Annotated in this window: 395 protein-coding genes, 3 tRNA genes and 2 pseudogenes (2 of these 400 running past the window's edge); 219 read left to right on the top strand and 181 right to left on the bottom strand. The window is 33.8% G+C overall.

Annotated elements, in window-relative coordinates:
- A protein-coding gene (locus SLW70_RS04575; protein WP_320890854.1) for a hypothetical protein crosses the window boundary here: on the bottom strand, positions 1–194 show its 5' end (the start). It extends 892 nt beyond the left edge of the window; the window shows 194 of its 1086 coding nt (coding positions 1–194); the start codon lies at positions 192–194; the stop codon falls past the left edge of the window.
- 382 nt (positions 195–576) lie between these two features.
- Between SLW70_RS04575 and SLW70_RS04570 the strand changes: the two genes are divergently transcribed.
- Positions 577–1200: a thymidine kinase gene (locus SLW70_RS04570; protein WP_320890852.1), complete on the top strand. Its 624-nt coding sequence runs from the start codon at positions 577–579 to the stop codon at positions 1198–1200.
- Between the two features lie 118 nt (positions 1201–1318).
- On the opposite strand, the gene rpoN is transcribed toward SLW70_RS04570, so the two are convergent.
- The 4 genes from rpoN to SLW70_RS04550 all read right to left on the bottom strand — a co-directional run bounded on the left by rpoN (position 1319) and on the right by SLW70_RS04550 (position 8080).
- Positions 1319–2785 (bottom strand): RNA polymerase factor sigma-54, encoded by a 1467-nt coding sequence (gene rpoN / locus SLW70_RS04565; RefSeq protein ID WP_320890851.1) that lies wholly within the window; start codon positions 2783–2785, stop codon positions 1319–1321.
- An 83-nt stretch (positions 2786–2868) separates the two neighbouring features.
- Entirely contained in the window at positions 2869–4314 is a 1446-nt protein-coding gene (gene asnS, locus SLW70_RS04560) for an asparagine--tRNA ligase (protein ID WP_320890850.1), read from the bottom strand.
- A 655-nt stretch (positions 4315–4969) separates the two neighbouring features.
- Positions 4970–5629, bottom strand: a complete 660-nt coding sequence (locus tag SLW70_RS04555) for a hypothetical protein (protein WP_320890849.1) — start codon at positions 5627–5629, stop codon at positions 4970–4972.
- Positions 5630–7681: 2052 nt separating this feature from the next.
- Complete coding sequence (locus SLW70_RS04550) at positions 7682–8080, bottom strand: hypothetical protein (RefSeq protein WP_320890847.1); 399 nt, start codon at positions 8078–8080, stop codon at positions 7682–7684.
- Between the two features lie 118 nt (positions 8081–8198).
- On the opposite strand from SLW70_RS04550, the gene SLW70_RS04545 reads away from it, so the two are divergent.
- Positions 8199–9743, top strand: a complete 1545-nt coding sequence (locus SLW70_RS04545; RefSeq protein WP_320888459.1) for an IS1182 family transposase — start codon at positions 8199–8201, stop codon at positions 9741–9743.
- A 230-nt stretch (positions 9744–9973) separates the two neighbouring features.
- Here the strand turns inward: SLW70_RS04545 and SLW70_RS04540 are convergent, their stop codons facing one another.
- The 4 genes from SLW70_RS04540 to SLW70_RS04525 form a co-directional block, all read right to left on the bottom strand.
- Positions 9974–11785, bottom strand: coding sequence for an AAA family ATPase (locus SLW70_RS04540; RefSeq protein ID WP_320890846.1), 1812 nt, complete (start codon positions 11783–11785; stop codon positions 9974–9976).
- A gap of 306 nt (positions 11786–12091) precedes the next feature.
- On the bottom strand, positions 12092–14716 hold the full coding sequence (locus tag SLW70_RS04535) for an MGH1-like glycoside hydrolase domain-containing protein (protein ID WP_320890845.1): 2625 nt from the start codon (positions 14714–14716) through the stop codon (positions 12092–12094).
- Between the two features lie 227 nt (positions 14717–14943).
- Positions 14944–15780 carry a mechanosensitive ion channel family protein gene (locus tag SLW70_RS04530; RefSeq protein WP_320890843.1) on the bottom strand — a complete coding sequence of 279 codons (837 nt, stop codon included), beginning with the start codon at positions 15778–15780 and terminating at the stop codon, positions 14944–14946.
- Positions 15781–16051: 271 nt separating this feature from the next.
- The gene (locus tag SLW70_RS04525; RefSeq protein WP_320890842.1) at positions 16052–18445 is read right to left on the bottom strand and encodes an efflux RND transporter permease subunit; all 2394 of its coding nucleotides are present in this window, start codon (positions 18443–18445) and stop codon (positions 16052–16054) included.
- Positions 18446–18639: 194 nt separating this feature from the next.
- Here SLW70_RS04525 and SLW70_RS04520 point away from each other — a divergent pair, with 194 nt between their 5' ends.
- A complete protein-coding gene (locus tag SLW70_RS04520; RefSeq protein WP_320891750.1) occupies positions 18640–20910 on the top strand; it encodes a cation:proton antiporter in 2271 nt (756 codons plus the stop codon).
- Positions 20911–20912: 2 nt separating this feature from the next.
- On the top strand, positions 20913–21242 hold the full coding sequence (locus tag SLW70_RS04515) for a multidrug efflux SMR transporter (protein WP_320890841.1): 330 nt from the start codon (positions 20913–20915) through the stop codon (positions 21240–21242).
- Here SLW70_RS04515 and SLW70_RS04510 read toward each other — a convergent pair.
- The 5 genes from SLW70_RS04510 to SLW70_RS04490 form a co-directional block, all read right to left on the bottom strand.
- Positions 21239–23752: a DUF5686 family protein gene (locus SLW70_RS04510; RefSeq protein WP_320890839.1), complete on the bottom strand. Its 2514-nt coding sequence runs from the start codon at positions 23750–23752 to the stop codon at positions 21239–21241. The genes SLW70_RS04515 and SLW70_RS04510 overlap by 4 nt on opposite strands.
- 44 nt (positions 23753–23796) lie before the next feature.
- On the bottom strand, positions 23797–24861 hold the full coding sequence (locus SLW70_RS04505) for a HAMP domain-containing sensor histidine kinase (protein WP_320890838.1): 1065 nt from the start codon (positions 24859–24861) through the stop codon (positions 23797–23799).
- A gap of 256 nt (positions 24862–25117) precedes the next feature.
- Positions 25118–25681, bottom strand: coding sequence for a ribosome recycling factor (gene frr, locus SLW70_RS04500; protein WP_320890836.1), 564 nt, complete (start codon positions 25679–25681; stop codon positions 25118–25120).
- Between the two features lie 92 nt (positions 25682–25773).
- Complete coding sequence (gene pyrH / locus SLW70_RS04495) at positions 25774–26481, bottom strand: UMP kinase (RefSeq protein WP_320890835.1); 708 nt, start codon at positions 26479–26481, stop codon at positions 25774–25776.
- Positions 26482–26731: 250 nt separating this feature from the next.
- A complete protein-coding gene (locus SLW70_RS04490; protein WP_320890833.1) occupies positions 26732–27469 on the bottom strand; it encodes an NrtR DNA-binding winged helix domain-containing protein in 738 nt (245 codons plus the stop codon).
- 345 nt (positions 27470–27814) lie between these two features.
- Between SLW70_RS04490 and SLW70_RS04485 the strand changes: the two genes are divergently transcribed.
- Both SLW70_RS04485 and nadD read left to right on the top strand, forming a co-directional pair.
- Positions 27815–29299: a mannitol dehydrogenase family protein gene (locus tag SLW70_RS04485; protein ID WP_320890832.1), complete on the top strand. Its 1485-nt coding sequence runs from the start codon at positions 27815–27817 to the stop codon at positions 29297–29299.
- Between the two features lie 274 nt (positions 29300–29573).
- The gene (nadD, locus tag SLW70_RS04480; RefSeq protein ID WP_320890830.1) at positions 29574–30155 is read left to right on the top strand and encodes a nicotinate (nicotinamide) nucleotide adenylyltransferase; all 582 of its coding nucleotides are present in this window, start codon (positions 29574–29576) and stop codon (positions 30153–30155) included.
- A 9-nt stretch (positions 30156–30164) separates the two neighbouring features.
- On the opposite strand, the gene SLW70_RS04475 is transcribed toward nadD, so the two are convergent.
- Positions 30165–31061 carry a LysR family transcriptional regulator gene (locus SLW70_RS04475; RefSeq protein ID WP_320890829.1) on the bottom strand — a complete coding sequence of 299 codons (897 nt, stop codon included), beginning with the start codon at positions 31059–31061 and terminating at the stop codon, positions 30165–30167.
- 86 nt (positions 31062–31147) lie between these two features.
- Here SLW70_RS04475 and SLW70_RS04470 point away from each other — a divergent pair, with 86 nt between their 5' ends.
- Together SLW70_RS04470 and SLW70_RS04465 are read left to right on the top strand one after the other, a co-directional pair.
- Complete coding sequence (locus tag SLW70_RS04470; RefSeq protein ID WP_320890828.1) at positions 31148–31918, top strand: type 1 glutamine amidotransferase domain-containing protein; 771 nt, start codon at positions 31148–31150, stop codon at positions 31916–31918.
- A gap of 1 nt (position 31919) precedes the next feature.
- Positions 31920–33083, top strand: coding sequence for an iron-containing alcohol dehydrogenase (locus SLW70_RS04465; protein WP_320890827.1), 1164 nt, complete (start codon positions 31920–31922; stop codon positions 33081–33083).
- A gap of 92 nt (positions 33084–33175) precedes the next feature.
- On the opposite strand, the gene SLW70_RS04460 is transcribed toward SLW70_RS04465, so the two are convergent.
- A complete protein-coding gene (locus SLW70_RS04460) occupies positions 33176–34231 on the bottom strand; it encodes a hypothetical protein (protein ID WP_320890826.1) in 1056 nt (351 codons plus the stop codon).
- Between the two features lie 311 nt (positions 34232–34542).
- Positions 34543–35613 carry a hypothetical protein gene (locus SLW70_RS04455; RefSeq protein ID WP_320890825.1) on the bottom strand — a complete coding sequence of 357 codons (1071 nt, stop codon included), beginning with the start codon at positions 35611–35613 and terminating at the stop codon, positions 34543–34545.
- 513 nt (positions 35614–36126) lie between these two features.
- Here SLW70_RS04455 and SLW70_RS04450 point away from each other — a divergent pair.
- The gene (locus SLW70_RS04450) at positions 36127–37122 is read left to right on the top strand and encodes an NAD(P)H-dependent glycerol-3-phosphate dehydrogenase (protein ID WP_320890823.1); all 996 of its coding nucleotides are present in this window, start codon (positions 36127–36129) and stop codon (positions 37120–37122) included.
- Between the two features lie 170 nt (positions 37123–37292).
- Positions 37293–38156 carry a mechanosensitive ion channel family protein gene (locus tag SLW70_RS04445; protein ID WP_320890822.1) on the top strand — a complete coding sequence of 288 codons (864 nt, stop codon included), beginning with the start codon at positions 37293–37295 and terminating at the stop codon, positions 38154–38156.
- Between the two features lie 85 nt (positions 38157–38241).
- Here the strand turns inward: SLW70_RS04445 and SLW70_RS04440 are convergent, their stop codons facing one another.
- The 3 genes from SLW70_RS04440 to SLW70_RS04430 form a co-directional block, all read right to left on the bottom strand.
- A complete protein-coding gene (locus SLW70_RS04440; RefSeq protein ID WP_320890821.1) occupies positions 38242–38649 on the bottom strand; it encodes a hypothetical protein in 408 nt (135 codons plus the stop codon).
- A gap of 71 nt (positions 38650–38720) precedes the next feature.
- The gene (gene pheS, locus SLW70_RS04435; protein ID WP_320891749.1) at positions 38721–39740 is read right to left on the bottom strand and encodes a phenylalanine--tRNA ligase subunit alpha; all 1020 of its coding nucleotides are present in this window, start codon (positions 39738–39740) and stop codon (positions 38721–38723) included.
- Positions 39741–39865: 125 nt separating this feature from the next.
- The gene (locus SLW70_RS04430) at positions 39866–40222 is read right to left on the bottom strand and encodes a hypothetical protein (protein WP_320890820.1); all 357 of its coding nucleotides are present in this window, start codon (positions 40220–40222) and stop codon (positions 39866–39868) included.
- Between the two features lie 474 nt (positions 40223–40696).
- On the opposite strand from SLW70_RS04430, the gene SLW70_RS04425 reads away from it, so the two are divergent.
- On the top strand, positions 40697–41236 hold the full coding sequence (locus SLW70_RS04425) for a CvpA family protein (RefSeq protein WP_320890819.1): 540 nt from the start codon (positions 40697–40699) through the stop codon (positions 41234–41236).
- Between the two features lie 151 nt (positions 41237–41387).
- Here SLW70_RS04425 and SLW70_RS04420 read toward each other — a convergent pair whose 3' ends face one another.
- The 9 genes from SLW70_RS04420 to SLW70_RS04380 all read right to left on the bottom strand — a co-directional run bounded on the left by SLW70_RS04420 (position 41388) and on the right by SLW70_RS04380 (position 51811).
- The gene (locus SLW70_RS04420; RefSeq protein WP_320890817.1) at positions 41388–42134 is read right to left on the bottom strand and encodes a tetratricopeptide repeat protein; all 747 of its coding nucleotides are present in this window, start codon (positions 42132–42134) and stop codon (positions 41388–41390) included.
- Between the two features lie 68 nt (positions 42135–42202).
- Positions 42203–43948 carry a BatD family protein gene (locus SLW70_RS04415; RefSeq protein ID WP_320890815.1) on the bottom strand — a complete coding sequence of 582 codons (1746 nt, stop codon included), beginning with the start codon at positions 43946–43948 and terminating at the stop codon, positions 42203–42205.
- A gap of 40 nt (positions 43949–43988) precedes the next feature.
- Complete coding sequence (locus SLW70_RS04410; RefSeq protein WP_320890813.1) at positions 43989–44768, bottom strand: tetratricopeptide repeat protein; 780 nt, start codon at positions 44766–44768, stop codon at positions 43989–43991.
- A gap of 10 nt (positions 44769–44778) precedes the next feature.
- Positions 44779–45807 (bottom strand): VWA domain-containing protein, encoded by a 1029-nt coding sequence (locus SLW70_RS04405; protein ID WP_320890812.1) that lies wholly within the window; start codon positions 45805–45807, stop codon positions 44779–44781.
- 153 nt (positions 45808–45960) lie between these two features.
- Complete coding sequence (locus SLW70_RS04400) at positions 45961–46962, bottom strand: VWA domain-containing protein (RefSeq protein ID WP_320890811.1); 1002 nt, start codon at positions 46960–46962, stop codon at positions 45961–45963.
- Complete coding sequence (locus tag SLW70_RS04395; RefSeq protein ID WP_320890810.1) at positions 46962–48590, bottom strand: hypothetical protein; 1629 nt, start codon at positions 48588–48590, stop codon at positions 46962–46964. Before SLW70_RS04395 ends, SLW70_RS04400 begins: the two co-directional genes overlap by 1 nt.
- Positions 48591–48705: 115 nt before the next feature.
- Positions 48706–49569, bottom strand: coding sequence for a DUF58 domain-containing protein (locus SLW70_RS04390; protein WP_320890809.1), 864 nt, complete (start codon positions 49567–49569; stop codon positions 48706–48708).
- 94 nt (positions 49570–49663) lie between these two features.
- Complete coding sequence (locus SLW70_RS04385) at positions 49664–50668, bottom strand: MoxR family ATPase (RefSeq protein ID WP_320890807.1); 1005 nt, start codon at positions 50666–50668, stop codon at positions 49664–49666.
- A gap of 315 nt (positions 50669–50983) precedes the next feature.
- Entirely contained in the window at positions 50984–51811 is an 828-nt protein-coding gene (locus SLW70_RS04380; RefSeq protein ID WP_320890806.1) for a DUF4382 domain-containing protein, read from the bottom strand.
- A 109-nt stretch (positions 51812–51920) separates the two neighbouring features.
- On the opposite strand from SLW70_RS04380, the gene SLW70_RS04375 reads away from it, so the two are divergent.
- From SLW70_RS04375 to tnpA (SLW70_RS04360), 4 genes are all read left to right on the top strand, one after another.
- Positions 51921–53060: an ATP-binding protein gene (locus SLW70_RS04375; RefSeq protein ID WP_320890804.1), complete on the top strand. Its 1140-nt coding sequence runs from the start codon at positions 51921–51923 to the stop codon at positions 53058–53060.
- Positions 53061–53121: 61 nt separating this feature from the next.
- Positions 53122–53847 carry a metallophosphoesterase family protein gene (locus tag SLW70_RS04370; RefSeq protein ID WP_320890803.1) on the top strand — a complete coding sequence of 242 codons (726 nt, stop codon included), beginning with the start codon at positions 53122–53124 and terminating at the stop codon, positions 53845–53847.
- Positions 53848–53894: 47 nt separating this feature from the next.
- Positions 53895–54392 (top strand): DUF6646 family protein, encoded by a 498-nt coding sequence (locus SLW70_RS04365; protein WP_320890801.1) that lies wholly within the window; start codon positions 53895–53897, stop codon positions 54390–54392.
- A 93-nt stretch (positions 54393–54485) separates the two neighbouring features.
- Entirely contained in the window at positions 54486–54797 is a 312-nt protein-coding gene (tnpA, locus tag SLW70_RS04360) for an IS200/IS605 family transposase (RefSeq protein ID WP_320890800.1), read from the top strand.
- 306 nt (positions 54798–55103) lie between these two features.
- Here the strand turns inward: tnpA (SLW70_RS04360) and SLW70_RS04355 are convergent, their stop codons facing one another.
- The 3 genes from SLW70_RS04355 to SLW70_RS04345 all read right to left on the bottom strand — a co-directional run bounded on the left by SLW70_RS04355 (position 55104) and on the right by SLW70_RS04345 (position 58807).
- Positions 55104–56657 (bottom strand): aldehyde dehydrogenase family protein, encoded by a 1554-nt coding sequence (locus SLW70_RS04355; protein WP_320891748.1) that lies wholly within the window; start codon positions 56655–56657, stop codon positions 55104–55106.
- Between the two features lie 134 nt (positions 56658–56791).
- Positions 56792–57322: a 3-hydroxyanthranilate 3,4-dioxygenase gene (locus tag SLW70_RS04350; protein WP_320890798.1), complete on the bottom strand. Its 531-nt coding sequence runs from the start codon at positions 57320–57322 to the stop codon at positions 56792–56794.
- A gap of 378 nt (positions 57323–57700) precedes the next feature.
- Positions 57701–58807, bottom strand: a complete 1107-nt coding sequence (locus tag SLW70_RS04345; RefSeq protein WP_320890796.1) for an endonuclease/exonuclease/phosphatase family protein — start codon at positions 58805–58807, stop codon at positions 57701–57703.
- Between the two features lie 419 nt (positions 58808–59226).
- Here SLW70_RS04345 and SLW70_RS04340 point away from each other — a divergent pair, with 419 nt between their 5' ends.
- From SLW70_RS04340 to SLW70_RS04330, 3 genes are all read left to right on the top strand, one after another.
- Positions 59227–60123 carry an LD-carboxypeptidase gene (locus tag SLW70_RS04340; RefSeq protein ID WP_320891747.1) on the top strand — a complete coding sequence of 299 codons (897 nt, stop codon included), beginning with the start codon at positions 59227–59229 and terminating at the stop codon, positions 60121–60123.
- Between the two features lie 129 nt (positions 60124–60252).
- Positions 60253–60612, top strand: coding sequence for a YraN family protein (locus SLW70_RS04335; protein ID WP_320890795.1), 360 nt, complete (start codon positions 60253–60255; stop codon positions 60610–60612).
- A gap of 118 nt (positions 60613–60730) precedes the next feature.
- The gene (locus tag SLW70_RS04330; protein ID WP_320890793.1) at positions 60731–61387 is read left to right on the top strand and encodes an aspartate kinase; all 657 of its coding nucleotides are present in this window, start codon (positions 60731–60733) and stop codon (positions 61385–61387) included.
- 38 nt (positions 61388–61425) lie between these two features.
- On the opposite strand, the gene SLW70_RS04325 is transcribed toward SLW70_RS04330, so the two are convergent.
- The gene (locus tag SLW70_RS04325; protein WP_320890791.1) at positions 61426–62454 is read right to left on the bottom strand and encodes a LacI family DNA-binding transcriptional regulator; all 1029 of its coding nucleotides are present in this window, start codon (positions 62452–62454) and stop codon (positions 61426–61428) included.
- A 156-nt stretch (positions 62455–62610) separates the two neighbouring features.
- Here SLW70_RS04325 and kduI point away from each other — a divergent pair, with 156 nt between their 5' ends.
- The 4 genes from kduI to pth all read left to right on the top strand — a co-directional run bounded on the left by kduI (position 62611) and on the right by pth (position 67228).
- A complete protein-coding gene (gene kduI, locus SLW70_RS04320; protein WP_320890790.1) occupies positions 62611–63453 on the top strand; it encodes a 5-dehydro-4-deoxy-D-glucuronate isomerase in 843 nt (280 codons plus the stop codon).
- A gap of 22 nt (positions 63454–63475) precedes the next feature.
- Positions 63476–64273, top strand: coding sequence for a gluconate 5-dehydrogenase (locus tag SLW70_RS04315; protein ID WP_320890788.1), 798 nt, complete (start codon positions 63476–63478; stop codon positions 64271–64273).
- A 12-nt stretch (positions 64274–64285) separates the two neighbouring features.
- Positions 64286–65470: a DUF4861 family protein gene (locus tag SLW70_RS04310; RefSeq protein WP_320890787.1), complete on the top strand. Its 1185-nt coding sequence runs from the start codon at positions 64286–64288 to the stop codon at positions 65468–65470.
- Between the two features lie 1131 nt (positions 65471–66601).
- Positions 66602–67228: an aminoacyl-tRNA hydrolase gene (pth, locus tag SLW70_RS04305; RefSeq protein ID WP_320890786.1), complete on the top strand. Its 627-nt coding sequence runs from the start codon at positions 66602–66604 to the stop codon at positions 67226–67228.
- Positions 67229–67619: 391 nt separating this feature from the next.
- On the opposite strand, the gene SLW70_RS04300 is transcribed toward pth, so the two are convergent.
- Positions 67620–68336, bottom strand: a complete 717-nt coding sequence (locus tag SLW70_RS04300; protein ID WP_320890785.1) for a DsbA family oxidoreductase — start codon at positions 68334–68336, stop codon at positions 67620–67622.
- Positions 68337–68477: 141 nt separating this feature from the next.
- Here SLW70_RS04300 and SLW70_RS04295 point away from each other — a divergent pair, with 141 nt between their 5' ends.
- From SLW70_RS04295 to SLW70_RS04260, 8 genes are all read left to right on the top strand, one after another.
- Positions 68478–69752 (top strand): Y-family DNA polymerase, encoded by a 1275-nt coding sequence (locus SLW70_RS04295; RefSeq protein ID WP_320890784.1) that lies wholly within the window; start codon positions 68478–68480, stop codon positions 69750–69752.
- Positions 69742–70182 (top strand): translesion error-prone DNA polymerase V autoproteolytic subunit, encoded by a 441-nt coding sequence (locus SLW70_RS04290; RefSeq protein WP_320890783.1) that lies wholly within the window; start codon positions 69742–69744, stop codon positions 70180–70182. The genes SLW70_RS04295 and SLW70_RS04290 overlap by 11 nt, the downstream gene beginning before the upstream one ends.
- Before the next feature lie 636 nt (positions 70183–70818).
- Positions 70819–71700, top strand: coding sequence for a hypothetical protein (locus SLW70_RS04285; protein ID WP_320890781.1), 882 nt, complete (start codon positions 70819–70821; stop codon positions 71698–71700).
- A 35-nt stretch (positions 71701–71735) separates the two neighbouring features.
- The gene (locus tag SLW70_RS04280) at positions 71736–72785 is read left to right on the top strand and encodes a substrate-binding domain-containing protein (RefSeq protein ID WP_320890779.1); all 1050 of its coding nucleotides are present in this window, start codon (positions 71736–71738) and stop codon (positions 72783–72785) included.
- A 20-nt stretch (positions 72786–72805) separates the two neighbouring features.
- On the top strand, positions 72806–74323 hold the full coding sequence (locus SLW70_RS04275) for a sugar ABC transporter ATP-binding protein (RefSeq protein ID WP_320890778.1): 1518 nt from the start codon (positions 72806–72808) through the stop codon (positions 74321–74323).
- Positions 74324–74349: 26 nt separating this feature from the next.
- Positions 74350–75321 carry an ABC transporter permease gene (locus tag SLW70_RS04270; RefSeq protein WP_320890777.1) on the top strand — a complete coding sequence of 324 codons (972 nt, stop codon included), beginning with the start codon at positions 74350–74352 and terminating at the stop codon, positions 75319–75321.
- 5 nt (positions 75322–75326) lie between these two features.
- Positions 75327–76823 carry a mannitol dehydrogenase family protein gene (locus SLW70_RS04265; protein WP_320890776.1) on the top strand — a complete coding sequence of 499 codons (1497 nt, stop codon included), beginning with the start codon at positions 75327–75329 and terminating at the stop codon, positions 76821–76823.
- A complete protein-coding gene (locus SLW70_RS04260; protein WP_320890775.1) occupies positions 76823–77713 on the top strand; it encodes a carbohydrate kinase in 891 nt (296 codons plus the stop codon). The genes SLW70_RS04265 and SLW70_RS04260 overlap by 1 nt, the downstream gene beginning before the upstream one ends.
- Before the next feature lie 409 nt (positions 77714–78122).
- On the opposite strand, the gene gmk is transcribed toward SLW70_RS04260, so the two are convergent.
- The 3 genes from gmk to SLW70_RS04245 form a co-directional block, all read right to left on the bottom strand.
- Positions 78123–78695: a guanylate kinase gene (gene gmk, locus SLW70_RS04255; protein WP_320890774.1), complete on the bottom strand. Its 573-nt coding sequence runs from the start codon at positions 78693–78695 to the stop codon at positions 78123–78125.
- A 134-nt stretch (positions 78696–78829) separates the two neighbouring features.
- Positions 78830–79690: a YicC/YloC family endoribonuclease gene (locus tag SLW70_RS04250; protein ID WP_320890773.1), complete on the bottom strand. Its 861-nt coding sequence runs from the start codon at positions 79688–79690 to the stop codon at positions 78830–78832.
- Positions 79691–79979: 289 nt separating this feature from the next.
- Entirely contained in the window at positions 79980–80333 is a 354-nt protein-coding gene (locus SLW70_RS04245; RefSeq protein WP_320890772.1) for an arsenate reductase family protein, read from the bottom strand.
- 75 nt (positions 80334–80408) lie between these two features.
- On the opposite strand from SLW70_RS04245, the gene SLW70_RS04240 reads away from it, so the two are divergent.
- From SLW70_RS04240 to SLW70_RS04225, 4 genes are all read left to right on the top strand, one after another.
- Entirely contained in the window at positions 80409–80864 is a 456-nt protein-coding gene (locus tag SLW70_RS04240) for a DinB family protein (protein WP_320890771.1), read from the top strand.
- 264 nt (positions 80865–81128) lie between these two features.
- Positions 81129–82784, top strand: a complete 1656-nt coding sequence (locus SLW70_RS04235; RefSeq protein ID WP_320890770.1) for an ATP-binding protein — start codon at positions 81129–81131, stop codon at positions 82782–82784.
- Positions 82781–83413 carry a response regulator transcription factor gene (locus SLW70_RS04230; protein WP_320890769.1) on the top strand — a complete coding sequence of 211 codons (633 nt, stop codon included), beginning with the start codon at positions 82781–82783 and terminating at the stop codon, positions 83411–83413. Before SLW70_RS04235 ends, SLW70_RS04230 begins: the two co-directional genes overlap by 4 nt.
- 218 nt (positions 83414–83631) lie before the next feature.
- Entirely contained in the window at positions 83632–83955 is a 324-nt protein-coding gene (locus SLW70_RS04225; protein ID WP_320890768.1) for a hypothetical protein, read from the top strand.
- Positions 83956–84159: 204 nt separating this feature from the next.
- On the opposite strand, the gene SLW70_RS04220 is transcribed toward SLW70_RS04225, so the two are convergent.
- Together SLW70_RS04220 and SLW70_RS04215 are read right to left on the bottom strand one after the other, a co-directional pair.
- On the bottom strand, positions 84160–84768 hold the full coding sequence (locus tag SLW70_RS04220; protein ID WP_320890767.1) for an N-acetyltransferase: 609 nt from the start codon (positions 84766–84768) through the stop codon (positions 84160–84162).
- 7 nt (positions 84769–84775) lie between these two features.
- Positions 84776–84931 carry a hypothetical protein gene (locus SLW70_RS04215; RefSeq protein ID WP_320890766.1) on the bottom strand — a complete coding sequence of 52 codons (156 nt, stop codon included), beginning with the start codon at positions 84929–84931 and terminating at the stop codon, positions 84776–84778.
- Positions 84932–85438: 507 nt separating this feature from the next.
- On the opposite strand from SLW70_RS04215, the gene SLW70_RS04210 reads away from it, so the two are divergent.
- Both SLW70_RS04210 and SLW70_RS04205 read left to right on the top strand, forming a co-directional pair.
- Positions 85439–86209 (top strand): DpnI domain-containing protein, encoded by a 771-nt coding sequence (locus SLW70_RS04210; RefSeq protein WP_320890765.1) that lies wholly within the window; start codon positions 85439–85441, stop codon positions 86207–86209.
- Positions 86206–86406, top strand: coding sequence for a hypothetical protein (locus SLW70_RS04205; RefSeq protein WP_220761249.1), 201 nt, complete (start codon positions 86206–86208; stop codon positions 86404–86406). The genes SLW70_RS04210 and SLW70_RS04205 overlap by 4 nt, the downstream gene beginning before the upstream one ends.
- Position 86407: 1 nt before the next feature.
- On the opposite strand, the gene SLW70_RS04200 is transcribed toward SLW70_RS04205, so the two are convergent.
- Entirely contained in the window at positions 86408–86887 is a 480-nt protein-coding gene (locus SLW70_RS04200) for a DNA N-6-adenine-methyltransferase (protein WP_320890763.1), read from the bottom strand.
- A 158-nt stretch (positions 86888–87045) separates the two neighbouring features.
- Between SLW70_RS04200 and SLW70_RS04195 the strand changes: the two genes are divergently transcribed.
- The 6 genes from SLW70_RS04195 (at position 87046) to SLW70_RS04170 (ending at position 95384) form a co-directional block, all read left to right on the top strand.
- Positions 87046–87234 carry a hypothetical protein gene (locus SLW70_RS04195; RefSeq protein ID WP_320890762.1) on the top strand — a complete coding sequence of 63 codons (189 nt, stop codon included), beginning with the start codon at positions 87046–87048 and terminating at the stop codon, positions 87232–87234.
- A gap of 1284 nt (positions 87235–88518) precedes the next feature.
- On the top strand, positions 88519–90747 hold the full coding sequence (locus SLW70_RS04190; protein WP_320890761.1) for a DEAD/DEAH box helicase family protein: 2229 nt from the start codon (positions 88519–88521) through the stop codon (positions 90745–90747).
- 1 nt (position 90748) lies between these two features.
- A complete protein-coding gene (locus SLW70_RS04185; RefSeq protein ID WP_320890760.1) occupies positions 90749–90958 on the top strand; it encodes a hypothetical protein in 210 nt (69 codons plus the stop codon).
- Positions 90959–90960: 2 nt separating this feature from the next.
- Positions 90961–93144 (top strand): ATP-binding protein, encoded by a 2184-nt coding sequence (locus tag SLW70_RS04180; protein WP_320890759.1) that lies wholly within the window; start codon positions 90961–90963, stop codon positions 93142–93144.
- A complete protein-coding gene (locus tag SLW70_RS04175) occupies positions 93144–93623 on the top strand; it encodes a hypothetical protein (protein WP_320890758.1) in 480 nt (159 codons plus the stop codon). Before SLW70_RS04180 ends, SLW70_RS04175 begins: the two co-directional genes overlap by 1 nt.
- A 9-nt stretch (positions 93624–93632) precedes the next feature.
- Positions 93633–95384, top strand: coding sequence for a DGQHR domain-containing protein (locus SLW70_RS04170; RefSeq protein ID WP_320890757.1), 1752 nt, complete (start codon positions 93633–93635; stop codon positions 95382–95384).
- A 62-nt stretch (positions 95385–95446) separates the two neighbouring features.
- On the opposite strand, the gene SLW70_RS04165 is transcribed toward SLW70_RS04170, so the two are convergent.
- Genes SLW70_RS04165 through dndC form a run of 3 tightly spaced genes read right to left on the bottom strand, consistent with a single transcriptional unit; the run spans position 95447 to position 99286 of the window.
- Entirely contained in the window at positions 95447–95842 is a 396-nt protein-coding gene (locus SLW70_RS04165; protein WP_320890756.1) for a DndE family protein, read from the bottom strand.
- On the bottom strand, positions 95826–97925 hold the full coding sequence (dndD, locus tag SLW70_RS04160; protein ID WP_320890755.1) for a DNA sulfur modification protein DndD: 2100 nt from the start codon (positions 97923–97925) through the stop codon (positions 95826–95828). The genes SLW70_RS04165 and dndD overlap by 17 nt, the downstream gene beginning before the upstream one ends.
- The gene (dndC, locus tag SLW70_RS04155) at positions 97922–99286 is read right to left on the bottom strand and encodes a DNA phosphorothioation system sulfurtransferase DndC (protein WP_320890754.1); all 1365 of its coding nucleotides are present in this window, start codon (positions 99284–99286) and stop codon (positions 97922–97924) included. The genes dndD and dndC overlap by 4 nt, the downstream gene beginning before the upstream one ends.
- Positions 99287–99567: 281 nt before the next feature.
- On the opposite strand from dndC, the gene SLW70_RS04150 reads away from it, so the two are divergent.
- Positions 99568–100644 carry an AAA family ATPase gene (locus tag SLW70_RS04150; RefSeq protein ID WP_320890753.1) on the top strand — a complete coding sequence of 359 codons (1077 nt, stop codon included), beginning with the start codon at positions 99568–99570 and terminating at the stop codon, positions 100642–100644.
- 39 nt (positions 100645–100683) lie between these two features.
- On the opposite strand, the gene SLW70_RS04145 is transcribed toward SLW70_RS04150, so the two are convergent.
- The 6 genes from SLW70_RS04145 to SLW70_RS04120 all read right to left on the bottom strand — a co-directional run bounded on the left by SLW70_RS04145 (position 100684) and on the right by SLW70_RS04120 (position 105916).
- The gene (locus SLW70_RS04145) at positions 100684–101334 is read right to left on the bottom strand and encodes an NUMOD1 domain-containing DNA-binding protein (protein WP_320890752.1); all 651 of its coding nucleotides are present in this window, start codon (positions 101332–101334) and stop codon (positions 100684–100686) included.
- Between the two features lie 143 nt (positions 101335–101477).
- A complete protein-coding gene (locus SLW70_RS04140; protein ID WP_320890751.1) occupies positions 101478–102485 on the bottom strand; it encodes a VapE domain-containing protein in 1008 nt (335 codons plus the stop codon).
- An 806-nt stretch (positions 102486–103291) separates the two neighbouring features.
- Positions 103292–103540, bottom strand: coding sequence for a hypothetical protein (locus SLW70_RS04135; protein WP_320890750.1), 249 nt, complete (start codon positions 103538–103540; stop codon positions 103292–103294).
- A gap of 72 nt (positions 103541–103612) precedes the next feature.
- Complete coding sequence (locus SLW70_RS04130; protein ID WP_320890749.1) at positions 103613–104491, bottom strand: DUF3871 family protein; 879 nt, start codon at positions 104489–104491, stop codon at positions 103613–103615.
- Between the two features lie 79 nt (positions 104492–104570).
- The gene (locus SLW70_RS04125; RefSeq protein ID WP_320890747.1) at positions 104571–105464 is read right to left on the bottom strand and encodes an AAA family ATPase; all 894 of its coding nucleotides are present in this window, start codon (positions 105462–105464) and stop codon (positions 104571–104573) included.
- A 107-nt stretch (positions 105465–105571) separates the two neighbouring features.
- Positions 105572–105916, bottom strand: coding sequence for a hypothetical protein (locus SLW70_RS04120; RefSeq protein ID WP_320890746.1), 345 nt, complete (start codon positions 105914–105916; stop codon positions 105572–105574).
- Positions 105917–105966: 50 nt separating this feature from the next.
- On the opposite strand from SLW70_RS04120, the gene SLW70_RS04115 reads away from it, so the two are divergent.
- Positions 105967–106155: a hypothetical protein gene (locus tag SLW70_RS04115; protein ID WP_320890745.1), complete on the top strand. Its 189-nt coding sequence runs from the start codon at positions 105967–105969 to the stop codon at positions 106153–106155.
- Positions 106156–106162: 7 nt separating this feature from the next.
- On the opposite strand, the gene SLW70_RS04110 is transcribed toward SLW70_RS04115, so the two are convergent.
- The 5 genes from SLW70_RS04110 to SLW70_RS04090 form a co-directional block, all read right to left on the bottom strand.
- On the bottom strand, positions 106163–106498 hold the full coding sequence (locus SLW70_RS04110; protein WP_320890744.1) for a hypothetical protein: 336 nt from the start codon (positions 106496–106498) through the stop codon (positions 106163–106165).
- A 118-nt stretch (positions 106499–106616) separates the two neighbouring features.
- Positions 106617–106934 (bottom strand): hypothetical protein, encoded by a 318-nt coding sequence (locus SLW70_RS04105; protein ID WP_320890743.1) that lies wholly within the window; start codon positions 106932–106934, stop codon positions 106617–106619.
- 112 nt (positions 106935–107046) lie between these two features.
- Complete coding sequence (locus SLW70_RS04100; RefSeq protein WP_320890742.1) at positions 107047–108288, bottom strand: hypothetical protein; 1242 nt, start codon at positions 108286–108288, stop codon at positions 107047–107049.
- A 66-nt stretch (positions 108289–108354) separates the two neighbouring features.
- Complete coding sequence (locus SLW70_RS04095) at positions 108355–108564, bottom strand: hypothetical protein (protein WP_320890740.1); 210 nt, start codon at positions 108562–108564, stop codon at positions 108355–108357.
- Positions 108565–108594: 30 nt separating this feature from the next.
- A complete protein-coding gene (locus SLW70_RS04090) occupies positions 108595–108909 on the bottom strand; it encodes a hypothetical protein (RefSeq protein WP_320890739.1) in 315 nt (104 codons plus the stop codon).
- 204 nt (positions 108910–109113) lie between these two features.
- Here SLW70_RS04090 and SLW70_RS04085 point away from each other — a divergent pair, with 204 nt between their 5' ends.
- On the top strand, positions 109114–109284 hold the full coding sequence (locus tag SLW70_RS04085; protein WP_320890737.1) for a helix-turn-helix transcriptional regulator: 171 nt from the start codon (positions 109114–109116) through the stop codon (positions 109282–109284).
- A gap of 77 nt (positions 109285–109361) precedes the next feature.
- Here SLW70_RS04085 and SLW70_RS04080 read toward each other — a convergent pair whose 3' ends face one another.
- The 5 genes from SLW70_RS04080 to rseP all read right to left on the bottom strand — a co-directional run bounded on the left by SLW70_RS04080 (position 109362) and on the right by rseP (position 113352).
- Positions 109362–109772: a hypothetical protein gene (locus SLW70_RS04080; RefSeq protein ID WP_320890736.1), complete on the bottom strand. Its 411-nt coding sequence runs from the start codon at positions 109770–109772 to the stop codon at positions 109362–109364.
- Between the two features lie 201 nt (positions 109773–109973).
- On the bottom strand, positions 109974–110156 hold the full coding sequence (locus SLW70_RS04075) for a hypothetical protein (protein ID WP_320890735.1): 183 nt from the start codon (positions 110154–110156) through the stop codon (positions 109974–109976).
- Between the two features lie 205 nt (positions 110157–110361).
- Positions 110362–111576, bottom strand: coding sequence for a site-specific integrase (locus tag SLW70_RS04070; RefSeq protein WP_320890734.1), 1215 nt, complete (start codon positions 111574–111576; stop codon positions 110362–110364).
- A gap of 224 nt (positions 111577–111800) precedes the next feature.
- A tRNA-Asn gene (locus SLW70_RS04065) sits at positions 111801–111874 on the bottom strand.
- A gap of 134 nt (positions 111875–112008) precedes the next feature.
- A complete protein-coding gene (rseP, locus tag SLW70_RS04060; RefSeq protein ID WP_320890732.1) occupies positions 112009–113352 on the bottom strand; it encodes an RIP metalloprotease RseP in 1344 nt (447 codons plus the stop codon).
- Between the two features lie 245 nt (positions 113353–113597).
- Between rseP and SLW70_RS04055 the strand changes: the two genes are divergently transcribed.
- Both SLW70_RS04055 and SLW70_RS04050 read left to right on the top strand, forming a co-directional pair.
- Positions 113598–114638 (top strand): Gfo/Idh/MocA family oxidoreductase, encoded by a 1041-nt coding sequence (locus tag SLW70_RS04055; protein ID WP_320890731.1) that lies wholly within the window; start codon positions 113598–113600, stop codon positions 114636–114638.
- A gap of 254 nt (positions 114639–114892) precedes the next feature.
- Positions 114893–116113: an MFS transporter gene (locus SLW70_RS04050; RefSeq protein ID WP_320890730.1), complete on the top strand. Its 1221-nt coding sequence runs from the start codon at positions 114893–114895 to the stop codon at positions 116111–116113.
- Between the two features lie 398 nt (positions 116114–116511).
- Here SLW70_RS04050 and SLW70_RS04045 read toward each other — a convergent pair whose 3' ends face one another.
- The 7 genes from SLW70_RS04045 to SLW70_RS04015 form a co-directional block, all read right to left on the bottom strand.
- On the bottom strand, positions 116512–117363 hold the full coding sequence (locus SLW70_RS04045) for a DUF3078 domain-containing protein (protein ID WP_320890729.1): 852 nt from the start codon (positions 117361–117363) through the stop codon (positions 116512–116514).
- Positions 117364–117458: 95 nt separating this feature from the next.
- Positions 117459–117968 (bottom strand): DUF2480 family protein, encoded by a 510-nt coding sequence (locus SLW70_RS04040; protein ID WP_320890727.1) that lies wholly within the window; start codon positions 117966–117968, stop codon positions 117459–117461.
- Between the two features lie 82 nt (positions 117969–118050).
- Positions 118051–118374, bottom strand: a complete 324-nt coding sequence (locus SLW70_RS04035) for a DUF59 domain-containing protein (RefSeq protein ID WP_320890725.1) — start codon at positions 118372–118374, stop codon at positions 118051–118053.
- 71 nt (positions 118375–118445) lie between these two features.
- Positions 118446–118859, bottom strand: coding sequence for a GxxExxY protein (locus SLW70_RS04030; protein WP_320890724.1), 414 nt, complete (start codon positions 118857–118859; stop codon positions 118446–118448).
- Positions 118860–118954: 95 nt separating this feature from the next.
- The gene (locus SLW70_RS04025; protein ID WP_320890723.1) at positions 118955–119374 is read right to left on the bottom strand and encodes a SufE family protein; all 420 of its coding nucleotides are present in this window, start codon (positions 119372–119374) and stop codon (positions 118955–118957) included.
- A complete protein-coding gene (locus SLW70_RS04020; protein WP_320890722.1) occupies positions 119364–119807 on the bottom strand; it encodes a hypothetical protein in 444 nt (147 codons plus the stop codon). The genes SLW70_RS04025 and SLW70_RS04020 overlap by 11 nt, the downstream gene beginning before the upstream one ends.
- A gap of 11 nt (positions 119808–119818) precedes the next feature.
- Positions 119819–121033, bottom strand: a complete 1215-nt coding sequence (locus SLW70_RS04015) for a cysteine desulfurase (RefSeq protein ID WP_320890721.1) — start codon at positions 121031–121033, stop codon at positions 119819–119821.
- 182 nt (positions 121034–121215) lie between these two features.
- On the opposite strand from SLW70_RS04015, the gene SLW70_RS04010 reads away from it, so the two are divergent.
- Positions 121216–122559 carry a serine hydrolase gene (locus SLW70_RS04010; protein WP_320890720.1) on the top strand — a complete coding sequence of 448 codons (1344 nt, stop codon included), beginning with the start codon at positions 121216–121218 and terminating at the stop codon, positions 122557–122559.
- 53 nt (positions 122560–122612) lie between these two features.
- On the opposite strand, the gene SLW70_RS04005 is transcribed toward SLW70_RS04010, so the two are convergent.
- The 9 genes from SLW70_RS04005 to hemA form a co-directional block, all read right to left on the bottom strand.
- Positions 122613–123008, bottom strand: a complete 396-nt coding sequence (locus SLW70_RS04005) for a c-type cytochrome (RefSeq protein ID WP_320890719.1) — start codon at positions 123006–123008, stop codon at positions 122613–122615.
- A 68-nt stretch (positions 123009–123076) separates the two neighbouring features.
- Positions 123077–124087, bottom strand: coding sequence for a porphobilinogen synthase (gene hemB, locus SLW70_RS04000; RefSeq protein WP_320890718.1), 1011 nt, complete (start codon positions 124085–124087; stop codon positions 123077–123079).
- Positions 124088–124185: 98 nt separating this feature from the next.
- Positions 124186–124644 (bottom strand): IS200/IS605 family transposase, encoded by a 459-nt coding sequence (gene tnpA, locus SLW70_RS03995; protein WP_320890717.1) that lies wholly within the window; start codon positions 124642–124644, stop codon positions 124186–124188.
- Positions 124645–124938: 294 nt separating this feature from the next.
- A complete protein-coding gene (hemF, locus tag SLW70_RS03990) occupies positions 124939–125886 on the bottom strand; it encodes an oxygen-dependent coproporphyrinogen oxidase (protein ID WP_320890716.1) in 948 nt (315 codons plus the stop codon).
- A 120-nt stretch (positions 125887–126006) separates the two neighbouring features.
- Positions 126007–127032, bottom strand: a complete 1026-nt coding sequence (gene hemE / locus SLW70_RS03985; RefSeq protein ID WP_320891746.1) for a uroporphyrinogen decarboxylase — start codon at positions 127030–127032, stop codon at positions 126007–126009.
- Positions 127033–127094: 62 nt separating this feature from the next.
- Positions 127095–127787: a uroporphyrinogen-III synthase gene (locus tag SLW70_RS03980; RefSeq protein WP_320890715.1), complete on the bottom strand. Its 693-nt coding sequence runs from the start codon at positions 127785–127787 to the stop codon at positions 127095–127097.
- Positions 127787–128713 (bottom strand): hydroxymethylbilane synthase, encoded by a 927-nt coding sequence (gene hemC / locus SLW70_RS03975; protein ID WP_320890714.1) that lies wholly within the window; start codon positions 128711–128713, stop codon positions 127787–127789. The genes SLW70_RS03980 and hemC overlap by 1 nt, the downstream gene beginning before the upstream one ends.
- Positions 128714–128874: 161 nt before the next feature.
- Positions 128875–129282: a GxxExxY protein gene (locus SLW70_RS03970; RefSeq protein WP_320890713.1), complete on the bottom strand. Its 408-nt coding sequence runs from the start codon at positions 129280–129282 to the stop codon at positions 128875–128877.
- A gap of 70 nt (positions 129283–129352) precedes the next feature.
- On the bottom strand, positions 129353–130609 hold the full coding sequence (hemA, locus tag SLW70_RS03965) for a glutamyl-tRNA reductase (protein WP_320890712.1): 1257 nt from the start codon (positions 130607–130609) through the stop codon (positions 129353–129355).
- Between the two features lie 230 nt (positions 130610–130839).
- On the opposite strand from hemA, the gene SLW70_RS03960 reads away from it, so the two are divergent.
- The 6 genes from SLW70_RS03960 to SLW70_RS03935 all read left to right on the top strand — a co-directional run bounded on the left by SLW70_RS03960 (position 130840) and on the right by SLW70_RS03935 (position 136269).
- Positions 130840–131712, top strand: coding sequence for an AraC family transcriptional regulator (locus SLW70_RS03960; protein WP_320890711.1), 873 nt, complete (start codon positions 130840–130842; stop codon positions 131710–131712).
- Between the two features lie 122 nt (positions 131713–131834).
- Complete coding sequence (gene hemH / locus SLW70_RS03955; RefSeq protein ID WP_320890710.1) at positions 131835–132848, top strand: ferrochelatase; 1014 nt, start codon at positions 131835–131837, stop codon at positions 132846–132848.
- Between the two features lie 78 nt (positions 132849–132926).
- The gene (locus SLW70_RS03950; protein WP_320890709.1) at positions 132927–133484 is read left to right on the top strand and encodes a CopD family protein; all 558 of its coding nucleotides are present in this window, start codon (positions 132927–132929) and stop codon (positions 133482–133484) included.
- A 154-nt stretch (positions 133485–133638) separates the two neighbouring features.
- The gene (locus SLW70_RS03945) at positions 133639–135054 is read left to right on the top strand and encodes a sensor histidine kinase (RefSeq protein ID WP_414458245.1); all 1416 of its coding nucleotides are present in this window, start codon (positions 133639–133641) and stop codon (positions 135052–135054) included.
- A gap of 10 nt (positions 135055–135064) precedes the next feature.
- A complete protein-coding gene (locus tag SLW70_RS03940) occupies positions 135065–135847 on the top strand; it encodes an enoyl-CoA hydratase/isomerase family protein (protein ID WP_320890707.1) in 783 nt (260 codons plus the stop codon).
- Between the two features lie 20 nt (positions 135848–135867).
- The gene (locus SLW70_RS03935; protein ID WP_320890706.1) at positions 135868–136269 is read left to right on the top strand and encodes a hypothetical protein; all 402 of its coding nucleotides are present in this window, start codon (positions 135868–135870) and stop codon (positions 136267–136269) included.
- A gap of 67 nt (positions 136270–136336) precedes the next feature.
- Here SLW70_RS03935 and SLW70_RS03930 read toward each other — a convergent pair whose 3' ends face one another.
- The 3 genes from SLW70_RS03930 to SLW70_RS03920 all read right to left on the bottom strand — a co-directional run bounded on the left by SLW70_RS03930 (position 136337) and on the right by SLW70_RS03920 (position 138913).
- Positions 136337–136987 carry an HD domain-containing protein gene (locus SLW70_RS03930; RefSeq protein ID WP_414458239.1) on the bottom strand — a complete coding sequence of 217 codons (651 nt, stop codon included), beginning with the start codon at positions 136985–136987 and terminating at the stop codon, positions 136337–136339.
- A 194-nt stretch (positions 136988–137181) separates the two neighbouring features.
- Positions 137182–138168 (bottom strand): acyl-ACP desaturase, encoded by a 987-nt coding sequence (locus SLW70_RS03925; protein WP_320890705.1) that lies wholly within the window; start codon positions 138166–138168, stop codon positions 137182–137184.
- Positions 138169–138178: 10 nt separating this feature from the next.
- Complete coding sequence (locus SLW70_RS03920) at positions 138179–138913, bottom strand: lysophospholipid acyltransferase family protein (protein WP_320890704.1); 735 nt, start codon at positions 138911–138913, stop codon at positions 138179–138181.
- 128 nt (positions 138914–139041) lie between these two features.
- Here SLW70_RS03920 and rnpA point away from each other — a divergent pair, with 128 nt between their 5' ends.
- The 3 genes from rnpA to SLW70_RS03905 are packed head-to-tail and all read left to right on the top strand — an operon-like array spanning position 139042 to position 141920.
- Positions 139042–139422: a ribonuclease P protein component gene (gene rnpA / locus SLW70_RS03915; protein ID WP_320890703.1), complete on the top strand. Its 381-nt coding sequence runs from the start codon at positions 139042–139044 to the stop codon at positions 139420–139422.
- Between the two features lie 54 nt (positions 139423–139476).
- A complete protein-coding gene (locus SLW70_RS03910) occupies positions 139477–141114 on the top strand; it encodes a S41 family peptidase (protein WP_320890702.1) in 1638 nt (545 codons plus the stop codon).
- Positions 141114–141920 carry an OmpA family protein gene (locus SLW70_RS03905; protein WP_320890701.1) on the top strand — a complete coding sequence of 269 codons (807 nt, stop codon included), beginning with the start codon at positions 141114–141116 and terminating at the stop codon, positions 141918–141920. The genes SLW70_RS03910 and SLW70_RS03905 overlap by 1 nt, the downstream gene beginning before the upstream one ends.
- 1 nt (position 141921) lies before the next feature.
- Here SLW70_RS03905 and SLW70_RS03900 read toward each other — a convergent pair whose 3' ends face one another.
- The 3 genes from SLW70_RS03900 to SLW70_RS03890 all read right to left on the bottom strand — a co-directional run bounded on the left by SLW70_RS03900 (position 141922) and on the right by SLW70_RS03890 (position 146419).
- Positions 141922–142899: a DUF4837 family protein gene (locus SLW70_RS03900; RefSeq protein WP_320890700.1), complete on the bottom strand. Its 978-nt coding sequence runs from the start codon at positions 142897–142899 to the stop codon at positions 141922–141924.
- 191 nt (positions 142900–143090) lie between these two features.
- Positions 143091–145124, bottom strand: a complete 2034-nt coding sequence (locus tag SLW70_RS03895; RefSeq protein WP_320890699.1) for a LysM peptidoglycan-binding domain-containing protein — start codon at positions 145122–145124, stop codon at positions 143091–143093.
- 107 nt (positions 145125–145231) lie between these two features.
- Positions 145232–146419: a phosphoglycerate kinase gene (locus tag SLW70_RS03890; RefSeq protein ID WP_320890698.1), complete on the bottom strand. Its 1188-nt coding sequence runs from the start codon at positions 146417–146419 to the stop codon at positions 145232–145234.
- A 421-nt stretch (positions 146420–146840) separates the two neighbouring features.
- Here SLW70_RS03890 and SLW70_RS03885 point away from each other — a divergent pair, with 421 nt between their 5' ends.
- The 5 genes from SLW70_RS03885 (at position 146841) to SLW70_RS03865 (ending at position 150193) form a co-directional block, all read left to right on the top strand.
- On the top strand, positions 146841–147989 hold the full coding sequence (locus SLW70_RS03885; RefSeq protein ID WP_320890697.1) for a DNA polymerase III subunit delta': 1149 nt from the start codon (positions 146841–146843) through the stop codon (positions 147987–147989).
- Between the two features lie 5 nt (positions 147990–147994).
- Positions 147995–148378: a DoxX family protein gene (locus tag SLW70_RS03880; RefSeq protein ID WP_320890696.1), complete on the top strand. Its 384-nt coding sequence runs from the start codon at positions 147995–147997 to the stop codon at positions 148376–148378.
- 67 nt (positions 148379–148445) lie between these two features.
- Complete coding sequence (locus SLW70_RS03875; RefSeq protein ID WP_320890695.1) at positions 148446–148955, top strand: acyl-CoA thioesterase; 510 nt, start codon at positions 148446–148448, stop codon at positions 148953–148955.
- A gap of 235 nt (positions 148956–149190) precedes the next feature.
- Positions 149191–149544: a hypothetical protein gene (locus SLW70_RS03870; protein WP_320890694.1), complete on the top strand. Its 354-nt coding sequence runs from the start codon at positions 149191–149193 to the stop codon at positions 149542–149544.
- 121 nt (positions 149545–149665) lie between these two features.
- The gene (locus SLW70_RS03865) at positions 149666–150193 is read left to right on the top strand and encodes a ferritin (protein ID WP_320890693.1); all 528 of its coding nucleotides are present in this window, start codon (positions 149666–149668) and stop codon (positions 150191–150193) included.
- A 52-nt stretch (positions 150194–150245) separates the two neighbouring features.
- Here the strand turns inward: SLW70_RS03865 and SLW70_RS03860 are convergent, their stop codons facing one another.
- The gene (locus tag SLW70_RS03860; RefSeq protein ID WP_320890692.1) at positions 150246–150503 is read right to left on the bottom strand and encodes a (2Fe-2S) ferredoxin domain-containing protein; all 258 of its coding nucleotides are present in this window, start codon (positions 150501–150503) and stop codon (positions 150246–150248) included.
- Positions 150504–151184: 681 nt separating this feature from the next.
- Between SLW70_RS03860 and recA the strand changes: the two genes are divergently transcribed.
- From recA to SLW70_RS03840, 4 genes are all read left to right on the top strand, one after another.
- A complete protein-coding gene (recA, locus tag SLW70_RS03855) occupies positions 151185–152192 on the top strand; it encodes a recombinase RecA (RefSeq protein WP_320891744.1) in 1008 nt (335 codons plus the stop codon).
- 156 nt (positions 152193–152348) lie between these two features.
- Entirely contained in the window at positions 152349–152762 is a 414-nt protein-coding gene (locus SLW70_RS03850; protein WP_320890691.1) for a hypothetical protein, read from the top strand.
- A gap of 16 nt (positions 152763–152778) precedes the next feature.
- The gene (locus tag SLW70_RS03845) at positions 152779–153321 is read left to right on the top strand and encodes an RNA polymerase sigma factor (RefSeq protein ID WP_320890690.1); all 543 of its coding nucleotides are present in this window, start codon (positions 152779–152781) and stop codon (positions 153319–153321) included.
- Entirely contained in the window at positions 153318–154700 is a 1383-nt protein-coding gene (locus tag SLW70_RS03840; protein WP_320890689.1) for a hypothetical protein, read from the top strand. Before SLW70_RS03845 ends, SLW70_RS03840 begins: the two co-directional genes overlap by 4 nt.
- Here the strand turns inward: SLW70_RS03840 and SLW70_RS03835 are convergent.
- Positions 154651–155436, bottom strand: coding sequence for a lysophospholipid acyltransferase family protein (locus SLW70_RS03835; RefSeq protein WP_320891743.1), 786 nt, complete (start codon positions 155434–155436; stop codon positions 154651–154653). The genes SLW70_RS03840 and SLW70_RS03835 overlap by 50 nt on opposite strands.
- 263 nt (positions 155437–155699) lie before the next feature.
- Here SLW70_RS03835 and trpS point away from each other — a divergent pair, with 263 nt between their 5' ends.
- Positions 155700–156674 carry a tryptophan--tRNA ligase gene (trpS, locus tag SLW70_RS03830; RefSeq protein ID WP_320890688.1) on the top strand — a complete coding sequence of 325 codons (975 nt, stop codon included), beginning with the start codon at positions 155700–155702 and terminating at the stop codon, positions 156672–156674.
- A 54-nt stretch (positions 156675–156728) separates the two neighbouring features.
- On the opposite strand, the gene SLW70_RS03825 is transcribed toward trpS, so the two are convergent.
- Positions 156729–157739: a glycosyltransferase family 9 protein gene (locus SLW70_RS03825; RefSeq protein WP_320890687.1), complete on the bottom strand. Its 1011-nt coding sequence runs from the start codon at positions 157737–157739 to the stop codon at positions 156729–156731.
- 42 nt (positions 157740–157781) lie between these two features.
- Positions 157782–158387, bottom strand: a complete 606-nt coding sequence (locus SLW70_RS03820) for a DUF4254 domain-containing protein (RefSeq protein WP_320890686.1) — start codon at positions 158385–158387, stop codon at positions 157782–157784.
- Between the two features lie 284 nt (positions 158388–158671).
- Here SLW70_RS03820 and upp point away from each other — a divergent pair, with 284 nt between their 5' ends.
- The gene (gene upp, locus SLW70_RS03815; RefSeq protein ID WP_320890685.1) at positions 158672–159325 is read left to right on the top strand and encodes a uracil phosphoribosyltransferase; all 654 of its coding nucleotides are present in this window, start codon (positions 158672–158674) and stop codon (positions 159323–159325) included.
- Here upp and SLW70_RS03810 read toward each other — a convergent pair.
- Positions 159320–160249 (bottom strand): DUF6427 family protein, encoded by a 930-nt coding sequence (locus SLW70_RS03810; protein ID WP_320890684.1) that lies wholly within the window; start codon positions 160247–160249, stop codon positions 159320–159322. The two genes, upp and SLW70_RS03810, sit on opposite strands and share 6 nt — an antisense overlap.
- Before the next feature lie 132 nt (positions 160250–160381).
- Here SLW70_RS03810 and SLW70_RS03805 point away from each other — a divergent pair, with 132 nt between their 5' ends.
- Positions 160382–160612, top strand: coding sequence for a DUF6341 family protein (locus tag SLW70_RS03805; protein WP_320890683.1), 231 nt, complete (start codon positions 160382–160384; stop codon positions 160610–160612).
- Between the two features lie 88 nt (positions 160613–160700).
- On the opposite strand, the gene purD is transcribed toward SLW70_RS03805, so the two are convergent.
- Positions 160701–161975: a phosphoribosylamine--glycine ligase gene (purD, locus tag SLW70_RS03800; RefSeq protein ID WP_320890682.1), complete on the bottom strand. Its 1275-nt coding sequence runs from the start codon at positions 161973–161975 to the stop codon at positions 160701–160703.
- 151 nt (positions 161976–162126) lie between these two features.
- Between purD and SLW70_RS03795 the strand changes: the two genes are divergently transcribed.
- Positions 162127–163446, top strand: coding sequence for a phenylacetate--CoA ligase family protein (locus tag SLW70_RS03795; protein WP_320890681.1), 1320 nt, complete (start codon positions 162127–162129; stop codon positions 163444–163446).
- Here SLW70_RS03795 and SLW70_RS03790 read toward each other — a convergent pair.
- The 5 genes from SLW70_RS03790 to SLW70_RS03770 form a co-directional block, all read right to left on the bottom strand.
- Entirely contained in the window at positions 163421–164200 is a 780-nt protein-coding gene (locus SLW70_RS03790) for a glycosyltransferase family 2 protein (protein ID WP_320890680.1), read from the bottom strand. The two genes, SLW70_RS03795 and SLW70_RS03790, sit on opposite strands and share 26 nt — an antisense overlap.
- Complete coding sequence (locus SLW70_RS03785) at positions 164201–165553, bottom strand: exopolysaccharide biosynthesis polyprenyl glycosylphosphotransferase (protein WP_320890679.1); 1353 nt, start codon at positions 165551–165553, stop codon at positions 164201–164203. It lies immediately after the preceding gene.
- Positions 165554–165688: 135 nt separating this feature from the next.
- Positions 165689–166672, bottom strand: coding sequence for a UDP-glucuronic acid decarboxylase family protein (locus SLW70_RS03780; RefSeq protein ID WP_320890678.1), 984 nt, complete (start codon positions 166670–166672; stop codon positions 165689–165691).
- A gap of 59 nt (positions 166673–166731) precedes the next feature.
- Positions 166732–167856: a glycosyltransferase gene (locus tag SLW70_RS03775; protein ID WP_320890677.1), complete on the bottom strand. Its 1125-nt coding sequence runs from the start codon at positions 167854–167856 to the stop codon at positions 166732–166734.
- 77 nt (positions 167857–167933) lie between these two features.
- A complete protein-coding gene (locus SLW70_RS03770; RefSeq protein ID WP_320890676.1) occupies positions 167934–169019 on the bottom strand; it encodes a glycosyltransferase family 1 protein in 1086 nt (361 codons plus the stop codon).
- Positions 169020–169170: 151 nt separating this feature from the next.
- Here SLW70_RS03770 and SLW70_RS03765 point away from each other — a divergent pair, with 151 nt between their 5' ends.
- From SLW70_RS03765 to SLW70_RS03750, 4 genes are all read left to right on the top strand, one after another.
- On the top strand, positions 169171–169419 hold the full coding sequence (locus SLW70_RS03765; protein WP_320890675.1) for a hypothetical protein: 249 nt from the start codon (positions 169171–169173) through the stop codon (positions 169417–169419).
- A 44-nt stretch (positions 169420–169463) separates the two neighbouring features.
- Complete coding sequence (locus SLW70_RS03760) at positions 169464–170702, top strand: oligosaccharide flippase family protein (RefSeq protein WP_320890674.1); 1239 nt, start codon at positions 169464–169466, stop codon at positions 170700–170702.
- A complete protein-coding gene (locus SLW70_RS03755) occupies positions 170695–171597 on the top strand; it encodes a hypothetical protein (RefSeq protein WP_320890673.1) in 903 nt (300 codons plus the stop codon). The genes SLW70_RS03760 and SLW70_RS03755 overlap by 8 nt, the downstream gene beginning before the upstream one ends.
- A 359-nt stretch (positions 171598–171956) precedes the next feature.
- Positions 171957–172802 carry an O-antigen ligase family protein gene (locus tag SLW70_RS03750; RefSeq protein WP_320890672.1) on the top strand — a complete coding sequence of 282 codons (846 nt, stop codon included), beginning with the start codon at positions 171957–171959 and terminating at the stop codon, positions 172800–172802.
- Here the strand turns inward: SLW70_RS03750 and SLW70_RS03745 are convergent.
- From SLW70_RS03745 to SLW70_RS03725, 5 genes are read right to left on the bottom strand one after another with little or no spacing between them, the layout of a single operon-like run.
- A complete protein-coding gene (locus SLW70_RS03745) occupies positions 172740–173936 on the bottom strand; it encodes a hypothetical protein (protein ID WP_320890671.1) in 1197 nt (398 codons plus the stop codon). The two genes, SLW70_RS03750 and SLW70_RS03745, sit on opposite strands and share 63 nt — an antisense overlap.
- Before the next feature lie 12 nt (positions 173937–173948).
- Complete coding sequence (locus SLW70_RS03740; protein WP_320890670.1) at positions 173949–174923, bottom strand: hypothetical protein; 975 nt, start codon at positions 174921–174923, stop codon at positions 173949–173951.
- 12 nt (positions 174924–174935) lie between these two features.
- The gene (locus SLW70_RS03735; protein WP_320890669.1) at positions 174936–176615 is read right to left on the bottom strand and encodes a DUF6909 family protein; all 1680 of its coding nucleotides are present in this window, start codon (positions 176613–176615) and stop codon (positions 174936–174938) included.
- Positions 176612–178102, bottom strand: coding sequence for a GH3 auxin-responsive promoter family protein (locus SLW70_RS03730; protein WP_320890668.1), 1491 nt, complete (start codon positions 178100–178102; stop codon positions 176612–176614). Before SLW70_RS03730 ends, SLW70_RS03735 begins: the two co-directional genes overlap by 4 nt.
- Before the next feature lies 1 nt (position 178103).
- The gene (locus SLW70_RS03725) at positions 178104–178622 is read right to left on the bottom strand and encodes a peptidase (RefSeq protein ID WP_320890667.1); all 519 of its coding nucleotides are present in this window, start codon (positions 178620–178622) and stop codon (positions 178104–178106) included.
- 217 nt (positions 178623–178839) lie between these two features.
- On the opposite strand from SLW70_RS03725, the gene tatA reads away from it, so the two are divergent.
- Entirely contained in the window at positions 178840–179022 is a 183-nt protein-coding gene (gene tatA, locus SLW70_RS03720; RefSeq protein WP_320890666.1) for a twin-arginine translocase TatA/TatE family subunit, read from the top strand.
- Between the two features lie 152 nt (positions 179023–179174).
- On the opposite strand, the gene SLW70_RS03715 is transcribed toward tatA, so the two are convergent.
- Together SLW70_RS03715 and SLW70_RS03710 are read right to left on the bottom strand one after the other, a co-directional pair.
- Positions 179175–181298, bottom strand: a complete 2124-nt coding sequence (locus SLW70_RS03715; protein WP_320890665.1) for a Tex family protein — start codon at positions 181296–181298, stop codon at positions 179175–179177.
- 51 nt (positions 181299–181349) lie between these two features.
- Positions 181350–182648, bottom strand: coding sequence for a Fic family protein (locus SLW70_RS03710; protein WP_320890664.1), 1299 nt, complete (start codon positions 182646–182648; stop codon positions 181350–181352).
- 117 nt (positions 182649–182765) lie between these two features.
- Between SLW70_RS03710 and SLW70_RS03705 the strand changes: the two genes are divergently transcribed.
- A complete protein-coding gene (locus SLW70_RS03705) occupies positions 182766–183047 on the top strand; it encodes a DUF1294 domain-containing protein (RefSeq protein WP_320890663.1) in 282 nt (93 codons plus the stop codon).
- A 129-nt stretch (positions 183048–183176) separates the two neighbouring features.
- Here the strand turns inward: SLW70_RS03705 and rpiB are convergent, their stop codons facing one another.
- A complete protein-coding gene (gene rpiB, locus SLW70_RS03700; RefSeq protein ID WP_320890661.1) occupies positions 183177–183608 on the bottom strand; it encodes a ribose 5-phosphate isomerase B in 432 nt (143 codons plus the stop codon).
- Positions 183609–184301: 693 nt separating this feature from the next.
- Complete coding sequence (locus SLW70_RS03695; RefSeq protein ID WP_320890660.1) at positions 184302–184541, bottom strand: DUF2007 domain-containing protein; 240 nt, start codon at positions 184539–184541, stop codon at positions 184302–184304.
- Positions 184542–184847: 306 nt separating this feature from the next.
- On the opposite strand from SLW70_RS03695, the gene rnr reads away from it, so the two are divergent.
- From rnr to SLW70_RS03670, 5 genes are all read left to right on the top strand, one after another.
- Positions 184848–187028, top strand: a complete 2181-nt coding sequence (gene rnr, locus SLW70_RS03690) for a ribonuclease R (RefSeq protein ID WP_320890659.1) — start codon at positions 184848–184850, stop codon at positions 187026–187028.
- A 66-nt stretch (positions 187029–187094) separates the two neighbouring features.
- Positions 187095–187763, top strand: a complete 669-nt coding sequence (locus tag SLW70_RS03685) for a head GIN domain-containing protein (protein WP_320890658.1) — start codon at positions 187095–187097, stop codon at positions 187761–187763.
- A gap of 38 nt (positions 187764–187801) precedes the next feature.
- Positions 187802–188485 (top strand): LysE family translocator, encoded by a 684-nt coding sequence (locus SLW70_RS03680; RefSeq protein ID WP_320890657.1) that lies wholly within the window; start codon positions 187802–187804, stop codon positions 188483–188485.
- A 249-nt stretch (positions 188486–188734) separates the two neighbouring features.
- The gene (locus tag SLW70_RS03675; RefSeq protein ID WP_320888229.1) at positions 188735–189097 is read left to right on the top strand and encodes a transposase; all 363 of its coding nucleotides are present in this window, start codon (positions 188735–188737) and stop codon (positions 189095–189097) included.
- Positions 189098–189110: 13 nt separating this feature from the next.
- Positions 189111–190064 (top strand): transposase, encoded by a 954-nt coding sequence (locus SLW70_RS03670; protein WP_320891742.1) that lies wholly within the window; start codon positions 189111–189113, stop codon positions 190062–190064.
- A gap of 123 nt (positions 190065–190187) precedes the next feature.
- On the opposite strand, the gene SLW70_RS03665 is transcribed toward SLW70_RS03670, so the two are convergent.
- Positions 190188–190258 (bottom strand) — tRNA-Cys (locus tag SLW70_RS03665).
- A 115-nt stretch (positions 190259–190373) separates the two neighbouring features.
- Entirely contained in the window at positions 190374–190733 is a 360-nt protein-coding gene (folB, locus tag SLW70_RS03660) for a dihydroneopterin aldolase (protein WP_320890655.1), read from the bottom strand.
- Between the two features lie 112 nt (positions 190734–190845).
- Between folB and SLW70_RS03655 the strand changes: the two genes are divergently transcribed.
- The 4 genes from SLW70_RS03655 to SLW70_RS03640 all read left to right on the top strand — a co-directional run bounded on the left by SLW70_RS03655 (position 190846) and on the right by SLW70_RS03640 (position 194603).
- Entirely contained in the window at positions 190846–192969 is a 2124-nt protein-coding gene (locus tag SLW70_RS03655) for a glutamine--tRNA ligase/YqeY domain fusion protein (RefSeq protein ID WP_320890653.1), read from the top strand.
- 636 nt (positions 192970–193605) lie between these two features.
- Entirely contained in the window at positions 193606–193935 is a 330-nt protein-coding gene (locus SLW70_RS03650; protein ID WP_320890652.1) for a YtxH domain-containing protein, read from the top strand.
- A gap of 39 nt (positions 193936–193974) precedes the next feature.
- Entirely contained in the window at positions 193975–194325 is a 351-nt protein-coding gene (locus SLW70_RS03645) for a competence protein (protein ID WP_320890651.1), read from the top strand.
- Positions 194326–194327: 2 nt separating this feature from the next.
- Positions 194328–194603, top strand: a complete 276-nt coding sequence (locus tag SLW70_RS03640; RefSeq protein WP_320890650.1) for a DUF6327 family protein — start codon at positions 194328–194330, stop codon at positions 194601–194603.
- A gap of 31 nt (positions 194604–194634) precedes the next feature.
- On the opposite strand, the gene SLW70_RS03635 is transcribed toward SLW70_RS03640, so the two are convergent.
- Complete coding sequence (locus SLW70_RS03635) at positions 194635–195633, bottom strand: SPFH domain-containing protein (protein WP_320890649.1); 999 nt, start codon at positions 195631–195633, stop codon at positions 194635–194637.
- A gap of 75 nt (positions 195634–195708) precedes the next feature.
- On the opposite strand from SLW70_RS03635, the gene SLW70_RS03630 reads away from it, so the two are divergent.
- Positions 195709–196350, top strand: coding sequence for a PorT family protein (locus SLW70_RS03630; RefSeq protein ID WP_320890648.1), 642 nt, complete (start codon positions 195709–195711; stop codon positions 196348–196350).
- Between the two features lie 123 nt (positions 196351–196473).
- Here SLW70_RS03630 and gltX read toward each other — a convergent pair whose 3' ends face one another.
- Positions 196474–197979, bottom strand: a complete 1506-nt coding sequence (gene gltX / locus SLW70_RS03625) for a glutamate--tRNA ligase (protein ID WP_320890647.1) — start codon at positions 197977–197979, stop codon at positions 196474–196476.
- Between the two features lie 335 nt (positions 197980–198314).
- Between gltX and SLW70_RS03620 the strand changes: the two genes are divergently transcribed.
- From SLW70_RS03620 to SLW70_RS03585, 8 genes are all read left to right on the top strand, one after another.
- A complete protein-coding gene (locus SLW70_RS03620; RefSeq protein ID WP_320890646.1) occupies positions 198315–201626 on the top strand; it encodes a hypothetical protein in 3312 nt (1103 codons plus the stop codon).
- Complete coding sequence (ybeY, locus tag SLW70_RS03615) at positions 201623–202042, top strand: rRNA maturation RNase YbeY (RefSeq protein WP_320890644.1); 420 nt, start codon at positions 201623–201625, stop codon at positions 202040–202042. The genes SLW70_RS03620 and ybeY overlap by 4 nt, the downstream gene beginning before the upstream one ends.
- Positions 202043–202243: 201 nt before the next feature.
- Entirely contained in the window at positions 202244–204115 is a 1872-nt protein-coding gene (mnmG, locus tag SLW70_RS03610; protein WP_320890643.1) for a tRNA uridine-5-carboxymethylaminomethyl(34) synthesis enzyme MnmG, read from the top strand.
- A gap of 181 nt (positions 204116–204296) precedes the next feature.
- A complete protein-coding gene (locus tag SLW70_RS03605; RefSeq protein ID WP_320890641.1) occupies positions 204297–205145 on the top strand; it encodes a class I SAM-dependent methyltransferase in 849 nt (282 codons plus the stop codon).
- 244 nt (positions 205146–205389) lie between these two features.
- Complete coding sequence (locus tag SLW70_RS03600) at positions 205390–206019, top strand: OmpH family outer membrane protein (RefSeq protein ID WP_320890639.1); 630 nt, start codon at positions 205390–205392, stop codon at positions 206017–206019.
- A 168-nt stretch (positions 206020–206187) separates the two neighbouring features.
- Positions 206188–207108, top strand: a complete 921-nt coding sequence (locus SLW70_RS03595) for a family 16 glycosylhydrolase (protein WP_320890638.1) — start codon at positions 206188–206190, stop codon at positions 207106–207108.
- A 186-nt stretch (positions 207109–207294) separates the two neighbouring features.
- Complete coding sequence (locus SLW70_RS03590; protein WP_320890637.1) at positions 207295–208506, top strand: family 16 glycosylhydrolase; 1212 nt, start codon at positions 207295–207297, stop codon at positions 208504–208506.
- A gap of 102 nt (positions 208507–208608) precedes the next feature.
- On the top strand, positions 208609–210882 hold the full coding sequence (locus SLW70_RS03585) for a helix-turn-helix domain-containing protein (RefSeq protein ID WP_320891741.1): 2274 nt from the start codon (positions 208609–208611) through the stop codon (positions 210880–210882).
- 39 nt (positions 210883–210921) lie between these two features.
- Here the strand turns inward: SLW70_RS03585 and SLW70_RS03580 are convergent, their stop codons facing one another.
- Positions 210922–211215 carry a hypothetical protein gene (locus SLW70_RS03580; RefSeq protein WP_320890636.1) on the bottom strand — a complete coding sequence of 98 codons (294 nt, stop codon included), beginning with the start codon at positions 211213–211215 and terminating at the stop codon, positions 210922–210924.
- Positions 211216–211217: 2 nt separating this feature from the next.
- On the opposite strand from SLW70_RS03580, the gene SLW70_RS03575 reads away from it, so the two are divergent.
- The 3 genes from SLW70_RS03575 to SLW70_RS03565 all read left to right on the top strand — a co-directional run bounded on the left by SLW70_RS03575 (position 211218) and on the right by SLW70_RS03565 (position 212815).
- The gene (locus tag SLW70_RS03575; RefSeq protein WP_320890635.1) at positions 211218–211994 is read left to right on the top strand and encodes a hypothetical protein; all 777 of its coding nucleotides are present in this window, start codon (positions 211218–211220) and stop codon (positions 211992–211994) included.
- Positions 211995–212270: 276 nt separating this feature from the next.
- The gene (locus SLW70_RS03570) at positions 212271–212516 is read left to right on the top strand and encodes a type II toxin-antitoxin system ParD family antitoxin (RefSeq protein WP_320890634.1); all 246 of its coding nucleotides are present in this window, start codon (positions 212271–212273) and stop codon (positions 212514–212516) included.
- A complete protein-coding gene (locus SLW70_RS03565; RefSeq protein WP_320890632.1) occupies positions 212516–212815 on the top strand; it encodes a type II toxin-antitoxin system RelE/ParE family toxin in 300 nt (99 codons plus the stop codon). The genes SLW70_RS03570 and SLW70_RS03565 overlap by 1 nt, the downstream gene beginning before the upstream one ends.
- 355 nt (positions 212816–213170) lie before the next feature.
- Here the strand turns inward: SLW70_RS03565 and SLW70_RS03560 are convergent, their stop codons facing one another.
- Together SLW70_RS03560 and SLW70_RS03555 are read right to left on the bottom strand one after the other, a co-directional pair.
- On the bottom strand, positions 213171–213710 hold the full coding sequence (locus SLW70_RS03560) for a hypothetical protein (protein ID WP_320890631.1): 540 nt from the start codon (positions 213708–213710) through the stop codon (positions 213171–213173).
- Positions 213711–214082: 372 nt separating this feature from the next.
- Entirely contained in the window at positions 214083–215015 is a 933-nt protein-coding gene (locus tag SLW70_RS03555) for an SPOR domain-containing protein (RefSeq protein WP_320890630.1), read from the bottom strand.
- A gap of 102 nt (positions 215016–215117) precedes the next feature.
- Here SLW70_RS03555 and dprA point away from each other — a divergent pair, with 102 nt between their 5' ends.
- A complete protein-coding gene (gene dprA, locus SLW70_RS03550; RefSeq protein ID WP_320890629.1) occupies positions 215118–216218 on the top strand; it encodes a DNA-processing protein DprA in 1101 nt (366 codons plus the stop codon).
- Between the two features lie 422 nt (positions 216219–216640).
- Here the strand turns inward: dprA and SLW70_RS03545 are convergent, their stop codons facing one another.
- Positions 216641–217693 carry a ferredoxin--NADP reductase gene (locus tag SLW70_RS03545; RefSeq protein WP_320890628.1) on the bottom strand — a complete coding sequence of 351 codons (1053 nt, stop codon included), beginning with the start codon at positions 217691–217693 and terminating at the stop codon, positions 216641–216643.
- A 255-nt stretch (positions 217694–217948) separates the two neighbouring features.
- Between SLW70_RS03545 and SLW70_RS03540 the strand changes: the two genes are divergently transcribed.
- The 17 genes from SLW70_RS03540 (at position 217949) to SLW70_RS03460 (ending at position 234578) form a co-directional block, all read left to right on the top strand.
- Complete coding sequence (locus SLW70_RS03540) at positions 217949–220570, top strand: tetratricopeptide repeat protein (protein ID WP_320890627.1); 2622 nt, start codon at positions 217949–217951, stop codon at positions 220568–220570.
- A gap of 109 nt (positions 220571–220679) precedes the next feature.
- Positions 220680–221090, top strand: a complete 411-nt coding sequence (locus SLW70_RS03535; protein ID WP_320890626.1) for a polymer-forming cytoskeletal protein — start codon at positions 220680–220682, stop codon at positions 221088–221090.
- On the top strand, positions 221056–221283 hold the full coding sequence (locus tag SLW70_RS03530) for an AtpZ/AtpI family protein (protein WP_320890625.1): 228 nt from the start codon (positions 221056–221058) through the stop codon (positions 221281–221283). Before SLW70_RS03535 ends, SLW70_RS03530 begins: the two co-directional genes overlap by 35 nt.
- A gap of 54 nt (positions 221284–221337) precedes the next feature.
- Positions 221338–221730: a hypothetical protein gene (locus SLW70_RS03525; RefSeq protein WP_320890623.1), complete on the top strand. Its 393-nt coding sequence runs from the start codon at positions 221338–221340 to the stop codon at positions 221728–221730.
- Positions 221731–221848: 118 nt separating this feature from the next.
- Positions 221849–223012, top strand: a complete 1164-nt coding sequence (atpB, locus tag SLW70_RS03520; RefSeq protein ID WP_320890621.1) for a F0F1 ATP synthase subunit A — start codon at positions 221849–221851, stop codon at positions 223010–223012.
- A 101-nt stretch (positions 223013–223113) separates the two neighbouring features.
- Positions 223114–223305 carry an ATP synthase F0 subunit C gene (gene atpE, locus SLW70_RS03515; protein WP_170111537.1) on the top strand — a complete coding sequence of 64 codons (192 nt, stop codon included), beginning with the start codon at positions 223114–223116 and terminating at the stop codon, positions 223303–223305.
- 122 nt (positions 223306–223427) lie between these two features.
- A complete protein-coding gene (locus SLW70_RS03510; protein WP_320890620.1) occupies positions 223428–223928 on the top strand; it encodes a F0F1 ATP synthase subunit B in 501 nt (166 codons plus the stop codon).
- 5 nt (positions 223929–223933) lie between these two features.
- Positions 223934–224467: an ATP synthase F1 subunit delta gene (atpH, locus tag SLW70_RS03505; RefSeq protein ID WP_320890619.1), complete on the top strand. Its 534-nt coding sequence runs from the start codon at positions 223934–223936 to the stop codon at positions 224465–224467.
- Positions 224468–224505: 38 nt separating this feature from the next.
- Entirely contained in the window at positions 224506–226083 is a 1578-nt protein-coding gene (gene atpA / locus SLW70_RS03500) for a F0F1 ATP synthase subunit alpha (protein ID WP_320890618.1), read from the top strand.
- A gap of 80 nt (positions 226084–226163) precedes the next feature.
- Positions 226164–227024, top strand: a complete 861-nt coding sequence (atpG, locus tag SLW70_RS03495; protein ID WP_320890617.1) for an ATP synthase F1 subunit gamma — start codon at positions 226164–226166, stop codon at positions 227022–227024.
- A gap of 240 nt (positions 227025–227264) precedes the next feature.
- The gene (locus tag SLW70_RS03490) at positions 227265–227615 is read left to right on the top strand and encodes a DUF547 domain-containing protein (protein WP_320890616.1); all 351 of its coding nucleotides are present in this window, start codon (positions 227265–227267) and stop codon (positions 227613–227615) included.
- Between the two features lie 160 nt (positions 227616–227775).
- Positions 227776–229248: a lipopolysaccharide biosynthesis protein gene (locus SLW70_RS03485; RefSeq protein ID WP_320890615.1), complete on the top strand. Its 1473-nt coding sequence runs from the start codon at positions 227776–227778 to the stop codon at positions 229246–229248.
- Entirely contained in the window at positions 229245–229679 is a 435-nt protein-coding gene (dut, locus tag SLW70_RS03480) for a dUTP diphosphatase (RefSeq protein WP_320890613.1), read from the top strand. Before SLW70_RS03485 ends, dut begins: the two co-directional genes overlap by 4 nt.
- A 143-nt stretch (positions 229680–229822) precedes the next feature.
- Positions 229823–230839 carry a sugar nucleotidyltransferase gene (locus tag SLW70_RS03475; RefSeq protein WP_320890612.1) on the top strand — a complete coding sequence of 339 codons (1017 nt, stop codon included), beginning with the start codon at positions 229823–229825 and terminating at the stop codon, positions 230837–230839.
- A 219-nt stretch (positions 230840–231058) separates the two neighbouring features.
- Positions 231059–232408: a tetratricopeptide repeat protein gene (locus SLW70_RS03470; RefSeq protein WP_320890611.1), complete on the top strand. Its 1350-nt coding sequence runs from the start codon at positions 231059–231061 to the stop codon at positions 232406–232408.
- A complete protein-coding gene (locus SLW70_RS03465) occupies positions 232408–233211 on the top strand; it encodes a DUF4292 domain-containing protein (RefSeq protein ID WP_320890609.1) in 804 nt (267 codons plus the stop codon). The genes SLW70_RS03470 and SLW70_RS03465 overlap by 1 nt, the downstream gene beginning before the upstream one ends.
- 23 nt (positions 233212–233234) lie before the next feature.
- Positions 233235–234578, top strand: a complete 1344-nt coding sequence (locus tag SLW70_RS03460) for a murein hydrolase activator EnvC family protein (RefSeq protein WP_320890608.1) — start codon at positions 233235–233237, stop codon at positions 234576–234578.
- A gap of 617 nt (positions 234579–235195) precedes the next feature.
- On the opposite strand, the gene hflX is transcribed toward SLW70_RS03460, so the two are convergent.
- The 12 genes from hflX to SLW70_RS03400 form a co-directional block, all read right to left on the bottom strand.
- On the bottom strand, positions 235196–236437 hold the full coding sequence (hflX, locus tag SLW70_RS03455; protein ID WP_320890607.1) for a GTPase HflX: 1242 nt from the start codon (positions 236435–236437) through the stop codon (positions 235196–235198).
- Between the two features lie 177 nt (positions 236438–236614).
- A complete protein-coding gene (locus SLW70_RS03450) occupies positions 236615–237088 on the bottom strand; it encodes an FKBP-type peptidyl-prolyl cis-trans isomerase (protein ID WP_320891740.1) in 474 nt (157 codons plus the stop codon).
- Positions 237089–237146: 58 nt separating this feature from the next.
- Entirely contained in the window at positions 237147–237602 is a 456-nt protein-coding gene (locus SLW70_RS03445) for an FKBP-type peptidyl-prolyl cis-trans isomerase (protein WP_320890606.1), read from the bottom strand.
- A gap of 182 nt (positions 237603–237784) precedes the next feature.
- A complete protein-coding gene (locus tag SLW70_RS03440) occupies positions 237785–239164 on the bottom strand; it encodes a DUF5689 domain-containing protein (protein ID WP_320890604.1) in 1380 nt (459 codons plus the stop codon).
- A gap of 14 nt (positions 239165–239178) precedes the next feature.
- Entirely contained in the window at positions 239179–242010 is a 2832-nt protein-coding gene (locus SLW70_RS03435; protein WP_320890602.1) for a TonB-dependent receptor, read from the bottom strand.
- Between the two features lie 724 nt (positions 242011–242734).
- Entirely contained in the window at positions 242735–243994 is a 1260-nt protein-coding gene (locus SLW70_RS03430) for a hypothetical protein (protein WP_320890601.1), read from the bottom strand.
- 336 nt (positions 243995–244330) lie between these two features.
- Positions 244331–245647 (bottom strand): Fe-S cluster assembly protein SufD, encoded by a 1317-nt coding sequence (gene sufD / locus SLW70_RS03425; protein ID WP_320890599.1) that lies wholly within the window; start codon positions 245645–245647, stop codon positions 244331–244333.
- An 84-nt stretch (positions 245648–245731) separates the two neighbouring features.
- Positions 245732–246484, bottom strand: a complete 753-nt coding sequence (gene sufC / locus SLW70_RS03420; RefSeq protein ID WP_320890598.1) for a Fe-S cluster assembly ATPase SufC — start codon at positions 246482–246484, stop codon at positions 245732–245734.
- 109 nt (positions 246485–246593) lie between these two features.
- Positions 246594–246878, bottom strand: a complete 285-nt coding sequence (locus SLW70_RS03415; protein WP_320890597.1) for a hypothetical protein — start codon at positions 246876–246878, stop codon at positions 246594–246596.
- Positions 246879–246902: 24 nt separating this feature from the next.
- Positions 246903–247109, bottom strand: a complete 207-nt coding sequence (locus tag SLW70_RS03410) for a DUF2683 family protein (RefSeq protein ID WP_320890595.1) — start codon at positions 247107–247109, stop codon at positions 246903–246905.
- A 42-nt stretch (positions 247110–247151) separates the two neighbouring features.
- Positions 247152–248600, bottom strand: a complete 1449-nt coding sequence (gene sufB, locus SLW70_RS03405) for a Fe-S cluster assembly protein SufB (protein WP_320890593.1) — start codon at positions 248598–248600, stop codon at positions 247152–247154.
- Between the two features lie 36 nt (positions 248601–248636).
- Complete coding sequence (locus SLW70_RS03400) at positions 248637–248966, bottom strand: iron-sulfur cluster assembly accessory protein (RefSeq protein WP_320890592.1); 330 nt, start codon at positions 248964–248966, stop codon at positions 248637–248639.
- A 211-nt stretch (positions 248967–249177) separates the two neighbouring features.
- On the opposite strand from SLW70_RS03400, the gene SLW70_RS03395 reads away from it, so the two are divergent.
- The 3 genes from SLW70_RS03395 to SLW70_RS03385 all read left to right on the top strand — a co-directional run bounded on the left by SLW70_RS03395 (position 249178) and on the right by SLW70_RS03385 (position 252276).
- A complete protein-coding gene (locus SLW70_RS03395; RefSeq protein ID WP_320890591.1) occupies positions 249178–250140 on the top strand; it encodes a YjgN family protein in 963 nt (320 codons plus the stop codon).
- Positions 250141–250144: 4 nt separating this feature from the next.
- Positions 250145–251212: a M48 family metallopeptidase gene (locus SLW70_RS03390; RefSeq protein ID WP_320890590.1), complete on the top strand. Its 1068-nt coding sequence runs from the start codon at positions 250145–250147 to the stop codon at positions 251210–251212.
- A 206-nt stretch (positions 251213–251418) separates the two neighbouring features.
- A complete protein-coding gene (locus SLW70_RS03385; protein WP_320890589.1) occupies positions 251419–252276 on the top strand; it encodes an MBL fold metallo-hydrolase in 858 nt (285 codons plus the stop codon).
- A 63-nt stretch (positions 252277–252339) separates the two neighbouring features.
- On the opposite strand, the gene SLW70_RS03380 is transcribed toward SLW70_RS03385, so the two are convergent.
- Entirely contained in the window at positions 252340–256446 is a 4107-nt protein-coding gene (locus SLW70_RS03380) for a T9SS type A sorting domain-containing protein (protein WP_320890588.1), read from the bottom strand.
- Between the two features lie 118 nt (positions 256447–256564).
- On the opposite strand from SLW70_RS03380, the pseudogene SLW70_RS03375 reads away from it, so the two are divergent.
- From SLW70_RS03375 to SLW70_RS03365, 3 genes and pseudogenes are all read left to right on the top strand, one after another.
- Positions 256565–256684 (top strand): annotated as a pseudogene (locus SLW70_RS03375) (MBL fold metallo-hydrolase); the annotation flags it as partial.
- A 70-nt stretch (positions 256685–256754) separates the two neighbouring features.
- Positions 256755–258380, top strand: coding sequence for a S8 family peptidase (locus SLW70_RS03370; protein WP_320890587.1), 1626 nt, complete (start codon positions 256755–256757; stop codon positions 258378–258380).
- A gap of 61 nt (positions 258381–258441) precedes the next feature.
- Positions 258442–260307 carry a M1 family metallopeptidase gene (locus SLW70_RS03365; protein WP_320890586.1) on the top strand — a complete coding sequence of 622 codons (1866 nt, stop codon included), beginning with the start codon at positions 258442–258444 and terminating at the stop codon, positions 260305–260307.
- Positions 260308–260390: 83 nt separating this feature from the next.
- Here SLW70_RS03365 and SLW70_RS03360 read toward each other — a convergent pair whose 3' ends face one another.
- Positions 260391–261413 carry a T9SS type A sorting domain-containing protein gene (locus SLW70_RS03360; protein WP_320890585.1) on the bottom strand — a complete coding sequence of 341 codons (1023 nt, stop codon included), beginning with the start codon at positions 261411–261413 and terminating at the stop codon, positions 260391–260393.
- A gap of 246 nt (positions 261414–261659) precedes the next feature.
- Here SLW70_RS03360 and SLW70_RS03355 point away from each other — a divergent pair, with 246 nt between their 5' ends.
- The 9 genes from SLW70_RS03355 (at position 261660) to SLW70_RS03315 (ending at position 272216) form a co-directional block, all read left to right on the top strand.
- Positions 261660–262802: a geranylgeranyl reductase family protein gene (locus SLW70_RS03355; RefSeq protein WP_320890583.1), complete on the top strand. Its 1143-nt coding sequence runs from the start codon at positions 261660–261662 to the stop codon at positions 262800–262802.
- Positions 262803–262953: 151 nt separating this feature from the next.
- Positions 262954–263556: a hypothetical protein gene (locus tag SLW70_RS03350; RefSeq protein WP_320890582.1), complete on the top strand. Its 603-nt coding sequence runs from the start codon at positions 262954–262956 to the stop codon at positions 263554–263556.
- Positions 263549–266923, top strand: coding sequence for a transcription-repair coupling factor (gene mfd, locus SLW70_RS03345; protein WP_320890581.1), 3375 nt, complete (start codon positions 263549–263551; stop codon positions 266921–266923). Before SLW70_RS03350 ends, mfd begins: the two co-directional genes overlap by 8 nt.
- 778 nt (positions 266924–267701) lie before the next feature.
- A complete protein-coding gene (locus SLW70_RS03340) occupies positions 267702–267998 on the top strand; it encodes a nucleotidyltransferase family protein (protein ID WP_320890580.1) in 297 nt (98 codons plus the stop codon).
- The gene (locus SLW70_RS03335; protein WP_320890578.1) at positions 267991–268329 is read left to right on the top strand and encodes a DUF86 domain-containing protein; all 339 of its coding nucleotides are present in this window, start codon (positions 267991–267993) and stop codon (positions 268327–268329) included. The genes SLW70_RS03340 and SLW70_RS03335 overlap by 8 nt, the downstream gene beginning before the upstream one ends.
- Positions 268330–268737: 408 nt before the next feature.
- Positions 268738–269568: an IS982 family transposase gene (locus tag SLW70_RS03330; RefSeq protein ID WP_320888702.1), complete on the top strand. Its 831-nt coding sequence runs from the start codon at positions 268738–268740 to the stop codon at positions 269566–269568.
- Between the two features lie 175 nt (positions 269569–269743).
- Positions 269744–269983, top strand: coding sequence for a FeoA family protein (locus tag SLW70_RS03325; protein WP_239863144.1), 240 nt, complete (start codon positions 269744–269746; stop codon positions 269981–269983).
- Position 269984: 1 nt separating this feature from the next.
- On the top strand, positions 269985–272084 hold the full coding sequence (gene feoB, locus SLW70_RS03320; RefSeq protein WP_320890577.1) for a ferrous iron transport protein B: 2100 nt from the start codon (positions 269985–269987) through the stop codon (positions 272082–272084).
- 6 nt (positions 272085–272090) lie between these two features.
- Entirely contained in the window at positions 272091–272216 is a 126-nt protein-coding gene (locus SLW70_RS03315) for a FeoB-associated Cys-rich membrane protein (protein ID WP_320890576.1), read from the top strand.
- 93 nt (positions 272217–272309) lie between these two features.
- Here SLW70_RS03315 and SLW70_RS03310 read toward each other — a convergent pair whose 3' ends face one another.
- From SLW70_RS03310 to SLW70_RS03300, 5 genes and pseudogenes are all read right to left on the bottom strand, one after another.
- On the bottom strand, positions 272310–272978 hold the full coding sequence (locus SLW70_RS03310; protein WP_320890574.1) for a hypothetical protein: 669 nt from the start codon (positions 272976–272978) through the stop codon (positions 272310–272312).
- A 52-nt stretch (positions 272979–273030) separates the two neighbouring features.
- Positions 273031–273471 carry a metal-dependent transcriptional regulator gene (locus tag SLW70_RS03305; RefSeq protein ID WP_414458244.1) on the bottom strand — a complete coding sequence of 147 codons (441 nt, stop codon included), beginning with the start codon at positions 273469–273471 and terminating at the stop codon, positions 273031–273033.
- Positions 273428–273574: a hypothetical protein gene (locus SLW70_RS16680; protein ID WP_414458243.1), complete on the bottom strand. Its 147-nt coding sequence runs from the start codon at positions 273572–273574 to the stop codon at positions 273428–273430. The genes SLW70_RS03305 and SLW70_RS16680 overlap by 44 nt, the downstream gene beginning before the upstream one ends.
- Positions 273565–273684, bottom strand: a pseudogene (locus SLW70_RS16675) (metal-dependent transcriptional regulator); the annotation flags it as partial. The pseudogene SLW70_RS16675 and the gene SLW70_RS16680, both read right to left, overlap by 10 nt.
- A 92-nt stretch (positions 273685–273776) precedes the next feature.
- Complete coding sequence (locus tag SLW70_RS03300; protein ID WP_320890572.1) at positions 273777–275648, bottom strand: Nramp family divalent metal transporter; 1872 nt, start codon at positions 275646–275648, stop codon at positions 273777–273779.
- A 102-nt stretch (positions 275649–275750) separates the two neighbouring features.
- Between SLW70_RS03300 and SLW70_RS03295 the strand changes: the two genes are divergently transcribed.
- Together SLW70_RS03295 and SLW70_RS03290 are read left to right on the top strand one after the other, a co-directional pair.
- Positions 275751–278003, top strand: coding sequence for a TonB-dependent receptor (locus SLW70_RS03295; RefSeq protein ID WP_414458237.1), 2253 nt, complete (start codon positions 275751–275753; stop codon positions 278001–278003).
- A gap of 82 nt (positions 278004–278085) precedes the next feature.
- Complete coding sequence (locus SLW70_RS03290) at positions 278086–278553, top strand: thioredoxin family protein (RefSeq protein WP_320890571.1); 468 nt, start codon at positions 278086–278088, stop codon at positions 278551–278553.
- On the opposite strand, the gene SLW70_RS03285 is transcribed toward SLW70_RS03290, so the two are convergent.
- Positions 278550–279029, bottom strand: coding sequence for a hypothetical protein (locus SLW70_RS03285; protein ID WP_320890570.1), 480 nt, complete (start codon positions 279027–279029; stop codon positions 278550–278552). The two genes, SLW70_RS03290 and SLW70_RS03285, sit on opposite strands and share 4 nt — an antisense overlap.
- A 318-nt stretch (positions 279030–279347) precedes the next feature.
- On the opposite strand from SLW70_RS03285, the gene SLW70_RS03280 reads away from it, so the two are divergent.
- Both SLW70_RS03280 and SLW70_RS03275 read left to right on the top strand, forming a co-directional pair.
- Complete coding sequence (locus tag SLW70_RS03280) at positions 279348–279758, top strand: BrxA/BrxB family bacilliredoxin (RefSeq protein ID WP_320890569.1); 411 nt, start codon at positions 279348–279350, stop codon at positions 279756–279758.
- A 261-nt stretch (positions 279759–280019) separates the two neighbouring features.
- Positions 280020–280352, top strand: coding sequence for a 2Fe-2S iron-sulfur cluster-binding protein (locus SLW70_RS03275; protein WP_320890568.1), 333 nt, complete (start codon positions 280020–280022; stop codon positions 280350–280352).
- A gap of 78 nt (positions 280353–280430) precedes the next feature.
- On the opposite strand, the gene SLW70_RS03270 is transcribed toward SLW70_RS03275, so the two are convergent.
- The gene (locus tag SLW70_RS03270) at positions 280431–281588 is read right to left on the bottom strand and encodes an IS110 family transposase (RefSeq protein WP_320890227.1); all 1158 of its coding nucleotides are present in this window, start codon (positions 281586–281588) and stop codon (positions 280431–280433) included.
- 521 nt (positions 281589–282109) lie between these two features.
- Here SLW70_RS03270 and SLW70_RS03265 point away from each other — a divergent pair.
- The 10 genes from SLW70_RS03265 (at position 282110) to SLW70_RS03220 (ending at position 293731) form a co-directional block, all read left to right on the top strand.
- Complete coding sequence (locus SLW70_RS03265; protein WP_320890567.1) at positions 282110–283471, top strand: rhodanese-related sulfurtransferase; 1362 nt, start codon at positions 282110–282112, stop codon at positions 283469–283471.
- Positions 283472–283655: 184 nt separating this feature from the next.
- Positions 283656–285836, top strand: coding sequence for a T9SS type A sorting domain-containing protein (locus SLW70_RS03260; protein WP_320890566.1), 2181 nt, complete (start codon positions 283656–283658; stop codon positions 285834–285836).
- 208 nt (positions 285837–286044) lie between these two features.
- Positions 286045–286281 (top strand): hypothetical protein, encoded by a 237-nt coding sequence (locus SLW70_RS03255; protein WP_320890565.1) that lies wholly within the window; start codon positions 286045–286047, stop codon positions 286279–286281.
- Between the two features lie 348 nt (positions 286282–286629).
- A complete protein-coding gene (locus SLW70_RS03250; RefSeq protein WP_320890564.1) occupies positions 286630–287058 on the top strand; it encodes a hypothetical protein in 429 nt (142 codons plus the stop codon).
- A gap of 86 nt (positions 287059–287144) precedes the next feature.
- A complete protein-coding gene (locus SLW70_RS03245) occupies positions 287145–287813 on the top strand; it encodes a hypothetical protein (protein ID WP_320890563.1) in 669 nt (222 codons plus the stop codon).
- 193 nt (positions 287814–288006) lie between these two features.
- Positions 288007–289335, top strand: coding sequence for a regulatory iron-sulfur-containing complex subunit RicT (locus tag SLW70_RS03240; RefSeq protein ID WP_320890562.1), 1329 nt, complete (start codon positions 288007–288009; stop codon positions 289333–289335).
- Entirely contained in the window at positions 289319–289798 is a 480-nt protein-coding gene (locus SLW70_RS03235; RefSeq protein ID WP_320890561.1) for a gliding motility lipoprotein GldH, read from the top strand. Before SLW70_RS03240 ends, SLW70_RS03235 begins: the two co-directional genes overlap by 17 nt.
- Before the next feature lie 12 nt (positions 289799–289810).
- Positions 289811–292117, top strand: a complete 2307-nt coding sequence (locus tag SLW70_RS03230; protein WP_320890560.1) for a penicillin-binding protein 1A — start codon at positions 289811–289813, stop codon at positions 292115–292117.
- A 58-nt stretch (positions 292118–292175) separates the two neighbouring features.
- A complete protein-coding gene (locus SLW70_RS03225; protein ID WP_320890558.1) occupies positions 292176–292877 on the top strand; it encodes a CoA transferase subunit A in 702 nt (233 codons plus the stop codon).
- Between the two features lie 197 nt (positions 292878–293074).
- Positions 293075–293731, top strand: coding sequence for a CoA transferase subunit B (locus SLW70_RS03220; RefSeq protein ID WP_320890557.1), 657 nt, complete (start codon positions 293075–293077; stop codon positions 293729–293731).
- A 792-nt stretch (positions 293732–294523) separates the two neighbouring features.
- On the opposite strand, the gene SLW70_RS03215 is transcribed toward SLW70_RS03220, so the two are convergent.
- The 3 genes from SLW70_RS03215 to SLW70_RS03205 all read right to left on the bottom strand — a co-directional run bounded on the left by SLW70_RS03215 (position 294524) and on the right by SLW70_RS03205 (position 298412).
- Positions 294524–296125 carry a fumarate hydratase gene (locus SLW70_RS03215; protein ID WP_320890556.1) on the bottom strand — a complete coding sequence of 534 codons (1602 nt, stop codon included), beginning with the start codon at positions 296123–296125 and terminating at the stop codon, positions 294524–294526.
- Between the two features lie 195 nt (positions 296126–296320).
- A complete protein-coding gene (tnpA, locus tag SLW70_RS03210) occupies positions 296321–296782 on the bottom strand; it encodes an IS200/IS605 family transposase (RefSeq protein WP_320890555.1) in 462 nt (153 codons plus the stop codon).
- A gap of 190 nt (positions 296783–296972) precedes the next feature.
- Positions 296973–298412 carry a nucleoside recognition domain-containing protein gene (locus SLW70_RS03205; protein WP_320890554.1) on the bottom strand — a complete coding sequence of 480 codons (1440 nt, stop codon included), beginning with the start codon at positions 298410–298412 and terminating at the stop codon, positions 296973–296975.
- Positions 298413–298580: 168 nt separating this feature from the next.
- Here SLW70_RS03205 and SLW70_RS03200 point away from each other — a divergent pair, with 168 nt between their 5' ends.
- Complete coding sequence (locus tag SLW70_RS03200) at positions 298581–298787, top strand: hypothetical protein (protein WP_320890553.1); 207 nt, start codon at positions 298581–298583, stop codon at positions 298785–298787.
- A gap of 9 nt (positions 298788–298796) precedes the next feature.
- Positions 298797–299837, top strand: a complete 1041-nt coding sequence (locus SLW70_RS03195) for a hypothetical protein (protein ID WP_320890552.1) — start codon at positions 298797–298799, stop codon at positions 299835–299837.
- Positions 299838–299850: 13 nt separating this feature from the next.
- On the opposite strand, the gene SLW70_RS03190 is transcribed toward SLW70_RS03195, so the two are convergent.
- The 4 genes from SLW70_RS03190 to SLW70_RS03175 form a co-directional block, all read right to left on the bottom strand.
- Entirely contained in the window at positions 299851–300564 is a 714-nt protein-coding gene (locus SLW70_RS03190) for a 3'-5' exonuclease (RefSeq protein ID WP_320890551.1), read from the bottom strand.
- Positions 300565–300576: 12 nt separating this feature from the next.
- Complete coding sequence (locus SLW70_RS03185; RefSeq protein WP_320890550.1) at positions 300577–301731, bottom strand: serine hydrolase; 1155 nt, start codon at positions 301729–301731, stop codon at positions 300577–300579.
- 48 nt (positions 301732–301779) lie between these two features.
- Positions 301780–302253 (bottom strand): methylated-DNA--[protein]-cysteine S-methyltransferase, encoded by a 474-nt coding sequence (locus tag SLW70_RS03180; RefSeq protein ID WP_320890549.1) that lies wholly within the window; start codon positions 302251–302253, stop codon positions 301780–301782.
- A gap of 157 nt (positions 302254–302410) precedes the next feature.
- Complete coding sequence (locus tag SLW70_RS03175; RefSeq protein WP_320890548.1) at positions 302411–303313, bottom strand: LysR family transcriptional regulator; 903 nt, start codon at positions 303311–303313, stop codon at positions 302411–302413.
- Positions 303314–303398: 85 nt separating this feature from the next.
- On the opposite strand from SLW70_RS03175, the gene SLW70_RS03170 reads away from it, so the two are divergent.
- On the top strand, positions 303399–304106 hold the full coding sequence (locus SLW70_RS03170; RefSeq protein ID WP_320890547.1) for a class I SAM-dependent methyltransferase: 708 nt from the start codon (positions 303399–303401) through the stop codon (positions 304104–304106).
- On the opposite strand, the gene SLW70_RS03165 is transcribed toward SLW70_RS03170, so the two are convergent.
- The 8 genes from SLW70_RS03165 to SLW70_RS03130 all read right to left on the bottom strand — a co-directional run bounded on the left by SLW70_RS03165 (position 304107) and on the right by SLW70_RS03130 (position 312142).
- Complete coding sequence (locus SLW70_RS03165; RefSeq protein WP_320890546.1) at positions 304107–304676, bottom strand: DUF4256 domain-containing protein; 570 nt, start codon at positions 304674–304676, stop codon at positions 304107–304109.
- A 187-nt stretch (positions 304677–304863) separates the two neighbouring features.
- On the bottom strand, positions 304864–305541 hold the full coding sequence (locus SLW70_RS03160; protein WP_320890545.1) for an SCO family protein: 678 nt from the start codon (positions 305539–305541) through the stop codon (positions 304864–304866).
- A 48-nt stretch (positions 305542–305589) separates the two neighbouring features.
- Positions 305590–306534, bottom strand: coding sequence for a DMT family transporter (locus SLW70_RS03155; RefSeq protein WP_320890543.1), 945 nt, complete (start codon positions 306532–306534; stop codon positions 305590–305592).
- Positions 306534–307361, bottom strand: a complete 828-nt coding sequence (locus SLW70_RS03150) for an SDR family oxidoreductase (protein ID WP_320890541.1) — start codon at positions 307359–307361, stop codon at positions 306534–306536. The genes SLW70_RS03155 and SLW70_RS03150 overlap by 1 nt, the downstream gene beginning before the upstream one ends.
- Before the next feature lie 42 nt (positions 307362–307403).
- Positions 307404–307796: a hypothetical protein gene (locus SLW70_RS03145; protein WP_320890540.1), complete on the bottom strand. Its 393-nt coding sequence runs from the start codon at positions 307794–307796 to the stop codon at positions 307404–307406.
- Positions 307797–307868: 72 nt separating this feature from the next.
- Positions 307869–310244: a M28 family peptidase gene (locus tag SLW70_RS03140; RefSeq protein WP_320890539.1), complete on the bottom strand. Its 2376-nt coding sequence runs from the start codon at positions 310242–310244 to the stop codon at positions 307869–307871.
- Positions 310245–310262: 18 nt separating this feature from the next.
- On the bottom strand, positions 310263–310610 hold the full coding sequence (locus tag SLW70_RS03135) for a hypothetical protein (RefSeq protein WP_320890538.1): 348 nt from the start codon (positions 310608–310610) through the stop codon (positions 310263–310265).
- A 2-nt stretch (positions 310611–310612) separates the two neighbouring features.
- Positions 310613–312142: a bifunctional GNAT family N-acetyltransferase/carbon-nitrogen hydrolase family protein gene (locus SLW70_RS03130; RefSeq protein WP_320890537.1), complete on the bottom strand. Its 1530-nt coding sequence runs from the start codon at positions 312140–312142 to the stop codon at positions 310613–310615.
- A 180-nt stretch (positions 312143–312322) separates the two neighbouring features.
- On the opposite strand from SLW70_RS03130, the gene SLW70_RS03125 reads away from it, so the two are divergent.
- A complete protein-coding gene (locus tag SLW70_RS03125) occupies positions 312323–312655 on the top strand; it encodes a single-stranded DNA-binding protein (protein ID WP_320890536.1) in 333 nt (110 codons plus the stop codon).
- 141 nt (positions 312656–312796) lie between these two features.
- Here the strand turns inward: SLW70_RS03125 and SLW70_RS03120 are convergent, their stop codons facing one another.
- From SLW70_RS03120 to metG, 5 genes are all read right to left on the bottom strand, one after another.
- A complete protein-coding gene (locus SLW70_RS03120) occupies positions 312797–313303 on the bottom strand; it encodes a ferritin (RefSeq protein WP_320890534.1) in 507 nt (168 codons plus the stop codon).
- Positions 313304–313445: 142 nt separating this feature from the next.
- A complete protein-coding gene (locus SLW70_RS03115; protein ID WP_320890533.1) occupies positions 313446–314684 on the bottom strand; it encodes an OmpA family protein in 1239 nt (412 codons plus the stop codon).
- 273 nt (positions 314685–314957) lie between these two features.
- Positions 314958–315644: an HAD family hydrolase gene (locus SLW70_RS03110; protein ID WP_320890532.1), complete on the bottom strand. Its 687-nt coding sequence runs from the start codon at positions 315642–315644 to the stop codon at positions 314958–314960.
- On the bottom strand, positions 315641–316522 hold the full coding sequence (locus tag SLW70_RS03105; protein WP_320890531.1) for a DMT family transporter: 882 nt from the start codon (positions 316520–316522) through the stop codon (positions 315641–315643). Before SLW70_RS03105 ends, SLW70_RS03110 begins: the two co-directional genes overlap by 4 nt.
- Before the next feature lie 116 nt (positions 316523–316638).
- Entirely contained in the window at positions 316639–318696 is a 2058-nt protein-coding gene (gene metG, locus SLW70_RS03100; protein WP_320890530.1) for a methionine--tRNA ligase, read from the bottom strand.
- Between the two features lie 189 nt (positions 318697–318885).
- Between metG and SLW70_RS03095 the strand changes: the two genes are divergently transcribed.
- The 12 genes from SLW70_RS03095 (at position 318886) to SLW70_RS03040 (ending at position 336957) form a co-directional block, all read left to right on the top strand.
- Entirely contained in the window at positions 318886–319068 is a 183-nt protein-coding gene (locus SLW70_RS03095) for a hypothetical protein (protein ID WP_320891815.1), read from the top strand.
- 110 nt (positions 319069–319178) lie between these two features.
- Positions 319179–319718: a hypothetical protein gene (locus tag SLW70_RS03090; RefSeq protein WP_320890528.1), complete on the top strand. Its 540-nt coding sequence runs from the start codon at positions 319179–319181 to the stop codon at positions 319716–319718.
- A gap of 236 nt (positions 319719–319954) precedes the next feature.
- Positions 319955–322213 (top strand): heparinase II/III family protein, encoded by a 2259-nt coding sequence (locus SLW70_RS03085; RefSeq protein ID WP_320890527.1) that lies wholly within the window; start codon positions 319955–319957, stop codon positions 322211–322213.
- A 272-nt stretch (positions 322214–322485) separates the two neighbouring features.
- Complete coding sequence (locus SLW70_RS03080) at positions 322486–323349, top strand: polysaccharide lyase family 7 protein (RefSeq protein WP_320890526.1); 864 nt, start codon at positions 322486–322488, stop codon at positions 323347–323349.
- Between the two features lie 109 nt (positions 323350–323458).
- Positions 323459–324166: a FadR/GntR family transcriptional regulator gene (locus SLW70_RS03075; RefSeq protein ID WP_320890525.1), complete on the top strand. Its 708-nt coding sequence runs from the start codon at positions 323459–323461 to the stop codon at positions 324164–324166.
- Between the two features lie 172 nt (positions 324167–324338).
- Positions 324339–325802, top strand: coding sequence for an MFS transporter (locus SLW70_RS03070; protein ID WP_320890523.1), 1464 nt, complete (start codon positions 324339–324341; stop codon positions 325800–325802).
- A gap of 27 nt (positions 325803–325829) precedes the next feature.
- Entirely contained in the window at positions 325830–326594 is a 765-nt protein-coding gene (locus SLW70_RS03065) for an SDR family NAD(P)-dependent oxidoreductase (RefSeq protein ID WP_320890522.1), read from the top strand.
- 362 nt (positions 326595–326956) lie between these two features.
- Positions 326957–327979, top strand: a complete 1023-nt coding sequence (locus tag SLW70_RS03060) for a sugar kinase (RefSeq protein WP_320890520.1) — start codon at positions 326957–326959, stop codon at positions 327977–327979.
- 11 nt (positions 327980–327990) lie between these two features.
- Complete coding sequence (locus SLW70_RS03055; protein ID WP_320890519.1) at positions 327991–328659, top strand: bifunctional 4-hydroxy-2-oxoglutarate aldolase/2-dehydro-3-deoxy-phosphogluconate aldolase; 669 nt, start codon at positions 327991–327993, stop codon at positions 328657–328659.
- 545 nt (positions 328660–329204) lie between these two features.
- Positions 329205–332444 (top strand): SusC/RagA family TonB-linked outer membrane protein, encoded by a 3240-nt coding sequence (locus SLW70_RS03050; RefSeq protein WP_320890518.1) that lies wholly within the window; start codon positions 329205–329207, stop codon positions 332442–332444.
- Between the two features lie 10 nt (positions 332445–332454).
- The gene (locus tag SLW70_RS03045; protein ID WP_320890517.1) at positions 332455–333807 is read left to right on the top strand and encodes a RagB/SusD family nutrient uptake outer membrane protein; all 1353 of its coding nucleotides are present in this window, start codon (positions 332455–332457) and stop codon (positions 333805–333807) included.
- 345 nt (positions 333808–334152) lie between these two features.
- Positions 334153–336957, top strand: a complete 2805-nt coding sequence (locus SLW70_RS03040) for a chondroitinase-B domain-containing protein (RefSeq protein WP_320890516.1) — start codon at positions 334153–334155, stop codon at positions 336955–336957.
- Positions 336958–336992: 35 nt separating this feature from the next.
- Here the strand turns inward: SLW70_RS03040 and SLW70_RS03035 are convergent, their stop codons facing one another.
- Entirely contained in the window at positions 336993–338156 is a 1164-nt protein-coding gene (locus tag SLW70_RS03035; RefSeq protein WP_320890319.1) for an IS4 family transposase, read from the bottom strand.
- 294 nt (positions 338157–338450) lie between these two features.
- Between SLW70_RS03035 and SLW70_RS03030 the strand changes: the two genes are divergently transcribed.
- From SLW70_RS03030 to SLW70_RS02990, 9 genes are all read left to right on the top strand, one after another.
- Positions 338451–339536 (top strand): T9SS type A sorting domain-containing protein, encoded by a 1086-nt coding sequence (locus SLW70_RS03030; RefSeq protein WP_320890515.1) that lies wholly within the window; start codon positions 338451–338453, stop codon positions 339534–339536.
- Between the two features lie 175 nt (positions 339537–339711).
- Positions 339712–340983 (top strand): serine--tRNA ligase, encoded by a 1272-nt coding sequence (gene serS / locus SLW70_RS03025; RefSeq protein WP_320890514.1) that lies wholly within the window; start codon positions 339712–339714, stop codon positions 340981–340983.
- 139 nt (positions 340984–341122) lie between these two features.
- On the top strand, positions 341123–342901 hold the full coding sequence (locus SLW70_RS03020; protein WP_320890513.1) for a tetratricopeptide repeat protein: 1779 nt from the start codon (positions 341123–341125) through the stop codon (positions 342899–342901).
- A 159-nt stretch (positions 342902–343060) separates the two neighbouring features.
- Positions 343061–343372 carry a DUF4286 family protein gene (locus tag SLW70_RS03015; RefSeq protein WP_320890511.1) on the top strand — a complete coding sequence of 104 codons (312 nt, stop codon included), beginning with the start codon at positions 343061–343063 and terminating at the stop codon, positions 343370–343372.
- Positions 343373–343631: 259 nt separating this feature from the next.
- A complete protein-coding gene (gene rsmA / locus SLW70_RS03010; RefSeq protein ID WP_320890510.1) occupies positions 343632–344411 on the top strand; it encodes a 16S rRNA (adenine(1518)-N(6)/adenine(1519)-N(6))-dimethyltransferase RsmA in 780 nt (259 codons plus the stop codon).
- The gene (mgtE, locus tag SLW70_RS03005; RefSeq protein WP_320890509.1) at positions 344401–345753 is read left to right on the top strand and encodes a magnesium transporter; all 1353 of its coding nucleotides are present in this window, start codon (positions 344401–344403) and stop codon (positions 345751–345753) included. The genes rsmA and mgtE overlap by 11 nt, the downstream gene beginning before the upstream one ends.
- Before the next feature lie 172 nt (positions 345754–345925).
- Complete coding sequence (proC, locus tag SLW70_RS03000) at positions 345926–346705, top strand: pyrroline-5-carboxylate reductase (protein ID WP_320890508.1); 780 nt, start codon at positions 345926–345928, stop codon at positions 346703–346705.
- Positions 346706–346899: 194 nt separating this feature from the next.
- Positions 346900–347853 (top strand): 2-hydroxyacid dehydrogenase, encoded by a 954-nt coding sequence (locus SLW70_RS02995; RefSeq protein WP_320890507.1) that lies wholly within the window; start codon positions 346900–346902, stop codon positions 347851–347853.
- A 342-nt stretch (positions 347854–348195) separates the two neighbouring features.
- Complete coding sequence (locus SLW70_RS02990) at positions 348196–348477, top strand: TM2 domain-containing protein (protein ID WP_320890506.1); 282 nt, start codon at positions 348196–348198, stop codon at positions 348475–348477.
- Between the two features lie 44 nt (positions 348478–348521).
- Here the strand turns inward: SLW70_RS02990 and SLW70_RS02985 are convergent, their stop codons facing one another.
- A complete protein-coding gene (locus SLW70_RS02985; protein ID WP_320890505.1) occupies positions 348522–350330 on the bottom strand; it encodes a lysophospholipid acyltransferase family protein in 1809 nt (602 codons plus the stop codon).
- Positions 350331–350469: 139 nt separating this feature from the next.
- Here SLW70_RS02985 and SLW70_RS02980 point away from each other — a divergent pair, with 139 nt between their 5' ends.
- The 4 genes from SLW70_RS02980 (at position 350470) to SLW70_RS02965 (ending at position 355176) form a co-directional block, all read left to right on the top strand.
- Entirely contained in the window at positions 350470–351234 is a 765-nt protein-coding gene (locus tag SLW70_RS02980) for an exodeoxyribonuclease III (protein WP_320890504.1), read from the top strand.
- 45 nt (positions 351235–351279) lie between these two features.
- Positions 351280–352221: a flagellar motor protein MotB gene (locus SLW70_RS02975; RefSeq protein WP_320890503.1), complete on the top strand. Its 942-nt coding sequence runs from the start codon at positions 351280–351282 to the stop codon at positions 352219–352221.
- Positions 352222–352421: 200 nt separating this feature from the next.
- Positions 352422–353999 carry a glycerol-3-phosphate dehydrogenase/oxidase gene (locus tag SLW70_RS02970; protein WP_320890502.1) on the top strand — a complete coding sequence of 526 codons (1578 nt, stop codon included), beginning with the start codon at positions 352422–352424 and terminating at the stop codon, positions 353997–353999.
- A 139-nt stretch (positions 354000–354138) separates the two neighbouring features.
- Positions 354139–355176 carry an NADP(H)-dependent aldo-keto reductase gene (locus SLW70_RS02965; RefSeq protein ID WP_320890501.1) on the top strand — a complete coding sequence of 346 codons (1038 nt, stop codon included), beginning with the start codon at positions 354139–354141 and terminating at the stop codon, positions 355174–355176.
- A 107-nt stretch (positions 355177–355283) separates the two neighbouring features.
- On the opposite strand, the gene SLW70_RS02960 is transcribed toward SLW70_RS02965, so the two are convergent.
- The 4 genes from SLW70_RS02960 to panC form a co-directional block, all read right to left on the bottom strand.
- The gene (locus tag SLW70_RS02960; RefSeq protein ID WP_320890499.1) at positions 355284–357239 is read right to left on the bottom strand and encodes a biosynthetic peptidoglycan transglycosylase; all 1956 of its coding nucleotides are present in this window, start codon (positions 357237–357239) and stop codon (positions 355284–355286) included.
- An 18-nt stretch (positions 357240–357257) separates the two neighbouring features.
- Positions 357258–358619, bottom strand: a complete 1362-nt coding sequence (gene radA / locus SLW70_RS02955; RefSeq protein ID WP_320890498.1) for a DNA repair protein RadA — start codon at positions 358617–358619, stop codon at positions 357258–357260.
- 185 nt (positions 358620–358804) lie between these two features.
- Entirely contained in the window at positions 358805–359155 is a 351-nt protein-coding gene (gene panD, locus SLW70_RS02950; RefSeq protein WP_320890497.1) for an aspartate 1-decarboxylase, read from the bottom strand.
- A 14-nt stretch (positions 359156–359169) separates the two neighbouring features.
- A complete protein-coding gene (gene panC / locus SLW70_RS02945; RefSeq protein ID WP_320890496.1) occupies positions 359170–360048 on the bottom strand; it encodes a pantoate--beta-alanine ligase in 879 nt (292 codons plus the stop codon).
- Between the two features lie 78 nt (positions 360049–360126).
- Between panC and SLW70_RS02940 the strand changes: the two genes are divergently transcribed.
- The 6 genes from SLW70_RS02940 to SLW70_RS02915 all read left to right on the top strand — a co-directional run bounded on the left by SLW70_RS02940 (position 360127) and on the right by SLW70_RS02915 (position 369653).
- Positions 360127–360933, top strand: a complete 807-nt coding sequence (locus SLW70_RS02940) for a glycogen/starch synthase (protein WP_320890495.1) — start codon at positions 360127–360129, stop codon at positions 360931–360933.
- 20 nt (positions 360934–360953) lie between these two features.
- Positions 360954–362531 carry a DUF4270 domain-containing protein gene (locus SLW70_RS02935; RefSeq protein ID WP_320890494.1) on the top strand — a complete coding sequence of 526 codons (1578 nt, stop codon included), beginning with the start codon at positions 360954–360956 and terminating at the stop codon, positions 362529–362531.
- Positions 362532–362540: 9 nt separating this feature from the next.
- Positions 362541–364388, top strand: a complete 1848-nt coding sequence (glmS, locus tag SLW70_RS02930) for a glutamine--fructose-6-phosphate transaminase (isomerizing) (RefSeq protein ID WP_320890493.1) — start codon at positions 362541–362543, stop codon at positions 364386–364388.
- Between the two features lie 293 nt (positions 364389–364681).
- The gene (locus SLW70_RS02925) at positions 364682–367537 is read left to right on the top strand and encodes a TonB-dependent receptor domain-containing protein (RefSeq protein ID WP_320890491.1); all 2856 of its coding nucleotides are present in this window, start codon (positions 364682–364684) and stop codon (positions 367535–367537) included.
- A 248-nt stretch (positions 367538–367785) separates the two neighbouring features.
- A complete protein-coding gene (gene atpD, locus SLW70_RS02920) occupies positions 367786–369297 on the top strand; it encodes a F0F1 ATP synthase subunit beta (RefSeq protein ID WP_320890490.1) in 1512 nt (503 codons plus the stop codon).
- 74 nt (positions 369298–369371) lie between these two features.
- Positions 369372–369653, top strand: coding sequence for a F0F1 ATP synthase subunit epsilon (locus tag SLW70_RS02915; RefSeq protein WP_320890489.1), 282 nt, complete (start codon positions 369372–369374; stop codon positions 369651–369653).
- A gap of 275 nt (positions 369654–369928) precedes the next feature.
- Here the strand turns inward: SLW70_RS02915 and SLW70_RS02910 are convergent, their stop codons facing one another.
- Complete coding sequence (locus SLW70_RS02910) at positions 369929–372604, bottom strand: reprolysin-like metallopeptidase (protein ID WP_320890488.1); 2676 nt, start codon at positions 372602–372604, stop codon at positions 369929–369931.
- Positions 372605–372808: 204 nt separating this feature from the next.
- On the opposite strand from SLW70_RS02910, the gene SLW70_RS02905 reads away from it, so the two are divergent.
- The 5 genes from SLW70_RS02905 to bioB all read left to right on the top strand — a co-directional run bounded on the left by SLW70_RS02905 (position 372809) and on the right by bioB (position 376938).
- The gene (locus SLW70_RS02905) at positions 372809–373741 is read left to right on the top strand and encodes a bifunctional riboflavin kinase/FAD synthetase (protein WP_320891738.1); all 933 of its coding nucleotides are present in this window, start codon (positions 372809–372811) and stop codon (positions 373739–373741) included.
- 117 nt (positions 373742–373858) lie between these two features.
- Complete coding sequence (locus SLW70_RS02900) at positions 373859–374305, top strand: hypothetical protein (RefSeq protein ID WP_320890487.1); 447 nt, start codon at positions 373859–373861, stop codon at positions 374303–374305.
- Between the two features lie 145 nt (positions 374306–374450).
- Positions 374451–375281 carry an IS982 family transposase gene (locus tag SLW70_RS02895; RefSeq protein ID WP_320888702.1) on the top strand — a complete coding sequence of 277 codons (831 nt, stop codon included), beginning with the start codon at positions 374451–374453 and terminating at the stop codon, positions 375279–375281.
- A 34-nt stretch (positions 375282–375315) separates the two neighbouring features.
- A complete protein-coding gene (locus SLW70_RS02890; protein WP_320890486.1) occupies positions 375316–375753 on the top strand; it encodes a hypothetical protein in 438 nt (145 codons plus the stop codon).
- Between the two features lie 99 nt (positions 375754–375852).
- Positions 375853–376938, top strand: a complete 1086-nt coding sequence (gene bioB / locus SLW70_RS02885; protein WP_320890484.1) for a biotin synthase BioB — start codon at positions 375853–375855, stop codon at positions 376936–376938.
- Positions 376939–376987: 49 nt separating this feature from the next.
- Here the strand turns inward: bioB and SLW70_RS02880 are convergent, their stop codons facing one another.
- Together SLW70_RS02880 and SLW70_RS02875 are read right to left on the bottom strand one after the other, a co-directional pair.
- Entirely contained in the window at positions 376988–379465 is a 2478-nt protein-coding gene (locus tag SLW70_RS02880; protein ID WP_320890483.1) for a hypothetical protein, read from the bottom strand.
- A 325-nt stretch (positions 379466–379790) separates the two neighbouring features.
- Positions 379791–384836, bottom strand: a complete 5046-nt coding sequence (locus tag SLW70_RS02875) for a fibronectin type III domain-containing protein (protein WP_320890481.1) — start codon at positions 384834–384836, stop codon at positions 379791–379793.
- Between the two features lie 375 nt (positions 384837–385211).
- Here SLW70_RS02875 and SLW70_RS02870 point away from each other — a divergent pair, with 375 nt between their 5' ends.
- Positions 385212–385682, top strand: coding sequence for a regulatory protein RecX (locus tag SLW70_RS02870; RefSeq protein WP_320890479.1), 471 nt, complete (start codon positions 385212–385214; stop codon positions 385680–385682).
- Between the two features lie 242 nt (positions 385683–385924).
- Here SLW70_RS02870 and SLW70_RS02865 read toward each other — a convergent pair whose 3' ends face one another.
- The 7 genes from SLW70_RS02865 to SLW70_RS02835 all read right to left on the bottom strand — a co-directional run bounded on the left by SLW70_RS02865 (position 385925) and on the right by SLW70_RS02835 (position 393402).
- On the bottom strand, positions 385925–387079 hold the full coding sequence (locus tag SLW70_RS02865) for a beta-ketoacyl synthase N-terminal-like domain-containing protein (protein ID WP_320890477.1): 1155 nt from the start codon (positions 387077–387079) through the stop codon (positions 385925–385927).
- A gap of 147 nt (positions 387080–387226) precedes the next feature.
- A complete protein-coding gene (bioA, locus tag SLW70_RS02860) occupies positions 387227–388498 on the bottom strand; it encodes an adenosylmethionine--8-amino-7-oxononanoate transaminase (RefSeq protein WP_320890475.1) in 1272 nt (423 codons plus the stop codon).
- Positions 388499–388862: 364 nt separating this feature from the next.
- Complete coding sequence (bioD, locus tag SLW70_RS02855; RefSeq protein WP_320890473.1) at positions 388863–389486, bottom strand: dethiobiotin synthase; 624 nt, start codon at positions 389484–389486, stop codon at positions 388863–388865.
- A gap of 37 nt (positions 389487–389523) precedes the next feature.
- Positions 389524–389925 (bottom strand): GxxExxY protein, encoded by a 402-nt coding sequence (locus SLW70_RS02850; RefSeq protein WP_320890471.1) that lies wholly within the window; start codon positions 389923–389925, stop codon positions 389524–389526.
- Positions 389926–390081: 156 nt separating this feature from the next.
- Entirely contained in the window at positions 390082–391230 is a 1149-nt protein-coding gene (locus SLW70_RS02845; RefSeq protein WP_320890470.1) for a pyridoxal phosphate-dependent aminotransferase family protein, read from the bottom strand.
- 549 nt (positions 391231–391779) lie between these two features.
- Entirely contained in the window at positions 391780–392394 is a 615-nt protein-coding gene (locus SLW70_RS02840) for a 50S ribosomal protein L25/general stress protein Ctc (protein ID WP_320890468.1), read from the bottom strand.
- Positions 392395–392460: 66 nt separating this feature from the next.
- A complete protein-coding gene (locus SLW70_RS02835; RefSeq protein ID WP_320890467.1) occupies positions 392461–393402 on the bottom strand; it encodes a ribose-phosphate pyrophosphokinase in 942 nt (313 codons plus the stop codon).
- 283 nt (positions 393403–393685) lie between these two features.
- Here SLW70_RS02835 and SLW70_RS02830 point away from each other — a divergent pair.
- A tRNA-Leu gene (locus SLW70_RS02830) sits at positions 393686–393765 on the top strand.
- 51 nt (positions 393766–393816) lie between these two features.
- Here SLW70_RS02830 and SLW70_RS02825 read toward each other — a convergent pair.
- From SLW70_RS02825 to SLW70_RS02815, 3 genes are read right to left on the bottom strand one after another with little or no spacing between them, the layout of a single operon-like run.
- The gene (locus tag SLW70_RS02825; RefSeq protein WP_320890466.1) at positions 393817–394776 is read right to left on the bottom strand and encodes a transglutaminase family protein; all 960 of its coding nucleotides are present in this window, start codon (positions 394774–394776) and stop codon (positions 393817–393819) included.
- A gap of 5 nt (positions 394777–394781) precedes the next feature.
- Positions 394782–395735, bottom strand: a complete 954-nt coding sequence (locus SLW70_RS02820) for an alpha-E domain-containing protein (protein WP_320890465.1) — start codon at positions 395733–395735, stop codon at positions 394782–394784.
- A 34-nt stretch (positions 395736–395769) separates the two neighbouring features.
- On the bottom strand, positions 395770–397206 hold the full coding sequence (locus SLW70_RS02815) for a circularly permuted type 2 ATP-grasp protein (RefSeq protein WP_320890464.1): 1437 nt from the start codon (positions 397204–397206) through the stop codon (positions 395770–395772).
- Between the two features lie 332 nt (positions 397207–397538).
- Between SLW70_RS02815 and SLW70_RS02810 the strand changes: the two genes are divergently transcribed.
- Positions 397539–399074: an aldehyde dehydrogenase (NADP(+)) gene (locus SLW70_RS02810; protein WP_320890462.1), complete on the top strand. Its 1536-nt coding sequence runs from the start codon at positions 397539–397541 to the stop codon at positions 399072–399074.
- A gap of 70 nt (positions 399075–399144) precedes the next feature.
- Here the strand turns inward: SLW70_RS02810 and SLW70_RS02805 are convergent, their stop codons facing one another.
- A complete protein-coding gene (locus tag SLW70_RS02805) occupies positions 399145–399858 on the bottom strand; it encodes a ribonuclease activity regulator RraA (RefSeq protein ID WP_320890461.1) in 714 nt (237 codons plus the stop codon).
- A gap of 188 nt (positions 399859–400046) precedes the next feature.
- Between SLW70_RS02805 and SLW70_RS02800 the strand changes: the two genes are divergently transcribed.
- Entirely contained in the window at positions 400047–402347 is a 2301-nt protein-coding gene (locus SLW70_RS02800) for a chondroitinase-B domain-containing protein (RefSeq protein ID WP_320890460.1), read from the top strand.
- 93 nt (positions 402348–402440) lie between these two features.
- Here the strand turns inward: SLW70_RS02800 and SLW70_RS02795 are convergent, their stop codons facing one another.
- Complete coding sequence (locus SLW70_RS02795; protein WP_320890458.1) at positions 402441–403478, bottom strand: LacI family DNA-binding transcriptional regulator; 1038 nt, start codon at positions 403476–403478, stop codon at positions 402441–402443.
- A 164-nt stretch (positions 403479–403642) separates the two neighbouring features.
- On the opposite strand from SLW70_RS02795, the gene SLW70_RS02790 reads away from it, so the two are divergent.
- The 6 genes from SLW70_RS02790 (at position 403643) to SLW70_RS02765 (ending at position 412154) form a co-directional block, all read left to right on the top strand.
- A complete protein-coding gene (locus tag SLW70_RS02790; protein WP_320890457.1) occupies positions 403643–406243 on the top strand; it encodes a TonB-dependent receptor in 2601 nt (866 codons plus the stop codon).
- A 61-nt stretch (positions 406244–406304) separates the two neighbouring features.
- Positions 406305–407615, top strand: a complete 1311-nt coding sequence (locus SLW70_RS02785; protein WP_320890456.1) for an amylo-alpha-1,6-glucosidase — start codon at positions 406305–406307, stop codon at positions 407613–407615.
- A gap of 19 nt (positions 407616–407634) precedes the next feature.
- On the top strand, positions 407635–409254 hold the full coding sequence (locus SLW70_RS02780; protein WP_320890455.1) for a sodium:solute symporter: 1620 nt from the start codon (positions 407635–407637) through the stop codon (positions 409252–409254).
- Positions 409255–409294: 40 nt separating this feature from the next.
- On the top strand, positions 409295–410422 hold the full coding sequence (locus SLW70_RS02775; protein WP_320890454.1) for a glycerate kinase: 1128 nt from the start codon (positions 409295–409297) through the stop codon (positions 410420–410422).
- A 52-nt stretch (positions 410423–410474) separates the two neighbouring features.
- Positions 410475–410990, top strand: a complete 516-nt coding sequence (locus SLW70_RS02770; RefSeq protein WP_320890453.1) for a phosphoheptose isomerase — start codon at positions 410475–410477, stop codon at positions 410988–410990.
- Between the two features lie 168 nt (positions 410991–411158).
- Positions 411159–412154, top strand: coding sequence for a Gfo/Idh/MocA family oxidoreductase (locus tag SLW70_RS02765; RefSeq protein WP_320890452.1), 996 nt, complete (start codon positions 411159–411161; stop codon positions 412152–412154).
- Positions 412155–412335: 181 nt separating this feature from the next.
- Here SLW70_RS02765 and SLW70_RS02760 read toward each other — a convergent pair whose 3' ends face one another.
- Positions 412336–413139 carry a THC0290_0291 family protein gene (locus tag SLW70_RS02760; protein WP_320890451.1) on the bottom strand — a complete coding sequence of 268 codons (804 nt, stop codon included), beginning with the start codon at positions 413137–413139 and terminating at the stop codon, positions 412336–412338.
- A gap of 217 nt (positions 413140–413356) precedes the next feature.
- Between SLW70_RS02760 and gdhA the strand changes: the two genes are divergently transcribed.
- The 6 genes from gdhA to SLW70_RS02730 all read left to right on the top strand — a co-directional run bounded on the left by gdhA (position 413357) and on the right by SLW70_RS02730 (position 422547).
- The gene (gene gdhA / locus SLW70_RS02755; RefSeq protein WP_320890450.1) at positions 413357–414700 is read left to right on the top strand and encodes an NADP-specific glutamate dehydrogenase; all 1344 of its coding nucleotides are present in this window, start codon (positions 413357–413359) and stop codon (positions 414698–414700) included.
- A gap of 130 nt (positions 414701–414830) precedes the next feature.
- Positions 414831–417116, top strand: coding sequence for a two-component regulator propeller domain-containing protein (locus SLW70_RS02750; RefSeq protein ID WP_320890449.1), 2286 nt, complete (start codon positions 414831–414833; stop codon positions 417114–417116).
- A gap of 41 nt (positions 417117–417157) precedes the next feature.
- Positions 417158–417871, top strand: a complete 714-nt coding sequence (recO, locus tag SLW70_RS02745) for a DNA repair protein RecO (RefSeq protein WP_320890448.1) — start codon at positions 417158–417160, stop codon at positions 417869–417871.
- 115 nt (positions 417872–417986) lie between these two features.
- Positions 417987–421445 (top strand): isoleucine--tRNA ligase, encoded by a 3459-nt coding sequence (ileS, locus tag SLW70_RS02740; RefSeq protein WP_320890447.1) that lies wholly within the window; start codon positions 417987–417989, stop codon positions 421443–421445.
- A gap of 7 nt (positions 421446–421452) precedes the next feature.
- A complete protein-coding gene (locus SLW70_RS02735; protein WP_320890446.1) occupies positions 421453–421833 on the top strand; it encodes a TraR/DksA family transcriptional regulator in 381 nt (126 codons plus the stop codon).
- Positions 421834–421944: 111 nt separating this feature from the next.
- Positions 421945–422547 carry a lipoprotein signal peptidase gene (locus SLW70_RS02730; RefSeq protein WP_320890445.1) on the top strand — a complete coding sequence of 201 codons (603 nt, stop codon included), beginning with the start codon at positions 421945–421947 and terminating at the stop codon, positions 422545–422547.
- Between the two features lie 61 nt (positions 422548–422608).
- On the opposite strand, the gene SLW70_RS02725 is transcribed toward SLW70_RS02730, so the two are convergent.
- Both SLW70_RS02725 and SLW70_RS02720 read right to left on the bottom strand, forming a co-directional pair.
- Positions 422609–423178 carry a 5-formyltetrahydrofolate cyclo-ligase gene (locus tag SLW70_RS02725; protein WP_320890444.1) on the bottom strand — a complete coding sequence of 190 codons (570 nt, stop codon included), beginning with the start codon at positions 423176–423178 and terminating at the stop codon, positions 422609–422611.
- Positions 423165–424142, bottom strand: coding sequence for a M14 family metallopeptidase (locus tag SLW70_RS02720; protein WP_320890443.1), 978 nt, complete (start codon positions 424140–424142; stop codon positions 423165–423167). The genes SLW70_RS02725 and SLW70_RS02720 overlap by 14 nt, the downstream gene beginning before the upstream one ends.
- Positions 424143–424277: 135 nt before the next feature.
- On the opposite strand from SLW70_RS02720, the gene uvrC reads away from it, so the two are divergent.
- The 8 genes from uvrC (at position 424278) to SLW70_RS02680 (ending at position 434557) form a co-directional block, all read left to right on the top strand.
- Positions 424278–426077 carry an excinuclease ABC subunit UvrC gene (uvrC, locus tag SLW70_RS02715; RefSeq protein WP_320890442.1) on the top strand — a complete coding sequence of 600 codons (1800 nt, stop codon included), beginning with the start codon at positions 424278–424280 and terminating at the stop codon, positions 426075–426077.
- A 32-nt stretch (positions 426078–426109) separates the two neighbouring features.
- Positions 426110–428317 carry a patatin-like phospholipase family protein gene (locus SLW70_RS02710; protein ID WP_320890440.1) on the top strand — a complete coding sequence of 736 codons (2208 nt, stop codon included), beginning with the start codon at positions 426110–426112 and terminating at the stop codon, positions 428315–428317.
- 362 nt (positions 428318–428679) lie between these two features.
- On the top strand, positions 428680–429450 hold the full coding sequence (locus tag SLW70_RS02705) for a DUF3108 domain-containing protein (RefSeq protein WP_320890438.1): 771 nt from the start codon (positions 428680–428682) through the stop codon (positions 429448–429450).
- Positions 429450–430385, top strand: a complete 936-nt coding sequence (locus SLW70_RS02700; protein ID WP_320890437.1) for a tryptophan 2,3-dioxygenase family protein — start codon at positions 429450–429452, stop codon at positions 430383–430385. The genes SLW70_RS02705 and SLW70_RS02700 overlap by 1 nt, the downstream gene beginning before the upstream one ends.
- A gap of 29 nt (positions 430386–430414) precedes the next feature.
- Complete coding sequence (locus SLW70_RS02695) at positions 430415–431641, top strand: peptidoglycan DD-metalloendopeptidase family protein (RefSeq protein WP_320890436.1); 1227 nt, start codon at positions 430415–430417, stop codon at positions 431639–431641.
- Positions 431642–431818: 177 nt separating this feature from the next.
- Complete coding sequence (gene pgi / locus SLW70_RS02690) at positions 431819–433462, top strand: glucose-6-phosphate isomerase (protein WP_320890435.1); 1644 nt, start codon at positions 431819–431821, stop codon at positions 433460–433462.
- A 120-nt stretch (positions 433463–433582) separates the two neighbouring features.
- Positions 433583–434005, top strand: coding sequence for a hypothetical protein (locus tag SLW70_RS02685; RefSeq protein WP_320890434.1), 423 nt, complete (start codon positions 433583–433585; stop codon positions 434003–434005).
- Between the two features lie 84 nt (positions 434006–434089).
- Positions 434090–434557: a septal ring lytic transglycosylase RlpA family protein gene (locus SLW70_RS02680; protein WP_320890433.1), complete on the top strand. Its 468-nt coding sequence runs from the start codon at positions 434090–434092 to the stop codon at positions 434555–434557.
- Here SLW70_RS02680 and SLW70_RS02675 read toward each other — a convergent pair whose 3' ends face one another.
- Positions 434558–435025 (bottom strand): CYTH domain-containing protein, encoded by a 468-nt coding sequence (locus tag SLW70_RS02675; RefSeq protein WP_320890431.1) that lies wholly within the window; start codon positions 435023–435025, stop codon positions 434558–434560.
- Positions 435026–435413: 388 nt separating this feature from the next.
- Here SLW70_RS02675 and dinB point away from each other — a divergent pair, with 388 nt between their 5' ends.
- Positions 435414–436499 (top strand): DNA polymerase IV, encoded by a 1086-nt coding sequence (gene dinB, locus SLW70_RS02670; RefSeq protein ID WP_320890430.1) that lies wholly within the window; start codon positions 435414–435416, stop codon positions 436497–436499.
- A 247-nt stretch (positions 436500–436746) separates the two neighbouring features.
- Here dinB and SLW70_RS02665 read toward each other — a convergent pair whose 3' ends face one another.
- From SLW70_RS02665 to SLW70_RS02645, 5 genes are all read right to left on the bottom strand, one after another.
- Entirely contained in the window at positions 436747–437514 is a 768-nt protein-coding gene (locus SLW70_RS02665) for a Bax inhibitor-1/YccA family protein (RefSeq protein WP_320890429.1), read from the bottom strand.
- Positions 437515–437713: 199 nt separating this feature from the next.
- Entirely contained in the window at positions 437714–438694 is a 981-nt protein-coding gene (locus tag SLW70_RS02660) for an acyl transferase (protein WP_320890428.1), read from the bottom strand.
- 83 nt (positions 438695–438777) lie between these two features.
- The gene (locus tag SLW70_RS02655) at positions 438778–439116 is read right to left on the bottom strand and encodes a T9SS type A sorting domain-containing protein (protein WP_320890426.1); all 339 of its coding nucleotides are present in this window, start codon (positions 439114–439116) and stop codon (positions 438778–438780) included.
- A gap of 98 nt (positions 439117–439214) precedes the next feature.
- A complete protein-coding gene (locus SLW70_RS02650) occupies positions 439215–440336 on the bottom strand; it encodes a hypothetical protein (RefSeq protein ID WP_320890425.1) in 1122 nt (373 codons plus the stop codon).
- A 210-nt stretch (positions 440337–440546) separates the two neighbouring features.
- Complete coding sequence (locus SLW70_RS02645; RefSeq protein WP_320890424.1) at positions 440547–443306, bottom strand: TonB-dependent receptor; 2760 nt, start codon at positions 443304–443306, stop codon at positions 440547–440549.
- 223 nt (positions 443307–443529) lie between these two features.
- On the opposite strand from SLW70_RS02645, the gene SLW70_RS02640 reads away from it, so the two are divergent.
- The 9 genes from SLW70_RS02640 to phoU all read left to right on the top strand — a co-directional run bounded on the left by SLW70_RS02640 (position 443530) and on the right by phoU (position 453157).
- On the top strand, positions 443530–444213 hold the full coding sequence (locus SLW70_RS02640) for a response regulator transcription factor (RefSeq protein ID WP_320890423.1): 684 nt from the start codon (positions 443530–443532) through the stop codon (positions 444211–444213).
- Between the two features lie 72 nt (positions 444214–444285).
- The gene (locus SLW70_RS02635) at positions 444286–445368 is read left to right on the top strand and encodes a sensor histidine kinase (RefSeq protein WP_320890422.1); all 1083 of its coding nucleotides are present in this window, start codon (positions 444286–444288) and stop codon (positions 445366–445368) included.
- A 275-nt stretch (positions 445369–445643) separates the two neighbouring features.
- Positions 445644–446861 carry a porin gene (locus SLW70_RS02630; protein ID WP_320890421.1) on the top strand — a complete coding sequence of 406 codons (1218 nt, stop codon included), beginning with the start codon at positions 445644–445646 and terminating at the stop codon, positions 446859–446861.
- 369 nt (positions 446862–447230) lie between these two features.
- Positions 447231–448439 carry a porin gene (locus SLW70_RS02625; RefSeq protein ID WP_320890420.1) on the top strand — a complete coding sequence of 403 codons (1209 nt, stop codon included), beginning with the start codon at positions 447231–447233 and terminating at the stop codon, positions 448437–448439.
- A 117-nt stretch (positions 448440–448556) separates the two neighbouring features.
- Positions 448557–449420: a PstS family phosphate ABC transporter substrate-binding protein gene (locus SLW70_RS02620; RefSeq protein ID WP_320890418.1), complete on the top strand. Its 864-nt coding sequence runs from the start codon at positions 448557–448559 to the stop codon at positions 449418–449420.
- Positions 449421–449603: 183 nt separating this feature from the next.
- Positions 449604–450812, top strand: coding sequence for a phosphate ABC transporter permease subunit PstC (pstC, locus tag SLW70_RS02615; RefSeq protein WP_320890417.1), 1209 nt, complete (start codon positions 449604–449606; stop codon positions 450810–450812).
- 2 nt (positions 450813–450814) lie between these two features.
- Positions 450815–451690, top strand: a complete 876-nt coding sequence (pstA, locus tag SLW70_RS02610) for a phosphate ABC transporter permease PstA (RefSeq protein WP_320890416.1) — start codon at positions 450815–450817, stop codon at positions 451688–451690.
- 1 nt (position 451691) lies between these two features.
- The gene (gene pstB, locus SLW70_RS02605; protein ID WP_320890415.1) at positions 451692–452444 is read left to right on the top strand and encodes a phosphate ABC transporter ATP-binding protein PstB; all 753 of its coding nucleotides are present in this window, start codon (positions 451692–451694) and stop codon (positions 452442–452444) included.
- 44 nt (positions 452445–452488) lie between these two features.
- On the top strand, positions 452489–453157 hold the full coding sequence (gene phoU, locus SLW70_RS02600) for a phosphate signaling complex protein PhoU (RefSeq protein ID WP_320890414.1): 669 nt from the start codon (positions 452489–452491) through the stop codon (positions 453155–453157).
- A 65-nt stretch (positions 453158–453222) separates the two neighbouring features.
- On the opposite strand, the gene SLW70_RS02595 is transcribed toward phoU, so the two are convergent.
- Positions 453223–454287 carry a glycosyltransferase gene (locus SLW70_RS02595; RefSeq protein WP_320890413.1) on the bottom strand — a complete coding sequence of 355 codons (1065 nt, stop codon included), beginning with the start codon at positions 454285–454287 and terminating at the stop codon, positions 453223–453225.
- A gap of 347 nt (positions 454288–454634) precedes the next feature.
- On the opposite strand from SLW70_RS02595, the gene SLW70_RS02590 reads away from it, so the two are divergent.
- A protein-coding gene (locus tag SLW70_RS02590) for a gliding motility-associated C-terminal domain-containing protein (RefSeq protein ID WP_320890412.1) crosses the window boundary here: on the top strand, positions 454635–461373 show its 5' portion. It continues 3869 nt past the right edge of the window; 6739 of the gene's 10608 nt are visible here — the first part of the coding sequence; the start codon lies at positions 454635–454637; the stop codon falls past the right edge of the window.

Below are 461373 nucleotides of genomic sequence, written 5' to 3'. Positions count from 1 at the left end.
ATATCGTCAACAATTGCAGCCTGACCAATAGTTGGTTTTGCTTCCCCATACTGTTCTTCCACAAATCTCAAAACGGCAAGTTTCTCATATAATTTTTGGGTTTCCAAAAACAATTGGTTGACATCGGATTTATTCTTTAATTGAAGTATTCTGTGTGCAATGCTGATTAAATCGGCTTCCAATCTTTTTTTCATAACAGTAGAATTATAATATATAGCGAATTTTGTATGTGTTTTAGTACTCTAAAAAGGACTTGGTTTTATCTATGCTTAACGGATTAAAATATTTTTTAAACACGGATTACATCAGATTATATGAAAAACATTATTTCTTAAATTTCACGAATCTGCCTTAGGCGGATAAAAAATAAGTGTCATTTCATTTAAACACTTTTTTTATTTGTGTAATTCGTGTTTAACTTTTTTAATACAGTTACCCGTTTTAATGATGCCAAACCCCTTTAATTGATAAAATTTTTCTACTTTTGAGATGCTACAAAAGTATAAAATATTATGTGCTTTTATCAAAGTACAAAGTAATAAAAACTATTCATTTTTTAAGTAAGAAAAAGACAAAATGTTTCTCGAAAATACAGTAAATCATAAAGAACAATTTGGGTGGATTGAAGTGATTAGTGGTTCCATGTTTTCGGGCAAAACAGAAGAATTAATCCGAAGGCTCAAAAGAGCACAATTTGCCAAACAAAAAGTCGAAATTTTTAAACCTTCAATCGATACGCGTTACCACGAACATATGGTGATTTCTCATGATGCCAATGAATTTCGTTCTACGCCGGTTCCTGCAGCCGCAAATATTGCCATATTAGCTCAAGGTTGCGATGTAATTGGTATTGATGAAGCACAATTTTTTGATGACGAAATAGTAACAGTCTGCAATGATTTGGCCAATCAAGGAATTCGTGTGATTGTAGCTGGATTGGACATGGATTTTAAAGGAAATCCTTTTGGCCCCATGCCTGCACTAATGGCAACTGCCGAATATGTGACCAAAGTTCACGCCGTTTGCACCCGAACTGGAAATCTAGCACACTATAGTTTTAGAAAAAACGATAACGACAATCTTGTTATGCTAGGCGAAACCGAAGAATACGAGCCACTGAGTAGGGCCGCTTATTATCATGCAGTGCGGGAAGTCCTCTCCCCGGCCCTCTCCAAAGGAGAGGGAGACAAAACGAAATAGGAGTCTATATTTAACAAACCCCTTTCTGATGGCTCAGAAAGGCTTTTGTTTGTACAAATATTTTATTAATTAACGACTAAATCAAAAATCGTTGATCAGCAATCTTCAATCTGCAATCTTAAATCTTTTTTCTCATTCTCGCCACAGGAATATCGAGTTGTTCTCTGTATTTAGCAATGGTTCTTCGAGCGATTGGATAGCCTTTTTCTTTGAGTAATTCGGCTAGTTGATCATCTGGATAGGGTTTTTTCTTGTCTTCTTCTTCGATGATATTTTGCAATATTTTTTTGATTTCTAAAGTCGAAACATCTTCTCCTTGGTCGTTTTTCATCGCTTCAGAGAAAAATTCCTTAATCAACTTCGTTCCATAAGGTGTTTCCACATATTTACTATTGGCCACACGGGAAATAGTCGAGATGTCCAATCCTACTAAATCCGCGATATCTTTCAAAATCATCGGTTTTAATTTGGTTTCATCTCCATCTAAGAAATACTCTTCTTGGTAATGCATAATCGCATTCATCGTCACAAACAAGGTTTCTTGACGCTGTCTAATCGCATCAATAAACCATTTGGCCGAATCTAATTTTTGTTTGATAAACTGCACCGCATCTTTTTGGTCATTCGATTTGTCACGAGAATCTTTATAAGTACGCAACATGTCTTGGTAATCTTTGGACACATGAAGGGAAGGTGCATTTCTGCCGTTAAGCGTTAATTCCAATTCACCATCGACAATTCGGATAGCAAAATCAGGTACCACATTTTCAGTCACCTTATTATTTCCCGTAAATGAACCACCTGGTTTAGGATTCAAACGTTCGATTTCATGAACAGCTTTTTTAAGCTGTTCGTTGGACACATTGTATTTCTGAATCAGTTTATCGTAATGTTTTTTGGTAAAAGCATCAAACTGATTTTCGATAATATCAATCGCTAAATCTACATATTCCGTTGGGGTTTTATGTTTCAGCTGCAACAACAAACATTCTTGTAAGTCACGAGCCCCCACACCTGATGGTTCGAGTTCGTGTATCACATAGAGCATTTTTTCAACCATTTCTTCGTCGGTATAAATACCTTGGGTAAAAGCCATATCGTCTACAATGTCTGGAATACTTCTGCGAATATACCCCATATCATCAATGCTTCCCACCAAGAATTCCGCAATCTCACGTTCGTTATCGTCTAGAATAAAGGTATTAAGCTGATTGATTAAATCTTGATGAAAACTTACAGAAGCCACAATAGGAGACTCCCGATCATCATCGTCATCGCTATAATTATTGGCCTGCGTTTTATAATCAGGTATATCATCGTCACTCAAATACTCATCGATGTTGATGTCGTCTGCTTCTATTCTATCTGATTCATCATCATAATCGTCGTAGTCATCGTTTTCAAATTCATCATTCTCATAGATTTCATCCTCATCATTTCCCGATTCCAAAGCGGGATTTTCATTCATTTCTTCTAACAAACGTTGCTCGAAAGCTTGCGTAGGCAATTGAATTAACTTCATCAGCTGGATTTGCTGTGGAGATAATTTCTGTGATAATTTTAAATTTAAGAATTGCTTTAGCATTTTTATTGTTTAAAAGTTTAAGGTTTCAAGTTTCAAGTTGCAGAACGGTCAACAACTTGAAACTTTAAACCTGAAACAAAATTTTAGAATTCTGCATTCCCAGGCGTTCTCGGGAAAGGAATCACGTCACGGATATTCGTCATACCCGTTACAAACAACACCAATCGCTCGAAACCAAGACCAAAACCAGAGTGCACCGCACTACCAAAACGTCTGGTGTCTAAGTACCATGATAATTCTTTTTCGTCGATACCAATGGCTTTCATTTTTTCGACCAATACATCCAAACGTTCTTCTCTTTGTGAACCTCCTACGATTTCTCCAATGCCAGGAAAAAGAATATCCATAGCGCGAACGGTTTCTTTTCCTGGCTCTGTATTGTCGTTCAAGCGCATGTAAAACGCTTTGATATTCGCTGGGTAATCAAACAAGATTACTGGGCATTTAAAATGTTTTTCCACCAAATAACGTTCGTGCTCTGATTGTAAATCGGCACCCCATTCATTGATGATGTAATTAAATTTTTTCTTTTTATTAGGTGTCGAATCCCTCAAAATATCGATCGCCTCTGTGTAAGATACGCGTTTGAAATTGTTTTCCAAAACAAAATTCAATTTCTCTAACAGCGTCATTTCGCTTCTTTCCGCCTGTGGTTTCGATTTTTCTTCGTCCAACAAACGGGATTCTAAGAACTTTAAATCCTCTGGACATTTGTCCATCGCGTATTTAATCACGTACTGAATAAAATCTTCCGCCAAGTCCATATTGGCATCCAAATCGTTGAAAGCCACCTCGGGCTCAATCATCCAGAATTCCGCCAAATGACGAGAAGTATTCGAATTCTCAGCTCTAAACGTTGGGCCAAAAGTATAAATCTGTCCCAATGCCATCGCAAAAGTCTCGCCTTCTAGCTGTCCTGAAACGGTTAGGTTAGTGTGTTTACCAAAAAAATCTTTTTTGTAATCAATCTCACCTTCTTCATTTTTCGGCAAATTGTCTATGGGCAATGAGGTTACCTGAAACATTTCTCCAGCACCCTCGGCATCTGCTCCCGTGATGATAGGCGTAGTCACATATACAAATCCTTTTTCCTGAAAGTAACTATGTACCGCAAACGACAAAACCGAACGCACCCGCATAATCGCCCCAAAAGCATTCGTACGCACTCTCAAATGCGCATTTTCACGCAAAAATTCCAGCGAATGTTTTTTTGGTTGCATTGGAAATTTCTCTGGGTCTGAATCCCCTAAGATGTCAAGTTTGCTTACCTGAATCTCAAAACTTTGTCCAGCTCCTTTACTCGGCACCAAGGTTCCCGTAACCGAAACCGCAGCACCCGTCGTTATTCTTTTTAATATTTCGTCTGGTGTATTTTCAAAATCCACCACACATTGTATGTTGTTGATGGTCGAACCATCATTCAAAGCTATAAATTGATTGTTTCTAAAAGTTCTTACCCATCCTTTTGCATTCACTTCCTGCAGCGTCGTAGTACTGGCAAGCAAGTCTTTAACTTTTGTATGCTTCATTTATGTATCAATAACGATTAAAATAAGTTCCTTTCTCAGACACAAATATAATTCATTTTTTCAAAGGATTTTGTCACAATAAAGTTAATTAGGAGCTATTTCCAGCTATCCGCTATATCTTTTACTTTTGAAAAAAAAGTAAAAGGATGCCGCTTCTATCTGGGCTAGGGATTTGTGGAATCATCGTTTATCATCACAAAATTATTCTCAAGATTTATTATTTCACAAAGACACACTAAGGAAACACAGAGCGTCACGAAGGTTTTAAATGGATGAATGTTTTACAGACGATTTATATGTCGTCCCTACGGGACTTTATAATATATATCAATATTATTTCCCCCGAAATAAATTTCGGGGCTATAAGATATGTCGTTCCTACGGAACTTTACCATGTAAATCGGGGATAGAAATTCAATTCTTTTTTACGGGCATGTACAAGAGCCTTGGGCTCGGCTCCTATTGTAGGGATGGATTTTAATCCATCCACAATTGAAGGTCATGTCTAATCCACAACGTTTGTTATTCCCTAGGAATCTCAGGATTAGTGAGCGGTTTGTTTGAGACGCTTACAGTCTGACATAAACAGTCTAAAATCTAAGTGCAGAATTTGATAATCTTTGTTAGCACGAATAATAAATTCACGCTAACAGATTTAATAAGTTAAGGTATATGTTAAATTTTCAAATTTCTTTGGGTTTAAAATAAAACTTCCTGAATTAAGGATATCAGAATTGCTATTAAATGTTTTATACAAAACCCAATCTACCTTGTTTTCTTCATTACCAAATAACCTAAATACCTTATTTGAATTATTTATTGCTTGAATATATTCTCGTACAAACTGTAATTCCCCATTAATTATTATAAAAAAAGTACTTGAACTTGGGTATACAGCATCTGTTTTAAAATTAACATTTACCCATGCTTCAGGATGAATTATATACTCAAAATCACCGTAATTGTTTAATTGTTTTGACCAATACATTGGCTTTTCTATAGTGACTTTTTCGAATGCCTTTTTAGGAAAACTACAGTTACAGCTACCATTACTATCGGTTACACATGATGATAACAATATTTCATTTATACAACCTACATACTGATCATAACCCTTACAATAATAAGTACTAAACTTTACCCCCGGCAAAGGCAAATTAGTTTTATACTCTTTAACTTTAATTGCAACCTTTTCGCCTAAATTATCACCTGAAAGTAAATCCAAGTTTTTATCTGACGAGCATTTTATGTTAAAAAATAAAAAAATAAAAATCGATATGTATAAAATATACTTTTTCATTTTACAAGACGACATTAATAATATACAACTACGAAATGAATTTGATTTTAGTATAAAAAACAACAAGCTAATTTAAGAAATTAAAAACAAATAAGTTGTTAAAATACTGACCATAAGATAATTAAGTTAACTGCCCCTGACAGGAGCGGCATCCTTGTGGCGGCGGGCGGGTACGAGTTAGAAACTCACACTAGCCTTTATATTTATCTATGCTTGTGTCAGCTGAGTATTTCACAAAGGCACACTAAGAAAACACAGAGCGTCACGAAGGTTATTAATGGATGAATGTTGTACAGACGATTTATATGTCGTCCCTACGGGACTTTATAATACATATCAATATTATTTCCCCCGAAATAAATTTCGGGGCTATAAGATATGTCGTTCCTACGGAACTTTCCCATCTAAATCGGGGATAGAAATTCAATTCTTTTTTACGGACATGTACAAGAGCCGTAGGCTCGGCTCATATTGTAGGGATGGATTTTAATCCATCCACAATTGATGGCCATGTCTAATCCACACAGTTTGTCATTTCGTAGGAACCTAAGGCTTTGTATGCGCTTTGTATGAGACGCTTAGAGCGTGACAAAGATTGGTTATATTTTATATAGCGTATTTGCCAATCTTTGTGGGTACGAGTTAGAAACTCGCACTAGCCTCTTATATTTATCTATGCTTGCGTCAGCTGAGTATTTCACAAAGACACACTAAGGAAACACAGAGCGTCACTAAGGTTTTTAATCAATGAATGTTGTACAGACGATTTATATGTCGTCCCTACGGGACTTTATAATACATATCAATATCATTTTCCCCGAAATAAATTTCGGGGCTACAAAATATGTCGTTCCTACGGAACTTTCCCATGTAAATCGGGGATAGAAATTCAATTCTTTTTTACGGACATGTACAAGAGCCGTAGGCTCGGCTCATATTGTAGGGATGGATTTTAATCCGTCCACAATTGATGGCCATGTCTAATCCACACAGTTTGTCATTTCGTAGGAATCTAAGGCTTTGTATGCGCTTTGTATGAGACGCTTAGAGCGTGACAAAGATTGGTTATAATCTAAGTAGAATATTTACCAATCTTTGTGGGTACGAGTTAGAAACTCGCACTAGCCTCTTATATTTATCTATGCTTGCGTCAGCTGAGTATTTCACAAAGGCACACTAAGAAAACACAGAGCGTCACGAAGGTTATTAATGGATGAATGTTGTACAGACGATTTATATGTCGTCCCTACGGGACTTTATAATACATATCAATATTATTTCCCCCGAAATAAATTTCGGGGCTATAAGATATGTCGTTCCTACGGAACTTTCCCATTTAAATCGGGGATAGAAATTCAATTCTTTTTTACGGACATGTACAAGAGCCGTAGGCTCGGCTCATATTGTAGGGATGGATTTTAATCCATCCACAATTGATGGCCATGTCTAATCCACACAGTTTGTCATTTCGAAGGAATCTCAGGCTTTGTATGCGCTTTGTATGAGACGCTTAGAGCGTGACAAAGATTGGAAATATTTTATGTAGCGTAATTGCCAATCTTTATGGGTACGAGTTAGAAACTCGCACTAGCCTTTTATATTAATCTATACTTGCGCCAGCTGGGGCTACAAGATATGTCGTTCCTACGGAACTTTCCCATGTAAATCGGGGATAGAAATTCAATTCTTTTTTACGGACATGTACAAGAGCCGTAGGCTCGGCTCATATTGTAGGGATGGATTTTAATCCGTCCACAATTGATGGCCATGTCTAATCCACACAGTTTGTCATTTCGTAGGAATCTAAGGCTTTGTATGCGCTTTGTATGAGACGCTTAGAGCGTGACAAAGATTGGAAATATTTTATGTAGCGTATTTGCTAATCTTTGCGGGTACGAGTTAGAAACTCGCACTAGCCTTTATATTTATCTATGCTTGCGCCAGCTGGGGATTAAAGATGCGTAATTTTTCGGTTAAACACAAAATTTGCAAATACAAAACCAACTTTCCATTAATCCTAAAACCCCAATCTTGCCAAACGGCTGTTACATGCAGCTTTACTACTATTTAGTTCTTTTTTCCTCGGACTTTATCTCTTTCTTTTTCGTAAAATTTTGCGTCGGCTCTTTTTCCATCTGCTGCAGCTTTCGTACTTGCATCACTTAGTTGTCTTGCTGCTTCATTACGCTGTGCCTCGGTCATGTTCTTTCCTTTGCCATCAATTGAATTTGCATCCTTAATTGTTTTAGCCGTTTCTTTAGCTGTTGGAGAAACATTGTTCTTTCCGTCTTTCACTTTGCTATCTTTGCCATTTCTATCAGCGTTTCCACCACCACCTTCTCGACCACTTTTAGCTCCAGCAGGAGCTCGACCTGCTCCAGCAGGCTCACGACTAGGACCTTCTTGGGCACTTGCTAATATTGTTGTCAAAGCAAAACATAAGAATAAAAATACTGTCTTTTTCATATTTAGTTATTTAGTTTAAAGTTGCATGTAACGTCAGTCTGTGAAAAAACTAACATTTATTTCCATCAAATATAAGTAAATAATTTTATTGTTAGCAAGAAAAGTTGTATGTTTAAATATGCAACATATCACAGGAATTCCTCGTAACCAAATGGTGTTTTCTAGTTTCGAAGACACTATTTTACCCAATAATCCCGTTCGTTTTGTAGATGCTTTTGTGGAGGCATTAGATATGGAATCTTTGGGTTTTACTGTTCAGACTCTGAAAGTCGAGGGTCGCCCCAGCTTTGATACTAAAATCTTCCTTAAAATCTATTTATATGGCTATTTGAACGGGCTTAGAAGTTCACGAAAACTCGAAAAAGAATGTGTAAGAAACATCGAATTGCAATGGCTTTTGTGTGGTCTTATGCCGAATTACCACAGTATTTCGGATTTTAGAAAACAGAATCCATCAGGATTGCGAAAACTCTTCAAACTCTTTGTTTCCTTTCTTAAAGATACCGATTTAATAGCAGGCGAAATCATCGCTATTGATGGCACAAAAAGCAGAGCACACAATAGCAAGAAAGCTAATTTTAGCCAAAAGAAAATAGAACGACATTTGGCTTATATCGAAGAAAAAACACAAGAATATTTAGCGCAATTAGACCAAAACGACTCGCAAGATAATGGGATTTCAATTGCTAACATTCAAGATAAAATAGAACGATTAAAGCAGAATAAAATAGGCTATGAGCTACTAGAAGAAAAACTAAAAGCTAGTGGAGAGCCTCAGATAAGTACCACCGATGAAGATGCTCGAGCCTTATTGGTTCAAGGCGTAGTGGTAGAAGTAAGCTACAACATACAAGCGGCGGTAGATAGCAAACACAACTTGGTTGTTGCCACTCATACTATCAATCGGAATGATCTCAACGCTTTGGGAGCTATTGCTGTTGAAGCAAAAGAAAATTTGGGAGTAAAAACCTTTACCGCTTTGGTTGACAAAGGCTATCATAATGGTAGAGAAATCACTCAATGTAAAAACCACAATATCACCACCATTGTCGCACATCCTACCCCAGGAAGAGCTAAAGATAGTGTTACCCAACCAGACTATTTAGTGGCTCAATTTCAGTACAATAAATTAGATGACACGTATACCTGTCCCCAAGGAGAAACCTTAAAAACAACAGGAAGATGGCATAAAAAAAGTGGTCGAACAGAACAAAGTGGTTACCTATTTAAGAAATACCGAACACCAGCCTGCAAGGATTGTCCCGTAAAACACCTTTGTACCAGTAGAGCGGGAGGACGGGAAATAGACCGAAGCGAATATGCCGATGCCGTAGAAGAAAACAACCAGCGTTATCAAGAAAACCCACAACTGTACCGAACTAGGCAGGAGATTAACGAGCATATCTTCGGGACTATTAAGAGACAATGGGGGTATAACCACACCAATTTAACGGGACTGGAAAAAGTAAATGGCGAACATAGTCTAATTATGCTTGTCTATAACATCAAACGCACGATAAATATTCTTGGCGTTCCCGATTTGATTGATAAAATCAAGAACTGGAAGTCACCTTACAAGGCAAAAACCTTGTTTTTACTAAAAACGACTTATTTAAAGTTAAATACAGCCTCCAATTTTTATCAACTGAAATTTACAGCCTAAAAAAAAGAGCCTTCTTAAAAAGGCTTTATTGGGGTTGTAGTACTGTATAATTTATGGATTTTTGGAGAAAATAGAGGTTTTTTCACAGCCTGACGTTATGTCGCTTGGCGAGGTTGCGAAATTCGTAACCTTATATTTTCTGTTAAAGATAAAATTTCTTGCGAAACGTGAACGTGAATCTACCACAAAATTAGCAATCTTGCCAAACGGCTGTTGTAGCCAGTACTTTTCTACACAATACTTAATAGGTCAGTGAACATTTCTGTAAATTCATGTTTTTCAACACCATTATCGTTATACTTTTCAACTTCTCTTATTTGGTTTACTGTCATAAGAGTCCAATAGTCTTCAAGTACATTTTGTTTTCTAGATATTTTTTGAGCTGCTATTAATACTTTGGCGTCGCAAGTATCGGTAAAAGTAAAGGTACTTCCAGCTGGTAAATTAAGAACATCAAGATGTATATAATTTTCAGGTTCACGCTTTAATGTTAGATATGCTTTTACTCCCTTATCTTTTAATTCTTGGATTGTGTTAACGTTGGCTTGTTCTTCATTTGTGCCTTTATCAGAATCCAATATAACACCATAAGGAATTGCAAATTGTTCGATAAGACGAAGTGTTGTCCAATGTTTTAAATTACCACAACCTCCAATAGGAACTATTGCTATTCTTTTATCTTCAAATGTATGTGTAATGTGACCTCCACTTTTAAGTTGAGTAGCTGTATGGTTTACAAATGCAACATCACTTTTACCTTCTACTAACAAAATTGCATTTGCATTTTTAGAAATAGGGTCAGCTAAAATGCCTAATGTATCAGCAACTTTTATAAATACATCTTCAGTCCCCAACTCCACAGTTCTATCATTTCCATTCTTTTGAATAAAACGCAAACTATTCAGTGGAATTAAGCCAGCTAGGGCAGGAGTATGTGTTGTTAAGATTATTTGAGAATTACCTGTATTTGATAATTCTTTAAATGCTTCAATAAGCATTTCTTGATGGTCAGGATGTTGAGAGGTTTCAGGCTCTTCAAAGGCAAAAATTATTTGATTACCTTGATTTTGAGCTCTCAATCTTTCAGCTTCCGCTCTAAAGAAGTTTAGTAGAATTAGTCGACGAATTCCGCTACCTCGCTTGTTAATTGGTATGTCTTCTTCAGATTTTATAGTTAATTTAAATTGCGAATCAAATTTTGGTTCGGTTTTAAATTCGGGAATTAGTGCATTTGCTAACTCAGGAGACATTTCTCTAAGTTTTTCTAATGTTCTATTTGCTGTATCGATAGCTTTATTTCTAACCTGTTCTTTTATATATTCAAGTTCTGCTGTTAATTCAGATAAAGCTTGTTGAACAGCAATTTTCATCGGGTCAGTTACTTCTTTATCATCATCTTTACTTTGTCTGTCTGATTGAAAAAGAGCGTATAACGGTAAATAAGATTTTAAAGTGTCAAAGACTTTTTTGGTATCTTCTTTATCAACTAGCAATTCTGTTTCTTGTAGTTCGAGATTCTCGAATGAGTTCCAAATAGCAAGGCGAATTGATGAATTTATATTTCCATTAAAATTTTCCGATGGAATATTTAAGGTTTGAGTAGCTCTTTGTTTTAGTTCAGTTTTTTTAAGAGTTAATAAATCATTTCCATTTTCAATTGTTGGGTGATTACAAATTATGTATACTTTCTCTTTTGGTTTCGCAGCTGTGGCTGGAAATACCTTTTTAATTTCAAGCCTATTTTCCGAATTTAGTAAGTATTCAGCAGCAAGACTTGTAGGATTTGCTGCATCAATTATTAAATCATCTGGGAAGCCTGAAAATACACAAGATATTTCAATTTGATTGTTATCGGCATTAACATTTAAATCTTCTCTTTCACAGGAAACTAGTGAATTATTGAAAAATATTTCTAGAGCTTCCAGAATTGTAGATTTGCCGGCATCGTTTTTTCCAATAAATGCTGTCAAGTTAGAAACTGGAATTATAGTTTCAGATTGATAACCTCTAAAGTTTTTGATTTTTATAGTTTCTAATTTCATACAGTTTTTTTAGTATTGGCTACAACTTGTATATACTCGCTACAAAGTAGCGACAATTCACCTGATTTTGGGTAGATTCTCGCTATAATGAAGCGCATTAATATTTCTCCAAATATATAAAAAACATCCAAACAAAAACAGAATTTTCTCACTAGCCCTGATTGAGGCGGCATCCTCGTAGTGAAACGGAGAGATACAGCCGAAAGCAGGAACAATCATTCCTGAAAATGCCAAATCTTCTGCGCCTAAAACAAAAAAATCCCGTTTACCAAGGCAAACGGGATTGTGAATTTTATGCTTAAATCTTTAATTCTTCTCTAGGTCTAGGATTAAGTTGGCTATAAGGGCTGTCCATCCTGTTTGGTGGGAAGCGCCAAGTCCTTTACCCGTATCACCATCAAAGAACTCATAGAACATATGCTCGTTTCTGAAATGTTCGTCTTTGGCGAAATGGTTTTCTAGGTCATCCGAATGGTATTGGAATTTACCCTCTGAATTACGTTCGAAAAGCTTGATTAAGCGTTTCGTCAATTCGTTAGCGATTTCCTTTAGGTTCATTTTTACACCTGAACCGGTTGGGAATTCATAAACGTAGGTTGGGCCGTAGAAGGTATAGTATTTACGCAAAGACGTAATAATCATATAATTCAGTGGCATCCAGATAGGACCACGCCAGTTAGAGTTACCACCAAACATATTCGAACGGCTTTCGCCTGGTTCGTACTGAATGCGGTGATGCCCTTCGTTTCCAAATATAAAAGGATTTTCCTCATGGTATTTTGACAGTGAACGGATTCCATAATCTGAAAGGAACTCTTTTTCGTCCAATAAACGCACTAGAAGGTGTTCCAACCTAAATCCACGCATGATAGAAAATAGATAATTCCCCTCTTCATTTGCGCTTTCTAAGTTCGAAATTAAGGAAGCCAAATCTGGGCGGGTTCTGATGATTTCGTTAGCACGTCTTCGGAAGTCTTTTAATTCTTCGAATAGGTTTTTATTCATGATTTCGACTGCAAACAATGGAATAACTCCCACTAATGAGCGTACTCTCAAACGTTCTGCACTGCCATCAGCCATTTCGACTACATCATAGTAGAAATTGTCTTCATCATCCCAAAGCGAAATATCTTTTTTACCAATATGGTGCATCGCCCAAGCAATGTTCAAGAAATGACGGAAAAACTTAGCCGATACTTCTTCGTATATTTTGTTAGTTTTGGCTAATTCTAGCGACATGCGCAACATATTCAAAGAGAACATCGCCATCCAGCTCGTAGCATCAGCTTGTTGCATTTTTTTGATTCCCTCAGGCATGTGGTTTCTATCAAAAACCCCAATGTTATCCAGACCCAAAAATCCGCCTTCAAACAAATCAGTACCACTGGTATCTTTTTGGTTTACCCACCAAGTAAAGTTGATCAAGAGTTTTTGAAAGGCTTTTTCAAGAAATGCTGTATCTGCTTTTCCTGTGCGTTCTTTGTCTTTGTCATAAACCGTCCAAACAGCCCAAGAGTGAACAGGAGGATTCACATCGCTAAAATTCCATTCGTAAGCTGGAATTTGGCCATTAGGGTGCATATAACTTTCTTGTAGGACTAGCAACAGTTGTTGTTTGGCAAAACAAGGATCGATTTCGACAAAAGAGGCCATGTGAAAAGCCAAATCCCAAGCGGCATACCAAGGATATTCCCATTTGTCGGGCATCGAAATAATATGGCGGTTATTAAGGTGTTGCCAGCTATAATTACGGGAGTCCTTACTTCTATGAGTAGGATCTTCGTCCGTTCCTCCAAAAATCCATTTGTGTATGTTGTAGTAATAAAACTGCTTGGTCCACAACAAACCTGAGAAAGCGCTTTTTGCAATGGCTTGGTGCTCCTTAGGAATGTCTTTGCTTATGACACCATCATAAAAGGTTTCGCATTCTTTTTTTCTTGCTTCAAATAGATTGTCAAAATCAGTCCAAGGATTTTCTAAAGCAACATTGCTCAAACGTATTTTGATGCTCTTTTCTTCCCCTGCTTTTAGTTCTAATTTATGCCAAATAGCTGCTTTGGTCCCCAGTTTTTCGGGATTTACAGTTGCATCTCCATTTATAACGTGATTGTTAATTCCGTCTTTGACGTATTCGTATTCATTAGGAGCGTGATAAATACGTTCGTTATTGGTTTCGTTTTCGCAGAAAAGTTGTTCGCCCTTGTTATGGTACAAATAATAATCGCCGTTTCGGGTACTTCTAGAAAGTATTGTATTTTCAGAAACCGAATGCATATTCGGTCTCGGATGCCTGTTGTTGTGTTTCCAGAAATTACGGAACCAAAGATGCGGCAATACATGTATCTCTGCCGTGTCTTTTCCTCTATTGACCACCGTCACTTTCATCAAGATATCATCAATATCAGCTTTTGCATATTCGATAAAACAATCAAAATAAGCATTATCTTTAAAGCTATCAGTATCCAGAAGTTCAAACTCTGCATCTTCACGACCGCGAATATTGTTTTGTATTATTTCCTCATAAGGAAATTCATTCTGAGGATATTTATATAGATATTTATTATAGGAATGCGTTGGCGTTGAAATCTGATGAAAATAAAGTTCCTTAACATCTTCTCCGTGATTTCCTTGGTTATTGGTAAGCCCAAATAAACGTTCTTTTATAATCGGATCTTTTCCGTTCCAAAAAGCGGGTGCCAAGCACAAAATTTCACGGGAGTCGCAAAAACCACCAATCCCTTCTTCACCCCATCGATATGCATTACTACGGGCTTTATCATGGTTGATAAATTCCCATGCATTACCGTCGTTGCTATAATCTTCACGGACAGTTCCCCATTGTCTTTCGGCCAAATATGGGCCCCATTTTTTCCAATTTTTGTAATTGTTAGCAACAGCTAATTTATCTGTTTCAGACATTGTATGAGCCATATTTTTTACGTACTAGTTAAGTGGTATTTATGTTATAAAACCCTTTTTTAAATCTTCTTTATTAGGTTGATTTAATTTTGGTCATTAATAAAAATAAGGAATTTATTTCGCAATTGACTAGCCTATTGAAAACTATTATCTAATTGTTTATATAGCTAGAATTCTTTTTGTGATTCGAAAAAAAAACAGCCTTTTTTTATGGAACCGCTATTGTAATAATTGAAATTTTAGCTGTTGTTTTGAACGTGAACATCCATTTGTGGAAATGGGATATTTAAGTTGTAATCAGCAAACTTAGTATATACTTTTTCATTCATATCAAAGAATACTCCCCAATAATCAGGACCATCAACCCAAACTCTCACTGTAAAATTTACAGAACTATCAGCAAGTTCCGAAAGACCAATGAAAGGCGCAGGCTCTTTTAAAATTCGTGCATCATCAGCAATAAAATCATTGATAGCTCTTTTAAAATTTTCTACATCATCGCCATAAGCAATTCCAAATGTCCAGTCGACTCTTCGGGTAGGTTCAGCAGAAAAGTTTGTCAAGGCACCTGTCGAAAGAGGTCCATTAGGGATAATCACTAATTTTTTATCAGAGGTATTTAACATGGTGGCAAAAATGCTAATCTCTTTTACGGTTCCTACATACCCTTGTGCTTCTATAAAATCTCCAATTTTGAATGGTTTAAGAATTAAAATAATAACTCCACCAGCAAAATTCTGAAGTGTTCCAGATAACGCCATACCTACAGCCAAACCAGCCGCACCAATGATAGCTACAAACGAGGTCATTTGTATACCAATCATTCCCATGACAGTGATGGCTACTAATGCTTTTAAGACAATATTTGTTATGCTTGTTAAAAACGGAACCAGAGATTGATCCATTTTAGATTTCTCTAATGATTTCCCAACGGCTTTAGTGACTATTCTTGTAACCCATAATCCAATTACCAATACTATAATTCCCCCTATTAATTTAGGAGCGTATTCAAAACCAAAGTCGGTTATTTTATCAAAATATTTGTTTACAACAGTTACTTGCTGGTCTATTTCCATATTAATTAGATTTTTATTTTCTATTAGTTAGGCTTTTCGATTTTGCCCCGTTTTTTGAGTGGTTGCTGGACTCCACTTTTGAAATCATTAGCATGCCTTGAAGATGTTCAAATGATAGAATTTCACTTATTGAGTTTACTGCAAGATTTGAACGAAATCAAAGCGCAAAGATACTTATTTAAAAGCGAAACATAATAAAAGCTGGTTATTTTGCATGATTAAGCCCGTTGCAACGACGGGCTTAGCATATAAATCATAACCATTTTGTATTTTATTTATCTTCAATAGTACTCAAAACATCAATCGTAGGTTCTTTGAATTCTTGTTCATTAGCCAAGGTTTTATTTAACGTTAAAACCAAACAAGGCAATAGCATTAAGTTGGACAACATTCCAAAACCTAAGGTCATCGCAATTAAACCTCCCAAGGCCACAGTACCTCCAAATTCGGACAATAGAAAAACAGAGAAACCCGCAAAAAGCACTACCGAAGTATAGAACATACTCACACCCGCTTCTCGAATGGTTGCGAAAACAGATTTTTTAATCTTCCATTTGTTATTAGTAAGTTCTTGGCGGTATTGAGCCAAAAAGTGAATCGTATCATCAACCGATAATCCAAAGGCAATACTAAAAACCAATATCGTTGAAGGCTTCAACGGAATTCCAAAATACCCCATTAATCCTGCGGTAATCACCAGCGGTAATAAATTTGGAATTACCGACACTATTACCATCTTGAATGAACGGAACATGAAAACCATCAGTAAGCAAATCAAGAAAATAGCAAAAAGCAAAGACATTAATAAATTCTCCAATAGGTATTTTGTTCCTTTTTCAAAAACCAAAGCTTTACCTGTCATCACTACATCATAACGGTCTTTAGGGAAAATCTCATTGGTTTTAGCCAGAAGCTTTTCTTCAATTTTAGCCATATTTCCTGTTCCAATATCTTTCATAAAAGTGGTGATTCTAGCCGTTTGTCCCGTGCTGTCCACATAACTTTTCATGATATTGTTTTTGGTGTCTTTGGTCGCGTTTTTGGCGTAGCTCAAAATAAAACTTTGCTCCTGTGAAGAAGGCAATTCATAATAGTCAGGATTACCATTATAGTAAGCTTGTTTTGAATATTTGACCAAATTTAAAATAGAAATAGGCTTTGATAATTCTGGAATCTCCTCAATCGTTTTTTGCAATTCATCCATCTTTCGAAGAGTCGAAGCTTTCATCACTCCTTTTTTCCTTTTGGTATCAATAGTAATTTCAAGCGGCATTACACCATTGAATTCCTCTTCGAAAAACAAAATATCTTTGAAAAAACTCGTGTTTTGAGGCATGTCTTCAATCAAACTCCCTGATGTTTTAATTTTTAGTGCTCCAAATGAACTAATGATAAATAAAACAACCGCAACAGCATACACATATCGACGGTTGTATTTTACCATTTTTTCAATCCATTGAATGAAAACTTTGGTATAATTACGACTTAAATGTTCTAAATGCTTATCCTTAGGAACTGGTTGATAGCTATAATAAATTGGAATGGTAATCAGGCACAAAAAGAACAAGGCCATAATACTCAACGAAGAAATAATTCCAAATTCTTTCAGCAATTCACTATTAGTGATGATAAAGGTTGCAAAACCAGCTGCTGTGGTCAAGTTAGTCATTAAGGTCGCTGTACCTACTTTGGTAATTACACGTTGCAAAGAACGCGCTTTGTTTCCGTGAGCGACATATTCTTGTTGGTATTTGTTGGTGAGAAAAATACAGTTGGGAATCCCAATAACAATTACTAATGTTGGCACTAATGCGGTAAGAACTGTAATTTGATAATGAAACAATCCAAGCAATCCAAAAGTCCACATCACACCTACTATGACTATTAGTATCGCAATTAAAGTGGCTCTAAATGAACGGAAGAAGAAAAAGAATATCATCGAAGTAATCAAAAGGGATACACCAATGAACAAACTTATTTCATCCAGAATACTAAGTGCATTTAGCGTACGGATATAAGGCATACCCGAAACCCGCAAATCAATGCCTGTTTCTTTTTCGAAAGCTTCAATTTTTGGAATAAAATCATTTACAATATAGGTTTTTCGAGCTGCGGTATTCACAATTTCCTTGTCCATATATATCGCAGAACGAAGGGTACCATTATTTTTGTTGAATAACAGTCCCTCATAAAAAGGCATGTTTTCAAACAAGTCTTTTTTGATGGTATTCAAATAAGCGGTAGAATTTGTTTTTTTGACATCCACAAAAGGAACCATCTCAAAAGTTTGAAGAGAATCATTTTTTTTGAGTTGCTTCAAATCATTGATGGATACGACCAAATCAATTTCTTTATGATTCTTGATATCAGTCATCAATTTGTTCCAAGCAGCAAATGCTTTGGGAGTAAAAAACGCATCGTCTTTGACCCCTACAACAATCAGATTTCCTTCTTCACCAAATTTATCTAAAAAAGCATTGTATTCATTGTTAATACTATTATCATCAGGAAGTAAGTTAGCTTCACTGAATGAAAACTGAATGTTTTTCCATTGCAAAGCCAAGAAAACGGTGATGACTATGATGAAACCAAGTATGGCAAGTCTGTTTTTAAGTACAATTCTAGCGATAAATTCCCAAAACCCTACTTTAAATAATTTTTTCATATAATGTTTAAAATGGGTGCAAATGTAGTGAAAACCACCCCGAAAGCGTAATTTACACCTAAATTTTAAATCAAATTTAGGGTTTTACAGAGGTTTTCGAGAACTAAAAAAGAAAATTTTAGGCATGTAAAACATATTGGAGAATTTAGCATCTTTGTGGTGGATTTAAATACTAATATTTAGGTATCATGGAGTTGAAAAATTATAAAAACACCTTGTTCTATATAGGTGTCACTGGCGGTTTTACCGCTTTGATATATTGGATATTAAACAAAGGAAAATTACTTGAAGCTAAGGAAAAAATAGCGATTGTATCTAACGAAAATGACTCATGGAAAGACTTCCTTGATTCGATGGCGCATAACTTCCAAGATCCACTAGCTATATTGCTAGCTCAAATTGTCATGATTATCTTGACAGCTCGTTTTTTTGGCTGGATATTTAAACGTATTGGTCAGCCTACCGTTATTGGTGAAATCATTGCTGGAATCGTACTGGGCCCCTCCTTAGTGGGGATGTATTTTCCCGAATTTTCGGCCGCTTTGTTTCCAATGGAATCATTAGGGAATTTGAAATTTCTAAGCCAAATAGGATTAATCCTTTTCATGTTTGTCATTGGAATGGAATTAGACATAAAAGTTTTAAAGAATAAGGCTAGCGAAGCGATTGTGATTAGCCATGCCAGTATTGTTATACCATTTGCAATGGGGATTGGACTGTCTTATTTTGTCTACAATCAATTTGCGCCTGCAGGTGTCGAATTCCTTTCTTTTAGCTTATTCATGGGAATCGCTATGAGTATTACCGCTTTTCCTGTTTTAGCCCGTATTGTTCAAGAACGTGGCATTCATAAAACACGATTGGGAGCTATTGTAATTACTTGTGCAGCAGCCGATGACATTACTGCTTGGTGTTTACTTGCTGTGGTAATTGCCATTGTAAAAGCAGGTGACTTTGTTGGTTCGTTATATGTAATTTCCTTAGCACTACTCTATGTTTTGGCGATGATTTATATCGTTAAACCTTTTTTAAAACGCATTGGAGATTTATACGCAGAGAAAGAGACTATCGGAAAACCTGTGATGGCGATTTTCTTTTTGTTGTTAATCTTATCTTCATATGCTACTGAAGTGATTGGAATTCACGCCTTGTTCGGCGCCTTTATGATGGGTTCCATTATGCCAGATCTTTCTAAATTCCGATTGATATTTATTGAAAAAGTAGAAGATGTATCTGTTATTCTACTCTTGCCTTTGTTCTTTGTTTATACTGGATTAAATACACAAGTAGGCTTAATCAATGATGCGTATTTATGGAAAGTCACGGCTGCTATTATTGTAGTTGCAGTGATTGGAAAGTTTCTTGGAAGCGCTTTGGCAGCAAAATTTGTAGGCCAAAATTGGCATGATAGCTTGACCATTGGCGCCTTAATGAACACCCGAGGATTAATGGAATTAATTGTTCTGAATATTGGTTTGGAACTAAAAGTATTAACTCCCGAGGTATTTACGATGATGGTAATAATGGCATTGGTCACAACTTTTATGACAGGTCCGGCATTGAATTTACTTGATTTTCTTTTCAAAAAGAACCGCGAAACGGAACTAGAAGAAGAAATAGATAGCGACAAATACCGTGTCTTGATTTCTTTTGGAAACATCGAAAAAGGAAAATCATTATTGCGATTAGCCAATAATTTGACCAAAAAACAAAAAACAACTTCCTCTCTAACGGCTTTGCATTTATCTCAAAGTGACGAACTGCATTCCTTTAACATGGAAGAAATTGAAAAAGAGAGCTTTGAACCAATTTTTGAGGAATCCAACCAACTAGGACTTGAGATAGACCCTATTTTCAGGGTAACTAGCGATATCGAAACTGAAATTGCAGATATCGCCAATCAAGGTGATTTTGATTTGCTTTTAGTAGGCTTAGGAAAATCAATTTTTGAAGGAACGCTTTTAGGAAAAGTAATTGGTTTCACAACTCGTATAATAAATCCGGATCGATTGATTGATAAGTTTAAAGGAAAAGAAGGCTTGTTTGAAAACTCCCCTTTCGATGAACGAACTAGGCAGATTGTAACCAAAACCAAGAAACCTCTAGGAATCTTAATCGACAATGAGTTTCAGGATGCCAATCATGTTTTTGTGCCAATTTTAAAATCAGATGACTCTGTTTTGATTGATTATGTTCAAAAATTAATCTTTAATAACAACTCCAAAGTCACTGTTTTAGACATGTATGGCTTTGCTAAAAACAATTTTGTAATTCAAAGCGCTATTGTCTCTTTATTACAAAAATACCCTAATAACATCAGTGTCATTACCGAAAAAGGCATTAATGTCACATTTTTAAACCAACAGGATTTAATGCTAATTAGTTTAGAAAGTTGGAAAACAATTTTGGGAACAAACAACGATTGGTTGATTGATGTACCATCGGTATTAATTATCAAACCTTAATAATGAGTTGGATTTTATTAATCATTGGAGGATTATTTGAAGTGGCTTTTGCTTCTTGTTTAGGCAAAGCCAAAGAAACATCTGGTGCCGAATCTACTTATTGGATGTTAGGATTTTTAGCTTCACTAAGCATTAGCATGTTTTTACTGTACAAAGCCACTCAGGTACTACCAATCGGAACAGCCTATGCTGTTTGGACTGGGATTGGTGCTGTAGGAACGGTTTTGGTTGGTATTTTTATTTTCAAAGAACCTGCTACTTTTTGGAGAATCTTTTTTATATCGACACTGATTTGTTCTATTATTGGATTAAAATATGTGTCAAGCCACTAAAGCCCTAAATTCAACACAAAACTCAACTTGATAGCGATATTATCTTCAAATTTAGCCAACTGATTTGGGCCATAGCGATAAAAAGCAGATAGTCCTAACCCATTAAATATTTGGTTGAGTTCCAATCCAGATTCAAAAAAACCATCGTTTAAGGTTTTATAATCTAGTCCTACATGCTGTTCAGGTTTTTCAAGATTTCCCCAAGCCATTCTAGAAACCAAAACAAAGGAAGGCTTTACCTTTGAAAATAATTTCACCCTATTAAAACTGTGCTTGAATTGAAAAGACACAAATTCACTAGAGAAAAATTCATTAAAATACATGGTTTCAAAACTGTTTTTACCGGCAAAGGTAACACGTTGCATAATGGTCTCCTTAGTAATATTATTAGGTGATGTATTGTATAAATGTGTAAGTGGCACATCACCTAAAGCATATCCTGCTTGCAATAGTAGATTGGTTTTTTGACCATTCAAATATTTCTTTTCATACTCTGTTTTAAAATCAAACTTGCTAAACTGAAAGTCATTTTGAAAGAATTTCGGCAATGCTTGGGTGTATTGAAAAGTAAATTTTGGAAATCGTTTTTCGATTTCAATCTTTCCAGTAGGTGTTTGCATATAATCACTAAAAGGATTCCATTGTAAGGATACTTTAGCGGTCGTCATTTCAAAATAAGAGTACAACTTACTATTCAAATTATACGCGTAATCAAATTTTGGTTCGACCTGCGTATAGGACAGCTCCCAAATGCTTTCTGTTTTAGGAATGATAGCTGTTTCAATATAAGTCCGCCAACTCACATAGTTATAGAAAGTACTAATATTAATTGGTCGAGGGTCATAGAGTTTGAATGGAACTTTATCAATCAAAAATAATGTACTGGCAATTTCGCGCACATCATCAGTATAGGAAGCACCAATCCAAGAATTCGAAAATTTACCGATACGTACGGCACTTCCAAGATGGTATTTAAAAATTCCGTCCTTGGTCCCATAAGCACTATAGCCATCGATTTTGAATTTTCTAGAAAATTGCTCGTTGGTCACTCCTCCAAAACCAAATCGGAAGCCTTCGTAATTATTGTATCTAAAAATTTTGCGTAAATCAATATCAAAATACGGCACTGGCAAATAACCATTAATAATTTTTCGGCCAAAGCGCACTTTACTTTCAATACGCTTTTTGAGCGCTAGGCTATCTAAGGATAGATAGGTTTTTTGCTCTCGAAGATTTAGTTTATCTATCCGATAGGAATCCCAAAATTGCTCCGACTTATTAAGTGCATCATCTTTGATTTCGATCGAAATAAATGATTTTTTGACTTCAAATGAAGTATTGTACTGGACATCAAAATTATTAGTTTTGGAAAGCAAATACACATAATCTGAAGGCTGTTTCTTCCGCGCTTTAAAATTTTCTTCATAGTCCCCATCAAACTGAATCGTTCCTCCTAAAATTTTGATATCATCGTCATTTTTCCCTTTTACAATCTTAAAGGTTTTATTCATTGGAAACCAAATCCCTTGCTCAGGAACATATTTAAATTCATGAGTTCCACTGATATCCAACACTCCCTTGATACGCATAATGGCTTTAGCAATGGCATAACTTTGTTGGTCTACAAAAAGGACACCTTCAAGCCCCGAAGCTTTACTTTTCTTTTTGTTTTTAAAATGAATCATATAAGTGGGACGACCATCAATAGCAATACTATCCAGTAAGCTATACCTATAGTCTAAAAGTGCATCATTTGCAATTGGACTGTTGTATTGCGTTTCAAAAAGTTCGTAATTAGAATCATAAACAGAAAAAGATTGTAAGTTGAAACCAATAACTTCATAGATAGGATGCTTTAAACCTGCCATTTGTGTTCCTAAAATAGTCTCCTTTAAAGACTTATTTTTAAATTGAAATCGAGAAACTTTCTCCGTTTGAAACAAATGATGTTTGCTTATTAGCTCTTTAAATTTATAATTAGTAGAATCAATTTTATTAAAAACTGTTCGTCCTTTTTTAATGGTGAATAAGGAATCTAATTTCCCGTTAATAGAGTCTGGATGAGCTGTAACAATGAGTTTATTGTAAGCTTTGAATTCAAAACTACTAAGTTTGTCCTTGGGGTTGTTCTTGCTTTTATTTGCAATGGTTTTTTTTATAATTTCAATTACGTCCCCGTTTTTAGAATTTGAAACCTGAGCTGATTTGTCCTTTTTAGGCTGAAGAAAGACAGTGTAGAACTTTTTGTCATTGATGATAGAAACCTTTGATTTCAGGTACCCTATAGAAGTAACTTCAAAATAGTTGCTGTCATTATAATTCGTAATAATAAATTTCCCATCAACATCCCCTATTATGCTTTGATTACCATTTTTTATGGTTACAAACGGCAAAACTTTAAACGTGTCCGCATCTTTTACGACCCCAATCAAACTATTTTGTGAATAGCTAAAGGCTGTAAAAAACAAAAACAACAAGGGAATTAGAAATATTTGCTTGAAATTTTTCAAATTTTCATATCATAAATAGTATTAAACTTTTTCTTTATTCATTTTTAACAAGTTACGGTTTCTACAGGTAACGTATAATAAAAGTTGGAACCTTTATTTAATTCAGTAACCACTCCAATTGTTCCATGGTGTAAGCTAATGATTTGTTTCGCAATGGCAAGACCTAAACCTGAACTATTTTCACCATTTGTTGGCTGAGTGCTCGTCTTTTGAAAATAATTAAATAATTTATTTTTTTCAGCTTCTGGAATTCCTTTTCCTTGGTCTATGACTTCGGTATAAATTTGGTTGTCATTGTTTAAAGAAATCCTAACCACAATCTCACTTTCGGGATAGGAAAATTTGATTGCATTGGTTAGTAAATTATTAAACACCTGAGATAACAACAACTTATCAAAACCAACAACTACATTTTCAAGAGCAGGTTCAAATTTTATATTTATTTTCTTTTTACTAGCCAATAACTGATTAAAAACAATTTGCTTGTTTATAAAACCAATATAATCGTTTTCCTCCCTTTTCAATTCTAACTTCCCTGATTCTATTACTGAAACGTTCAATAGGTTTTTTAGAATCCCTAAAGTAGTATGACTCAAATCTTTTATAATCGTTAAACTTTCTTCCATTTCAGCATCCATTTGCTCCTTTTGATTCTCTAGCAATAAGTCGGAAAACGAATAAATTGTACCAATAGGATTTGCTAAATCATGGGCTGCAATACCTATAAACTTGTTCTTTTCATCGTTTAATAGGTTTAGTTTTTTATTCATTTTGATAATAGTACGCTCTCTGTTTTTTAGAAAATGTAGCAGCAACCCTATAGCGGTAAAATAAGAAAAACGAACAAAGGAATTCCAAATTGGATATAAAACAGAGCTGTAGCTTCTAGTATGATAATCTGACCAAAACCAAATTGTCCCAGCAAAAAGGGACATCAAAACAATCTCATACACTTTTGAAGTTCGCTTTACCGAAAGCAAAAGAATTGGAAAAACATAAAAAAGTGAAAACGACAGTTCTGACCCAGTAAAATAATCTATACCTCCAATAATAAGAATCGAAATGATTATTACACCATATAATAAAGGTTTGCTATCGAGGATTTTCATGCGTGGTATCTATGTTTTCTGCCTACAAAGGTAAATAGTTGAAAGTTTTAGCTACTAAGGATTTGATAATTATTTTCTATTTTTAAATGTTCATCTGCTATCACAATAGCCATGATTCTTATAATGAGGCGATAGGTTTAAGAGATTTTGTTTTTATTTATATAAATGGAGTTTGACTACCAAAAGTGACACCCCTAAAAACAAAAAAAATCCGTTTACAAATGCAAACGGATTTTAAACAATTTTATTTCAAAAATTAGACTTTCATTATCTCAGCCTCCTTCACTGCTAAAACTTCGTCAATATTTTTGATAAACGAATTCGTTAAGTTTTGCACCTTCTCTTCGGCACTTTTACAAATATCTTCAGAAGTTCCTTCTTTTTCAAGTTTTTTAATCTCAGTATTAGCATCTTTACGAGCATTACGAACACTGATTTTGGCGTCTTCGGCTTCAGCTTTAGCTTGCTTTGCTAATTCACGTCTTCTATCTTCTGTCAATGGTGGAACACTGATGATGATAACATCTCCGTTATTCATTGGGTTAAAACCAAGATTAGCAACCATAATCGCTTTTTCGATAGGTTGTAACATATTCTTTTCAAAAGGCTGCAACGTAATTGTACGAGCATCAGGAACACTGATTTTTGCCACCTGAGAAAGCGGTGTCGAAGAACCATAATAATCAACAAAAACACTACCTAACATTGCTGGCGATGCTTTTCCTGCACGAATATTTAGAAATGCTTTTTCTAAATGCTCAATAGAACCCTCCATGGATTCTTGTGTACTATCTAATATAAAATCAATTTCTTCAGTCATTGTTTAGAATTTTAGATCTTTAGATTTTTTAGATCTTTAGTTTGCTAGTACGTCTAACAATCTAAATAGTCTAATAGTCCAAGATAAGTCTATTATATATTTACTACAGTTCCTATGTTGTCTCCGTTACAAATTTTTTCAAGGTTCCCCATTTTGTTCATGTCAAAAATCACAATTGGAAGTTTGTTTTCTTGACTCAAAGTAAAGGCTGTTGTATCCATTACATTCAATCCTTTTTTCAACACATCATCAAATGAAATTGTGTCAAACTTAATAGCTGCCGCATTTTTCTCTGGGTCACTATCATAAACACCATCTACACGTGTTCCTTTTAGAATCACATCAGCGTTGATTTCAACACCTCTTAATACTGCAGCAGTATCTGTAGTAAAGTAAGGGTTTCCTGTTCCTGCTCCAAAGATTACAATTCTTCCTTTCTCCAGGTGACGTACCGCTCTACGCTTGATATATGGTTCAGCAATTGCTTCAATTTTCAAAGCTGTTTGCAATCTTGTCAACATTCCTTTATCTTCCAGAGCACCTTGCAAAGCCATTCCATTGATAATCGTGGCCAACATTCCCATATAATCTCCTTGCACTCTATCCATACCAGCACTAGCTCCAGCTACACCTCTAAAGATATTTCCTCCTCCAATTACGATGGCAATTTCTACCCCTTTGTCGTGAATTTTCTTGATTTCTTCGGCATATTCAGCTAATCTAACTGGGTCAATTCCGTATTGTCTTTCTCCCATTAAAGCTTCGCCACTTAATTTCAGAAGAATCCTTTTATATTTCATGTCTTTGTTGAGTTGTTTGGTGCAAATATAGTCATATTCTTTTTTTTTGAAATAGTGTCGACTAATTTTTATAAATTAAGTTCAAGCTAGCTATTTTTATTGCTTTATGGTTGCTCAAAATTATTTTGGAGTGTTCTCCGCAAAAAAGCTCCGGTCAGGCTGTAGGCTTTCTGCTGCTATCCCTTACCCGATATTTAGGACAAAAGAGCTCTATTTTACACTTAAAAAATAAATCACTTCATCACCAAAACTATAATATCGTACTGATGATATAATCTTTCTCCGCGATTTTGTCGTAAACATCTTTGCTGAACATGTAGAGTTTAGAGGGTTTTTTGGAACCACCACTTTTTCGTTTGTCTTCCAGCGGTACAATATAAGGTTTACTGATGGCTTTTTTTCTGAAATTTCGGTTGTCTAATTCTATGTTTAACAATATTTCAAAAGCCGTTTGAAGTTCATTTAGCGTAAATTTAACTGGAACCAAATCAAACATAATAGGCTCGGTCATGATTTTACTTTGCAAATCTTCAAAAGCATCCTGAATGATAAAACGATGGTCAAAACCAACTTCTGGTAAGGCTTTCACAGGAAACCATCTCAAATCACTATCTCTATCAAAAACAATATTCTCTTTTGGTAAAGTCAAATAATACACTACCGTTACGGTTCGCACTTCGGCGCCTTGACTTCTAATCCACAATAAATCCTTATCAGCTTGTAGTCGTTTTTGATTCCCGTAGGTTCTGAATTGTTTTTTATTGGCAAAATTGAGTCCTGAAATCTCCGCTAAAATCCTATTGGCAGACTCTCCTAAATTATTACATTTAAAAACATTTTCACCAGGCAACACCCAGTCATCAATAGCAGGATAATTATCATTATACAAGTTTAAGGTTCTCTTGCGAAGCAAAACGCTAAGACTATCTGCTCCGAGCCCAAAAATCACACAGTCTACAGATAAGTTACTTATTTTTCTAAAGTCCATAATTCAAAATTGGATTTTGCAATACCTCCTTGCATCTTACAAATATAGTTTTTTTACCATTTTTATTGGTCTTACTGCCGCATAAATCTGCAGGCTTTTTTCTAACACGAATTACACTAATTTACACGAAAAATTACTGTTTAAAATTCCTCGTATAAGCCTTAGACTGATAAATTCGTGTAATTCAAAAACACAACTCTTTATAGCTTGTGGTAATTCATGTAATTTGTTTCTCTTTTTTACCATATGTATTATACAAATACACACCCCTTGAAATGCTAAATTTAAAATATAATTATGTATTTTTAAGGTTTTAAAAAAAACATTTATAGCATACCCAAAACTATGGCAAAATCCTATTATCTCAATGCTGAAAACTTAAGTTTATTGCCTTCTGATGTATCTGTTCCTTCTTACGACAGAAACCAAATAAAAACCAGTATTTTACACATAGGAGTTAGTAATTTTCACCGCTCACATCAAGCGTACTATATTCACGAACTCATCGATAAACATAAAGAACTAAACTATGGCATTTGTGGTGTCGATTTATTGGATTCTGACCGAAAAATTTACAACATTCTAAAAGACCAAGACGGACTGTACACCTTATATACCAAAGAACCGAATGGTTCACACAAAGCCAAGATAATTGGTTCTATAGTCGAATATTTCTTTGGCCCCGAAAATCCTTTGGCTGTTATCGAAAAAATGGCACATCCTGATATCAAAATCATTTCCCTGACGATTGCTGAAGACGGCTATCACCTGAACGAAATCACAGGTGAATTTGACATCAACCATCCAGGAGTGACTGAGGATATCAAAAACCCTTTTAGTCCGAAAACCGTTTTTGGATACCTAACCCAATCTTTTAAATTACGTAAACTACGCAACCTGCCAGGCTGTACGATTCTGTCTTGTGACAACATCAAATCAAATGGTGATACAATGAAACAATCATTATTTAATTATGTTAGCAAAACCGAACCTGAATTACTCGATTGGATTTCAAAAAACACCAGCTTCCCCAATACCATGGTCGATAGAATTACTCCTATCACCAACTCCAAAGACATTAGCACATTAAAAGAAGATTTTTTTGTTGATGACCAATGGCCAGTGGTTTGTGAATCTTTTTCGCAATGGGTTATAGAAGACCAATTTATACAAGGCAGACCTGCTTGGGATAAGGTAGGCGTACAATACACCCAAAACATTGCTCCATTTGAAAACCTAAAACTCCGTTTATTAAATGCCAGCCACACGATACTGGGAATTCTAGGAACTCTGCATGGATACAAAACCGTATTTGAAACCGCAAATGACCCTGATTTTATATCGTTCTTGAAAATGTATATGGACGAAGAAGTAACACCAACACTAACCGATTCCGATAAAAAGAGCATCGAGAACTACAAAAAAAGTTTGGTTTCCCGTTTCTTGAATCCTCATATTAATGACCAATTGTTCAGGATTTGCCAAGAAAGCTCTGCCAAGGTACCTTTGTTTATATTGCCTACGGTTAAACACCAATTAGAGAACGAAAAGAACGTTAAGAGAGCTGCTTTTGTCATTGCTGCATGGGCGCGATATAATGATGGTGTGGATGATAATGACAATCCTTATGATATTACAGACACTCAGAGTGGTACCTTGATTAGAACAGCAGCACTTTCAATCCAAAACCCGATAAAATTCCTTGAAATCAAATCCATTTTTGAAGATTTAAGTGAAAACGAAACCTTTAGCTCCTATTACCTAGAAGCTTTGACACAACTGAGAAATGATAAGGTAAAAACATGCATTAAAAATTGGAACGCAAATTAAAATCATGTAGTTCTATTCGATACTTGATTTCAAGAAAAGATATTCAAATACCAAAGCAATAACATTATGAATATAAAAAGATTTGTCCATACAAAAATCTGTATGTTTTCTAAAATCTTTGAGTGTTTTATTGCGTTTTGATGAAAGCTATGCAATTATTTTAAAATTTATTTTTATAAGTTTAAACTTAATTGTAATTTACCAAAATGAAAAACGTCCTATTAACTAACCAAACCAACGAATTGTTTAGTAGTAATTATTAACACTAAAGAAGATGAAAATAGGACTGTACTTTGGAACTTTTAATCCCATGCATGTGGGACATTTGATTATCGCCAATCATATTGTAGAACATACTGATTTGGATCAAATCTGGATGGTGGTTACCCCACACAATCCTTTAAAGAAAAAATCTACTTTGCTAGATGATTACCATCGTTTGCACATGGTGCATCTAGCTACCGAAAATTATCCAAAGATTAAACCTTCGGATATAGAGTTCAAATTGCCACAACCCAATTACACCATCAATACTTTGGTGTATCTAGAAGAGAAATATGCAAATTATGAATTTGCATTAATCATGGGCGAAGACAATTTGAAATCACTTCACAAATGGAAAAACTACGAGATGATTTTGAAAAATTACAATCTTTATGTCTATCCTAGGGTATCCACTGAAGCTGAAAATTTAGAATTCAAAGACCATCCTAAAATTAAAATGGTAGACGCACCAGTAGTAGAGATTTCTTCGACTTTTATTCGCGATTGTATCAAAGACGGTAAAAATATTCGTCCGCTGCTACCAACGAAGGTATGGGAATACATAGACCACAATTTGTTTTATAAAAAATAAACGGTTTAACTAAGTCAAAACCTCTTGAATAATTTTGGTGATTTCGGTTAAGATTTCATCAAAATTGTTGTTTTTTCGGCACATCACATAAACAGTGGTAGTGGGCATTTTTTCACTATCCCATAAAAGCTGTAATTTATTTTGCGCCACAAATGATTTTACATTGCAGTTCCAACTGATGCCGATGCCTGTATTTTTAGAAATCGTTTCCAGCATTTCAAATTCGGATGGGATGATGTAATTTGCAATCAAAGAAGGTCGCTTTTTGTCAAAAACATAGAGCCAAAACAATTTGATATGCGGAATTTTAGCATCAAAACTATACCATCTTTTTTCGTTTAACCAAGTTTCTGCAGCAGTCCAATCTTTGGCTTTGAGGTACTTTTGAAATTCAGAAGCATCAATAGTATTAGAACCTATAATTACAGGCTTTATCTCACCCACTTTTTCTTGAATAGTGTCATAAGTATCTATCTTCTGAGTGGTAATAGCAAAATCTAATTTTTTAGAATTCACCAACTCAAATAAAGAATTATCCTCTTGAAAGTGGAAATCAATAAAATCAAATTTGGAAACCAAAACACTTCCAATACTGCTAAACAAATGTTTCGAAATCCCCACCGATATCAATCTATTGGCATTAAAAGCTTTGGCTCTAAATCCGTTTTCTACATTTTCTAAACGGTCTAAGGCTTCAATAATCAGGTTGTTGAGCAAATTAGCATATTCTGTAGGCTCTACACCTTTAGATTTACGATTAAAGAGTTTATAACCCACATGCGCTTCAAGCATACTGATTTGCTGACTTACAGCTGGCTGACTAATAAACAGTTCTTTAGCAGCAAGTGAAAAATTTCCATTCTTATAAACCGACTTAAAAGTGCGATACCATTCTAGATTGACCATGATATAAGTATATTTATAACAAACATAATTTAAATTATTTTTACTGATAGCACTTTAGCCCTAAATTTGTATAAACAAATAAAAATATGAAAAAAATAAATCTACTAGCTTTAGTATTAATTATGGTCAGTGCCTTTAACGGAACTGCTCAAAAAAACAATAAAATCAAGATGAAAAAAGTATTATTTGTCGTTACCAGTCACAGTGAACTAGGGAATACAGGTGAAAAAACAGGATTTTGGACAGAAGAATTTGCAGCACCTTATTATGAATTATTAGATAAAGGCGTCCAAATTGATATTGCCACTCCAAAAGGAGGTCAGCCCCCAATTGACCCGAAGAGTGAAGATCCATCTTTCGCTACCGAAGACACCAAACGTTTTGACAATGACAGCGAATTATTGGCAAAATTAAAAAACACTAAAAAATTAGCTGAGGTGGCAGCATCAGATTACGACGCTGTTTTTTACCCAGGAGGTCACGGGCCACTCTGGGATTTGGCTACCGATAAAAATTCGGCTGCTTTGATTGCGACTTTTTATAGCAATAACAAGCCAGTTGCCTTTGTATGTCACTCTCCAGCGGTTTTGAAAAACGTAAAAGTGAATGGTGATTATTTAGTAAAAGGAAAAAAACTTACGGGTTTCTCCAATACTGAAGAAGCAGCGGTAGGATTGACAGATGTCGTTCCTTTTTTACTAGAAGATGCCTTACAAGCCAATGGCGCTATCTACTCTAAAGGAGCTGACTGGGGTTCTTATGTAGTTGAAGACGGATTATTAATTACAGGACAAAACCCAGCTTCTTCTAAGTTAGTTGCTGAAAAATTATTACACCAATTAAACAAGAAAAACTAAGATGTTAAACTTTCAATATTACAATCCTACCAATTATGTATTTGGCAAGGGACAAATCGAACAATTAGGAAAATTAGTTCCTGAAGGAGCCAAAGTTCTTCTAGCTTACGGAGGAGGAAGTATTTTTAAAAACGGAATTCACCAGCAAGTTGTGGACGCCTTGAAAGGGTACGAAATCATTGAGTTTGGAGGAATCGAGCCCAATCCACATTATGAAACCTTGATGAAAGCAGTGGAAGTAATCAAAGAACAAAATATTGATTTCATTCTAGCTGTAGGTGGTGGTTCAGTGATTGATGGTGTTAAGTTTATTTCAGGAGCTGTAAAGTTTGAAGGCGATCCATCGGAAATTCTTAAAAAACGAATCTTACTTACGGATGTATCCAAAGTAATTCCTTTTGGAACCGTATTAACCTTGCCTGCTACAGGAAGCGAAATGAATTCGGGAGCAGTAGTTACTATTAAGAGCACTCAAGAAAAATTAGCTTTTGGTGGAAGTGCTTTGTTTCCAAAATTCTCTATTTGTGACCCTACAGTCATTCAATCACTACCTAAAAGACAATTAGAAAACGGCGTTGTTGATGCTTTCACGCATGTGTTAGAACAATATTTAACTTATCCTCATGAAGGTTATCTACAAGACCGAATCGCTGAAGGGATATTACAAACCCTAATTGAAGTAGGACCAAAAGTAGTAGCCAACCCAACTGATTATGCTTTGGCCTCCAATTTTATGTGGAGTTGTACGATGGCATTGAATGGTTTGATTCAAAAAGGGGTGCCAAATGATTGGGCGACACACATGATTGGTCATGAATTGACAGCGATGTACGACATTGATCACGCTAGAACCTTGGCGATTATCGGACCTAATTTATACAAAGTGATGTTTGATACCAAAAAACAAAAGTTGGCTCAATATGGTAAACGCATCTACAACCTAGAAGGAACAGAAGAAGAAATTGCAAATGCAGCCATCGCTAAAACAGTTGCATTTTTCCACACCATGGGAATGGATACTAAACTTTCGGATTATACTAAAGACTTTAGCAATACCGCTGATTTTATCGCGAATCGTTTTGCCGAAAGAGGATGGAAAGCATTGGGCGAAAGACAAAATGTTACCGTTGAAAAAGTAAAAGAAATTGTTGAATTAAGTTACTAATTCAAAAATCTGAATAATCGGATAAAAAAAGGCGTTCTGGATTTTCCAGGACGCCTTTTGGTTTTATAAGAATGTATGTAGGCAATTAGCGGTTATTTTATTTCAATTTGGACAACATCATTCATAGGTTTCCAATCTTTTTGAGCCTCTCTTCCACCTAGTAGGTATATTTTGTCTTTATATTCAAAAACCCCATAATTATAAATTCTTCCTAATGCTAAATCATTATAGGATTCTTCATATGTATTTTTTAATGGGTCATAACGATATATTTTTTTAAAAATTTCTGATTTAAATCCGTCCACATTTGAACCAGATATAAATATAAATCTTTCTTTATAAACTATTCCTTTTTGAAATCTTTTTATATATTCTCCTAATTCTTCAAGGGTAATCCACATATCTTTTTCAATGTTATACTTTAACATCACTTTTGGAGAGTCTCCCCAAACATAAAATTCATTATTATATTTTAATGAATTTGGGGTTTGAATTTTTTTTGGCATTTCTGCACCTTTAGACCATTTTTTAGTTTTTGTATCTAAAATTTGAACATCAGATAAAGACCGAGTATCCTTCTTTTCCTTATCTAAAGCATAACCTCCCATTATATAAATTTTATCTTCAAATGTTTCAGCAGTACACCAATACATTCCAAAAGGAAGTTTTAAACTTTCTTCCCAAATATTTTTCTCAATATCATATACTTGAATTAAATCGCTAAATTCTGTACCACCAATTAAATATATTTTTTTACCTACTAATATAGATTTTGCAACTGGTTGTGATTTTGGGATAACATTAATTTTTGTCCAAGAATCTTTTTCAATGTCATAAACACACACATCTCCGTAGTTGTAATCTTCTTTGCTTCCTCTATTTCTATATGTGTCTAAAAAAGCATAGATTTTTCCATTATACAATTCTGCTCCAAAATCATAAGCAGGGAAAGGCATGCTTTCTTTGATGGTTAATTGAAACTGAAATTGTTTACTATCTGGAATAAATTTCACCTTATTAATTTTATCAGGGTTTGTTATTTGTAACCTGTTATCAATCGTGTTAGGTATATTTAATAGAGGCTTTTTTGTTTTACAAGAAAGTAAGGTAATTGCAAGGATTATTATTTGCAAAAATAATTTTTTCATGAGTAATTTTTTTGGTTAATATGGGTAGAATATGTTCAGCAGCTTACTTTAGTATATTATTTAATTAGAGTTTAATGATGATTTCCTGTTGTTTTGTAAAATAACAGCATATATTTTTACTAAATTTCTTATTGCCGAAAGCGACAGGAATTGCTTAAGAAAAAAACAAAATGCTATTATTTAAAGACTAAAATAATCAGTATCAATGAGTTATTAATATAATCTTTAAAGTCATAGGGTAAAAAACGCATTATGGATTTTTTAGATGCCTTTTTTGTTTTACACCTAAATGATTATTGGTAGTAAGGAGTTTATTTTAATTCAATTTCGATAACATTATTCATTGGATTCCATTCTTGATCTTCTCTTCCGCCAAGCAAATATATTTTATCTTTATATGCAAAAACACCATAATTATAATGTCTTCCTATCTTTAAGTCATTAAAGGATTCTTCATAAATTTTAGTTATTGGGTCATATTGATAAATCTTTTTACTACTTTTTGATTTTAAACCACTCTCGTTTTGACCAGATATAAATATAAATTTATTTTTATAAACAATCCCTTCTTGTGCACCTTTTACATAATCATTTAATTCACTAACATTAATCCACATATCTTTTACAATGTTATATTTTAACATCACTTTTGGATTGATATCCCATACATAAAACTCATTATTATATTTTAATGAATTTGGCGTTTGCATTTTTCTTGGCATTTCAGCACCTTTAGTCCAACTTTTTGTTTTAGTGTCAAAAATTTGAACATCTGATAAAAAGCGTGTCCCCTTCTTTTCTTTGTAATCTGCATATCCTCCCATTATATAAATTTTATCTTCAAATGTTTCAGCAGTACACCAATACATTCCGAAAGGAAGTTTTAAACTTTCTTCCCAAATATTTTTCTCAATATCATATACTTGAATTAAATCGCTGAATTCTGTACCACCAATTAAATATATTTTTTTACCTACTAATATAGATTTTGTTACTGGTTGTGATTTTGGGATGACATTAATTTTTGTCCAAGAATCTTTTTCTATGTCATATACACACACATCACCGTGATTGTGATCTTTGTTGCTATATCTATTTCTATATGTATCTAAAAAAGCATAGATTTTTCCATTATACAATTCTGCTCCAAAATCATATTCAGGGAAAGGCATGCTTTCTTTAATGTTCAATTGAAATTGTTTACTTTCAGGAACAAATTTCACCTTATTAATTTTATCAGGGTTTGTAATTTGTAACCTGTTTTCCCTATTTGTAAAGGACTCCTTTCGGGTGGTAAGGTTATCATCTATTGTTGTTTTTTTTGATTTACAAGAATAGAAAGTAATTGTAAGAATTATGATTTGGATAATTGTTTTTCTCATGGATCACTTTTTTAGCTAATATAGATAAATTACTACAATATAGTTTTTGTCAAACGTATAATATTTTTAAAGGAAATTAGATTTTTTTGTATTCCTTTAGTAATAAGCAATACAGCCGATTTTATTGCAAAACGTTTTGCTGAAAGAGGTTGTGCTGGCTTAGGCGAAAGACAAAATGTTACCGTTGAAAAAGCAAAAGAAATTGTTGAATTAAGTTACTAATTCAAAAATCTGAATAATCGGATAAAAAAAGGCGTTCTGGATTTTCCAGGACGCCTTTTTCATTACTCCAAAAACAAAACTAACTATGGTAAATGATATTTTATTTCAAAATATTCATTTATAGTAATTTAGAACGGTTTTAAAATCGTTATATTGTGAATCATTTAAAATAAATCAATTTTTATTTTTGAAATTCTGTTTTGCAATCTAAAAAAAAACAGCATGCTTACAATTGATTTATTATTTGATTCATCCATTTTTAAGTACTTTTGGCTAAATTTAATTTGAAAAATGAGCGAAACTAAAAAATTTGCAGTAATTGGTGGTGGAAGTTGGGCAACAGCAATTACTAAGATGTTGTGTAATAACCTAACAGAAGTAGCTTGGTATATGCGTAATGAAGCTGCGGTGGAGCACATTAGCACCTACAAACACAATCCAAATTATTTAAGTTCAGTTGAGTTTGACATCCAAAAGTTAAAACTGACTACCGATATCAACGAAGCGGTAGCCTACGCTGATTATCTGATATTTGCGATTCCTTCGGCATTTTTAGAAGCCGAATTACAAAACCTAACCGTTTCTTTACAAGATAAAATCATTTTCTCGGCTATCAAAGGAATTGTTCCTGAAACGAGTTTGATTGTGGGTGAACATTTTCATCATACTTATGAAATTCCTTATTACAATATTGGTGTAATCACAGGGCCTTGTCATGCGGAAGAAGTGGCTTTGGAACGTCTGTCATATTTGACAATTGCTTGTGGTGATGCCGAAAAAGCAAAAACTGTAGCGGATAATTTGTCTAGTAACTATATCAAAACTAAAATCACAGACGACATTATCGGAACTGAATATGCTGCTATGCTTAAGAATATCTACGCCATTGCAGCTGGTATCGCTCACGGTTTGGGTTATGGTGATAATTTCCAGTCGGTGATGATGAGTAACGGGATTCGTGAAATGAAGAAATTCATCAAAAAGGTCCATAAGATGAAACGTAATATCAACGATTCGGCTTATTTAGGCGATTTGTTGGTGACAGGTTATTCAGTTTTTTCTAGAAATAGAATGTTTGGAAACATGATTGGGAAAGGATACACGGTAAAAAGCGCCATGATGGAAATGAGTATGGTAGCAGAAGGTTATTATGCTACCAAAAGTGCTTATAAACTAAATCAAGGCTACGGCGCTAAAACACCAATCATAGATGCGGTTTATGCCGTTTTATATGAAAATAAAAATGCCAAAAAAGTTTTCAAAGACCTAACGGATAAGCTAGATTAGTCTAATTATAAAAATATACAAAAGCCACTTTCAGAAATTAATTGAAGTGGCTTTTTTTGTATTATAGAAGGTTTTAAAGAAGAAGAATACATTCAAAACCTATGAATTTTCAAGTTAAATTTATATATTGCTGATAACAACTAGTGTAATCATTTTAGCATTTTATAATTATGGAAAAAGAGGAAGGAGTAGTAAACAATGTAACAACACAAACTACAAGTTTACTGGAAAAAATTTCGATTGAAAACTTATTAGGATATATAGAAAAATACGGCTTACCCGTTTTATACGCCATATTAATATACATTATAGGTTCATGGGTAATTAAAAGAATAACCAAAGTATTGAAAAAGGTAATGATGCAACATCATTACGATGCCTCTCTACAAGTCTTCTTGTTTAACCTCGTTACTTGGGCGTTAAAGATTTTCTTAATAATAACGGTCATCTCCACACTTGGAGTCGAAACCACGAGTTTAGCAGCAGTGATTGCCGCCGCAGGTTTGGCAGTGGGATTGGCCTTGCAAGGCTCACTTTCTAATTTTGCTGGAGGAGTTTTAATAATAATGTTTAAACCTTATAAGATTGGTGATTTAATTGAAGCTCAAGGTGTATTAGGAACAGTCAAACAAATCGAAATTTTCACCACAAAAATGATAACACCACAAAACAAATTGGCAATTATCCCCAACGGCGCTATGGCAAATGGAAATATTATCAATTACACTGCCGAGGGAAAAATGCGTGTAGATGTGACAATTGGCGTAGGTTATGGTGAAGATATTAAAAGAACCAAAGAAGTGCTTTTGGAAGTATTGACTTCTAACCCGAAAGTATTAACAGAACCAGCACCGTCTGTAAGCGTTTCAGAATTAGCCGATAGTTCGATAAATTTTGCTGTCAGACCCTTTGCAGCACCCGAAGATTATTGGGCAGTATATTTTGAAACCTTAGAAAAAGCTAAAATAGCCCTAGACAAAGCAGGTATCGAAATTCCATACCCACACAGAGTTACTATTGCCAAACAAGCCTAATCATTTTATTACAAAAACAAAAGGTTGCCCGATAAAGGCAACCTTTTTTTATACTTTTTTTCTTAGCGTCTTAGCGGTAAAATAATTATCTAACAATAACCCCATCTACAAATAGAATCGGTACTTCTTCAACAGCAGTTTCGTTAATAGCATTCGCTTTAAAAATAAATTTCTTATCATAAAGAGTATTCCCAATGAAATACGTCAACATAAACTCGTTGTTGAGTGCTAATACACTTTTTTCAATCATTTCTACCTTCACAACTGATACCGCAGGAACTTGAACAAAAGCATGTCTTAAAAGCGATGTTTTCTTCATTTCGCCATCCAAAGTACCAAAAGCTTTAGATACGACCATAACACTGTCGATATCAAAGTCACTGTCGTTGACTAGATATACATACCAAACTTTTTCCATAAAGTCGTCACTCCATTCTTGGACTGCGGCTACAAATACGTTTTCTACTTCGGGGATGGTGATGTCAGCTTTCATTTTTCTTCAGGGTCTGAGATATTGAGGTTCTGAGGCACTAAGTAACTTAGAATCTTAGGACCTTTCAAAAACTATATTGAACTTTTAAATTGCTCTAAGAAACGCACGTCGTTTTCATAAAACATACGGATATCACCAATTTGGTACAACAACATTGCGATACGTTCAACTCCCATTCCAAAGGCAAAACCGTTGTATTCATCAGGATTGATACCACAGTTTTTAAGAACATTAGGATCAACCATTCCGCAACCACCTATTTCTAACCAACCGGTTCCTTTAGTGATACGGTAATCTGTTTCGGTTTTTAAACCCCAGTAAATGTCGATTTCGGCACTTGGTTCTGTAAACGGGAAATACGAAGGACGTAGGCGAATTTTAGACTTCCCAAACATCTCTTTCGTAAAATATAATAGTGTTTGCTTCAAGTCGGCAAACGAAACATCTTTGTCAATGTACAAACCTTCCACTTGGTGGAAAATACAGTGCGAACGCGCTGATACAGCTTCGTTACGGAAAACTCTTCCTGGCGAAATAGTACGAATAGGCGGTTTGTTCTCTTCCATATAACGCACCTGAACTGAAGACGTATGCGTACGCAATAAAATATCAGGATTAGTCTGAATGAAAAAAGTATCCTGCATATCACGCGCCGGATGGTATTCTGGCAGGTTCAAAGCCGTAAAGTTATGCCAATCATCCTCAATTTCTGGACCTTCAGAAACGTTGAATCCTACAGTCGAGAAAATATCGATAATTTGGTTTTTTACAATCGAAATTGGGTGACGAGAACCAATGATTACTGGCTCAGCTGAACGGGTCAAATCGCCATATATTCCTTTCGCTTCGTCTTTGCTTTCAAGTGATTCTTGGATGCTTTTTACTTTTTCTTCAGCTGTAGTTTTTAGCAAGTTAATCACTTGACCAAATTCCTTTTTTTGCTCGTTTGGCACATTTTTAAATTCAGCAAAAAGGTCTTTCAATAGTCCTTTGCTTCCTATAAATTTGATACGAAAACTTTCTAAATCAGCTGGGTTTTGGGTTGTAAAAGCTTCTGCTTCGCCAATATATTCTTTTATCTTGTCTATCATTTCCATTCCGTAATTGAGTCTGCAAATTTATGAAAAAGTTATAAGTTATGAGTTATAAGTGATAAGGTTTTATTTTGACCAAACTAACTGCTGCTATCTGACCACTAAAAACTGAAAACTGACCACTATTCAATAACCTCTCGCTCTATAAAATAATTCACAATCGCCTCTTTCATCAAGACTGTTTGTTCTCCCGCTTTCAATGGTGGCAATTCTTCTTTCACTTTGTAATGAGGCCAGCCTTCCTCATCAAAAAACTCAAATTCATAGTATCCATAAGGCTCCAGCAAGCGGCAAATAGCAATGTGCATCAAGTTCAATTTTTCATCTTTCTTGAATTCGCGGTGCAATTTCCCCAGTTCCTGAACTCCAATTAAGTAAATTATAGCATCTAAATCCAAATCTTCCCCTTGTGAAAATTGGTCCGAAAGTATCGTAACAAGCTGTTCCCAGCGTTCTTTAAGTTGTGTGTCTCTTGACATTTTATTGTTAATTGTAGATTAACGATTTCTGATTTTCAAAAAAAGCATCCCGTTATTTATCGCAAAGATAACAAGTTGACAAGCATTCGTTTTATAATCCAAAGGTTATTTTTTCTTATATGACTATCCGTTATGTGTACCAAAAAAATATAATCTTTTTTACACCATTAAGAAATTAAGAAAATTAAGTTTTTAAGCTTAACTAACCTTAATTTCTTAATGGTTTGTAATAAAAACAACTTTATTTTTATTGTAAGGTTACAAAATTTTTAATTGGTATTAGAAACGGATAGTCATATTTTCTTATTTGGGCGTGCCACCTCCATACAAAGGGGCTTATCTTAGTTTGCGGTTATTCAGCCCCTTTGTATGGAGCTGTCGGGCTTTCCGCGCTACTTCGGTAGACTGCTGCAATCCCTCACGCAAAACCCACAAAAGATGTTATATTTGCGCCCTATTGTAAACACAAGATTTATGAGTTTTTTGGACATTGTTTTAGGAGGATTATTGCTTTATGGACTATTTAAAGGAATCAAAAACGGACTTTTCGCTGAGTTGGCTTCTTTTCTTTCGTTGATTTTAGGGATTTACTTAGCCATTAAATTTTCATTTATCATCCGTGAAGTACTGTCCAGCGTCTTTCCTTGGTCGCCTAAATCAATTGAGATTTTTGCCTTTGCACTCACCTTTATCGGAGTAGTGATTGGCGTGCATCTTCTAGCCAAAGTATTTACCAGCATGATGAGTTTTGCGTTTTTAGGTTGGGTAAACCGTCTCGCAGGTGGTTTTTTCAGTGTTTTGAAAACCATTTTGATTCTGAGCGTAGTGTTTAATATTTTTTACAAAATTAATTTCAACAACTGGCTCGTAAAACAAGAAACTTTTGATAATTCGATGTTTTATAATCCTATTCAAAAAGTATCTCAATTCGTTTTCCCAAAACTAGAAACCTGGTACGACGATGTCAAAGCCAAAGCCACTCAACCCAAACCTGAAACTTCAGATAAAAAATAATTTAGTTTTAGAAAACATTGGTTACCAAAAAATAAAAACCATTAAGAAATGAAGTTTCATTAAGTTCAACGCTTAATTTTCTTAATCTCTTAATAGTTCAAAAAAGTTTTTTAAATCTGTGCTAATCTGTGCAATCTGTGTTTAGAAATCCTTATTTCACTTCCTTAATGGTTTGCGCGTCAATCCAGCCTTCAGTACCATCTGTCAACTGAATTTTTTTCCATTTAGCAACCGTCTCCATTACAAAAACTTTTGTTCCTTCGTGTAAAACCACAACGGCACTACTCGCTTTTTGAGGTTCGCTATAGACTTCGGCTATATCTGCAAAAACAATAGCGGGTTTTTCATTCTCCCAATGGCTTTTTTCAAATAAGGCAGCAGCAACACTAATTAGTAAAAACACTAAAAAGAGAAACATTCCAAAGAAAAATAATCTTTTGGCTTGGGTGAAAGCAGAAAAATAATAACCCACAAAAGCCAATAAGAACAAAACAGAGAAACTAATTGCAATCCATGCCCAAGTATTGTAATGATAAATCCCTGTGAAGTCTCTAAGCAATTTGGCAAAGCCCACTTTAGGAACGACTTTAATTTCGTCAATCGTACGTTTTTGAGCAAATTTTAAATTGTTAATCACATCGGCATCATCTGGATGTAAGACCAAGGCTTTTTCATAATTGTAAATAGCAGGTGCCACTTTGTTGAGTTTGTAATAACAATTCCCCAAATTAAAATACACTTCTGCTGAATGTTGTTTGGATTGTAATATACTCTCGTAAGCAACAACGGCTTCTTTGTATTTGCCATTTTGGTACAAACTATTAGCCTTCTCAAAACTTCCTTGTGCAAAGAAAACTTGAGTGATTAGTAAAACAGTTATATAAAGTAAATTTTTCATTTTTTTATTTTGTGTACTTTGTGCTTCCTTAGTGCTCTTTGTGTTTAAAAAAAGTAGTGATTAAATCTCTAAGAAATCTGCTTTTCTAAATCTGCAATAATCAACACTGCCTTATTAAAATCATCTTGAATTGCCGTGCTTGATGCTGGTGCATAACGAGCAAATTCACAGTTTTCTGTAAGGTTGATGAAATCAGACACGGTTTCTGGTTTTACATTTTTAGCTAACAAAATTTCGGTAATATTCTCTTTACTCATTTCTGAGGTTTCGATATGCAATTTAGCTTTCAAGAAATTATGCATCGCTTTTTCAAGAGCCACATAGAATGGTTCTTTGTTTGCTATTTGCTTTTTAGCTTCTCCTAAATATTTCTTCGCTAATCTGTTGTTTGCTTTGATGCGGTTTCCAAAAACGTCACTGTCAATAGCTTCTTTTTTCTTTTTAGCCAAAATGATTATTGGAACCAATAAAAAAGGTAAAAACAGTAAGCCGTAAAACAAATTAGAGCCTAAGAAATCATCTTGCTCCATTGAAACCAATTCTGTTTTCGTTTTTACATATTTGAATTGATTAGGAACAATAACCGTATTTTTTGCGGTGCTATCATTCGCTTCTCTAGTATCTGTTGGTCCATCAAGAACATTAATCATAATCTCAGGCGAACTGATGGTTTTATAGCTATTAGAATCCAAATCAAAATAACTAAACTGCAACGGCTTGATAGGATAGGTGCCTTTGTATTGTGGCACAATGGTATAACTATCCGAAATACTTCCAGTCATTCCTGATAGTGGCGTTTCCACTTTTTCAGTATGCACGGCGTCATACATCTCTAAGGCATTTGGCACCACTGGCTTCGGCAAAGTGAAGAGTTTTAAGTTTCCTTTTCCAACAGCACTAACAACCAAATCTAAACTTTCGCCATTTTTCAAACTAGTTTTACTTGGAGTCACTTTAAAATCAAAACGTCCAACGGCCCCTGTAAAATCAGCGGGTTTTCCTGCTTCAGGAAGTGCTTTTACGTTAATAGTTTTACTACCTGCTGATACACTTTTACTACTTTCAGTAATTAATTGTCTACCAAAAATATCTCTACGATTGGACGGTAATTGTACATCAATATCAAGGCTCAACGGTTCGATATTGAGTTTCCCAGATTTTTGTGGATATAAGACCGTTTTTCGCAAAACTGCAAAACGGTAACGTTCTCCTTTGAACATCCCCTCTTCCACCACTAACTCTTTGACATCAATGTTTTGAGACCAAAAGTTGTTGTATTTAGGTTTCGCTAATTCTTTAAAATTCGTAATTCCAATGTTGTAACTAAAGTATAGTTTGTAAACAACCGTAATCGGTTCGTTGACATACGGATTGGTTTTAGAGATTTCCGCCACCAAATACAAGTTGTTATCAGCCGAAACCGTAACATCGTTCGGGTCTTTAGGTTGCTGAATAGCGTCAGTGACATTGATTTTTATGGGTGCCGTTTTATAAACTTTTCCCTCGTATTCAATTGTAGCCTGCTTGATGGTGATGTTTCCTTTATGAGTAGGCACCAAAAAATAAGAGTACACTTTCTCAAAAGAGCTTCTTCCGTTAATCCATGATTGACTCACAGATTGGCTTGGACCCGCAATAACACGAAAACCTTCAAAAGAAGGTTCGTTGAAATTATCACCGTCGATATTCATAAAGAAATCAATACGCAATCGTTCGTTTAGTCCTAGCGTATTTTTGCTTACTCTGGCTTCAAACTGAACCTGAGCTATAATCGCTTGACAACTTAATAGTATGAAGACTAAAAAATGTTTCATTGTATATTACTGTGAATATTGTTTTGTTGTTATTATGAGTTTACCAGTCTTTATCAGTATCTACTGGTTTTCCTTTTACTTTATTAGCGTTTACTTTTCCTTGAATTTTCTTTTCTTCGTTATTTACAGCGTCTAATAGGTTTTGTAAACGTTCTTTAGAAATCCCTCCAGGCGTTGGTTTAGGCTGACCATCTTCAGGTTTGTCTCCTTTGTTTTGGTCTTTTTTGTCTTTATCACCATCTTTTTTATCCTTGTCTTTATCGCCTTTATCGTCGTTTTTATCTTTGTTATCGCCGTCTTTTTTGTCTTTGTTTTTATCGTCTTTTTTATCTTTATCCTTGTCTTTATTTTTATCCTTGTTGTCGTTTTTAGGAGGATTCTCTTTTAGCATTTTCTTAGCCAAGGCAAAATTATATCTCGTTTCTTCATCCGAAGGATTGTTGCGTAACGCATTTTTATAAGCTTCAACCGCTTGGGTATAATCCTTCTCTTTCATAAACACATTTCCTAAGTTGTGATAAGCTTTGTGTTTTTGAGCTCTAGAATTATTCTCTTCTATTGCTTTTGCGTAAGCGAATTTCGCTTCTGAAGGTTGATTTTGTTTGTAAATAGCATTTCCTAAATTATATTTGGCTATTTTTTTATTTCCAAATTTAGCATTCGAAATTCTGTAATTAGCTTCAGCATCTACAAATTTACTTGCTGCATATTCCTCATTTGCTTTAGGTAAAATATTGTCTTTTTCTTGTGCATTCAAAGTCGCTAATCCTGCGGTTAGGATTAGTGAAAATAGAAAGCTATATTTTTGTAAAAAAATCATTTTGTGTGTTTTATTCGTTAAATAAGTTCAGCTTTTTAACCCAGTTTGTTTTTCTCTCTAATAAGAAAACGTCAACAAAAAGAAGTATAAAAGCAAATCCTAAAAACCACTGAAATTGTGATTGAAAATCGGCCATTTGTGTAGCTTCAAATTCGGTTTTTTGAATGTTATCCAAAGTGTTTTTGATGTATTCCATCGTTTCTTTAGTATTATTACCATTCACATAGCCTCCTTTGGTTGTTTTCGCAATGGTTTCAAGGCTAACTTGATTCAATTTAGTTACAACAACATCACCATTTTTATCTCTTTGGTAACTTTCTATTACGCCATTTCTTTTCAACGGAATAGTAGCTCCTTTTTCGGTTCCAACACCAATGGTGATAATACGCATGCCTTGTTTGTTAGCTTCTTCGGCTGCTGCCAATGCTCCTTCAGAATGGTCTTCACCATCCGAAATCAAGATTAACAGTTTACTTGTTTTGCTTTTGTCATCAAAATAGGTTGCTGATAATTGAATCGCTTCTTCTAGCGAAGTTCCTTTGGAAGACACCATATCAGGACTCATGCTTTGCAAAAACATTTTGGCTACACTATAATCTGTTGTGATAGGCAATACAGGAAAAGCACTTCCTGCATAAGCCACAATCCCGATGCGGTCGTTCCCTAACTGATTGATGATTTGTGAAACCAGTTGTTTGCTTTTCTCTAAACGGCTAGGAGCAATATCTTCGGCAAGCATACTTTTGGATACATCCATAGCAAAAACAATGTCGATACCCTCTCTTTTTACCGTTTCCATTTTTGTACCAATCTTAGGATTTACTAGCCCTAAAATCAATCCAACCATAGCCAACAAGAACACAATCAATTTTAAAACTGGTTTAAAAACAGAACGTTCCGGACTTAATTTGTTGATGGATTCAATATCTCCAAACTCCTTTTGTTTTTTTCTTTTCCAATACATATTGTACAAGAATAAAAGGACTACTAAAGGCAGTAGAATGAAGAGGTATAAATATTTTGATTCGTCTAATTCCATATTTTTTTTAACCACTAAGGACACAAAGTTTACACTAGGGTCACTATGTTATTGTTTTTTTTATGTTTAAATTAAAACCAAGTTTCACTTAATTTAAAGGCCTCTATTAGATTTTGTGTTCTTTGTGTGGCCTTTGTGCTCTTTGTGTTTCAATTAAATAAAACTCTTGTAAACCGTATTTCGCAATCCAATTTCTACCAAAAGCAAAAGACCTGCTAACAGCACAAGAGGTCTGAATTTTTCGTCGTAATCGTAAAATTTCAATTCTTCGATTTCGGTTGTTTCAAGCTTGTTAATTTCAGCATATATTTCGGCTAATTTACTGTTGCTTGTCGCTCTAAAATATTTCCCTTCGGTTTTTCTGGCGATACTTTGCATCAACCTTTCGTCAATTTCGACTTTCATTCTTTGGAATAAAAACTGACCATTAGGAGCTACTGCGTACGGGAATTCAGCCATTCCGTTGGTTCCAATACCGATAGTATAGACTTTAATTCCGTATTGTTTGGCAATATCAGCTGCTGTTTCTGGTTCGATAAAACCCGCATTATTGACACCATCGGTCAAAAGAATGATAACTTTACTTTTGGCTTTGCTATCTTTCAAACGGTTTACGGCTGTTGCCAATCCCATTCCGATTCCTGTTCCGTCTTGTAGAACTTGGTCGTATTTGATGCTTTTAATCGCTTCAAGAACCACCGCTTTATCACTTGTTACAGGTGTTTTAGTATACGCCTCGGAAGCATAAACCACTAAACCAATACGGTCATTAGGTCGCTCGGAAGCAAAATTTCCAGCCACTTCTTTCAAAGCTTCCATACGGTTGGGCTTTAAATCTTTGGCCAGCATACTCCCCGAAACATCGACTGCCATTACAATATCAATTCCTTTGGTCGTTTTAGTTTTATTACTGATATCAACTGTTCGAGGTCTTGCTAAAGCTACTATCAACAAACTTAAAGCTAGAATACGAAGTACCCCTAAATAAGGTTTCAATCTAGCCATTAGGGTAGTCGAACCTTTAAACCCCTTGGTTGAACTAATTTTTAAGGTAGCCGATTGGTGTTTTCTTTTCCAAAAGAGCCAAGCAATAGCAAATGGAATTAAAAGAAACAGCCAAAAAAATTCTGGATTTAAAAATGTGATGTTTCCCATTAGTTATTGAGTTGTTTTAATTCTACCGAACTTAATATTCGTTCGACAATTTCATTTGCATATTTATCCCCTTCTTCATGTAAAATCATGATTTGCTGTAAACCACCATCTTGCCCAAAAAGTAAGATTTCATAGTATAGCTGCGTACTTGTTTTAGTGTTAGAATCAAGCTTAACAAAAGTACCGTATGCCTTAACACCTTTGACCCCTTCAGGAGTTTCAAAATCTTCTTGTTTGACAATCATATTTTGTGCGCCTTGTGCTTCAATACTTTGAATAGTTACTTCAACGGCTTTATTCAAGTCGGTTTGTGTATCTTGTTTGTACTTCATGGTCGAAACCATAATATAGAAGTTGTCTAAAAAGCTTCCGTATCCAAAAGACTGCATCTCTTTAACCAACGCCAAACCGTTTTTAGGTAAAGATTTGGTCAAATCCATACGTTTTAAAACCTTAGGCGTTTCGACAATTACGGACGGATTACCATATTCGCTTTTAATCCATTCGCCTTCTAATAATTCCTTGGTTGGATGTCCAATGATGGTATCTTTAACATAATCAAAACCTTTAGTGGCAATAAAGAAAAGTAAGGTTGCCATCAAAATAAATAAAACGGATGCAAGAGAAATGGCAATGCGCTTTTTGCGTTGTTTCTCTAATTGTTGCGCTACTTGTTTTTGTCTTTGCACTTCGTTCAATAGCATTTCCTCTTCGTTTTGAACTTCGACAGGGATGGCGCTATCCAGAACAACAATGGCTTTTTGGATTTTGTTGCGGTCTTCGGTAATTTCAAATTCCATTGGTTTTGATTTGGCGAACTTAACCAAATCGGCTTGCTTTAATACACGCTCCAAGTTTTCGATGGTTTCTTGCGAAAGCTTCATTTTCTTTTTGATAGAAGCCGCTTTAAGCCCCGCAATCAGTTCAGATGTTGTGCTTTCCATTGCTGGAATTTCAATAGCTTCCTCGATATAGTTACGAGCAATATCAGTCAATTCACTGTAATATTCTTTGATTTCTCCTTTTTGCCAAAGTCCTTTTTGCTCCAGCGTATTCATTAAAATTGTCGCTTTTTCGATAGGTGTTTTATACACTTCTTCTTCGATTTTTTTCTTTTGGTGTTTTTTCATGTACCAATACACACCTGTACCAATAGCTCCTAAAATGATAATTGCCAAAAGGTATTTCCACCAATTTCCTATAGGTTTTTCTACCTCAACAATGTCCTTGATGTCGTACATCTTTTGTTTCAGAGTATCCACTTGGACATTGGCCACTTCCACCGGAATAGAATCTGTCAAAAAGGCTTTGTTGTTGATTAAGATTTTAATACTTGGAATCGTATAGCGTCCAGAATCAAATTGCGTTAATCCATATCGTTTAATCAATTCATAACGGTCGTCTTTTTTAACCGTATCAATTGGATAGGAACGAATCACTTCAAGCGCTCCTATGTTTTTCAATTTTGGGAACACCACTTTTGACAAAGTATCGACATTGGTTTTAACGGTTAGTTTAAACTCGGCACCAATCTTGTTTTTAGTAGTGTCAATACTTGTTTCTACTCCTTTTTGTTGACCAAATACAAAAGCAGAAAAAAGTAAAAATATGTAGAGTGTTTTTTTCATTGATGTTTAATGTTTTCCTCTCCCCAGCCCTCTTCATAGGAGAGGGCGTCGAGACTGGAATTCCTTTTCTATTTATTCCAGTCTCCTCCCCTTTGGGGAGGTTGGGTGGGGATGATTACCTCGATTTAAAATAACCTAATAGTTTAGTAACATAACTCTCATCTACTCTCGTGTTTACAATACCAGAGCCTGATTTTCTAAATGTTTCTTTAAAGTAATTCAATTGGTCAAGATAGTATTTCTCATAATTCATACGAACTGTTTTGGAGCTAGTATCTACTAGAACTGTTTCGCCTGTTTCAGCATCTGTCATTTCGACCATACCTAGATTTGGCATTTTTTCTTCACGCACATCATAAACCCTGATTCCTGTAATGTCATGCTTTTTGGAAGCAATTTTCAAAGTATGTTCGTAATCCATTACCATAAAATCCGACATTAAGAAAACGATGGCTTTCTTTTTTTGTGTGCTTGATAAAAATTTTAGGGCTTGCGCCAAATCGGTTTTGTTGCTCTTAGGATGGAATTCAATCAACTCGCGAATGATACGCAGTACATGGGAACGTCCTTTTTTGGGAGGAATGTATAATTCGATTTGGTCAGAAAATAAAATAAGTCCAATCTTATCGTTGTTTGTTGTCGCCGAAAATGCCATGGTAGCGGCAATTTCAGTAATGATATCTTTTTTGAATTGTTTATTCGAACCAAAACTCTCCGAACCTGAAATATCAACCATTAGCATCATGGTCAATTCGCGTTCTTCTTCAAAAACTTTCACATGAGCTTCGTTATAACGAGCGGTCACATTCCAGTCAATCGCACGAATATCATCACCATATTGGTATTGGCGTACTTCACTAAAAGTCATTCCACGTCCTTTGAAAGAAGTATGGTACTCCCCTGAGAAGATATGATCACTCAATCTTCGGGTCTTGATTTCAATTTTCCGTACTTTTTTTAAAAGGTCTTTTGTATCCATTCTTTAGAGTGTTCAGTATTCAGTTAATTTAGTGTTCAGTTATCCAGTTTCATTTGAAACTGACTACTTAAGAGCTGTTCACTGCCTACTAAATTTAAGGTACTTCTACTTCGTTTACGATTTTGTTGATGATATCCATAGAGGTGATATTCTCTGCTTCGGCTTCATAAGTGATTCCGATTCTGTGACGCAATACATCGTGTACTACGGCGCGAACATCTTCAGGGATTACATATCCACGACGTTTGATAAACGCATAACATTTAGCAGCTGTAGCCAAGTTGATACTTCCACGAGGAGAAGAACCAAAACTAATTAACGGCTTTAATTCGGCTAATTTGTATTTCTCAGGGTAACGAGTAGCGAAAACAATATCTAGAATGTATTTTTCAATTTTTTCGTCCATGTAAACTTCACGAACGGCTTCTTGAGCTCGCAATATTTGATCTACCGAAACGACTTGGTTTACTTTTTCGTAAGCCCCTTTAAGGTTTTGACGAATAACCAAACGCTCTTCATCCATTTTTGGATAATCGATAACGGTTTTAAGCATAAAACGATCGACTTGCGCTTCTGGAAGCTGATAGGTTCCTTCTTGCTCTACAGGGTTTTGAGTCGCTAATACTAAGAATGGTCGTTCTAGTTTGAAAGTAGTATCGCCAATGGTAACTTGCTTTTCTTGCATCGCCTCTAGCAAAGCAGATTGTACTTTAGCAGGAGCACGGTTAATCTCATCGGCTAAAACGAAATTAGCAAAAATAGGCCCCTTTTTGATGGAGAATTCATTTTGCTTGATGTTGTATATCATGGTTCCTACCACATCGGCAGGTAATAAGTCTGGCGTAAATTGAATTCGGCTAAAACTACCGTGTACGGCTTGTGATAGGGTATTGATGGCTAATGTTTTTGCTAAACCAGGAACCCCTTCAAGAAGGATATGTCCTTGACCTAAAAGTCCAATTAACAAACGTTCTACCATGTGTTTTTGTCCAACAATCACTTTATTCATCTCCATTGTAAGAAGGTCGATAAAAGCACTTTCTCTTTCTATTTTTTCATTGATCGCTCTAATGTCTAAAGTAGCTGTATTTTCTTCCATTATCATATTTTTAAAACCTTGTGATTAATGCTCTGTTTTTGGTAGTGCAAATTGAATTTTTTTTTAAAGGAACGATGTTAAAAAATGGTTAAAACTTCAAGCAAATGCCTAATTTTAAGGACGAATTGTGATACAATTTTTAAAATTTTAAGAACATTAGAGAAATGTCAAAATAATCAATGAATCCTTATTCTTTAATGAGGAAAATTCGAATCTAACAATAGTATTCGAATTGAATAATAGGAAATTAGCTTTTGACGAAATAAAAAAAGACAACCCGAAGGCTGTCTTTATGATTATTTAGTTTGGATTGATTTAAAGTGGTGGGCTACTATCAAGAACAATATCACCTATGTTGGTTATCATACCATTTGTTACCACAACATTTGTGATCGTTTTTATAGCTTTTCCTGACGCCACATCTGGCGTTATTGTGACTGTATAGGTTCCGGCAGGAAGTCCGTAGAGTTGAAAAGTTCCTTCAAGATTGGTATAAGCTGAAACAGTGGTTTCTCCCACTTGTACAGAAGCCATTGCTTGTAAATCATTTTCTAATGGTGGATTAATAGTTCCTCTAATTATTCCTGAGGTTGCAGAGGTTGAAATGTTTATTACAGGATGAAGGTTGAATTTCCCTGAATTCCCAGCTTTTACAATTGATTTATCAACATCAAAATCCATCATGAATTCGTAAACGATTCCAGGCATTAAAGTTTCATTAATTTTTAGTTTTAATCCTGATTGCTGTGCACTAGGAGTATCTAAGTGATAAACAACTCCATTCTTTTTTACAGTATTATTATCCCCAAGTATTAGCCGAATTTGTCCCACATAACCAGAGGGAACATCACCTTCCGCAATCAATAAACTGTGACCTCCTGTGAGCTCCAGTAAATTGTAAGTCCCTTTTCCAATATCCCCTAGACTAACCCAACCACTTTTATCATTGTCATCTGTAGAAGCTTTCATTAATACATCAACCACTTCTATATAAACCTCTTCATAATCTCCTGGAGCATCCGTTAATCGCACCATGACTTTTGAAGTTTCTGCTGAATCTTTGCTGTTCTCACAGCTTATATTTAGCAAACATACTAATGTAATTGCTAAAAAACTTGCGAAGTAAAACTTTATCCTTTTCATATCATTCAGTTGTTTAAATTAGTATATTATTTACGTAAATTTAGCGAAAATAATTCGGTTTTAGTGTAAATTTCTTGATTAATATAACCACAAACACCTTAATTATCAAATGATTAACAAACGTCTTTTAGTAAAAAACCTACTAGCTCACAATGATGAGAGCAGTTTTTATGATAAAAAAAGACAGTTGAATCTCCATACAAGAGAAGGCAAAGCAAAGTTCTTAAAACACATTTGTGCCTTATCCAATTCAAATCCAGCAAATAACTCTTATATCGTGGTAGGCGTTGAAGATTTAGATAATGAGATTGTAGGTGATGATTTCTTTGACGACAGTCGGATTCAAAATTTAGTCAACGCATACTTAGAAAATCCACCAAAGATTCAATACGAAAACGTTCCTTTTCCAAATTTACCCAAAGATAAAGTCGTGGGACTGGTTACTATAAAACCAAAGAAAAACATTTCCTTTTTCAAAAAAGGCATTCATACCATTCCTGTCAACAGTGTTTTTATTCGAATTGGTAGTAATACCATGCCTACAGAGGAAAAGGTAGAAAAGAATTTTCAAAATACCGAAACGGTTATTGGAATTGAAAACCAATCCCGAAACACTATTCAACACACCCTTGATGGTTTTTATGATTTTATGAATTTTCGCCACAAAGATATGGCGCCCAAATACAAGGTTTTCAAAGAGTTGTTTGTGATTTGTTGGGCAGGAATTCCAAAGATAGTAAGGAATACAACCTATCTATCGCGTGTGGATATAGAGCTTATAAACGAGCAAATTAAATTGTTTTATTCGGCTCAAGATGTAGTCACCATTACATACGACGAACATTCGTTTACCATCACAGAGTATGTCCCTTTAGGACTTAACGACAAAACAAGTTATTACCCACTAGAGCAACAACGCATTTATTTTTATGAAAATGGCTATTATAAAATTGAAAGCGAAATGTTGTTTCAGCCACCCGAGTTCAATAAAAAAATGCTGTTTCATATTTATAATTCTAATATTTCATTGTTGAAAAAATTAGAAAAAGGAATACCGTTAACTACCCGAGAAAAACAAGATTTGGAGAATTTACCTTCTACATTTATGATTTGTTACCTAAATGGTTTTGAGGAAGCTAAACAAAAACTCATTGAAGCAAAATTGCTTTTAAAACCTTTTCCTAAAATTTATTTGTCATTTAAGGAAGCCTTACGAGTTTTGAGAAAAATGAAGTATGATGTGAAGTAGTTTGGATTATTTTCTTATTTTTATAAAAAAGGAAAAGTCCTTAGAGAAATATTGGATATAAATGAGAACATTAGTAATAGGAGATATTCATGGTGGTTTGCGTGCTTTGCACCAAATTATAGAAAGAGCCAAGGTGACACCAAAAGACACTTTGATATTTTTAGGTGATTATGTAGATGGCTGGAGCCAATCACCACAGGTAATAGATTATCTTATCGAATTAAAAACGACCAACAATTGTATTTTCATCAGAGGAAATCATGACGAATTATTACTGCATTGGCTAAAGGACAATAAGGATAATGAACTCTGGTATCAACATGGAGGAGAAGCAACGGTAACCGCTTACGAACAAGTAAATAAGACAACGATTCAATTGCATATTGATTTCCTACTTTCATTGGACGATTATTATCTTGATGAAAAAAATAGATTATTTATACATGCGGGTTTTACTAATATGAATGGAATACGTTACGAGTATTTTTCTAAACAGTTTTACTGGGATAGAACGCTTTGGGAAACGGCGCTTTCATTAAATCCAGCAATTAAACCGAATGACTTGTTGTACCCTAAGCGACTTACTTTATATGATGAAATTTATATTGGACATACTCCAGTAACTCGAATCAATAAGATGGTGCCAGTACAAAAGGCGTGTATTTGGAATATGGATACAGGTGCTGCCTTCAAAGGCCCCTTGACAATTATGGATGTTAATACTAAAGAATTTTGGCAGAGTGAGCCAGTTTGCAACTTATATTTTGACGAGAAAGGTAGGAATTAAAATTATTGTTTAGTTTTGTAAGTGAATTATTAATCAATCTGTAAATTATGAAAAAGATTTTTACTTTGTTATTATTGTCATCTGTTATGTTTGTGAATGCTCAAGCTTTTAACGGTAAAGGTGACACCAAGTTTGATATTGGAGCTAATATTCAAAATGGAGGTTCTGGAATCCGTTTATCGACCGATTTTGGATTAGGAGAAAGTATGTCTTTTGGTTTTGTAACCTCTTATTTGCTATCTGTTAGTGAAAATCAAGTTGGAGACAAACCTGATTTTGAAGATCGTTTTGACCTAAAAGCCCGTTTTAATGCAAATTTAGGAAGTGTTTTTCAATTTGATGAAAATTTGGATATCTATCCTGGATTGGATATTAGTTTGAAAAACTTTGGAGCACATTTAGGTGCACGTTACTTTTTTGCTGGTGGTTTTGGATTGTTTAGCGAAATTGGACTTCCTATTGCAAAATACGACCCTACTACATACGGATTTCAAAATTTAAACAATCAATTTGTATTTAATGTTGGTGTTTCTTTTAATTTGTAAAAATATAAATCAACAAATTTTAAAAGGCAATTGAAGTGATTCAATTGCCTTTTTCTTTTAATCTATCTAAAGTTTTATTCCAAGTTTGAAATTTTGAGTACCTATTCCCAAATTTACATTCAAATTGTTTTTGCTGTAAAAAACAGAGAAGCTCAAATCACCCATGAATGGGAAGAGGAGTTGTATAAATACATAACAGGAATTGTACAGAATAAAGGACAAAAAATAGTAGCCATTAATGGAATGCCAGATCATATCCATATTTTTATCGGTATGAAGCCTTCTTGCTGCTTATCTGATTTGGTTAGAGAAATAAAAAAATCTTCAAATAGTTTTATAAACGAAAAAGGCTTTTGTAAATATAAGTTTGAATGGCAAGAAGGATTTGGAGCTTTTTCATATTAGTCACTCTTCATTAGATAATGTGATAAAATAACCCAAAAGAACATCATTCAAAAAGAAGTTTTAAACATGAGTATATTGATTTTTTGGAGAAATTCAATGTTGAATTCAAAAAGGAATATCTATTTGAATGGATGGTATAAAATGGAATCCGAAGGATTCTAATGTTTATAGAAAATCAATTAGCAACGTTTATACGACCCCTTCGGGGTCGAACAAACACAAACCATATTTTCTATAAACATTTGACCTTTCCAAGGTCAACAATAAATGAATATTTCATTTTATTAAGGCGAAGATTTACATTTATCACAAATCAAATTTTATTCCTTGTGCCAATGGCAAACTTGTACCGTAATTAATGGTGTTTGTTTGTCGGCGCATATAGACTTTCCAAGCATCTGAACCGGATTCTCTACCGCCCCCTGTTTCTTTTTCTCCTCCAAAAGCACCACCGATTTCGGCACCTGAAGTTCCTATGTTTACATTGGCGATACCGCAATCGGAACCTTGTGCTGATAAAAACAACTCCGCTTCTCTCAGATTATTCGTCATTATGGCCGAAGATAATCCTTGGGCAACACCGTTTTGTAATTCGATGGCATTGTCAACTGTTCCATTGTATTTGATTAAATACAGAATGGGTGCAAAAGTTTCGTGCTGTACAATTTCATACTGATTTTCGACTTCGGCAATAGCTGGCTGTACATAACAACCGCTTTCATAACCTTCGCCCGAAAGAACGCCTCCATGAACAATAATTTTCCCGCCTTCAGTATGGATTTTTTCTAGTGCCATTTCGTATTTCCAAACGGCATTTTTATCAATTAGTGGTCCCACATGGTTGTTTTCGTCCAATGGATTTCCAATACGCAATTGTTTGTAGGCAGAAACTAAGCTTTCTTTGACTTTGTCATACACACTTTCGTGAATGATTAAACGGCGCGTGGATGTACAACGTTGTCCTGCTGTCCCTACGGCTCCAAAAACTGCCCCTATGATAGTCATTTTAATATCCGCATCTGGGGTGACGATGATGGCGTTATTTCCCCCGAGTTCCAATAATGATTTTCCCAATCTCGCTGCAACGGTTTGAGCGACAGTTTTCCCCATAATGGTTGAACCAGTGGCGGAAATCAAAGGAATTCGGGTGTCCTTAGTCATCATTTCGCCTACGGTGTAATCTCCGTTGATAAGACATGAAATACCTTCGGCTAAATTGTTTTCTTTTAAAACTTCAGCAATGATATTTTGACAAGCGATTCCACAAAGGGGTGTTTTTTCGGATGGTTTCCAAATACAAACATCTCCACAAATCCAAGCAAGTGCCGTATTCCAAGCCCAAACTGCTACTGGAAAGTTGAAAGCCGAAATGATTCCGACGATTCCTAATGGATGGTATTGTTCGTACATACGATGATTCGGACGCTCTGAATGCATCGTAAGTCCGTGCAATTGACGCGATAATCCCACAGCAAAATCGCAGATATCGATCATTTCTTGGACTTCTCCATAGCCTTCTTGGAGCGATTTCCCCATTTCATAAGAAACCAGTTTTCCTAAAGCTTCTTTGTTTTGGCGGAGTTTGTCTCCAAATTGCCGTACCATTTCACCACGCTTGGGTGCTGGAATTTGGCGAAATTGTTTAAAGGCCTCTTGCGCGGTTTGAATTACTTTTTCATAATCCTCAGCGGAGGTAGTGGTAACTAACGAAATTAATTGACCATCCACAGGGGAATGACTTTCGAAGATCGTTCCATTAGAAAAGGAATCAACTCCTGTTGAAGTTCCTAAATTAAGATCTTTGATTCCTAACTGTGTTAAGGCTTCTTGAATTCCGAATGGGTTGGATTGCGTTGGCATTGTTGCTTGAATTGAATAAAAATCATTTTGTGAAATAGGATGTTTTAGCCCCGATAGAAGCGGCATCCTTGTGGCGGCGGGCATTTATGCCGCCACAAGATAAAGCGGATAGCGGGAAATAGCTCCTTAAAATATTAAATAAATCTCGGGTCAGTTTCCATTACCGTACCACAATTGTCACAGGTTCTTAATTCCTCTGAACCATAAAAATGTTTAAAGTGAGTTAGAAAATCTTTCTCAATATCGTGGAGTTCAAAATGTACTTCGTATAGTTTATGGTTGCAATTGTCGCAGTGCCAAAGGAGTCCGTCCTTGAGCCCGAGTCCCTTACGTTTGCGTTCGATTACAAGTCCAATAGAACCTTCGGAACGAACGGGTGAATGGGGCACTTGAGCTGGGTGCAGGTACATATCGCCCGCATGAAGTTCCATTTCTTTGCGTTGGCCGTCTTCTTGAATGATGACTTTGATGGAGCCTTCTATTTGATAAAAAAGTTCTTCGGTTTCGTTGTAATGGTAGTCTTTACGTGCGTTAGGCCCAGCAACAATCATCACGATATAATCACCAGATTCTTTGTAAAGGTTGCGGTTACCTACCGGCGGTTTGAGTAAATGACGGTTTTCGTCAATCCATTTATGTAGGTTGAAAGGAGGTGCTATGGCCATTTTAGAATGCTTTTTGAATGTGAAGAGCTAAGGTACGGATTTTACCGCTAGGGCGCAAAGGCACTAAAGATTTTTGATGGCTAGCTTAAACACAAAGGGCACTAAGAACACAAAGGTTTTACTGTTATGACGGAATTAAAACATTTAAGAAATATAAGAGCATCTAAGCGGGTTGACTTTCTGACAATGATTTCTTTAAATTTTTCTGATTTCTTAAATCTGTGTTTCTTTTTTTAAATTATTTATTTGGTTAAAGACGCGTTGGGTGTAATTAAAGATCTTTAAGTATCAGTAGAATTTCTTCTTCATTGCTTAGTAACTTAGCGGTAAAATCTTAGTGAGCTTGGTGCATTCTTAGTGCCCTTTGTGTTTAAAAAATTATCGCCTTTTGTCCTCTTTAATCAAATAAATGTAAACCGGGAAATGGTCGCTAAATCCCACCTCGGTAGCAGAATGGCGTTTAGGATAGCCTTTGTATAAACCTGTAGTTTGGATTAAAAAGGGTTTGTTGTAAATACCCGCTTTCCAGAATTGGTATTTTGAAAAATCGCTTTGGATTAGGGAATGCGTAACCATTATTTGGTCAAAAATATCCCAACTGTCTCTAAAAGCAATTGTGCCTAGTCCTTGATTTGCCATTTCTTCAAACGGATTGTAGATGCCCAGTAGCGGAACTTCTTCTTTCTTAGCTTTAGCGTTAAGTTCTCTTTTAATGCTGTTGTTGAAAGGGCTGTCATTAAGGTCACCCAAAGTGATGACTTTTGCTTTTGGATTGATACGTTGTAGGGAATCAATGATTCTACGATTTAAAGCACCAGCGGCTTCACGCAGCGGACTCGATTTTTTCTCACCACCAGAGCGTGAAGGCCAGTGATTGACAATAATGTGGATTTCTTCATTATCAAGAAAACCCGTTACTAAAAGTTGGTCACGAGTAAAAATTCTATTGTTTTGAGTTTGAGGTTGGAGATCGTCCTCTCTGTTGTCATTTACAATTGCTTTTGGAATTGCTTTTTGGTCTTTGTTATAAAGAATCAACGGAATATTAACATAAGAAGTAGGTTTGAAATATTGTTTTTGATACAATAAAGCAACGTCGATTCCTCGTTTATCTGGCGAATCGTAATGAATGATGCCATAGTCTTTGTTAATAATGAGTGGTTGTTTGATTACATCTTCCAGTACAGCGCGATTTTCTATTTCAGAACAACCAATGAGTGTTGGAGAATTGGGATTGTCAGCACTTCCTATTTCGGCTAGGACTCTGGATAAATTGAGTAGTTTTTGATGGTATTTTTTTGAAGTCCAACGTTGAAATCCAGTTGGTGTCCATTCATCATCATGTGTTGTGGGGTCGTTGATCGTATCAAATAAGTTTTCAAAATTATAGAAAGCAATGGTGTGGATGTTGAATTTTTTCGATTGGGCGTTGCTATTTAGTGATAGACATAATGCTCCAAAAAGTATATAATACAAAGCCTTCATAGCAAGTAATGTTTAGTAGGTAAACATGAGTCAAAAAGAATAACCGCAAATTCGCAGATTTATTGAAATACATTGAATACATTAATTTGCGCTAATTCCGTTTAAAGCGGCTCAATTGAAATAAAATTTGCGCCACGAGCGATAGCGAATAGTTAATGCAATCTGCGGTAAAAACCGAAGCGTTATTCTTAGATGATTTCGTAGTAAAAATACTAAAACAAAATTAGTTTATTCAAAGTATTTTTAAAAACCTTATATTTGTTTTGTCCTATATTAGGGCCAACTCATTTTTAATTATTTTGCAAAAGAAAAATATGCATATTCCGCACATTTGGTGTCCTTTTAATACCTTAAATTGGCATCCTTGCCTATTTTTATTTTTTGCTTTTTTTAGTTTAAACTGCCAATCTCAAATTTCTATGATTACACCTGCTTATTTGCAAAAAGGAGACACTATCGCTATTGTTTCAACCGCTCGAAAAAATCCTGTAGATAACTTAAAACCTACTATCGATTTATTACACAGTTGGGGACTTGAAGTAGTAATTGGCAAAACGATAGGTCTTGAACAAAACCAATTGGCTGGAAGTGACGAAGAACGTGCCGCTGACTTTCAAGTTCAAATGGACAATCCGAATATCAAAGCCATTTGGTGTGTGCGTGGCGGTTATGGTACTGTTCGTATGATTGATATGTTAGACTTTACTAAATTCAAACAAAATCCGAAGTGGATTGTCGGATTTAGCGATGTAACGGTTTTACACAATCATTTGAATACAATGGGATACAAATCTATTCATGGTATTATGCCTATAAGTGTTCCAAAAGCTTCAAAAGAAGCCATAGAGAGCTTGCGAATTTCATTGTTTGGAGAGAAATTATGTTATCGCATCGCACCTCATGCCATGAATAAATTGGGCACAGCTACAGGTGAGCTTGTTGGTGGGAATTTATCGATTTTATACAGTTTGTTTGGTTCGCCATCAGCGATTGATTGTAAGGATAAAATTCTTTTTATCGAAGACTTAGACGAATACCTATACCATGTAGATCGTATGATGCTGAATCTAAAACGCAATGGTTGTTTGGAAAGCATCAAAGGGATACTTGTGGGTGCGATGAGCAGTATGAAAGACAATGACATTCCTTGGGGTAAAAATGCACTTGAAATAATTGAAGATGTAACCAAAGACTTCAACATCCCCATTGTTTACAATTTTCCAGCGGGTCATATACAAGATAATCGCGCTTTAATTTTAGGAAACACTATTACAATTGATGTAAATGCAACTAAAACCACTGTTGTCTTTGAATAATTTTTCTCCAAAGTCAATTCAGAAGCCTATAGATATATTTGTTTTTTAAACAAAACAGAAATAAATCCATTATTTTAAAAACCTAGTACAAATACTTATTTTTTGAATTTTTTCAGTTAAAAGTTACTAATGGCTGCACACAATGAATTAGGTAAATTAGGAGAAGAAATGGCGGTAAATTTTCTAAAAGAAAATGGATATACCGTTTTAGACCGAAATTGGCGGTTTCAAAAAGCCGAAATCGATATAGTTTGTCAGAAAAATGAAACCCTCGCAATTGTCGAAGTTAAGACTCGTTCATCGATAGAAATTGGTTTACCAATTGAAGCAGTCAATTCGAAGAAAATCCGACTACTTACAAGGGCTGTAGACGAATACGTATGCGCAAAAAATTTGGATTTGGAGGTTCGTTTTGATGTGATTTCAATCCACAAGGATAAGAATTCCTTTGTAATAGAACACCTTACAGATGCTTTTTTTCATTTTTAGACGATATTTTTACGTGTTATATTTGTAACAAATTGTTTTTTATTTATCTTTGCACCAGTTTTTAACAAAAAGCGCAGAGAAAAACTGCTGAATCTAAGTAAAAATACGTATATCAATTATGAAAACTGTATCGTCAATTGTAGAGAATTACATCAAGACAAAGCCTTTTTTATTGAATGCTTTATCGCTAGGGATTATTAATCTAACTTCATTGTCTAGAAATATCATGTCAGAATTAGAAAGTGAGTTCGGCAAAGAAGTAAAACAAGGGGCTGTAGTAATGTCTTTGAAGCGATTAACTGAGGAGTTGGATTTTAGACTCAATCATAAAATCAATAAAGTAATTAAAAATATTGGTGAGATTACTGTACGTTCTGCTTTGACTGATTATGCTTTTGCGATTTCAGAAACAGTTTTAAACAAACAAGCAGAGTTACTAGCAGACATCAATGCTTTTCCAGATGTTTTTTATACTTCGTCAAGAGGTGTGAACGAAATCAATATCGTGGTGAGTAATACTGTAAATACATTAGTAGATAAACATTTTACTAACGAAAAATTACTTCAAAAAATTGAAAATTTAGCTTCAATTACGGTTAAATTACCAAAAGAAAACATAGTGATTCCTGGAATCTATTATTTTATTTTCCAACGTTTGGCTTGGGAAGGAATTATCATCAACGAAGTAATCTCTACTTCAAATGAATTCACCATTTTAGTAAGTGAAGAGCAAGTAGATGTAGCGTTCAAGGTTATTAAGGATTTGAAAAACTAACAATCAACATAAACCTTTTTAAGGAAGCCATCAGATTTTTATCTGCTGGCTTTTTTTATGGACGAATTCCGAATAACAAGTTCTGGTTCTAAGATTTTAATTTGATTTGCTTTAATCGTCGATTTACTTTCGATTTGTTCAAAAAGTAGCGAAGATGCAATTTTCCCCATCTCAAAATCGGGTTGCTTGATGGTCGTCAACGAAGGTTCCATAACAGCCGAAATGGGTTCGTTACTAAATCCAACAAAAGCAATATCTTGTGGAATTTGGATTCCATTTTCTTTTAAATACTGCATAGCACTTATAGCTGCAGTATCATTTCCAGAAAATACAGCGTCTACCTTTGGGAGTTCTAATATTTTTTTGGCCAATACAATTCCGTCTTCTTGCATCAAATGCGATTCTAGAATGTACTCTTCTTGAATTGGAATTCCGTATTTTACCAAGGCGGCTTTATAACCGTTGGTTCTTTTGATGTATAATTCTAATTCCTTCGGTCCAGAAAAATGAACAATATTTCTACACCCTTGTTGAATAAGGTGCTCGGTTGCTTCAAAACTTATTTTGTAATCATCAATAATGATATTGGTACTGTGGGCTAAAGTACAAGGTCGGTCAAAAAAGAGTATCGGAAATCCTTGCTTTTGGTATTCTTTAAAATGATCATAACTGGTCGTCTCCATCGAAATCGAAATCAAAATTCCGTCCACTCTATTCGAAGATAAGGTTTCCATCAATTTTTTTTCGCGTTCAAAACTTTCTAAAGATTGGCAAATAATCACATCATACCCCGCATCAAAAGCAGTTTCCTCAATCCCAGCAATTACCGAAGAGAAAAAGTGTCTCGAAATACGAGGAACAATGACACCGATACTATGTGTTTTATTAGTACGTAATTTTGAAGCCAAGCTATTGCGTTGGTACCCCATCTCCTGTGCCTTTTTTGCAATTTTGTCTTTTGTTTTTTGAGAAACTCGTGGACTATTGTTAAGTGCTCTAGACACCGTTGAACTATCAATTCCTAACGCTTTAGAAATATCATGTATGGTTACATTATTGTTTTTCATGGTCATTTATTGCGTCCAAAGATAAGTATTAATTTGAAAAAATATTATTGCCCTGCAATTGGTTAGTTTCAAATATAGTGAATAAAAAACAAAATACAATCGATTGTATTTTGAAAAAATATTTTTATATTTACCAAAATTTAAAAACCACTAAGGATGAAAAATAAATATGAATCTCGATATGCGGCATCTCCAACAGAGGTAAAATCGTATGATACAGAAAAATTACGCTCTGAATTTTTAATCGAAAATGTAATGGAGGAGGATAAATTAAACTTAGTTTACTCCCATTATGATCGTTTTATAATAGGAGGAGTCGTTCCAGTAACTAAAAGTATTGAATTAGAAAGCATCGACCAATTGAAAGCAAGCTACTTCTTAGAAAGAAGAGAACTTGGAATCATCAATATTGGCGGAAAAGGAACAGTTACCGTTAATGGAGAAGCTTACGAATTGGATCATAAAGAAGCATTATACGTAGGTCAAGGAAATGAAAAAGTAGTTTTTTCTAGTGTTGATGGAGCAAGTCCAGCGATGTTTTACATCAACTCCACCCCAGCGCATAAAGCATATCCAATTAAGAAAATCGGTATTAACGATGTAGAGGTAGTAGAACTAGGAGCGCCTGAAACAGCAAATGCACGTACTTTAAGAAAATATATAGTAAATAGTGTGGTTGATGTTTGTCAATTGCAAATGGGAATGACTTCATTGAAGCCAGGAAGTGTTTGGAACACCATGCCAGCTCACGTGCACGATCGTAGAATGGAAGTGTATTTCTATTTTGAAATTCCAGAAAACCAAGCCGTTTGTCACTTCATGGGACAACCACAAGAAACACGTCATATTTGGATGAATAATAACCAAGCTGTAATTTCTCCACCATGGTCTATTCACTCGGGTTCAGGGACTAGTAACTACTCATTTATTTGGGGAATGGCGGGTGAAAACTTAGACTATGGAGATATGGATTTTTGTAAGATAACCGAATTAAGATAACTAAAAAAAAAAAGATACAACTATGTCAATTAATTTATTTGATTTAACAGGAAAAACAGCTCTTGTAACGGGAGCGGTTCACGGATTAGGAATGGCCATGGCCAAAGGTTTAGGTCAAGCAGGCGCAAAGATTGTAGTAAATGATCGCTCATCAAGAGAAACAGTAGATAAAGCAGTAGCAGAATACAAATCAGTTGGCATTGACGCTTACGGATACATATTTGATGTTACTGATGAAGCAGCAGTTATTGCTAATATTGCTAAAATTGAAGCCGAAGTAGGACCTATTGATATTTTGATTAACAATGCTGGAATTATCAAAAGAATCCCAATGGTTGATATGGAAGTAGCGGATTTCGAGGAAGTAATAAAAGTAGATTTAGTAAGTCCATTTATTGTTTCAAGAACTGTTGTCAAAGGAATGATTCAACGCGGTAATGGTGGTAAAATTATCAATATTTGCTCAATGATGAGTGAATTAGGTAGAGATTCTGTAAGTGCTTATGCTGCTGCAAAAGGAGGTTTGAAAATGTTAACCAAAAATATGGCTACAGAATGGGCTAGGTTTAATATTCAAACAAACGGAATAGGACCTGGTTATTTTGCAACCAGCCAAACAGCTCCCATTCGTGTAGATGGACATCCTTTTAATGATTTTATTATTGGAAGAACTCCAGCAGCTCGTTGGGGAGAACCTGAAGATTTACAAGGTGCTGCTATATTTTTGAGTTCAAAAGCGAGTGATTTCGTAAATGGACATATTTTATATGTAGATGGCGGAATTTTAGCAACCATCGGAAAACCTTCTAACGAAGCCTAATACTATTATACTATGACAACCATGACCTCATTAAAAACCATAGGCGGTCTTGTTTTCGCTTTTGCATTATTTTCGTTTGCTCCAAAAGAGAAAGTAATTCTGGTAAAAGTAAAGAACAACTTGAATAAAGTACGTTCTTATGAAACCGTTACACTAACCAAGTCTTTTTTGAAAGTAGATGATTTGAACCCGTTAGGCATTCGAGATAAAAAAACAGGAAAACTAGTGGTAACACAATTAGTTGATGTTGACGGAGACGGAACCATGGACGAATTGTTATTTCAACCAGTCGTATCAGCTAAAACTACGCAAGAGTTCGAGGTGATTTCTGTTACGGCTTCAGAGAGACCTCAAGCCCCAGACTATTGCTATTCTCGTTTTGTACCCGAACGTACTGATGATTATACTTGGGAAAACAACAAAGTTGCCTTTAGAGTATATGGTCCAGTAGCTCAAAAAATGATTGAGGACAAAATTAAAGGAGGAACTTTGTCTAGTGGTGTTGATGCTTGGTTAAAAAGAGTAGAGTATCCGATTATCAATAGATGGTACAAAAAAGCAACTGATAAAACAGGATCTTACCATGAAGACACTGGTGAAGGTTTAGATAATTTTCACGTGGGTGTCAGCAGAGGTGTGGGCGGAATTGCAGTTAAAGTAAAAGACCAGTATTACTATGGTAAAAACTACACAGCATGGAGAACCATCACAACAGGGCCTATTCGAACAAGTTTTTATTTGAAATACGAAGATTGGGATGCTAACGGTAATAAAATTGTAGAGTCAAAAGTCATTAGTTTGGACCTAGGAAGTCATTTTTCAAAATTCGAAACTTCATTAGAAGGAACTAAGAAAATTGAAGCAGGACTAACCCTTCATGAAAAAAAAGGAAAGGTTACAGGCAATAAGAAAAACGGATGGGTAAGCTATTACGAGCCTATAGGTGATTCTGAAATAGGAACTGCGATTGTAGCTTCAAAAAAATACTTCTGTAATTTTGAAACCTACGATACGCCAAAACCTGATTTGAGTAATGCCTACGCTACTTTGAAAGTTAAAAATAATAAGGTGGTTTATTATGCTGGTTTCGCTTGGAAAAAACAAGGCGACATCAAAAATGCTCAAGAATGGCAAGAATACTTGAACCAGTTTTCTGAAAACATCAATAATCCATTAGAAGTTTCGTTAGTGAAATAATACTCTTTTGAAAAACGATTTTTTTTACCACAAATTACACTGATTACCACAAATTATTACGAGTTTGAAAAATCAGTTTAGTTTGTGGTTTTTTATTTTTTATAAGCCCTAGGAATTTTGGAACATTGATTCAAGAAATCAGAGAAATTTAAAAAATCTTTGTGTCCTTTGTGAATCCTTAGTGCGCTTTGTGTTTAAGTTTTACGCCCAGCTTATATGCTCTTCAATCTCTTATATGGTTTAAAAAAACAGGAACACAGATTCAAGAAATCAGAGAAATTTAAAAAATCTTTGTGTCCTTTGTGAATCTTAGTGCGCTTTGTGTTTAAGTTTTGCGCCCAGCTTATATGCTCTTCAATCTCTTATATGGTTTAAAAAAACAGGAACACAGATTTGATAAATCAGAGAAATTTAAAAAATCTTTGTGTCCTTTGTGAATCTTAGTGCGCTTTGTGTTTAAGTTTTGCGCCCAGCTTATATGCTCTTCAATCTCTTATATGGTTTAAAAAAACAGGAACACAGATTCAAGAAATCAGAGAAATTTAAAAAATCTTTGTGTCCTTTGTGAATCCTTAGTGCGCTTTGTGTTTAAGTTTTACATCCAGCTTAAATGCTCTTCAATCTCTTATATGGTTTAAAAAAACAGGAACACAGATTTAATAAATCAGAGAAATTTAAAAAATCTTTGTGTCCTTTGTGAATCCTTAGTGCGCTTTGTGTTTAAGTTTTACATCCAGCTTAAATGCTCTTCAATCTCTTATATGGTTTAAAAAAACAGGAACACAGATTTAATAAATCAGAGAAATTTAAAAAATCTTTGTGTCCTTTGTGAATCCTTAGTGCGCTTCGTGTTTAAGTTTTGCATCCAGCTTATATGCCTTATAATGGTTTAAAAAAACAGGAACACAGATTTGATAAATCAGAGTAATTTTAAAAAATCTTTGTGTCCTTTGTGAATCCTTTGTGCGCTTTGCGTTTAAGTTTTCGTCCAGCTTATAAGTCTTATATGGTTTAAAAAATCTTTGTGTCCTTTGTGATTCCTTAGTGCGCTTCGTGTTTAAGTTTTACGTCTAGCTTATATGGCTTAAAAAAAAGTTGGTGTCCTTTGTGGTTAATCCTTACTTTTGCACCATGATACAATGGATACAGCAACTGTTTTCACCAACAAAAATCGAAGACCCAACCGATAGCATGAAAAAATATTTAATAGTAGGACTAGGTAATATAGGCGTTGAATATGTTAACACCCGCCACAATATAGGTTTTAAAGCACTAGATTTTTTTGCTAGAAAAGAATCCCTTTCGTTTGAAACTGTAAAACTAGGCGCCTTGGCCGAATACAAATTCAAAGGCAGAACTTTTTTACTTTTGAAACCCAACACCTATATGAATCTCAGCGGAAAAGCCGTGAAATATTGGCTAGACAAAGAGAATATCCCACTCGAGAACCTTTTTGTGATTACCGATGATTTGAATCTTTCTTTCGGTACCGTTCGCATCAAACCCAAAGGCAGCGACGGTGGTCACAACGGATTAAAGAATATCAATTTGGTATTGAATACTAACCAATACGCCCGTTTTCGTTTTGGTATCAGCGACCAATTCAAAAAAGGACAACAAGTGGATTATGTACTTGGAGAATGGGACGAGGAGGAAACCAGCAAACTTCCAGAACGTCTTGAACTCGCTGCCGAAGTCATCAAATCTTTCGGTACAGCTGGTCTCGAAAATACGATGAACGCCTTCAACGGAAAATAATAAACAAAAAAGAGAGCTCGGAAGAAACTCTCTTTTTTTATGCGCCTATTCCAGTTATCCGCTATAGCCCTCTGTCATCCGGTTTTTTTTTACTAGGTCAGTACAGGAGCTTCCTGCGGTCGCTCTGTACTTCCCGTAAAAAATAACCGCATTCCTTCGGGGCTGCCGCTACTACCTGGGGCGAAACGTACAGGGTAATTTTTATCTTCGGCGTATATCCGTTTAATTCTATTTAACTCTTTTAAGCGGTACTTTATATTCTAAAAAATCTGCTAAATCTGCAAAAATCTGCGTGAAAAATTGAGCACGCAGATTTGGCATATTTTCGTGGATAATAGTTTAAACTGTTTGTTAAAGTCCGTCCAGTTTCTTGAAATCTGTGGAATAATAATTAATTACAACCATCAATTCCACAGCTATCACCTTCCTCAGTATTCAATAAAGTCAATTTAGGCCCAAAATCACCTTCTTCCCAAACCTTTTCTAAAGTCTTTACAAAGGTCTCCACATGTTGTGCTCCTGAAACCGCATATTTATCATCAAACACAAAAAATGGTACACCCTGAATCCCTATCTGCTGTGCCATCATCATATCTTGTTTAACGGCATCTCCATAAGCATCAGAGTTCAAAACACCTTCTACTAGTTCTTTGTTCATGCCTACTTCTTGTCCTAAGGCGCTTAAGGTTGCCAAATCATCCACATTCTTTCCGTCAGTTAAATACGCTTTGAATAATAATTCTTTTAAGGCGTCTCCTAAACCGTGTTTTTTGGCCAAATGCAATAAGCGGTGTGCGTTGTACGAGTTCGCCAAAATCGCTTTGTCAAAATTGAAATCCAATCCCGAATTTTTAGCGTTTTGAGTCATATTATCGACCATTTCCTTAGCCCATTCGCGGTCTTTACGGTATTTTTCGGCAAGATGGTCGTAAATGTTATCATCTGCTGATGCTACAAAGTTGGCGTCTAATTGAAAACTTTTCCACTCGATATCGACCGCCTCTTGATGACCAAATTGTGCTAAAGCACCCTCAATCCTTCTTTTTCCTATATAACAATACGGACACATAATATCCGACCATATTTGAATTTTTAATTTGTTTTCCATTGCTGTTAAATATTTGTATATACAAATGTAAAGCGATTTATGGTAAAAATAATGCTGTTTAGGATTAATTTAGGATTTAGTGGTTGATAAATTTAGATGCGTTCGGAGGTATTCTACCGTTCGATTGCCTAATTTTGTATTATGTATGCACTAGTCGATTGTAACAACTTTTACGCCTCTTGTGAGCGGGTTTTTCGTCCTGAATTGAATGGAAAACCAGTGGTTATTCTGTCTAATAATGACGGCTGTGTCATAGCGCGCAGTAACGAAGCCAAAGAAGCAGGAGTTCCTATGGGTGCGCCAGCCTTCCAAATCAAAGACCTCATACGCGATAAAAAGATTCAGGTTTTTTCGTCCAATTACGCACTTTATGGAGACTTAAGCAATCGGGTAATGGCAATTTTAGGACAGTTCACCCCTAATCTTGAGATTTACAGTATCGACGAAGCTTTCCTGAATTTTGACGGTCTTGCTGTAGCGGACTTTCATAACTACGGCATTCAGATGAAACAGCGTATTCACAAATGGGTAGGCCTTCCTGTATGCATCGGTTTTGCCAATACTAAAGCATTGGCCAAAGTGGCGAATAAAATTGCAAAGAAATTTCAAGACCGCACTTCAGGGGTGCATATAATCGATTCGGATGAAAAACGCATCAAAGCCTTGAAATGGACCAAAATTGAAGACGTTTGGGGCATTGGTTACCAAACCATCAAAAAAGTCAAATTACGAAATATCCATACCGCTTATGATTTTATTCAGCCCCAACACGAGGCTTGGATTAAAAAAGAAATGGGCGTGATAGGTATGCGATTGAAATATGAACTGGAGGGGAATTCGGTATTGGATTTGGAACCCATTGTGGAACAGAAAAAAAGCATATCCGTGACCCGTAGCTTTCCCAAACAAATCGCTGATTTTGATTTGCTTCGCGAAAGAATAACCACCTTTGCCGTCGTTTGTGCCGAAAAATTACGCAAACAAAAATCTTGTTGCCATACCATTATTGTGATGTTAGTGATTGACAAACACCGCGTAGAAACCAATAAATATTATTTTAATGCAGCAGTCAATCTGCCCTTTGGAACACATTCTAGTTTGACTATTGCCAATGAAGCTGTTCGTTTATTAAAACAATTACACAAAGGAAATGAGCATTTGAAATTCAAAAAAGCGGGTGTTATCGTCAAGGGACTTACGGATGAAAACAAAAAGCAATTCCAACTTTTTGAAGACGAGAATCCTAAGCATCTCGCTTTGATGCAGGTTATGGACCGAATCAATCATAAGCTGGGAGCTACCAAAATCAAGTTGGCTTCCCAAAATTTAAAATTGACCTGGGACATGAATCAAAATCATTTATCACCCAAATACACTACTAATTATAAAGATATTCTAGAAATCAATGTCGGCTAAAAAAGAAAATAAACTCCTATTCTATAAACCAGATTACGAAAGTGATTTGCGCATCCCCTTTATTCCAGATGGCGTTTCGGCTGGTTTTCCTTCGCCTGCAGCCGATTTTATGGAAAACAACATTGACCTTAATAAAGAGTTAAGCGAAAATCCGCTGGCTACTTTTTATATCAAAGTCAAAGGCAACTCGATGATTGATGCTGGAATACACGATAAAGATGTGTTAGTGGTAGACAGAAGCTTGGAACCTCAAAATAACAAAATTGCCGTTTGCTTTATAGATGGTGAGTTTACCGTAAAGCGCATCAAACTGGAGAAAGACTGCTTGTTCCTCATGCCTGAGAACACTAATTATACCCCCATTAAAATAAACGAAGACAATCAATTAATCATTTGGGGCATTGTGACCTATGTGATTAAAAAAATGTAATACCTATAAAATAAGATCTACAGCCAACCAATCTATCGATAAGGTTTAACCTATTGCTATAATTATTTTTAAACACTTAGAAACATCTTTTTTTATCGTTTGGAATAAGATGTTAGACTTCAACTTAGCAAAATATAGCTATGTGACCCCAGACAAAAGCTCGAATTATCGAAACAATTGTGCACTATCGCACTTTTTCTATGATTATAGGTGTCTGATTTTTGTTTTTATGAAATACACCCAACGGCTAAGAATTGTTTTTTTTAGTAAAAGTTAAATTTAGATATCCCAAAAGCCAAAAATGATGGTTTTTGGGATTTTTTTGTGCAAATAGCAGCGTTCGCATCTGATTTTTTAGGCCTAAATACCGTTTTTTTGGATGTGGTTTTAAACTTCAGTATCAGTTTTTTCTCCTTTTACACTTATTAAACGTATTTTTTACGTAATTAGTTATTCTCCTAAAAGCCTTGAAATATATGGGATAATAGCAAAAAAAGAATTTTAATTTTGCATTAAACGTTTTTTTTAGACTTATTATTTTTATTTATGTCAAAAATAGTTCTATCTTTGTTTTAATAAAGCGTACAAAATACGTTTTATTAAAACGAACTAACAAACAACTAAGATTTATTAATTATGAAACATTTAACCAAAACCTCAGCAGTTTTAACAGGGATTAAACAGAGGCAAAAAACTATTGTACAACTACTTACTTTCGCATTGCTTTTTAGTGTAAATGGAATTCAGGCACAAAAAAACAAAAATGAGGTGTTCAAAAAAACAAAGGCAGTTGATGAAAATTATGAGGCATTTTCATTTGGATTGCGTTTAAAAAACATGCACTTATGGCATGGATTTGTTGTAACACCTGGTCCAATGGTAGCCACTAATTTAGAATTCAACAGTAGAGATAAAAAATTCACCTTTGGTTTATGGGGTGGTGCTGGATCAGCTTCTGATGTTACCAATAAAGCAGGGGACCAAGTAGGTGCACATTACAAAGAATTCTCCATCTATACAGCTTATCATTTTACAGACAAATTTTTCATAGAAGCAGTAACACACAATAACTATACTGGTGTTGAAGAGCGTGGTGATGTATTACATTATTGGAGTTACGACAAAACACAAGGATATAATTTCGTAGATTTAAACTTTGGTTACCAAGTTTCAAAAAGCACCTCTTTATATTTAGCAACGATTCTTGCAGGTGGTTCAGGAGATTATGAAGTACAATCAGATGGTTCATTTAAAGACTCTTACACTCATTACTTAGAAGTTAAAAGTAAAGTATGGAAGAAGAACCAAAGCTGTCTTTCCCTTTTTGCCGGAGGAGCATGGTCATTTGTAACAGATAAAACATTTTATACAGAAGGTAAGGGTAACTTCATTAATGTTGGAGCAGTCCTTTCTAAAAATGTAAAATTAGGAAACTATGTTTTACCAGTGGACGTAACAGCGATGTGGAATCCAGAAAAACAAAAAACAGTTCTTCAAGTTGACTTAAAATTATTATAAAATCAAAAATACATTAACAATCAAAACTAAAAAATATGAAAACATTACTGAAAAAATTGGTTAAGCCATTATTGATGTTGGCAATTATTACAAGCGCAACTAGCTGTATTGATAAAGATAAAAATACAAAAGAGGAAACTGAAGTTACCGAAAACACTGGAGGAAAATTTGAAAGTGAGAAGGACTTAAAAGGAATGAAAATTGGATATTGTACTCCTTCATTAGATGCACCTTACTACCAAGCGCTTTTGACAAGTATTAAAGAAACTACCGAAGCTAACGGAATGACATTTTTGTCTGCAGATGGCCAAGGAGATATCAACAAGCAAATTGCAGCTGTTGAAGATTTAATTACAAAAGGGGTTGATGCCTTATTATTAAATCCAAAAGATCCTGATGCATTAGTTGGAGTAACAAAATTGGCTGCAAAAGCTGGAATCCCGGTATTTATTATTGACAGTTCTATTGATCCTTCTGCTGAATATGTAACAACAATTCAGTCCAACAACTTGGCTAATGGAGAATTAGCTGGAGAGTGGGTAGCAAAGAAATTTGGAGCTAAGAAAATGAAAATTGCCTTATTAAGTGGTAATGCAGGAAATCCAGTAGGAAGAACTCGTAAGCAAGGACTTTTACAAGGTATTGCTGAAGAGCAATTAAGATCTTTAGGATATATCGACCTTAATGTAAAAACACAAATGTATACTGATTGGACCTATGCAGGCGGATTGAAAGCGATGGAAGATGTATTGGTAGCGCATCCAGATATTAATGTGGTATTGACAGAATCTGATGTTTGTGTATTGGGTGCTATTAAAGCAATCGCTCAAGCAGGAAAAACAAATGACATTTTGATTGTAGCAGGTGCTGATGGTCAAAAAGAAGCGATTAAATATATAATGGATACTAATTTTTACGGTTGTACAGCAATGAATAGTCCAGTTCAAATTGGAAAAAATTCGGTTGAATGTGCAATTCAATACATCAATGGTAAAAGAGATTTCCCAAAAACATCATATACCGCTCCTTTATTAATTACAAAAGAAAACGCTGCTCAGTATTACAATCCTAAAGCATTGTTTTAATAGTACAAAACTAAACTAGTATGGAAAATATGAAAAGTGAATACCGAGTTGAAATGACAGGAATAACCAAGAGTTTTGGTGTTGTTTCAGTACTTGAAGGGGTTAATTTAAAAATAAAGCATGGAGAAATCCATGCTTTACTCGGCGAGAATGGTGCAGGAAAATCTACATTAGTTAAAATCCTAAGTGGTGTACACCAAAAGGATAGTGGTACAGTCTTGCTAAATGGAGAAGAAATTAATCCAAAAAACACACACTATGGCCAAATGTTAGGAATTAGTGTGGTGTATCAAGAATTGTCCTTAGTAAATGACTTATCAGTTGCTGAAAATATTTATTTACACAAATTAGGAGCTAGTAAATTTTGGATGAACTGGAAACAAATCACAAAAGATGCTCAAGATTTAATTGATTCCTTAGGTTTTGAAATTGATGCTTCGGCAATGGTTAGAAATTTAAGTATTGTTCAAAAACAAGTAGTCGAAATAGCCAAAGCACTGTCAGAAGATACCAAAGTATTGATTTTGGATGAGCCTACTACAGTATTTGATCCAAATGATGCTCAGAAATTGTTTGACAACCTTCTAAGACTTAAAAAAGAAGGAATGTCTATCGTGTACATTTCACACCATTTGGATGAAATATTCAAAATAGCAGATACCATTACGGTACTTAAAGATGGTGTAGACACAGGAAGTATGGCTACCAAAGACATTGATAAAGACAATGTTATTAAGTTGATGATTGGGCGAGATTTAGAGGATTTATATCCTACACGTGAGCCAAATACGAGTGTCAATCCTGTATTTGAAGTTAAAAACCTTTACGGAAGTGATGGTTTTGTAAAAGATGTCTCTTTCTCTGTTCGTCCTGGTGAAGTACTTGGAATTGCAGGTTTAGGAGGAAGCGGAAGAACCGAAATGGCAAAACTTATTTTTGGTGCCGATAAAAAGAAATCGGGGACATTAATTCTAAACGGAAAAGAAATCACAACAAACACACCTGTTGATGCTGTGAAACACGAAATAGGATTTGTGTCTGAAGACAGAAAAGAAGAAGGTGTGTTTTTACCTCTTTCTATTAGAAAAAATATAAGTATAACCAGTTTTAGCCCTATTTCAAGCAAACTAGGTTTTATAAATAATCAAAAAGAATTTGATAACGTTCTTGGTTTAATCGGGAAACTGAATATTAAAACACCAAGTTGTGAAGTGGATGTCAAAAATTTATCTGGAGGAAATCAGCAAAAAGTAGCTTTAGCAAAATGGCTAAGTATTGATAGCAAACTGATTATTATTGACGAACCAACAAGAGGTGTGGATGTAGGTGCTAAAGTAGAGATTTACAACCTTATAAACGAAGTAGCTAAAAAAGGAGTTGGTGTTGTTGTTATTTCTTCAGATATGCCTGAAATTATGGGAATTGCAGACCGAATTCTAGTGATGCATAAGGGAACCATCTTTGGCGAATTGCCGAAAGAAAAATTCTCAGAAGAAAACATTTTAAGGTATTCGATTGGCGAAGCATTAAAACAATAAATAATAATTACTAAAATATCAAAACAATGAATTTATCTATAAAACAACAGTCTAGCGGTTCTGGTGGAATCCTAAATTTTTTAATCAAATACAATACGATTTTTATATTTGTTATGCTGGTTATTTTCTCAGCATTAATTTCTGATGTATTTTTTACAGAAACCAATCTTTCTAATTTACTAAAACAAGTATCCGGTATTGGAATTATTAGTATCGGAATGTTAATTGTAATTCTTACTGGCGGTATTGACCTTTCTGTAGGTTCTATGGTGGCTTTATTAGCCGTAACTTTTGCTCTTTTGATTAATACGGTCATATTACCTGTAGCGATATTAGCAACCATTATTTTAGGTTTTGCCTTGGGTAGTTTATCTGGCTACTTAGTTGCTTATCAAAAAATGGCACCTTTTATAGCCACCTTAGCCTTGATGACCGTAGCTAGAGGATTAGGATTTATTTATTCTAAAGGTTCTCCTGTAACATTTGATTCTCCAGGTGGAGAGTTCATGTCTGATTTTGCTAATAAATCAACTCTTGGGATTCCAAATATTGCCATCGTATTTTTCATAATCGTTGCAATGGCATCGGTAATGCTACGTTATAATGTCTTTGGACGTTTAGTTATCGCAATGGGAAGTAACGAAGAAGCTTCTCGTTTGTCTGGAATTAAAGTAAACAAATACAAGTTTTTGGTTTACGCTATCTCAGGCTCATTAGCCGCTATTGCCGCAGTGATTACTGCTTCAAGAACCAACTTAGGGTCTCCTAACATGGGAGTAGCTTGGGAATTAGATGCCATTGCAGCAGTTGTTATTGGTGGTGCTAGTTTAAATGGAGGAAAAGGAACAGCCATCAACACACTTATGGGAGTTCTTATCTTAGGACTAATTGGAAATATCTTAAACCTATTAAACGTACCTTCTTATCCACAACAAGTTGTCAAAGGTGGAATCATCATTCTAGCCGTATTATTTCAAAAATTCGAAGGAAAAAAATAAGCATCATGGAACATTATAAATTAAATAACAGAAATGTCTCAAACATTTCTGAAAGGGTTTCTACGCCCCAATATAATCGAGAAAATATAAAAACTGGAATAGTTCACGTAGGTGTTGGAGGTTTTCATAGAGCACACCAAGCCATGTATTTAGACCAATTATTACATGATGCATCCAATTCAAATTGGGGAATTTGCGGAGTCGCTTTGTTGCATTTTGACCAAAAAATTTACAACACTCTAAAGGACCAAGACGGTTTGTATACACTTGTTGTAAAAGAATTGGATGGCACTTTAACCAAAAGGGTAATAGGCTCAATTACAGAGTATTTATACGCTCCTGATAGTCCTAAAGCAGTTATTGAAAAAATGGCAAGTCCAGACGTTAAAATTATCACACTAACGATTACCGAAGGTGGATATAATTTGAACGAAGCCACAGGTGCTTTTAATCTAGACAATCCTCAAATTATACACGATAGTAAAAATGCAGCTGCACCAGTAACCATTTTTGGGTATTTGACACAAGCATTAAAACTACGTAAAGAAACAAATAGCGGACCAATTACCATCCTTTCTTGTGATAATATCGAAGGAAATGGAGATGTGGCTAAGAAAATGTTATTGTCGTATGTACAGTTTGCTGAGCCTGAATTATTAGATTGGATTAATGCTAATGTTTCGTTCCCAAACAGTATGGTGGATAGAATCACGCCAGCAACAGTTCCTTCAGACATTAGTCACTTAGCTGAAACTTCAGGAATTGAAGATCAATGGCCAGTGGTTTGTGAGTCATTTCAACAATGGGTAGTTGAAGATAACTTTATTGCCGGAAGACCTAATTTAGAATCGGTAGGAGTTCAGTTTGTAACGGATGTTGAGCCATTCGAAAAAATGAAACTAGGTTTGCTGAATGCTGGACATTCTGTAATTGGAATTTTAGGAGGTTTAATGGGGTATTCAACTATTGATGAAGCCATTAGTAACCCTGCAATTGCTACATTCTTATCTATTTATTTAGATAATGAAGTAACACCAATTCTTCATGGTCTTGACGGAATGGATTTGCCTAAATACAAAAAAACATTAATCGAAAGATTTAGTAATATTTATATCAAAGATCAAATTGATAGAATCTGTTCGGAAAGTTCGGCTAAAATCCCTAAATTTATTTTACCAACAGTTTATGAGCAGTTAAAATCAACAGGAACAATTAATTATGCGGCATTTGTTATCGCAGCTTGGGCTATTTATAGTTTAGGATTGAATGAAAAGAACGAAGCTATAAACATCAAAGATGCACAGCAAGACGTACTTTTTGAACAAGCTTTATTAGCTAAAAACAATCCAGAAGTATTTTTAGCGCAAGAAGCCGTTTTTGGTAATTTAAGTAAATCAGCTGTTTTTTGTGAAGCTTTTACAAAAGCCTACAAAGATATCATCGCTTTTGGTGTAGAGAAATGTATAGTGGAGATGAATAGCAACTTTTTAATTAAGAAATAATGATAAAAGCAACCTGTTTTGGAGAAGTTTTGTGGGATGTGTTTCCAACGCATAAAAAAATTGGGGGAGCACCCCTCAATGTTGCTGTGAGATTAGAGTCTATGAAAAATGAGGTCTCTATTATCAGTAAAATTGGAAACGATAAAAAGGGAAGGAAGTTAATTGATTTTTTGAAAGTTAACCATGTGGATACAACTGGAATCCAAATAGATTCTGAATTTAAAACAGGAAAAGTCAAAGTAGTCTTAGACGACAGTGGCTCTGCTTCTTATACCATTAATCACCCAAGAGCTTGGGACAAAATCGAATTAACCGAAACGGCTCAAAACCTAACCAAGGATGCTGATGCTTTCATCTACGGTAGTCTCGCTTCTAGAGATGAAGTATCAAGAAACACCTTGTATGAGCTATTGAAAATCGCGAAATATAAAATTTTTGATGTCAACTTGCGTAAGCCGCATTATACGGCCGAGGTGTTGTCACATTTAATGAATGAAGCCGATTTTATAAAGTTTAATGATGACGAAATCTACGAAATCGCAGACCTAATAGGACCTAGTTCGCCATCATTTGACCAAACCGTTTTGTTTATTGCAGAACAAACCAATACCAAATGCATTTGTGTAACCCGCGGAAGTCAAGGTGCTGTTTTATACTTTGATGGTACGTTTTATTACAATTCAGGATACCAAATCGTGGTAGTTGATACTGTAGGTGCTGGAGATTCATTCCTTGCAACTCTAATCAATAAAATCATGAAAAAAGCAGACCCTCAAGACGCCTTGGATTACGCCTGTGCCATTGGTGCTTTAGTCGCCAGTCACGAAGGTGCAAACCCAATTATTGAGGAAGAAGAAATAACTAATTTGATGGGGAAGTCGTTAACCTAAAAATCAATTTTGTTTGAATATAATTTACAATTAACTTGAACTACTTAAGAAACTTCATGATGCAAATCATGGAGTTTCTTATTTTAGGTAATGTGGTCAAAAATGTTGTATAAACTCAAAATCTGCATTAGGATTTTATTGATTTTTTCACGCAGACCTGTCTGCCGAAAGGGAGATTAGATAAATTTCCGCAGATTTTATTTTACAAAAACAATTAAAAAATCTGTGTAAATCCGTTTTGGCTGTGTTCTAATGCGCAATCTAGGTTAAAACAACCAAATAGTGACTAAAAAATAAAACCATTAAAAAATTAAGTTTCATTAAGCACTATGCTTAACTTTTCTTAATCTCCTAATGGTTCTAAAAACGTTTATGACTTATATGTTTAATCAAACATTAGCGACAAAGCTTATTCATTCACAAACTTATTCACTAAATCGTACGCTTCTTTCAACGCCACTTCCAGATCATAATTCTTGATAACAACATCAAATTGTGGAGCTGTAGCTAGTTCTACGTGTGCTTTGGCGATACGCATGTTGATTTTGTCTTCGCTTTCAGTAGAACGTTCTTTAAGTCTTCGTTTTAGTTCATCGACACTGGGTGGTTTTACAAAAACGGCTAGAGTTTCTTCAGGGAATTTGTGTTTGATGCGTAAACCTCCTGCCACATCGATATCAAAAATCACATTTTTGCCCAAAGCCCAAATACGTTCTACTTCACTCTTAAGCGTCCCATAGAAATTATCACGATAGACTTCTTCCCATTCTACGAAATCTTCGTTTTTGATGTGTTGTTTGAATTCTTCGAGAGAAATAAAGTAATAATCTTTTCCGCTTACTTCCTCGCCACGTGCTTCACGGGTAGCAGCCGAAATAGAAAATTCTAAATTCAAATCTTCTTGTTTTAATAAATGCCTTACTATAGTTGTTTTTCCTGAACCTGATGGCGCAGAGAATACGATTAATTTTCCTTTTTTCATTTTATGCTGAATTTATTTCAGTATCTTTTTTTTACCACTAATTACACCAATTAACTAGCCTACTCTTGTCTTTTTTGGCACAAATTAAAAACTATTTACCCATTTTTTAACTGTTACTAATATCCAAAAAAGTATTATAAAACGTTCAAAACCTGTTCTTTAATTTTTTCTAATTCGTCCTTCATTTGAACGACTAGTTTTTGCATTTGAGCATGATTAGACTTAGAGCCCATCGTGTTGATTTCACGTCCCATTTCTTGGGTGATGAATCCTAGTTTACGACCATTGGCTTCGCTTCCATTGATGGTTTCTAGAAAGTAGTCTAAATGATTTGTCAATCGCACTTTTTCCTCAGTGATGTCTAATTTCTCTAAATAGTAAATTAGTTCTTGTTCGAAACGATTTTCGTCCACATTGACTTCAAGTTCAGCAATGGCAGTTTGCAAACGCTCTTTGATAGCCGCCACACGTTCAGGATCTAACTCCAAAGCTTCGTTCATGTATTGACGGATATTAGCAATACGCAATTGGAATTCTTTTTCCAATGATGCTCCTTCGTCTCTACGGAAGTTTTTTATGTTTTGAACCGCCTCTTCAATTACGGCTTGGATTTGAATCCAATCGTTAGGGTCGATTTCTTCTCTTTCGATTTTCATGGTGTCTGGCATGCGCACCGCCATTTTCATCAATTCGGTTTCATCTGCGTCAGCGTATACTTCACGTAGTTGATTGATGTATGCTTTTACGATAGGCACATTGACTTTGTTTGAAGTTTGTTCTGCAGTGCTTTCGATAAAAATAGAAAAATCTACTTTTCCTCTTTCGAGTTTGGTGGCCAACTGGGTACGCAATCCCAATTCCATTTCGCGGTAAACTGAAGGCATGCGCACATTCAAATCTAAACCTTTGCTGTTTAATGATTTTACTTCGATGGTAACTTTCTTGGTTGGTAATTGCAAAGTGGCTTTACCAAAACCGGTCATTGATTGTATCATAAATTTTTATAAATGTGCTCAAAGATAAGGAAAAAGTTTTTTTGGTAATTAGAGGTGTTTTACATGATACAAACCTCATCATTTATCCTAAATACTTCTCGATACATTTTGATTTATCAAACATTCTCGTTAATTCAAATTTATTCAAATCAAAACACTCGAAGTGACGAACCTAAATGACTAAAACGTACATTTTGAAACGTCAGTTCGAGTGATTTTTAAGAGTTTGCGACAGCTTAACTCTTAAAAATTGTATCGAGAACCACGTCAACTGGATGAGAAAAACCTTTTAAGCCCCCAAAGCTTTCATCACTTTCAACATATTTTGCTGGCTGTTGCCAATGAAAACTTCGCCATTGATGATAAAAACGGGACGACTCAAGAAGGTGTAGTGCTCTAGAAGATATTTTTTATAATCGGCTTCGGTTAGATTTTTATCCTTTAAGCCTAGTGTTTTGTACAAAACGGCTTTTTTGCTAAAAAGAGCTTCATAACTTCCTGCTAGTTGGTACAACTCCTCTATTTCATGCTCTGTTAGCGGATTTTGTTTGATGTCGTGAAAGACTAAATCATTGTCTTTGGGTAATGTTTTGATGATTTTTCGGCAGGTATCGCAGCTGGCTAAATAGTATATTTTGTTCATGATAATAGATTTTCTTGTTGCAAAGTAACTTTATTTAAGGGGGAAATTGTTTATTTTTATCGAAAAATATAAAAAATGAAACCCAATTTTGAACTCTCTAGAACGCAACGAAAAATAGTTGGTTCTTTTTTAGAAAACTACAGTTTAGAACAACTTAATGTCATTCCAACAGGATTTACCAATAACTTATTTTGGAATATTGCTCATATCGTGGTGACCCAACAACTGCTAGTCTATAAATTATCTGGACTGCCAATGATTGTTTCAGACGAATTAGTCGAAAAATACAAAAAAGGAACTTCCGTTACCGCTCCTGCTACTGCCGAAGAGCTTGCAGAAGTTAAACGCTTATTAACCGAAACAATTGCGCAAACGGAAAAAGATTATGCCAACGGACTTTTTAAAAATTATTCGGACTACCCTACTTCTACTGGTTATGTGATTACAAGCGCTGAGGACGCTATTGACTTTAATAGTTTCCACGAAGGATTGCATATTGGGGTGATGATGAGTATCAGGAAGTTTGTTTAGAGAAAAATTGAATCTCAGTCGATACAAAAGCTATTCATTAAGGATAGCTTTTTTTATTTTAATTACCCATTAAACACTGTGAAATCATTTCTCCTCCCCTTTCCCCATGTTCCGTGATGAAAACATTGTGTTCTAACCAAGGAAAAGTCTCTTCAACTTTATATTCGATTTAATTCTTTTATATTTGTTAAACGACTTTCAGGCTCAAAGTCAAAAGCATCCCAATATAATGCGAAACCAACTGTAGCTTTAAAATAAATGGCAATGAACATCAAAACCTTAATACTGATTATAATTAATAGTTTAATTGCCTTGGTTATTACGTTGTTGTCTTTTTCTTCGTACCAACAGTTTTCAAGGGTTTTAGACGATCGTGTGTTGTTGCAATTAAACTCCATTAAAACCCTCAAGAAAAACCAGATTGAGCATTTATTGAAATCAGAATGGGAGCGTTTTGAGGCTTCCAAATCAGCCAATCCAAGCCTTGACAGTACCGTTTTAAAGCTTCCTGACAGTATTACAAACAGGGACGGAATTCACGATTTCACCCCTTATCATGTGGATAAAAAAACAACGATTGGTTTTGTGTCTCATTCGAAAGCGGGGACGAAAATTAAAATCCTAGATTACAACAAAATAAAAGATATTCTTCTTGAACGTACCGGAATGGGAGCCAGCGGAGAATCCTATCTCGTTGGGTCTGATTATAGAATGCGGTCTCAATCTCGTTTTTATCCTAATAAAATTCCTCATAGCTTAGCTGTTAATACCAAAGGCGTAACCAATGCTTTTAAGGGCATCAATGGCAGAGGCGTTTTTGAAGATTATAGAGGGGTCGATGTTTATAGTGTGTACAGTTTGCTTGATATTCCGAATTTAAAGATAGCTATACTATCGGAAATGGATGTCGATGAAGTCACAGTTCCTTTAAAACAATTGAGGCTACGACTTGCGGGTATAACCTTGGGTATTTTTTTATTAGGGATTATGCTTTCACTTTTTCTGACCCGAATTATTACCAATCCCATAAAAAACATGCAAAAAAGTCTCCGCATTATGGCCGAAGGAGATTATAACCAAACGAATGAATTTATAAAAAATTCTAAGGAAATAAAGGAAATGTTTGAGGCGCTGGCAAATTTGAAAGCCTCTTTGCAAGGAGCCGTAAAATTCTCGGATGCTATTGGAAAAATGAATTTGAATACCAAATACAAACCTAAAAGTTCCAACGACCTTTTGGGGAAAAGTCTTTTGGCGATGCGGGATAAGCTGATAGAATTCCGAAACAATGAAGAAAATACCAGAATCCAATCCAAACGAATGTTGGTTGAGGGTATGGAAAACGAAAGACGTCGTCTATCGCGGGAGTTGCATGATGGTGTAGGTCCCTATTTAACCTCTTTGAAACACTACATTGAAAACCGAGTGGAAAACGAAGAGAAAAAAGCAGAAATGAAAAAAATTGTGGATGAAACCATTTCTGAAATCCGATTGATGTCCAATGCCTTAATGCCGGCTTCGATAGACGATTTTGGAATTGGGGTCACTTTGACGAATTTTATCGAAAGTCTGAAAAAATCGACTAACGTAACCATTGAATACGAAGATTTAACCCAACAGGAAGGTTCTAATATTACCAACCATCAAGCCATTAACCTGTTTAGAATATGCCAGGAGTTAATCAACAATTCGTTAAAACACGCTCAAGCCAAGAACATCCGAATTACACTTTCAGAATTTGATGAGTTTATTTCGTTGTTTTATTTTGATGACGGTATTGGGTTTGACATTAATACAGTTATATTAGGTTCTGGAATTAGCAACATCAAAGAGCGAGTAGAAATTTGCAATGGTAAAATTACCATTGATGCCACCCCTGGAAATACGAGTTTTGAAATTGAATTACCTATAGAATTATGAACGAAATCAAATTAATCATAGCCGATGACCATGAGCTTTTTCGAAATGGACTCGCTGAGTTGTTACGAAAACACGAAGATATCCAGATAGTTAAAAGTGTAGGTGATGGTGTGGCCTTTATGGAGCTTGTTAAAAAGCAGTTTGAGGCTGATATTGTATTGCTGGATATTACGATGCCCCAACTGGACGGTTTTGAGGTGTTGAAAGAATTAAAAAACCTGGATGCTGACATCAAACCCATTGTGATTTCGATGCACGATGATGGGAATTACATCGCCAAATGTGCCAAAATGGGCGCTTACGGCTACCTATTGAAAAACACCGATGAAGCCGAATTGATTTTGGCTATTCGAACGGTGTCCCAAGGGAAGAAGTATTTTAGTGCCGAAATTTCTGAAAAGATGATCAACTTCATGTCTACACAAAGTATCAGTGAAGCTATTTTGTCCAATAAAGAATCCGAAGTTTTAGGTTTGATTTCCAAAGGCTTAACCACTAAAGAAATTGCAGCCAAACTCTTTGTGAGTTCCCGAACCATAGAAACACATCGCGCCAATATTTTGAAAAAACTGGAAGTAAAAAACACCGCCGAACTCATCAAAAAAGCCACCCAATTGCGTTTAATATAAAACCCAGAATTCGTATTGGATAGGTATTATTGTTTTTGTCACGCAGATTATCACCGATTTGTTGCTAAAACAATTAAAAAAACCGTTTCATCAGTATTATCCGTGTCCCAATATGTAGTCTATCCGTATTTATACGGATGCAAATAGGGTAGATTCCCATAATCCTGAATGCCTCTTATTGGATGTAACTTTGTCAAGAACCATAAAAAATAATTGACATGAAAAAAGTAGCATTGATTTTAGGAGTTTTGATAGTTTCATTGAATGCATTTGCAACTGGGGGAAAAGACGTAAAGCAAAATGAATTAAAAGGCCCTGCTTATAAAAACTATAAAGCTTGGATGCACAATATAGTGCCAACAAAAATATATTCAGATAATAATAAAGAAACACTTCAAGGCCCTGCCTACAAGAACAATCAAGCTTGGAAAAACACTTCCAATCAAGAATTGGTTGTCGTAAAAACAACGGGCAGTGAAAAACAAAAGCTAACAGGACCAGCTTTCAAAAACCATGGCCCTTGGAGCAAAAAAGTACAATAAAAGTTGTTTGTAATCCCTAAGGATTCAAAATCCTTACTCAAACTAAAAAGCCGTCCGAAAAGTATTTTTTTCGGGCGGTTTTTGGTTTGGAGAACTCGTTACCTATTACTCTTCAATAAAGTAAGTATTGAAATTTTATTACTTCTCCTGTTCGATCAATGCTCTCGGGTCCCCGTGATTTTAACGGATTCGTTATTATGAAAATTATACTTTTAACAGAATTAAATCATAAAACATTAATCGTGTTTCTAATGTAGAAGCCGCATCAAGTCCTGTGAATTCTTTTTCCTGATCTTCGGTACTGAAAAGAGGTATAAAACCATTATCTGAATAATATTTTAATGGCCCAAGTGTGTTATAGGAATCGACTACAATAAAACGACAACCTGTTTTGTTTGCTCCATCTATAAACCAAGATTTAATAAAATTCATGAGTTGTTTACCGGTACGATCAATTTCTCCTGGAACATTTCTAAAATACTTATTTACCCCTAACCTTCCAATTAAAACTGCCGGATAGGATTTCATTTGCTTTTGTCTCGGAATATCCTTGATTACTTTTTTCTTTCTGGAATTAGGCAGAAAAGTTGTTTTGATACTATCGTTTGAAATAGTAAATGCACAAACAATTATTTTAGGATTTTCATCTAAGGTAAAGCAATAGGTTTTGCCTAGTAATTCGGATTGGTAATTAAGGGCATCATTTTGAAAAAAATCATTTAAATCCTCGTTACCACAATCAAAGGGTTCGCAGGAAGCCACAACTTCTTCGTTATAAACTTGAAGTGTACAATTATCAAACAGGAAACCCAAGACAGAATTATATTTTTGCTTTGGCTAAAATTTTAGACGCAGTTGACAATTGCTTGGAAAAATCTACAGAAGATTTTTTTGCAGAATTTGCAATAACCGTAGCGGTAAAAGCTTTAGCAGCTTTTTCCTTAAGTACAGGTATTGATTTGATTGCAATTGCCATAATTAGTTTATTTAGTTGTACAAAAGTATAAAATGCTATAGCAAAAACAATACATTAGTATTATAATTTAACATATCTATTTAATCCTAAACAAAGTAGTTAGTTAATTATCTTGAATATAATCGTGTTTTATATCGTCAATTAGAGTTGTAAAATAACTTAATTTATCACTAATAACATCCAATGAAGATTTCATACAATTAACAGAAGATTGACCAAAAGAGAATTCAATTTTAGAATTAATAACACTAACTTTTTTGGATATGGTTTTAACTTCTTTACTAATGGATAAGCAAATGAAAATTACAGTTTAAGTTAAGCTACATTTTTGCAAAATAATTTTCTTGTTACTATCAATACTGTTTCCTTACTTTATAATTAATAAGCTTTTAAACAAAATCTAATTTAGACTTCAACAAATTTTTGAACGAATTAATACCCGAATTTGATAATAAAAGCCATTAAAATTGTAGATTTGATCACCAAACTTTAACTCAATTCGGTAAAATGAATTTAAACTTTGACTTAAAAAAAGCAGAAGGTTATTCGAGTAAATCCCAAATAGCAAGAGTCTTGACCGAAAATTGGGTTAAAGAAAATTCATATTGCCCTTGTTGTGGGGCATTGCCTATTATCGAATACAGCAACAATCGACCAGTTGCTGACTTTTATTGTTCAGTATGTGCTGAAGAATTTGAATTAAAGAGTAAAAATGGAAATTTAGGACGCATTATTAATGATGGCGCCTACGAAACTATGATTTCAAGAATTACATCGGATACGAATCCTAATTTTTTCTTCTTAAGCTATAATAAAAGCTTTGCTGTTGAGAATTTTTTAGTGATTCCAAAACATTTTTTTACTCCTGAAATAATTATAAAAAGAAATCCGCTTAAAGACACAGCCAAAAGAGCAGGCTGGATAGGTTGTACTATTGACATTTCAAAAGTACCTGAAAGTGGTAGAATTTTTATTGTCGAAAATTCAAAAATAATTGAGCAAGATAAAGTAAATATTAAATTACAACGAACTGATTTTTTAAAAAGTAAAAGTTTAGATGCGCGAGGTTGGATATTAGATGTTTTAAATTGCGTTGAAGATATTAAAAAGCCAACTTTCACCTTAGACGAATTGTATGCTTTTGAAAATAAGTTAAAAGATAAATATCCAAATAACAACCATATCAAGGATAAAATTCGTCAGCAATTGCAATTTTTAAGAGACAAAGGACTAATCGAATTTAACGGTAGAGGTAATTACACAAAAATAGAATTATGAAAAAATACATTTTTATTACACCCGAAGGAAATACAACTTCACCTAATAATGAAGAAGTTGAAAACATGCAAGTGATAGGAATCATTGAAGACGTTACAAACGAAGATGAGGCTTTAAAAAAACTCCTTCAAGAAAACAGTTGGATTTTTGATTGTGATTTTAATGTCGCTGAATTCATTTGTTACGAAATAAAATAGATTATTTCAAATATAAAAACCTACCTGCTATTCCAGCATTTTTAAGAATTTCGGCATTTTCTTTACCATACGCTATAAATACACTTGGCGCTCCAGGAGTTCCTGCTTGAACACCTGAAACATGATAAAATTTAATTCTACCCTTTACGAACAAAACTGCATCAGCATCATCCCAAATATGATTAAAGAAACACTTCGTCTCTGTTCTAGCAAAAATTAAAGCGATTCCGTTTCCATGGTTTTTTAATTTCTCCAACCATAATTCCATTCCTTTGCCATAGGGAGGATTTAAATACACTCTTCCAAACCAATTTTTTCTTAAACCATCGTCTTCTATAGTAAAATTGGTTTTCGCATGTACAAAAGGAGGATTCACAGGACTACAAGGATCCAAATCAAAAATCCCTAGTTGTTTCACTAATTCAGGAGGTGTAAGCCATTCGACTTTTGTATTTTCTGAGCGTTCAAATGAGGTATCCATTTCTTTAAATTTTATTTTTCAAAGAAATAATTAAAAAAACATCTACACAACACACAATAAGTGTGATCCTGTTAAAATTTGATTGTGCGAAATACTTCTATCTTAAAATCATCTTTTACCCCACTATAAGACACACCTAAGAACATTACCGTAAAAAAATGGATGAAAGCCTATTGCGAGGAATACCGTTTAAAAACGGTGGATTATTTGCCTTTTTTGACTTGGGAAGAGAATGTGTTTTAGAATCCCAAATCCCCGCCCCAGATAGAAACGACAGCCCCGAGAATGGGGGTGCTATTTTTACTGCTGCTAGAGAGCGACCAGCGGAAGCTCCTCTAGCGGCTTAGTAAAAAAGCAAGCCCATGGAGGGCTATAGTGGATAGCTGGAATAGGCACATAAAAAAACAACTTATTATTAAATCCAGTCTTTCTAATTTCTCGCTTAAAGCAAAAGCTGCCTAGCTCACAAAAGGACATAAAAAAACCCGATACTTTCGCATCAGGTTTCTAATGTAGCTCCTCCGCCGCGGCGGACTCGAACCAAGTCCAGAAAAGTTCCGAGCATAAAAAAACCCGATACTTTCGCATCAGGCTTCTATTGTAGCTCCTCCGCCGCGGCGGACTCGAACCAAGTCCAGAAAAGTTCCGAGCATAAAAAAACCCGATACTTTCGTATCGGGTTTCTAATGTAGCTCCTCCGCCGCGGCGGACTCGAACCAAGTCCAGAAAAGTTCCGAGCATAAAAAAACCCGATACTTTCGTATCGGGTTTCCAATGTAGCTCCTCCGCCGCGGCGGACTCGAACCAAGTCCAAAAAAATTTCGAGCATAAAAAAACCCGACACTTTCGTATCGGGTTTCTAATGTAGCTCCTCCGCCGCGGCGGACTCGAACCAAGTCCAAAAAAGTTCCGAGCATAAAAAAACCCGATACTTTCGCATCAGGCTTCTAATGTAGCTCCTCCGCCGCGGCGGACTCGAACCAAGTCCAGAAAAGTTCCGAGCATAAAAAAACCCGATACTTTCGTATCGGGTTTCTAATGTAGCTCCTCCGCCGCGGCGGACTCGAACCAAGTCCAAAAAAATTTCGAGCATAAAAAAACCCGATACTTTCGTATCGGGTTTCTAATGTAGCTCCTCCGCCGTGGCGGACTCGAACCAAGTCCAGAAAAGTTCCGAGCATAAAAAAACCCGATACTTTCGTATCGGGTTTCTAATGTAGCTCCTCCGCCGCGGCGGACTCGAACCAAGTCCAGAAAAGTTCCGAGCATAAAAAAACCCGATACTTTCGTATCGGGTTTCTAATGTAGCTCCTCCGCCGCGGCGGACTCGAACCAAGTCCAAAAAAATTTCGAGCATAAAAAAACCCGATACTTTCGTATCGGGTTTCTAATGTAGCTCCTCCGCCGTGGCGGACTCGAACCAAGTCCAGAAAAGTTCCGAGCATAAAAAAACCCGATACTTTCGTATCGGGTTTCTAATGTAGCTCCCCCTCTTGGGCTCGAACCAAGGACCGTTATACTAATAAATTCAAGACTTTAGGTTGTTTCACTTTTTTATGTTACCGAATTGTATGCCTTTTTATTAATTTTCCTATATTTAGAAATTATTTATATTATGGTTAATCATTATTATGGTATTCAAAGATATTAAATTTCCCCTAACTTTAAAAGTATCATCAACGAGTGATATGATTCCTTTTGAATTTTTTGGTGAAGTTATTCCAATATCAAAGAAAATACAATTCAAATTAGGTTATTTTAGTTCAAATTCTATAAGTACTTTATCTTATGGCTTTGCTCAATTTATATACAATGGTGGTACGATAGATTTTTTAATTAATCATTTTGTTTCTGAAAATGACTACAAATTGATTAATGACGAATTCGTTTTAGAACCAGATTTTTATAATTCGATCCAGCAAAACATACTTAATGATATAGAGCGACTTAACGATGTTCTCACAAAAAAACAGGTTAACCATTTTTATAATTGTTTAAGGTATTTGATTGACCATAATAGAATAAGCATTATTCCAGTAACTACAAAAAACGGAGAGATTTCACACTACAAGGAAGCTTTGTTTTGGGACAACGAAGACAATGTAATTAATATCATTGGCAGTTGCAATTTTACTTATAAAGGTATTGTTTGTAATGGCGAAAGCTTTGTTATTAACCGTTCTTGGGGAGAAGCTTCCGAAAGAGCCAATATTAAAAATGAAATTAAGGATTATGAAAAAATATTTAAAAAAGAATCAAAGGATTTTATTTATTTGAATCCAGAGAAACTTATCAATATAATAAAGCAAAAATCTATATCGCTTGATGAAAAGCAGCTTTTAGATGAAGAGCTAAATCTTGTTGAATTAAATAGCGAAGTATATACTGAGGAAGAGCATAAAATTAAAAAGGTTACTAATGCTCTAAAAGAGAAATTTAACAAAACTGTCTTTAAAATTGTTAATGAACCACGATTTCCTCCACCTTACAAGCCTAGAGAATATCAAGTTAATGCCTATAATAATTGGGTTGATAATGATTTTACTGGTGTTTTTGGGATGGCAACTGGAACTGGTAAAACAAAGACTTCTCTGAACTGTGTGCTAAATGAGTATAAAAAAACTAACAATTATTTTGTGGTTATTTTAGTACCATCGATAGCGTTACTTAATCAATGGGAAGAAGAAGTTTTGTCTTTTAACTTCCAGAATATTATTAAAATTGGCGGTGGAAATAATTGGGAAAAAGAATTTTCAAATTATGTCAGTAATTTTAATGCTGGATTAAGAAAAAACATTGTGATAATTTCTACTTATTCGAGTTTTACTTCTAGTAAATTTCAAAAGTATTTCAAAAAAGTAGAACAAGAATTTATTCTAATTGCTGACGAAGCCCACAATATGGGCGCAAAAAACATAAAATCTGCAATGAATAATTCATTGATTAAAAAAAGGATTGGTTTATCTGCAACTCCTAAAAGAATTTATGATCCCGAAGGAACGGAATTTATAGATACATTCTTTAATGATAAAGAACCTTATATATATAGCTTTACAATGAAAGAAGCTATGGATAACGATTTTTTGTGCAACTATAGATATTACCCTGTAATTGTTGAATTAAACGAAGATGAGTTAGAGGAGTATATTGAAATTTCAAAGAAACTTTTGAGGTATTTTGATTTTGAAAAAGGCGAATTTAAAAAAGACCCAATAGTTGAGATTTTACTTTTAAAACGAAAAAACATCATTCATAAGGCAAACAATAAAATTGAATGTTTTAGAAACATTTTGCTTGAATTAAAACAAATCAATAAACTGAAATATATTTTTACTTACATACCGGAAGGTTATGTTTATGAGGAAGATGGCACATCTGAACGAATGCTAAATAAATTTTTAATTGCCGGAAATGAGACATTACCAAATTTAAAAATGAATTCATATATAGGGGGTGAGCAAAATTTGAATGATTTGTTAAGAGGTTTTTCAGAAGGAAAAATAGATATGTTATTTGCAATGAAAATGCTAGATGAAGGTGTTGATGTTCCAAGAGCAGAAGTTGGAATTTTTGCGAGTAGTACAGGAAATCCAAGACAATTTATACAGCGAAGAGGTAGATTATTAAGAAAACACGATGATAAACCTTTCTCAACAATTTACGATATGGTAGTAATACCAAGATTAAATGACAACAATGTTGAACTTTATAATATGGAACGAAATCTTGTTCATAATGAATTGAGAAGAGTTGGCTATTTTGCAAGTTTAGCGTTAAATTTTTATGACTCAAAACAAGCTTTAGAACACGTTTGTTTTAAATATGATTTGGATTTAGACACAATAATAAACGAACTTTAAAATGGATAGAAATAAAGTATTAAAAGAGATATTGGCTGACGAAGAGCTTTGCAAAAAGTATAACATAAAAGATGTTGATAAGCTAACTACTAATGCTCCGTATTATAACAAATTAGTTGAAGTTCTATCGGTTATTATAAACGAGAATGATAATAATTTGAGTGATTCGCAGATTTACAAAAAAATTAAAAATATTCATAACATAGGCTAATTATGGCATCAATTATTAATAGTATTTCATTCAAGAATTTTTTCAATTACTATGGAGATTATTTTGAAACTCGATATGATTTTGAAGAAGGAGTTAACATTATTGTAGCAGATAATGGAGCTGGAAAATCTAAATTTTTCAATGCTTTTTTATGGTTGTTCTATGACCAGATATTAGATTCAGACGACAAAATAAAGAAAGGTATAAAAGATATTGCTGTAAAAATTATATCTGATAAAGCCAAAAACGAAACTCCTATTGGGGATAGTATTGAAACAGGAATCCAAATAGAATATTCTAATGGAAGGTTTAAATATCAAATAACAAAATCTTTTACGGCAACTCGTATTAGCGAAAGTATAACATCATTTGATAGTTGGCAAATTACAATCAACGATGTCGAAGTAAATCGAACTGATCATATTTTACCAAAATACACTCCTGTTTATGATGCAGATGAAAAATCAAGCATAATCAAACAACTTATTCGTCCAGATTTAAGACAATATTCCTTTTTTCAAGGAGAGGAAGTTGACAGTATAATTGATTTTGGTAAAAAATCAAGTATTGAAGAGGCAGTAAGGACTTTAACAGATATTAGTAACTATGAAGAATTAGTAACCTTAACCAGGGATTTTAAAGAAAAGGCTGAAAAAGACTTGAATAAGCAAACTAAATCCAATTCAGACCATAACGAAAGATTAGATAAAGCAATCAAGTTTAAACAAGATGAAGAGGGAAAATTAGCGATCGAAAATATTAAGCTCGGTGAGTTTGAAAAATTATACGATGATGCTGAACACGAAAAAAATGATCTTGAACAAAATTTTTCTAATGCGGAAAAAAGAAATGAATTAGATACTAAAATAAAAGAGAAAACTAGAAAAACTACAGATGTTGGTAATGAATATAATACTTTTTTAGATAGTATTAATAATAGGTTTTTTGATGGTAATTTTTCGTGGATTTCATTAGGTTTTGATTCTGTTGTAGACGATTTTCAAAATAAAATTCAAAAGTTTAGAGATATTCATTATGAGAAAAAAGCATTATTGAATATCAATAATGACCCCAATAAACATTTTCATTTCTTACCTGTAAATTCACCAGATAGTGTTTCTCTAAAGAGTATGATTGACCACGAGCATTGCTATGTTTGTAATAGACCTGCACCTGTAGGTTCTGAAGAATATGATTTTATAGTTAGACTTAAAAATAGACCTGTAGAAATTAAAAATGAAACTGAATTTGTGAAAAATAATTTGGACAGTTTTTTTAGTGATTTACAAATTAATGCTCAACCTTTTTACAATAAAATTTCTAATATAAATGACAGTATTCTTCAAACCAGAGAAAAAGAAACTTCTTTAAATGAAAGGTTAACTAAATTAAAAAAAGAACTAAAATCATTAAAAGATCAACGAAAAGATATTCTGATTTCTGGTAGTAATGGCGAAGATTCACTAACTATTATCAACAGATATAAAGGCGCTATAAGACGAATCGCAGATTCTTCTAATCAGATAGAACGATTAAAAGATAATATTAAAAGATTAAAAAACAATATTCATAACACCGAAAAAGAAATTCAATCTCTACGACCAAGTAATATTCCAGAGGGATATTTATTGAATTATGAAATTAGTTCTGATCTAGCTGATGCCACTGAAAAAGCAAAAAACAGAGTTTTTGATAATATGGTTAGTTTACTTGAAAAATATGCTAATGAGCACTTCCAAAGCTTAATAAAATACAATGATTTAGCGGGTGGAATATTAAAATTTGAGAAATCGCCTTCAGGTTCAATTCTGTTTAATTATATGGACAGTAAAGGAAATGTAGTACACGGTAGTTCGGAAGGATTTCAACGTATGAAGAAATTTTCTGTAGTTATGGCAGTTATTTCTGCAAATACAGCAAAATATAATTATCCCTTATTAGCTGATGCTCCTATTTCTGCTTTTGGAGAAGGATTTACAGAAGGGTTCTTTGAAGCTACAGGAAATGTATTTCCACAAAGCATAGTATTAGTTAAAGATCTATACAAAGGAAATGATAAAATGAAAATTAATGATTTGGGGAAAAAATTATTGAAAGATCCATTGGTAAAAACTATGTATGTAAATCAAGTAACTGAAGGAGTTGAACAAGTGGATTTAATTACAACTAAAATAAAATTGAAATAATGACAAGTCAAGAATTTAAATCGAACCTTTTGATAAAAAGACCTCGTTATGCTAATAGTAGAATTCCAATTATTGAAATTTTAGCAAATAAAGGAAGTAGAACTTCAGAGTATAGTCAATTTGGACCTATATATGAATTGTATATTTATGCTTTTATGTTAGGTCTAAAAAATAATTTAAAGTTACCATTACCTCCAAGAGATTTGACTACGGACTTTTTAGAATTGGGAAAGTGGAAAAGAGATTCTTCATTAGTCGATTTTTTAATGATGATTATTTTTACTAGAAGTGAAGAAATAGGTTTTGATTGGAATGAAATGGAAGATATGCAAGAAGCCGATTTGAATACTGTAATTTCAAAAATCATCACTTTTATTGAAGAGTATGCTAATGGCGGGTTAGAACATCTACACGATTTATTGGATAAAGGTCAATTGGAAAATTCGCATTATATGTTTATTGATTTGTATAAAATTTAATTTTTAATTATGATTAATTCTTTTGATGGTTTAATAGATAAAGCTTTAGAAAGTTGGTTTCAAAATTTGTTTACAAATGAATTAAAATTACTTGATTATTATCCTTCACCTGGTCAAATAAGTTTAACTGATTTAGATCCTAGCCAAGATGCTGGAAATCATCTCGAGATTGATGGAATACTTTTAATAAATAAAACTTGTGTGATTTTAGAATATACTGGACAAAGTTCTTCTTTTACTGATAAAATAAAGAAATTCACAAGAAACTGTAATTTATTAATTAATAGCACTCATTTATCATTATCAGAAAAATTTAAATTATTAGGAGTTCCAGAAGATAAAATTATTGATTTTGAAGAAGTTAATAATTGGAAATTTGTTTATTTTGGAACTTCATTAAAATTTGAAGCTGAAAATTATACTAGGAATAAATTTCCTGACTATCCTAAGATCCAATCTAAATTATTTATCTTCAACTATTCCCAGATTGAATATTTAAGACAATTAACAAACTTAATAGGAGATTTTGCAATAAATGAATTATTGTCAGCTTTAAATTTTTTGCCAGCTGATTTAGATGAAGTAGAAGAATCATTTTATTTAGATTTTATTAAAGCTGAAAATAAAATTATTGCAACTGACACCACAATCAAAGCAGATGTATATCTTCTCAAATTTAAAATATCTGAATTACTGAGAATTGCACGTGTTTCGAGATATGAAGGTATTCCATTTATTTTTGAAGAAGAAAATGAAAGCTATCAAAGATTACTTATTGAAAGTAAATTAAAAAATATTGCGAGCAATTTCATATTAGATAATAAGCGAAAATTTTTTCCAAATACAATTACTTTAGTGTTAACTCAAGATTGTGTGGAAGAAACGATTACAAATAATTTAAAATTAAAACTTCCAAAAAAATTCAGTTCTATAGATATCATTGATGGACAGCATAGGTTATTTGGATACACTAAATCAAACATAAGTGACACAACAAGAAATAATTCCGAAATTCTAGCAACAGCAATTAAATTTCAAACGAGCGATCAGAAACAAATAACACGAAATTCAGCAAAAGTTTTTTGTGAAATAAATTCTAATCAAGCTAAAGTTAAAAACAACCTTATCTATCTAATAAAGTATGATGTTCTTGGTGAAAGAAACGAAGCTGCAATTGCTGGCAAAGTAATCTTATTGTGTAACAATAGGCCAGACAGGAATGCCTTAGGCAACATTTTTTTGACTAATTCTTTGAAGAAAAAGAATAAATTTGGTTATCCATGTGTACCAATAACAACAATTATTGATAATGACTTGATACCTTTCATTAAAGGTTTAAACACAAATGGAGTTGCAATTGATGATGCTATTTACTTATCTATTTTTGAAAACACAAGAGCATATTACACTTCAAACCCTGATAGTTTAAATACTAAAGTTAAATCTATTTTAGAAACCTATTTTTCTAACATTCAAACAGTTTTTAAAAAGGATTGGTGCGCGGGAACTAATTCATACTTAATTTCTTCAAAATTTATCTCAACATTTATTAGGCTATTGAGATATAATTTATTTGAGAAAGGTAAATCTTTAAGCGATATGACTCTGATTTTACGTGATTTAAAAATTTCAATTGATACGATTTCTAATCCTACTACAAATAATGCATCCTTTCCAAAAGGAAATATAAAAATTCCAACAACAAAACATGGAATTAATACGATTTTTGAATTCTTAAAAGACACTACTTCCTTTAAGTGATAAAGCTATTTAACGAGTAATTGCTCTTTAAACTGAACTTGCATCTAATTTAGTGCATTGTACTAAACTGTTTCACTTAAACCAAAATTTATCTTTTCTGTTAAAAAATCAAAACCATCTATGTTAGAGCGGTTGTTTACTTCCTCATTTAAAAGTTGTAAACCATCATCTACATGCATTTTGATATAACGACCAATATCTTTGTCTGTCTTATATAAACCATAATGAACACAAACTAAACCTAGATATATATCGTAATACTCTCCGAAGAGAACTGATTTAGAATATTCTTTACCACCAGCATCTTTGATGTCGTTTAAGTCTAATTTTTTATCTTGAGATAAGGAATACGTATACGCCATTCTTGCAATTACATTTTCGGTACCTAAGCCCAGTTTACGAGTTAACAAGGCAACCACTTCTTTATTTTCTTTACTAGTTTTAATTTGCGTAAACATCTTGCTCTTGTTTTAAATGAGTAAATAATTGGTCAACAGCATAGGGTTTAAAGCTTGAACCGTTGTTGTGGTTTTCAATCACAAAAACCTTGTTCACGTTAGGTTTTAAATAGTCGTATTCCAATTCAGATAATTCTTTTTCCAACAAAGGAAACAAAACCACTTGCTCCGAAATTGCCGGATAAAACTCTTTAATAATATTTTTAGAATGGTATTTGTCAAACTTCTGTAATGGGCTATCAATAAAGACTGGAAATCTAATTCCTGATTCATCAACTAAAGCTTTTAATAAAGCAGTGGCATATAATTGTTGCTCTCCCTTAGATAATGAATCTTTATCTATTATTTCGTCGTTTTTATTCAGCAAATCAATATCCATCACATCATCAACTACGTTTACTCGTACATTATAAATAAAGTCGCTTTTATGCATAATTTTTTTCAAACCAAGCAATATTGATTTTTGTAAAGAAAACTTTTTATCTTCTTTAATTTTTTGGATAATTGTATTAATTTTTAAAAGTAATATTTCTGTTACTTCAAATTTCTTTTGGTCGGTTTCAACCAACTTGAAATTCTTTTCGTATTCCGACAACACTTTTCTATTGGAGGCTAATTTGGTATTCATAACATCTACAGCCTCTATTAATTTGCCTTTTTCAAGGTTTAAATCTGTGATTTTTTTCTCAACAGCTATTTTTTCTTCACGCAATTTTTGAGCTAAAGGATTATCTTTTCTAGCTTCTGCTTGTTTAATCTGTTGGTAAACTTTAGAAAGATACATTCTATTGTTTTTCTCTTCTTGAACCACAGCACTAAACTGACTTGAAAAAGCTCCTTTGATATTATTAAAAACTGCATCAAAGTTTCTAAATTGTTCTGTGGTATAATCTAAAAGTACTACGCCTGAAGTATTCGATTGTTTTATAGTTTCCTTCTCTAAAATGGATTGTTTTAGTGCTTCTTCCACCTTAAGCTTTGCATTACTATCTAGGTTTAAAGCTTCTAGTTTATTTAATAAAATAGTAGAGAATGAATTCAATTCTTCTACTAGGACTACTTTGTCAATAGAATTATTATTTGTATTATGTTCAAATTCTAATTGTTCTTTTAGCTGCACTAATTTTTTACCTGCAATTACTAATGGTGCAATGTCCATTAGTTTTTTTAATTTGCTTTTTATCTCAACAGATTCTTCTTTTAAAACATCTCTTTCAGACTTCATTAACTGAAGTTCTTCTAGCGTAATTCCATTTCCTTCCCTAATTAACTTTTCTTGAAGGCTGTCACTGGTTAATTTATGATTAGCAATTTCACGATCAATGTTAGCTTTTTTTTCTTGATTAAATTCAATTAATTCAACTAATTCAGCTTCATTATCGGTTAGTTCAAACAATTTGGTTTGTTCTACTTTATTGGCGCCACTTCGTCTGAGTTTAGTCAATAAAGTTTCTAAATTCTTTTTTAAATCTTCATATTTCTTAATTCCTAAAACTTCGGAGTATGCTTTACTGAGATTTTTTAATTCCGATTTTGATTTTGCTTCTGCAAGTGAAACTATTTTTTCTGCATCAAAAAAGAAGAATTTGGCAATTTCACGGGGTAAAATAAAATCATTGATAAAGACTTCAAAACCGACTTCTTTGGTTAATTCATTTTCTAAGCCATCAATAAAAATTCTTAATTCTTCTATTTCTGTTCTTAAATTATAAGATCTTCTAATTACTACAGATTTACAAGGAATAGAAGGAATTAAAATATCTTTTAACTCTATTTCAACAAAGAATATTGAACTTATTGTTTTATTATTTTCGAAATCTGATTTTATTTCTCTATTTAAAAGTGTCTTTAAAAAATTATCATAGCCACCAGCATTCTTGATGTCTCTTTTGTATTTGTCTTCTACTTCACTCATCATTTTTCCATAGAATACCCAGATAAGAGAAGTCAAAAAAGTAGTCTTCCCAAAACCGTTTTTACCAGCTACAATACTAATGTTTTTAGCTGTATTTGGAGCAAAATTTATTTCGTTCACCCCTTTATAAATTCTAAAGTTTTGGAATTTTATTTTATTTATTTTCATAGCCCATTCTCATTTACAAAACTTTCAATTCTTTTTTCTACATCGTTATGTAATCCATATTTAGAAAGCATTAGTGTTTTTGTTTCCTGTAAAGTAATTAAATTATCAATTAAATGATAATAACCTGGCTCTTCTTCACAAACTTCTCTCAAGATTCTGCGCTCAGTATCATCAAGAGATTTGATGTTGTTGGTACTAATCTCTTTGTTGTAAATTTTCTTATATAAGTCGCCCACAGTATGGTCAAAATAACCATCTCTATTCCATGTTACTTGAATAGCGATTAATTCTTGATTATTAATTAATGTAATATGTGGTCTTTCTTTTTGAACTTCCTTTTGAACCTGCAATAAATCTTTTAAAATTTGATATCTGTATTCCAAAGTATAATTACCATTAAAAGTTCCATCTTCTCTAACTGCTTCCTGACCATTTCTTCTTGTGTCTGAACGGTTTTCAGAAATATTTCTACCTTCAACTAGTCTATTTCTAAATGCTAATAAAGGTTCCATCCAGTTTTGACCATTATTTACTAATGACGACATTGATTTGTCATTTTTTACAACAGTGCAGGTCCAACAACCAAAACGGCTTTGCCCACAAGAATTGTGTTCCTTGTTTACAACAACTGTAGGACATTCATAATCATCCGCACTAGCATCCGCATATATTTTGAAAAGAATTGAATTATCAAATCCCCAAGGAGATTTCACTGTATTTATGATATACCAAATTTCATCGACAATCATTTCTTTAATAGGAGCATAAGTGTAAGTGTTAACAGATGTTTGATGTTTGGACAATCTTTTACCTGTTACTTCATGTCTTCGAATTGATCTTTCTCGTGTAGCACTTTCATCATATCTTGTTCCTAGTAAAACAATAGCTTCCCCCATTTGGTCTATTTGTTCAACTAAAAAATTAGAAGTAGGGCGTATTTTTAGCTTATCTGTACACCATCTAAAAGCACTATTTGGAACTGGATAACCTTTCCCAATTACGTTGATCCAAAAAGTTTCTTCGAGTTTTGGAGTTGTTTTTTGAACGAAAATTGGTAAGTCTTGGTCTCTTGCAGCTTCACTAATTTTCGCAAGAACATCTTCAACGTAATTTGCAATAATGGGGTTTTCAACCATTGTATCGTTACAAACTACATAAACTTTTCTTTTTAATTGAAAAGGGAAAGGTAAGTCTTGTCTAATTCTTTGGAGAGCTATCCAGACTAACATTAGTAAAACGGTAGAGTCTTTTCCTCCACTAAAGCCTATTATCCAAGGTCTCTCAGACTTGTCAGCATAAGCATATTGGTCTATGATTTCTGCTATTATACCTTCTACTTTTTTATTTTTTATTGGAGTCATTTTTTTTTGCTATAAAAACAAAAATAGGCATTTTTTTATAGTAATATTTTATAGGTCTTGTTTATTTTTTAAAAGTTTGCAAACAAAAAGACGGCTTGTACATCGTCTTTAATTTTTGCTTTTATAAGTATTCCCAAATAAATTTCCCGCTATTTTTTTGCTAGAATAATGTGTTATATAATTAAGATTTTTTTTTGTCCTGTCCTCATAATAGTATACTTTTAGGACATTGTGTATTTACACATGATTATTTTAGTTTTTAGTACTATAAAGTTATTTTGATGAAAACTGAACCTACCCCGAATAATAGCAATGATGTGATTTTAGAAAACATTTCTACTTCTAGTCTTGGTATCAATGGTGAATTTGACAGCTTGTTTAATGCTTTAGAAAACACCTCTCCCAAGAAAGTTATTGATGGATATAAAAGTATGTATGACGCATTTGAATTATACAACCTAGAGATAGATAATGTACCAAAATTACTAGATCCTTTTTTTCAAAAAGTTGGGCTAGCATCTTTAGTAGGGACTTCTGATTGCGGTAAATCCACTTTTCTAAGACAACTTAGTTTGAGTATCGTTTTACAAAAAGAAACTTTTATTGGATGTAAATTAAATTGTAAAAGCAATAAGGTCATATATGTTAGTACAGAAGATGATTCTAATTCCGTTAGTGCAGCAATAAGGAAACAAATTCAATACTTGATGGTTCAGGAAGCTAATCTGGATTTAAATAAATTAAAAAAATTAAAATTCATTTTTGACACTGAAAATCTTCTAGATATATTGGCGTTGAGTTTAGAAGAAGAACCTTGCGACCTAATCGTTATTGATGCATTTACAGATGTATTTGCCAAAGAGATAAATGCTAATACACAGGTTCGTCAATTTTTAAATGAATATGACAAGCTTGCTAAAAAACATAACTGCCTAATTATATTTCTACATCACATTGGTAAAAATACTCAAAAGAATACTCCAAATAAAGACAGTATCATTGGCTCACAAGCTTTTGAAGCTAAAATGAGATGTGTAATTGAACTTAGACCAAATAGTCACAAAGAGAATTGTAAAGATTTGTGGGTGTTGAAAGCTAATTTTTTAGATAGTTCTTTTAAAAAGAAAAGTTATGTGTTGGAAATGACTGAAGATTTAATTTTTAAAGAAACTGGGGAAAGAAATAGTAAGGGACAAAATTTTAAAAAAGATAATACGGCAATTGTTGATAAAGTACTAGATCTTAAAAACAAAGGTTTATCAGTAAGACAGATTGAAGCCGAATTAAAAGACACTGAATTTAAGGTTAGTAAATCTGTTGTAGGGGAAATAATTAAAGAGAACAATAAAAAGAAGTAAATAAACCAAAAAAGACAGCCTTGTGAGCTGTCTTAATTTTTATATATAGTTCCAAATAAATCCTCCTGAGCTTTTACGTTCAGCACGACAACAACGGGCAATACAGGTTTTGGATATTCCTGTTAATCTGGATGCTTCGGATGCTGATTTAAAAGTTTCAATAAATTCTTGATTTAAAGAATATTGATTGACAGCTTTTACTCGGAAATCTGTTTTTGGAATTATTTTTTCTAATAGTCTATAAGACCAGAAACAGCCATCATACATCGTGGAATTTAAACATGCACTTGAAATTCTCCGTTTGTCTATTCCTAATGTTTCTTTAATTTCAGTTAAACTATTATATGTTTCAATTAGAATTCCATTTTCATTGTATTGATAAACTAGCTTTTGAAAACCTCCACCACAATCACCGTTGTAGCCTTCCTCTAGCGCTTTGAAATCATAAATATACATAGTTTCCTTTTCAGCTAATTCGTTCGGATTTGAGGCTGTATCGAGTTGTTGCCAGGTGAAAGCTTCAGGACCATAAGTCCCGATTGCTTCTTGAAAATAACTACCAACTTTTTTATTTGCTTTTTGAATGTGATCTTGTTTACGCTCTTCTAAAGATTTGGTCGTAGCACCGATATAACATTCTCCTGATATCGTATTTTGTGCTTTGTATATGATATAATTTTTGTTTTCCATTTTCTTGAATTTTATGGAAGAGAGGCGGGTAGGGTAAGTGATTTTTAATAAAAAGATGCTTTTAAAAATATAATTAAGATTCAATTTGTTGTTATAAAGTGTTTAAAAATACCTACCCTCCTTACCTTCTTACCCTACTTGTTTTATTTTAATTTTATGATATACTTCCAACCTCCTGATATCTTCTTTTTATTAAATCCTTTTGAGGTCATTATTTTGCCAATTTCAATGGGGCTAATTTTTTGAAATATTTTTTTACGATTTTTGATTTGTTCAATTATATCGCTGGCATTATAATAAATTATATCAGTTTCATCATTAGAGGGTATTTCAAATAAATCGTCAATCCATTCTTCTTCTTCACAAGATTGTTTGAACATTTTATTATTTTCCTCTAATCTCGAAATATCTTCTAAATCAAAATAGTATTTAAAATTTTCTTTCAAAAGATGCATTACTTGACTATAAACTAAGTCCATATTTATGTGAAAATCTCGTCTAAAAGCTTTTGCTTCAAAACATAAAAATCTTCTGTTACCCGTAACATCCATTAAAATTTCATTATGATTTGAACTACCAACAAAGGAAGCTCGTCTTACATAATTTTCAGTATAATGTCCGTAGGCTCTTCTTTCAGAGACAACCCCTTTGGTGATCATTTCTTTAAAAAGTTCAATTTGTTTTTTATTGAAAGATGCTAATTCATCTAAATTGATTATTAACCTTTCTGATAAAAGTAAATTGTTGTCTTTGTTATTGGGTTGAATAGTTCCACTGTAGAAATATTCTTTTAATTTATTTGGAATTAATTTTTCCATCCAAGTAGTTTTTCCAATACCTTGTGCACCAGTAAAAATTAAAATTGCTTGATTAGTAGTTTTATCTTCAATCGCACAGGCAACCATTGCAACTAACCATTTCTTAAATGCCCATGCAAAATCCTCTTGGTTTGTTGTGTCAACGGTATCAATTAATTGTTGGATGTAATCTATTTGCTCATCCCATTTTGGAAGATTATCAAAATAGTCTGTAAAAGGATTAAATTGTGGCACATAATCAGACTCTAAAAGTGATTTAATATCTGATTGTGAGCACGGAATACTATTGTTGTTCAATTCACGTTTTATAGAATTGATTTTATAACTGTTCAAAAGTTTATAATCGGTATCGATTTGTTCTTTTATAAACGTTCTGTTTGTTAGTACATTATAATGGAATGAATATCTATTATTTAGATAGTTTTCTATTATCATATTGTTTGTTTTTTATATTTTTATAATTCTCTCCTCTTTATCATAAACGGTCTTTCATTTGGTCGAGAGTTATTACCATACTTTACTATTCAAACGTATCTGAAAAGCAGGGAGCTTCAATTTCTGTTATTGCAAACAATTGAATTGAAAATATTTAGTGTTTTACGCTATGTCATATTGCATAATTTAAAAAGTTAATACTCATAATAAATTTAATTATTTATAATATCAAATTGATGTGAATTGTCTAGTTAGGAAGTGGATTGAAATTAATGTTGAGAAAATAACTACAGAAAGTGTAGTGGTAGTCAAGTTAATGATGACTAAAATATTATTGTATTCTTGCTTAATATTTTTTTGATTTCAGATAATCAAAGGAGTCTGTTTAGTCAGACTAAGCTATGAAGAGCTAATGCTAAGTGTTTTATAGACTTTTTAGAAAGTTTTGACACGGTTATAAAGGTAAATTTGAAATCTTGTGCAAAGATAAGGAATTATTTTGGATTTACCAAATAATTTCCTACTTTATTTCGATAAAATTGTAAAATAATTACTTAATGCAAGTGTAAATTAGAAAAAACGGATGAAAGCACAGGTTTTGTACAATCATCCGCTAGCAATGCTAACATTTTCAATTGCTTTTTGATGTAGGAGAGGCAGTTTCAAAAGATTGGATAACAAAAAAGTATAACTCCTTTGCCTATTTATACTAGAATATCAAAATGATAATAATAGTAGGCTTCATTACTAATTATATAAACGGTTTTTAACTCAATTGTGACTTTGATTTCATCTACAAAAACGAATTGTCCTGTTTTGAGTGTACCAATATCTTGTAGAACCAGTACTTCAAATGGACAAAACAGTTTTATTAAAGTGTTTTTCCACGTAATAACATAGATTTCTAGAGGAGAACTGTATTTTAACAGCTCAGCCAACTCTTTTTTTGTCATTTTTTGTCTAAATTTTTATTTTTTTAAAAGGACAAATTCTAAATAAATCTCAATATAAAAGCTATGGTGATACTAACGAAGGAACCAGTTGTCCGCGTCATTTTTAATGAAATTTGCGAGGTAATTGATAAACTCGTATGCATTTACATTTTTTTCAAAATTCGTATCAATATAACTGCTTTTATTAGCCTCTGTAAATAAATTATATAATCTCCAAAAGTCAATAGTTCCATTTTCAAATCTCGCAAAGTTGGGGTCAATATGATAATCCTTTATAATTGAGTTGATTTGATTGTCATTAATGTTTAAATGGAAGAGGTTGCTTTTAGCCTCTTTATCTAAGAAAGAGTATAGTTTCATTTTTCCAATAAGGTGGGCGAATTCAGTTTCATTAATAGAGAGGCTACTCATTTCGTTCATCTGTTGCAGATGTTTCTTTTTATCATAACTGTTTATTAGCTCATAGACTTTAGCTTTTAATTCTAAAACTGAAGACACACGAATATCTTGTTTTAGACCATCTGTGGAAATACATAGGTTCGTGCAAACAGTATTCTGAAAACCTATGAAAACTTTAAATTTCTCTATGGATTTTTTGCTAAAAAGATTTTCCTGATTGTAGGATCGAACTCCACCTATAGTTAAGTTGAGTTGGTTGCCATTTATCATTTCGCTTATTTCAGGTATTTCAATTACAAAAGCCATACGTTCGTAATACAATGTCTTTTCGTGCTCTAAGAGCTCTTTTGCAGGCTTTCCAACGGCAGAAGGAATTCTACCTTTAATTTGATGGCTTACCCTTATTTCGGGCTTTAAAACACCTTTATAGTCTAAAATTTCTTCGACAACTTCTTTTGCACTTTGAATAAATTCATAGTGGCTAATAGTTGATTCGTTATCTTTAGCAAATACTGGAATAATGCATTCGGATTTGAGATGATCTAAATCCACTTCTGTAGTATTTGCGTCAATAAAGTTCCTCTTTGGAAATACTATGATTTCTCCCTCATCAATTACTTGATGGATTGGATTATTTAATACTAAATTCATTTTCTTGTGTATTAGGTTGTTGGATAATTTGTTCGTTTGGGATTATTTGATTGGCTGGATTATCGATTGTTTCTTTTCTTGCAACAATTAAGGGATACAATTCTTTACTCAAATGAGGGTATTGATTATAAATTAATTTTAAATTATCAGACGTTTCACAATTCTCTATTTCAGCTTTAATCTTGTCTAATGAAATCCCTTGATTACACCAGTCTATCAATTTTTTACCTGTTGATGAATTAATAATGAATTCAGGTTTACCAGAGAAAAGTTCTGTTCTATCTTTTGATGCCTGTACTAAATGTTTATCGTTTAGAAATTCAAAATTTACGGTAAGTTCGTACTCAAAGCCTTCTCTTGTTATAGCTTTCGTTCCAAGTTTCATAACTTTAGTTTTGCCGTTTCCGTCCTTGTCTAAGCTATAATCAACTTTACTTCTTGAAGTGGTAATTAAATGGCACTTTGAAAGGATAATTGCATCAATGAAAGTGTTGTGCCTAGGTGTTACCTTAGCCCAATCTTGGAATCGTCCACCTAATTGTTCGTGAATCTCCAAACAACCGCCTTTTCCTTGCCATTCGTGACTTATCGAGTCGATAATGATTAATTCGATATCTGAATTTTCACAAAGCTTAATAGCTTCTAAATAGCGTTCGGGAGAAAATGGTTCATCTAGTGATAATACATTGAACTCTCCAAGATGCGAGTAAAGACTTGCTGATTTATTTTCTGTATCTATTAAGGCAATTTTATTCCAATCATTTGTAATTCCATACGCCAATAATAAGGCTGAATAGGTTTTACCAAATCCACTAGGACCAGATAATCCAATTCTTAATTTTACTTGATGTCTTTGTGCTTTTTGTAATTGCATAATTTTACTTTTTAAATTTTAATTAGGTATTTTTTAAATTCTTTGGATAAAAAAAAAGGAACCTCATTGCTGAAGTTCCTTAATATATTATCTGTTTTTGAGCTGTTTTAGTACACCTCTTCTGGTTTAATTACGTTATCATTAATGATAGCGTCTTCATCGGATAAATACTCATAACGATGATTCATCTCAACAATCTCGCCTGTTGCACGATCAGTGTATTCGTAAGTTTCAACTTCTACTTTTCTAACTTGTCCAGAAAGTTGTGTGCCAATTAATGACTTACATGTAGTTTCGTTAAATGTACACGCAAGATTTGTGGTTTTTGCAGTAAGATAAGTTCTTCCACTTTCTTTACTCTTAACAGCTTCAACTCCACCTTGAACAACAAGTGAATAAAATTTTTCTCCATTTTCTTTTTGGAATTCCTTGTAATCTACAATTGTAACCATGGTTTTAATAATTTAATAAGATTGAACAAATGATTTAAATTAGCAATATTTTGGAAGAGGTTTATTTTAAATTCCAAATATCACTGGGCGGGTATATCCCAAAATTTGAAAAAAGTGGGGATGATGTTTTTGTTGATAAGCGTATTCGACAAAAAAAAAAATTTTTAAAAATTTTTAAAAATAAAAAAAGGCTCAACTTTATAGTGTTGAACCTTTTAGTAGTAGAGTGTATTGATTAAGGAAATCTTAAAATGGCATCGTTTCGATGTAAATAGAATTCTCAGATTCTCTTACTCTTAAACTCAGTCTTGAATGCTTGTGTACACTATCGTATAAATTATAATGTCTTGTATCTTTTTCATCCTCCCAATCTGGTATTTCAATTTTAAAATTCATTGGCTCAACTGAATTAGACTTAGCGGTAATCAGCATCTTTTCAAAAAAAATATAGAATTTACTTTTATCTGTAGCATCCGTAATAACTATTTCGGATTGTAAATAGGGCTTGAAAAGCTTTGCATCGAAAGTTAAGCAAGATTCAATGAGTTTGTTTAGGATGATTTCTTTGGTGTATCCATCCATTGATAGGTGCCTATTGTTTCGTGAACTAATATATGTGTTTAAAGTTAAAGGTCAGAATTTTGTTTTTTTAGGGAAAGGGGATAAAGTACTTTATTTTTTAGTGAAGTTGATTTGCGTATTAACAAAATATATAACTCTTAAAATCCAAGCTGTAGTTCTTGCATTTAGGACAGTAGTTATTTACCTGATTCAACTTCAAATCAAAATTTTGAAAAATTAATTTTTGTTCATTATCTCCTTTTAACTGTTCATCGCAATAGAAAATGTAATTTTGATTATCTTTCTCTAAAAAGTAATTTACACTTTTTAATTCTTCCGTAGTTTTATCATACACTGGTACGGGATTATTTGTTTGGAAATCGAATTTTCCTCCTCCATATTTAAAACTTGTTTTGTATTTGCAAATTTTACAGTTTGCTTTTAGTATTTCTGCCATAATATCGATTCTTTTTTGATTTAGTCATGTTAAATTGAAATTTATCAAGTGCAGAACCTTATTTAAATTCAGATAAATACTTAATTCTAGTTGCAGATATTGACAGTAGTTTTTATGCCTCAGGAATAGTATATTCAAATAATTTCTCAATATAATTCTTTTCATCTTTTTCAAAAGATTCTAGGAAAGATCCTTTATTAACTTTTAAGTATTTTGAATTGTACGGTAAACTTATGTCGTTAAAATTACCTGTTTTATGTCCACAGAGTATATTATTAATACAAGAAGCACATTTTTTTGGATTTCTAATATTAATATCGAATTCTAAATTTTTATTTCTTAAAAAAGATTTTATTTTCAGATATATTTTATTCAAATTGATTTGATGCTCCTCATTTTTATAGAATATTTTAAAGCTACATTTAGTTATATTTCTTTTATTTTCTTCTATTTCGTACTTCCAATAAATTAATATACCATAATCAATTTCATAATCGGCTATTCCATAAACATAAGATAATAGCTGGTTTATATGATTATCATATCCTATTTGTTTTTCTCTTTCATTTCTATTTTTTTTGTGTACATCACCATAGTACTCTGTATTTCGGTAATTAATAAATTGTTTTGGTATGTAATGATATTTTTCTTCAATAACAAAGATTTTGTTTGTAGTTCTATCGCGCAATATAAAATCTGGTTGACCAATAAAGTTTCCTCTTGAACTTTTAAAATATTTAACTTTGTCATTTGGTGAATGACCACTATAAAGTATATCACAATTTTTTAATATATCACTTAACGTTTTAAAGCTCTCATCATAGTATATTTTTTCGATACTATTTACTTGTTCTTTTTTAGATTTATTAAAAATCATTGAATTGATAAAACTTGTTTCGTGTAATTCTAAACCGATTTTTGCTGAAGCTAAAGTTTTATATTTAATTGATCTAGAAATTGCAAAACTAACTGGACAGTATGTGAAATTTGCAATATCTGATGCTGAAATATAAATTGAGTTTGTTTCAATAATATCATATAATTCATTTTTTTTTATCATTATTTCAAGCTTTAGATAGTCGAAAATAGAAAAAGATTCAGCTTCAAAAAATTCACCATTGTCTTTGTATATAATACTTAAAATTGCATTCTTAGGAATTACTCTTTCCACATTGTTATATAGTATCATTAAATATTCACAATTAGCTAAATCTTTAAATTTTTTATAAGATTTTAGTAATTGATTAAAATATTCCATCATAAATTTATCCGTATTAGACTTTAAAATTTGATTAAAATTTAATTGGTCTAAAAGGGAATTAATAAATACTTTCTGATTAGATGTGAAATTCATATTAGTTTCCTGCTATTTTTTAATATCATCTCTAGATTACAATTTGCATAAATTGATTATCCCATATTATTTATTTTTACTAAACAAAAAAATTATTAACCCAATTACACCGATTATAATTGCAAATTTTATTACGATTGATGCTAATTCGCCAATTGCATATAGTTGAAGAGTAATTGCACCAAAAAAACCTTCGCCAACTATAAGACCTTTCAGCCCCCATAGAATCACAAAAAACAAAACGATTCCAATAATATTTTTTACATCGTCACTCATAACCTTTAGAATAAATTTATATGTATCTGTTTATAAGTGTATAATATGAGTTAGCACATATAATACAAACAGCACTATCGCAATTTTAATTATGGTCTGACCCCAATCAACTTCTTCTTTAACAACTTTAGATATATGAATAACTTCATATTGGTTATCATCAACTAAATCACTAAGTTCATCGTCCATCATTAAATCTTCATTTAATTGACTGATATATTTAGTTGCCTGATGCCTCCATTGAAAACCTACATTTAAAGTTGAATAATCGTAGTTATCTTGAATAACATATTGTATTTCAGACTCATTACAATTAATTGGTCTGAAATCACTTATTTTTTTCATTGCATATTTTTTAAATTCCTACTCATAAAGCTTTTCAGTTACACCCAGTTTTTTTTATTGGTTTCTGGACACAATTTTATTAATTCAAAAGTAGGCAAATTTGCCTATCTATAAAATAACTTATTCAACGAATTTTATTTCGTGGATAATCATGACAGAAATACTATTTTAATAAACTTTGGAAAAAATCTCCGTTTAACCAGATTGGCTAAGGGTTTTACTCAAGAACAATTGGCTAATGAACTAGGTATTGAGATTTCTCAAATTAGTAGAATTGAAAGAGGTGTGATTAACACCTCTATTACAACCCTTTATTCTATTTCTAAAGTTTTAAATATTGATATTTCTGAACTCTTTGTTTGTGATGGAAACTAACTAGTGAGAAATCTATTCAAATTTAATTTATTGAATTTGATTTGTTTTACGGTTTACCACAATCAAATATCTTTTATTTACAATCGTTTAAAATATTTTAATTCGTCATCATTGTATTGATTTACCACTACCAATTCATCTTTTGTTAAAGTAACAATTTTTTCAGACCCAGTTAAGACTTCTGTTTTTGGATTATAGTATTTAATGTAATCTCCATCAACTTTATAAATATAATTTTGTACATCTCCATTTTCAGTAATTATACAGGCGTTATTCTGAAATTCATAATTCAAATCACTAATTGGGTCTGCTCCGGTATCAGTATATGTTACTCCGTTTTCAACTCTTTTGTAATTATGCCATTTTCCAATAATGGTAGTCGTCTGTTTTGAATCATCTTGATTGTCCGAACTACAACTTGTAGTTAATGAGAGCGCTCCAATAAATAGTAATACTAAGGTTTTTTTGAATTTAACTGTTTGTTTCATTTTATGGTTTTTTATTTCTTACTCATAAGGCTTTTCAGGTTCGCCCCGTTTTTTTTATTGGTAGCTGAACTCCAATTTTTAATAACTGCTAATTTTATTACAAGAATAAAATGTATTATTGCAGTGTATCTTCGATTTTAGTTATAACATTTCCAGTATAGGTATAAGTGGCTACGAAACCTGAATCGTTACTTTCGCTTATTATTTTTTACCATCGTATTTGTAGGTAAGTGTTGAAATATCATTTACTCTATAGTTTTTAATTATTTTTTTAACCAAGATAATATTAGATGATTGAGTTTCTTTTTCACTTTCGCTATCAGAACTACATGATATTATAGCACCAATTATTGAGAATGCAAGAATTATTTTTTTTGTTTTCATTTATTTTAGTTTTTTTTTTAATTTATATAATAATTTCTATTTGCCATAAACAAACCTAAATCAAAATTTTACATTCTTTTTACGGTTACCCGTAAGTCCAATTTTTTATTTTACTGTATAGTCGTTGTCATTTGCTTATTCATTTGAAAACCACGTCTATTCTTACAAATAAACAGCTATTATATGCATATCACAATACCCACTTTTAGTGATATTCTGTAATTTTTAACTTTAATTTATTCATCTCCTCGCTAACTTTCTTTTGAACCACCTTACCATAGCTTTCCTGTGTTATTGTCATATTAGAGTGACCCAATAGTTCTGATACTATTTCCATAGGCACATCATTATATAATAGAACTGTTGATGCAAAAGTTTTTCTAGCAATGTGATGGGTTAATCGTTTATTGATTCCTGAAATATCAGCAATCTCTTTGAGGTAGGAATTGAATTTCTGATTGCTAATAGTTGGAAATATGCGATTATTATCAGAAGTGTATTTTTCTATGATTTCCTGCGCTTTAGGTAGTATAGGAATAGAGATTTGACCTTGTGTTTTCTCACGCATCATCTGAATCCAATTCATTCCATCAAATCCTATTTGAATATGTTGTTTTCTTAGGTTAGCCATTTCATTATATGCTAAACCTGTGTAGCAACAGAAAATAAATAGATCTTGCACAAAACTCAATCTTTTTTGACTCATAATAGCTTCTTCAAAGGTTTTCAGTTCCGCTGTAGATAGAAATATAACTGTTTTACGGACTGTTTTGGGCTTATGTAATATAAAGGGGTCTCTATCTAAATAACCTTCTGAAATCGCTTGTTTAATGGGCGTTCTAAACCTTTGAATAGTTTTATTGATGGTAATTTGACTTTGTTTCTTTTCAGTCTTTAAATAGTACTCAAAATCATCCAAAAACTGCAAACCCAATTCATCTAGTGGAAAGTCAGTTTTTCTAAATTTCCATTTCAAAAATGCTTCAAGATGATTTCCAACATATACAAATTTGTTATAGGTACTATCTTTAAGTTCTAGTCCTACTAATTTTTTTATTTTCAATAAATACTGTTTGTAATAGTAGAGTATGTTTTCTTTTTTCTTGATTTCTTTACCAAGGTATTTATCAAGAATGTCTTGAATTGTAAATACGTTGTCTTCTAATTTTAAAACTCCATAAGCATTATTAATTTTTGATTTTATATTATCAAGTAAGGAATTGTAAAGTGATGCTGTTTTATGAGTCTTTAAAACAAATTGTTTTTTGGAATTCCAATATATACTTTCAATATGGATGCCTGTACTAAATTGTTTTCTAATTCCATTTAAAGTAATTCTACAATATAATGGAGATTGGTTTTTCTTATTAGTTCTATTTTTTGCTTGAACAAATAAAATGTTGAAGTTTTCTGTTGTCATAACTTTTGAGTTTAAGTCAGACATACAATTTGGAGGTATAAAAAAGTGTAACCTTTTGAAAAAATAGATGTTACCTAATGTGTTACCTTTTTCTCAAAATAAGCTGTCAAAGTTGTCAAAACAGAAATACCATTTTTCTATTAAGAATCTTTGTAAAGTGTCGATTTCGTTGACTTATAGCCAAAAAAAAAGACCTTACAAATGTAAGATCTTTTCTAATGTAGCTCCCCCTCTTGGGCTCGAACCAAGGACCCTCTGATTAACAGTCAGATGCTCTAACCAACTGAGCTAAGGAGGAAACTTTATAATTTAAATGCGTACAGGTATGTTTGTGTGCTTAATTTGAACGTTGTGTTTGTTTGTTTAAGCGGTTGCAAAGATAGGGCTAAATTTGATATCTGCAAGCGTTTTTTAAATTTTTTTTCATTTTTTTTATCTCCCAATTATTGCCTTGTAAATATCGTTTCCGTTAGCAAATAGTAAGAGTGATATAAGTAAAACAAAACCAACCATTTGTGCATTCTCTAGGAATTTGTCCGACGGTTTTTTGCCACTTAGCATTTCGTATAATAAAAATAATACATGTCCACCATCAAGAGCCGGAATAGGCAATAAGTTCATTACACCAAGCATAATCGATAACAAAGCCGTGATTGTCCAAAACACTTCCCAGCTCCAAGTACTTGGAAAAATATCAAATATGGCTTTAAATCCTCCTACTTGTTTGTAAGCGCCTGTATCAGGATTGAAAATCATTTGCAATTGTTTTCCGTAACCTACCAACTGGTCTTTTCCTTTTTGGATTCCCACTGGAATAGATTCTAAGAAACCGTATTCTTGTTTGCTTACTTTATAGTAGCCTAATTTCTCTAATGAGTCCATTCCTAAACCTCCCACTTGCACACCAATTTTTCCTTCGGCACTGATTTTTAAAGGAACTGGAACTTCTTTTTGGTCACGCAAAACGGTTGCTGTAATGGTTTTGTTTTTATTGTTGTCCAAAATCGTTTTGGCCTCATCAAAATACTTCACTTTTTGACCGTTCAAAGTCAATATCAAATCTTTAGGTTGCAAAGCGGTATTCTCTGATTCTGGAGCTACAGCACCAATTACAAAGGGCATACGAATTGACACTAAAGAACCTTTTTCTACTTTGGATAATTGGTCAATAAAGTCATTTGGCATCGTGATGGTTTGTTCAGCGCCGTTTCTCTCGATAAGCACTTTTTTACCCATGATGATTTTCATGTTGATTTCGTTGTCAAACTTGGTAATTTTCTCCCCATCGACAGCCAAAATATTATCTCCTGTTTGGAAACCTGCTTTTTGCAAAACGGGATTTTCAATCAACAGACCATCTTTTAAATCAGACATCGCTACATAAGTATCTCCATACGTAAACGCCATTCCGATATAAATAATAAAAGCCAAGATAAAGTTTACCGTTACCCCTCCTAACATGATAATCAAACGTTGCCAAGCTGGCTTAGAGCGAAATTCCCAAGGTTGTGGCGGCAAAGCCATTTGCTCCTTGTCCATACTCTCGTCAATCATCCCAGAGATTTTCACATAACCTCCTAGTGGCAACCAACCGATTCCGTATTCTGTTCCTCCGATTGTTTTCTTTAAAAGTGAAAATTTAACGTCAAAAAACAAATAGAATTTTTCGACTCTGGTTTTAAATAATTTAGCGGGAATAAAATGCCCTAGTTCGTGAAGAATAATAAGTAATGACAAGCTCAATAAAAACTGAGACAACTTGATAAATAAATCCATTTTTAAATTTTAATTCTTTTTTTGACTCACAAAAGTAAGCTATTCTATTTTATTTCTTTTGCAATAATACACTATAACCTTTTAAATGTTTGTTAATTAATGAAGAAATCAAGTCTGTTTTTCGTTTATCCCCACTAAATTTGTTTTTATCAAAAGAGAATGGCATTCTATAAGATATTATAGTTCCAAAAAAGACTAATTTTCAGCTTAACAATTCTAAACTAACTTTCGAAACTAAAAATACCATGCAAAAAATCAAAACAGCACTACTCTCTTACGGCATGTCGGGCAAGGTGTTTCATGCTCCTTTTATAAACTTACATCCTGGATTTGAACTTTTGGGTTCTTGGGAACGCAGTTCTAAATTAATCCAAGCCGATTATCCCGAAGTAAAAAGCTATCCGAGTCTTGAAAGCGTTCTTGGAAGTGATGCCGACTTGGTTATCGTCAACACGCCCACCGCTACTCATTATGAGTTTGCCAAAAAAGTATTGCTCGCAGGCAAACATGCTATTGTCGAAAAAGCGTTTACCACCACCGTTGCCGAAGCCGAAGAATTAAAGGCTTTGGCAGAAGAAAATGGACTAAAATTAGCTGTTTTCCAAAACCGTAGATGGGACAGCGATTTTAAAACTGTAAAAAAAATACTGGACGAAGGAAGCCTTGGTGAAATCGTAGAAGCCGAATTCCACTTTGACCGCTACAATCCAAATTTAAGTCCAAAACAACACAAAGAAGTCATAAGTTCTGGTTCTGGAATTTTGAAAGACCTAGGTCCACATTTGATTGATCAAGCGCTATGTTTGTTTGGATTACCAAAAGCGGTCTATGCTAACATTCGCATCACCAGAGAGCATTCGCTTGTTGATGATTGGATGGATGTGACGTTGCAATACCCAAATCTAACGGTTAGATTAAAAGCAGGTGTATTCAACCGCGAACCTATTCCTTCTTTTATTCTACACGGTAAGACAGGGTCGTTCTTAAAAACGCGTGGCGATGTTCAAGAAGACCTTTTGAAACTGGATTACAAACCTAATTTAGATGATTGGGGAACAGAAGCGAGTGGAAACGAAGGTTTACTACATACTGAAATTGATGGTGAAATTATTCGAAAAAAAATACCAACGCTTCAAGGGAACTACTACGATTATTTTGACGGTATGTACCAAGCCATCACCCAAAACACCATCGAACCCGTAACCGCACAAGAAGGAATCCAAGTCATGCAAATCATCGAAGCTGCCATTCAAAGTCAGGCAGAAAAGATAATCGTGTCATTGTAAAATAATGTCTTTGGAATAAAATGATACTGTGTAAAGACGCACTGTAGTGCGTCTCTACAATAAACCCAAAATCCGCATTAGGATTGTATTGATTTTTTTCACGCAGATTTGGCAGATTTACGCAGATTTTAACTAGAGCCGCACTGCAGTGCGGCTCTACAATAAATCAAACCTTTTGATTTTGTTTACACTAAATGTAACTTCTCTAGGAAATAGATTTTGTATTTTTGCATCTTCATTTAAAAAACAAAAAATTGATTTTTTTCAATATCACTAGCCCATTTAAGGCCAAAGGAGAATACAAAAAGAGCTTCAAAAATGCTAAAGCTTCTTATCTCAACCGCGTGCGCTTTGCGATTTCGATGTATTATTTTGGAAAAGGACTTTGTTTTTCTTCTTTTGCCAGTCGAATTCCCGACCTTAAAACAGCACTTAACCTTAGTGATGCTGCTTTAGGAACTATTTTATTTGCCGTACCACTTGGTCAGTTGGCAATAATGGGTTTTTCAGGGAAAATTGTCACCCGTTTTGGGAGTAATTTAGTTTTACTAATCACTACTTTTTTATACGTATTTAGTCTCTCCAATATAGGTTTGTCAACGCAAGCTTGGCATTTAGGATTGGCGTTATTTGCCTTTGGAATTTTTGCTAATATTACCAACATTGCGGTAAATACTCAAGGTGTTTATGCCGAAAAGTTATTCAAACGCACCATCATGTCTTCGTTTCATGGGATGTGGAGTTTTGCAGGTTTTATTGGTGCTTTAATTGGCTTAGGAATGTTGGCCTTAAAATTGACCCCTTACCAACATTTTCTAATCATTTTACTTGTTGTTACCACGCTGATTGGTTTCAACTATAAGTACCTCATTCGCGCTAAAGAAGTCCTTAAAGACGGAAAGAAAAAGTTTTTCTCAAAACCCGACAAAAACTTATTAATGCTTGGGGTGATTGGCTTTTGTTGTATGGCAAGCGAAGGCGTAATGTTTGATTGGAGTGGCGTTTATTTTAAAGATATTGTCAAAGCCCCTGGTCCTTTGGTCATTATAGGATATACTTCATTCATGATAATGATGGCTACAGGACGATTTTTGGGAGATAAAATCATCCTGAAATATGGTCGAAAATTAATTCTTCAAATTAGTGGTGTTTTGATTTCTACTGGATTATTTACAGCGGTTTTATTTCCGTATATTATCCCTTGTGCTTTTGCATTTATGCTTGTTGGTATTGGTGTAGCTACGGTTGTTCCAACTCTTTTTAGCATTGCTGGCAAAAACCCTAATTTACCTCCTAGTGAGTCTATTACTATTGTTTCGAGTGTGAGTTTCTTAGGATTTTTAATGGGACCACCAATCATTGGTTATATCGCTGAGGCTTTTGGTCTTCGATTTTCGTTTGCTTTTATTGGGGTATTTGGGGTATTAATATCCTTTATGGTAAGCAAAATAAAATTAATACAAGAAGCTACTTAAAGTTAAGGTATACCTATTTTTAGGAGCAGGACAGTTGTCCCTTTCAAGAACGTCTCCTCCTGCTGTCCGCTGTATCTCTTGCTTTTCGCCACGGCGAATGCAAGAGGATGCCGCTTCCATCAGGGCTATGAATAACGATTTATTTTCATAAGTAAAACAGGTATTAAATCTAATACCATTTAAGATTAGGAACCCCATTGTTGATTGTAATACAGGTCTGGGTGAGGGATAACAATGAAAACCCCACAGCCCGACGAAGGAGGTGCGAGGAGTTGTAATGAATAGCCCGACCGTAGCTTTTGCGGAGGGCACCCCAAAAATAAAAATTGTGTTAGATAAAACTAAAAATCCCTTTTGAAACGAATTCAAAAGGGATTTCTATATTGTGTCGATAAGTTTTAGAATCCATAATTAGCTCCTAAGCCAAAAACTTCTCTTACCTGTACTCCTTGTATTGAATTATCGTCATATATCGCTTGAACTGCAATATTAGCAGTTAGGTATTTATTGATTTTCATCACCACATTCAATTGATAATCAACGTCAACATTTTGTGGGTCTTCCAGATAATTAGAGTATAAATTCAGTCGGTTCTCAAAGGTTACATTGGTCATCAAATTAAATTTATAGTAAGCAGAGATACTGGCACCAAATTCAAATCTAGAGGTATCACCTTGCTTTACACCAAAGGACGGACCTAGTTCGGTAAAATGATTGTCAACTAGAATTAATTTACCTGTTGCTGGAGCAAAATTAACACTAAGATTATCATTTTTCTTCCAAAGCATTCCGGGACCAAATTGAAAATAAGCCGGGGAGAAAAAATGAGACAAACGAATCGTATTGGTTTTATCAAATCCAGTGTCCATTTGAGTTTTGAAATTAAAAAACATCGAGTAATACCATTGCCCCGAAGCTTTTTTACCCCAAAGCGAATTTAATTCCAAGCGATCATCTGTCTTGGCCATTTTTGAATCACCCTTGATTTTACTTAATCCGTATGCCATTATAAATTTGTTATCCCAAACAACAGCTTCCTTTTTATAATTAAAATCGTAATTAAGCCCAAAATTCCCTGCCACATTTGAAGTACCCCCCCCTAACCATTCTTTATTATATGAGGATTGATTAAACAACAAGGATATATTTCCTTTTTTGACCCAATGCTTTTCATCTTCTTTTGGTTTTTCCTGAGCTTGTAAGGATAAAAAGATTAAAAGCAAACTGATTGAAAATAAGATGTTTTTCATGTTTTAAAGAATTTGATTCTCGTAAATATAAAAAAAATGCTGCTTAAAAAGCAGCATAAAGCCTAAGAATTAGGCTGTTTTCTACAAAATCATTCTTACTTTTTGGGTGCTTTGAATAAAGGCACTGCAGAACAAGCTTCACCGTACATGATACTACGAGCAAAAGGCTGTAAATAATGAGCCGCTAAAACATAAGCACGCATAGGAACGGGCTTGCGCGAACATCCTTTTATAATAACTGATTTGTCTTGATAAGCGGCATAATCAATTTTAGGAAGCAACTCTTCATACAAACTAGCTTCGATATCTTCCAAAGTACCATTGATAATTTTCTTGGCAAATGGCGCCAATTGGATCGCTACCAAAATAGAAGCCCAAGCCGGAACAATTGCATCAGTACTGCAATGAATTGCAACCAACTGGTCTTGGTATTGTGACCAATCGTGATTTTTAAGCGCTTCTCTAAAGTCTTTTTCTTTTAACAAAAAACCTTCAATAAGCCATTGTGAAATATCAATTTGAGCGCGAATTCCCTTTGGATAATAATCCTCCAAATCAAAAACCTCTAATTTACTCTCGGCTACTTTATTTATTATTTCGTCCATTACTAAAGTTTCAGGTTTAAAGTTTAAAGTTTCAGGTTCCCTCGTGTAGCGAACTTGAAACTTTAAACTTTGAAACAAATTTTTACAGCATTCCCAATTCTAATTTAGCTTCTTCACTCATCAAGTCTTTGCTCCATGGTGGGTCAAAAGTGATTTCTACCTCAGCATCTCTAATATGCTCAATTTTTTTCACTTTTTCCTCTACTTCTCTTGGCAAACTCTCCGCCACAGGGCAGTTTGGAGAAGTCAATGTCATTAATATTTTCACGTCAAAATCCGTACTAACCATGACATCATAGATTAATCCTAATTCATATATATCCACAGGAATCTCAGGGTCGTAAATCGTTTTTAAAACTTTTACAATTGATTCTCCTAATTCGTTTGTGTCTATTTGTTGTTCCATTATTTTTTTGTTTTTTCAAACATATAAGTCATTTAAGTTTTACTTTTCTGACTTTATACATTTAGATTTTATTATTCTTCAATACTTCTATATAATTCATTCACTAAAGTTTTTTGACCTTCGAAATAAATATTTTTAACATTAAAATTAATTAATAATCCCATTGGAGCTTTCAATAAGTTCATATAAGTTAGTAATTGCGCTTCAAAAAGTGAACTCATTTCAGAAACTGATTTCAATTCTACTACTAATGCGTTTTCTACAAATAAATCACACCTTAACTTAGACTCTAATTCATACCCTTTATATTTTAAAGGTATTGCTAATTCGGAGACAAAATTTATTTTTCGTAATTCAAGTTCTTTTTTTAAACATTGATGATACACAGATTCCAATAGGCCTGGGCCTATACTTTTATGAACTTCTATAGCGGCTCCGTTCAACTCATAAACTAAATCTTTCAACCCACTTTTCGTTATACACATAACTAATCGTTTTTTAATCAAATAAATATAGTTTAAGTTTATTTAAGATAAAAAACTTACATGACTTATATGGTTGAAAAAAAGTTCTAAAAAAATCAAGCCTTAGCATTGAATGCTATAGCATACATCTTAATGTTTTTAATCATCGATACCAATCCATTCGCTCTTGTAGGAGACAAATGTTCTTTTAACCCTATTTCGTCAATAAAACTCATGTCAGCGTCAATGATATCAGCTGCTTTTTGATTGGAGAATACTCGGATTAAAATGGCTATGATCCCTTTGGTTAAAATCGCATCGCTATCAGCAGTGAAAACGATGGCATCTTCATTTTGCTCTCCTTTCAACCACACTTTGGATTGACAGCCTTTGATTAGATTATCTTCGGTTTTATATTCTTCTTTGATGAGGGGTAATTTTTTACCCAATTCGATGATGTATTCGTAACGCTCCATCCAGTCATCAAACATCGAAAACTCATCTACTATTTCGTCTTGTATTGCTTTAATTGTCATTGTTTTGTTTTGCAAAAGAATTTATTTTTTCTACTATTTCTTTTATTGTTTCTGGAGGAAAGCCATGGTCAAACGAAGCCGACTCATAGTTTTTCTCTTTATACCTTATATTCATATTGGCTATTGCCGCACCGTCATGAAATCGTTTTTGTGTTGGGGATTTTAAACTTTTAAGCTGTTCTAAATCTACCTTTTGAAACAGAGCCACAAAGGCTTTCCAATCCGCATCAGATATTTTTATTTTCTGAGGTTTTTCATTTCCTGAACGGTCATTGGTAATCATTGCCTCTTGATTACTAATGGTTATTTTTTGATAAAACCCTCTCGTATTGGCTACATATTCTACTATCGCTTTTTTCAAATCTTCATCTGAATGTTCGCAACAGCTCTTTGAAATAAAAAGACTGAAAAGCAATAGTGAGAGTATTTTCATGATTTATTCCTTTATGACAACATCATCTGGGCTTTCTTCACCCCTTCTACCAAACTATCTATTTCTTCTTTGGTATTATAAAAAGAGAAAGAAGCACGAATGGTTCCTGGAATATCAAAAAACTGCATTATCGGTTGTGCACAATGATGTCCGGTACGAACAGCAATCCCTAATTTATCAATAATGGAACCAATGTCATACGGATGAATCCCTGCGATATTAAATGAAATTACGGATGTTTTATTTTTGGATGTTCCATAAATACGCAATCCTTCAATTTCTAATAAACGTTTGGTAGCATATTCCAATAACTCCAATTCTTGTTTTTGAATGTTCTCAAAACCTACAGAATTCATATAATCAATTGCCGTACCTAAAACGATTCCACCGGCAATATTAGGCGTTCCCGCTTCAAACTTATGGGGCAAATCAGCATAAGTTGTTTTTTCGAAAGAGACTTCCTTAATCATCTCCCCTCCTCCTTGATAAGGCGGTAGTTTATTCAACCATGCTTCTTTTCCGTATAAAATTCCAGTTCCTGTAGGACCACACATTTTATGACCAGAGAACACATAAAAATCACAATCCAAAGCTTGAACATCAGGTTTGATATGCGGTACGGCTTGCGCGCCATCAATCAAAATAGCTGCTCCTACTTCATGCGCTTTTTCAATCATGTATTTCACAGGATTGACTGTTCCTAAAGCATTTGAAATATGATTCACGGTAACGATTTTTGTTTTATCCGATAACAATTTATCGTATTCCGCCATAATCAATTCCCCGTCTTCATTCATCGGAATGACTCTTAGAGTAGCTCCTGTTTTTTCGCAAAGCATTTGCCAAGGCACAATATTACTATGATGTTCCAATGAAGAAACGACCACCTCATCACCTGGCTTTAAAATAGAAGCAAAACCATTGGCAACCAAATTAATTCCGAAAGTGGTACCTGAAGTAAACAACACTTCATGTGCATGTTCCGCATTGATATGTGCTTTTACTTTGCCACGCGCTACTTCATAGGCATCTGTAGCCAACTGGCTTAGGGTATGTACTCCACGATGAATATTGGCATTAATTTCTTGGTAATATTGAGTTATTGCATCAATTACCACTTGTGGTTTTTGAGAGGTTGCTCCGTTATCGAAATATACTAAAGGTTTTCCGTTTACTTTTTGAGAGAGAATAGGAAAATCGGCTCTTATTTTTTGTATGTCTAACATAATTATTTAGAAAAATTCTAAATACAAAAGTACTAATTCTAAATTGTTTTAGCCACGAATTCACGAATTTTTAGGATTTGATTATAATATACTTTTTTACAACAATTAATCCTATACGATTCTCTACATATCTTCATAATTGTCGCTGAAAAATAACTAAATTGCAGCAAAACCAATTGAAAATGAAAAGAATAGTCAAATTTTCAATCTTAACAATAGCCTTTATTCTAATTTATTTTGGATGGACTACCTATCCCAAATTAGATTTAATATCTGGTTTTTCGTCCAAAAATGTTGCTTCGGCCTATTTTATTGACAATCGTTCACTAGAACAAATTGAAGCTGAAGATAATGATATTGACCTAGTAAGATTTGCAACCAATAGTATTTATGGAAAAGATCAATATTCTACAGCATCCGTTTTTGGCATAAGAAAACGAAAAACAATTTACCACGAAGGCCTTGGAGCTACTTTAATCAACGATGATTTTGATACTAACAAACCATATTTAGTTCCAAAACGATTGCCCTCAAAACCAGGTTTCTACCCCTATGGTGACCTTAAGCCCCGAGATACAGTTTTTACCAATATTAATTATCAAACATTAAATACAGCTGTCAAAAATGCCTTTGACATTGGCGACCAAAAACACAAAAGAACTCGCGCTGTTGTCGTCATTTATAAGGACAAAATTGTAGCAGAAAAATACGCTTCTGGTTTTAATGAAAAGAGCAAACTTTTAGGTTGGTCTATGACCAAAAGCGTTACGAGTGCGATTTTTGGTGTCTTGGCAAAACAAGGAAAATTTGATATCTACAAACCTGCCCCTATTCCCGAATGGCAACGAGACAGCCGAAAATACATTACAACTCACAATTTACTCCAGATGAATTCAGGCTTAGCCTGGGTCGAAAATTACAAAACCATTTGTGATGTTACTCGAATGCTTTTTCAATCCAAAGACATGGGAAAAGTACAACTGCACAAACTTGCCACTTACAACCCCAACACCCACTGGAATTATTCCTCGGGAACCACCAATTTATTAGCCAAAATTTTGCGTGGCGAATTCAAAAATCACCAAGACTATTTGGATTTTTGGTACACTAATCTCATCGACAAAATAGGCATGCACTCGATGCTGATTGAAACCGATATGACTGGAAATTATGTAGGCTCATCTTACGGATGGGCAACTGCTAGGGATTGGGGGAAATTTGGGTTACTGTATTTACATCAAGGGAATTGGAATGGCGAACAAATTCTTGATTCAACTTGGGTCGATTATTCTAAAACACCCACTGCTACTTCCAAAAACGGATATGGTGCCCATTTTTGGCTGAATGCTGGAGGTAAATTCCCAGATGTTCCTCGAGATATGTATTACTGTAGCGGGTTTCAAGGTCAAATGATTGCTATTATTCCATCAAAAGAATTGGTCATTGTTCGCTTGGGATTGAAAGGTGACGAAGGTTTTGATTTTAATTTGTTTTTGAAAGAGATTGTGGCGAGTATTAAAAAATAAAAACTCCTGATGTTTTTCAACAAAAGGAGCTTCATTTAAAAATTTTACAATATTTATCTGCTATATATATACGCCTCCAAAGCTTTTAACTCTTCGTCACTCATCGCTTTAGTAATCGCAAAATTTGCTTTCATCACTTCGTATTGACTTGGATCTACAATAGGTTCTCCTTCACCTTTTAGGAATTTGATGATGTCGCTGTTTTTATCTTTATAGATTTTGGCAATTTCTTGAACACTTGGCCCAATCAATTTGGTCTCGACTTTATGACAAGCAGTGCAATTACCTTTGCCATTGAAAATAACCTCTCCTAACTCTTCGGGTTTTTGATTAGACGCTGGCATTCCTTCTGAATCAATTGTTATTTCTTGTTTTCCAAAAGGTTCTGCTTCTTTATTTTTACAAGCAAAACTGAGAAGTACTAAACTAAGTAGGAGTATTTTTTTCATCTTATATAGTTATTATTGAGTCTCAAATTTAAGTTTTATCATCCAACTAAAGAATGATAATTGTCAGTTTATTGATTCAAAAGTATCGCTGCTTCTTTGGCAAAATAAGTCGAAATTAAACTTGCTCCTGCTCTTTTGATACACATCAATTGCTCCATCATGATTTTGTCATTATCTAGCCAACCTTTTTCGGCAGCAGCCTTAATCATTGCATATTCTCCAGAAACATGATAAACTGTTACGGGAACATTGACTGCATTTTTGACTTCACGAACGATATCTAAATAGGCAATTCCGGGTTTCACCATCACCATATCAGCGCCTTCTTCAACATCCCAAACGGCTTCTTTAATCGCTTCGATGCGATTAGCATAATCCATTTGATAGGTTTTTTTGTCTTTTGGCACTTCGACAGGCTCAGCATTAGTTGTAGTGTCTTTTGGTGCGCTATCCAACGCATCACGGAAAGGCCCATAAAACGCCGAAGCATACTTAGCCGAATAGCTCATAATCCCTACATTGTGGAAACCTGCTGCATCCAATCCTTGGCGCAAACGCAAAACACGTCCGTCCATCATATCTGAAGGAGCAACGAAATCGGCTCCTGCCTGAGCGTGAGAAACGGCCATTTTGACCAAAGCTTCTACAGTTGAATCGTTCTCGACATCGCCATTAGCAATAATACCATCGTGACCGTAAATCGAATAGGGGTCTAAAGCCACATCGGGCATGACAATCATCTCTGGACAAGCCGCTTTGATGGCGCGAATGGTTTGTTGCATTAATCCATTAGGATTCCATGCTTCAACACCTTTATTGTCTTTTAAATTATCACTAACTTTTACATAAATGTTTACCGCACGAATACCTAAAGCAAACAATTCCTTAACCTCTTCTACCGTTAAATCAATCGAACGGCGAAAAATCCCAGGCATTGATGGGATTTCGACTTTTACGTTTTCGCCTTCAGCTACAAACATAGGAAACATAAAATCGGCTGGAGATAAAGTGGTTTCTCTAACTAAACTTCTTATGGATTCGTTTACTCTTAAACGGCGACCTCTGTGTATTGGGAACATATTATATTTGTTTAAAGCTCCATAGGAGCGTTATATTTATAGTAATTTGTTATTTATATTAGATATGAACCCCGTAGGGGTGACATCTTTATATTATATTAAACATCATCAAATAGATATAGATTATTATAATCTATATCAAATGCCTTTAAAAAATCAACATATTCTTCTTTGAAAGTTTTCTTTTTATGATGTTCTTCTTGGTTTTGTATATAATTAATAACGTTTGTCAATTGAGAGTGGTTGTATGAAAAAGCACCAAAACCTGTTTGCCATTCAAATTTACCATTTATCCATTTTTTGTCATTTATAAAACGAGAAGAATTTGCTTTTATACTTCTAACTAAATCAGACAACGATTTATCTGGCTTTAATCCAATCAATATATGAACATGGTCAGGCATTCCATTAATAGCAATTAATTTTTGACCTTCATTGGTTACAATTCCTGTGATATATTTATATAATTCATCCTTCCAATTTTTAGAAATCAAATTTTGTCTGCCTTTTACGGCAAAAACAATATGAATATAAATTTGAGAATAGGTGTTTGCCATAATTTATTTCAAAATTTAAATCAAAAAATTATATGTCACCCCTATGGGGTTCTTATAAAAACATCAAATATTTGTTATAAATATACCGCTCCTACGGTTGCTATAAATATAACGCTCCTACGGAGCTCAAACAAAAAAAAACTTCCCTTTGCTATAAATATGTCGCTTCTACGAAGCTAACCAATCAACTGGATTTTCAAGCTATAAATATAACGCTCCTACGGTTGCTATAAATATAACGCTCCTACGGAGCTCAATCAAAAAAAAAATTCCCTTTCTATAAATATGTCGCTTCTACGAAGCTAACCAATCAACTGGATTTTCAAGGACTTTTATTAATTTTTCTTCTTCGCTTCCTGCCTCTGGATGATGATCGTACACCCATTGCACATGTGGTGGTAATGACATCAAGATAGATTCGATTCTGCCATTAGTTTTTAAGCCAAATAAAGTACCTTTGTCGTGTACCAAATTGAACTCAACATAACGACCGCGACGAATTTCTTGCCATGTTCTTTGTTCTGGTGTATAGGGTAATTTTTTTCTTTTTTCCACAATAGGAACATACGCTTGAAGGAAACTATTCCCAACTTCGGATACAAAGTTGAACCAGTTTTCCATGCTCATATCGTCAGTCGCTTTACAATAATCAAAAAACAAACCTCCTATTCCACGTGCTTCATTGCGATGTGCATTCCAGAAATAAGTATCACATTGCTTTTTATATTTTGGATAAAAATCCAAATTATGTTTATCACAGGCTGTTTTACAAGTTTGATGAAAATGTTTGGCATCTTCTTCAAATAGATAATAAGGCGTTAAATCTTGTCCGCCACCAAACCATTGTTGGATTACCTTTCGAGGACCTGTACTGAGCTCTGTCGAACTTGTGCTGAGCTCTGTCGAAGCATACATTTCAAAATAACGCCAATTGGCATGCACCGTAGGTACCATTGGGTTTTTAGGATGCAAAACCAAACTTAATCCGCATGCAAAAAAATCGGCTTCTCCTACGCCAAACATCTTTTGCATGGCTTCGGGTAATTTTCCATGAACCGCTGATATATTGACACCGCCTTTTTCAAAAACGTTTCCGTTCTCAATTACACGTGTTCTTCCTCCGCCACCTTCTGGTCGTTCCCAAAGATCTTCTTTAAATTTGGCTTGACCATCAACTGCTTCTAATCCTGCAACGATGGAGTCTTGAAGGTTTTGTATGTATTGGTAAAATTGTTCTTTCATTGTTGTTTATCTAATCATCAACGGATTAAAATCCGTTGCTACAATATGTGTCGTTCCTACGGAACTTATAAACTTTTGCAAGTTATATGGCGTGACTGAACACTAATTCCTGAACACTGTCTACTGCCCGTACTCCTTCACAGCATCAATAAACGCCTTAGCATGATCTACAGGAATATTTGGCAAAATACCGTGACCTAAATTCACGATGTATTTGTCTTTGCCAAATTCGTCAATCATTTCGTGAACCATTTTCTTGATTACCGGAATTGGCGATAACAATCTTGATGGATCAAAATTCCCTTGCAAAGTGATATTTCCACCTGAAAGGTATCTTGCATTTCTAGGCGAACACGTCCAATCTACTCCTAAGGCAGAAGCACGGCTTTTTCCCATTTCGTTTAAAGCGAACCAACATCCTTTTCCGAAAACAATAACTGGTGCGTCATCAGCCAAAGCTTCAACGATTTGGTTGATGTATTTCCATGAAAATTCTTGATAGTCTGTTGGTGACAACATACCTCCCCAAGAGTCAAAAATCTGAACGGCATTTACTCCTGATTTTACTTTTTCTTTTAGGTATAAAATAGTGGTGTCGGTGATTTTTTGCAAAAGTACATGGGCTGCTTCTGGATGTTGGAAACAAAATCCTTTGGCCATATCAAAACTTTTTGATCCTCTTCCTTCTACTGCATAACACATAATTGTCCACGGCGAACCTGCAAATCCAATCAAAGGCACCTCATCATTCAACATTTCCTTAGTCAATTTGATGGCATCAAAAACGTAGCCTAAAGTTTCATGAACATCAGGAACAATCACTTTTTCCACATCTTGAATCGTGCGGATAGGATTAGGCACAAACGGACCAAAATTAGGTTTCATCTCTACATCAATTCCCATGGCTTGTGGAATCACTAAGATATCCGAAAATAAAATAGCAGCATCTGGCGCAATTCTACGTATCGGTTGTACGGTAATTTCGGCAGCCAACTCTGGCGTTTGACAACGGGTGAAAAAATCATATTTATCACGCAAAGCGATAAATTCAGGTAAATACCTTCCCGCCTGACGCATCATCCATACTGGCGGACGTTGTACTGTTTCTCCTTTTAATGCTCTTAAAAATAAGTCGTTTTTTATCATTTTCATATTATTGGCTAGTAGCTTTTGGCTTTTAGCTGATGGATTATTTTATTTTATTTATTCTAATTACCTTCTTCAGGCATCGGTTTGTAATACTGAATTACTTCGAAAATCACCTCCTCAATGGTTGGGATTTCAGGAATTACAATGTTTTTAATTTTCTTTGCTTCTAGTGCTGATGCGGTGGTTGTTCCTATACAAAAGCACACTTCCTTTTTGATTTTGTTGTTGGTCAAATAACTCTCCACAGCCGAGGGACTGAAGAACATAATTCCATCAAAATTTTCTTGGGCTGATATTTTGAAAGGAGCCAACTGGGTTTCGTACACTTCTATTTCGTTAAAGGTGATACCTGCGTTTTTTAAAGCTTGTGGCAAAGTTTCCCTACGCAAATTTCCACTTAAAAAAGTGTAACTTTCTTTGTTATATATTAAGGTGATGATTTCGGCCAATTCAGAGGCATAATCCATATAGACATCCACTGTAAAACCGTTTGCTTCTAGTAATTCTTTGGTTTTAATCCCAACACAAAAAACAGGTTTTGTTTTTAGAACTTCCCAACCCTTTTGTTCCATCAAACTCAAAACTGCATTTTGACTACTAAAAATCAAATTGTTATTGATAGAATTCAGTTCGAAAAGGTTGTTTTTTATTTCGATAAAATCTTGTTCCAATAAATCAAAATCAGCATCCAGAAATACTTGTCTTTGCTCTGCAGATAATGTTTTGGTAGCTAATATGCTGATTTGGCTCATTATTTCTTTAATTTACTTTTAATTTCGGCCATCAATGCTGCTCCACCATTATCTAAGATTTCTTTAGCGGCATAAAATCCTAGTTTTTTCCATTCTTCGATAGGAACGATTTTATCCACTTCCATTTTTTGTTTTCCATCTAACGAAAATAATGCCCCTTGAAAATGAATTGTATCATCTTCGTCATTGTATTTGGCCAATGCCCCAATTGGCGCTGTACAACCACCTTCTAATGTTCGTAAAAATTGGCGTTCAATATAAGTTGCAATTTCGGTTTCGATATCATTCAAATGCGATAACGCATCCAAAGTAAAATTATCGTTGCCCATCGCCACAACAAGCATTGCTCCTTGTGCAGGTGCGGGAATCATCCAGTCTAAAGCGATATGATTTTCAGGATTTAGATTGATGCGTTCTAGTCCAGCCGCTGCAAATACAGCACCATTCCAGTCGTTATCGGCTAATTTTTGCATGCGCAAATTAACATTTCCGCGTAAGTCGACTACCTTATGATTAGGATATTTATTCAACCATTGTGCTTGACGACGCAAACTTCCGGTTGCAATGGTACCGGTTCCTTGTAGAAAATCAAGGTTTCCTTTGTAAGCCAAAACATCGACGGTATTGGCTCTTTCCAAAACGGCCGCTTGCACAATCCCTGTTGGTAAAGCCGTTGGCACATCTTTCATAGAATGCACCGCAATATCAACATCGCCATTTATCATGGCAACATCGAGTGTTTTCGTAAAAATTCCTGTGATTCCTAGTTCGTATAATGGCTTATCTAAAACAATATCTCCTGTAGATTTTACAGCAACAATTTTGGTTTTAAACCCCAAATCATTTAGTTTTTTTTGAACAGTATGGGCTTGCCACAAAGCCAATTCACTATCTCGAGTACCTATACGTATTGTTTTTTCTGCCATTTTTATTTTTTAACTTAAATAATGTCACCATTATTTATCTATTTTGAACCATTAAGGAATTAAGGTTATTAAGCTTTGTCTTTATTCTTATGTTAATCTTTAAAAATATTTTGTTTTTCCTTTTCTAACCATTAAGAAATTAAGGTTATTAAGCCTTGTGGTTATTCTTCTGCTAATCTTGAAAAATATTCGTTTACGAATGGTTTCAGTGATTTTGTTATGTTAGTGGTATTGAAATTAACCAGTAATCCTTGAGGTTTTTCTAATAATTTCATATACGTTAACAACTGCGCTTCATGAATAGGTAATATATCTTCAATTGCTTTCAATTCCACAACTATTGAGTCATTAACCAATAAATCTATTCTTAAATTAGACTCTAAAACTAAATCATCATACTCGATCTTAACAATCAATTGTTGTTTAACATCGTAGCCGTTTTTCTCTAATTCATATTTCAAACATTGTTCATAAACACTTTCTAAAAGTCCTGGGCCTAATTTTTTATGAACTTTTATAGCATAACCTGTAATTTCAAAAGATAACTGTGTAATCTCCTTTTTAGTCATTATACATAAAGTATTATCGATTTAGAACTAAATGAAACTTAATTTCTTAATGGTTTAATTTGAATAATGGTTATTTAACCGCAGCTTCAATTTTGAAAACTCGTTCAATCCATTCGATGCTTTCATCTACCATAGTGCCTTCATCTTTCAAATGGTTGGCAAAATGAGTAGTAATCTTTTGAATAATTCGAGCGCTTATGATTTCGGCTTGTTCTTCGTTGAAATCGGCAATTTTTTTGCTTTGAAAATTCAACTCGGCTTTTTTAATGTCGTTTAATTTCGCTTTCAATGCGTTGATTGTTGGCGCAAATTTTCGTCCTTTAGTCCAAGTAATAAATTCCTCTTTTATCTCTTCAATAATGGCCTCTGCTTCAGGAATGTGTTTTTTACGGTTTTCCAATGTTTCATCGGTCAATTCAGAAAGATAATCCATATGAATTAAAGTTACACCTTCTAGCTCTTCTACATCTTCATTCACATTTTTTGGAATCGATAAATCCAAAATCAACAACGGTTTTTTAAGATTTAAGATTGCCTTGTCCACGGTTGGGTTTTGTGCCCCAGTAGCGACAACCAAAACATCGGCTTTTTGTAATTCTAGGTGTAATTCTGAATAATCTTTTACAATTAAATTCAATTTACCTGCTAGTTTTTCAGCCTTGTCTTTGGTTCTATTGATAAGGGTAATATGCTCGTTTTTGGTGTGTTTAACCAAATTTTCGCAAGTGTTACGTCCTATTTTTCCAGTTCCAAAAAGAAGGATATTTTTGTTCCCGATATCTTCCACATTTTTCAAAATGTATTGTACAGAGGCAAAAGAAACTGAGGTTGCTCCTGAACTGATTTCGGTATTGGTTTTGATTTTTTTACTCGCTTGAATCACGGCATTGACTAGCCTTTCCATAAAATTATTAACCAGTCCTAATGCTTTTGCGTGAATAAAACTCGTTTTAATTTGGGAGATAATTTCAAAATCCCCTAGAATTTGGCTATCTAAGCCCGTACCCACTCTAAAGATGTGATTGATGGCTTCTTGATTTTTATAAACAAAACCTACTCTTTGAAACTCTTCAATACTCCCTTGACTATTTTCACAAATCAATTTGATTAACTGAAAAGGATGCTCCGCAAACCCATATACTTCAGTACGATTACAAGTCGAAGTTACCACTAAGCTCTCTATCCCTTCGGCTTTAGCTTGTTCCAATAACTGCGTTTTGGCAACAGCATCCAAACTAAATCTACCTCTAGTTTCAGCATCTGCTTTCCTATAGCTTAATCCTACTGCGTAAAAATAATGATGTTTTGATGTTAGGGTTTTTTCCATAAATTGCCTTTTCTAAAGAAAGTGCAACAAAATTATTACTATAGTATCGATAAAAGTAACGCTAGAAGTTCTTTTTATGTCGCTGTATGTTTTTTTAACACCAAAGCCCTTATTTTGTTTAAATTATTCTATTTTTGTACTGAAATCAACGATTTGTATCGGCTCTGTTTAGAGTCGTTCTAAATAATAGAAGCTGATTTTTATCATCTTTTAAATAAAAAAATGTCGCTATGGGTTCTCAAGAAATAATAAAAATAGAAGACGATTTTATATTAATTCGCTTTCAAAATGATGGTTCAGAACCATTTTTTGCACAACGCGAAGTGAGTAGCGGATTAATTCAATTTCATTTCGGGCTCAAAGGAAATGCAAAATTCATCTTTAACCAAGGGAATTACACTCTAGAATTAAAAGAAGAAAAATCGCTGCTTTTATACAATCCTCAAAAAGAATTACCTCTTAATTTGGAACTAGCACCTAATTCATGGGTAATATCCTTAATTATTTCCATCAAAAAATTTCATGCCTTGTTTTCTGCCGAAGCGGATTACATCACTTTTTTGAGCGGTGATAATAAAGACAAAAAATATTATAACGAGGGAAACATCAGCCCGTCTATGGCTATTGTACTTAGTCAGCTGTTTCATTACAACTTACATCCATCGATTAAAAACCTCTACTATAAAGGAAAGGGATATGAATTATTGAGTTTGTATTTTAACCGCACCGAAGATCCCAATGCTGAACAATGTCCTTTCCTAACCGATGAAGACAATGTACTTAAAATACGAAAAGCCAAAGAAATCATTCTCGCTAATATGGCTGAACCCCCAGGATTACAAGAATTAGCCGACCAAGTGGGCTTGAATTTGAAGAAACTTAAAATGGGTTTCAAACAAATTTATGGCGATACTGTTTATGGTTTTCTCTTTGATTACAAAATGGATTCGGCTCGAAAACTACTCGACAGCGGTTCTTATAATGTAAATGAAGTAGGATTAAAAATTGGTTACAGCACTGGAAGCCACTTTATAGCAGCTTTCAAAAAGAAATTTGGAACTACACCAAAGAAATATTTGATGTCTATCAATCCAAACAGTTAATTCTCCATTGATTTTGAATATTAAACAATAAATAAAAATGAGTTAATATGAGTTTAAAAAGATAGTCATTGAATTATTTTTGTAACTCATTTTGAATACCATATAAAACAAAGAAAAAACAAATGAAAGGCGCATTATTAATCAACTTAGGCTCACCAGAAAGCCCAACACCAAAGGATGTAAAACCGTATTTAGACGAATTTTTAATGGACAAATACGTGATTGACGTTCCGTTTTTGTTGCGTGCCTTAATTGTTCGTGGTATCATTTTAAGAAAAAGACCAGAGAAATCAGCAGAAGCTTATGCCAAAATTTGGTGGGAAGAAGGTTCGCCATTAATTGTCCTTTCAAAACGAATGTTTAAAAAAGTGAAGCCTAAGGTAGCCATCCCAATGGCGTTATCAATGCGTTATGGAAATCCTGATATTTACTCTGGATTAAAAGAATTAGCAGACAAAGGTGTGACCGAAGTATTGCTTTTCCCTTTATACCCGCATCATGCGATGTCATCAACCGTAACAGTGTTGGAAAAAGCAGAGGAAATTAGAAAGAAGCATTTTCCAAACATGAAATTTTCATCAATTCCTGCTTTTTATAATAAACCGGATTATATCAAAAATTTATCAGACTCAATCAAAAGTCATTTGGCCAATTTTGAATACGACCATTTATTGTTTTCGTACCACGGTTTGCCTGAGCGTCACATTCGCAAAACAGATGTAACCAAATCACATTGTAAAATCGACGGTTCTTGTTGCAACACACCATCACCAGCTCATGAATTTTGCTACCGTCACCAATGTTATGAAACTACAAAACTGGTAACCGAAGCATTAGGTATTCCGAAAGAAAAGTACAGTCAAACTTTTCAATCACGATTGGCTGGAGACAAATGGCTAGAGCCTTATACGGATGTTGAAATCAATAAACTACCCGAAAAAGGAATAAAAAAACTGGCAGTTGTAACACCCGCTTTTGTAGCTGACTGTTTAGAAACATTAGAAGAAATTGCCATGGAGGCCAACCACGAATTCAAAGCACACGGAGGCGAAGATTTCTTTGCTGTTCCTTGTTTGAATGATTCCGATGAATGGTGCACTACTGTGAGTAATTGGATTAACGACTGGGCGAAGTAAAAAATTTGTTTCAGGTTTCAGGTTTCAAGTTGCATGATAAACTTGAAACCTGAAACTTGAAACTTTCAAACAACAAAAATGGAACTCTACAACTACCTTAAATCCCTTCACCTCATCTTTGTCATCACTTGGTTTGCGGGACTTTTTTATATTGTTCGTTTGTTTGTGTACCAAATTGAAGCGGCAGACAAACCCTCGCCTGAAAAAGAAATTTTGCAAAAGCAATACAAAATCATGACCTATCGATTATGGTACATTATTACTTGGCCATCTGCGATATTGGCTAGTGTTTTTGCTTTTTGGATGTTGTTGTTTACACCTATAGGAAATGCTTGGTTGCAAATGCCTTGGATGCATGTGAAACTTGGCTTTGTTTTTGTGCTCTACTTGTATCACGGTAAATGCCATCAAATTTTCAAGCAATTGCAAAATGACGAGGTAAAATACAGTACCAACTTTATGCGTTTGTGGAATGAAGGAGCAACAATTATACTTTTTGCAGTCGTTTTTCTGGTGGTATTAAAAAATGCCGTAAATTGGATTTATGGTGTAATCGGGATTGTACTGTTTTCAGTTTTGATTATGTTAGGATTCAAATTTTATAAAAAAATTAGAGAAAAGAACAGTGGTCAGTAATCAGTTTTTAGTATTCAGAAATAATGAGAACACTGAATACTAAACAGCAAAACTGTCTGAAAACTCAAAATCTGAACACTGAATACTAAAAAATAATATGCTGAAAAACTTTAAAATAGCAATGCTATCACTACGCATTCGAATCTTCCTTTCGATGATAGTAGTAATTATTGTAGCTTCTATTTTACTAGCTTCTATTTCTATTATACAGTTTAAAAACGAAGCCAAAGAATACCATCAAGAACGATTAGAACGCAAAGAAAATGCCGTAAGAGAACATATTAACTATGTACTTTCAACAACTACCTACCCTCTTACAACCGAAAATTTAGATTTGATATTCAAGGACAAAATCCATGAATTAGCCCATATCCATAATATCGAAATCAACATTTACAGTCTGGATGGTATATTATTAAAATCGTCAAAAGAAACATTTTCAGTAGACAAGTCAGCCTTACCCATTCCGAAATACATCTTGAAATTAGTACGTTCTTCTATTGAAAAACGATATGTAGACATTAAAACCATCAATGGTACCAAAAACCGTTCTTCATTTACTCAGATTAAAGACGATAAATTCAAACCTTTGGGTATCCTAAATCTTCCCTATCTTGAAGATGATGGTTATTATGACAAAGAATTACAAAGCTTTTTAATTCGTTTGGGGCAGGTGTATTCCTTTATGCTGATAGTCGCCTTTGCATTAGCCTATTTTTTGTCAGCCTATATTACCAAATCCTTAAAAACGATTTCAGACAAACTATACGAAACAACTTTAAGTCAGAAGAATAAAAAAATTGTTTTAGAGGCTAGCAGTAAAGAAATTAATTCCTTGATAGCCGCTTATAACCGAATGGTAGACGAACTTGAGATAAGTGCCGTAAAATTAGCGCAAAGCGAAAGAGAAGAAGCTTGGCGCGAAATGGCCAAACAGGTAGCGCATGAAATCAAGAACCCTCTGACACCAATGCGTTTGACTGTACAAAGTTTCCAACGTAGATTTGACCCCAACGACCCTGACATCCAACAAAAGATGAAGGACTACTCCGATACTTTAATTCAGCAAATCGATACGATGACCGCAGTGGCATCGGCTTTCTCCAATTTTGCATCAATGCCTGCCCAGCAAAACGAAACCTTAAATGTGGTTGAAGTGGTCGAATTGACATTAGATATTTTCAATGAAGCCCAAATTATTTTTGAAGCCGAATCACCTGAGATTATTTCGAAAATAGACCGTACACAATTGATTCGAATTGTGACCAATTTAGTTAAAAATGCCATTCAATCAATTTCCGAGGAACAAGAAAACAAAACCGTTTTTGTTTCTGTAAAAAAAGAAAATGAAAACGTCCTAATCATTGTTGAAGACAATGGTAAAGGAATTAAACCCGAGGATTTTCCTCGTATTTTCGAACCTAAATTCACCACTAAGAGTAGCGGAATGGGATTAGGACTAGGGATTATCAAAAACATCATTGAAAATTACAAAGGAACGATTACCTTTGAGTCTACCCACGGACAAGGAACCCGATTTACTGTTTCGCTTCCTATCATTAACTCTTAAATTTAATATTATGAGCTACAAAAACATTCTAGTTACTTTTACAAAAAGTCTAGCATTACTAACTATAAATCGTCCTACCAAACTAAATGCTTTAAACAAAGAGACCATTCATGAGTTACATCTCGCTCTTGAAGAATTAGAAAACAATTCTGAAATCAGAGTTATTATACTCACAGGAAGTGGCGAAAAAGCCTTTGTTGCAGGTGCTGACATTTCAGAATTTGCCCATTTTTCAGTTGAAGAAGGTGCTCAATTAGCTGCTCAAGGGCAAGAAACACTGTTTAATTTTGTTGAAAATCTGCGCACACCTGTTATTGCTGCCATCAATGGTTTTGCATTAGGTGGTGGATTAGAATTAGCCATGGCTTGTCATTTTAGAGTTGCTTCTGATAATGCTAAAATGGGATTACCCGAAGTGACTTTGGGATTAATTCCAGGATATGGAGGAACACAACGTTTACCCCAATTGGTTGGAAAAGGTCGTGCTATGGAAATGATTCTCACTGCTGGCATGATTCCAGCTGAAGAGGCCCATAGAATTGGACTTGTAAACCACGTAGTTCCTCAAGACGAACTTCTTGCTTTTTGCGAAAGCATTGCTCAAAAAATCATCAAAAATGCACCAATAGCCATCAGTAAAGCAATCAATGCGATTAACGCCAACTTTAAAGAAGGAGTAAACGGTTTTGATACCGAAATAAAATCCTTTGGAAGATGTTTTGGAACCGCTGATTTTAAAGAAGGAACAACTGCCTTTTTGGAAAAGAGAAAAGCAGTTTTTACTGGCGAATAATTAAATTTAAAAAAACGAATATGTCCTTCCAACCCCTTTTTGTAGTCTTTTGGGAAAAAGTAATCGAAAGTATCCAAAACGGCACTTTTGCTAAATTGACTTTTGCTAAGACCATTGGCGACACCGAATTAAAGAATATTTATGTAAGACCTGTTATTACAGAAAATGACACTTTTAAAATGTCATGTATCGCTCGATATAAAAAGGAGGAAATTGAAAGTTTTCATTCCCTAGAGGATTCTTTTGCAATTCTAGCGCCTTATATGAACAATCCGTTTTTGACGGCTCTTTTATTCACAACTGAAAATGATATTACTTTCAAACTCAACAAAAAAAGAGTCCCTAGTATCATCGAACAAGCGCCAACCTTCAAAAATGCTTCAGATGTGATTATGGAGATGAAGGAGAAAGGGATAATTTAGAAAGTATCCAGTGATCAGTTTTATAGTGTTCAGCATTTCTGATGACTTAAAACCTAAATACTGAACACTACTTTTCCCCTTCCCATTCCGCATAAAACTGCGATAGAAACCCTTCCATATATCGGTGTCGTTCTTCTGCTATTTTCTTACCTGAGGTGGTATTCATTTTATCTTTTAGCAACAATAGTTTTTCATAAAAATGATTAATTGTTGGTGCTTGACTGTTTTTGTATTCCTCTTTGCTCATATTCATGTTTGGCGCAATTTGGGGGTCATACATGCCTCTATTTTTAAATCCTCCATAATTGAAAGCTCTAGCAATTCCAATCGCACCTATCGCGTCTAAACGATCGGCATCCTGCACAATGTCTAATTCTTTAGAACTGAATTTTTGTTCGACCTTACCCCCTTTAAAAGATATATTTTCGATGATGTTCAAAACATGAACAATAATTGACTCATCTACATTTTCTGATTCTAAAAAAAGGCGAGCTGTTTTTGGGCCAATCGCTTCGTCACCATCATGAAATTTACTGTCGGCGATATCGTGAAGCAAAGCACTTAATTTTACTATTGTTAAATCACATTCTTCCTCCTTGGCTATCAAAAGTGCATTTTTATACACTCTTTCAATATGAAACCAATCGTGGCCTCCTTCGGCACTTTGAAGTTTATCTTTTACGAAAGTGATTGTTTTACTAATTAAATCTTGACTCATTATGGCTGTTTTTATATATAAAAATGCTGATTTCAAAGTTTTAAAACTTCAAAATCAGCAGTATGTTTTTGTTTAATTCAAATTAAAGCATTTGACTTAAAAAGAACCTCAGATTCGCAAATTTCCTTTTTAGATAAAATTTGCCAATCTGCGGTTATTAAAAGTTTTGTAAAGGTAGATCGTTAATCAAAAATTTACAATCTCGCTGGTTCTACCCATTTAAAGATATGAGATTCAGCCGGAATAACAATTCTTTCAGAAATTCTCGCCATTCTCGCTGGTAATTTCATCAAGTAATCACGGGCTTTCTCTGCTTCATCAGTCAATCCTACAATTTTATCGATTTCCCATTTGTCAATCAATTTTTGTAAAATTTCAACATAATCCTGAGCTGTATAAACCCCAATACGTTGAGCCGAATCTGAAAATTGTTCAAAGGCCGTTCCAATTTTTTGACCTGATTCTCTTAAGAAATGAGCAGGCATCACAATTTTTTGCTTCATCATGTATTGGAAAGCCAACATCATTTCGCTAGGATCTACTTTAAATATTTCGCTCACAAAATGGCTATATGCATGGTGGTGACGCATCTCATCACCCGCAATCATTTTACACATTTTAGCGAGTTTTTTATCTCCATAGCTTTTTGCTAATTGCGATACTCTATTGTGCGAAACATAAGTGGCTAATTCTTGAAAACTAGTATAAACGAAGTTTTTATAAGGGTCTCTTCCCGTTCCAATATCAAAACCATCGTTGATTAAATGCTGTGTAGTCATCTCCACTTCACGCATGTTTACACGACCTGAAAGATAAATATACTTATTTAACAAATCCCCATGACGGTTTTCCTCACCTGTCCATTCGCGAACCCATTTTGCCCAGCCGTTTCTCTCTAAGTTATCCACACCTTCCACTTCCATCAACCAGTTTTCATATGTCGGCAAAGCCTCTTCGGTAATCATATCACCTACTAAAGACACCCAAAAATCATATGGCAAATCTTTCGATATTTCACGCAATTCTCTTACCTCTTCTAGAAAGTTATCACTTTCCGAATTAGGCAAAAAATCAGAAGGTTGCCAGATTTGTTCCACCGGTATTAAATACTGATCAACAAAGCTGTCCACTTTCTGTTCAAGGAACTGCATTACTTCTAATCTGATATTTTTTATTGACATTTTATTTATTTTAAAATTGTATTCCTTTTACTACTGCTTGTTCCGTTTGTTCCATTATTTCATTAAAAGTAAAATCACTCACTTTTAATGGAGTATGAATTTCAAAACTAAGATGATTTCCTAAACCTACAGGGAAAAATCCAAAGCGAACCATTTTCCAAGAATTATTAATACTTATCGGAACGACATAAGCCGAAGGTGCGTATTTACATAATATTTTTAATCCACTTTGTGCAAACTCTTTAGGGACGCCTGTTTTGCTTCTTGTTCCTTCAGGAAAAATAACAGCCGAGCGTTTATTTGTTTCTATATATTCAGATAAACCTTTGATTAAAGGGATTGCTTGTTTTGGGTCTTTTCTATCAATAAGAACCGAACCACCATGACGTAAATTGTATGAAACACTTGGAATTCCTTTTCCTAACTCTATCTTACTTACAAATTTACAATGAAAACGCCTCAAAAACCAAATCATTGCTATAATATCGTACATACTTTGATGATTTGCCACAAAAATCAAGGGAACGCCCTGCGGAATTGCTTCTCTATTTTTAATCGTATAGGTTGTTCCTACTAAGTTAGTACATTTTAACAATAGAAAATTCAAATAGTCAACACTTTTTTTATGTGCTTGATACCCAAAAAAACGCAAACAAATCCATTGTATCGGATGAAATATAATTAATATAAGCCCAAAAAGCAAATAGTATATGACAGATATAGGGTATGAAACTATTTTTTGCATGCAATAAAAATTAGGCTGCAAAAGTAACAAATAAATTATTAGTGCTAATTAATTCCTAAACAATAATAGAATTAAGCTTAAATTGTACCTTTGTGCGTATAAATCCTAGCCTATTTTTAATCAAACAGATGAAATTTACTTACCCCAAAGAAGAAAAACTTAAGAGTAAAATCAAAATTGGATTACTTTTCTCTGAGGGAAGGTCTGTTTCCAAATATCCGCTGCGATTAGTATATTTTGCTGGAGCTGTAGGTGAAGATACAAAAACACAGTTTGGAGTATCTGTTTCTAAAAAACACTTCAAAAAAGCAGTCGACAGAAATTATTTTAAAAGAGTCCTTCGTGAGACCTATCGCCTTAACAAACATTTATTGCTGGACAACTTAGACCAGCCGTACTCATTTATGTTGTTCTACCAATCCAAAGACCGATTGAGTTTTGATGAAATCAACACCAAAACCATTCAATTATTTGAAAAATTTCTGTTACAAATAAAAAAACAAGAATAAGTATAGTTTTTTGTATTTTTAACCTTACCATCATTTCACTTTAAAATCAAAAAAATGAAGTCTGTTTTCAAGAAAAAAGTAATCATTCCCATAGTAGCTTCTGCCTTTTTATTTGTTGGTGTGAGTTTTCAAGACAATTTTTTTGAAATTGCAAAACAGATTGAAATTTTCACCACTTTATTCAAAGAACTTAACACTAACTACGTTGATGAAACCAATCCAGGTGACTTGATGGACAAAGCGATTAAAGCAATGTTAACTAGCCTAGACCCCTACACCGTTTATTTTAACGAGCAGGATGTCATGAAATTCAAAATCAATAACACAGGTGAATACACTGGCATTGGCGCTATGATTACTCGTAAAGAAGGAAAGATAATCATTAAAGAGGTTTATAAAAACTTCCCTGCAGATAAAGCTGGAATCAAAGCTGGTGATGAAATTATTCAAATTGGTGATGTTGTTCTATCAGATTTTAAAGAAGACGCTTCTCAACTCTTTAAAGGGGCTAAAAACACTCAAATTAATGTCCAATTCCTGCGTCAAGGCAAAAAGAATACCGCTAAAATAGTTTTGGATGAAGTCGAAATCAAGTCGGTTCCTTTTTATGCTAAAATCGATGACAAAACAGGTTATATCGTTTTGGCTCATTTCAACAAAAAGGCATCAAACGAAACCAAAGAAGCTTTATTAGACTTAAAAAAACAAGGTGCCGAAAGAATCGTATTGGATCTAAGAGGAAACCCTGGAGGACTGTTGAACGAAGCTGTGAATATTTGCAATCTATTCGTTCCAAAAAACGAAGTAATTGTAACCACTAAATCAAAAATTGACAAATACAACAACACCTATAAAACCGCTTTTGAACCTGTTGACACTCAAATTCCATTAGCTATTATTATTAATAGCAAAAGCGCTTCAGCATCCGAAATTGTTTCTGGAGCCTTACAAGATTTAGACCGTGCAGTAATCGTAGGCAGTCGTAGTTTCGGTAAAGGATTAGTACAAAAACCTGTTGACTTAACTTATAGCACTCAATTGAAAGTTACAATTTCGCGTTATTATACTCCTTCGGGTCGATGTATTCAAGCGTTAGATTATGCCCATAAAGACAAAAATGGTCAAGCTATTCGAACAGAAGAAAAAAACTATACCGCATTTAAAACCCGTAAAGGACGAACGGTTTATGATGGAGGTGGTATTTTTCCAGATATTGAGATTGAGGAAACAAAGTCAAGTCCTATCGCTGATGCTTTGGTTAAAAACGATGCCATTTTCAATTATGCAACCGTTTATTATTACAAAAACCCAAACTTAAACGACCAAATACCGAGTTTTACAGACGCCCATTATCAAGATTTTAAAAACTACATTAAAACCCAAAATATCGATTTTAATACCGAAACTGATTTAGCTCTAAAAAACACCTTAGCTATTGCTAAAAAAGAAAAAATTGATACTGCCATTTTAAATGAATACGAACAGTTATTAGCATCGCTTCAAAAAAGTGAAGTAGAGCAATTGGATAAAAATAAACTTGAAATCAAAAATTTGATATTGGATGAAATCATCAAGCGGTACCAATACCAAGAAGGACTATACCAATATTATTTAAAAAACAGCTTTGAGGTAAAAAAAGCTGCAAGCATCTTAAACAATCCTACTGAATACCTGAAAATATTAAAAATGTAATGTCAAAGCTCTTTCAAATAATCGCTTTACTAACTATTGGACTTCTTACTGCTCAAGAAAAGAAAATAGAGACTGTTTACTTTAATTTTGATAAATATGATCTAGAAAAATCACAGGAAGAGATCGTGTATCAATTTCTTAAAACCATTGATACCACAAGAATAGAATCTGTTCAAATATATGGTTACTGTGATGATAGAGGGAATAACGACTACAACTATAAATTATCCGAAAAACGAGTAGAAACGGTTAGGACCATCCTGACGAATAATGGTTTCAATAAAAATAAAATTGTCATCATTGAAGGACGTGGTCGTGTCCTAATTGAAAAAGACACCATTGAAGATATCGAAAAAACAAGAGCAGAAAACCGTCGAGTGGATTTATTAATTGTTCCCAAAAACAGCTTCGGGAATGGTATTTACAACTCCTTACAAGACAGTCACCAAGTAGGTGATCGCATCTATTTTGAAAATATTCATTTTGATTTAGGAAGTAGTAAACTAACCCATTCATCAATAAAAGAACTGGATATCATTGTTGGAAAACTAAGCAAAAATAAAACTCTAGAGTTTGAAATCAGAGGTCATGTGTGTTGTACACCAGAATATTTTGATGACGCCATTGATATTAGTACCTACGAAAGAAAACTATCTGTAAATCGGGCTAAGACAGTTTTCTTCTATTTATTATCCAAAAACATTAATAGCCTTAGAATGTCCTATAAAGGATGCGGAAATAAATTTCCTTTAGGCAAAGGAGACGAAATGGACAGAAGGGTCGAATTTTTAATTACTAAAATATAACTCACCGTTTCACAATCGAAACGGATTTAATAATGGCTTCCAATTCATGCATTAAATCGCGTTTTTCTTTGGAAGGTGAATAACAGAATCCTTCTAAAACTAAAATACGTCCATACTCTTCGTCTACAATCGTATAATTAATAAACGGACCAGACATGAAATCATTCTTCAACTCCCAGGTTCCTTTCATTTCATAAGTTGTTTTGCCATCCAATTTTATCTTGAAAAAATAGGGCGCATACGCCTCTTCTGTCATCATATCTGTATCAACATCTTTTCCATGAATGTACAATCGACCGATAGAGTCACGCATACTAATTATATTGGAAACCAAATTATTCTTATTGATAACACGAGGAATAGGCACTTGATAAATTAACAAACTACTACTACCACTAATAATATCTTTTTTCAACCACAAGAAAGCAGCTTCATGGAGCGCATATTTATAATCCGATGGAACATCAAGATTGATATGAAATTTGTTGTTGATTATCTTCGGATTTAGCACCGATTTTTTAATCATTCGCTGGCTTTCTTCAATCTCTGCCTGACGAATAACAGCAATAATAGTCGGGCTTTGTTTTTCTATAATGGTTAAGATATCATCAACCGTACGGCCTGATATATGAAATACATTTTGCGGTGTAGCGTATTGATCCGTGATGATTTCAAATTTATTAATCTCTTCTTTTTTAACCACAATAATATTGCGGCTATCCGTCATAAATCCTTCCAATAGTTTGGCTGGATATTGATTAATATTAAAAAGAGGCTCTTCCTGTGGGAGTCCAATCACAGGTGACGCAAACTTATTTCGAATGCTATCACCCACAACCCCATTCCACAATTGGTCATCAATAACAATAGAAATACTATTTATGGTACCCGTTGCTTTTTTAAGCACATCCTCCTCCTTATTCTTACAAGAAAAAAGGCAAACTGAAATAACGAGAAATAAAAAATGGACTTTGTTCATAATCGTAAAATTACAAAACAAAACCCATTTTTATATGAGATTTTAAACTAATATCTGGTCAAGCGTATAAAAAAATCAAACTCTAATTCAACGAATTATCACGAATTAAAAAACGTTTTATTTCCACTAAATAGGACTTTGTGAAATTTATCAAAAACTCGAGTTTGTGTTATTCGTGTCTTTGTAATGTATTATCCGTTTATTTTTAACTTCATACCCGGTTTAATACCTTCGCTGCTGATATCGTTCCATTTTTTCAAATCAGCAATCGTAACTCCAGGGTATTTTTTGGCAATGCTATACAAAGTATCTCCTTTTTGAACATAATAGTCTGTCACTTCTTTTTTAGCAACTTTTGCAAAACTATCTACTTTTTTAAAAGAATTAACACTAGCATAAGATGTATTGATAGCTGGCTCATTTTTGGCCACAATTAACGATTTACCTACGGCAACACTATTCGTTGTCAATTTATTCCATTGTTTCAATTCATCTAATGAACTACCAAACTTTTTAGCGATATTTCCAAGATTATCTCCTTTTTGAACTACGTACTCAATATTCTTCAACACCACTGTTGGAGCTGTTGTCGTGACCTCTTCGTTTGATTGATTTTTGATTTTAAGTTTTGCTCCCAATGCGATAGCGGTACTTGACAATTCATTCCATTCAAGCAAATCGGCTACGGTTACATTATAAGTTCTAGCTATCGAATTTAGATTGTCTCCCTTTTGGACAATGTAAGAGTTTACGCCTTCAACTGATTCTTCTTCATTGTGAGCAACCAACTCCTCTTTGTTATTTTTAGATTCTGCAATTGCAACTTTCTGATTTGCAATCGTAGGTACTGCCACTTTGTTTGCTTTAACCACTGAATCTACAGCAGCAATTTTCAAATTTTCACCATAGGAAATTGAACTACTCTTAAGGTTATTCCATTTCATTAAGTCCTCAATACTGACATCATATTTATTTGCAATTACACTCAAGTTATCACCTTGTTGTACTTTATAGAACTGAGTGTTGGATGGCGTTAACTTTAAAGAATCTTTTTTAGGAATTGATCTTGAAGCAATAGCTTCTGATTTTCTAAAAATACGCCCTTCTTTTATATCTAATTCATGTTGAACATAAGCATAAATCTTATCTTCATTAGAGGTAAAAACGGCTATTTTTTCTTTTGGTAATCGTAAGAAATGAATTTTATCATGATAAGCCGGAATAACATCAATTTTGTACGATGGGTTCAATAATTTCAATTGATCTATTGATACATCCAAAACATCTGAAATTTGTTTAAATGACATTTCTCTTTTTACTGCAATCGTATCTGTTCTAAAAAGTTTTAAAAGATTTTTATTAGGCTTAATACCATGTTCTTTATGGTATTCATAAATATACATTGTTGCTAAAAAAGCAGGAACATAGCCTTGCGTTTCTTTTGGTAAATACTCTTTAATATCCCAAAAATTCTGCTTGCCACCAGAACGTCTAATAGCTTTAGAAACATTCCCTGGACCTGAATTATACGAAGCTAATACCAATTCCCAATCTCCAAAAATAGCATACATCTTAGCCATATACTCTGCTGCTGCATCCGAAGCTTTTAATGGATCACTTCTTTCGTCTACATAAGAATCAACATTTAAGTTGTATTCTTTCCCAGTTTGATACATAAATTGCCACAACCCTGTAGCTCCTACTTTTGAAACTGCTCTTGGATTTAAAGCCGATTCAACTATTGACAAATATTTAACTTCAAGGGGAACATTTTTTTTAGCAAGTGCCTCTTCAAACATCGGGAAGTAATAATCAGAAACAGCCATTAAGCGTTCGTATGATTTTTTTCGATATTTTAAATAGGATTTAATTACGTTTTCTAAGTTTTCGTTGTATTGAATTCTGAAAGGCGATTTCTTATCCATTTCTGCCAAACGTGACTTCAATAATTCTGTAGACAAATCATAATCTACTTTTTTACTACTATCCACATTGAGCATCTCATTGGCCATTTCATTATACAACCCTAAATCTGTCAACTCTTGCATCCAACGCTGCTCAACACAAGCTGCTAAATCATCTTTTACAAAAGTCTTTTTGATTGAATCTAAGTAGGAAATGTTTTTCTCTAAAACAGCAATTCCTTTGTTTTCAGCAAGTTCTTGCGAAAACAAAGGAATTGATAGTAATAAAGAAAGTGATATTGTGATACTTTTTATAGTCATATTTTCTTTAGTTAATACGCTTATTCATAAGTTATTAAGAATAAATTAATGCAAACATACTACGTATTAACTAAAAAAAACTATAAATATTGTTAAAAATAACAATTTTAGTCTAAAATTGCAGCGATACCCGGTAAAACGCGACCTTCAAGCATCTCAAGCATAGCTCCACCACCTGTTGAAACGTAGCTTACTTTGTCCTCAAAACCGAATTGTTTTACTGCAGCAACTGAATCTCCACCACCTACAAGTGAGAAAGCTCCGTTAGCTGTAGACTCTGCAATATAGTCTCCTAATGCGATTGTTCCTTTAGCAAAAGTTTCCATTTCAAAAACTCCTAATGGACCATTCCAAAGAATAGTTTTAGATTCCAAGATTACTTTTTTGAAGTTTTCCAATGATTTTGGACCTGCATCAAGACCTTCCCATCCATCAGGAATTTCTCTTACATCAACTACCTGAGTATTCGCAGTATTTGAGAAATCATCTCCAATCACTACATCAACAGGAATATGAATTTGAACTCCTTTTTCTTTTGCTAAACGCAAAATTTCTAAAGCTAATTCTTGTTTGTCATCTTCACAAATAGAGTTTCCTACTTTTCCTCCTTGCGCTTTCACGAAAGTAAAAGTCATACCTCCACCGATAATCATGTGGTCTACTTTATCCAAGATATTTTCGATTACAGTAATTTTTGAAGATACTTTAGAACCTCCTAAAACTGCTGTTACTGGTTTTTCGCTATCTTTCAATACTTTATTGATGCTTTCAATTTCTTTAGCCAATAAAGACCCGAAACATTTAGCTGTTGGGAAGAATTGTGCAATAATAGTTGTTGAAGCATGTGCTCTGTGCGCTGTTCCAAAAGCATCATTTACATAAATATCTCCTAATGAAGCCAATTCTTTTGCGAAAGCAACATCTCCAGCTTCTTCTTCAGCATGAAAACGTAAATTTTCTAATAATAAAACTTCACCTGCTTTTAAGTCGTTTGCAGCGGCAGTAGCTACTTCACCTACACAGTTTGCAGCAAATTTCACAGGAACTCCAAGAATTTCTGAAGTTGTTGCTAAGATGTGTTTTAATGAAAACTTATCTTCAGCACCTTTTGGTCTTCCTAGGTGAGACATCAAAATAACGCTTCCACCATCAGCAAGAATTTTATCAATAGTTGCTTTTGCAGAAACGATACGAGTCGTATCAGTTATATTGAAATTTTCGTCCAAAGGCACGTTAAAATCAACACGGATAATTGCTTTTTTATTATTAAAATCAAAGTCGTTTAAAGTCTTCATTAGATTTATTTTAAGTTTATTTTTGTTCAAAGAATAGCAAATATAGAACTTTTAGATTAGTAAAATATTTGATTAATCTAAAAAATAGACAGTTTTAATAACGAAAACGATATAACTCAATTATTTATTTACATTATAAAGTACGGAAACGCATTTTTATACAAAATAACTTCAAATTGTGTTTTTAAAACAGAATAAAAATTCAGAACAAACATTTTAAAAGATTTTACCACGAATTCACGAATTACAATTTATAGAATTAAAACTCGCTACTTGTCAAACAGAATAAAGAATACTAGGCTTTTGTCTTCCAAATAATCTTAAAATTCGTGAATTCGTGGCATTTTAAAAATCCTCTACTTGTCGAGAAACTTTGCTTATTAATATTTTTGACTAAACCATTTTCTGCTATCTTTGCTTTATGCTATTTTCTGAAATTTTAGGACAAGAACACATCAAAAACCACCTGACTCAAAGTGCTAGTTCAGGACGTATTCCGCACGCTCAATTGTTTGTAGGACCAGAAGGAAGTGGTACTTTACCCATGGCGATTGCCTATGCGCAATACATATTGTGCAACAATCAAAACGGAGAAAACACAGGTGAAAATGCAGCTTGTAATCTTAAGTTTGATAAAATAGCACATCCTGATTTGCATTTTGCCTACCCTACTGTAACGACCAATGAAATCAAGAAAAACCCTAAAAGCATTGATTTTATTGCGGATTGGAGAGAATTCATTTTGCAACAACCTTACGGAGGTTTATTTGATTGGTACGCCGTTTTAGGAGTCGAAAACAAACAAGGAGAAATCAGGGTTGATGATGCTCAGGAAATCCTAAAATCACTGTCTTTGAAGTCCTACGAAGGAGGACATAAGATTATGATTGTTTGGATGGCGGACAAACTCAATATTTCGGCTTCCAATAAGTTATTAAAATTATTAGAAGAGCCACCAGAGAAAACTATTTTTATTTTAATTAGTGAAAACGAAGAGGACATCATCCAAACGATTCGTTCCCGTTGCCAAATTTTACATTTTAATGGATTAAGCCAAGCTGTCATTGCAGAAGCTTTGGTTGCTAGAGAAAATATTGATCCGAATCAAGCACAAAAAATAGCCCATCAAGCACAAGGAAATTTCAACAAAGCCTTGCATTTGCTACATGATGATAGCGAAGAATTCCCATTTGAAGAATGGTTTGTAACCTGGGTTAGAGCCGCTTTCAGGGCCAAAAAAGATGCTTCAGCCATACAGGATTTAATTCTTTGGAGTGAAAAAATAGCTGCACTAGGTAGAGAAAGTCAAAAGAAGTTCTTAGAGTTTTGCATCGAAATTTTTCGTCAAGCCTTGATGATGAATTATGAAGCCGTCGAATTAGTTTATTTTGAACCAAAAGTACCAAAGTTCAAATTAGAAAACTTTGCTCCTTTTGTTAACGGCAATAACATCCAAGATATTTACAACGAAATTTCGGAAGCGATGTACCATGTGGAACGCAACGGAAATGCCAAAATAATTTTAACCGATTTATCTATTAAACTAACCCGTCTTATCCATAAAAAATAACGATTATGAACAACGTAGCATCCATCTTGATTTTGATATTCTTTGGGATTACATTTTTGCAATCCAGCTATGAAAAACTATTTTATTGGGAAGACAATATCACCTGGCTTAAAGAGCATTTTTCAAAAACGCGTTTAAAAAACCATGTAAAAATTGCCTTAATCCATTTGGTCATCATGGAATTAATATCGACTATTTTGTGTTTTGTAGGTTGTATCCAACTATTCATAAACGACGGTCGCTTATTTGGATTTTACGGAGCCGTATTTTCGTCAATCACTTTAATCATGATGTTATTTGGACAGCGATTAGCTAAAGATTATGATGGTGCTCGTACAATTGTCATCTATTTTATACCTGCCGTTATGGCCGTGTATTGGTTGAACTAAAACAATTTCAAAAAATCAAAAGTAATGACAATCAAAAACTAGCTATTGTCAACAACACTATTCTAAAATGACTGCAAAAACTCCTGCCGAATCCTTAACCGTATTGACCGACTTGGTTTTACCAAGTGAGACCAATCATATTCATAATTTATTTGGAGGAGAGCTTTTATCTCGAATGGATCGTGCTGCTAGTATCTCAGCGCAACGCCATTCCAGAAACATAGCCGTAACCGCCTCGGTCAATCATGTAGCTTTTACCAAGGCTATTTTACTAGGAAGTGTTGTGACCATCGAAGCCAAGGTTTCCAGAGCTTTTAATAGTTCGATGGAAGTGTACATTGATGTTTGGGTAGAAGACAGAGAATCAGGAATTAAATCCAAAGCCAATGAGGCGATTTATACCTTTGTAGCTGTAAATGAAACAGGAAAACCCGTAATAGTTCCTCCTATTATTCCTGAAACTGACATTGAAAAAGAACGGTACGATGGTGCCCTTAGACGCAAACAACTGAGTTTATTACTGGCTGGCAAAATAAAACCTAGTGAAGCCACTGAACTTAGGGCGTTGTTTGTGTAACCATACAACTTCCAACAAAATTCACCTTAAAAAAATTAAGAGTAGTCAAAACTTCACTTTTCTTAATTTCTTAAATAGTAGTTTTCATTTAGTATACTCAAATACTAATACAGCTATTGCTCAACTGTTTATGTTGAAAACAATTTCCTCTTCTTTATTTAGATTAAATACAAATAGTTTGGTGATTTAAAAATAAGTTATTAAATTCGCAGCCTATTTAATACCGTTGCATTATATGTCTCAAGTTCATTTTAGTCAAGAATTTTTATTTGAAACCTCAAAAGGATACAGTTATCAATGTGATACAACTAATACCATAGTTATCAATTTTAGTGATACTATTGTTAAGTATAGTGTTCGTGATTTTTTGATTTTTCAAAGAAAAGTAAATAGTGTTGCCATACTTGACATGATATATGATTTATCAGATTCAGCAGATTTTAAACTGATTGAAAACAACAAAACAAATTTTTCAAGAAACCTTACCATTTGCGAAATCGTTCAGTTGAGAGAATTATTAAATGGAACCAAATTTACCCTCGTACTTCATTCTATGCTTAACGAAGTATTGAGTGATGTGATGGTATAACCTCAAAATTACTTCCTAGCCCCGCCCTCTCATTTTATTTAGATTGAATTCAAATTTTGAATCAATAGCGCAATAGTAGGATTTATTGCGTAAATTTGATAGTAACTAAAAATTGAAGAAAATGAAAGATTTATTGAGAACAAACTCTTCACTTCACGAGGGAATAGAAAAACTATTAAACATACAAGCTAAGATAGAGAGCGATGCGTCTAACAAATATTTGGCTATGGCCGCTTGGTTAGACCGAAACGGATTTGCAAACACCGCTGATTATTTGTACAAACAAGCTGAAGAAGAGCGTGAGCACTTTCTTAAAGTTTTCAAATACATCACAGAGATGGGCGGAATTGCCGTAACTCCAACTGTAAGTGAAGTACAACAAGAATTTCGCTCTATGAAAGAAGTTTTTGAAATTGCACTACAAAATGAAATTACAGTTACTAATGCTGTCAATAAGATAGTTGCAAAATGCCGCACTGAAAATGATTATGCTACCGAAGAATTTATGATGTGGTACGTAAAAGAACAAAGAGAGGAAGAAAAAAATGCAAGACGTGCCCTAGAACTTTTTGAATTAATTGATGAAAATTCAGGTTCTGGAAAATTTGAATTAGACAAAGAAATTGCAAAAATTGGTGCAATCGAATAAATTACGATTATTACTTAAAGTAAGCTCTTATTTTTACAAATAGGAGCTTTTTTTATGCCTTCAATTTTTCCATTATTTTTTCGGCTTGACTTAGGGTTACTTTTTCATGCCATTGATTTTCCGATTGATTATATACTATAGGCGCACACTTACAACGGTCGCTGCATTCGATATTAAAAACCTCAATTTCATGTTTCAACCCCTGTTCTTTGATTGTATGTTTGAAGTATTTTTTTATCTCTTTGTGCTTCCCACATTTACTTCCGTTGCAAATAAAAATGGCTTTTTTAGGAAATTCTTTCGCGCTCATATCTCATTCCGTTTAGATAACAAAGATAAATCTTAAAATTGATTTTATAAAAGGTTTTATGCGCCTATTCCAGCACTTCGCTTTAGCCCTCGGTTGGAATGCTTTTTTTACACGGCACTAGAGGAGCTTCTTGCGGTCGCTCTCTAGCACCAGTAAAAAATAGCAATCCAATCCTCGGGGCTACCGCTACGGTCTGGGGCGAATTGATTGATGAATGTAGATTAACGCTTTTCGACACGAATGATAGCGAACTGACGGAGCATATCAGATTTTCTGTTAGTAAATAAAAATTCAATGATTATATTGATTAGTACTTCTAAAATCAACAATCTTAAATAATAACGTTCTTCCTAGCCCCAACAGCAGTGGAAAGCTATTGCAGGTTGAAAATCACTTTTTATGGTAGTGGCAGAGCGACCAGCGGAAGCTCCTGCCAGTGCCAATAAAAAGGATTTGAAACCAAAATACTTGAAACGAATGGTGGGAATAGCTCCTAATAAAAGGATTTCTAAAAAGTGAATAAAAATATTTTGAAAAGCGGATTTTGCATCAAAAATTAAGTATTTTTACGAAATAGTTTTTTCTAAAAAAGAAACAACTAATACTACAGAAAGCTCTAGTTATGAGTTTTTTAAGTAAACGACATAATAGCAATTAATGAAAGAAAAGGTAAAAGACACGATGAGTTCAGAGAAAGAAGCCAAATTAAAAGCGTTACAGTTAACGTTAGATAAATTAGATAAAACCTACGGAAAAGGTACGGTAATGAAAATGGGAGACAAGGCGATTGTGGAGGTTGAGACCATTTCGTCTGGTTCATTAGGAGTTGATTTAGCTTTAGGTGTAGGTGGTTATCCTAAAGGACGTATCATTGAAATCTACGGACCTGAATCTTCTGGAAAAACGACTTTGACACTTCATGCTATTGCTGAGGCTCAAAAAGCAGGTGGAATTGCAGCTTTTATTGATGCGGAACATGCTTTTGACAGAGGTTATGCTGAGAAATTAGGCGTTGATATTGAAAACTTAATCATCTCGCAACCAGATAACGGAGAACAAGCTCTTGAAATTGCTGAAAACTTAATTCGCTCAGGAGCGATTGATATTGTGGTAATTGACTCGGTTGCTGCTTTGACTCCTAAGAGTGAGATTGAAGGCGAAATGGGTGATTCTAAAATGGGATTACACGCTCGTTTGATGTCACAAGCTTTGCGTAAATTAACAGGAACGATTAGCAAAACAAATTGTACGGTTTTCTTCATCAACCAGTTGAGAGAGAAAATTGGGGTAATGTTTGGAAATCCTGAAACGACAACAGGTGGTAACGCCTTGAAATTTTATGCATCGGTACGTTTAGACATTCGTCGTTCAACTCAAATTAAAGATGGTGAGAATGTTTTAGGTAATAGAACCAAAGTAAAAATCGTAAAAAACAAAGTAGCACCGCCATTTAAAACGGCCGAATTTGACATTATGTACGGAGAAGGTGTTTCTAAAACAGGTGAAATTCTGGATTTAGCGGTGGAGTTTGAAATCGTTAAAAAATCAGGTTCATGGTTTAGCTACGGTGATACTAAGTTAGGACAAGGTCGTGATGCTGTGAAAACATTAATCAAAGACAATCCTGAATTAGCTGAGGAACTAGAAGTGAAAATTAAAGCTAGAATTAAAGAGATTGGCGATAACTAATCTGCTTTAAAAATAAATATGAGATGCCCGAATTGATGATTCGGGCATTTTTTTTTTAACTTTAAATACGTAATTGAATAACTGACGCAACCTTTTTTATCTCTTTTCATCTTATGTAAAATATCACCTATTTAGTAACCCATAAATTTTGAAAAAATGAAAAAGATATTATTATTTTTAACGCTAATGGTGGCTTTTTCCAGCTGCAGCCTAGATAATGACACCCCAGACACATACACCTTTAGTGTATTACCCGTTGAAAGCTATGAAGTTCCTGCTAGTTTCACTCTTGGGCAAACCTATGAAATCAAATTAAAATACCAAAAACCTAGTTCCTGCCATATTTTCCAAGGGATATACTATACTAAAGATTTAAATAAAAGAACAATCGCTATACAAGCCGCTGTAAAAGACAATCAAGTATGTACGCTTGAAGTTCCTCCATTATCTGAAGCTTCATTTAACTTTTTAGTTACCAGCACAGGTTCCTATGTCTTTAAATTTTACAAAGGAAAAGATACTAATGGCGAAAATATATTTGAAGAAGTAGAAATTCAAGTAGTCGATTAACCAATAGCTATTCTCTGTGGTATTAGAAGAACTCATTAGTAAATGTAAAAACAACAACCCCAAAGCGCAGGAACAATTGTATAGATTGTTTGCAAATAAGCTCTTTGGGGTTTGTTTGAAATACTCTAGTAATTATGCTGATGCTCAGGATAATTTACAAGATGGGTTTATAATCATATTTAAAAAAATAGAACAGTATAGCGGCAAAGGTTCCTTTGAAGGTTGGTGCAAAAGAATCATGATTAATAATGCCCTACAGAAGTTCAAAGGCATTCGCTATATGGAAGTCTTGAACGAATCCATTCCAGATGAAGTCGTAGAAATTGAAGACGAAACCGTTCCATTGGACTATTTGATGCAAATCATTCAAGAACTCCCACACCAATACCGAATCGTATTCAGCCTCTATGTATTAGATGGCTATTCCCATCAAGAAATTAGCGAAATGCTCTCTATTTCAACCGGAACAACCAAATCCAACCTACACAGAGCACGACTTATCCTAAAAGAGAAAATAGAAAAGAGAATTTCCAATCATCAAGAATCATCGGCAACATGAAAGAGAAAAAAAATATCGACCGATTGTTTCAAGAACAATTAAAAGACTTTGAGGCAACGCCAAACAGTCAAGTATGGCAGAATATTCAAGCTGAATTAAATCAAGAAAAGAAAAAAAGACGTTTACTTCCTTTCTGGCTAAAATATGCTGGTATTGCTGCCGCTTTGGTCTTAGGTGTTTTTATGCTAAAAACAGGGTTCCAAAAGGACTTAACACCAACAAATACTCCCATCGTTAAAGGTCAAGACTCTAATCAAAATCGAAGTATAGACAAAGACCCTTCTATAAAAAAGGAGGCTAAAATAATCCAAGAAGAAGCTTTGGTAACTAATGAAAACATTCCTTCAAAAAACGAAGCAAACCAAATCAATACTAATACAAAAAGAAATAAATACAACAGTACACAAAATAAATCTCCAAAAGAGAATACTGCCAACGAAAAAAACGATGTTGTAGCACAACAAAGAACGCTACTGGCTGAAAATAATTCAAAAACGACTAAAGACCTATTAGAAACAGTAGTAAAAAACAACACAGAATCAAAAGTTGTAGATGCTACTAACGCCAACGCAGATAAAAAAGAAGCCGCTACCAAAACAGTGGAAGAAAAGAATGAACTAGAGGAAATCTTAAAAACGAAAACAGAAAAGAAAACCGAATTGGCATCTATTTCCAAAAATAAATGGCAAATTACCCCAAACATCGCCCCTATTTACCTGAATACAAACTCAGGTGGTTCAGCTATTGACAATCAATTTTCGGATAATGAAAAAACAGCCGAAAAAAGCCTTAGTTATGGGCTTGGGATAAACTATGCTATTAATTCAAAAATTGCCATTCGAACTGGAATTAATAAAGTCGTTCTTGGATATAATACAACTGATATTACGTACTCACCAGGTTTAGCAACTAACAGTATAACTACTATTAACTATCTACCAAGCAATGCCGTTGAAATCAAAAATGAAGCGAGTTTTAATACTTTAAATTCAACCGAAAAAAGCATTCAAAACACCACTACAGGTTCCATCAATCAAACGATGGGGTATTATGAATTTCCATTAGAAATTTCATATTCTTTGTTGGACAAGAAATTTGGAATCAGTCTTATTGGTGGTTTTAGCACATTGTTTTTGGATGAAAATAAAATCTCATTAGTATCCTCTCAATCTAATGTGGAATTAGGAGAAGCAAACAATTTAAATAAAATTCACTTGAGTTCCAATTTTGGTGTAGGATTCAAATACCAACTGTTTCCTTCGATTCAATTTCATTTTGAACCTACCATAAAATACCAAATGAATACTTTTTCAAGCCAATCCAATAATTTTAAACCTGTCTTTCTTGGATTGTACTCGGGAGTAAGTTATCGCTTTTAGGATTGAATAGATTCAATTGATTCAAAATAACCTCTCTCGTTTCGTCTCTTAGGTTTTTTCTGTCCAAAGCAGTTTTTCCAATAGTTTCAATTGGTTTATGAACTTTGACACGCATCACACCCGGACTTCCGCTGAAGAAAGTATACGAAAAGCGTTTTTTATTATCAGCAAAAGTAATGGGAAGAATTGGGATTTGATGGTCTATCGCCAATCGGAAAGCGCCATCTTTAAAAGTATCCAAAATCATAGATTCATCACTTGGCACTCCCCCTTCAGGAAAAATGCATACGCTCAATCCCATATTCAATCTTTTTTGAGCTTTCTTGAAAACCTCGTTTTTGCTTTTCGAACAATTTCTATCTACTAAAATACAAGTGCGTTTGTAAAAAAATCCAAACAACGGAATTTTAGCTAACTCTTGCTTACCAACAAAAACAAAAGGATTTTTGATCACGGCCAACATCAACATAATATCGGTCATCGAAGTATGATTTGCCACAATCATATAACTTCTTTTCGGATCTATTTTTTGTTCTTTTTTAATTTTATAATAAAATCCCATTCCAAAAAGAATAAACTTAGCCCAAATACGAGCCATCTTGAAAAAATAGGGGTAGCTATTATACGAAATGATAGAAATAACCAAAAATGGAAACATTATCAATATAGGCACGGCCATTAGGATATAGAACCAAATGCGCCATAAAATCCAAAAAATAATCTTGATGATTTTCATAAGTTTCATAAGTTCAAAAATAAGGAAATACTAAACTATTATTGACAAAAAATATTAATTAAAATAATTCATGGATGATAGGATTTAAATAGTTTCTTTTTTTTGAACACAGATTATATAAATGAGAAAAAACCATAAAATCTCTTAGTTTTACTTTGTGCTTATCTTTGCGCCCTTTGCGGTTATAAAAACATTGCGGTTATTAAATTCCCCTTGACTATTGCAAAAAACTTTACGAACTTTGCGATTAAGAAAAACACACAATGGCAAAAATACTTACCGGAGTTCAAAGCACCGGAACACCACATTTAGGAAACTTACTAGGAGCAATTATTCCAGCGATAGCATTATCCAATAATCCCGAAAACGAATCTTTTCTTTTTATAGCCGACTTACATTCGATTACCCAAATAAAAAACGGCGAAACCTTAAGCAACAATACGTATAGCACTGCTGCTGCTTGGCTAGCTTGTGGACTAAATGTTGATAAAGTAACGTTTTACAGACAGTCTGACGTACCTCAAACAACCGAATTAACTTGGTATTTGAGTTGTTTTTTCCCTTTTCAAAGGTTGACTTTGGCACACTCTTTCAAAGACAAATCTGATAGATTAGACGATGTCAATGCTGGTTTATTTTCGTACCCAATGTTAATGGCTGCTGATATCTTAATATACGATGCCGAAATTGTTCCCGTTGGGAAAGATCAATTGCAACATCTTGAAATCACTCGCGATGTGGCTTCTCGTTTTAATCACCAAATGGGCGAAACCTTTGTGCTTCCTGAAGCCAAAATTCAAGAAAACAGCATGTTGATTCCAGGTACAAATGGAGGTAAAATGAGTAAATCTGCGAATAACATCATCAATATTTTCTTGGACGACAAAGCTTTACGCAAACAAATCATGAGTATCGAAACGGATAGTACACCTCTTGAAGAACCTAAAAATCCAGATACCTGTAATGCTTTTGCAATCTATTCTCTATTAGCTTCAGCTGAACAAATCGAAGCGATGAGAGCTAATTATCTGGGTGGAAATTATGGTTATGGTCATGCTAAACAAGCTTTGTATGAACTTATTTGCGAAACTTTTAAAACCGAAAGAGAAAAGTACAATTACTACATGAACAACCTTCCAGAAGTGGATGCCTTATTAAAAATTGGTGCTGATAAAGCGGGAATTGTCGCTTCAGGAGTATTGAGTAGAGTTAGAGAAAAATTAGGATTTAGCGCTTAAAAACATCCTTTAAAATATTAAAAGCACGAAGATAATTTTTCTATCGTGCTTTTTTTATGGCTCTAAGTTGTCTTCTATTTTCGCTACCACATCCGATACTGAAATCGTTCGCATGGCGTCTTCATAACCAGGCACGATTTTATTACCATAAACTGATGTAGGCAATAAGGGATATTGTTTTCTATCAGCAGTCAAAGCATTTGATAGTGGTTGATTAAAAGGCATAAATCCCGCATACGGATGGGTTGCTCCCCAAAGCGTAACCACCTTCACTCCTAGCATGGCCGCAATATGTGCATTTCCTGAATCCATAGAAAGCATTACATCAAGATTACTCATGAGTTCTAGTTCCTGTTTGAATTTAATTTTACCCGCCATATTAATGACATTCGATTTACCTGCCGCAAAAGCATCTAAAATTTCGATTTCTTTTTTCCCTCCACCAAAAAGCAGAATTGTATAATTCGACTTTTTAGAAAGTTCCGTAATTACCTCTTGCATCAAGTCTTGAGGATAGACTTTAGCACCATATTGAGCAAATGGAGCGATTCCAATCAGTTTTTCAGGATTACCCACCATTGCATTTAAATCATCGCTTAAAACGGCTTTTTTAGGGAATTCAGGTTGAGTTAAATCAATTGAGAATCCTAATTGAGCAAAAACGGTACAATGATTTTCAAACATAGTGGGTAAAGGTTCAAAAATCTTATTTTCAGCTCTGGTCAACGCTTTCTTGCCTTCGCGTCCTTTATCAACAGCTGCAACTTTTTTTCCGCTTAAAGCAAATAAAGTGCGAACCACCTTAGAACGCAACACATTATGCAAGTCGGCAAAAGCATCAATATCTTGTTTTTTTAGTTCGTTAAACAAACGAACCAAGCCTAAAAAACCTTTGTGCTTCACTTTTTCATCAAAAGCAAAAAAAGAAACATTGGGAATATCTTCAAAAAAAGGCTGAAAAAAAGGTCTGGAAACCACTGTGATTTTTACCTCTGGATACTGTTTTACAAAAGCTCGTAAAACAGGAACCGTCATGGCGACATCTCCCATTGCGGATAGTCTCATGACGGCTATATGTTCTATTTTATTTGGCAAACTAAAAGCCAATTATTTCTTCCCTTGGTACAAAACTGGATTCAATTCATCATCATTGTACATTTTCATTTGCTTGTACACTTTCATGAATTTATCACCGTTTTCAATATCCGTCAACAAATCATCAATCGCTGTTGACAAATCTGTTCTTTGTTCTAGTAATATATTCAATTTCGCCTGACATTTATCTCTGTGATCTTGCGAAGCCTCAGCACGAGTTGCTTCTTCTGTCATATGATAAATTTTCAACGCCAGAATAGACAAACGGTCAAAAGCCCAAGCAGGACTTTCTGAGTTTATTTTTGCCTCATCTTTCACCACTACTTTGCTATATTTTTGCAAAAAGTAGCTGTCAATATATTCCACCATATCGGTACGCTCTTGGTTTGAAGCATCAATTCTTCTCTTCAAAGTCAAAGCCGCTACTGGGTCAATATTTGGGTCGCGAATGATATCTTCAAAATGCCATTGCACCGTATCAATCCAGTTTTTTAAATAAAGCAAATGCTCGAATTGCTCCTTTGGATAAGGATTATTGATAGGCTGATCTACATTATCAAACTGATGATAATCTTTAATACTTTGTTCGAAAACAGAATAGGCTAATTTTGAAAACATATCTTTAGTTTTAAGTGTAGCAAAGATACTTTTTATACTTTTATAAAAAAATTACATTTCAACTTTCTATAACAACCCTTCAAACAGAAGGTTATTAGGAATAAAATGAAGTTTTTGGGCCTAATCCAGCCATTCGCTTTAGCCCTTGTTCAAAATGCTTTTTTTACTAGGTCGTGGCAGGAGCTTCCTCTGGTCGCTCTGCCTCTCCCGTAAAAAATAGCCTTTTTCACGCGGGGCTGCCGCTACTGTCTAGGGCAAAACACGAACCAACAAATAATACCTCAATGCAAATCCATCATATATCCGAAAAAAATAGCGTCCTCAACCACTTCTTAGGACAAATACGCCATCTTGCTATCCAACAAGACCGAATGCGTTTTCGTCGAAACATAGAACGCATAGGTGAAATTATGGCTTACGAAATCAGTCAAGAATTAACCTATCAACCTATTGCTGTGCAAACACCACTGGGAATCAAAGAAACTACTGAAATTGCAAATCCCATTGTAATCTGTTCCATCCTAAGAGCAGGCTTGCCCATGCATCAAGGTTTTTTAAATTATTTTGATCAAGCCGAGAATGGGTTTATCTCTGCCTACAGACATCATCCCAATGATGATGATTATTTCGATATCAAAGTCGAATATCAAGCCATAGGAAACTATGACAACAGTACTTTAATTTTAGTTGACCCCATGCTTGCCACCGGACAATCCATTGTTGCTGTTTTTAACAAACTCATAGAAAAAGGAAACCCAAAAGAAATTCATCTAGCCGTAATCATTGCCGCTCCCGAAGGTATTGCGCATCTTGAAGAGCATCTTCCTGAAAATTGCCATCTTTGGATAGCCTCCATTGACGAAAAACTAAACGAACATAGCTACATTATTCCAGGACTAGGCGATGCAGGTGATTTGGCTTACGGAAATAAATTATAACTGAGAGAAAAAAGCAAACAAGCTACACAATATAAAGACTCCTAAAACGAGTTCTTGTTTTAATTTTAATTGTGGCAATTCAATATGATTTGTTGCCATAATTGATAAAGGCGCTATCGTAAAAACTAGTAAATCATTACTCTTATTTGGCGAAACAATAAAAACCAAGGCACCTATAAAGAAAGAGGCTATAATCGTTTTATAAGTATCTTGTATAACTACTGGCTTGCTTGAAACTGTCGCAATCATAGACACAACAAAAAACAGTGCAATGGTTGCATAAATAGACAACGCAGCATTTTGATAATTATTAGTAAAATAATTAATTTCAGTTGTTACCACTCTCCCTTTATCCACAGTTTCAATAATACTAAAATCAAATAGTATTGAAGCTATCACACCTATGATTCCCACAGTAAACAAAGCAATAAATGGCAATACCCAATTTCGATAATCTCTTGCGACATGAAATATTATAGAAATAAATACTAAGGCTAAATATAATATGCACCAGAATTGAAATAAGGAAGCTACTAATATCCATAGCGAAGCATCAAATATTTTTTCTTTGGAAGCCTTTAACGAATGAAGTGAAATTAGTCGTCTTAATGCCAAAAGCACAAAAAAATTGGCTACAATTAAATTGTAATCATTGAATAATGATGGAAAGAATATTAAAAATAAAAGATAAAATAATATTGTAAAACTACTGTCTTTTGAAAGTCCGTTTTTCTTTGATATAAAATTGGTCATAAAAACAGAACCAATAATCAATACCAATAATCCTGCTTTTTCCAGTATAGAAGCAACCGAATCTAACCAGGTTGAATCTTGAAAATGATAGACAAAAAAGAAAACTAGTATTAAAATTAGTACTAAGATGAAATTTAATAGTGTAGATTTTTTAAAAACACTTGTAATCATAAGGATATTTTATACTTTTGTGACTGTAAATATACTATTTGTTTAAAAAGGAAGGCTTCAAGTTGAAAAGATTCTTTTAAAAAACGGATTTACAGACGATTAAATTATAAAAAACAACATAATTTTTACGATATGAAAGCATTTTTCGAAGGAATTCAATACCTATTTGTTAATATTTTATTTGCTCCTTTAGATTTTTTACGTTCACTTGAACTTAAAACTTGGTTTGTAGCAAACACTATTAACTGGATATTTATGATTATTTGTACCGCTGCAATGGTATACTGGATCAAACAATTAAGAATTTTTGATGAAGCTGGAACAGAAAATCAAGATACTACAGCACATTCATTCTTGAAATAATATATCAAGATTACTATTGGTAATAATAGTTCTTGAATTTAAAAAATCCTCAATCATAAATAATTAGATTGAGGATTTTTTTATGGGGTTACAATAAGTCGTTCCCTATATCTTTTCTGAAATTCATCTTATCAAAATGAATTTTTTCGATGTTTTTATACGATTTGGCTAAAGCCTCTGGGAAAGTAGCTCCATAAGAAGTAATGGCCATGACACGTCCACCGTTAGTCACTACATCATTCCCTTCTAATTTTGTTCCTGCATGGAATACAATCGAATCTGTGATAGTATCAAATCCAGTCATCACTTTTCCTTTTTCAAAATCTTCAGGGTAACCACCAGAGACTAACATCACTGTTGTAGCACTTCTTTCATCCACTTCAAGTGAAATTTGGTCTAACTTTTCATTGGATACAGCCAAAAATAACTCTACTAAATCGGTTTTCAATCTTGGAATTACCACTTCGGTTTCTGGGTCACCCATTCTAACATTGTATTCAATTACGATAGGTTCGTTGTTAACATTGATCAAACCAATGAAAACAAACCCTTTGTATTCGATTCCATCTTTCTGGAAACCTTCGATAGTAGGTTTTACGATTCGTGTTTCAATTTTTTCCATCAACACAGCATCAACATAAGGTACTGGAGAAACGGCTCCCATACCACCTGTATTCAATCCTGTATCGCCTTCACCAATACGTTTGTAATCTTTGGCAGTAGGTAAGATTTTATAACTTTTTCCGTCTGTAAGTACAAAACAGCTTAATTCTATTCCATCCAAGAATTCTTCGATAACCACTTTTGAACTAGCGGCACCAAATTTTTGACCTACAAGCATGTTTCTCAACTCCTCTTGTGCTTCGGCCAAATCTTGAATAATTAAAACGCCTTTTCCTGCTGCTAATCCATCCGCTTTTAAAACAAAAGGTGGTTTTAAAGTCGAAAGGAACGCACATCCTTCCTCTACTGTTTCAGCTGTAAAACTATCGTAAGCAGCCGTTGGTATGTTGTGTTTTACTAAAAATTCTTTAGCAAACTCTTTACTTCCTTCTAATTGAGCACCAATTTTTGACGGTCCAATCACTGGAATATGTGCCAACTGGTCATCATTTTTGAAAAAATCAAAAACCCCTTTAACCAAAGGATCTTCTGGTCCTACAACAACCATGTCTATTTTTTTATCTAGAACTAAAGATTTAATAGCGTCAAAATCAGTTGGGCTAATAGCCACATTTGTTGCAATAGAAGCAGTTCCTGCATTTCCTGGTGCTACATATAGCGTATCACAAAGTGGACTTTGAATCATTTTCCATGCAAATGCATGTTCTCTTCCTCCTGAGCCTAATAGTAAAATAGTCATCTGTTGTATTTTTATAGATTATTTCATTTTTTAAATGATGGTGCAAAAATAATTGGTTTTGAATGGAAATTAGAATTAATTTTAAAAAATTATCATTTACGCACTATTTACTAGATAGTTTAGTACTATTTTTGATGAAACAAATGTCCTAATGTTTTCACTTTTTGATTTATCGCTTCGACTCAATCGCTTTCCTATAAAGAAAGCCAAAGCTGATTTGGAAAAAATTGTTAACCTTTCTGAAAGAGAAAAAACTGTTTTTATTGAAAATCAAAAAAAAACAATTGTTGATTTCCATCTAAAGAATAACCCTTTTTACAAAAAACTGGCAGGTGCATCAACAGCTGAAAACTGGGAAACGCTTCCTGTTTTGAACAAGAAAAACCTTCAACAGCCATTAAAAAATAGACTCTCTAAAAACTATTCAGTAAATGCAATTTATTTGAATAAAACCTCAGGATCTAGTGGGACTCCTTTTATTTTTGCCAAAGATAAATATTGCCATGCCTTGACTTGGGCTTCAAATTTCATGCGTTTTGGATGGTATGACATTAACCTTAACACCTCCTATCAAGCCCGTTTTTATGGTATTCCAAAAGATTTCTTAGGTCATAGTAAAGAACGTTTCAAAGATTTTTTGAGTCGTCGTTATCGTTTTTCTGTTTTTAATTTGTCTGATGAAGTTTTAAATGAATTTTTAACCAAATTTAAAACCAAAAAATTTGATTATATCAATGGATACACAAGTTCCATAGTTTTATTTGCTAAATTTTTACAAAAGAAAAATATTATTCTAAAGGATCTTTGTCCTAGTTTAAAAGTTTGCATGGTAACTTCTGAGATGCTGTTTGAAGAAGATAAAATACTATTAGAAAAACAGCTAGGCATTCCGATTGTAAATGAATATGGAGCATCAGAATTAGATTTAATTGCTTTTCAAAACACCAATGGTGAATGGCAAATCAACTCTGAAACACTCTTTATTGAAATTTTAGATGAGAACAATAAGGTTTTACCCTATGGTTCTGAAGGTCGTATTGTAATTACATCTTTGTTTAATAAAGCCCATCCTTTCATTCGATATGATATTGGTGATATCGGGATTTTAGATGAAAAAAGTACATTAGAAAAACCAATCCTTAAAAAATTAATAGGGAGAACTAATGATGTGGCGCTCTTACCTAGTGGAAAAAAATCACCGGGTTTGATTTTTTACTATGTTACCAAGAGTATTATTGAAGATGATGGTAATGTAAAAGAATTTACCATAACTCAAACTCAAACAGATAGTTTTGATGTTAATTATATTAGCGACTATCCCTTAAGTCAACCCCAGGTTGAGAAAATACAAGCGGCAATTATTTCCTATTTGGAACCCAATTTGAAATTTAATTTTATTCGGAAAACGTCCTTAAAAAGAAATAAAAGAGGAAAATTAAAGCAATTTACTTCTGAATTGGCAACTGCTTAATATAAAATGGTTTTATTACTAATTGCGTAAATAAAAACACCGACATACAACCAAGGGCCAAAAACCAATTGAATCCGTGATATTGTTTATAAACAGCAAAATTATGTTTGACCAAATCAAATTTGGAAGCCGAAATCGAATTTTGTCTTACTCGATAATAAGCCAAACTTTCAGGCAAGGCTTGTGCTTTTTTAATTTTTTTTAAAATTGTAAGCCAATGCATCCAATCTTGACGTTTTCTAATGGACGAAATAGGAATTTTACCAAAAAATTGTGTGTCATAAATCCCTGTTAGATTGCCTACATAATTACAGAAAAACAATTGTCTATAGGTCATATTTTGAGGCGGATTCACCCTTTTCAGTAAGGAATTGCCCTCTTCATCTATACAATCATAGGAAGAAAATGTAAAAGGGATTCTTTTTTGAACCAAAAAATCAAGTTGTTTTTGGAGTTTTTCAGGCAGCCATAAATCATCTGCATCTAAAAATGCTATATAACGTCCTTTAGCATACGATAACGCCTTATTTCGAGCTACTCCAGTGCCAGAATTAGCCTCCAATTGATGCAAATGTATTCTAGAGTCTGTATTAATGATTTTGTTAATTATTTCAACTGTACTGTCTGTTGATGCATCATCGACTAAGATAATTTCCCAATTAGTAAAAGTTTGGTTTTGAACAGACTCAATTGCCTCTGTAATAAATTTTTCAGAATTGAATGTTGGAATTATTATAGAAACTAAATTGCTCATTTAATATGCTTTTTCGTCTCCACTTATTATATTAACTACTGTTTGGAAAATAATTTTTAAATCCAAAAATAAAGACCAATTTTCAATATAATATATATCAAATTTTACTCTATTGATTATGTCTTCATCTTTTTCAACCTCTCCTCTATACCCCTTAGTTTGTGCTAAGCCAGTAATTCCTGGTACTATAAAATGACGAACCATAAATTTATCGATTCGTTCAGCATACATATTAGAATGACTAACCATATGAGGTCTTGGCCCTACAACAGACATATCTCCTAGTAAAACATTGAAAAATTGTGGTAATTCATCAATACTTGTCTTGCGAATAAATTTCCCTACTTTAGTTATTCTAGGATCATTTTTAGAAACCTGATTGATATCAGCAGTTTTATTAATTTTCATAGATCGAAATTTGTAACAAACAAACTCTTCATTATTCAATCCTTTTCTTATTTGTTTAAAAAAGATAGGTCCTTTACTTTCCATTTTAATCCAAAAAGCAATTATTGGAATTAACCAAGACATTATTCCAACTATAATGAATAATGAAAAAACAATATCAAAAATACGCTTCCCAATTTTATTTATTGGATCGTCTAATGAAATAACTCTTTGGGGTATTACAGGAATCGTATCATAATACTCGAAATTTGCATTTAATGATAAGAGTCTTTTTTCATCTGGAATAAACTTCAATGTTTTTAAATTATTATCAGCAAAATAAATAAATTCATTAATTTCCTTAGTCGTTAAATCTACTAAAGAACAATAAATTTCATCGATTCGATTATCGTTTACAAATAGAAAAAACTCTTTTAATTTTTCAGATTTATTAGAATCTAGATTAAAAATTTTTACTAATTCATAACCATAATCTGGATTATCCTCAAAAAAATGCTGTAAAGGTTCAATATTCTTTTGTCTTCCTATCAATAATACTCTCCTAAAATTGCCTTTAAATAAAAGACGAAACTTTCTTAAAAAGAAATAAATAAATAATTTAAAAATGAGTATTAATGTAATAGAGGAAATTGAAAAAAACAATACTCTATTAAAGCTTAAATCTTGAGTATAATAAAAAGCTAACGCTAAGCAACTTACTGTAAATAAAAAAGCTTGTTTTAATGCGCAATTCAGAATAGAAATTACTTTTGTATACCTATAAACCTCATAAAAACCTAATTGTAAAGCTATTACAAACCATGACAAAGTCATGAAGAAGGCATAGAAATTTTCAAAAATAGGAATACCTGAAATGTATGCTGATAAAACATTGATGGTAATCAAGTCTAATAAGCATGAAAAAGGTCGTATGTAACCTGAATATCTTCCAGTTTTAGTTTTCAATTATAACGGTTTTTTCAAAAAAAATTATTTGAATAGCAACTAAAAAACTCAAAGAAAAAAGGAAAGTGTATTTTTCTGATCATAGACATTTAAATAAATTAACAAATAATTATGTTAAACGAGCTTTTGACGATATTATTTTATATAATCTGAAAAATCTTTGTGTTCTTCCTTTAATAATTCTTCTTTGGGTAAAGCTTTGAAATATTCGTAGGTGATTTTCATTCCTTCGGCTCTATTAACCTTGGCTTCCCAGCCTAATAATTCTTTGGCTTTTGAAGTGTCCGGTTGACGTTGTAAAGGATCGTTTATTGGTAAGGGGTGATATACAATTTTTTGATTGGTACCTGTTAATTTAATAATCTCCTCAGCAAAATCTTTAATTGTAATTTCATCTGGGTTTCCAATGTTTACAGGATATACATAATCAGAATGTAGCAATCTAAAAATACCTTCGACCTGGTCATCAACATAACAAAAAGAACGTGTTTGCATACCGTCACCAAAAATAGTTAAATCTTCTCCTCTAAGTGCTTGACCAATAAAGGCAGGAATTACACGTCCATCATTGAGGCGCATTCTAGGCCCGTAAGTATTGAAAATTCGAACGATTCGTGTTTCTACACCATGAAAAGTATGATACGCCATAGTAATAGATTCTTGAAAACGTTTGGCTTCATCATATACACCTCTTGGTCCTATGGTGTTTACATTACCATAGTATTCCTCTGTTTGAGGATGAACTAATGGATCTCCATAAATTTCTGAAGTTGAAGCAATCAAAATTCTGGCTTTTTTCACACGAGCTAATCCGAGAAGATTATGTGTTCCTAACGAACCTACTTTTAAAGTTTGAATAGGGATTTTCAAGTAATCAATTGGACTTGCCGGTGAAGCAAAATGTAAAATATAATCTAATTGTCCGGGAATATGAACAAACTTCGTGATATCATGATGATAGAATTCAAAATTCTCTAATTTGAATAAATGCTCAATGTTTTTAAGGTCACCTGTTATAAGATTATCCATCCCAATAACATTGTAGCCCTCTTTGATAAAACGATCGCATAAATGTGAACCTAAGAACCCAGCAGCTCCTGTTATAAGTATTCTTTTCATAATAGACTATATTGTATTGGGCAAATATAGCTTAAATGGGGTACGAAAAAAACTCTTTATTAAATATGATTTTTTAAATTAATATGTTCAATATATTTTTTTTCGATAAAACTTTTCATTTCCTTTTCAAATCTATCTTTAGAAAATTGAAGAGCATGTTCTCTAATGAATTTGTAATCAAAATTTATTTTTTGAAATTCAACTACTGCTTCCCTAATCATTTTCGAGGCTTGTTCATTAAAAAAAACACCTGTTTTTCCTTCAATAACTGTTTCTAATGTACCTCCTTTTTTTAAAGCAATTACAGGGGTTCCACAAGATTGCGCTTCAACAGGGATAATACCAAAATCTTCTTCAGCAGCAAATACAAAACATTTGGCATTTTGTAAATATGACTTTAATTTAAAATTATCAACATAGCCTAAAAATTCAATATTACTTTTGGCCATCTTTTGAAGCTTAAAAAATTCAGGGCCATCCCCTGCCACAACTAATTTTAATTCTGGCAATTCATTAAAGGCTTGAATAATTAATTCGGTTTTTTTATAAGAAACTAAACGAGAAGCCGTAAAAAAATAGTCTTCTTTTTGTTCTTTAAAACTAAAAAAGTCAACATCTACAGGTGGATAAATAACGGTAGACTCCCGGTTATAAATGTTTTTTATTCTTTGGGCTATGAATTTAGAATTTGCAATAAAATGATTTACACGACCTACATTTTGTAAGTCCCATATTCGCATTTTTTTTAAAACATATTTAGCATATTTCCCTTTTAACCCTTTATTAAATCCAGAATCTTGTAAATATTGATTTTGCAAGTCCCAAGCATAACGCATAGGTGAATGACAATAACAAATATGCAATTGGTCAGAATTTGTCATTACACCTTTTGCAATAGAAGAAGAAGAGCTTAATACTAAATCATAAGCTGTTAAATCGAATTGTTCAATCGCTAAAGGAAACAATTGTAGAAATTTACGGTGATTTTTATTAGCTGTTGGAAGTTTTTGAATAAAACTAGTGGTTACTTTTTTACCTTGGAGAATATATTCTCGATCCTCTTTTGACAAAAAATCAATTAATGCAAAGTGATCAAAGTCATTCCATACATTGTTTAGAGAATGAATAACCTTCTCTGCTCCTCCATTTACATAATACCAATCACTTATTAATGCTTTTTTCATTTACAATTTATTGTAGAAATTTTGGGTAATTTAAAAACGTTTTTTAAGGAAACAAACTTACTGAACCACATAAAAAATCATTTTATATTTTCAAATCCAAATTTATGATTACTAATAGAGTTTAACCAAGTGTATTTTTTTAACTGAACATCCCTGAACTTACTCATTCTAATTTTAAAATCCTCTGAATTCAAACAATTTACCATTTTTTCAGCTAATTCAGTAGGATTATTTGGGTCAAAATATACAACTGACTCTCCCCCTACTTCTTTCAAACTTGCCGCATTGGAACTAACCACTAATGTATTTGCAGCTAAAGCTTCTAATACTGGCAATCCAAAACCTTCATACAAAGAAGGAAAAACAAATAAAGCAGCTTGTTGGTAATATTTTGGTAAATTTAAATCATCAACATAACCCGTAAAAACAATATGTTTTTCTAACTTATTTGTAATAATAAATTCATCAATTTGTTTGTCTTTAGTTATAAATCCTTCTTTTTGTCCGACAATAAGTATTTTATATTTTAATTTAAACTCTTCAGATAGAGAATTATATGCCTTTAATAAAACAATTAAGTTTTTATGTGGTTTAATATTTCCTACATATAAAATATAATCTTCAAAATCTTTAAAACCGTCCTCAATTGTCTTTTTTTGATAAAAAGAAGCGTCAACTCCACAATAAACTACTTTTATTTTTTTAGGATTGACTTTTGTATGTTTAATTATTTCACTTTTTGAAAATTGGGATACTGTAAAAATAATACTTGAATTATTCACTGCTTTTTTTAATAGTAAAAAAGCATATACCTTCTTAATTCTTGAAATCGGAGAAACTCCAACTAAATGGTTTACATCATGGATAGTTACAATTTTTTTTTTGGCTCTAGTTCCCAATAAGGGTACATTAAAATGGGGACTCCAAAAAAAATCGCATTTAGGAATTATAAAGGGATATAATAATTGTTCTTCCAATGAATAAATTTTAGCATTAAATTCAATTATTTCAACTTTTTTAGACCATTCAAATTTTTTTAATTCATTACTGTTACCCAATACGATAACTTGTTTAAAACAACCTAAAATCCCTGGGATAACGTTTTTTAAGTAAGTTCCTATTCCTGATGCATTAATTAAGCGTAAATCAATAACTATTTTCATGATATAAATAAAATACTTTTAATAAGTTAAAACAAGTAAAAATAAACAATAAAATCTCTTTTAATTAAAAGAAATAATTCATTGATATCTTAAATATTAGTTTTATAATTTCATATTTAAAAAAAAAGTACTTTTGAAAAAAATTTTAGATATGAAAAATATAAGTTTTATAATTATTATTTCGCTTTTTGTAATTTCTTGTCAAGAACCTCAACAAAAATCTGTTGAAAAAGATCATAAAGGAAAATACCAAATGACAGTTCTTCAAAGAACTGACACAGGTGAAGTTTGTTTATTTGTTCTAGACACAGAAACAGGAAGTGTTACAATGAGAAATGATAAATCAGGTTCGTGGACACCTCAAGGTAGCCCAGAAGATGCTATTGATAAATCACTTTAAAAAAAACTTGGCTCCAAAATAATGGAGCCTTTATTTTAATTAGTTTGGTTAAAAACGTCTTTCTAAGCTTCGGCATTAATTTTATAAATTTTCTATTTCCTGTAATTTTAATTCCATATTATATTAATATTTTTGGAATTACTAATTATGGACTAATTGCTATTTCTCTATCATTAATAAATTATATTTCAGTAATAAATGACTATTCTTGGAGCGTTTTAGGACCAGTTCAAATAGGTAAATTAGCATCTGATTCAAATGCTATTAGTAAATACATTTCAACTGTTATAAATACAAAATTTATATTAACAATACCTTCCTTTATTTTACTCTTTGGATTTGTTCATTTATACCATGACATAAAAGACAATACAATACTGTTTCTTTCTCTTTTTGCAATGCTTTTTTCTCGAACTCAAAATGCACATTGGATATTTATTGGTCTAAATAAAGTCTCGGTATACTTTATCATTAATACTATTTTTAAAGTTGGTGCTATTGCTACAATATTTCTATTCATTAAAACTAAAGATTCTTTTAAAATTTTATTTTTTATACTAGGGTTATTTGATAGTTTAATCTTTCTTGTTTCCTATGTTTATTTATATTTAAAGGAAAATTACCGATATACCTATACCTCTATTCATTTAATTCATTGTGAAATAAAGAATGGTTTCAAAATGTTTTTAACCAATCTTACGGTCTGCAGTATTTTAAATTCAGGAACTCTTATTTTAGGTTTGTTTTTTGAATCAAAAATTATTGGAATGTATAGTGTTGCAGAAAAGATAATTATGCTAAGTAAGCATTGTATTGGTGTATTATTTCAAGGTGTTTTTCCTAAAGTTTGCAAAATAAGTATTTCAAATGTACGAGAATTAAATAAAAACCTCTTATTAATATTTAAGTCTTATTTTGTTATATTCTCCTTTGGAACATTGATAATGATTATTTTTTCGGAACAAATTATTTCTATTTTAAGCAGTGTAAATATTTCCGAATCTAGTAGATATTTGATTCTTCTTTCACCAATTCCACTAATATCAGCTTTAAATCAATCTGCATACATTACCTTGGTACTTCATGAAAAGAAAAATATATATTTTTTTGGGTATTTTATTGGTTTAATTATTAATATTACCCTTTCATTCATATTATCTTATTTCTATGAAGTAGAAGGTATAATTACGACTCTTATTATAACTGAGTTGTTTATTACTATATTTCTAAATTACTATGTTTATCAAGATAAAAATTTAAATTTCTTCCTCAAAAATGATTAAAGTTGGTTTATTAGTTTCTTATGATTTCAAGTATTTATATAAATCTATTCCTTTAATATACGACAATTCTGATATTATCGTTCTTGCTGTTGATAAAGATAGACTAACTTGGAGTGGTAATCCTTTAGTTATAGATCCAGCTTTTTTTGAATGGATTAAAAAAATTGATGTTTGTAATAAAATTAAAATTTACGAAGATACTTTCTTTATACCCGAAAACTCTCCATCTGAAAACGACACTAGAGAACGAAACTTGCTAGCAAAAGCTATGGGAGAGGGCGGCTGGCATATTCAAATTGATAGTGATGAATATTTTAATGACTTTAAAGGTTTTGTAACTTTTTTGAAAAATAACAATTCCTATTTAAAAAACCCTGCCAAAAATCCTATAGAAATTCACGTACAATGGATTACCTTATTTAAAAAAGTAGATAATGGCTTTTTATATATCAAAGATTCATATGATGCCATTGAAGTGGCTACAAATTACCCAAAGTACAAGTACATGAGGGCAACTAGACATCCAAAAAAAATAATTACAAAATTTATTCTTCTTCACCAATCTTGGGCACGTGATGAAAACGAAATCTTTACCAAAATCACGAACTGGTCTCATCGAGATGATACTGATAATAAAGCTTTTTATGAGTTTTGGAAAAATATAAATTTAACCAACTATTCTAAAATAAAAAATTTCCATGAAAGTAATCCTCCAAAGTGGAAATCATTAGAATTTGTAGCTGAAAACGAGATTGATTCGCTAAAAATAGATATTAATGATTTTGATTTATTCAAACTAAAATTAAAAAAATATCTAATCCAATTTATGCGAGAAAACTTTTCTCCCTCGCTTCAAAATAAAATAAAAAAATTGTTTATAAAAATGACCAAATAATGGAAGGGATTAATACTAAAAAAATAGCTGTAAATTCTTTATATCTTTTGGCTTTCTCATCAATATTATATTCGTTTGAAGCTATACAATCTATTATAATAGCTATTACAAGTCTATCTTTAGTTTTATTATACAATCCCAAACATTTATTCTTTACGAAGGAGAAGTTGCCATTAGTAATTTCTTTTATCCTAATATTAGGTTTTAATCTTGTTTTTTATAACTCTAAAAGTATTAAGTTAATCACAAATGGTTTAATTTTATTTATAATACCGTTATTCAGCTGTTTTTTATATCAATCAGAACTGTTTATTAGAAATAAACAACGAATATTACTGACTTACAGTATTTGTATTAGTTTGATAACCACGTATATAATTCTATTTTATATAAAAGACATTCCTAATCATCATTTTGATTGGTATTTAGTACGATTTAATTTAGAACAACAAATTAAAATACATGGTACTTATATCAGTTTATGGATTTCGATAGCTTTCCTTTTTATTACTGATTATATTATACACTTAAAAAAGATAAAATTAAAATATGGTTTAATCATTTTACAACTTACATCATTAATGAGTTTAATTATTGTTAATAGTAGAATGATACTATTCTCTACAATTTTATTAAGCTTTTTACAAATTTATTTTTATTTCCATAAAAAAATAAAAACGTACAAACTAATAATACCATTACTACTAACAACAATACTAATATCATTATTTTCAAATCGTTACAAAGACGACATACTTTTTTTATATAAAAACTCAATAAAAGATTCTTCTCGTTATACGATTTGTTATTGCTCCATAGAAACCATTAAAAAGTCACATTATTTAGGTTTAAACAATGAAACTATTCAGGAAAAACTTAATGATTGTTATGATAAATATGGGTTTAAGGAGCTTTCAAAAGAGAATATTAATTCACATAATCAATACCTAGATTTTTTTTTAAAAGGAGGGTTGGTTTTATTTATTTCGTTCCTTTCAATATTATTAATCAAATTATATAAATCATTCAAAACAAAAAACTTTTTATATTTCTTGATTACCTTATTATTTACTTTCTCTTTCCTAACCGAAAATATTTTAGTACGTCAATATGGTATTTATATTTATCTGTTTTGTGATATTCTATTTCTGGGTTCTATTTTGGGAAATAAAAGCCATTGTTGCGATAAAATAGAAAAAAGCTAATGTTGGTATCAATAACATACAACCGTCGCTTAAACACACAAATAAATAGATAATAACACCTAGTATATAAACATAAGTATTATTTCGTGTTTGGAAAAATAAATAAATAGGTGTAAAAAAAGAAAAACAAAAAAGGAACAATCCAACTATACCAAACTGTCTAAAAATAGATAAATATACAATCTCATCAATAATAGTATAAGCACTATTACCTAACAACGATATTTCATTAAATTTCCTAATTTGAATTATCCTACCTCCAAAATTTGGATCAAGTATAAATCCTCCTAAAGAACCATATTGAAAATATCTTGTCATCAATAAAGATCCTAATATGAGTAATAATATCCCGATTGAAAAATAAATTTTAACTAATTGAAAAAGTCTATTTCTGTACTGTATTAAAAAATAAAATATTAAACCAATCCAAACGGTACGGGATAAAGTCAAAAACAAAGCCAAAATAACAATTACAATTTTAATTCTTGATTTAGTGTTTTTATAAAAAACAGGAAAAAGCATCAACAAACAAACTCCAAAAATATTACCATTGTTATAAGTCGAAATTAATTTACTTACTGAACCTCTTTGATTAAATTTTGATCTTGATAATTCCCCTAAATCTCCAGCATTTACAGTAAAATAAGGGATTTCATAAAAACTTCCCGTAAGCTGTTTAAATATGAATAAAAAAATTCCATAAGCTGCCACTATTAAAACACCGTTTGCAAGTAGTTTTTCAATGTATTTACTGTCTATTTTAGCCAAAAAATAACCAATAACTAAATAAAATAAAAAGGGCAAAAAAACGAAACTAATATAAAACGCAATCAGATTCCCTAAAGAACCATTATATCCAAAAATTAATAAATGTACCGTAAAAAAAAGAACAAATGGTAAAGTAGCCAAATAACACATATAATGACTGCTATTGATACTAAAATTATATTTGTTAATTAGAATGAAAATAGCTAAAAAAAAGACAATTCCTAGATATAAATATCCCCAAGTAATAGGTACACCCGCTAATTTAAATCCACCCTTTGGAATTAAAACTAATAGAAAAAAACCAATGAAAAATAAAATTTCTCTTAGTCTAACATTGTTCAATTTAAGGTGTAAAATATTTTTCATCAATTATTAAACTTATCTTAATAATTCCTTTTGTTTAATATAGAAACGTTTAACAGAAATTCCTAAAATAAACAGTACAAGAAATAATAACGGTACAACTATTTTGAATTTACCCTCAAAATTATTATTATATATGATGTTTGTGGTAATTGAACTTTCTTTTACTATTTTATTATCACTAATTAATTCTATATTAAGATTCCCAATCTCCTTGAGTAAGGTTTCTTTAGTTTTAATAATTTCATTCAATTGTAAATCCTCATTATAGAATACTAAATTAGATTTAACTTTTTGGTTTTTTGAATTAGAAAAATTATCAATTATTCCATCTATTTGAAGAACCATTTTTTGATTTTCTTTTATCTTCTGCTTGATATTATTGATTTTTGAAACCTTAATTTCTTCATAAAAATCACTTGTATTCAAAAACTTAAGTATGGATTCTATTATTTTTTGATCTTTTAGTTCCGTAGTTGTTGTTAATCTAATAATATAAAAAGGATAATTTTTGTTTGTGGTTGATTCTTTAACAATTGATTTTAAATCACCGTTATTCGTAATTAATTTTAAAACTTCTAAATTTTGTTCATTGTTATTAACAAATTTAAATACATCAACAATTGGTTCTACAGTTATCTTCTCTAGCCCTGAATTTTTTAGTTTTTCTTGTTCTTCAAAAAAAGAAAAATCTTTTGACTGAATTCTAGATTGAATTAAATCAATTTTTGAATATAAATAATCTACACTTCCAAAATTTGGTTTCACTATTAACTGATGGTTATAGGTTTTCTTGTTAATATCCAAATACATCCCTATCCCAAACCCTAAAAGGATTAAAATAAATAGTATAATGGCATTTTTTATAAAAAACTGAATAGCCCTAAAAATTGAAGCATTGATATTATCAAAAAAACGTCCTATTTTTTTTGAAATTTGTACTAAATCAATTTCTTGATCTTCAGTATTCTGAGGTACATTTGTATTCATATAATTCCTATTTTACTTTATGTTGAATATTTGTTCTAAAATCTTAATTGTAATCAAATAAGTTGGCTTAACGCCTGTCGTACCTAGTCCTCCTGAAGCAAGTGTACTTCCGGTTTCTAAAGGATTATCTGAAGCATAATAAGCATAACGCACCTTAACATCCTTTGGTATACTCTTCCTAATTTTTGAAGCCGATTGAATAGCCTTTTGATAATGTGAACCTTCCATTTCTAAACCAATTACTCCCCAGGTAGAATCATGAAAAAACTTCAATAAATCCTTGTTTTGCAAGGAAGTTCCCAAAACTGTAATCATAGGTCCTGAAAATACACGAATACCATTACCCTCAAACATATCTACTGTTAACTCATTTTCAAAAAAATAATTATCAGCTGTTCCTTCATTGATATGAGCATTAGGAATCATAATATCTCCTTTTCCTCCTTCTAGGATTCCAGCTTTGCCCATAATCGAAACTGATTCTACTTGAAGTAATATATCCTTCTTATATGGCTTTAAAAGTTCATCAATGGTCTCATAGGCTTGTTCTCCAAAAGCATAATCCATCACAATCAATACGGGTTTTTTATCCCCAAAATTTGCATTAGGAAAGGAAGTTAATGTCCAATCAATCTTGGCTGTATCAAAAATTTGAACATCTATATTCGTTCTTGAAGTATCCGGTAAGCTAATCATGCCGTTATTCAAAGCATATGCTTCAACTATGCTTCGAAGTTCTTGGGCATCAGATTTGCTCAACTCCTCATAAATAGAAATTTCAGGCATTCCATTTACCTTCGATTTTAAAGCTGTCTTTGCAAAAATTGAATTCATTACAGAGTGCATATTGGCACTAATAACATGAATGGGTCTATCCAAGAGCTCATTTTCTTTTAAAACCTCCTTTATTTGAGTTGCCCAAATATCACCGTGAATGTGATGGCCCAATCGCTCTCTCAAGATTGGACTAAAAGTGATGGTTCTTTTATTGTTTTCGCTAACTTCTTCAATAGCTAATTTTCCTAGCCAATAAACAATGTGCAAAAAGCGATCTGGTGCTTCATCGGTCCCAAAAGCATCATAAATATCGGAGATATCTTCAAAAGTTCGACCCAAAATATTAGCTGTATGAGATATCGTTTTTTCTCTTTCGATTAAACTCAATTTCTTTTTTTGAAAAACCGCTTTTTCAAGTTTTGCCCAATCGCTCGATACTTCACCACCTTCTTCCATTAACACTCGTCTTCTAATTTTATGTGATTCGATAAAAATAAAAGTGAGATGTGTCAAAATATCATAAATGTCAGAGCGACCTCTAGTAATTTCGATATGCATTAAATCATCATCGATACGATAACAATTTCTTCTACGTTTGGGTGGAATAATGGCTTTGAAATGTGATTTTCCATAGCCTTCATGAGAGGTCAAATTGATAAATCGGCATTCTTCAATTCCTAATGGCAAACGCTCTATGACATATAAAAGTCCTTTGAGTTCTGCTTTTTCATCAGCAATATGGCCATATATTTCAGGACGTAACGCAAGCAAAGCCTCTCTTAAACTGTCTCCCGAAATCCCCATAGGTTTGTAAAACCCTCTATTAAATAAATGACGCATCGTGATATACAATTTTTCAATTGCAGCCGAAGACTCTTGAGCACGGGTAATCATTAAATTTTTAGTTTCTTTCATTTTATAGTAGGTAATAAATCAACAATTTTTCTATCATTGGCTAATCTAGGGACTTTATTTTGTCCTCCTAATTTCCCTATTGATTTCATATACTCTTGAAAGCCGTTTGTAGCTACTTTGGTAATAACCACCTTTTGCAAAATATTGCCCACAATCAAATCATCATAATAGATGTTTTGTTTTCGCATGGCATTATCAATCGCTTCCGCAAAAGCTTTACTATCTGTGGGTTCTTTTTCAAATTCGATAAACCATTCGTGATACGGCAATCCACTTTCGGGGTTAATTTGTGGCGCCACTGTAAATTCATTCACACGAATATCCGTTCCTTCCATCGCTTCTTGCAAAGCACTTTCTACTTCCTTACCAATGACATGCTCACCAAAAGCTGAAATATAATGCTTAATACGTCCGGAAACTATTACTCGATATGGTTTTAAAGAAGTAAATTGAACGGTATCTCCAATATTGTATCCCCAAAGTCCCGCATTGGTTGAAATAATAAGTACATAATTAACACCTAATTCTACTTCACCTATGGTATACCTTCTTGGTTTATCCGAATAAAATTCGTCACTTTTTATAAATTCATAGAAAATTCCAGAATTCAAAAGCAACAACATTCCTTTTTCGGTCTGAGAATCTTGGTAAGCAAAGAAACCTTCCGAAGCTGGAAAAAGTTCGATACTAGGTACTTTTCGACCAATTAAATTTTCAAATTTGGCACGATATGGTTCGTAATTCACACCCCCATAAATAAATAAATTGAAGTTCTTGAAAATCTCTCCTACGGGCTTCCCTCCTTTTTGTTGTAAACGCTCAAAATACATTTGAACCCAAGACGGAATTCCTGAAATAACCGTCATATTTTGATTGTAGGTTTCCTCGACAATCGCATCAATTTTAGCTTCCCAATCTTCCATACAATTGGTTTCCCATGATGGCATTCGGTTTTTTTGAAGGTATTTTGGAACAAAATGCGCTACAATTCCTGAAAGTCTTCCAAATTGGATTCCGTTTTTTTCTTCTAAAATTGGACTTCCTTGTAGGAAAATCATTTTTCCAGAAACAAAATCAGCTTTGCCTGTTTCATGGATATAATGTAAAATCGCATCGCGAGCTGCTTCGATATGATAGGGCATAGATTCCTTAGTCAGCGGAATATATTTCGCTCCCGAAGTCGTACCTGAAGTTTTGGCAAAATAAAGAGGTTTCCCTTTCCAAAGAATATCAGATTCTCCCTTGACAACTTTTTCTATATAGTTTTTTAGCCCTTCATAGTCCCTAACAGGAACTTGATTAGCAAAATCTTCGTAATTTTTTATTTGGTCAAAATGGTGGTCAATACCAAATTCAGTTTTTCTAGCCGTTTTGATCAAATCCTCAAAAACTGCTTGTTGAGTAGCAATAGGATTAGTAGTCCAAGATTGGGTCTTTTTAAATACTCTTTTAGCAAATAATTGAGCAGCTACTGATTTTATTGACATTCTATTTTCGTTTTTTGGTAGTTTGTTGCTTTTCTTTAGCTAATTGGGTTGCCGCTTTTTCTGCTGCATCTACTTGTTCTCTAAGTTTTAATTCTTCTTCCGAAGCCGTCATTTTGAGTTGTGGTGCAGGTTCTTCATTCAAATTTAAAATAGAATCCTTATTAAATTTAGCATATTCTAATTGTCCATTGAGTACTTTTTGAATGGACTGAATATAGGCTTCATTTTTCTTCAACGCCTCAATTAATGAATCTGATTTCAACGACAATTCAGTAGCATCTCTTTTTAATTTTGAAGATGAATACCCTGGAATATATTCTCTTAAAGGTGTAAATGCAATAATAAAAGTAGTAATTGAAATTAAAATAATAGCACCCAAAGTAGCCACGACAAATACATTCATCAAGGTTAATTTAAGTGAAAAAATTTCCTCAAAAGTGTCTTCATTCAAAATCACCAAACGGTTTTTTGTGAATAATTTTTTTTGTAGTTTTTTACGTTTTAATCGCTTTTCAGACATACTTTTTTCTCAATATGACACAAATATAATAATTAATGCAAACGAAATAGTTTTCGAAGGCTGTTCGTCACAAAACTTAATCAATTATGCATTTTAATATATATTTAACTCACCTAAAAATAAATATTTAGATGAAACAGACTTTCTATTAAGGAATTCTGTTTACCTTTGTAGCTAGATTATTTTAAAAATTAGCTTCGGCATAAATTATTCAATCATGGGAAGATTTGGAGTTACAGAAATCCTAGTTATATTGGCAGTGGTATTATTACTTTTTGGAGGTAAAAAAATTCCAGAATTAATGAAAGGTTTAGGAAGCGGACTTAAGGAATTTAAAAATGCTGCTAAAGACGATTCTGCTACAGATAAAAAAGAAGACAGCAAAGAAGAAACTAAATAAGAAATATCGTTTCTTATTTGAATCCCAAACTCTAATAATGTATTAGAATTTGGGATTTTTTTTATGTTTGATTTAAATGTTATTGTTCTTTAATTAGCGATTTGATTCACTTGCAGCGAGAAAACTATATAAAATTTGATTGTGTACCCCCATTAAATCACCATCGTCAACTGAATACGTTTTCTATCCTCATCGACCTCAGTCACTTTTACAGTTACATGTTGGTGTAACTTCACCACTTCGTTTACGTCGCTTACAAAGCCTGCTTTGAGCTGAGAGATGTGAACCAAACCACTTTCTTTAATTCCTAAATCAACAAAACAACCAAAATTGGTAATGTTATTGACAATTCCGTTTAAGATCATTCCAGTTTTTAAGTCTTTGATGGTTTTTACATTTGGATCAAATTCAAAAACTTTAGCTGACTTTCTTGGATCTAATCCTGGTTTTTCAAGCTCTTTGATAATATCTTTTAGGGTTAGCAACCCTATTTCTGGAGTGATATAATTCTCTGGTTTTATCAAAGCTGTTTTCACTTTGTCACCAATCAAATCACTGACTTTTAATTTCAAATCTTTAGCCATTTTCTCTACAATCGAATAGGCTTCAGGATGAACAGCTGAATTGTCCAATGGATTTTTTCCATCTTTAATTCGGATAAAAGCTGCTCCTTGTTGAAAGGCTTTTTCTCCCAAACGAGGTACTTTTTTCAATTGTTTTCTGTCTTCAAATGGGCCGTTTTCAGAACGATACGTCACAATGTTTTCTGCCAGCTTCTCTCCTATTCCACTCACATAACTCAACAAATGCTTACTCGCCGTATTGATGTTAATTCCCACCGAGTTCACACAACGAATCACTGTTGAATCCAGTTCTTCTTTCAACTTGGATTGATCTACATCATGTTGGTATTGGCCTACGCCAATAGCTTTAGGGTCTATTTTTACCAATTCGGCCAAAGGATCAGAAAGTCTTCTCCCGATCGAAACCGAACCTCGAACCGTTACATCATAATTAGGAAACTCCTCACGAGCAATTTTTGAAGCTGAATATACAGATGCTCCTGCTTCTGAAACAATGAAAACCTGTACTGGTCTATCAAAAGCAATTTTTTTAATAAAAAATTCGGTTTCTCTCGACGCAGTTCCATTTCCAATAGAAATAGCATCAATGTTATACGCATTGACCATCGATTTTATTTTTTTCATCGCCATCGCAGTTTCATTCTGTGGCGCATGTGGATAAATAGTTTCATTATATAACAAATCTCCTTTTTCATCCAAGCAAACAATCTTACAACCACTTCTAAAACCTGGATCAATGGCTAAAATTCGCTTTTCACCCAAAGGTGGTGCCAATAACAACTGACCAAGATTATTAGCAAAAACCTGTATTGAATTGGCATCGGCCTTAGCCTTCGCTTCCTGTAAGGTTTCGTTAGAAATAGCGGGTTGCAACAAGCGTTTATAACTATCTTCAATCGCTAGTTGTACATGAGGCGTAGTTGCATTTTGGCTTTTCAACACCAATTCGTCAATAATATCATAAGCTTCGTCTAAATCTACTTCGACTTTAAACTTGATAAAACCTTCATTTTCCGCACGCAACATCGCTAATAATCGATGTGCTGGAGCTTTGCTAATAGGCTCTGACCAATCAAAATATTGATTGAATTTTTGAGCGCCTTCCTCCTCTTTTTTGGACTTGACAACCTTAGTTGTAATGGTGGCTTTACGTTGGTACAAGCGACGCAATTGCTTTCTAACAAAGATATTTTCATTTATCCATTCGGCAATAATGTCTCTTGCGCCTTGCAAAGCGGCCTCTTCATTGATGACGTTTTCATTCAAATATTTAGTTGACAAGAAATCAACATCATCATTATTTTGTGCCATGATAATTTTGGCCAAAGGCTCTAAACCATTTTCACGAGCGACATCAGCCTTGGTTTTTTTCTTCTTTTTAAAAGGCAAATAAAAATCCTCTAGCTCTTGTAAATCAAATGATTGTTGGATTTTTTTCTCTAATTCAGGTGTTAATGCTTTTTGTTCTTCAATTGACTTAAGAATTGCCTCTTTACGTTTTACAATCGCTTCGTACTCTTTTTGAAGTTTAGCAATTAGTTCAATTTGGGTTTCATCCAAATTTCCTGTGGTGTCTTTTCGATAACGAGAAATAAACGGTATCGTACAATCTTCTTCTAATAATTGAACGGTTTTTTGAATGTTTATGGCTGCTGTTGGAACAGACTTGGCGATGAATTGTATGTTTGTCATTATTTAAATTTTTAGTAAATAATGCGAGATTCTTGTAAAATCTCGCATTATTTACAACTTATATGATTTTATAATTTTATTGAAATTTTTAGATTTAATGAAATTATGTTTTATTTTATTTACTTGAATTTTTTCCAAAAAACCTAAACTTTCCAAATTATTTAAATCAGCCCTAGCGGTGAAATTTGAAATACAAAATCTATTTTCTATTTCTTTACTACTTAAAACTCTATCTGAATCTTCACTTATAATTTTTAAAATCTGTGCTTGTCTGTCATTTACATTTGGAATCTTAATAAACTTTGCAGCTTGTATGACTTCTTTTTGCTTTCGACCTATGTATTCTTTCAAACTAATAAATGCTTTTTCCATTGTTTTTAAATGATAAGTGATAAAATAAGTCATATCATTTTCATCTATTTCAGTATACATAAAAGCTTTTTCATATTGATTTTTAGTATCCTTAATGATTGTTGAAATGGCAAGATATTCAGTTAACCAATATCCGTTTTTTAGCATATACCAATAAAAAAGAGCTCTAGCAGTTCGTCCATTACCATCGCTAAAAGGATGAATCCATCCAATCATAAAATGTATAATAATACCTTTAATGATGGGATGTATAAATATTTTTTGATCTTTATTGAAAAAATCACATAACTCATTTATCAATCCTTCTATTTCTTGATGGTTGGGTGGAGTATGAACAACTTCACTATTAGAATAATTTACAACATAAATTTCATCATTTACTCTAAATACGCCTTCTTCGTGTTTATTATCTAAAGTATCATTTGAAATCAAATTATGAATGTAAAGTAATTTTTCTGGAGTTAAATCATCTGATTTATTTTGCACAATATGTTTCATTGTAACAAAATTATTCATAATCATTTGTTCCGATTTACTTTTTGGCTTCAACTCTTTTTGAATCATTTCTTTAGCCTTTTTTCGAGTCGTATTAGCGCCTTCCATTTGACTGCTCGAAATAGCTTCTTCCATGATGGAACTAATCATGAACTTTGTTTTATCAGTCTCAGCAATACCAATATTACTTCCTAGATTTCCTCCAATATTCAAATCACAATAATGTAGTAATTGGTGAATAAAATCAGTTGAACTAAATTGAAAACTATTCTTTCCAAAAGTAACAGTTTGTGAATTTAAAATTCTAGCCATCTTTATAGCGCTCCAATATTCTTGTGGACTTGCAATCTTAGTTTTATACTTGATCTTATCCCAATATAAGTAAGCATCATTTATTTCCTTCAACTCTCCATTATCGCGCAATTGATTATACAAAGCAAAAGTTTTTTCATCATATTTATATGCTGGTGAAGACTCTATCATACAAGTATTTTTTTGCTAATTTATGTAAATAATGCGAGATTCTCGTAAAATCTCGCATTATTTACTTATTTTATCTTTGTTATCTAAATAATATCTTTGAAACTTAAATTGAGTTAAATGACTATTTTATTCTACTGTTTTTTGATTATAAATACACTGGCCTTTTTAGTGATAGGTTATGATAAATATTTAGCTAAAAAACATAAAAGAAGAATAGCTGAAAAAACATTGTTAAGCTTCGTTTTTATTGGCGGAACAATTGGTTCTGGTTTAGGAATGTTAACCTTTAGACATAAAACAACAAAAACTTCCTATTTATGGAAGTTTTGGGGAATTGTAATATTTCAAATTGGAGTTTTATACCTTCTTTTTACTAATGGAATAATTCCTTTCAAATAATAAAATTCAATTTATAAATGTTTTAAAAACGACTGAACATTTATATTCAATGACTGAATTAATAGAAAAAAAACCGCAAAACAACTCGTTTAAATAGTCATTTTGCGGTCTTAGTTATAATAGCATTACTTAACTACAAGCAATTTTATTCACTCTATTTTGGTGTCTTCCACCTTCAAATTCAGTATTTAAGAAAGTATCAACAATTTCTAATGCTTGTTGAATAGAAGTATAACGAGCTGGAATACTTACGATATTGGCATCATTATGCTGTCTTGTTAAAGCAGCAATTTCTTTAATCCAACACAATCCTGCACGTACATTTTGATGTTTATTAGCCGACATTGAAATTCCGTTTCCGCTTCCGCAAATTAAAATTCCATAGTCCGCCTTACCTTCAGCTACATCAGTAGCAACTGGATGAGCAAAATCAGGATAATCAACACTGTCTTCAGTATCAGTTCCGTAATTAGTCACTTCATATCCTTTTGCCTCTAGCATTTTTACGATTGCTTTTTTGTACTCTGGACCAGCGTGATCGTTTCCTATTGAAATTTTCATTCTCTATTATATTAAGTTGTGGGTGCAAATTTACCAAAAGATTCTTTAAATTCAGAATATTGAGAATGTTGTTTCTATTTTGAAATTAAAATAAAAGATATACTAAAAACATAATCAACTATAAATCCCCTATTTTCAATGAATTGCGAGTTATCAACAAATTGTAATAACTCATAAATAACTGATAATCAATAAATATAATTAAATAATAATGTTAAAAAAATAGATTGTTAATAATGGTTTATAATCCCTTGATTTTCAGTTAACCTTATGTTAACATAAAATGTTAATAAGTTGAGAAAGAAAATTAGAAGTATTTTTTGGTTGTAAAAGAAAAAAATGTAATCCAAAACCGAAAGTTATAAACCTAAAAAAGTTTGAACGATTTTTAGAAAAGTTATAAACATAAAAAGATAGTTTATTAATACTATTTTAAAAAATACTTATTTACAATTCTATTTCATTTTTGATTATTAACCATTGTTAATTAAAATTCAAATAGTGTTTATTATTAAACCATTAGCTAAAATTAACTATGTTAATAACTCTTGATAACAAGGAAAAACTGAATTACAATATACTTTTTCTAAAATTTATTGGCACTATTAACAAGCTATAATAACAAACAATAATTTAATTAATTTAAAATTTTCTTTTTGTTGTATTTAATATATGTTGACAACTTTGAAAAAATTAAACGATTCTCAAATTGTTATCGTATTTCATTTCTTGAAGAATCAATTTGATTTTTTCAAAATCGTTTGGATGAACTTTCAATTTGATTCCGCCTAAAGCTGTTGAGTACATCGGAGCAAAGGAAGACATGATTTCGTTTTCAAAAAAATATTGAAAGCCCTCTTGATCTAATCGATGTTTAAGTATTTCGATTTGATGCGTGTAATCAAAAACGGCTATGGTTACAAATGTTTCCATGATTTGAATCTTTGTTTATAAAGATAGTTGAAATGCTTGACATCTTGATAATGAGTTATTGAGTAACAATGGTGAATAAGTTGTGAAAACTTAGTGAAATTGATATTTTACACAAGTGACAGCTAACAGGATAAGTAATTAAGATTTGGTTTTTATTAAATAACTGAATGTTCGTTTTTATTTGTTTGTTAATCAAAAATCTTAATTGCAATAGTCTCAAGTAAACGTTATATTTTATTTAATTTGCTAACACAAATCGTTATAACTGTTAACTATTTTGTAATTTCGAATTTTAAGAAAAGAAATATGGGAAAAAGATTAAGAAAGCCAATAAAGAAACAACAGGACTTCTCAGATAAAATTATAAAAATACTATCGAATAGCGCTAATAAAGCCTTTAACTACAAACAAATAGCAGCCAAATTAGAAAAAGACGATACTCAAAGTCGGAATCAAATTATTAAAGATTTAAAGTTTCTAGCTGCTAATAAAAAAATAACTGAAACGGAACCTGGTCAGTATTTAATCAAAGCTGAAAGTAAAGAATATTACGAAGGAAAAATAGATATGACAAGTCGTAAAACGGCTTATTTTATTTGTGATGAATTTGAAGAAGATATTTTTATTCCAACGAATAACTTGAATCATGCTTTAGACAAGGATATTGTAAAAGTTTACATTTATAATCGTAGGCGAGGGAAACGCCCTGAAGGTGAAGTAATTGAAATTGTAGAAAGAGCCAAAACCGATTTTGTTGGGGTTATTGACATTCAAAAAAACTTTGCTTTTGTATCAACTGCTAATCCAAAAATGTATACTGATATTTTTATTCCAAAAGATAAAATAGCAGAGGCAGAGCAAGGTGATGTTGTACTAGTTCATATTGAAGATTGGCCAAAAAGAGCCGATAGTCCATTTGGTAAAGTGATAAAAGTACTGGGTAAACCCGGAGAGCACGATACGGAGATTCATGCTATTTTGGCTGAATATGGTTTGCCAGCCGAGTTTCCTATTGAAGTAGAGACCTATGCACAAAAAATAGATACATCTATAACCGAAGCCGAAATTGCCAACCGTCGCGATATGCGTGATACGCTTACGTTTACAATTGACCCTAAAGATGCCAAAGATTTTGATGATGCCTTATCATTCAAGCAATTAGAAAATGGTAATTACGAAATAGGAATTCATATTGCCGATGTTTCATATTATTTAGAAGAAGGAACGATACTGGATGATGAAGCTTATCAAAGAGCAACATCAGTGTATTTAGTAGATAGGGTAGTGCCTATGTTGCCCGAAGTTTTATCTAATTTTGCTTGTTCGTTACGTCCACAAGAAGAGAAATATACGTTCTCAGCGGTTTTTGAAATAACCGAAAAGTGTCAAGTTGTCAACCAATGGTTCGGAAGAACGGTGATTTTCTCTGACCAACGTTTTGCTTATGAAGAAGCACAATATATCATAGAAACAAAAGACGATACAATTCCTGAAGAAATATCAATTACAGGTAGTTCTTATCAAGTTTCACCAGAAATTGTCTCAGCGACGCTTAAATTAGATGAATTAGCCAAGATTTTCCGTCGTAAAAGAATGAATGATGGAGCCATATCATTTGATAAAGTTGAAGTAAAATTTAATTTAGATGCAGAAGGTGAACCAGAAGGTGTTTATTTTAAAATTTCCAAAGATGCTAATCATTTGATTGAAGAATTCATGCTTTTGGCCAATAGGAGAGTGGCAGAATACATTGGAAAACAAAAGAAAACGTTTATTTATCGTATTCACGATGAACCCAATGAAGACAAATTAATAGCCATGCAAACCGTGATTGCTAAGTTTGGTTATAAAATTGATTTCAGAAACAAAGATGATATTTCGAAATCATTGAATAAATTGATGGAAGATGTAAGTGGAAAAAAAGAGCAAAATTTAATTGATACGTTAGCGATTCGTTCGATGAGTAAAGCTAAATATTCCACGGATAATATTGGGCATTACGGACTTGCTTTTGATTATTATTCACATTTTACTTCGCCTATACGTCGTTATCCTGATGTGATGGTACATCGTTTATTGCAATTTTATCTTGATGGAGGAAAATCAGCCGATGAAGAATTGTATGAAACCAAGTGTTTACACTGTTCGACGATGGAAGGTTTAGCAACTAATGCTGAAAGAGATTCTATCAAATATATGCAAGTTAAATACATGCAAGATCATAAAGATCAAGAGTTCTTGGGGGTTATTTCGGGAGTTACAGAATGGGGAATTTATGTTGAAATTGTCGAAAATAAATGCGAAGGAATGGTTCGTACTAGAGATATAAAAGAAGATTATTATTCATTTGATGAAAAACAATATGCCTTAGTGGGTGCCACTTCGGAACGATTATTGCAATTAGGAGACGAAATCTACGTTACTGTTAAAAATGCCGATTTAGTAAAAAAACAATTGGATTTCAATTTTGTTAAAAGAAATGAGTAAAAAATAGCCACTAATTACATTTATTAATGTCATTCGCAAAATTAGTGGCTGCCAAAAAAATTAAAAATGAAAAAAGTATGGATTGTAGCCTTAGTGATTGTATCTCAAATCACTTTTGGACAGGTTACTAAGAGTTTAGGAGATTTTAATGCAATTAGTGTTTTTGATAAGGTGAATGTCAAATTAATTGCAAGTAATGAAAATAAAATTGTCATCAAGGGAAGTAGAGCTTCTGAATTAGAAACCGTGAATAAGAATGGAGAATTAAAGATAAGAATGCCTTTTCCAAAATTATTATCAGGTGATGATATTATGGTGCAATTGTATTTTAAAAATATTGATGATGTAAGTGCTAGTGAAGGTTCATTTGTATCTAGTGATGCTGTTTTTAAAGCTACCATTATGAATATTAGTGCAAAGGAAGGAGCTGAAGTACATTTAGAAATTGATGCTGAAAAAGCGAATGTAAAAGCCGTTACAGGTGCAATTATTGAATTATCAGGTAAAGCCAATAATCAAGATGTAACCATTACAGCTGGAGGAATCTTAGAAGCAGCTGATTTACATACTTCTCAAACCACAATTAACGTTTCTGCTGGAGGAAATGCAGAAATTTATGCAACAACCTTAGTAGACGCAAAAGTAAGAGCTGGCGGTACAATTAAGATTTACGGAAAACCAAAACAAGTAAATAAAGCAACTGTACTGGGAGGAAAAATAGAAGAAATGAATTAAATTGCATTCTTTTATTAGACAATAAATTTAAAATCTTAATGATAAACGATATTTTATCTGGTATTCCTTGGGGAATATTTTTAAGTTTTATGATTGGCCCAGTTTTTTTTATTTTACTTGAAACCAGTATTATAAAAGGATTTAGAGCTGCCATAGTATTTGACTTAGGAGTTGTTTTAGCGGATATTTTTTTCCTTTCTATTGCTTATTTAGGAAGTTATAGAATGATTAAAAGCTTGCAAGATCAACCTTCAATTTTCATTTTTGGAGGTATGTTAATGCTTGCTTATGGAATTATTTCTTTTGTTAAATTAAAAAAAGAAAAGAAAATAAATACTAAAGCTATTGACAATGAAATTATCCGTAAAAACTACTTGAGTTTATTTTTTAAAGGTTTCTTTTTAAATATTATCAATATAGGTGTTTTAGGATTTTGGTTAGCTGTTATTATATCTGTTGGCCCTAAATTAGAAATGCAAACTTCCAGAATGTTAACCTTTTTCATCACTGTAATTGTTACTTATTTGTTAGTAGATAGTTTGAAAATAGTATTAGCTAAACAATTAAAAAGCAAGATGACACCTTCTAATATTCTTAGAATTAAAAAAGGTATTACTATTGTTTTAATGGTTTTTGGAGTGGTTTTAATGATCCAAGGATTCTTTCCTGGTGAAAAGGAAAGAGCTAAACAAATTATTCAAAAAATAGAAATAAAGAAATAATAGAACGCTCCTAGTGAGCGTTTTTTTATGCCTACTAGTTAATAAATATTAAGAAATAAAGAAGAATTATGACTTAACTACCCTTAATTTCTTATTGTTATTAAATCTTATGTTTATTTAATTTTTTTTTAAAACTAAACATAAAAAAAAGAGATAGATTTTTGTAGCTTTTAAGAGTTATCGTGGATCAAGTCAAAAAGTTGTGGGGAAATATTAAATTTCGATATTTGTGTTTTAAATTAAATGCAAATGAAAGATTCCTTAGTTGAACTTCTCAAGTTATTGTTGCCAGAAATTATCGTTGATTATTTTGAACTTACTTCTTATGAAAAAGGTGAAGAAATTCTTCATTTATACTTAAAAGAGATTAATTCGATTCCAAAAGAATACCGTCAAAACAAATTAAGTTCAAAAGGTTTTTTTGATGAGATAACTGTTCAAGATTTTCCAATACGTGGACATCAAGTGTACCTACACATTACTCGTAGAAGATGGCTTAACGAAGATACTGGACAAGTTGTATTTAGAGATTGGAATTTAGTAGCAGACGGAACTCGGGTAACACAGGAGTTTGCGTCTTTTTTAAAAGAAATCAATAGATTCAAAGCCTAATGATTGTAATGCTATCGCCTCTTTCTATGGTGTCAAAGGCAAAAACCTACTATATCAATACAAGGATTTCTTAAGTGATTTTAAAATCTGGAATCAAAAAGCACATGCGAAACAATGGCTTATTTTTCCTGAAAACATTGGAAAACGGTTATCTATTGATGAAACCTCTCTTTCTAATGGCGAGCTTTACACCGTTTTAACAAACAAAGCTGCTAACGGTAGAAAAGGCACTATAGTAGCGATGGTTGCTGGAACAAAAGCAGAAACAGTAATTGCAATTATTGAAAAAATCCCTCTTAAACAACGAAACCTAGTTAATGAAATAACATTGGACATGGCTGGTAATATGGGATTAATTGCTAAAAAATGTTTTCCTAAAGCAATACAAGTGACCGACCGCTTTCATGTTCAAAAACTTGCCACTGAAGCTTTGCAAGAGATCAGAATTAAACACCGATGGAAAGCTATAGACCAAGAAAACGAAGCAATGGAACAAGCTAAAAGCAGCAAAACGAAGTATGAACCAAAAATATTAACCAACGGCGATACCCTCAAACAACTACTAGCTAGGAGTCGTTATTTTTTATACAAAAACAAATCAAAATGGTCTCAGAACCAAAAAGAACGTGCGGACTTATTATTCAATTTATATCCCGATATTCATAAAGCATACAATCTAACACAAGACTTACGCAATATCTTTGAAAACACAACTGATAAAATAATTGCTTTTACTAGACTGGCCAAATGGCATGAAAAAGTAAATCAATCAGGATTTAAGTCTTTCAACACAATATCTCGAACCATAACCAATCATTATCAAAACATATTAAACTATTTTGACAACAGAAGTACTAATGCTTCGGCAGAATCCTTCAATGCCAAAATAAAAGCTTTTAGGTCGCAGTTTAGAGGAGTTAGAAACATTGAGTTTTTCCTTTTTAGGCTAACTAATATTTATGCTTAATTTTTGTCGCTCCACAGGTTTTAGGATTGATCCGTTATCGTCTGGATTCGAACCTAAACTTTATTTAATTTTTCTTAAAAATTAGACATAAAAAAAAGAGATACATTTCTGTATCTCTTCTTGAGGCATCGTCCGGATTCGAACCGGAGTAGGAGCTTTTGCAGAGCCCAGCCTAGCCGCTCGGCCACGACGCCAATTATTTATTGGATTGCAAATGTACTATAAAATTTCCAAAATGCAAATTTCAAATTCCTTTTTAGAGTAATTATTATAATATGTTGGAATTCGGAATTTTAATACTTTGGGAATTTAATTTCTATTCTCTTCTAATTGTATTGTAACAGATTCAACATCACCACCAATAGGAGGATTTAATTTTGATACACCTAATATTACTTTAGTTATTTGTGGAATCTCTTTAAATACACGATTGATAATTCTTTTTCCCACATGTTCTAATAATTGCGAACGAATAGCCATTTCCTCAACTACAATTTTGTTTAAATGTACATAATCAACAGTATCTTTTAAGTCATCAGATAGACAAGAAGTAGTCAAATCAGTTTTAATTTCGAGATCAACAGAGTAATCAGAACCTATTTTTGATTCTTCGACTAAGCAACCGTGAAAAGAGAAAGTACGTATGTTTTTTAATTTAATAATGCCCATAATTTTACGTTTGAAGTATATTATTTACTGTTCAAAGTTAAGTGTGACAAACTTTAAACTTTAAACTATTTTAAACTTGCTTTTTTTATCTTTGCTAAAATAAAACAAAATAATGGCCACCGAAGAAAAATCACTTAATTTTATAGAACAAATCATTGAAGAAAGTTTAGCTACAGGTTTTCCACAAGACCAATTGCGTTTTCGTTTTCCTCCAGAACCTAATGGTTATTTACATATTGGTCATGCCAAATCCATTTGTTTGAATTTTGGATTAGGGTTAAAGTACAATGCGCCAGTTAACTTACGTTTTGACGATACAAACCCAGCCAAAGAAGAGCAAGAGTATGTAGATGCTATCAAAGAGGATTTACAATGGTTAGGTTTTAATTGGGCTGAAGAGCGTTACGCCTCTGATTATTTTCAAGAACTATATGATTGGGCTATACTTTTGATTAAAAAAGGGAAAGCTTATGTAGATAGTCAATCTTCGGAAGATATGGCTTCTCAAAAAGGGACGCCTACTCAACCAGGTGTTGATGGTCCTTATAGAAACCGTTCTATTGAAGAAAATTTAACCTTATTCGAAGGGATGAAAAATGGTGATTTTCCAGAAGGAAGTCATATTTTACGTGCCAAAATTGATATGTCTTCTTCTAATATGTTGATGCGTGATCCTATCATGTACCGCGTTTTACACAAAGAACATCATCGTACAGGAAATGATTGGTGTATTTATCCAATGTATGATTATACGCATGGTGAAAGTGATTATATAGAGCAAGTATCGCATTCTATTTGTACGCTTGAATTTGTCATGCATAGAGAGTTATATGATTGGTTTTTGGATCAAATTTATGACGACACTAAAGTTAGACCACATCAATACGAGTTTGCTCGTTTGAACTTGAATTACACTGTTATGAGCAAACGTAAATTGTTACAGTTAGTTCAAGATAATATTGTAGCTGGCTGGGATGACCCTAGAATGCCTACTATTTCAGGATTAAGAAGAAGAGGGTATACACCAGCTTCCATCCGTAAGTTTTGTGAAAACATAGGTGTTGCTAAACGTGAAAATATTATTGATTATTCTTTGTTGGAATTCTGTTTACGTGATGATTTGAATAAAAAGGCTGCTCGTGTGATGGCCGTTTTAGACCCTGTAAAAGTTGTTATTACCAATTACCCTGAAGGGAAAGAAGAATTACTTGACGCTGAGAATAATCAAGAAGATGAAACAGCAGGTTATAGAAAAGTTCCTTTTTCAAAAGAAATTTATATTGAAAGAGAAGACTTTTTAGAGGTTGCTCCACCAAAATATTTTAGGTTAAGTTTAGGTAATGAAGTGCGTCTTAAAAATGCCTATATCATTAAAGGGAAATCTGTTGTAAAAGATGAAAATGGTGTTATTACCGAGATTCATGTCACTTATGATGAAGATTCAAGAAGTGGAAGTGGGAGTGAAGCTTCACAACGTAAAGTAGCAGGAACTTTGCATTGGGTTTCTATAGCTCATGCCATTCCAGCAGAAGTTCGTTTGTATGATCGTTTGTTTATTGATGAAGCTCCAGATAGTCATAAAGAGAAGAGTTTCTTAGATTTTTTAAATGTTAATTCGTTGCAACTAACGACAGCTTATGTAGAACCTAGTTTAGCTACGGTAAAATCTGGGGATAAATTTCAGTTTCAACGTTTGGGGTATTTTGCTGTTGATAAAGACAGTTCAAGCTCTAAATTAGTATTTAATAAAACAGTTGGTTTAAAAGATGCATGGGAAGAAAAAGGAAAAAAAGATAACAATAGCATTAATAATGCTTTAAAAGATATTAATAAGTATTTTAAAGTCGCTACTAGAGAAGAACGCATTGCGATTCGACAAGCAATAGGGGAGACCTTAGCTGGAATTTCTAACTATAGTTTATTGCAAAATTCATTCAAAAAGAACATCAATAACAATAAAGCATCCTTGTTATTTTCAAATTTTATTTTGAAATATGCTCCTCTTAAATCATCAGATTATGATAAAGAGGATCTTTCTAAATTGTATCTTATGTCTCTTAAAAGCGAATCAACATTTGTTCGTTCAAGAGCACTTCTAAATTTGTCTAATTTGAATTATGATTTGGAGTTTTTAAATTCATTTAAAGAGGAAGTTTTAAAATTACAAGCAAATCCACCTAAAAGCTCAACAGTACGAGAAAAGGAATTCATAGAACAATTTCTAAATAAATTATAACTATCAAAAGCGCTTTAATCAGCGCTTTTTTTTATTATTCTAATTTTTTATTATTATTTTAAATTGAATAGTTTTTATCAATTAAAAATAGCTTTTATATCTTTATTTTAAGGCTTAATTTTTTAGATTTGATATACTTTCACCTCTTTAATAAAAAGAATAAAGCAATTGCTTTTTAAATCATTTTATAAGATTGATTGGCCTTTTTTAAGTCCTTTTTAATAATTTTTAAATATTCTATTCTCTATTTTTGTTTTGAAGTCATTTTTTGGTTTCTACTTAAATAAATAAGACATGAAATTATTTTTTTAAAACAAATGCAATTTTAAAATAGCGTTCCTATTCACACCACAAATTTTTTTAAAGTTTAGTTTAATCTTAAAAGTAGCCTAAAGTTATTTTTTTGCTGAAATTTTTTTAGCATATCTACTTCTCAATTTGAGTATTCATTTATTATTATTAAAATAGAGTGAAGGATAATATAAAGCATGGCTTATAATTATTAGCTTTTTTACTATTAACCTCTGGGTTAATTTTTGATTTTTTTTTATGATTTATTGGAATTATAGTCATAATCAATTGTTTATAATGCAAATATTCTTTATATTTATGCTAAATTTTAAAAAATAGTAAGCTATGTCAAATAATACAGGAAACACATTGTTAGCCCTTATAACAGGAGCTATAGTTGGAGCAGGAGTTGGAATTTTGTTTGCTCCAGATAAAGGATCTAAAACCAGAGGAAAAATAAAAGATGGTTATCATGATGCTGAAAAAGAATTGAAAAAAAAATTCGAGTCTCTATCAGAAGAAGTAAAGAATAAATTTACCACTGCAAAAATTGATTTAGAAGGTAGTTATGATGATTTGCTTTCAAATATGAGTTACAAAACAGAAGATATTATCTCTTTTCTTGAAGTTAAACTAGCCGAATTAAAAAACAAAAATGCTAAACTTCAAAAATAATTGTTTATAGTAATATAACTCAATATTAAATATATCAATATGGCTTTTGAAGAAATAAAAGAAAATGCAGAACACATACAGAATGAATTTCATTCTTATGTTGAAAACAGTCTTACTTATTATAAATTAAAGGTTTTCAAACTTATTATGAAATCTTTAATGACTATTTTTAAGTTTACGTTGCTTTTAGCTATTCTTTTAATGGTTTTGTTCTTTGGTTCAATAGGTTTAGCTTTTGCTTTAAGTACTTATTTTGAAAGTTATATTATGGGATTTTCTGCTGTTGCATTAGGTTATTTTGTGATTGGTTTACTATTCCTTTTATTGAATAAGAAATGGATAGAAGTACTTCTTTTAAAGAAATTTTCTAACATTTTTTTTAATAATTAATTATGGCTAAAAAAATATATAGTTCTTTTGAACAAATAGATACTGATCTTGAAATTTTAAGTATTGAAAAAGAAATTAATTACCAAAAAATAATTTTAGGTTTTCATAAGACCAAAGAACAGTTTACACCTTCTGGTCTGACTAAGAACGTTTTTAGTACTTTTAAAAGTATCTATTCGGGTATCTATTCAGGTATATCAAATACAAATAATACTGTTTTAACCATTGTTATTCCTTTGTTGATAAAATGGATATTAAACAAAAAAAGAAGCCGTTAAGCTTCTTTTTTTTATTTAAGATAATTCGTTTTTATTCAGTTTCATCATCTTCATTATTTTCATCTTCATAACCCGATTCAATGATAGGATCCGGTTTTTTCGTTTCTTCTTTTGCTCTTTTACGATTTCCTTTCTTCATCATTTCACCCACTTGATTTGAAGCACTAAATGAAGCTACCATATTATTCAACATTTCGCTTCCTGCTTGTGGTGAATTTGGCAATAAGATTAAGTTTGAATTGGTATCAGCTCCAATGGCTTGTAAGGTATCATAATGTTGGGTAACCACAATTAAAGCTGAAGCTTCTTGAGAGTTGATACCCACACGGTTTAAAACATCTACACTTTCAACTAATCCTCTAGCAATTTCACGTCTTTGGTCGGCTATACCTTGTCCTTGTAAACGTTTGCTTTCTGCTTCTGCTTTGGCTTTGGCTACAATTCTAATTCTTGATGCTTCTGCTTCAAATTCGGCTACTGTTTTTTCTCTATCAGCAGCATTGATACGGTTCATCGCATTTTTTACTTGAATATCAGGGTCAATATCAGTAACCAAGGTATTAATGATAGTATATCCATAGGTTGTCATGGCCTCATTCAATTCCCTTTTTACAGCAATAGCAATATCATCTTTACGTTCAAAAACATCATCTAATTTTAGTTTAGGTACCTCGGCACGAACGACATCAAATACATAGGATGTAATTTGATCATGTGGAAATTCTAATTTATAGAAAGCATCATAAACTGTTTCTTTAACAACCATGAATTGAACTGAAACTTTCAGTTTAACAAATACATTGTCCTTAGTTTTAGTTTCGATAATAACATCTAATTGTTGAATTTTTAAGTTCACTCGTCCAGCTATATTATCAATTAGCGGGATTTTAAGTTGTAAACCAGAATGACGAATACTTAAAAATTTTCCAAATCGTTCTACAATTACCGCAGTTTGTTGCTTGACAGTAAAGAAGGATGATAGGAATATAAAAAAGCCTAAAACGAGAAAAATAATAAAGGAAATGCCCATTTTTTTAATTTTTTGTTGATTATTCCTCTAAATTAACAAAAAAACTTTAGGTTTGTGTTAGTTCAAAATTATTATATGAAAAATAGACTACTTATTGCATTTCTCTTTTTATCAACCATTTATACTCATGCTCAATATGGTTATAGGGATTCTAATCGAATTGGTATTACTATTGGTGTCAATCAAATGACTTTAAATACAGATAATTTTCAAACAAAAGCTGAAACTGGTTGGAACGGTGGATTATCGATGCGTGGAAATTTCTATAACAGTTGGGATATGATTTATGCAATGCAGTTCAGTGAAAATAATTTTTCTGTTGCAACCAAGTATAATGGAATTATCGATGAAGATGTAAAATACAAATTACCCTCTGCTCAAATTAGTTTGCAATTGAGTTATGTAATTTTAGAAAATCATTTAAGTTTCGAATTTGGTCCTATTGTTCAATTAAATGGAAAACTTAAATTAGATGCTGATAAAGAAAATAATACGATCAATGGTACAACTTTAAGAGCGATTGATATTATTGACGTTTCTAAGTTTAATTTATTTCCAACTGTTGGAATTACAGCAGGAGGGAAGCACCTTCGTTTTAATGTTTCCTATCAATATGGGGTAACTAATTTATTAGGGAATTTAAATTCTAATAATCAAGGCAACAATTTGAGAGGAAATGCAAGTATAATTAATGGAAATATGATTATTTATTTATAGTCGACAATTTTTAATTTCACAACACTAAAAAAATAAACCATTAAGTAATTAAGAAAAGTTAAGCCTTAACTTTTCTTAATTACTTAATGGTTTTAATAGGTAACCTATTTTAATGTTTTGTTTTTACAAACTAGCAATCGCTTTATTAATCCTAGCAATCGTTTCTTCTTTTCCAATTACTTCAACGATATCAAATAGGTGAGGGCCTTTTAAAGCGCCAACCAAACTCAAACGGAAAGGTTGCATTACTTTCCCCATTCCAATCTCGTTTTTAGTCATCCATTCTTTAACAATCGTTTCAATGTTTACTGAAGTAAAATCTTCAATACCTTCAAGAACTGTAATTAAATTTTGCATGAATCCTGGTGTTTCCTCTTTCCAGTTTTTAGATGCTTTCGCATCATATTCCGTTGGAGCTACCAAAAAGAAATCACTCATTTCCCAAAATTCCGACACAAAATGCGCTCTTTCTTTGATTAGCGATACAATTTTAGTTAAAACAGCTTCTGATACCGAAATATTCTTTTCATTCAAAATTTTAGCATATTCTGCCGCTAAAACAGCGTCATCCGCTTTAATTAAGTATTGGTGATTGAACCATTTGTTCTTTTCAGGATCAAATTTGGCTCCAGATTTATGCACTCTGTCTAAATCAAATGCTTCTACCAATTCTTCTAATGAAAATAATTCTTTGTCGGTTCCGTCATTCCAACCTAATAAAGCTAAGAAGTTAACAACAGCCTCCGGGAAAAATCCTTTCTCTCTATATCCAGATGATATGCCTTCTTCTGTTTTCCATTCTAATGGGAAAACTGGAAAACCTAATTTATCACCATCACGTTTGGATAACTTTCCGTTTCCAACAGGTTTCAAAATCAAAGGTAAATGCGCAAATTCAGGAGCAGGCCAACCAAATGCATGGTATAATAAAACGTGCAATGGCATTGATGGTAACCATTCTTCACCACGAATTACGTGTGTTGTTTCCATCAAATGATCATCAACAATATTTGCCAAATGATAAGTTGGCATGCCATCACTTTTAAACAAAACTTTGTCATCAAGTAAGTTCGTGTCAAATTTCACATGACCACGAATGATATCTTTCAAATGCAAAATTTCATCCACTGGCGTTTTAAAACGAATCACATAGGCTTCACCAGCAGCAATTCTCTTAGCTGTTTCTTCTGCAGAAATAGCTAATGAAGTATCCAGTTTTTCTCTGTTGTGGTGGTTGTATATAAACGTTTTTCCTTTTTCTTCGTGCTCTTTTCTGTGAGCATCCAATGCTTCGGCAGTATCAAATGCATAGTATGCCCAACCTGAATCAATCAATTGGTCAGCATATTGTTGGTACAATTCTTTACGTTCGCTCTGACGATAAGGACCAAATTTTTCATTTTTCCCCACCGTTTCATCCGGAGCAATTCCTAACCATTCTAGGGCTTCCATGATGTAACTCTCAGCACCAGGAACAAATCGGTTTTGATCGGTGTCTTCAATTCTCAAAAAGAACGTTCCACCATGTTTTTTGGCAAATAAATAATTGAATAAAGCGGTACGCACACCGCCAATATGTAAGGGTCCCGTTGGGCTTGGTGCAAAACGCACTCTAACTTGCTTTGACATTTTTTGTAAATTTTGGTGCAAAGATACAATTTATAATGGCTTTTTTTATTTGGGCGTGCCAGCAGTAAAGAAAGGGGCTTATTTTTCTTTGTGCGTATAAAGCCCCTTTGTTTACTGCTGTCGGGCTTTCACTGCTACTTCGGTAGCTTAGTTCAATCCCTCACGCATACGCACATCAGTGTTATTTTTTTCTAAATACGGCGCTGTAGGAGCGTTGGTCAAAATTCAAATTGGCGGTGGTTTATGAACATTCAAAAATCAATATGTTAACTACTTGTTAGTTATCGATATAAAATAGTACTTTTATTGGTTATTATAATGTTAACATTACAATTTTGGAATATTCAAATGTTATTTATCAAAAGTTAGAAGCTTTTATCAAGAAATACTACACTAATGAACTCATTCGTGGTAGCGTTATCTTCATTGGTTTGGGGTTGATCTATTTATTATTCACGCTTTTTGTAGAATATTTTCTTTGGTTACAACCTTTGGCAAGAACGATTCTTTTTTGGACTTTCGTTGGAGTAGAGGTATTTCTATTTTTTAGATTTATACTTTTCCCCATTTCTAAATTGTTAAAACTTCAAAAAGGAATTGATTACAAACAAGCATCAATTATCATTGGAAATCATTTTTCTGAAGTAAGTGACCAATTAACAAACTTTCTGCAATTGTCCAATGACAATTCAAAATCCGAATTGCTTCTGGCTTCAATCGAACAAAAAGCAAATGCATTACAACCCATTTCTTTTGGCAAAGCCATTGATTTTTCTGAGAATAAAAAATATTTACCACTAGCGCTTATTCCTGTTTTGCTATTTTCTTTTTTGTATCTGTCAGGAAATAACCAAATCATTTCTCAAAGTTTGAATAGAGTAGTCCATTATAATCAAGCTTTTGTTCCACCAGCACCTTTTGAATTTGTGGTTCTTAATTCTAAATTACAAACTCAGGAGCAGCAGGATTTTGTATTGCAAATAAAAACCATTGGGAAGCTCGTTCCGGAAAACGCTACGATCCATATTGGAAATGAAAGTTATTTTTTAGAGAACATTAAGGATGGCGAATTTCAATTTACAATCCCAAAACCTAATGAAGATGTATTGTTTCACGTGGAGGCAAATGGTGTTCGTTCTATGGATTATGAATTAAAAGTGGTTGCAGTTCCTTCCATTTCTAATTTTTTGATGCAATTAACATATCCTTCGTACTTAAATAAAAAATCTGAAATCATTCAAGGAACAGGAAATGCTATCGTTCCAGAAGGAACAAAAATAAGTTGGAAACTAACTACACAAGCCACTCAAAAAGTGGAATTGGAGATTGATAACAATCGTGTTTCTTTCAATTCGAATGAAAACAGCTTCACTTTATCCAAAATAGTAACTCAAAATACAGAATATCAAATTATTACTTCGAATTCTAGCATTAAGAATTTCGAAAAATTACAATACCAACTCAATGTTGTCAAAGATCAGCATCCTAGCATCAATGTTTCCTTTGCTCCTGATAGTTTAAAGATTCAAAAGAATTATGTTTTGGGTCAAATTGCTGATGACAATGGTTTACACAAATTACAAATCGTTTATTACGAGCATGACAAACCAGCAAATGCTAAACGTGGAACAATTCCGTTGAAAAGTAAAATTGTGGACCAATTTATTTTTTCATTTCCTGGCAATCTTCCTGTTCAGCAAGGAGTAAATTATGATTATTATTTTGAAGTTTTTGATAATGATGTTTTACATGGATATAAATCTTCGAAGTCTTCCGTTTTCTCCAATCGCATTGCAACTGAAATGGAGAAGGCTGATTCCATTTTAGAACAACAATCTGATAATATTAATGGATTACAGAAATCACTAAAAGATCAAAAGAAGCAATTTTCGGATATTGATAAATTACAAAAACTAGGTAAAGAGAAAACTAATTTCGAATTTAAAGAACAACAAAACGTAATCGATTTTATCAATCGTCAAAAGAAACAGGACGAAATGATGAAACAATTTACGGAGAAAATGAAAGAGAATCTAGAAGAGTTTAAATCAAAATCGAATGATGAATTCAAAGAAGAATTGAAAAAACGTTTGGAGAATGCTAATAAAGATTTAGAAAAAAATCAAAAACTGTTGGACGAACTTAAAGCGTTAAATGATAAAATTAAGAAAGAAGATTTATTAGAAAAGCTCGATAAGTTCAAACAAAATAGTAAAAACCAAACCAAGAGTTTAGAACAATTAGTAGAACTAACTAAAAAGTATTATGTTGAAAAAAAGGCTGAACAAATTGCCGATAAGTTAGACAAGCTAGCCGACAAGCAAAACAAATTATCTGATAATGAAAGGGAAAATTCTGCAGAAAAACAAAAAGACATTAATGAAGCTTTTGATAAAATTCACGAGGATTTAGATAAACTAGATAAAGAAAACAAGGAATTAAAAAAGCCTTTAGATTTACCTAATGACGATGCAGCTGAAAAAAGTATTAAAGATGATTTGCAAAAAGCATCAGATGAATTAAAAAAAGATAATGCTTCTAAAGCAAAACCAAAACAGAAATCGGCTGCTCAAAAGATGAAGTCCATGTCAAAGAAAATGGGGCAAAGTTTAGCAGGTGGGGAGCAGGAACAATTAGAAGAAGATGTAAAAATGTTACGTCAAATATTAGACAATCTTTTAGCCTTTTCTAAATCGGAAGAAGATTTGATGTTGCAATTTAGAAGTCTTAAATCGGGAGCACCTTCATTTAACAAAAACATAAAGCTACAACAAAACTTAAAATTGCAATTTAAACATGTTGATGATAGTTTGTTTGCAATGTCCTTACGTAACCCCAAATTGGGAGAAAATATTACTAAGGAAATTGGAAATATTCAATACAATATCGATAAATCTTTAGATAGTTTTACTGATTCTAATGTTGCAAAAGGATTATCTCATCAGCAATATGCTATTGCATCAACTAATGTTTTAGGTGATTTTCTAAGTGAGATTCTTTCTAATATGCAAATGTCTTTATCTGGTTCTTCAGGAGGTAAGCCTAAACCAGGACAAGGTGATGGAGATGGAATGCAACTGCCAGATATTATCAAGAAACAAAAAGGTCTTGGTGATAAGATGAAGGATGGGATGAAGGCAGGTGAGAAAGATGGGAATGGTAAAGAGGGTAAAAAAGGTTCTGAAGGTAAATCAGGAAAAGGCGGTTCTCAAGAAGGAAATGATGGTGAAGATGGTGAAGGGGATGCTAAAGCGATTATGGAGATCTATAAAGAGCAAATGCAATTGAGGGAATCATTAGAAAATGAATTAAAAAAGCAGGGTCTTGGAGGTAGTGGTCACAATGCTTTAGAACAAATGAAACAGATAGAAAAGCAATTATTAAACAAGGGGTTTAATAATGAAGTGTTACAACGGATGTTGAATGTGCAGCAAGATTTATTAAAATTAGAAACAGCTATTCAACAACAAAACCAAGATAACAAACGTGAATCAGAATCCAATAAAAAGGATTTTCAAAACCGTTCTAATGCCTTGCCTAAGCCTTTGTTAGATTATTTAAATAGCATTGAAATTTTAAATAGACAATCATTACCTTTGCGCTCTAATTTTGAACAAAAAGTTCAAGAATATTTTAATAAGAAATGATTAGTTTTAATTACGAAAATGAATTCAGTTTAGAAAACGAAGAAGTTTATGCCTCTTGGTTGTCTTCAGTAATTGAGTCCGAGAACAAGAAAGAAGGGGAGATAAATTATATCTTTTGTGATGATGATTACCTTCACAAGATTAATTTAGAATATCTGAATCATGATACCTTAACGGATATTATCAGCTTTGATTATTCAATGGGTAATGAATTGCATGGTGATATTTTCGTTTCCGTAGAACGAGTGGAAGATAATGCTAAGGATTTTAATGTTTCGTTCGAGGAAGAATTAAAAAGAGTTTTGGTCCACGGTGTATTACATTACTGTGGTTATAAAGATAAAACAGAAGATGACGAGGCTTTAATGCGCTCTAAAGAGGAAGAGAAAATGAAGATGTTCCACGTGAAACATTAGATTAAGGATTGTTGATTTTTGATTAAGGATTTATAAAATATTACAAATTGTTTCACGTGGAACATTGTTAGTTAATTCGTTTTTAAACAATCCTAATTCCTAAATAAGAATTCCTAAATTGAATATGTTTCACGTGGAACAATATAAATAGAATTGATTTTTGGGCAATCTAAAAGTTAATTCTAAAACAAAATATAAAAAATGTTTTTAGAAGAGTACGATGTAATTGTGGTAGGTGCAGGACATGCAGGTTCAGAAGCTGCAGCAGCAGCGGCTAATTTGGGTTCGAAAACTTTGTTGGTTACAATGAGTTTGCAGAACATTGCACAGATGTCTTGCAATCCTGCTATGGGCGGAATTGCCAAAGGACAAATAGTGCGTGAGATTGATGCCCTTGGTGGATACTCTGGAATTGTTTCAGATAAAACTGCGATTCAATTCAAGATGTTGAACAAGTCAAAAGGTCCTGCAATGTGGTCTCCAAGAGTTCAGTCTGACCGTATGCGTTTTGCTGAAGAGTGGAGAATGATGTTAGAAGGAACGCCAAATCTTGATTTTTATCAAGAGATGGTTAAAGGTTTGATAATCGAAAACGGCAAGATAAAAGGAATCAAAACTTCCTTAGGAGTAGAGATTAGGTCTAAGTCGGTGGTCTTGACAAACGGAACTTTTTTGAACGGTTTGATTCATATTGGAGACAAACAATTTGGAGGAGGTAGAGCTGGAGAAAGTGCTGCTTATGGAGTAACTGAAGATTTGGTTAATGAAGGTTTTGAAGCAGGCCGAATGAAAACAGGAACGCCTCCAAGGGTAGATGGTCGTTCGTTGGATTACTCCAAAATGAATGAAGAAAAAGGAGATGAACGTCCTGATAAGTTCTCTTATTCTGATGAAACAAAACCGTTGATTCACCAACGTTCTTGTCATATGACCTACACTTCTTTGGATGTGCATGATATTTTGAGAGAAGGTTTTGATCGTTCACCAATGTTTAATGGTCGTATCAAAAGTATCGGTCCAAGATATTGTCCTTCTATCGAAGATAAAATCAATCGCTTTGCTGATAAAGAACGCCACCAATTATTTGTCGAGCCTGAAGGTTGGAATACTTGTGAGGTATACGTGAATGGATTTTCAACTTCGTTGCCTGAAGATATTCAGTTTAAAGCTTTGCGTTCTGTTGCCGGATTTGAAAAGGTGAAATTCTTCCGTCCTGGATATGCAATCGAGTATGATTATTTTCCGCCAACACAATTAAAACATACTTTGGAAACTAAATTAGTGGAAGGATTATATTTCGCTGGTCAGATAAATGGAACTACTGGATATGAAGAAGCGGCCTCTCAAGGTTTGATGGCGGGTATCAATGCGCACTTAAAAGTACACGAAAAAGATCCGTTTATTTTGAAACGCGACGAAGCATATATTGGTGTTTTGATTGATGATTTGATTACTAAAGGAACTGAAGAGCCATATCGAATGTTTACTTCTCGTGCTGAATATAGAACCTTATTGCGTCAAGATAATGCCGATTATCGATTGACTCCAATGTCAAATGCTATCGGTTTAGCTTCGGATAAACGTATGCGTCGAATGGAACATAAGTTTAATCAATCTGAAAAAATGGTCAATTTCTTCAAAGAAACGAGTGTAACGATTGGAGAAACTAATCCTATTTTGGAATCAAAAGGAACAGCTGCTATTTCGCAAGGTGACAAAATGTTTAAAATATTTTCTCGACCACAAATCGATTTAGAGGATATGATGCGATTTGAAAAAGTAAAAACCTATATTGAAGAGAACGATGTCGATCAAGAAATTTTAGAACAAGCCGAAATTCAAGTAAAATATTCAGGTTATATCGAAAAGGAAAGAAACAACGCTGATAAGTTAACCAGACTAGAAGATGTAAAAATTCCTGAAGATTTTGATTACCATAAAATCAAATCGATGTCAATTGAAGCCAAACAAAAATTATCAAAGATTCGTCCTGTAACTATTTCGCAAGCATCGCGTATTAGTGGAGTGTCTCCAAGCGATATTTCGGTGTTGTTAGTGTATATGGGAAGGTAGTTAGTGTTCAGTGTTTAGTTATTTAGTAGTCAGTTACCGCTGTTCTGATTACTAAATAACTGAACACAGAACACTTTTTTACAACATTGTTCCACGTGAAACTCTTTAGGTTTTTATTTACTAACCCCTTGGTAATACTGATAAAATGATTACTAACTAACTGATTATTGACCACTATAAAATGAATATTTTAAACAAAAAACATTTTCTTACTGTAAAAGACCATTCGGTTTCTCAAGAAGTTTTTGAACTTTATCATGATGAAGTTTTGGATATGTTGATTACACATCCGCAACCGAGTTTGGATGTTTTAGGTAAATATTACGAAAGTGAAGATTATATTTCGCATACCGATAACAAACGTTCGTTATTTGAAAAAGCCTATCATTTTGTAAAAGGGATTGCACTGAAGAATAAATTGAATTTAATTAATTCGATGCAAAAGTCTCAAGGTCGTATTTTAGATATTGGAGCAGGAACAGGAGATTTTTTAAATGTGGCCAAAGACAACGGTTGGAAAACAATCGGAATTGAACCTAGCGATAGGGCAAAAGGAATTGCAATCAAAAAAGGAATTGAATTTGTAAACGCCACAACCGATTTAGAAAATCATTCTTTTGATGTCATTACGATGTGGCATGTTTTAGAACATGTACCCGATTTAGATTTTCAAATCAAAGAATTGAAACGACTTTTAAAACCAAGCGGAACTTTAATCGTTGCGGTGCCAAATTATAAATCTTTCGACGCAAAACATTATGGTGCCTTTTGGGCGGCTTATGATGTGCCCATTCATTTTTGGCATTTCTCAAAAAAGTCCATCCAAAGTCTTTTTCAAAAAGAAGGAATGGATTTAGAAAAAATCCTTCCCATGAAATTTGATTCTTTTTATGTGAGTTTGCTTTCAGAAAAATACAAAACAGGGAAAATGAATTTTGTAAAAGCATTTTTTATAGGATTGCAGTCTAATTTGAAAGCAAAACACAATTTGGAGTATTCCTCCCATATTTACGTGCTAAAAAACAGCTAAAATTGATTTTAAGTGGTTTTAAGCGCTGTTTTCTATTTAAAATATGGATTATGTGTCCGTTTTTTTGAAATTCGCTTAAAATTAATCTAATGAAGCCGATTTTTATAGCTTAAAATTATCTAAAATTTTATTACAATAAGGAAATCTAATAGTTTAAAAATAAGCCAAAATCTAAAGAATTTTAGGATGCTACTTATTTTTTTATATTTTTGTTCCAATCACAAATAATCACAAATACACCAAAATGAAATCAGAGATTCACGAATACCAAAAAACAAATAAAAACAGCATGAGTAAAAAAGTACTATTTATTATCGCGATGGCAGTTTCAGTTTTTTCTTGTCAGAAAGCGGTAGAAGTAAAAGAAGCTAAAACAGCTTATGTTGATACTTCAGAATTAATGAAAGAATACACAGAGGCAAAAGACCTTGAAGCAAAATATAAAGCACAGTCTGAAGAAAAAGGAAGACAATTAGAAGCAGAGATTAATCGTTTTAAACAAGACGCTGCTAATTTCCAATCGCAAGCACAAGCTAACGGTCAAGAATGGGCACAAAAAAGAGCGGCTGAATTGCAAAAAAGAGAGCAACAACTAGGTTATGCACAACAAGCATTGGCTCAACAACTACAACAAGAAAGTGGAGCTGAAATGGATACCCTAGTAACGGGTGTTAAAAAATTCATCAAAGACTACGGTAAAAAGAACGGTTACACATACATTTTTGGAACAGGTGATGTAGCTTCTATTTTATATGCTGAAGATAAATTAGATATCACTAAGGAAATCATCAAAGCGTTAAACGACAAATACAAGTCGGCTGATAAAAAAGAGGACAAAGAAGAGAAAGCAGAAAAAGCAGAAGCTAAAAAATAGTTTTCGCTTAATATAGTAACAAATCGGTTTGAAAGTAATTTTAAACCGATTTTTTTTGTTTCTATATTATGGTAAATTAGTTAATTTCAATGTATTAGAGGATAAAATTGAGTCTGTTTTTTTATTGAATATCTCATTAATTTGATAATTCAATAAAACTTAACTAAAATGAATTCGAAAAAAATTTTTTCACTGTTGCTTCTTGTTGTTTGTTTTTCGGTTTTGAGTCAAAATAAGCCGTATATACTATCTCCAGATTCTAGTAAAAAATGGAAACTACAAACTAATTTATCTGATGAATTTAATTCAAAATCAATTGATTGGAATAATAAATGGCTACTTAAAAAAGTTCTTCCAAATGTAAATGCTTGGAAATGGAACAATGAAGCGAATGTAAATATTGTAAATAATGCCGCAGAAATTACAATGCGTCATAATACTGATAATGTTCCTGTTGCGGGTACATATTTTAATTCGGGTATTTTAAAATCTAAAGATACTTTTACTACTGGTTTTGTTGAAGTTAGAATGAAAGGGGCGACAATCAATGTTCCAGGGATGGATAATGGTAGAGGAGTTTGTCCTTCGTTTTGGTTGTATAGTGATTTTGATAGAAATGTTGAAGAAGGCCAAACTGTTTATTCTGAAATTGATGTAGTCGAATTGCAGCAATTTGATTATTTTAAAGGGGAGCAAGATGATATTTTTGATATGGATCTTAACTTACACATGGTAATCAAAGAAAATGGTAAAGATGTTTGGTATCGTCCAAAACAAAGAGTAGAAACCCAAAAAAACCATTATACAGCTTCATTTGACCCTAGATTAGATTATCATATTTACGGTTGTGAGGTGACAAAAACTGAAATCAATTGGTATATTGATGGGGTGAAGGTGGCTACTAAGCCTAATGGACATTGGAATCGTCCTATGAATGTTACGATGTCTTTAGGACTTAGAGTTCCTTTTGTTAAATTCATGAACAATAGATTCGAACCAGTTGACCCATTGGTTGATGAGCGTGCCAAAAAGCAACTTGCAGGAATGCCCACTTCTATGTCTGTTGATTATGTTCGTGTTTGGAAATAAATATTTCACAAGAACAGTAGTATAACATACTGTTGTGATATATTCTCTGTGTAAAGCTATTTGAAAAGTCATTTTCGAATAGTTTTTTTTTAATAGGTTAATTTCAACTTGCTACAGGATAATTTCAGTATGTTTTTTACTGTTATTTCTCTTTTTATTTGGGTTTATTAACTTAACCCAAATATTATGAATTTTAAACCAAAATCGTTAGTACTGCTTTTAGTAGTATCTTCTTTTGTCTATGGACAACAAACCCCTTTTATAAATTCTCCCGACCCTAATAAACAGTGGGAATTGCAGTCTAATTTGTCGGACGAATTTAATAGTTCTACGATTGATTGGGCCAATAAATGGAACTATGCCAATAATTTACCGATTGTAAATGCCTGGAAATGGAATAACAACAGCAATGTTAAGATTGTGAATAACGCAGCTGAAATTAAAATGAGTCACAATACCAATAATGTTCCTGTAGATGGTACTTATTTTAATTCGGGTATTTTAAAATCCAAAAGTACTTTTACAACAGGTTTTGTTGAAGTAAAAATGAAAGGAGCTGTAATCAATATTCCAGGAGCTGACAACGGACGTGGAGTATGTCCTTCCTTTTGGCTTTATAGTGATTTTAATGACGCTGCTGCAGAAGGCAAGACCGTATATTCTGAAATTGATGTGGTCGAATTGCAACAATTTGATTATTTCAACGGAGAACAAGATGATATTTTTGACATGGATCTTAACTTACATTTGGTTTTAAAAGAAGGGGGAAAACGAGTTTGGTATAGACCAAAACAGAATGTAGCCACTCAAAAAAATCATTACACCGCTTCATTTAATCCAACTTTAGGCTACCATGTTTATGGATGCGAAGTAACTGATACTGAAATCACATGGTATGTAGATGGCAAAAAAGTAGCAACAAAACCTAATACTCATTGGAATTTACCCATGTATGTGACAGTTTCTTTAGGGCTTAGAGTTCCTTTTGTAACTTTTTTAGATAATAAATTTGAACCTATAAATCCAGTAACTGATGCTCGTGCCAAAAAGCAACTTCCAGCTATTCCTACGTCAATGTCAGTAGATTATATTCGTGTTTGGAAAAGGGCGACTACTAGTTCAGTCAATAGCAATACTACATCAACAACTTCTACTGGATATAATGGCAGTATCAGGGTTTTCTTAGATCAGTCTAAGGATAATATGAATATTATTTTGGATAATTTTTCGGGTCAATCACAAATAAAATTATTTGATATGTCGGGCAATCAACTGCTTAATACTACTTCTAATCTTTCTACGATCGTTTTATCAACCAGTGCTTATCCTGATGGAGCTTATATTATTAATGTCATTAATTCAAATGGCACTTACTCTCAAAAGATTTTCATTAAATAAATTAAAATAAACTACTTGATATAAAGCTGTTTGAAAAGAAATTTTCGAGCAGCTTTTTTATTTCGTAATTATTGTATTTTTACATTTCTAATTTTACACGCCATGCAAACTACAACCGAAGCCTCAAAATACACCTTGCAATTTATCAATCAAACCCAGCGTTCCATCTTCCTCACAGGAAAAGCAGGAACCGGAAAAACCACTTTGTTACGCCAAATCATTGAAACCACCCATAAAAACACGGTGGTCGTGGCGCCTACGGGCATTGCTGCGCTTAATGCGGGCGGTGTAACGATTCATTCGATGTTTCAATTGCCGTTTGGCGGATTTATTCCGTCCTTTAATGTTGATTCTCAGTTTACCGATAGAGTTAAATTCGAATCCAAAGATACCTTGCGCCGTCATTTCAGAATGAACGGAGTCAAGAAAGCCGTCATTCGCAATATGGAATTGCTCGTGATTGACGAAGTCAGCATGCTCCGTGCTGATTTACTGGACGCTATCGATTTTATGATGCAAACCGTTCGTAAAAAATCACAACCTTTTGGAGGAGTTCAAGTTTTGTATATTGGCGATTTATTGCAATTACCGCCAGTGATTCGAGACGAAGAGTGGAGCACCTTGCGCCAGTATTACAAAGGGAAATTCTTTTTCCATTCCCATGTCGTACAGCAAAGTCCACCGTTGTATATTGAATTATCCAAAATTTTCCGTCAGAACGATGAAACCTTCATTTCGGTTTTAAATAATCTGCGCAACAACACCATTACGCCTCAGGACATGGAGGTGCTCAATCAATACGTCCAACCCAATTTTGACCTCAAAGCCAACAAAGGTTATATTACCCTAACAACTCATAATGCCAAGGCCGACACGATGAATGCCCAAGCTCTGGAAGATTTAGAAGGGAAATTAGTCAATTACAAACCCGAAATCACGGGCGATTTTCCAGAAAAAATGTATCCGCTCGATGAAGTGTTGCAACTGAAAGTGGGCGCACAGGTGATGTTTGTCAAAAACGACCTCTCTTTCGAAAAAAAATATTTCAACGGAAAAATGGGAATCATCCAGTCGCTTTCGTCTCACGAAATCCGAGTGCATTTTCCCGAAGAAAACAAAACCATCGAGGTCGAAAAATACGAATGGCAAAACATCCGTTACAAAGTCGATGAACTGACTAAGGAAATAGAGGAGGAGGTTTTGGGGACTTTTGTACACTATCCCATCAAACTCGCTTGGGCGATTACCGTGCATAAAAGTCAAGGTCTGACCTTTGATAAAGCAGCGATTGATGTTTCGCAAGTTTTTATGCCCGGGCAAGCTTATGTCGCCTTATCGCGTTTGCGTTCGTTAAATGGGCTTATTTTGCTTTCTCCGTTGCGTATGAACGGAATTTCGAACGATGAAGAAGTGATGGAATACGCCCAAAACAAAGCCACCGACGAGCTTTTGAAAAATTCCCTGCATTTTGAAACCAAAAATTTCATCCATAATTACCTGATAAACAGTTTCGAATGGCATGATTTGGCACAAGAATGGCGCAATCACAAATACAGTTACAACGGCGACACCGAATCCAAGCTAAAATCCAAACACTCCCTTTGGGCCGACAAGCAGTTTCAAGCTATGGATAGTTTGCTTGCACCTTCGCAAAAATTCGTCCACCAACTCAACAAAATTTTCAATACCGAAACCGTCGATTTAATTCATGTGAGCCAGCGCATCGAGGCGGCTTTCAATTATTTCCTAGCGCCTATGGACGAATTGGTTTTCGAAATTCTGTGGAAAATCGAAGAAGTCAAACGTACCCAAAAAGCCAAAACTCTATTCGAAGAACTCAAAATCCTCGAAGAATTACAATCCAAAGCAGTCTTGCGCTTGATGAAAGCCAAATTGCTCATCGAAACCGTGGTAGCGGGCGAACCTATTTCGAAGGAAAAATTAACTTCCAGCGACATCAAGCATTACCTGTCCCGAAAAACCAATGCCATCCAATCGCAGTTCAAAGAAACCCACGTCACTTTGATCGAAGACGAAGCCGATGCCAACCGCTATACTTCAAAAAAAAAAACCGACAAGAAGGAACCCAAAAAATCCACCGTTCAAGAAACCTACGACTTGTGGCTACAAAAAAACACAATTAAAGAAATTGCCGCCATTAGAAAACTCACACAGGAAACCATTTTAAGTCATTTAACGAAGTTAATCAACGCTAAAACTATCACGATAAACGATGTTTTGCCCGAAGATAAAATTCAAGAATTAACCGAAGCCTTCCATGGCTACCAAGAAGAATCGGTTTCACCACTAAAAGAAAAATATGGCGAAAAATTCAGCTGGGAAGAACTGAGAATGTTCAAGGCAAGTTTGAATTAGTTTTTTTTGGAGGTGCTGAGTTGCTAAGGTTCTGAGAGACTAAGGGTTTTTTGGAGCAGACGATTGGGTATTTTCAGGATTGATTGTTCCTGCCATACGCTCTATCTTGTGGCGGCTTAACGCCTGCCGCCACAAGGATGCCGCTGCTGTCAGGGCTAGTGAGAAAATTCTGTTTTTATATTGATGATTTTTATATATTTGGGAAAAAGTAATACTCAACAACAGTTGAGCAGATTTACCCATAATTGGTTGTATAAGTTCAACTAGAAGAGTAAAAACTGAGTATATAAACGAGTTGTGGTAATTACTAATCAACAAACCGTTGAATTTCATATATGGAAAACAAGTTTTGCTATAAATGTGATAAAGTTGCGACTTCGAGAGAACATGTGCCGCCTATTTGCCTATTTCCGGAGGCAAAAGATGTAATGGGATTAAATTTTAGAAAAGATTTAATAACTGTGCCTTCTTGTGACGAGCACAACTCGAAGAAGTCACACGATGATGAATTTTTAATGCTATCAATTGCAGGAATTGTTGGTAACAATCTTGTTGGTTATTTACAAAGCCAAACAAAAGTTGATAGAGCAATCAGAAGAAAATGCAAAGACTTTTTAAATAAAGAAGTTATTAAAAATTATACGCATCAAACTTTAAAGTCAAAAAGTGGCAGAAAGTATCCAGTTCTTTATGGAAATCCAAACTATGATAGATTAGTAAGTTGTTTTGAGCATATCGCTTATGGAATATATTTTCATGAATTTGGAGAACGTTTTAATGGTATCGTAAAAATGCTATTGGGTTTTATAAGTTATAATGACAAGAATACTCAAACCATGACAGAAATGGTTAAGGAAAAGTTTAGAGTAGATGAAATTTCAAAAGGTATAAAAGGAGAAAATCCAGCAATCTTCAAATATCAATTTTTTGAACCTGACCAATTTGGATTAATCGGAATGGTAATGACTTTTTATGAAGGAACTGAAGCTTTTGTCGCTTTTCAGCCTAAAAACTCAAAGGAACCTTTTGACCTTTCATTGTCTTTGTTAAATGCTGGAATTCCTACATTCATAGAAGTCGGAGGCAAAACTTTCGAGTTTAACAAAAAGTAACTACCGCTAACAGCCGTAGCCGTTGCCCCCAGCTAGCGCGCAATGTCATTAAGTTAAGGAAAAAACATCCTGTTTTGTCATTCCGACGAAGGAGGAATCACACTAGTTGCTCACGTTATGTGATTTCTCCTTCGTCGAAATGACAAAAAAAAAGCTTAACTTAATGACATTGCGCTCGCGTTAGCGGAGGGAAACGTTACCAGTAACTTTTGCGCAAAAAACGAAAAAAATTGATTTTAATACCAATTATTGGTACCTTTGGTAAAAACAATAATTATGGCACGAAATACATCAATATTATTAGGTGACTATTTTGAAAACTTTATTAATGAACAAATTTCTACAGGAAAATATAGTTCAGTAAGTGAAGTTGTTAGAACTGCTTTAAGAGTTTTTGAGCAAGAAGAAACTAAAAAAAAATCTCTAATCAATGAACTTAAAATTGGTGAAAAGAGCAGTAAAATCAGCAATTTTGACCGCCATAAAAATCTTGAAATGCTAAAAGCTAATTTTCAAAAATAATGTCAGAGTATATAATTAGTGAAAAGGCATTAGAAGACATTAATAACATTTGGATTTATACAGCAGAAAATTGGTCCGTTGAACAAGCAGATCGATATTATAACTTAATCATTGACGAAATTGAATATATCGTCAATGATTTAGATATGGCTTGTGACTTTGGGAAAATCCGAAAGTCATATAAATATTCAAAAGTGAAATCACATTTAATTTTCTTTAAAAAAGACAAAACGAATCTAATTGAAGTCGTTAGAGTTTTACACGAAAGAATGGATATTGAAAGCAGATTAGCGGAATAAATAAAAAAACTCGATCACGCTGACTTACCCGATCGCTCTGACTTGCCACAACCAGCTCCGCAAAGTGTAGCTCGCTGCGCAAATGTCTCTGACTTTGCGCCCACACAGTTTGCAAATAAAGTATTTGAAATACGAACAGGCGAAGCAATCTCCACATAGATTTTCTACAAAGTTTGGCAATGCAATCATCGATTATAGGTAATCTTTGTCACGCTGAAAGCGTCCCAAGCAAAGAGCTTACTGCAACTGAGATTCCTCCGGAATGACAAAAGTTACGTAATAGAATTATCATTTTTTATCTTACCGACATAGGAGAACACAAAAACTAGCGCAACTTAACAAACGATTTATAAAACTATTTCCTTTTCACCACATATTGATTTTCCCAATCCATGGTTTTGATGGCTGACATGCGGTTTGTGGTGTCCATGTACACGCGGAGTTCTTTGTTGGCTACTTTTTTGCTGTATAAGGCTTTGTAACGATAAACGGTGGTTTGATCATCGGTTAATTTGTAGATTTCGACGAGTTGTATGTCGATAAATTCACCGTAATATTGGCGGTATCGAGTACAAATGGTCGAAATAGCTTCGATGGTAATGTTATTGATAACGCTTCTCGTAGCTTCAGAAGTGTTATAAGGCTTAAATTTGGACGTGTTACAGGTGTTTAATAATCTTTTGCCTAAATCGTATGCTTTTTGCTTTTGGGAGCTTTTAACGGCGTTTAAATTAAGTTTTATGTAAGGAGCAGCCGGTTTTTCTTCTAAAACATCTTCGACTTCTTTGGTGGCTTCTTCTGTTTTCTCTGTGATGGGTAAGGTGGTGGTAACTACTTTTTTGGATTTACAACTTATAAATAGGGTAATTGTGAGTAGTATAATGATTTTTTTCATGCTTGTATGCTTTGTTGAATGTTCATTTGAAATAAAAACAAAATCGTTACATCAAATATCAGGCCGTTTAGATAGTTAAAATATTGATTAATAACAGATAATAGATTACTTGTTGTATTTTGAAATTGTTTTAAATTCTGGTTTTTATTGAATATATAACTAGTTTGAGTCGGTTTTATTGTTTTAAGTTTCAAGAACTGTTTTAGACTACATTCGTTATTTTGAAAACTATTGCCCTAGCCCAGATGGGAACGGCATCCTTTTGTGATTGCCTTAGCAATCACAAAAGATAGAGTGGACAGCTGGAAAAAGCTCCAAAAAATGAACATAAAAAACCCCAAAATGCTGATGCTTTTTGGGGTCGTTATATTTTTATAAAGATTCAATCAGTAGCCAAGCTTCGGGATTGTCTTTTTCTTGTATTTCTTTTTTGGCTTGTTCTGCTTCTGCAAAAGTAGCGTAGCTTCCGTAGAGCACAGGGTATAAACCGTGTTTGTTTTGTGGAATTCTTTTGGCTTTGTATCCTAAATTAGACAAGCGTTTGAATATTTTTTCAGCGTTTTTTTCATCTCTAAAAGCACCTGCCATTACATGATAGGACATTTTAGTTTCTTTGATAGAAAGAGTCACTGCAGGAAGCGGGTTTTGGATAAAGAAAGTAGCTTCTTGAATCTTGGTTTCTACTTGTTTTTGAACGGCTTTTTCAACGATAGTTTTTTGGTTGGCCATTTCATTTTGATACAATGGGTAGCCTACAGAACCAGTTAATCCCAATCCAAGAACAAATATAGCAGCGTATTTCAAGAATGAACGGCTGTTGTTATGTTCTGGTTCAAAAACAATCACTTCTTTTTCTTCCACAGTTTCAATATGCTGTGCTACTTCTCTTTTTATCAAAGGAGAAACAAACGAACTCAAACCGAATGAAGAGGTTAGGTAATTGTTTTGGTCTAATGGTTTGAAAACAACATGGTTTTCAGTGTTTAAACTCAACTCACCAATGTTTTTTAAAGTAAGCTGACCGTTTTGTTCCATTGCTTTCTTCCAGTTCAATACTTCATGTTGGATAGCACTTACAGCATAGCTATAAGAGGTTTTTTCAACATGAGCAATATGATTGGCTAATAAACCATCATTATTTTTAATGTTGGAATTAAAAGAAATGAATTTTTTTGGTGGAAAAAATGAATGTGAACTTTCAACCCATTTAGCGGATTGAATTTCAGTCAAAAAAGCACCGAAACCAGGTACGGTAACGCATTGGTGACGGTATAAAAGCTGGGCGATGTAGTGTTCGATATTCATACTTACAAAGTTATACAATGAAAATAGTTATCAAAATTTTATTCACAATTTTTATTAACAATTGCAGTATTTTTTTATACTTTTCAGAAACAATTCATTAGCATGACAGAACAGGAATTATTTTACGTTTTAGCGCTCCAAAGAGTCGATGGAGTGGGCGATATTATGGCCAAAAAACTACTTACACATTGTGGAACTGCCGAAAATGTTTTCCAATCGAAAGCACAACATTTGGCTTCGATTGATGGAGTAGGGAGTATGTTGTTGAAAAGTCTTAAAGACAAAACCGTTTTTGAAAAAGCTGAAAAAGAATTGGCTTTTATTCGGGCAAATAATATTAAGACTCAATTTTTTCAAGAAGAAGGCTATCCTGAGCGATTGAAACATTGTTTTGATAGTCCTGTTATGTTATTTACTTCTGGAAATATCGATTTGACTAATCGAAAACTGATAAGTATTGTGGGAACAAGGCAAATCACTTCTTATGGAACCGAATTTTGTCGGAAACTAATCGAGGATTTGGCTCCTTTAAATCCGGTTATTGTGAGTGGTTTTGCTTATGGTGTGGATATTGTCGCGCATCAATTAGCGATGGAGCATAACTTACAAACCATTGGCGTGGTAGCACATGGACTGAACCAAATTTATCCTAAACCTCACAAAAAATATGTAGCCAAAGTCGAAGAAAACGGTGGTTTTATGACCGAATTCTGGAGTACGACCAATCCTGATAAAGAGAATTTTGTACGTCGCAATCGAATTGTAGCGGGAATGACCGAAGCGACTATCGTCATTGAGTCAGCCGAAAGAGGAGGTTCATTGATAACTGCAAATATGGCTAATGATTACAATCGCGATGTGTTTGCAGTTCCAGGTAGAGTGACTGATAAATACAGTCAAGGCTGTAATTATTTGATAAAAACTCAAAAAGCAAATGTACTGACCAGTGCTGCCGATTTGGTTTATATGTTGAATTGGGATATTAAAGAAGAGACCAAACCAATTCAAAAACAGTTGTTCGTTTCCCTCGATAATGACGAACAAAAAGTGTATGATTACCTCCTTAAAACAGGCAAAGAATTAATGGATATCATTGCGTTGAATTGTGATTTTCCTATTTACCGCATATCAGGATTGTTACTCAATATGGAACTCAAAGGTGTTATTCGACCGTTGCCAGGAAAAATGTTTGAGGCGATTTAGGGGCTCACCACAAAGGGCACGAAGGAATTACGAAGATTCACTAAGCTTTTGTTTTAAATTTTTGGAGCAGAAAGATTAGTTTTTTTAGGAAAGTTAGTCCTGCTATCCGCTGCAATCTTGTGGGGGCGAAACGCCAGCCCCCACAAGGATTTCCACTTCTATCAGGGCTCATGAGGAAACTGAAGTGATTTTATGTAAAGTATAGTGCAAAAAAAAAAAGCTTTGACAACTTTCAAAAAGTTGTCAAAGCTAAATAATGTACATATTCTAAAGATATGATTGGTCGGTTTTTATGACGTTTTTAGTTGAAATAGGCTTCGACCCTTCGATATACTCAGGGCAGGCTTAGCTCAGCCTGACAATGGAAACAACTTCCACTTCAATAACTGAGAACCTCAGTATCTTAGTGTCTCAGAACCTAATTAAACATCATCAAAATCGATATAAATCGTATCCGATGTTGGGTGAGCTTGACAAGTTAAGATTAAACCATCGGCAATTTCTTTGTCTGTCAAAATAGAGTTTTTCTTCATTTCGGCAGTTCCTACGGTAACTCTCGCCAAACAACTGCTGCAAATTCCACCTTGGCAAGAATATGGAGCGTCAATTCCTTTTTTCAATGAAGCTTCAAGGATAGTTTGTTTTTGTGACATTTCAAAACTAGTCTCTTCGTCATCCACCATCACAGTGATTTTTGAGTGTCCCTCTAGTGAATCTTTGATTTCGATTTCTTGAGAAGAAGCTGTAAAAAGCTCAAAATTGATTGCTGATTCTTTTACGTTTTTCTCTTTCAACACATCCGAAACGGTATTGATCATTTCCTCTGGACCACACAAATAGAATTTTTCAAATTCCAATTCTTTGTGTTTGTTGTTTAAAGCAAAATTAACTACAGATTTATCAATACGACCAAACAAAGCATTATCTACTTTTACTCGGCTATATACATAATCTACAAAAAAGCGACTTACATACTGTAAATGTAAATCATGTAATTCTTGATGAAAAATGGTTTCTTCAGGTGATTTATTACCGTAAACAAGGACAAAAGTACTTTTAGGTTCGCTTTTTAATACCGATTTGATTATCGACATAACAGGAGTAATTCCACTTCCAGAAGCAAAAGCGATATAGCTTTTTTGTCTATCAGCTTCAGGTTCGAAAGTAAATTTACCTTCTGGTTTTCCTACTTCAAGGACATCACCAGCTTTTAGTTTTGTATTTGCAAATTGTGAAAAAGCCCCGTCTTGTACCGCTTTAACAGCGATACGAAGTTCACCACTTTCTGGTGAAGAACAAATAGAATAGGCTCTACGGATTTCCTTACCGTCTAATGTTAATCTTAAATTCAGGTATTGTCCTGCTATGAAAGAGTAGCTAGATTTTAATTCTTCAGGAACATTAAAAAGAATAGAAACAGCATTTGCCGTTTCGCGTTTTACTTCTTTTATAATTAATTTTAAAAATGAAGGCATCTGATTATATTTTTTACAAAAGTAGGAAACCCGAAATAAATGTAGTCGATTCAGCTTGAATTTTTTTAACAGAACTCATTTTTCTGGCTAATAATTTTGATTTAAGGGGTAATATTTTGCTCAATTGAAGTGATTGTAAACTGATGGAGATGTTTTTCGAGGGATAAATTTCTATATTTCAAAAAGAAACGTATTTTTACCAGTCATTATACTAAATAAGTATTTTAGTAGTTAATTGATAAAAAATAAATACAATTGAAAACCAACATAATTTATTCTTCAATTTCATTGAGCCTTTTTATTCTTTTAGGAGTTTCATGCTCAACTAAAAGGGATACTTTTTTATCAAGAAACTCACATGCTTTAAGTACGAAATACAATATTTTGTATAACGGAGAAATTGGTCTAGAAAAAGGAGTAGTCGGAATAAGTTCTGATGATAACGATAATTTCTGGAAACGTTTACCAATTGAAAAAATGCAATTCAAAGAAGAGAATGGTAAGAAAACAAAAAACGCCGATTTTGAATTAGCAGAAAAAAAAGCGACTAAAGCCATCCAGAAACATTCGATGAATATTGATGGAACCGAAAGAAACTTCCAAACGGATGAAGCCTATTTATTGTTAGGGAAATCGCGTTATTACGACCAACGTTTTATTCCAGCCTTGGATGCTTTCAACTACATTTTATATAAATATCCAGCAAGTAGCCGAATATATGAGGCTAAAATATGGCGTGAAAAAACCAATATGCGTCTAGGAAATGATGCCTTGGTAGTAACTAATATGAATCGTCTTTTGAGTTTGGGTAAACTTGACAAGCAAATTTTGTCGGATGCTAATGCATTGCTAGCAGAAGCTTATTTGAATCTTGGCCAAAAAGACAGTGCTGTTGTCAAACTTGATTTGGCCGAAAAATTTTCAAAAAAGAATGCTCAAAGAGCTCGTTATCGTTTTATTTTAGGGCAACTGCATGAAGAATTAGGTAATTCTCAAAAAGCAATAAAAAGTTATGAATCGGTTATTGCAATGAATCGTAAAGCCGAAAGAAAATATGTGATTCATGCCCAAGCCAAAAAAGCACAACTGTTTGATTTTCAAAATGGAGATACATTGGTATTCTTAAAAACATTTGATAAATTATTGAAAGACAGAGAAAATCGTCCGTTCCTAGATGTGTTGAATCACCAAATGGGAATTTTTTATGACAAACAAGACAATCAAAAAGAGGCTTTACACTTTTATAACACTTCATTAAAAAAAGCCAGTGGAGACCAGTATTTAGTAGCATCTAATTATCGCAATATTGCCAATATGTACTTTCGAAATGCAAAGTACCCTATGGCTGCAAAATATTATGATAGTACATTGACTAAAATGAATGAAAAAAGCAGGGAGCATATTCACATCACTAAAGTTCGAAAAGATTTAGACGATGTGATTTTATATGAAACCATTGCAAAACGAAATGATAGTATTATCAAAGTTTTTTCAATGTCAAATTCAGATAGACAGGCTTATTTTGAAAAATATATAGTAGCGCTTAAAAAATCGGATGAAGAAAAACGTAAAGCTTTTGAAAAGCAATTACAGATTCAAAAAAACATTGAAAAAAATAGCAAATCAAATCCAACTGATGTTGCGGTTTCAGACGCCAATGCACCCAAGCAGAGAGCCGCTGTTTTACCACCATCGTTAGGAGGAAATCAAGGGGGAGTCCTTTTCTATTTTTACAATCCTACGACCGTTTCCTTTGGTAAGTTAGCTTTCAAAAGCAGTTGGGGCTCACGTTCTTTAGGTGGAAACTGGCGTATGTCATCGGCTTCTTCAGAACAAATTGCTACTAAAGATGTAAACGAGCAAGAGCAAGCTAGTGATGAAAAGAACAAAAAAGAAGAAGTAATCGCAGAATATACTACCGATTTTTACTTAGAACAACTTCCTGCTAGTCAAAAAGAGAAAGATAGTATTCACAAAGAACGCAATTTTGCTTATTACCAATTAGGTGTTATTTATAAAGAAAAGTTCAAAGAATATCAATTAGCTACAACAAAACTAGAACAGTTATTAAGACAAAATCCAGAAGAAAAGCTAGTGCTGCCTACCTTGTATAATTTGTATAAAATTTACGAGATAACGAATAAAAATAAAGCAGCAGAAATAAAAAATGCAATTTTAACCCAGTTTCCAAACTCTCGTTATGCACAAATTATAGGGAATTCAAAGGCTGCAGATCTAGCTAATGATAGTCCGGAAAAAGTATATGAGAAGGTTTATGCTTTGTATAATGATGACAAATTTGAATTGGTTTTAGAGCAAACAGATGTTTTAATTAATCAATTTTCAGGAGATGAAATTGTATCGAAGTTAGAGTTTTTACGAGCTAATGCGATAGGAAAATTAAGAGGAGTAACGGCTTATAAAAACGCTTTGCAATACGTTGCGGATAATTATCCAAATAGTGAAGAAGGAAAAAAATCGTTGGAAATTGTTAAAACGCAAGTACCTCTTTTAGAAAACATGACCTTCAATACATTGGAATCCAAAAATTGGAAAATTCTATATAAACTTTCAAAATCAGAGGATGCTAAAGCTAAATTATTGGAGGATAAGATAAAGAAATTTATTGCCCATGAAAATGCTAAAAATTTAGATTACAGTTTTGAAGGTTATAAAGAAAAGGAGGAATTTTTAGTAATTAAGGGCGCAAATTCAGAAGCCTATGCAACTATTATAAGTTCTCGTTTGAAAGAATACAAAGACTATAAAATTGAAGAACCAGCAATAGTTCTATCGAATGAGAATTATAAAGTGGTTCAAATCAAGAAAAATCTAACCGATTATTTAGCGTTAAAAAAAGATGCTACAACCAAATAGTGTCTACAATATCAATTAAAAACACGTTAAAATAGATTTATTACGCTTTATATTTTGTCATACCAGAACATTCGCAGCATTCGTAGTCAAACTCAAAAAAACAATAATTATGTTTGATAAAAAAGCCAAATCCTATACCGATCTTTTAGGGAAAACAAATAGAATTGTTGAAGGCACTACCATTAAAGGTGATATTATTTCACAGGCTGATTTTAGATTGGATGGAGAGTTAATTGGTAATTTTCAATCGACAGGAAAGTTGGTAATTGGTCCTTCAGGGAGTATAACAGGCGATGTTATTTGCAAAAATGCAGATATCGAAGGAAAGTTTAATGGAAAGATTCAAGTTGCCGAAATTTTGAATGTGAAATCCAAAGCGAGTATTCACGGAGAGGTAGCCGTAGGAAAATTGTCTGTTGAACCAGGGGCCGAATTTAGTGCTTCTTGTATAATGAAGGATAACATAAAAAAACTGATGCTTACAGATGGAAAAGAAACCCCAAAAAAAGAAATCGAGTAAGTGGATAGCGCTTATTAATATTCCCATTCAAATGGGTGCCATTATTTTTTTGTTTGCCTATTTAGGAGATTGGTTAGATGAAAATCATCCAAGCCCTAAAGTGTATTACAATAAAATATTAGTTATGGTAGGTGTTGTCTTAGCATTATATAATGTCATCAGACAAGTTAACGAGATTAGCAAATCAGAATAAAGAGCGCTAAAGTAGATTGGATTTTTCAGTCTTTATTTTAGTACAAATACCTATATGAACTTAAAAAAATACAAACCCCTACTTTTTTTATTTGTCTTGACTTTTATTGCTTTTGTAGTACATAAGCTGTTTTTTGTGTTTTTAAGTATTCGTGATGATGCATTTGTTTATTCTATTGAAACACTATATTTATTGTTTTTTGGGTCGTCAGTACTGGTCTTTATAGTGATGTTAGAGGTAAAAGAGCGGAGTTTTGATAATGTTGGAATGTCATTTCTACTAGTTACAAATCTCAAATTAGTGTTTTTCTATATTCTTTTAAAGCCAATTCTTGAAGTCGAGACTTATGAAAATACAATTGAGAAAATTAATTTTTTTGGGATGTTTATTCTTTTTTTAGCAATAGAAACCATTCTAACTATAAGAATTTTAAACGAAAAACAATAATTTGACCTCTAATTGATGAAACCTCAAAAAATATTTTTTATATTCTTTTGAATATTAATAAAAAATGTACCTTTGCACCAAATTTTAGAAACGTAAAAAAATAACATATTTAACAGTTATGGTGATTTCATTCAAACCACTTAGATTTCTTTTAGTAGTTTTAGTCGCTTGTCTTCCTTTACGAAGCCTTGCAAATCCTGAAGTTGATTCTGTACAAGTACAGACTGAAGTTGCGCATGAAGCAGCAGCTGTTGAAGGGCATCACGAAGGAGCTCATGCAGAACCTACAGATGTAAAGTCTAAAATTAAAGCTTTCGTTAATCATCACGTTTTAGATTCTCACGATTTTTCTTTGACTCAAGATGATGAAACAGGAGAAGCTTGGGGATTTTCATTACCAGTTATTTTATGGGATAATGGATTACATATTTTTTCTTCGGCTAAATTTCACCACGGTAAAGAAGTTGCAGAATCTAACGGTAACTACTACGCTCTAAATCATCATGATGGTAAAATATACAGAACAGATGCTTCTGGTACTATCACTGAAAATGAAGAAACAGGTTTTCCTGAAAATGTTCGTCCAATCGATTTTTCTATTACTAAAACTGTAGTTTCTATTTTTGCAGCAGCATTATTAATGTTATGGTTGTTCAGCAGTTTAGCTAAATCATATGCTAAAAACGGAGGTATCGCTTCTGGTCCTGGACGTATTTTTGAGCCAATTGTATTGTATGTTCGTGACGAAATTGCAATTCCAAATATTGGTGAGAAAAAATACAAAAACTATATGAGTTATTTATTGACGATATTTTTCTTTGTATTGTTCTTAAATATCTTCGGATTGACTCCACTAGGAATTAATGCTACAGGTAACTTAACGATTACTTTCTCATTAGCATTTTTAACATTCTTAATTACAAATTTCACAGCTAATAAAAATTATTGGGGACACATTTTCTGGATGCCAGGTGTGCCAAAAGCAATGCGTATTATTTTAGCGCCTATTGAATTGTTAGGAATTTTTATCAAACCTTTCTCGTTAATGATACGTTTGTATGCAAATATCTTTGCAGGACACATTGTATTGATGAGTATTATTGGTTTAATGTTTATCTTTAAAAGCTGGATTGGAAGTAGCTTGTCATTTGGATTGTCATTCTTACTTTCTATTCTTGAAATATTAGTAGCTTTTTTACAAGCGTATATCTTCACGATGTTATCTGCACTTTACTTTGGTTCTGCTGTAGAAGAGCATCATCATGAAGAAGCGCACCATTAATAGTTAACTGTTTAACTGTTTATTTGTCGAATCAATTTAACCGATTAAGCAAATAACCGATTAAACTATAAATTGAATGTTTAATTTTTAATATATATATCATGGAAATTCCACAAATTATTGGAGCTGGATTAATCGTTATCGGAGCAGGTTTAGGTATTGGTAAAATTGGTAGTTCAGCAATGGACGCTATTGCTCGTCAACCAGAAGCTTCAGGAAAAATCCAAACAGCTATGCTTATTGCAGCTGCACTTATTGAGGGTATTGGTTTCGCTGCGTTATTCGCATCTTAATTAAAACACAAAAGGCAATAGTTGCAACGGTTGGTTGTAACTATTGTTTTTAAAATTAAAACATTAGATTGCATATTTGCAATTAGTTCAAAATCAGAATATAAAATTTATACTTATATACAATGGAAAAGTTAATAAATCAGTTTGAGTTTGGTTTGTTTTTTTGGCAAATTTTAATATTTGTTGGATTAATACTTTTGTTAAAAAAATTCGCGTGGAAGCCAATTCTTGATGCTGTAAACGAAAGAGAAGAGGGAATTAAAAATGCATTACTGTCTGCTGAAAACGCAAGACAAGAAATGCAAAATTTGCAAGCTGATAACCAACGTATATTGCAAGAAGCAAGACTTGAGCGTGACAACATGCTTAAAGATGCTCGCGAAATGAAGGAGAAAATGGTTGCAGATGCAAAATCTGAAGCGCAAGCACAAGGTCTTAAGATGATTGAGCAAGCAAAATCAGCTATTGAAAGTGAAAAAAATGCAGCTATGGCTGAATTGAAACTACAAGTTTCAACTTTATCGTTGAACATTGCAGAGAAATTATTGAAAGATGAATTATCTAACAAAGAAGCTCAAACTAAATTAGTTGAGAAAATGTTAGGTGATGTAAAGATAAACTAATCATTATGGCAAGTACAAGAGCAGCAATTCGTTATGCAAAAGCGATTTTAGACTTAGCAAACTCAATAGGTATTGCCGATGTAGTTAATAAGGATATGAAATCTATTGCTTCAACAATCGAAAGTAATTTGGAATTGAGTACTTTTATTCAAAACCCTACTACTACTGTTGATGTAAAAGAATCAGTATTATTAGAAGTTTTCGCTGATGTTAATGGAGTAACTAAAGGCTTATTTCATTTGTTATTTGAAAACAAAAGATTTGAAATTCTAGGAGCAGTTGCTCAAGAATTTAGCAGATTATATGATGAAAGCATTGGTGTACAAGTAGTAAAAGTAACTACTGCTTTTCCAATGGATGTAGCCCTTGAAGCTAAAGTTTTAGCTAAAATTGCGACACTTTCGGATAAAAAAATTGCAATTGAAAGTAATATAGATCCTTCTATCATTGGAGGTTTTATCTTAAGAATAGGCGATCAGCAATACAATGCTTCGATAGCTAACAGATTACAAGTATTAAAAAGAGAGTTAAGTAACTAGTTTTATTGCACATTTAAGTGTCTAAATTATAAATTAAGATGGCGGAAATCAAACCTGCTGAAATTTCAGCAATATTAAGAAAGCAAGTAGAAGGTTTTGAATCTGGCGCTACGCTAGAGGAAGTAGGAACCGTACTTCAAGTTGGAGATGGTATTGCTCGTATTTACGGGCTTTCTAATGTTCAATATGGAGAGTTGGTAGAATTTGAAAATGGTCTTGAGGCTATTGTATTGAATCTTGAAGAAGATAACGTAGGTGTGGTACTTTTAGGACCATCAACTGGTATCAAAGAAGGTTCAACTGCAAAAAGAACACAACGTATCGCTTCTCTTAAAGTTGGAGAGCAAATGGTAGGACGTGTAGTAAACACTTTAGGTTTTCCAATTGATGGAAAAGGTCCTATCGGTGGAGACTTATACGAAATGCCATTAGAAAGAAAAGCTCCTGGTGTTGTATTTCGTCAGCCAGTAACTGAGCCATTACAAACAGGTGTAAAAGCAGTTGATGCGATGATTCCTGTAGGTCGTGGACAACGTGAGCTTGTTATTGGTGACCGTCAAACTGGTAAATCAACAGTTTGTATCGATACCATCTTAAATCAAAAAGAATTTTATGATGCAGGGAAACCAGTTTTCTGTATCTATGTAGCGATTGGACAAAAAGCTTCTACAGTAGCAGGTATTGCTAAAATGTTAGAAGAAAAAGGTGCAATGGCTTATACTGTAATCGTTGCTGCTAATGCTTCTGATCCAGCTCCAATGCAAGTGTACGCTCCTTTCGCAGGTGCTGCAATTGGTGAGTACTTTAGAGATTCAGGTCGTCCAGCATTAATTGTTTATGATGATTTATCTAAACAAGCGGTAGCTTACCGTGAGGTGTCTCTTTTATTAAGAAGACCTCCAGGACGTGAGGCTTACCCTGGTGACGTTTTCTACTTACACTCTCGTTTATTAGAGCGTGCTTGTAAAGTAATTGCTGATGACGGAATTGCTAAAAACATGAATGATTTACCAGATTCTATCAAAGGAATCGTTAAAGGTGGTGGTTCATTAACAGCTTTACCAATTATCGAAACTCAAGCTGGTGACGTTTCTGCTTATATCCCAACAAACGTAATTTCGATTACAGATGGTCAAATTTTCTTGGATGGAGATTTGTTTAACTCGGGAGTTCGTCCAGCGATTAACGTAGGTATTTCGGTATCTCGTGTGGGTGGTAACGCTCAAATTAAATCAATGAAAAAAGTATCTGGTACTTTAAAACTAGATCAAGCTCAATTCCGTGAATTGGAAGCGTTTGCTAAGTTTGGTTCTGACCTTGATGCTGTTACTTTGAACGTAATTGAAAAAGGAAAAAGAAACGTTGAAATCTTGAAACAAGGTTTAAATGACCCTTATACTGTTGAAGACCAAGTTGCTATTATTTACGCTGGTTCTAAAAACTTATTGAGAAATGTTCCTGTGAACAAAGTAAAAGAATTTGAAAAAGACTTTTTATCATTCTTGAACAACAAACACAGAGCTACTCTTGATGCTTTAAAAGCAGGTAAATTAACAGATGAAATTACAGATGTAATCGAAACTGTAGCAAAAGAAGTATCAGCAAAATATAACTAAAAAGTACTAAGTGAAAAGTATTAAGTATCAAGATTATCGCGATACTTAATACTTGATACTTAAATCTTAATACAATAAACATGGCAAATTTAAAGGAAATCCGTAATAGAATTACTTCCGTTTCATCTACGATGCAAATTACATCGGCAATGAAAATGGTTTCTGCAGCAAAGCTAAAGAAAGCACAAGATGCAATCACTGCAATGCGCCCTTATGCCGAAAAATTAACTGAATTATTACAAAGCCTTTCTGCTACTCTAGATGGTAATGCTGGAGGTGAATTTACGACACAACGTGAAGTAAAAAAAGTATTAATTGTTGCTATAACTTCAAATAGAGGTTTATGTGGTGCTTTTAATACTAATGTAATTAAGGAGGCTAAAAACCGTGCTGAATATTATGCTGGAAAACAGGTTGATTTTTTTGCTATTGGTAAAAAAGGAAACGATGTTTTAGGTAAAACAGGTTCGGTTATTGATAATCAAAGTAGTGTTTTTGATGACTTGACCTTTGATAATGTGGCAACTATTGCTGATACTTTAACTCAAAAGTTTGTTTCTGGAGAGTATGATAAGATTGAATTGATTTACAATCAATTTAAAAATGCAGCTACACAAATTGTTCAAACTGAGCAGTTCTTGCCTTTGGCACCAGTAAAATCAGATTTAAACATTGCACCAGCTGATTATATCTTTGAACCTTCAAAAGAAGAAATTGTATTGACTTTGATTCCTAAATCGTTGAAAACACAATTATACAAAGGAATCCGTGATTCATTTGCTTCTGAACATGGAGCTCGTATGACTGCAATGCATAAAGCAACTGATAATGCAACTGAATTAAGAAATCAATTGAAATTAACGTATAACAAAGCACGTCAAGCTGCTATTACTAATGAGATCCTTGAGATTGTTGGTGGAGCTGAAGCTTTGAACGGATAATTTTATTTTCTATATTTTAATTAAAGCCACATTTAGATGTGGCTTTTTTTTGTGCTGTATTTATAAGTATTTTTTTAGAAAAATTTATGATTTTGGCTAATTGTATTATGATATTGTTGTTGTAATGTTATTTTTTTATACATTCGCCCGAATTTAACCTGAAATAGTATGAATAATTACCCACTAGAACTTTCGGAAAAAATATTAAATAATCTTAAGTCTGGTCAAGACACTAAAGAGTTGAGAAGAGAATTATATTTTATTAGAGCCAATCGTTTAAATAAGTATTTATATAATGACGAGTTGAAAAAAACGTTTTGGATTAATATTTATAATGCCTATTTGCTTTTACTAGAGGAAGAAAGAGGTCTTGATAAGAATTCATTTAAAGTAAAAAGAGTCCGTATCGGTTACAATCATATTTCATTAAACGATATTGAGAATAAAATCATAAAAGTCAATCCTATTAATGATTATCTTAAAATGTTTAGTTTTTTTAAATCGCCATTTATCAAACAAGTGGCCATTGAAAAACCAGATAAAACGATTAAAGATCAACTATATAAAAACCGTAATAAAAGTCTAATTTAAATTAGACTTTTATTGTATTTAGTCTTATCGCTTTTTGAAATTATATTTTTAAATCTTTTTATGCTCATAATAAAAAAAGATAACTAATGATTCTCTTTGCTAGGATGATTAAACCAAAGAAATGGTTATTTTTGCTTTTTAAAATAAATAGGTAACCATTTTGGGATTATATAAAAAACTTTTTAAACAAACAGCGATTTATGGTTTGGCAACAGTGTTGCCAAGGATGTTTAGTTTTTTATTAGTTCCTCTTTATACTAATTTACTCCCTAAAGCCGAGTACGGTAAAGTGTCAATTATTTTTGCTTGGATGATATTTTTCAATGTTATTCTGGCTTATGGTATGGAAACCGCATTTTTTAGGTTTTATAACAATGAAACCAATAAGAGGTCAGTTATTGAAACATCCATGATTTCAATTTTTTGGACTACGATTGTTTTCTTATTTATAGCGCTTTTATTCCGAACTACTTTAGCCGATTGGTCTGGGATTGATTCACAATACATTACTTATACCATATGGATTTTAGCACTTGATGCTTTGGTAATTATCCCTTTTTCAAAATTAAGAGCTTATCAGAAACCAATGGTATATGCGATGATCAAAATTGGAAATGTTTTGGTTAATCTAATTTTGAGTGTTTTATTCTTGTTGTATTTTCCAAAATTAATTCAATCAAATCCAAAGAGTTTTGTAAGTTCATTATATATAGATAACTTCGAAATTGGTTATATTTTTCTAGCCAATATTATCGCTAGCTTACTAACATTTGTTATTTTATCTCCTGATTATGTTTTCTTAAAATGGAAATTTGATTTTAGCCTTTGGAAAAAAATGTTGCGTTATGGATTGCCAATTATGGTCGCAGGAATTGCTTTTGCTATCAACGAGCAATTTGATAAGATTTTGTTAGCCAAATTACTTCCTGCTAAAATTGCAGAGGCCGAAGTAGGGGTGTATTCTGCTTGTTATAAATTAGGCTTATTTATGGTTTTATATCGCACGGCTTATACCTTAGGAATTGAGCCATTCTTCTTTAGTCATGCCTCTGATAAAAACGCACCACATACTTATGCTATGGTTACCAAGTATTTTGTCATTTTTGGTTCGTTTATTCTTTTGACAGTAATCGTTTTTGCCGACTTGTTTAAATTCTTGATGATTCGCGATTCTTCGTATTGGGTTGCAATGAAAGTGGTTCCACTAATTATTTTGGCTAACTTCTTTTTAGGGATTTATACTAATCTTTCAGTTTGGTACAAATTAATAGACAAAACCTATATTGGTGCTTATATCTCAATAACGGGTGCCATCATCACCTTGATTCTGAATTTTCTTTTAATTCCATCTATGAGTTATTATGGTTCGGCAATTGCGACAATTGGTGCATATGGAAGTATGATGACAATTTCTTATTATTTGGGAAATAAATATTATCCGATACCCTATGACATGAAAAAAATTGGTAGTTATTTAGGCTTGTCCATCTTTTTTTCAGTGCTTTCTTTTTATAAGTTTAGAGAAAATTATTTTGTAGGTATAGCATTGTTACTCGTATTCTTATATTTTATTTATTACAACGAAAAAGAAACATTAACCTCTATTTTGAATCGAAAAACTAAATCGGAATGAAAATAAACATTATCAATAAATCCCAACACGCTTTGCCTAGCTATGAAACCATCGCTTCAGCAGGAATGGATTTAAGAGCAAATTTGACCGAGAGCATAACATTACAGCCTTTAGAAAGAACCATAGTTAAAACAGGCCTTTTTATCGAATTGCCGATAGGTTACGAAGCACAAGTAAGACCAAGAAGTGGTTTGGCCTTTAAAAACGGAATTACAGTGCTTAATAGCCCTGGAACTGTAGATGCAGACTACCGTGGCGAAATAGGAGTGATTTTGGTTAATTTATCCAATCAAGCTTTTGAAATCCAAAACGGAGAACGCATAGCTCAGTTGATTATTGCCAAACATGAACGTGCAGAATGGACAGCAGTAGAAGAGTTATCAGAGACTTCAAGAGGTGCTGGTGGTTTTGGAAGTACGGGTGTGAAATAGTTTGTAGTTTTCAGTTGCAGTAAGAAGTTTGGTAGCAATCAATTTAAAGATAAAATAATATAATAAAACCTTCGTGAATTTTGCATGTCATCCTGAGCTTGTCGAAGGACTTTGCGAACTTTGTGTTTAAATAAAAATAAAAAATGAAAATAATAGTTCCAATGGCAGGACGTGGTTCACGTCTTCGTCCACATAGTTTAACAGTACCTAAGCCTTTAATTCCCGTAGCTGGAAAACCGATTGTTCACCGTTTGGTGGAGGATATCGCAAAAATATTAAAAGAGCCTATTGAAGAAATTGCTTTTGTATTGGGTGACCCTGCCTTTTTTGGTGATGACGTTGTCAAAAGCTTAGAAGAATTAGCAACAGGTTTAGGAGCAAGAGCTTCTATTTACCGTCAAGATTTACCGCTTGGAACTGGTCATGCGATTATGTGTGCCAAAGAATCTTTATCAGGTCCAGCTGTAATTGCTTATGCAGATACGTTAATCAGAGCCGATTTTGAATTAGATCCTACTGCTGATGCGGTAATTTGGGTAAAACAAGTCGATGAGCCAGAGGCTTATGGAGTGGTAAAATTAAATGCTAATAATGAAATCGTTGAATTGGTTGAAAAACCTAAAGAATTTGTAAGCGATAGAGCCGTTATTGGAATTTACTATTTCAAAGAAGTAGGGGACTTGAAAAAAGAATTGCAAGGCGTTTTGGATAACAACATTCAAAATGGTGGCGAATACCAAATTAATGATGGTATCAAAGCGATGATGGCAAACGGTAAAGTTTTCAAAACTGGAAGCGTTGACGAATGGATGGATTGTGGCAATAAAAATGTTACGGTTGAAACCAATTCTAGAATGCTTGGTTTTTTACAAGCTGATGGAGAAAACTTAGTCGCTCAGAATGCGAAATTAGAAAACGCGACGATTATTCCACCTTGTTTTATTGGCGATGATGTTGTTTTAATCAATGCTACTGTGGGACCAAATGTTTCTTTAGGAAAAGGTTCTCATGTAATCGACAGTACGATTAAAAATAGCTTGATTCAAACACATGCTCATATTAAAAATGCCAATTTAGATTATGCTATGATTGGAAATCATGTCAACTTTGATGGAAATTTTACTAGTGTAAGCATTGGAGATTATTCGGTTTTAGAATAATTTTTTTATTGAGGTGTTTTTTAAACACATAGAATCATAGGTTTTTTAGTTTCAATGTAGGCGTTTTACTTAGTTTAGATAATCAAAGCTGTACACTGTAGAACAATTTATACAATTGTGATTTAAAATAAGACCACAGGTTAATCTTTTTAATCTGTGGCTATAATTTATTGACAACAAGATTTGTGATAATTTGTGTAATTTGTGGTTTTAAAAAAAATGATAAGAAAATCGGTTTTATCGCTGTTGTTTTTGGTTTTGCTTGGCAATGCTACTACTGCATTGGCACAAACTGAGAATGATTACGTTAAAACTGATAAAGACAAATTTCAGGATCATTTTTATGAAGCCTTAAAGCAAAAGGGAATTGAAAATTACGACAAAGCCATTCTGGCTTTAGAAAAGTGTTTGAAATTAGAACCTGAAAATGCGACCGTTCACTTTGAATTGGGGAAAAATTATTTGGCATTAAAAAAATATAGCAATGCCCAAACAGCTTTTGAAAAAGCGACCCAAATTGACCCTACTAACAAATGGTTTTGGATAGGTATTTACGATGTAAATTATGCAACCAAAGACTATTTGGGAGCCATTCCCACGATTAACAAGCTGATTAGTTTTGATCCAAAATTCAAGGAAGACTTAACTTCTTTGTATATGAATACGGCTCAATTTGATAAAGCCTTAGCATTAATTAATGAACTAAATGAAACCGTTGGCAAGTCAGACCGACGTGAATCCTATAAAATCCAGATTTTATCACAGGGAAAGTACCAAAATGCTGAGATTCAAAATTTATTGGAACAAATCAAGAAAAATCCAAAGGAAGAATCTAATTATGTCAATCTAATTTACTTTTATTCCAAGAATAATGAGATTGATAAAGTTTTGGAAACTGCACGACAATTAGAAACGGCAATACCTACATCGGAATGGGCGCAAGTAAGTTTGTTTAAATTCCATATAGAAAATAAAGATGGCGATAAAGCTGTCAAGGCTATGAATATTGTTTTGGCTAGTGCCAAAATAGATTCCAAAATAAAACACCGTATCTTCAATGAGTTTTTAATTTTTGTCAATTCAAATCCACAGTATGAATCAGAGGTAGAGAAAGCTATTGGTTATTTTGATGCTGATTCAGAGATAGATGTATCTAAAGAAGTGGGTAAATATTACCATTCGAAAAAAGAATGGGCCAAAGCCATTAAATATTACGAACTTTCAAATAGTAAAAGTGAAAAAATAGATGTTGAAAACAACCTACTTTTGCTACAAGCATATACAGATATGAATCAATTTGACGTTGTATTAAGAAAAGCATCTGATTTGATTGATTTTTTTCCAAATCAACCACAGTTTTATTATTTTTCAGGTTTGGCATACAACCAACTTAAACAATTTAAAAAAGCAACGGAAGTGCTCGAAATGGGTATGGATTTTGTAGTTGAAGATAGGAAATTAGAAATTAATTTTAATATTCAACTAGGAGAAGCCTACAACGGTTTAGGGAATAATTCCAAAAAGGAATTTTATTTCTCTAAAGCCAACCAATTATTAAAAAACAAATAATGACAACAACCTCTTTTTTTAAAAGAAACTTCTTTGTGTTAACTTTGGTTAGCAGTCTTGCTTTAGTATCTTGTAAATCAAAGCAAACCTTTGTGCAAAATGTAGATTCAGAAGCTGTTATAGGATTAAAAACCAATGCAGTAATTGAAAAATTGTACGCAAATAAAGCCGATTTCAAAACAGTTTATATCAAATCTGATGCAAGTTTTGATAACGGCAATCAATCACAAAATGTTACAGCCGAAATTCGCATTAAAAAAGACGAGCAAATCTTAGTGAGCATTCGTTTTTTAGGAATAACGATGGCCAAAGCATCTATCACACCAAAGACAGTGAGTTATTATGAAAAAATTAAAGGAACTTATTTTGAAGGTGATTTTAGTACTTTGAGTCAATGGTTAGGAACTGATTTGAATTATGATAAAATTCAAAATATGCTGATGGGAGAATCTCTTGATGACTTAAAAAAAGGCAAATACAATCAAACTATGGCCGAACAATTGTACCGATTGGATGATAAAGCAAATAATTCGACCCAAAAAACGTTCTACATTGATGCGGCTAATTTTAAAATTAAAAAACAAGAAGTAGCACAAACTGATAAAGCCAGAAAAATACAAATTGAGTACGCAAATTTCAGCCTATTTAACGCTTTAATTATGCCTACAAACGTTCAAATACATGCGATACAGGAAAAAGGAAAAACCGAAATTAATTTAGATTATACTTCGGTTTCTTTCAACGAAGAACTTTCTTTTCCATATAGTGTCCCAAATGGCTACAAAAGAATTTTAATTAATTAAATTTGCAAAAATATATTTTCAAGATGCCAAAGTTTTTTCTAAGCCTCGTTTTATTGTGCATGACTTCTGTCCTTTGGAGTCAATCGTCTCAACAAGAAAAGTTGGAGCAGCGCAAAGCCCAAATTCAAAGGGAAATTAAGGATAATGAGAAGATGTTAAAGTCGGTTCAGTCCAAAGAAAAATCAGCGATGAATGTGTATTTGATTCAAAAAAACAAAATCAGGCTGAAAGAGAATTTGATTAGTACTACAGAAAAACAAACCAAGTTGTTGGCCAATGATATGTATTTGAATCAACTTAAAATCAATAAACTGAATAAAGAATTATTGGTTTTAAAAGAAGATTATGCAAAAAAGATTGTACAATCCTATAAAAGCCGTTCAGAGCAAAGCCGTGCTATGTTTATTTTGTCTTCAGAAAACTTTTTGCAGGCTTTCAAAAGAGTTCAATATTTAAAGCAATACACTAATTTTAGAAAAGAACAAGGCGAAGAAATAAAAGGCAAATCTATAGAATTGACGGCCGTCAATAAAAAATTAAATGAACAAAAAGTCGCCAAACAAAAACTTCTTGAAGAGAATAAAAAAGAACGTGCTTCGCTTGAACTAGAGAAAATAGAGCAAGAAAAATTAGTTAATTCAATTAAAAAAGATAAAAACCGAATCGTATCTGAAATTCGTAAAAAACAAAGTGAGTCTAAAAATATAGACCGCCAGATTGATCGATTGATTCGTGAAGCCATTGCCGAAGCGAATAGAAAAGCTGCTGAGGCAAAAGCAAAAGCACTTGCTGAAGCAAAAGCTGCGGCTGCTGCAGAAGCCGCTGCAAAAGCGCCAAAATCATCTAAAAAAGCTGCGCCAGTACCTGTAGAAGAGGTTAAGGCACCTGTTGTTTCTCGTTCAGAGGTTTCTTCGTCTAGAATTGAGTTGACGCCAGAATCCAAATTAATTGCCGATAGTTTTAGAGCAAACAAAGGTAATTTACCTTGGCCAGTCGAAAAAGGATTTGTTTCTTTAGGCTATGGAGATCAAGCGCACCCTATTTACAATACGTTGGTAATTCACAACAGTGGTGTCGAAATCACAACTGAAGAAGGTGCCAATGCAAGAGCCGTTTTTGGAGGTGAAGTGGCCAGTGTAATGATTTTGTCACCAGTGAATAAGGCTGTAATGATTCAGCATGGAGATTACTTCACTGTTTATCAAAATTTAAGTACAGTATCGGTAAATAAAGGAGATAAAGTACATATAAAGCAAAGTTTGGGTCGTGTAAGAACGAGTGGCGAAACTGGGAAAACAGTTATCAAGTTTTTATTGCTGCAAAATACCACTTATTCTAATCCACAAGGGTGGTTGTCTAATATGTAATTTGTAGATTATCTAAAAAATATAAAGCTTCCAAAAGTCAAATTTTGGAAGCTTTTTTGTTTGGAGCTAGTTACTTCCAAGGTTCTTTTTGTCCTAGATTATGCATTTGGACCTGGATAACAGGATGAAAAGGATTTACACAGATTTTTTTAATTGTTTTATAATATAAAATCTGCTGTCGGCAGACAGGTCATGGCTATTTATTTAAATATAGTTTTAAGAAGCATTTAAGTATTGTGTTTTAAGTGAAAAACAAATTATTTGGTTGTAGTGTTGTTTGTGTTTAAATCGTCTTTAAAACGCCTTAAAATGACTGTAAAAACAAAAGTCCTTCACTGTTGCAAGCCTTTTGTTTTTACTATACAAATAGGAACTTATTTTTGATAATTGGGTTATTACTGCTTAAAAAAGGTGTGTTTCTTTGTAATGAAAGCTAGAAAAATGATAAAATATATTTGCATGAAGGATGGAAGCGGCATCCTTTTGTGCAGCGGTAGCGGAACAAAAGATACAGCGGACAGCCTGACCCTGATGTAACGGAGTGGAAGCAGGGACATGCCCAAAAAAAATCCCTCTTGCTATCAACAAAAGGGATTTTGGTAATTAGGTTGAAGGAATTATTCGTCGTCCTTATCTTCTTTTTCAATGGCATCCTTGTAATCAGGGTACAAGAATTTGTTGTAAGGGAAACGGGTGATGTGAATTTGCCTTACGGCTTCATAAACACGTTCTCTAAATTCTTCAAAGTTCTGTTTATTAGTGGCTGATATAAACAATGCATTGGCTTCTCCTACACGGCTCATCCAAGTCAATTTCCACTCGTTAAGGGTATAATGTTTTTGTGATTTTTCGGTAATCAAATCGTCTTCGTCAATTGTCAAATGGCGGTAAGCATCGATTTTGTTAAACACCATAATGGTTGGTTTATCGTGTGCTTTGATATCCATTAACGTTTGGTTAACAGAGGCGATATGGTCTTCAAAATCAGGATGTGAAATATCAACTACGTGTAATAATAAATCGGCTTCGCGCACTTCGTCAAGAGTACTTTTGAAGGAATCAACAAGTTGTGTAGGCAATTTACGGATGAATCCAACGGTATCAGAAAGCAAAAAAGGCAAGTTTTTAATCACAACTTTACGTACCGTAGTATCTAGTGTTGCAAAGAGTTTGTTTTCAACAAACACATCGCTTTTTCCAACAGCATTCATCAAGGTTGATTTACCCACATTGGTATATCCTACAAGAGCGACACGCACCATTGCACCACGGTTACTGCGTTGCACTCCCATTTGTTTGTCAATAGTTTTGATTTTATCTTTCAAAAGAGAGATTCTATCGCGTACAATACGTCTATCTGTTTCAATCTCCGTTTCTCCAGGTCCACGCATCCCGATACCCCCTTTTTGACGCTCTAAGTGAGTCCACATCCCTGAAAGGCGTGGTAATAGATATTGACATTGAGCCAGTTCTACTTGTGTTCTAGCATAAGAAGTCTCTGCACGTTGTGCAAAAATATCAAGGATAAGGTTGGTTCTATCAAGTACTTTACAATCTGGAATTAATTTCGAGATATTTTTTTGTTGAGAAGGCGAAAGTTCATCATCAAAAATCAAAGTCGAAACTTGGTTCTCCTTGATATAATACATGATTTCCTCTAGTTTTCCTGTTCCTACAAAGGTTTTTGGATTGGGTTTATCGGTTTTTTGCGAAAAGCGTTTGACTACTTGTCCTCCAGCAGTGAATGTCAAAAACTCTAATTCGTCGAGGTACTCATTGAGTTTGTCCTCAGATTGATTTTGAGTGATGATACCTACAATGGCCGTTTTTTCGAAATTGATTACTTCTTTTTCTAACATAATATGGAATAAGCTGCAAATTTAGCGATTTGCTTTGTAGTAACGAATGTAAATTATTTTATTCTTTGTAACGGAGATATTTTCCTAAGATACACAAAGAAGCGCAAATCTACAGTATCTCTTAGAATAATTTTGTGTTGTAGTTTTGCGCTTCGTTGTAAATAATTGCTATTTTATTTAATCTACTTTAATTAAGTGAATATCAAAAATAAGTACTGAGTTTCCTGGGATTGGTCCTCTGTCTTCGCTTCCATAACCTAAATCAGAAGGGATTAAGAGCATTCCTTTTCCACCTTCTTTAAAATAGGTAATTCCCTCTGTCCATCCAGGGATTACTTGACCTAATCCAAACGAAATTCCTTCAGCACCGCTTTGGTCAAAAACATTTCCATCTGTAAAGTACCCTTTATAAGCAACTGTAACATTTGATTCGGCTGTAGGTTGTGCTCCAGTTCCTTCTTCGGTAATTACATAGTACAATCCAGAGTCTGTTTTTTTGGCGGTTAAATTATTTTTAGCTAGGTAGTCTTGTATTTGTTGGTCGTTATTGGCAACCGAATGGGTTGTTTCAGTTGTTTCTTCGTTATTGTCTTTCTTTTTACAAGAAGTAACGGATAATGTCAAAGCAACGGCTAAAAGTGCAAATTTCATCATGATAAATTGAGTTTTATTTAATTGTTTTATTGTTGATTTTAATGAGTTTTGGTGTCTAATTTATACTAATCAAATGTATTTCAAAGATTAGTACTGAGCCTCCCGGGATACCATTGTAATTATAACTTCCGTAGGCGAGATGTGAAGGAATCAAAAGCAATCCTTTGCCTCCTTCTTTGAAATATGTAATTCCTTCGGTCCAACCTCTGATTACTCTTTGTAAACTAAAACTAATACCTGCGTCAGTACTTTTATCAAAAAGTTGGCCATTAATAAAACTTCCTTTATAGGCAACAGTAACAGTTGAAGTGGCTGTAGGTTGGGCTCCAGTTCCTTCTTCGGTAATCACATAATACAAGCCAGAATTACTTCTGGTAGCCGTTAAATTATTTGTTGCAATATAATCGGTGATTTCTTGTTCGTTTTTCGTAACATAATCAATGGTTTCATAGTCATTCTTGGAACAGGATGTTACAATTAGAAAGGTGATTGCTAATAGGATTTGTTTCATTATTGGTTGGTTTTTTGCAAATGTATGGTATTTAACCAATACTAAAATTCTAATTAAATCATAAATTTAGCAGCTTTTTTTAGCTCTGAGAATTGATTGTATTCTGTTAGAAGCATAGTATAAAAAATGAAGATGTTTAAAAATCTTAGTGAATCTTAGTGTTGCCTTTGTGTTCTTTGTGGTTAATGCACCCCTTGTACAAACTTATTTTTATCTCCAAAAATCTGAACATCATCTACTTGAAAAGCGCCATCCAGTGTAGTGGTTTTCCCAGAACCAATGTATTTGAAAGCAATGTTAATTTTGCCTGTATAGCCTGATAAATCTACGCCTCCTGAACCTATAAACTGATACCAAGGCGTTGCTTGCTTAGGCAAGTTAAATGGTACTTTTATCCAAGTCGCTTTGGCATAATCAATACCGTTAAAGTTGGTCGAAATATAAACCTCCAAAGTGTTTAGTGGTGAATCAACATCGAGATGGTGTTGTGCTGTTCTAAAAGTAAGGACTTCATTCGTGTGCAAGTCCATATCAATTTTGGGCGAAATCAACCAAGCAATATTTGAAGCTACTTTGGTGCCGCTAATGGCAAATTCGGCACAGCCATTTCCATTATATACGGCTCCTCTCCAAAATAAAGAACCTGCTTGGACAAAATTTGACCAACCCGGAAGACTGACATTCGTATTTTCAGTAACCGATTGAAAATCCTCAGTAAAAAACGGAATCGCTCGGGTTCCAGTCATTTCAATATCTTTTTCAGAACGCGCTAGTAATTGGTAATCAGAACCAAATTTAGTCAGGATACCTCTCACTTTTCCTTTTCCTGTAGGTATAGTAGTTGTTGCAAATCGAGCATAGCTGCTGGTTCTCAAATAGACTTGATTACCATTTTTGTCAACCAAGTTCCAGTTGGTACCACCACCAACGTTGTTGGCATCTTCATAAAATTTTCTACCAATGGCTTCTTCAGCAAATTGAACATCCTCTAGTTCAATCAACGTATTCAGGTTAGAAGGGTTTAATAACTCTGGAATCGTTAGGTTTTTGATTAATTGACTTTCGTCCAAGGTTGTACAGGAAGGGAAAAGTACGTTCTTATAATCATTTTGCGATAAGCGTCCCACGGTTGCTTCATTGAAGGCATTGGCATAAATACTGCCAATTCGAAGTCCGTCAAAATACAAATCGGTATATTGATTTTTTAGTTTTAGATAGACTTTATTGCCCACCCGATAATCAATATACAAGTTACTGGCATCCACAGGAACACTAAAACCGATAGCAGGGGAGGAGGCTGTAGCCAATGTTTGAAATGAAATCGTCTTGAAAAAATTTCCATATTCATCTGTCGAAACCACATAGGCTTCTATAATATCATCATAAGCATATTTGGTAACCACCGTATTGGCGGTTTTATAGACATCGTATACGGTTCGATTGGTTTTTAAATCGGGTTGATTGCATACCAATTGCGGAATACTGCTTTCTTCGGAAATACATGAAGTGAAGCCTAAAAATATCAATATGAATCCTGCTCTAATTTGATAGTTGATTTTCATAAACAAACGATTTATTATAAACTATAATTAAGGTTGAAATAATAGGTACGGCCGTAACCGTTGTAATATTTGTTGCCAAAAGAAGGCGTGCCGCTAGACACATCTTGATCGCGTTGTCGGTAATTAGCATTGCGGGATTGTTCGTATCCACCAGTTTTATATTTGGTATCCAACACATTATTGATGCTAAAAAACAATCCTAAATATTTCTTGCGAAGACGCCAAGATTTCCCTCCAATCACATTTAGCAAAGCAACAGGATCTAGTTTTTCTTGTTCCAAAAGTGCTTTGGCTCGTTCTTCAGTAGCTTCAGGAAAGGGGAAACCGCTGGCAGGATTGGTATAAAACCGAGTCGTTCTCGCTATTGGCGAAACATCAACATAATGGTCGTTAAGGTAATTGGCATTGGCGGCTAGCCACCAGTATTTAGGGTCACGGTATTCTATATTCCAGCTGTAAGCTTGTTGTGGCATTCCAGCTTGTTTGTAATTTTTGAGTTGGGTTTTACCAAAATCAAAACTAGGATTTTGATTGTCAATTGTAGATAAAGCATCGTTGTTAACCGTCAAATTTGGATTGTTAGCATAGATGAACTGTCCGTAGGCGGCAGCAAAACTGGTTTTAAGTGTTGTCGTAATTGGATATTCTAAACTCCACTCGAGTCCTATGTTTTTCTTGTCAAGTTGTGTCAATGTTTGTCCTACAAAAGCATTGGTATTGGTGTAACCAGCACCATTATCAAAAATCCCTTCTGCGTAGAAAAAGGTGGTGTTCGTTGCGTTTTTCAAATTGACATAATAGGCGGTTAATCGTGATTGTACTTTAGGGGAACGGTAATAATAAGAAGCATCAAGGCTGTTGAGAGTTTCACTTTGCAGTCCCTGCACAACGGAATTATTTAAGCGAGCATTCGAAAAACTATTTCTTAACGAAGGTGCTTTTGTCAAATGTGCCGCATTAAAAGTTACCGATTGTTTGCCTGATATTTTAAGGACTAAACCTCCCTTGAAGCCGCTGTTCTCAAAAGTAATTTTTTGGCTTTTGCCAAAGGAAATCTGTTCATAAAGTCCATTTTTGTACAAGCCTTCGCGTTGGTATTTCGTATTCGAAAAGCTTTGTGCTAAATAAAAATCTATGCGGTTATAGGTAAATTTGAATTGAGTGAAAGCATCCAAAGTTGTAGCAAAATAGTTAAAATTATACCCGTAAGAATCTCCTACACCCACTTTTCGGGTGGGGTTATTCAAGTCGGATTGGGCTTGATTGCCTTTGTAAAACGCATCAATATCTTCAAAATAAGCACCACCAAGCAAGTCTGTAAGTTTTTGATAGTTATGGGAATTAAGATTCGAAAACGAAGCACCGGCATTCATACTAAGATGATCGCTAAGTTGGGTGGTAAAAATCGTGTTAGCGACAGCTGTTTTATCGTCGGTACGATCCTCGTAGAGGACGTAATGACTTTGTGCAGGTTGATAGCCCGTGATTTTTCCGTTCGAATCTAGTATCGGACTTTGATTGGCTCGGTATAACCCTTGCCAATCAATTTGAGGTTGGGCTAAAAATTGAAGTTTGTTCTTTTCAGCATTTTCAAAATCTGGCGTAAAAGCACCGGAGTATTCACCATTATCAGAAGCATAAAGCGAACTGTAATAACTCGGTAACTTTCGATAATAAGTAGGGTCGGGGCTGTTGGCGTTTTGATAGTCAATATTGCTATTGCTTAGTTTTCCAAATTGATACATCAAACTTGTGTTGAGGTTGCTGTGGTCATTGATGGAAAAATAGTGATTCAGCATCAAAATGGGTTCCTCGATGGTTTTGACGCGGGCATTTCTTTTTTCTCCGTTTTGATAGCCCCAATACGGATTGTAAGTGCTTGATGTTAATTCAATAACTTCATTTGTATTAGCCGCATTTTTACCTCTTTGGTTGGGCGTATAAATTCCGGTAAAATTTAAGGCGTGTTGATCGTTTAGTTTCTTTTCGATACTAATAAAAGCTGAATTCGCATCATAAGTAGTACCTTCAAAATAACCTTCATTTGCCCAACGCTTCCCCGCCGAAATCACGTAAGCCCAACCTTTCGCATTCATCCCAGAAGCATGTGTTACCATCGTGCGCCAACTATAATTGCTATTGGTAGCGGACAATGTGATGCGAGTACCAGCTCTGTAGATGGAAGCTCGGGTGTTGATTTCTTGTGTGCCTAATATTCCTCCAAAACCATAATCGGAGGCGGTTGTTCCTAAGGTCCATTCTTGATTACGAGTGGCATCGTTAAGACCGCCCCAATTGCTCCATTGTGGTCTGCCGTCGTAGATTTTGTTCATCTTAACGCCATTGATGAGGGTATAGGCTTGTTCGCTATCTAATCCACGAACTTTAAAACGGGCTTGGCCCCAGTTAAAAGCCGCTGCTTGTTGAAAAGCATCTTTGGTAGACTGCAATAAGCCCGAAGTGCTTTCGGTGCCGCCATTGTCCTCATTTAAGTCGTTTTCAAAAATCCGTATGGTATTGCTTTGTTGTTCGGTAATTATATCTTCTTCAAGGAGGATGGAGCCTAAATTCAGTATTTCAGTTGTTTTGATAGTTATGGGAATTAAGGCATCTTTATAACCTTGGGTATGAATTAACAACAAAATGTCGCCAGAAACGACCTCGTTGATGATAAAGCTTCCATTGGGATTTGTTAACTGCATTAGGTTAGTGTTCTGAATAGAAACGACAGCATTTGCTAAAGGTTGCAAGGTCTTGGAGTCGAGAACAGTTCCCGAAATAGCAGTTTTATTTTGGCTCCATGCCGATAGGGAAATAAATAAAAAGAAGAGTAATTTTATATTCATACACAAATTCCATTTTTAAAAACAACTTGACTTAGCCTTATTTGATTAAGGCTTGAATTTAAAATAAAATTTGTTTTTTGGAAATATGTGGTATTGGATGTGTGATACTAAAGTAAGAAAAAAATGATTTAGAATTTATTTGGTTGTAATTTTTTTCTGAGTGAAGATTAAGTTGTTTCACAAAGGGACAGAAAGAAAAAACACAGAGATACACAGAAGTCTTTAAAAATCTTAGGTTGTGATAATTATAGTCCGTAAAGTTTGTTGTTCTGAAGGAGAATCTCAAGTATAATGGGGACTTTTTGTAGGACGCATACAGCGTGACAAAGCTTGGTTGTAATACTATGTCGTCCCTATGGGACTTTGTTGTCTATGTCAATACATTACCCCGAAATAAATTTCGGGGCTACAAAATGTGCCGTTCCTACGGAACTTTATCATGTAAATAGGTTTGGAAATTTAATTCGTTTTATAAATAATAGTCAAGAGCCGTAGGCTCGGCTCAGATTGTAGGGATGGATTTTAATCCATTCACAATTGATGGTCATTTTTAACCATAAAGTTTGTCATTCCGTAGGAATCTGAGGTGTGGTGAGCACTTTGTGTAGGACGCTTACAGCGTGACAAAGATTGGTTTGTTTGTTGTGTGTTTGCCAATCTGTGTAGGTATGAGTTAGAAACTCGCACTAGCCGTTGTGTTTATTTATGCCCGTGTCAGCTGGGGCTAGCTGAGGGCTTTTTTATAACCATTTATATTGAGATAATTAACAATTTTTAATTTTACTTCATTTTTAATTTTCTTACTTTCATAAATATTTAATAGAGCCTCAGTTTCTTCTCCTTCTCTGAAAATTGATTTTGCTTTTGATAGTCTAGATTTTTGTGAATTTATGGTGAAGCTGTTATATACAGTGTAATTGTTTGATATTTCTTCATAAGATACCTCTATGTTTTTAATTAATTCAGGATACAATACAGTTGCAAAAATTTCTTTTCCTATAGCTCTTAAAGTATTTTCTAATTTAATTTCTAGATCGATTTCAGATCGCTCATTTTCTAAATTCTTTTCTACAGTTAGCTTTTCCATCTTCTTTAAATCAATTTTTTTAGAAATTATTTTTTTTTCATTTATTGGTTTTTCAAACCATTGAATGTTAGTAATAAACGATTTTGATTCTTCAATGTTATATTCAATTGATAAATTGTCAAATTCCTCATATTCAATTGGGTAGCCTTTTTTTATCTGTTTCCTTACAAAATTAATTAATTCATTTTCTTCTCCAATATTTTTTCCTGAGTAACTTAATTGGTTTTTTTTAGGAACTAAAAAAGAATTAAATGGATGTATTAGTCGTAAAAAATGTGCTTTTAAAATTCTTAATTGATTAGAAGTTAATTTTTCATTTATATGCCGAATTCTATCTTCTTTTTGAAATTCGATTCTTGGAGGGTTAGGAAATAGTGTTTTGAGGTCTAAATCGTTGTAACCATACCCTGTTGGCTTAATATGCGCTTGATACCATCCTTTGACGTTAAGCTTAGCTCTTATTGCATCTTTAGGAGTGTAAAAGCAAAGTTCTTTTTCTTCTGACACCTGACCAAACCCTACAATTAATTTTTTTTGACTTAATAGTTTTTTTAGGTCAAGTGATGAATAATTGATATTTGCTAATTTCATTTCAGCAAAAAGTAATGTGAATGTATTATCACAAAAACTAACCTTCATATTATCACTATATTCTGTTAAGAATCCTCTCCTTTGTAATTCATAATTCTTTTTGGTGTATGAACCATAAAGCCGTATAAAAAATATAGGGTCGTTGCTATTTATATATTCAACTAAAGTATGATGTATTTCTTTAATTAGTTTTGAGTTTTCAAATTGAGGTCTAATTAATTTATCATATAATTCAGGAATATTTTCTGCAAACCCATTATTAACTTTAGAAAGGTCTATTTTTTTTATGTTTTCAAATGGAAGCATTCCGTATAATTTTTAGCAAAAATTTATTTATCTGACAAAAGCATACAACGCTACCCAAATAAAGGTAAGTTTTATGATTATTATCACTCATTATTTAGAATCAAATATAAGAAAAACACCAATATAAAAACAAAATACCCTAATTAGCCCTGACAGCAGCGGCATCCTTGTGGCGGCAGGCGTTAAGCCGCCACAAGATATAGCGAATGGCAGGAACAATCATTCCTGAAAACACCTGATGTTCTGCTCCTAAAAACAGCTATAAATGACAAAGAGCACAAAGTATAAAACCATGTGCTCCTTGTGGAGTTTTAGTGAACTTTGTGGTTCAGTAATCTATAAATCGAATCCTAATTTCACGCCTAGTTTGTTGGCGATGATTTTAGTGATACGTTGTTTTAATTCGGGTATTTTGATGCCTTCGATAACCGAGTTGGAGAACGCGTACATCAATAAGGCTTTGGCTTCTTTTTGAGGGATTCCGCGTTGTTGCATGTAGAACAAAGCGGTTTCGTCTAATTGTCCTACGGTACAACCGTGTGAACATTTTACGTCATCAGCAAAGATTTCCAACTGTGGCTTAGCGTTGATGGTTGCTTTATCACTCAACAAAATGTTGTTGCTTTTTTGGAAGGCATTGGTTTTTTGCGCTTCTTTCTCAACAAATACTTTTCCGTTGAAAACACCTGTAGAACGGTCAGAGAAAATTCCTTTATAATCTTGGAAACTCTCGCAGTTTGGTTCTGCGTGATTTACCAAGGTATAGTGGTCTACGTGTTGCTTGTCGCCAATAATCGTGATTCCGTTTAGGGTACTTGTTAAACGTTCTCCAAAATGGAAGAAGTTCAAGTTGTTACGGGTTAAGTTTCCACCGAAAGAGAAGGTATGCACATAAACATGACTTTCTTTTTGTTGTGAAACATAAGTATTGTCGATTAGGTTTGCTTCCGAAGCATCGTTTTGGATTTTGTAATAATCTACAATGGCACGTTTTTGAGCAAAAATCTCAGTAACTGCGTTAGTCAATACTGGATTTTCGTTTAAACTTTGGTGGCGCTCGATGATTTGTACGTGTGAATTTTCACCAACGATAACTAAATTTCGAGGTTGTACCATCAAAGCGGCTTCGTTACCTGTTGAGAAATACATGATTTCGATAGGTTTGTCGGCTACTTTGCTTTTTGGGATATTGATATAGGCTCCTTCAGCAGCAAAAGCAGTATTCAAGGTCGTCAAACTCTCGTCTTTACTAGCGATTTTGTTGAAGTAATTATCAATAATCATTTTGTATTTTGGTTTGTTTAATGCTGATGACATTAAGCAAACATCGATTCCGTCATGTGTTGTAGAAGACAAATTCGAACTGAAAACACCGTCAATAAATACGACTTTATAGGTGTCTACTTCGTGTAAAAAGTATTTTTTTACGTCTTTGAATTCAACCGCTGATTCGTTTTTTGGGAATACCGTAAAGTCATTTTTTAAGATGGCGTTTAACGAAGTGTATTTCCAAGATTCTTCTTTTTTGGTAGGGAATCCTTTATTTTCAAAGTTTTTTAGGGCTTCAGTACGTACATCGTGTAATTGTGCATGCACATCGATACGCTCTTCAAACGCCATAAAAGACGATACTAATTTTTCTTTTAAATCCATTTTTCTATAGTTTGTTTAAAGTTTAAGGTTTAAAAGTTTAAAGTTATCTTGTGGTAACTTTAAACTTTAAACTTTAAACAAAAATTATGCTTCCTGCTCTTGTTTGATCCAGTCGTATCCTTTTTCTTCAAGCTCATGTGCTAATGAAGCGTCACCTGATTTTACAATTTTTCCGTTTAGTAAAACGTGAACGTAATCAGGGATGATATAATCTAATAAACGTTGGTAGTGTGTAATTACTACTACTGCGTTTTTATCGCTTTTAAGCTTGTTTACTCCGTTAGCAACGATACGCAAAGCATCAATATCCAATCCTGAATCAGTTTCGTCAAGGATGGCTACTTTTGGCTCTAACATTGCCATTTGGAAAATCTCGTTACGTTTTTTCTCTCCTCCTGAAAAACCTTCGTTTAGGGAACGAGAAAGAAACTTACGGTCAATTTCTAATAATTCTGATTTTTCACGAATTAACTTCAACATTTCGTTAGCTGGCATTTCGTCTTGACCTTTGGCTTTACGAGTTTCGTTGATTGCTGAACGCATAAAGTTTGTTACCGAAACACCTGGAATTTCAACTGGGTATTGGAACGAAAGGAAAACTCCTTTGTGTGCTCTTTCTTCTGGAGCTAAATCAGCTAGGTCTTCTCCATCCAAGAATACTTGGCCATCTGTTACTTCGTAATTCTCGTTACCAGCAATAATAGCTGATAAAGTACTTTTTCCAGCACCGTTAGGTCCCATGATAGCGTGAACTTCTCCCGCTTTTACCTCAAGGTTGATTCCTTTTAATATTTCTTTGTCACCTATTGAGGCGTGTAGATTCTTGATTGATAACATTATTTTTTTTGTTTAAAGTTTCAGGTTTCAAGTTTTCTATAACGTAACTTAAATCCTTTGCGATCTTTTTTATTTAATTATTATATAAATTTGTTTTCTGTTTTAACTTTTATGGATATAGTAAGCTCTGTATGAATTTTGCTCTTTTATCCCAATTTTTATCAAAAATAAAAGAGTGTCTTCTTAATTCAGTTGCCAAACAATCTAGCGAGTTTATCTTAATAAAACCATTTCGTTGAATATCTAAAAACAACATTCCTAGATAGTGTTCATTAGTTATAACTTGATTTTTCTTTTTTTTATCAATATTTAAAAACATTGGTTTTAATGATAAATTTAAAAAGTCATTAAATTCCGTTGCATTGATTATTTTAATTTCTAAAACATTACTCATTTTAAAAATAGACTTTTAAGAATTTTATTTCCATAAATCATCTAATTCTTCCATAGTCATTTTTATTCCTTTTCCATCTCTAATACTTTGTTCAGCTTCCAAAATCTCTTTTACAAATTCAGGATTATATGGTTTATCAATCTTTTCTTCGATGTCAAAACCAAGCGATTTTGCCAATGATTTCAACACTGGAAAATCTTTTTTCTTTACATTTTTTAAAATGAGATCCATAATAATTGTAATTTAATGTTGATTTTTCAAATTTACAAAAAACTATCCGACAGAACCTTCAAGCGAAATTTCTAGTAATTTTTGAGCTTCAACAGCAAATTCCATTGGTAACTTATTCAATACATCTTTACTGAAACCGTTTACGATTAAAGCGATAGCTTTCTCCGTTGGAATTCCACGTTGGTTACAATAGAAAACTTGGTCTTCACCAATTTTACTTGTTGTTGCTTCGTGTTCTATTTTGGCTGTTGGATTTTTACTTTCGATATATGGAAAAGTATGCGCTCCACAATTGTTCCCCATTAATAATGAGTCACATTGAGAGAAGTTACGAGCATTTTCGGCTCTTGGACTGATTTGTACCAATCCTCTATAACTGTTTTGTGATTTTCCTGCTGAGATACCTTTGGAAATGATGGTCGATTTGGTGTTTTTACCCAAGTGAATCATCTTAGTTCCAGTATCGGCTTGTTGGAAATTATTAGTAACGGCAATCGAATAAAATTCACCTACTGAATTATCTCCTTTTAATACACAAGAAGGATATTTCCAAGTAATAGCAGACCCTGTTTCTACCTGAGTCCAAGAAATTTTAGCATTAGTTTCGCATAAACCTCTTTTGGTTACAAAATTGTAAACCCCACCTTTTCCTTCTTTGTTTCCAGGGAACCAGTTTTGAACGGTAGAATATTTAATTTCGGCATCGTCCAAAGCAATTAGTTCAACTACCGCAGCGTGTAATTGATTTTCATCACGACTAGGAGCTGTACAACCTTCTAAGTACGATACATAACTTCCTTCGTCAGCAATAACTAAAGTTCTTTCGAACTGTCCTGTTCCTGCTTGATTGATACGGAAATAAGTAGAAAGTTCCATTGGGCATTTTACACCCTTTGGAATATAACAAAAAGATCCATCTGAGAAAACAGCCGAGTTTAAGGCTGCATAAAAATTATCTCTTTGAGGAACTACAGTTCCAAGATATTTACGAACTAATTCTGGATGCTCTTTGATGGCTTCAGAAATACTCATAAAAATGATTCCTTTTTCGCCTAATGTTTTCTTGAATGTTGTTGCTACCGAAACAGAATCGACAACAATATCCATAGCCACATTATTCATCATTTTTTGCTCATCGACAGAAATCCCTAGTTTCTTGTACATCTCCAATAATTCTGGATCAACATCATCAAGGGTTTTATTCGGGTCTACCGTTTTTGGAGCTGAATAATAAGAGATAGCCTGAAAATCAGGTTTTACATATTTGACATTCGCCCATTCTGGCTCAATCATTTCTTCCCAAGCTCTAAAAGCTTCGATTCTCCAATCAGTCATCCATTGAGGCTCTTCCTTTTTTTGTGAAATGGCACGAACGATATCTTCATTTAAGCCAATAGGAAAGGTCTCCGATTCTAATTCGGTGTAGAATCCGTACTCGTATTCTTTGTTTTCGAGTTCGATTTTTAAATCGTCTTCAGTATATTTTGACATAGTCTTGTTTAGATTATTTCCTTTTATTTTTAATTCCTATAATGAAAATGATTCACCACAACCACAAGTTCTTGAGGCATTTGGATTGTTGAATACAAATCCTTTTCCGTTTAAACCACCTGAAAATTCTAAAATTGTTCCTGCTAAATACAAGAACGATTTTTTTTCAACAGCGATTGTGATATCATTATCTACAAAAATTTTATCGTCTTCTCCTTTTTGATTGTCAAATTTCAAATCATAAGACAAGCCGGAGCAACCACCACTTTTTACGCCTACTCTCACGTAATCTTTGGCAGCATCAAATCCATCGTCTTTCATTAATTCGATGATTTTCTTTTTAGCAGTATCTGAAACTTTAATCATGTGCTTCTTTTTTATGAATCAACACTAGCTTTTTTAGCTATATTGATTTTGTCTAAATTAACTGCAAAGATAATGTATAAAAACGGTATTGCATAATAGATAACATTTTTATAACTAATGAAGGGATAGAAATTATTTATTTAGTTTTCTTTAGTAAATAAAATAGTATATTTTTATCAAGAATTTTAAATCTGTAAACTGAAACGAAATTATGGAAAACAACTTAGGAAACAATCAAAACTACACACTTGATTTTCACGGAAAAGGAAGTGACTTTTTTGGAATAGTTATAGTCAATTGGCTATTAACCATCCTTACTCTTGGGATTTATTATCCTTGGGCAAAAGCAAAACAATTGCAATTTGTATATAGTGAAACATCTTTAAATGGAGATTCTTTTTCCTTTCATGGAACTGGAAAAGAAATGTTTAAAGGTTTTGTTAAAGCAATTTTGATATTTTTAGTTCTATTGATAGTAGTGATTTCGATAGTGTATATTTTTGATATTGTTTTTTTAGGGCCTTTATTATTCTATGTGGCGATTTTTGCAATTCTACCTTTTGCCATTCACGGTTCTTATCGATATAGAATGTCTCGTACTTCTTGGAGAGGAATTCGATTTGGCTATAGAGGAGATAGAACTGAATTTATTAAATTGTTCTTCAAATGGATTGGACTTACTATAATCACCTTAGGGATTTATGGACCTTGGATGGCGATGAACATGCGAAATTATTTATTAGGAAACGTTCGTTTTGGTGATGCTGAATTTGAGTATGATGGTGATGGAGGTGATTATTTTGTAATGAACCTTAAAGGCTATTTCTTAACTATTTTTACTTTAGGGATTTATATGTTTTGGTGGCAAAAAGAGTTGTTTGAATATTATGTAAATAATTTAAGTTTGAAAAAAGGAGACGATAAAATTAATTTTACGTCAACTGCCACAGGTGGTGATTTTTTCAGCTTAGTAATAGTTAACCTCTTTATTCTTATATTCACACTTGGTTTGGGTTATGCTTGGGTAGCGATGCGTACTTTGAAATTTGTTTTTGAACATGTTGAATTAGATGGAGACCTTGACTTAAACACAATTGTGCAAACAGAAGAAAACTACAAAGATGCAACAGGCGAAGATTTAAGCGATTTCTTAGATTTAGATGCAGTAATGTAATTTTATGAAAAACAAAACAACAGCTGTTTTTTACGACGGCAACTCATCGGCACCTCAAGAAATTGAGGTGTCGTTTGATTTATACAAAGAATCGATTTGCTTTGAGTCAACCGATGGGCAAATGCATAAGTGGCCTATAAAAAATATTAGTTTCGATAAGAGAGGCACAGGGTTGCATTTAGACCATGGCACTGATTTGATTCAGCATCTTAAGATTGTCGACAATCATTTTATTGATGCCATTCAGCTTTTTAGAAAAGAAAAAGGGCAGATAGGTTGGTATCAAAAACTGATGGATTTAGGCATCAGCTTACATTTGATAATTGCGATAGGAATTTTAGCGATTATCGGACTTAGTTATCTGTATGTTATTCCGTGGGTGGGCGAAAAATCAGTAGCGTTAATTCCTGAGGAGTATGATGATCAATTAGGAAGTTCGGCTTGGTTAGAAAACGATTATTTTGTAACCAAAGATTCGTCAAAAACAAAAACTTTAAATGCTTTTGCACAACAATTGGATTTGAATAACAGTAAGAAACTTAAGTTTACTGTTGTAGAATCCGATGAAATTAATGCTTTTGCTTTGCCTGATGGCAACATCGTTGTTTTTACAGGAATTATCAAAGAAATGAAAAATTACGATGAACTAGTTGGACTGTTAGGTCACGAAGCTTCACACGTAAACAATCGGCATTCGATGAAAATGCTTTGTCGAAGCTTGTCGGGCTATTTGTTTGTTTCGCTGATTTTGGGTGATGCGAATGGTGTGATGGCAGTTATTGGAGATAACGTAAATAGTTTTCAATCACTTTCGTTTTCGAGAGAATTTGAGCATCAAGCGGACACCGATGGTTTTAAAATACTAACTAAAAACAAGGTAAATCCAAAAGGAATGTCTAATTTGTTTGAACGATTGCAAAAAGAACAAACCATTGCGATTCCTGAATTTTTGAGTTCACATCCCGTAACGGAAAACCGAATTGATTATATTGAAGGGCTTATTAAAAACAAGAAATATACTTTCGAGGATAATCCTGAATTGAAGAGATTGTTTTTGGAATTGAAGAAGTAAAAACAAAATCTTTCCAAAGTCGCAATGAGGATTCCTTATTGCGACTTTTTTAATAGGAACCACACTCATACATTAAATTAAAAGCCACGAATTCACGAATACTTTGCCTTGTCTTTAAAATAAAAATTCGATACTCATACTAATCAAATTTAGTAAATTGCAATTATTCTTTTAATGACAGACAACCTTCCAACACTTTTAAAACAATGAAACTATACCCAATAGAAACTGGAAATTTTAAACTCGATGGCGGTGCTATGTTTGGTGTAGTTCCTAAAATCATTTGGAACAAAACCAATCCTGCCGATGCTAATAATCTAATCGACATGGCAGCGAGATGTTTGCTAATTCAAGATGGAAACCGATTAATTTTGATTGATACCGGAATGGGGGATAAGCAGTCTGAAAAGTTTTTTGGGTATTATTCGCTTTGGGGCTCCCATTCTATGGATGCTTCGTTAGCCAAATATGGTTTTCATCGTGATGATATTACCGATGTTTTCCTGACACATCTACATTTTGACCACTGTGGCGGCTGTGTCAATTGGAACAAAACAAAAACCGGCTACGAACCTGCTTTTAAGAATGCCAAATTTTGGACCAATGAAAACCATTGGCAATGGGCAACGGAGCCTAATCCAAGAGAAAAAGCGTCTTTCTTATCCGAAAATATTTTACCCATGCAAGAAAGTGGTCAGTTGCAATTTCTTGAAAAACCAAATTCTGATTTTGGAATTTCAAAAGAGTTAGGATTTGAGATTTTATACGTGGATGGTCATACTGAAAAACAAATGATTCCGCACATTCAATATAAAGATAAAACCATCGTTTTTTGTGCTGATTTATTACCTACAGCAGGCCATATCCCTATTCCATATGTAATGGGTTATGATACACGTCCGTTATTGACCATGCCTGAGAAAACGAAATTTCTAAACACCGCTGCCGATAATATGTATTACTTATTTTTGGAACACGACGCACACAATGAAATCATCACGGTCAAACATACTGAAAAAGGCGTTCGCTTAGACCAAGTATTTGGTTGTGATGAAATCTTATAAACGCAAAAGCCCTATTTTCAAGCTAATGAAAATAGGGCTTTTTCCTGAATAAAACTTTTAGTCTTAATCCACTATTATTTTTTTAACAGTATTGATGCCTTGACTCTGTAAATACACATAATAAATTCCTTTTGGCAAATCAACTAAATCCAAGGTATTGCTGTTTGAATTAGTAGTAAAGGTTGTTGTTTTTACAAATTTCCCTAACACATCATAAATAGTTGCTTTTTCTAAAACAATATTGTCTATAAATAGCTTTTCTTTTGCTGGATTAGGATATAAAACAATTGTATCATAAGCGAAATCATTAACTCCCAATATACAAGTTGTTTTTGAATACATAGTATTTGCATCTTTTGCATCAGCCCAGTTTATATTAGAATAAATCTCATCATCCACTTTTATACAAGACAATGATACATTATTTTTGAAATTGACATTTACTAAATTCGTATTATTTCCATTATTCAAATTTAGTGCAACCAAAGAATTGTTTGAACAATTAATATCTGTTAAATTAGTGTTCTTTGATAAATCTAAATTAACTATTTGATTATTTGAACAACTTAATTTAGTTAAAAACACATTGTTAGAAAGATCTAGAGCCGTTAATTGCGCGGTAGTTGTTGTTTTAGCAGTAGTCGCTTTTTTTGTAATTGTAACTACACCATCACAATAAAGCTCCGTTAGTAAAATGTTCTTAGAAACATTTAAAGCCGTCAATGGATTATTAGAACAATCTAAATATTTTAATGCAGTGTTTTTAGAAATATCTATTGTTGATAATGAATTTCCGCTACAGATTAAAGATTCTAATCCTACAAAATATTCGATTCCTTTTAAATCAGAAATTCCAGAATTAGATATATCTACTGTTTTTAAATTTACGATTTCCGATAATAAGACAGTGCCATTTTTTCCGTCTGTATCAATCCCTAAATCGATTAATTTATCTTCAAATTCACTACTGATTGTTACAGAATAACCAGGGCAATCTTCAGAAAAACTTGCCGTGTCGTCTTTTAAATCAGACCAATAAATTCTTGAATAAATTTCATTATCTACTTGAATACAAGTTAGATTTGGGTTGCCTGTGAATAAAAAATTATAATTAGCTTGATATAAGTTCTGATTAGCTTTTAAATTAAGACTCAACAACTTATTACTGCTACAATAAAGCTTACTTATTCTATAACTTGTAGATGCATCAAAACTTATAAGCTGGTTATTTGAAACATCAAAATCAAAGATACCTTCATTTTGAGACACATCTAAACTAGACAATTTATTTGATTCACAATGCAATTCACGTAGGTATGTGTTTTTAGTAATATCTAAAGTTGTTAATTGATTTGAACCACAATAAAGAGTAGAAATTGCTATATCCGAAAGGTTTAAATCAACTAGATTATTATTATTACAATGCAATGTTTTTAATGCTCTATTTTTAGAAACATCTAAATTTGACAATTTATTTCCACCACAATAAAGTTCATTAAGTTCTGATAAATTAGAAACATCTAAGGCAGTTAATTGATTATCAAAACAACGAAATGTATATAAGCTTGTGTTTTTAGAAATATCTAAGGTTGTTAATTGATTTTCCCAACAATTTAATGAAATCAAAGCTGTGTTTTTAGAGATATCTAAGTTTGTTAATAGATTTGAGTTGCAGGCTAAATTTGTTAAAGACGTATTATTTGTAATATCCAAAGTCTCTAATTTATTATATTGACAATTTAAAGAAGCTAAGTTTATATTTTTAGAAACATCTAAGGTTATTAATTGATTTTCATAACAATATAAAGAAGTTAGAGCTACATTTTTAGAAATATCTAAGGTTGTTAATTGATTTGAGTTACAAGATAATGTTGTCAAGGCTATATTTTTAGACAAATCCAATGTCGTTAACTTATTCGAGTCACAATTCAATTGTTTCAAAGAAACAAAACCTTGTATTCCAGACATGTCAGAAATTAAGTTTCCTGTTACACTTAAGGAAGTTACTGAATCTATTTTAGATGTCAACACTTTTCCATCAATAACTCCTGAATCAATTCCTAGATTAATTAGTCTCTGTTCAAATTTAGCATCGGGAATAAAAGTATAAGCTGATAGAGGTATGCAGTCTATAGAATAAATTGCGGTAATGTCTTTTATATTTGACCAATTTGTATTAGAATACAACTCGTTATCTACAAGAATACAGGTTAAGTTAGGATTAGAAAGGAATGATATTTTAGAATTAGAAAACAACGTGTTTTTGCCATTTTTTAAATTGAGATTTGATAACAAATTATTGTTGCAATAAAATTCCGTAATTACTTTATTCTTGGATATATCTAAAGTTGTTAATTTATTTGAATCACAACTTAAGGATGTAATGGATAGATTTTTGGATACATCTAAAGACACTAATTGATTCGACGAACATGATAATGAAGCTAAGTATATATTTTTAGATACATCTAAATTCGCTATTTTATTGTTTGAGCAATTCAAGATTTCCAATAAAATATTTTTAGAAACATCTAAAATTGTTAATTGATTTCCAGAAACATTCAACGATTTTAAATTTGTAAAATCTTGAATTCCAGATAAATCTGTAATGGTGCTACTTGAAACATCAAGAGTACTTAAGTTTGTAATACGAGTTGTTAATATCTTTCCGTTTTTCCCATCTATATCAATGCCTAAAGAAATCAGTTTATCTTCAAATTTTGAATCAGGAATCATAGTAAATGGACCACAAAATAAATTATAATTTGTTGTTGCATCTTTTTTAGTAGACCAGTTTAGATTTGAATAATTCTCATTGTCAACTTCAATGCATTTCAAATTGATATTATTTCTAAAATCATAGTTTGTAAATAGATTATTTTTCCCATTTTTTAAATTCAATTGGGTTAATAAATTATTTTCGCATGTGATTTCTCTTAAGAGCAAGTTTATTGTTATGTCTAGTTTTGCAAGTTTATTGTTTCCACAATACAATGAAATCAATGAACTATTCTGAGTAACATCTATGGTTGTAAGGAGATTGTTATTACATTTTAGTATTGATAATGAATAATTATAATTAACATTCAGATTGGTTAATTGGTTACCCTCAACTTCAAGCATTTTTAATTTGTAAAGATTATTAATGTCCAAATTGGTCAATTTATTTGCATTGGCTTTCAATGTTACTAAAGAATCTTGGTTCCATAATTCTAAAGTTTGTAATTGATTAGCTGAAAAATCTAAAGTTATTAATTCAGTATTTTCGGTTAGATCTAAATTTTTTAAAAGATTATTACTACAATTTAAAGTTTTAATCTTTTTTAATGAAGAGCTATTTAAAGTATTGATTTGATTGTTTGAAATGTTTAATGTTTCTAAATTTAAAAAATTTCCAATTCCAGTTAAATCAGTTATATAGCTATTTGAGACATCGAGTGCAGTTAATGCAATTATACTTGAGGTTAAAACTTTACCGTTTATACCATCAGTATCAATACCTAGGGAAATTAATTTGTTTTCAAAATTGGAATCTGGAATAGAAGTATAAGATGGTCCACAAGAATTTGAGTAAACAGTAGTGTTGTCTGTAAAATCAGCCCAATTTGCTGTCGAGTAAGTTGGATTATCTACCTGAATACAATTTAGTAGCGGGTTATTTCTGAAATCACAAAATAGTGTTTGAAAATTTGTATTGTTTCCATTTTTAAGATTCAAACTAATTAAATTATTCTTAGAACAAAACACTCCTGCTAAAATAGGGTTTTTTGAGACATCAAGACTTGTCAAAAAGTTTTCAGAACATAATACACTTGTAAGAAATGGTAAATTCGAAAGATCTAAACTAGTTAATTTATTGGCTCTACAATCTATTGACCTCAATTTAGTATTTTTTGATAAATCTAAATTTGTTAATAAATTTAGATAACAAGATAAAGAGGTTAATGACGTAAAACCTTCAATTCCAGTTAAATCAGTAATGTTTAAAAATGACACATTTAATGATGCAATGGTATTAATACTTGATGTTAAAACTTTTCCATTTTGTCCGTCTTTATCAATGCCCTGTGTTATCAATGCATTTTCAAATTTAACATCAGGAATTAAAGTGTATTGGGCGATAGAATTTAAACTAGCCAAAAACAACAGAATAAATAATTTGATTTTCATAGGAGTATTATTAGGATAATAATATCAAAAATAACAAATATAAATCATTTTCCTACATTGTATTGTTAAAATTAAATCATTTTAAATTATAAATTTAAAATTACTTTAGTCTGAAGTTGACATCAATTATTACCTATTTTTAGAACACGACGCACACAACGAAATCATCACGGTAAAGCAAACCGAAAAAGGAGTTCGTTTAGACCAAGTATTTGGTTGTGATGAAATCTTAATCTAGTGTTAACCTAAAGTAATTTTAAAAAAAAATCAGTACTTTCGACCTCAATTAATACTTTAACTCAATGGCTATGAATAGCATTAAATTACTTTTTATATCTGCATTTACAATGCTTGTTTTAGCGGGATGTAGCACCCAAAAATCTATTGTCAATTATAGTAAATTAACCCCGATAAGCGCTCCTCTTAATGTTAAGAAAAAAGTTGCTCTTAAAGAAACAGAATTAAAACGTTGGAGTCATCTTGATATCGTAAAAGATACCGTTCCTGGAATGAGTGTTGATAAAGCTTATGCTGAACTATTAAAAAACAGATTAGGTGAAAAAGTGATTGTTGCGATTGTAGATTCAGGTGTGGATATTGAACACGAAGATTTAAAATCAGTAGTTTGGACTAATCCTAAAGAAATTCCTGGTAACGGAATTGACGATGATAATAATGGTTATGTAGATGATATTCACGGTTGGAATTTTCTAGGAAACATTATCAAAGAAAATTTAGAATACGAAAGAATCGTAAAAAATCCAAGTTTGGTTGATGAGGCAACTTACTTACAGGCAAAAGCTGAAAACGATAAAAAAACATCCGAAGCTAGCGCTGGTAAAGGGAGATATGAAGAAATGCTTTCTGCTCTAAAATCCTCGGATGAAGTGGTTTCCAAAGAATTAAAGAAAAACAATTATACTGTAGAAGAAGTAAAAGCAATTAACTCTACAGATGCCGAAGTTGTAAAAGCAAAAAACACAATTCAAAGAATGTTTTCTTTTGGGATGCCAATAAAAGATTTGAAGGCTGCATTACAAGATGAAATCGATAAAGCTAATGCCGCTTTGAGTGGTGAAAACCTAAAACAAGATTACCGAAAAATTTTAGGGGATAACCCTAATGACATTACAGATACTAAATATGGTGATAACAACGTAATGGGGCCAGATAAAAACGAGGCTGTTCACGGTACACATGTTTCTGGAATTGTAGCTCAAGTGCGTCATAACAAAATAGGTGGTGATGGTGTGGCAAATAATGTTGCGATTATGGCTATTCGCGCTGTTCCAGATGGAGACGAATACGACAAAGATATTGCGTTAGCCATTCGCTATGCTGTAGATAATGGAGCTAAAGTAATCAACGGTAGTTTCGGAAAAGCCTATTCTCCACAAAAGCATTGGGTTTTTGACGCTATCAAATACGCAGCCGAAAAAGATGTTTTGATTGTTCATGCGGCAGGAAATTCTTCAAAGAACATCGATTATTTTGATAATTTCCCGAATGATTCTGAGGACAAAAAAACTGAGATTTCAGATAATTTAATTACCGTAGGGGCTTTGAATTATGAGTATAGCAATAAGTTGGTTGCTAAGTTTTCAAATATTGGTAAAATCAATGTAGATGTTTTTGCACCTGGAGTTCAAATCTATGCTTCAACTCCAAACAACAGTTATAAATACTTGCAAGGAACTTCGATGGCATCACCAAATGTGGCTGGTGTAGCGGCTTTGATACGTTCGTATTATCCAAAATTAACAGCTACACAAGTAAAACACATTCTAATGGACTCAGGAGTAGCGGTTCCACTTGAGGTTATCGTGGGTGGTAACAATCAAGATATTCGTCCATTTGCTGAATTGTCCAAAACTGGAAAAATTGTAAACGCTTATAACGCCTTGTTGATGGCTGATAAAATCTCAAAAAACTAATTTTTTAATAATCTATTCATAAGGAAGGGCTGCTGTTCTTCCTTTTTTTATTTAAAAAAGTATGAAGAATAAATTCTATTTTCTCTTTTTCAGTGTATTCCAACTTGGAACTAACTATGCTCAAAACAATAGTTATTGGCAACAACAAGTTGATTATTTTATGGAAGTTAGTGTTGATGTCGAAAGTTATCAATACGTTGGTAAACAAAAATTAGTCTATACCAATAATTCATCAGAAACACTTAAGAAAGTCTATTACCATTTGTACAACAATGCTTTTCAACCGGGAAGCGAAATGGATGCCCGTTTGCATTATATCAAAGATCCTGATGCTCGTATGGTAACTAAAAGTAAAGAAAGTCGCATTCAAAATTTAAAACCCAACGAAATTGGTTATTTAAAAATCAACAATTTCAAGCAAGATGGACTTGATGCAATAACCAAAACTACTGGAACTATTTTAGAAGTGATTTTGGCTAAGCCAATACAACCTAATTCTACAACCACATTTACGCTAGATTTTGAAGGACAAATTCCATTGCAAATACGTCGCTCTGGTAGGAATAATTCTGAAGCTGTTGCGCTGTCCATGTCGCAATGGTATCCAAAAATAGCCGAATTTGATTTTGAAGGTTGGCATGCAGACCCTTATATTGCTCGTGAATTTCACGGTGTTTGGGGGAATTTTGAAGTAAAAATTACCATCGACAAAGAGTACACACTGGGTGGAACGGGCTATTTGCAAAATCCAAACCAAATAGGGCATGGTTATCAAGATAAAGGCATAAATGTGGTTTACCCTAAGAGAACCAAAACACTTACTTGGCATTTTGTTGCGCCTATGGTGCATGACTTTACTTGGGCAGCCGACCCCAATTTTGCTCATGATGTTTTCAAAGGACCTAACGATGTCGATTTGCATTTTATCTATAAAAATGTACCAGAAACCGTTGAAAAATGGAAACAATTGCAACCTATGATGGCTAATGTAATGGATTTATACAACCAAAAAATAGGCAATTATCCATATGAACAATATTCTTTTATTCAAGGGGGTGATGGCGGAATGGAATACGGTATGTGTACGCTGATATTAGGAAACGGAACTCTGGAGGGCATTTTTGGAACTGCTACGCATGAATTAGGACATTCTTGGTTTCAGCATGTTTTAGCCTCTAATGAAGCTAAACATCCGTGGATGGATGAAGGTTTTACCACTTATATTGAAGACTGGGTTTTGAATGAACTAGCGAACAAAAAACAAGCCAATCCTTTTGAGGGGAATTATAGGGCCTATTATTATCTAGTCAATTCTGGCAAAGAGCAGCCCCTTACCACTCATGCTGATCGCTATGATGAAAACAGGTCTTACAGCATTGCTTCTTATGTCAAAGGTTGTTTGTTTTTATCTCAATTGAGCTATCTTATCGGTGAAGACAATTTGGATAAGACCTTAAAACGATTTTATCAGGATTTTAAATTCAAACATCCTACACCAAATGATATTAAGAGAACTGCTGAGCGTGTTTCGGGTGCCGAATTGGATTGGTATTTAACTGATTGGACACAAACCACTAATACAATCGATTATGGCATCAAAGAAGTGAATGAAAGTATTGGGTACAATGGAGTTGAAACCTTGATAAATCTAGAGCGAATAGGTCGTATTCCAATGCCTATTGATATTGTAGTCGAATACAAAGACGGTAGTAAAGAGAGTTTTTATATTCCGCTGCGAATGATGCATTTTGAAAAAGAAAATCCAACTCCCGAAATCAAAAGAACGGTCTTAAAAGATTGGGCTTGGGCTGAATCTAAATATGTTTTTTCAATTCCTAAAACAAAAGCTACAATAAAAAAAATCACTATCGATCCTAGTGGTTTGATGGCCGATGTGAAGCAGGATAATAATATTTACAAGAACTAAAAAAAGCCCCATTAGAAATCATTCTAATGGGGCTTTTGCTATTGTTTTAGCAATAAATAGCTATGCTTATTGATCGTCTAAATTTATTCTTTGATGAATTTTGCAATTCCAGCATCAGTTACTAATAAGTAAACGCCATTAGCTAAACTTGAAACATCAATACTTCCAGTTGCTTCAGTTTCTAAAACAGTTGCTCCTGCAAGGTTAACAACTCTGTATTTTTTAGTCACTACATCTGTACCAATGTTCAAAATTGAAGAAACTGGATTAGGGCTTACATTTGCAGCAATTGAAGCTTTATTGAAGTCTTTAACTCCTAGAGTTACTGTTGGGTTTTTAGTAACGTTAAGTTTGCTTATTTTAACTCGATTTAAACCTGCAGCATCAAAGAATCCTTGAGCCCAATTTAAAAAATAAGCACCTGATCCAGTTAATGCAGCATAAACATCTCCTTGAATACCCATGGTAGTTTCACCAACTGCTGATACAGCACCTGATACAGTATTCCTAATACGTGCTTTTTTTACAGTAGACGCAGCATCAGCCCCAACGGTATATTCAATAATTATTTCATAAGGCCCTACAATAGTTCCTTGTGGAATGGTTGTAGCTGTAGCATAACTACTACCCGAGCCTGTCATAACTAAATTTGGTGAAGTGGGTACAAGTATAATACCATCTCGTTTAGAGCCAATATTAGCTTTAATTTCTGATAATACTTTCGTATTTGTTAAACCTACAATACAAATGTTTTTAGCATCTACAAATGCCGTTCCTCCAAATCCAAGTTCAGCAGTTATTGATATTTTATCTCCACTTACGGCTGTGATAGGAGTGTTGTGTACTGCCCAAGTAAAATTAGCACCTGTCCATACATTAGCAGGAGATCCTGCAGCATCAATTTGCCATTTCGTAGTAAGGGTATTATGTCCTGAAATCCAAATATTACCCACGGTAGTATTTAAATCTGTTGCGTCAGTAGCTCCTGTATAAGCTGGACCACTGAAATTTTCATTGATAATTGTCGTTTGTGCCATTAATTGTGCACTTGAAAATCCAATAAGCGCTACAAAAAGGCTTATTTTTTTAAGTAATTGTTTTTTCATAATATTAAAGTTTTAATTAATAAGTGTAAAATTATTTATTAAAACCGCAGTCATATTGCTCTAAAATATCCGTCTATAAGTCAATTTTACCTTATCTAAAAAACTAAACAACAAACAATTAGTATGTTTTCTTGTAAATTTTAGGTGTGTAATGCCTAAAATAAACGAGCTCTTATTTCTTTCAAACTTTATTTAAGGCTATAGTTTTGTATCTTAAAAAAATAAATTAGTTTTGAAAAAAAACTCATGAAATCATTTGATGTAGCTATTATTGGTAGTGGACCCGCTGGTGCTTCGGCCGCTTTTGAATTGTCTAAAAGTGGTATTTCGACTGTTATTATCGAGAAAGAGACTCTGCCTCGTTATAAAACCTGTGGTGGTGGCTTCGTTTTTCGAGGTCGAAAAAACATGCCTTTTGATATCGCATCAGTAGTGGATAAAGAGTTTTTTGAAATTGACACCTACTTTTCCAAAAAGCATAGTCATATCACGACCAAAAGAGATCAACCCATTATAAGTATGGTGATGCGTGATGCTTTTGATAATTTAATTGTCGAAAAAGCCAAAGAAAACGGTGTGACTCTTTTACAAAATCACAAAGTAGAATCGATTACTTTTGGAGACATCCAAACCCTACATACATCAGAAGGTGATATAACTGCAAAATTTATTATTGCTGCCGATGGCGCTTTGAGTCCCATTGCAAAAATGGCAGGCTGGAGCGAAACTAGAACTATTATTCCGGCACTAGAATATGAAGTTGAGGTTCCTCAAGCTGATTTTGAACGTTTGTCCCAAAATGTACGTTTTGACCTTGATGCCATTCCGTATGGTTATGGTTGGTGTTTTCCTAAAAAAAATCATCTTTCAATAGGGGTTGGTGTTTTTACCAAAACACATGACAAAATTAATCTAAAGCAACATTATGCTGACTATTTAAAAACGCTTGGTATTACTGAAATTCTAACTGAAGCGGCCCACGGTTTTGTGATTCCTGTTTCTCCAAGAACGGATTGTTTTGTTCAAAAAAATGTCTTCTTAACAGGGGATGCTGCAGGACTAGCAGATCCATTAGTAGCCGAAGGGATTTCAAACGCCATTTTGAGTGGTGTATTAGCTGCCAAAGCCATTATTGAAAGTGACTTGGATGCTGATAAAGCCGCTGCTTTGTATACTGAAAAATTGGAAGAAACTATTCTTCCAGAAGTAAGAACAGGAGTTTTGATTTCTCATTTATTTTACCACCAAAAAAGAGTCAGAAACATAATTCTTAAAAAATACGGTCAATTTGTAGCTGATGCGATGGCCGATGTTTTTATGGGCATTCGAACCTATCCAAAAGATTATAAAGCATCTCTTCGACGAAAAATAAAAGAAGTCTTATTCTAAAATAGGAACGATTCGTAATTCAATGATTTTGTTTGTAACTTTGCGCCACTTTAATCGTAGTGTCAAATCGTTATTATTCCAATTTTTGTGAAAGCAAATTTAACATAAAAGCGATGTTCTAGCGAGAGGATCAAAAATACATTTCACAAATATGAAACATATCGTTGCTTGTTTTCTGGGGTTGGTACTTCTTCTATTTTCTTGCCAAGACAAGAATGAAAAACGTATTGCAGAAAACAAAAAAGAAATGGCTAGAAAAGAAATCATCTTTTCGACCATTGAGAAAGCTTGGATTTTTTACGATGAACCTATCAACGAAACAGCCGAAGAAACCGTTAAAAATTGGAACGAATTGCGCCTTTTTTTAGCGGAACTATCCAAAAAACCAAAGAAAACCATTGGTGCTTTTCAGCAAAAAGCAAAAGCCATTTCAAAGGCAGCGATGAATTTGAACACTAATATACCCTTGCAATTTGATAAACCTCAAATCAAAAGCCGAATTGCAGTCGTAATTACCAAAGTTCGTATGTTGGATTTGTATATTAACTTAGACAGAATCCCAAGTGAAAAAGTAGTCCAACTTATAGGAGAAATCAACAGAGAGCTAGCCACATTGCAAAGAGAAATGGACAAAACCGTCGAAAAAAGCAAGATTCCTCTTGAAGAAGGCGAAGCCGATTTAAAGCGAATGTTAGATAGTACCAGAGCTATTCCAAACACGATTCCAAACACTGAAACAATTATCATTGAGTAAAGCAGCCCTATATAAAACCTATGACAATTTGCCTAAAATTGAGCAGATTGCCACGCAAATTCAACAGAAAAACGCACTGAAACTGCATTTACAGGGTTTGCTAGGATCAGCGGTTTCTTTTGTGATGCAAGCCTTGTTCAAGAAAACAGCCTTGCCTTTTTTATTTGTTTTGGACAACAAAGAAGAAGCCGCTTATTTCTTGAACGACCTTGAACAAATGATTGGCGACCAAGATGTGTTGTTTTTCCCAGGTTCTTTTCGTCGTCCGTACCAAATTGAAGAAACCGATAATGCTAATGTTTTGCTACGTGCCGAAGTGCTCAACCGCATCAACTCACGAAAAAAACCAGCGATTATTGTTAGTTATCCCGAAGCTTTATTCGAAAAAGTAGTTACCCGCAAGGATTTAGATAAGAACACCTTAAAAGTAAGCGTCGGTGATAAAATTTCGATTGATTTTATCAACGAAGTCTTATTTGAATACGAATTCAAAAGAGTCGATTTTATTACCGAGCCTGGCGAGTTTTCTGTTCGTGGCGGTATTGTCGATGTGTTTTCGTTTTCGAATGACAATCCGTACCGAATCGAATTTTTTGGAAACGAAGTTGATAGTATTCGAACCTTTGATGTGGCGACCCAACTTTCGATAGAAATCCAAAAGAAAATCACGATTATTCCCAATGTGGAAAACAAAGTTTTTCAAGAAAACCGAGAATCTTTCTTGGATTATATTTCCGAAAAAACCGTGCTTTTCATTCAAAATACAGAGGGATTCTTGTCACAATTAGACAAACAATTTGCTAAGGCAGAAGAAGCTTTTGAAAAATTATCCAAAGACATCAAGCACGCCACACCAGAGCAATTGTTTTTGAATCAAAAATCGTTTATCCATCGTGCGTTGGACTTTTCGATTGTCGAATTGGCTTCCAAGCCAATCTTTAAAACTACGCAGAAATTCGAATTTCACATTCAGCCACAACCGTCTTTCAACAAGCAGTTTGATTTGTTGCTGAACAATCTGAGTGAAAATCATTTCAACGGATTGACCAATTATTTGTTTTGTTCGAATGACGCTCAGGCAAAACGTTTTCATGACATCTTCGAAACCTTGGATGAAACCAATGCCGAAAATATTCGCAAACAATACAACACCGTCGTACTTCCGTTATACCAAGGATTCATTGACGAAGAAAACCAAATCGCCTGTTATACCGATCACCAGATTTTTGAGCGTTATCATAAATTCAACATAAAGAACGGCTATTCGAAAAAACAAAATATTACCCTCAAGGAATTAACCACGCTTTCTGTAGGTGATTATGTGACGCATATCGACCACGGAATTGGGAAATTTGGAGGTTTACAAAAAATACAAGTCGAAGGCAAAACTCAGGAAACCATTAAGTTGGTGTATGCCGATAACGACATTGTCTATGTGAGCATTCACTCATTGCACAAGGTTTCTAAATACAATGGCAAAGACGGCACACCACCCAAAATTTACAAATTAGGGTCGAATGCCTGGAAAGCTTTAAAACAAAAAACCAAAGCCAGAGTCAAACATGTGGCTTTCAATTTGATTCAGTTGTATGCCAAAAGACGTTTGGACAAAGGCTTTCAATTTGCACCCGACAGTTATTTGCAAAACGAATTAGAAAGTTCGTTTATCTACGAAGACACACCCGACCAATACAAATCGACCCAAGAAGTCAAAGCCGACATGGAGAGTGATCGCCCTATGGATAGATTAGTTTGTGGTGACGTAGGTTTTGGAAAAACTGAGGTGGCCATTCGTGCCGCCTTCAAAGCGGTGGACAATAGCAAGCAGGTTGCCGTTTTGGTTCCAACCACTATTTTGGCTTACCAACATTATAGAACCTTTACCGAACGATTAAAGGATATGCCGGTTTCTGTTGGTTACCTGAACCGTTTTAGAACCGCAAAACAAAAAGCACAAACACTGAAAGATTTAGCCGAAGGCAAACTCGATATCGTCATCGGAACCCATCAATTGGTCAACAAAAATGTCGTTTTTAAAGATTTGGGATTATTGATTGTCGATGAAGAACAAAAATTTGGTGTCAACGTCAAAGACAAGCTCAAAACCATTGCCGCCAATATTGATACACTGACCCTAACCGCAACGCCTATCCCGAGAACCTTACAGTTTTCGCTCATGGCAGCCCGTGATTTATCAGTGATTACCACGCCTCCACCCAATCGTTATCCTATCGAAACACATGTGGTAGGCTTTAGCGAAGAAACCATTCGGGATGCGATTTCGTATGAAATTCAGCGTAACGGACAAGTATTTTTCATCAACAACCGCATCGAAAACATCAAGGAAATTGCAGGTATGATTCAGCGTCTTGTACCCAATGCCCGTGTGGGAATTGGTCACGGACAAATGGACGGTAAAAAACTCGAAGAACTGATGCTTGCCTTCATGAACGGCGAGTTTGATGTACTCGTAGCCACCACCATCATCGAAAGCGGATTGGACGTTCCCAACGCTAACACGATTTTCATCAACAATGCCAATAACTTCGGACTGTCTGACCTCCACCAAATGCGTGGTCGTGTGGGACGTTCCGACAAGAAAGCGTTTTGTTATTTCATCTGTCCGCCCTACTCGGCGATGACCGAGGATGCCCGCAAGCGTATCCAGGCCTTAGAGCAGTTTAACGAACTCGGTAGCGGATTCAATATCGCCATGAAAGACCTCGAAATTCGTGGTGCCGGGGATTTATTGGGTGGCGAACAATCGGGTTTTATCAACGAAATAGGTTTTGACACCTACCAAAAAATCCTAAACGAAGCCATCGAAGAACTCAAAGAAAACGAGTTCAAAGACCTATATCCTGAGGAAAACAACATCGAAACCAAAGAATACGTCAAAGACCTTCAAATCGACACCGATTTTGAGCTTTTATTCTCTGACGAATACATCAACAACATCTCGGAGCGACTCAACCTCTACAACGAACTGGGCGCCATCAAGAGCGAAGAAGCGCTACAAGTCTTCCAAACCAAATTGATCGACCGTTTTGGTCCTATGCCACCGCGCGCCATCGCCTTGATGAACAGCATTCGCATCAAGTGGATTGCTAGTCAAATTGGTATTGAAAAATTGGTCATGAAACAAGGCAAAATGATCTGCTATTTCGTCTCAGACCAGCAATCCGATTATTACCAGTCCAACCGTTTTCACAAAGTATTGCAGTTTGTACAAAAACACCCCAACCTCTGCAAAATGAAAGAAAAACAAACAGCAAACGGTTTGCGCCTCCTCTTAACTTTTGACGAAGTTAAACAGACTAGAAAAGCCCTAGAACTCATGCAAATGCTAGGCGGAATAGAATCGTAATTTTTTTTTAGAAGCAGAAGATTTGGCTTTTTTAGGAATGATTGTTCCTGCCATTCGCTATATCTTGTGGCGGCTTAACGCTTGCCGCCACAAGGATGCCGCTGCTGTCAGGGCTAATTAGAGCGTTTTGTTTTTTTATTGGTGATTTTTCTAATTTTTTCAGGACGGATTAAAATCCATCCCTACAATATAAGCCGAGCCTACGGCTCTTTATAGTCGATACTGAATAAACCATCTATTTTAAACACAATGTGCACGGTAAAGTTCCGTAGGAACGACATATCTTGTTGCCCCGAAATTTATTTCGGGGAAATGATATTAACATGGATTCAAAAGTCCCGTAGGGACGACACATAAATCGTATGTAAAATATTCATCAAAGAGTATATTTACCCATCCATCTAACGTCTGTTCGCTCAGATTTATCACATAAATTTACACAGATATTTATCGGTGCGGACAAAGATTGGTTAATACGCCCAATCTTTGTCACGCTCTAAGCGTCTCGCACAAAGCGCTCACCACACTTGAGATTCCTACGGATTGATAAACTTTACTGATTGTTGTTGACTAAACTAAATACTTAATTATCTTTTGTGTAGCTCTGTGCTTTTCCTTTGTGAATCTTTGTTAATTAATGACATATAATATTCTGATTAGAAAAGCATAGCTACCGCGCAACTGTATTTGAACCAGATTGTTATATCTTGGCTGGTTGTAATTTTTCGGGGACTCTGCATCTGAAGACAAACTTTTGTATATTTGAAAAAAGTTTGAAATGACAACAAAAGAGAAAATATTAAAAACACTTAAATCTAACAAACTAAAGCTTTCGAAATTTGGTATTCGAAAAGTTGGTTTGTTTGGTTCTTATATTCTCAATGAGCAGTCTAGCGAAAGTGATATAGATTTGTTGATTGATTTTGAACCTGAAAAAGAAAATTTTGATAATTATATGGCCGTTTATGATTTGTTTGAAAAAATTTTCAAAAACGAAAAAATTGAAGTTGTTACTAAAAACGGCTTAAGCCCATATATTGGCCCACAAATTTTAAAAGAAGTTCAATATGTCTAAAGATCCAAAAGAATTTTTAAGGCATATTATAGACGAATGTTCATACATAGTCTCTGTTAGCAAAAACTTAACGTTTGATAATTTCGTTGAAGATGAAACTTTAAAACGCGCAGTTGTCCGAAGTTTAGAAATTATAGGAGAAGCTACAAAGAAAATTCCAGCTGACTTTAAAGATAAGTGGAAAACCATACAGTGGAAAAATATGGCTGGAATGCGTGACAGACTTATTCACGATTATATGGGGGTAAACTACAGCATAGTTTGGGATGTCATGAAAAATAAAATTCCAGAAATACACAAAGAAATTTCAAGTTTTCTATCAAAAGAATAGAAAAAATCGCAACTCCATAAAGTGTAGGTGCTGGGCAAAAGTCTATGCCTTTGTGCCCACAAAAACTCGGCAAATTCGCAACATAAATTTCTGCTAACTACACAAAGCGCTCACCACACCATAGATTCTTTTGGAATGACAAACTTTGCGGATTGTTGTTGACTAAACTAAATACTTAATTATCTTTTGTGTAGCTCTGTGCTTTTCCTTTGTGAATCTTTGTGAAACAATGACATAATATAGGCTTGCTCGAGCTCTCGTTAATTTGAAAGTTAAGTTTGAGGTTAGTATAAATTTAAAAGAAACTTGGTGCTACTTTGTGTAATTAATTCAAGTTGCTAGTTGCTGTAGTATAAAAACAAAGCAGAGGTTAAGTAAATTTGTTTTGCGAACCAATAAACCTCCCCAATGCTTTGTAAAGACAAAATTATATCAATTTTTTGTTTAATAGATGATATTTTACAAGGAATTCAACATGTTGAAGATGTAAGAAGACAAGTTAGTGATAGCGAAATTATCTTGACTGCAATAGTTTCTTCAACGAGTTTTTATGGTAATCATTGCTCTGCTATAAAATTTATGAAACAATATGGATTCATCCCTAATATGCTTGATAAGAGTAGATTCAATAGACGTTTACATAAAGTTGGAAAACTTTTATACGAGTTATTTGAGATAGTAAGTTCTTATTTTAAAGATTTCTGTTGTGAAATGCATTATATCATTGATTCTTTTCCTGTTTCAGTTTGCAACAATATGAGGATTACAAATTGTAAGATTGTTTCAGGTAATAAATGGAGAGGCTATACTGCCAGTATGCGAAGTTATTTTTATGGAGTAAAAGTACAATTACTCACCACAAAGGATGGGATTCCAATAGCTTTTCATTTCACGCCAGGAAAAACTGGCGATGCAAAAGCTTTAGGGAAAATGATTGATAAATTACATGTAGAAGCTTCATTATATGGTGATAGTGCCTATACAGATTACGGACTAGAAGACATTGCATTAAATAAAAAATGCATCTTATTAAAAATTCAACGTAAGTCAAATGCTAAAAGAATTGATACGCTAGAACAAAAAAACGAAAAACTCAAGATGAGGAAAAGAGTAGAAACAACAATAAGTGATATAAAGAAAATGTTTCCAAGAACAATTCATGCTGTTACATTAGAAGGTTTTTTAATAAAACTAACACTATTTGTCTTTGGACTACAATTAAATAAGGCTATTAACTAGCAACTTGAATTAATTACAACTTTCAGTCTTATTTAAAACATTCGCTCTTGACAGAATAGGGTCCAAAAATAACAGTCTTGATTTTTAGGCTTTAAAAGCTATAAAAATGATAAATATCATTCGTATTCTTATTATAATATGTATTTTTGCAATCTTAATTCAATCTAAATAAGACTTGCGTACCACAATCAATTCTCTCAAAAAAGGCGAAAAAGCCATTATCAAAGATTTTGATATTGATATCATTCCGTTAAAGCTTCTCGAAATGGGTTGTTTACCCGGCAATATGGTGGAGTTGTTGCAAATAGCTCCTTTTGGAGATCCTTTGTATTTAGACATAAATGGCTCTCATCTTGCTATTCGAGTGGAAACTGCCGCTGAAATTGAAGTTGAATTAGTCCAAATCAAACTTTAAAATGATTAACGAGAATATCAATGTTGCCTTAATAGGAAACCCTAATGTGGGAAAAACTTCGGTTTTTAATCAATTAACGGGTTTGAATCAGCAAGTAGGGAACTACCCCGGCATTACTGTTGAGAAAAAAATAGGTTTTTGTAAATTACCCAACAATATCAAAGCTAATATTCTTGATTTACCAGGAACTTATAGCTTAAACGCCAGTTCTATTGATGAGAATGTGGTGATTGAATTGCTTTTAAATAAAAATGATAAATTATATCCTGATGTTGCTCTAGTAGTAACTGATGTTGAGAATTTAAAGCGAAATCTACTTCTTTTTACCCAAATCAAAGACCTTGAAATTCCTACTATACTAGTCATTAATATGGCCGACAGAATGGAACAAAAAGGAATTACTTTAAATATTCCGTATTTAGAAGAACATTTGAAGACTAAAATTGCCTTGGTGAGTTCTCGTAAGGGTTTTGGAATTCAAGAATTAAAAAAACTAATAGTTACTTATAAAACCATTTCAAGCGAACCTTGTTTGAATGCTTCTGTGATTGACACGGAGTATTTTGATAGTTTGCGTAAGGCATTCCCTAATCAGTTATTGTATAAATTATGGTTGGTTATCACGCAAGACGTAAATTTTTTGAACTTAGAACGTAAGGAAATTCAAAGTTCGTTTACGAAGTCCCATTCGGATTTAAAGCGTCTTCAACAAAAAGAAACCATCAAAAGGTATCAATTCATCAATGATGTGTTGAAAGAAGGTTTGGAGGTAAATACTGAGATAGCTAGAGATTTCCGTTCAAAACTCGACCGTGTGCTTACGCATAAAGTTTGGGGTTATGTGATTTTCTTTGCTATTTTGTTTATCATTTTCCAATCTATTTTTGAATGGTCAAAAATCCCAATGGATTTTATTGATGCGACTTTTGCTTCCTTGAGTTCATTAGCATCTGCAAATTTACCAGAAGGAGTTTTTACAAATTTACTTTCGCAGGGAATTATACCTGGAATCGGAGGTATCTTGATATTTATACCTCAAATTGCCTTTTTGTTTTTATTTATATCCATCTTAGAAGAAAGTGGATACATGAGCCGTGTGGTGTTCTTAATGGATAAAATCATGCGAAAATTTGGTTTGTCAGGCAAAAGTGTGGTGCCTTTAATTTCGGGTACAGCTTGTGCTATTCCAGCCATTATGGCGACTCGAAACATCGAAAACTGGAAAGAACGATTAATTACTATTTTGGTAACACCATTTACAACCTGTTCGGCTAGGTTGCCTGTATATGCGATTATTATTGCCTTGGTCATTCCTGATGAATATGCTTTAGGATTCCTAAACCTTCAAGGTCTTACGTTGATGTTGTTGTATTTATTGGGTTTTGGAATGGCTATTTTTGCTGCTTATGTTTTAAACAAAGTGATGAAAATAAAAGGGAAGACTTTCTTTGTAGTGGAAATGCCTAATTATAAATTACCCATGTTTAAGAACGTTTCGATTAATGTAATCGAAAAAACGAAAGCTTTCGTGTTTGGTGCGGGTAAAATCATCTTGGCTATATCCATCGTTTTATGGTTTATGGCTTCATACGGTCCCGGAAAAAGCTTTAATGAAGCAGATGCAATATTGCGTTCAAAAGTCGAAAACAGTTCGTTAGGAGAGTTTGAAATGAACAATAAGATTGCTTCTTATAAACTTGAAAATTCGTATATTGGTATCATGGGGAAGACCATTGAGCCAGTAATTTCGCCTCTAGGTTATGATTGGAAAATAGGGATTGCTATTATTAGTTCATTTGCTGCTAGAGAGGTTTTTGTTGGTACCTTGGCTACAATTTATAGTGTAGGAGGGACGGAAAACGAGGATACTATTAAAACAAAAATGGGAGCCGAAATTAATCCTATTACAGGAAATAAAATATTCAATTTCGCCTCGGGAATCTCGTTACTCTTGTTTTATGCTTTCGCTTTGCAATGTGCTAGTACATTGGCGATTACCAAAAAGGAAACCAACTCATGGAAGTGGCCATTGACACAATTAATCTTTATGAGTGGGTTTGCCTATATCGTAGCTTTAATTGCATTTCAATTTTTAAAATAAACTAATATGCAGGAATTTTTAGCTTTTAGTGCTTTAGCAATAGCGCTTGCTTTTTTAATCAAGAAGTTTTTCTGGAAGAAGAAACAAAAGTCGAAAAAAGACTGTGGTGGAGACGATTGTGGTTGTCATTAAACAGCGTATTTTTGAAAAAAACATAAAAATAAAACCGCCAATTCTAATCCTTAATTTTAGAATTGGCGGTTTTTTTTATTGTAATACTGAATTTTATCTAAGCAAAGAGGCTCTTTCATTTTGAAGAGCATCTACTTTTTGACGCTGACTTTCAATATCAGCTGTTTTTGACTCAATCATTTTTAGATTTTCCTCAATCTCTCTTTCTTTTTTAGCGACTAAGTCTTTAGCTTTTTCAATGTCTTTAGAGGCTTTCTCGTTGTCTTTGGATAAATCTTCTTTGTCGTCTTCTAGTTTTCTTAAGATTTTATCTTCCTCTTTTAAGATTTCATCCATTCGTAATTCTGAGGCCTTTAGGGCAATACGTTTTACAATTTCATTGGCGTAAGCAAATTTCTCTGGGCTATAGGCATTATCTAAGAATACACCACCAAGATTAAAATAAGCGGTATAATTGTATCCATCGTCTTTTTTTTCTAGAAGTTGATGAATGTCAATCGTATTAGGGCTTATTTCTCCAATAGAAGCATTATCTAAATAAAATTCATCAGAACGTTTTACTTTTCTGGTTTTTCCTTTATAGGGTTTTGTAATCTCGTCTATTGCATCTTCAATATGATCTTCGGATACTTTTGGAATAAATATTTCTATTCCGGGTTGTGTTCCTTGACTCATAGTTTTTCTCACAGACATCGTGGTAAAATCTTGTGCGAATCCCAAACTAGTTGAGATTATTGCAAATAATGTAATTTTGATATTCATATAAACTTGTTTTTGTTGTACTAAACAATTTACAAAAACAAAAGGAGAATTCCTAATTTAACTTCACAAATATATTGCTAGCAATCTTATTCGAAATACTTAAAATGGTGTTATCTACTTTGATTTTTAAAGATAAATCGAATTCTTCTTTTTCTATAAATTCAATTTGTGAGCCAAGTGAAATCGCTTGTTTGTCTAAGTATTTTAAAAATTCTGAAGAAGTGTCTTTTACACCTACACAAATTCCTATTTGATTTGCGGTTAATTCAGAGAGTAATTGTTTTTCAATTTTTTGAATTTGACCTTGAGCATCTGGAATAGGGTCACCGTGTGGGTCTTCAGTAGGGTTTCCGAGGAAATCGTCGAGTTTGTTAATCAGTTTTTCGGATTTGATATGTTCTAATTGTTCAGCAATATCGTGCACTTCGTCCCAAGAAAAATCAAGTTTTTCAACTAAAAACACCTCCCATAGTCGGTGTTTTCGAACAATCATCTTGGCTGCCAAGCCTCCTTTTATAGTTAAGGAAACGCCTTGGTATCTTTTGTAGTTTACCAAGTCTTTTTCGGCCAGTTTTTTTATCATATCGGTAACAGATGAAGCCTTGGTTTCCATTGTTTCAGCAATGGCATTGGTGCTCACATCAGTATTGGTGCTACTGGTTAAATGATAAATGGCTTTGAGGTAGTTTTCTTCTGAGTGCGTCATTTATATAGGTTCTAAGATTCTAAGATTCTAAGACACTAAGTTGAAAGATTTCAAAAAAACCTTAGAAGCTTAGCATCTCATATTCTTAGTGTCTATTTTTTTACAATCAACAAAGGTATCGAAATTTTGTGACGCAGTTTATCTACAGTTGTCCCTAAAATTAAATCTTTGAAACCGGTATGTCCATGTGTTCCCATTACAAGGATGTCAAAATCTCCTTTATCAATTAGTAGAGGAATGGTTTTGTCTGGTGTCCCAAAACCGAGTTGGACGCTAACTTTAAAGCCTTTGTCAATTAACATCTCTTGGTATTGGATTAATAATTTCTCGTCGATGGAAGTTTCGTGGTCATCCGCATCATCACCATAAATAAGTGCTCCTACCGTTTCAACGACGTGAATTAAAGTGTAATTAGCAGCTGTCCCTCCGAGTTCAAAGGCGCTATTCAAGGCAACTTCATCGGCAGTCGTAAAGTCGACTGCTACGGCAATATCTTTTTTCGAATAGATAGCCGCTTTTGAAAATTGTAATTTCAAATGGTGAGGCGAATGGTTGTGAATGTTGGTTTTCGATTTGGTTACAAAAGGTTTAAAAACGATGTATAACAATAAAATTAAAAAACTAATGGCTAATGGTACTACCGTAAGCCATAATATTGTAGGGTTTTCGGAGGTTTCTAACCACCCTTTGATTTCATCATAAACTAATTTTGCATTCAAGGAGACAATGATAGTTGCTACAATCCAAGAAGCGATTTGTGTCAGTTTTCCAATATGAAATCCTTTCATTTTGGTTTTGTCACTTACAAAATGGATTAGCGGAATAATAGCAAATCCCAGTTGTAAACTCAATATCACCTGACTCAAAATCAATAATTTTCCAGTGACACTTTCGCCAAAAATGGTAATGACGATAACAGCGGGTACAATCGCAATTAGGCGGGTAATAATTCTGCGAACCCATGGCTGTATTCTTAGGTTTAGATAGCCCTCCATAACGATTTGTCCAGCCAATGTACCTGTAATAGTGGAACTTTGTCCAGCAGCAATTAAGGCTACTGCAAATAAAATAGGAGCCCATTTTGTTCCTAATAATGGTTGGAGAAAGCGATGAGCATCTTGAATTTCGGCTACTTCATACATGCCCACTTTGTAGAATGTGGCTGCTGCCAATATTAAAATTGCTGCGTTGACAAAGAATGCCAAGTTTAACGCAATAGTCGAATCGATTAAATTGTATTTTAAGGCTTGTTTGATTCCAACTTTGGAACGATCAAATTTTCGTGTTTGTACCAAAGAAGAATGAAGATACAAATTGTGTGGCATCACCGTTGCTCCAATGATACCTATAGCAATATATAGGGCCGTTTCATTTGGCATCGTTGGGATAAGTCCTAGAACAACATCTCCAATGACAGGCTGTGCAAAAATCATCTCAAAAATAAAGGAAACACCTATGACTGCTACCAAAGTGATGATAAAAGCCTCCATTTTTCGGATGCCTTTATTGATTAAAAACAATAATAGGAAGGTGTCCAAAACCGTAATCATCACCCCTTCGATTAGCGGAATATCAAATAATAAATTGATACCAATGGCCATACCCAAAACCTCGGCCAAGTCACAGGCCGCAATGGCAATCTCTGCCAAAAAATATAAAATGTAATTGATAAACGGCGAATAAGTCTCCCTTGAGGCTTGTGCCAAATCGCGCTGGGTAACAATTCCTAGTCGTGCACTTAAACTTTGAAGTAATAAAGCCATGATATTACTCATCAACAATACCCAAAGTAAGGCATAACCAAATTGACTACCTCCGGCAATATCTGTCGCCCAGTTTCCTGGATCCATATAACCGACACTAATTAAATAGGCCGGGCCAAAAAAGGCAACTATTTTTTTGAAAACTGATTTTTTATTCTGAGTAGTAACCGATTCGTGTACTTCTTCTAATGATTTGCTCATTTTTAGTGGTTTGAGGCAAATATAAATCTATTTTTTTGTTTTATAAAATATAATTTTTAGATTTGCCTAAATTTTAAATTAAATCATAACTAAAATATTATTGTGAAAAATCTAATTCTTGCTTTCTGTTTGTTAATCAGTAATGTTATAATGGCTCAGTCAGAAATAAAAGGGACTGTTGTAAGTGATGGTAGGCCATTGCAAATGGCAAATGTCATTCTGAGAAAGTCAAACAAAGCCACTGTGACTAATGAAAAGGGAAGTTACACACTAAAAAATATTCTTCCAGGAAATTATGAAGTGATCGTGTCTTACACGGGTTTCAAAACTGAGAAGATTGCTATTACAGTTGCAGATAGCACTGAATTAATTGTTGATTTTGAATTAAAAGAAACGCATTCATTAGACGAAGTCGTGGTTACTGGAACACTTAAACCAGTTAGCAGGCTAGAAAGTGCAGTACCAGTTGAGGTTTATAAAACTTCATTTTTCAAGAAAAATCCAACTGCCAATGTTTTTGATGCTATGCAGAATGTCAATGGAGTACGACCACAATTAAACTGTAACATTTGCAATACGGGAGACATCCATATTAATGGTCTTGAAGGTCCTTATACTTTGGTGTTAATTGATGGAATGCCTATTGTGAGTGGGTTGTCTACTGTTTATGGATTGTCGGGAATTCCGAATTCTCTTTTGGAGAGAATTGAAATAGTAAAAGGACCAGCTTCTTCTTTATATGGTAGTGAAGCAGTAGGAGGGCTAATCAATATTATTACCAAAAACCCAAACAATGCGCCTTTATTTTCAGCTGATTCATTTGTGACGGATTGGGGTGAATGGAATTTGGATTTGGGATTTAAAGGAAATGTTGGAAAGACAGCATCTGTTTTAACGGGAGTAAATTATTTTAATTATAGCAATCCTATTGATAACAACCATGATAATTTTACCGATGTGACCTTACAAGACCGAGTGTCCGCGTTTCAAAAATGGAATTTTAATAGAAAAAGCAACAAATTGCTATCCCTTGCAGGTCGTTATTTTTATGAAGACCGATGGGGAGGTGAGTTGCAATGGAACAAATCTTACCGTGGTGGTGATGAGGTTTATGGCGAAAGTATTTATACCAAACGTTGGGAGTTGTTAGGAGCTTATGATTTGCCAACTGTAGAAAAAATGCGTTTCAGTTTCTCCTATACTGACCACGATCAAAATTCGGTTTACGGAGATATGCCTTTTTTAGCGCAACAACGTATCGGTTTTGGGCAACTGACTTGGGATAAAAAAATAAACAAAAACGATTTGCTTTTTGGAACTGCTTTGCGTTATCAATATTACGATGACAATACTACGGCAACAATTGAAGAAGATATCAATTGGATTCCGAGTTTATTTGTACAAGACGAAATTGCCTTCAATGACACTCACAAAATACTGTTGGGTGCTCGTTACGATTACAATCGCAATCACGGAAATATATTTACTCCTAGATTTGCTTACAAATGGAAAATAAACGATAACAATATTTTGCGTTTTAACACCGGAACAGGTTTCCGAATTGTAAATTTATTTACCGAAGAACACGCAGCACTAACGGGTTCACGTGATGTCATTGTGCTGGAAGAATTAAAGCCGGAACGTTCGTATAATGCTAATTTGAATTACTTAAAAAAAATATATACAGGAAACGGAAATTTTATAGGGCTAGAAACAACGGCTTGGTACACCCGTTTTAGTAATTCTATTATACCAGATTATGATACAAATCCTAATCAGATTATCTACAAGAATTTAGATGGTCATGCTGTCACTAAAGGAGTTAGTGCCAATGTGGATATGATTTTTTATAATGGTTTGAAATTGATTTTGGGTGCGACCTATATGGATGTGACGAAAACGGAAGATGAGGTTACAACTCAGCAAATTTTAACTGAAAAATTCTCGGGTACTTGGGCGATTTCGTATCGCATTAGTGATTTGTTTTTGGATGTGGATTATACTGGAAATGTTTATGGCCCGATGCGTTTGCCTCGTTTGGGTGACTTAGATCCAAGAAGCGAATTTTCGCCTACATGGAGCGTTCAAAACATTCAGTTTACTTTTAATAAGTTTAAGAATATCGAAATTTATGCAGGAGTTAAGAATCTGTTGAATTGGACACCTAACAAGGGAAATCCTTTTATTATCGCAAGAGCTAATGATCCTTTTGATAAAAATGTGCAATTTGATGGAAACGGAAACGTACAGGCTACAGCTGACAATCCTTATGCACTGACTTTTGACCCAGGATATGTGTATGGACCTAACCAAGGCATTCGAAGCTTTTTTGGTTTACGATATACGTTGCGATAAAATTTTAAAACAGAAAGTCATATAGGTTTATTGTTGTTGCTTAAAGCTTATGTGCCTTATATGTTTAAATAAAAGAGTAGTTATGAAAAAGTTGTTTTTGATTTGCTGTTTCTGGATGGTTACAATGCTCAACGGGTATGCGCAATTGAAAGTTTATAGCTTTGAAGAAGTTGCTCAGTTGTCACAAGTAAATCCGAAGCCAATTGTGGTTTTTGTGCATACTTCTTGGTGCAAATTTTGCAAAATGATGGAGCAAACAACTTTCAAAAATAAGAAGGTCATTGAGGAACTAAACCAACGTTTCTATTTTGTTTCCTTAGATGCTGAAACCCGAAATGCTATTTGGTTTAATGACCATCTATTTCAATTCAAGCCTACGGGAACAACAACGGGAGTACATGAATTAGCAACTGCATTGGCTACTATAAATGGAATCGTTTCCTATCCTACGCTTAGTATATTAGATACAGAACTAAGCATTGTTTTTCAAAAAAACGCCTATTTGGATGCTAAAACGGTTTTATTAGTTTTAGCACAATTTAATCATTAAAGGCACTCTAGGGCGGTGCCTTTCTTTTTTTCTACTCTCCAAATTTGCCCTGAAGTATTGGCTTCATTTGCTAAATAAGGCATATTGATGAAATCTCCATTTCGATGTAAATCAATGTATTTATTAACGCCATTAAAAAAGGTGCTAACTTTAAACGAGTTTTCTTCAGATACACTTTCTTTGATTTCCCAAATTCGACCAGAATATTTTTCTTCGCTAACGACGATTAATAAGCCATTAAAAACTCCTCCGTTAATTACATCCAACCACATATTCATTCCAAAAAGAGAAGTTCTTAGTCGAAAGCAATCCTCCATTTCAGTCTTTTCAAGTAACCAATGCTGACCTGAGAAATCTGCCATCGAAATAAGATGTGGCATATAGCTAAAGCGTCCTCGATTGAAAATATCTAAGGCCATTTTTTCTTTCTCTAATAAAGTGTACAATTGATAGTGAAGTGTGGTATCTATTTTCATGGTATTTGATTTTAAAAATTAGTGCTTTTGGGAAGCATCAAATGATTGAAATCAAAAATCCGTAATTCTTCGAAAGCAGAAATTTAAAATGGTATTAAAGAGCTTTTTAATGTCATAAGATAGTGGAAAAGTAAGTGTAAGTTCTTTGTGAATTCAATTTTTTGAAGCCTATACTTTGTGATTGTCTCTTTTCTAGCTTTTAAACTATTGAACTATAACAAAACTTTATTATACAAACTAGTGAGTTCGTTTGAAACTTCGTAACTTTGTATCGGTTTTTACAAAGAAAAAAAAATAGTTAATTTAAAATAAAATATCATGTATCCAGAAGAAATGGTAAGACCTATGCAAGCTGAATTGACAATGGCGGGTTTTCAAGATTTACATAATGCTGAAGCGGTTGATAATGCTATAAAGGCAGAAGGAACTACATTAGTGGTGATTAATTCTGTTTGTGGTTGTGCTGCAAGAAATGCACGTCCAGGAGCTAAAATGAGTTTAGAAGGTGCTAAAAAACCAGATCATTTAATCACTGTTTTTGCTGGAGTTGACAAAGATGCTGTTGATGCAGCAAGACAACATATGTTTCCTTTTCCTCCATCATCACCTGCAATGGCGTTATTCAAAAACGGAGAATTAGTACATATGTTAGAACGTCACCACATTGAAGGTCGTCCAGCTGAAATGATTGCAGAGAACTTGCAAGATGCTTATAACGAGTATTGCTAAGATTACGGTTTAAACACCAAGGTCACAAAGAAGGCACTAAGATCACTATGAAAAAGTGAATCTAAAACTTAACCGCAGATTTACAGATTTATTATTTGTGAAACTGCGGTTTTTTATTGTTTAAACACATAGAGTCATAGTTTTTGTTTTAAAGACCTAAAGTCACTTCGTTTTTTATAGAAAATCATAGCTATGTGAACCATTTATTGGTCTATCTTTCCTTTTTAACAATGTTTCTATGAGTTTTTAAATTTTTAAATTTTGACAAAAGATTTGCAAACCATCCAGTTTACCGTTATTGACAACGGCACCGAAATCCCTATTACAACCCGTCACGGCAGTCATCCTAATTTGATGTTTTTATTGAAAGAAAAACTGAATTTGGATTCCTTTGGGGAATGTGGTGGTGTGGGGCGTTGCGCTACTTGCGTGGTGGAAACTGATGGCATTAAAGGAAAGTCAATGATTAAAGAACGCAACGAGCCTACTACTTTGAGTAAATTAGGGTTTGAGGAAGAGAACATCAGGTTATCTTGTCAATTGTATGTTACGGCGGATCTTGAGGGAGCGGTAATCACACTTTTGGAAGAGTAAGCGTTAATGAACCACAAAAGCCCTAGGTACTATCTTTAAAACCTAATTTATTTTGATTAATTTTTCAATATATTTGTTTTAGCAGAGAGGAAGCATACTGCGATTTTTCGTTGAATGTTTACCTTGTTTAGCCTCAACTTGTTTGGGGCTAATTTTTTTATCCATTTTTGCGTTTGTGCCTTTTTCAAAGGCAAGCAGAGAAGAAAGCTCCTGTTCCTTTTCTTGAATATTTATTCGATAATTAGTATCGTATCGTTTATTTTTCTTCCACAAATGATAGACCATTACTAATAATTTTTTCTGTACCGCTACATAACTTTTCATTTTTATGGCGTGTTTTTCAAAAGTCCTATTATACAAATCTAAAAACGGTTTTTCTTTACATGTTATAACTATTAAAGACGGCATATGAAGAGCTCTTCTTATTCTTGAATTCCCTTTTTTAGATATCTTAGTCTTTCCAACCCTAGTTCCTGATTGAGCTTCAACAACATCATAACCAGCATAAGAAACTAATTGCTTATAGTTTTTAAATAGCTCAAAACCATTAGTTTCTGCTATTAGAGTTGCTATAGTTAAGTATCCTATTCCTTTAATTGCCAAGATATTTAAGCATTTATTATAAACTACAGCATCAGATTTAAGATGTAATTTCATTTTTTTATCTAATTCTTTCAACTGAGCATCAAACAGAGTTATAGTGCTTTTAAGTTGATCAATCAATAAATCGGAACGATACATCGAGTGTTCTAATGCATGGATTTGATTACTTATGACCGTTTTTAATTCTTGTATATTTTGATGCTGTCTGGTGTAGTGACGTAATTCATAATAGTAGCGTCCTAATGGCTCCCAAAGGCTTAAGCATTGTTCAGCTCCCATTTGTGCCAATCCTCTAGCGTCAATACTATCATTCTTAGATTTTAAACCCAAACATTCTAAGTATTTCTTTGCCTTATTAGGTAAAACTATAGATAGTTTATATCCTTTTTCAAATAAATATAACGCACAATTTTCATGATAGACACCTGTGGCTTCCATACAAACAACCAAAGGCAAATCCATCTCTTTATGCCATTTTGTTATCCAAGAGTCTAAACTTTCAAAACCAGAAACAGTGTTGTTAAAGGTTATTTTAGACTTAAACTGAACTTGTTGGTTCTCATCAATGACACAAATTGATCCATCAATTTTGCTACTAGAAACATCTAATCCCACAGAATACTTTAAAATCATAACTTTTTGATTTTTAGATAAACAAAAAACTACATGGGTCTTGGCTCATTAGTTATACTGCATCTAAATTAAAAACCTAGTGCTTAAGTACTATTGCGACTTGAAATGTAATTAAAATGAAGTTGATTAACCTAGCTTACAATATCGTATTAAACGTATCTGGCCCCGATAGAATTTTGCAACTTCATTTTGTTTATCAATTATTACTATTTTAAAGATACGTATTTTATCATTTTGTAACTATAACAAAGATATGAGCCCCGATAAAAGTGAAAATCCTTGTGGGGGCTTTTGTTTTGCCCCCACAAGATTGTAACGTATAGCGGGAAATAGCTCCTGAAAATACTCGCCGCAAATTTACTAATTTAAATGTTTTAGATTCTTGATAAATTTTTAATTTGCGCTAATTTTAATCTTTACTATTTAGTATTTGATTATTTTAATTTGCTAATTAGCGGTTATTTTTGTCCCTTTTCCGTACTTTTGCAAAAATAATTTATCACACTTAAAACGTTTATAGCATGCAACTGTATAACACCTTAAGCGCAGATGAAAGAGCCGAACTGATTGATCAGGCGGGTAAACAACGACTCACGTTGTCTTTTTATGCGTATGCCAAAATTGAAGATCCTAAAAAATTTCGCGACGATTTATTTATAGCCTGGAACGCACTCGATGCCCTTGGCCGTACCTATGTAGCACACGAAGGTATTAATGCTCAAATGAGTGTTCCTGCCGAAAATTTTGAAGCTTTTAGAGACACACTTGAAGTTTATGATTTCATGAAAGGCATTCGCTTGAATGTAGCCGTGGAGCACGATGACCACTCTTTCTTAAAACTGACGGTTAAGGTGCGTGATAAGATTGTTGCTGATGGTTTGAATGACGAAACTTTTGATGTAACCAACAAAGGTGTGCATTTGAAAGCGAAGGAATTCAACGAAATATTAGAAAATCCAGATACGATTGTTGTCGATTTTAGAAATCATTACGAGAGTGAAATAGGTCATTTTAAAAACGCCATAACTCCTGATGTGGAAACTTTTAGGGAGTCGTTGCCTATTATTAACGAACAATTAAAAGATTTTAAAGAAGATAAAAACCTAGTAATGTATTGCACGGGTGGAATCCGTTGTGAAAAAGCTTCGGCTTACTTTAAACACCAAGGTTTTAAAAATGTATACCAACTAGAAGGCGGAATCATTCAGTATGCCAAACAAATCAAAGAAGAAGGTTTAGAAAGCAAATTTGTAGGTAAGAATTTTGTTTTTGACAACCGTTTAGGTGAAAGAATTACTGACGATATTATCGCGCAGTGTCATCAATGCGGAAAACCTTGTGATAATCATACCAATTGTGAAAATGACGGTTGCCATTTGTTGTTTATTCAATGTGACGAATGTAAGGCCGCCATGGATAACTGTTGTTCTATGGAATGTCTTGAGATTACGCGTATGCCACTGGTGGATCAAGTACGACTAAGATCAGGAAAACAAGTAGGAAATAAAGTATTCAGAAAAGGAAAATCAGATAAATTGAAGTTCAAACATTCCGGTGAATTAGCTGATTTAGCCATAGGAACAGCAACAAAACCGGCTGATATTAGACAAAAAATAAAAGTCAAAAAAGTATTGGTAGGTAAAGTAGACCATTACTATGTAAAAGCACAGGTAGGTCTTTTTTCTATTGAAAATAAAGAATTGAATGTGGGTGACAAAATCATTATTTCTGGACCTACAACCGGTGTTCAAGAATTGGTTTTAGAAAAAATGATTGTTAATGATAGCAAAGCAACAACAGCCAAAGCAGGTGATAAAGTTACATTTGCAGTACCATTTAGAGTGCGATTATCAGATAAATTGTATAAAATTTTTCAAGACTAAGCGTTATCATTAACTCTTTTAAATAAAAACTTCTAGTTCAAAAACCATTTGTACTAGAAGTTTTTTGTTTTATATGAAATTGTCTAGTTAGTATCTAGTCTTGTTTTATTTCCCAATGTATTTCCTAGCTTATTTTTACAGGTAAAACATAAACAACCAACTTGATAAGTTTAGAAATTGCATTATGAAAACTATTAATCAAAACCCACTGAGAGTACTCCTCTTTTTATCCGTTACCTTTAATTTTTACGCTCAAGTAAATGTAAAATTAGATTTAAATGTGAAACATAGTGTAGGAGGTATATCTACTTTTGAACGTTGGAAATTTATTACTACACACGCTAATCAATCAGAAGGAGAATGGAATGGAGATAATGTTCTACCCGATTTAAAGAATGATTTTTTAAATGGTAGGGATGTCTATTTAGGAAGAGATACTGGTGGCATCACTTATAATTTAAATCAAGTAAAAGAAGACCCAACAAGACCCGGTTTTGCAGACCCCGCTGATATTACTTCCAAAGGAACAGCTTCAAAAAATAGCTTTGCCGCAAACACCAGTCTTCATCCATATGAGAGTAGAAAGAACTGGATTATTTGCGCACAATTGCATCCTTTTTGGACAGGAGCGGAACAAAAAGCAACAGGGAAAGGTTGGAAATTAGCCAATGCAACTGCTACAGGTGAATATATGGGGCGTTATATTACTGCTTTTCATGGTGGAAACGGACAAAAACTACCCTCTTTTGTCGAAGTAATCAATGAGCCTGATTACGATCTTTTAGGAGGATTGAAAGAATACACAAAATCCATTAATGAAATTGCTGTTTTTCATAATGATGTGGCCGCAGCTATTAGAGCTCAAATTCCGAATATACGAATTGGAGGTTATACTAATGCTTTTCCCGAATTTGAAGTAGGGAATTTTCAAAGATGGATAAACCGTGACAAAATGTTTATGGATGTTGCGGGAGCCAATATGGATTTTTGGTCAATTCATCTTTATGATTTTCCTTCTATTAATGGTGGAAAAAAACAATTGCGTTCCGGTAGCAATATCGAGGCTACTTTTGATATGATGGATCAATACAGCATGATGAAATTTAATAAAACAAAACCTTATGTGATTTCAGAATATGGTGCACAAACCCATGATTATAACAACAGTCAATGGAGTTCTTATAGAGATTGGTTAATTCTTAAAGGCATGAATTCGCAATTAATGTCTTTTCTGGAAAGACCAAATACAATTGATATTGCAATTCCTTTTGTAATTACAAAGGCCGAATGGGGTTTTAACGCTACTACTGGTGTTCCATACACCCACCGTTTAATGCGAAAAACAAATGAACCTGCGAGTTATACTGGACAATGGACTTATACTGATTTGGTTAAATTTTATGATTTATGGAAAAATGTAAAAGGAACTAGAGTTTATATTAAGCCAGATAATTTAGATGTTTTGGCCAATGCCTACATCGATGGTAATAAAGGATATGTGATTTTGAATAATTTAAATTTCCAACCCACTACAGTAAACTTGAATCTCTTTGATACAAACAATATTGTCATCACTAGTATCAATAAGAAGCATTTGACAGTAATTAATAACAATGCTACATTGGAAGAAAGCTTGGTTTCGCTTCCGCTAACTTCGGTAACATTAGGAGCAGAATCTACTATTATTTTAGAATATACTTTTGCAAATGCGATTGCGATTAACGAAACCGCTGATGAGACAAAATATTTTGCCACTACTTATTTACAGCCTATTGTGGCGAATCAACCAGTAGTCTTTCAGGTTAATAATGTTCAAAAAAGCACTTATGGTGATGCGGTTTTAAGAATTGGTTTAGGGAGAGATCATGGACAATCATTAAGTCCTATCGTAAAAGTTAATAACACTAGTATTACAGTTCCTATAAATTTTCGTGGTTACAATCAAGCGCAAAGAGAACGTTTCTTTGGAGTGTTAGAAATTCCTGTTCCTTATAGCTTGTTAACGACTAATAATCAAATTTCGGTTCAATTACCTGATTCTGGTGGACATATCAGTTCTGTGGCTTTACAAGTGTTTAATTTTAGTAAAAATATTTTATCCGTAGCATCGAATACGTTCCAAGATGATAAAAAAATTACAGTATATCCAAATCCTGTGGATGAGGAAATTTTGATACAATCTTCGTCAGAAAACATTCTCAATGCAACAGCAATGATTTATAGTGTTTCTGGACAGTTAGTACAAGAATCGATGGTAGATACTAATGGGAAAATAAATGTTAGCAAACTTCCTAAAGGACTTTACGGTATTCGCCTTACGAAAGGGAATAAAAAAATAGGTACAGCAAAATTTTCAAAAAAATAGCATAAAATTTTATTTCGGTTTTAAAAAAGAAGCCAAATCGATTTTTATTGATTTGGCTTCAGGGACTTATATTCTTGCAACTGATGTTGGTACCGCAAAAATAATTAAAGAATAACAATTATCTATTTAAAATTTTATCCTATCAAAAGACTGCCATTCTGAGCAGTCTTTTTTTTTGAGTAAACTATTATGTACATATGAGCATAGAATGAGGAGCCAAAGTTATGGGTTTAGAATTGCTGTATTAACTTCAAAAAATCCAACATTCCTAACTCGGTCTGGTATTCTGGCAAAAACAAAAATAACGATCATTTATGGAACTCAAAAACTAGTAGGAGGTGAAATATCATTTTTTACAAAATTTAATAGCTTATGTAAGTTTATTGTACTTTATAATAAATATACTGCTATTAAAATTCATTCATTAACCAATACTGCCTATTGATAATCTCTTGCACGAAACGAATATTGACGATTGCTGCCGACTAGAAAAATTAGAAACATGAGTTCATTAATTGAATTCTAAATCGTTTTAAATCATGCCTAAGTCACTATTTATAAATAAAAAAGAACTGCTGCTACCATTTTTTTCATAATCAACATCTGAATATTAAATATTTTATTGACACGATTTATAATAGACAAACAAATTTTTTAACTAGAAAAAAAATTATCAAGACAGAAGTAGTATTTAATATTTTTGTTTACATTTGAAACAGGTTTCTTATTTGAATACTTTAAATTCGATATTTAACCTAAAATCTATTTATTAATTAACAACAAACAAAAAATTATGAAAAAAGTTATTTTAATGCTTACTGTCTTATTTGCAACAGCAGTAGCAACAGCACAAACGTCAACTTTAAAGATTGTTAAAATCAACAACATGACACCAGCTGAATTCAAAAATTCACATCCAGTACTTAAAAAAGGAGAAACATTAATGCTGACGGTTAGTTTTTCTAACATTCTTAAAGATCGAAAAGACACCCGTGTAAGAGCACGAGTTTTGAATGATTTTGCATTAATTGATGGTTCAACAGAAGCATTCAAACAAGTTAGCACTTCAACAGAAATCCAGACTGTGGAAATTCCACTAATCATTCCTAATGTAAGCGAGGAAATTAAGACAGCACGTATTCAAGTGTTAGCCTTTGGTAATAAACCAGATGGTAGCGAAGGAAATATTTTTGGGTATGTACCACCATTTGAATTAAAATAAAAGAATACAACTCTTTGTCAAAACATTATTTTGGCAAAGAGTTGTAGCTTAAACTTTAAATTAGTTATCAACCAAATTTAATTATTATGAAAAAAATTACTTTATTATTTATTACACTAATAGCATCTGCTTTTGCAGTTCAAGCTCAAACTTCCGCAATAGTTATTAGGCAAATTAACGGAATTGATACTGCCACTTATTTAGCTGATCACCCAGAAATTTTAGAAAACACAACATTAAGTTTAACTGTTGATTATACAAATATAATTTCAAGTCCAACTTTTGGATTAAACTTAAGAACAAGAATACTAGATTGGACAACTTATGGTGTAATTGCTGGAGCTCCAAATATGGATACACCAATTACTACAAGCACTTCGTTGCAAACAGTTACCTTTAATTTTGTAGTACCGTTGGTAACTGCTGATCTTAAAGTACGTCTTCAAACCTTAGGGAGAGATAGCGGTGGAACCGCTAACGTTTTTGCTTATGCTGCAAATGGATTTACTATTAAAAATGATCCTACACTTTCTACAAATAACTTCGAGAAAAGTAAATTATCAAATTCTTTCTATAGCCAATCAGAAAATTCAATTATAATCAATGATGAAGTTACAGGAGAGTTTATTGTTTCTGATTTGTCGGGAAAAACAGTGTTAAGCGGAACAATTAGTCCAAAAATTAATGTTAGTTCGTTAGCTTCTGGATTGTATGTTTTATCTACAAAAAGTGGCGTTTTGAAATTCGCTAAATAAAAAAACAAAAAAAATAAGTGAATAAATAGATTTTAAAAAGGCTGTCCAAAAGGACAGCCTCTTTTTTTTGCTTAAAAATTAAGACGAAACCCTCATTTTAACAATTGCAACTTTCCTTTAAAAAATACTATCTTTACCAATTAATCGTTTTAAGAACTTAAGTTGTGTCTTTCACAACACTACATATAAAATTATGGCATGTACAAGTTGTTCAACTTCTGATGGTGGCGCACCGAAGGGTTGTAAAAATAATGGGACTTGCGGCACCGATAGCTGCAACAAATTAACGGTTTTTGATTGGCTTTCGAATATGAGTATGCCAAATGGAGAAGCTCCATTTGACTGTGTTGAAGTTCGTTTTAAAAATGGTCGAAAAGAGTTTTTTAGAAATACTGAAAAATTGACGCTGAGTATGGGAGATATTGTGGCAACTGTCGCTTCTCCTGGACATGATATTGGAATTGTAACTTTGACTGGCGAGTTAGTTCGTATTCAAATGAAGAAAAAAGGGGTAAACCCAACTAGCAATGAGGTTCCAAAAATTTACCGAAAAGCATCTCAAAAAGATATCGACATTTGGTCAGCCGCTCGTGATAGAGAGGAGCCAATGAAGGTTCGTGCTCGTGAACTTGCAATTCAGCACAAACTGGAAATGAAAATTTCTGATATTGAATTTCAAGGTGATGGATCAAAAGCGACTTTTTACTATACTGCAAATGACCGTGTAGACTTCCGACTTTTGATTAAAGATTTTGCCAAAGAGTTCAGCACCAGAGTCGAAATGAAGCAAGTGGGTTTCCGTCAGGAAGCGGCTCGTTTGGGAGGAATTGGTTCTTGTGGTAGAGAATTATGTTGTTCTACTTGGTTGACTGATTTTAGAAGTGTCAATACTTCGGCTGCACGTTACCAACAACTATCTTTAAATCCGCAAAAACTAGCGGGTCAATGCGGAAAATTGAAATGTTGTTTGAATTATGAGCTAGACACTTATATGGATACCTTAAAAGGGTTTCCAGATTTTGACACCAAATTAGTGACTGAAAAAGGAGATGCTATTTGTCAAAAACAAGATATCTTTAAAGGTTTAATGTGGTTTGCGTATACCAATAATTTTGCACATTGGCATGTACTAAAAATTGACAAAGTACGAGAAATCATTGCCGAGAATAAACAGAAAAAGAAAGTTTCTGCCCTTGAGGATTTTGCTATCGAAATCATTCAAGAGAGAGAAAAAGACTTCAACAATGCTATGGGGCAAGAGAGTTTGACACGTTTTGATCAGCCTAAGAAAAAGAAAAAAACAAACCGCAAACCTAAAATTGCTGCTGAAAAATCTAATGCTGAGGTTGGGGCAAAAGCGAATCAAGAGAAAAAGCCAAATACGAACAAACCAAATAATAATAAGTCTAGGCCTAATAATAGAAAGCCCAATAACAATAAAAACACGGGTAACGGTGAAAACAAACCCAATCCACAACCTAGAAAACCTATAATTATTACTAAAAATGAGAATAAAAAGTAGTTTTTTAATTCTTCTTATTGCGGTACTTCTTATCTCCTGTGACAAAAAGAGAGTTTTTGATGAATACAAATCGGTAGGAAGCGCTTGGCATAAAGATAGTATTGTTTCTTTTGATTTGCCTGAATTGGATTCGACACAACGTTACGATTTGTTTATTAATCTAAGAGACAACAACAATTATCCTTACAATAATTTATTTTTGATTGTTACTTTAGAAAAACCGAATGGCTATACCAAAGTAGATACCTTAGAGTACGAAATGGCAGCGCCAGATGGCACTTTATTAGGGGAAGGTTTTACTGATATAAAAGAAAGTAAATTGTTTTATAAAGAAGGAGTTCGATTTCGCGGAAAATACAAAGTCAATATAAAGCAAGCGGTGAGAGAATCTGGTAAAGTGCCTGGAGTGACACAACTAGAAGGTATTACCGAAATTGGATTAAGAATAGAAAAAAAAGAATAGATAGTAAAAGTTATGGCTACTAAAAAAAATAATCAAATTAATTCCATCGAAAAGGATTTTAAATATTATACTAAAACCTTTTGGAGATTTTTCTTTTATGGATTAGGCGGTATTGCAGTCTTTTTTCTGTTTGCTTCATGGGGAATTTTTGGTTCAATGCCTTCTTTTGAGGACTTAGAGAATCCAGATTCCAATTTAGCGACTGAAATTATTTCTTCAGATGGCGTTATAATTGGTAAATATTTTCAAAAAAACAGATCGCAATTAAAATATTCTGATCTACCTAAAAACCTTGTAGACGCTCTTGTCGCTACAGAGGATGAGCGTTTTTACGAACACTCTGGTATTGATGGAAGAGGAACGCTAAGAGCAATTGCTAGCTTAGGAACTAGCGGTGGTGCCAGTACCTTGACTCAGCAATTAGCCAAACAATTATTTCATGGTGAAGGTTCTAAGTTTTTGCCTTTTAGAATTGTACAAAAAGCCAAAGAATGGATTATCGCCATCCGATTGGAAAGACAGTATACTAAGAACGAAATCTTAGCTATGTATTGTAATGTCTATGATTTTGGAAATTATTCAGTAGGTGTAAGTTCAGCTGCTCAAACGTATTTTTCGAAAAGCCCGAAAGAATTAACAATTGATGAGTCAGCTATTTTGGTTGGAATGTTCAAGAATTCAGGTTTGTACAATCCTGTTCGTAATCCTCAAGGTGTGAAAAACCGTCGTAATGTGGTTTTGGCACAAATGGCAAAATCCAAAATGATTACCAATGAACAAAAAGTGAAACTACAAGCTTTACCGATTGCATTAAAATTCAAATTAGAAAGTCATCGCGAAGGAACTGCGACTTACTTCAGAGAATATCTTCGTGATTATATGAAGAAATGGGCAGTTGATAACAAGAAGCCAGATGGTTCAGATTACGACATTTATAAAGATGGATTAAAAATTTATACCACTATTGATTCTCGTATGCAATTGCATGCTGAAGAAGCGGTGGAGAAGCATATGGCAAACTTGCAAGAAGAGTTTTTTCTTCAAGCAAAAACGAATAAGAATGCACCATTTGTCAATATTTCTGATGCTGAAACCCAACGAATTTTAAAACAAGCTATGAAATCTTCAAGCCGTTGGGCAGTTTTAAAGTCAAATGATAAAAGTGATGAAGAAATTGAAGAATCTTTTTATAAAGAAGCAAAAATGACGGTTTTCACTTGGAAGGGTGAAAGAGACACCATCATGAAACCTATCGATTCTATCCGTTATTACAAACACTTTTTACAATCGGGATTGATGGCTATGGAGCCTCAAACGGGTAATATCAAGGCTTGGGTAGGTGGAATTAATTATAAATATTTCCAGTATGATCACGTTGCGCAAGGTGCAAGACAGGTGGGTTCAACATTCAAACCATTTGTATACGCAACTGCTATTGAGCATTTGAATATGTCTCCTTGTGATTCTATTATTGATGCTCCTTTTACAATGCCGGCAGGACGTCATCATGCTACAGAAGCATGGTCACCAAAAAACTCGGATAATAAATACCGCGGAATGGTTACTTTAAAGAAGGCTTTGGCGAATTCAATTAATACGGTATCTGCCAAACTGATGGATAAAGTGGGCCCTGAAGCTGTTGTTGATTTGACTCATAAATTAGGGGTAAAATCACAAATTCCTATTCAAGCTTCGATTGCTTTAGGAGCTGTAGAAATCACCGTTGAAGACATGGTGGCGGCTTATGGAACTTTTGCGAATCAAGGAGTGTATAATAAACCTCAATTTTTAAATCGTATCGAAGATAAAAGTGGTGTGGTAATTTACGAACCTATCCCTGAATCTCATGACGTATTAAATAAAGATATTGCCTTTGCGGTAATTAAATTGTTGGAAGGCGTTACCGAAGGTGGTTCTGGATCTCGATTACGTACGGAGTACGGAGGAAGTGGTGACAACCGATGGACAGGTTACCCTTATAAGTTTACCAACCCTATTGCAGGTAAAACAGGAACCACACAAAACCAATCTGATGGATGGTTTATGGGAATGGTTCCTAATCTAGTGACAGGTGTTTGGGTAGGTTGCGAGGATCGTTCGGCACGTTTCAAAAGTATTACGTATGGTCAAGGAGCTACTGCTGCCTTGCCTATCTGGGGTTATTTCATGAAATTGTGTTATGCAGATCCTGAACTAAAGGTGTCTAAAGAAAACTTTGATAGGCCGGCAAATTTATCTATTAAAGTAGATTGTTATGTGCCAAGAGTAGTAAAAGATTCGACAGCTACAAAACAAGATACCGAAGAATTTTCATTTTAAATCAATGCTTTTTTGTAACTTTCAGATTCACTCAAATCGATTGAAATAATTTGAAAGTATGATTAACAAAAAGGTAAATACGGTTCAAGAGGCGCTGCAGGGAGTTCAAAACGGTATGACAATTCTCTTTGGAGGATTTGGATTATGTGGTATCCCTGAAAATGCTATTGCCGAATTAGTAAATAAAGAAATTAATCAACTTACCTGCGTTTCTAACAACGCAGGAGTTGATGATTTTGGTTTGGGTTTGCTTTTGCAAAAAAAACAAATCAAAAAAATGATCTCCTCCTATGTGGGAGAGAATGCCGAATTTGAGCGCCAAATGCTCTCAGGCGAACTCGATGTGGAATTGATTCCGCAGGGTACGCTAGCAGAACGTTGTCGTGCCGCCCAGGCAGGAATCCCCGCTTTTTATACACCCGCTGGTTACGGTACTGAGGTAGCAAGCGGCAAAGAAACACGAGAATTTAACGGAAAAATGTATGTCTTGGAGCACGCCTTTCAAGCTGATTTTGCTATTGTAAAAGCTTGGAAAGGAGACACTGCAGGAAATCTTATTTTCAAAGGTACGGCTCGGAATTTTAATCCCGTTATGTGTGGTGCTGCCAAAATCACTATCGCCGAAGTTGAAGAACTTGTCGAAGCAGGAACATTAGATCCTAATCAAATTCATATTCCAGGCATCTTTGTAAAACGCATTTTTCAAGGAGAAAAATACGAGAAGCGGATTGAACAACTTACAGTGAGGATGAGAGAATAGTGTTCAGTTAGCAGTTCTTAGTGTTCAGTAAGTGAGAACAACTTATATTTAAATAGATTATTTTTAGTGTTTTAGATTCAAACAACTTAAATGCTCTTATATTTCTTATATGGTTAAAATAGTATTCTGTTGACAGTTTTAAGTATTCAGTAAGTGAGAAAAACTTATATGCCTTATATGGTTTAAAAAAATAAAATATGTTAGACAAAATCGGAATCGCAAAACGCATCGCGCAGGAACTACAAGACGGCTATTATGTCAACCTGGGCATCGGAATCCCAACGCTTGTGGCTAATTATATCCCAAAAGGAATTAACATTGAAATACAAAGCGAAAACGGGGTTCTAGGCATGGGGCCTTTTCCTTTTGAAGGAGAAGAAGATGCTGATATCATCAATGCAGGGAAGCAAACCATTACCACATTGGCGGGAGCCAGTTTTTTTGACTCGGCTATGAGTTTTGGAATGATACGAGGGAAACACGTCGATTTAACCGTTTTAGGTGCTATGGAAGTGGCGGAAAATGGCGATATAGCCAACTGGAAAATCCCCGGCAAAATGGTTAAAGGAATGGGTGGTGCGATGGATTTGGTCTCTTCTGCCGAAAACATCATTGTAGCTATGATGCATGTCAACAAAGCAGGCCAATCTAAAATCCTCAAAAAATGCAGCTTGCCCCTAACAGGTGTAGGATGCGTTAAAAAAATAGTTACGGAACTGGCCGTTCTCGAAGTAACTCCAAAAGGCTTTAAACTCTTAGAACGTGCGCCAGGGGTTTCTATTGAACATATTATTGCCTCAACTGAAGCGGAATTGATTGTAGAAGGGGAAATTCCGGAGATGGTGATTGATTAAACTCAAAGATTTAATTAATTATGAAACATATTGTTTACTTGTTTTTTAAAAGTTTTATTAGTCTTTTATTAGCCTTTGTTTTTTTTAAATTTTGGCAGTTAACAATGAAAAAAAGAATTAGAAATCAGAATATTCATGATTCTTTATATAATAGGAATAAAATATTTGAAACTAAAATTTCTGGATGGTTTATAATATTAATATTAATTTTTCTTTCAATAAAATTTTTTATAGAAGCTTTAAAATTTATTTAAAAAAACATAATAATGCTATACGTAAATTTTAAATGGTTAATAATTCCTTTAGTTTTTATTGGCTTGGGATTATTCGTAAAATATTCTAATAACCCTAAAATATTTAGCGTAAAAAAATATTCAAGATCTCTAATAATAATTGGAGTTGTTCTTTTTGTGCTGAATCTTATTTTGAATCTTAAAAAATGAGTATTCCAAATATGAAGTGTTGTTGTAAACGTTTGTCGTGTTCATAAATAGTTTTACAATTAGTGTAATAATAGATGAGTTTATTTCCGGAAGATACATAACGCCTAGTCCTGATAGCAGTGAAAAGCCTTTGCGAATTGAAAACCAATTTTTCTTGCACTGGCAGAGCGACCAGAGGAAGCTCCTGCCAGTGCTTAGAAAAAAGGTTTGAAATTGCAAAGCTTGTAACGGATAGCAGGGAATAACTCCAAAAAAATAAACCGCAAATTCACAAATTAGAAATCTGCGAATCTGCGGTTAAAAATTATAAACTTAGTATCTCAGTGCCTTAGCACCTCAATATCTTCAATTACAAATTCTCAAAGAAATCATTTCCTTTATCATCGGTGATAATAAACGCTGGGAAATCTTTGATGGTGATTTTACGAACGGCTTCCATTCCTAATTCTTCAAAATCCACGACTTCTACCGAAAGGATGTTTTCTTTCGCTAAAATAGCGGCAGGCCCTCCGATAGAGCCTAAATAGAATCCACCGTAAGTTTTACATGCGTTCATTACCTCTTTGGTACGGTTTCCTTTGGCAAGCATCACCATACTTCCGCCATTTTTTTGGAACTCTTCAACATAGACATCCATACGTCCCGCAGTAGTTGGTCCAAAACTTCCTGATGGCATTCCGTCTGGTGTTTTAGCAGGTCCCGCATAATATACTGGGTGGTTTTTAAAATAATCTGGCATCGGTTTACCAGCATCTAGTAATTCTTTGATTTTAGCGTGTGCAATATCACGAGCGACAATCAAAGTCCCGTTTAATTTTAAACGTGTTTTGATAGGGTATTGCGATAATTTTTTAAGGATGTCAGCCATTGGTTGGTTCAAATCAATTTCAACCGCTTCTTCCAAATGGGGTGGTGTAGCAGGTAATAATCGTGCAGGATTTACTTCTAATTGCTCAACAAAAATCCCCTCTTTGGTAATTTTTCCTTTGATATTTCTGTCAGCGGAACAAGAAACACCTAATCCTACTGGACACGAAGCAGCATGACGTGGCAAACGAATCACACGAACATCATGAGTGAAATATTTACCTCCAAACTGCGCTCCAATAGCACTTTCTTGACAAATCAATTGCACTCTTTTTTCCCATTCTAAATCACGGAAGGCTTGACCTGCCATGTTTCCAGAGGTAGGAAGATTGTCAAAATAACCTGCAGATGCTTTTTTTACAGCGGCTAAATTAGCTTCGGCCGAAGTTCCTCCAATCACTAATGCTAAGTGATACGGCGGACAAGCGGATGTTCCTAAATCCATGATTTTAGCACGAACAAAAGCATCCATCGATTTTTCATTCAATAAGGATTTTGTTTGTTGGTACAAATAGGTTTTATTGGCAGAACCTCCTCCTTTTGCTAAAAATAGGAATTCATAGGAAGCTCCTTTTTTAGCATAAATATCAATTTGTGCTGGAAGATTGGAACCTGAGTTCTTTTCTTCAAACATACTAATCGGTACAATTTGAGAGTAACGTAAGTTGCGCTCTTGGTAGGTGTTGAAAATTCCTTTTGATAACCATTCGGCATCGTCCACTCCTGTATAGACATTTTCTCCTTTTTTAGCCATCACGATTGCCGTTCCTGTATCTTGACAAGAAGGCAATTCGCCATCAATTGCTACCACTGCATTTTGCAACAAATTATAAGCAACAAAACGGTCGTTATCTGTCGCTTCAGGATCGTCAAGAATGGCTCTTAATTTTTCTAAGTGAGATGTACGCAACATAAACGAAACATCTTTTAATGCTTCTTGTGCTAATAATTCCAATCCTTTTGGGTCAACCGTCAAAATCTCGCGGTCACCTAATTTTTCTACTTTTACGTAATCAGAAGTTATTTTACGGTATTGTGTATCGTCTTTTAAAATGGGATACGGGTCTTGATATATAAAGTCCATTTATGTGTTTTTTTAGAATCCCAAATATAAGAATTGTAGAAGGAAATTCATGTGATTTATATCAACTTATGTTTTAGAATTGTTATAAAATAATAGGTGTTATGGGTTCTTGCAGTTGTTAGTTGTATTTGTAAATTAAAATAATATGTACCATCACTACGTGATTTATACATAGCATAGAGCCGTAGGCTCGGTTCATATTAAATCTTCAAAAGTATACCTTGCATCAAATGGGATTTCAAATTTATTTAGAAAATCTAAATATTCATCATGAAAACTTTGCCTCTTATGATGGTCTTCTTGGTTAGCAATGTATTTATAAACTGCACCCATTTGAGAATGACTATATGAGAAAACGCCATAGCCTTCTTGCCATTCAAATCTTGAAGAAGTCAAACTATGATCGTTAATATATTTAGAAGATTTAGCCTTTACCGTTTTCATTAGCTCTGAAATGGAAACCGTTGGTTTCAAACCTAAAAAACAATGAACGTGATCTTCAACTCCATTCACAATAATTGTTTTGCAACCTGTTTCATTTATTAAATTGCCTATAACACCAAGTAAGGTTGATCTCCATTCATCAGCAATAACTGCTTCACGGTATTTAACTGCAAAAACAACTTGAAGGTAGACTTGATGATAGGTGTTTGCCATTATTTGGTCTTTTATGAACCGTTCCTACGGAACTCTATTTTTCTTATTTCATTCCATCAACGGATTAAAATCCGTTGCTACAATATGTGTCGTCCCTATGGGACTCAAATATTAAACAGAGCCGAAGGTTCAGGATTAATTCGTAGGCTACAAAACGTTTATTATTTTCATCGTTATTTTCATCATCATTTTAAAAAAACCAACTAGCTACAAAAATCGCTGTAATCACACAGATTAAATCAACCCATAGCATGATTGGTAAGGCATAACGAGTGTTTTTGATGTTTACAGAGCCAAAATAAACCGCAATCACATAGAACGTACTTTCGGCACTACACTGGAAAATACTACTTAATCTTCCGGTCATCGAATCGGCGCCAAAGGTATTCATCGAATCGATCAAAAATCCACGCGAACCTGCAGAACTAAAAGGACGTAACAAGGCTACGGGTAAGGCATCGGTAATTTCTTTGTTAACTCCCAAATTTGAAAAAATAAAAGCAATTCCATTGCTAATAATTTCAAATAAACCACTGTTTCTAAATAAAGAAATGGCTACTAACATTCCCAAAACATAAGGAAAAATCACAACTCCTGTTTTGACACCATTATTTGCCCCTACTACAAAGGTTTCGTAAACGGTTGTATTGGCATCGGCAAATTTCTTTTCTTTTACCATTGATAAAATCAAAGTATAGGCAATAATGGCAATTAATATCAATGCAGAAAGGTTAGAAGTGAAATAGCTTTTTCCTATTAAATCCAAATGATTCACATACAACAACAACCCAATAATCCCTCCAATCAACGTGATTAAACCTACCGCCAAAGAGGCGCTCTTGAAGTTGATTTTTTGTTTCAGCCCGACAATAATAAATGCAGCAATAGTACCGATAAAAGAAGTAATGATACAAGGCAACATCACATCGGCTGGATTGGCAGCATTAGCGGCAGCTCGGTATCCAATAATAGACGTCGCTATCAATGTCAGTCCCGAAGCATGCAAGCACATAAACATAATTTGCGCATCACTGGCTTGGTCTTTATCGGGATTTATTTCTTGTAAACTTTGCATGGCTTTTAAACCAAAAGGAGTGGCAGCCGAATCTAACCCTAAAAAATTAGCGGCAAAGTTCATCGTCATATAAGAAATTGATGGGTGGTTTTTAGGAATACTTGGAAATACTTTTACGAATACTGGACTCAATACGACAGCCAGTTTTTCTGTAGCTCCTGAGATGATTAAAAGTTCCATCAACCCACAGAAAAAGGCTAAATAAGCAATCAATGGCAAGACTAAATCGACTAAAGTGTATTTACAAGTGGGTAATAATCCATCTGCTTTTTGAACTCCGCTGAATATTTTTACGGTTTTGTTGGAATATACATAAGTTGTATCTGGATTAGACAAATCACGATTGACAATCATGGTTTTGTCTGTTTTTAATTCGATGCTATCGCGTACAAAAACCGGAATTTGGTCTAAATATTTTTCAGATACTAAAATTGGGTCTCCTTTTTGTCCATTTAATACAAAATCAATGGTGTAATTGTTTCCTGTAAACAAAGCAAAAACAACAAATACAATGGACGAAATGAAAATCGCCAACCAAAATCTACTTAATACCATAATTTATAATTTTTGTAAATGTATATATTTTAAAAGTACAGGTTAAAATTTACTATTAGAAAATAAATATTTTTATTTATATTTAATAAAAAAACACTTTTCATTTGTTACTTTTGCAGTACAAAAAGAATAAATCTCAATGTTATGGAAACTTTAAAAGTTATTTTAATGTCTCTCTCAACTTCGTTTGGACTAGTTAAACAACAAGTAGTTGGTACATTTGGAAGAGACACTTCTATGGTTGACAAAGAAGTAGTTGATGTGATTTTATCTAATTCTGAGAACAAGGAAAAACTTATTAAAAGATTAAACCAAAACAATCATTCTTCGGTTGAGATAGAAATCAATGGAAATGAATTTAATTTTATTAATTAAAATGAATTTATGGAAGAAATAGCGTGGAACTCTGTTATACTTTTTTTGCTATTTGTTTTTCCTGGTATTGTATTTAGAAGATTTTATTTTGTTGGTGAATTTTCAAAACAATTTTATTCATCTAATTGGATCAATACTTTTTATATCAGTTTAATTCCAGGCTTAGTCATACAAGTTCTTTCTTATGTTATTTTTATAAATCTAATTTATAGAAAATTAAATCCTCAAGAAACTCAAAATTTTAATAATTACAAGTTTTTAAATACAATTTATTCCAAATTAAAAAGTGATTCTTTGCCCAAAGAGCTATTTGATATTGAATTAATATGTTGGATATTAGGCTATATGTCCGTTGTAATTTTTATTTCTTTTATTATTGCTCAATTATGTTGGAAAATAGTAAGAACTTTAGACTGGGACAAAAAATATTCACCTTTAAGATTCAATAACTATTGGCATTATTATTTAAGTGGAGAATCCTTAAAATTTAAAGATTTTAGAGGTATTCTTCCCAATCAAAAAGTTTTACTAACAGAGGCTGATGTTTTAGTTGATATAGGAAATGAAGGAACAAAGCTTTATAAAGGCTTTTTAAGACAACATACTATTTGTAAAAATTCTGGTGACCTAAAAGCTATATATCTTACAGATGTTAGACGATATAGAAAAGATATACCTCCAAATAATATTAGAGAAGTACCAGGACATATAATGATTATTCCTGCTGAAAAAATCTTAAATATTAATTTAACATATATCACAAAAGAAGCAAAGAAAATCAATTATATCACATTAATTTCCACAATTTTAAATTTAACAATATTGTTGTTTTTAATGTATAATCCATCCAATATCTTTTTAAGGAATACTACAATTTTTGGTGGTATCATTGGAAGATTATGGCTCTTTTTTGCATGGCTTATAATATCAGCTATTATTGATACTTTTATCAATTCTCAAAATCATGCAAATCTTAAGTCAGTAAGAATTAGTTTAATAGTCTTCTTTTTAATGATACTTCTTGTTATATATCTTTTCTTCTATATGTAATTTTATTTATATTTTACACGTGAATAATTTCCTCCTCAATCAACAACTCTTCCCTTCGTAATCTCAGAAATATTTGTGCCACAGCGATCGTATCTTTTTCGCAATAGGTTACAATGCGGTCGATGTCTTTTTCGACATAAAAAACATGCCCTACCTGACTGCCGTCGATGTCGCCCTTAGGAGACGGAATTCCGAGTACTTTACACATCAATTTTAAAGAGGTATAATGCTTGTAATCGCCAAACTTCCATAACTCCAAGGTATCGAGATGTGGGATTTCCCAAGGTTTTTTGCCAAATAAATTCAGCTTGTTTGGAATTTCAATATTATTGATAATCATCCGCCTCGCCATAAAGGGAATGTCAAATTCTTTGGCATTATGTCCACATAATAGATGTTGGGGTTGATTAAAATGATTGTTGATTAGGTTATTAAAATCCTTTAAAATTTTCTTTTCCTCTCCAAAAAATGAGGTCACTCTAAAATTTCGAATGTCATTTTTATTGGCAAAAAAACCAACGGAGATACAGACAATTTTTCCAAACTCCGCCCAAATTCCCGCACGGTCATAAAATTCTTCGGCAGTGTAATCGTCTTTGCGTTGGTATTGTGTTTTTTGTTCGTACAAAGCTTTCATTTCGTCATCTAAAGAATTGAAATCTTCGGTTTCAGGAACGGTTTCTATATCGAGAAAAAGAATATTATTGAGGTTTATTTTTTCTATCATTTGTTATCAAATTTATTTTTGTTCAAGCATAGCATAAGCTTCATCTATGTATAAATAAAAATCATCGGTATGAGGTGATCCATTAGTATTTTGGTGTTCAGTACGACCCAGTCTAACGATAATTAAATCGTCTTGAGGGATTACAATCACGTATTGCCCTAAATGACCGCGCATATTAAATATTTTTTTGTTTTTATAATCGCTTAGCCACCAGCCATAACCGTATTGAGGTGAATCTTTAAATCTTGGTGTTGTGGATTTTTCTACAAAAGCACTGTCGAGAATTTGTGTTCCGTTCCAATTTCCTTTTTGCAAATATAATTTTCCGAAACGGGCAAAATCTCTAGCGTTACTAGCAATACAACAATAGGCTTTGACCATGCCGTTTTCAGAATCGGTTTGCCAAAGTGCGTCGTTTTCCATTCCTAATGGTTTCCAGAAAGATTCCGTAACATAATCAGCCAAACTTTTTCCTGTCGCTTTTTCAATGCACATGGCAAGCAGTTGTGTATTACCACTAAGATATTTATAGGTTTTGCCAGGAGCTTCAATTCCCTTTAATCCCAGAATAAGTTGGCTTAAATTTTCATCAAAATAAGCTCGGGTTGTAATAGAAAAAGGGCTGTAATAGGATTCGTCCCAGTTCAATCCTGAAGCCATCGAAGCCAAATCACCCAAGGTTATTTGAGCCGTTTTTCCTTTTTTAAATTCAGGGAAAAAATCGGTTAGTTTTTGGTCTAAACTATTAATCTTTCCGTCTTTAATCGCCTTTCCTAAACAAGCCGTTACAATACTTTTGGCCATCGAAAAAGAATTAGACTTGGAATCCTTAGTATAATTGTCATAATAGTTTTCGCTCCAAATGCTATCCTTTTTAATCAGAACAAAGGCAACAGTTCCTGTTTGTTTATGCCAATCTTCTAATCTTTGAGTAGGTTTTGTTTGGTTGTATTCTTTGGAGATATGCCAAGCTTGTGGCTGTTCTCCTTTTTCAATCTTTCGATTGTTAAAATAGTTGTAATCGTCTAAGAAAGCTGTGGTGTGCCCGTTGAAATAAGTTATTCTAACAGCCTTAAACAAATAATCAAATTGAAAAAGATACAAAGACAGTGTTAGAATTAGTGCCAAAGCCAATAATCCAATTAAGATTTTTTTAAATACTCTCATAAATCACATCTAGGTTTCAGTACGAATTTACACAATTATTGTTTCAATTTACAATAAAAGTGTTTGTTGTTGCGAAGGATTTTCATGTTCCAATAACCATTTTTTTCGCCATAAACCACCAGCATATCCCGTGAGCGAACCATCTGTTCCAATGACTCTGTGGCAAGGAACAACAATCCATAAAGGATTTTTGCCATTGGTGGAAGCCACTGCCCGAATGGCTTTGACATCTCCTAATTTTTTGGATAAATCTAAATAACTGATCGTCTTTCCATAGGGAATTTCGATTAAAGCCTGCCAAACTTTTTGTTGGAATTCGGTTCCCTGTGGATTGAGTTTAAAGTTAAAATGAGTTCGATTTCCTTCAAAATACTCTTGTAGTTGTGTTACGGCATTTCGTAAAATAACAGGGATTTCTGTACTTATTTTACCTTCATCTGCAATCGTTATTTTTGCTATGCCGTTTTCGTCACCTATAATTGTAGCGATTCCTAAAGGGGTTTTGAAGTGCGTGATTTCCATAGCTTTTTTATTGAATAGCAAATTACTGAAAGTTTTGGTTTGATAAGGCTAAGAATTGATGTTAGTTTGCCACGAATTTACGAATTTGAGTTTTGTAAAAATAAGTATGGTTATAGATTTGAAATCTTAAGGAAACTATTCGTGAAATCCCGGCTCATTAAATTTTTCCCTTAAGTGTTTCAGGAATCTCCTTTTTTAAAAAAGCAATTGCTGTTTTAGAAATGTCAGAGACATGGTTTTTGGGAGTCGCCAATAATATATCGGTAAAAAGGGGAATTGTCTTTAATTCGATACAACCTAATTCAGGAAACAAATGACTTCTTAAAATAGATGTTGGAACAATGGAAACTCCTAAACCATTTTTTACCAATTGAATAATAGAAGAAACATTATTCGATTCATGAACCACTTTTGGAGTAAAACCAAAATGTGCACATATTTGAAGTAAATTTTCATAGTACTGAGGAGCGTAATCTTTATTGAAAAATACAAAAGTGCTTTCGCTTAAAGTAGGGATATCTTGTTCTTTTTCAATGATATAGAGGTTTTTGTTGAATACTAAAGAAAAACTGTCTTTGAACCAAAGTTGGGTTGCAATTTTTGGCGAATGCAATGGTGCACGTACAATTCCTAAATCAATTTTTAAATCTTCGATAGCGTTAATTTGCTTGATAGTGGGTACTTCATATAATCTAAAACGAACATAAGGATATTGTTCCGTTAAATGTTGAACCAAGTTCGAAATGGCTCCTGAGAAAGTTGAACTAACATAAGCAATTCGAAATTCACCACTTTGATTTTCGCTTATTTTCTTGGTTTGAGTATTGATTCGTTCCAAGTTTTTTATTAGTTCACGAACTTCTTTTTCGTAGAATTTCCCTGCTTCGGTTAGTGCCACTCTTTTGTTGTTGCGCTCAAAAAGGGTAGCGCCAAGTTCTGTTTCCAATTCTTTGATTTGGCGACTTAAAGGCGGTTGTGAAATGAATAATTTTTCGGCAGCGCGTACAAAGCTCAACTCTTCGGCTAGCTTTAAGAAATATTTTAAATGACGTAACTCCATAAATACTTTTTAAGTATTGATTAATGACAAAATAAGTCTTTTTGTGTCATATATAAAAGTAATAGGTTTGTAAAAAACAATCGTTATGAAAAAATCAACAGTTACGGAAATCAAAGCACGTTTTGATAAAGAAGTCGAACGTTTTTCGAATTTAGAAACAGGACAAGTTGCTACTATTGATGCGCAAATTTCTTTAGAATTATTGACATCGGCGGCCAAAGCCATTAAGCCAGATGCAAATCATGTTCTTGATTTGGGTTGTGGCGGCGGAAATTATACTTTAAAGATGTTGACCAAAGTACCTAATTTGGATTGTACCTTAATTGATTTGAGTCAAAATATGCTTGACAAAGCGCAGGAACGCGTGTCTGAAATGACTAACGGAAAAGTAAATTGTATTCAAGGTGATATTCGGGAAATCGATTTGGCTCGAGATCATTTTGATATTATTTTAGCTGGAGCGGTTTTACATCATTTGAGAGAGGATGCCGACTGGGAGTTTGTTTTCCGAAAATTATACGATAGTTTAAAGCCAGGTGGTTGTTTGATGATTTCGGATTTGATTGTTCAAGAAAATGATTCGGTTACAGCGTTGGTTTGGGAAAAATATGGGGAGTATCTTAAAGAAGTGGGAGGGGAAACCTATCAACAAAAAGTTTTTGATTACATCGAAATTGAAGACAGTCCAAGATCGATGACGTATCAATTAGAATTGATGAAGAAAGTAGGTTTTTCGAGTACCGAAATCTTGCATAAAAATAGTTGTTTTGGTGCCTTTGGAGGGGTGAAGTAATTACACTCTTAGTAGTCCACGGAATCCTCTAACAGCATAATAGGAGCCAGCACCGTTATGATAGACAAAGACAGTGTTATAACGGAAGTCGGCAAATAGAGCGCCACCAAGTTTTCGGATAGCAGTAGGTGTGACTATCCAACTGGATGTTTTAGTATCAAAATCACCGAGTTGTTGTAAGTTACGGTATTGCTCTTCTGTCAATAAATGGATGCCCATAGCCGTGGCCATATCGATTGCATTGTGTGCTGGTTTATGCTCTTTTCTAGAATTTAAACCTTCAAGGTCGTAGCAAATGCTTCTACGGCCTTTTGGGGTTTCTGGAGAACAATCCACAAAAAGATATTCACTAGTATTATCATCAAAACCCACAACGTCAGGTTCTCCGCCAGTGTTTTCCATTTCGTTAAGCGACCAGAGTTTTTCAGGTTGCTCTTGTAGTTTTTTCTCAATGGAATTCCAATCCAAATTTTCATGACGTTTTTTGTTTTTCTCAAAACGAAGTTTCAATAGTTCAATTAGGACTTGTTGTTGTTCGGTTGGCAAAACTTTTGTGGTTTCTGTTGACATGAGATTGGTGTTTTGAATGACGTTTAAAGTTAAATAATATTTCCTAAAAATCACAAAAACGCCCTCTTTAGCCCTGACAGTAGCGGAATCCTTGTGGCGGCGGGCATTTATGCCGCCACAAGATTTGAGCGAATGGCAGGTACAATCATTCCTGAAAAAGCGAAATGTTGTGCTCCTAAAAAAACAATTATTTATCGGAATCTTGATTGCTTAGGAAATCGATGTCTTGGATAAGGCGTTGAATATCCTCTTGTTTTGTGCCATCATAAAAACCACGTACTCGACGTTTGGTATCGACTAGCACAAAGTTTTCTGTGTGAACCATATCGTATAATTCCTCTGGCTTGCCCAGTTTTACGGCGAGATAGGATTTTCTAGCCATGGTGTAGATTTCTTTTTTGTCGCCAGTGACTAAGTTCCATTTTTTGTCTTTTACACCGTATTTTATAGCGTATTTTTTCAAAACAGGAACGCTGTCCGTTTCAGGAAAAACCGTATGGGACAGCAGCATGACTTTTGGGTTGTCTAAAATGGCTTTTTGAACTTCAAATAAATTTTTAGACATTTTTGGGCAAATAGAACCGCAGGTGGTAAAGAAAAAATCGGCTACATAAATTTTGCCTTCATAATCTTTTTGGGTGATGGTATCTCCGTTTTGATTGATAAACGAAAAATCAGCGATGGTATGGTATTTACTCACGTATTGCACCGTACTGTCCACCAATTCAGGGTTGACATCAGCAGGGTTATAGATGGGTAAGGTCTTGATGGGTTTTAAAGCGCCGTAAAATAAATAAAGCGTAATGGCCGAAAAAACGATGAATACGCCTATGAATTTACGATATCTGTAGAAAATAGATTTCATTATTTTTTTGTGCAAAAATACAAAACAGGTTCTGAAATTGCTGTTAATTTATTTTATTAATATGTTGGTTTTTTTGCGACTCTTACGCAAGGATTGATTGACTAAGTACAATCCAAATAAGGTTACGGCACCACCTAAAGCTATCGATAAGGTTAAAGGTTCGTCAAAAATAACAGCTCCCAAAAGGACTGCTACCACGGGATTCATGTAAGCATAAATACTGCTAATTTCGGGTGGAAGATTTTGTAAGGTGTAAATAAAAATAGTAAAGGTTATCAATGAACCAACGACAACTAGATACGCTACTGCAAGCCAAGTGTCAACTGGAATTTCGCTGATGTTGATGGAGATTCCAGTGGCTCCATTATAGGCGAATAGTAGGATGCTAGAAATAAACATTTGGAATCCTAAGCTGTAATACGGATTATAAGAAGCTGCTTTTTTCTTAGTGTAAAGTGTTCCAAAAGCCCATGTGATGGTTGCCGTCACCGAAAGTAAAATGCCTAGCCTGAATTCGGGGATTAAAAAATCAGCCAAATATTCGTAAAAGATGATACATACTCCGCCAAAACTTATTAAAAGACCTATTACGGCTAATTTTGCTATTCTTTCACCGCGACAAAAGGCTATAATTACAACCCAGATAGGAAAAATAGCGGCAATTATGGCACCGAGTCCGCTACTGATGTATTTTACTCCTGCCGTGCTTAGTCCGTTACTTAGCGAAAAATTCAGTATGGCAAGGATGATAATGGTATTCCATTGTTTGCCTTTTGGCCAAGGGGCTTTTTTATATAAGAAAAAGAGGATATATAGTAACCCTGCAATAAATTGGCGGATAGCTGCCATCTGGATTCCTGGAATATAACGTACGCCTTCTTTGGAAGCAATCCAAGTAGTTCCCCAAAAAAAACCAACCCATAGTAGCGCTAGTATCGGTAAACCGATGGCATTTAATTTAGTCGTAAATGCGGTTTTGAATTTTGTTATCACTATAAATCAAGTTGAATAAATTGGTAATCTAAGAGTTGGATTAACCGGTCAGACAAAATGGTTTTTCCAACCGATGGTATCGATTCGTTGAATGTGGGTGGTGTTAAATTACTTTCCAATGCTTTTTGGGTGTAATATTCTTTCCGACTTGGGTGATTGGGTGTTACAGCGTTTAATTGTATTCCCCAAGAATTAGTATCCAAAATTCTAAGGATAATTCCAATACAATCATCTAGATGAATTAAGTTAATAGGAGCTTCTGGATTAGCAACATTTTCTTTACCTGCCAAAAATCGTGCAGGATTTCTATCAGGACCTATTAAGCCTCCAAAACGTAAAATGGTTGTTTTGAAATGGGGGTTTTGGTTTAAAAGCGTCTCTATTTCGGCCAATTGTTTGCCGCTTTCGGTAACTGGGGATAGGGGTGTTTCGTCGTTGATAGTCGCATTTGCATCCCCAAACACAGCTGTTGAGCTAATGAAAAGCAGGTTTTTGACGGTTGAATTTTCAATGTAGGGCAATAGGTTTTCTATCTTTTTGACAAATGAATTTTTATTGGCATCCGAATAATCTTTGTTTTTTCCTCTTAATTTAGGTGGGATAGCGATAATTAAGGTTTCGCTTTCAGCTAAAAAGTCATCTACAGGAGCGGAGAAATTTTCCGTTTCGAGTGCAATGGGAAAATGGGTAATTCCTGCGATTTCTAGTAAGTCTTGTTTGTCAACTGAAGTAGTTGAGCCTTTTACCACATATCCTTCTTGGATTAAGGCTTTCGCCAAAGGCAATCCTAACCATCCACATCCTAGTACACTTACTTTTGTCATCATACAGCTTATTTTCTATTGCAAAAGTAAGGGATTGAACTCTTATTACCTTATACCAGTATCAATGTTTATGTCTAATGGTGTTGTTTCCATATTTTTGATGGTAACAGTAGCAGGTAAGTTTTTACCAAATCGATGTTGCTTTTCTAAATCGATGATATAGCTTCCTACGGGGAGTTCAATAGTATAATTTCCATTTAATTCGGGTTGTAAAACGGCAATTTTTTCTTTTTTATCCAAGGTCCAAATATAGATAGGCCAATTGTCATAAGTTTCTTTTGTGGGGATGCATTCGGGTTTTGGAGGGATGGTTTCGACTGGACATAGAGGACCAATGTTAATTTTACCTTCCAAAATACCTTTATCGGTTACCTGTGTTGTTTCACAACTCCATAAAACTATGAAAAACACTATCGATAAACATAGGACGTGTTTCATTTTGATTGTTTTTAGATGGTTGATATTCTATATAAAGGTACGATGTTTTTTTATTTGTCAACGCTTGAATGACTATAGGCTGTCTGTTATAATTGTCTTAGTTGTTGTGGTTTTAGGCACAGTAATAGAAGGAGTTTTAGCTTTTACAGCTTTTGGTATAATAGTTTGTTTGACACATATAGCGTCGGTAAGAACAAAAGGAGTAGGCATCATCCAAGGCGATCTCGGGTTCATTTGGAACAAAGGATTTTGCATTAGGTCAAACGAACTTTCGAGTAACTGCATGTCAAAAATATTTGCCCGATTGAGGTTGAATTCCATTTCGAGTGGTTGATTGTTTACAAGATAATAGCTTAAGATTTTCTTTCCGTTGCGGTTCATCTTGTTCGTTGTTTGTTCGAGTTGTGATACGCCATTGGCTTTAAAATGGTAAAAATCCATTTTTTCGTTGGCAAAAATATCCAAGCGATTCACCTTTCGGTTGGGTGTAATTTTAATTTTGAAATGGCGTAGGTTCCCTACGATACTATCTTTCAAGAAGGTAATAGTTGCGGGTTGAATTACTTTAAATGGAGCATCTGCTTTAAAAGTAAAAGGGTTGTTGTATTTGCTGAATAGTGGAATTTCATTTTGAATTTTTGCATTCTCAGGATTGTTTCCAAGATAGGATTTTGTCCAGTTGTCTAAATTTTTATCGTAGGTCAGCCAGTATGCTTTTTGAACATTGGTATCATACAGATAGACTAAGCTATTAGATTTAGCCTTTCCTTTTTCGTAACCCGAATTTAAATGTGCTTTCGCAAAAAAGCCTAAGCTAATTAATAAAAAAGCCAATGACCATTGTCCTTTTTTGGCGAAAGTGCCAAATACAGGAAGTAATAATCCGAAAGTTAAAACAGTTAAAATAGCGCTTCCGAAAAGGATTTTTAACCCCAAGCCAACGGGAAACATATAAATAAAGGGAGCAATGATAAATAAAGTAGGTATGCTTAGTATTAAATTAAACCAACGATTGGTTCTTTGAGTAAGAATAAAATAACCGAATATAAAGAGTCCGAAATAGATTGGGATTATTAAAAATCCAGCACCTTCTAAGTAGAATGCAATTGCGCCATTAATCAGTAGCCAAACGAATAGTGGTGCTATATAATTGCTCATGGTCACTTTCTTTGCAGAAAAAAAGTGATATGCTCCTAGGCTAATTGACAATGTTAAAAAGACAAAGGCAGCGATATAATCATGGCCATTATAAGTAAATCCATTTAGTAAATCTTGGTATTGCGGATAAAGCAGCAATAACCCTTTCCATCCAAAAAAAGTAATTGCCCCAGATAAAGTTAAAGCAATTAAAAAAGGAATAAACCCTTTAGCTACCGTTTTGAATTCTAAAATGCGTTTTGCAATACCCACAAATAGCAACAAAATAAAAAGTCCAAGAGCAATGTAAAGCATCGGTTGGATCCAATCAAATGGGTAGTGAATGAATGCAAAAGGAACCGAAAAATAAACTTCGTCTTGTGTGGATTGTGTCGAATTTAAATTGGTATTCGAAAAATAATTCAACAAAGGAAATAAATACGAGCCCTGATGAGCTAGACTGTTTTTGCTTAGATGTTGAAAGTCATCTTGAGCAGTATGATAGTTGTAATGACCATCAATAAAAGCAAAATTAAAACCTTGGATATTTCCTTTTTCTCTAAATACGGTTAAATCAGTATCGTTTGGTAGCATTTTATAAATGCTATACATGAGCGAATTAGAAACGGGAAAGTGAATACCAGCATTAGCAAATTCATTTACTAGGCCTGCATTTCCTTTGTTAGTTTCCATCAGCATATAACTTGGCCCTGAAGTTCCTCTTGCTTCAAAGTTAAGGACGAGTCCAATTTTATTTGCCCATTGATGCTGTGTTACAAATAGTGCTGCTCCATTTAATCCTAATTCCTCTGCATCCGAAAACAATATAATAATGTCATTTTTATGCGTTTTTTTCGAATGTAAAAAGGCACGAACACTTTCCAAGATTGTTGCAACGCCTGAACCTGCATCACTAGCTCCAAAAGAAGACGAATGCGGAGCGCTATCATAATGTGTTAACAATAGGAGTGCTTTAGAGTTGTTACTTCCTTTAATTCGAGCTATAATATTTTTTGAATAAACCAAGTTGCCCCAATCTGTTAAAGTAAAGCCTTCTTGTATACTAGGTTCTAATCCTAGCTTGCGAAGTTCTTGCTGTAGATAGTGTGCTACTTGCTCGTGGTTTTGGGTTCCAATAGAATGTGGTTGTTTTGCAATGGCTTCGACTTTGGTTAAAGCCCTTTTGGTTGAAAATTCATTGGGTGGAATTTCAGATTCTAAACCCCATTGTGGCATCATACTGAAATAGCTGATTCCTAAAATTACCAATAGGAATATAACAGCAAAAAGGGAGGAATACTTTTTTTTCATGATAATGGTGTTGGAGTATTAGATGTCTTTTTTAACTAGCATATAAAAATCATTGTCCAAAAGCATATAGCCTTGGTCATACAAAAAATAATAGGTATTCCCTGTTTTAGTTTTTAAAATATTGGTAAAAAAATCAAAATCAAAGCCTAAACTCAATAGTTTGGTTTTCGTTGTTTTGGATTTCCCCTCAGTATTTAGTCCCGAAAGTATACGGTAGTTTTTGCGCAATTTATTGTTGATATTACGCATATAGTTGTTACTGTCTTTGTTTATTTTATTGTTATAAGCATTTCGACAGCCATCGCTACAAAACTTTTTGTCCTCTCGGCCTACTATTTTTTCACCACATTCTAAACAGTTTTTCATATTTAGCTTTTTAATTTTTTAATCTTATATAGATCATGACGACGGTCTTTTAGAATTTTCACACTTCCGTGTTCGTGTAGTTCTTTTAGTAAATCTAAATCGACATCAACTATCAGCGTCATTTCGGTATTAGGTGTCGTCTCTGCTTTAATACCATTACTTGGGAAAGCAAAATCAGACGGGGTGAATACCGCTGTTTGAGCATATTGTATGTCCATGTTATTTACTTTTGGTAGGTTACCAACGCAACCTGCAATAGCCACATAGCATTCGTTCTCAATAGCTCTAGCTTGTGCGCAATGTTTTACTCGGGTGTAGCCATTTTGTGTGTCTGTTAAGAAAGGGACAAAAAGGATATTCATTCCTTCGTCAGACATTAATCGTGATAATTCTGGAAATTCTACATCATAGCATATCATAATTCCTATTTTTCCACAATCTGAATCAAAGGTTTGTATTGTGTTTCCTCCAGTGATTCCCCAATGAAAGACTTCATTTGGTGTGATGTGTATTTTGGTATAGGTTTCGTAGGTACCGCCTCTTTTACATAAAAATCCCGAATTATATAAGACACCATCAACCAAGTTTGGCATACTTCCAGTGATGATGTTGATGTTGTATGCAATAGCCAGTTCTTGGAATCGTTTTCTGATGGGTTCGGCATATTTAGCAAGTTCTCTAATTGCATCAGCTTCTGATAAATGATTGTAATCAGCCATTAATGGTGCGATAAACAATTCAGGGAAAACAGCAAAATCGCTACCATAACCTGAAACGGCATCGATAAAAAATTCAGACTGTTCAAATAATGCTTCTAAGTCTTTTAGTGGACGCATTTGCCATTGAATCAATCCTAATCTAATAACTGTTTTTTCGGTGTTAATGATTTTTGGACTTTCGTCATAATAAATATTATTCCACTCAAGTAAAACGGCAAATTCTTTGGATTTTCTGTCGCCTTCTAGATAATTTTTCATGATTCGCATCACGTGAAAATCATTGCTTAATTGAAAAGAAAGTACGGGGTCGTGAATTTCTTTTCTTTTTACCTTGTCGATATAAGCTTTTGGTGTTAATTCGCTAGCGTATTTTCCATAATTTGGAATTCTACCAGCAAATACAATAGATTTTAGGTTTAATTGTTCGCAGATTTCTTTTCGAGCATCATACATACGACGTCCTAAACGCAGTCCACGGTATTTTGGATCAACAAAAACATCGATTCCGTACAATACTTCTCCTTTATAGGTGTGAGTAGAGAAAGTATAGTTTCCTGTTATTTTAGCATAATCATGGTTTTTTTCAACTAGTTCTTCACGAACAATTAGTGATAAAGCAGAACCAACTACAACATCGTCAACGATGATAACTAATTGTCCTTCGGGGAATATTTTCAATAACTTTTTAACTTCTGATTCGTCCCAATAATTATCCGCCATTTCGGGATAAGATTGCATCATGGATTTTTTTAGTTCTTTATAGTCTTCGATTTTTAAATTTCGTAACTCGACTTTGTTGATTTCTGCTTGCATAAAAATATCTGATTTTCGCTAAGTTACAAAAAATAAGTTTCCATTTACAAACGTTTACAAATATTTACAACCGAAAGTAATTGTGTATTAACCGACTTTGTTTTGAGAGCTGTTGCATCTTTGCCATGTTGATTTGAACGAAGGATTCAAACATTTTACTAACATTTAATTATATACGCCATGAACGCATTAAGAAACAAAGTACAGTTAATTGGACATTTAGGAAACGACCCAGAAATCAAAACTTTTGATGGAGGTAAAAAATTAGCCAACTTTACATTAGCCACAAATGAAAGTTATAAAAATGACAAAGGAGAAAAGGTAGAAGAAACCCAATGGCATAAAGTTGTGGCTTGGGGGAAAACCGCAGAAATTATTGAAAAGTATGTAACAAAAGGAAAGGAAATTGCCGTTGAAGGCAAGCTTACGCATCGAAGCTACGATGATAAAAATGGAGAGAAACGTTATATTACTGAAGTTGTAGTTTCTGAATTGCTGATGTTAGGTAAGTAGTAATGTTTGCCTTTTTTAAGTCCCAGTTATTGGTTTTTTTAAACTGATGACTGGGACTTTTATTTTTTTACTTTTAAAGAACAATATGAAGAGTGTTAAAAAGCAACCTAGCTAAATGACAAACTGAATTAGAGTTGTAAATCAATTAATAGGCCCATTCGTTATTAATTGTTGAATGTCTCTGTCAAATAGATACAACCCCCCTTTGTCATCGCCAATAAGGTTTATTTTGTCTAAGATGTTTTTTGCTTGTGATTCTTCTTCTACCTGTTCAGCAACATACCATTGTAAAAAGTTATGAGTAGCATAATCTTTTTCAGAAAAACTAAGATGTACTAGTTCATTGATGGATTCAGATACAAAGACCTCATGATTGTACAGTTCTTCAAACATTTCTTGAAAGGTGTCATAAGTTGTTTTGGGAGCTTTTAGTTCTGAAACTTGAGCATGACCACCTCTTTCATTAATGAATTTAAAAATTTTTAGCATATGCATGCGTTCTTCGTCGGACTGTGCATACATGAATTTCGAAATTCCTTCTAATCCATGAGTTTCAGCCCATGAAGCCATTGAAAGATATATCTGTGAAGATTCGGCTTCTATTCGAACTTGTTTGTTCAGTGCGGTTTCGATTTTTTTGGACAGCATAATATGGTGTTTCTTGTAAAGTTACAAAAAATCAACAAATGAGTTTTCAATTTAAAGGCTATTTAACTTTAAAATAGAGGAATAAAAAAAGACTCCAAAGGATAATTCCTTTGGAGTCTAGTATAAAATATTTTTTTAAATATTATTTTATGTTGAAAGTAACTCTTCTTACTAGTTTTCTAGCAGCATCAGAGTTTTTGTCTACTGAAGTATCTTCACCAGCAGCAACAACATTTAATCTTGAAGCATCAATACCAGATTTCAATAAAGTTTCTTTTACATTATTTGCTCTAGTTGCAGATAATTTGTTGTTATAAGTTGTGCTTCCAATTTCATCAGCGTGTCCAATGATATCAACAGAAGAAGAAGGGTTATTTCTTAAGTAAGTTAAAACGTAAGAAATAGATTCTGTAGATTCTGAGTTTGGAGTTGTTTTGTTGAAGTCAAAGAAAACAGATACATAACCACCGTTAACTAGGTTTTTGATAGTTTGGCTATCAACACCATTTGAAGTGTTAGCCTTATATTTAGCGTCAACGTATTTTTCAATTTCGTCTGGAATACCGTTTTTGTTCAAATCAATAGCGCGACCTTTAGTGTCTACCATTACACCAGTAATTGAGTTTGGTTCAGCATCTAAATAATCAACAACACCATCTCTGTCAGTATCATTGTTCATTGTTTCAAGCTCAGCAACTCTTTGCTCTAAAGAAACTAAATCTTTGTCTTTAATAACAATCCAGTCAGCATGTTTTTCACTTTTTCCAATGTAGTAAGTAAGTCCTACAGTAGCATTAAGCATAACTCCAAATGGATAGTTAGCACCTGATTTTCCGTCAAAGTTCAAATTTTGTCTTGCATTTACAATTCCAGATGCATCTGCTGTAAGAGCAAAATGGTCAGATAATCTTGCTTGAGCTGTTAAACCTGCCATTGCATTAATTACAGTGTTTTTAGTAGAACCACTTTTTATTTGTCCTGCCCCAAGACCTCCATGAGCTAATAATCCAATAGTATTAGTCCAAGTTTCAAAGTTCATGATGCGACCTAAGTTTGCAACCCCTTGAATGTTAGCTCTTAAGTATTCAGCGTCAAAAGCAGGAGTGTTGTTTTTTTCTTGAAAACTATTGTATGAAACATCTCCTTTAATACCAAATTTGTTGTTGATCATGTATCTTACTCCTAAATCGACAGTATAAGGTGAAACAAATTCAAAGACATAACCTGGAGTTCCATTATTAATAGGTTTGTTAAAACCGCCTGCTAATTCGATAGACCATTTGTTAAAGTCTTGAGTTTTGTCATTTTTGACCTCATTTTGTGCGCTTACCGCTGATACAGCTGAAGCCAAAGCTAAAGTAAATATAAGTTTTTTCATCATTTTAAATTTTTTATAAAAATAGTTTTTTTTTTTAAATTAGAAATGTAAATATATTAAAATAGTTTGTGATTTTATCATATAACAAGCGGTAAATGCTAGATTTTTTTTGTAAAATAGTCTGTTTGTTTAGTAATTAATAAAATATTTCGGTTTTGCGTTAAGAGGTTGTTAATGATATGGACTGATTTTTGAGTATTTGTCAATCTGTTTTTGATTTTTGTTTTTTTTAAATGTATTCTAATTTTATGCTTGATACGTAGGTTTATTCTGTTGTTATCGAATCAGTTTTAGTATTTCAGTGATTTTTGAAATGCTCTGAAAGTTATGATGTACGATTTTATGGTCTATTTTTTCATGAGCCCAAGTGGTATGAAAGGGCACATGGACAGCACGGGAGCCAATACCAAGTACCGGCAATACATCTGATTTTAATGAATTACCAATCATCAAAAACTCTTGGGGTTGAATTTCAAGCCTTTTTAATAAATCCAAATAATCGATTTCTTGTTTGTCTGACATGACTTCGATATGATGAAAATATTTACCTAAGCCAGAGTTGTGTAATTTACGGCGTTGGTCTAATAAATCACCTTTAGTAGCGACTACTAATTTGTATTTTCCATATAATGCTTCAAGGGTTTCTTCAACACCTTCTAATAGTACGATAGGTTTGTCAAATAATTCCTTTCCGTATTGCACAATTTTAGCAATAATTTCAATAGGAATGGTATTGTTGGAAATGGTCATTGCTGCTTCAATCATCGATAATATATAACCTTTGATACCATATCCGTAACGAGGTAAATTTTCGATTTCGATTCGAAAGAGTTCTTGTGAAATTCCTTGGTGTGAGAGATAATCACTCATTAAAGCACAAAATTTCTCTTCTGTTTCGGCAAAATAGGTTTCGTTTATAAATAAGGTGTCGTCAGCATCGAAGGCAATAACTTTTAAACTCATGGTTTTGTGTTTTTTAAAGAAATAGGTTTGTTATAAAAGGTAATTCGTATTCCTAAAAGTAGAAAAACGGCACCAATAATCCTATCCCAACTCATTTTTTCGTCCAAAAAAAGCCAAGCTAATAAGGTTGCTAGAACTGCTTGACCTAGTAAACTTAAGGAAACTCGGGTAGCACGTAAATGTTGGGTCGCGTAACTGATAAGTAACCAGGCGGTCAATTGACAAATGGCGCCTTGTATGAATAAGACGCCCCAAGCAATAGGTGAAAATCCTGTAAAAGGTTCTCTGCTAACTCCACAAACTATAAATAGGAAAAAACTAGAGGATACAAGAACCAAGGTCATAAACGAAAGGACATCAACCTGCGTTAAAATATGCTTACTAATTAAGATATAGGTTGCATATAAAACACCTGAGAAGACCGCAAGTGTAAATGCTAAATCGAAATTGAGTTTGGCAAATACATCAAAACCTACTAGAATAACCATCCCTAATAAGGCTACTGCTGTTCCAATCCAAAAATTAATGGCGGGTTTGTTTTTTAAAAAAATGAAAGACCCCATTCCAACCCAAACAGGCGAAAGATTGGCTAACAAGGTAGCTTGAGTGGCGGATGATTTTTGAATGGCAATATTCCAAATAGCGATATCTGTGGCAAATACAATCCCACTAACAATCGCTAGAGTTACGATTCTAGTTTTGGGTAATTGAAACTTTTTGGTAATAATAGTATAAGGTAATAGGAGTAAAGCAGCAATAAACATTCTGTAAAAAGCAGATATTAGTCCTGTCGTCAGTTGCAAACGCACCAAAATAGGAAAGATCGAAATACAGAGTATGCCGAGTGCTAAAGCTAATTTTGGTTTTGCATTTTTCATTATTGTATCTGATAAAAACAACAATTGCCACTGTAAATTGGTGGCAATTGATTATATATAGTGTACCATTAAATAATTAACTTTAATTGCTTAATGGTTTTAAAAAATAATAATGTTTAACTAATCATCTCCCCATTAGCAACACCTTCAGCATCTGGATTGATGAAAACTAATTTTCCTTCGGTGTTCGTTCCCATCAAAATCATCCCTTGACTTTCCACACCTCGTAAGGCTCTTGGTGCCAAGTTCACTAAAACCGAAACGCGTTTCCCAATAATGTCTTCAGGTTTGAAGCTTTCTGCAATTCCTGAAACAATTGTGCGTACATCAATTCCAGTATCTACTTTCAAGACCAATAATTTGTTGGCTTTTGGCATTTTTTCAGCTTCTAAAATCGTTCCTACTCTGATATCCATTTTAGCAAAATCCTCAAACTGAATCGTCTCTTTTTGTGGTTCTGCTTTTTTGTTTTCGGCTATGTTGGCTGTTTTTGTTGCTTCCAATTTGTCTATTTGTTTTTGTATTTCTTCGTCTTCGATTTTTGAAAATAATAATTCGGCTTGCCCTATTTGGTGCCCAGCAGGAAGTAAATTCCAATCTTCAAAATCCAAATTCCAATGGTTGATTTGAATGTTCAACATCTTTAATAACTTCTGAGAAGTAAACGGTAAAAACGGTTCGCATAAACTAGCCAAAGCTGCGGCAATTTGCAAGGCCACATACATTTGAGTTTGCACACGCTCTGGATTTTCTTTGACCATTTTCCAAGGCTCTTCATCGGCTAGGTATTTATTTCCTAAACGAGCAGCATTCATCATTTCGCTCAAGGCTTCTCTAAAACGGTAACGCTCTACAGAACTCGAAATTACTGCTGGATAGGCCTTTAATTCTGCCAAAGTAGCTTCATCCACTTCACTCAATTCATTAGGAGCAGGAACCACACCATTGTAATATTTATTCGTAAGAACTACAACACGATTAATGAAGTTTCCAAAAATCGCCACCAACTCATTATTATTTCTAGCTTGGAAATCTTTCCAAGTAAAGTCGTTGTCTTTGGTTTCGGGTGCGTTTGAAGTTAATGCATAACGCAACACATCTTGCTGATTTGGAAATTCTTCCAAATATTCGTGCAACCAAACCGCCCAGTTTTTAGAAGTAGATAATTTATTTCCTTCCAAGTTTAAGAACTCATTTGCAGGTACGTTGTCTGGCAAAATATAACTTCCTTCGGCTTTTAACATCGCTGGGAAAATTACACAGTGAAAAACAATATTGTCTTTCCCGATAAAGTGAACCAACTTTGTGTCTTGATCTTTCCAATACGGTTCCCAATCTTTTCCTTCACGTAAAGCCCATTCTTTGGTTGCCGAGATGTAGCCAATAGGAGCGTCAAACCATACATATAATTTCTTACCTTCAGCACCTTCAACAGGAACATCAATTCCCCAGTCTAGGTCACGAGTTACTGCACGAGGCTCTAATCCGCCGTCTATCCAAGATTTTACTTGACCATAAACATTCGATTTCCAGTCATTTTTATGTCCTTCTAGAATCCACTCTCTCAAGAAAGCATCGTATCGATCCAAAGGTAAAAACCAGTGTTTGGTAGCTTTCATGATAGGTGTTTCACCTGTAATGGTTGATTTTGGGTTAATCAAATCAGTCGCATTCAAGGTCGAACCACATTTTTCACATTGATCTCCGTAAGCCTCTTCATTTCCACATTTTGGGCACGTTCCTATAACAAAACGATCTGCTAGGAATTGATCTGCTTTCGCATCGTATAATTGTTCGGTTACTTCTTCAATGAAATCGCCTTTTTCGTATAATGTTCTAAAGAATTCCGAAGCCGTATTATGATGAATTTTAGCCGAAGTTCTCGAGTAATTGTCAAAAGAAACCCCAAAATCTGAAAACGATTGGCGAATAATACCATCGTATTTATCGATTACTTCTTGAGGCGTGATGCCTTCTTTCTTTGCTTTCATTGAGATGGCAACACCATGCTCGTCACTTCCGCACACAAAAAGCACCTCTCTACCTTGCGCTCTCAAGTAGCGAGAATAAATATCAGCCGGCACATAAACACCCGCCAAATGCCCAATGTGAATAGGGCCGTTAGTATAAGGCAAAGCCGCCGTAATCGTATATCTTTTTGGATTTTGTAACATAAAATTATTTTTATTGAGCGCAAAAATAAGATTTTTTATGATAAGGTCGGTAGGGACAATACGCGACTTGTCCGTACGGTGGTAAAAAAATCGTGTTTTTTGTTATTTATATAGAATTCCCTATTCCAGCCATCTTATGTTTTTAAATTTAGGATTGTACGAAATCATTATCTTTGCAATCTGGATTAAATGAAATATATCATGCCCAAAGGACCTGAAAAAAATACTAAGAACAAGGCTTTGCATACCAAATTGCTCAATCGGAAAAAAGCCAAATTGCAAGAAGAGAAAAAAGCAAAGGCTATGCGCTTGAAAGTTTTGGTTGCTAAAATGAATGAGCAGAAGAATAATGACGAATCAATTGCTAAATAACTAACAGCATTCAAGAATCTGTGGTAATTTGTGTAATTTGTGGATAAAAATAAAAGGCAACTCAATTATTTCCCCGAAATTTGCAATCCACCTTTTAAATAAAACTCAAAATGGAATTCGGAAGCATCATCATTTCAGAAACAGCCGCTAGCAGCGAAAACCCTCAAGACGTTATCAACTCTAATATTTCGGTGATTAACCTAATGCGTGAAGAGAAAATCGATGATGATTTTATTCATGAAGATGCCTTGATGAGTTATTATTTGGATTATTATTACTCTAATTGTGTAGAGGGCAATTTTGCACAATTCATTCACAATTCGCGTTGGAACACTGAGTTAAACGAATTAATAGAGGAAGGTTTGGCGTTGATTGGAGCCAAGAACCATTTGGAGCTTTTTAAACAACAATGCAAAAAAGTCCAATTGATGAGTAGCGTAAAACGTGAAAAATTCTTCAAATCAAAATTGGAAGGGGTTAATCCGATTCGTGATATCTTAAACAATGATACTTTTTTCGAATTAGAAGAAAATCTAGCGCAACTCAATGCGGATTTTCTTAAAAATCATCCAGACACGCAAATACTTTCAGTAGATGCTATGTTCGAGCTTTTAGAGGATTATTTGGGTCGCGAAATTAAAAGAGTTTAATTTTATTAAATCCCCGAAAAGTATGGGGTGTATAAGATTAATTTAGATTGCTCCATTTATTATAGTATTCAAAGCTTGATAATCGAATCTGCCAGTACCCTTAATTTTATCTTATTTATTAGATAAAATGTTAATTTATTAACGCAGTTTTTTTATTTATTAAAAATAACGCTATATTTGACAAACCAAATTGGTTTACCAATTTGGTTTGTGAATTAACAACAATCAACATACTTATGAAATTGAAAATCAACCGTTTTCTAAAAGGATTAGCTGTTGCTATTACATTATTTGTAATTCAAAATGCAGTTGGTCAAGGGCACCCATCTTTAGTTCTAACTAAAAAAGGAGTGTCTGAAATTCGTTCGAAATTAGGTAAAGTGCCTCTTTTTGATGCTACTTTGGCAGATGTAAAGGCAGAAGTTGATGCCGAAATCGCTTTGGGAATTATTACGCCTATACCAAAAGATTTTTCAGGGGGGTACACTCATGAGCGTCACAAGAAGAACTTTTTGATTATACAAAAAGCGGGTGTTTTATATCAAATTTTAAACGATAAAAAATATGCTGTTTATGTTCGTGATATGTTATTGGCTTATACCAAAATGTATCCAACCTTACCTTTGCATCCACAAACCCGTTCCTATGCTCGTGGGAAATTGTTTTGGCAAGCTTTAAACGATGCCAATTGGTTAGTATATACGAGTCAAGCTTATGATTGTGTTTACGATTTCATTAGCGCTTCTGATCGCGATAAAATAGAAAAAGATTTGTTTAAACCTTTTGCTGATTTTATTTCTATTGGTTCCCCTCAATTTTTTGATAGGGTACATAATCACAGTACTTGGGGAAATGTTGGTGTGGGGATGATAGCACTAGTAATGAATGATGCCGAACTACTTGATCGTGCTTTAAATGGTTTAAAAGAGAATGGATTGCCGCCTGGGATGAAAGACAATGATGGTGGTTTAATTAAGAAAGAAGGACAAAAAACGGGGTTTTTAGCTAATGTTGATGAGCCTTTCTCACCAGATGGTTATTATACCGAAGGGCCGTATTATCAAAGATATGCGATGTATCCATTTATGGTTTTTGCGGAAGCATTACAAAATACCAAACCTGAATTAAAGATTTTCGAATATAAAAATGGGATTCTTATCAAAGCGGTTTATGCATTGTTAAATTTGACCAATTCAGCAGGTGAATTTTTCCCATTAAATGATGGTCAAAAAGGAATGTCATATTATTCAAGAGAATTAGTCTCGGTAGTTGATATTGCTTACTTGTTTGGAGGTAAAGATCCATCTTTATTGTCTATTGCTGAAAAACAAGGAAGAGTCCAATTAGATAATTCAGGTATGGCAGTGGCATTAGCAGTTAAAAAAGGTTTGGCTAAGCCATTTGAAAAAAAATCAATCGATTTGTCAGATGGTCCAGAGGGAAAAGATGGCGGAGTTGCTATTATTCGAAATAAAAACAAAGGAAGTGAATTGACCTTGGTAATGAAATATGCAGCCCAAGGATTAAGTCACGGACATTTTGATAAACTTTCATTCTCATATTATAACAACAGTTCAGAGATTTTTCAAGATTATGGTTTAGCACGATTTGTAAATATTGAGCAAAAAGGTGGTGGAAATTATCTGAAAGAAAATACCAGTTGGGCAAAACAGACTATTGCTCATAATACGATAGTTCAAAATGAAGTATCTCATTTTAAAGCGGATTTTGAAACTGGAAATCAATTTTCGTCTAAGAAGTATTTGTATGATGTTTCAAATCCAAAACTACAAATAATTAGTGCAACTGAAGCAAATGCTTATCCAGGGACAAAAATGCACCGTACTATGGTATTGGTTGAAGATGAAGGATATGAAAAGCCAGTTTTGTTAGATATTTTTCAAATTGATTCAGATAAAGCCAACCAATATGATTTACCTTTCTATTATGGTGGGCAAATGATGTCTTCTAATTTTGCTTATGAAACACCAAAAACATTAGAGCCGTTAGGGAAGTCTTATGGTTATCAACATCTATGGAAAGAAGGAGTAGGAAAAGCTACTGCGGAGAATACTAAAATTTCATGGTTGGATAATGGTATATTTTATTCTTTGACTTCGGCAACAAAGCCTAATGATGAATTGTTATTCGTGCGCTTAGGTGCAAATGATCCTAATTTTAATCTTCGTAGGGATTCAGGTTTTATTATTCGTAAAAAAGAAAGTCAAAAGGCTACTTTTGTAACTGTAACAGAGAGTCACGGAAGTTATAGTCCAGTAACTGAAAATGCAACTAATGCTTTTAGTTCTGTTGAAAATGTAGAATTAATTTATGAAGATGCAGATTATGTGGCTGTGACTATCAAAAATAAAAACGGAAAGACAATTTTGTTTATTATAGCAACTACAAATAATTCAAGTACTGATAAACATCAAATTAAAATAGGTGAGACAACATATACTTGGGTTGGAACACATTATAAAACAACAAATTAATTTTGGTTTAAATTCTGTTAAGAATTATGTTTTAGGAAAAAAGGGTATTCGTCAATGAATACCCTTTTTTTTGGTTTTAATCTTTTTGAAACCAATAAATTAGTGTATGAATTGGACTTTTTAGATAGTAATTTATAAATAAATGGTGATTTAGTTTTTTTTAATGAAAATAGTTCTTATATTTGGTTTCCCAAATTGGTTTACCAAATTGGTATTAAAGGCGTAATCATCCTTGCATTTTGCAATGCTTAAGTAATTTAAAAAGAATTAAAATGGATTTAAATTTTTCAAAAACAGCTGTCCTTGTAATGTGTGCTGTAGTTGCTATCGGTTATAGTCAAGATAAAAAGTCTAAAAAGAAAACCGCTAATATTGATTTATCACATTGGACGGTAACCGTTCCTGAGGAAGATCCTAATAAGCCTGGAAAGCCAATACAGTTAGGGTATCCAGAGATTTTGGATTACAATAACATTGAGGGGGTGAAGAAGTATATGTATGATGATCCAAAAGATAAGTCAATCGTTTTTTATGCTTATCCATCGGGAACTTCAACGGCTAACAGTCATTATTCAAGGTCAGAGCTAAGAGAAACGATGGTTGTAGGAGATAACAATGTAAATTGGACATTTGCTCAAGGTGGATATTTTAAAGGGACTTATGCTATTGAAGATATTTCAAAAGAACCAGATGGGAAGTACAGTCGTGTAATTATTGCCCAAATTCACGGAAGATTGACCAATGAGCAACGTCAATTAATTGGCCAAAAAGATAATAATGCCGCACCGATTTTGAAAATTTATTGGGACAAAGGAAAGATACGTGTAAAAACAAAGGTGCTAAAAGATTTGAATGCAGAATATAAAGATATGCTTTCTGATCATGCATGGGGAGATGATGAAGGTCGAAACTTTAAAGAAAAAGTTGATTTCAACAAATTTACTTTAGAAATTAAAGTCTCTGATGGTCGTTTAGAAGTTGTTCTAAATGGTACTGAATCATTTGTTTATGATGATATCCATATAAAAAAATGGGGTGTTTTTGAGAATTATTTCAAGGCTGGGAACTATTTTCAATCAAAAACCCCTGGTACATTTGCAAAAGTTAAGATTTATTCTTTGGAAGCAACTCATTAACAGTTATTTAGTGTAAGGTTTTTTATTTTTTCTTTTTTGTTTTTGTATTGTTTTTTTTATAATTTTACGAACCAATCTGGTTAACCAGATAATTTTTAAAAATTGAATTATGAAATTAGAAGTAGTCACAAGAAAAGATAATAAAGAATCCTTAAATTCAATAATCGCTAAGATTAGAGAATATATCAATTATAAGAATCTCGAACCACAAGACAAATTACCTTCAGAGCGTATGTTGTCTGAAAAGTTTGGCGTGAGTAGAAGCAGTGTACGTGAAGCTATCCAAAAATTGGAGTTTTATGGAATATTGAAATCTATTCCTCAAAGCGGAACTTTTGTGGCTGATATCGGGATTATAGCTATTAACGGAATAATAGATGATATTTTGAGATTAGGAGGATCCGATTTTAAATCGTTAGTTGAAACAAGAATTTTAATAGAATTGAAAACAGTTCGGTTAGCTGCGACTAGAAGAACTGAAGAAGATTTAGTTCAGATAAAAGCTGCTCTTGATGCCTATTCAGAAAAGGCTTTAAAAGGAGAAGATGCAGTGCAAGAAGATTTAATTTTTCATCTAGCAATTGCTAGGGCTAGTGGGAATAGTACCATGAATAATATGATGTTGATTATTATACCAGAAATTTTAATCAATTTTGAAAAGTATCATGTGTGTGAAAAAAGTAGTGATGAAACGGCTAAAAGAATAAAGGAGCATACTGCTATTTATGAAGCTATTATTGCTCAAGACACACAATTGGCAAAACAAAAAATGAAGGAGCATTTTAAAGCACTATATGAATATTGCTATAATGTTTAAGAGATAAAATAAAAATTTAGTAAAATAGGGATTTCTGTATAGATTATTCTGATTCCTAAAATAACACTTTTTTATATTGTATAATTCATTTCACCTTATTGAAAAATAGAGGTACAGGTATTTTTTGGCTTTTTTAAAAAGTAAACCAAGATTAAAAATAAACGATAAGACTATGAAAATTAAAGGATTAAGATGGTGGATTATTGGATTGATTATGATCATCACAATAATTAATTACTTGGATAGAGGTACGCTCAATTATATGTGGGTAGCCAATATAGAGTATCAATTAGTGGATGAAATAAAAATTGATTCCAAAGAAAATCAAGCTCAATTTATGGCTAAAGATAGTACCTATCTGTTAGTTTCTAAAAGAGGTGAAAAAATTGTACAGAAGGCTGCGTTGGTCAATTTTAAAGATGATGGACAGATTGTTGTGAATCGTCAGGGTATTGCCTATGAATTAGGCATTGTCGATAAAGATGCTTCACCTGAAGAAGCGTCAAGACAAGCCAAAGAGCAATTGGGAATTATCACTATTTTCTTTATGATAGCTTATGGTTTTAGTCAATTATTTTCTGGGAAGTTATATGATAGAATTGGTACACGTCGTGGTTTTGTTACCTCAGTATTGGTTTGGGGTCTAGCAGATGCTCTTACGTCTTTAGCACAAGGAAAAGTTTCTTTGACAGGATTTAGAATGATGCTTGGATTAGGGGAAGCAGGTCCTTGGCCAGGTGCTACTAAGAGTAATGCCGAATGGTTTCCTCAAAAAGAAAGAGCTTTTGCACAAGGTCTTTTTGGAGCTGCAGCATCAATAGGTTCTATTCTTGCACCAATTGTTATTTTGTCTTTATACATGTCAATTGGTTGGAAAATGACATTCGTAGTTGTTGGGGTCTTGGGAATTTCTTGGTTGGTGCCTTGGTTGATTATTAATACTAAAGGACCGAAAGAACATAAGTGGATTACTGAAGAAGAACGTGAATATATTGTAAGCAATCAACCAGAGTCTAAGGTGACTAACGAAGTTGGAAAAACATGGGGTGAGCTTCTTGCAAATAGAAAAAATTACTCTGTAATTCTAGGACGTTTTTTCCTAGATCCTATTTGGTGGATGTTTGTTACGTTTCTTCCAATGTATTTAGTAGAAGAATTTAACTTGAACATTAAAGAGTTGGCCTTTTCAGCTTGGGTACCTTATTTAGGCGCGATGATTGGTAGTATTTCTGGTGGTTGGTTCTCTGGTTATTTAATACGTAACGGAGCAACAGTTGATAGAGCAAGAAAAGTAGCCATGTTGTTAGGTGGTGCTATTATTGTTCCGTCAGTAATTGCATCGGTGATGGTTCCAAATGCTACTTTGGCTGTAATATTAATGGCTTTCGTACTAGGTGGTTTTCAGTTTACAATGACAAATCTTCAAACCTTACCAAGTGACTTACACGGTGGAAAATCAGTTGGTTCGTTAGCAGGTTTAGGAGGTGCATCAGCAGTATTAGGAACTATATTGGCAATTTTATTTGCTGGTCAGATTTCTAGTTGGCCTTTATTGTTTGGATTGTTAGCGGCTTTAGTACCGTTGTCATTATTGTCTGTTTTCTTGACAGTAGGCAAAATTGAACAAATAAAATAAGTATAAATTAAATTAAATAGAATAAAAATGGGTAAAGTAGAAGGTAAAGTAGCAGTTATTACTGGTGCAACTGGAGGAATTGGTTTCGAAGTTGCTAAAAGATTAGGTAAAGATGGATATACTGTAATTTTAAATGGTATTGATGATAAAGCAGGTGCTGAAAGAATAGCAGAACTTACTTCAGAAGGAATTACAGCTGAATATTACGGTTTTGACGCTACAAATGATGAAGCGGTAACTGAAAACATCAATAAAATAGGTGAAAAGTACGGTAAAATTGATGCTTTAATTAATAATACTGGTGGAATTGGTGTAAGAGCTAGATTTGAAGAAATGACAACAGCAGAATATAAATTTGTTATGGCTTTGAACCTTGATTCAGTATTTTTTGCTTCAAGAGCTGCTATTCCTTTCCTTAAAAAAGGTGAAAACGCTTCAATCATTAACTATACATCAAATGCTGCTTGGAATGGTGCGGGACCAGGTGCTGGTATCTATGCAACTTCAAAAGGTGGGGTTCAATCGATTACTAGAGCTTTAGCTAAAGATTTAGCTGAGTACGGTATTAGAGTGAATGCTGTATCTCCTGGTACAATTGATACTCCTTTCCATGCACAAATTAAAGCTACTAAGCCTGAAGTTTTTGCTTCTTGGAAAAGTAGTGTATTATTAGGTAGATTAGGAGCGCCAGAAGAAGTAGCTGGTGTTATATCTTTCTTAGTAAGTGATGATGCTTCTTTCATAACTGCTGAAACTATCCAAATTGGTGGAGGTCAAGCTTTAGGAATATAAATAGATTTATCCAAAATAGATTACTTTGGTAATTGTTTTTAATCATCGTAAGATTGAAATAAGATTTTACGATGATTTAACAAAATCCAAAGTTCTTGTGAATGTGAGTACATATAGTTTTTTGCATTAGAAGGTAAAACTTGTGAAGTGCTAATTTTAGTGATGTATCTGATATTTAATAGACTTTCTCCCAGTTGTGGATTAATGTTGAGGACATTGGAGAATTAGTTTTTGGCTAAAAAAAAATCTGATTTAGTTTTAAAAAAAGTTACTTTTGAACCTTCTTTCGAAAACGATTGAAGGTTTTTTTATATATTTTTAGCTTAGCTAAAACAATGTTAATCAATTTGGAAATAATTAAGATGAAAAAAGTGATCACTTTTGGTGAAATTTTACTCCGTTTGTCTACAGAAAGACATTTACGATTTTCTCAAGCGGAATCTTTTAAAGCTACCTACGGAGGTGGAGAGTTTAACGTAGCAGTATCATTAGTCAATTATGGTATGAATGCTGAATATGTTACTAAAATTCCTGACAATGAAATAGGTATTAGTGCTTTGAAAGAAATGCGTAAATTAGATGTAGGTTGTGATAATGTCTTGTTTGGAGGTGATAGGTTAGGTATTTATTTCTTAGAGACAGGAACTAGTACTCGTGCTAGTAATGTTATTTACGATAGAGCAAATAGTTCTATGTCAAGCCTTCAAAAAGGAGAGTTTGATTGGAAGGAAATATTAAAAGGAGCTACATGGTTTCATTGGAGCGGTATCACACCAGCACTTTCTGAATCTGCTGCTGAAGCTTGTCTTGAAGCCATTAAGGTTGCTCACGATATGGGATTAACTATTTCTACGGATTTGAATTATCGTGCTAAACTTTGGCAATATGGTAAACAACCGAAAGAAGTTATGCCAGAAATGTTAAAGTATAGCAATGTGATTCTAGGAGATATTGATACGGCTTATTTTATGTTGGGGTTAGATAAAGTTGATCCTGATTATAAGGATAGTGCAGCATTACCAGCTCTATATGATAAAATCTTCGATATGTGTCCTGAAATGAAATATGTTGCAACTACTTTGCGCTATTCTGTTAGTGCTTCGCACCAACGCATTGGGGGAGTAATGTATGATGGAAAAACTATTTTCAATGCAGAAGTTCAAGAAGTAACTCCTGTTGTTGATAGAGTAGGAAGTGGAGACGCCTTTATGGGTGGATTGATTTATGGTTTGAATGAAGAGCCATTAGACAAACAAAGAGCATTAAACTTTGCTGTTGCGGCTTGTTGTTTAAAACACACTATAGCAGGAGATTATAATTTAGTAACAAAACCAGAAATTGAAAAATTACTTTCAGGGGATTTTTCAGGAAAAGTATCAAGATAAAAATAAATAAAATGGCACAATTTACACGAATTGAAGTAGCACAAGTAATGAAAGAAACAGGTCTCGTACCTTTGTTTTATCATAAAGATATCGAAGTGAGTAAGCAAGTGATGAAGGCTTGTTATGATGGTGGAGCTCGTTTGTTGGAATTTACAAGTAGAGGAGATTTTGCTCATGAAATCTTTACCGCTTTAGTTAAATATGCTATTGCAGAATTACCTGGTATGGTATTAGGAGTAGGTTCGGTTACAGATGCAGCTGCGGCTTCTTTATATATGCAGTTGGGAGCTAATTTTATTGTGACGCCAGTATTTAGAGAGGATATAGCTATTGTATGTAATCGCCGTAAAGTGATGTGGTCACCTGGTTGTGGGTCATTAACTGAAATTGCTAGAGCTGAAGAAATGGGATGTGAAGTAGTGAAGTTATTCCCAGGGGAATTATACGGTCCTGCTTTTATCAACGGAATCAAAGGGCCTCAACCTTGGACAACTATTATGCCAACTGGTGGGGTGTCACCAACTCGTGAAAGTTTAACTGAGTGGTTTAAAGCCGGTGCAGTTTGTGTTGGTATGGGGTCAAAACTTGTTAAAGCAGAAGCCGATGGTAAATTTGATTTAGCTAAGATTGAATCTTTAACTAGAGAATGTATAGAAATAATAAAAGAATTGAAAAAATAGAATTCTTCTAAAATAGGATTAGTAGTAATACTAATTGATTATAAACCCAACTTGCATGTATTTGTAAGTTGGGTTTTTTTAAATTCAGTAGCTTGGTGTTTGTGGTATTTTTTTGATTAAAAATTCACATAAGTAGATAGTAAATCTTGGTTCTTTTTTAATGACTGTATGTTAAAATTTTATGATATATAGGTTTATTCTGTCTGTTTATCCTAAAAATTAATTATGCTGAATCTCTGTCATAGTCAATGTTTGTTCATTAAAACTTCATTTTTTTTATTGCTAATAAATTTTTCCTGCTTTTTTTAATTAATATCGTTTCATTTATTGAAATTTAATGGTGTTTTTTGAATAAATCATATAAAATATTTTTTTAACATAATTATAAGACTTATATTTGGCGAACCAGATTGGTTTGTCAGTGTAGCGAATCAATAATGTCTAATTTCTAAACCCAAAAAATTATTTTAAAAATGAAATGCACAATTTAATTTAAAAGATTATTTAAGAATTAATCAATCATTTTAATCACAAACAAATTAACCATGAATTTAAAAACTAAACTTATTTTAATGCTAATGATGATATTTAATATATCATTATTTGCGCAAGGCGGATATATATTATCCGGTACGGTAGTAGATGGAGGTAAAATGCCTATCCCTGGTGCTAATGTAATTATAGCTAATTCTACAAAAGGCGCCTCAACCGATATTGATGGAAAGTTCAGATTGGAAGTTAAATCTGGAGATGTACTTCAAGTTTCGTACATAGGTTTCAAAATGCAATCAATTAAGATTACAAATCAAAAGACTCTTAACATTGTACTAGCTGATAGTTCTAATGAATTGGAAGAAATTGTAGTTGTTGGATATGGAACCCGTAAAAAATCACATCTTACAGGAGCAATTGCAAAAATTGGTGGTGAGGATGTTGCAGCTGTACAAGCTAGTCGTGTTGATGAAGCGTTGGCTGGTAAGTTATCAGGTGTAAGAATCCAAGCTCAAGATGGAGCGCCAGGTTCAGATCCTAAGATTCAAATTAGAGCTGCATCATCTGTTAACGGTAATTCTAGTCCGTTGATTGTTGTAGATGGATATCCTATTTCAGGAAGTATTGCAACTATTAATCCAAATGATATCGAGAGTTTAGAGGTATTAAAAGATGCTGCTTCAGCTGCTATTTATGGTTCTAGAGGGGCTAATGGTGTAATTTTGGTTACAACCAAAAAAGGTAAAGCAGGTAAGCCTAGTTTTAGCTACAATGCTTACTCAAGTGTGTCGAATAGATACGTGAAAGACAATGTACAAATGACTGCTAGTGAATGGGGGAATAAATTAGAATCGGGTATAGCTGATGGTACTTATAATGTTTCAGGAGTGAATGCAGGTCTTTTAAACTATAGAATTAATGCTTTTAAAAATGCACCTGATGTTTTAGCTGTAGAAGATTGGCTTTTCCGCACTGGAAAAAGTATTAGTAATGATTTCAGCATGAGTGGAGGTACTGAGGATGTGAAATATTTTGCGTCACTTGGTCATCAAAATATTGAGGGCATAGTAATTACTCAAGGTTTTGAGAAAATTAATGCACGTATGAACGTTGATGCTAAATTAGGAGAGAAATTCAAAACAGGAGTAAGTTTTAATGGATTTACATCTAAAAGAGATATTGTAGGTTGGGATATGAGAGATCTTATTAGGGCTTATAATATTAGTCCTATTTACCATACGGCAGCTTCTATCGCCTTTGTTCAACAATTAGATGCTCAAAGAGCAGCTTTGTCAACTTCAGGTGTACCTGGACTTAGTAGTTCATTTGACTCTGGTTATAGAGCAGGTCCTGATTCTCCATTTAATAAAAGTATTTATACTTTACAACCAGGTATGACTGCGCAAGATTGGCATTATGGAAGAGCTGGTAATGGTATTGGAGGGACAGGTGATGCTGGTCCTGCAACAAAGTTAGACAACACAGACCGTTATCAAAAAACGTATTTTGCTAACATAAATACTTATTTACAATATAGTCTTCTAGAAGGGTTAAATTTAAAAACTGTTTTGGGAGCTGATCTTAATGATGTTCAAGATTATTACTGGAGAGGTTTAGAGTCAGATTCTCAGGCACGTTCTAATCAAACTAATTTAGATCAAACAGAATTAAAACAATCTTCAGTATTAAGTGAAACTACTTTGAGTTATACCAAAGAAATGGGTAAACATGAGATATCTGCTGTAGCTGGTGTTGAATTTCAAAGTATTTATTACAAAGGAGTTTCTTTAGCTGGAACTAATGTGCCATTTAGAGATGTTATTGATTATAGCTTATTTGATCCTGCGGATATAACTGTAAGAGAAAGAGACGAGACCATAATTAGAAAAAGTGTTTTCGGAAGAGTGAATTATGCGTATGACGATCGTTATTTGGCGTCGGTATCGGTAAGAAGAGATGGTGATTCTCGTTTTGGTGCTAATAAAAAATACCAAACGTTTCCGGCGGTTTCTTTAGGATGGAATGTGCACAAAGAGTCATTTTACAAATCAGATTTATTGAGCTTGGTAAAACTAAGATTTAGTACAGGGTCCTTAGGGACTACTTCTGATTTAGGAGCGTATAATTCATTGAGTCTTTTGCGACCTCAAGCAACCGTGTTTGGAACCGGTTTTCTACTTCCTAGCGATGTTGCAAATCCCGATTTAACCTGGCAAACCAATACTGAGACAAACTTTGGTGTTGATTTTGGAATTACAAATAATCGTTTCAGATTGAGTGTTGATTATTATACCTCAGATATTCAAGATATCTTAATTAATCAAAGTGTGTCAGAAGTACTTGGAACTCCTTCAATAAGACTTAATTCAGGTGATGTAAGAAGCTCTGGATTAGAGTTTGAATTATCTGCAGGTCTTGTGCAAAATAATGATTTCTCATGGGATGTTTCTGCCAACTTATCTACAGTAAAAACTGAAATTAAAGATTTAGGTGGTTTGACTGAATTGCCAAGACAAATTTATGGTCAGAGTGGTAGAGGACCTGTTTTTAGAAACTATGTAGGAGGAGGTATTGGTGAAATGTGGGGAATTCAAACTCTTGGAAAAGTTGAAGATAAATATATGAATGATCCAAGTTTACTTATTGGCATGAGTAGTTCTGCTTTTTATGTTAAAGATCAACAGTCTCCTGGTGAGCCTGGATATGGTGTTATTGATAAAACCAAAACAGTTGCTGAAGGTGGAGATTTAGTTAAAATAGGACAAAATACACCAGACTTCTACTGGGGATTGAACAGTTCATTTAAATATAAAGATTTTGATATGTCATTCCAATTACAAGGATCTCACGGAGCGGAGGTTTGGAATGTTGATCCAATTTATTGGAATTCAGAATTTGGTGGAAGATTAAGTACTCGTTTTGATGCAGAGTATAATGCTCCTGAAGGGACCCCAGGAAAAGGTATTGCGGAGCATAATGGATTACCTTATTTAGATTCAAATAATCAATTAGATGCGCAAATTCAAGACGCTTCTTATGTTGCTTTGAGAAACCTTACAATAGGATATTCTTTTAAATCAGAATTGGCTGCTAAAGTAGGTGTAAGTTCTGCAAGGGTGTATGCTGCTGCTACTAACCTATTATATTTAATGGGGAAAGATTATACTTCTTTTAATCCAGAGGGTGTGGATACTACCAATACTGGTTATGCAGGTCCTACTACCTATGGAGTACAAGTAGGTGCAAGTCCTATAGTTAGAAGCTTTACGCTAGGATTAAATGTTAACTTTTAAAAAAGAAAAAATGAAAAGAGTATATATATTATTATTTGGATTAGTGTTGTTAACAACAGCATGTGATAATGATTTGGATCAAGTTCCACCAAATATCGCTAGATCAAATTCTTTAAAAGATTTTCAGGGAGTTTTAAATGCAGCATATTACTATCAGATAGGTTCTGTAACACCTATGGCGGTAATGGGTGACTTCAGGGCTGACAATGCGAAAATGTTTGAGTCTCCCTATACGGAATTTGATATTTACGGGCCTAATTTAACGGCAATGGATAATCAATTTTTCCGTCCGTTCTATGCGGCTATGTACAAGGCTATATTGAGTACAAACAACGTTATTGAAAACTCTTCAAATGCTACACATGTGGCTGAAGCTAAATTTTTAAGAGCTTTGTCTTACTTTAAACTAGTGCGCGTTTTTGGAGATGTTGTCGTATTTACAGGGACAACGCCAAATATACCTGATATCCCGACTTATGATTTAAAAAGACGACCAGTTGCTGATGTTTATAACAACGTAATTATTCCTGATTTGATGGCTGCTCGAGATGCTTTAAGTGCTACAAGATCTTCTACTGGAAGAGCAACAAAGTATGCGGCACAAGGATTGCTTGGAAAAGTGTATATGCAAATGGGTAATTTTACTCTTGCTACACCAGAACTAGCTGCTGTTGTAAATGCTGCTGCAGCGATGGGCTCATCGTCAACGACACAGTTTCATTTACGCCCAACTTATGCTGGTGTTTTTGGGAGTACAAATGATTTGAATTCAGAAATTCTTTTTGCAACTCAAATTTCAAGTTCAATAATAGACGAATATGGATTTACTGAGTTTTGGTCATGGTATCTTGGACAAGATACAAAATCACAATCACCTGTTGATCCACGTTTAGTTTCTGCTTATGATAATGGAGATGATAGGAAATCGGTAAATATTCTTCAATCAGGAGCTAGAATTATATCTCCAAAATACAATCAAGCAAACGGTCCTAATCATGACTGGATTGAACTAAGATTAGCAGATATTATTTTGTTGTATGCAGAAGCCTTAAATGAAACGACGAATGCAAGTGGATTAAATTCAGCAAGTATTTTAGCTAGATTGGATCCTATTAGAACTAGAGCAGGGTTAACTTCTTTAAGTGGTACAGCATTAACTCAAGCTGCTGTTAGAACTGCAATTCTAAATGAAAGAAGGTTAGAGTTGGCTTTTGAGGGACAAAGATGGTTTGATTTAGTGAGAACAGGAACTGTAAATGCTGAAATGGGTGTCACAATTGATAGTAAGTATCATTTGTTTCCTGTTCCAATTTCAGAAATATTAGCAACTAATGGAATAATTACACAAAACTCTGGTTACTAATGTTATATGGTTTTTAAAATAATAAATCTAAATAATGCAGTAAATTGTATTGTTTCTGGGCAGTAAGCCTTAAAAAAGATTTATTTCAAAAAAAGTTAAATTTAGTTTTCTATATAAATACCGACATGAAATTCATGTCGGTATTTTTTTTGTTTTTATTTCTAGTATCTAAGTTGTTGTATGTCAATAATGTAGTTGATGGGGGTGATTTCTGATTTGACTGTTTTTTAGGTGTTAATTTTTGTGTTTTTAATTTTTTTAATAAATAATTATCATATATTTGGTTTTTCAAATTGGTAAACCAATATGGTTTTCCATACCAACCAACCAACCAAAAAAATTATAATGAAAAAAATTACTATTTTAAAAACCAATTCGTTAAACCAAATTATGGTGTTAATGTGTTTTCTGTTTTTTAATGCATTGCAAGCACAAACGACCTATACGAGTGCAAGTGCTTTAATCACAGCTGTAAAAGCGGCGGGAACCACTGGGGGAACTTTTATTCTTAAAAATGGAAGTTATTCTAACTTTCAAGGAGGGTTTACAGATTTAAATCAAACTACCTCCAATCCAATTATTATCAAAGCAGAGACTGTTGGAGGGGTTACTTTGACAGGGAATTCATATTTTACTTTTAAAAGATGCGCTCATATAACTGTTGAAGGCTTTAATATTATTGCCACTGGTTCAAGTACTTTGGTAAAACTTGAAGGATCGAATAATATCAGAATTACAAGAAATGTATTTGATTTGACTACAACAGTTGCTATCAAATGGGTGTATATTGGAGGTGTTTGGGACGATACTGTTTTCCCTTATAACAATCCGAGTCACCACAATCGTATTGATCATAATACCTTTCAAAACAAGCGCACCGCTGGTCATTACATAACCATAGATGGTAATAATTCAAAACATCAATCGCAATACGATCGTATTGATCATAATTATTTCAAAGACAATGGTCCTAGAGCGGTTAATGAACAGGAATCTATTAGAGTGGGTTGGAGTGATATGTCTAAGTCAAGTGGTTTTACAACGGTAGAATATAACTTATTTGAAAATTGTGATGGAGATCCTGAAATTGTATCAGTGAAATCTTGTGACAATATCATCAGACACAACACTTTTAGAGGTAGCTATGGAACATTGTCTTTCAGACATGGAAACAGAAATAGAGCAGAGGGGAATTACTTCTTTGGTAATGGTCGTGAAATAGGAAATGCTCCAGCTCCTAACGAGTCAACCAAATTATATACCGGAGGAATGAGAGTTTATGGTACAGATCACGTTATAATCAATAATTACTTTGAAGGACTGAACGGAACTAAATGGGATGCGCCAATTACCTTGACTCAAGGAGATGCAATTGAAGGAAGTAGTTCTGATTTAACCAAGCATTACAGAATAGAACGCCTTTTGGTTGCTTATAATACTTTGGTAAATAATGATCAAGGAATCGAAATAGGGTTTTCTAATAATGGTGCCTATGGCCAAAAAATGAAAGATGTTACAATTGCAAATAATCTTATTACTAGTGATAGAAATAGTTTGGTAAAAATAGTGGATGGTAAGGACCAAGGTTCTGATATAACTTGGAAAAATAACCTGATGTACCCTACTGGAAGTGCCACTTTAATTTCAGGTGCCACTACTACCACACTGTCAAGTAGCAGTCAGGTGATTAATGAAAATCCTAATTTAGTGTTTAATAGCGCTACGGGCACATGGAAATCTACGGCCTCAACTCCGCTTTATGCAAATGCTTCTTCAGTTGCTAATGAGCAAGATATTGATGGGCAATCTAGACCTTCAACGAGTAATCCTGGTGCTGACCATTTTAGCATGGAATCAGTTCGCTATATGCCAATGACAACAGCAACAGTTGGGCCTTCTGCTTATGAAAACATTCCTCTTGCTTTGTCTGCAATAAATAGTTTTTCCATAGGGGAGGGGAGTCAAACCACAAACGTAACTACAAATCTTAGTTGGACAGCAACCGTTGATAGTCCAAGTTGGTTAAGTGTAAATAATGCTTCAGGAACTGGTAATGGCTCTATTGTAATTACTGCTACCGCAAATAATTCTGGTGCTACTAGAGCGGGGCTTTTAACAGTGACCGGAGACGGTATTGATCCTGTGACTTTAACTGTAACACAGGTTGGTCCTACACTTACTTTATCAGCTATTTCAAATTTAGTAGCTGCTGGAGAGAGCAAAATGACAACAGTTAGTTCAAATGTTGCTTGGACTGCTAGTATTGATAATCCTAGTTGGTTGAGCATTAGCCCAAGTTCGGGAACAAACAACGGTTCAATAACGGTTACAGCTACGGCCAATACAACAACAACTTCTAGATCAGGAACCTTAACTGTTATTGGTGGAGGATTAACAAGAACCTTAACGATTACTCAAGATGGGAAACCTTCTGGAGCTGTATTAATAAATGCTGGTGTTGCAGGAGCACCTGTAACGGTGACGGCGACTCAAGAACAAGTTGACGCTACTCGTTCTAATTACGCTATAAATACTTTGGATAAAGATACAGGTACAAGATGGTCTGATTTAGGGACAGGTAGTACAACAGCTCCTTATGGGGTGTTGACTTATGATTTTGGAGGAGTATATACTTTGGAATCAATTAAAATTGCTACAACTGGTACTTCGACTAAGTTTTATTATTATGGTATTCAATTTTCTATTGATGGAGTGAATTATTCAACAATGGTAGATGTAACAAGTGATTTAGGAACAGCTTTCAAAACCTATTTATTTACTGATCAAGCAAGATATGTGAAAATTACAGGTAAAGGGAATAACTCTTCTGCGTTTTCAACTATTTCCGAAATTGAATTTTACGGTCAAGCTGTTTTATCCGTAAAGAAGAACCAACTTAACAATGCTTTTACTGTTTATCCTAATCCAGTTTCTGCTACTTTGTATATGCAATCTTCATTGATAAATGCTAGTCACGCAATAATGTATACTATGGATGGCAAGGAAGTTTTGAATAGTAAATTAACAAGTTCTGATGCTTCACTTTTCTCTATGGATGTAAGTAGTCTTCAAAACGGAACTTATTTATTGAAAATCCTAAACGAGTCTGGAGCTATTGTGGGAACTAAAATGGTTTTGGTTAAAAACTAGTTTCTAGTTATATATTGTAGGTCACTAGTGTCCACTTAAAATAAGCTGAAAACCAGCTGGTTAATATTTTGTTCATTGACATTATTGTAATCTGATTTCATAAGTAATTCATTTATAGATGTTTTATCGAGTAATGATGCAGATAAAATTTGTAGAATTTCGTAAGTAGAACGATTGATTTTTAAATCTTTCGAGATTATAGAAACTAAACAGTAAGTTATAATTGCTACATTAATTTGGATCCGAACAGCATTTTCTGTTGTTCCCCAAAAGGTCTTAACTTTTAGGTGTTGTTTTATCCATTTAAAGAACAATTCAACTTGCCATCTTTGTTTGTAAAGTAATGCGATATCTTCAGCGGATAGTTCAAAATTATTTGTCAAAAAGATCAACGTCTTTTTATTTTCACAATCGAAAAATTTAATTTTTCGTATCTTTTCTGGGTAATCTTTCGAAGTATAAAAACCTTCTATTTTTCCAATTTGGTCATATTTAATTCCTGTTGTTTTGTCAACTTTTTGAGAATACATTCTTTTGAATTTTACATTAGATTTTGCTCTAACTACAAAGTAAGCATTAGCTTTTGTAATGCGAAAAAGTCGTTCATAATCAACATACGCTCGGTCAAAAATGTAATAAGCAAATGGCTCATAATCTATAACATCCATTGCGTTAACATCGTGCACATTTGCCTCTGTAATATGAATAAATACAGGTATCTGTGTGCTAACATCAAAAAGAGTGTGCAACTTTATTCCAGCTTTGGTTTTTCGGAAATGAGCCCAACAAAACACGCTCAAACATAGATCTATTGTTGAAGAGTCAAAGGCATAAATATTACCTTTAATTTCAAAAGTATCATTGCTGTTTTTATCTTGAGCAATTAATATTAAATGATTAGCAAACTCCTCAAATATTTTAAAATTGCGATTTTCATTAGCCTTGGATAAATTGCTACGAGTCACGTTTTTGCCAAATCCTAAATGATATGATTTTGATTGATGTGCTTCTATAACAATTATCAAATCTCTTAAACTTTCTCTAGCTGAAAGTTGACCAAAAATCATACATAATAATTGATTCCAACAAGTAAAATGTTTGACCGATTTATTGCCTAAATATTTAGCAGCTAACCTATCAAAAACACGCTGTGGTAGAAATTCAACCAATTGAGAGAAAACATATTTACCCTGATTCATATTCGTAATGTTGAATTACGAACATAATAATCATTTCAAATCGTCACGCTCAAATATGACTCTTAAAATACAGATTTACAATAATTTCAAAGAACTTATTTTATTTTTTAGTGGACACTAGTGATTGTAGGTTATTAATTATATATGTAATAACATGTTGTTATATAGTAGTTTCGTGAAAATATTTTTTTAAAGAATGTTTTTTAAAACTAAATATAATCTTTATATTTGGTATGCTAAACTGGTTATCCAGTTTGGCATGCCATTATTCTTACTAATTTTAAAATTTATATTATGAAAAAAAAATTACTTTTATTAGCCGCTTTGGCTTTTGGCTCATTTAGCTCTTTTGGGCAAGTAATCATGTATGAGCCGTTTAATTATGCTCTTACTGATCCTGTTTATCCTACTGCTCCTGCAGCAAATCAATTAATAGGGAAAACATTAACTGGCGTAGGGACATGGCAAGCTGCATCATCAACTAATGCTAATTTTAATGATTGGATTGAAGCTCAAACTATGTCAATTACAGGAATGCCTGCTCCTGTCGGTAATTCTTTTATTTGGAAAGGAGCTAGTAATAAGCCGCTTATTGTTTGGCCTACTTCTCAAACTTCAGGTAAAATATATTACTCATTGATTATTAGAGTAGTCGGTTGGGCATCAACTCAAGCTCCTGATGCATATGGAAAGCAAATGGTCTCTTTGGCAGGTGATATTCCAACAGGTACTAATCCGTCAGTTAAATATCTTGCAGCTTTATGTGTTAAAGGAAATCAAAGTACAGCTGGAGCGACTAGTTACCATTTTGGATTAAGCAATAGTCATATTTCAAGTACTTCGGTAGTAGGTACAAACGTAGTTTGGACTGCAGGTACGTTTGCTTTTGATGTACCACATTTAGTAGTGTTAAGTTATGATATAGCTACAGGTAAATCTGATTTATATATTGATCCAACTGTGAGTGCTACAGAACCTACAAGTCCTTCGTTAACATTGACTGATGGTACTGTAACATCTGTTGGTGGATTTTATATAAGACAAGATAGTAATGCAGCAACTCCTCCTACAGGAATTGATGAAATAAGAGTAACAAAAACATGGGCTGAAGCTGTAGGTAAGGTTCCTTTAAGCGTAGCTAAAAACGACATCGAAGGATTAAAAGTTTATCCTAACCCTGTTACTGATGGAAAATTATTAATTAGTTCAGCTAGTAGTGATGTAAAACTAGTTACATTTTACAATGTACTTGGTTCTCAAGTTTTAGAAAAAGAAGTAACTTCTGGATTGTTAGATGTATCTAGTCTTCCTAAAGGAGTATATGTTTTGAAAATTACCGAAGCTGGAAAAACAAGTACAAGAAAAGTAGTTATTGACTAAGGGTTGGTACTGATTTTTTTAGAAATAAAACAAAAAGATCGTCTCCTTGAGACGGTCTTTTTTGTATTATAGAGCATTGTTTTAAGTTTTTGACTTTGTCCCTTTTTATATGAAACATTTCCTTAAATTTGCGTACTTTATGGAAAATAGATACTAGAGTTATAAAAATCAAACTATGTTACAAATTGCATTTATTAGAGAGAATCAGGAGAAAGTAATCCAAGCTTTGGCAAAAAGAAATATGGATGCCAAAACTGTGGTGGAAGCGGTAATACAATTAGACGAAAAACGTCGTGCTTCCCAAGTTGAAATGGACAATGTTTTAGCTGAATCTAATAAATTATCCAAGGACATAGGGGGATTGATGAAAAATGGCGAAAAAGCGAAAGCAGCCGTTTTAAAAGAAAAAACAGTATCACTTAAAGAGAAAAGTAAGGAATTAGCAGAAGTTGTTGAATCTTTGGCTAATGAACTTACAGAGAAATTATATACGTTACCCAATCTTCCAGCTGACATTGTTCCAGAAGGAAAAACACCCGAAGAAAACCTAAATATTTTTGAAGCTGGTGAAGTTCCTGTTCTGCACGAAGGAGCACAACCACACTGGGAATTGGTTAAAAAATACGACATCATTGATTTTGAATTAGGAAACAAAATCACAGGAGCAGGTTTTCCTGTTTATAAAGGAAAAGGGGCTCGTTTGCAACGTGCTCTAATCAATTATTTCTTGGATAAAAATACCGCTGCGGGTTACAATGAAGTGCAAGTGCCTCATTTTGTAAATGAAGCGTCAGCTTATGGAACGGGGCAATTGCCTGACAAAGAAGGGCAAATGTACCATGATGCAACGGATAATTTATATTTGATTCCAACGGCAGAGGTTCCTGTAACCAATTTGTTCAGAGATGTAATTTTAAACGAAAATGAGCTACCTATATTGACTACAGCTTATACCCCTTGTTTTCGTCGGGAAGCGGGTTCTTATGGAGCTCATGTACGTGGATTGAATCGTTTGCATCAATTTGATAAAGTCGAAATTGTACGTGTAGAACATCCAGAGAAATCATACGAAGCGCTAGATGGAATGGTTGAACACGTGAAAGATATCTTGAATGAATTGAAATTGCCATACAGAATATTACGTTTATGTGGTGGTGATATGGGATTCACTTCGGCACTGACTTATGATTTTGAGGTATTTTCAACAGCGCAAGATCGTTGGTTGGAAATTTCATCAGTGTCTAATTTTGAAACCTTTCAAGCAAATCGTTTGAAATTGCGTTTCAAAGACAAAGATGGTAAAAACCAATTAGCACATACGCTAAATGGAAGTGCATTGGCTTTGCCAAGAGTTCTTGCAGGAATACTTGAAAATTATCAAACACCAGAAGGAATCGTTATTCCAGAAGTATTGCGTTCGTACTGTGGATTTGATATTATAAATTAAATTTTATAAAAATTTAAAATAGAGTAACCATTAAGAAATTAAGAGTCATTAAGCTTAATAGCCTTAATTTCTTAATGGTTTATTTTTTGTCAATTAAATGTTTTAATTGCAAAATTGTCTTTGATTAAAAAACTGAAATATGAAAAACATTTTTATCTATATTGTTTTATTATCATCAGTTTTTGTGTTTTCACAAAACGAGCAATTAGCACAGTACTACTACGACAAAGGCGATTTTGAAAAAGCCAAAATCAGTTATCAAGAGTTACTAGAAAGCGTTCCTCAAAACCAACAATATTTTCTCCGTACCATAGATTGTTACCAACAATTACAACAATTTGAAGTTGCTGAAAAAGCAATATCCAATCGATTATCACAATACAAACAAGCCAATTTATTGGTTGAATTAGGGTATAACTTTCAATTACAGAAAAACGATCTCAAAGCCAAAGACTATTACAATCAGGCGATTGATAAAATTAACTTGAATCCGTATGAAGTCTATGCTGTTGCGCAGTCTTTTGAAAAAAAAGTATTGCTAGAAGAGGCTTTGAAAGCGTATGAAATTGCGGAGTTAAAGATGCCTAATCTAAATTTTAATTATCAAAAAGGATTGCTTTACGGTCAATTAGGGAATATGGAAAAGATGATTGAAACTTTTCTAGACGAAGCCTATAAAACCCCTCAAAATTCTATTTTAATCCAAAATCAAATGTCGCGTTTCATGACTGATGAAGCGGATACTAATTTTGGTGATTTATTGCGAAAAGCTTTAGTTATACGAGTGCAAAAAAGTCAAGATCTTTTTTGGAATCACTATTTGAGTTGGTATTATGTACAACAAAAGGAATTTTCAAAAGCATTTATTCAAGAAAAATCCATCTATAAGCGTAACCCAGAATCATTATCTAACATTGTCAATTTAGCACAATTGAGCATTGAAGAAGAAGATTCGGAAACAGCAAAGACGATATTAGATTTTGTTTTAGAAAACACCAAAGATTTGGAATTACTACTACAGGCCAATTCCTATTTGATGAAAATGAAAATTGAAAAAGCGTTGCCAAAAGACTATCCACTGATTTATGCTGAAATGGATGCTTTGCTCAAACAATATGAAATCAGTCCATTTAGTTTATCTTTGCAGCTGATTCAAGCGCATTTTGTGGCTTTTAATTTGAAAAAACCAGAGGAAGCTAAAACGATTGTTAAAAAGGCACTCGATTTGCCTTTAAACATTTACCAGCAAGCACAAGTCAAAATGGAATTGGCGGATATTTTGCTTTTCGAAGAAAAATTCAATCAAGCTTTGTTGTATTATTCTCAAATAGAGTTGGATTTAAAAAATGATGCGGTAGCACATGAAGCTAGTTTGAAAGCGGCCAAAACCAGTTATTTTAAAGCTGATTTTCCATGGGCTTTAAAACAGTTTAAAGAATTGAAATCGGCCAGTACGCAATTGATTGCTAATGATGCTTTAGAATATTTTCTGTTGATCAACGACAATACAGTAGCTGATTCAACTCAAATGGCTTTAAAAGAATTTGCCAAAGGGGATTATTTGTTGTATCAAAATAGAAATGAGGAAGCGATTAAACAGTTTCAATCTATTTTAAAGAAATACAAAGGTCAGGAAATTGAAGCTGTAACTTTGTTGCGCTTGGGAAAAGTATATGAAAAGTTAGGTGATTTTACTTTGGCGTTAAGCCAATATCAAGCGATAATCACTGAACATAATGACGGAATTTATATTGATGAAGCTTTGTATTTTTCGGCTGAGATTTATAATAAAAAATTAAAAACGCCCGAGATGGCAAAACCCTTATACGAGAAGATACTCTTTAATCATGAAGACAGTATTTATTTTGTAGAAGCGCGAAAAAGTTTTAGAGAACTTAGAGGAGATAAGAATTTGTAAATAAGGTTAATCGGTTAATTGTTTAGAGTTTAATCGTTTAAGAAAAGGTTTAATGGGTTAATTGTTTAGAGTTTAATCGTTTAATAAAAAGTTTAATGAGTTAACCAGTTAACCGATTAATCAAATAACCGATTAACCAATTACCCAAAAAAAGAAAACATGATAATATACAACGTAACTACCAATATACACGAAAGCGTACACGACCAATGGATGATTTGGATGCAGCACAAGCACATTCCAGAAATGATTGCAACTGGAAAGTTTGTTTCAGCTAGATTAGTGCGTGTTTTGGTTGAGGAAGAAATGGGAGGAGTGACCTATTCCACACAATACACTACAGATAGTAAAGAAACTTTGGAACTTTATTACCTTGAAGATGCGCCTGCTTTACAAGCCGAAGGACAAAAACTCTTTGGAGAGAAAATGTTGACCTTCCGCACAGAGTTACAAGTGGTTTCGGAACATTAATTTTAGTGGTTAGTTACAGTTTGCAGTACTCAGTCAGGAAAGCAAAAGGTTAACACAATTGTTCATTAATTAGAAAAGTTAAATAAAATATAGTACACAAATTCCAACTGCCGAAGGCAGATTCGTGAAATTTTCAATGAACAGTTTTCGTGTAAATTAGTGAAATTCGTGTAAAAACGAAGATGCGCTAATAATCAATCAAGCAAAAATCTTAGTGAACCTCGTGCCTACTTTGAGTCTTTGCGGTTAAATAAAAAAAATGGAAAAAGTAAAAGCAAAAAAACACCTCGGGCAGCATTTCTTGAAAGATGAAAGCATCGCCAAAGATATCGCTGACACGCTGAATTTAGAAGGCTACGAGGATGTGCTAGAGATAGGGCCGGGAATGGGAGTGCTTACGAAGTATTTGTTGGAAAAACCAGTGAATACGTATGTGGTCGAAATTGATACAGAATCCGTAGACTATTTGGGAGTTAACTATCCGAAGTTGGAAGGGAAAATCATTTCTAAGGATTTCTTAAAATATGATATTAATGAAATTTTCGCTGGTAAGCAATTCGCTATTGTTGGGAATTTCCCCTATAACATCTCGACTCAAATTGTTTTTCGAATGTTGGAATACAAAGAGCAAATTCCAGAGTTTGCAGGGATGTTTCAAAAAGAAGTAGCTGAGCGTATTTGCGAGAAAAAAGGAAGTAAGACTTACGGAATTTTATCTGTTTTGGCACAAGCGTTTTATGATGCTGAATATTTGTTTACTGTGGATGAAAATGTATTCAATCCGCCGCCAAAAGTAAAATCAGGTGTTTTGCGTTTGCGTCGAAAAGCAGATTTCAGTTTGCCATGTGGTGAAAAATTATTTTTCACTGTGGTAAAGACCGCTTTTCAACAACGTAGAAAGACTTTGCGCAACAGTTTAAAAACCTTAAATTTGTCCGACAAATTGCGTGAAGAGGAGGTTTTTAATCTTCGTCCTGAACAATTGAGCGTAGAACAGTTTATCGAACTTACTCAAAAAATAGAAGCCGATGGAATTTAAAATCAGTAAAGAATTAATACACGAACTAGAGCAGCACATTGTCAATAAAAACGATAGGGAACTTGAAGTTTTATTGAATGATATGCACCATGCTGATATAGCGGAGGTATTAGACGAACTTGATTTTGATGAGGCAACCTATATTTTTAAGGTATTAGATTCGGAGAAAACGGCAGAGATTCTTCTAGAACTAGAAGATGATTTACGTGAAAATATATTAAGCCGCCTTTCGGCAAAAGAGATTGCTGAGGAGCTAGATGAGTTAAATACCGATGATGCTGCGGATATTATCGCAGAGCTTTCTCAATCCAAAAAAGAAGAGGTAATCTCAGAATTAGAGGATATTGAGCACGCCAAGGATATTATCGACTTGTTGCGTTACGATGAAGATACGGCAGGTGGATTGATGGGGAAAGAGCTTGTGAAGGTGAATGAAAACTGGAATGTTCTTACCTGTGTTAAAGAAATGCGTGCCCAAGCCGAAAATGTTTCAAGAGTACATTCCATATATGTGGTAGATGACGAAAATAGATTGAAAGGACGTTTGTCTCTCAAAGATTTATTGACTACTTCAACCAAGGCTCAGATATCTGAGATTTATATCAAAAACGTGACCTCAGTAAGTGTAGATGCCGAAGATGTTGAGGTGGCGAGAATCATGCAAAAATACGACTTAGAGGCCATTCCAGTAGTGGATGCTATGGGGCGCTTAGTAGGACGAATTACTATTGATGATATTATTGATGTAATCCGTGAGGAAGCCGACAAAGATTACCAGTTGGCTGCGGGTATCTCCCAAGACGTTGAGGCCGATGATAGTATTCTAGAGTTGACCAAAGCACGTTTGCCTTGGTTGGTTTTAGCGCTTTTAGGAGGATTTATTACCGTGAGAGTTTTGGGCCTTTTTGAAGGTGCTATGGCTGAGCACGGAAAGTTATTTTTCTTTACACCGCTAATTGCCGCGATGGCAGGAAATGTTGGTGTACAATCTTCTGCGATTATCGTTCAAGGTTTGGCAAATGATACCTTGAGTGGTTCGTTATTCAACCGATTGATAAAAGAAATTTCCTTGAGTTTGTTAAACGGTTCCATCTTGGCAGCGATTTTATTTTTGGGAAGTTTTTTTATATTAGACGAACCTGTGATTATCGGTTTTGTTATTTGTTGTGCATTGATTTCAGTAATTATTATAGCCTCATTGATAGGAACATTTATTCCGTTGTTGTTAGATAAATTCGGAATTGATCCCGCTTTGGCAACAGGTCCTTTCATTACAACAAGCAATGATATTTGCGGGATTTTAATTTATTTCTCCATTGCTAAAATGATCTTAGGATTTTAATTAAAAAAAGTTTAAACACATAGGAACATAGGTAAAAAGGAGTTCATAGACCAATACATTGGTTCACAAAGCTATGATTTGCTATAAAAAGTAAAACGCCTATAGCACTTTTCAAAAGCTATGTCTCTATGTGTTTTAAAAAAGAATACGTTTTATATTTAATAGATAAACCATGAAAATACACATTATAGGAGGAGGAAACCTAGGCGTATCAGTAGCAGTAGGAATCGCTAAATTTACCCAAAACAACCAAGTTACTGTTACTAGACGAAACGTGGCTAATATCAAACATCTTGAAGGTTTAGGAATCACCGTTTCTTCGGATAACAAACATGATATTCAAGAAGCTGATATCATTGTTTTAACCATCAAACCGTATCAAGTGGATACTGTTTTGGCCGAAATTCTTCCTGTAATTTCTAATAAAACTATTGCTTCTGCTGTAAGTGGATTGTCTATTGAAGCCTTGCAAAACAAAATAGGAAAAGACCATCAAGCCATCCGAATCATGCCAAATATTGCGGCACAATTTGGAGCTTCGGCAACTTGTATTTCTTACCAAGAAGAAAATGCTGCTTACGGGCAGAAAGTAGTTACTTTATTCGAAGGATTAGGTACTGCTCCAGTAATCGACGAAAAGTTGATGGATGCTGCTACAGTTTTAGCTGCAAGCGGAACTGCCTTCGCTTTGCGTTATATGCGTGCTTCAATGCAAGCGGGAATCGAAATTGGTTTTGACTGGAAAACGGCTTTGGCTATCTCGGCCCAAACCGTTAAAGGTGCAGCCGAAATGTTAATGGAAGAACAGATTCATCCAGAACAACTAATCGACCGTGTTACCACACCACAAGGATGTACGATTGCTGGATTAAGCGAAATGGAATCTCACGGTTTTAGTTCTTCATTAATCCGTGGAATCAAAGCAGCTTTGAAAAAAATTAAAGGGAACTAAGTTGCTATAAACACAAAGGTTCTTAAACAGATAAGTCATATAAGTTTTTTAAATCATTTAAGAGATTTAAGAACATCTAAGTTGCCATACTTGTAATCTATTTTTTTCTAGATACTATATTGAAAAAATATCAAATGAAAACCTTGTGCCCTTAGTGCCTTCTTAGTGGGTTTAGTGTTTAAATAATTTACACAATGAATGAAATAAAGATTCTCCATATAGACAGCAATAATCCCATCATGATGGAGCAATTGCAAGCGGCAGGTTTTACCAACCACGAAGATTTCAAATCTTCAAAGGAGGAAATCGAAGCCAAGATTCAGGATTATCAAGGTATTGTTATTCGCAGTCGTTTTAAGATTGATAAAAGCTTTCTTGATAAAGCGACTAATTTGCAATTTATAGCTAGAGTAGGAGCAGGATTAGAAAGTATTGATTGCGAATATGCCGAGTCTAAAAATATCACCCTGATTGCTGCTCCCGAAGGAAATCGGAATGCGGTAGGCGAACATACCTTAGGAATGATTTTGTCGCTTTTTAACAACCTGAATCAAGCCGACAGAGAAATCCGTTCTGGACAATGGAATCGTGAATCCAACCGCGGTCATGAACTTGACGGAAAAACAGTAGGAATCATTGGTTATGGTAATATGGGAAAATCCTTTGCCAAAAAACTACTTGGTTTTGATGTTACAACACTTTGTTATGATATTAAAGAAAATGTGGGAGACGAAAATGCCAAACAGGTTTCGTTAGTGGAGTTTCAGCAAAAAGTAGATGTAGTAAGTTTGCATCTTCCATGGACGCCAGAAACCAATAAAATGGTTGATGCCGCTTTTATTGCTGCTTTTGCAAAGCCTTTTTGGATTTTGAACACCTCGAGAGGAAAAAACATCGTTACTGATGATATGGTAGCTGCCATGAAGTCTGGAAAGGTGTTAGGAGCCGGACTTGATGTTTTGGAATATGAAAAAGCATCATTCGAGACTCTATTTCAGGAAAACGAAACCCCCGAAGCTTTCCAGTATTTATTAAATGCTTCTAATGTAATCTTAAGCCCACATGTGGCAGGATGGACTTTTGAAAGTCATAAACGATTGGCTCAAGTGATTGTCGATAAGATTTTAGCGAAATATACATTTGCTTAAATACAAAGAACACTAAGAAGGCGCTAAGAACACAATATTTATCTTAACCACAAAGGGCACTAAGAAGGTACTAAGTTCACAAGGCTTTTTTTTTCTAGTTTTATGTTTTAGTAGGATGCTAGGTTTTTTTAAGTCCTTCAGCTTTTATGCACTTCTAATTCTTAAATGTTTTAAAAACAGCATTAGATAAAAACTTAAATGACTTATATGTTTATTTAAAATGATAAATGATTGTTCTAATGTTTTGACCAATTACCGTTTGTCGAGTTTTTGTCCATTCATGCTGAGGCTTTCGATAAATTTTCATAAATTTAAAGTAAGAAAACCAATAAAACACGAGTTATGGAACATTCAAAACACGAATATTGGAATCAACAGCAATCTGTTCAAGAAGATAATAAAAGATTAGCAGCAGGGATATTAGCGATATTATTAGCTCCTTTTGGAGTGCATAAATTTCTATTAGGATATAACAAAGAAGGAATTTTATGGCTCATCATAAGTGCCGTAACTTTTGGTACTTTGACAGGTTTTTTAGGGATAATTGAGGGGGTAATTTATTTAACAAAATCAGATAAGGAGTTTTATAACACCTATCAATTACATAAAAGGAAATGGTTTTAAAACAGAAAAAGTCTCGAAATTTCGAGACTTTTTCTGTTTAGATTTTATTCAGAATCTTCTTTTTCAGCTAGTTTTTGTTCTAGCTCTGCTTGGAACTCTTCCATTACGGGTTTCATCGTGCTTTCGGGGATGTCTTCAATTCTGATGTACATTAATCCATCAATGGCATTGTTAAATAAAGGATCCACATTAAAAGCGACTACTCTAGCGTTTTGTTTGATGTATTTTTTGATTAATACTGGTAATCGCAATACACCTGGCTCTAGCTCATCAATAATTTTGTCAAACTTATTTAAGTCGGCTTCTGTTTCGTTGAAAATAAAATCTTTGTCGGCATCCTTCAGTTTTACTTTATAGGCTTTTTTAGGATGAATATATTGTGCGATATATGGATCATAATAGTTTGATTTCATAAACTGAATCATCAATGATTTAGAGAAATCCGAAAACTGATTACTAATACTCACCCCGCCCATCAAGAATTTGTGTTCTGGGAAACGAAGTGTAGTATGGATAATACCTTTCCATAATAGGAACAAAGGCATTGGCTTTTGTTGGTATTCTTTGATGATAAAAGCTCTACCCATTTCGATGGTTTTGCTCATCATATCGTGTAACTCTGGCTCAAAACGAAAGAGTTCATTCAGGTAAAAACCTTCAATGCCGTGATTTTTATATATTTCAGACCCCAATCCCATACGATAAGCACCAGCAATTTTTTTAGCATCTTCGTCCCATAAAAATAGGTGGTGGTAGTATTGGTCAAATTTGTCCAAGTCAATAGATTCATTAGTTCCTTCACCTACTTCTCTAAAGGTAATTTCTCTTAAACGCCCAATTTCATGTAAGATATTCGGTATTTTATCGGCAGGAGCAAAAAAGACTTCATAGTTTTTGCTTTGTAGCATTCTGCAATTCGCAGTACGTAGTGCGGTAACTTCGGTAATGATGTTTTCTGTATTGGCTGGAGTAACAATCTCTTTTGGGCTTTTTGGTAGTTTTAAGTTAGGTGTGCTTAATAGCTTGCTTTCTTTTTCAAAAGGATTGGCAAGCATATAGGTTTTTTTTCTTAAAAACTCTGAATATGATTCAATCGTTTTGTATTCGTTTTGTTCGTTTACCGAAATTGCTTTACCGATACGAACTTTAATTACACGGTTTTTTTGGCTAAAAAGCTCTGATGGTAATTTAGCTGTTCGTAAAGTGTCGCTTATTTTAGAAAGGATATAAAAAAGGCTACTGTTTTTGGCATGGAAATAAATTGGGACAACAGGAACTTGTGCCTTTCTGATTACTTTCATAGCGCCTTCTTCCCATGGTTTGTCGACCATTAATTGGCCGTCTTTATAACTTGAAACTTCACCAGCAGGAAACATACCTAATGGTTTTTCGTCACTCAAATGACGAAGTGTTTCTTTGATTCCTATCACGCTCGATTTAGCATCCTTATGATTTTCAAAAGGATTAACGGGCATGATGTATTGTTTAAGTGGTTCTATTCTGTGTAAAAGAAAATTGGCAATAATCTTGAAATTAGGTTCTCTTTCAAGCATTAATTTTAATAATAGTATACCATCAATACCTCCAAGTGGATGGTTTGAGATAGTAATGTAGGCACCGTCTTTTGGGATTCGTTTTAAATCGTCTTCGGGAATTTCAAACTTAATTTGTAAGTCGTCTAAAACACCATTTAAAAAATCGACTTCTTTTAAATGTTTATTTCTATTATAAACTTTGTTTAAAGTCGATATTTTTAGAATTTTCATTAGTAGCCAACCTGAAAAAGTTCCTAAAATCCCGTATTTTTCAATATTGATAGCTTTTGCAACTTCTTTGGCAGTAACTAGACCCATATGTTTTTGATTTTTGAGCGAAAAACAAAGATAGAAAAAAACTCCATTATTCGACTATGAGCGTATTCAATTTTCCAGTTTTATACGCTATCCCTCTTATTTTTTAGTACTTTTGAAACAATCAAAAATTAATACTTATATGAAGATTATATCGTATAACGTCAATGGAATTCGGGCAGCTATTTCTAAAGGATTCATTGACTGGTTACAACAGGCAAATCCAGATGTGATTTGTCTACAAGAAATAAAAGCAACTCCAGAGCAAATTCCCTTGGCAGATTTTGAAGCCGCAGGCTATCCCTATCATTATTGGTATCCAGCTACCAAAAAAGGCTATAGTGGGGTTGCCGTTTTGTCAAAAATAAAACCCAATAATGTAGTTTATGGCACAGGAATTGAGCACATGGATTTCGAAGGTAGAAATCTTAGACTCGATTTTGATACGGTTTCGGTAATGAGTTTGTATTTGCCTTCAGGGACAAACAGTGAACGGTTGAGTCATAAGTTTATGTATATGGATGATTTTCAAAATTATATAAACGATTTGAAAAAAGAAATTCCAAATCTTGTAATCTGTGGTGATTATAATATTTGTCATGAGGCAATAGATATTCACGATCCAGTGCGAAATAAAAAAGTATCGGGATTTTTACCAGAAGAAAGAGCTTGGTTAGATGCTTTTCTAAAAAATGGATTTATTGATAGTTTCCGTTTTTTAAACAAAGAACCTGATAATTATACCTGGTGGACTATGCGTTTTCCATCGGCAAGATTAAACAATAAAGGCTGGCGTATTGACTATTGTTTAGTAAGTGAACCAATGAAAGACAGGATTCAAAGAGCGTTGATATTGCCTGAGGCCAAACACTCTGATCATTGTCCTATTGTAGTAGAAGTAGAATAAATTTAAAATAAATTTAAAATAAATTAATCTTTAAATATATCAATAATGATAAAAAATATTGCTGTCGGACTCTTAGTCCTGTCTCTTTCGACTTCATGTGTTTCAAAAAAAATATACACCGATTTAGAAAATAAGTACACAGACCTGAAAAAAGAAAACAGAAGTTTATCAGATGAAAATGAAGAACTTTTAAAAAGCAAAAATCAATTAGAATTAGATCGAGATGGGTTGAATGCTGAATTAAGTAAGGTAAAATCGGAGCGTGAAAAATTAAAAGCTGAATATGCTGCACTCAATGATAAATGGAATGCTCTTGATGCGTCGTATAAAGCTTTAGAAAAAAATAGTAATGAAGCCTTGCAATCTAATATGAGCAAGAACAGAGAGTTGTTGTCGCAATTGGATGCAAAGTCAAAAGCTTTAGCAATTGAACAAGAACGGTTGAATAAAAGTGCTCAGCGTTTGCAAGAGTTAGAATCTTTGATTGCTGCCAAAGAAGAAAGCATGCGTAAACTAAAAGAAACACTTTCTAAAGCACTAAATAGTTTTGAAGGAAAAGGCTTGACTGTTGAACAAAAAAACGGGAAGGTTTATGTGTCAATGGAAAACAAATTGTTATTTAATTCAGGTAGTTGGAATGTTGGTACAGAAGGGCGTAAAGCTGTTGTAGAAGTTGGAAAGGTATTAGGTGAGAATCCAGATATTTCAGTTCTTATTGAAGGTCATACTGATGATGATCCATTTGTGAGTTCAGGTTCTATTGCTAATAACTGGGATTTGTCTACAAAGAGAGCTACTTCGATTGTTAATATTTTGAGTGAAAATAGCGCTATCAATAAAAAGAATTTAACCGCTGCTGGTCGTGGAGAGTTTTCTCCTTTAGCATCCAATGCTACAGCTGAAGGAAAAGCAAAAAACCGTAGAATTGAAATAATTCTGACGCCTAGATTAGATGAGATTTCTAAGATGTTGAATGAAATAGATTAATATCAAATAGGATGTTTTAATTTTAAAGCAGTAGTAAACATTAGTTTGCTACTGCTTTTTTTATCCGTATTGCATTTGAAATCAATCCTATTGTTTACAGCTATAGCTAATGTAAACTTTTAATTAAGTTGCAAATAAAATAGTTAGAAAGTTGTCGTATTCAAACATATTAGTAATAGATTTATATCAAAAATAAAAAATTGAAAGAGAGTCATATTTTTAAGAGAGAAACCTTAGTTCAGCAAATTGAACTAGAATCTAATTGGGATGTTATCATTATTGGCGGTGGCGCTACAGGATTAGGCGTGGCGTTAGATAGTGTAACTCGAGGGTTTAAAACACTTTTATTAGAACAGGTAGATTTTGCAAAAGGCACCTCAAGTCGAAGTACCAAGTTGCTTCATGGTGGTGTGCGTTATTTGGCTCAAGGAAATATTGATTTAGTTAAAGAGGCATTACATGAGAGAGGTTTGTTGCTAAAAAATGCTCCTCATTTAGTGAGTAATCAATCATTCATAATTCCAAATTACAGTTGGTGGGACACAATTAAATATACAATAGGCCTTAAAGTATACGATGCTTTAGCGGGAAAATTGAGTTTTGGGAAATCAATCCATATTGGTAAAAAGGAAACTTTAGCCAGGTTAAGTACCATTAAAGAAGAGGGGCTAAAAGGGAGTGTGTTGTATCATGATGGGCAATTTGACGATGCTAGACTAGCTATAAATATTGCTCAAACTGCTATCGAACAGGGAGCTACTGTTTTGAATCATTTTAAAGTGAATCGGTTAATAAAGGACAGCAATGGAATGGTAATGGGAGTAGTGGCTGTTGATGAGGAGACTAAAGTTACCTATTCTTTAAACTCCAAAGTAGTGATTAATGCTACAGGAGTATTTACCGATGAAATTTTAAAAATGGATAATTCCAAATCAAAAAATATTGTACGTCCTAGTCAAGGAATTCATTTGGTTTTAGATAAATCCTTTTTGCCAGGAAAAAATGCCATTATGATTCCAAAAACGAAGGATGGTAGAGTGTTGTTTTTAGTGCCGTGGCATGATAAAGTGGTGGTAGGTACAACTGATACTTTGTTAGATAGCCACAGTTTAGAGCCAAAAGCTTTGGACAAAGAAGTGGATTTTATTATTAGTACGGCAAACCATTATCTAACCAAAAAAGTAAGTAAAACTGAAGTGTTAAGCATTTTTGCGGGCTTAAGACCTCTAGCAGCTCCTAGCGATAAGTCTGAAAAAACAAAGGAAATTTCTAGAAGTCATAAAATTATTATTTCAAAATCTGAATTGATAACAATCACAGGAGGAAAATGGACGACTTACAGACGAATGGCTCAGGATACTATAAACAAAGCCATAACAATTGGAAAGTTAAAAAAAAGTTCCTGCAAAACGAAGTCTGTAAAAATCCATGGTGCTATTGCCTCTAATGATAAAGTCCAACATTTATACATTTATGGTAGTGACCAAGAGAAAATTCAACGTTTAATCGCAGATATACCTGAATTAGGTGAAAGACTTCACGAACGATTTCCATATACAAAAGCTGAAGTTATTTGGGCGATTCGAAACGAAATGGCTCGAACAGTTGAAGATATTTTGGCAAGACGGGTTCGAACGCTGTTTTTAGACGCTCGGGCAACATTAGAAATAATTCCGATGGTTGCTGCGATGTTGGCTGAGGAATTAAACAAAGATGAATTATGGGAACAACAGCAAATTAAAGAATTTACCAATATTGCGAATCAATATGTTTTATAAGAGTGGAGAATGATTCATCTTTAATTATAATGATTAGTAAAATTAGAATTCTATGAAATTATAAGAAAAGCTTAAGGTTTGTGTTTAGACCTTTTTCAGTTTTTTAAATACTTTTGCAATTATACTTTGATACGATATAATGAAATACAATAAATTACCACATACTGCTGTAAAAGTTAGTGAAGTTTGTCTTGGAACAATGACTTTTGGTCAACAAAATACAGAAGCCGAAGGCCATGCACAGATGGATTATGCATTTGAAAAAGGGGTTAACTTTTTTGATACCGCCGAAATGTATTCGATACCTGGTCATAAAGAAACTTATGGAAGTACAGAGAAAATTATTGGAACATGGTTTAAGAATTCTGGAAAAAGAGAGAAAGTAATATTAGCTACTAAAATTGCTGGACCAAGTCCTATCTTTGGGTATATGCGTGAAAAATTAGATTTTTCGCCAGAGAGTATTCAGTATGCTTTAGATAATAGTTTGAAGCGCTTGCAAACAGATTATATTGATTTGTACCAATTGCATTGGCCTGAGCGCAAGACGAATTATTTTGGACACCGTGGATTTAAGGTTCAAGATGATTCTTGGGACGATAATATCCATCAAGTACTAGAGACTTTGGACGGATTTATTAAACAAGGAAAAATTAAGCATATTGGTGTTTCAAATGAATCTGCTTGGGGGCTTATGCGATTTTTAGAGGAAAGCAAGTACCACAATTTGCCTCGTATTTCTACGGTTCAAAATCCGTATTCATTATTGAATCGTCTTTTTGAAGGAGGTTCGGCTGAAGTGTGTCATCGTGAAGGAGTGGGGCTTTTGGCATATTCTCCATTAGCTTTTGGTGTTTTGTCAGGTAAGTTTTTAACTGGTGAAAATCATCCTAAGGCGCGTATCAAATTGTTTCCACAATATTCAAGATACAGTAGCGAACAATGTACACAAGCGACTCGTTTGTATGAAGAAATAGCAAAGAAACACGGTTTGACTTTAACTCAATTGGCATTAGCATTTGTCAATAATCAACCCTTTATGGCTAGTACTATAATTGGAGCTACTACAATGTCACAATTAAAAGAAAATATCGATGCTTTTACGATTAAACTTTCGGATGAAATTTTAGCCGAAATAGAAGGAGTACAGGCAATTTTTCCTGATCCAGCGCCGTAAATTATTTAAACACTAAGACACGAAGTAGTCGCAAAGTCCACAAAGTAATTATAGTTCTTTGTGGACTTTTTTTGGAAAACCATTTAGATTTATGAATAATAATAAAATTATAATGGCAACTTCACATTCAGTGAATCTTTAGCTGTGGAATCTTTGACTTTTATATTTAAAAAATTCCTTGCATTCCCAGAAATCGAAAAAGGAATGGCTTGACCGATAGTGTCTTCGGAGGTTAGTAGTCCTCTTCTAAGCATTAAATTTATAAAAAAACGTTCTTGATTTGTAGCATATTGTTTGAGTTTGCCTTGTCCGTCAAACTGATACATGAATTTATTAGGATTTGGAATGATTCGGGCTAGGTACAAACATTCATTTAAGGTTAAGTCAATAGGCTTTTTTTGAAAATAAAATTGTGCAGCTTCACCAATGCCATATACATTTGGCCCCCATTCGATAATATTGAAATAAACTTCGAGCATGCGCTCTTTACTTGCAATGCGATTGTTTTCGAGTAAATAAACCAATAAAATTTCTTCTAGTTTTCTGGATAATGTCTTTTCTCGAGTCAGGAAAACATTTTTTATCAATTGCATGCTAATGGTGCTAGCACCTCTTGAGAATTTTTTAGTTCGAATATTTTTAAGAATAGATTGCTTGAAAGCTTCATTTATGAATCCACGATGATTGAAGAACGACGGATCTTCAGACGTTAGTACGCTTTTTTGTAAATAAGGTGAGATTTGGTCAAGCGAAACATAATTTGGATTAGCTGCGCCAACCAAAATAGGGCGTTGCAGTACGTCTTTGATAATGGCGCGATAGGTAAATTCGCTATTCAATTTGTTGAGGTTCGCCTCGCCATATTTTGTGATACGTAAATTTTCTTTCTTCAAATTACTATCAAAAACGAGTTGATTGGGTTTGTTTTGGTTGAATTTAAAATTTAGTTTGTATTCAAAATTCCCTGTTGCTTCCATGCCTTGGAAGTTAGTAAACAATCCATCAGGTAAGGAGGTAATGAAGTCTTGCGCTTTCATTTTTGGAATACTAACTTTTAACTTGTAAATAGTGTCTTCTTCCGTATCGTAAGCAAGATAAGGGTGTAGTTTTATTTTGTTTAATTGAACAGTCGAACTACTGTCAACAGAAATAAAATCAGAACCTAAAAGGAAACGGTAGTCAAAGCGTGCATTTTGAATAACAACGTCTTTTCTCGCTATTTTTGGATGATTTATTTTTAAGTTGACAATAGAAGCAAAACCATCTAAATGAAATTCACCACTACTTTTTTTTATGTTTTGGATGTTAAGTCTAATCGAGTCAAAGCTAGAGATGAGGTTATAGCGTTCGTCAAAATAGGGTAATTTTATAGCGCCCGAATCGATATTGAAAAAACGAATGTCGGCTTTTTTATTTCGGGGGTCAGCCAAGCCTTTAATTTTCCATCGTTGTGAAAAAGTATTGGTTTGAACATTAATTGCGGTTTCTAGTTGCTTATTGATTAGAACTAGTTTTTTAATGTCAATTTTCGCTTTTTTTCCATTGTCATCTAGTTTGAAAACAAGATTTTCAACGTTCATATCGGTAGGAATAAGGTTTAGGACCTTTGTAATGATTCGATTGGCAAAAGAAGCATAATTGCGTTTGTCGTTATCTTTGATTTCTGTGCTGTCTTTTTTGATAAAAGCGGCAAAATTCTTTAGTTTTCCTTTTTGCGTAAGCTGCACATAGCCATTGTTGATTTCTAAAGTTCCTAATTGTACTTCGCCTAGAAATAAACGCCAAAAATTAACAGAGGTTTTGATTTTATGGATATTGAAAAGCGTATCAGTATTCTTTGGAGCAAGAACAACTTCGGATAATTCAATTCCAGACAAACCTTCGAAACTTGCTTTTTTTATTGTAAAATTGCTATTGTATTCTGTAGAGGCTTTTGTGGTTGTTTTTGCTAGGACTTGTTCCAAAAGTGTGTTTCTAAAAAAATAAACACAAGTCAAAAACAATACAATGAGTATTACAGTTATTTTAGATAAAAGAACTAATTTTTGCTTTATTGTTCTCATGGGTAATGAATGATTATACTATCCAAACAACATGCTAGCAACATCTTCAATTTTGGTTACGAGCTGTATTTTGATACCTGGGTTTTTCAAAGCTATTTTATTGTATTTAGATACAAAGATAGTTGAGAATCCTAATTTTTCGGCTTCTTGAATACGTTGATCCACACGGTTTACAGGGCGTATTTCACCAGACAATCCTACTTCGCCAGCAAAACAAAAGCCTTTATCAACAGGGATGTCTTCGTTTGATGATAAAATTGCAGCAACGACTGCTAAATCAATAGCAGGATCATCTACTGAGATTCCTCCTGTGACATTCAAGAATACGTCTTTGGCGCCAAGCCTAAAACCAGCTCTTTTTTCAAGAACTGCCAAAATCATATTCAACCTTTTTGCGTTATAGCCAGTGGTACTTCGTTGAGGTGTTCCATAAACAGCCGTGCTTACTAAGGATTGGATTTCAATCATCAAGGGTCGCATGCCTTCAAGAGTTGTGGCAATAGCGGTTCCTGATAATTCTTCGTCTTTATGTGAAATTAATATTTCGGATGGGTTCGATACTTCACGCAATCCGCTGCCGAGCATTTCATAAATTCCGATTTCGGCAGTTGAACCAAAACGGTTTTTGAGTGAACGTAAAATACGATATACATGATTTCTGTCGCCTTCAAATTGAAGTACGGTATCAACCATATGTTCTAAAATCTTTGGACCTGCAATAGTTCCATCTTTGGTAATATGACCAATAAGGATTACGGGAATATTTGATTCTTTGGCGAATTTGATCAATTCAGCAGTGGTTTCCCGAATTTGAGAAATACTTCCTGCAGTGGATTCAATATAGTCGGTATGAAGCGTTTGAATAGAATCGATAATGACAATTTCAGGTTCAATCGCTTCGATTTGTTTGAAAATGTTTTGTGTTTTGGTTTCCGTAAGAATATAGCAATTGTCGCTTGAATTCGTAATGCGTTCTGCTCGCATCTTGATTTGCTTTTGACTCTCCTCTCCAGAAACGTACAAGGTTTTATAAGGTAGTTTTAAGGAAATTTGAAGTAATAAAGTACTTTTTCCAATTCCAGGTTCTCCGCCCAAAAGAGTCAATGAGCCAGGAACCAATCCTCCGCCAAGAACTCGATTTAATTCGGCATCGGTTGTGTTCATGCGAATTTCCTGAGTCGAATCAATTTCTTTTATTTTTAAAGGTTTGGATGCTCGATTGGTAGGTGAACTTTCTGTTTTCCAAGCAACTTTTTCTTGTTTTTGAATAATTTCTTCAGCGATGGTGTTCCATTCTTTACAAGAATTACATTGGCCTTGCCATTTAGCATATTGAGCTCCGCAATTTTGACAAAAAAAGGTGGTTTTTACTTTTGACATTGCTTTAAATAAAAAAATAAAAGTTGATTAAGGGGTGAATTGTATTTGGTCAAAAATAACTAAAAATATATGAAATTAGGGGTGTATCTTGAATTTAAGATTACTTTGGCAAAATGCTATATAATGCAACAAGGAGTATGTTATTTAGAAACATACTCCTTGTTGTGAAAGTAATTTTTTTATAACTAAGTTAACGAATTGTCTTTTTCATTTGGGAAAATAATCCACGGTTTGAAGGTTTTTGCCTCTTCAAAATCTAAGGTTGCATACGATATAATGATGATAATATCGTCTTTTTGAACCTTTCTAGCTGCTGGGCCATTAAGTGTGATTTCTCCTGAGTTTCTTTCTCCTTTAATTGCGTAAGTGTCAAAACGTTCTCCGTTATTAATGTTTACAATTGCTACTTTTTCTCCTTCAATAATGTTAGAAGCTTCTAGTAGTGTTTCATCGATGGTAATACTGCCTATGTAATTTAAATCGGCACCAGTTACTTTTACTCGATGGATTTTTGATTTTAGTACTTGAATTTGCATGGCACAAAAGTAAATTATTTTAGCGAAATGGTATCAATCAATCTGATATTATTAACAAATACGGCTATAAATGCGCGATAATTTTTATCTTTTGATTTCTCAATACAAGGTAATAAGCTATCTTCTTCTGCTATTTGAAAGTATTCTAATTCGAATGTGGGATGGTTGTTAAATACTTCATTTACCCATTCTGTGACCTCTGTTGCGCTTTTGTTTTGAAACAGTAATTCGGCGTTTTTTAGGGTTTTGTAAATGACGCTGGCTTCAGAACGTTGCTCAGGGCTAAGTCTTTCGTTTCTAGAGCTCATTGCTAATCCATTTTCTTCTCGGTGGATTGGGCAGCCAATAATGTTCACCGGAAGATTGTTTTTTTGAGTCATTTTCTTGACTATTTGTAGTTGCTGGAAATCTTTTTCGCCAAAATAGGCGTTATTTGGTTGTACGATTTCAAACAAGCGCTTTACGATGGTGCCCACTCCGTCAAAATGTCCAGGTCTAAATTTGCCTTCCATTTGATTTTCTAAACCATCAAAATCAAATGATTCAGAGCTTACGTTTTCTTCGTATATGTCTTCAACAGTTGGAGCATAAATTATAATGTCAGGATTTAATGCTTCAATTTTTTTAGTGTCAGATTCGAGTGTTCGGGGGTATTTTTTTAAGTCTTCAGGATTGTTGAACTGTGTTGGATTAACAAAAATACTGACTACCGTTTTTTGATTTTCATTTAATGATTGTTGCATCAAAGAAAGGTGTCCTTGATGTAATGCACCCATAGTAGGTACAAAGCCAATGGAGGTGTTTTTGTTTTTAATGGACTTTAAAAAAGTCATCAAAGCTGCTTTTCCGGAGAAAATGGGCATGGCTGTTTTATTAAAATTAACTGCAAACATAATATTTTAGTTAATAACTGCATAAAATTTTGTAATTTTGCATGGTTTTTATTGCCAATAAATAAAGCAAATTACAATATGAAAGACAAGAGGATATTATATGTATCATCTGAAGTGGTGCCTTATCTTGCTGAAAATGAAGTTTCTTTGATGTCATACGATGTTCCGAAGATGGTAAATGATCAAGGAGGACAAATCAGGATTTTTATGCCTAGATACGGAAATATTAATGAAAGAAGACATCAATTACATGAGGTAATCAGGCTTTCTGGGATGAATTTGGTAGTGAATGACTTAGATATGCCGTTGATTATCAAAGTTGCTTCAATTCCTAAAGAAAGAATTCAGGTTTATTTTATAGATAATGATGAGTATTTTAAAAGAAAAGCAACTTTTGCAGACGAAGATGGTGTGATGTACCCTGATAATGATGAACGAGCTATTTTCTTTGCTAAAGGTGTGGTTGAAACCGTTAAGAAATTAAATTGGGTTCCAGATATCATTCATGTTCACGGTTGGATGGCGGCCATGTTGCCTATTTATATGAAGCATTTCTACAAAAATGAAGCTTTGTTTTCTGATACAAAAATAGTGACCTCTGTTTATAGTCAGTCTTTTGATGGGACTTTAGATGCAGAAATGATTAATAAAGTTCAACTTGATGGTGTTCCTGCAGATTCAGTTTCTGATTTAAGTACGCCAGATTATGAGAATATTATAAAAGCAACCGTTAAACATTCTGATGGTGTAATAATAGCATCAGATAGTCTTTCTCCAAGTTTAACAAAATTTATAGAATCTTCCGGCAAACCTTTTTTACCTTTCGTGCCCAAAGATGCTTTTGCGGAAGCATATAGTAATTTTTACAATAATGAAATTCTATAATTAAACTTTTATATCAAAATATGTACAATATTTCTTTTTTCAAGAGAGTCCTTTTTATTTGTAGTGTTGTTTTAGTGTATTCTTGTGATAAAGATTATAATTCTATTGGGGATAGTTTGGTTGGAGGAAGTCACTTTGATTTCGATAAATATACTTCGAATGTAGTGGTTTACAATCAAAAAATTTCAGCTATTCAGTCTAATAATCAAGCTGTAAATCCATTAGGGATTTATGAAAATCCTGATTTTGGAACCACAACAGCTAATTTTGTAACTCAAGTGAGTTTGTCTAGTGTGAACCCTACTGTTATAAATCCAGTAACTGCTACAGTAGAGAGTGTTGTACTATCGATTCCTTATTTTGTTGATGCTACGCAAACCGTTACAAATACAGATGGGACTCATACTTATGTTCTAGATTCTATTTATGGGAGTAGTGCAGGTAAGATGAAGTTAAGTGTTTTTCGTTCAGGTTACTATTTGAGAAATTTGGATCCAATTGGTGGTTTTGTTGATGCTCAAAAATATTATACCGATCAAAATTCCGTTTTTAGTACAGCTAAAATTGGAACTCGATTAAATACTGATGCAGCTGTAAGTCAAAATGATGAGTTTTTCTTTGATAATAGCGAAGAGGCAACAACTACAACTGTTGATGGTGTTACGACAACAACTTATGCGGCACCAGCAATGCGTTTGAAACTAAATGCGAGTTATTTTAAAACAGCTATCATTGATGCGGTAGCTTCTGGTAAGCTGATTTCTAATGATGTTTTCAGGGATTATTTTAGAGGATTGTATTTTCAAGTTGAAAAATCAGGTACGAGTCCTGCTAATTTGGCGATGCTTAATTTTGCAGGAGGAACAATAACAATTAAGTACAAAGATGAAACATCAGCAACGGATAATACAATGATTGAACGATCAATTGTACTTAATTTGACGGGAAACACTGTAAGCTTATTAGAGCAATCAGATACAAAAGCAGCTTATACAGATGCCATTAATTCTAGTAATAGTACAACAGGAGATAGCAAACTTTTTGTAAAAGGAGGCGAGGGTTCAATGGCTGTTTTAAAGTTGTTTGAAGATGGTGATCTTGCGACTATTAAAAATAATGGTTGGTTAATCAACGAGGCAAATTTGATTTTTCATGTCGATAAAACTACCTTTACTGGTACATACGAACCACAACGTCTTTATTTGTATGATTTAAATAATAATAGGCCATTAGTTGATTATTATGATACTTCGACAGGTACAACAGCTAAAAATGGGAAAACTATTTATGGTGGGATACTTGCGAAGGATGCTTCAGGAAATAGTTATTATAAATTTAGAATAACGAATCATGTTAGAAATTTAATTCAAAAGGATTCTACAAATATAAAATTAGGTCTTGTTGTTACAGAAGCAATATCCAATATTACTTCTGTAAAATTAAAAACAGCAACGCCAATTACTACTATTTCACAAGCCCCTCAAGCTTCTGTTATGAATCCATTAGGGACGATTTTATTTGGAAACAACATTCCTGTTAGTGATCCAAATTATGATAAGCGTTTGAAATTAGAAATTTATTATACAAAACCAAATTAATCTAGATATATGTGTGGAATTGTTGGATATATAGGTCATAGAGAAGCGTACCCAATTGTAATTAAAGGGTTAAAGCGATTAGAATATAGAGGATATGATAGTGCAGGTGTCATGACCTATGATGGTGAATCAGTTTCTGTATGTAAAACAAAAGGAAAAGTAGCTGACCTTGAAGCTAAGGCAGATGCTGAATGCAATAGTAAAGGAACTATTGGAATGGGGCATACCCGTTGGGCAACTCATGGTGTGCCAAACGATGTAAATTCTCATCCACATGTATCTAATTCAGGTAATTTAGTTATTATCCATAATGGTATTATCGAAAATTATGCGCCTTTAAAAGAGGAGTTAATTAATAGAGGTTATTCTTTTAAATCGGATACTGATACCGAAGTTTTAGTGAATTTGATTGAAGAAATTCAAAAAAATGAAAATCTAAAGTTAGGCAAAGCTGTTCAGGTGGCTCTTAATCAAGTTGTAGGAGCGTATGCAATTGCGGTATTTGATATTAAAAGACCTAATGAGATAGTTGTTGCTCGATTAGGAAGTCCACTTGCTATTGGTGTAGGTGAAGGGGAGTATTTTATTGCTTCTGATGCTTCACCATTTATCGAGTATACTTCAAATGCTGTTTATTTAGAGGACGGTGAAATGGCAATTATCAGAAAAGAGAAGCCATTAAAGGTGGTGAAATTGCATGATGATTCTTTGGTAGATCCTTATATTCAAGAGTTGCAAATGAATTTGGAACAAATTGAAAAAGGTGGTTATGATCATTTTATGATGAAAGAAATCTTTGAACAGCCTAATGTAATAAAAGATACTTATAGAGGTAGATTACATGCTGATAAGGGATTAATTCAAATGGCTGGGGTTGAGGATAACTTAGAAAAATTCCTGAATGCTAAACGTATTATAATTATTGCATGTGGAACTTCGTGGCATGCTGGTTTAGTTGCGGAGTATATTTTTGAGGAATTTGCTCGTATTTCTGTTGAAGTTGAATATGCTTCGGAGTTTAGATATCGTAATCCTATTATAAATAATGATGACGTGGTTATTGCTATTTCACAATCAGGTGAAACGGCTGATACCATGGCAGCTATAAAATTAGCTAAAGAAGCTGGTGCATTTGTATTTGGAGTTTGTAATGTTGTAGGTTCTTCTATTTCTAGAGAAACTCACGCAGGGGCTTATACCCATGCTGGTCCAGAAATTGGGGTGGCTTCTACAAAAGCATTCACAACTCAGATAACTGTGTTAACAATGATAGCGCTTCGCTTAGCTAAAGCAAAAGGAACTTTGTCTCATTCTGATTTCCACCGCTATTTGTTGGAATTAGAATTAATTCCAGAAAAAGTAAAAGACGCATTAGGTACAAATGAAATTGCAAAAGAAATTGCTGCTACTTTCAAAGAGGTATCGAATTGTTTGTATTTGGGTAGAGGTTATAATTTCCCAGTAGCACTTGAAGGAGCTTTAAAATTAAAAGAAATATCGTATATTCATGCGGAAGGTTATCCTGCTGCTGAGATGAAACATGGTCCTATTGCTTTAATTGACGAGCATATGCCAGTTATTGTAGTGGCTCCTATCCAAGGACATTACGACAAAATTGTAAGTAATATTCAAGAAATTAAATCAAGAAGTGGAAGAATTATTGCTATTGTAACTAAAGGTGATACTGAGGTTCGAAAATTAGCAGATTATGTAATTGAAATTCCTGAAACTTCTGATGCATTATCTCCATTGATTACTACTATTCCTTTACAGTTGTTGTCTTATCATATTGCAGTGCTTAGAGAGTGTAATGTGGATCAACCTCGAAATTTAGCAAAGTCGGTTACTGTTGAATAATGAAAATTATTAAATAAAGCATAAAAAAAACGAGAATTTTCTCGTTTTTTTTATGCTTTATTTTTGAGGGCTATTTTTGTGAAATTTTTATTTTAAGCCTATATATTGTATGCACGCATAGTATATTTTTTGGTAATTAACTAATATGTTGGTTTTTAGTTAATGAAAAAGGGGGTTATTTGATTTTTCTTTATTAAGAATAAGGACTTGTATTTAGTTTTTTGAGTTTATTATTGTTAAATATTTCAAAATATTATTATATTAGTTATGAGAAATCTTAAAAATTCGTCCCCATGAAAAATCATTTAATTTTTTTATTGTTTTTGTTTTGTAGTGCCAGTTTTGGGCAAAATTCTATTACCGGTTCAGTTGTGAATAGTAATAATGAAGCCGTTCTTGGTGCTAATGTTGGTATAAAAGGAGATCCCTCCGGTACAATTACGGATAGTGAAGGTAAATTTGTCCTTAAATCTTCGAAAAAACTTCCATGGTCAGTCCAGATTTCTTGTGTTGGTTATGAGTCCCAAAGTGTAATGGTTAGTTCGAATAAGCAAAATATTAACATTGTATTAAAAGCTGAACAAACCAAATTAAATGAAGTGGTGATTTCTGCCTCAAGAGCACCTGAAAGAATTTTTGAGTCTCCGGTTACTGTTGAAAGAATGAGTTTAAGAGAGATAAAAAAAACTGCTTCTCCAAGTTTCTATGATGGAATTGAAAATATGAAAGAAGTTCATATGAATACCAGTAGTTTAACTTTTAAGTCTATCAATACAAGGGGTTTTGCAACAGTTGCTAATGAACGCTTTTTGCAATTAGTGGATGGTATGGATAATTCTTCCCCGCTTTTGAATTTTGTTTTGGGGAATATGATAGGTGTTTCTGAGATTGATATTCAAAATGTGGAATTATTACCAGGAGCTTCATCTGCTTTATATGGAGCTAATGCGTTTAACGGTGTTATGTTTATGAATAGTAAGAGCCCGTTCATTTATCAAGGAATTTCAACTTATTTCAAATATGGGCAAACAAGTCAAGAAGCGGCTGGGACTAATGGGTTTTATGATTTTGGTATAAGAATGGCACATGCTTTTGATAAGCATTTTGCGGCAAAGTTTAATTTTACCCATTTAGAAGGTACTGATTGGTATGCTACAAATTATAATGATTATAAAAATGGTGTTGTGACTGGTCAGACAAGAACGAATCCAGGATATAATGGTTTGAATGTGTATGGTGATGAGTTTACACAAAACTTAGCGTCTCTAGCTCCTACATTAGTTTCTTCGATTCCGTCATTAAATACAGCTGTTTCTAGAACAGGATATAATGAGGTGGATTTAACAGATAATAAAGCTGGAAATACTAAAGTTGATTTTTCACTTCATTTCCGTCCTTTAGGCGATGAGAGTTTAGAGGTGATTTGGTTAAGTAAATTTGGATTAGGAAATGCAGTCTATCAAGGAGGGAATAGGTATTATTTAAATAACTTTTTTATGCAACAGCATAAGTTAGAAATTAAAGGTAAGAACTTTTTTGTACGAGGGTATACCACTACTGAGGATGGAGGAGAGTCCTATGATATGACTTTTACTGCTTGGAATATAAATAATGCATGGAAATCAAATAAACAATGGTATACAGATTATTTGACCAATTATGTTGGTGCATATTCAGGTGGTGTAACTGGAATAACTCCAGGGAATGTTTCTGCATCTCATGCATTTGCGCGTACTCAGGCTGATGTTGGAAGATTGATTCCAGGGACAGCTGCCTTCCAATCAGCATTTGATAAGGTAATCGCTGAGCCAGATGCAGTGAAAGGGTCTAAATTAGTTGATAATTCTAAAATTTACCATTCTGATGTTAATTATAATTTTAGAGATGTTATAAAATTTGCCGAGTTTCAGGTTGGAGGTTCTTATAGACAGTATTTATTGAATTCACACGGAAGGATTTATACAGATGCTAACAGTGGAATTGATTATAGTGAATATGGGCTTTATACTCAAGTACAAAAAAAATTATTGGATGATAGATTAAAATTTACTGGATCTATACGTTATGATAAATCTGAAAATTTTGAAGGTAATTATTCTCCAAGGGTGTCAGTTGTTTATGCGGTGGGTGAGGAAAAGGTACATAATCTTAGAGTTTCTTATCAAACAGGTTTTAGAAATCCTGGAACTCAAGATCAATATATAGGGTTTAATATAGGGCCATTATTATTGTTAGGTTCTGCTCCAGATAATTTGTTGAGGTATTCTGAGACATTACCAGTTTCTACCGCAGGACAATTTTATACAGGTGCAGCAACTGTAAAAGTAAATGGTGAAAACGCTTATTATAATTCGTATACTAGAACTTCTGTTGAGGCTTTTGCAGCTTTCGCAGCAGCAAATCCTACAAACCTACCTGGGGCTGCGGCATTATTGAAAAAAACGAATGTTGGCTTAGTTAAGCCTGAACAAGTAAAAGCAATCGAATTAGGGTACCGTTCACAAATTCAGAAAGTATATGTGGATGTTAATGGGTATTTTAATGTGTATAATGATTTTATAGGTAGAGCAACGGCTCTAGCGCCTTTGTATGGTAAAGCTAGTGAGTCTTTTAATTTTGTTACTGGAGCGCCGACCTATACTACTAATCCAGAAGTGCAAAGTTTAGTCGCGATTCGAAATGCTGATTATAGAGCTTATCAATTGTATACGAATACACCATTGGAAATTCGATCTTATGGGGTCGGAATTGGATTGTCAAAAAAGTTTTTTGGTAATTATGATATAGGTGTTAGCTATAATTATGCTGAGTTTGAATTTGATCAGTCTCAGGATCCAAGTTTTCAAGCGGGATTTAATACGCCTAAGAATAGGGTTAAAGCTTCTATTGGAAATGATAAGTTGTTTGAAAACTTTGGTTTTAATTTAAGTGGAAGATGGAATAGTGAATATTTATGGGAGTCATCATTTGCTACTGGAATGGTTGCTTCGGCTACAGTAATTGATGCGCAGGTAAATTATAGTTTTCCTTCTATTAAATCTGTGTTGAAAATTGGAGCTGCTAATTTAGGTGGAAAAGAATATACTCAAGTATTGGGTGCGGGTGCAATTGGAAGACAAATATTTGCATCGTTTACTATCAAACCATAAAATATATTTAGAAATTTAATACAAAACCACCTGTTTTTATAGCAAGGTGGTTTTTGTTTTTTTGGTAAATTCTTTGAATTTTCTAGTGTGATAATCGATTGTTTAAAAAAATCATCTTTTTTATATAAAAAATTATTGATTTTTTGTTTTAAAAATTTATCTTTGCACTCTGAAAAAAGCACCCAGTCAATTGAAATTGATTGTTTGTATTCATAAACCTAATTAGCTATTTAATAAATACATAAGTAATGTCAAAAGTAATAGGAAAAGTTGCGCAAATCATTGGTCCTGTAGTCGATGTGGTTTTCAACGGTAAAGATGTTGAACTTCCAAAAATTTATGATTCATTGGAAATCATAAAAAAAGATGGTACTAAGTTAATTCTTGAAGTGCAATCTCATATTGGTGAAAATACAGTTCGTACCATATCTATGGACTCAACAGATGGTTTGAGTAGAGGTTATGAAGTAGTGGGAACAGGTAATCCTATTCAAATGCCAATTGGAGCAGATGTTTACGGACGTTTGTTTAATGTAGTAGGTGATGCTATCGACGGTTTGCCAGAATTACCTAAAACAGGTGAGAATGGTATGTCAATTCACCGTCAAGCTCCAAAATTCGAAGATTTAGCAACTTCATCTGAAGTTTTATTTACAGGGATTAAAGTAATCGATTTGATTGAGCCTTATGCAAAAGGAGGTAAAATTGGATTGTTTGGTGGTGCAGGAGTAGGTAAAACAGTATTGATTCAGGAGTTGATTAACAATATTGCAAAAGGTCACGGTGGACTTTCAGTATTCGCAGGAGTAGGAGAAAGAACACGTGAAGGAAATGACTTGCTTCGTGAGATGTTAGAGTCAGGTATTATTAAATACGGTGAGGAATTCATGCACTCTATGGAAAATGGAGGATGGGATTTATCTAAAGTTGATTTGCCAGGAATGAGAGAGTCTAAAGCTACTTTCGTTTTCGGACAAATGAATGAGCCTCCTGGAGCTCGTGCTCGTGTAGCGCTTTCTGGATTGTCTATCGCTGAATACTTCCGTGATGGAGCTGGTTCTGACCAAGGTAAAGATGTATTATTCTTCGTTGATAATATCTTCCGTTTTACACAAGCAGGTTCTGAGGTTTCGGCACTTTTAGGTCGTATGCCATCTGCGGTAGGTTACCAACCAACATTAGCAACTGAAATGGGTGCGATGCAAGAGCGTATCACATCAACAAATAAAGGGTCTATTACATCTGTACAAGCGGTTTACGTTCCTGCGGATGACTTAACTGACCCGGCGCCAGCAACAACATTTGCTCACTTAGATGCTACTACTGTATTGTCTCGTAAGATTGCTGAGTTAGGTATTTATCCTGCGGTTGATCCATTGGATTCTACTTCTCGTATCTTGACTCCTCAAGTATTAGGAAATGAGCATTATGACTGTGCACAAAGAGTGAAAGAAATTCTTCAAAAATACAAGCAATTGCAAGATATTATCGCGATTTTAGGTATGGAAGAATTGTCTGAAGAAGATAAATTAGCTGTTTCTAGAGCACGTCGTGTACAACGTTTCTTGTCTCAACCTTTCCACGTAGCGGAGCAATTTACAGGTATTCCTGGAGTATTGGTTGATATTAAAGATACTATCAAAGGATTTAATATGATTATTGATGGTGAATTAGATCACTTACCAGAATCAGCATTTAACCTTAAAGGTACTATTGAAGAAGCTATCGAAGCTGGAGAAAAAATGTTAGCAGAAGCTTAAAATCAGTTGGCAGTTTTCAGTTGGTAGTTTTCAAGACTCCTAACTTCTAACTTCTAACTTCTAACTCAAATAATATGATTTTAGAAATAGTATCACCAGAAGCGTCTTTATTCAAAGGAGAAATAACTTCAATCACTGTTCCAGGTGTTGATGGTAGTTTTCAGATTTTAAATAATCACGCTCCAATAGTATCAATCCTTCAAAAAGGAACGGTAAGTATTGCTGCTCCTAGTTTTAAGTTTAGCAAAGAATCTGCTGATTTGTTTACCAAATTAAATGATCAAAACTATACTTTAGCGATCAATTCAGGAACTATTGAAATGAAAGACAACAAAGTGATTGTTTTAGCTGACTAAAATAATCTAGATTTTATAAAAGAAAGACTATCCGAAAGGATGGTCTTTTTTGTTTTTAAGAATGTTTTTTGTTTTTCGGGATAAAAGATATAATAGTGGTAATTGATTACACAGCTATATTGATGATTGATTTCAAGTTAAACCGCCGTAGAATCAAAATCAAACTTTAGTCTTTGTAATTAACTAACGATTAAAAATAGCATGTAAATGAAAAGAGAGAAACAATCTATGAGGTGGATTGTTTCTCGCTTTGTTTTTTTGTAAAGGATATAATTCTATTCAACCAGTATTTTTGTGATGATTTTCTTTTCTGCCACCGCTGTTTCTAAAAAGTAAAGGCCTGATTGTGCATTTGGAATTTGAATGAATTCTTCAAAAAGATTAGTTTTTGGGTATTCATTTTGAAATAATAATTTACCTAGTATATCATGTATTTTTATTTGAACGGTACTACTAGAGTCGCTGGTGAATTTTACTTTAAAAGTACCGTTGTTTGGGTTGCTAAATGCCATAAAATCCAGTATTCTAAATTCAGGTTGTTTTAAAATGAAGCTCTTCTCACAGATAGTTATAGATGCGGAGTTTAAAGTTCCTGTGTCATCTGTAAAAGCATCTCTTATTCTAAAAGTCCATGTGCCGCTTGGATTCTCACCATTAAATGCGGATAAGTTTTCAAATGGAGTGACTGTTTGAGCTGTAGATACACCACATTTCAGTTCAGTACCAGAGTCGTCAAACGTAAGTGAAAGGGTTCCGTTGGTATCGTTACAACTCCTCTCTAAGAGCTTTACAGTTGTGCCTTGTGGGCTTACAACCTCCATCTGGATATCTGATATAAAAGCATGTGTTAAATCTACTTTAAAATTAATGTCAGACACTTCTCCTGTGGTTGTGGGGTAGTTTATAGTACGTGTTGTATATGCTGATTTTTCTGGTATTGCAAATGGAGCAGCATAAGTATACGAATTGCAAGTATTTGATACGGTATAGCCGATGGCAAATGATTTGCTATTAACGGCATAAAAAATATTGTTGACTGGTTCGATTAATATGCGACAATTTTTTTCAGTTACATTTGGGACAGTAACGATTTCAGAGCCATCATTTGGTGTATTTGAAGCTAGAATTGTTGGAAAAGTTAATCCTCCATCATACGAGAGTTTTATATTTATGTTCGCTGCACCTGCTAAAGTATTCGAATTATTTACGCTCCAAGTTATAGTTTGATTCGAACCTTGCGGCCATTCAATGTCCTCGCTATTTTGAGATGTAATTGCAAATGGACCAATATTTCCGCTTACTGTTACAATCATTTCATCGCTATTGGTTTGGGCTGTTCCCATTGCGGCATTATCTCTACCTGTCAAAACAAAATGTAAAGTTCTAGCGACATTAGAAACGGATTCCCAACTACTGGTCAATTTATTGGCTAGAACATTACTATAAGGAGGCATATAACGTGTTGGACTGTTTGCTGGTGCAATTGACCTGAATAACGGTCCATTTGTTTTTGTTGAAACAGCATAACTATTGTCTTTGTTTGCTGAAGTCGCTGAATCATTTTGTTCCCAACAATAAGTAATGGTGTCACCATCGCTGTCTGAGCCTGTGCCTTTTAAAATGAACGCTGTGCCTTTTGGGATGGTATAGTCAGCTCCAGCATTAATTTGTGGAGGATTATTGGTAATGGTTGTACTAGTTGGGCATGATTTAGTGGCTAGATTGTTTTGAATTTGTAAAATATTGGCATAAGCAAAATAGCTGTCTGAATAGGCTTGAATATCATATTGTTCAGTAACACCTGCATATCCCATGATAGTTGATCCACTTCCAGGTTCTACACTAACGCCTGTGCCTTCTATTTCATATGAAAAGGAATGATTTGCGCCTAATTGATGTCCCATTTCATGGGCTACAAAATCAATATCGAATGCTTCTCCTTCGGGTTTGCCGTTTGAGGGAGAGGTGTAAGCACTTCCTTTTCCATAAGGGTCAGAAACACTCGGGTTTATACAAACACAACCTATGCATCCAGCATTACCTCCACCTCCTGAAGCACCAAATAAGTGGCCGATATCGTAACCACTATTAGTGATAACTGTAGTTAAAGTATTTTGTAATTCTAGCGCCCAATTGTCTAAGGATGATGCGTTCGAATAAGGGTCGGTAGCTGGGTTGGTATAGATGATAAGGTTGTTATTAGCGATGATATTTAATTTTACGGCTAAATCTCTATTAAAAATTGCATTTACTCTAGTCATAGTAGCATTCATACCTGCAAGTGCGTCAGCTGTAGTTGCAGTGGGGCCGCCAAAATATCGTGCATATTCGCCTGTACATGATAAAGCAAGTCTTAGCGTTTTGAAAACCTTATTGTTTGACGAGATTTTGGCTGTTTTGCTTAGTAAGTCTTTATTTAATGCAACATCTTCTGTTTTACAACTTAGAGGTAATTCACCTTTATTTCTAGTTTTAGATGATATTACTACATAAAGTGATGGGTCTTCTGAGTATGTTTCAATAAATTCAGTAGCATTGTCAGCTCGAAGGATGATTGTTTGAATGCCTTTTGGGGAAAGACTGAAATTTAATCTTGCTTTATTGTCTGTGATTCCTTTTCCTTCGTAAGCCCGAATGTCGGGAAATTTGTCTTGTAGTTCAGGTTCAAAGTTAGAGTATTCAGAAACCGTAAATTTTTCTAAATCACCATTTTTATTAGGAATGCTAATTTCGACTGCTGTTTTTTTTGCTGTTTTATTTGTTATACTTGTCAATGACTGCTTGAAAGAGTTTAAATCTAATCGGTAAAGAGTTGGTTCCTTAATAGTAATACTGCTAAGTTTTTTACTGGTAGTGGATTCATTTGTTACTTTTTGCCAAGGAGATTGTGTCTGAGCGTAAAAAGAGATATGACAAATAAAAACGAATATAAATAGTGCTTGATTCCTCATGATAAGATGATATATGACTTCAAAAATAAGGAAATCATAATTCCAAAACTTTTATTTCAATTAATTATTTTTAAAATAGAATGAAAGAATGCTTTTCTGTCACTAAAAACAGAAAAACCTTTATAAAAAACCTTAAAATCAATTCGTGAAACTTCTACAATTAAAATAGATACTATAAATTTGCAAAACCATAAAACAACAACATTGAATATTTTTCATTCCATAGAAGATTTTAGTTCCTCCAAAAAAACAATACTGACTTTAGGTACATTTGATGGTGTTCATATAGGTCATAAAAAAATATTAGATAAACTGATTCAGAATACTCAAAATAAGGAATATGAAAGCCTTGTTTTGACTTTTTTTCCACATCCTAGGATGGTTCTTCAGGATAAATCTGAGATTAAGTTGTTGAATACGATTCCTGAAAAGATTGAACTTTTAGAGTCTATTGGAATTGAGAATCTTGTTATTCACCCTTTTGACGAGAGTTTTTCAAGGTTAACAGCAGAAGAGTTTGTTGAAAAAATTCTAGTTAATCAATTTCATATTCATAAAATAATTATTGGTTACGACCATCGTTTTGGAAGAAATAGAACAGCAAATATTGATGATTTGATTGGTTTTGGTCAAAAATATGGTTTTGAAGTTGAGCAAATATCTGTTCAGGAACTAAATGCAATTTCAGTAAGTTCGACAAAAGTTAGAAAAGCTATTGTTGAAGGAAATATAGGTCTTGCTAATAGCTATTTGGGATATGAATACTTTCTAACGGGTACTGTTGTTGAAGGAAAACGTTTAGGTAGAACGATAGGTTTTCCTACGGCTAATTTGGATATTAAAGAAGAGTACAAGCTTATCCCTTCGAATGGTGTTTATGTTGTAAAAAGTTCTATTAATGGAGAAACTGTTTTTGGGATAATGAATATTGGTGTAAACCCAACAGTAGGGACAAATCCAGTGTCTATCGAAGTTTATTTTTTAGATTTTGACGGAGATTTATACAGCCAAGAATTAAAGATTTCTATTTTACATTATATTCGTGAGGAACAAAAATTTGATTCTATTGACATTCTAAAAAATCAAATTCAAAAAGATAAAGAAATAGCTGAAGCATATATAAGACAATTACAATAGTTTGTAAAAGAAATCATAGTTTGATTCCTGTATTTTCTTTTTTTTGCGTAAATTTGAGATGTATTCCATTGTTTATTAGAGAGGTATTGATTAACTTTTAAATTTAAACAGATGAAAATGTCAAAAGAATTTTTTAACGGATTTCTGATTTTTTTGGGTATTGGGATCTACTTTTTAGTGATAGAGTTCTCAGGTTTAGCTAATTTGTACTATTTGCGTTTCTTCAATATTCTATTTGTATTTTATGGTGCCGATCGTACCCTGAAGTCAAATTTCGCTGAAGGCAAGCTTATGATTTCTGAGAATGCCATTTCGGCGCTTTTTACTGCACTTATAGGTGTTTTTTTGAGTATCATCGGACTTATTGCTTATAGTTATATGCAAGGAGGGGATGAGTATGTACAAACATTATCTAAGACCTTGCTATTTGGAGGAGACCCTTCCATAATGACCTATTCAATTTCGTTACTTTTTGAAGGAATTGTTTCTGCAGTAATTGTAACCTTTATTTTAATGTTGAGTTGGGAAACCCGATATGCTTCGGATAAACATCAGAATTTATAATAAAAGCTAAATTCATGTTTGCTGGAAGTGAGGTTTAATTACAGTATTTTTTAAAATAGTAATTAATTCAAGTTGCTAGTTGCTGTAGTATAAAAACAAAGCAGAGGTTAAGTAAATTTGTTTTGCGAACCAATAAACCTCCCCAATGCTTTGTAAAGACAAAATTATATCAATTTTTTGTTTAATAGATGATATTTTACAAGGAATTCAACATGTTGAAGATGTAAGAAGACAAGTTAGTGATAGCGAAATTATCTTGACTGCAATAGTTTCTTCAACGAGTTTTTATGGTAATCATTGCTCTGCTATAAAATTTATGAAACAATATGGATTCATCCCTAATATGCTTGATAAGAGTAGATTCAATAGACGTTTACATAAAGTTGGAAAACTTTTATACGAGTTATTTGAGATAGTAAGTTCTTATTTTAAAGATTTCTGTTGTGAAATGCATTATATCATTGATTCTTTTCCTGTTTCAGTTTGCAACAATATGAGGATTACAAATTGTAAGATTGTTTCAGGTAATAAATGGAGAGGCTATACTGCCAGTATGCGAAGTTATTTTTATGGAGTAAAAGTACAATTACTCACCACAAAGGATGGGATTCCAATAGCTTTTCATTTCACGCCAGGAAAAACTGGCGATGCAAAAGCTTTAGGGAAAATGATTGATAAATTACATGTAGAAGCTTCATTATATGGTGATAGTGCCTATACAGATTACGGACTAGAAGACATTGCATTAAATAAAAAATGCATCTTATTAAAAATTCAACGTAAGTCAAATGCTAAAAGAATTGATACGCTAGAACAAAAAAACGAAAAACTCAAGATGAGGAAAAGAGTAGAAACAACAATAAGTGATATAAAGAAAATGTTTCCAAGAACAATTCATGCTGTTACATTAGAAGGTTTTTTAATAAAACTAACACTATTTGTCTTTGGACTACAATTAAATAAGGCTATTAACTAGCAACTTGAATTAATTAATATAAAAAATAGAACTAATGAAAGCATCAAAAGAAATTTTAAACGGGATTCTAATATTTGGTGGAATTGCTATTTATTTTTTACTAATGAATGCTTTAGGCTACGCTGATTTGTTCTATTTACGGTTATTTAATGTCTTTTTTGTATTCTATGGCGTGAATAGGACAATTGAAATGAATATTGCTCAGGGAGAGAAAAAGTTTGTCAGTAACGCAGTTTCAGCAATGATGACTTCTATTGTTGGAGTAGTTTTAAGTGTTGTTGGATTAGTGATATATAGTTATATGAAAGGTGGAGATTCCTATGTGCATTCCTTGTCTAAAACTTTCTTGTTTGGAGGAAATCCTTCGATTGAAGCCTATTCTATTTGTCTGCTTTTCGAAGGTATCGCTTCATCTGTAATTGTTACGATGTTGTTGATGCTTTATTGGAACAATAGTCTTACAACAGACTAGTTAATCTATCTTGATATTTATTGGTTTTTGCTTTTCAGAATTTTAGATTGCTTCATTAGAACAATTTGACTACTTTTGGTGCATTAAAAAATCGCATCGATGAGTATCACAAAACACAATTGGACAAAAGACGAAATTATTGCTGTATATAATAAACCTATGATGGACTTGCTGTATGAAGCAGCATCTATTCATAGAGAGCATCATGACCCTAATGTTGTTCAGGTTTCGACATTATTATCTATTAAAACTGGTGGTTGTCCTGAAGATTGTGGATATTGTCCTCAAGCGGCACGTTATCATACAGATATCGAAGGGAACGACTTAATGTCGGTAAGTCAGGTAAAAGCACAGGCATTACGTGCTAAATCTGGTGGTTCTTCACGTGTATGTATGGGAGCTGCTTGGAGAAATGTAAAAGACGGACCAGAGTTTGATCAGGTGTTAGAAATGGTTCGTACGATCAATAAATTAGATATGGAAGTATGTTGTACCCTAGGTATGATTACCGAAAATCAAGCACAACGTTTGGCGGAAGCAGGTTTGTATGCGTACAATCATAATTTAGACACTTCAGAAGAATATTATAAAGAAGTTATTTCAACACGTGGTTTCGAAGATCGTCTTCAAACTATTGAGAATGTACGTAAAACAAATGTAACGGTTTGTAGTGGTGGAATTATTGGAATGGGAGAAAGTATAGAGGATAGAGCTGGAATGCTTGTGGCGCTTTCTACTTTGAATCCACAACCAGAATCAGTGCCTATTAATGCATTGGTAGCTGTAGAAGGGACTCCACTTGAAGAAGAAAAACCAGTTGAAATTTGGGAGATGATTCGTATGGTAGCTACCACTCGTATCATTATGCCTGAAACTCAAGTTCGTTTGTCAGCAGGGAGAATGAATATGAGTAGAGAAGGTCAAGCAATGTGCTTCTTTGCTGGTGCTAATTCAATTTTTGCGGGTGATAAACTACTTACCACTCCTAATCCAGATGTTGATGAAGACATGAGAATGTTTGAAATGTTAGGATTGAATCCTCAAAAACCGTTTACTAAAGTTTCTCAGCCACAAACAGTAGAAGCTTCTGATTCGCAGTTTGCGCCATTAGGTGAAAAGCCAAAGTGGTCTAGACCAGGTCATGAAATTGAAAGAAATTTAGAAGCCTCACAAAAAGGAAAATAATAGTTCAAAACCATTCGTCTTCGCGAATGGTTTTTTTTTGGAATTGAAATTAGTAGATTACTTTTTTAATCTGTTCTAGTCCATTTTGCAATATTATTTTGATGAATAGAATTTGACTGCGAAAAGTTAAATCTTGGAAGCTAAATTCTTTCTGATTAATATTTTCTCTCTTTGTTATTTGGTCACCTAATAGGTTTGAAATGATAACTTTTTTTAAGTTTTCATTTAGTGATTGTATTTTTAAAGTATTGTTTTTAACGCTTACTACAATAGTATTGCTCAGAGATAAAGTTGTTTTTTTTGATAAAAGTTTATTAGTAAATCTCAGAATAAACCGATTGTCAAAAATTCCTTTTTCAGTATGAAAAGTATAGTGTCCTTCTTTTAAATTGGTTATTGTGTTTTTAAAAGTATCTTCGAGAAAGATGTTTTTATTTTCAAATAAACCATCAATTTGATTAATTGCAATAGTATAGTCGGTAGAAATAGCAGAACGATAACCTAAATTTATTTTATCAGATTCGTCAAATGGAATAGCTCTACCTTGAATGACTAATTTTTTATCTTCATTGATGGAATAAAAATCAAGATAAGGATTACTATCAAAGGTTTCTCCGTCATAATTTGTGTCAATTCCGTTGGTGGCATTAGGCAAGTATCCAATTAGCAATTGTTTAAATGCACCTTGAGTATTGGTTAAATTCAACCAAATTCTATTTTTTTCAATATTCTTTCCCGATTTAGTAAGTGTGTTGTATTTGAAGAATTGAGAATTATCTAAAGGGTTATTTGATCCATCAACACGCATACTGTTGTTGAAAATGGCTGTCCCAGGAATCTTGCTAGTTACAAAAAAACCTTGGCCAGCTGCAATCTTCCCATTGGGAATATTTGTGTTTAAACCGCCAGAAATAGTAGGTGTTTGTATAGCTGCAACACCACCTGTTAAGTTGTATGAGGCATAATCATCAGATGTATAGGCATAGGTTCCTGTACCAGCTGTTCCGTTAGTGATATTGGTGCTTTTTTGGATAGCTGTATTATGAGTCCAAAAGTAGATTGTTCCGTCAATAATGGCACTGTTCTCAAGAATAAAAGCATCAGCGTTTATTGCGCTAGGATACGGATTCCCTATTAGATTAGAAGATTTGATGCCGTTAATAGGGATGTTAATGGTTCCGTTATTTGGAGTGCCAACGAATGTAGCTAAATAAGTGCTTGGAGTAGTTGGTGCTTTATGACTCTCTGGGCCTCGTATGATATAACCAATGCCTGGACTCATTTTAGTTGAAGCACTTTCCTGTTTCCAATTATCTGCTATTGCGTTGTATGAATACCATTTTCCATTTAGGGTATTTGGCGATACTGCTCCAATTGTGAAGTTTAATACTGGTGAGGACCAATAGGTGTAATCTAGATTACTAATTGGAGTTGTTTCTCGTTTATAGTTAATATTTCCAGAGTTGACACTATTATCGTTGACTTGTATTAAATTAGCGTTGTTTTCAAAAGTGAGCGAGCCATTATTTATGTTTAATTGATTTGCAATTTTAATGGAATGATTTGGTTGTAGAACCACATTACCTGAGTTAACAGTACAACTACATGATTCTATATCAACAGTACTGATGTAATTTCCGTTAAAAATGATATGTTGATTTAAATTAGGATTCCCATTTGTCCATGAACTACCGTTCCAACTAGTTGTGTTTGATAGTATTGAAGTTTCGTTTGTAGAGGGCGAATAACAATAGCCATTTGAAATTTTATATTTATAATTTCCTGCAGTAAGATTTGAAATAATGCAGGTTGAGCCATAACCTGATGATCGTATCAAAACGTCATTTTGAAATAAATCCCATGGTTCTGTAGCGGGTAAATTTTTTAAGTGAATTGTACCTGTTGAATTGGGACAGTTTGCTTGAATTATTGTTTCTATAGTTGGTGTAGATAGATTGCAACTAACAGTGCCGTTAAAAGTAAAATCATTAATACTAAAAGTTCCTGTGGTTGCACTTCCTCCCCAAGCGTAAAATCGGAAGCTAATGCTTGAAATTATATTTTGAAATTTGGAACCTGATAGGTCAATAGGGGTAGGGGTGGTTTCTAATCCATTGTTAGTTATTGTAGGTGAACTAATGTTAGTTGTAAATCCGTCTAAACTTGACCGAAAAGCAAAGTTGACCGGTCCAGCAATTAATGAAACTTGAGCTTTGTATTCCAAATTTTTAAAATCAATTTTATAGCCAGGATTTGGTATTAAGGTAAATTCAAAGTAATCATTAGTGTCAATCGAACTTGTGTTCCAGTCTCTTGCATTGTAACGGTTGATACCTGTGTTTCCATTTAAACCAGGTCCTCGGCCTATTCCAGATACACTAATATTATCATCGATGAGTTGACCGTTTGTATAAGGATTTGTAAGACTAGGATTAGTGTCGGTTATTGCGTTTTTAAATATACTTTGTCCAAAAGAAACATTAATATTTGCTAGAATAATTATAATAAAAAGAAATAAAGGTCTCATTCTGTTATAACTTAGAAGTTTGTGTTTTAAAGTTATAATGAAATGATAATTCTTACAATACCCACTTTCGGTGATTTTTTTAAGCAAAAACCTGTCTTCCGATAGCTAGGGTTATCAAAGTATTTCGCTAAGCAAACAAAGGGATTTTTTAGATTTATTGAATTTCTTTAATCTGTGTTCCGAAATTCATTGTGAAGATTGTCAAAGTTTTGCAATGCAATCAATGATGTTTTTTATTAAGAATTTATGTGGGTTGTTTTATAATATTGATGGAAAAGCAAAAAAAATCCCGCCAAAAGACGGGATTTGAAATTAAAAGTTTCTCTTAGTTAATGATTTTTTGGCTATAAGTTTGACCGTTTTCAAGACTTACTTTTACTATTAAAACTTGTTCAGTAGAATTTAAATTATCAACGATTACTTCTGAATTATTTATTTTAGACTTCTCCAAAATCAATTTTCCAGAAATATCAAAAAGTTGCACTTTGTTAATTAATCCAACTGATGATAGTACTGTGATTTGTTCATTTTTTTGAAAAATTACAATTCCATTTTCTGTAGCGGTATAATCATTTGTTCCTAAAGTTGCTTTGTCAAGGTAGCTTACAGCAAAACGATCGTTGAAAGTTCCTTTTTGAGTCGTAAATGTATAGGCTCCATTCTTTAGGTTATGAGTGGTATTTGTTAGTTTGTCTTCTAAATAAACTGTCATTGTACTCAATAAACCATCTGTTTTATCAATTGAGATAGTAAATTCTCCTGCAATGGTGGAACGGTATCCAATAGGTACAATATCAGTTTGTTGAATAGGTAAGGCTCTACCTTGAATGGTTAAAAGATTCTTGTTGTTGATACTGTAAAAATCTATATAGCTATTTCCGTCATAACTAATTCCATCATATCCTCTGTCATAATCATTGGTTGCCCCTGTTATGTATCCTATTAACATTTGTTTGTATGCCCCTTGGGAATTGGATAGATTTAACCAAATTCGGTTTTTTTCTATTTTGTTAGTTGTGGTTGTTTTTGCCGTTTTTGAACCTGACGCTGGTCTGAAAAAGTTTGAGTTGTCAAGGGTTTCTCCGCTTGTAGCTAACCTCATACTATTGTTGAAAGTGGCAGTTCCACCACTTCCATTACCATCAGCAAAAAAACCTTGACCAGCAGCAATTGTACCAGATGTTCCTCCAGTACCTCCTGTTAAATTGTAGGTAGAATAATCATCTGATGTGTAGGCATATTTTCCAGAACCAGCTTTATTAGGATCAATTCCTGTTGCTAATTGAATGGCACTAGCATGTGTCCAAAAGTATAATGTACCTTCGAGAACACTGCTGTTGGCAGTTAAAAAAGCATCAGCATCAATTGCTGAAGGATAGGGATTTCCAATAAGATTTGATTTTCCAATTCCAGCTACTCCAATTCCAATAATACCATTATTTGGTTTTCCATTAAATGAGGCCGTTTGGCTAAATTTGGAACCAGTTGTTAATCCAGTACCTGAACCTCTAACAATATATCCTTTACTTGGAGACATTGTACTGCCAGCAGATTCCTTTACCCATGAATTGCCTGAAGCATTAAAGGAATAATATAAAGTTCCAGTTTGAATTCCTCCTAAAGTAAATCCAGACACAGGTGATGACCAATATACATAATCCGTATTTAATATTAAAGGTGTTGTTCTTTGGTATGTTATATTTCCAGAATTGATAGCATTGTCATTGATTTGAACTAAGCTGGCGTTGTTTTGAAATGTTAGAGTTCCTGGGCCTAATACATCTACTTCATTAGTTATTGTCATAGTACCACCTGATCCTATAACAACATTTGCTCCTCCTGTAATCTTACAAGAACAACCCTTGATATCTGCACTAGAATTATAATCATGTGTGAATTTTAATTCTTGAGTAAAATCAGGAGTTCCTGCAGTCCAAGAACTTCCATCCCAAGTATTAGTTAAAGCTGGATTAATAACAACATTTACCGTTGTCGAACTACAACTTCCATTAGAAATAGCAAAATTATAATTTCCAGCTGCCAATGTTGCTATTGTTTGTGATCCTCCACCTGTAATGGCGTAATTAGCATTCGTATCTCCTGTTTGAACAATATTTCCTGTAGATGGCAAACCATTCAATTGTACACTTCCTGTAGATATAACGCAAGTAGGATGGGTTATAGTTCCAACTGTTGGAATTGAGGGAGTTTCTGGCTGGTTGTTAATTGTGAAATTAGTGGCTAAGGAAGTACAGGTTGAATTATTTGTTGTTATAGAATAAGTACCTGAAGGTGCTGTTACTAACGCTCCTGATCTAGTAACTCCGTTTGAAGGAGAAATTGTATAACTATATGACGCATTATAATTTGTAATTGTAAAGCTACCAGTTGTTGTAGTACAAGTTGGTTGAGAGATGGTACCAATTGAAGGTGCAGAAAAGGACAATGTAGCAATACTCATAGTGCTTGAATTTTCACTTGTTCCACAGCTAGAATTTAGCGCTCTTACTCTGTAGTAATATGTCGTTGAAGGATTAAGCCCTGTTATGGAACGGGATGTTGTATTTCCTACGTCTAAATTGTTGTACCCACTTACAAAATTTGTAAATGCATTGTCAGTTGCCACATCTAGAAAATATTTGGTAGTATTAGAGGCTGAATTCCATTGTGCATTAAAGCTACTACATGTTGCGTTATTAGCAGTGCCAGTAGGAGGAGTAGCTATTGACAATGTAGAAATATTCATAGTACCCGAATTTTCACTTGTTCCACAGCTAGAATTTAGTGCTCTTACTCTGTAATAATATGTCGTAGAAGGATTAAGCCCAGTCACTGAACGGGATGTTGTATTTCCTACGTCTAAATTGTTATATCCACTTACAAAATTTGTAAAAGCCATATCAGTTGCCACATCTAAAAAATATTTGGTAGTGTTAGAAGCTGAATTCCATTGTGCATTAAAGCTACTACATGTTGCGTTATTAGCAGTGCCAGTAGGAGGAGTAGCTATTGACAATGTAGAAATATTCATAGTACCCGAATTTTCACTTGTTCCACAGCTAGAATTTAGTGCTCTTACTCTGTAATAATATGTCGTAGAAGGATTAAGCCCAGTCACTGAACGGGATGTTGTATTTCCTACGTCTAAATTGTTATATCCACTTACAAAATTTGTAAAAGCCATATCAGTTGCCACATCTAAAAAATATTTGGTAGTGTTAGAAGCTGAATTCCATTGTGCATTGAAGCTACTGCATGTTGAGTTATTAGCAGTGCTAGTAGTAGGAATAGCAATTGCTAAAGTGGCAATATTCATAGTACCCGAATTTTCACTTGTTCCACAGCTAGAATTTAGTGCTCTTACTCTGTAATAATATGTTGTAGAAGGATTAAGTCCTGTTACTGAATGGGATGTTGTATTTCCCACGTCTAAATTACTATATCCGCTTACAAGATTTGTGAATGCATTATCTGTTGCTACATCTAAAAAATATTTGGTGGTGTTAGTTGCTGAATTCCATTTTGCATTAAAACTACTACATGTTGCGTTATCTGGAGTTCCTGTTGCTGGAATTGCAATAGTCAAAGTCGAAATATTTATTGTTCCAGAATTTCCAGAATTTCCACAATTAGAATTGTTTGCCCTTACTCTGTAATAGTATGTGGTAGATGGGTTTAGTCCTGTTACTGAGCGAGATGTAGTGTTGCCGACATCTAAATTACTATATCCGCTTACAAGATTTGTGAATGCATTATCAGTTGCCACATCTAGAAAATATTTGGTGGTGTTAGTTGCTGAATTCCATTTAGCATTGAAGCTGCTACATGTTACATTATCAGGACTTAAAGTAGACGGTATAGAGGCTAAAGAATTAACAGTGACTGTAATTGAAGCACAACTAGTATTATTACAAATGCCTTCATATCTTACAAAATAAGTTGTATTAGTGGTTGGAGAAACGGTAATGCTGTTTCCCGTTCCTACTAAAGTTCCGTTACATACCCCAGAGTACCATTTAGCACTAGCGTTTGTTCCCGCAGTTCCTCCACTCAAAGTTAAAGTTGTAGAGTTGCCATTACAAATGGTTGTTGTTCCTGAGATACTTGTTGGTGCTACCGATGGTTGATTTACAATTACCGTCACAGTATTAGAATTTACTGGAGGACATCCACCACTAGTTACTACCGCGCGATAATATCGAGTTGCAGTCAAAGAACCCATTTGAGCACTACTTAAAGTTGAAGATGTTGCTCCTGAGATATTAGTAAAAGAACTACTATCTGTAGAAGATTGCCATTGTATTGTCCCAGTATTTCCTGATAAAGTAATATTCGAAGGCGTGCTTCCATTGCAAATGGATTGGTTTGATGAAGCTGTTCCTGCAACAGTAGTAGGGTCAATAGATAATGTAATGTAATTAGAGTTTTTTGTGCATCCGCTCACAGTTACTTTTACTCTATATTTGTTTCCAGCCATAGCGGCAGTTACATTATTAAGAGATAAAGTAGAAGTGGTTTGACCAGATATATTATTCCAACCTGAAGACCCACTATTAAGTTGCCATTGATATGAAGGTGAACTTCCACTTGATGAAATTGTAACGGTAACGTTTCCTCCAACACATGTTGATATATTTGAACTAGGATCAGTTATTGTAAAAGATGCACAGGTTGAACCATAAATAATTGTGTTTACTAAATTTATTAATGTAGCTCCTTCAGAACTTGGAAGTTGATCGCCTGGAGTAACATTGTTGTTAATGGATGTGGGTGTGATTGAAACAGTAGCATTTGGATTTACGGCATAAATTTGTCCTTCTCCTGTACCTCCTGTTAAGGCAATATCTCCAATAATATTTCCTCCAACAATTACATTTCCTTGTTTTTGCAATTCTGAAGTTGCAGGGCTTAATAAATCTCCTGTAATTATAATATCGCTTTTCCAAAAATCAGTCGTGCCATTGTTGTTGTAGTTTCCAAATACAACTAACAATGCAGAACTTCCTCCTGTTGGCATTTGAAATTTCCCGCCTGAATTAACGATAAAATTTCCCCATGATGGATTGCTTCCCACATATAATGATTCACCATCATTAATGTTTAAAGTGCCACTGATATTAATGCTTTGGGCTACAGCATTTATGTTAATTGTAGCAGTTTTTCCAGAAGGAATTATTACATCATCGTTTGCTGAAGGTACACCTGAAGGACTCCAGTTGGTAGCCGTATTCCAATTTCCGTTATTAGAAGTAAAAGTTTTAGTTACTCCATAACATATGTTTTGAATTATGAACAATAAAAAAACAAAAAATGTTTTTTTAAAAGAGGTGTTGAAAAGAAAAACGCTATAGTCAGTAAAAATTCGCCTCATAAAAAATATTGATTTCGTGGTAAATCGTATTGTATTTTTCAATTTTTAATAAAAAAATGTGAAATTTGGTGCAAGATTAGCGGTATTTTATAAAATAAAAAATTAAAGCCGTTTATGTGCGGATTTTGCCGATAAAATGCATATTTTTTTAAATTGGTTAACCGCCTATTTTATTGGGTTTTTTGATTTTTTCATGTGTATAATTACTATCTTTTGTGTTTTGAAATTTGATTTGAAGTTTTATTTAATATTTACGTTAAAAAAGATGATACGGTTTTATGAAAATGAAAGATTAGTTATTTTTTTAGGTAGTTTTTGATTTGTTTAAAATGGTTAGTTTATTGTAAATATTAATGTTTAAATTTCGCTTCTCTTATGAAAGATATATACACCATTAAAGAAGCGCTCCAAAAAATAGAGCATTACTGTGCTTATCAAGATCGTTGCCATGAAGAAGTAATCTCTAAATTGCGCGAAATGAAAATGGAGGCGAACGAAATCGACCAAATTATCAGTCAGTTAATAACCGATAATTTCCTGAACGAAGAGCGTTTTGCACGCAGTTTTGCAAGAGGGAAACACCGCATCAAACATTGGGGTAAAATCCGTATTACCAACGAATTAAAACTTCGAAAAATAAATCAAACGCTAATCAATATTGCTTTAAAAGAAATCACTCCTGAGGAATATGAGGAGAATTTCAACACCTTCACACTCAAACATTGGGACTCGTTAACCGAAACCAATCAGATGAAAAAACGGAAAAAGTTTTGCGATTATTTTTTAAGAAGAGGGTTTGAAAGCTTCTTGATTTACGATAGAATGAAAGAGCTAGAAGGGAGTTAACAGCAACGGTGTTATAAAAAAGTTTAACCACAAAGAACACAAAGGAGGCACAAAGGTTCACAAAGTTTTTTACCGTTAAGACGTTAAGGCACTAAGAGTTTTTTTAGCCTAAAGGTGATAAATCTGTTTTTATCCGCGTTGTAGCTTTAGCCAACCGTAATATCTGCGTCCAATATCAAACAAAGCAATTCAAAGATTTTTTAAAATTTCTTTAATTTCTATTATCTGTGTTCCAAAAAAAATTAAATAGTCAACAATACGCTAACGGCATTCCCACCAAAACCTACTGCATTTACCAGTACTTTACGAATCATTCTCCCCGTTTCCTGCGTTTTTGCAAAAGGTACAGCAACAAACGTATTCTGTTGTATCATCATAATAGCCAACTCAATACTCAACATGCCCGAAGTGCCAAAAGTATGTCCGATTTTCCATTTATTTGAAGTCAGTAAGGGTAGGCTTTCGCCAAACACTTTTTCAATCGCTTTGTACTCTGTCAAGTCACCTTTGACTGTTCCAGGCGCGTGCATCACAATCGCGTCAACGGTAGCCAAATCAGTATCTTTCAAAGCCATTATCATCGATTTTTGAAAACAAACCGCTTCAGCCGAAATAGAAATATTGTGTTCTAAAATTTCGGTAGCATACCCAATACATTCTACATACGCCAGTGCATTTTCTTTTTCACCCAACTCTAAACAACAAACAGACGCCCCTTCGCCCAAAATCATCGTACTTCGTTTTTTATCTAAATCTAGGGAACGATTCGGGTATTCATCATCCAGTTGCGAATAGATTTTTAAGGCGCGCATTTGTCCAATCGTAAAATCGGTTAAAGGCGCTTCACTGCCACCCACTAAAAATTGTTCAGCCATACCAGCGCGTAACCAAGCCACCCCGTTTAATAACGAATGCAAAGCCGTAGAGCAAGTGATAGAATGCGAAATCTCAGGTCCTGAAGTCTGTAAATCATGTGCTACCCAAGACGAAATATTACCTAAAGTAGTAGTCGGAGAAGCCAAAGTTTGCGCTTTCCCCGTTTCCAGATAATCTTTGTAATGTTTCTCAAACAACTCCGTCGCCCCACGAGAAGAACCAATATTAATCCCGAAAGCCGACCCTTTTTTCCATCCAGCTTGCGCCATCGCTTTTCGGGAAGCCGCCATCGCAAGTAAAACACTTTTGTCAAGTGATTTATATTTTACATCGGACAATCGTAATTCCTCTAACAACAAAGTGTCATCAGCTGAAATTGCACCAACAATAGTTTCTTGATGATCCAAAAACTGTTTCGAAAAACAATTTGCAGTATTCAAATAGTTGTTCCAAATCAACTCAGGTTGAGATCCCAAAGGTGATACAGAAGCAAGGGCGGTAATCGCTATTTTTTGTGACAAAATAATAGTTGTTTAATGAGTAAAACTAACAATTTAATAGAGTTAGAAAAAAAACTAACCATTAAGAGATTAAGAAAATTAAGGAGTAGCTTAATGAAGCTTAATCTCTTAATGGTTTAAAATAGGAATCTATATGTTTGAAAAATCTTAAATGATTTCTAATGCATTTTCAATAACGTGATATACTTTGTTCAGTTGTTGATCAGTCATCACATACGGAGGCAAAACATACACAATATTCCCAACCGGTCGCAGTATCACACCGTTTTCAATAAAGAAATCATATAACAAGTTACGCATCGATCCGTAATAACTTTCTTGACTGTCCGTTTTGATTTCGATTGCCAAAATCACACCCAGAACCCGAGTCGTTTTGACTTTGTGATGCTGTTTCATTTTGGCTTCAAAAACCAAATGATTGGCGTGCACTCGTTTCAAATTCTCCTGCATTTCTTCAGATTGGAGTAATTCCAAACTCGCCAGTGCCGCAGCACAACCCGTAGGATTCGCTGTAAAAGTATGTCCGTGAAACAAGGCTTTGTTGATGTCATCATCGTAAAAACAATCAAAAATCTCTTGTGTAAAACTCGTAATCGCCATCGGGATGGTTCCGCCTGTCAAAGCTTTCGATATACACATCATATCCGGTTGTTGTTCCAAATAGTCACAAGCAAAATTACGTCCCGTTTTTCCAAAACCCGTCATCACTTCATCTGCAATTGTAAATACTTCATTAGCTTTACAAATCGCCATCAATTGGTCTAGGATTTCAGGAGCATACATCACCATTCCCGCAGCACCTTGCACTAAAGGTTCAAAAATAAAAGCCGCACATTCATTCGTTGCCGCTAATTTTTCTAAAGCTTCAATACTTTTGGCTTCATTTCCAGCCGTAGGTACCGGAATCCGAACCACTTCAATCAACGAATCTTTAAACGCTTCCGTAAAAAACGAAATTCCACTGGCCGCCATCGCTCCAAAAGTATCCCCATGAAAGGCATCTTCAAAAGCAATGATTTTGGTTTTCTTGATTCCTTGGTTAAAAAAATATTGCATGCTTACTTTGATTGCAATCTCTACCGAGGTTGAACCGTTGTCAGAGTAAAAAAGTTTCTGCTGATTATTAGGCAATATTTCGATGAGTTTTTCCGAAAGCACCACTGCTGGTTCGTGGGTAAATCCACCAAAAAGCACATGTTCAAGTGTGGTCAATTGTTTGTAAATCGCGTCAGCAATAAAGCGGTTGGCGTGTCCAAAAGGATTTACCCACCAGGATGCAATCGCATCAATATATTCTTTTCCATCCTCGTCCCACAATAACGCGCCTTCTCCACGAGCAATCGCAATAGGCGTTCGCGAAGTTTTATGTTGTGTATAAGGATGCCAATTGTGTTTTAAATTTCGTGCTGCTAAAGTCATAAGTATAAACTATGCCGCAAAGATACACAGTCCCCATAAAACAGCCGACTCTTTTAACAGGAATATCTCTTTGGGCGTGCCACCACTAGCAAAGGGGCTTACTTTCCTTTGCGTTGATACAGCCCCTTTGCTACTGCTGTCGGGCTTTCCGCGCTACTTTGGTAGCCAGCTTCAATCCCTCACGCGGGACTCAGGACAACATCAAGTGCCGATTTATAAATTCACGTTTTTATTAGCCCACGGATGTTGCATATTTACTCGGATGCAATATGAAATTTTATTTTCCGCAATTTTGAGGTTTGCCTTTTAATAAAGATTAGCTCTTAATAAAAATCGGTGTTAATCGTTAAATCAGTGTGCCATTTTATTGCAATCCCAAAAGCTTTTCTCTAAAACGTTCCGCATATTCCTTGATGACATTTTTATCAAAATAAGGTTCTTGCTCAATCCGACCTAGGTAGTTAACACCTGTTTTGTTTAAAATAATCGTTTCGGTCGCTAGGTTTTCATCTCCGCTAAAAACAATTCCAGCAATCTCAATTTTTCTGTTTTGTAAAGCCTCAATAGTCAATAAGGTATGGTTGATGCTTCCTAAATAATGTCTAGAAACTACCACCACTTTATAATCCGGCTGAATCAAATCAATCACCATGTCCGTAGAATTGAAAGGAACGAAAATACCGCCCGCGCCTTCAATAACAAGGTGTTCGTTAGTGTATTCTGGTAATTTTATTTGGTTGATATCAATGGTGATTCCATCGAGTTCTGCTGCCAAATGTGGGCTTGCAGGTGTGTTCAAAGCATAACTGTTCTTATGAAAAACCGATTTCTCATTCGATACATACGACCGTACTTTATGCGTATCTGAGTTTTCTAAATCGCCGGCCTGAACGGGTTTCCAATAATCAGCTTCGAGAGCTTCGGTGATAATTGCAGAGGCAACTGTTTTGCCTACATCAGTAGATATTCCTGTTATAAATAATTTCATAGTAATGGGCCGCAGATCATACGGATTTAACCGATTATCACGGATTTTTTTTATTAATTTTTCTGTCGTTTGTGTATAGAATGCGTTTGAATTCGGGATTTTCTCCAAAATTTAAAACGAGACCTACCTCAATTTCTGTTGCTTTTAGGTAATTCATGATTTGTGCAATATGAGCACTCATCAAAAGTTCGCAAGCTTTTAATTCTACAATTACTTTATCTTCTACTAGTAAATCAGCATAATACTCACCAACTAGTTGATTTTTGAAATAGACTTTTATTGGTTTTTGAGCTTCCACTTTTAATCCAAGTGACTTTAATTCAAAATACATAGCATTTTGATACACTTTTTCTAAAAAGCCATATCCTAATTGATTGTAAACGTCAAAGTAGACTTTTAATATTAAGTCAGTTAAAGCTTTGTGAAGTAGGTTTGACATAAAACATCAGTATTGGTAGTGAACTGAGCTAAAATACAAAAAATACTTATGAATAGATTTAAGTGAAATATTTTTTTATTAGAGATAATACGATTATTTAACCATAAGAAAATAAAATTATCAGTGTCTATCAGTAAAATCCGTTTAATCTGTGGGCTACAAAAAAACCAACGATCCTAATGTATTCAATAGCTCCGTTATTTCCTCTTCGGTATTGTAGCTATGTAAGCAAAACCGCAATCGTTCTTGTCCTTCGGGAACGGTAGGGGAAAGTATGGCTTTTACATCAAAACCTTTTTCTTGTAATTGACTCGCTATGTTTTTTACTTTTTCGTTTCCTGGAATGATAGCGCATTGTATCGCCGATTTGGAACGAACAAACATAGGTTGTAATCCTGCTAACTTCTTTTGTTGGTTGAAAACGGTGATGTTGTTTCGTAATTTCTCAATCGACTGAGATTGCGTTTCTAAGTTTTTATAAGCTATTCCTATCGTTGCAACTGCATGTGGGCTCAATCCTGTGGTATAGATAAAACTACGGGCAAAATTGACTAGATAGGTTTTCAAGTCGGTTGTGCCTAAAACTGCGGCTCCGTGACAACCAAGACCTTTTCCAAAAGTCATGATGCGGGCAAATACTTTGTCTTGTAGTTCTAAATATTGTACTAAGCCTTCTCCTTTGTCTCCAAAAACGCCTAATGCATGGGCTTCGTCTATTACTAAATGACAATTGTACTTTTCAGTCAGTGTGGTCAATTCTTCAAGGTTTGGTGTGTCGCCGTCCATGGAGAAAATACTTTCGGTAACAATATAGACTTCGACAAGCTCAGTCTGACATCGTTGTATGAGTCGCTCTAAATCTTCAAAGTCGTTATGGGTGTATTTATAGGCTTTAGCATTTGATAATTGGATTCCGTCGCGGATGGAAGCGTGACAAAGTTCGTCATAGAAAATAAAATCTCCTTTTTGAGGAACGGAACTAAAAAAACCAACATTGGCATCATAACCTGAATTAAAAACCAAAGCCGATTCTGTTTGATGAAAACAGGCAATTTCGTTTTCGACTACAGTGTAAACAGGGTGGTTTCCCGAAATTAATCGAGAACCCGTGGCACCGTTTTGATTCCACTGATGGTGGAGTAAGTATTCATGGGTTTCATCGAAAATGGCTTGTGATTTTGAGAATCCTATATAATCATTAGATGAAAAGTCAATAGGTGAGCGTGTGCTTCCTAATTGCCTTAAGGAGTTGGATTGTATTCTTTTTTCCAGTTTGGCTACAAGTTGCGGCGGAATTCTTTTCATGCTTCAAAGGTAGTATGATTTTGGATAAAAATTTAATGCTTTAAAAATTTTTGGACACAGATAAAAAGAAATGGTTTTAAGACTTTAACAATAGTGTTGCTAACTTGGTGAAGCGACCAGAATATACGATTTAAAAAGCCACGAATTCACGAATTAAATTTCGTAATTCGTGGCTATTATTTATTCAACTCAAAAGAGAAGTTAAATAGAATTGAAAAATTCTCTCGAATTATTTTCTATTTCGGTGAAATGAAAATCTGTGTAAAAATATAAGCACGCAGATTTGGCAGTTTTTCGCGGATACTGATTTTGATTTTTTGTCGAGTTAAAAATAGCAGCGTTGTTGTGATAATTAAAATCGTTATTGGAGCTACAACTGCCCTAGCCCTGATAGAAGTGGAAATCCTTGTGGCGGCAGGCGTTAAGCCGCCACAAGATTGAAACGTATAGCAGGAATAGCTCCTAAAAAACAATACTCTAATTTGAAATTTAGGCATAAAAAAAAGACTGTCTTTGTGGGACAGTCTTTTAGTTTTATTTGAAAAAATATTATTTTTTCTTTCCTTTTGCAGGTCCTGCTTTTGCAGCTTTTGCAGCTTCTTGAGCCGCTTTCATAGCCGCACGAGAAATCTTCACTTGACAGATAACAGTGTTGTCTGGGTGCATGATTTTAAAGTTTGGAGTAGGAACTTTAGTAATGTATAATTTGTTACCCATATCCAATGGAGTAATGTCAGCTTCAACGAAATCTGGAAGATTTGCTGGTAACGCTCTTACTTTTAATTTACGGTTGTTCATACGTAAATCTCCACCTGCCATAACACCTTTTGATTTTCCAGTTACTTTTACTGGAACTTCAATAGTGATTTCTTTGTTATCAAAGATTTGAAAGAAATCAATGTGTAAAATTTTGTCAGACACTGGGTGAACCTGAATGTCTTGTAAAATTGCATTGAAAGATTTTCCATTTCCAAGATCGATCACAACTGTGTGTGCGTTTGGAGTGTAAATCAATGATTTGAATGCTTTTTCTTCTGCAGAAAAGTGCACTGGTTGATCTCCTCCGTATAAAACGCAAGGAACCGCTCCAGCATTACGTAAGGCTTTAGTAGCAACTTTGCCCACGCTTTCTCTTTCTGATCCTTTAATTGTAATCGACTTCATTTTTGTATATATAATTATTAATAATTCTTGTTTGTGCTTAAAGTGTTTGACGACTTTAAGTCTTTTTTACATCAAAAACTTCCCGCTAATCGAGTTGTTGTGTTGTACCATATGCATTACTTCTGCAAAAAGAGGCGCGCAACTTACGGCTTTGATTTTCTTAGATTCTTTTTTCAACGGAATTGAATCAGTTACGATTAATTCGCTTAATTGAGAGTTTTCGATTTTTTCGTAAGCAGCACCTGATAAGATAGCATGAGTACAAATTGCTCTTACGCTCAATGCTCCTTTTTCGATCATCAAATCAGCAGCTTTTGCTAATGTTCCTCCTGTGTCGATCATATCGTCTACTAGGATTACATTTTTTCCTTTTACTTCACCGATTAGCTCCATTGTCTCGATAACATTGGCAGCTTTACGTTGTTTGTAGCAAATTACGACTTCTGAATTTAAAAATTTAGAATAGGCATATGCTCTTTTAGAACCACCCATATCAGGTGAAGCAATCATAAGATTGTCTAATTTTAAGCTTTTAATATAAGGAAGGAAAATAGTTGAAGCAAATAAATGGTCTACTGGTTTTTCAAAGAATCCTTGGATTTGATCTGCGTGCAAGTCCATAGTCATGATGCGAGTAGCTCCAGCAGTCTCGAGCATTTTTGCTATCAATTTTGCTCCAATCGGAACTCTTGGTTTGTCTTTTCTGTCTTGTCTTGCCCAACCAAAGTAAGGGATAACAGCTGTAATATGTCTTGCTGATGCACGTTTTGCAGCGTCAATCATCAATAACAATTCCATTAAATTATCTGTAGAAGGGAAGGTAGAGCAAACTAGGAATACACGAAGTCCTCTGATAGACTCTTCAAAAGAAGGTTGGAATTCGCCATCACTATAATGTGACATAGTCATTTTTCCTAAAGGGATTCCGTACTCCTTAGCTATTTTTTCAGCTAGATAGACACTTTGTGAAGAAGAAAAGATTTTAGCTTCTGACTCTATGTGTGACATTTAATTTGTTGTTTTTGTTCCGTTGCTCTCATACAGATTCGCTATATTGTTTTTTATAGCTTATTATTTGTATTTACCTCGGATATAATTAGTTAGTGTCTCTTGTTTTAACGAGCTGCAAATTTATAAAAAATAATCAACTCTGAAAGGAAAAATTTAAGTATTTTTAGTTGGAGCTTTAAATATTTTTTATACATTTGCACCGTGTTAAAGGAATCGATGGTTGATTTACAATCTCCTCTTTTATTGCGTTGAGATAATTGTTATTATCTTTGTCTGCTAAGCCCGGATGGCGGAATTGGTAGACGCGCTGGTCTCAAACACCTGTGGGAAACCGTGCCGGTTCGACTCCGGCTCCGGGTACAAAAACCGCTTCGAAAGAAGCGGTTTTTTTTTGTTTTATATCTAAATTTGTTATTGCTGCTGTTGTTCTTGCTGCTGGTATAAATGGTCAATATAATCCAATTGTTCTTGTACTTCAGTTGAAACCTCTTGAAGTTGAACATCATTAATTTCTTCAAAATGCCTGCCGTCCTCGTAGCCAATAGAAACGCATACGGATAGGGTTTGCTTGGCTAATCCTTTAAAAGTTCCTTTTACAGGAGTGCAATCGGAAAAATTTAATCCTACAGAAAGTTTGACATGGTTGTCCATCGTCCAGATATTATTGGTTGGGTCAATCCCTAGCCAACCTTGTATAGGGGAGTAGATTTCTACCCAAGCGTGGGTGGCTCCTTCACCTCTCATGCCACTTTGATTTGGACAAATATAACCACTAACATAACGAGCGGGAATTCCTAGAGTTCGCATTAGTTGGAGTAGGAGATGTGCAAAATCTTGGCATACTCCTTTTTTTAATTCTAAAATTTCATCTAGTGTAGTGTTTATTGTGGTAATCCCTTTAGTATATGTAAAATGAGTGTAAATATATTCATTGCATTCTTGTGCTAATGTGATAATGGTTTTGTTTTCAGTTCCTATATTTTTTAATATCTGTTCAATTTCATCTTGTTTTTTGATGTCTTCGGGATAAGAAAATCTCGTTAAGCTGATGCTTTTTTCTTTTTCATTTATTAAATCTTTTACCGTTGCGTGATCAATCTCTGGGATTTTGAGGGAATGACTAACACGTACTAACATTCTGCTTTCTATGCACATTTCGGTATGGGCTTCAAGGGTGTTGAAATTCCCGACTCTATTACCATGATAATCTTCCGAAATGATTACTTCAGGATTGTTAGTGATTAAGAGTTGGTATTGTAGCACATCTTGATTTACAAAATGATGCGGAAATAAACGAATTTCGTTTATACTTTCCTTAATAGGCCAATTGTATTGATATTTAGTGATGTGAACGATTTTGAAAACTGCCATTGATTTTAGGTATAAGAAAAGAATAATTTAGAAAAGTCAGTCGAAAATGCATTCAATTGTAATTTAGTGTCTTCGAGTACGTGTTGCAATTGTTGATTGGTTAGATGATGATAATCCGTAAACTCCACGGCACTCTTGAGACGCCCAAAATGGTTGCGCATGGTTCGTGCTTCACTCAAATGATTGTCTTTAAATAAACAATTAAGACTCGTTTCAATTAGTCCCAAGGTGTAAATTACAGAATGAGCAAAATCTTTATTAAAGATAACTTGTTGAACTACTTTGCGGTTGTGTGGAATATTACTATAGCTTTTCATGTATAATTCATATCCTGATAATGAAAGCAGTAGTTTTCTCCAATAGAGGAAATCTTCGTCTCCTTCTAGGTTAAAATTTATGGGTTTATAATAGGCTTGTGTAAAAGTGATGGTTTGCAAACATCGTTCTAAGTTTTTTCCAATACTTGAAAAACACCAGCCTAAACCTCTAGGCATAGTCACGTGAAAAATTCCGTTATACAATAAGAAATCTTTGTTAAGTTTGGATAAAATACCAATGGCTTCCGCTGTTTCTAAGCGTTGTGGGAGTTCGGGAGCATTTATGTAATGATACATTGAGTTGATATGTTCCCAAAGTTCTTTGGTAATTTTATCCTGAGAACCTCTCGCATTTTCACGGGCTCGGGTAATTAGATTCTTTACTGAATTGACGTTTTTGGCATCGCAAATTATGTATTTCAGGACATAATTGGTATTGTATTGTACTTGGTTTATTTCCTCATCAGATAAATCAGTGTAATATTCTAATAAGGGTTTATAGCCTTGATGGTCATTTGTTTCTTGGTCAAATGACATAATATAAAGTGTATTGAGTGTGAGCAGCATTCCGTCTGTTCGTTCCATGTATCTATTGAGCCAATAGATGCCATCGGCCACTCGGCTGAGCATATTTACTTCCATAATAGTATCGTTTAAAGGTGAATGTCAATCAAAATTATTTCATAATCCAGGTGTCTTTACTACCGCCTCCTTGTGAAGAGTTGACGACTAAGGAGCCCTCAGTTAACGCCACTCGTGTGAGTCCGCCAGGGACGATTTCAACTCCTTTAGGACCACAAAGGGCGTAGGGACGTAAATCCACATGGCGTAATTTTAATTCACCATCAATAAAGCAAGGCACTGTGCTGAGTTGGATAATGGGCTGCGCAATGAAGTTACGAGGGTTGTCTATGATGGCAATTTTAGCAGCGTCAAGTTCTTCTTGGCTAGCTTTATTTCCCATAATCATTCCGTAACCACCACTTTGATTGGTTTCTTTGATGACCATGTTCTCCATATTAGCAAATACATGTTCGCGTTCTTCTTTATTCTCCATTTGATAGGTGGGGACATTTTTTAATATTGGTTCTTCGTTCAAATAATACTGAATCATTTGAGGAACATAAGCATAGACTGCTTTGTCATCGGCAACACCATTTCCTACGGCATTGACCAAGGCCACATTTCCAGCTTTATAAGCGCTGATAAGTCCTGGGATTCCAAGAGTACTATCGGGTTTAAAAACTAATGGGTCTAAATATTCATCGTCTAGTCTTCTGTAAATAACATCCACCTGATGCAAGCCAGAGGTGGTTTTCATATAAACTTTGTTATTGTTTACAACCAAATCACGTCCTTCCACTAATGGAATTCCCATTTGTCTAGCTAAAAAAGTATGTTCGTAATAAGCCGAGTTATAAATTCCGGGTGTCAGTAAGACGACATTGGGATTTGAAATGGCTCTTGGCGAAAGCGATACAAGGATGTTGTGAAAAATCATCGGATAATTCACGACCATGCTCACATTATTGCTTTTGAACATTTCGGGAAAAACTCGCTTGGTTATTTCGCGATTTTCAAGCATATAACTTACGCCACTGGGGCAACGTAAATTGTCTTCCAAGACATAAAATTCACCTTCGGCACCCCGAATCAAATCTATTCCAGCTATATGTACATGAATGTCGTGTGGTAATTTAATACCGTGAACTTCGGGGATATAATGCGGGCAAGAGGCAATTAAAGAGGCAGGGATAATTCCATCTTTAATAATTAATTGTGCGTTATAAATATCCTCCAAGAATAAGTTGAGGGCTTTTAATCGCTGAGCAATACCAGTTTCGACTTCTAGCCAATCTCTTTGTGTTATGATTCTAGGGATGATATCAAAAGGGAATATCCTTTCGATTCCTTCATCATTATCACTATAAACTGTAAAAGTGATTCCTTGATTCATGAAAATTTCCGAAGCTTGCTTTTGTTTTTGCGTAAGCTTTTCTAGGTTTAAACTTTCTAATGTTTGAAGTACTTGACGATATGGTTCTCTCACTCCTTCTTTAGAAAACATCTCATCCCATCCTTTCGGGTTTAAATTGGGTGTTAATTTTATCATACCCTTAATTATTAAAAATTTAAACAAATGTTGTTTTTAGTTATAAAATTATAGCTAATACACTAATTTACTTGTTTTTTTATTTCAAAAAACGGATTTTGTTGTTTATTTTATAATAATTATCACTTTGATTTTAAAACTAAACTTTTTTATAGATTCATGTTTTTCTTACCTTAATTTTTGCGATTTATTGATATTGCTAATTGTGTTAAATCCTTAAAACTGGTTAACCACTTTTAGGGTTCGCCTATTTTTTTAGTTATCTTTGCTTTAAATATATAGGAACACTCTCGATAGTGTGGTTCTATTTATAACTTAAAGTATCCAAGATAATGTCTGAAACTCAAAAATTTTACGCCTTTAATCCTTCGAATAACCAAAAATTAGAAGGAGAATTTTCAAATACAACTAAAGAAGCACTAAATGATGTGGTAGCACAAGCCGTTACTGCTTTTGATAGTTACCGAAAAAAAGATAAAAATAGTATTGCTGATTTTTTAGAAAAAATAGGAGAAGAAATTTTGAATCTAGGGGATGCTTTATTGGAAAGATGTCATCTTGAAACCGCTTTGCCAATGGCTAGGTTACAAGGGGAAAGAGGACGAACAGTAGGACAATTAAAACTTTTTGCTGATTTTGTACGCGAAGGTTCATGGGTTGATGCTAAAATTGAAACAGCACAGCCAGAGAGAAGTCCGCTGCCTAAATCAGACATTCGTCAAATGTTAGTGCCAATTGGACCAGTTGCGGTTTTTGGAGCGAGTAATTTTCCATTAGCGTTTTCAGTAGCAGGTGGTGATACAGCTTCGGCTTTGGCTGCTGGTTGTCCGGTTATTTTTAAAGGTCATCCAGCTCATCCTGGTACATCGGCGATGGTGGCGACTGCCTTTGAAAAGGCGATTGAAAAATGTGGTATGCCCAAAGGTACTTTTGCGTTGGTACAAGGAAATACAAATGAATTTGGAGCTAATTTAGTGCAACATTCAGCGATAAAAGCGGTTGGTTTTACGGGGTCATTTGCGGGAGGAAAAGCCTTATTTGATTTGGCGAATGCCAGACCAGAACCGATTCCTGTTTTTGCCGAAATGGGAAGTACAAATCCAGTATTTATTTTGCCAGAAATTTTAAAACAAAAAGGAAGAGTTATTGCAGCTGGGATGGCGGTTTCTATCGCTCAAGGAGTAGGGCAGTTTTGTACCAATCCAGGTTTGGCTTTTGTTGAAAAATCAGAAGCTACTTCTGTTTTTAGTACTACATTGGCACAAAAAATAAATGAAACAGCTGCTGGAACGATGTTGACTGCGGGAATTTCAAAAAATTATAATAAGAATATAGAAAATACTTTAGCTTTAGAAAATGTGTCTTTGCTTGCCAAAGGTCAGTCTTCGGATTTGAGTAATACGGCGCAGGCTACTGTTTTTAAGGTATCGATGCAAACGTATACTGAGAATGCAGTTTTAGCTGAAGAAAATTTTGGCCCTTCGCAAGTTTTGGTTGAAGCCAATACAAAAGCTGAGGTTCTAGAAGCAGCACGAAATTTAGAAGGGCATTTGACGGCGACTATTCATGGAACTCCTGCCGATTTTGAAAATTATAAAGAATTGTTTTCGATTTTGGAATTAAAAGTGGGTAGAATCTTAGTTAATGGTTTTCCTACAGGGGTTGAGGTTTGTCATGCCATGGTGCATGGTGGTCCTTATCCATCTACCACTGCTCCACAGACTACTTCAGTGGGAACTTTAGCAATTAAGAGATTTGTTCGTCCTGTTTGTTATCAAGATTATCCTTCGTTCTTGCTTCCTGAAGCTTTGAAAGATGAAAACCCTTATTCTATTTGGAGATTAGTGGATGGTGTTTTCACAAAATAAAAATTTATGTATACGGTGAAAATCGCAAATTAGTGTCATGCTAGTTTGCGATTTTTTTATGGAATGTTGTTTATTGATTCTTTTTCCATTCTTCATAATCTACTAAGGTCTGCTCATGAGTAGGAGGATAGAGTCCGATGATGGTTCTGCCTTCGGCTACTTTTTCTAAAACAAAATTTTCAAAGCGAGTCATTTCGATACATTCATCAGCTACTTCATCTACTATATGTGCAGGAATAACCATGACGCCATCTTCATCACCTACAAGGACGTCACCTGGAAATACGGCAACATCGCCACATCCAATAGGTATATTAATGTCTAAGGCTTCATGTAATGTTAAGTTTGTAGCAGCCGATGGGCGGTTATGGTACGATGGAAAATCCAAGTTGGCAATTGAGGCCGAATCTCTAAAACCGCCATCGGTTACAATTCCTGCCGCTCCTCTCATCATTAATCGAGTGACTAAAATATCTCCTGCCGATGCAGCTCTAGCGTCTTTGCGGCTATCGATAACTAATACGCTTCCTGGAGGACAGGTTTCAATGGCGACTCTTTGGGGGTGGTCTGCGTTTCTAAAAATACTCATTGGGTTACGGTCTTCTCTAGCTGGAATGTATCGTAGCGTAAAGGCTTCCCCTACCATTGTTGGTTTTCCTGCCTTTAATGGTCTAACGTCTTGTATGGATTGGTTTTTAAACCCTCTTTTATATAAACAGCTTGCTATAGTTGGGGTGCTTACCGTTTTTAGTTTTTCCCTTGTAGTTATTGATAATCCGTTCATTTTAGTTTTTTTTTAAATAATATGGTGTGATAATAAATAAATATGCTTATATTTGGAAACCCAAACTGGTAAACCAATTTGGTTTTTGTAAAGGTATACTATTTGTTTAAAAGTATTTTTATACAAGGTCAAAATTTACTGTTTATCTTTTAATTTGGTGTTCAAAAATTAATAAAATTATAATTATAATGAAGAAATTATTTTTCTTAAGTGTTGCTTTTTTATTGTTTGCATTCAACGGAAATGCTAAAAGTATCAAAGTAAATAATCAAGCAGAATTGCAAGCTGCAATAAAAAATGCGGTAGCTGGAGACGAAATTATTCTGGCCAATGGAGTTTGGAAAGATGTTCAGATTAAATTTACAGGGAATGGAACTTCTACGGCTCCTATAGTTTTGCGTGCTGAAACAGTTGGAAAAGTAACGATTGAAGGAGTTTCAGACTTAAAACTTGGCGGTACCTATCTTGAGGTTAAAGGATTGTATTTCAAAAATGGATATACGCCATCGGCTACAGTAATAGACTTTCATATTGATAAAAAGAATATTGCTAATCACTGTAAAGTAAGTCAATGTGTGATCGAAGATTTCACACAATTAAATAGAGTGCGAGATGATCATTGGGTAGAGTTCTGGGGAAGAAACAATCAATTGGACCACTGTTATATTACAGGGAAATCAAACCAAGGACCAACGATTATGGTTATTTTAAAAGGGAATGAACATATTAATAATCATCACCAGATAACAAACAATCATTTTGGGCCACGTCCAAGAAAAGGGGGACCACATGGTGAGACAATTCAGGTTGGAGATAGTGGCACTTCGATGGCGCCCTCATTTACTTTAATAGCGAATAATTTTTTTGAAAGATGTGATGGTGAGGTTGAGATTATTTCGAACAAATCTAACAACAACGAATATAGAAACAACATTTTTTATAAATCAGAAGGGTCATTAGTATTGCGTCATGGTAATTACTGTACTATCGATGGGAATATTTTTATTGGTGATGAAAACTCTGATTTTATGGGAGGTGTACGTGTAGTAAATACAGGTCATTGGATTACAAATAATTATTTTTATAAAATAAAAGGAGAAGAGTTTCGTAGCGCATTAGCGGTTATGAATGGTGTTCCAAAATCACCACAAAACCGATACAATCAAGTAACAGATGCGGTGATTGCCTACAATACCTTTGTTGATTGTATTACTCCTTGGCAGTTTAGTGTTGGAGCCAATATGAATAAAAGTGATGTTTTGCCAGCACAAGAAATTCGTTCAGCTAGACCTGATAGAATTGTAGTGGCAAATAACATAATTTACAATCAAACGCCAAATGACTTCCCAATTAAAGCGTATGACAAAGTGGATGGGGTATTGTTTAAAAATAACATTCTAAACAGTCCAAATAATAGTGATGTTAAAGACAAAGGAATTCAAACAGAAAGTATCACTGTTGCTAAAATGTCTGATTGGTTGTATGTTCCTACAGTAAACAAAACTTCAGACTATAAAGGGTTTGATTTCGAAAATATCAAAAAAGATCTTTTTGGAAATGATAGAGAGGCAGCTAATGTTGTTGGTGCAATTATTTTGCCAGTGAATAAAAAGAAAGGGAGTATAGATGTTAAAGACTATGGGACAAATTGGTTTCCAATAAAAACAGCTACAGAAGCTCCAAAGACAGTCCAAGTAACGAATACTAAAGAGTTGGTTAGTGCTTTGGATAAAGCGACTGCCGGAACTATTATCGAATTGAAAAAAGGAGTTTATGCATTAGATGCTTCTTTGGTCATCAATAAATCGGTTACGATTAAGGCAAAAGATAAAAAATCAAAAGCAACTCTTGTGTATAAAGGAGAAGCTAAAAGTCCTGTTTTCTTAATGGAACCAAAAGGGAATTTGAGATTAGAAAACATGATTTTAAAAGGAAATAAAGAGCAATATGCTTTTGCTACTTTACAAAAAAATATGAAAAGCGCTTACAATTTATGGGTAAACAATGTCGAAATTAATGAATTTGACACGGTGTTAAACGCTTACAAAGATGCTTTTGCGGATACTATTTCTATTGATAATTCTATTGTTAAAAATTGTAAAAGAGGTATTCGTTTAGCGGATGAAGATGAAGATTTAGGAGAGTATAACGCAGAGTTTGTCTATATTAAGAATTCTAAATTTGATGCAATTCAATCTAGTATTCTAGATTATTACCGTGGGGGATATGATGAATCTACAATTGGGGGTAATTTAGTTTTTGAAAATAACACAGTTACTAATTCTGGAAAAGAGGAGCCAACAGGGATTTTAGTAAAAACTAGAGGTATTGTGAACGTGTCTATTGCTAAAAACAGTTTTGTTAATAACCCAGTTACATTGATAGCATTGTTGTGGGGAGAAAAAGGGCAAGCTCCAAAAGACAATAATATCAAAAATTCAGGTGAGTTTAAAATCGAAGAGAATTTAAAACAAAAAATGATGTATTAAGGTTAGTAGTTAAATTAGTTTTTTATAAATAGTTTTTTTTTTTAGTTAAAAGGATTTCTGTGAAAACAGGAATCCTTTTTTATTACAACAACTTTATTTGGAATTTTTTAATGGATTGAATGACGATTTACGAACAATCAAATTGGTTTTGATTTCGATTGTTTTGTGATTGACGGTGTTTTCGTTGTTGATTTCATCAATTAGATATTTAACTGCTATTTCTCCGATACGATTTCCTGGTTGGTCAATACTGGATAATTTAGGTTTGATAATGCTTGCTAAAATCGTGTTGCTGAAACCTACTACTGCAATTTCTTCAGGGATTTTTATCTTATTTTTTTTGAGTTCTTTGATAGCGCCTATACCTGCTTCGTCGATAATGGTAAAGATGCCGTCGGGTTTATTTTGCAGACTCAATAATATAGTGGTTTGTCGTTTTCCTTCTTCAATAGACAAGTCTTCAGAACTAAGTATAATACTTTCGTCAATTTCTATTTTGTGTTTTCGTAAGGCTCTTAAATAGCCTTGAAATCTTCTTTCGGACACATTGGAGCTATCTGTTTCTTTGATGATAGCAATTCTTTTTTTACCTGTATTGATGAGATGTTCTACTGCCTGAAAAGCGGCATCCTCATCGTCAATAATGATTTGGGTACAGGGTACTTTATTCGAAATTCGGTCAAATAAAATAAGCGGAATATGTTTCATCATTTCAAGAATCTCATCGACATTCTTCGTTTTTTTGGTTAATGATAATAAAACGCCATCAACACCAAATTGAATCATGGTTTCTAATAATTCAGCTTGTTTTTGGTCACTATTGAATGACTCACAAATAATTACTTTATAGCCGTTTAATTCGGCGCTGGAGATAATTCCTCTTAATAAAGTCGCCGTAAAAGGGTGTTCGATATTTGGAATTATTACTCCTATTATGTTGGTTTTATGTGACCGAAAACCTTTGGCAAAAAGATTTGGAGCGTATTTTACTTTGGCTGCATAGGCTTTGACGAGCTCTTTGGTTTCGTCACTAATGTCCGAATGGTTGTTCAAGGCACGTGAAACGGTTGAAATAGATAATTCTAAATCAGACGCTATTTTTTTTAGGGTAATAATATTTTTTTTGCTCATATATTAGTATATTCTCTGTAAAAGTAACTAATATTTTTTTGTTCGCAAACGTTTCCGCAAACGTTTGCATTGATTTTCGGTAAATTTTAAGTATCAAAAGGATGGATTGATTTATAAATTAGCTGAACAAATAACCACAAAAATTAATTTAATCAACCAGCGTTATGAAAAATTATATCAAAGTATTTTTGCTGTTAATAGGAACCTATTCCTATTCTCAAACCACTGTAAAAGGTACAGTGACCGATGAAAAGAACAATCCAATTCCAATGGCTAATGTTGTTGTAGTAGGAGTTAATGTAGGAGCGACTACCGATTTAGATGGTAATTATAGCTTTACAACTAAATTAACGGGCGAACAAAAACTAAAAGTAGTTTACATTGGCTATTTTCCTCAAACCAAAACAGTTAAACTAAACGGACAAACGGTTGTGAATTTTGTTCTAAAAGAAAGTATTGAGACACTTGATGAAGTCGTTTTAACAGCAACATCTGTAAAACGTTCTCAAAAAGAGACTCCTGTTTCAGTTACTTCAATTAGTGCAAAAGAAATGACTAAAATTAATACTAGTAGTCAAGCTAACATCTTGAGAAGTGTGCCAGGAATTACTACTGAGAATGGTGGTGGTGAGGTTGCTTCGAATGTGTTCGTTAGAGGTTTGCCTTCTGGTGGACAGTTTCAATTTAACCCATTACAAATTGACGGGATGCCGGTATTATCCACTTTTGGACTGAATTCATCTGCGCATGATGTTTATTTTAGAACAGATATTGGTGTAAAAGGTTTGGAATTTATTCGTGGAGGTTCATCAGTATTATACGGTGCAGGTTCAGTAGCGGGTATTATTAACTATACAAGTGTTACAGGTTCAGCAACGCCTAAGAACATTTTGAAAATGGAAGTAGGTACAAATTCTAGATACAAAGCTGATTTCTTGTCAAGTGGTCAATTAGGAGGGAAAGATTCTGATTTGTTTTATGCTATTACTGGTTTTTACCGTTACGACCAAGGGCCAATCAAAACAGGATTGCCTACTGAAGGATACCAAATTAGAGGTAATGTGAAAAAAGTAACCAAAAAAGGTTCTATCACATTCTCAGGACAAGTGATTGATGATAAAGTACAATTCTTTTTGCCTTACCCATTACAAGGAGGTTCAAGAGAAAGACCTATTGGGAATAATGGTCAAGAAATCATGACGTTACAAACGGCTGCAGCTGCGGATATCTCATACGCTACACCAAACGGGATTTTCAAGTCAAACATCAAAGATGGAGTGGCTACCAAAGGAGGTTACTTTATGACAAATTTTGTTCATGAATTTAATGATTCTTTTTCAGTTGATGCTAAAATCAGAAAATCAAATTACAAACATCAATTTAACTTTTTTACTGATGGTAGTGGACTAAATCCTGCTAATTTCAAAGTTGTAGAAACACAACAACAATATAAAGATGCAAGAGGATTGACTTCTGGGAATTTCACCTACTTGAATGGAACTCCTTTGGCTGCAAACGCTTTATTGTTTGAAAACAGAATTATTGATAGAGTACGTCCGTTAGATGAATTGGTTTCAGAAGTGAAATTAATTAACAAAATTGGGAATCATACCGTAACTGCTGGAACTTTTATGTCTAGATCATCAGCAGGTGATATGAATGTGACAACTAGTTATTTGAGTGAATACAATAACAGTCCAGAATTAATCAACCTTTCAGGTTATACAATTAACGGTGTTACTAATAGAGGTACAGGTTATTTAAACAAAAATATTACTAGTGACAAATTGGCTTTCTTCTTAACAGACCAAATTAAATTAGAAAACTGGAATTTTGATATTGGTGTAAGACACGAAAGAGCTTCAGGTACTGTTGAAAACGAAAAAACAGCTTCATTTAAAGTAGCTAATACGGGAATCAACAATATGGATAATGTGGTTTGGGGAACAGGTGAATATCAAAGAGCAAAAGTTGCTACTGATGACTATGCTATTTCATTGGCCGCTTTGTATAAAGTAAATACTGACTTAAGTGTTTATGGTAACTTTTCAAAAGGATATTTCTTTCCAGAATTACGTTCTATAAAATTTGATGCAAAAGGGAAACCATCATCTTATTCTCCAGAGAAAATTGTTCAAGCTGAGGCAGGGATTAAATATGGAAAAGGTTCATTGTCAGGAACGGTTGCGCTTTATTCTGCTAATTTATATGATAGAAGAAACATTCAATTTATCAATAACCCAGATAACTCAGGAAGTTTTATCGAAAAAGTGGATTTACAAGATACACAATCATATGGTATTGAATCTACTTGGAATTGGAGATTTGTGCCAGGATTCAGCTTCAATGGTACTTTGACTTATCAAAAACATGAATTGACCAAATCTGAAAATAACCCAACCTTCGTAGGGAATAAATTAGCAAGACAGCCTAATGTAATGTCTAAATTAGGATTGGCTTATGACAAATCAAATTTTGATGCCAACCTTGATTATAGCTATGCAGGTGATAAATATACTAACGATTCTAATACCATTAAATTACAAGGATTTGGTATCGTCGATTTAAGTTTAGGATACACATTCAACCTTGGAAAAGATAATGAGACATTACGTATAGGAGCGCAAAGTTTTAACTTAATGAATTCAGCTGGAATTACTGAAGGTTCTCCTAGACTTGGAGACAATCAAACAGATGAGGCATTTTTCGTAGGAAGACCAATTATCCCAAGAACAGCTTTAATGAGCTTGACCTTCAATTTCTAAAAATATAATACATAAGGATGTTCTTTGAAAGAAGAGCATCCTTAAATAAAAAACAACTGTTATGGCTACTGATTTAAAAAAAGAAGCTCAAGATATTTTAAATGACAATTTTCAAGCTGGAGGTTATACAATTCCTTGTAAAGGCTTATATCCTTTTCAATGGAAATGGGATTCTGGTTTTATAGCGCTTGGATTTGCTCATTATGATATGGAAAAAGCAAAAGCGGAAATGAAAACGCTACTAGACGCACAATGGAGTAATGGTTTTATTCCCCATATTGTTTTTCATCAAAAAAGTGATTCTTATTTCCCTGGTCCAGATTTTCACCAAGCCGAGTTACATCCTCTCTCTAACAAGCAATACCCGTCAACCGGTATGACGCAGCCGCCTGTATTGGGTTTTACATTAGAAAAAATGTATAAAATTGCCAAGGATAAGACGGATGTACTACACTTCATTAAGGAAAATATTGGTAGAGTATACGACAACCACAACTATTTTTATAAAAATAGAGACCCGAAAAATGAAGGCTTGGTGTACATCTACCACAACTGGGAATCAGGAACAGATAATTCGCCTTTATGGGATGATATTTGGGAGACGATGAATCCGCCAGAATATACTTTTGAACGCCGTGATACCACTCATGTTGATGCTTCGCAAAGGCCATCAAAAAGAGAATACGATCATTATTTACACATAATTGATATTGCAAAAGAACATAACTATGATGATGCTAAAATTGCTGAGTTGTCACCGTTTTTAGTTCAAGATCCGCTTTTTAACGCAATGTTGATTAAATCCAATGAAGCCTTAATTGATTTGTATAAAATCATTGGTGGAAATGAGGATAAAGTTGCACAATTAGAACAATGGCAAGCAAAAAGTATGGCTTCTTTTAATGAAAAATTATATGACAATGAGTTAGGTGCTTATATACATTATGATTTAAGAAACGAAAGACCGATACAATTTGTAAGTTCATCATCATTCTCGCCTTTGTTTGCTGGTATTCCAACCAAAGAACAAGCTGCTACGATAATAAAAACGATGATGGATAAATTTGGGGGTGATGATATGTATTTATGTGCTTCCTTTGATCCAACACACGAACGTTTCAATCCTAAAAAATATTGGAGAGGGCCGGTTTGGATTAATTTAAACTGGATGTTGTATTACGGATTGCTGGATTATGGATATGATGATATTGCAGCAAGAGTAAAATCAGATAGTATTGAATTATTATCAAAAGTAGGTTTTTATGAGTATTTTAATCCAATGAAAGCAGCCTATGAAGTGGAGCAAAAGGGCTATGGAGGAGGGAATTTTTCCTGGAGCGCTGCTTTGTATTTGGATTTGATAAATAATTAATTTTTTAAATTAACGTATTATGAACTGGATAGACTATACAGTGGTTTTCGTTTACCTAATTGCTTTTCTAGGATTAGGCTTTTTATTCAAAGAAAATAAAGATGCTAAAGATTATTTCTTAGGAGGTAAAAGCATGGGGTGGTTTCCATTAAGTTTATCTGCCATGGCGACCCAACTCTCTGCAATTAGTTTTATTTCTGCTCCTGCCTTTGTTGGTTTGGCGCAAGGAGGTGGAATGAAATGGTTGACCTTTGAGTTGGCAGTTCCATTGGCTATGATTGGAATTATTTTAATTATAGTTCCGCCCTTATATCGCGCTAATATTGTAAGTATTTACGAATTTGTTGAAAGACGTTTCTCGACTTCAACGCGTATTGTTTTAAGTATTGTTTTTCAAATTAGCCGCTCATTATCAACAGGTGTAGGGGTTTATACCATTGCGATTATATTGCAGTCCGTTTTGAATATAAGTTTTCACTGGACTATATTATTGATTACAGTGATTACCATTGTTTACTCATTTATGGGAGGGATGAAAGCTGTTGTTTGGGGTGATGCTATCCAAATGATGATTCTTTTTGGAGGATTGATAATTTGTATTGTTTATGGCTGGAATTTGTTGGGTGAAAATCCTGCATTTACAGGTTTTGATAGTGAAAGATTACAAGTAATTGATTTGCCTAATTTAGGGCTCAATGGTGATACCTATGGTTTTTTACCAATGGTGTTAGGGGGATTATTTTTGTACCTTTCTTATTATGGTACGGATCAAACACAAGCGCAACGTTTACTGTCGGCTAGAGATGAAAAAACGGCTAAGAAAATATTGTTAGCCAATGGTTTGTTGCGATTTCCTGTGGTATTGACTTATTGTGTAATGGGACTAATTATAGGTGCATTGGTACAATTAACACCAGATTTTTTAGGTGATATTACAGCCATGACCCAAAAACACTATCCTGTAGAATTTGCAAAATCAGGCATTAAACCTGATTTAATGATACCAGTATTTATTATCAAATATTTGCCACATGGATTAATTGGAGTGCTGATTGTTGGGATTTTATCTGCAGCGATGTCATCTATCAGTTCCACTATAAATTCCTTGGGAGCAGTAACAGTGGAAGATCTTTTTAATAGAGGAAAAGAAAAATTGAGTGAAGCCAAGTACATGGCATATTCAAAAATTTCTATCGTATTTTGGGGATTTGTATGTATTGCTTCGGCTTACCTTTTTGGAGATAGCGGAGGAACAGTAATTGAATTAATCAATACCATTTCATCACAGTTTTACGGGCCTATTTTAGCGACGTTTATTATTGCTATTTTGGTCAAAAGAGTCAATTATATTGGGATGAATGTTGGGATTATTGGAGGTGTTGTCATCAATGTTTTGATTAAATATTTTTGCGAAGATATTTTCTGGATTTGGTTTAATCTTACTGGTTTTGTCTTGACATTTGTTTTGGCATTAGTCTTTAGTTCGTTGTCTAAATCTGCTAAAAATGAAGACTTTAATATCGAATTTAAAATCGAAAAAAAGGATGTTTTGTCCAAAGATGTATTAATTCTTGCTTCATTTTTTGTAGTGATACTGGTAATTAGTTTGAATTTACGTTCGCTATTATCGTTGATTTAATGAAAAGGTAAATTGTAAAGGCAACAAAAAAATTATAAAAATGAAAGTAGTAATAGCTCCAGATAAATTTAAAGGTTCACTTTCAGCAATGGAAGTTTGTAATGCTATTGAAGCAGGGATTCATCAATACAATCCCGCAATCGAAACGATAAAACATCCATTAGCAGATGGTGGCGAAGGGACTTTGACTATTTTGCAAAATCATTTCAACCTCAAGTCGGTTTCAGTAATGGTAAAAGATCCTTTGTTTAGAGATATAACAACTACTTATAAGCATAATGAAAGTACTGCTTTTATAGAAATGGCAAATGCTTCAGGTTTGCAGTTATTGGAAGAAAGTAAAAGAAATTGTTGTCATACCACTACATTTGGAACTGGGCAATTAATTTTAGATGCCATAAAAAAAGGCTTCAAAAATATTGTTTTGTTCATTGGTGGAAGCGCTACAAATGACGGAGGAGTTGGAATGGCATCAGCATTAGGTTATCGATTTTATTCAGAGTCTGGGGAAGAAATTGTGCCCATTGGAGAAGAACTGATTTATATCAATTCTATTGATAGTCAAAAGTTGCTATTTGATATTAAAGATGTTAATGTTACTGTGGTTTGCGATGTAAAAAATCCACTTTATGGACCTAATGGTGCGGCTTTTGTTTATGGTAGCCAAAAAGGAGCTTCTGCGGCAGAGATAGAAATGCTGGATGCAGGGTTGTATAATTTTAGCAAACAAGTTTCTAAATATTTGAATATGGATGTAGGAGAAATGGAGGGAGCTGGGGCAGCAGGAGGTTTAGGCGCGGGAGCTGTTTGTTTTTTGAATGCGAAAATGCAGTCAGGAATCGATTTTGTAATGGAACAAACAGGATTTAATAAACTTTTAGATGATACTATCGACTTAATTATTACAGGAGAAGGTAGTGTTGACAAACAGACGATTGAAGGTAAGGTTATCAAAGGTGTTAGCGAAAGAGCAAATCAAGCTCAAATTCCGTTTTTTATTATTGCAGGGGTGGTGAAGGATGAAGCGTTAATAAAAAGCAATTTGAAACCTAAAGATGTGGTTTCTATTATGGGGCTTGGTGTTGCTGTCGAGGAGGCAATTAAAAATGCTCCTCACTACTTGAAAAAATTAAGTTGTCAGTTATTGGAAACCTATGGTGAGAAATAAGTATCTTTCAGTAATTAGACTTTTAGATATTAAACTAAAGAAATAAATAAAAATGAACTTCAATATTTTACCTACAATGGATAAAAAGGCTGTATTTGAAATCATTGCAGCAGATTTAAATAATCATAATTTTAAGATAATCAAACAAGATGAAACTAGGCCTTGGGGAGGTTTTTTTGTAATAGATGAAAGTCAAGCTGCTGTTTTTGCAAAAATGTTTTTTCCGAATCTTGAAATGGAGGATATTCAAATTACAAATAAATTGAGTCCAAAGATTTTGGTTGTTGCACCAAACAAAAGATTGTCATGGCAGTACCATTTTAGAAGGTCAGAAATCTGGAAAGTAATCAGTGGTGTTGTTGGAGTAAAAACAAGTTTGACCGATGAGGAAGGTGAGATTCAAGAATTAAGTTCTGGGTCTTTTATTCAAATGGATAAAGGAGAACGTCATCGTTTAATTGGTTTGGATTCATGGGGTATTGTAGCTGAAATTTGGCAACATACAGATTTAAATCAGCCTTCGGATGAAGATGATATTGTTAGACTTCAGGATGATTTTGGAAGGTAGTTTTTTATTTTGTTAAATAAATGAAATTCTTAATTTAAGGGGAGTTGAGGTGGTTTTTAAGGATTATTGATTAGGTTATTTATTTGTTAAATGGTGTTTTAAACCTAATTTTAGATTAAATTTGATGTTCCATAATCGTTACATTAAACTAATTAAAATTAAATACAAATGGACGCAACTTCATCAATTTCAAAAGTTCTTCGATGGGGAATCATAGGCTGCGGCAATGTAACTGAGGTAAAAAGTGGTCCAGCTTATCAAAAAGTATTAGGCTTTGAATTACTAGCAGTAATGCGACGTGATGCTGAAAAATGTGCGGATTATGCACTTAGACATGGAGTAAAAAAACAATATGTTGATGCTGATGCTTTAATCAATGATCCAGAAATAGATGCAATTTATATTGCAACACCTCCTGATTCACATAAATATTATGCTTTAAAAGTAGCCGAAGCAAGGAAGCCTTGTTGCATTGAAAAACCTATGGCGCCTTCTTATGAGGATAGTTTGTTTATTTACAATGCTTTTGCCGAAAGAGAAATTCCTTTATTTGTAGCCTACTATCGTCGTTCTTTACCTCGTTTCGAGCAGGTTAAAAAATGGATTGATGAAAATGAAGTGGGTACAATTCGACATATTAGTTGGCATTTGAGTAAAGCGACTTCACTGGAAGATTTGTCTGGGGAATACAATTGGAGAACCGATGCGCTAGTTGCTAAAGGGGGATACTTTGATGATTTAGCAAGTCATGGTATTGATTTATTTGAATACTTGTTGGGCGATATTAAAGATGTAGCGGGATTCAATACTAATCAGCAAGGATTGTATACTGCTAAAGACGCAATCGTAGCATCGTGGATACATGAGTCTGGAATAACAGGTACTGGGAGTTGGAATTTTGGTTGTGCAATTCGAGAAGATAAGGTTCAAATTGTGGGAAGTAAAGGAAAGATTGAATTTGCAATTTTTGATGAAAATCCTATCTTTCTGAGTAATGAAAAAGGAATTACAGAGCAATTTATCAATCATCCTGAAAATGTACAGTTCTATCATGTTCAAAATATGAGAGATCATCTTTTTGGAAACGGAATGCATCCTTCGACTGGCAAGTCCGCATTACACACGAGTTGGGTTTTGGATAAGATTTTAGGATCTCAGTTGTAATGTTAAAATGATAATTTTAAACGAATAAATTTTGTAAATAGTTGTTTTTAAGTTTGTTAATGCTTAGATTTGTATGTGTAAAAGTGCAAATTCGAAACTATAATATAGGCTTTCTCTTTTTTAAGATGTTAGAGAAAGTGAAAAATCCCAATTCTAATTTTAGGATTGGGATTTTTATTTTTTATTGCAAATAGTAGATGTATCCTACATTAAGCCAGACTAGCCAGTCATTAGCTTTATTTTCTTTGTAAATTTCTGGATTAGGATTCAAGCCGTCGACCCAGTTTGAGAAAAAGTATTGAAATCGTAAATCAATCATTAAATCGCGTAAAGGGGTTAATTTATAACGTGTTCCAACACTACTTACAATGGACCAAACAGAGTTACTTTCATTGGAGAACCCATAAGGACGGTTGTCTGATGGAGTCAAATACTTGGGATAGGTAGATAAAGGTGTCCCTAATTCTCCTAATGTGCTATAAGCTTTAGCATTGTAATAACTAAATTGGGCACCAAGGCTAATAAATGGACCAATACTCCCAACTCGGGCAGTGAAATCTCGAATGCTTAACGGGAAATACTCTAATTGCATACCAATATTGGTTAGTTGTGTACTTCCTTTCATGGCTCTCAATTGGTCGGCACCAAGTGAGGTTCTTTCATCTGAAACCCATTTACCAAAATGCTCTAAATCAGTTTTATTATAAGATAGTTCACTTCTTAATTTGAAATGATCATTAAAATAGGTTTCTGGGGTATAACAATTACATTCAGCGGCATAAGAGAAATTAATGTAGTGAATAATTCCAATACCTAATCCTGTATTCCCAGCGTTGGTTTTAGAGTCATAACGTTGTCCATAATCGGATTGAAAAGCAATTGGTCCAGCGATAATTCCCACTTCATGTGAAAAGCCTAATTGGGCACTTGTTTTATTTGAAAAACCTAATAAAATAAGCAATATGTAAAAGAAGTGTTTAGGCATTTTGTTGAAATTACAAGTCTTGACAAATATATAAAATACTAAGCATCAATTAAATTTAAATTTTTAAAATTAAGCTAAATAAATGCTTTTAGTTTTCGGTTATTTGAAAGTAATTCAATATTTTTTTATAATTTTAAACGAATGAGCGTTTTTTATAAATGTATTTTTGTATTATGCTAATCAGAACCTATTGCTTAATGTTCTTAATTTAATAATTATGTCAAAAAGTATCCAGAAATTTATTGAAGAAGTTACTCGAAAAAACCCCAATGAACCTGAATTTTTACAGGCAGTTTATGAGGTTGCAGAAACTGTTATTCCGTTTATAGAGGCGAATGAAAAATATCAAAATAAGATGCTATTAGAAAGGATGGTAGAGTCAGATCGAACTATTATTTTTAGAGTAACATGGATTGATGATAAAGGGCAGACTCAGGTAAATAGAGGATATCGAATTCAAATGAATTCGGCCATTGGTCCTTATAAAGGAGGGCTTCGTTTTCATCCCTCAGTAAATCTAAGTATTTTAAAATTTTTAGCTTTTGAACAAACCTTTAAAAATAGTTTAACCACTTTGCCTATGGGGGGTGGGAAAGGAGGCTCAGACTTTGATCCTAAAGGGAAATCCGATAATGAAGTGATGCGTTTTTGTCAAAGTTTCATGATAGAATTAGCAAAGCATATTGGACCATACACTGATGTTCCTGCTGGAGATATAGGTGTTGGAGCAAGAGAAATAGGTTATTTGTTTGGTCAATATAAAAGGTTGCAAAATGAATTTACAGGAGTATTGACAGGGAAAGGAATTTCATATGGGGGTTCTTTAGTTAGGCCAGAAGCTACAGGCTATGGGGCGGTCTATTTTGCTCAAAGTATGTTGGCAACAAAAGGAGATAGTGTCAAGGGAAAAACGTTTGTGATATCTGGTTCTGGAAATGTAGCACAATATGCAGTCGAAAAAGCAAATCAATTAGGAGGTAAGGTGGTGACAATGTCTGACTCAGGAGGGTATATATATGATGCTGACGGGATTAATGCTGAAAAGCTAGCACATATCATGCATATCAAAAATCAACTAAGAGGCAGGATTAGTGAATATGTCAATAAGTATCCTAAAGCAAAATTTGTTGCTGATTTAGCTCCATGGAAGGTTAAATGTGATATTGCTATGCCGTGTGCTACTCAAAATGAAATTAAAGAAGTGGATGCAAAAGTGCTAATTGCAAATGGCTGTTCCTGTGTGACCGAAGGCGCTAACATGCCAACAACCATAGAGGCATTGCTAGTTTTTCAAAAAGCTAGAATATTGTTTTCTCCAGGTAAGGCCTCAAATGCAGGAGGTGTTGCAACTTCAGGTTTAGAAATGTCGCAAAATTCCTTGCGATTGAATTGGACAGCAGATGAAGTTGATGAAAAATTGAAAGGAATCATCTCGTCGATTCATGCTTCTTGCGTTAAGTATGGTTCTGACGGGACGGGTTACGTAGATTATGTAAAAGGAGCCAATATAGCTGGCTTTGTAAAAGTAGCCGATGCAATGTTGGCACAAGGAATAGTCTAGTTTAGACGTAAATATTTGTCCTCCTATACGTTCGCTAATTATTTTTAGTGATGTATAGGAGGCTTTTTTTTATTGTTTGAAACTCGATTCTTTTCTTTGTCTTATATTTGTGAACTTAAATAGAAAAATAATGAAAAAAGAAGTTTTAAGTTTTTTGTTGTTGTTAATGATGCAATTGGGTTTTTCTCAGACTAATTTGTCATGGCAAGGGTATTTTTCATACAACGAAATTAAAGATATATCTGCAAGTGCAACTTCAATTGTTTCGGCTTCTGAGAATGCATTATTCTCTATAAATACAACTTCAAATGAAATTAAAACCACTACTACTGTTGATGGCCTTTCGGGAGAATCAATAAGTGCGTTGTATTATAGTTCAGCCTTAAATAAAACACTTGTAGGTTATCAAAATGGTTTGATGACAGTGGTCGACGAATCTACAGGAAAGATTTTAAAAGTAGTTGATATTTTAAACAAACAACTTCCTTCCAGTATAAAAAAAGTAAATCATTTTATGGAGTATCAAGGAATTGTATATGTGTCCTGTGATTTTGGGATCGTACAGTTTAATTTGAATACGATGCTTTTTGGCGATACTTATTTTATAGGTGATAATGGTGCTGAAATTAAGGTTACTCAAACAGCTGTTTTTAATGGGTATTTATATGCTGCAACTATTAGTGGTATTAAAAGAGCTTTGGTTGCAAATAAAAATTTAATAGATTTTAATCAATGGGAACAAGTGACTTCTGGAAGCTGGGTGGGTATTGAAACTTTTGGAACAGAGTTGGTTGCTGTAAATGAATCGGGAAGTATTTTTAAATATAGTAATAATGCATTTGTAAATACTAAGAATCTCAATCAAACAATTAATGATGTGAGAGCTGTAGGCGGTTATCTTTTGGTGACGAGTTCTAGTAGTGTTTATGTCTATAATAATCAATTGGTGTTGATTCGCCAAATTGACAATAGTCAGGTCTCTGAGGCTGTTTCAAGTTTTGTATGCGCAACAGTAATTGGTGATAGAATTTATATTGGTACAAAAGAAAATGGTTTGTATTCAAGTACAATAACAGTATCATCTAGTTTTATTAATGTAACACCTTCAGGACCGTCTAAGAATAATATTTTCGCAATAGATGTAGCTCCGAATTCGCTTTGGGCTGTTTATGGTTTTTATAATATTTTTTATGATCCATATCCATTAAAAACGTTTGGGTTAAGTAAATTCAGTTCAAATGGTTGGTTGAATATCCCGTATCAAAATGTTTTTGGGGCAAAATCGATGAGTCATATTTTGATAAATCCCAATAACGAAAATGAAGTTTATGCAAGTTCATATTTTTCTGGTTTGTTGAAAATTGTAAATGATGAGCCTGTGATTTTGTATAATGAAAAGAATAGTGGTCTAGAAACCTTAACTTTTATTGGTCCAAATTATATTGATGTACGAATCAATGGAACGGCCTTTGATAAGAATGGAGATTTGTGGGTTACAAATAGCTTAGTTAAGAATGGTTTAAAAGTGCTAAGGTCTAATGGAGATTGGCAAAAATTCTCAACAGTGACAATCTTAGGTTCTAATAGTGAAGAAGAGCCATTTGGTAAGATTGTAATTGATAAAAATGGAACTAAATGGATGGGAACTTATAAAGATGGAGTGGTTGGTTTTAACGAAAAAACTAATGTTTTTAAGAGGTTTGGTTTTGGTGAAAATGAGGGGAATATGCCTTCTAATGATACCAGAGCAGTGGCTGTTGATAATAATGGACAGCTTTGGGTGGGAACATCGAAAGGTTTGAGGGTTTTGTCAAATGTTAATAGTTTTCAAACCGATGATAAATTAACCACAAAAGCTGTGATAATTTTGGAAGATGGTTTGGCTCAAGAATTAATGTACGAACAATTTATTACAGATATTGTGGTTGATGGAGCAAATAATAAGTGGATTGCTACTATTGATTCGGGTTTGTTTTTAGTGTCTCCTGATGGTCAAAAAACAATTTATCACTTTACAGTAAATAATTCTCCCTTGCCAAGTAATACTATAAATGATGTAGTAATTAGAGGGACTACAGGTGAGGTTTTTATAGCGACAGCAAAAGGATTAGTTTCGTTTAAAGGGATAGCTACTAAGGCAAGTGCTGATTTGAGTAATGCTTATGTCTATCCTAACCCAGTAAGGCCAGGGTATCAAGGAACTGTGAAAATTTCAGGTTTAATCGATAAGGCAAATGTTAAAATAACGGATGTAGAAGGGAATTTAGTCTATGAAACTATATCTGAAGGAGGAACAATCGAGTGGGATACTACTGCTTTTGGGAATTATAAAGTAGCTTCGGGTGTGTATATGATTTTTATATCTGCTGAAGACGGTATTGAGACAAAAATAAAAAAAGTGATGATTGTTCGATAATAATTAACCTCCATAAAGAGTGATTTTAATTTACTAATTTAATGTTATTCAAAACCAAAGCAATTGTCATATCCTCTTTAAAATTCCAAGAAAAAAGTTTGATTGTCAAATGTTTTACACTGTCTAGCGGACTCAAATCTTATTTTGTTAGAAATGCATTTGCAGGAAGAAAAGTCAATAAAAAAATAGCTTATTTTCAGCCACTTTCTATTTTAGAGATTGAGGCGGTTCATAAAAATAAAGGGACTTTGGAAAATTTTAAGGAAATTAAAATAAGTACCCCTTTTCAGACAGTCCATACTGATATTTACAAGAGTACCATGGTTTTGTTTCTTTCAGAAGTATTGTATCATTCGATACATGAAGAGGAAAAAAACGAACCTCTTTTTGATTTTTTAGAAACCGCTTTGTTGTGGTTGGATCATCATGACGAAATAGCTAATTTCCATTTGATATTATTATTAGAAATAACAAAGTATTTAGGTTTCTATCCTGATATTTCAAATATTGATATGCCGTTTTTCGAAATGAGAGAAGGGAATTTTACACCTTTTATTGGAGTTGATACGTTGACAGAACATCAAACCAGTTTGTTTCGAAAATTGATAAACTTGAAATTTGATAATATTGAAAAGGTTTTTCATGTAGTAGAGCGTCAAATTATTTTAAAAATTCTAATGGATTATTATAGATTTCACTTGGATGGTTTTAGAAATCCAAAATCATTAGAAGTTTTGAAGGAGGTTTTTTCTTGAAAATAATTTCAAATTATAGTAGCTATAATGCTAAAATCACAAACTTTTGCCTTTTCGCTTTTGCCTATTTACTATAAATGACTACTTTCGCAAATCGATTAAAGAAAAGGACAAAATGAGCTCAAAATTTACTGAATACAAAGGACTTGACTTGCCAACGGTAGCGTCAGAAGTTCTTGATTTTTGGAAAGAAAAAAACATATTTGAAAAAAGTGTAACGACAAGGGAAGGTGCTGAACCTTTTGTGTTTTTTGAAGGGCCACCTTCAGCAAACGGATTACCAGGAATACACCACGTAATGGCTCGTGCCATCAAAGATATTTTTTGTAGATATAAAACTCAAAAAGGTTTCCAAGTTAAGCGTAAAGCGGGTTGGGACACGCACGGTTTACCTGTGGAATTAGGAACCGAGAAAGAATTAAATATTACCAAAGAAGATATTGGAACCAAAATTACCGTAGCAGAGTATAACGAAGCCTGTAAAAAAACAGTAATGCGTTATACCGATGTTTGGAATGATTTGACCGAAAAAATGGGGTATTGGGTAGATATGGAAGATCCATACATTACCTATAAATCCAAATATATGGAATCGGTTTGGTGGTTGTTGAAGCAAATATACAACAAGGATTTGATGTACAAAGGCTACACTATTCAACCCTATTCTCCAAAAGCAGGAACTGGATTGTCCTCACACGAAGTGAATCAACCAGGGTCTTACCGTGATGTGACTGATACTACGATTGTAGCCCAGTTTACTACAGTGCTTTATCCTAATGGAGAAACTGAAGAAAATACAGTTGAAAAAGCTTTCAAGTTGAAATATCCACTTTTTAATGGAGAAGGTTCAATGAGAGGTCGTTTTCAATTTTTAGCATGGACTACAACTCCTTGGACCTTACCATCAAATACCGCTTTGACGGTTGGTCCAAAGATTGACTATGTGTTGGTGAAAACCTTCAATCAATATACTTTTAAGCATATAAATGTTATTCTTGCTAAAAATTTAGTAGGAAAGCAATTTGGGAAAGGATTTTTTGCGAGTGAAGAAGCAGCCGATTTTGAAAATTACAAAGCAGGTGATAAAAAAATACCTTATCAAGTTGTTGCCGAAGCAAAAGGTGCTGATTTAGTAGGCATTCGTTACGAGCAATTATTGCCTTTGGCTTTGCCATACCAAAATCCTGAAAATGCGTTTAGAGTGATTTCTGGTGATTTTGTTACCACCGAAGACGGAACAGGAATTGTACATACTGCCCCTACTTTTGGTGCTGATGATGCTAAAGTTGCTAAAGAAGCTACTCCTGAAGTTCCTCCAATGTTGGTGTTAGATGCTAATGAGACTCCTGTGCCATTGGTAGATTTACAAGGTAGATTTATTGAAGGCTTGGGCGAATACTCAGGTAAATACGTTAAAAATGAATATTATAACGATGGCGAAGCTCCAGAACGTTCGGTTGATGTGGAGATTGCTATTCGTTTAAAAGAAGAAAATAAAGCCTTCAAGGTAGAGAAATACGTTCACAGTTACCCACATTGTTGGAGAACTGATAAGCCTATCTTATATTACCCATTAGACTCTTGGTTTATAGAAATTACCAAAGTTCGCGACCGTATGTTCGACTTGAACGAAACTATCAACTGGAAGCCAAAAGCAACTGGTGAAGGTCGTTTTGGGAACTGGTTGAAAAATGCGAACGATTGGAATTTATCCCGTTCAAGATACTGGGGAATTCCGTTGCCAATTTGGAGAACCGAGGATAAACAAGAGGAAATTTTGATTGGTTCGGTAGAAGAATTGTATAACGAAATTGAAAAAGCCATCGCTGCAGGTGTTCAAAAAGAAAATCCATTCAAAGGATTTGAAATTGGTAACATGGCCGAATCGAATTACGATTTGATTGATTTGCATAAAAATGTGGTCGATGCAATTACTTTGGTTTCTGCTTCGGGCAAACCAATGAAACGTGAAGCCGATTTGATTGATGTTTGGTTTGACTCAGGAGCAATGCCGTATGCACAATGGCATTATCCTTTTGAAAACAAAGAAAAAATAGACGGAAACCAAGATTTTCCAGCGAATTTTATTGCTGAGGGAGTGGATCAAACTCGTGGATGGTTTTATACCTTACACGCTATTGGAACCTTGGTTTTTGATAAAATTGCCTATAAAAATGTTGTTTCGAATGGTTTGGTATTGGACAAAAACGGACAAAAAATGTCTAAACGTCTCGGGAATGCGATTGATCCATTTGTGACTTTGGCGGAATATGGTCCTGATGCTACGCGTTGGTATATGATTTCGAACGCCAATCCTTGGGATAACCTAAAGTTTGACTTAGAAGGGATTGCTGAGGTACGTCGTAAGTTTTTTGGAACACTTTATAATACCTATTCATTCTTTAGTTTGTATGCCAATATTGACGGATTCAAATACGATGAAGCTGAGGTTCCAATGAACGAAAGACCAGAAATTGACCAATGGATTATTTCGGAGTTGAATACTTTGATAAAAGACGTGGATGGTTTCTATGCTGATTACGAACCTACAAAAGCAGCTCGCGCTATATCGGATTTCGTACAAGAAAATCTAAGTAACTGGTATGTGCGTTTGTGTCGTCGTCGTTTTTGGAAAGGTGAATATGCACAAGATAAAATTGCTGCTTATCAAACACTTTACACTTGTTTGTTAACTGTAAGTAAATTAAGTGCTCCAATAGCACCATTCTTCATGGATAAGCTTTACAGAGATTTAACAAACGCAACACAATCAGAACAATTTGACAGTGTACATTTGTCGGAATTTCCAAAATACGTTGAAAACTTTGTTGATAAATCACTTGAGAGCAAAATGCAGAAAGCGCAGACGATCTCATCACTAGTTTTATCACTTAGAAAGAAGGAGATGATTAAGGTGCGTCAACCTTTGCAAAAGGTAATGATTCCAGTACTTGACAACAATCAGCGATTGGAAATTGAGGCTATTTCAGACCTAATTAAAGCAGAGGTAAATGTGAAAGAAATTCAACTTTTAGATGATGCTTCAGGGGTGTTAGTAAAACAGATAAAGCCTAATTTTAAAGCATTAGGACCACGTTTCGGTAAGGATATGGGGCTGATTTCTAAGCGAATACAGGTTTTTACGGCCGATGAAATTAGTCAGATGGAGCGCGAAGGAAGCTTAGTTGTTGAAATTGCAGGAAATCCCGTAACTTTAACATTGGAAGATGTGGAGATTAGTTCTCAAGATATTGAGGGTTGGTTGGTAGCAAATTCGAATGGAATTACGGTGGCTTTGGATATTGTAATTTCACCTGAATTGAAAAGTGAAGGAATTTCAAGAGAACTTGTCAATAGAATTCAAAATATTCGAAAAGATTCAGGTTTTGAAGTTACTGATAAAATTAAGGTGCATTTGCAAAACAATAGCATTTTGGAAGCAGCTGTGAATGGAAATCTGAATTATATCAAGTCAGAAACCTTGACGGAAGCCTTGGTTTTTGAGGAAAATATAAAAAATGGCATTGAAATTGAGTTTGATGATATAAAAACAATAATAACGATTACTAAATAATAAGGGTATGATTGATGAAGCTACACGATACTCAGACGCCGACTTGGCAGAGTTCAAAGAAATTATTCTAAATAAAATAGAGAAAGCACAAGCTGATTTAGATTTAATCAAAAGTGCCTATATGAATGATTTGAATAATGGTACTGATGATACATCGCCAACATTCAAAGCATTTGAAGAAGGTAGCGAGACCATGTCTAAAGAGGCAAACTCACAATTAGCAATTCGTCAAGAAAAGTTTATTCGTGACTTGAAAAATGCATTATTCCGTGTAGAAAATAAAACCTACGGAATATGTAAAGTAACAGGAAAGTTAATTGGGAAAGAAAGATTGAAAATCGTTCCTCATGCAACTATGAGCATCGAAGCTAAAAACTTGCAACGATAATAGTTTATATTCCAATTTTAAAATTCCAAATTCCAATACAATTATTGGGATTTGGAATTTATTGTTTTGTCTTTTATTATTCTCTATTTTTGCGCACTTAAAATTTTTAAAATGTCATTACGAAATGCATCTTTACTGATCTTCATTATTTTGATGGTGGATCAATTTTCAAAAATTTATATCAAAACTAATTTTATCTTAGGAGAAGAAGTTGAGGTTTTCAGTTGGTTTAAAATTCTATTTGTTGAAAATGAGGGGATGGCTTGGGGAACAAGGATTCCAGGTGAATATGGTAAGTTGTTTTTGACTGTATTTAGACTTTTTGCTGTGGGAGGAATAGGATATTGGTTATGGGATTCTGTTGAACGTAAACATAGCTCTAATTATTTGATTGTGGCTATTGCGTTAATTCTAGCTGGAGCCTTTGGTAATATTATTGATTCTGTTTTTTACGGAGTTGTTTTTGATGATAGTCATTCCCAATTGGCAACTTTATTCAGTGATCAACCTTATGGGAAGTATTTTCATGGAAAGGTAGTGGATTTGTTCTATTTTCCTATTTGGCAAGGTAATTTACCTAGTTGGTTGCCTATATGGGGAGGAAAAGATTTCACATTTTTTAACGCTATTTTTAATGTAGCTGATGTAGCTATTTCGACAGGTGTAGGGATATTAATTGTTTTTAATAAAAAAGCATTTCACAATAACCATTAATCGGTATACGTTCTAATTTAAAAAGACCAATTCTAGTTTTTAGAATTGGTCTTTTTTTGGGTTAAAAAGAGTAGTTTTTTTCAGGAGTGACACAATAATCTAGTGTAACGTCGCCTTCAAAAACATCGCTAATTTCTTCTTCACTTTCGAAAAAAGACAGTCCAATTTTAACGGTTTCTGGTAAGCATTCTGATAGGAATCGGTCGTAAAAACCTTTGCCGTAGCCTACCCGATGTCCTCTTTGGTCGAAAGCTAATAAAGGAACAAAAACGACTTCTATTTTTTTTGATGGTACCTCTATGCCATCAACGGGTTCGGGAATATTGTACTCATTTTTTTTGATTTTAGTATTATCAGTCAATAAAAAATGAGTCATTTTTCGGGTTTCAAAATCGGTTTTCGAAATGATTGTTTCCTTGTCTTTGCCTGAAAGTAGGTGTAGGATTAACTCAGTGTCCACTTCTCGTTGTTCTTCTATTGGGAGAAAAACATGAAAATAAGTCTTTTCCCAAATAGGCAATTTGAGTAAGGAATTGGCAATAGCCAAGCTTTTATCTTCAATTTCGATATCGCTAAGGTTTTGTCTTAGTTTTTTATACTTTAAACGTAATTCTTTCTTACTGCTTTTCATTCAAAATACTTTTGGATAGGTGATAAACGGCATCACCTTGATATACAATAGGCGAATGGTTGGCGTTGATGATGTAGCCGTCATTTGGGGCTTTTACTTTTTGTTCGAATTTCCCAAAAGGATCTGTAATAGTAGCTAAAACTTCTCCCTTTTTTACAAACTGTCCAATCTTGTTATGGTCATGAAGTAGGCCCGAACATTTTGCACGCAACCAGGTAGATTTGTTGATGTAAATACTGTCTGTTTCTTTAAATTTTGGTTGGTGTTTTAAGTCAAGCATTCCTAAGAATGAAAGTACTCTTTTGACTCCTTCAATTCCTGTTTCGGCTACGGCATCATTGATGTCTAATGATTTTCCACCTTCAAAAAGGAGTATTTTAACATTCAATTTTTGGCTTGAATTCCTAAAAGAACCCGCAATATTTTTCGAAAACAAAGTAAAAGGAGCATTGAAGACATCTGCGAGTACTTTTAATTCTTCGTTATCTGGTATGAGTCGTATTTGCGGCGCATTGAAACGGCTGGCGCCACCTGCGTGAAAATCAATGGCGTAATCAACAACAGGCATAATATCATTCATTAGGTGAAAAGCAAAACGGCTCGCTAGAGATCCTTTCTTTCGTCCAGGGAAAACGCGATTTAAATCTCGGCCATCTGGAAATTGACGCGACATATTGATATATCCAAACATGTTAATGATAGGGATACAAATGATAGTGCCACGCTTGGGTTTGTTTATTTTTTTGGTAATAAGTTGCCTTACGATTTCGACTCCATTAATTTCGTCTCCGTGAATTCCAGCCGAGAAAAGTACAGTTGGACCATCTATTTTAGAACGTTGGATGATGATTGGAATTTTGAGCTTAGCAGCATTATGCATTTTAGCAATTTCCATATCAATGGTTTTGCTTTCGCCAGGTAAAATCGTTTCTCCGAGAATTGTAATGGTTTTGCTTGTTTTCATATCGAAATAAAGGCTAAATGTAAAAATTATTATTTGGAATTCGTAAATTTGAATCAAATCAATATTTTGATATTGTTAAATTCGATTTTTGGAATCAATAATAATCGATTTAGAACCCTTGTGAAATAATAACTAATGCTTAAACCCAGTCTTGATCTTCAAATTCAAACGCTTCCTGATGGGCCAGGTGTCTATCAATATTATGACAAGGATGGAAAAATTTTATATGTTGGCAAAGCCAAGAATTTAAAAAAACGAGTTTCATCTTATTTTAATAAAATTCATGATACGGCAAAGACAAATGTCTTGGTAAAAAAAATTGTTACCATAAAACATATTGTTGTTCCAACTGAGACGGATGCACTTTTGCTTGAAAATAATTTGATTAAAACGCTACAACCTAGATATAATGTGTTGTTGCGTGATGATAAAAGTTATCCGTGGATTTGTATCAAAAAAGAGCCATTTTCAAGGATATTTGCCACCCGAAGAATGGTCAAAGACGGTTCGGAATATTTTGGACCTTATACTAGTTTTAAAACCGTAAATACTATTTTAGAACTAATTAAAGAATTGTATCCACTTCGAACTTGTAATTTTGATTTGAGTCCATCAAATATTAATTCGGGGAAGTTTAAAGTTTGTTTGGAATATCATATAGGCAATTGTAAAGGTCCTTGTGAAGGTTTTGAAAGCTTAGAGAATTACCAGAAACAAGTTGATGCTGTTAGAGAAATTCTGAAAGGGAATTTCAAAAACAGTATGAAAGATTTCAAAAAGGTAATGATGGAATTAGCTCAAGATATGCATTTTGAAGAAGCCCAAAAAATCAAGGAAAAGATTGAAGTGCTTGAAAACTATCAATCTCGTTCTACTATTGTTAATCCAAAAATAACCAACATTGATGTGTTTTCTATCGTTTCTGATGAAGGTGCGGCTTATGTTAACTTTCTTCAAATTTCTCATGGCTCCATCATTCGTTCCCATACAATGGAAATGAAAAAAAAACTGGATGAAACCGATGAGGAACTATTGGAATTGGCAGTGGTGGAACTTAGAGAGCGTTTTCAATTGCTGTCCAAAGAAGTTATTGTTCCATTCCCGATTGATTTAGGTGCGAATATCAAAATTACAGTACCACAATTAGGGGATAAAAAACAGATTTTAGATTTGTCGGTGCGAAATGCTAAATTTTATAGAATTGAACAATTGAAACAGTTGCAAATTGTAGACCCTGATCGACATACCAATCGAATTATGGCACAAATGCAGAAAGATTTACGATTGTCAGTGGAACCACGTCATATAGAATGTTTTGATAATTCCAATATTCAAGGAACGAATCCCGTTTCGGCTTGTGTGGTTTTTAAAGACGGGAAACCAAGTAAAAAGGATTACCGTCATTTTAATATCAAAACGGTTGAGGGACCTGATGATTTTGCTTCGATGGAAGAGGTAGTCTACCGTCGATATAAAAGATTATTGGATGAAAAAGAACCCTTACCACAGTTAATTATTATTGATGGAGGTAAAGGTCAATTGTCATCGGCTTTAAAGAGTTTAGATGCATTAGGGTTAAGGGGGGAAATTGCTATTATAGGTATTGCAAAACGACTTGAAGAGCTATTTTACCCAGGTGATTCAGTGCCTTTATATTTGGATAAAAAATCAGAAACCTTAAAGGTGATTCAGCAATTAAGAAATGAGGCACACCGTTTCGGGATTACACACCATAGAGATAGAAGAAGTAAAGAAGCTTTGAATTCTTCAATTGAGTCAATTCCTGGCATTGGTGAAAAAACGATGCTAACCCTGATTCAGCATTTTAAAAGTGTTAAAAGATTGAAATTAGTGAGTGAAAAAGAAATTTCGGACGTTATTGGTGTGTCCAAAGCCAAAAAAATTGTCGAATTTTACAAAACTAGAACCGATTAAATAATATTACGATATTAAAAAAGTACTTTACTATGAAAAAATATATACTACTTATACTTATATTTTTCTCAGGACTCCAATTGTTTTCTCAAGAACAAAAGAGACCTAAAGTAGGTTTGGTTTTAAGCGGTGGAGGTGCTAAAGGATTTGCACATATAGGTGTTTTGAAAGTGCTTGAAGAAGTTGGTATTAAAGTGGATTATATAGGCGGGACAAGTATGGGAGCAATTGTTGGAGGGATTTATGCCTCTGGTTATAATGCAGCCCAAGTGGATTCTATCTTTAAGGCAACAAATTTTGACGAGTTATTAAATGACTATGTGCCTAGAGCCTCCAAAAATTTCTATGAAAAACGTAATGATGAAGTATATGCTTTAGTGTTGCCTTTTGACAAATTTAGAATTGGAATTCCAGAGGCGCTTTCGAAAGGAATTTATAATTTCAACTTATTGAGTAAGTTGACGCGCAATGTTAGGCATATAAGAGATTTTAATCAATTGCCAACTCCTTTTTTATGCATAGGCTCTAATATAGAAACAGGTAAGCAGGTTGTTTTGAATAAAGGTAATCTAGCTCAAGCCATGATCATCAGTGCTGCTTTTCCATCGTTATTTTCGCCTATAGAATTAAATGACGAGTTACTAGTTGATGGGGGAGTAACTAATAATTATCCCATTGACGAAGTAAAAGCTTTGGGAGCAGATATTATCATTGGTGTGGATGTTCAAGACGATTTGCTTACAAAAACGGGCTTGAATGATGCAACAAGAATCTTGGTTCAAATTACAAATCTTCATTCGATTGAGAAGATGAAAAGAAATGTGATGAAAACGGATATTTATATCAAGCCAGATATAAAGAATTATGGGGTTATTTCATTTGATTTAGGTGAGGAAATCGTGAAAAAAGGTGAGGAAGCTGCCTTTTCGGTTTATGAAAAACTAAAAGCATTGGTAGATGACGGTGAAAAATATGTGAAACCTCCTTTGGTGCTTAAGGATCAAATCCTTAAAATAAAGAAAATAAATTGTAACGAATTAGAAAATTATACAAGGGATTATATTATTGGGAAGCTACGTTTTAAGCCCGACACAGAAATTACGTATAAACAATTAGAAAGAGGAATTACCAATATTGATGCTACTCATAATTTTAGTAGTATAGATTATTATTTAAGTCCAAATATTGAAGGAGGAGATGATTTGAATTTGGTACTGAGAGAAGAACCTATTAAATCATTTTTAAAGTTTGGATTGCATTATGATGAATTGTTTAAAAGCGCTGTTTTGGTTAATGTTACTCAAAAGAAACGTTTTTTTAAAAATGATATCGCTTCATTAGATATCGTATTAGGAGATAATGTGAGGTATAACTTTGATTATTATGTTGAGAATGGGTACAATTTTAGTGTAGGTTTCAAATCTCAGTTTAATCAATTTAATCGAAATGTTACAAATAGTAAAGGGAATTTAGATTTTGTGCCTATCGGTCAGAGTACTATAAATGTTGATTTTTGGGACTTGACTAATCAGGCTTATTTTCAATCTTTATTTTTACAAGAATTTTTAATTGGAGGAGGTTTTGAACTTAAATTTCTGAAAATTGACTCAGAAACGCTTTCAAATAATAATCCCACTATCGATAATAGTAATTATCTCAGTGCTTTTGGGTACTTGAAATTTGATAGCTTTGACGACAAACATTTTCCTAAAAAAGGATTGTATTTTTCGGGTGATATTCAAACCTATTTACTGTCTTCTGATTACTCAAAAGAATTTAATCCTTATACTATAGTGAAAGGGGGTTTTGGGGGTGCTTTTTCGATTTGTAAAGATTTCACATTTACTATTAAAAATGAAGCAGGTTTTACCTTAGGTGATAAAAGTGTTTCATTCTTGAATTTTGTGTTAGGAGGTTATGGATTTAATCCAATAAATAATTTTAGACCCTTTTATGGGTATGATTTTTTGAGTTTAGGGGGAAATAGCTATATCAAATCTACGGGAAGTTTGGATTATGAATTTTATAAGAACAATCACTTTAATTTCTCAGCTAATTTTGCAAATTTGGGAGATAAAATATTTAAGAACATAAATGACTGGGTCTCTGTGCCTAAGTATTCTGGATATGCAGTGGGATATGGGTTGGAAACCGTTATAGGGCCTATTGAATTCAAACACTCTTGGTCGCCTGATAATACAACAGGATTTTCATGGATTAGTGTTGGTTTTTTGTTTTAGTCTATAGTGTGAAAAGGGAGTGTTTTATTATCGCAACACTTTTCGGTTATAATTATGGGGATAATATAAAAAAGTAACATTTTTTATATTATGTAAAAAAATAACCGTTTTTATGAATCAACTTCATAAATCGTATCAAAAATATCTATTTTTGTGTAAATAATTCAGTGTTCTTGTCTAACTTTGTAATCACAAAACGGAAGGGGTGGTTTCCTTCCTATTTGATATAAATTTCATAATTTATAGTTTTTTGGTTAGTTAATAGTATAAAAACTCAGTCATTAATTTGACTGAGTTTTTATGTTTTAATATATTTGGAACAAAATTTGTATTCCTCTAATCAATAATAGAAAAAGTAAATTATGAAAAAGTTCGTACTCTTCTTAATATTGATTCCCCTTTTTAGTTTTGACAAGCGTAATGATGATGCATTTGGTCCAGGTGAGTGGTTTAAATTCCGTATTCACTATGGTTTTGTCAATGCGGGTTATGCTACCCTAGAAGTTAAAGAAGCTGTCATTGATAGTAAAAAAGTTTTTCATGTTATAGGAAAGGGGTATACTACAGGAATGTCTCGATTTTTTTTCAAAGTAGATGATTTGTATGAAAGTTACATTGATAAAGAAACAGGAAGCCCCTATCAATTTGTGAGAAAAATTGACGAAGGAGGCTATACCAAAAACCAAGAAGGTTTTTTTAATCAGTCTGCCAATAAGATTACAGTTAAAGATTATAAAAACAGAAGTGAAAAAACCTTTGTGATTCCTGATAAAACACAGGATATCTTATCTTCTTTTTATTATTTAAGAAATCACCCGAGCATAGATAAAATGAAAATCGGGGAATCTATCTCTATTGATATGTTTTTTGACGATGAAACCACAAAATTTAAGTTAAAGTATATAGGTCGTGAAGATATTACCACTAAATTTGGCGTCGTTCCTTCAATGATATTTAGACCATTAGTGCAATCGGGTCGTGTTTTTAAGGAACAAGAGAGTTTAACCGTCTGGATTTCAGATGATGACAATAGATTGCCTGTTCGAATAAAAGCAAGTTTAGCAGTGGGGTCAATAAAAGCAGATTTGGATGCGTTTAAAGGACTGAGCAATCCATTTAAAATAAAAATGTAATGAACATTAATGAGAGTACGAGCGATATTTTAAAGAATATTGAATTAAAATATGATGCTATTGATTTAAAAACGGATACACAACTCGAGGGACTGCTTTGGTCAAAACCAATTACCTATTGGGATTATATGCAAACAGATGCTTTGCTGAATTTGCAAATTCAAAGAACTGTATTGCCTGATGAAATGGTTTTTATTCTTTATCATCAAGTAAATGAGTTAACCTTTAAGATGATTCTTTGGGAGATTGATCAAATCGCGAGTACACAGGATATTCAAGCCACATTTTTTGCCGAAAGATTGACAAGGATTAGTCGTTATTTTGATATGTTAACCACTTCGTTTAACATTATGGAAAACGGAATGGAAATCGATCAATACATGAAATTTCGAAACACACTTACTCCAGCCAGTGGATTCCAAAGTGCACAATACCGATTAATAGAATTTGCTACTACAGATTTAGTAAATTTAGTAGATTATAGATACAGAAAAACTATCGATGCGGCTACCTCAATTGAAGAGGTTTTCGAAAAACTATATTGGCAAGCGGCTGGTAAAGATCATAAAACAGGAAAGAAATCATATACTTTAGAAGCGTTTGAGAAAAAGTATAAGGCTACTTTTATGACTTTTATGGAAGAACATAAAAGCTGTAATATTTGGCGAAAATTCAAAGAGCTTTCAGACGAAGACCAAAAATCAACTGAGTTAGTAGAAGCCATGAGACAATTGGATTACACTATTAATATCACTTGGGTAATGCAGCATTTGCGAGTGGCTATAAAATACATTGATCAAAGTGGTCAAGGCAACGGTGAGGCTACTGGTGGAAGTGATTGGAGAAAATACATGCATCCTCAATACCAAAAAAGAATATTTTTCCCAGAATTATGGTCTGATGAAGAATTAGATAATTGGGGAAAAGAGAAATAAATAAATCGTAAAAAAAAAGGAATTTTAGTTTGAAGCAAATCGCATTAACCATCATCGTACTAGTTAGTCTGTTTTCATGTAATAAAGTAGAAAAAAAGACTGAAGCAGTTAAAGTAGAAAAAATTAAAAAAGCAGATCGTTCTGATTTTGGTTTTAACTATGATGATTTTAATGTAGTTCAAGATACAGTTAAAAAAGGCGATACATTTGGAACGATTATCGAAAAACAAAACATTGGCGATAGAAAAGTATATGAAATTGTTCAAAGTGTAAAGGATACTTTTGATGTGAGAGTCATTCGTCCTAATAGAGCTTATACGATGTTGCGTTCTAAGGATAAAACGAATAAACTTCAGGTTTTTGTGTATCAGCCAGATGCTTTGAATTATTATATTTTTGATTTTCGAGATTCTACTATTGTAGCATATAAAAAAACAAGACCGATTACCCTCAAGAGACGTGCCATAGGAGGTGTGCTGAAAGGGTCTTTGTCTGAAACGTTAGATAAATCAGGAGTTGATGCGGGATTAGCGAGTCAGATTACCAAAATCTATTCGTGGACTATTGACTTTTTTAAATTAAAAAAAGGAGATCGTTTTGGAATTGTTTTTAAAGAGCGATATATCAATGACTCTATTTATGATGGAGTGGAAGAACTAGAGGCTAGTTTTTTCGAATACAAAGGAAAGATAAATTATGCCTTTCCATTTGTCAAAGATGCTTCCACTGGGAAAATCGATTATTATGATGATGAGGGGAAAACCTTAAAGAATTTCTTTTTGAAAACTCCTATTAAGTTTAGTAGACTTACCTCTCGCTTTACAATGAATCGTTTTCATCCCGTACAAAAACGTTGGAAAGCCCATAAAGGAACAGATTATGCTGCGCCTACAGGAACACCAATTACGACAACTGCTTCTGGTGTAGTCGAAATGACGGGTTATACGGCTGGAAACGGTAATTATGTGAAGGTAAAACATAATAGCACCTATTCTACTCAATATTTACATATGTCAAAAATATTAGTTCGAAGAGGTCAACGTGTTAATCAAGGAGATGCGATAGGAAGAGTAGGGAGTACTGGTTTGGCAACAGGTCCTCATGTATGCTATCGTTTTTGGAAAAACGGTGTGCAAGTGGATCCATTGGGGTTGAATTTGCCTACTGGAGAGTCATTGTCGGGTGCTAATAAAGGACGTTTTTTTGCTGGAATTGAACCTTTGAAAAGGGAGTTAGATAGTATAGGAAATTTGTAGGTAGAGTATACTTATTGTAAAAATCCGTTAGAAAATGAGAATCAGTATTTAATAAATAGCGATTCTCATTTTTTTTATTCATAGCTTTTAAAATGTTATTTAATTTAAAAGCATTTATCTATTAAAAGGAATTTCAGTATTTTTACGGTCAATAAAAAAACTTGAACTAAAAATTAAATGGCATTAAAGACAATTAACCCAACAGAGACCACTTCTTGGACTAAGCTCCAAAAACACTATGAGGCAATACGTAATATTTCTATGCAAGAAATGTTTAAAGAAGATGCTTCAAGAACAGATAATTTTAACATCAAATGGAATGATTTCTTGATTGATTATTCAAAGAATAATATCAATGCAGAGACTATGACTTTGTTGCAAGAATTAGCCAATGAAGTAGGATTGAAAACGGCTATTGCTGATTATTTTGGCGGTGAAATCATCAATAAAACTGAAAATAGAGCAGTGCTTCATACTGCTTTAAGGGCAAAAGAAACTGAAGTTGTAAATGTAAACGGCGTAAATGTAATTCCTGAAGTTTACGAAGTGAAAGCTAAAATCAAAGCGTTTACTAATGAAGTAGTTTCGGGTGCTCGCAAGGGTTATACTGGAAAAGCTTTTACTGATGTGGTAAACATTGGTATTGGTGGTTCAGACTTAGGGCCGGCTATGGTTGTTGAAGCTTTGCAGTTTTACAAAAATGATTTGAATGTACATTTTGTTTCCAATGTTGATGGAGATCATGTAAACGAAATCATCAAAAAATTAAATCCAGAAACTACCCTTTTTGTAATTGTTTCAAAAACATTTACAACTCAAGAAACGCTTACGAATTCAGAAACCATCAGAAAATGGTTTTTAAATTCAGCTACTCAAGAAGATGTGGCTAAGCATTTCGTTGCGGTTTCTACTAATATGCAAAAAGTAACGGAGTTCGGTATCAATCCAGATAATGTTTTTCCAATGTGGGACTGGGTTGGAGGTCGTTTTTCTTTATGGAGTGCGGTAGGTTTAACAATCAGTTTAGCTGTAGGTTATGATAATTACGAGCAATTATTGAATGGAGCTAACGAAATGGATACCCATTTCAAAACAGCTGACTTTGATAAAAATGCTCCTGTAATATTAGCTTTGTTGAGTGTTTGGTATAATAATTTCTTTGGAGCTGAAAGTGAAGCTTTGATTCCTTATACACAATATTTGCAAAAATTAGCCCCTTACTTACAGCAAGGAACTATGGAAAGTAATGGTAAAAGTGTAGGTAGAGATGGGAAGCCTGTAGATTATCAAACAGGAACCATTATTTGGGGTGAGCCAGGAACAAATTCGCAACACGCGTTTTTTCAATTAATTCACCAAGGTACTAAGTTGATTCCATCTGATTTTATCGGTTTCGTAAAACCTCTTTATGGAGACGAAGGACATCATGATAAACTAATGTCAAATTTCTTTGCGCAAACCGAAGCCTTATTGCACGGGAAAACGGCTGAACAAGTGCAAGCTGAGTTTGATAAACAAGGATTAGATGCTGCTACTGCAAGTTATTTGTTGCCTTTCAAAGTATTTACAGGTAACAAACCAACAAATACAATCTTAATTGATAAATTGACTCCAAAAACACTAGGGTCAATGATTGCGATGTACGAGCACAAAATTTTTGTACAAGGAATTATTTGGAATATCTTTAGTTTTGACCAGTGGGGAGTAGAGTTAGGAAAGCAATTAGCTAATTCTATTTTGGATGAAATCAATACTAAAACAGTTAAAACTCATGATAGTTCGACTTCGTTTTTGTTAAACTATTTTTTGAAAAATAAATAAAAAACAATTTGGCTTCAGTTTAAAAGAAGTTAAAAAAGTCTTAAGCCTTAACTCTATTAGGAGTTAGGGCTTTTTTTTATGACTATTTTGTTTATATTTGTTTTAAAAAAATAAATATTTATGTACGAGTTTATTCAGAAATTCCACTCAGGTTGGGCTTATATGGCTCTTTTGTTATTGATTATTGCAGTTGCTAATGCAGCTATAGGATTGTTAGGTGATAAAGAATTTACACCAAAAGATCGAAAAATTGCAATCATGGGATTGATAGGAACTCATACACAATTATTGATAGGATTGATTTTATATTTTGTCTCGCCTTTGGGGCTTTCTTCATTAGGACAAATGAGCGATAAAATTTTGCGATTAACATCATTAGAACATCCGCTTATTAACATCATTGCAATCACTCTGATTACCATTGGATGGTCTAAACATAAAAAACTAACTACTAGTAAATCTAAATTTAAAACTTTCTCTGTGTATTATGGAGTAGGTTTGTTGCTTATTTTGAGTAGGTTACCTTGGGGGCTTTGGCTGTAACAAGGTAAGAACTCTGTCTTTCTTAGAGAGTTCTTGTAATGAGGTATGGTTTTTGTAAAATAGTTTACAACCCAAAAATTCAAAATGAGAAAATCGATAACATTATTTTTTTTAGTAGCTGTTATAGGACTTGCGACCTGTCAAAGTTCTATTGTAGAGAAATTGAAATCTTCTTTGCTAAAAACAACAGTTACTAAAGATACTGTTAGAACGAATAAAGATACTGTTCGAACTGAAAAATTAAAATTGAAGTTCTACAAGAAGGATGCTAATGCTTCTTATTATGCGGATAAGTTTAATGGAAAGAAAACCGCTAGTGGAGAAAAATTTGATAATAATTCTTATACTGCGGCTCATCGTAAATTCCCATTTGGAACCAAATTAAAAGTGACTAATCAAGCCAGTGGAAAGTCCATCATTGTTGAGGTGACTGATAGAGGTCCTTTCTCTAGAGGGCGTGAAATTGATTTAACCAAACGCGGTTTTATGGAAATCGCAAAAAACAAAGGTATCGGTGTAATGGTTGTTACCATTGAAGAAGTGGTAAATTAATTACCATTTAACAAACGGATTTTGACTCAAATACGAGTTGTAATACCGTTTGTCGTTTGTTACTTCTTCTCCTAGCCAATCCGGTTTTTCAAAAGATTCATTCTCTGATTTTAGCTCAATTTCAGCCATAACCAAGCCTTCATTTTCTCCGTAAAATTCATCTACTTCAAAAACGTGTTGGTTTTGTTTAACCTCAAATCGCGTTTTGTCAATAATTCCTTTTTCGCATAATAACAGCAGTTTTTCAGCTTCGTCTACAGGAATTTCTTTTTCCCATTCAAATCGTGACATTCCAGTTGCGTTTGAGGCTCCTTTTATGGTCAAGAATGCCTTATCTTCTTTAATGCGGATTCTAACCGTTCTTTCAGGAACAGAGCTCAAATAGCCTTGTTTAATGCGTTTTTTTGAAAAAGCACTTTCTTTATAAGAAGTAGATGTTACTAGAAATTTACGTTCTATTTCAATCATAGGTATCATGGTTTGAGACCGCAAATTACTTCATTTTTTCTAAATCTATACAAAGTTCTTTTTAAGAAGCTATTCCAGTCGTACGCTATAGCCCTCTTCAAAAAGCTTTTTTTACTAGGTCGTTACAGGAGCTTCCTCCGGTCGCTCTGTAACTTCCGTAAAAATCAGCTTTTTTTCATCGGGGCTGCCGCTTCCACCTGGGCTATAGTGCTAGCGATGGTATATTTTAAATTTTTCAGTTTTTTTGCTTTTAGTGAGTAAAAAATCTGTTCGAATCTGTTTAATCCGTGTCATCTGTGTTTCATTCTAGGGGATCTAATTAATTATTTTGGCAATAATTTTAAGTTAATTTCCTTCTTCACACCCTATTCCTAATTAAATTTGTAACATGGATCAACCAATAGCAAATCGGAAAATTATTCACATTGATATGGATGCTTTTTTTGCATCTGTAGAGCAATTGGATAATCCTGATTTAAGAGGCAAAGCCATTGCTGTTGGAGGTGCTGAAAATCGTGGAGTAGTATCTGCTGCCAGTTATGAAGCAAGGAAATTTGGAGTTCGTTCTGCTATTAGTGGCGTTTTAGCTAAAAAGTACTGTCCCGAATTGATTTTTGTGCGTCCTCGTTTTGAGCGATACAAAGAAATTTCGAAGAAAATCCATGCCATATTTAAGGAATACACAGATATGATTGAGCCTTTGTCACTTGACGAAGCGTATCTTGATGTGACGCAAAATAAAAAAGGAAATCCTAGTGCAAGTATGTTGGCTGAGGAAATCAGAACCCGAATATTTAATGAAGTAGGACTAACTGCTTCGGCAGGAATTTCAGTGAATAAATTTGTTGCCAAAATAGCCAGTGATTATAACAAACCCAATGGCCAAAAAACCGTTAATCCTGATGAGGTAGAAACTTTTTTAGAAGTGCTTCCTATTCGAAAATTCTACGGAGTAGGAAAGGTAACAACCGAAAAAATGTACCAACTCGGTATTTTCACAGGAGCCGACTTAAAGTCGAAATCCTTAGAATTTCTGGAAAGTCATTTTGGCAAATCAGGTACTTATTATTACTATGTGGTGAGAGGGATTCACAACAGCGAAGTCAAGTCCAATAGAATATCAAAATCAGTCGCTGCTGAGCATACTTTTGAGACCAATCTTTCTTCGGAAGTATTTATGTTGGAACAACTGGATAAAATCGCTGTTTCGTTAGAAAAACGATTAAAAAAGAACCAGGTTTCGGGCAAAACCGTTACACTCAAAATTAAATACAGTGATTTCACCCAACAAACAAGGAGTAAAACCTTGCCTTATTTTATAGCTGATAAAGGGTTGATTTTGGAGGCTGTAAAGGAATTGTTGTACCAAGAGCGAATGAAAGACTCTGTTCGTTTATTAGGTATCTCAATGAGCAATCTAAATACCGAAGTCAAAAAAGCAGTAGTGGCAGTGCAATTGAAATTCAATTTCTAGTTTTTACCGCAAAGTTTTTTTACCGCTATGGCGCTATGGCGCAAAGTTTTTTTTTATTTCTAAAATCTGTGTTCCAAAATTTAGTGATGTACTTAATAAAAGAACCCCTTCCAGCAAGGAAGGAGTTCTGAATATTGTATAAATTTATCAAATAGATGTTTGTTTCTATAAAAAGACACAAAGCAATTTACGCAAGTAATGTTCGCATTGTCTCCCTCTCCTTAGGAGAGGGCCGGGGAGAGGATATTTAGTCTTTACTCGATAGTTTCGAAAGCAATCTCAAGAACTCAATATATAACCAAACTAGTGTAATCATTAAGCCCATTGCGCCAAACCATTCCATGTATTTAGGCATTTTTTCTTGAACTCCTTTTTCGATTCTGTCAAAATCTAAGAAGATGTTCAATGCGGCGATGATAATTACAAAAACGCTGATTCCGATGCTCATCATGGAATTGCCGTAATGTACCGGTTGAAAGCTGGTAAACATAGAAACCAACCAAGAGATAAGGTAGTAAGTGGCAATAGCAAAAGTTGCCGCTAAAACAACCGACTTGAATTGCTCAGTTACTTTTACAATTTTGTATTTGTATAAGCCTAAACAAACTAAGAAAGTGGCAAATGTAGCTCCAACGGCTTGAATGACAATGCCTGGATATTGCGCTTCAAAAATAGCGGATATTCCACCGATAAATAAACCTTCAAATAAGGCGTATCCAGGAGCTAAATAACCAGAGTATTGAGGTTTGAACGCTGCAATAACTACTAGAACCAGTCCAATAATAGCGCCGCCAATTGCTGGTAAAAGAGGGTTCATTCCGTTGAATGCCATCCACCAGATCACCATAGCTGAAGCAGTTAATAATAAAAATAATAATGCAGTTTTATTGATAGTCCCAGAAATGCTCATTTGTTGGTCGTAATCAATAACTGTAGCATTGTGTACTTGTTCAGCTCTTGTGGTGGCCGAAAAAGATTTATTGTTTAAAAACGGGTTTCTTGATTTAAAATTCATTGTATAAATTATTTAATGACCTCAAATATAATCTAAAAAAATGGAGCTTCAAAAAAGGGTAGTGCAAATAATAATTAAAAAAAAGTTAAACACGGATTTCACGAATTTTCACAAATTTGATTATTGAGAAAATTAATTACTCTAATTTTATTTGTCTTAGATAGATTCTTGTATTTTAAAAATATTATTTTCCGAGTATTTAAATCACCATCAAATTACAACCTCTTATATCGCTATTGTCAAAACGGCCCAATACCTCGAACGAGTTATTAGGGTATTTTTTGCCTAAATCTTGGGTGGCGATAAAGGCGCAGGAATTGATGTTGGCTAAGTCAATAACATTGATTCCGCCAGTTTTGCCAGTTTTAATATAGGAAAGGGCATCCTCAGTATCGCGAACAAGGATTTGCATCCAAGCGGGACATTCAAATATGCCGTTTCCAAGAGAATAAGCTTGTGAAAGTAGTTCTGTCATACCGTACTCAGAATGGATGGCATTTACTCCAAAACCTTCGCAAAGTTGTTGGTGTAATTCTTCTCGAATCATTTCTTTGCGTTTGCCTTTCATACCTCCAGTTTCCATGATGATGGTGTTTTGAAGTTTGAATTGGTGTTTCTCAATTAAATCGAGTAGGGCGTACGTTACTCCAATCAGAATTACATTTTGTCCCGATTCGTCAAGTGTAATTAGGTTTTTGATCAATTCGTCATGATTGTGTAGGTAAAACCCACTTTCAGGACGATTGCTGCGCTGAATCAAATCATCAACCATGTGTATTAATGACGAGCCTTCGCGTTCTAAGTAAGAAGGAAGTAATGCTAGTATGACATAGTCTTCGATATTGCCATAAAATTCAGAAAATGCTTTTTGGTAACTCTCTTCGTAAATGGATACATCGGTAACAAGATGCTTACTGGTAATCATTCCAGTAGTTCCGCTACTAGTGAAAGTAGTTTCAATAGGATTAGTATTACTTACAACTTCGTGACTTTTGAAAAACTGAATAGGTAAAAACGGAATTTGTTGTAGTGATTTTACTTTTTGAACATCGGTTTTTAAATGTTTACAAAATTCTTGATATACTTGATTGTTTTCGTATTGATAACGAAAGGTTTTTAAAGCGATTTTTTCAAATTGCTTTTGAGAAGAAATCGTAAATATATCAGTAGTTGTAATCAAGTTTTTTATGCAAAAATACTAAATTGAAATAAAAAAGCTCCAAGAATAAGTTGGAGCATTTTTTAATATATTTTTAGTAATTATTATCGTACTATTAATTTTCTTGTGGCTGAAGCACTATCTTCAATTATTTTGATAATATAAACTCCAGGTGATAAACTTGAAACATTTAGCTCTCTTCCGCTAAGTTGAGTTTGTAGTATTTTTTTTCCAAGTAAATCAAAAATGATGATTTCTTTATTAGAGTCATTTTTAGTTGAAATAGATACTTTGCCACTATTCACAGGGTTTGGGTACAAGTTTAAGCCCTCAATAGTGGAGCTTTCTTGAGTTTTTGGCAATTGTTTTGAATCCTGAGCTTTTACGCTAAAGGAACCAAGAAACGCCATTAAGAGAATAATATAAAAGTAGTTTTTTGCCATCGCATCTATTTGTACTAGGTAAATGTAGAAAAAAAATTGTTATAAACAAAAAAACCTCTCGATTTCGAGAGGTTTTTGTAATCTGTTTTTATTAGGAATTATTTTGTCCAGTCTGCCCAAGTAGGTAGAGTAGCACCGTTTCCAGCTCCAGTTTGATTAGTTACATAAGCAGCAGTAGTATTGTTTGCAGTAACAAAGTTTACTCCGTTTACTTTGAAATCTCCTGCAGCAATTCTAGCTGTAGCTCCTGAATTTGTGTCTAATTTAGCAAATACTGGAATCCCGTCAACAAATAAGTTTGTGTAAGTTTGTTTTCCACCACCTTCTTTAAAGTTGATTGCTTTTTCAGAAGCTGTAAATTTAGCAGCTGATCCTTTTACAATTGAGATGTTAGAGATTTTAGCATCAGTCATTGGTAAAGCGATATCGTTTTGACCATTGTTAGATCCTTCAACTCCTCCATAAGATACACCATTGATGTAAACATTTGTAATTGTTCCGATGTATCCATCAGCGAAATCCAATGAATCATCATAAGAATTTACAAGTACTAAATTAGAAGCATTTACTGCACCACCAAAGAACTCTACTGCATCATCACCACTTTCAAAAGTATAGATGTTAGATACTTCAGTTCCTCTACCTACTCCAAAGAAAGAAACACCGTTGTATTCTTTACTGTCACTAAATTTAGATCCAGTGTAAGAAATCTTCAAATAGTTGATTTTCCCAGATGAATCATCGTTATTGTTTCCTCCGTACAATAATCCACCTACTTCAGATGTTCCATTGTCACCAGTGTTTACTTTTGCATCTCCACAGATAATTAAACCACCCCAGTTTCCTTCAGTAGGTACATCTTTTCCTGATGTCATTACTACAGGTTTAGCAGCTGTACCGTTGATGAAGATTTTTGCACCTCTTTCTACAGCAATAAATAAAGTTTTAGCTTTTTCAGTGTCAGCTGTTGGGTCAGATTTAATTATTGTTCCAGCAGGAATTACTAATGAAGCTCCAGATCTAACGATTAATCCACCTGTTAATGTGTAGGTTTTTGTACCGTCTAAAGTTACAGTTTCTTTGTTTGTAATCTCACCTTTTAAATCATTCACTTTTAAATCAAAAGCAGTTGAAGAAGTTGTTTCTGTATTATTATCACTAGTACAGCTTGTAAATGCAATGGTTGCTACCGTTAAAATTGCTAAAATTGATTTTTTCATTTTTTCTTTAATTTTGTTTATGTTTTTTAACACCACAAAGAAACATAGTTATAGTTTTTATGAGGTTAAGCGATTATTACTTTGCTGTTAAGGATTTCAGTTTTTTAAAATTTTTCATTAACGTTAAATTTACACCTGTTTTTAAGGCATAAAAAAATGGGGAGTTGATTATCAACTCCCCATTTTTGTACTTGTTATTTTATGACGTTATTAGAATTTGTATTTTAAAGATAAACTTAAGTTTGAACCTATTTTGTAAGAGCTAGCTAGTACATCAGCTGTTTTTATTACTGGAGCTTGGCTTTGGTCTGTAAATCTTTTGTAAACTGGATTTAATATGTTTTTATATGACAAACCTAGATTTAGTTTTTTAGTCAGATTAGATTTTATAATAAAGTCTAATCTTCCAATTGATTTATCGATCAGGTTTCCTCTTTCGGATGTACCTATTACGGCTAGTTTGTCTGAAACATATGCATAGGTTAAAGTTGCAGTAAGATCTTTGTCGTTTTTAAATTCTTTAGTGTACGATATGTCGGTATTCACTAAGAAATCAGCTGCACCTGAAAGATTTGAGTTTTTATAAGTGAAGTTAGCACCAAAACCATTTTCTTTTAATACTTTGTCATTGCTTAGATCCATATTTTGGTACATGTAAGAACCGTTAAAGCCAAAAGCTAATTTTTGTTTTAAATTATTAGCATCAATGTTTTCAAAAATATTCTTTCTAAATTCTAATTCAATTCCAGCTACTACGGCTTTCTCTCCTGTATTTGCCCAAGTAATGTTACCTGAAGAAGAGTTAGTGAACATTTCGTTAATTGGATTTTGTATTAATTTTCCAAAAGCTGTTACCGAAAGAATTTCGTCATTACTAGGGTATAATTCCCAGCTTAAATCGGCATTGTAATTAGTAGAGGCATACAGCTTATCGTTACCTTCATAACTTTGTCCTACTTCTTGAAACAGGATTTTTACTTTTTCTTTAAATTGAGGTAAAGTATAGGTATTACTTGCTGCAAATTTTAAATTTTGTTTGTCATTTAACTTATACTTAGCAATGATACTTGGTAGAAACTTTACTGGTGAATAAGTGCTTCCTGTTCCGTCAGGTGCATCTAGACTTACGTAGTATACATATTGTTCAATTTGTTCAAATCGACCTCCTAAGATGATAGAAAGTTTTTCGGTGAAATCATATTGTACATTTCCGTAAAGAGCATGAATATTCAAGTGTCCATTGTAAAATTGAGTTAATTTACTTGAACTATCTCCGCTTGTAAAGTCAAAATTACTCGCATTCAAGTATAAATCAGTATTATTGAATCCCTCTTTTGTGAAAAGAGTTTTATTTGTCACTGGAAAAAAGGAGTATTGTTGAGAATTAAAATTAACATCTTTCAATTTGCCTGAATAACCTAATGTGGCTTTTCCTTTAAATGAATCATCAGTTGTTTTAGAGAAGTTGTACGTTCCTGAAACGTTTGCTGACCATTCTTTTTCTTTCAAGCTTTGAAAATAACGGTGGTTGTTTATACTTGAGTTTTTGAAGAAAGTATAATCCGTAGATCCGTCACTTGAGGGAACAAAAGTGTTTTGCATACGGTCAGGAATAGTGTTGTCAAGGATTGTATAGCCTAACGCCCAGTTTGTATTGAATTTTTCGTTGTATTTGTGTTTTCCTAATAATTGATTTACAATTAACTGTGTTTTGTTAAAAGTACCACGTTTAATAAAACCAATTTGGTCTAATCCTGGGAATTCAATGTTGAATCCTTCGTATTCACTGTAATCTTGTGAAGTTGAGTTTAAAAATAAAGAAGTGTAAAGGATTGAGTTGTTATTGTTGATTTTATAATCAGCGGTTCCCATCACAGTTGAGTTGGTGTTGTATTCAAATGTTTTTCTAAAGTAATCAGTATTGGCAGCACCTTGAGCCGTGATTGTTGTTCTGTAAATACCTTCGTTATATTTGTTATCAGCATCAAATCCGGCAGTTATGAAAGTACCAATACTACCATTTTCACCTACGTTAAATTTTTTTCCTGCTGATAAAGAAAGGCTATTGTTTAAAGTGTTTTTTCGTTCTTTTCTATCCCAGCTAGTACTAAAATTATATGGTAACAAAGGATTGTTTGGAGCAGATATTTTGTTGAAACCAAGGTAGGAAGGTCCATCTTGTAAGTAGAAGTTGTCTAGTTTTGCTACATTAGTATTTGATCCAACTCCTACACCAACTTGTATAAATGAAGCTCCATTCATTTTTTTAGATATAATATCAACATTAGCTCCTCCAAAGTCAGCATAATTTTGAGATTCAAATGTTTTACTAATTCCTACGGATTCAACAATATCTGTTGAGAATATATCTAAAAGGATGTTTTTATTTTTTGGGTTGTTAGATGGTAATGGCAATCCATTTAAGGTTGTTACATTATAGCGATCTCCTAGTCCTCTAACAAAAACACTTCCTGAGCCTTCTTGTTTTGTTACTCCACTTACTTTAGTTACTGCTGATGCGACGTCACTAACCCCTTTTCGAGATAATTCCTGTGCTCCAATAGATTGTTTGATTTCAACGGCATTTTTTTGATTTAATAGTAGAGCTGTTTCTTTTTCTCTATTTACTTTAGTGGTAATAATAACATCTTCTAGTTTATATCCGCCAGCTGAAAGTGCTTTATTGATAATTATTGTTTTATCTGCAACTACTGTTACAGGGACCTCTAAAGGTTCGTACCCTACAAAGCTAAATTGAATAATATAGTTTCCAGGTAAAACAGATAAAGTGTATTTACCGTCTATATCTGTAGTTGTATTTGCTTTTGTTCCTTTTAGAACTACGTTTGCAAAAGGTAAAGTTTCATTGTTTGACTCTTTATCAGTAAGTACTCCAGTAATGGTGCCTTTGCTTTGTGCGAATGAAAGTGTACAGATGAAAAATGTTAAAATGAATAATTTAAGTTTCATAGTTTTATTAAATTTTTTGCAAAGTAACGGGCTTATTGTAAAGTTGAAGTTAATCAGTTGTTACGATTACGTTCGTTAAATATTAACAAAAGGTTATCATATTAAATTAGCGTAAATCCGTCTTTACCACGATTATTTTATTGTTATATTTACAATCGCAATTGTAATCATTGGCTTTAAAAAACCAACAAATACCAATGATTTAACCTTATTTTGCTATTTTATGAAAAAGAAAAACACAAAGATTTTATTGGTTGATGATGAACCAGATATTTTAGAGATTGTAGGCTATAATCTTTCTCAAGAAGGGTACCAAATTGTTACTGCCAGTAACGGGAAAGAAGCCATTGCAAAAGCTAAGAAAGAACTGCCAGATTTAATTATTATGGACGTCATGATGCCTGAAATGGATGGCATGGAGGCTTGCGAGAATATTCGAAAAATTCCCGAACTAAGTAATGTGATTATTACTTTTTTAACGGCTAGAAGTGAAGATTATTCACAGGTTGCTGGTTTTGATGTTGGTGCTGATGATTATATAACGAAACCTATCAAGCCAAAATTATTAGTTAGTAAAGTAAAAGCTTTGTTGCGAAGACTTGTAGAGGCTGAACAGGATAGCGAAACACTTAATGTAGGAGGTATCGAAATTAACCGTGAAGAATATAAAATTGTAATGGACGGTCTTGAGATTGCTTTGCCAAGAAAAGAATTTGAGTTATTCTATCTGTTAGCTTCTAAGCCTGGTAAGGTTTTTAAAAGAGATGAGATACTCGATAAGGTTTGGGGTAATGAAGTCGTTGTAGGTGGACGAACTATTGATGTGCATATTCGTAAGCTTAGAGAGAAAATAGGTGAAGAATTATTCAAAACAATAAAAGGAGTAGGTTATAAATTTGAAGTTTAGCTAGATTGCTTACTTTTATACGTGAAAGAATTGTGTTGCTCTTCCTTATGAATATAACAGTGGTGTTAGAAAATGAAAATTAGTTTTAAAAAAACATATAAGTTTGCTGTAAAGTCGTCTTTTTACATCAGCATGTTTTCTACAGGCTTTGTTATTCTGTTAGTGGCAATCATGTATCAACCAGCAGTGTCAAAGTTGGTTACTTTGGGGGTGATATTTAGTTTTATTCTATTTATATTTTCATTTTTAGTTTTGCAGTATCGTGTAGAGCGATTTATATATCGACGTGTCAAAAAAATCTACGATGATGTATCTTTATTAGAAGCAAGTACTTTGATCAATCAGCCTATAACTACTGATATGGAAACTTTATCTAGAGAGATCAAAAAGTTTGCTACAGATAAAAAACTTGAAATCGAATTGCTTCAGGTTCGTGAGGAATATCGCAGAGAGTTTTTAGGGAATGTTTCTCATGAATTAAAGACTCCTTTATTTACTGTTCAAGGTTATATTTCTACACTTTTAGATGGTGCAATGGAGGATAAATTGATTCGAAAAAAGTATTTAAAACGTGCCGAAAAAGGGGTTGAGCGATTAATTTATATCGTGGAAGATTTAGATATGATTACTAAATTAGAAGCTGGAGATTTGAATCTGGAATATTCAGAATTTGATATTTATGAGTTAATTCAAAACGTTTTTGACCTACTGGAGATTAAAGCCGATAAGAAGAATATTTCTTTAAGTTTTGAAAGTAGACCAAGTTTGCCAAACTATGTTGTGGGAGATAAAGACAGAATACAACAAGTTATTGAGAATCTAATTGTCAATTCTATTAAGTATGGAAAAGAGAATGGTTCTACTGAGGTTTCGGTTGTGAATTTAACTAAGAAAAAAGTTTTGGTTCGAATAAGTGATGATGGTGGTGGAATTGCAAAGCATCATTTGCCTCGACTTTTTGAGCGTTTTTATAGAGTAAATAAAAGTGGTTCTAGAGAAGAAGGTGGTTCGGGATTAGGATTGGCAATAGTAAAACACATTGTTGAAGCGCATAAAGAGAAAATATATGTTGAAAGTGAAGTAGGGGTTGGCTCTGAATTTTCGTTCACACTTGAAAAGATGTATAAAAAGAAAGAGAATAAAGTAAGGGTGTAAATCCCCATTATAATTTATTAAAAGTAGCAGTAAAAATGCGACTCAGTCTATTCTGAGTCGCATTTTTTTTATTTGTTAAGTTGTGAAAATGAGTGTTTTTTCTTGCGATTATATCGGTTTTTTAGATAACCTAATCTTAATATTAAGTTAACATTAGCAACCTGTCCTTGTCATATGTTTGCAAAAAAATAACAAAATAATAATAATTTAAAAACCACCATTAAAAAAATAAGGTAATGCTTATAAATTAAAATGAGGGGCTAATTGATTTAACAATGAAAAAAAATATTTTTATAGTAATCGCTCTCTTGGTGTTAGTGACTATTACTAATGCACAAACAACCACTGAAGTTAAAAAAGAGGTAACTCCAGCGACTAAAAAATGGTTTGAAACTATTAGTTTACGTGGGTATATGCAAGTGAGATATAATAAACTATTAGAAACTAATTCTGATTTAGGTTGTGAGCAATGTGATAAATCTTGGGGAGGAAACAATAGTTTTTTTATTCGAAGAGGACGTTTAGTATTTTCGGGTAATGTACATGATCGTGTGTACATATACATACAACCTGATTTTGCTTCTTCAGCTTCAACGACAAGTAATAACTTTTTGCAAATTAGAGATGCTTATGCTGATATATCTTTAGATAGTAAAAAAGAATTTAGATTTAGAGTAGGGCAAAGTAAAGTGCCTTACGGATTTGAAAATATGCAGTCAAGTCAAAATCGTTTGGCCTTAGATCGTAATGATGCATTGAATAGTGCTGTTGCAAACGAGCGTGATTTAGGGGTGATGTTTTATTGGGCGCCTAAAGGGAAAAGAGAATTATTCTCTAAATTAGTTAGCGACGGACTTAAAGGTTCAGGGGATTATGGTGTGGTAGGTCTTGGTGTTTACAATGGTCAAACGGCAAATAGAGCCGAAGCTAATAATAACCAACACATTGTAGGTCGTGTTTCTTATCCTTTTGAATTTAAAAACGGACAGGTATTTGAGGCGGGAATTCAAGGGTATACTGGTAAATATGTTGTGCAGTCTATCAGTACTAGTAAAAATGTAATTACCAAACCTAATGGTGAATATTTAGACCAACGTGCTGCGGCAAGTATAGTATTGTACCCAAAACCTTTTGGATTGCAAGCTGAGTATAATATTGGAACAGGTCCTGAGTATAACAAAACTAATAATACAATTGAGCAAAAAAAATTACATGGTGGATATGTACAGGCTTTCTATAATTTGAAAGCAGAGCAACAAGTGATTCTTCCTTTTGTTAAGTATCAAATGTATAGAGGTGGAAAAAAACAAGAATTGGATGCTAGAAGTTATTCAGTAAATGATTTAGAAATTGGTGTAGAATGGCAGCCGTATAAAAATGTTGAATTAGTAGCTGACTATACTATTTCTAATAGAAGATATGAAGATGCAATTAAACCTATTAATGATCAAACTGGAAACTTATTAAGGTTACAACTTCAAATTAATTTCTAGTATCTATTTAAGTTAATCTTATTTAAAGCTTCTTAAGTCTGTAACAGATTTAAGAAGCTTTTTTTTGTGTTAAAGTATTGTTTTTAGTATATAATATTTAGTTGCAAAATTAATTTTCGGGAGAGTAATCGACTCATTATGAACAAAAAAACCTATAAAAATAATAATTATCAGGTTGATTTTATCTTTCATATGATTTTGCTGAATAGCCTGTAATTACCTGTAAATAAAGGGGTTAACTATTTTTTATTTTTGCTTTTTGGGTTAGATTACTTTTTGTTTTCATTATGGTAACGTTAATTTAATATCGTCCTTTTTTATTAACATTAGTTTTGCATCGTAATAACACAATGATAACTAATTGTTAAAATGAAAAAATTTTTATTGAGTATTTCGCTATTGTTTTCTTTAATTACAATGGCACAAGAAGTGAAGAAAACCGTACCAGCAAAGTCAATTTTAGAAAACTATTATATGTCAGGAAAGAAACTAGGTTTTACAGCCGCTGATAGTTTGTTTCAAATGAATATTGGGTTTAGAGTTCAAAGTAGAATTGGATTCGGAAAAGAAGAAGGGAAGTCGGGAGTGGCTGAAGGTGAAATTAGAAGAATGCGATTGAAACTAGATGGTTTTGTGGTTGATCCTAAGTTTGGTTACAAAGTAGAGCTTGGTTTTTCGGCAAGAGATATAGGTACGGTAGCTGTGGGAAACAGTGGAAATGTGATTTTGGATGGGGTATTCTTTTATCATCCTAATTCTGATTTGACATTTGCCTTTGGTCAAACAAAGTTACCAGGGAATAACCAACGTGTCATTTCTTCAGGGTCATTAGAGCTTACTGACCGTAGTATTAATAACTCTAAATTTAATATCGACCGTGATTTTGGATTTTTTGTAGAGTATGCTAAAGTGAAAAAAGAAAGTTTTTATTATGGTTTCAAAGGGGCTATTTCTAAAGGAGAAGGTCGTAACTGGGTAAAAACATCTGATGATGGAATTGCATTAACAGGAAAGTTAGAATTATTTCCTTTGGGTGCATTTACTAAAAACGGTTCTAATTTTGAGGCCGATTTGATGAGAGAGAAATCACCAAAATTAATGCTTTCAGGTGCATTTAGTCAAAATAATAATGCCCTGCGTTCTCAAGGACAGTTAGGGAGCAGCTTGTATGAGTCAAGAACTTTGAAGTCTGTATTTGTAGATGCTGTATTTAAATATAATGGATGGTCTGCTGTAGGTGCTTATATGTCAAGAGCTGCTAAAGATCCAATAACTGTTGATGCCTCAGATATTAGTAAAACTCAGGCTGTTTTTGTAGGGCATGGTTATGATGCTCAATTGAGTTATCTTTTTCCGTCAGAATATCAAGTTATAGGTCGTTTTTCTACGCAAAAAGTACATGACGATATTAAAACCAAAAGTCCAAATATGGATGAGTATACTATAGGTGTATCTAAATATTTATTTGGTCATAAAATGAAAGTGCAAACGGAATTGTCTTATGATGCTGTAAATAAATTTGGTTCTAGTACCTCTAATAACTGGTTTGCTCGTTTCCAAGTTGAAATTGGGTTGTAGCAAATCATAGATAAAACTGTAAAAGTATAAAGATTGAATAATATTGGCTTAACATAGAGTTAATATTGGGTAGTTACTTTTGCGCAAAATAAATAATCAAAAACAAGTAAATATCAAATGAATAAATTTAAACTATTTTTAATATTACCATTGATTGGTATGTTAAGTTGCGGTAAAGCAAAAACTGAAAATAAAGGAGAAGCTAATGCTGAGGCTGAAGTTTCTGTAACTATCAAAGGAAGTGATACAGTTTTGCCTTTGGCTCAAAAAGAAGCTGAAGAGTTGATGAAGAATGATGCTAATGTAAGTATTACTGTTGTTGGTGGTGGTTCAGGTGTAGGGTTAACTGCTTTGATTGATGGAACTACTGATATTGCAATGGCTTCTAGAGATTTGAAAACTGATGAAAAATTAAAATTTGCTGAGTCTAAAACTGAAATCGAAAAAGTAATTATTGCTTTTGATGCATTAGCAGTAATTGTTAATCCAGCAAATGGTGTGTCTAAATTGACTCGTGAGCAATTGGAGAAAATTTATACTGGTGAGATTAAAAACTGGAAAGAAGTAGGTGGAGCTGATGAGAAAATTGTTGCTTATTCTAGAGAATCTTCTTCAGGAACTTATGAGTTTTTTAAAGAAGAAGTTATGGATAAGAAAAACTACGCAACGGATATCTTGAGTTTACCTGCAACAGGAGCTATTGTTCAGGCAGTAGGTCAAACAAAAGGAGCGATTGGTTACGTAGGTTTAGCTTATGAAACTAAAGAGGTGAAGCAAGTAGCGGTATCTTATGATCAAGGGAAAAACTTCATTGAGCCTTCTGTAGCAAGTGCAAAAGATAAAACATATCCAATTTCAAGACCGTTGTTTTACATGTATAATAAAACAAATGCTGCTAAAGTAAAATCAATTATTGATTATGCTTTGTCTGAAGCTGGTCAGAAAAATGTATCTGAAATAGGATATGTACCATTGAACTAAGTAAAAGGTTAATTATTACATGATTATATGAGGCTATCCATTTTGGGTAGCCTTTTTAGTTTTTAGGTAATCCTTGCTTTACAAAAACAGTTCGCTTAACATTAAGTTAACATAAGGTTAATGGTGTATGAACATTAGAGGGCTAGGTCTGGCGTAATTTTGTCAAAAATTAAATTTACTGATTTGAAAACAAATTTAAAGCAGATTAAAGAAAAAATAATTGAGTCTATCTTGATGCTTAGTAGTGTAACTACCAGTATTACAGTAGTGTTGATTGTCTTTTTTTTATTTATTGAAGGAGCTGGTGTTTTTAATAGAAAGCCTATTGATGATGGTTTTTTGTTAGCAGTCGAAGCTACTAATCCAGTAAAAAAGTTATCACCTTCTCAAGTCAAAGATGTTTATGATCAAAAGATAACAAACTGGAAAGAACTAGGTGGTGAAGATAGAGCCATCGTATTGTTCAGAACTTCGGATATTACAGATTATTATACTGAAGAAGAATTGGGAGAAAATTTTGAATATTTCCCTCAAAAAATAAATGAACTTATTGCTAAAACTCCAGGTATCATTGCTTTTTTCTCAGAAACCTATAAGGCAAAAGACTTTGCTGGTGTCGAATTAGATATAGATAAAATAACGGTTGCTAGTTTTTTGTCAGGTGAAGAATGGTTTCCTACGGCTCAACCAATTGCTCAAATGGGAGTGAAACCCTTAATCTATGGTACACTTTGGGTAAGTTTTGGAGCTATCTTAATTGCTCTACCTATCGGACTTGCTGCTGCAATATTTTTGAGTGAAATAGCTAATAAAAGAACACGTAACCTGTTAAAGCCTTTAATTGAATTACTTGCTGGAATTCCATCTGTAGTTTATGGTTTCTTTGGTTTGGTTATTATTGTTCCTTTAATACAAAGTACTTTTAATTTACCAGTTGGAGAAACGGCTTTAGCAGGAAGTGTGGTGTTAGCGATTATGGCTTTGCCTACAATCATCACTATTTCTGAAGATGCTATGCGTAATACACCTAGAGCAATGAAAGAAGCTAGCTTGGCTTTGGGAGCAAGTCATTGGCAAACAATTTATAAAGTTGTGATTCCATATTCTGCTTCAGGGATTACTGCAGGAGCTATTTTGGGTATTGGTCGTGCTATTGGTGAAACTATGGCGGTATTGATGGTAACGGGTAATGCAGCTGTTATTCCGAATTCATTTTTAGCACCTGTTAGAACAATTCCTGCTACCATTGCAGCTGAATTAGGTGAAGCGCCAAATGGTGGATTGCATTATGAAGCATTATTTGCATTAGGATGTATTTTGTTTATCATCACTTTTGGGATTAATATGTTGGTAGAATTAGTTACCAATAGAAAATCACATAAAAAACACTAATTATGAGTACTAATAATCTAGTTAAGAAAAAAAGAAGAAGTCAGAATATCGCTTTTGGAATTTTTAGTTTCATCAGTTATAGTATTGTGGCGCTGTTATTTGTTATTTTAGCTTTCATTGTTATCAAAGGTATTGGAGTAATTAGTTGGGAATTTATTTCTGAGATGCCAAAAGAAGGAATGACTAGCGGAGGGATTTTTCCAGCCATTGTAGGAACTGTATGTTTGGTATTAGTTAGTATGGTTTTTGCATTTCCTGTTGGAGTTTTAGCGGCTTTATATATGAATGAATATGTAAAAGAAGGATGGCCAAAAAAAATAATTAAACAAATGACAAACAATTTAGCAGGTGTTCCTTCTATTGTTTTTGGACTTTTTGGAATGTCCTTATTTGTAAATAAATTAGGTTTTGGAGATTCGATTTTAGCAGGGGGACTAACCTTGGGATTATTAGTATTACCTGTTGTTATTCGTACTACTGAAGAATCTTTAAAATCAGTTGACGATACGTTTAGACAAGCTAGTTTAGGTCTGGGTGCGAGTAAATGGCAAACCACTAGAAACGTTGTGTTCCCAATTGCATTTCCTAATATTATTACCGGTTTGATTTTGTCTATTGGTCGTGTTTCGGGTGAAACGGCTCCAATTTTATTTACAGTGGCTGCGTATTTTTTGCCTAAATTGCCGTCCTCAATATTTGATCAAGCTATGGCGTTGCCATACCACTTATATGTAATTTCAACCAGCGGAACAAATATTGAAGCTTCAAGAGCAATGGCTTATGGAACTGCACTTATTTTGATTATAATTGTATTAATTTCCAATTTATTAGCGAATAAGCTTCGTAAATATTATGGAAAAAAAGTAAAAATGAACTAACATGCATAAAATAGTATCACAAAACGTAAATTTTTATTACGGAGAATCTCAAGCTTTACACGATATTTCTTTATCGATGAAAGAGAATACGGTGACAGCACTAATTGGTCCTTCTGGTTGTGGAAAATCAACCTATTTGCGTTTACTGAATCGAATGAATGATTTGATAGATAATACCCATATGTCTGGGACGATTACTATTGATGGTAATGATATTTATGAGAAACAGACTAATGTTGATGATTTGAGAAAAAATGTGGGTATGGTTTTTCAAAAACCAAATCCATTTCCAAAATCAATATTTGAAAATGTAGCTTATGGTTTAAGAGTTAACGGAATTAACGATAAGAAAATTATCGAAGAGCGCGTTATTACTTCTATCAAACAAGTAGCGCTTTGGGAAGAAGTAAAAGATAAATTGCACAAATCAGCATTTGAATTGTCTGGAGGACAACAACAACGTTTGTGTATTGCCCGTGCTTTGGCAATTCAGCCATCGGTTTTGTTAATGGATGAGCCAACTTCTGCATTGGACCCTATTTCAACTTCAAAAGTGGAGGAGCTTATTTATGAATTGAAAAAACAATATACAATCGTTATCGTTACACATAACATGCAACAAGCAGGACGTGTAAGTGATAATACTGCTTTTTTCTATATGGGAGAGTTAATTGAGTTTGACAAGACCAAAACCATATTCACAAAACCAAGTAAAAAACAAACAGAAGATTATATAACAGGAAGATTTGGTTAATCAATAGTAAAAATTATTATCTTCCAATCTTTAAACAAAATACAATGGCATCACACTTAGAAACTGAACTAGGGAAACTTAGAGAAATAATAATAAAAATTGGTAATTTGGCAGAAAGCCAAATTAGTGAAGCAGTTAAATCAATACTTTCAGAACCTTTTTCAGAAGTGAAAGAAGTGAAGAAAACGGAAAATAAAATTGACAAATTGGATGTAAAAATCGATGATATATGTCAAGGTGTATTTGCTTTACAGCAACCTGTTGCCTCAGATTTAAGGTTTATTATGTCGGCAATGCAAATCAGTAATGAAATAGAACGTATTGGTGATTTAGCAATGAGTATCATTAAACAATCTAAGAACATTAAGGAGAAGCACGAATTGGTGTCTAGGTTTAAAGTTGATGAAATTGCTAAAGCTGTAGAAGTGATTACAGCTAAGATGAATGTATGTTTTAAAGAACTAGATGCATCTATTATTGAAGAAATTTTTGGTATAAATAACATCATTAAAAGTCAAAGTACAGCTGCTATCGAAGATATCATTGGTGAAATGAAAAGTAATTCGAAGACAGTGGTTTCAGGTACGCATCTTATAATTGCTTTAAAGCATATGGAACGTATTGCTGACCATAATTCAAATGTAGCGGAGTCTATTTACTTTATGATTAATGCAAAAACCATTAAGCACGAAAAGTTTATTGATAAAAAATAATTCGCTAGAAATAATTGATTTAAGAACTGATATTAAACTTTTTTGAGGTTTAATTATCAGTTTTTTTATTTAAATATTTTTAATAACTCTTCCCATTCAACAGTAGTTTTAGTATTTTTTAGTCCTGTGTATTGTGGTATTTTTTCTAAATCCTCAATTCTAAAATCTACTTGATATGCAAATGGCGCAACACCTTCCTGTTCTAATTTTGAAGCTAAATATTCCTGTTCATATTGTCCAGGTGTAGGGATGAAAAAAGCTTTTTTTTCCAATTTAGTCAAGTCCATTATAGAGGTATAACCTGAGCGACATAAAACGGATTCGCTTTCATTTATACTTTTTTCAATTTGTTCGCTACTCATGAAATTATAAAAAGTAACATTTTCGTATTCTTCTTTTTTTTGTTCTTTTTCTATGATTCCTTTGATGTAAAGTATCTTGCCTTTATATCTCTTTATTTCATTTTGTAATAGATTGTCAAGTATGCCCCGTTGAGGTTCTGGTCCTGAAAGGATAATCATTAAATCAAATTGTTTTGGCTCCATCTTTTTAATAAACCTGCTAATTGGCCCGATGTGTTTTAGTGTCAATTTTTTATTGGAGCTATGACTAAGTCTTCCGGCTAAATTTGGCTCATTAAGGTTGTCTGGAATCCAACATTCGCGGTATTTTTTTATGAAATATTGATGAATAAAAGAGCTTAGCCATGTTGTTTTTCCTGTTAAAACATTTACTTGATGTGTTAGATAGACTGATGGAACTTTTGAAGAATAACATCCTAGGCGATTATCAGAAATAATTCCATCGATGTTATATTGTTCAATCCATTTGGTAATTATCTTCTGTTCTTTTAAAATGGCTTTTGTGATTTTAGGAAGGCTTAAAAGAAGTTTCCATTTGAAATATTTTCCCTTTTTTGGGTATTGAATTTTGTAAGAAGGTAATTCTAAGGACTTTATGTTTGGGAATTCTTTTTTGAGCATATTCAAAGCATCTCCGTCTGAAGCTATAATTAAGTTGTAGTTAAAATTTTGTAATACTTTAATAATTGGAATACAGCGTGTAGCATGTCCTAATCCCCAGTTTAATGGGGTGATTAGAATTTTTTTACTGTAGCTCTTAGTGCTCATTTTTTATTTTTTTTTTGAAAGATACTAATTGTAGAGTTTCGAAAATGACTGAATGATTTTTATGTTTTGAAAAAAATGTTATTTCTTAAAGTTTTATTAAAATATTAATTTAATGTTATGTTATAGGTTTGTTATAGTCATGAAATTAATGCTTTTTATAAGAATAATTTATTAAAAATACACTTAAACAGTAGAAACTGTTATTTCATCGATTTTGTAAGGATTTTATCTTTTGAATAATGTACTTTCGCGGTGGATTTTAAAAAACGACTAGTTTTAATACTGTTGAAAGGTATTAAAAAAAGAAAATTGTGTTTTTTAAGGGATACAAAAATTAAAATGTACTTATGAAAAAGAACTACACTAATTATTTGACTATAAACAATAGAATAGAAGTTATTTTATGTCTTTTGTTTATTATGTTGTTTTCCAATTTTGCGGTTGCTCAAACACCAAAGTTTACAACACCAACATTGAAATCAGGAACTGATAAACAAGTTGGGGCCAAATATTTATATCCAATTGTAACTACGGTTGATGGAAATAATGTAGATGCAATTGTGACAATTGTTTCTATAAATAATGCGTCAATTGTAGATGTTGATAATCCAACAAATGGAGGATTAATAGATCGTTTTCAGCCTGTTGTAAATACCTCTTCAGCAAATGGATATGTTGAATATGAATTTAGTTTTTACAAAAGTGGTACGTACGGAACAGCTCAAGAATTAAAAATTGATTTGGGCTCGTTTATATTAGAAGCATTAGATCTGGATGGGAATGAGTTTTTTGATGTAGCAAGACCTAATAACGAAAGTTATACTTTAGAAAGTAATTCTTATATAACAGTTTCTACGGTAGGTGCTTATACGAGATTTCAAGGCCCAAGTAATTCTGTGGATCCTATTAGTATTACAAATACACGATACATTGCTGCAGTTAACTTTGGTACACTTAATTCGATTAGATTTAGACTTGGAAATAGTGGTACATCAAGTAATAGACAAAGTTCAATTAGTTTTGGGGAAGTTAGTTTTGTTATACCTAAAGCACCTATTGCAAACAACGATTCAGCATTATGTAAACCTTATGGAGCTGTATCATTAGATGTAACGCTAAACGATACCGATTCAAATCAAAATATTGATAAGTCTAAAGTTGATTTGAATTTAGCACTAACTTCCTCAGGTATTCAAAATTCATTAGTTGTAGCTGGTGAGGGTACTTGGTCTGTTACAGCAGCAGGAATTGTTACCTTTACTCCGTTAGCTACTTTTAAATCTAATCCAACACCTATTTATTATACAATAAATGATTTGACGGGTTTAACATCAAATGAAGCTAAGATAACCATAACTTACACTCCATCAGCTCCAACTGTAACTGTTGTTAACAATTGTGATGGTACATCTACTTTAACCGCATCAAATTATACAGGAAGTTTGTTGTGGAACAATAATGCTACAACAGCTTCTGTCACCGTTAGTACAGCAGGGACATATACAGTTACTCAAACTGTTAATGGTTGTACAAGTGCTACTGGTTCAGGAATTGCTGCACCAAAAACAAGACCATCAGCACCAACAGTAAATGTAGTTAACAATTGTAATGGTACATCTACTTTAACTGCGTCAAATTATACAGGAAGTTTGTTGTGGAGCAATAATGCTACAACAGCTTCTATCACCGTTAGTACAGCAGGGACATATACAGTTACTCAAACTGTTAATGGTTGTACAAGTGCTACAGGTTCAGGAGTTGCGGCTCCAAAGACAACACCATCAGCACCAACAGTAAATGTGGTTGACAATTGTAATGGTACATCTACTTTAACTGCGTCAAATTATACAGGAAGTTTGTTGTGGAGCAATAATGCTATAACAGCTTCTATCACCGTTAGTACAGCTGGAACATATACAGTTACTCAAACTGTTAATGGTTGTACAAGTGCTACTGGTTCAGGAATTGCTGCACCAAAAACAAGACCATCAGCACCAACAGTAAATGTAGTTAACAATTGTAATGGTACATCTACTTTAACTGCGTCAAATTATACAGGAAGTTTGTTGTGGAGCAATAATGCTACAACAGCTTCTGTCACCGTTAGTACAGCAGGAACATATACAGTTACTCAAACAGTTAATGGTTGTACAAGTGCTACAGGTTCAGGAGTTGCGGCTCCAAAGACAACACCATCAGCACCAACAGTAAATGTGGTTGACAATTGTAATGGTACATCTACTTTAACAGCATCAAATTATACAGGAAGTTTGTTGTGGAGCAATAATGCTACAACAGCTTCTATCACCGTTAGTACAGCAGGAACATATACAGTTACTCAAACAGTTAATGGTTGTACAAGTGCTACAGGTTCAGGAGTTGCGGCTCCAAAGACAACACCATCAGCACCAACAGTAAATGTAGTTAACAATTGTAATGGTACATCTACTTTAACTGCGTCAAATTATACAGGAAGTTTGTTGTGGAGCAATAATGCTACAACAGCTTCTATCACCGTTAGTACAGCTGGAACATATACAGTTACTCAAACTGTTAATGGTTGTACAAGTGTTACAGGTTCAGGAGTTGCGGCTCCAAAGACAACACCATCAGCACCAACAGTAAATGTGGTTGACAATTGTAATGGTACATCTACTTTAACTGCATCAAATTATACGGGAAGTTTGTTGTGGAGTAATAATGCTACAACAGCATCTATAACAGTTAGTACAGCAGGAACATACACAGTTACTCAAACTGTGAATGGTTGTACGAGTGCTACAGGTTCAGGAGTTGCGGCTCCAAAGACCACGCCATCAGCGCCAACAGTAAATGTAGTTAACAATTGTAATGGAACATCAACACTAACGGCATCAAATTATACAGGAAGTTTGTTGTGGAGCAATAATGCTACAACAGCATCTATTACCGTTAGTACAGCAGGAACATACACAGTTACTCAAACTGTAAATAGTTGTACGAGTGCTACAGGTTCAGGAGTTGCGGCTCCAAAGACCACGCCATCAGCGCCAAATTATTTGATATCTTCTCAGCCAAGTTGTGAAACACCAGTAGGAAGTGTTTTATTAAGTGGATTACCAACTGGAAATTGGATTATAAATCCTGGGAATATAAGTGGTAATACGTCAACTAGAACTATTTCTGGATTAGAACCAGGTACCTATAATTTTACAGTGACTAATGCTCAAGGATGTATTTCTCAAACAACTTCAAATGTTGTAATAAATAATTTTATTTGTGCTATTGACGATGCAGGTACCGCAGTAAACGGATTTACAGGTGGAACCTCTTTAGCAAACGTATTAGCCAACGATAAATTAAACGGAGCGATTGTTGATCCAACGAAAGTGAGTACGACTTTTGTAAGTGCAACAAACGTAGGTGTTACTTTAGATGGAACAACTGTAAAAGTAGCAGCTGGAACTCCAGCAGGTAACTATGAGTTGGTTTACAAAATCTGTGAAAAAATAAATCCAGCGAACTGTGACGAAGCGAAAGTAACTGTTACAGTAACTAAACCAGCAATTGATGCTATTGACGATGCAGGAACTTCTGTAAACGGATTTACAGGCGGAACAGCCTTAGCAAACGTATTGGTAAATGATAAATTAAACGGAGCGATTGTTGACCCAGCTAAAGTGAACACGACTTTTGTTAGTGCAACAAACGCAGGAATCACCTTAGATGGAACAGCTGTAAAAGTAGCAGCGGGAACACCAGCAGGTAATTATGAACTGATCTATAAAATCTGTGAAATAACCAACCCAACAAACTGTGAGGAAGCGAAAGTAACCGTAACCGTTACTAAACCAGCCATCGATGCTATTGACGATGCAGGAACAGCGGTAAACGGATTTACAGGAGGAACAGCTTTAGCAAACGTATTGGTAAATGATAAATTAAATGGAGCAATTGTTGACCCAACGAAAGTGAATACGACTTTTGTAAGTGCAACAAACGTTGGTATTACCTTAGATGGAACAACTGTAAAAGTAGCAGCTGGAACTCCAGCGGGAGAATATTCATTAGTTTACAAGATTTGTGAAAAATTGAATACTAACAATTGTGATGATGCTATCGTAACCGTAACTGTTACCAAACCAGAAATTGATGCGATTGACGATGCAGGAACCTCAGTAAACGGATTTACAGGTGGAACCTCTTTAGCCAACGTATTGGTAAATGATAAATTAAATGGAGCAATTGTTGACCCAACGAAAGTGAACACGACTTTTGTAAGTGCAACAAACGTTGGTGTTACTTTAGATGGAACAACTGTAAAAGTAGCTGCGGGAACACCAGCAGGTAACTATGAGTTGGTTTACAAAATCTGTGAAATAACCAACCCAACGAACTGTGACGAAGCGAAAGTAACTGTTACAGTAACCAAACCAGAAATTGACGCGATTGACGATGTAGGAACCTCAGTAAACGGATTTACAGGTGGAATCTCTTTAGCAAACGTATTGGTAAATGATAAATTAAACGGAGCGATTGTTGACCCAACCAAAGTGAACACGACTTTTGTAAGCGCAACCAATCCAGGTATTACCTTAGATGGAACAGCTGTAAAAGTAGTAGCAGGTACACCAGCAGGAGACTATTCATTAGTTTACAAGATTTGTGAAAAATTGAATACAAACAATTGTGATGATGCTGTAGTCACCGTAACCGTAACCAAACCAGTAATAGATGCTATTGACGATGCAGGAACAGCGGTAAACGGATTTACAGGTGGAACTGCTTTTGCAAACGTATTAACAAATGATAAATTAAACGGAGCGATTGTTGACCCAACCAAAGTGAACACGACTTTTGTAAGCGCAACCAATGCAGGAATCACCTTAGATGGAACATCAGTAAAAGTAGCCGCAGGAACACCAGCAGGAAACTATGAGTTGGTTTATAAAATCTGTGAAAAAACTAACCCATCCAACTGTGACGAAGCGAAAGTAACTGTTACAGTAACCAAACCAGCAATTGATGCGATTGACGATGCAGGAACAGCAGTAAACGGATTTACAGGTGGAACAGCTTTAGCCAACGTATTAGTAAACGATAAATTAAACGGAGCAATTGTTGACCCAACCAAAGTGAACACGACTTTTGTAAGTGCAACAAACGTTGGTATTACCTTAGACGGTACAGCTGTAAAAGTAGCAGCGGGAACACCAGCAGGTAGTTACGAACTGATCTATAAAATCTGTGAAAAAATAAACCCAGCGAACTGTGATGAAGCGAAAGTAACTGTTACAGTAACTAAACCAGAAATCGATGCGATTGATGATGCAGGAACCTCAGTAAACGGATTTACGGGTGGAACCGCTTTAGCAAACGTATTGGTAAATGATAAATTAAACGGAGCTATTGTTGATCCAACGAAAGTGAATACGACTTTTGTAAGTGCAACAAACGTTGGTATTACCTTAGACGGAACAGCTGTAAAAGTAGCTGCGGGTACTCCAGCAGGAAACTATGAGTTGGTTTACAAAATCTGTGAAATAACCAATCCAACAAACTGTGACGAAGCGAAAGTTACCGTAGCGGTTACTAAACCAATCATTGATGCGATTGACGATGTAGCGAGTAGTCCAGTAAATGGTATCGTTGGTGGTATTGCAGTGCCTAATGTATTAGCAAACGATAAATTGAACGGAGCGATTGTTGACCCATCGAAAGTGAATACCACTTTTGTAAGCGCTACTAATCCAGGTATTACCTTAGACGGTACAGCTGTAAAAGTAGCAGCAGGAACACCAGCAGGTAGTTACGAACTCATTTATAAAATCTGTGAAATAACCAACCCAACGAACTGTGACGAAGCAAAAGTAACCTTAAGCGTTTCAGCAGCGACTATTGACGCTATTGACGATGCAGGAACCTCAGTAAACGGATTTACAGGTGGAACAGCTTTAGCAAACGTATTGGTAAACGATAAATTAAACGGAGCGATTGTTGACCCAACCAAAGTGAATACGACTTTTGTTAGCGCAACAAACACAGGAATCACCTTAGATGTTACAGCTGTGAAAGTAGCTGCGGGAACTCCAGCAGGTAACTATGAGTTGGTTTACAAAATCTGTGAAAAAATAAACCCAGCGAACTGTGATGAAGCGAAAGTAACTGTTACAGTAACTAAACCAGAAATCGATGCGATTGACGATGCAGGTACCGCAGTAAACGGATTTACAGGTGGAACAGCCTTAGCAAACGTATTGGTAAACGATAAATTAAACGGAGCAATTGTTGACCCAACCAAGGTGAATACGACTTTTGTTAGCGCAACAAACACAGGAATCACCTTAGATGGAACAGCTGTAAAAGTAGCTGCGGGAACACCAGCAGGAGACTACTCATTAGTTTACAAGATTTGTGAAAAATTGAATACAAACAATTGTGATGATGCTGTTGTCACGGTAACGGTTACCAAACCAGCAATAGAAGCGATTGACGATGCAGGAACAGCTGTAAACGGATTTACAGGAGGCACCGCTTTAGCCAACGTATTGGTAAATGATAAATTAAACGGAGCGATTGTTGACCCAACCAAAGTGAACACGACTTTTGTTAGCGCAACAAACACAGGAATCACCTTAGATGTTACAGCTGTGAAAGTAGCTGCGGGAACTCCAGCAGGTAACTATGAGTTGGTTTACAAAATCTGTGAAAAAATAAACCCAGCGAACTGTGATGAAGCGAAAGTAACTGTTACAGTAACTAAACCAGAAATCGATGCGATTGACGATGCAGGTACCTCAGTAAACGGATTTACAGGTGGAACAGCCTTAGCAAACGTATTGGTAAACGATAAATTAAACGGAGCAATTGTTGACCCAACCAAGGTGAATACGACTTTTGTTAGCGCAACAAACACAGGAATCACCTTAGATGGAACAGCTGTAAAAGTAGCTGCGGGAACACCAGCAGGAGACTACTCATTAGTTTACAAGATTTGTGAAAAATTGAATACAAACAATTGTGATGATGCTGTTGTCACGGTAACGGTTACCAAACCAGCAATAGAAGCGATTGACGATGCAGGAACAGCTGTAAACGGATTTACAG

The organism is Flavobacterium sp. NG2 (genome assembly GCF_034119845.1).
In the GTDB taxonomy this organism is placed as follows: Bacteria; Bacteroidota; Bacteroidia; order Flavobacteriales; family Flavobacteriaceae; genus Flavobacterium.
This window is presented reverse-complemented; position numbering and strand designations above follow the sequence as displayed.

Coding starts and splice junctions, on each gene's coding strand:
- SLW70_RS02635 (WP_320890422.1), top strand. CDS start 444,286: ATGAAAATTAGTTTTAAAAAAACATATAAGTTTGCTGTAAAGTCGTCT.
- mnmG (WP_320890643.1), top strand. CDS start 202,244: ATGTTTTTAGAAGAGTACGATGTAATTGTGGTAGGTGCAGGACATGCA.
- SLW70_RS02990 (WP_320890506.1), top strand. CDS start 348,196: ATGGAACATTCAAAACACGAATATTGGAATCAACAGCAATCTGTTCAA.
- SLW70_RS04400 (WP_320890811.1), bottom strand. CDS start 46,962: ATGGGAAACATCACATTTTTAAATCCAGAATTTTTTTGGCTGTTTCTT.
- SLW70_RS03340 (WP_320890580.1), top strand. CDS start 267,702: ATGACAACAAAAGAGAAAATATTAAAAACACTTAAATCTAACAAACTA.
- SLW70_RS03110 (WP_320890532.1), bottom strand. CDS start 315,644: ATGAGTTTAAAAGTTATTGCCTTCGATGCTGACGACACCTTATTTATA.
- pstA (WP_320890416.1), top strand. CDS start 450,815: ATGAGTACTAATAATCTAGTTAAGAAAAAAAGAAGAAGTCAGAATATC.
- SLW70_RS03880 (WP_320890696.1), top strand. CDS start 147,995: ATGAACAACGTAGCATCCATCTTGATTTTGATATTCTTTGGGATTACA.
- SLW70_RS04275 (WP_320890778.1), top strand. CDS start 72,806: ATGGAAAATATGAAAAGTGAATACCGAGTTGAAATGACAGGAATAACC.
- SLW70_RS03350 (WP_320890582.1), top strand. CDS start 262,954: ATGAAACATATCGTTGCTTGTTTTCTGGGGTTGGTACTTCTTCTATTT.
- SLW70_RS03270 (WP_320890227.1), bottom strand. CDS start 281,588: ATGATTTTAAAGTATTCTGTGGGATTAGATGTTTCTAGTAGCAAAATT.
- SLW70_RS02645 (WP_320890424.1), bottom strand. CDS start 443,306: ATGAAACTTAAATTATTCATTTTAACATTTTTCATCTGTACACTTTCA.
- SLW70_RS03185 (WP_320890550.1), bottom strand. CDS start 301,731: ATGAGAGTATTTAAAAAAATCTTAATTGGATTATTGGCTTTGGCACTA.
- dut (WP_320890613.1), top strand. CDS start 229,245: ATGAAAATAAACATTATCAATAAATCCCAACACGCTTTGCCTAGCTAT.
- SLW70_RS03530 (WP_320890625.1), top strand. CDS start 221,056: ATGGAAAAGAAACCCCAAAAAAAGAAATCGAGTAAGTGGATAGCGCTT.
- SLW70_RS03260 (WP_320890566.1), top strand. CDS start 283,656: ATGAAAACTATTAATCAAAACCCACTGAGAGTACTCCTCTTTTTATCC.
- sufD (WP_320890599.1), bottom strand. CDS start 245,647: ATGGATTTAAAAGAAAAATTAGTATCGTCTTTTATGGCGTTTGAAGAG.
- SLW70_RS03795 (WP_320890681.1), top strand. CDS start 162,127: ATGTTTTCACTTTTTGATTTATCGCTTCGACTCAATCGCTTTCCTATA.
- radA (WP_320890498.1), bottom strand. CDS start 358,619: ATGTCAAAAGTAAAAACCACCTTTTTTTGTCAAAATTGCGGAGCTCAA.
- SLW70_RS04455 (WP_320890825.1), bottom strand. CDS start 35,613: ATGAGAAAAACAATTATCCAAATCATAATTCTTACAATTACTTTCTAT.
- serS (WP_320890514.1), top strand. CDS start 339,712: ATGTTACAAATTGCATTTATTAGAGAGAATCAGGAGAAAGTAATCCAA.
- SLW70_RS04110 (WP_320890744.1), bottom strand. CDS start 106,498: ATGGATGGATACACCAAAGAAATCATCCTAAACAAACTCATTGAATCT.
- SLW70_RS04525 (WP_320890842.1), bottom strand. CDS start 18,445: ATGAAAAAATTATTTAAAGTAGGGTTTTGGGAATTTATCGCTAGAATT.
- SLW70_RS03940 (WP_320890707.1), top strand. CDS start 135,065: ATGAGCTACAAAAACATTCTAGTTACTTTTACAAAAAGTCTAGCATTA.
- SLW70_RS03105 (WP_320890531.1), bottom strand. CDS start 316,522: ATGAAAAATGCAAAACCAAAATTAGCTTTAGCACTCGGCATACTCTGT.
- SLW70_RS04475 (WP_320890829.1), bottom strand. CDS start 31,061: ATGGTCAATCTAGAATGGTATCGCACTTTTAAGTCGGTTTATAAGAAT.
- atpA (WP_320890618.1), top strand. CDS start 224,506: ATGGCGGAAATCAAACCTGCTGAAATTTCAGCAATATTAAGAAAGCAA.
- SLW70_RS03200 (WP_320890553.1), top strand. CDS start 298,581: ATGTCTCTCTCAACTTCGTTTGGACTAGTTAAACAACAAGTAGTTGGT.
- atpH (WP_320890619.1), top strand. CDS start 223,934: ATGGCAAGTACAAGAGCAGCAATTCGTTATGCAAAAGCGATTTTAGAC.
- SLW70_RS04190 (WP_320890761.1), top strand. CDS start 88,519: ATGGTATTCAAAGATATTAAATTTCCCCTAACTTTAAAAGTATCATCA.
- pgi (WP_320890435.1), top strand. CDS start 431,819: ATGGCATTAAAGACAATTAACCCAACAGAGACCACTTCTTGGACTAAG.
- SLW70_RS02940 (WP_320890495.1), top strand. CDS start 360,127: ATGAAAGACAAGAGGATATTATATGTATCATCTGAAGTGGTGCCTTAT.
- SLW70_RS04230 (WP_320890769.1), top strand. CDS start 82,781: ATGAACGAAATCAAATTAATCATAGCCGATGACCATGAGCTTTTTCGA.
- SLW70_RS02730 (WP_320890445.1), top strand. CDS start 421,945: ATGTCATTACGAAATGCATCTTTACTGATCTTCATTATTTTGATGGTG.
- SLW70_RS04150 (WP_320890753.1), top strand. CDS start 99,568: ATGAAAACTGAACCTACCCCGAATAATAGCAATGATGTGATTTTAGAA.
- SLW70_RS02875 (WP_320890481.1), bottom strand. CDS start 384,836: ATGAGGCGAATTTTTACTGACTATAGCGTTTTTCTTTTCAACACCTCT.
- SLW70_RS03775 (WP_320890677.1), bottom strand. CDS start 167,856: ATGAAAAAAGCATTAATAAGTGATTGGTATTATGTAAATGGAGGAGCA.
- SLW70_RS02750 (WP_320890449.1), top strand. CDS start 414,831: ATGAAAAAAGAAGTTTTAAGTTTTTTGTTGTTGTTAATGATGCAATTG.
- SLW70_RS02835 (WP_320890467.1), bottom strand. CDS start 393,402: ATGTCACACATAGAGTCAGAAGCTAAAATCTTTTCTTCTTCACAAAGT.
- uvrC (WP_320890442.1), top strand. CDS start 424,278: ATGCTTAAACCCAGTCTTGATCTTCAAATTCAAACGCTTCCTGATGGG.
- SLW70_RS03450 (WP_320891740.1), bottom strand. CDS start 237,088: ATGAAATTTGCACTTTTAGCCGTTGCTTTGACATTATCCGTTACTTCT.
- SLW70_RS03890 (WP_320890698.1), bottom strand. CDS start 146,419: ATGAAGACTTTAAACGACTTTGATTTTAATAATAAAAAAGCAATTATC.
- SLW70_RS03885 (WP_320890697.1), top strand. CDS start 146,841: ATGCTATTTTCTGAAATTTTAGGACAAGAACACATCAAAAACCACCTG.
- SLW70_RS02665 (WP_320890429.1), bottom strand. CDS start 437,514: ATGAATTTTAAATCAAGAAACCCGTTTTTAAACAATAAATCTTTTTCG.
- SLW70_RS04025 (WP_320890723.1), bottom strand. CDS start 119,374: ATGACAATTAAAGCAATACAAGACGAAATAGTAGATGAGTTTTCGATG.
- glmS (WP_320890493.1), top strand. CDS start 362,541: ATGTGTGGAATTGTTGGATATATAGGTCATAGAGAAGCGTACCCAATT.
- SLW70_RS03095 (WP_320891815.1), top strand. CDS start 318,886: ATGAAATATATCATGCCCAAAGGACCTGAAAAAAATACTAAGAACAAG.
- SLW70_RS03415 (WP_320890597.1), bottom strand. CDS start 246,878: ATGAGTAATGTTTTAGAAATTAAAATAATCAATGCAACGGAATTTAAT.
- SLW70_RS04530 (WP_320890843.1), bottom strand. CDS start 15,780: ATGGAAATAGACCAGCAAGTAACTGTTGTAAACAAATATTTTGATAAA.
- SLW70_RS03245 (WP_320890563.1), top strand. CDS start 287,145: ATGAAAAAAATTACTTTATTATTTATTACACTAATAGCATCTGCTTTT.
- SLW70_RS03635 (WP_320890649.1), bottom strand. CDS start 195,633: ATGGGCATTTCCTTTATTATTTTTCTCGTTTTAGGCTTTTTTATATTC.
- SLW70_RS03305 (WP_414458244.1), bottom strand. CDS start 273,471: ATGATTGTTCGAAAACACCGACTATGGGAGGTGTTTTTAGTTGAAAAA.
- SLW70_RS03810 (WP_320890684.1), bottom strand. CDS start 160,249: ATGATTACAAGTGTTTTTAAAAAATCTACACTATTAAATTTCATCTTA.
- SLW70_RS04045 (WP_320890729.1), bottom strand. CDS start 117,363: ATGAAAAACATCTTATTTTCAATCAGTTTGCTTTTAATCTTTTTATCC.
- SLW70_RS04465 (WP_320890827.1), top strand. CDS start 31,920: ATGTTAAACTTTCAATATTACAATCCTACCAATTATGTATTTGGCAAG.
- SLW70_RS03130 (WP_320890537.1), bottom strand. CDS start 312,142: ATGCAAGCAGAAATCAACAAAGTCGAGTTACGAAATTTAAAAATCGAA.
- SLW70_RS04225 (WP_320890768.1), top strand. CDS start 83,632: ATGAAAAAAGTAGCATTGATTTTAGGAGTTTTGATAGTTTCATTGAAT.
- proC (WP_320890508.1), top strand. CDS start 345,926: ATGAAAATACACATTATAGGAGGAGGAAACCTAGGCGTATCAGTAGCA.
- tatA (WP_320890666.1), top strand. CDS start 178,840: ATGGGAAGATTTGGAGTTACAGAAATCCTAGTTATATTGGCAGTGGTA.
- SLW70_RS04440 (WP_320890821.1), bottom strand. CDS start 38,649: ATGAAAGCTGACATCACCATCCCCGAAGTAGAAAACGTATTTGTAGCC.
- SLW70_RS03920 (WP_320890704.1), bottom strand. CDS start 138,913: ATGCAAAAAATAGTTTCATACCCTATATCTGTCATATACTATTTGCTT.
- SLW70_RS04185 (WP_320890760.1), top strand. CDS start 90,749: ATGGATAGAAATAAAGTATTAAAAGAGATATTGGCTGACGAAGAGCTT.
- SLW70_RS04010 (WP_320890720.1), top strand. CDS start 121,216: ATGAAAAGAATAGTCAAATTTTCAATCTTAACAATAGCCTTTATTCTA.
- SLW70_RS03365 (WP_320890586.1), top strand. CDS start 258,442: ATGAAGAATAAATTCTATTTTCTCTTTTTCAGTGTATTCCAACTTGGA.
- SLW70_RS03280 (WP_320890569.1), top strand. CDS start 279,348: ATGTATCCAGAAGAAATGGTAAGACCTATGCAAGCTGAATTGACAATG.
- SLW70_RS03020 (WP_320890513.1), top strand. CDS start 341,123: ATGAAAAACATTTTTATCTATATTGTTTTATTATCATCAGTTTTTGTG.
- SLW70_RS03015 (WP_320890511.1), top strand. CDS start 343,061: ATGATAATATACAACGTAACTACCAATATACACGAAAGCGTACACGAC.
- SLW70_RS03300 (WP_320890572.1), bottom strand. CDS start 275,648: ATGAGCAAATCATTAGAAGAAGTACACGAATCGGTTACTACTCAGAAT.
- SLW70_RS04490 (WP_320890833.1), bottom strand. CDS start 27,469: ATGGACTTTAGAAAAATAAGTAACTTATCTGTAGACTGTGTGATTTTT.
- SLW70_RS03030 (WP_320890515.1), top strand. CDS start 338,451: ATGAAAAAAAAATTACTTTTATTAGCCGCTTTGGCTTTTGGCTCATTT.
- SLW70_RS04540 (WP_320890846.1), bottom strand. CDS start 11,785: ATGAAATTAGAAACTATAAAAATCAAAAACTTTAGAGGTTATCAATCT.
- SLW70_RS03570 (WP_320890634.1), top strand. CDS start 212,271: ATGGCACGAAATACATCAATATTATTAGGTGACTATTTTGAAAACTTT.
- SLW70_RS02770 (WP_320890453.1), top strand. CDS start 410,475: ATGAACTTCAATATTTTACCTACAATGGATAAAAAGGCTGTATTTGAA.
- SLW70_RS03075 (WP_320890525.1), top strand. CDS start 323,459: ATGAAATTAGAAGTAGTCACAAGAAAAGATAATAAAGAATCCTTAAAT.
- SLW70_RS02675 (WP_320890431.1), bottom strand. CDS start 435,025: ATGATTGAAATAGAACGTAAATTTCTAGTAACATCTACTTCTTATAAA.
- SLW70_RS04515 (WP_320890841.1), top strand. CDS start 20,913: ATGAGTTGGATTTTATTAATCATTGGAGGATTATTTGAAGTGGCTTTT.
- SLW70_RS04395 (WP_320890810.1), bottom strand. CDS start 48,590: ATGAAAAAAACACTCTACATATTTTTACTTTTTTCTGCTTTTGTATTT.
- SLW70_RS04420 (WP_320890817.1), bottom strand. CDS start 42,134: ATGAAAAATTTACTTTATATAACTGTTTTACTAATCACTCAAGTTTTC.
- SLW70_RS03805 (WP_320890683.1), top strand. CDS start 160,382: ATGAAAGCATTTTTCGAAGGAATTCAATACCTATTTGTTAATATTTTA.
- SLW70_RS04250 (WP_320890773.1), bottom strand. CDS start 79,690: ATGATACAATCAATGACCGGTTTTGGTAAAGCCACTTTGCAATTACCA.
- SLW70_RS03385 (WP_320890589.1), top strand. CDS start 251,419: ATGAAACTATACCCAATAGAAACTGGAAATTTTAAACTCGATGGCGGT.
- SLW70_RS04180 (WP_320890759.1), top strand. CDS start 90,961: ATGGCATCAATTATTAATAGTATTTCATTCAAGAATTTTTTCAATTAC.
- SLW70_RS02685 (WP_320890434.1), top strand. CDS start 433,583: ATGTACGAGTTTATTCAGAAATTCCACTCAGGTTGGGCTTATATGGCT.
- SLW70_RS03685 (WP_320890658.1), top strand. CDS start 187,095: ATGAAAAAAGTATGGATTGTAGCCTTAGTGATTGTATCTCAAATCACT.
- SLW70_RS03695 (WP_320890660.1), bottom strand. CDS start 184,541: ATGGAAACATTTGTAACCATAGCCGTTTTTGATTACACGCATCAAATC.
- SLW70_RS04350 (WP_320890798.1), bottom strand. CDS start 57,322: ATGGCCATAGCACCTCCTTTCAACCTACATAAATGGATTGACGAAAAC.
- SLW70_RS02785 (WP_320890456.1), top strand. CDS start 406,305: ATGGCTACTGATTTAAAAAAAGAAGCTCAAGATATTTTAAATGACAAT.
- SLW70_RS03205 (WP_320890554.1), bottom strand. CDS start 298,412: ATGGTATTAAGTAGATTTTGGTTGGCGATTTTCATTTCGTCCATTGTA.
- hemB (WP_320890718.1), bottom strand. CDS start 124,087: ATGTTCCCAATACACAGAGGTCGCCGTTTAAGAGTAAACGAATCCATA.
- SLW70_RS04380 (WP_320890806.1), bottom strand. CDS start 51,811: ATGAAAAGGATAAAGTTTTACTTCGCAAGTTTTTTAGCAATTACATTA.
- SLW70_RS03410 (WP_320890595.1), bottom strand. CDS start 247,109: ATGGATCTCATTTTAAAAAATGTAAAGAAAAAAGATTTTCCAGTGTTG.
- SLW70_RS03950 (WP_320890709.1), top strand. CDS start 132,927: ATGGAACTCTACAACTACCTTAAATCCCTTCACCTCATCTTTGTCATC.
- SLW70_RS02825 (WP_320890466.1), bottom strand. CDS start 394,776: ATGGCAGTTTTCAAAATCGTTCACATCACTAAATATCAATACAATTGG.
- SLW70_RS02780 (WP_320890455.1), top strand. CDS start 407,635: ATGAACTGGATAGACTATACAGTGGTTTTCGTTTACCTAATTGCTTTT.
- SLW70_RS03150 (WP_320890541.1), bottom strand. CDS start 307,361: ATGATGACAAAAGTAAGTGTACTAGGATGTGGATGGTTAGGATTGCCT.
- SLW70_RS03285 (WP_320890570.1), bottom strand. CDS start 279,029: ATGAAAATAGATACCACACTTCACTATCAATTGTACACTTTATTAGAG.
- SLW70_RS03070 (WP_320890523.1), top strand. CDS start 324,339: ATGAAAATTAAAGGATTAAGATGGTGGATTATTGGATTGATTATGATC.
- SLW70_RS04005 (WP_320890719.1), bottom strand. CDS start 123,008: ATGAAAAAAATACTCCTACTTAGTTTAGTACTTCTCAGTTTTGCTTGT.
- rseP (WP_320890732.1), bottom strand. CDS start 113,352: ATGGATTTATTTATCAAGTTGTCTCAGTTTTTATTGAGCTTGTCATTA.
- SLW70_RS03145 (WP_320890540.1), bottom strand. CDS start 307,796: ATGAAACACGTCCTATGTTTATCGATAGTGTTTTTCATAGTTTTATGG.
- SLW70_RS02870 (WP_320890479.1), top strand. CDS start 385,212: ATGAAAGATATATACACCATTAAAGAAGCGCTCCAAAAAATAGAGCAT.
- SLW70_RS03680 (WP_320890657.1), top strand. CDS start 187,802: ATGATAAACGATATTTTATCTGGTATTCCTTGGGGAATATTTTTAAGT.
- SLW70_RS03160 (WP_320890545.1), bottom strand. CDS start 305,541: ATGAAATCTATTTTCTACAGATATCGTAAATTCATAGGCGTATTCATC.
- SLW70_RS04165 (WP_320890756.1), bottom strand. CDS start 95,842: ATGTTTACGCAAATTAAAACTAGTAAAGAAAATAAAGAAGTGGTTGCC.
- SLW70_RS03725 (WP_320890667.1), bottom strand. CDS start 178,622: ATGTCTGAAAAGCGATTAAAACGTAAAAAACTACAAAAAAAATTATTC.
- SLW70_RS04070 (WP_320890734.1), bottom strand. CDS start 111,576: ATGACAACAGAAAACTTCAACATTTTATTTGTTCAAGCAAAAAATAGA.
- SLW70_RS03255 (WP_320890565.1), top strand. CDS start 286,045: ATGAGGAGCCAAAGTTATGGGTTTAGAATTGCTGTATTAACTTCAAAA.
- SLW70_RS04030 (WP_320890724.1), bottom strand. CDS start 118,859: ATGTGTATAACGAAAAGTGGGTTGAAAGATTTAGTTTATGAGTTGAAC.
- SLW70_RS03960 (WP_320890711.1), top strand. CDS start 130,840: ATGGGTTCTCAAGAAATAATAAAAATAGAAGACGATTTTATATTAATT.
- SLW70_RS03045 (WP_320890517.1), top strand. CDS start 332,455: ATGAAAAGAGTATATATATTATTATTTGGATTAGTGTTGTTAACAACA.
- SLW70_RS03865 (WP_320890693.1), top strand. CDS start 149,666: ATGAAAGATTTATTGAGAACAAACTCTTCACTTCACGAGGGAATAGAA.
- SLW70_RS04545 (WP_320888459.1), top strand. CDS start 8,199: ATGCAACATATCACAGGAATTCCTCGTAACCAAATGGTGTTTTCTAGT.
- trpS (WP_320890688.1), top strand. CDS start 155,700: ATGGCAAAAATACTTACCGGAGTTCAAAGCACCGGAACACCACATTTA.
- dndD (WP_320890755.1), bottom strand. CDS start 97,925: ATGAAAATAAATAAAATAAAATTCCAAAACTTTAGAATTTATAAAGGG.
- SLW70_RS02985 (WP_320890505.1), bottom strand. CDS start 350,330: ATGGGTCTAGTTACTGCCAAAGAAGTTGCAAAAGCTATCAATATTGAA.
- SLW70_RS03740 (WP_320890670.1), bottom strand. CDS start 174,923: ATGAATACAAATGTACCTCAGAATACTGAAGATCAAGAAATTGATTTA.
- SLW70_RS03655 (WP_320890653.1), top strand. CDS start 190,846: ATGGCCACCGAAGAAAAATCACTTAATTTTATAGAACAAATCATTGAA.
- hemF (WP_320890716.1), bottom strand. CDS start 125,886: ATGAAAGAACAATTTTACCAATACATACAAAACCTTCAAGACTCCATC.
- sufB (WP_320890593.1), bottom strand. CDS start 248,600: ATGTCAAAATATACTGAAGACGATTTAAAAATCGAACTCGAAAACAAA.
- SLW70_RS02655 (WP_320890426.1), bottom strand. CDS start 439,116: ATGGCAAAAAACTACTTTTATATTATTCTCTTAATGGCGTTTCTTGGT.
- SLW70_RS03225 (WP_320890558.1), top strand. CDS start 292,176: ATGATTAACAAAAAGGTAAATACGGTTCAAGAGGCGCTGCAGGGAGTT.
- SLW70_RS02720 (WP_320890443.1), bottom strand. CDS start 424,142: ATGAAAACAAGCAAAACCATTACAATTCTCGGAGAAACGATTTTACCT.
- SLW70_RS03945 (WP_414458245.1), top strand. CDS start 133,639: ATGATAGTAGTAATTATTGTAGCTTCTATTTTACTAGCTTCTATTTCT.
- SLW70_RS03380 (WP_320890588.1), bottom strand. CDS start 256,446: ATGAAAATCAAATTATTTATTCTGTTGTTTTTGGCTAGTTTAAATTCT.
- kduI (WP_320890790.1), top strand. CDS start 62,611: ATGAAAAATAAATATGAATCTCGATATGCGGCATCTCCAACAGAGGTA.
- frr (WP_320890836.1), bottom strand. CDS start 25,681: ATGACTGAAGAAATTGATTTTATATTAGATAGTACACAAGAATCCATG.
- SLW70_RS03090 (WP_320890528.1), top strand. CDS start 319,179: ATGGAATTCGGAAGCATCATCATTTCAGAAACAGCCGCTAGCAGCGAA.
- SLW70_RS03470 (WP_320890611.1), top strand. CDS start 231,059: ATGATAAGAAAATCGGTTTTATCGCTGTTGTTTTTGGTTTTGCTTGGC.
- SLW70_RS03925 (WP_320890705.1), bottom strand. CDS start 138,168: ATGTCAATAAAAAATATCAGATTAGAAGTAATGCAGTTCCTTGAACAG.
- SLW70_RS03560 (WP_320890631.1), bottom strand. CDS start 213,710: ATGAAAAAAATCATTATACTACTCACAATTACCCTATTTATAAGTTGT.
- SLW70_RS04485 (WP_320890832.1), top strand. CDS start 27,815: ATGGCAAAATCCTATTATCTCAATGCTGAAAACTTAAGTTTATTGCCT.
- SLW70_RS02640 (WP_320890423.1), top strand. CDS start 443,530: ATGAAAAAGAAAAACACAAAGATTTTATTGGTTGATGATGAACCAGAT.
- SLW70_RS04055 (WP_320890731.1), top strand. CDS start 113,598: ATGCAAAAAATCAAAACAGCACTACTCTCTTACGGCATGTCGGGCAAG.
- SLW70_RS04315 (WP_320890788.1), top strand. CDS start 63,476: ATGTCAATTAATTTATTTGATTTAACAGGAAAAACAGCTCTTGTAACG.
- SLW70_RS03215 (WP_320890556.1), bottom strand. CDS start 296,125: ATGGACTTTATATATCAAGACCCGTATCCCATTTTAAAAGACGATACA.
- SLW70_RS03820 (WP_320890686.1), bottom strand. CDS start 158,387: ATGTTTTCAAAATTAGCCTATTCTGTTTTCGAACAAAGTATTAAAGAT.
- SLW70_RS03175 (WP_320890548.1), bottom strand. CDS start 303,313: ATGGAGTTACGTCATTTAAAATATTTCTTAAAGCTAGCCGAAGAGTTG.
- SLW70_RS04170 (WP_320890757.1), top strand. CDS start 93,633: ATGATTAATTCTTTTGATGGTTTAATAGATAAAGCTTTAGAAAGTTGG.
- SLW70_RS02630 (WP_320890421.1), top strand. CDS start 445,644: ATGAAAAAAAATATTTTTATAGTAATCGCTCTCTTGGTGTTAGTGACT.
- SLW70_RS02890 (WP_320890486.1), top strand. CDS start 375,316: ATGAAAGCATCAAAAGAAATTTTAAACGGGATTCTAATATTTGGTGGA.
- SLW70_RS03440 (WP_320890604.1), bottom strand. CDS start 239,164: ATGAAAATCAACTATCAAATTAGAGCAGGATTCATATTGATATTTTTA.
- SLW70_RS03840 (WP_320890689.1), top strand. CDS start 153,318: ATGAAAGAGAAAAAAAATATCGACCGATTGTTTCAAGAACAATTAAAA.
- SLW70_RS04300 (WP_320890785.1), bottom strand. CDS start 68,336: ATGGAAAACAAATTAAAAATTCAAATATGGTCGGATATTATGTGTCCG.
- SLW70_RS03140 (WP_320890539.1), bottom strand. CDS start 310,244: ATGAAAAAAAAGTATTCCTCCCTTTTTGCTGTTATATTCCTATTGGTA.
- ileS (WP_320890447.1), top strand. CDS start 417,987: ATGAGCTCAAAATTTACTGAATACAAAGGACTTGACTTGCCAACGGTA.
- SLW70_RS04425 (WP_320890819.1), top strand. CDS start 40,697: ATGAGTTTTTTGGACATTGTTTTAGGAGGATTATTGCTTTATGGACTA.
- SLW70_RS04535 (WP_320890845.1), bottom strand. CDS start 14,716: ATGGCTCATACAATGTCTGAAACAGATAAATTAGCTGTTGCTAACAAT.
- SLW70_RS03705 (WP_320890663.1), top strand. CDS start 182,766: ATGACTATTTTATTCTACTGTTTTTTGATTATAAATACACTGGCCTTT.
- SLW70_RS04340 (WP_320891747.1), top strand. CDS start 59,227: ATGATTACACCTGCTTATTTGCAAAAAGGAGACACTATCGCTATTGTT.
- SLW70_RS03910 (WP_320890702.1), top strand. CDS start 139,477: ATGAAGTCTGTTTTCAAGAAAAAAGTAATCATTCCCATAGTAGCTTCT.
- SLW70_RS03535 (WP_320890626.1), top strand. CDS start 220,680: ATGTTTGATAAAAAAGCCAAATCCTATACCGATCTTTTAGGGAAAACA.
- SLW70_RS04355 (WP_320891748.1), bottom strand. CDS start 56,657: ATGCCAACGCAATCCAACCCATTCGGAATTCAAGAAGCCTTAACACAG.
- SLW70_RS02845 (WP_320890470.1), bottom strand. CDS start 391,230: ATGAAAAGAATTCCGCCGCAACTTGTAGCCAAACTGGAAAAAAGAATA.
- atpG (WP_320890617.1), top strand. CDS start 226,164: ATGGCAAATTTAAAGGAAATCCGTAATAGAATTACTTCCGTTTCATCT.
- SLW70_RS04555 (WP_320890849.1), bottom strand. CDS start 5,629: ATGTCGTCTTGTAAAATGAAAAAGTATATTTTATACATATCGATTTTT.
- SLW70_RS02650 (WP_320890425.1), bottom strand. CDS start 440,336: ATGAAAAAATCAATTTTAGCAATTTTAACGGTAGCAACCATTGCATTT.
- bioA (WP_320890475.1), bottom strand. CDS start 388,498: ATGACTTTAGCAGCACGAAATTTAAAACACAATTGGCATCCTTATACA.
- nadD (WP_320890830.1), top strand. CDS start 29,574: ATGAAAATAGGACTGTACTTTGGAACTTTTAATCCCATGCATGTGGGA.
- SLW70_RS04040 (WP_320890727.1), bottom strand. CDS start 117,968: ATGGACGAAATAATAAATAAAGTAGCCGAGAGTAAATTAGAGGTTTTT.
- SLW70_RS02980 (WP_320890504.1), top strand. CDS start 350,470: ATGAAGATTATATCGTATAACGTCAATGGAATTCGGGCAGCTATTTCT.
- SLW70_RS03180 (WP_320890549.1), bottom strand. CDS start 302,253: ATGGAAATCACGCACTTCAAAACCCCTTTAGGAATCGCTACAATTATA.
- SLW70_RS03780 (WP_320890678.1), bottom strand. CDS start 166,672: ATGAAAAGAATACTTATAACAGGAGCTGCTGGGTTCTTAGGTTCACAT.
- SLW70_RS03510 (WP_320890620.1), top strand. CDS start 223,428: ATGGAAAAGTTAATAAATCAGTTTGAGTTTGGTTTGTTTTTTTGGCAA.
- SLW70_RS03065 (WP_320890522.1), top strand. CDS start 325,830: ATGGGTAAAGTAGAAGGTAAAGTAGCAGTTATTACTGGTGCAACTGGA.
- SLW70_RS03555 (WP_320890630.1), bottom strand. CDS start 215,015: ATGAATATCGAACACTACATCGCCCAGCTTTTATACCGTCACCAATGC.
- rnpA (WP_320890703.1), top strand. CDS start 139,042: ATGAAATTTACTTACCCCAAAGAAGAAAAACTTAAGAGTAAAATCAAA.
- SLW70_RS04200 (WP_320890763.1), bottom strand. CDS start 86,887: ATGGATACCTCATTTGAACGCTCAGAAAATACAAAAGTCGAATGGCTT.
- SLW70_RS03050 (WP_320890518.1), top strand. CDS start 329,205: ATGAATTTAAAAACTAAACTTATTTTAATGCTAATGATGATATTTAAT.
- SLW70_RS03115 (WP_320890533.1), bottom strand. CDS start 314,684: ATGATGAAAAAACTTATATTTACTTTAGCTTTGGCTTCAGCTGTATCA.
- feoB (WP_320890577.1), top strand. CDS start 269,985: ATGATTAACGAGAATATCAATGTTGCCTTAATAGGAAACCCTAATGTG.
- SLW70_RS03445 (WP_320890606.1), bottom strand. CDS start 237,602: ATGAAACAAATCCTATTAGCAATCACCTTTCTAATTGTAACATCCTGT.
- SLW70_RS04450 (WP_320890823.1), top strand. CDS start 36,127: ATGAGCGAAACTAAAAAATTTGCAGTAATTGGTGGTGGAAGTTGGGCA.
- atpE (WP_170111537.1), top strand. CDS start 223,114: ATGGAAATTCCACAAATTATTGGAGCTGGATTAATCGTTATCGGAGCA.
- SLW70_RS04125 (WP_320890747.1), bottom strand. CDS start 105,464: ATGCAATTACAAAAAGCACAAAGACATCAAGTAAAATTAAGAATTGGA.
- SLW70_RS04090 (WP_320890739.1), bottom strand. CDS start 108,909: ATGAAAAAAATAAGTGATTTCAGACCAATTAATTGTAATGAGTCTGAA.
- SLW70_RS03475 (WP_320890612.1), top strand. CDS start 229,823: ATGAAAATAATAGTTCCAATGGCAGGACGTGGTTCACGTCTTCGTCCA.
- SLW70_RS02965 (WP_320890501.1), top strand. CDS start 354,139: ATGAAATACAATAAATTACCACATACTGCTGTAAAAGTTAGTGAAGTT.
- dndC (WP_320890754.1), bottom strand. CDS start 99,286: ATGACTCCAATAAAAAATAAAAAAGTAGAAGGTATAATAGCAGAAATC.
- gltX (WP_320890647.1), bottom strand. CDS start 197,979: ATGTCAAAGCAAGTTAGAGTGCGTTTTGCACCAAGCCCAACGGGACCC.
- SLW70_RS04570 (WP_320890852.1), top strand. CDS start 577: ATGTTTCTCGAAAATACAGTAAATCATAAAGAACAATTTGGGTGGATT.
- SLW70_RS03935 (WP_320890706.1), top strand. CDS start 135,868: ATGTCCTTCCAACCCCTTTTTGTAGTCTTTTGGGAAAAAGTAATCGAA.
- SLW70_RS04215 (WP_320890766.1), bottom strand. CDS start 84,931: ATGGCAATTGCAATCAAATCAATACCTGTACTTAAGGAAAAAGCTGCT.
- SLW70_RS04175 (WP_320890758.1), top strand. CDS start 93,144: ATGACAAGTCAAGAATTTAAATCGAACCTTTTGATAAAAAGACCTCGT.
- SLW70_RS03715 (WP_320890665.1), bottom strand. CDS start 181,298: ATGACAAACATACAATTCATCGCCAAGTCTGTTCCAACAGCAGCCATA.
- SLW70_RS03575 (WP_320890635.1), top strand. CDS start 211,218: ATGGAAAACAAGTTTTGCTATAAATGTGATAAAGTTGCGACTTCGAGA.
- SLW70_RS03675 (WP_320888229.1), top strand. CDS start 188,735: ATGAAAGATTCCTTAGTTGAACTTCTCAAGTTATTGTTGCCAGAAATT.
- SLW70_RS03770 (WP_320890676.1), bottom strand. CDS start 169,019: ATGAAAATAGTTATTGATTTACGCTTAATTAATGCATCAGGAATAGGA.
- dprA (WP_320890629.1), top strand. CDS start 215,118: ATGACAGAACAGGAATTATTTTACGTTTTAGCGCTCCAAAGAGTCGAT.
- SLW70_RS04390 (WP_320890809.1), bottom strand. CDS start 49,569: ATGGATACAAAAGACCTTTTAAAAAAAGTACGGAAAATTGAAATCAAG.
- SLW70_RS02725 (WP_320890444.1), bottom strand. CDS start 423,178: ATGAAAAGCAGTAAGAAAGAATTACGTTTAAAGTATAAAAAACTAAGA.
- SLW70_RS04260 (WP_320890775.1), top strand. CDS start 76,823: ATGATAAAAGCAACCTGTTTTGGAGAAGTTTTGTGGGATGTGTTTCCA.
- SLW70_RS04240 (WP_320890771.1), top strand. CDS start 80,409: ATGAAACCCAATTTTGAACTCTCTAGAACGCAACGAAAAATAGTTGGT.
- SLW70_RS02795 (WP_320890458.1), bottom strand. CDS start 403,478: ATGAGCAAAAAAAATATTATTACCCTAAAAAAAATAGCGTCTGATTTA.
- SLW70_RS03230 (WP_320890560.1), top strand. CDS start 289,811: ATGGCTACTAAAAAAAATAATCAAATTAATTCCATCGAAAAGGATTTT.
- mgtE (WP_320890509.1), top strand. CDS start 344,401: ATGGAATTTAAAATCAGTAAAGAATTAATACACGAACTAGAGCAGCAC.
- SLW70_RS04135 (WP_320890750.1), bottom strand. CDS start 103,540: ATGACAAAAAAAGAGTTGGCTGAGCTGTTAAAATACAGTTCTCCTCTA.
- SLW70_RS04290 (WP_320890783.1), top strand. CDS start 69,742: ATGTCGGCTAAAAAAGAAAATAAACTCCTATTCTATAAACCAGATTAC.
- rsmA (WP_320890510.1), top strand. CDS start 343,632: ATGGAAAAAGTAAAAGCAAAAAAACACCTCGGGCAGCATTTCTTGAAA.
- SLW70_RS04405 (WP_320890812.1), bottom strand. CDS start 45,807: ATGGAATTAGACGAATCAAAATATTTATACCTCTTCATTCTACTGCCT.
- panC (WP_320890496.1), bottom strand. CDS start 360,048: ATGTTTGCAGTTAATTTTAATAAAACAGCCATGCCCATTTTCTCCGGA.
- SLW70_RS02595 (WP_320890413.1), bottom strand. CDS start 454,287: ATGAGCACTAAGAGCTACAGTAAAAAAATTCTAATCACCCCATTAAAC.
- atpD (WP_320890490.1), top strand. CDS start 367,786: ATGTCAAAAGTAATAGGAAAAGTTGCGCAAATCATTGGTCCTGTAGTC.
- gmk (WP_320890774.1), bottom strand. CDS start 78,695: ATGAAAAAAGGAAAATTAATCGTATTCTCTGCGCCATCAGGTTCAGGA.
- SLW70_RS03430 (WP_320890601.1), bottom strand. CDS start 243,994: ATGCTTCCATTTGAAAACATAAAAAAAATAGACCTTTCTAAAGTTAAT.
- SLW70_RS04410 (WP_320890813.1), bottom strand. CDS start 44,768: ATGATTTTTTTACAAAAATATAGCTTTCTATTTTCACTAATCCTAACC.
- SLW70_RS02700 (WP_320890437.1), top strand. CDS start 429,450: ATGAACATTAATGAGAGTACGAGCGATATTTTAAAGAATATTGAATTA.
- SLW70_RS04470 (WP_320890828.1), top strand. CDS start 31,148: ATGAAAAAAATAAATCTACTAGCTTTAGTATTAATTATGGTCAGTGCC.
- dinB (WP_320890430.1), top strand. CDS start 435,414: ATGGATCAACCAATAGCAAATCGGAAAATTATTCACATTGATATGGAT.
- SLW70_RS03645 (WP_320890651.1), top strand. CDS start 193,975: ATGGCTTTTGAAGAAATAAAAGAAAATGCAGAACACATACAGAATGAA.
- SLW70_RS04265 (WP_320890776.1), top strand. CDS start 75,327: ATGGAACATTATAAATTAAATAACAGAAATGTCTCAAACATTTCTGAA.
- SLW70_RS03875 (WP_320890695.1), top strand. CDS start 148,446: ATGACTGCAAAAACTCCTGCCGAATCCTTAACCGTATTGACCGACTTG.
- SLW70_RS02960 (WP_320890499.1), bottom strand. CDS start 357,239: ATGAGAACAATAAAGCAAAAATTAGTTCTTTTATCTAAAATAACTGTA.
- SLW70_RS02800 (WP_320890460.1), top strand. CDS start 400,047: ATGAAGAAATTATTTTTCTTAAGTGTTGCTTTTTTATTGTTTGCATTC.
- SLW70_RS03290 (WP_320890571.1), top strand. CDS start 278,086: ATGAAAAAGTTGTTTTTGATTTGCTGTTTCTGGATGGTTACAATGCTC.
- SLW70_RS03310 (WP_320890574.1), bottom strand. CDS start 272,978: ATGAATATCAAAATTACATTATTTGCAATAATCTCAACTAGTTTGGGA.
- SLW70_RS03600 (WP_320890639.1), top strand. CDS start 205,390: ATGAAATCAGAGATTCACGAATACCAAAAAACAAATAAAAACAGCATG.
- SLW70_RS03735 (WP_320890669.1), bottom strand. CDS start 176,615: ATGAAAGAAACTAAAAATTTAATGATTACCCGTGCTCAAGAGTCTTCG.
- SLW70_RS04375 (WP_320890804.1), top strand. CDS start 51,921: ATGATTAACAAACGTCTTTTAGTAAAAAACCTACTAGCTCACAATGAT.
- SLW70_RS03085 (WP_320890527.1), top strand. CDS start 319,955: ATGAAATTGAAAATCAACCGTTTTCTAAAAGGATTAGCTGTTGCTATT.
- SLW70_RS03165 (WP_320890546.1), bottom strand. CDS start 304,676: ATGTCAACAGAAACCACAAAAGTTTTGCCAACCGAACAACAACAAGTC.
- SLW70_RS02840 (WP_320890468.1), bottom strand. CDS start 392,394: ATGAAGTCGATTACAATTAAAGGATCAGAAAGAGAAAGCGTGGGCAAA.
- ybeY (WP_320890644.1), top strand. CDS start 201,623: ATGATTAGTTTTAATTACGAAAATGAATTCAGTTTAGAAAACGAAGAA.
- purD (WP_320890682.1), bottom strand. CDS start 161,975: ATGACTATTTTACTATTAGGCTCAGGAGGAAGAGAACATGCATTTGCA.
- SLW70_RS02805 (WP_320890461.1), bottom strand. CDS start 399,858: ATGAACGGATTATCAATAACTACAAGGGAAAAACTAAAAACGGTAAGC.
- folB (WP_320890655.1), bottom strand. CDS start 190,733: ATGGGCATTATTAAATTAAAAAACATACGTACTTTCTCTTTTCACGGT.
- SLW70_RS03355 (WP_320890583.1), top strand. CDS start 261,660: ATGAAATCATTTGATGTAGCTATTATTGGTAGTGGACCCGCTGGTGCT.
- SLW70_RS03825 (WP_320890687.1), bottom strand. CDS start 157,739: ATGAGACTATCCGCAATGGGAGATGTCGCCATGACGGTTCCTGTTTTA.
- SLW70_RS03040 (WP_320890516.1), top strand. CDS start 334,153: ATGAAAAAAATTACTATTTTAAAAACCAATTCGTTAAACCAAATTATG.
- SLW70_RS03035 (WP_320890319.1), bottom strand. CDS start 338,156: ATGAATCAGGGTAAATATGTTTTCTCTCAATTGGTTGAATTTCTACCA.
- hemA (WP_320890712.1), bottom strand. CDS start 130,609: ATGGAAAAAACCCTAACATCAAAACATCATTATTTTTACGCAGTAGGA.
- SLW70_RS02760 (WP_320890451.1), bottom strand. CDS start 413,139: ATGCCTAAACACTTCTTTTACATATTGCTTATTTTATTAGGTTTTTCA.
- SLW70_RS03135 (WP_320890538.1), bottom strand. CDS start 310,610: ATGAAAAACTGTTTAGAATGTGGTGAAAAAATAGTAGGCCGAGAGGAC.
- SLW70_RS04370 (WP_320890803.1), top strand. CDS start 53,122: ATGAGAACATTAGTAATAGGAGATATTCATGGTGGTTTGCGTGCTTTG.
- hemE (WP_320891746.1), bottom strand. CDS start 127,032: ATGATAAAAAACGACTTATTTTTAAGAGCATTAAAAGGAGAAACAGTA.
- SLW70_RS03870 (WP_320890694.1), top strand. CDS start 149,191: ATGTCTCAAGTTCATTTTAGTCAAGAATTTTTATTTGAAACCTCAAAA.
- SLW70_RS04100 (WP_320890742.1), bottom strand. CDS start 108,288: ATGAATTTCACATCTAATCAGAAAGTATTTATTAATTCCCTTTTAGAC.
- SLW70_RS03460 (WP_320890608.1), top strand. CDS start 233,235: ATGCCAAAGTTTTTTCTAAGCCTCGTTTTATTGTGCATGACTTCTGTC.
- SLW70_RS03395 (WP_320890591.1), top strand. CDS start 249,178: ATGGAAAACAACTTAGGAAACAATCAAAACTACACACTTGATTTTCAC.
- phoU (WP_320890414.1), top strand. CDS start 452,489: ATGGCATCACACTTAGAAACTGAACTAGGGAAACTTAGAGAAATAATA.
- SLW70_RS04505 (WP_320890838.1), bottom strand. CDS start 24,861: ATGAAAATCCTCGATAGCAAACCTTTATTATATGGTGTAATAATCATT.
- SLW70_RS04415 (WP_320890815.1), bottom strand. CDS start 43,948: ATGAAACATTTTTTAGTCTTCATACTATTAAGTTGTCAAGCGATTATA.
- SLW70_RS04205 (WP_220761249.1), top strand. CDS start 86,206: ATGAAAAAATACATTTTTATTACACCCGAAGGAAATACAACTTCACCT.
- SLW70_RS04295 (WP_320890784.1), top strand. CDS start 68,478: ATGTATGCACTAGTCGATTGTAACAACTTTTACGCCTCTTGTGAGCGG.
- SLW70_RS03755 (WP_320890673.1), top strand. CDS start 170,695: ATGATTAAAGTTGGTTTATTAGTTTCTTATGATTTCAAGTATTTATAT.
- SLW70_RS02995 (WP_320890507.1), top strand. CDS start 346,900: ATGAATGAAATAAAGATTCTCCATATAGACAGCAATAATCCCATCATG.
- rpiB (WP_320890661.1), bottom strand. CDS start 183,608: ATGAAAATTTCAATAGGAAACGATCACGCTGGTCCAGAGTACAAAAAA.
- SLW70_RS04270 (WP_320890777.1), top strand. CDS start 74,350: ATGAATTTATCTATAAAACAACAGTCTAGCGGTTCTGGTGGAATCCTA.
- SLW70_RS03545 (WP_320890628.1), bottom strand. CDS start 217,693: ATGCCTTCATTTTTAAAATTAATTATAAAAGAAGTAAAACGCGAAACG.
- SLW70_RS03630 (WP_320890648.1), top strand. CDS start 195,709: ATGAAAAATAGACTACTTATTGCATTTCTCTTTTTATCAACCATTTAT.
- SLW70_RS04195 (WP_320890762.1), top strand. CDS start 87,046: ATGGATGAAAGCCTATTGCGAGGAATACCGTTTAAAAACGGTGGATTA.
- SLW70_RS04105 (WP_320890743.1), bottom strand. CDS start 106,934: ATGGCAGAAATACTAAAAGCAAACTGTAAAATTTGCAAATACAAAACA.
- SLW70_RS04445 (WP_320890822.1), top strand. CDS start 37,293: ATGGAAAAAGAGGAAGGAGTAGTAAACAATGTAACAACACAAACTACA.
- SLW70_RS02820 (WP_320890465.1), bottom strand. CDS start 395,735: ATGGAAGTAAATATGCTCAGCCGAGTGGCCGATGGCATCTATTGGCTC.
- SLW70_RS03745 (WP_320890671.1), bottom strand. CDS start 173,936: ATGAAAAATATTTTACACCTTAAATTGAACAATGTTAGACTAAGAGAA.
- SLW70_RS04385 (WP_320890807.1), bottom strand. CDS start 50,668: ATGGAAGAAAATACAGCTACTTTAGACATTAGAGCGATCAATGAAAAA.
- SLW70_RS03465 (WP_320890609.1), top strand. CDS start 232,408: ATGACAACAACCTCTTTTTTTAAAAGAAACTTCTTTGTGTTAACTTTG.
- SLW70_RS03055 (WP_320890519.1), top strand. CDS start 327,991: ATGGCACAATTTACACGAATTGAAGTAGCACAAGTAATGAAAGAAACA.
- bioB (WP_320890484.1), top strand. CDS start 375,853: ATGAGTATCACAAAACACAATTGGACAAAAGACGAAATTATTGCTGTA.
- SLW70_RS03895 (WP_320890699.1), bottom strand. CDS start 145,124: ATGACTATAAAAAGTATCACAATATCACTTTCTTTATTACTATCAATT.
- SLW70_RS03580 (WP_320890636.1), bottom strand. CDS start 211,215: ATGAAATTCAACGGTTTGTTGATTAGTAATTACCACAACTCGTTTATA.
- hemC (WP_320890714.1), bottom strand. CDS start 128,713: ATGGCAGAAAAAACAATACGTATAGGTACTCGAGATAGTGAATTGGCT.
- sufC (WP_320890598.1), bottom strand. CDS start 246,484: ATGTTATCAATCAAGAATCTACACGCCTCAATAGGTGACAAAGAAATA.
- SLW70_RS04210 (WP_320890765.1), top strand. CDS start 85,439: ATGAATTTAAACTTTGACTTAAAAAAAGCAGAAGGTTATTCGAGTAAA.
- hflX (WP_320890607.1), bottom strand. CDS start 236,437: ATGTTAGAAAAAGAAGTAATCAATTTCGAAAAAACGGCCATTGTAGGT.
- SLW70_RS02935 (WP_320890494.1), top strand. CDS start 360,954: ATGTACAATATTTCTTTTTTCAAGAGAGTCCTTTTTATTTGTAGTGTT.
- SLW70_RS03850 (WP_320890691.1), top strand. CDS start 152,349: ATGAAAAAGATATTATTATTTTTAACGCTAATGGTGGCTTTTTCCAGC.
- SLW70_RS03980 (WP_320890715.1), bottom strand. CDS start 127,787: ATGAGCCAAATCAGCATATTAGCTACCAAAACATTATCTGCAGAGCAA.
- pth (WP_320890786.1), top strand. CDS start 66,602: ATGATACAATGGATACAGCAACTGTTTTCACCAACAAAAATCGAAGAC.
- SLW70_RS02620 (WP_320890418.1), top strand. CDS start 448,557: ATGAATAAATTTAAACTATTTTTAATATTACCATTGATTGGTATGTTA.
- SLW70_RS04020 (WP_320890722.1), bottom strand. CDS start 119,807: ATGAAAATACTCTCACTATTGCTTTTCAGTCTTTTTATTTCAAAGAGC.
- SLW70_RS02710 (WP_320890440.1), top strand. CDS start 426,110: ATGAAAAAATATATACTACTTATACTTATATTTTTCTCAGGACTCCAA.
- SLW70_RS04550 (WP_320890847.1), bottom strand. CDS start 8,080: ATGAAAAAGACAGTATTTTTATTCTTATGTTTTGCTTTGACAACAATA.
- SLW70_RS03905 (WP_320890701.1), top strand. CDS start 141,114: ATGTCAAAGCTCTTTCAAATAATCGCTTTACTAACTATTGGACTTCTT.
- SLW70_RS03650 (WP_320890652.1), top strand. CDS start 193,606: ATGTCAAATAATACAGGAAACACATTGTTAGCCCTTATAACAGGAGCT.
- SLW70_RS03730 (WP_320890668.1), bottom strand. CDS start 178,102: ATGTCAATAAAATCAGTAGCTGCTCAATTATTTGCTAAAAGAGTATTT.
- SLW70_RS03970 (WP_320890713.1), bottom strand. CDS start 129,282: ATGACTAAAAAGGAGATTACACAGTTATCTTTTGAAATTACAGGTTAT.
- SLW70_RS03240 (WP_320890562.1), top strand. CDS start 288,007: ATGGCATGTACAAGTTGTTCAACTTCTGATGGTGGCGCACCGAAGGGT.
- SLW70_RS02915 (WP_320890489.1), top strand. CDS start 369,372: ATGATTTTAGAAATAGTATCACCAGAAGCGTCTTTATTCAAAGGAGAA.
- SLW70_RS04325 (WP_320890791.1), bottom strand. CDS start 62,454: ATGAAAAACAATAATGTAACCATACATGATATTTCTAAAGCGTTAGGA.
- SLW70_RS04095 (WP_320890740.1), bottom strand. CDS start 108,564: ATGAGTGACGATGTAAAAAATATTATTGGAATCGTTTTGTTTTTTGTG.
- SLW70_RS02765 (WP_320890452.1), top strand. CDS start 411,159: ATGGACGCAACTTCATCAATTTCAAAAGTTCTTCGATGGGGAATCATA.
- SLW70_RS03330 (WP_320888702.1), top strand. CDS start 268,738: ATGCTTTGTAAAGACAAAATTATATCAATTTTTTGTTTAATAGATGAT.
- SLW70_RS04245 (WP_320890772.1), bottom strand. CDS start 80,333: ATGAACAAAATATACTATTTAGCCAGCTGCGATACCTGCCGAAAAATC.
- SLW70_RS04310 (WP_320890787.1), top strand. CDS start 64,286: ATGACAACCATGACCTCATTAAAAACCATAGGCGGTCTTGTTTTCGCT.
- tnpA (WP_320890555.1), bottom strand. CDS start 296,782: ATGGCAAACACCTATCATCAAGTCTACCTTCAAGTTGTTTTTGCAGTT.
- bioD (WP_320890473.1), bottom strand. CDS start 389,486: ATGAAATTATTTATAACAGGAATATCTACTGATGTAGGCAAAACAGTT.
- pstB (WP_320890415.1), top strand. CDS start 451,692: ATGCATAAAATAGTATCACAAAACGTAAATTTTTATTACGGAGAATCT.
- SLW70_RS02625 (WP_320890420.1), top strand. CDS start 447,231: ATGAAAAAATTTTTATTGAGTATTTCGCTATTGTTTTCTTTAATTACA.
- SLW70_RS04335 (WP_320890795.1), top strand. CDS start 60,253: ATGGCTGCACACAATGAATTAGGTAAATTAGGAGAAGAAATGGCGGTA.
- SLW70_RS04280 (WP_320890779.1), top strand. CDS start 71,736: ATGAAAACATTACTGAAAAAATTGGTTAAGCCATTATTGATGTTGGCA.
- SLW70_RS02735 (WP_320890446.1), top strand. CDS start 421,453: ATGATTGATGAAGCTACACGATACTCAGACGCCGACTTGGCAGAGTTC.
- SLW70_RS03900 (WP_320890700.1), bottom strand. CDS start 142,899: ATGAACAAAGTCCATTTTTTATTTCTCGTTATTTCAGTTTGCCTTTTT.
- SLW70_RS04460 (WP_320890826.1), bottom strand. CDS start 34,231: ATGAAAAAATTATTTTTGCAAATAATAATCCTTGCAATTACCTTACTT.
- SLW70_RS04365 (WP_320890801.1), top strand. CDS start 53,895: ATGAAAAAGATTTTTACTTTGTTATTATTGTCATCTGTTATGTTTGTG.
- SLW70_RS03790 (WP_320890680.1), bottom strand. CDS start 164,200: ATGAGCAATTTAGTTTCTATAATAATTCCAACATTCAATTCTGAAAAA.
- panD (WP_320890497.1), bottom strand. CDS start 359,155: ATGCAAATTCAAGTACTAAAATCAAAAATCCATCGAGTAAAAGTAACT.
- SLW70_RS04330 (WP_320890793.1), top strand. CDS start 60,731: ATGAAAACTGTATCGTCAATTGTAGAGAATTACATCAAGACAAAGCCT.
- SLW70_RS03525 (WP_320890623.1), top strand. CDS start 221,338: ATGAACTTAAAAAAATACAAACCCCTACTTTTTTTATTTGTCTTGACT.
- recO (WP_320890448.1), top strand. CDS start 417,158: ATGTTATTCAAAACCAAAGCAATTGTCATATCCTCTTTAAAATTCCAA.
- SLW70_RS03590 (WP_320890637.1), top strand. CDS start 207,295: ATGAATTTTAAACCAAAATCGTTAGTACTGCTTTTAGTAGTATCTTCT.
- SLW70_RS02815 (WP_320890464.1), bottom strand. CDS start 397,206: ATGATAAAATTAACACCCAATTTAAACCCGAAAGGATGGGATGAGATG.
- hemH (WP_320890710.1), top strand. CDS start 131,835: ATGAAAGGCGCATTATTAATCAACTTAGGCTCACCAGAAAGCCCAACA.
- SLW70_RS03235 (WP_320890561.1), top strand. CDS start 289,319: ATGAGAATAAAAAGTAGTTTTTTAATTCTTCTTATTGCGGTACTTCTT.
- SLW70_RS03585 (WP_320891741.1), top strand. CDS start 208,609: ATGCAAACTACAACCGAAGCCTCAAAATACACCTTGCAATTTATCAAT.
- SLW70_RS03400 (WP_320890592.1), bottom strand. CDS start 248,966: ATGATTAAAGTTTCAGATACTGCTAAAAAGAAAATCATCGAATTAATG.
- SLW70_RS03080 (WP_320890526.1), top strand. CDS start 322,486: ATGGATTTAAATTTTTCAAAAACAGCTGTCCTTGTAATGTGTGCTGTA.
- SLW70_RS03120 (WP_320890534.1), bottom strand. CDS start 313,303: ATGCTGTCCAAAAAAATCGAAACCGCACTGAACAAACAAGTTCGAATA.
- SLW70_RS03640 (WP_320890650.1), top strand. CDS start 194,328: ATGGCTAAAAAAATATATAGTTCTTTTGAACAAATAGATACTGATCTT.
- SLW70_RS02705 (WP_320890438.1), top strand. CDS start 428,680: ATGAAAAAGTTCGTACTCTTCTTAATATTGATTCCCCTTTTTAGTTTT.
- SLW70_RS02850 (WP_320890471.1), bottom strand. CDS start 389,925: ATGTCAAACCTACTTCACAAAGCTTTAACTGACTTAATATTAAAAGTC.
- SLW70_RS03930 (WP_414458239.1), bottom strand. CDS start 136,987: ATGAGTCAAGATTTAATTAGTAAAACAATCACTTTCGTAAAAGATAAA.
- SLW70_RS04235 (WP_320890770.1), top strand. CDS start 81,129: ATGAACATCAAAACCTTAATACTGATTATAATTAATAGTTTAATTGCC.
- SLW70_RS03335 (WP_320890578.1), top strand. CDS start 267,991: ATGTCTAAAGATCCAAAAGAATTTTTAAGGCATATTATAGACGAATGT.
- SLW70_RS03390 (WP_320890590.1), top strand. CDS start 250,145: ATGAAAAACAAAACAACAGCTGTTTTTTACGACGGCAACTCATCGGCA.
- SLW70_RS03060 (WP_320890520.1), top strand. CDS start 326,957: ATGAAAAAAGTGATCACTTTTGGTGAAATTTTACTCCGTTTGTCTACA.
- SLW70_RS04345 (WP_320890796.1), bottom strand. CDS start 58,807: ATGAAGGCTTTGTATTATATACTTTTTGGAGCATTATGTCTATCACTA.
- SLW70_RS03860 (WP_320890692.1), bottom strand. CDS start 150,503: ATGAGCGCGAAAGAATTTCCTAAAAAAGCCATTTTTATTTGCAACGGA.
- rpoN (WP_320890851.1), bottom strand. CDS start 2,785: ATGCTAAAGCAATTCTTAAATTTAAAATTATCACAGAAATTATCTCCA.
- rnr (WP_320890659.1), top strand. CDS start 184,848: ATGGGAAAAAGATTAAGAAAGCCAATAAAGAAACAACAGGACTTCTCA.
- SLW70_RS04035 (WP_320890725.1), bottom strand. CDS start 118,374: ATGGAACAACAAATAGACACAAACGAATTAGGAGAATCAATTGTAAAA.
- SLW70_RS04430 (WP_320890820.1), bottom strand. CDS start 40,222: ATGTCAAGAGACACACAACTTAAAGAACGCTGGGAACAGCTTGTTACG.
- upp (WP_320890685.1), top strand. CDS start 158,672: ATGCAAATCCATCATATATCCGAAAAAAATAGCGTCCTCAACCACTTC.
- SLW70_RS02790 (WP_320890457.1), top strand. CDS start 403,643: ATGAAAAATTATATCAAAGTATTTTTGCTGTTAATAGGAACCTATTCC.
- SLW70_RS02775 (WP_320890454.1), top strand. CDS start 409,295: ATGAAAGTAGTAATAGCTCCAGATAAATTTAAAGGTTCACTTTCAGCA.
- metG (WP_320890530.1), bottom strand. CDS start 318,696: ATGTTACAAAATCCAAAAAGATATACGATTACGGCGGCTTTGCCTTAT.
- SLW70_RS04145 (WP_320890752.1), bottom strand. CDS start 101,334: ATGGAAAACAAAAATTATATCATATACAAAGCACAAAATACGATATCA.
- SLW70_RS03315 (WP_320890576.1), top strand. CDS start 272,091: ATGCAGGAATTTTTAGCTTTTAGTGCTTTAGCAATAGCGCTTGCTTTT.
- SLW70_RS03125 (WP_320890536.1), top strand. CDS start 312,323: ATGAACGCATTAAGAAACAAAGTACAGTTAATTGGACATTTAGGAAAC.
- SLW70_RS03605 (WP_320890641.1), top strand. CDS start 204,297: ATGAATATTTTAAACAAAAAACATTTTCTTACTGTAAAAGACCATTCG.
- SLW70_RS03435 (WP_320890602.1), bottom strand. CDS start 242,010: ATGAATATAAAATTACTCTTCTTTTTATTTATTTCCCTATCGGCATGG.
- SLW70_RS02910 (WP_320890488.1), bottom strand. CDS start 372,604: ATGAGGAATCAAGCACTATTTATATTCGTTTTTATTTGTCATATCTCT.
- SLW70_RS04285 (WP_320890781.1), top strand. CDS start 70,819: ATGAAACATTTAACCAAAACCTCAGCAGTTTTAACAGGGATTAAACAG.
- recA (WP_320891744.1), top strand. CDS start 151,185: ATGAGTTCAGAGAAAGAAGCCAAATTAAAAGCGTTACAGTTAACGTTA.
- gdhA (WP_320890450.1), top strand. CDS start 413,357: ATGTCAAAAAGTATCCAGAAATTTATTGAAGAAGTTACTCGAAAAAAC.
- pheS (WP_320891749.1), bottom strand. CDS start 39,740: ATGATAGACAAGATAAAAGAATATATTGGCGAAGCAGAAGCTTTTACA.
- SLW70_RS03595 (WP_320890638.1), top strand. CDS start 206,188: ATGAATTCGAAAAAAATTTTTTCACTGTTGCTTCTTGTTGTTTGTTTT.
- SLW70_RS03170 (WP_320890547.1), top strand. CDS start 303,399: ATGAAAAAATCAACAGTTACGGAAATCAAAGCACGTTTTGATAAAGAA.
- SLW70_RS02895 (WP_320888702.1), top strand. CDS start 374,451: ATGCTTTGTAAAGACAAAATTATATCAATTTTTTGTTTAATAGATGAT.
- SLW70_RS02880 (WP_320890483.1), bottom strand. CDS start 379,465: ATGAGACCTTTATTTCTTTTTATTATAATTATTCTAGCAAATATTAAT.
- SLW70_RS03250 (WP_320890564.1), top strand. CDS start 286,630: ATGAAAAAAGTTATTTTAATGCTTACTGTCTTATTTGCAACAGCAGTA.
- pyrH (WP_320890835.1), bottom strand. CDS start 26,481: ATGAAATATAAAAGGATTCTTCTGAAATTAAGTGGCGAAGCTTTAATG.
- SLW70_RS02680 (WP_320890433.1), top strand. CDS start 434,090: ATGAGAAAATCGATAACATTATTTTTTTTAGTAGCTGTTATAGGACTT.
- atpB (WP_320890621.1), top strand. CDS start 221,849: ATGGTGATTTCATTCAAACCACTTAGATTTCTTTTAGTAGTTTTAGTC.
- SLW70_RS04075 (WP_320890735.1), bottom strand. CDS start 110,156: ATGAAAACAAAAAAAATAATTCTTGCATTCTCAATAATTGGTGCTATA.
- SLW70_RS03220 (WP_320890557.1), top strand. CDS start 293,075: ATGTTAGACAAAATCGGAATCGCAAAACGCATCGCGCAGGAACTACAA.
- SLW70_RS02925 (WP_320890491.1), top strand. CDS start 364,682: ATGAAAAATCATTTAATTTTTTTATTGTTTTTGTTTTGTAGTGCCAGT.
- SLW70_RS03710 (WP_320890664.1), bottom strand. CDS start 182,648: ATGATAGAGTCTTCACCAGCATATAAATATGATGAAAAAACTTTTGCT.
- SLW70_RS03360 (WP_320890585.1), bottom strand. CDS start 261,413: ATGAAAAAACAATTACTTAAAAAAATAAGCCTTTTTGTAGCGCTTATT.
- SLW70_RS03190 (WP_320890551.1), bottom strand. CDS start 300,564: ATGATAGAAAAAATAAACCTCAATAATATTCTTTTTCTCGATATAGAA.
- SLW70_RS03835 (WP_320891743.1), bottom strand. CDS start 155,436: ATGAAAATCATCAAGATTATTTTTTGGATTTTATGGCGCATTTGGTTC.
- asnS (WP_320890850.1), bottom strand. CDS start 4,314: ATGAAGCATACAAAAGTTAAAGACTTGCTTGCCAGTACTACGACGCTG.
- SLW70_RS04015 (WP_320890721.1), bottom strand. CDS start 121,033: ATGTTAGACATACAAAAAATAAGAGCCGATTTTCCTATTCTCTCTCAA.
- SLW70_RS02975 (WP_320890503.1), top strand. CDS start 351,280: ATGATAAAAAATATTGCTGTCGGACTCTTAGTCCTGTCTCTTTCGACT.
- SLW70_RS03370 (WP_320890587.1), top strand. CDS start 256,755: ATGAATAGCATTAAATTACTTTTTATATCTGCATTTACAATGCTTGTT.
- SLW70_RS03265 (WP_320890567.1), top strand. CDS start 282,110: ATGCAACTGTATAACACCTTAAGCGCAGATGAAAGAGCCGAACTGATT.
- SLW70_RS03765 (WP_320890675.1), top strand. CDS start 169,171: ATGAAAAATATAAGTTTTATAATTATTATTTCGCTTTTTGTAATTTCT.
- SLW70_RS02810 (WP_320890462.1), top strand. CDS start 397,539: ATGTCTGAAACTCAAAAATTTTACGCCTTTAATCCTTCGAATAACCAA.
- SLW70_RS03565 (WP_320890632.1), top strand. CDS start 212,516: ATGTCAGAGTATATAATTAGTGAAAAGGCATTAGAAGACATTAATAAC.
- SLW70_RS02900 (WP_320890487.1), top strand. CDS start 373,859: ATGTCAAAAGAATTTTTTAACGGATTTCTGATTTTTTTGGGTATTGGG.
- SLW70_RS04080 (WP_320890736.1), bottom strand. CDS start 109,772: ATGAAACAAACAGTTAAATTCAAAAAAACCTTAGTATTACTATTTATT.
- tnpA (WP_320890717.1), bottom strand. CDS start 124,644: ATGGCAAACACCTATTCTCAAATTTATATTCATATTGTTTTTGCCGTA.
- SLW70_RS04120 (WP_320890746.1), bottom strand. CDS start 105,916: ATGGTTACAATTGTAGATTACAAGGAATTCCAAAAAGAAAATGGAGAA.
- SLW70_RS03195 (WP_320890552.1), top strand. CDS start 298,797: ATGGAAGAAATAGCGTGGAACTCTGTTATACTTTTTTTGCTATTTGTT.